Here is a 461,373-nt window from a genome sequence, read left to right as displayed (position 1 = left end):
ATAGTCACCACGGCGCTCGCGGTCTATCACCGTCTTATAGATACGTCCTGTGGTGATAGAGTTATGGCGTGAGGTATGAATACCTGTGAAGCGCTCATAGTGGCCCAGGTCCAGGTCGGTCTCCATGCCATCAGCCGTCACATAGCACTCGCCATGCTCATAGGGGTTCAGTGTACCTGGGTCAATGTTAATGTAGGGGTCAAACTTCTGGATGGTTACTTTATAGCCACGTGCTTGCAGCAATTTTCCAATGGAGGCGGAGATAATGCCTTTTCCCAACGAGGAAACGACACCGCCCGTAACAAAGATATATTTTGTGTCCATAAAACGAATGTATTTTATGGACTGCAAAGTTACGCATTATTCCGCTTTCGAACCAAAAAGCGCCCCATTTTTCAATCTACATTTTCATCAAAAATAACAATCTGCAAGAAAAAGAATGCATTTTCTTGCAGAATACTATCGGTTTATCAGAAATTCGCGCCCAATTATTACAAACTATCAAAGACATGCAAAACTATTGGGAAATACAAAGAATCTTCGTACCTTTGCAAACAAAAACAAAGAGGCGAATACGTTAAAGAACCTTAAACCTCAACGACGATGCGTTATGTTTTGCGGCGTTGATTGTTATATAGGCAGAAACAATACGTAAAACGTTTATGCAAGAAGTACTATTCACAGATTTGGTCACCCGCCTGCGCCCACGACTCCTGGGACTTGCACAAGGCATTCTCCACGACGACGAGGAGGCTGCAGATGCCGTACAGGATGCACTCGTCTCGCTATGGCGCATGGGCGACAGGGTACAGCAGCCCATAGAGGCCGAACGACTGGCGATGCGTATCACACGTAACGTCAGTCTGAACAAGCAGAAACGCCGGTCTTTTGTCATTGCAGCTCTGGACAACATGCCCAGCGACACGGTTCGTCCGCTGAACGCCCGACAGGACAATCCGCACGAAAGCATGGAACGACAGGAAATGGAACGTCAGGTTAACGACGCCATTGCTGCCCTGCCAAAGAATCAGCAGGCAGTCATTCTGCTGCATCACATGGACGGTCTGTCCTATCAGCAGATTGCGGCTATACAGGGAAGCACAGAGAGTGCTGTCCGCATGACTGCCAGTCGCGCTAAAGCGAATCTAATGACTAGTTTAAAACAACCAAAACAAGAAGCATCATGAATACGAATCACAACATACCCACCGACGAACAGCTATGGAACGAGGTGCTGGACGTCCTGCATGATAACCGTCGTGAACTGACTGACGAGGAAATCGAAAAGCTCACGAGTGAACCCAAGCCATCACGCCGTTGGATGCGCATAGCAGCCACATTTATTGCCGTCGCCCTGCTCAGCGGACTGGCCTATGCTGCCTATCATTTCCTTTCTCCACAGTCAACAGAACCGTCAACGGAAACAACAATAGCCGAATCCAAGACAGATGATGCTAGTTCCACCGATGATGCCCTCGTGCGTTTTGCGGATATCCGTTTGGACAGCATCCTCACGGTGGTGGGCAGTCATTACCGCCATCAGGTGTGCTTCCTGGAAGAGACACTACGCGATCTCCGTTTCACCATCGCCTGGGATAGCGTACAGCCGTTAGGCATCTTACTCGACAACGTGAATGAGTTTGAGGGACTGCGCCTTTCTGACGAGCGCGATACCATCTTTGTTCATGCAGAGAAGGAGGTAGAGCCATGAAGCGCATCACCTTATTATTAATAATGGTGGGCATCGTCATGAGTGCTTCGGCACAAACACTTTCTTTGGCTGACGCATTGGCCCGACTGAACCAACAGCAGGATGACTACGAGATTTCCTTCATCCACAACGACTTGGAGCACCTGCAGGTGGTAGCCAACACACAGGGACTGAGTGTGCCAAAGGCCGTCAAGCAAATGACGAAAGACCAACCCGTGCGTGTCGTCACCAAAGGAAAGCAGATATATGTGCAATACAAGCCAAAGTCCGACAAGCGCTATATGATACTTGAAGGCAAGGTGAAGGACTACGTGACACACCTTGACCTGCCCCATGCTGCCGTTCGCCTGCTCAATGCCGATGGGGTCTGCATTGATTCCTGCGAGGCTATCTCTTATATGCAGTATGGCAACAATACGCCCATAGAACTGGCAAACTTTGCTTTCAGAGTGCCTGCACGACCCACGAAATATACGATTCAAGCCAGCTATGTGGGCTTTAAGCCTACCGAAATGCCCTATGAACTGAGCAATATCTACCGTCGTGAACAACGTCGCAATCTGCCTCCCGTCTATATGAAGCGCGAATCAAAGATGCTGAAGGAGGTGGTTGTCACTTCTACCAAAGTGCAGTTCTACTATAAAGGCGACACGCTGGTGTTTAATGCCGATGCCTTTGAACTGGCCGAGGGCTCTATGCTCGATGCATTGGTAAAGCAGTTGCCTGGCATCGAACTGAAAGAGGGTGGCCGCATCTATCACAATGGCAAGTATGTGGATGCGCTGCTCCTCAACGGCAAGGACTTTTTCCGTGGCGACCACACCATCATGCTCGACAACCTGCCGGCCTATACGGTGAAGAACATCCAGATCTATGATAAGTGGGGCGAGAAGAGTGAGTTTCTTGGACAGCAGGTGGCTGGAGACAACCGCTATGTGATGGATGTGAAACTCAAGAAGGAATACAGCATCGGCACACTTGCCAACGCAGAAGCAGGTGGCGGAACGGAGGAACGCTGGCTGGCCAGACTCTTTGCCCTGCGCTTCTCGGACCACTCTCGCATCGCAGCCTATGCCACCGCCAACAACCTGAATGGAGACACCAAACCTGGCGAAACGGGCAGTTGGAATCCCCAGCGCATACAGGACGGCGGGCAACTGAGACAGCAGCAGGCTGGCATCGACTATAGTGTAGAAGACCGCAACAGCAAGTGGAAAGCCGATGGCAACCTGCAGGTGACTCATACCGACCTGAATCGCGAGGCCAACACCAATCGCCAGAACTACCTGGCCACGGGCGATACTTACGAACGCATGACTAATGTCAACAGGAACAAGAACCTGAGGTTGAATACCAGTCACCATTATTATAGGGATTTCAAGATGTGGAACCTCGATATTAGCCCTTCACTCAACTATCAGAAGTTCGACAATAGCGACAACAGTCTCGCCTCGGCTTTCTATCAAAACGACAGTCTCATCCACCGCAATCTGCAACGGGGTATTGCCGAGGGGCACGCTCTCGATGGAGAACTACGTCTCAGCAGTACGTTGAAGTTTCACCACAGTCCCGACTGGGCTTCACTTGACGCCGAGGCCAGTTTCACCGACCAGCAGGAAGACCGCTATCATCGTCAGTCGGTTGAGTATGGTGCGACATCGTCGCAGCCCTCAAAAAGCCTCAACCGCTACTACCGCAACCACCCCAACCGGTCGTGGAAAGCCAAGGCTGGCGGCACCTATCAGATCAACTTCACCCAGCTCATCCGGCTGCAGTTGAACGTGAACTATACTCACAACGACCGCCAACGAGAGTCGTCGCTCTTCGACATCGACACCACCTACGCCCTCGGCCAGTTGCCATCAGCTCACGAATATGAGCAGTACATTGATCGTCGTAACAGTTATACGAGTCATTTCTCTGAAGACATCTACGACTTCAGCCCCCGACTGTTCTATAACGCCTATAGCGAAGACGAGACTGGTCAGAAGAAGTGGTGGGCGCAACTCGGCTTCCCCGTCACCATTGTTCGTCAGAAGCTCCGTTATAAGCGTGGCGACATCGACACACTCGTCACTCGCAACACCATGCCCTTCAACATCTGGGACTGCTTTGTCCAGTATAGCACTATGAATAAAAAGACAGGTCATGCCCAGAAACTGCTCCTAGAGTATATGGCCCAGACCTCAACACCTGATTTGCTGAACCTCGTCGATATGCACGATGATACTGACCCACTGAACATCCGTCTGGGTAATAACAGTCTGCGCAATGCTGTTAACCAAGAGTTTTCCTTCAGCCACCAATGGGGAAAAGCGAAAAGTAAAGAGACAAGCCATCGGTACCGTCTCAGTTACACGATCATTCAAAATGCCCTTGCCATGGGTTATCGTTACGATCGTGCCACAGGCGTCCGCACCTGGCAGGCCGACAACGTGAACGGCAACTGGAATGCTGCTGCCGACTATCGTTTCAACACAGTCATTGGCAAGAAGCACCCACTCCGCCTCAATGTCAGTCCGAGTGTCAGTTACCAGCACAGTGTGGACCTGGTTGACCAAGCGCGCAGCACCGTCAACACGCTTTCGTTCAACAACACGCTGAATCTCTCGTATAAGATTGGACAGCACGCACTCACCTTCAAGAGTACCACGCTTTGGCAGCGCTTCAGCAGTCAGCGCACGGACTTTGAGACGCAGCAGCCCTTGACGCTTACCAATGGGATGACAGCCATCGTAAAACTGCCTTGGAACTTGGAACTGAGTAGCGACATGACGCTCTACAGCCGTACGGGCTATGCCGACTCACAACTCAACACCAACGACCTGGTATGGAATGCCCGCCTCGCACGTCCGTTCCTCAAGGGAAGGCTGGTGGTGATGCTCGACGGCTTCGACATCCTTGGTCAACTGGACAACGTAACCCGCAACGTCAATGCGCAAGGCCGTACAGAAACCTATACCAATGTCATGCCTCGCTACGCCTTACTCCACGTAACATACAGATTCAACAGGCTGCCGAAAAAGAAATAACTCGTGAAGGCGGGTGTCTTCGTCCAGCTCTGGATGGAAGGCGGTGGCTATCTGGTTGCCCTGACGGGCAGCTACGATATGGCCATCGACAGTAGATAGAACCTCGACCTTATCGCTCAGCACACGCTCGATATAGGGGGCACGGATGAAGGTCATGGGAACATCGGTGCCAATGCCTTTGACGGTGTCAACGGTATGAAAGCTGCCTAACTGACGACCATAGGCATTGCGGCGCACCTCGATATCCATCGTGCCCAGGCGTCCCTCAGACAGAAGAATCATACCGGCACAGGTACCCAGGACTGGCATACCTCCGAGGATAGCCTCACGAATAGGTTCGTATAAGCCGAGTTCCTTCAACAGGCGCATCTGAACGGTACTCTCGCCACCAGGGAGGATAAGAGCCCCGTCCCCTGCCCTCCCCTGTGAGGGGCGGGAGTAGAACGACTGCCAATCTTTTAGTTGGCGAATCTCAACCGTCTCCACGCCTAAGCGCTGCAACATCTGCTCGTGCTCTATGAATGCCCCTTGCAGGGCCAACACTGCCACTTTCATTTTCCGCGTTCAGCCATTAAGAGTTGTATTTCCTGCTCGTTGATACCTACCATTGCCTCACCCAGATCCTCTGAGAGTTCAGCCAGGAGCTTGGCATCCTGATAGTTGGTAACGGCCTGCACGATGGCGGCAGCACGTTTGCGAGGGTTGCCACTCTTGAAGATGCCACTGCCCACAAACACACCCTCGGCTCCCAACTGCATCATCAGCGCGGCATCGGCAGGGGTAGCCACACCACCAGCGGCGAAGTTGACCACAGGCAGTTTACCATTCTCATGCACAAACTTCACCAGTTCATAGGGTGCCTGCAGCTGCTTGGCAGCCTCGAAAAGTTCGTCCTCACTCATACTCACCAGTCGGCGAATCTCGCTCTGCATCAATCGCATGTGACTCACAGCCTGAACGACATCGCCCGTACCAGGCTCACCCTTGGTGCGAATCATTGTGGCCCCCTCGGCAATACGACGCAGCGCCTCGCCCAGGTTCTTGGCACCGCAGACAAAGGGCACGTCAAACTTGGTCTTGTCGATATGATAGATGTTATCGGCAGGACTCAACACCTCGCTCTCGTCGATATAGTCAATCTCGATAGCCTGCAGGATCTGAGCCTCAGCAATATGGCCGATACGGCACTTCGCCATCACGGGGATGCTCACAGCCTCCTGAATGCCACGAATCATCTTGGGGTCACTCATACGGCTTACGCCACCCGCAGCACGAATATCGGCAGGAATACGTTCGAGGGCCATCACAGCGCAGGCACCTGCCTCTTCAGCAATCCTGGCCTGTTCAGGAGTAGTCACATCCATGATAACACCACCCTTCAGCATCTGAGCCAACTGGCGGTTGAGCAATGTTCTTTCGTTTGTCATTTTCTTAATTCTTTTTACCTTGATAATTGATTCTGAATGCAAAGGAAAAAAGAAAAGCGGAAATCGCCAAACGATATTCCGCTTCTGGTAAAAGAAAATGCTATATTGTTAAACCAAACAATCTTATTTATTTTTTGAGGAAAGCATCGACCTTCGTAGCCGTCTGACGACCGCTGGCCATGGCGCGAACCACGAGTGAGGCACCATTGGCTGAGTCGCCACAAACAAAGACGTTCTTCGGATACTCAGGATGCTCTGGTTTCAGGAAACCCATGGCGAGCAACACTAACTCGGCCTTGATGATTTCAGGCTTACCCTTCTCAACCATGATGGGACGACCGCCTTCAGGGTTGGGCTTCCAGTCAATCTCCTGAACTTTTACGCCAGTCAACTTACCATCCTTACCCAGGAACTCCAATGTATTGATGTTCCAACGACGGGTGCAACCCTCCTCGTGCGAAGAGGTAGTCTTGAGGGTGCGAGGCCACTCTGGCCAAGGGTTCTTAGGATCCTCAGGACCCTCAACGGGCTTAGGCATAATCTCAATCTGAGTCACACTCTTGCAACCCTGACGGTGGGCTGTTCCAATACAGTCGGAACCAGTATCACCACCACCAATCACCAGCACATCCTTACCCTTGGCAGTAACGCGCTCGTCCTTCGAGAACTCCATGCCAGCCAGCACACGATTCTGCTGCGACAGCATCTCGAGAGCGAAGTGAACGCCTTTGAGTTCGCGACCAGGAACCTTCAGATCGCGAGCAGTGGGGGTGCCCGTAGAAATGACGACGGCGTCGAACTCGCCGGAAATCCCAGATATTCCGGATTCTCCTGAAATTTCTGAGTTATACCGGAACTCGATACCCTCCTGCTCCAGCAGGGCGATACGACGGTCGATAACGGTCTTGTTCAGCTTAAAGTTAGGGATACCGTAGCGCAGCAATCCGCCTGCAGCCTCGTTCTTCTCGAATACAGTGACCTTATAGCCCATGTGGTTCAGGTCGTTGGCAGCAGCCAGACCAGCAGGACCGGCACCAATCACAGCCACCTTCTTACCATTGCGTTTGATATCGGTCTTGGGCACGATAAAGCCCTCCTGGAAGGCCATCTCGGTGATGGCGCACTCATCTTCACGGTTGGTCGTTGGCTCATGGTTAAAGCGGTTCAGCACGCAGGCTTTCTCGCAGAGCGCAGGACAGATGCGACCAGTGAACTCAGGGAAGGGGTTGGTGGAGTTCAGCAACTGGTAGGCCAACTCGAAGTCACCCTTATACAATGCATCGTTCCATTCAGGTGCCTTGTTACCCAGTGGACAAGCCCAGTGGCAGAAGGGTACGCCGCAGTCCATGCAGCGACTGGCCTGCAGTTTGCGTTCGCGAGTAGAGAGCGTCTGCTCCACCTCGCCAAAATCGTGGATTCTATCGTGAATCGGACGGTAGCCCGCCTCCTGGCGGTGTATCTCTAAAAATGCTTTTGGATTTCCCATTGTCTTTGAAATTAATGTTCTTATTTTTAAGGAAAGAAATTAGGAAGAATTAGAAATAATTACGTCCAAGAATTAAAAATAATTTTTTCATATTGTTGGAATTCATTCTTTCTCATTATTGCCGATTTCTTTCTCAATAAACTTAATAATCCCGTTGCACACTCTCTATCTTTTCTTTCAGCTTCTGCATCTTTTCCTCCTGCAGCACGCGCTTGTACTCGATAGGTACCACCTGGATAAAGTCCTCGATATAGCGATGCCAGTCGTCGAGCATGCGACCTGCCAGGGCCGAGCCCGTGTGTAGATAGTGCTGACGGATAAGCTCGAGCAGTTCCTTGCGGCTGACGCTGTCCTCAACCAGCGAGAGCTCCACCATATCCATGTTACAGAAGTAGTCGAACGTATGGTCAGGGTCATAGACATAAGCCACACCACCAGACATACCAGCGGCGAAGTTACGACCTGTCTTACCAAGCACCACCACGCGACCGCCAGTCATATACTCACAGCAGTGGTCGCCAGCACCCTCAATCACGGCGATGGCACCTGAGTTACGCACGCCGAAGCGCTCGCCCACCTTACCGTTGATGTAGAGTTCACCAGAGGTGGCGCCATAAAGACCCGTGTTACCTGCGATAATATTTTCCTCAGCCTTGAAGTCGTCACTCCTGCGGGCAGGAGGCAGAATAGAGATGCGACCGCCAGAGAGACCCTTACCAAAATAGTCGTTAGTCTCGCCCTCGAGGCGCAAATCCAGGCCCTTCACAGCAAAAGCGCCAAAGCTCTGACCAGCCGAGCCCTTGAACTTAATCTTAATGGTACCATCGGGCAGTCCTTCCTCGCCGTACTTCTGGGCAATCACACCACTCAGCATGGTACCCACGGCACGGTCGGTATTCTTGATGGCATAGTCGAGTGTCACCTCTTCCTGCTCGTTGATAGCCTTCTGTGCAGCCTTGATCATCTCCTCGTCCTTCACGCCAGTCACCTTGGTGTAGGCGCCACGATCCCAGTAGAGAGCTTTCTCGCTTTCTGGCTTGTGCAGCAAGCGGGCGAAGTCAATGGTCTTCTGCTTATCAGTAGCATTCTCAGTGTTCACCTCGATGAGTTCCGTATGACCGATGATCTCCTTCAGACTCTTCACGCCAATCTCGCTGAGGTATTCGCGTACCTGCTCAGCCAGGAAGGTAAAGAAGTTGACCACGTACTCAGCCCTACCCTCGAAGTGCTTGCGCAACTCAGGGTTCTGGGTGGCCACACCCATTGGACAGGTATTTGTGTTACACTTACGCATCATCACGCAGCCCAACACAATCAGGGGCAGTGTACCAAACGAGAACTCGTCGGCACCCAGCATAGCCATGACAATCACGTCCTTGGCCGTCTTCAACTGTCCGTCGGTCTGCAGGCGAACCTGATTACGCAATCCGTTCATCACCAGTGTCTGCTGCGTCTCGGCCAGTCCAATCTCAGGACTGATACCTGCAAAGCGCATACTTGATGCAGGCGAAGCACCCGTACCACCCTCAGCACCAGAGATGACGATGAGGTCGGCCTTAGCCTTAGCCACACCAGCGGCAATGGTTCCCACACCACTCTCAGCTACGAGTTTCACACTGACGGCAGCTGTTGGGTTGATGTTCTTCAGGTCGAAGATGAGCTGTGCCAAGTCCTCGATACTATAGATGTCGTGATGAGGTGGAGGTGAAATGAGCGAGATGCCAGGAATAGCGTTACGCGTCTTGGCGATAATCTCGTTCACCTTAAATCCAGGCAGCTGTCCGCCCTCACCAGGCTTAGCACCCTGTGCCACCTTAATCTGTATCTCTTCTGCATTCACCAGGTATTCGGCTGTTACGCCAAAACGACCTGATGCAATCTGCTTGGTCTTTGAGCTCAGACTCACGCCATCAACTTCTGAGTGATAGCGGGAGTTGTCCTCACCACCCTCACCAGTGTTACTGCGTGCACCCAGTTTGTTCATGGCCAGAGCCAAAGCCTCGTGAGCCTCGATACTCAGGGCACCAAACGACATAGCACCAGTCACAAAATGCTTCACGATGCTCTCCACACTCTCAACCTCGTCGAGAGAGACGGAAGACCCTCCCCCCTGCCCCTCCCTGTCATGGAGGGGAGTAGTAACTTTCTTGAATCGAAGGAAGTCACGCAAGAAGATGGGAGATTCTTTCTCGTCAACCAATTTTGACCACTCTTTAAACTTCTCGTACGAGCCTTGTCGACAGGCCAACTGCAACTTCGCAATCGTCTCTGGGTTCCAGGCGTGCTTGATGCCGTCCTTGCGCCAAGAGAACTGACCGTTGTTGGGCAGGACAGTATCATTTTTGCCCCCCTGCGGAAGCCATCCCCCCGTTTGGCGGCGGGATTCCGCATGCAGCGCAATGGCGTCGCGTGCGATCTCCTTCAGACCCACACCGCCGATGGTGCTCACCTCTGTGCCGAAGTATCTTCTCAGCAGGTCCTCACTCAGTCCGATGCTCTCGAAAATCTTAGCACCACGATAAGAGCGGATGGTAGAGATACCCATCTTACTCATAATCTTCTTCAAGCCCTTATCCACAGCCTTGATGTAGTTCTTCTCGGCAGTGGCGTATTCCTCCTGAATCTTATACTTCTTCACCAAATCATCCAACACGGCAAACGTCATGTATGGGCACAGGGCACTGGCGCCATAGCCCAGCAACAGGGCGGCGTGCATCACCTCGCGAATCTCACCGCTCTCAACAATCAGGGCTGTCTGCACACGCTTACCGACGCTAATCAAATAATGGTGAACAGCGCTGACAGCCAACAGCGATGGGATGGCTGCATGCTTCTCGTCGAGGTCACGGTCAGAGAGGATGATGTAGTTAACACCCTCATCTACACTGGCTTCAGCCTGATGACACAGGTCGTCGAGTGCCTTACGAAGTCCTTCCTCGCCCTTTGCTATCTCAAAGAGAATAGGCAACTTCTTGGTGTTGAAGCCCTTGTAGCGGATGTTACATAATATATCAAGTTGTGTGTTGGTCAAAACGGGCTGCGGCAGGCGCACCATCTTACAGTTCGAAGCATCGGGCGTCAGAATGTTCGTTCCTACAGCACCGATGTACTCCGTGAGACTCATTACCAGTTCCTCGCGGATAGGGTCGATGGCAGGGTTGGTCACCTGTGCAAACTGCTGACGGAAGTAGTTGAACAGCACCTGTGGACGGTCAGAGATGACGGCCAGCGGAGTGTCGTTACCCATGGCGGCTACAGGTTCCTGACCGGCTGTGGCCATGGGGATGATGGTCTTGTCGATATCCTCCTGACCAAAGCCGAAGGTCACCAACTTGGCGTTGAGATCGCTCACGCCGTTATCCACCTTACGACCACTCTTCAGTTTCTCCAACTGCACGCGATTCTCGTTCAGCCAGTCGCGATAAGGATGGGCCTTGGCCAACTTCTCCTTAATCTCGCCGTCGTAGTATATCTTACCTTCCTGCGTATCAATCAGCAGGATCTTACCTGGCTGCAGACGACCCTTCGACACCACATCGCCAGGCTCGAAGTCCATCACGCCAACCTCAGAGGCTACCACCATCATACCTTGCTTGGTGATGGTGTAGCGACTGGGGCGCAAACCGTTTCTGTCGAGCATACCACCTGCATAGCGACCATCGCTGAACAGCAGTGCAGCAGGACCGTCCCACGGTTCCATTAGGATAGAGTGATATTCATAGAAGGCTTTCAAATCTTCTGAAATGGGGTTCTTGTCGTTGAAGCTCTCAGGCACCAAGATGGCCATGGCTTGTGGCAACGAGAGTCCACTCATCATCAGGAACTCAAAGACGTTGTCAAGGCTGGCCGAGTCGCTCATGCCTTCCTGCACGATGGGGCGCAGATCCTTGATATCGCCCAGAGCCTCACTGCTCAGCACGCTCTCGCGAGCCTTCATCCAGCCGCGGTTACCACGAATGGTATTAATCTCACCGTTGTGGGCCAGCAGACGGAAGGGCTGTGCCAACTTCCATTTGGGAAATGTGTTCGTAGAGAAACGCGAGTGAACCAGTGCCAGTCCGCTCGTGAAGTAATCGTTCGACAAGTCAGGGAAGTAGCGACGCAGCTGTCCGCTGGTCAGCATACCCTTATAGATAATATTCTTGTTTGACAAAGAGCAGAGATAAAAGTCTTCGTTGTCAATGCGGTTCTCGATGCGCTTACGTACCTTATATAATATACGCTCGAACACGGGCACGTTCTCTTCCGACACACCCGTTACGAAAATCTGCTTGATGTCGGGCTCAACCTCGCGCGCAGCCACACCCAGCACCTCAGGGTTGGTGGGCACCGTGCGCAGATGCATCAGCTGCAGGCCCTCGCGCTCAATCTCCTCGATCATCACGCTCAGTATCTCCTGCTGGGCCTTCTCGTCTTTGGGAAGGAAAACCAGACCTGTACCATACTTACCCTTTTCTGGCACAGGAATGCCCTGCAGCAGAATAAACTCGTGGGGAATCTGCACCATGATACCAGCGCCATCACCAGTCTTGTCGCGTGTCTCAGCGCCACGGTGTTCCATGTTCTCAAGCACCTTCAGTGCATTGTCAACCAGGTCATGACTCTTTCCGCCGTGGATATTTACCACCATACCCACGCCGCAAGCATCATGCTCATAGTCCGATTGATAGAGTCCTAATAATTGGGATTTCTTGTTACGTTTTGTCATATTATCCTTACTTTTACTTTCTCTTTGTTCGAAAATTGCTGCAAAGATAATACATCTTGATAATATAGAGGTAATACATCTTTCGTTATAATCCTTTAAAATCCCCTTATCTTTCAATCCATGCAAAAACCACCCCATAATCTTTCATATTGAAAAACAATGGGGCATTTTTAGCCTATTATTCTTACAGATTGTTATTTCGCTATATTTTCCTCTTTTTTATTGATATATAATAAAAGGTCACAAATAAACAATAAAAACAGCCAAGAAAAAATCTACATTTTGTGTTGAATTTACAATGTGTAAGCAAAACAACCATTTTACCTTACAATTTGTCATATTGAATAAAAATGTAGATTTTAAAACAGGAAAGAGCTATTGCCACCTCAGGAGAATGTCGTAATTTTGCCAACGAATTCAAGACAGAGTCACAGTGACGTTTATTATTAATTTAAGGTATTAAGGTATGAAAAAGATTGAAGCAATTATCCGTAAGACCAAGTTTGAAGAGGTCAAGGAAGCCCTGCTATCGTCGGACATCAACTGGTTTGAGTATCACGACGTACATGGCATCGGACAGAGCCGTCAGGAACGTATCTACCGTGGTGTGATGTATTCAACAGACGTCATCGAGCGCGTAGCCATCACCATTGTTTGTCGTGACCAGTTTTTGGATCCCACCATCAAGGTGTTGCTCGAGGTGGCACACACAGGTGAGGTTGGTGATGGACGCATCTTCGTGAGCGACGTGCTGGAGACCTATTCTATTCGCACAGGCGAGAAGGGTGACACCGTATTGAGAGACAAGAAGTAAAAGGTAAAAAGGTTAAAAGGTAAAAGGATTATGAACGAAATAGGAATTTCACTCGATACCGTATGGATGCTATTGGCAGCTATGTTGGTTTTCTGGATGCAGCCTGGTTTTGCGCTGTGTGAGGCTGGTTTTACACGTAGTAAGAACACGGCAAACATCCTGATGAAGAACTTTGTCGACTTCATGTTCGGCTCACTGTTGTTCTTCTTCCTGGGCTTCGGCTTTATGTTTGGCAGCGACACGCTGGGTGGCTTTATCGGCATGCCCAACTGGGGCGACCTGAGTTTCTACGAGAGCGATCTGCCCGTAGAGGGATTCTTGATTTTCGAGACCGTGTTCTGTGCCACCTCTGCCACCATCGTCAGTGGTGCCATGGCCGAGCGCACCAAGTTCTCAATGTACCTTATTTATAGTGCAGTCATCTCACTGATCATCTATCCTGTCGAGGGTCACTGGACCTGGGGTGGCGGATGGTTGTGCAACGATGCTGCCGACAGCTTCATGATGACCACCTTTGGCGATGTGTTCCACGATTTTGCAGGTTCCGCCATTGTTCACTCTGTAGGTGGTGTGCTGGCTCTGATTGGTGCTCTGGCACTGGGTCCCCGTGTGGGCAAGTATGACAAGGACGGTAAGAGTCGTGCTATCCCTGGTCACAACCTGGCCATGGCTGCTCTGGGTGTCTTCATCCTCTGGCTGGGATGGTTTGGATTCAACCCTGGTTCTCAGTTGGCTGCCAGTGGCGAGGTGAACCGCATTGCCATCTCACACGTGTTCCTGACCACCAACCTCGCTGCTGCTGCAGGTGGTGTGGCAACCATGTTCCTTACCTATATTAAATATGGCAAACCCTCACTCTCACTGACCCTGAACGGCGTGCTGGCAGGCTTGGTTGGTATCACCGCTGGTTGCGACCTCGTTTCACCCTTTGGCGCTGTCATCATTGGTCTGGTTTGTGGTATCGTACTGGTTTACGCCATTGAATTCATCGACCATAAGTTACATATTGACGATCCCGTTGGTGCTTCTTCAGTACACGGTGTGTGTGGTATCCTGGGCACCCTGATGACTGGTCTGCTGTCTACCAGCAATGGTGCCTTCTACGGCTTCGGCTGGGGATTCTTCGGCGCTGAGTGCTTTGGCGTACTGATGATCGACCTTTGGGCTGCTGTTTGCGGATTCGCCCTGTTCTATGGCATCAAGTACATCCACGGTTTGCGTGTCAACAAGCGCATCGAGGAGGAAGGACTCGATATCTATGAGCACGGAGAGGCTTGCTACAACTAATTAAAAGGAATTATTACGGAAAAGAATTAGAAAGAATAAGAAATAATTAAGCTCAAGAATAAGAAAGAAATTATTAATTCTCATTTTTGGAACAGATTCTTTCTCATTGTTTCTCATTCTTTTCCTAAAAAAAAAGAAAACAATTTTAATTTAAATTTTAGCGTATGAAGAAGATTGTTTTATTCGCAATGGGTATGGCCATGAGCATGACCACCTTTGCACAGGACGCAGTAGAGACAACGATTAGTGCTGACGTTGTAAGTAGTTACATCTGGCGTGGCCAGGATCTGGGTAGTGCTGCCATTCAGCCCACACTCGGTGTAGCCTACAAGGGCCTGTCGCTGACCGCCTGGGGCAGTTACGGACTCGTAAACCCTGCCGACACCAAGGAGTTTGACCTGACACTGGCTTATACGCTGGGCAATCTGAACATCGGCGTAACCGACTATTGGTTTAACCAGGCCATTGGCGGCGACCCCGAGAATCGCTATTTCATGTACGAGGCACATGGCACCAACCACGTGTTCGAGGCTAACATCGGTTATGATTTCGGAGTGGCAAACCTTCAATGGTTCACTAACTTTGCTGGCAACGGAGGCGCAGACAAGGACGGCAAGCGAGTCTATAGTAGTTATGTCGAGGCCACTGTCCCATTTAAATTGGCCACTGCCGACTGGACTGCTACGGCTGGCGCCGTCCCCTTTGCCACCGATTTCTATAATGGCTGGACCAACGGCTTTGCTGTGACAAACCTGGCACTGAAGGCCACTAAGGACGTGAAGATTACGGATGCATTCACAGTGCCCGTGTTCGCTCAGGTGGCTGCCAACCCTTGCACACAGAACGCTTATTTTGTAGTAGGATTAACCCTGATACCATAGTTTGTTTATCAAAATTTGCATTTTCTTTTATCAGAAGCGGAACATCGTTTGGCGATTTCCGCTTTTTTTTGTTCCTTTGTACCCAATTTCGCAATGGCACAGAAAACAAACAGCTCCATACTGACCATCACGGGCTCCGACGGCACAGGCGGCTCAGGCGTTCAGGCCGACATCCAACTGATTCACGAGTTGGGTGGACGGGCTGCATCGGTCATCACGTCGATCACCGTTCAAAACACGCTGGGCATCCAGGAGTTTCACGACCTGCCTGCCGCTGTGGTGCGCCAACAGGTGGAGGCCATCATCAACGACCTTCAGCCGCAAATCGTCAAGATTGGTCTGCTGCGTCGCACGGATGTGGTGGAGATGTTGGCCGAGGTACTGCGAAAGCATCATCCCAAGCACATCATCTATGCACCCGTGTTGGAGTCGGCCAAGGGCGAGCTGCTGGTGTCGCCCAACGTCTACGAGGCCATCAAGCAGCAACTCCTGCCACTGTGCACCATCGTGCTTCATCCGTCCGACCTACCAGAGGGTCCTCGCCGCCATGGTCATGCCAACCAGCTGGCCTCTGCCCTCGCCTACTATCTGAGTCTTGACGAGAACGAGGCCGACGCCATGCTCCATGCGCAGTCATACCTGAAGGCACTTCCTGCCGACTATGCTGAGGGCAACAGCAGGAGCGAGGAGCTTTACAATCAGTTTCTGTCCACCGTTGAGCGCTATTACAACCGTTATGCCGATGTGGCCTTTTATGCTGAGCAACTCAACGTGAGTGCACGCTATTTGGGACAGGTCACGCGTCGCATTACCAATCGCTCGCCAAAGGCTATCATCGACGAGCGCATCATCAACGAGGTAACAGCTCTTCTCACCTCTACCAATCGCCCTTTGAAGGACATCGCCCTGCGACTGGGCTTCTCGTCGCAAGCCCACCTCTCACGCTATTTCAAGAAGCATAAAGGGGTTTCTCCAACTGAGTTTCAGAAAAGAAAATAAGGTTTATCTTGTTTGGTGCCTAAGTATAAGCCCATCCCTACGGGTATACAATGTAAAGAAATAGTGCCAAAAAACAGGGTTCTGAAAAAATGCAAACTAGAACGCAAAAATGGGTCAAAAACGACCTTTCGGAGGACCCCTATCGATTTCACCATGCAACGGAGGCTGTTTTACAACCCAACGGAGGCTGTTTTACCATGCAAAACAGCCTCCGTTGCAGTGTAACTCAGGCTCCGTTACAACCTAAACGAATATTCGATTGCGTTCTAATTCTTTACACTTTTCGAGCCATTTTCGTAAGCCTCTCATTTTCAGTTGTTTACGAACTCTCTCATATTTCGCCTGTACGCACAGAAAAAATTTTTGGCTCAGAATTTTTAAATCTCAGAGGTGCTATTGTTAAGATTATTCATTACTATTCGTCACACGGTTCCTCACCTGGCTTAACAAGAACCTTCTTTCTGTTTTGAATATAAACGCCACTGGCATGCTTTTCTATGGGACGACCTTGGAGGTCATAAGCCACACCCTTCTTTTCCGTTTGGTTTGACGTACTTTCTATATCCTCTATTTCGTCTGGAGAAGGAAGTTGGAAAACAGGGCCACTATAAATAGCCTTGAACTTATCTACTTCTGATGGGAGCACATAGAGTTTTGTACTGGTATTCATGCCAGAAAACATGGTTGGTTCATACGGATTGGATGGCTTCGTAATATAGGCAGAGTCAATAACACCACGAATATACAACTCGTCCAACTTAGTTCCATTAAAAGCATACACCTCGATTCTGTTTACACTCTCTGGTATATCAAGTTTCTTCAACGAGGTACATCCGCTGAAAGCCTGCGCATCAATAGATTTCAGTCCACTGGGAAGACTAACAGACTTTAACTGTTTACTATTAGCAAAGGCGAAATTCTCTAAGGTAACAATTCCTTCTGGCACTTCATATGACTGACGGGTGGAGCCTGCTGGATAGGCTAAAAGTGCCGTCATCTTCTTGTCAAACATCACGCCGTCAACAGACTGTACGACAGCATTGCCTGGTTCCACTTCAATTGTATCAAGACTTGTGCAGGATTGGAACGCATTGATATACATATTGCCATTTAGTCCATAGCTCAATACCTTGATGGTGGGTGGAATCACCATCTTTTTCGCATATTTATTACCCATAAAGGCTTCATAAGAATAACCGTTCACGCAATAGTTCACATCTTCGTAAGACACTTCTTGGGGTATGCGCAGTTCACCTCTAGAATTATTATTGTATCTCATCAGTATGGCCTGTTGATAGTTCTGTCTAAGCAGATATCTAAATCCATCAACCAAAACAGTCTTTGTGTTATCTTCTAAGGATAATGGTTCAGAATCCGACAGTTCTACCAAGCCGTCGAACCACCAGCAATTTAAATAGAATTTGTTTCCTTCAATGCCATGCAGTCGAAAGGACACGTTAAATGGACAGGTGCAGTCTTGACTGTTAGGAATTACTGGAGAAACGCTTACGACTATTGAATCAGAATAAGAAGCTCCACTCCAACCATTTTCTGAATGAGCCGACACGTCGAAACTTCTTGTGCCACAGTTACTAGTGTAATGCTGTAGTTCAACCAGCAAATCTGTGCCGTCTTTTTTAAGAATGATTGTTGACTGATTTGAGGCCTCTGAACCTCGCGCATACGAAATGCATCCACTATTTTCTATTTCTGACACCAAAAGCTCATGCTCTTGGGCATTGGCAACACCATGTATCATTAGCAATAAGAGCAACAATACCTTTTTCATAAGTTAATTGTTTTTGGTTATTAATATTAGAAAAAAACTGTTGCAAATATAAAATAATAATTCTGAGTCAAAGGAATTATTTTAGAACAATTAACAAAATTAAACAGCATTAACACTACTCTCTTTGTAACAAAAGAACAGAAAATATTTTTAGCTCAGAATTTTTAAATCTCAGAGGCGCTATTGTAACATTTACTCCTTGTAGAAATAATTTTGATTTCTGCAATTTTCTTGAACAAAAGTTTCTATAATAAATAAAAAATATGTACTTTTGCATACAAGAAGATAATACTAAACTGAAATGGATATTTTTAAGTTACCTTTTTTAATTTGTCTTTCAATAATATACTCCCTAACTTCGTATGCAGAAGGGGAAAAGAATGACAAAATCATAATCGAAAGTTTCAACTCTATCCCTTCAGAGATAGATGGTGGATGCTGTGTTTTTTACAGATATCCAGACTCTGTTCAAAATGAAGGTTATATAATGGTAAATGATCTGGCAAATACTGCCTACATGGTTGTTAATCATCATCTAGAAGAGTTTACTCTTGTAACCAACAAGAAAAATACATATTGGTATAGGAACAACAACTACACCCTTAAAGTGAAAATAACTCGCAAACAGAGTAAGAATCATGGAGAGGACTCTGAAGTAAAAGGGATTCTCACGCTAAAGGATAACAATAAAAAGAAACTGAGTCTATCCTTCGTGGGAAATTGTAGTTGGTAAGTACCTGCTTCCCACAAGCTTTTGAATATTTCTTGAAGAATCAAAGAACTGTTCTAGTAATTATCGATATTAGTATATAAAATGAAAATAAAATATTTATTTATATTAGTAACTACGTATATGACCGTCTCTTGTGTAGGAAGTTCGCATGACTGCAAGAACAAGGAACCTATGGATTTTTCTGCAGTATGGACTAGTTATCAGGAACTAGTTTATGGGTATGTTGGTGAGAACTATCAACGCTTTTACTTTTTGATAGACAGCATCAAGATGAGTGAAAAGGATACTCTTCTATATGATGTTTGGGGAAAGTATCGTGTTAAAGACCAGATTTCAAACTATGTCGGACAAATACGTGTTCGCGAGGACATCGTTATGCTTTCTAAAGAATATCAAGTAGACGAAGAACCTCTTCCACAAAATGGCACTCAAATATATGGTTTATCTTCTGAATGGAATCTTAAAACAATCAACTCTGAAGAGCAGATTAAAGGTGAGATGATTTCTACATTCTTCCTTCGGAATGGTCAGGCGGTATTCAATGATATTGGTCTTGAATGGAGTGACCCATATTGTAACAATCAATTTATGGGAACATTTTATTCAAAGAAATATGGAGAGCAAAAATGCAGATGGGGCACTTGTCGTATTCCTGATAGCGATGATCTCGATATCGGCTCTGCAGAATTTTCTCCTGACAAGAAATATTCGGATTTTGGTTGGCAGTCATATATAAACGCATTTTTGGAGGGTACAGATGAAGGATGGAAAGCTGAAAAACAAAGTCGATGGACTTTACGACCAGACACCCTTCAGCTTAAATTTCCTGCAATAATCAATGATCCAGATGGATATGTGAATATTCGAAAAGAGCCGAATAAGAACTCGGAAATAGTTGCAAAGATTTCGACCAATGAAATTTTCTTCTTCACGTTAATGCCTGAAACAGACTGGTATCCGGTATATTTTCAAAAGTCCACGCAGAGTGTTGGATATATCCACAAGTCACGTATAAAAACAGTTGAAGGTTTTCCAGAAGGACTGATAGAGAAAGTACGAAGACTTCGTATCCAAGGTACTTAAAACAAGATCAGCGGGACAGGTCCCCCTGATTTGTTTGTTGGATAGAGATTAATAACGTTGTTTGGTAAATGGTAAATAATTGAATTATGATTAGTTTGTTTAAAAAGATATTTGGTCACACTAACACTTCAAAACCTTTAGAACGTATCCCTTTACCTCAGACTAAAGAAGAAAAGGAGATTTTTTTGAAGCGCTATTTGGATACACTCACTAAACATGGTTGGGTGTTGGAACCCTCTGTGTCAGTTAATTCTGCTGAAAAAGAAAAGAAGCAGGCGGTGGATTGTCTGACTAGGCTGGATTCAGACCTTCTGAGTTTTTTATATTCATTCAAAAGTTTGGATAATGACTCTGAAGATGTATGGTTTGTCGGATTGGATACTCAGACCGACAACCTTTGCTTTGGTGAGAATCTGGTAATCATGGAAAGTTATGTCATAGAGGATTCAACCATTTCCGTTGTCTTGCAAGGTGAGAACAAGGGTAAGTTTGTTTATTGCAACGAAGGCATATATGAAGATGCAGAGATTATTGCTGATGACTTTTTCTCCTTTTTGCAGCTTCATGCCTATTGTGTGGAACTTGGAAAAGACACGGTCAAGAATAATCCATTGTGGGCTTTTGTTTGATCTTCGAAAACCATTAAAAAAATCTTAATTGTTTACGTTTTGTCTCGCATTTTTTAGCTTTGTGTGTCACTTATGTCAGATACTCACAAAAATAATTATTAATTTCGCACATCGAAAAAATATTAAAAATCAAATTAACAAAACTTAGACAATGACAAAACAGCAGCTTACCGCACTTGCCACAGTAATTCGCAGCATCATAGCGCAGGAGACCAAACATACAGATACAGATGATACAGATGTTTTCTAAGAGTTATTCGCGTACATGCGCACGCATGTACGCGTAGAATTTTTAAATTTCATCTGTATATCTGTATATCTGTATTGATGATACTTTTCACATGTAACTATCATATTTACCACACGTAAACATCATATTTACCACTCGTAAACATCATATTTACCACTCGTAAACATCATAAAAAGAAAACACAAGTTTCCTTTTGAAGATCATAGGGACAGATACTATTTGATTTCTGGCAATCAGACATAGCAGTCTTTCATCATGCACAGTCGGGACAGATGCCCCTGATCTCCGCCTATAGAAACAAAGAAAGAACATGTAGTTTAACGATTTACGAACTTCTTAAATAAAAATTTCTCTAATAGATAAAAAATATGTACCTTTGCATTTGCTAATCAAAAGCGATTAATTAATCATAAGAATCTCCCCTTTGATCAAGAGAAAACAGTTTAAATGAAGACAATAGAAGAAATACAGGCACGCAAGGAATCTCAGACATTCGACTGTAAGAGCATTCAGATTGACCCCAAAGCATTGGCAATACCAATTGTGGCTATGGCTAATGCAGATGGTGGCGTACTTGCTATTGGTGTTTCTGACAAAACACGAAGAGTAGAAGGCATTGATGGGAATGAGGAACGACTGAATGAGTTGCTTCGCGTTCCTTTCGACTTCTGCAACCCGTCTGTCAAAGTGAAGTGCGAGTATCTGCCTTGCACGGACCATAGTGGTAAGGAGAATCGCATTCTGCTTATGCATATTCCTGCAAGCAGCCAGCTTCATACCAATCAGGCTGACGAGTGCTTTATGCGTGTAGGTGACAAAAGTAAGAAACTTAGCTTCGATGAGCGCATGCAACTTCTCTATGACAAAGGGGAACGCTACTACGAAGACAAGGACGTTTATGGTGCCACGATGGATGATATAGACATGAACCTCGTCAATGATTACATGAGTGTCATTGGCTATGGAAAGTCGGGCATGGAGTTTCTTAGAGAGAATAATGATTTTGTGGCAGAGATAGATGGACAACAGAAGATAAGTACAGCCTGCATCCTTCTCTTTGGAAAGAATCCACAACGTTTCTTCCCTCGTGCCCGTACCCGTTTCATCCGCTACGAGGGGAAAGAGGAAAAAGTTGGCAGGGAAATGAACGTAGTCAAAGATGTGACGTTTGAAGGAGCTATTCTTCAGCAAGTAAGAAGCACGATTGACTATCTGGAGACACAGGTTCGCGAACATTCCTTCCTTGGTGAACATGGACAGTTCGTCACTCGTCGCAACTATTCAAAGTATGCCATACAAGAGATGGTGGTTAATAGTTGTTGCCACAGAGCCTACAACATCAAGGGAACTGAGATTCAAATAAAGATGTTCGACGACCGTATCGTTTTCGAGACTCCTGGCGATTTACCTGGGCTGGTGCGACCAGACAACATTCGTCATACCCATTTCTCTCGCAATCCCAAAATTGCCCAATACCTTAAGGCTTACAAGTATGTCAAGGAGTTTGGCGAGGGTATTGACCGTATCTGTAATGAGTTGGAAACAAAAGGTTGCGCTATCCCATCATTCCATGCCGATGCCTTCATTCTAAAGACTACTTTGATGGCAGAGTGGACTTCAGAAAATGAGTTCGACCGCCCAAGTGCCGCCCAAGTACCGCCCAAGTACCGCCCAAGTACCGCCCAAGTAGAAAAATTGATTTCCGTAATGAGCAGCGAGTATATTGGTGTACAAGAGATTATGAATTTATGTGGCATTGTAAGACGTAAAACCATTCAGGATAGTTATATTACTCCTGCACTTGCAGACGGCAGTATAGAACGTAAATATCCCAATCAACCCAAAAGGCCAGATCAGAAGTACCGTCTTACAGATCTTGCTATGGAATGGAAAAAGTCTGATGGGAGATTATGAAGTACCTGAAGTTTAAAATACCCTCAGAAGAGGGAAAGGAGAGTACCAAAACCTCTGCTCTTGAAAAAATACTTGTATGGCTTTTGGAGAAGTTTATTCCCAAGGCCAATCCTGATTTCGACACCAAATACGATGATGTCGAAACATGGTTTATTGAGTATGACGAAGAGAATGATTATACCAACCGTGAGATAGGTTTGAACAAGGATGGACATGTTATTGTCTTAGGTCCTTTCCAAAAGAATCTCGGATACTGGGTGGACAATGACTTTACTCTTCAAAATTACGAAGATTACTTTGACGTTCAGTACATAGATAAAGCTGTCTTTGAAGAATTGTGGAGGAAAATAGAAACAAAACAAGCAATTCTTTCATTTCTTACAAAATGGAATCCAATAGGCGTTCCTGAGGATATTGCAAAAGATGAGTATATCAATTACGTTGATTTAATAGAATCGAGTTTACAATCAAAGGATGAACTACGGAAGTGCTTGATTGGGATTCTAAGGGAGACAATGGGATTGGATATTTCGTCTTCTGAAGCTTTTGCTGATATAGAAAATGCATGTGATGAATTGATAAAACTGAAGATAGATAAGTGATGAAAGAACTCGTTACATTGATAAAACATAAAGAATTCGCGAAGGCAAAACGACTTCTGAAGAAGGCTCTGCAGACAGAGCCGGATAATGTCTATCTGCTCACGCAAATGGCGAACGTACTGTGGAACCTCGGAAAAGACGAGGAGGCTCTGACTTTTGCGATGAAAGCAAAAGAGATTGACTCAGACTATCCGTTAATGCTCTTTACGTTGGGAAAAATCCTGTGGTCATTAGAAGATAACTCCGCATCAATCGAAGTATGGGACAAATTACTCTGTGCAGACATAACATCTGTGGCTGATAAGGGATGGGGCATCAAATGGGCTCAATCCGTGATGAATGATGCCAGATTCTATAAGGCAATATGTCTCGATTCTCTTGATAGAATGGCAGAGGCGAAGGAAGAGATGGAAAAGCACCTTGCTTGCAGGCGAAAAGGTTTGGAGAGTGATTTCACCCTGAAAGAAACGAAGGAATTTCTTTTAAGGCTCACCTATTGTACTATACCAGACTCCTCCTCAGAGGATGATGATATTGGTTGGGTACCTCCAAAGCAGTGGAATAGGATAAACAGAATGCTCGCCAAGAAGAAATCTGACGAGCAGGCTTTGGTGTCATACCTGAAAAGAAAAAGTCGCGAGTTCCCACGTGAGTATTACCTTAAGACACTCCTCACAGAACATCTGGCAGACATGAAGAGATATGCCGAATCGTTACGATATGCAGAAGAGGCCTATGAGCAGGAACCCGCAGACATGCTAGTGGCTTACGACTATGCTAATGCCCTGTATCATAATGGCAAATATGACGATGCAATAAAGATTATCAGCATTGTTATACAAACAGATGTCAACATTATAGCTTATGGTGACCATGGGGAAGGGCTGCGATGGGCCAAGACATTACAACGAGATGCGAAGGAAGTTTTGGAAGTATGTATGAAAGAGAAAGGGGCGTAAGAAGTTTTATTCTGTCAATATGAAAATTAGTAATTTAAAGAAAGATTCTGATTTCCCTTTTGTGACAATCTGTAACAAATTGGTGCCGTATTTTGACAAATGAAAGCAAAACGGCGCCAATTAGCGTGTTTATTATTACAGATTGACAGAAAACAACGGAATTAACAATCAAACAAGAAGCAAAGAGACGCGTTTCCTGTCATTTTGATGTAATTTTGCGGCCGAAATTACAAATAAAAGGAAAGCGTTATGAAGATAAAGAAACGTTGGATGATCCTGATGACGGCCACTATCTTCGTGTTGATGATGACCCCTGGACTGTCGTTCTTCTATGGCGGCATGGTGGGAGCGAAGAACGTGATCAGCACCATGCTGCAGTCGTTCATCGCCATGGGACTGATCTCCGTCCTTTGGGTGGTGGTAGGCTTCTCGCTGTGCTTCGGCGACGACATTGGCGAGCGCGAGTTGGCAGAATATGAGGAGCACCTCAGGGAGAAAAACAAATAAGATTCGCATTCATTTCTGATATACCAAGCTATTGTTTTGACGAAAAAGGGGTTGGCGTGATGCCAACCCCTTTTCATCTATGTTTTTTCCTTATGCTTGTTTCAGTCGATCGTTCAGGATGCTGAACAGTTCCTCTATTTTCATGCTCATTCCAGTGGTACCCAGATGCTCCTGAGCATCTCCAACTCCCATATTAATTCGACGAACCATACGACCCAAGAAACTGGCATCCTCCATTTTCTGAACTTCAACGTTAGGTTTATAATGGATGGCAACAAACTTCTGCGATCCCACATGAATCATCTTGAAGGACTGCACATCCGAGAAGTTAACAACAAAGGCTTTCGTTCCACGAACAATGACGCTCTTGTCTGTGATGGTCATGAATGGCTGATGGGCTAGTCGCTCCCTGACGACCATAATCAGCATGAAGAGAGAGCCCAAGCCAAAGAAAACAACACCTATAACAGCGATTATATTCATGAAAAAATTTGTTCGAGAATCCATGAGGATCATTACACTGGCATACGTGAATGCAGCACCACAAAGCAAAAGAAGAAGCGTTCTCCAGACAGAATGATAAATCTTAATTTCTTGCATTTCTTTTAAATTTTAATGATTACTATTTGCAAAGGTACATAAATAGTTTGAATATATCTCCATGCAATCGTATTAATTTTACGAATTGTAACAAAAAGGCGTGAGAAAATACAATGAAAGTTACAAAACAACAATAATTCAAGAAAAAAGTAACAGATTGTCACTTTTCCTTTTTGCGATGTTTCCAAAAGCAACAAGTTTTTTGGTGATTTACGTTTTTTGCGCTACCTTTGCCAACCGAAAACATATATAGAGAAAGTAAGATGAGCAGGATACCCTTTACAAAGATGCACGGCTGCGGCAACGACTATATATATATTAATGTGTCGCAACACCCCATTGACGACCCCAAGACGGCAGCCATTAAATGGAGCGACCGGCATAAGGGCATCGGCTCTGACGGTTTGGTGCTGATTGGCAAGAGTGCTGTGCCAGAGGCCGACTTCACCATGCGCATCTTCAATGCCGACGGCAGTGAAGCATTGATGTGTGGCAATGCCTCGAGATGCATCGGCAAATATGTCTATGAGAGGGGCCTCACTACAAAAACAGAGATTCGACTGCTGACGCTATCGGGCATCAAGGTGCTGAGTCTGCATGTGAACGGCAACATCGTGGAGAGCGTCACCGTGGATATGGGCGAGCCTGCCTTCGATGTGCCCACACAGTTCGTCGATTCTCGCGGAATGGACAAGGGCACGTTTGTGTCGATGGGCAATCCGCATTACGTCATCTTTACAGAGAATGTTGATCAGGTGGGCGAGACTGGACACTCTTTGGAATATCATCCAGCATTCCCCCAGCGCTGCAACATCGAATTGGCTCGCATCGAGGAAGACGGCACCATCCGCACACGTGTTTGGGAGCGCGGCAGTGGCATCACGCAGGCCTGTGGCACAGGTGCCTGCGCCACAGCAGCGGCAGCAGTCCTGACAGGCAAGGCTGGTCGCACCTCGCAGATTGCGATGGACGGCGGCGTGCTGAGCATCGAATGGCGCGAGCGTGACAATCACATTTATATGACTGGTCCTGCAACATTTGTATTTGACGGAGAGATAGAATAAAAACGAAATAGCAAAAAGAATATGGCATTAGTTAACGAACATTTCCTGAAACTGCCAAACAACTATTTGTTTGCAGATATTGCCAAGAAGGTGAATGCCTTCAAAGTGATGCACCCCAAGGCTGACGTTATCTCGCTGGGAATTGGCGATGTGACACAACCCCTGTGCCCTGCTGTGGTAGAGGCTATGCACAAGGCTGCCGACGAGATGGCTACGGCAAAGGGATTCCGTGGTTATGGTCCTGAGCAAGGTTACGACTTCCTGCGCGAAGCTATTCTGAAGAACGACTTCCTGCCACGCGGCATCCACCTGGACATTGACGAGATTTTCGTGAACGACGGTGCCAAGAGTGATACTGGTAATATCCAGGAACTGATTCGCTGGGACAACTCGATTGGCGTGACAGACCCCATCTATCCCGTGTATATCGACTCGAACGTGATGATTGGTCGCGCAGGAACGGTGGAGGACGGCAAGTGGTCGAATGTGATCTACATGCCCTGCAACGCTGAGAACGGCTTTGTGCCTGAGATTCCCAAGCGTCGCGTGGATGTTATCTATCTCTGCTATCCCAACAACCCAACGGGTATGGTCATCACTCGCGAGGAGTTGCGCAAATGGGTGAACTACGCCCTGAAGAACGATGCGCTGATTTTCTTTGATGCTGCCTATCAGGCTTATATTCAGGATGACAAGATACCCCACTCTATCTATGAAATCCGTGGTGCGCGTAAATGCGCCATCGAGTTCCACTCGTACTCAAAGACGGCTGGCTTCACTGGCATCCGCTGTGGCTATACGGTGGTGCCCAAGGACCTGACGGCTGCCACACTCACAGGCGAGCGCATCGCCCTGAACCCATTGTGGTATCGTCGCCAGTGCACCAAGTTCAACGGCACCAGCTATATCAGTCAGCGTGCGGCCGAGGCTATCTACACACCTGAGGGTAAGGAGCAGGTGAAGGCCACTATCGACTATTACATGCAGAATGCCAAGAAGATGCTCAGCACCCTGCGCTCACTGGGATTTGAGTGTTATGGTGGTGAGAATGCGCCATATATCTGGATGCGCACACCCGATACATTCCAGAAAGAGGTGGGCGGCATGGCACCAACATCATCGTGGAAGTTCTTCGAGAACCTGCTCTATGGAGCCAACGTGGTGTGTACGCCTGGCGTGGGCTTTGGTCCTGCCGGCGAGGGCTACGTGCGTTTCACGGCCTTTGGCAGTCATGAGAAAACAGAAGAAGCGCTGGACCGTATTGCCAGCTGGAGTAAACAAAAGTAAGAGAAAGGATAAGCATTATGTGTGGAATCGTTGCGATATTGAATGTCAAGGAGCAGACACACGAGCTGCGTGAACAAGCGTTGAAGATGAGTCAGAAGATCCGCCATCGCGGACCCGACTGGAGTGGCATCTATTCTGGCGGAAGTGCTATTCTGGCTCACGAACGTCTGAGCATCGTGGATCCAGAATCGGGTGGTCAGCCATTGTTCTCGCCAGACAAGAAGCAGGTGCTGGCTGTGAATGGCGAGATCTATAACCATCAGGACATTCGCCGCCGCTATGCAGGACAGTATGAGTTTCAAACGGGCTCCGACTGTGAGGTAATCCTGGCACTCTATCGCGAGAAGGGTGTTGACTTCCTCGAGGACCTGAGTGGCATCTTTGCCTTCGTGCTCTACGACGAGGAGACCGACGAGTTCCTCATTGCTCGCGACCCCATTGGCGTGATTCCTCTTTATATCGGCTGCGATGCCGACGGCAAGGTGTATGTGGCTTCTGAGCTGAAAGCGCTCGAAGGACAGTGTGAGCACTACGAGCCATTCCTGCCTGGCCATTATTATTGGAGTGCCGACCCTGGCATGAAGCGCTACTACAAGCGCGACTGGTTTAAATATGAGGCCGTGAAGGATAATCCTGCTTCTGTGGAGGCTGTTCACGATGCCTTGGAGGATGCTGTGAAGCGTCAGCTGATGAGTGACGTGCCCTATGGCGTGCTACTCTCTGGTGGACTCGACTCAAGCGTCATCTCTGCCATCGCCGAGAAATACAGTGAGATGCGTATTGAGGACGACTCGAAGACCAAGGCATATTGGCCTCGTCTGCACTCGTTTGCCGTGGGACTGAAGGGTGCGCCCGACCTGGCCAAGGCCAAGCTTGTGGCCGACCATATCGGTACTGTTCACCACGAAATCAACTATACCATTCAGGAAGGACTGGATGCTATCCGCGACGTGATCTATTTCATCGAGACCTACGACGTGACCACGGTGCGTGCCTCAACACCTATGTATCTGCTGGCACGTGTCATCAAGTCGATGGGTATCAAGATGGTGCTCAGCGGCGAGGGTGCCGACGAGATTTTCGGTGGCTATCTGTATTTCCACAAGGCCCCGTCGGCCAAGGAGTTTCACGAGGAGACTGTGCGCAAACTCTCAAAACTCTATATGTACGACTGTCTGCGCGCCAACAAGAGTCTCAGTGCATGGGGCGTTGAGGGTCGCGTGCCTTTCCTCGATAAGGAGTTCCTGGATGTGGCCATGCGCACCAACCCAACAGCAAAAATGTGTGGTCCAAAGAAATCCGGAGATTCTGGAGAATCCGGCTTTGAGATTGAAAAGAAAATCGTTCGCGAGGCCTTTACCGACATGCTGCCTGAGGAGGTTGCCTGGCGTCAGAAAGAGCAATTTAGCGATGGCGTGGGCTACAGTTGGATTGATACCTTGAAGCAGATCACTTCAGAGGCCGTCACTGACGAACAGATGGCGCATGCTGCCAAAAGGTTCCCCATCAACCCACCAAAGAACAAGGAAGAATACTACTATCGTTCTATCTTTGCAGAGCACTTCCCCAGCGATTCTGCAGCCATGAGCGTGCCTAGCGAGGCCTCTGTGGCCTGCTCGACAGCCATCGCCTTGGAATGGGATGCTGCCTTCAAAAACATGAACGACCCCAGCGGAAGAGCCGTAAAAGGCGTGCACGAACAAGCATATTAGCGGAAAAATTCTTAAAAACTGCAAATTATTCAAGTAAAAATTTGGCCAGTTGATTTTTTCTTTGTACCTTTGCACCCGCAAATGAAAGGAACACACTTTCAATGGTGCCTTAGCTCAGTTGGTAGAGCATCGGACTGAAAATCCGTGTGTCCCCGGTTCGATTCCTGGAGGTACCACTCCTCCTTTCATTATGAATCCCGCGAAAGTCAATTGACCGTAGCGGGATTTTTTTTGCAAATTTCTTACTTTTTTATCATCGGATTCAAAATAATATTGTACCTTTGTACACACAATTTGTTTGATACCTAAAAAATCACTATCATGGCAGTGGAAGAAACAAGATGGGGCGTACTGTATTGTCCCAAGAAAGTCTTTTTCAGAACACACAAGCGCTGGGAGAAACTACAGCGAGAGCTGGATGCCCAGGGTGTGCTGTACGACTTTGTACAGAGCGAGTCGACCGACAGCGTGGGACGATTGATGACCATGCTGGTTCACAATGGCTACAAGACCATCATTGTGGTTGGCGGCGACACTGCCCTGAACGATGCCGTTAACAGTTTGATGCGCGAAGAAAAAAGCATACGCGATGAGGTGGCTTTAGGTATCATCCCCAACGGAATTGTTAACGACTTTGCCCGCTTCTGGGGGTTCGAGGAGAAAGAGGACGAACAGACAGTGAGATGGTTGACGCATCGCCGCATCAGAAAGATTGACGTGGGATGCATTGACTACGAGGACAAGAAGCTGGGACAATGTGTCCGCTATTTCGTGAACTGCGTTAACATTGGACTCACAGCCGACATCATGAACCTGCGCCGACAAGCGCGAGAGGTGCTGGGTTCCAAGCAACTGGCCTTCCTGTGGTCGCTAATTCCCCTACTGTTTCATCGTCACGACTACAAGATGCACCTGGAAATAGACTACGAGGTAGTGGAGCGAAGCGTTATGACCGCATGCGTGGGCAATGCCTATGGCTACGGACAGACGCCCAATGCCGTGCCCTATAGCGGACTGCTCGACGTATCGGTTGTCTATAACCTCAAGATAAAGCAGTTTATTGAGGGATTGTGGCTACTAATCACAGGACGCTTTCTCAACCATAAGAGCGTACACCCCTATCGCACACACAGCATGAAGTTCGACACGGGCAAGGCTCTTGTCAGTGTAGACGGCAACGTGATTGGAAAACCTGTGGGCGAGTATCGCATCCATGTGGAACAAGAGGTTATCAACTTCCTGATTCCCGACTAAGGCACGAAACAGAAAGGTGGCAGGAAAGTCATCTTTTTGTTGTTTTTGGACGCAAAAAACAAAAAAGATTCCCAAATATTTTGTAGTCCAAATAAAAATTCGTACTTTTGGAAAAGAAATCTAAAACGTGAAATTATTAACAATAAAAACCTTAAGATAGGAACTATGAGTTATTTACGATTCGAAAAAGCCGTGATGACAAACCTGGAGGAGAGTCTGCGTCGTGAATTGCTCCGAACCAACCGAGGCGGTGCCTATAGCGCGTCTACACTTGTAGACTGTAACACGCGAAAGTATCATGGCCTCCTAGTTGTGCCTGTACCCCAGATTGACGACGAGAACCACGTGCTCCTGTCGTCACTCGACTGTACGGTGGTGCAGCACGGAGCAGAATTCAACCTGGGCCTCCACAAATATCAAGGCAACAACTTTAGTCCTAAAGGACATAAGTACATCCGCGAATTCGATGCCAGCCTTATTCCTACTACCGTCTATCGTGTGGGAGGCGTTATTCTGAAGCGCGAGACTATCTTTCAGGCCTACGAGGATCGCATCCTGATTCGCTACACCCTGGAAGAGGCTCATTCTGCCACTACCCTGCGTTTCCGTCCGTTCCTGGCATTCCGTTCCGTACGTCAGTTCACCCATGAAAACTCCGTTGCCAGTCGCGAATATAAACTTGTGGACAACGGCATCTCCACCTGTATGTATAAGGGTTATCCCGATTTGTTCATGCAGTTCAACAAGAAGAACGAGTTTATCTTCCAGCCCGACTGGTATCGTGGCATCGAGTATCCAAAGGAGCAAGAGCGTGGCTATGCCTCGAACGAGGACCTCTACGTACCTGGTTATTTCGAGTTGCCCATCAAGAAGGGCGAAAGCATTGTCTTCGCCGCCTCAACATCGCAATCAAAGTCGAGCGCACTAAAGTCTATGTTCCAAAAGGAACTGGATCTCCGTGTACCACGCGATAATTTCTATCATTGTCTGGTTACGGCTGCTCATCAATTCCACAACCGCGAGGCCGATGACACCCGTTATCTGCTGGCCGGCTATCCTTGGTTCAAGTGCCGTGCCCGCGATACCTTCATATCGCTTCCTGGCTTGACCCTGGCCATCGACGAGCAGGACTACTTCGAATTGGTGATGAACACCGCCGAGCGTGGTCTGCGCGAGTTTATGGAAGGCAAGCCTCTGACAGTGAAGATTTACGAGATGGATCAGCCTGACGTGCCTCTGTGGGCCGTTTGGGCCATACAGCAGTACGCCCGCTACGCAGGTCGCGACAAAGCCTTCGAGAAGTATGGCAAGCTGTTGCAGGACATCATCATCTATATCAAGGACGACAAGCATCCTAACCTCCGACTGGACGACAACGGACTGCTCTATGCCAACGGTCGCGATAAGGCTATCACATGGATGAACTCCAAGGCCAATGGCAAGCCGGTGGTGCCTCGTTCGGGCTATATCGTGGAATTCAACGCGCTTTGGTACAACGCCGTGAAGTTCTGCGCGTCAATGGCATCGGAGAAAGGCGACACAAAGGGTGCCGAGATGCTGGAGGAGTTGGCCGCCAAGACCAAGAAGTCGTTTGTTGACACGTTCGTCAACGAATATGGCTACCTGCTTGATTATGTAGACGGCAACATGATGGACTGGAGCGTGCGCCCCAACCAGATCTTTGCCGTGGCACTGGACTACTCGCCCCTGAACCAACAGCAAATGAAGAACGTGGTTGACATCTGCACACGCGAACTACTGACGCCAAAGGGACTACGCTCGCTGTCGCCTAAGAGCGGTGGCTACAACCCCATGTATGTGGGTCCGCAGACTCAGCGCGACTATGCCTATCATCAGGGCACAGCATGGCCTTGGCTGGGCGGCTTCTATATGGAGGCCTGTCTGAAACTGTATAAGCGCAGCCGCTTGAGTTTCATTGAGCGTCAGATGGTGGGCTATGAGGACGAGATGGACTATCATGCCTTAGGCACAATCTCTGAGTTGTTCGACGGCAACCCACCCTTCCACGGACGAGGTGCCATGTCGTTTGCCATGAACGTGGCCGAGATTCTGCGCACCATGAAGTTGCTTGAAAAGTATTCATATCAGAAATAAGGAGGACCGACGATGAAAGTATTAATGTTTGGATGGGAGTATCCTCCTCATGTATTCGGTGGACTTGCCACCGCTAACTATGGTATTTCAGAGGGACTGAAAGCACAGGGTGACATTGAAACCGTACTCTGCCTGCCCCACCCCTTTGGCGATGAGAGTCAGCATGCATGCCGTATCGTGGCCATGAATGCTGTACCTATTGCCTGGCGTGATGTGAACTACGACTATGTAAAACAGCGCGTGGGCAACATCATGGATCCGGAATACTACTATAAGTGTCGTGAGCATATCTATGCTGACTTCAACTATATGCATGTCAACGATCTTGGATGTATGGAGTTTGCCGGAGGCTATCCTGGCAACCTGCACGAAGAGATCAATAACTATTCGATTATTGCTGGTGTGGTGGCCCGCACTGAGGAATTTGACATTATCCACGCACACGACTGGCTGACTTTCCCTGCCGGCATCCATGCCAAGCAGGTGTCAGGCAAACCATTGTGCATCCATGTGCATGCCACCGACTTCGACCGCAGTCGCGGCAAGGTGAACCCCACCGTCTATTCTATTGAGAAAAACGGTATGGACAACGCCGACTGTATCATGTGTGTGTCTGAGCTGACTCGTCAGACAGTCATCAACCAGTATCATCAGGACCCACGTAAGTGCTTCACCGTGCACAACGCCGTCTATCCCCTGCCACAGGAATATCAGGACATTCCTCGTCCTGACCATACTGGCAAAGAGAAGATCGTTACCTTCCTTGGACGTATCACCATGCAGAAAGGCCCAGAGTATTTCGTCGAGGCTGCCAACATGGTGCTACACCGCACTCGTAACGTGCGCTTCTGCATGGCAGGCTCAGGCGACATGATGGACCAGATGATTTATCTCGCTGCCGAACGCGGCATTGCCGACCGTTTCCACTTCCCTGGCTTTATGCGCGGCAAGCAGGTGTACGAGTGTTTGAAGAACTCTGACGTCTATGTGATGCCATCCGTATCAGAGCCTTTTGGCATCTCGCCCCTGGAGGCCATGCAATGCGGTACTCCCTCGATCATCTCGAAACAGAGTGGCTGCGCCGAGATTCTGAACAACTGTATCAAAGTGGATTACTGGGATGTGCACGCTCTGGCCGACGCCATCTACTCTATCTGCGTCAATGACTCTCTCTTCAACTTCCTCAAGGAAGAGGGTAAGAAAGAGGTTGACCAGATTACCTGGGAGAAGGTGGGCCGCTGGATTCGCACACTCTACCGCAGAACTTTAGGATGGGAATAGTAATTAATTGAAAGTTGAAAATTGAAAATTGAAGGTTATGAAAACGATTTGTTTATATTTCGAGATACATCAGATTATCCATCTGAAGCGTTATCGTTTCTTCGATATCGGTACAGACCATTATTATTATGACGACTACGAGAACGAGCGTAGCATCAGCGACATTGCCGAGCGCAGTTACATGCCTGCACTGAACATGCTTCAGCAGATGATCAAGGAGAACGGCAAGTTCTTCAAAGTGGCATTCTCGCTTTCGGGAACTGGCATCGAGCAGTTGGAGATGCACGCACCTCAGGTGCTGGAAAAACTTCAGGAACTGAATGATACGGGATGCGTGGAGTTCCTCGCTGAGCCCTATAGTCACGGTCTGTCGTCATTGGCCAACCCCGACGCCTTTGCACGCGACATGAAGAAGCAGTGTGCCAAGATGGAGGAGTACTTCGGCAAGAAGCCTACAGTGGCTCGCAACTCATCGCTCATCTACAGCGATGACATTGGCGCACAGATTGCCGCTTTGGGTTTCAAGGGCATGCTGACAGAGGGTGCCAAGCACGTATTGGGATGGAAGAGTCCGCACTATGTATACAACTGCAACATGGCTCCCTCACTGAAGCTTCTGTTGCGCGATGTGGAGTTGAGCGATGACATCTCTCTGCGCTTCAACAATGCCGAGTGGGAGGGTTATCCTCTGTTTGCCGATGCCTATATCGACCGCATTGCCCGCCTGCCTGAGGAAGAGCAGATTATCAATATCTTCATGGAGCTGTCGGCCCTGGGCATTGCTCAGCCACTCAGTTCAAATATCCTTGAATTCCTGCATGCACTGCCCGTATGTGCCAAGCAGAAGGGCATCACGTTCTCTACACCAACGGAGATATGCATGAAGACCAAGAGTGTGGGTGCCATCAACGTGCCTGATACCTTGTCGTGGGTTGACGAGGAACGCGACTGCTCATGCTGGTTAGGCAACGCTATGCAGCGCGAGGCTTTCCAGAAGCTTTATTCTGTGGCCGACCGTCTGCTGATTGCAAACGATCCTCGCATCAATCAGGACTGGGACTACCTGCAGGCTTCAAACAACTTCCGCTTTATGACCACCAAGCCTTCAAACGTTGGTCTGGACCGTGGTATCTACAGCGGACCGTTCGATGCTTTCACCAACTATATGAACATCCTCGGCGACTTCATCAACCGTGTGAACGCCCTCTATCCACAAGAGATTGAGAATGACGAGCTCAACGCTCTGCTCACAACCATCAAGAACCAGGGTGACGAGATTGAGATGAAGGACACAGAGATTGAACGTCTGAAAACAAAGTTGGCTAAGCTACAGCCTACGGAGGTGCCTAAGAAAGAGGAGAAGAAGCCTGCTGCTAAGAAGGCTCCTGCAGCTAAGAAATCTGCTACTAAGAAGGCTGCCCCAAAGAAGAAGGCTACCCCAAAGAAGAAGGCAGGAGAACCTAAGAAAGAAGCATAATATGCATCATACAAACAGAAGAAAGCCGCAAGCAACATTGCTCGCGGCTTTCTTCTGTTGATACTTTACTAACAATTTATCTTATCACGACCTTGCAACCCTCGATAACATAAACACCAGGCTTAAGTCCACGGAGGTTGGTGGCCTGCTGACGAACAAGTTGACCACGGAGGTCATAGATATCTGCAGGGCTCTTGCTCAAGTCAATAGCTGGACGGATTGCCGTGTCGATGCTCTTGACAAAGAGGAGTCCCTCTGACAAGCGACTGGCGTCCCACTCAATGCCGTTGGTACCCTCAACGGTGGGATTACCCGTGAAGGTCTTGGCGTTCCACAAACGGATGCTGTCACCCACCTGCAGGTTATGGCCAGCGTTGAGCTCGATGAGAATCTTACCGTTGATAGCATAGGCCGAGTTGTTCAGTGCCTTGGGCTTGCTCGAGAAGACGAGGACGGCATTCTGGGAGACAGTAAGCTTGCCTGTACCCAACTGGGCGTTGGTTCCCAACTTCAACTCACCCTCGCTAATGGTGGTAGAACCAGTATTGTCGTTAACGCTGTTCCAGGTGATACGACCACTACCCACCTTAGCAAAGTTAGCATTCGAGGTAACCTTAACACTGGTGCTCCAATCGTCATCGTTGCCCACCTGCCAAGTGTTGGCACCTACACTGGCACCATTACTGAAGGTACAACTACCACCCAGTTTACCAGATCCCGTCACCTTACCAATACGGAAGGTCTTACCGCTGTTCTGTACCTCAACATCAGCAGCAATATTCATGGTGCCCTTAGGCATGCCCGTAGAGGTATTGAGAGTGAAGCGTTTCACATCGCCATCAAGACTTGACAAGGGTTTTAATGTTCCCTCGAAAGCACTGAAGTTACACTGTATAGGCGTGCGTGTAGCATAATAGTTGGTGCCCTTCTCTGTGACGCAATAGGCATTGAGCGTTCCCTTGCCCGTCACCTTATTACTATAAGTAGAACGGTTGGCCATATACCAGTTGCCAGTTTTTCCCTCTGGGACGTCAATCGTATAACCGCTGCCTGCACTCTCGTTGAGTGTACCACCTTGGAATTCTACAGTATTCGCAGGCGTGGTAATGCCCTGGCATTGCACAGTTCCTGCCATGATGACCAGACGTGTCAGGCCACTATTGTTGGCAGTCAGCTTCAACCAGCCACTGCCCTTCTTGGTGAGCTTGGTACCAGTGATGGCCTTAGCAGCAATGAAGTCAGCCTGATTATTGATGATACCACCCTCATCGCCAGTCATCTGCATGGGTGAACCCTGCTCCACGGCAGCGGTGGTCATCAGTGTGGCGCCATCGCCAATGATGAACTGCGAGGCCTTGGTGGTAACACCACCCAGGTTACCTGTGGCCGAATACTGGTTGGCCAGTTTCTTCACCTTTGTTGTTCCTGCAACAAGAGTCGTGCCGCCAGTATAGCTGTTCTCATTATTAATGGTCAGCGTACCCGTACCTTCCTTGATAAGAGATGCTGTGCCGCTGATGGCACCTGTTCCACTGAACACATAGTTGCCCGTGTTGCTGACAAGTACTGTAGAGGGATAAACCTCTGTGCTCACGCTGACACTCTTAGTGGTAGCGTTATCGTCAAAGGTCACAATATCACCTGAAACGAAAGTGGTAGCTTCCGCCTCGGCTCCAATGATAAAGTTGGCAGTCTCGCCCACATCCCACTTATTACTCTCGGCACCCGTCCAACTGATGGCATCAGGATCGCGCATGCCCACAATCTCGAGAATCAGTTTGCCATCCTCAACCAGCAACTGGCGCTTCTGAGTGGCCAGTCCCTCAATGACTAGGTCGGCAATATTACCTTCAATCTCACCCACCTCGGCGATGACATATTTTCCTGCAGCCATCTTTGTCTCGCCCTCGGCCAGGTGGCCTTTAAGTTCAACAACAGGCGTCAGGTAATCAGGACCAAACTGTTTCCAGACAGAGCCCGTCTTTTGTTCAATCTTCAGCACCTTTGTCTTAACAACATCGGCCTGATTATTGGCACTATAGAGATCAAGAGAAAGGCGTGAACCAAAGCCAAGCGACAGGGTGTCGATGGTAACAGAACCCTGATGGTCGGCATCACCAGGACGAATGACTGAGCCATAGTCGGCACGAACACTCTTAAACACACCACCGTCAGAGACAAGCTCCGTATGACGGTTGAGCCACAATGGCGACTGCTTCATGGTACCGTCGAACTTCAGCGTGCCACCCCAGATATTGGTCTCACCCGTGTGGGCGAAGTCAGCCTTGGGCAAAGCCAGGATACCATCACCCTGCTTCACAAGTCGACCAGTGCCGCTGATACCTGCGCCACTCACCGTACAAGTATAGGTGGTGTAGTTAATCTTAGCATTCTGGTTGGTGCTTTCACTGGCGGCCGTTCCCTGCACCCATGTAGGCACATTAAAGGTCAGCACCTCTGGCTGGGCGCCGGCAGCAATGGTAACAGCACTGTTTTTCGTCTCACACACAATGACATGCTGTCCGTTGAGACTAGTGCCGATGGTACCGCCGTCGGCAACCTCAGTACGACCAGTCATGGTCAATGGGGGCGGTGCAATAGTAATGCCCTCCATCTCACCCAGGAAGTAGCTGGGACGTGGGGGCTGGTTGTAGCCACACATCTGCCACACCATTGCATTGCGATACTGATGATCGTACCACAGTGATGGAATGCGCCAATCTGTAGAGGTGGGCGTTGAATAGATTCGGATATTACCTGTGGCCGTACGCATGATAATCTCCTCACGCCAGTCGCCCAGGATATCGCCTTGATAACAGGGAGTTCCCTTGGTGTCGTTGTTGGTCTGCGAGCCAGCGCAGGTATAAATAGGACTCCACGAGCCATACTTCGCAATGCAGCCCTCAGTATTCTTGCCGTTCACATAGTTGAAGGTCTCCTCACAGAGATCACCGTCCCAATAGATGCGGAAGTTCTGGTTGATACCTTCCTCCACCAAATTACTATTAACGGCAGCAGTCACTGTGCTCAAAGGTTTTCCACCTGTTGGCGTACAGATGCCACCTGGATAGGTGTTCGAGAAATTACCAGCCATACAACGCCCCACATCACGGCCAGCCGTATAACGGAAGAAGACCTTCGACGTGGTAGCGTCGCGGAAGTTCGTGCCAGGATTATCCTCCATACAAGCAAAGACCTCCTGTCCGTGATGATATGGGTTCAGGTCGCCCACCTGCTCGGCATCACCATGGCCAAAGCCAGTGGTAGAGAGGCCCTTACCATTGTCGTCGATGACCATCGAGCCAAAGACAATCTCATCACGACCATCCAGATCGACATCGGCCACACAGTAGTTATGATAACCCTGTCCCTTCCACGGACCGTTGGTGTTATTGAACCAGCGCCAGCGTTCTGTCAGCGTGTGGGTGGCAGGATCCACATCATAGGCAATCATCTTATGACGGGTGTAGATACCACGAGCAATGAAGATGCTGGGCTTACGGCCATCGAAATAGGGTGCACCAAAGAAGTGCTTCGAGGCACGATGACCATAGCCATCACCCCAAGCCTTGTTCACATCACTCTCGCCACTCTCCAGCAAACGAAGAGGATAAGGCAAACATTGGTGCACCTGTCCCGTCTTTCCATCGAGATAAAGCAGATACTCACCAGTGGTGATAACAAACCAGTTGGCACCACCGCCTGTGGCGCCACGCACATTTGCCGAAGCATTACCCACGGTATAGGTAGTACCGTCGGCCATGTGGATGGTGGTTCCGTCGCAGGCACGCATAATCACCTCAGCGCAGCCGTCCTGGTCCCAGTCGTAGGCCACGATATTCTGCTCGTTATTCTGGAAATCACCCATGTTCGGACCACAGTTGACCCACCATAAGCGGGTGCCGTCGAGCTTGAGTACCTCCATGATGCTATACTCCTTGGTATCGACACCATTAATCTTAGGACCGTTCTTGGGGAACGACTGATCAATCTCGCTTTGGTTGTCAAACTTCATCAGAATCTCCAACTCACCGTCACCGTCAACATCGGCGCAGCAGGCATCATTAGGCGTCAGTTTACTCTTGATGCCCTCGTGTTTCAACTGAATCTCCTTGTAACTTGACGACCATGGCTTCTGCGCAACACTAAACGGCTGTTCAACGCCACGTACCACAGCAGCCACTTGATAACTACTATTAATGATGCCGCTGGGGTCGGTGAAGTTCGAGGTACTCAGGGGCACCTGGTTCACCTTCACACCGTCGCGATACACGTTATAGGTCACATCATAGTACTCCTCGGCCTGAATACGCCAGCTGAGGTACACCCCCGTACTGGTCTTCATGGCCACCAATCCGCGATCTAATTTGTCTGTCATTCGTTGGGCCTGTGTGCCAAGCGTCAGCATCAGAGCCGCAATGAAAAGAAATAGCTTTTTCATTTGTTTTGTGTCAATAGTTAGTATTCTTTTTCTGCGTGCAAAGTTACAAAAAAAGCTGGACTTAGGCTGACATTGAGAATTAAAAGTAGGCCTTTTGTCAGAATTTGCAGTTGAAAGGACAAAGATTAGGGTATTCCTTTTATTATAACGCGCGCGAATGACAAATAGTCACAAAAACACAATAATTACTTTCTATTTGAGAATATTTTAAATAAATGTTTTGCAAATTAATATTAATATTGTACCTTTGCATGCAAATCTGAAGAAATCAAGCAAATAAACATATGAGTCAAGTTATAGAACCCATAGACTACCAGCGCCTGCTCGACATGCGACAGACCGAGCAGGGCATCAAGCTGATTAAGGAGTTTTTCCAGCAGAATCTCTCCACTGAGTTACGCCTGCGCCGTGTTACTGCCCCACTGTTTGTACTGCAGGGCTTAGGTATCAACGACGACCTGAATGGTGTGGAGCGCGCAGTTACCTTCCCCATCAAGGACCTGAACGACGCACGTGCCGAAGTGGTTCACTCGCTGGCCAAATGGAAACGACTGACACTGGCCGAATATGAAATAGAGCCAGGATACGGCATCTATACGGACATGAACGCCATCCGTGCCGACGAAGAGTTGGACAATCTGCATTCACTTTATGTGGACCAATGGGACTGGGAGGCTGTTATCCGCAAGGAAGACCGCACATTGGTTTTCTTGAAAAACATCGTGGAGCGCATCTATGCCGCCATCCGTCGTACAGAATATCTTGTATGCGAGAGTTATCCGCAAATCAAGCCCTTCCTGCCCGAGAAGATTCACTTTATCCATGCAGAAGAGTTGTTGAAGATGTATCCCGACAAGACACCAAAAGAACGCGAGGATGCCATCTGCAAAAAATATGGCGCCGTCTTTGTGATTGGCATCGGTGGTAAGTTGGCCAACGGTGAGAAGCACGATGGACGCGCACCCGACTACGACGACTGGAGCACTGTGGCCGAAGACGGACGCAAAGGCCTCAACGGCGACATTCTCATCTGGTATCCCGTGCTGGGCCGTTCGTTCGAGCTCTCGTCAATGGGTATCCGTGTTAACAAAGAGAGTTTGCTGCGCCAGCTCGAGATTGAGGGTCAGCAGCAGCGTGAGAAGCTCTATTTCCACCAGCAGCTGCTCAACGACCGTCTGCCCCTGAGCATTGGAGGAGGTATTGGTCAGAGTCGTTTGTGCATGGTGTTGCTTCACAAAGCTCACATCGGCGAGATCCAGGCCTCCATCTGGCCCGACAGCATGCGTGAGGAATGCAAAAAAATGGGTATGCCCCTGATATAACAAAGATTACACTAAAAAAAATCCCGATAACCACAGCGGCTATCGGGATTTTTTTAGTTCCCTTGGGACTATATTCCCAAAGGAACACTCACTCGAAAAAACACAAATTTAATTTGGTTTTTTGCTCGCTTATTCGTACCTTTGCAAACAAAACCAAAAACAAGAAAATGGAATATATTGTTTCGGCAAGAAAATACAGACCAATGTCGTTCGACACGGTTGTGGGACAGTTGGCTCTTACCACCACGCTGAAGAACGCGGTGAAGAGCGGAAAACTGGCGCATGCCTACCTGTTTTGCGGTCCGCGAGGTGTGGGTAAGACCACCTGTGCGCGTATCTTTGCCAAGGCCATCAACTGTCAGAACCCTACGGCCGACGGCGAGGCGTGCAACGAGTGTGAGAGCTGCCAGAGCTTTAACGAACAGCGCTCGCTGAACATCTTTGAGCTCGACGCCGCCTCGAACAACTCGGTAGAGCACATCAAGACGCTGATGGAGCAGACACGTATTCCACCGCAGGTAGGTAAATACAAAGTCTTCATCATCGACGAGGTACATATGCTGTCAACGGCTGCTTTCAACGCATTCCTGAAGACGTTGGAGGAGCCACCTGCACATGTCATCTTCATCCTGGCCACTACAGAGAAGCACAAGATATTGCCCACCATCCTGAGTCGCTGTCAGATTTACGACTTCGAGCGCATGACGGTACAGAACACCATCGACCACCTGAAGCATGTGGCACAGAAAGAGGGCATCACTTTCGAAGACGAGGCATTGGCCGTGATTGCCGAAAAGGCAGACGGCGGTATGCGCGATGCACTCTCTATCTTCGACCAGGCAGCATCGTTCTGTCAGGGCAACATCACCTATCAGAAGGTGATAGAAGACCTGAATGTGCTCGATACAGACAACTACTTCCAGATAGTAGACCTGGCCACACAGAACAAGGTGGGCGACATCATGGTACTGCTGAACAACGTGCTGAACAACGGCTTTGACGGTGGACTCCTGATTCAGGGACTAGCCAAGCATGTGAGAAACGTGCTGATGGCAAAAGACCCGCAGACACTGCCCCTCTTGGAGGTGAGTGAACAGGCCAAGCAACGCTATGCCGAGCAGGCGCAGAAGGTGAACACACACTTCTGCTATGAGGCACTCAAGCTGATGAACCAGTGTGACATCAACTACCGCCAGTCGAGCAACAAGCGACTGTTGGTGGAACTGACCCTCATCGAGGTGGCTCAGATCACACAGGCTGCGGAGGACTCGCCCGCCAGTGGGCGTAAGCCCAGAAGATTAAAATCCCTGTTTAAGAACCTGATTCAACAGGCACAGACCAAGCAAGCGGTCCAGCAGGTGGCCGCGGCTGCGCCAAAGATTGAAAGAACCAGCAAACCTGGTATTGCTAATCCTGTCGGTACGGCAACCCAACCCACGGCAACAGTGCAAGCAAACGCTGCCGCCCCTGCCAGTCCCATCAAAAAGTCATCCCTCAAGGCAGCCAGTCTGGGACTCTCTTGGAGCAATCTGCGCCAGCAGAACAACAAGAAGATGCAGATACTGCCTGGCACCTCAGGCATCGATGACAAGAATGGAAGCAGACACGAAGCCTTCTCACAAGACATGCTGGAACTCCAATGGTTGTCCATGTGCAACCGCATGCCCCAGAAGTACAGCGGCATCGCGGCCCGCATGAAAAATATGAGTCCCAAGATTCTGGAAATGCCCCAGGTCGAGGTGGTGGTCCCCAACGAGATTGCCAAGGACGAGATGGAAGCCATCAAGGGCAACATCCTGAGTACGCTGAAGATATATCTGCACAACGACGATATCACCATGTCGTTGCGTGTAGCCGAGCAGAAAGAGCGCGAGAAGATACTGACCCGCAAAGAGCAGTTCGAATTGATGAGCGAGAAGAACCCTGCCATCGAGCGTCTGCGCAAGATGTTCGACCTACAATTAGCATAAGAGCATCGAGAGGTTAGAGATTATAATGATAATACCATATCACATCATATGAGGAAGATAAAAGAAACCATCAAAGCGATTTTTGCCGTGCCCTATATGAAATATATAGTGGTACTGCTGTTTGGTATTGTGGTCATTGGTTTCATAGGCTCTAACAGCGTATGGTCGCATTTCAAGAACAAGATAATGATTAGCGATTTGAAAGACGAGATAGAGCACTACGAGGGAGAATACCAGCGTGACCAGACACAGATTCACCAATTGCAAAGCAATCCTAAGGCCATGGAACGTATTGCCCGCGAGCGCTATTTCATGAAACATGCCGACGAGGACATCTTCGTACTAAGCGAGGACGAGGAGAGCATTAACACCGACACCGACAATGAAACAATTGAATAAAATAGAAAGCATCATCTTTGTTGTTGGCGCCCTGCTGATGCTGGCAGGTGCCATCATGGGACTATTCAAACTATCATGGTTCCCCCATGTCTATGCCATAGGAGCCATTGGCTTTGCCAGCATGCAGATGCTACAGCGTTATGAAGGCACCAACTTCGTTATCCGTCGTTTGCGTCGCATCATGGTTTTAAGTGATGTGCTGTTTCTGCTCACCGCAGTTCTGATGTTTGCCAACCAGGGTAACGCATTGGGACTTGACTGGATCTATTATCTGAATTATGTTAAGAACAACTGGGTAGTATTGTTGCTGGTGGCAGCCATTTTACAGCTCTATACTACCTATAGAATTGGTAATGAATTGGAAAAAGAAGCAAAAAAATAATAAAAGATTGCGCAATTGTTTTAAATTGCGCAAATTTTTTTTCTCAGTTCAAGATATCATCGTACATTTGCACATTGTAACACAATGTTTAATATGAAAAAACTGATACTCATTTCTGCTCTGACAGCTATTCTCACTTCGTGTGCCGACTCGTACGTCATTGAAGGTTCGTCATCGGTGCCCCAGTTGGATGGCAGCAAACTCTACCTGAAGGTCGTAAAAGACAAAGAACTCACCAACATAGACTCATGCGAGGTGGTGCACGGCAAATTCCGTTTCAGTGGGTCGATAGACACCACCCAGATGGCATCACTCTTTATGGACGACGAGAGCATCATGCCATTGGTTGTTGAGAAGGGACACATCAACATCCATATTGACAACGCTCAACAGAAGGTGAGCGGCACAACCCTGAACGAAAAGCTCTATGAGTTTCTTGAGAAGCACGACCGTCTGAACAACCAAATGAGGGAATTAGACCATCGTTACAGTCAGATGCTGCTGGACGGCATTGACGAGGAAGACATTAACCGCACGCTAACAGCAGAGAGTGCCGTCATCGTACAGCAGGAGGACAGTCTGGTAACCAATTTCGTAGTAGACAACTTCGAGAATGTGCTGGGTCCGTTCGTCTTTATACAGATGAGTTCGTCGGTTCCTCAGATTGAGCATATTATGAGTAAAGCCCCCGAAACGTTTAAGCAACGTGCCGACGTAGAGGAATTCTATAAAATAGCCACGGGTGATGAGAACGCTGATTGAGGGAGGACAGATTGTCAATGAAGGAAGGTGCTTCGAGGGCTCAATAGTTATCGAAGACGAGAAGATTATCGAGATATTAAAGAAAGGACAACATCCTGAGGCGCCTGTCGACAAAACGATAGATGCCACAGGATGTTTTGTTTTACCAGGCATCATCGACACCCATGTGCACTTCCGCGAGCCAGGAATGACAGAGAAGGCCGACATCGACAGCGAAAGCTGCGCTGCCGCCGCCGGTGGCGTCACCTCGTATTTCGAGATGCCCAACACCGTGCCGCAGACCACCACGCTGGAAGCATTGGAGGATAAGTTCCAACGAGCCGCCAAGAGCAGTCATGTGAACTACACCTTTTTCTTTGGTGCCACCAACGACAACGTAGCACTCTTCGACAAGCTCGACGTACATCGCATTCCTGGCATCAAACTCTTTATGGGCAGTAGCACAGGCAACATGCTGGTTGACCGTGACGACGCATTGAACCGTATCTTCCAAACAGCCAAGCTCCCCATCATGGCCCACTGCGAGGACACAGCCATCATCAACAAAAACATGGAAGAGGCCAAGAAAGCCTGGGGCAACGACCCGCAGGTATCACTACATGCCCTGATTCGCAGTGAAGAGGCCTGCTTGACATCCACCACCAAAGCCGTAGAACTGGCCAAGAAACACAAGGCACGCTTGCATGTGGCCCACATCTCCACTGCCGACGAACTAGAACTGATTCCCATAAGTGGCGACACTGCCACGACAAACAACACCAAGACGGCAGATATCACCGCAGAAGTCACTGTTGGTCATCTCTATTTCACTATGCTCGACCACGAGCGTCTGGGTGCCCGCATCAAGGTGAACCCCGCCATCAAGAGTCCTGTCGACCAGTTTATGCTGCGCCAGTCGCTCAACGACGGACGCATCACCACCATCGCCACCGACCATGCTCCCCACCTGTTAGAACAGAAGCAGGGTGGTTGCGCCAAGGCGGCCAGCGGCATGCCCATGGTTCAGTTCTCGCTGCCTACCATGCTTGAGCTCGTCGACCAGAAGGTACTGACCATAGAGCGTCTGGTTCAGTTGATGGCTCACAACCCAGCCATGCTGTTTGAGGTAAAAGAGCGCGGCTTTATCCGCAAGGGCTATCAGGCCGACCTCACCATTGTGCGCCCTAAGACACCATGGACAGTGACACAGGACATCATCCAAAGTAAATGCAAATGGAGTCCCATGGAGGGACATACGTTCAACTGGCGCATAGAAAAAACCCTCTGCAACGGCCATTTGGTATATAATCAAGGTGTGGTAGACCACGATTACAAGGGTCAGCCACTTCTATTCCGTTAAATAACCATGAGTAGTATATTTACCACCACCTATACCAGATTAGATCCAGACACCTACATATATATTACTTGGGCTGTATTCCTGATACTGACAGTCTTGGTAGGATACTTGTGGCGACATAGCAAACGCCGCTGGATAAAATGGGCCACGGCCGCTCCCCTGCTCTTCCTGTGGTTGGTCTTTCTGTATGGCACCTATATTGGGGTCAACGAGTTCAAGGTCCGTCACATAGAACTGGCCTTCGACGACCTGCCAGAAGCCTTCGATGGCTATAAGATTGTGCAGTTCAGCGATGCCCATGTAGGCACACTGACAGGCTGGCGCCAGGCCCTGTTAAAAGAGGCCATTGATAGCATCAATGCCCAGGATGCCGATCTGGTGGCATTCACTGGCGACCTGCAGAACAAGATTCCCAGCGAGATTCTGCCAGTCATGGACCTTCTGAAAAGCATCAAGGCCAAGGATGGCGTTTATTCCGTCATCGGCAATCACGACTATCCCATGTATTTCAAAGGCACAGAGATCGAGAAGTACGACTCCATGAATGTACGTGTGGCTTTAGAAGAGGAGTTGGGCTGGCAACTGCTGGTCAACGAGCGTCGCTCCATTCGCAGGGGGAAGGAGAGAATCCTGATTGCAGGTATGGACAACGATGGCGATGGCGACCATTTCCCTCAGAACGGCGACTTGCAAGAAACCCTCTACGGCATGAGTCGCAACGACTTTGTGGTGATGCTCGAGCACGACCCCTCATCGTGGGGCAGAAAGATTCTGCGCCATAGTCACACCCAGCTCACCCTGAGTGGCCATACTCATGGCGGCCAGCTCTCTTTCCTTGGTCTTTCACCAGCATCCCTCAAGTATCGTGAGTCGTATGGCCTTTACCACATGGACGGCCGTTATCTCTATGTCACCAGCGGACTATCGGGCCTCATTCCCTTCCGTTTTGGCATCCCTGCAGAGATAGCTGTTATCACATTAAGAAAAAAGAAGTAAGTAAACCCAGTAACCAATGAAATATCTTTATTACACCTATCAGTTATTCATTGCATTCCCACTGACAGTCGTTGTCACAGTTATCATCACCAGCGCCATCATCATCGGTGCAGCCCTGGGCTTCGGCCATTTCTGGGGCAACTACCCTCCCCGTTGGTGGGCGCGCATCATTCTATGGCTGTTTCTGATTCCCGTCCGTGTGGAAGGACGCGAGCGATTGGATAAGAAAGAGTCGTATGTCTTCGTAGCCAACCACCAGGGTGCTTTCGATATCTTCCTCATCTACGGTCATCTGAACCGCCACTTCAAGTGGATGATGAAACACCAGTTGCGCAAGATTCCCTTTGTAGGCTTTGCCTGCGCCAAGACACACCAGATCTTTGTAGACAAGCGCGGCCCAAAGAAGATCAAGGCCACCTACGACCAGGCACGCCAGACGCTGCAGGGAGGCACCAGTCTCACCGTATTCCCAGAGGGTTCACGCACATTCACTGGTCACATGGGCATCTTCAAGAAGGGCGCCTTCATGCTGGCCGACGAGTTGCAGTTGCCTGTGGTGCCCCTGACCATTAACGGCTCGTTCAACATCATGCCTCGTATGCGCGACATGAAGTTTGTTCATTGGCATCGCCTCACACTGACCATCCACGACCCCATCTATCCCGTGGGTCAGGGTAACGAGAACGTAGAGGCGACAAAGAACCAGGCCTACGACAGTGTGATGTCATCCCTTGTTCCAGAATATCAAGGATTCGTTGAGAATCCAGACCAATAATAAAAAAACAAGCTAACCTGCCATGCAAGTTAGCTTGTTTTTTTATTGCTCATATCATTAGTTCTTAATCTGCGGATACTTACGTGTCCAGCCATCCCAGCGCAGACGCATCACGCCGAAGAAAGCCTCACCAAAGATGCCACCCGACATCTTACTGGTACCCTCCTGACGGTTCACGAAGATGACAGGCACCTCCTTGATCTTAAAGCCAATGCGCCAGGCTGTGAACTTCATCTCAATCTGGAAGCCATAGCCCTTGAAACGCACCTTGTCGAGTTCGATGGTCTCCAGCACACGACGCTTGTAGCACTTGAATCCTGCAGTGGTGTCGTGGATGGGGAAGCCCGTTACAAACTGTACATACTTCGAGGCAAAATAGCTCATCAACACACGTCCCATCGGCCAGTTAACCACATTCACACCAGTGATATAACGCGAACCGATGGCCACGTCATTGCCCTCATCGTGACAGGCAGCATAGAGGCGAGGCAGGTCGTTAGGATCGTGACTGAAGTCAGCATCCATCTCAAAGACATACTCATAGTCGTGCTCCAAGGCCCACTTAAATCCTGCAATATAGGCAGTGCCCAATCCCAGTTTTCCGCGACGCTCCACGATAAAGAGTCGGTCACTAAACTCACTGGCTATCAAGCCTTTCACAATATTGGCGGTACCATCGGGCGAACCATCATCGATAATCAGAATGTGGAAGCACTTCTCCAAGCCAAAGACGGCTCGGATAATCTTCTCAATATTTTCCTTCTCGTTGTAAGTAGGAATAATGACAATACTGTCGCTTGTATTCATTTCTAAATCCTTCTTTATTTGACTGCAAAGATACGATTAACAAAGCAAAATACAAAGGAAAAATCCTAATTTCTTTTCAATTTTAAAGTATTTTCAGTACCCTTAACTGCGTCCAAGGTACTCACGCTCGGAAAAACTCAAATAAATTTGGTTTTCTTTTCCGTTCATTCATACCTTTGACCTTCGGTCCAAGGTACTCACGCTCGGAAAAACTCAAATAAATTTGGTTTTCCCCTCGCTTATTCGTACCTTTGCAACGCAAAGAAATGAATATACAAGAACTACAGACACTCTATGCCATGAAGCCCCAGGTGGCAGCACTGGCAAAATCCATCGAGAAATCATCCATCAAAACGATTTCCCTCGACGGCCTGCTGGCCTCGGCAATACCCATGACGTTTAGCGCACTGGCACAGAAAGTCAGCAGCAAACTGCTGTTTGTGATGCAGGATGCCGATGAGGCAGGCTATCTCTACCACGACCTCTGTCAGATTATGGGCGACAAGCAGGTGCTTTTCTTCCCATCCAGTTACAAACGTGCCATCAAATACGGTCAGAAAGACCCAGCCAGCGAGATTCTTCGCACAGAGGTCCTTTCGCATGCCACCCATCACGACCTATTATATATTGTCACCTATCCTGAGGCATTGGCCGAGATGGTGGTGACGCGCAAGCAGTTGGATGCCCGTCGTCTGACACTGACACAAGACCAGAGCATCAGCGTGGACAGCATCTGCAAGACCCTGCGTGAGTTTGGTTTCCGCGAGGTTGACTATGTCTATGAACCTGGTCAGTTTGCCTTGCGTGGCTCCATCCTCGATGTCTATTCCTACAGTCATGAGTTTCCTTTCCGTCTTGATTTCTTTGGCAACGATATCGACTCCATCCGCACCTTCGAGGTTGAGAACCAGCTGTCGAAGGAGCGCTGCAACAGCGTGGACATCGTGCCAGAGCTCACGGCCGTAGAAGAGAAAGAGTCTATTCTGAAGTTCTTGCCACAGGACACCCTGCTGGTGATGCGCGACCAGCAGTTTATTCGCGAGTCCATCGAGCGCATCTATCAGGAGGGTTTCTCTCAGCAGGCCCTGCAGGAGCGCATGGCCGAGGCCACCGAGATGGAGCAGCGCCAGATTGAGAAGGAGATGCAGCGCGACAGCCAGATTATCACTGGCAGTCAGTTTGCCAACGATGCTGAGCCCTTCAGAACAATCCTCCTGAAGGAAGACAAGAGCGCTGCCGTCATCCACTTCAACACCAAGCCGCAGCCCCTGTTCCATAAGAACTTCGAACTACTCTCCCAGACGCTGGAGGACTATCTGCTTCGAGGCTTCAAACTCTATATCCTGGCCGACAGCGCTAAGCAGCAGGAGCGCCTGAAGGACATCTTTGCCGAGATGAAGCAGGGTATCGAGTTTATCCCTGTCGACAAGACCCTTCACGAGGGCTTTATCGACGACGATGCCCGTCTTTGCCTGTTCACCGACCACCAGATATTCGACCGTTTCCATAAGTACAACCTCAAGAGCGACAAGGCCCGTAGCGGCAAGGTGGCCCTGACACTGAAGGAGATTCAACAGTTTGAGGTGGGCGACTATGTGGTGCATGTGGACCACGGCATCGGCAAGTTTGGCGGACTGGTCAGGATGCCGTTGCAGGACGGTGGTTTCCAGGAGATGATTAAGATCATCTACCAGCGTGGCGACGCCATCTATGTGAGCATCCACTCTTTATATAAAGTATCGAAATACAAGTCGCAGGACGATGGTCAGCAGCCTCGCATGTCGACACTGGGCACTGGTCAGTGGGAACGACTGAAAGAGCGCACCAAGAAGCACATCAAGGACATTGCTCGCGACCTCATCAAACTCTATGCCGCACGCAAGCATCAAAAGGGCTTTGCCTTCAGTCACGACACCTACCTGCAGCACGAGCTCGAGGCCTCGTTCCTCTATGAGGACACCCCAGACCAGCTGAAGGCCACACAGGACGTGAAGGCCGACATGGAGATGCAGAAACCCATGGACCGACTGGTTTGCGGCGATGTGGGCTTTGGCAAGACCGAGGTGGCCGTGCGCGCTGCCTTCAAGGCGGCTGTCGACGGCAAGCAGGTGGCCGTGATGGTGCCCACCACCGTACTGGCCTATCAGCACTATCGCACCTTCCTGGGACGCTTGAAGAACATGCCTGTCAGGGTGGACTATCTCACACGTGCTCGCACCACCAAGCAGACCACAGCCCTTCTCAAGGACCTGGCAGAGGGTAAGGTGGACATCCTCATCGGCACACATAAGCTCATCAGCAAGAGCGTGAAGTTCAAGGACTTAGGCCTCCTTATCATCGACGAGGAGCAGAAGTTCGGCGTGTCGACAAAAGAAAAGCTGCGCCAGATGAAGACCAACGTCGACACCCTCACCATGAGTGCCACGCCTATCCCTCGCACCCTGCAGTTCTCGCTGGTGGGTGCGCGCGACCTGAGTGTCATCCAGACGCCACCACCCAACCGCTATCCCATTCAGACAGAGATACATACCTTCTCGGCAGAGATTGTCACCGATGCCATCAACTTCGAGATGAGTCGCAACGGACAGGTCTATTTCGTCAACAACCGCATCAGCGACCTGACCCACATTGCCGAGATGATTAAGAAGTACATCCCTGACTGTCGCATCGCCATTGGCCACGGTCAGATGAAGCCTGAGGAACTGGAAAAAATCATCCTCGACTTCTCGAACTACGACTACGACGTGCTGCTCTCGACGACCATCGTGGAGAACGGCATCGACATCCCCAACGCCAACACCATTATTATTAACAGTGCCCAATACTTTGGTCTCAGCGACCTGCACCAGATGCGTGGCCGTGTGGGCCGTGGCAACCGCAAGGCCTTTTGCTATCTGCTGGCGCCCCCACTCTCGGCCCTGCCCGTTGACAGCCGCCGACGCCTGGAGGCACTCGAGAACTTCTCCGACCTGGGCAGTGGCATCAACATCGCCATGCAAGACCTCGACATCCGTGGTGCAGGCAACCTGCTGGGTGCCGAGCAGAGCGGCTTCATCTCAGACCTGGGCTACGAGACCTATCAGAAGATTCTGAACGAGGCGATGGCAGAGTTGAGGAACGAGGAGCCCGAGATGGAAGCAGCCAATGAATCCAGTAATTCTAGAGAATCCAGAATACCCAGTCAGTCTAATTTCTCTGGCGACTTTGTTGCCGACTGCAACCTCGAGTCCGACCTCGAGATGTACTTCCCCGACCAGTATGTGCCCAGCGACTCAGAGCGCATGCTGCTCTATCGCGAACTGGACAACACGCGCAATGACCAGGAGTTGGAGGCCTATCGCCAGCGCCTCGTCGACCGTTTTGGTCCATTGCCTCCACAGGCCGAGGAGCTATTGCTGGTGGTGGCCCTTCGTCGCTACGGCAAAAGTCTGGGTTGCGAGAAGATCATGCTGAAGCAAGGCCGCATGTTCCTCTATTTCGTGAGCAACGCCCGCAGCCCGTTCTATCAGAGCGAAGCCTTCGGTCGCATCATAGAATACGCAACCACCAACGTGCGTCGCTGTAACCTGCGTGAGCAGAACGGCAAGCGCTCGATGGTGGTCACGGATGTGCCCACAGTGGGCGAGGCGGTTAACGTGTTGAAAGCGATATAGCGTTGTCAACCACCTTCTGGTAATAGGTCTTAAAATCCTCCCATTTATAATAAGGATAGAGGTCGGCGGGCAAAGGCAGCGTTGACTCCCTGCCATTGAGCAGACACTTGATGAGGATGGGCTCGCCCTGCTTCTTACTGCGATAGAAGATGAGTTGCAGGTTCGAGGCCTTACCCGTCTGCCAGTTCTGGTAGCAATTCTTCACCTCATAGGGATCCTCTGGGTCCTTGTCGGCACCATTGATGCCCATCAGCACGGTGAGTGGTCCCAGACAGGTGTCGTGACCAAAGCGCAGGTCGGCCAGCAGCTTACTCTTTCCGCTAACTTTATTCTCAGCCTTGTTGATGATGTCGCGCAGGATTGGCGCCATATCATAGCGAGGCTCAAACACCCACGTATAGCCACCCAGGTTCTCGTTCTCCCAGCGTGCCGCCATCTCCTCGTCCTTGATGATGTTGCCCATCATGCCGTCGTGCCCGATGCTGGGCAGCGAGGTATAGAGGTTGATGAGGTTGCTGCCAATGTGCTGCACGTTGCCTGGCAGTCCCTCAGTGCTGGTGAACACACGAGCTACGATGGTCTCGCGCAGGTTGTCGTTATACTGGAACTGCTTGCGGTTCTGCTCAAAACGCGGATGCGACTTGGGAAACTTCAATCGCTTGGGGTTCTGACGGTCATCGGGCTTCACGCCGTCGAGCACCTTGCGTGCCGACTCCATGCGAATCTCAATCTTAGGGTTACACTGGGTGAGCTCCTGACAGAACGATGCCATGCTGAGCACACAGCGACCTGTGAGCGACGAGATGGCATAGATGTCGCCACCCTTCTTAAACAGCTCCTCAAAGTTGTTGTACATCGTCCTTGCAATGAACTGATGCTGCTCCCATCCCAGGTCGCTCAACTCGCTCACGCCTGTGGCCAACTCGTCCTTGGCAGCCATGAACTTCACGCGAAAGGCCTCGCCCTCGGCCGTGAGCTGATGCTGGCGGTGCGCCTTTGTCAGCAGCGAGTCGAGTTCACGATAGAGCATGTCGTTCCAGTAGTAGCGCGAGCCGTGACGACCATAGTGACTGATATAAAACGGCGTGTAGCCACTGGGCGCCTTGGTCAGTGTCACCTTCTCAAACGAATAGGGATAGTCTGTGCCGTAGGCCTTTCTGGGATCGGCCTTCACCTGGTCGAGTGCAGAAACGCCCTGTGCCCACGAAGACAGGGCAATCGTCCAAAGGATAAGGACATGGAAGATTCTTTTCATTGTTCTTTTTTGAAATTTTGAAAGAGTAGTAATGTTTATTGATTTTCAGCCACAAAGATAGTGAATAATTGACAAACGACCATCATTTATTGTCTTTTTTTTCTTTTCATCGCCCGATATAAATCAAGAAATAAGGGTCATTTTCTTGTTGTTATCGCACACAGCCGCTTTCATTTCATCTTTTTTGCATAACTTTGCACCCGAATTCATAAGGAAAATAAAAGAAATGCAAACTTTCGATTTCAAGCCGAAGATGATTTCGGCTCTTAAGAACTACAACAAACAGACATTCATGGCCGACCTCATGGCCGGTCTTATTGTGGGCATCGTGGCCCTGCCATTGGCCATTGCCTTTGGTATTGCCAGCGGCGTATCGCCCGAGAAGGGTATCATCACCGCCATCGTAGCCGGTTTCGTCATCTCGGCCCTGGGTGGCAGTAAGGTGCAGATTGGTGGTCCCACTGGTGCGTTCATCGTCATCGTGGCAGGCATCATCAATCAGTACGGCATGCAGGGTCTCACCATTGCCACACTCATGGCAGGTGTGTTCCTCATTGGCTTTGGTCTGCTGCGTCTGGGCACCATCATCAAGTACATCCCCTACCCCATTATCGTGGGTTTCACCAGCGGTATTGCCGTGACTATCTTCACCACACAGGTGAAAGACCTGCTGGGCATGCAGATGACCGATGTTCCCAGCGACTTCATTGAGAAGTGGATTGCCTATTTCCAGAACCTCACCCACATCGACCCCTGGAGCACAGGCGTGGGACTGGCCAGCATTGCCATCATTGCCACAACGCCTAAGTTAAGCAAGCGCATTCCTGGTTCGCTGATTGCCATCATCGTGATGACCATCGTTGTGCTGCTGCTGAAGCAGTATGCCGGCATCACCACCATCGAGACCATTGGCGACCGCTTCAGCATCTCGTCAGAACTGCCCGATGCCGTAGTGCCCGAGTTGTCGTGGGAGACTATCAAAGGCCTGGTTGCCCCAGCATTGACCATCGCCATCCTCGGCGCCATCGAGAGTCTGCTCTCAGCCACTGTGGCCGACGGTGTCATTGGCGATCATCACAATTCTAACACAGAGCTCATTGGTCAGGGTGTGGCCAACATCGTGTCGCCCATCTTCGGCGGTATCCCTGCCACAGGCGCCATCGCCCGTACCATGACCAATATTAATAATGGTGGACGCTCACCCATCGCAGGTATTGTGCACGCCGCTGTGCTGCTGCTCATCTTCCTGTTCCTGATGCCCCTGGCCAAATACATCCCCATGGCCTGTCTGGCTGGTGTGCTGGTGGTAGTGAGCTATGGCATGAGTGGCTGGCGTTCGTTCTCGGCCCTGATGCGCAATCCCAAGAGCGATGTCACCGTGTTGCTGCTCACGTTCTTCCTCACCATCATCTTCGACCTCACCATCGCCATCGAGGTGGGCATCGTCTGCGCATGTCTGCTGTTCATGAAGCGCATGAGCGAGACAACCGATGTGAAGGCTGTCTACGACGAGATCGACCTGAACGAGGATGCTGACATGGAGCGTGGCAACCTGGAGCACCTCACCATTCCCGCTGGTGTCGAGGTTTACGAGATCAACGGTCCCTACTTCTTTGGTGCTGGTAATAAGTTCGAGGATCTGATGGGCCGCTTCGGCGACCGTCCCAAGGTGCGCATCATCCGCATGCGTAAGGTGCCCTTTATCGACTCAACTGGCTTGCACAACCTCGAGAACATGTGCCTGATGAGTCAGCGAGAAGGCATCACCGTGGTCCTCTCAGGTGTCAACGAGAAGGTGGAGGCTGTGCTCAATCGCAACGGATTCCCCAAACTTCTTGGCGAAGAGAACATCTGCAACCACATTGACCTGGCACTGGCTCGTGCCCGTGATATCGTGGAAAAATAATATATCTAATACATTGAAGTTCGTTTATTTATCTCCGAGTCGCCCTGCGATTCGGAGATATTTTTTTTGTTTCCATCACCTCCTAGAATCGGAAACAAAGTGTTTCCGAATTGTTTCAACGATGGAAACAAAGTGTTTCCATAGGAGAAACAAAGTGTATCCATAAAGAAAACAAAGTGTTTCCATTATAGAAACAAACTGTTTCCTTGGGAGAAACAAACGGCCACCTGTAGTTTAACGATTTTAGTTGACTACTTCCAGTCTTATTAATGATAAGAGTTGACTCAATTAAACTTAATTTTTATTTCACGTTGACTCTATTTGGAATTAGTTATAAATCGGGTTTACACCTATTCTGATGCAAAGATACCTATTTAATTTTATGCAGCCAAAGCTTTGAGTGCAATTTCTCTGTGACTCTTCCATTTCTTCTTCAATTCGCCAGTACAGAGAGCAGCCTGAGCTGGTGTTTTCCAGTCAAGGCTCATATGTGGACGCTCGTTGTTATAGAAGTCAATAGCTACTTTCAGGGCTCTTTTTACCTCATCAATAGAGAAAAACGACATGTCCATAAGCAATTCGTTCTTGATAATGCCGTTGACACGTTCGGCTACTGCATTCTCCTTGGGATCTCCACACTCAGTCATGCTGATCTTGATATTGTTTGCTTTCAGAATATCCGTATAGGCGTAGCTGGCGTATTGGACGCCGCGGTCAGAGTGGTGGATGAGGTCATGGGCAGGATTTCCGCCAAGACGCTTCAAAGCCATGTTGAGCGCGTTAATGGCAAACTTGGCCTCCAGCGTATCGCCCACGCACCAGCCGATAATCTCTTTCGTATAGTAGTCCGTCACCAGCGACAGGTAGCAGAAATCGTACTCGCCAGTCTGGCCATTGAGATAGACGACCATATAGGTGATGTCGCTCACCCATAGTTGGTTGGGACGTAACGGGATGAGCTTCTTCACAAGGTTGGGATACAAGGGCAGGTCGTGGTCGGAGTCCGTTGTCCTGGTACGACGCTTCTTCTTGCGCACCTTCAAGCCGTATTTGTCAATGATGTCGTAGAAACGGTTGTAGCCCACACTGTGTTCCTCGCCGAATGTATCTGTATACTTATGCCACAGCGGACCACCGCCCATGCCGCGGTCCTTCTTGCGGATATTCTTGATAAACTCCACTACAAATGTCTCTTCTGCGAGCTTACGCATCTGACTGTTGCCGTGTTTGTAGTAGGCCTGTGTACTCACACCAAGCAGCTCACACTGCGACGTGACAGGATAAGCCTTCGCGTCGCGAGTGTAAAGCCTACTCACTACTTGGTGCCAGCTTTTTTTAAGTCAATGCCGTACACTTCCTTGCCAAAAGCCACCATCTCCTCATAGAAGTCTGCACGAAGCTTCTCTTTCTTCAGTTGAGACTTCAGGGTTGACACCTCCTCAAGTAACTTCTTGTAGTCCTCCGGAGTTACATCATTGCCTTTTTTCTTCATTTGATCTGCTAAATCTGGATATTCCGCAGCAAAGGTACGAAGAATTTTGTAATAACGAGTTCTATTTAGACCTGTACGTGATAAAATTTCACTCTCACGGAGGTGCTGGACATAACGCATATCAAAGACATCCTTCATCTCGTTAATCAGATTTACATCTCTAGAATAACATTTTTCTTTGGGTTGTTTCACCATAATGTTGAACTTTTGGTGTCAACCTTATTTAAAACAAGACAACCGTTAATATAGTATAAAAGGTTTAACAGAATTGACCAACGAACAGGAATTAATTGTATATTTGCAGAAGAATTCTTTAACCAGTTTTCAACTAAAAATCATTCTTATGAAGCGTCTATCTGCTTTTGTGGTTCTCTTTATGTGCTTCCTTGGAACAATCGATGCGTCGGCGTCAGATTACCATCCCTTGTTGAAGGAAGGTAAGGTGTGGAACATGTATTATTCGAACTATAGTCGTAGTTACGAGCTTACTATTTGTGTGCGAATCATAGGCGACACCATCGTTGACAATGAACAGTGTTACAAGGCAACCTCGGAAACGATAGATCGTGCAACGGGTAATGCCATCTCAAAAGGGGGCAGCGTTGCTGTTTTTCTTGAGAAGGACAGAAAGGTGTTCGAAAGACGGAATGACAATTGGCGTTTGCTCTATGACTTCAACCTGCAACAGGGTGATGTAAGTGTAGTCAACGATGTTACCCAACAAGAGGTTGTGGCTGTTGATGACGTCGAGGTTAACGAAAATTCTTTCCGCAGGATGACCTTGAAGGAAACCTATGTGTATAAAGGTGACTCAGTGAGTGTGACAGGCTATTGGGTTGAAGGCGTTGGTAGTAGTTTTGGACTTCTGTTACCAAACAATTGGACGGCGATGGATGGGTCAATGTATCTTGAGAGTTGCTATGAAGATGGTGAATGTATCTTCACCTCTGCTGATTTCTATAAGCCTGTCGACATGACGCAGCGAATTGTAAACCCACAATTCGATAATAACGATGTGACGACAGGCTGGAGTGGAACAGGGTTTAAGCAACTGAATGCCAAGGACAATGCCGAATGTTATATGACGGCATTCAAGAACTTTCAAAGAATTGATGGTCTGCCAATGGGTGTTTATGTTATTGGTGTGAAAGCATTCTATCAGGCTGGCGATGCACTTACGGCCTACAAGCACTATAAGAGCCACGACGAGGCTTCATGCTATGCCAAATTGTTCTCTGAATCTGCTAATTGCTATAATGAGAGTAGTATTGTTTCTATCTTTGAAGGTGGCAGAACAGAGCCTTTGGGTGATAGTGGCGAGAATAGTGTGAAGGACGAAGAGACAGGCGTTACTTACTGGATTCCCTCAACAATGTCGATGGGAGAACGCTACATGCATGAGCTAAACCTATATGACAATTGTGTGTTGGCAATGGTAGACAACTGGCTGACTCTTGGTGTGAAAAAGGATGAGGTTATCTCGGATGACTGGTGCTTGTTTGATGACTTTACGTTGACCTACTATGGTAATGGTGCCGATGCCTATCAGATGTATCTGAATCACATGCAAGAACGATATGAGAACCTGACAATTGACGAGCACACGCTTTATACGATGACTTATCTGCATGAGGTTAACAGGCATCGTACAGCAACCACGGAGGCTGAAGTCAACAATGCCTTGGCCGATATTCATGATGCGTATGACCTTTTGCAGAAGAACATTAAGTTGTGGAATGATTGGAAACAAGTGGTAAAAAGAGGCTTAGCGCTATCCTCAGTCCCCTGTTATGCCGATAACCCACAAGCGCAAAGACTTGCTACGTATTGTCATAATGATGCCGCAGAGCTTGAGGCTGTCCGCAGTCTGACTAACGAGCAACTGGAGGACGAGATTGCTGATGTGGAAGCAATGATTGCTGCGCTCTATGACTCAGACCAGGCCTCGAATAAGATGCTAAAAGATGGAAAGCAGTGGATTTACAAACGCCTGCAGAGAACTACTGTTGGCGACGAGCCAATGAACATTGTAACGAAAGTCGTCTTTACGTTGGATGGAGACACCATAATAGACAATCGTCGTTATGCCAAACTATATCGGCAGGAGGAAGACGAGAATCCAGAATATTGGATGGCCCTGCGTGAAGAGGGTACTACGATATATGAATATGCAAAGGATGCGACAGAAGAGAAACGGCATATAGAGTTCAATCCACGATTCTTCAACGAAACAGGTATAGAACCTCCATTCACAGTTGCCACAGAGGAAATAGATTGTATTACTGTTAATGGAAGACCCTTTATCCGTCATACCTACAAAGACGACGGTGGTGCTTCCCTGATAGCAGTAGAAGGCATCGGTTATCAGGAAAGAGGCGTTCTTGATATGAACTTTGAATATCTTAAGTCGGACATCTTAAGTTTCGAGTCCTGCTATGAAAATAGTGAATTCATCTTCTCTGCTGCCGATTTCTATAAGTCTGGCGATACGACTGATATCAAGGCGACGAACCACGTACAAAGGACAAAGAACAACGTACTCTTCGACCTCCAGGGCCGTCGCCTCAATACAGAGCCCAAGCATGGGGTGTATATCCAGAATGGGAAGAAGGTGATGAGGTGAGGTTTAGGCGTTCTTGGAACAAGGCAGGGTGAGCACAAAGCGCGAGCCTTGTTCACGATTATAAGTATCCAAGATGACATCACCACCAAGACGGCGCGCAATGGAACGGGCAACGGAAAGGCCAATGCCTGTTCCATTATAATTTTCATCCAATTGCACAAACTCCTCGAAGATATGTTCGGCCTCCTCCCTAGGAACGCCGATGCCAGTGTCCTCCACCTCGTAGCGAACGAAAGAGCCGTTCATGTTTACGCGTAGAGTCACTGCACCCTTTACGGGCTCATTGGGCTTCACCAGGAACTTGCGTGCATTGTCGAGAATCAGCGACAAGGCACGTGTGGCAGAGGCGAGGTTCGTGGTCAGCAGCAGCTCACTAACATTGTCGGCCACTGACTGCGTAAACACCACGCCCTCGCTATCGTTGATGCGCGTGTCCTCGACAGCCTGCAGGGCAATCTGAATGGCAGGCACCGTATCGTCGCGACTAATCACCACATTGCTGCTGGCGTCACTCAGTTCCAGCATCTTGTTCACCAAGCTCGTAATGCGGTTGGTGTTCTCGGCAATCTGCTCGTTAGCCTCGTTCTTGGTCTGCTCGTCCAGTTCCACGCCAGGCGTAGTGACAATCTGCGTGAAGCCAGAGAGGATATGAAGAGGCGTACGAATCTCGTGCGAGATCTGCTGAATGAAGTTGGTCTTCATGCGCGAAGCCTCCTCGGCCCGCATATTGGCAATCTTCAGGGCATCATAGGCCACCTCCAAACGTTTGGCAGCGCGATGACGATAGTAGGTGAAGATGAACAGCGACAGCACAATGATGGCCGCAATCATCATCATCAGTCTACTGAAGGTGCGCTCGTGCGCTATCTTCTCGTGCTCCTGCTGCGCTTTCAACTCGTCAACCTCGAAGCGCTTGTTCAGTTCGTTCAACTGCTCCTGGTTGTCGGCATGAATCATCGAGTCCTTCAGTTCTGCGTAAGTCTTAAAGGCCAAGAAAGCGTTCTTATAGTCCTCCTGCTGCTCGTAGATGCGGATGCGAGTGGCAGTGGCATTCATCAGGAAACTGGCGTTCAGTCCAGCACTATCGCTCAGGCGGATAGCCTGGTCGTTATAGGCCAGCGCCTGCTGATAGTCGTTCTGGATGCTAGCCAGGTCGCTACGCAGGGTGAGCAACTGAATCACGGCCTTGATCTGGTTGCCCTCCAACGCCTCGTAGTATTCAGCAGAGTCCAGGTCGGCAGCAGCCTTGGCATAGTCCTTCTGACTGAGGTCAAACTGATAGCGCGTCTTGAAGAACAGGAAATAATAGTTGCCAAAGTTAGGGATACGCGTAGAGTCCGTGTTGGCCTGATATTTTGAGTCAAGATAGGCCTTCCACTGGTTCAGCGTGGCATCCGTCTCCTTGGCCTTGCCCAGTTCGTCAAGACACGAGCAAAGGTAGGTATAGATATCAATCTTTGGAGGGAAAGAGGAGTCCTCAGGATAGACCTTCAACGCCTTTTGGAAATAGTCCACAGCCACAGACATATCACCCTTGACGCCATAGACCAGTGCAATCACCCTGTTGGCCAGCGCCTGTCCAAAACCATCGTGGCGCTTCAGGGCATCGTCGTGCATATTCTTGGCCTCGGCCATGGCCTCGTCAAAACGGTTGTTCCAGGTGAGCGTCTCGGCCATGATACACCAGGTGTAGTAATACCAGTACCACTGCTCGTGCTCACGACAGAAGGTGAGCACATGCGGCGTCTCACTGATCAGCGAGTCCTGGATGTCCAGATTGGCATAGCGCTCTATCTGTTTGTAGAGCGAATAGGCCGAATCGGTCCAATTCACGTCCTGTTCCTGCGAAGACAAATGGTGGCGACTCTGTTGGCACGAAACGAATACCAACAGAGTCACCACCATATAAATAATATGTCGGAAACTCCTCTTCATCATTTGTTTTACAACTCAGGCATCGGAATGGCATCATCGAAATGCCATATCTTGTCGCGATGCGTGTCGTTCAAAACCTTATTGCGAATGCGGTGAGCAATCTCGTCGTCCAGCACATTGGCATCCTCAACAGCATTGCGCTGCACCTTCTCCACCTGAATCAGATAGGCCGAATGATTATCGGAATTACCACCGGTCATCTCAATCAGCTGCTGCGTCTTCTGTTCCAGAGTCAGCGTGGTGTCGCCCAAGAGCGCCATCAACTGCTCATCGTCCATCTTCTCCAGCATACCATCCGTGCAAAGCAGGAAATAGTCGCCAGGCCAAACGGTGGCAATATGAGCAAACGACGGTCTGGTGCGCTCCTCCTGATGAGGCTGCATGGCCTTGAGAATGATATTCTTCTTTGACGACGTAGCCATGTCGTTATAACAAATATCGCCCGCCTCGTACATCTGCTGCACCAGAGAATGGTCGCGCGAACGGAACAGGACACCCCTCTGCGGTCCCATTGATGGGCGTAGATGATAGATGCGACTGTCGCCGATATGCGACACCAGGCAACCACCATCATGGATGCAAAGGAAGGTCATCGTGGTACCCATGGACGACGTGCCATCGGCATCGGCAGCATCGAGCGCATCAAAGGCGGCGCTGAGACAATGCTCAAAGTCGTCGTCAGTAAATGTGCCCGTGGTCTGCAGAATGGTCTCGGCCACCCTGCCCAGCGTCTTACACACGGCATCGCTGGCCACCTCGCCTTTATCCAGTCCACCCATGCCGTCGCACACCACAAACACACGACTGTCAGTGTTTGCTGTGCCAGCCTCAGGATAGATGGCATCCTCCTGGTTATCACGGTTTCCCAACTCGTGGATAGCCTGGGGATGAAAAATCTGTAACTTCATAGCTTCGTTAGAATATTACTCCCACTCGATGGTTGCGGGTGGTTTTGACGAGATATCATAGCAAACGCGGTTCACACCACGCACCTTGTTGATAATCTCGTTGCTCACCTTTGCCATAAACTCGTAGGGCAGATGAGCCCAGTCGGCTGTCATGGCATCGGTAGAGGTCACGGCGCGCAGAGCAACGGGGTGCTCGTAGGTACGCTCATCGCCCATCACACCTACGGAACGAACAGTAGAGAGGAGGATGGCGCCTGCCTGCCAAATCTGGTCGTAGAGCGAAACCTCAATCTCGCCGTCCTTCATATCGGCAGGAATACCTGCGGCCAGCACCTTGCGAGCTTCCTCGCCAGAGAGCTTCACCTTATAGTCACGGAGCCCACGGATGTAGATATCATCGGCATTCTGCAGAATCTCCACCTTCTCGCGAGTGATGTCGCCCAAGATACGCACAGCCAGGCCAGGACCTGGGAAAGGATGACGGGTGATGAGATGCTCAGGCATGCCCATCTGTCGACCCACACGACGCACCTCGTCCTTGAACAGCCACTTCAGGGGCTCGCACAACTGCAGATGCATCTCCTTGGGCAGTCCACCCACGTTGTGGTGACTCTTAATAACCTTACCAGTGATATTCAGACTCTCAATACGGTCAGGATAGATAGTGCCCTGAGCCAGCCACTTGGCATCGGTAATCTTCTTGGCCTCGGCATTGAACACCTCGACGAAGTCGCGACCGATAATCTTGCGCTTCTGCTCTGGGTCTGTGACGCCTGCCAGATCGCTGAAGAACTTCTCGCTGGCATCCACGCCAATCACATTCAGACCAAGCACCTTATAGTCTTCCATCACCTGAGTAAACTCGTTCTTGCGCAGCATACCATGGTCTACGAAGATACAGGTGAGGTTCTTGCCAATAGCCTTGTTCAGCAGAACGGCAGCAACAGAAGAGTCGACGCCGCCTGAGAGACCCAGGATCACACGGTCGTTACCCAGCTGAGCCTTGAGCTCGGCCACGGTAGAGTCGACAAACGAAGCTGCACTCCACTCCTGCTTCGAGCCGCAGATATCAACCACGAAGTTCTGGAGCAGCTGCTTGCCCTGCAGGGTGTGGAACACCTCAGGATGGAACTGCACGGCCCAGATGGGTTGCTTGGTAGAGGCAAAAGCGGCGTTCTTCACATCCTTTGTAGAACCAATCACCTCGAAGTCTGAAGGGATGGCAGTGATGGTGTCGCCATGACTCATCCATACCTGCGAGCCTTTCTCGAAGCCCTTGAACAGGGGGTTGTCGAGATTGATTGTCTCGAGGTTGGCACGTCCGTACTCACGCGAGTCGGCCTTCTCGACCTTGCCACCAAGGGTGTTCGAAATGAACTGGGCGCCATAGCAAATGCCTAGCACAGGCACTTTGCCTACGAACTGCGAGAGGTCGACCTTGAAGGCCTCTGGGTCGTGAACGCTGAAGGGCGAGCCACTCAGAATGACGCCAATCACGGAGTCGTCGCCCACAGGAAATTTGTTGTAGGGCAAAATCTCGCAGAAGGTGTCCAGCTCGCGCACACGACGGCCAATGAGCTGCGTGGTTTGCGAACCGAAATCCAAAATGATAATCTTCTGTGTCATTATTTAAATCTGATTAATAAAAGTTTCTGCTTGGTCCAGGGTCTCGATCTTGCCCACATCCATCAGTCGGAGGTCGTCCTTGACACAACCGACAATCTGGGCACGATGACACACGCTGAGATAGAAATCAATGATGCTGAAACGATCAGGGAACTGCTCCATCAACGCGAACAAGCGAGGCGAGAACGAATGGATGCCACTGAAGGCATACTCGTTGAACGGCTCGCCGTGCTGCGAGAGGCCTGTACGACGCACATACTCGTAAGGGCTCTTTATCTCGCCCGTCTCAATGTTCTTCCATCCCATGAGGCGCATGGCGTTGTCGAACAGCAGATAGCGCTTGGTCTGGCGCTTGCTGACCAGCAACACGGCATCCTCCGTGGGCAGGTGCTGGCGCGAAAACCAGTCGTAGTCCACGTTATCAAGGATATCTACATTGTGAATAAGAATAGGTGAATCGTCAGTGAAAAGTGGAGCTGCTTTCTTCAGTCCGCCACCCGTCTCAAGGAGTCCGGCCGTTTCGTCACTGAACTGAACCAGGGAGGAATAGTCGCAGGTGGCCACATGGTCGATAATCTGCTGTGCAAAATGATGCACATTCACCACAAAACGGTCGTAATCTGCCGCCAACAGCCTTGACATAACGATGTCAATAAGAGGCTGTCCGCCCACCCTGACCAGTGCTTTGGGCATCGTGTCAGTAAGTGGTTTCAGTCGGGTTCCCAAACCGGCTGCGAATATCATCGCCTGTTTCATGCTGCAAAGGTACTGCTTTTTTCGCAAACAACAAAAAAAGGAGACGAAAAAACGCCTCCTTTTCTACTACTCTTTCCGTTCAAGTACCTGGGTAATATTCTGCTCGCGATGGCAGATGCGTACCTCGATGCCAAACTTCTCGTGGATATGCTCGGCCAGGTGCTGGGCAGAATAGACACTGCGATGCTGACCACCCGTGCAGCCAAACGAGAACATCAGCGAGGTGAAGCCACGCTGGATATAACGGCGCACGTGGGCATCGGCCAATTTATACACTGAGTCGAGGAAGGTCAGTATCTCGCCGTCGTTCTCGAGGAAGCGGATAACGGGTTCTTCCAGTCCCGTCAGCTGCTTATAAGGCTCGTAGCGTCCAGGGTTATGGGTGGAACGGCAGTCGAACACATAGCCTCCGCCATTGCCGCTATCGTCCTCTGGGATGCCCTTACGATACGAGAAGCTGAACACCTTGACCACCAGCGGGCCCTGGGCATCGTACTTCGAGAAGGTGGCAGGACCGTCCTGCGGATGGGCCTTATAGGGGTTCCTGTCTGTTGTCTTATAGCCATCGGCACGACTGGCCGTTGCTGTGACCTGCTGGAACTGAGGCATTTCGACAAGGCGTTTCAGCAGCGACACGAGATAGGGATATGGGAAATCGCTGACACTGAGCAACTCACGCAGATTCTGCATGGCAGGGGGAATACTGTCGATGAAGTGCTGTTTGCGCTCGAAATAGCCACGGAAACCATAGGCACCCAGCACCTGGAGGGTGCGGAAGAGCACAAACAGACTGAGACGTGCCACGAAATGATGAGGTGTGGGCACCTCGGTATACTGCTTCAGGGCGTTATAATACTCGTAAACGAGCTCGCGACGCAGCTTATGGGGATACTTGGCGCTGGCCTGCCAAAGGAACGAGGCCAGATCGTAATAATAGGGGCCCTTGCGTCCGCCCTGGAAATCGATGAAGAAGGGCTTCTCGTCGACCATCATCACATTGCGTGCCTGGAAGTCGCGATAAAGGAAGCACTGCTCATCGCCACCTGCCGTCAGATCTTTGGCCATCAGACGGAAGTCGGCCTCGAGCTTCAACTCGTGGAAGTCCAACTCGGTGGCCTTTAGAAAGCAATACTTAAAGTAGTTCAGATCGAAAAGCACAGAATCGGTGTCGAACTCTGGCTGCGGATAGCAATGCGAGAAGTCGAGCTCGCGAGCGCCACGCAACTGGATGTTGGGCAACTCGCGGATGGTGCGCTTCAGTAGTTGCTGCTCTTTCAGGGTGTAACGTCCGCCAGCCTCGCGTCCGCCACGAATGGCATCGAACAAGGAAATGGACCCCAGGTCGGTTTGCAGGTAGCGCAACTCATCACCACTGACAGCCAGCACCTGTGGCACAGGCAACTGACGCATGGCGAAATGGCGCGACAGGTGGATAAAGGCGTGATTCTCGTCACGACTGGTACCCACGCAACCCACCACCGACTGTCCGTTGTTGTCCGTCAGGCGATAATACACACGGTTGCTACCCGCTCCTGGCAACTGCTGTGAGGCGGCAGGCTCATGGCCACACCACTCTTTATATAGTTCAATCAGTTGTTGCATATCATATGTTTTTGGAATGCAAAGATACAAAAAAAGATATGGAAACAATACATTTTAAGCAGAAAAAAATGCTCGACAATTCCTTTCACCACTTTTAAACCTAAAGAATGGAACAGCGTCTAATCAAACAGCATATGGTTTCAATAATAAAATAACTAAAAACAATGAAAAAGATTTATTTAGCAGCAATGCTGTCACTCACAACGATGGCAGCCAGCGCACAGGAGCCAAATATCCCTATGTTTGGCGGTCAACAGCAAATTGACGTGAAGTTTGATGCCTACAAGGCAGCACCTCAGGGTTTCGATAAGGAGCGTGAGGGCGTGGCAAAGGGTACGGTGAAGCTGATTGAGTATCAGTCGGAATCAGTGGGAACCGTCCGCAAGGCCAACGTCTATCTGCCACCAAAGTATGACGCCAAAAAGAAATACAGTGTGCTATACCTGCTCCACGGCATTGGTGGCGATGAGAACGAGTGGTATAGAGACGGCGGCGTGCCCAACATCATTATGGACAACCTCTATGCTGAAGGTAAGGTGGCCGACATGATTGTGGTGATGCCTAACGGACGCGCCCAGAAGGACGACTCGCGTGCTGGAGGTATGGGTTCGTTCCGTGCTTTCGGCGACTTCGACAAGGACCTCATCGGCAGTCTGATTCCCTATATCGAGAAGAACTTCAGCGTGTATGCCGACAGAGATCATCGCGCCATCGCTGGTTTGTCGATGGGTGGCGGACAGTCGCTGAACTTCGGACTGGGTCACATGGATGTGTTTGCTTATGTAGGTGGCTTCTCGTCTGCACCCAACACGATGCGTGCAGCCCAGCTGATTCCCGATGTGGACAAGGTGAAGAAGGAGAACAAACTGCTCTGGATGGTTTGTGGTGGTGCCGACGGTCTGATGAACAACAGCGCCCAACTGAAGGCTTTCTGTGACGAGAAGGGTATTCCCTGCACGCTGATCAACTATCCTGAACAGGGCCACAACTTCGTAGTATGGAAGTATGGTCTCTACAACTTCGCACAGTTAATCTTTAAATAAGAGAGTAATAAGAATAAGGTGCAAGGACACTTGCAACCAAAATAACACATAAGGGGCAAGAAAGAAGTTTCTTGCTCCTTATTATTTTATTCGTCCTTATGGCGCCATTTCTCTATCCAATCCATCACATAACTCTCGAGGATAGCAATGAAGATGAGAAAGCCGATGGCCATAAGGAATGCCCACCACAGACTGCCCGTGAACTTAACGGCCAGATTATATACCACCGTGCATAACGCAAACTTGATGGCCCAACTGATAATAAACTTCCAATTCATAACAGCGGCAAAGGTAATACTTATTTCTGAGAACACCAAAACTTTTTTAGCGAACAGTAAAACAAAAAGCCGATTGTCTCTCGACAACCGGCTTCAAAAACAAACTACTTAAAAACTAATCTACTAAAACAAATCAAAAAAATATCTTTTCTGTTTGCAAAGTTAGTCAACATTTTCTATACAGCCAAATGAAACATGACAGAAATGTACAATTTCAACATACATCAAAGAAAATGAGACATACACAAAAGTCTTTAAAGTATTTATATCATTACATCATGCCGCCCATGCCTGGTGCACCACCCATAGGCATTGCAGACTCCTTCTCAGGTTTGTCGCAGATGAGACACTCTGTGGTGAGGAACATACCTGCGATAGAGGCAGCATTCTCGAGAGCCACACGTGACACCTTAGCAGGATCAATCACACCAGCGGCACGCATATCCTCGTATTTGTCAAGACGAGCATTGTAACCGAAGTCACCCTTGCCCTCGCGTACTTTCTGTACAACAACGGCACCCTCGCCACCAGCGTTGGTAACAATCTGGCGCAGAGGCTCCTCGATGGCACGCTTGATGATGTTGATACCAGTCTGCTCGTCGGCATTGTCGCCCTTCAGGTCGGCCAGCACGTCGAGTGCACGGATATAGGTAGTACCACCACCAGCAACAACACCTTCCTCAATGGCAGCACGAGTAGCACAAAGAGCATCGTCAACGCGATCCTTCTTCTCCTTCATCTCCACCTCTGAGTTAGCACCAACATAAAGAACTGCTACGCCACCAGCCAACTTGGCCAGACGCTCCTGCAGCTTCTCCTTGTCGTAAGAAGAGGTTGTATTCTCGATTTCGGCCTTAATCTGATTGATGCGGTCCTTGATAGCCTGAGAGTCGCCAGCACCATTAACGATAGTGGTGTTATCCTTAGTAACGGTGAGCTTCTCACAAGTGCCCAGCATATCGAGCGTTGCCTGCTCCAGCTTCAGGCCCTTCTCCTCACTGATAACAGTACCACCTGTCAGAACAGCGATATCCTCGAGCATAGCCTTACGGCGATCGCCAAAGCCAGGAGCCTTAACAGCACAGATCTTCAGGCCACCACGCAGACGGTTTACAACCAATGTGGTCAGAGCCTCAGAATCAACATCCTCAGCAATGATCAGCAAAGGACGGCCACTCTCTGCAGCAGGCTGCAGAATGGGCAGGAACTCCTTGATATTAGAAATCTTCTTATCGTAGATGAGCACGTAGGGGTTCTCCATGGCGCACTCCATCTTCTCAGAATCGGTAACGAAGTAAGCTGACAGGTAGCCACGATCGAACTGCATACCCTCAACAACACCGATATGAGTGTCGCGGCTCTTGCTCTCCTCAATAGTGATAACGCCATCCTTAGAAACCTTGCGCATAGCCTCAGCCAACAGCTCACCAATCTCCTTATCGTTGTTGGCAGAAACAGTAGCCACCTGCTCAATCTTATCATAGTTGTCGCCAACCTGCTCAGCGCTCTTTGCAATGAAATCGGTCACAGCCTTCACAGCCTTGTCGATACCACGCTTCAGATCCATAGGATTAGCGCCTGCGGTAACGTTCTTCAAGCCCTCTGAAACGATGGCCTGGGCCAGGATTGTTGCAGTTGTTGTACCATCACCAGCATCGTCGCCAGTCTTAGAAGCAACACTCTTAACAAGCTGTGCGCCAGTGTTCTCGAAGTGGTCCTCGAGCTCAATCTCCTTAGCTACAGACACACCATCCTTAGTGATCTGAGGAGCACCGAACTTCTTCTCGATAACAACGTTACGGCCCTTAGGACCGAGAGTTACCTTTACAGCATTAGCCAACTGGTCAACGCCCTGCTTCATTGCGTCGCGGGCGTCAATATTGAATTTAATCTCTTTTGCCATGATTCTTTTACCTTTCTACTTTTTTACCTTTTTACTTCTCAATCACTGCGAGTACGTCGCTCTGACGCATCATCAGGAACTTCTCACCTTCGAGTTCAATCTCAGTTCCACTATATTTGCCGTAAAGCACTTCGTCACCAGCCTTCAGGATCATCTCCTCGTCCTTGGTGCCTTTACCTACGGCCTTGATAACGCCACGAAGGGGCTTCTCTTTTGCTGTGTCTGGAATAATGATTCCACCGATCTTCTCTTCAGCCGGTGCGGGCAATACGAGCACGCGGTCTGCCAATGGTTTGATGTTCATAATTCTAAGTATTTTTAAGTTTTAAATGAATTCTTCTGCCGTTTTCAGTGCGAAAAGCGTGCCAAACTGTCTTCACTGACAATTTGGCACGCTCTTTCTTTTCATAAAGGTGTATCTTAATCTTTCTTCTCGCCATTAATCACCACGTTCTTCACCACGCAACCGTCTATCAACGATGGGTTGAAGGCTTGTTTCTTGTCTGTAACCTTGATATTCTCGAACGAGAAAGCAGTCATCTGGAACTTATCCGACCTACCCACATCGAAGAAGTTCTTGCAATCCATCTGAATATTCCTAATCATGATGTTATTACACTTTGACAAAGGCATATCGTCACGATCGCCAGACTTAAAGAACTGTGTCCAAGGACGGACCACCAAGAACGAAAAACAATCGCCTGTCAGGTCCTCAACTCTCACATATTCATAATGTTGGGGTGTATCAGGACGCATCTTCAGCCACAAAACACGGTTAGCATTATGCACATAACAACGGCGAAGAATCACATTTCTATCGTGAATACTCTCTGAACCAAGTGTCAGACAGCCATGCACCTTGCCATAAGTACAATCGCTCACCATAATACGCTCGCAAGGACCGTTATCTGGATCTTTGTCCGCCCAGGTACCCTTGCCACCTTTCAGAACCACGGCATCGTCGCACACATTCATAAAGCAACCACTGACAAGCACATCCTGACATGCATCCAAGTCAATGGCATCGCTCGAAGGTGCGCCCTGCTTGGGATCAATCGGTGTCACATTGTCAGTAGGGGCAAAGATATAGCACCCCAGATAGCGAACACGCTCACACTTATACAAATGATTCGTCCAGAAAGGCGAGTTAATGATGCGCACATCCTGTACTGTAACATTCTTAGAATGAGAGATATACACATTTCTTGGACGCATAGCCTCCAAATTTGTGCAGTCCTTATTGAACTTTCTACGAATCCAGAATTCCTCCCAATAAGCCTGACCATTACCATTAATGGTGCCTGGACCTGTAATAGTGAAGCCATCGCACCCATCGGCATTGACCAAAGCCGCAAAATAGTTCAAAGTCTGACCCTCCATACGTGTTTTCACCAATTTGAAATCGCGTATGCGGTCACTGCCTCGCAACTCGCCATTTTCCTCAATCTTCAAATGCGTTCCTGGCTTAAAAAAAAGAGAACCACTAACCACAAAGCCACGAGGAATGACAACCACGCCGCCGCCTTCCTGTGCACAACGGTCAATAACGGCCTGCAACTCCTTTGTCTGTACCTGCTCTGAATAGTTCTTCACGCCGTAATCCGTCACCACATAGCGTTTACCCAAAGTCGACACATCAACTCTGGAGGTATCATTAAACCACGTCACAATAGGCGTGCCATCAGGCCATAATTCCTGGGCATTCGATTTCTTTTTACCCATAGCCATCAAGCACACCATCAGCATCAGAAATACGGTCGTCAGCCTCGTCTTCATGTCTGTTTTTGCTTTTTGATTAGTTCTTCTGGCTGCAAAGATACAATTTTTTTTCCTTTTATAGCGAAGAAACAAAAAAAATATGTACCTTTGCTGCAGAAATAACCAAAAATTAAAGGTAAGAAGAAATGAAAGATTTTTTCAAGTATATGCTTGCCACCGTCTGTGGCATCGTGGCAATGAGCATAGTTGCTGGCATCATTTTCATGATCTCGTTTGCCAGTATGATTGCCAGTGGAAACGCTGCGCCTGAGGTCAAGGACAACTCTGTATTGGTACTCAAGATGAGTGGCGCCGTCAGCGAGCAGGTTGCCGAAGGAACGCCCTTCGACGCATTACTTGGTACTGCCGACATGGAGAATCTTGGACTGGACGACATCCTTAAAGCCATTGAGGCGGCTAAGAACAACGACCATATCAAAGGCATCTATATTGAGGGTGGCACCACCACATTCGATGCTCCTGCCACAGCACAGCAGATACGTCATGCCCTGCAGGATTTCAAGAAAAGTGGAAAATGGATTATTGCCTATGCCGACCAGTATATGCAGGCCAGTTACTATGTGGCTAGCGTAGCCGACAGCCTCTTCATCAACCAGACTGGCATGATTGATTTCAAGGGTATGGGAGGCAAGAGCTATTACCTGACAGGCCTTTACGAGAAGATTGGCGTGAGATATCAATGCACTCGTGTGGGCAAATACAAGAGTGCCGTAGAAAGTGTTACTCGCAAAGACATGAGCGACAACGACCGCGAGCAGCGTTTAGCCATGTACCAAGGCATCTGGGACTATTGGCTGAAGGAGATGGCTCAGAGCCGCAAGGTGACTGTCGACCAGCTGAATCAGTTGGCCAACGACAGCATCATGATCTTTGCCAGCATTGACGATTACAAAGCAGCCAAGCTTATTGATGGTGCCATGTATCCCGAGGCCATCAAGACAGTCATCAAGAACAAGCTGGGTATTAATAGTGATGAGAACATTAACCAGATGTCTGTCTCAGAGATGCTTGCTTTGGACGAAAATAAAGACGAAGTCGATGACAAGATTGCCGTTTACTATGCATACGGCGAGATTGTTGACCAGCCATTGTCTGGTCTATCGTCCGACCATGCCATTGTAGGCAGCGAGATGGTAGCCGGCCTTAAGAAATTGGCCGACGATGATGATGTCAAAGCCGTTGTCTTGCGTGTTAACTCACCTGGTGGCAGTGCCATTGCAAGCGAACAGATTTGGCATGCCATCAAACTTCTCAAAGAGAAGAAGCCCGTGGTCGTATCCATGGGTGGCTATGCTGCTTCTGGTGGCTACATGATCAGCGCTCCAGCCAATTACATTTTTGCCGAGCCAACCACCGTAACAGGTTCTATTGGTATCTTTGGTCTTACTCCTAATGTCAGCGAACTGGTATCAGAAAAGCTTGGCGTTACCTGGGACGGCGTACAGACCAACAACCACACCGACTATGAAACAAATCTCATTTTTGGCAAGAACAACGAAGAAGAGCTTCGCTTCATGCAAGCCTATGTGGACCGTGGCTACGACACTTTCCTGAGCATTGTTGCCGAAGGCCGTAAAATGAAAAAAGAGCAGGTACACGAGATTGCACAAGGTCGTGTATGGTTGGCTACTGATGCACTGCCCATCAAGCTCATCGATAAGATTGGTTCTCTTAACGATGCTGTGAAGAAAGCAGCCGAACTGGCAAAGATTAACGAATACAGCACCAGCAATTATCCAGCCAAGGCCAGTTGGTTCGACAATCTTTTAAAGTCGACCACAGACTCCAAGGGTACCTATCTTGACGAACAGTTGCGCGAGACTTTAGGTGAACTCTACGAGCCATTCATTGAGATGCGTAAGGACCGTCAGCGCAACCGTCTGCAGGCAAGACTCCCGTTCTCTACAACAATTCGATAAAGTACGTGATCATTGATTGCGAATAACGTAACGACAAGCAAAAAACATTGGAAGGCGACTTCATAAAAATCAATAAATGGCTTTTGCCACTGAGCTGGTTATACGGACTGGTCGTTGGCATCAGGAATGCACTCTTCGAGATGGGCATTCTGAAAAGTCACGCCTTCGATGTTCCTGTCATCTCGGTTGGAAACATCACCGTGGGAGGCACGGGTAAAACACCACACGTGGAATACCTTATTCGCCTGCTGCAGGACCGTTGGCAAGTAGCCGTGCTCAGTCGTGGTTACAAGCGTAAGACAAGTGGTTTCCTGGTGGCAGACGACTCTACCAACGCCTGCGACATAGGCGACGAGCCCTTCCAGATGAAGAAGAAATTTCCGAAGGTCACTGTCGCTGTGGACAGAAAACGTGTTCACGGCATCGAGGAACTCACATCGAGCAACAACAATCTTGATGTGATTCTCCTTGACGATGCCTTCCAACATCGCTATGTGAAGCCGGGCATTAATATTCTGTTAGTAGATTATCACCGATTGATTATCTATGATAAGTTGCTGCCGGCTGGTCGCATGCGTGAGCCACTGACAGGCAAGAACAGAGCCGACATTGTCATTGTCACCAAGTGCCCTCAGGACTTAAGACCCATGGAGTTTCGTGTGATTACCAAAGCCTTAGACCTTTATCCGTATCAGCATCTGTTCTTCACCACATTGGAGTACGGCACACTGTCACCCGTCTTTAAAGACATGAAGCCCGTAAAGGACTCTATGGAGCTTAAAGACCTCAAATCACTCCATTGTCTGCTGCTGTCGGGCATTGCCTCACCACGCCAACTCATAGAAGACCTCAAGCCTCATGTGGCGCAGCTCGAGCCTTTGAGTTTTGCCGACCACCACAACTTCAGCGCCAAAGACATTGCGCTCATCAATGACACCTTTGCAGCCCTACCCTCACCCAAGTGCATCGTCACCACTGAGAAGGACGCTGCACGCATCGTAACGCTCAAAGGACTTAGTGACGACATCAAAAAAAATATCTATTCACTTCCTGTTCACATCAGCTTTATGCTCAATCAGGAAGAAAAGTTTAACGAAAATATAATAGGCTATGTACGCAAAAATTCAAGAAACAGCATCCTGGTTAAAAGAAAGAATGACCACCAGTCCCAAGACTGCCATCATTCTGGGGACAGGCCTCGGACAATTAGCTTCAGAAATAACTGACGCACTAGAAATACCTTACAGTGAGATACCCAACTTCCCCGTGTCTACGGTAGAAGGCCACAGTGGCAAACTTATCTTTGGAAAGCTTGGCGGTGTGGATATCATGGCCATGAAAGGCCGCTTCCACTTCTATGAGGGCTACTCTATGAAGGAAGTTACCTTCCCTGTTCGCGTCATGTATGAATTGGGTATCAAGACCCTTTTTGTCTCTAATGCTGCAGGTGGCATGAACCCAGGTTTCAAGATTGGCGACCTGATGGTGATTACCGACCACATCAACTTCTTCCCTGAGCACCCGCTGCGTGGTAAGAACTTCCCAACAGGTCCACGCTTCCCTGACATGCACGAGACCTATGATCAGTCGCTCATCAAACTGGCCAGTCAGATTGCCCGTGAAAAGAAGATCCGTCTGCAATACGGTGTCTATATGGGCGTTCAGGGTCCCACCTTCGAGACACCTGCCGAATATAAGATGTATCGCATCCTCGGTGGCGACACCGTGGGAATGAGCACCGTGCCCGAGGTTATCGTGGCCCATCACTGTGGCATTCGCACCTTCGGCATCTCGGTTGTCACCGACCTCGGAGGCTTCGACATCCCCGTTGAGGTATCACACGAAGAGGTACAGGAGGCTGCTGATAAGGCCCAGCCCATCATGACCGAGATTATGCGTGAGATGATTGTACGCTCTGAGCAGCTGGAACACAGCAAGACAGAGAAGTTTAACACCGATCATCCAACAGAGGAATGGAAGAAATAATATCCTCCCCCTCACCTCTAACCCTTCACCTCTAATATATATGGAAATATCGAAATTAGGAGAGTTCGGTTTGATTGACCGACTTACAAAAGACTTAGAGAATAAAAACGAATCAACAAAGTACGGCGTGGGCGATGACTGCGCCGTACTTCACTACCCTGATAGCGAGGTTCTTGTGACCACCGACCTACTGATGGAGGGCGTTCACTTCGACCTCACCTATATCGACCTCAAGCACCTGGGCTATAAGTCAGCAATGGTGAACATCAGCGACATCTTTGCCATGAACGGCACACCTCGCCAAATCACCGTTTCGCTGGCCCTGAGCAAGCGCTTCACCGTAGAGGATATGGAGGAGTTCTATGCAGGATTGCGTCTGGCATGCGAGAAATGGAACGTTGACATTGTAGGTGGCGACACCACCTCATCCTATACAGGTCTGGCCATCAGCATCACCTGCATTGGCGAGGCTCGCAAGGAGGACATCGTCTATCGCAATGGTGCCAAGAACACCGACCTTATCTGTGTCTCTGGCGACCTCGGCGCAGCCTATATGGGACTCCAGTTGCTGGAGCGCGAGAAAAGCGTGTATTATGGTCAGGTGAACGATGCCAAGAAGAAAGGCGACAAGAAAGCCCTTGAGGAGTTGGCTCACTTCAGTCCCGACTTTGCAGGCAAGGAGTATCTTCTTCAGCGTCAGCTTCAGACCGAGGCTCGTGGCGACATTATCCAGAAGTTACGCGATGCAGGTATCCGTCCCACAGCAATGATGGATGTCAGCGACGGACTTTCATCGGAGTTGATGCACATCTGCAAACAGAGCGGTGTGGGCTGTCGCATCTACGAGAAAGAGTTGCCCATCGACTATCAGACAGCCGTGATGGCCGAGGAGATGAACATGAACGTGACCACCTGCGCCCTGAATGGTGGCGAGGACTACGAACTACTGTTCACCGTGCCTATTGGTGACCTTGATAAGGTAAAGGAACTCGAGGATGTGCGCCTTATCGGCCATATCACCGAAGCAAAATACGGTCTGCAACTTGTCACCCGCGACGACCAAGAGTTTGAACTCAAAGCTCAGGGCTGGAATCCTTTAAAAGAATGATAGCTCGGATATTCAGGACTAAACTGGAACGAATTGTTTTTATCATCTTTTCTCTGGCACTTAGCAATAGCATGCTAAGTGCTCAGACAATAGATGACAAGGTAATTATTACCCATCGCAGCGATACGTATACCTTCTTTGAAAAGGATGGAAAAATGAAAGTGCGCCATGATGTTAAAGAGGAATACAAGCTGAACAGCAATCTAAGCCAGGTGATAAAGCCCTCCATTATATATAGTAATGACGAACTGATTTCACTCAAGTCTGCTTCTTGTTCTGGTAGTAAAGCCCAGCACAAGAGCATTGCCCCCGAAGGCATTTTTTTCGATGGTTCCCAAGTATGTTATTTCTTAACCACACTCACGCCTCGCACACCTGTTCGTACTGCTAGATTCTCACGAGTAATCAATGATGCCCGCTATCTAGCACGAATAGATCTCTGCAAACAATATTTCACTCAAGTGCACACTGTCAGCATGTTTTTCCCGAAAGATATGACGCCCTTGCGACTCATACCCATGAACCTGCCAGAAGACACGCAAGTGGACACCATTGCCACCAGCGATGGCACCACCATCACCTATACGCTGCGTCACTGCAAACCCTTTCAGGAAGAAACCATGGAGCCTCCACATCAGCGCATTGCTCCTCAGATATTAGTCACCGGTCTTTTTCGCGACCATCATGAGTTGTTCCATTGGGAGTCCCAATTCTCAGTATCAGACACGGTGATTCCCTCGCTCAGTACACTGCTTGCAGAGATCAATTGCGACAGCCACAGCGATATAGATCGTTTGCGCAACACCTTTCAATGGGTTCAGCACAACATCCGGTATATTGCCTTCGAGGCAGGCGATGCCAGTTTCCAACCCGATTGCCCCAGCGAGGTGCTACGTAAGCGTTATGGTGACTGCAAAGGTATGGCCATGCTACTTCGCACACTGCTGCGTGCTCAGGGCTTCGATGCCCGTCTAACGGACATTGGCACCACGGAGATTCCATATCGCATCAGTCAGTATCCCACCTTGGCTGCAGCCAATCATAAAATATGTACTGTTTTCCATCAGGGTCACACTTATTTCCTTGATGCCACCCATCCTCATCTCCCTTTGGGATATTTCCCCCAATCTATTCAAGGTAAAGAGGCAATGATAGAGAATGGAGACGACTGCATACTGCACGACGTACCCTTGTTGCCTACATCTCTTTCAAGTGATAGTCTGTACTATGAGTACAACTTGACTTCCGATGGCATACTGACAGGGCTAGCCGAACGTTTTTTTTCTGGCGACATGAAAGAAGCCTTCATGCAATATTACGAAAGTAAGAAACAAGGTGACCGCAACCAAATCATCGTTAATAATCTGTCAGGCAGCAATCAATGCAGGGTGAGCAATGCTCAGCTGATTGAAAACGACTCCCTTTACTATACTGTCATTTCCGGCAACATCGATAACAATAGTGCCGTTCAGTCTATTGGGAACGAGTTCTATTTGGATGTAAATCCCCGCATTAACAAGGCAGGCACCAAGATTGACACCCTCAAACGTGAGCACGACGCATGGTTTCCCGTTCGTCACCGAACGGTATGCGAGGTGCGTGTCCATCTGCCCCAGAATTATATCGTTACTCACTTGCCTCAGGGCATCGAGTTGTCAGTGGAACAGGAGCATCTAACGTGTACCTTCTCACAAGAAGGAAATACCATCATTTTTAGACAAAGTATACAGCTCAACAATCAACATCTGCCCTTGGCTCAGATTTCCGCATGGAACAAGGCCATTGACCGTTGGAATGACACCTGTAACGAACAAATTATTTTCAACCGGAAAAAAGACTAAATCACAAAAATGAAAAATTATCTTGGACTTATATTAGCCTTCATCATCCCCTTCTTTTCTGCTTCGGCCTTTAACGAGAAGGACTACAAAGCCTTTGCTCAGGACATCCGTCAGCAGGTATGGTCGTCCACTTTACCTGAATTTAAGAATCCTAAGCACACCGACCGCTTTACCAATCATTCGGCTGTCATCCTGGCAGCCTACGAGGAATTTTCGTTCGACAAATCAAATGAAAAGATTTCTCTTTTTCAATTCAATGGCAAAGGTGTGGTATGCAACCACCTTACCCGTAAAATGATTCAGATTAATGATGAGACGGCCCTGAAGAAATACTCCGAGTTTGACTTCACAGCCTTTGGCAGCGAACGTATCCCTTTCTACGGGAAGAGTGAGATTCGCCAGGTACTGGGTGTACGCATCATAAAACCAGACGGCTCTACCCACGTGATAAGTACCGATGAATATATCCTCTCAACTGAAGGTCGTAAGAACAAAGATGGGCACCAGCATTTGGCCGTACCAGGATTAGCCGTAGGCGACATTATCGACCTCTTCGTATATTCTTATCACAATCATTTCGATTTATATATCGCCCCCTTGGCCTTTTTCTTTGTCGACCAGTATCCTATGCTATCATACCGAGTACACTGCGAACTAGACAACGAACTAGCCATCCGCTATAGGACAGTTAACGGCGCCCCTGATTTTACTCGTACTATCAACGACGATAATGCTTATGTACTTGATGTTAGAGTCCAAAATGTGGAGCAGACGGAGCCTGCTCTCTGGTACAGACCTTCGCTCCAAACGCCCTACACTGTAATTTACATGAACAACATTTCGTCCTATAACAGACCTAAGTTCACAATGACTCGCGGTCTACACGATAATCCCGGCGCCCACCATCTTTTTGCAGATGCCTGGGACATGTGGTCTTCTTTCATGACAGGCATCACCAAGGAAGACAAGGTTGCCATCAAAGAGGCCAAGGCAAAATTCCAGAGTCAAGAAGAACGTGCCGACTACATCTACGAACACATGGTAGCATATCAGCTAGCCAACCGTTTGGTGAACTTTAATGACGACTATTTCATTGTTCGGTTGAGTCATTGCTTCAAGAATGCTGGCATCGACTACCAATGTGGCATGACAACTGGAGAAGATTATGAGTCAATGGAAAACCTTATAGACTGCTGGTACGTGACCCGTTTTCTCCGTTTGCCTAACGGGAAAAACTACTTTCCTCCCACTTATGCTTGCCGACCAGGCGAAATACCCTGCGAGTTTCAGGGACGCCAGGCCGTTGTATGTTCCAACCCACGTCATAAGTTGACAGAAGGACCTTATGCTCAGATTATCCTACCTACGTCAAATGCCGAAGACAATGCCTATCACTACGATATCAAAGCACAGATTGAAGGCACACAAATGCGCATCAACCGCATATCATCATTCACTGGAGCCATGCGTCAGGATGTGTCGCTCATCATGCCTACACGCGATGAGCTAGTGCGTAGCTACAGCAAAAAACACGAGAAAATGACGAGCAGAAGCAATCTCTACAAGTCAAAACATGCTGATATCGTGAAAGAAGGTGACGCTAATGATATTAAAATGCAGAAGGAGTATTTCCGCGACGAAATTAAAGCCTATCATGAGGACAGTCCTCACGAGGTAGGTGAGTGTCATCTACTAACGGTGGGTACCACTGACGAGGAGCCTGCACTCAGCTTCCAGTCATCCTATACGATGAACAATATGGTGAAACGGGCGGGTAATAACCTCATCCTCTCAGTAGGACAACTCTTAGGCAGTGAACTTAAGATAGAAGGCCGAGATCGCGAACGCACGGTAGATGCCATCCGCATTGCACCGTCATACTACACATGGGACATCGAGATTAACCTTCCAGAGGGTTATCAAGTCACCCCAGAAGCACTTCAGTCTCTTCAGGCATCATACTTCAATACATGCGGTTCGTTCACCGTCAAGGCCACCGTTGAAGATAGCAAACTTCACCTAATAGCCGAGAAGAGAATCCTCCACAAGCGTGAGTCTGCAGAAAAATGGCCTCAGTTGCTTGCACTCTATGACCATTCATATAATTATAACTCACAACAAATCATTTTAAAGCACTAACCTTATGACCGACCTCATTACCATACTTGGCCCCACAGCCAGCGGCAAGACACCGCTGGCTGCAGCCTTGGCCCAGCGCATCGGTGGCGAGATTCTCTCAGCCGACTCGCGCCAGGTGTATCGTCGCATGGATATTGGCACAGGCAAAGACCTGAGCGACTATGGCGATGTGCCTTACCATCTGATAGACATCTGCGAGCCAGGCACTAAGTACAACCTCTTTCAGTATCAGCAGGACTTCTTTGATGCCTACGAGGACATCCGCAGCCGAGGTGTGCAACCCATCCTTTGTGGCGGTACAGGCCTTTATATCGAGGCTGTACTGAAAGGCTATCACCTATCACCTGTGCCCCAGAACCAGCCTTTGCGCAACAGTCTGGAAGGCCATTCGCTAGAAGAGCTCACAACGATACTTAAAGAACTGAAAGCCAAGAGCGGCTCCGTGATGCACAACACCACCGACGTGGATTCTTGTCAACGCGCCATCCGTGCCATCGAGATAGAGACCTACAATCTGGAGCATCCCATGCCTCTGCGCGAGTTGCCCCCCATCCCTTCCACCATCATCGGCGTAAATATTGACCGCGAGTTGCGCCGCGAGAAAATCACACGACGCCTCAAAGCACGCCTCGACGAGGGCATGGTGGACGAGGTGCGCGCCCTGCTCGATAGTGGTATCCCCGCAGAAGACCTGATTTATTATGGTTTGGAATACAAGTTCCTCACCGAATATGTTATTGGCCAGCTGTCATACGACGAGATGTTCCGCCAACTGGAGATAGCCATCCATCAGTTTGCCAAGCGCCAGATGACCTGGTTCCGCGGCATGGAACGCCGTGGCTTCACCATTCATTGGATTGATGCCACCCTACCCACAGAAAAAAAGGTCGAGCAGATACTCGACCTTGTGAACTCATCTCATTAACTGATTCCCTTAGAAGCATATACCGAAGCTCAGCTGATGCATCTTCGGTCCGCGGTCATTCTTAAACAATGTCATCGGACTGTATTTACAATAAAGCATCGGCAGCCAAGGCGTGTCAACCATAACGACCCCATCCACAGTAAAGGGTTTCATACCACTCTTACTGATGGTTACATCATGCTCTTCTCCATCCTCTTCGTAGGAATACAAGGCCTCGCCCATGGCATTCCAGTTCACGACAGCCCCCACGGTGAGAGCCCAGTCGCGCTTCTTGTCGAAGTAATGCGTGTAAAGCAAGGGTACCTGAACACTAAACACAAACAAGCTGCTGCGCGTGTCCGTCTGGCCAGCAGCATAGGGTGCCAACGTCATGAAGTTATTAGCGTCCTTTGTCCAATGTAGCGACTTATCACTCACACGATAGTGACGCCAGTCCACACCTAAACCAAAACTAAACTCATTCTTCGGTCCATGAGGACGCCAGTCGCGTGTGATGCTCACGCCATATTCGAACGATGGCCAAAGACTAAAGTCATACCCCTTATCCGTGCCCACCATCGTATTAAGACCCACGTTCATGTGAAGCGAGCTACCCATCTTCGATGTTCTTTTACTTCTATTCACCGTGATGTTGAAGTTGTGAATGTTCGTGATAGAGCGACGCACCGCGTTTGTATCAGGAATACTGATACGCTGCACATAGTGAAACTCAGGATCATCCTTATAGCCACTAATCACGATACGCTGCACCGTGTCGCGCGTCTCAATCTTCACCTTATTAGCATTCTCAATCACCAGAGTGTCCTGACCTTCCACAGCCAATACAGGTTTAGCTAAACTTCCCATTAGGACGATAGCCATCATTTTCCATTTCATTTTCATTGTAATTTGGGTTATCCTTATTAATTATTCTCCTTCATCCTGTTTTCTCTCCGACATTTTCTCCACCTGCTGCTGAACTTTCTGTTCCATCTGCTGGAAAGCCTCACTCTCCATCATCTTCGATCCAGCTTTTTTCGTAGCCTTCAACACCTTGTCCAGTTGTTCCCACTGTGCCTGAGCATCCTCCCAGTCAAGTTGGTCCTCCATGCGCTGCCGCACCTCCGCACTCAAAGGTGGCACATTCAGTTTCTGTTTTAAGCGGTCGATATCAGCCTCCGTATAGCCTGATCGCTCGCGGCGTTCCCCCCACGACAGTTTCTTGTCGGCCTTATACTCATCCTTCGTCATATAGACCACACTGTCCACATAAAAGTCATTATGTTCGTGGTAAACAGCCCGATAGGCATTCTCACCATACAGATAAGCATCAACGTCACCATCAAACGAGATTCTCTTCAACTGTCCCTGCGGCACATAGTCAATCTCGTTGTCGTTAATCTGATACACCGCATCGGCATGTACATTCCGAAGAGAGGCCTTCGCGATTAACAGATTAATGCTCTTGATAGTATCAGGCGCCAAGGCATTATAGTTCATGCGAAGTTCATGGTTAGCCGTATCCCTCACGGCAATGCCCGCTAAACCACGCTTGCAGTACACCCGTGTAGTATCTCCACTCATCTCCATACTATAATGCTTGGGCACCTTACGTGCTTTCTCGAGGAAAGTATAAGGTTTCAATTCGTAGAACGACATGATTTCGCCCCTCCTGTCAGGATGCAAAAGGTTACGTGCAGCCAGCAACTCGCCACCATCGTCCTCATCCTTACTATAGCGGATATCAATGCTGAGTATACCCTCGTGCACATTGTAGTCCTTCCACTCGCGGTTCTTCACATAATTGATACCATCATCAACATACCGGTAATAACCATAGAGGCGCACACAGTAGTTCTTCGACTTCTGATAGTCAACGTTGTTCAGCGACACCTGTCGCCAGATATCATCCTCCACACCATTCTGAGCGTGGCCAATTGCACCAGCAATCAGCCACGTCACGAATATCAAAAAAATCCTCATGAATACTTTACTTCAGCGAATAAGTAATGGTGGTAACCACACGCAGTTTTTTAATATAAGGTGTATTCTCGTCGCGGTTATCAATAGAGAACTGACCTTGGTCTGCCGTCTGAATAGCTCCCAACTCAGCCTCACTGGCCTCAGCAAACTGCGCAGCCGTCTTCTGAGCATTCTTAACAGCCTCGGCCATCATCTCGGGCTTCATCTGTTGGAACGAGGCATACTCATACTGCGGATAGTTCTCGCCCAGGGCAACACCCTGCTTCAGCAACTCTGCCTGATCCGATATAGCTTTGTTCACCTGTTCCACCTTACCCGTAGCCACCGTGATAGTGGTGTTCACAATATAGCGGAAGTTCTTCTGATTGTCACCCCATTCGCGCGCCTCCAAGTCGTTCACTGTAGGTGGATTCACAGTAATCTCCGACTCAGGCAGTCCATGCTTCAGCAGAAACTGCTTAATCTTCTGCGTCTGCACGTTGATGTTGTCATACAGCATGGGCAGATCATTGCCAGTCACCTTAGTGCCGATGCTCCACGTCACTTTGTCGGCAGGCACCTCCCTTTCGGCTAGTCCCTTCACCGTCACCTTTCTGTCCTTGGTAGCAAAGTTATCAATACCACCCTTTATCAGCAATCCCATGCAGGCCATTCCCAATGCGATGACCACTGCACACAAAATCTTGTTATCTTTCATAAGCTATAATTGTTTTAAAAAAGACGAGGCAAAGATACAAACATTTTTTGCATCCTAGCAAATAAATAATCATAAAAAAGATTAACATTACAATTCTTTGATTTTTATCACATTTCTTTGTATTTTTTTATAGACCCACTCATAGATTGTCTACTATAATTGACAAGTGAAGTAAGCAAAAAGAGAGGCGGACGTATCAAATTGATGCACCCACCCTATTTTTTATAGAAAAATGAAAGAAAATACAGTTTTTCTCTTTGCATTTTACATGCTTCTTCGTACCTTTGCACACTCAAAAAACAAAGCAACAATTAATTATCAAAAACATTAAGGATTAGTTTTCAGAATGATGAAGAAGATTTTTATCTTGACACTCATTGCTACCATTTTCAGTGTAGCAGCCTTAGCCCAAGACACGTTAATCACGCCGCCAGAGAACCTGTCCACAGACACCTATCGTTTTACAGCGACAGCACTCATCAACGGTGAAGCAGAGACAAGCAATTACGACGAACAGGTAACCATCGGATTCGATGGCGACGACGTCTATATCCTTGGACTGGTCAGAGAGTGTCCAGACGAGTTCTGGTGCAAGGCCACGAAAAACGACGAAGGTAACTACGTGATTCCAGCCTGCCAGCATATTGGAACCAGAACGGTATGGTTTTATGAATTCCCCTACTACATGACAGCCAAGAACGACAAGGAAGGCTTTGAAGACATCATTCTGACACTCGACGAGAACACCATGACGTTCACTACACCACAAACGGTGGTTCTGAACGGTCAGCCTTCAAGTTGGGAGCCATATATCACCTTCACCAACGTGAACATTAGCCTCATCAACGAAAAGGCAGCTACCCCCGTAACACCACAGGTCAGCCTATTCAAGAACGAAGGAGATTATCCCTATGTGTCGTTCAATATCCCCAATAACGGCACCAACGGCGAGAAACTACTATCAAGCAAGCTTTACTACACCATTTGGATTGAGAAAGACGGACAGGAGCAGCCTCTCACATTAAAGAAAGAACAGTATGTAAGATTGACTGAAGACTTAACAGAGATTCCCTACATTTTCACAGACAATCACGATATCTTCGTACACGGTGAGCAGGTGTATCTGGAACAAGGTGCCGACGAGATCAACAGTTGGACGAAGATTGGCATTCAGAGCATCTACTACGGTGCCAACGAATGCAAGAAATCCGCCATCGACTGGAAGCAACTCAAGGAACCGACATCCATCGCCAATCCCACTGCCCCACAGAAAAGTGCCGAGATCTACACATTGGGTGGACAACGCACAGAGACCATGAAGAAGGGACTCTACATCACGAACGGAAAGAAAGTAATTAAATAAGGTATATAAGAAATGACACTAACAGTAATGATTGTTGCGCTCTTCGTCATTGGCTATCTGTGCATAGCCTTGGAGAGCGTGCTGGAGATTAACAAGGCAGCCATTGCCCTGCTCATGTGCGTGGGATGCTGGACCATGCTCATGATGGGTGTCCAGGGATTCTTCCCTGAGGTAGCCGACGGAGTAAGCTTCATCTCAGGTCGCATTCAGCATCATCTGGGCGACGCAGGCGAGACACTTTTCTTCCTGATGGGCGCTATGACCATCGTCGAAATTGTCGACTCAAACGGCGGTTTCAACTTTGTGCGCGACATGATGAAGACACGTTCAAAGCGCAAACTGATGTGGCGTGTGGCCTTTATGACGTTCTTCCTCTCGGCCATTCTCGACAACCTGACCACCAGTATCGTCATGATCATGGTACTGAGAAAACTGGTGCAGAGTCGTGAGGAACGCCTCATCTATGCCGGCCTGATTATCATATCGGCCAACTCAGGTGGTGCATTCTCACCCATTGGCGACGTGACCACCATCATGCTTTGGATCAAGGGAGTGATAACCACTCAAGGCGTACTCACAGAAGTCTTCGTACCCTCGCTGGTGTCAATGATTATCCCTGCTGCCATCCTGAGCCTGTCGCTCAAGGGCAAGTTCGACAAAGAGCAGAACCTAAAGTGCAGTGAGATAACAGCCTTCACCAAGAACCAGCGCAAGATTATCTTTCTTCTGGGTGTCGGCGGCCTCATCTTCGTGCCCATCTTCAAGACCATCACCCACCTGCCACCATTCATGGGCATCCTTCTAGTGTTGGGCGTGCTGTGGACCGTAACAGAGATCTTCCATCGCCAACTGGAGCAGAACGAGGACGACACGATGGCTAAGCGCGTGAGCGACCTGCTGTCAAAGATCGACCTCTCAACCATCATGTTCTTCCTTGGCATCCTGATGGCCGTGGCCGTACTTCAGGAGATTGGCATCCTCACCTCTATGGGCGAGGGACTGAACGAAGCCTTTGCCGGCAACTACTACCTTATCAACGGCATCATCGGTGTTCTGTCGTCAATTGTCGACAACGTACCCCTGGTAGCAGGCTGCATGGGCATGTATCCCGTAAGTGGTATCGAGGGCGACGCCATGGCCGTAGACGGCATCTTCTGGCAACTGCTGGCCTACTGTGCAGGCGTGGGCGGTTCCATGCTCATCATTGGCAGCGCCGCAGGCGTTGTTGTCATGGGTCTCGAGAAGATCACCTTCGGATGGTATCTGAAGAAGATGACCTGGATTGCCTTTGCCGGCTATCTGGCAGGTATCGGCTGCTACTGGGTCGAGAAACTATTCATGTAATATTACTGTCTAAACTCACTCGGTTTTCTTCCCGTCTTGAGTTTAAACTTCGCAGAGAAATAGTCTGGCGATTCGAAATCGAGTCGGTAGGCTATTTCTTTTATGCTCAAATCCGTCGTACTCAACAATTCCTTTGCACGCTGCAGGCGCAACTCCTGTTGATAGGTAGCCGGCGACAGTCCTGTATGCTCTTTGAACAGTTTGCGAAAGTTAGAATAGCTAACCCCCAACTCCTCGGCCACCTGCTGAATGGTCAGCGAGCTCTCTAGCGACTCACGTATACGCAAACGAGCACGGTTCACCATATCCACATGCGTCTGGTTTCTACTCTTCAACTCGATATTACGCTCCAAGGAATACATCATTCCAATCAGGTGATTCACCAGTCCAGCCAACAGTTGCTGAGCGTAGGCAGCCTCTTCCTGGGCAGCCTCATAAGCCTGCTTATACAGACTAACCACCTCGCCGCTATAGCCCACATGATAGATGGGTTTGGCAGGCGTCAGGAAGCCAGCACGCACACGGCTGTCCATGTTCTGCCCTTTGAAACCAATCCAATAACTCTTCCATCCCTGCTTACCCGTAGGATGATAGCTATGCCATTCGCCAGGGAAGAGTAGGAAGAAATCGCCCGCCTTCACCGTTGTCTTTCCCACGGTCGCGCTTTGGAAAACGCCCTCACCATCCGTGATATAAAGCAATTGATACTCCGAAAGGGTGCGTCCTTTCTGTAGGTCGAAATAATAGCCATCAGCATGTCCACGCGTTGGATAATCATCCTTAGGTCCAATCTCTTCGTAGCCGATGGTCGTCACAGAGAGTCCCCACTGGGCGTCACGATGGCTTGCAAGTAAATATTTGCTAGTTTGCATAAATGTTGTCTTAGTCGTTGTTGGCAGGAATACGCATCCAGAACGTAGAGCCATGGCCTTCACCCTCGCTGATAACGCCAATGCGTCCGCCACATCGCTCAACGATACTCTTACAGATACTGAGCCCGAGACCCGTTCCCTGAACAAAGTCATTCAGTTTCACAAAGCGGTCGAACACCATATCCTGTTTCTCCTTAGGAATACCTGCACCAGTATCTTCACAATAGATATACAGCTGACCGTTCTCACACTGATATCCCACCTTAATATGTCCTTTTTCCGTGTATTTCACGGCATTGGTTACAAAATTCGTTATCACCTGCTGAACACGTCCCTTGTCTATGCGCACAGCCAGCGACTGGTACGGATTCTCCGTCAGAAACTTCACCTCAGGGTTCTGCACACGCTGAGCCAGCGTCTGACAAATATCATTGAAAGCCGCGGCAAAGTCCACATCCTCCAGCGTGATAGCCTGCGGTCCCCTATCCATATTTGAGGCTTCCAGAATATCGTTAATCAGTCGCAGCAGCATATCGCAGTTATTACGTATGATACGAATAAACTCCTTGCGTTCCTCCTCGTTATCAATGGTCTGAAGCAAGTCGCTGAAGCCCACAATAGCGTTCAGCGGCGTGCGTATCTCGTGAGTCATGTTAGCCAGGAACATACTCTTCATTCGTCCAGAGTCGTTTGCGCGAGCAGTCTCACGGCGCAGACGTTCCTGCGATTCCATGAGGTAAGTAATATTGCGCAGCACACCAAAATGGCCCGTAAACCTACCCTTCTCATCGTGAATAGGCAGACCGCTGATGATATACCACTGCGGTGTATTCTCAACAGGTGTGTTATTAAAATGATGCACCATCTGCACCTCTTGATCCATCTTCTCGTAGTTATCCAGGAAATACTTGGCCTGCGTGCGATGATCCTCATCCGCCAGACTCTCCACATAGGTTTGGAAGTCACGCGAGAACTCAGACTTTCTCAGCGATTGCGAAAAAATTATCTCCTTTTTCTCAAAATCCGTCCACCACAGATACATCTGATTGTTCTTCAGCAGATAATGCATCTGTTTCTCATACTGGTTAATCTTCTCGATGGAATGTTGAAGTTCCTCCTCATGCCTATGCTGCTCCAGAAAGATCTCACGGTCCTTTGTCACATCACGGCATGTGATGATATAGTACACATGATTACCATGCTCATCATACACAGGCGTTATACAGAACTCAATATACCTACAGATGCCCAATTCGGGATAGTCCATTTTCTGGCATACGGAGAAGTCCTCACTGCACTTACGGTCGAAATCATTCTTCAGAAGAGCCATATCAAACAGGTTCGTATTGCGGAAGAAGAACTCATTCTGTGGCGTAATGCCACAAACCTCATACATCTTGCCATTAAGATCAAGCAACTGTCCGTCGGGCGAATAGAACGACATAGCAGTCAGCGAAGTCTGAAACAAACGCTTATAGCGGTTGCCGTTCTCCACGTTCTGCGTTGTCTCGTTAATCATATTCGTAATATCCAAGCCAACGAAAAACAATGTTGAGATATTCCCTCCCTCGTTAGCATCGCTAATAACGTGTCCCTCAAAGTATCGCCAACACGGCTCCTCAGGAGTTCCCGTATTAAACCGGGCTTTCAGCATCAAAGAGTGTTCTTTTCCAGAAAAAACCGCATCGAGTCGCTCCCTGAACAAATGATGGTCGTCAGGATGAATGCGATTAGCGAATTCCTGCAAGGTGAACCCCGACTTAGGGATAATCTGATGAATATTACTAGTCAGCAAATCCTCCTTCACATCATATTGCATCACAGAAAGTCCACACAGGTTTATCGCATTATGCATCAGCCTGCGTTTCTCCTTACTTTTCTGTACGCCTCTTTTATAATGTATATATAGCTGAATAAAAACCGCCACAATGAAAAGCGACAATAAAAGCAGCGCAATCATCGTCACCAATGCAGTAGTCGTTATATAGGCAAACAGGTTCGTCATAGTCGTTCTTTTCTTTCTATGTTCATCACCTTACAAGGAATAGAAATCCAGACAGTAGTGCCTCGTCCCAATTCCGAGTTAATTTCAAAGCTGCCTCCCATCTGCTCTGTCAGTTCCTTAGAGATAGGTAAGCCCAAGCCTGTACCATTTTTCGATTTACTGGCGAATCGTTCAAAGATATGAGGCAGATCCTCCTTGGCTATACCATTGCCAGTATCCTCAATAACAATCACCAGGTGACCGTGAATATAGTCATAACGTGCGCAGATACGTCCCTCATAGGTATGCTGAGCCGCGTTGGTCACTATCTGATTGATGATATTCGACACATGTCCTTCGTCAATCTCCACCTCCATTTTCTTGTAATGGTTCTCAACCACATACTCCACCCCCTCTTTCTTATGGCCGGCCCAGGCCAACTGACAATAACTGTCAAAGAGGGCCGCGATGTCCGCTGCCCGAGGCTTAATCTCAATCATCTTAGCATCAAGACGTGAGAGGAACAAGATGTCGTTAATCAGAGTGAGCAGATAGTTAGAGTTACTCTTAATCTGCTCAATAAAGAAACTCTCCTCCTCTGCCGAGTGTTCCATATCAAAGAGTTCTGCGAAACCCACCACTGTGGCCAGAGGCGTACGAATCTCGAAACTCATGTTATGCAGGAACACATTCTTCACATTCTCAAGATCTTGCGCCTTGATACTCTCAATTTCCAGCTGGCGCTCCGTTTCCTTCACCTCGCTCACATCACGACACATGCCAAAATATTTAACCACATGTCCCAGAGCATTTTTCACAGGAATGAAATGCACCTGTAATATTAACGGCAAACGGTTTTTAGAGCGCAGAACAGTCTTCACCTCCAGCGTAATAGGATTGGGTTCACGCTCATCCATATTATTAAGCAGACGCATGGTACGCTTCTTTGACGACTCATCGATCAGCGTCATACATCTGGCTTGCGTCAATTGGATTTGCACCTCCTCAATACCCTTAAACACCGTGAGTACATGGTTGTCGGGCGAGTATTCCACCATACGCACGCCACCCACCTGCAGCAGGTAGTTGATATTACTGATATAGCCTGTAAGGTCCTTTTGAGTCCTGACAAGCGACTTCACATCGTTTTTCAGTTTGCGATACGACAGCACAGACTCCGTTCTGCTGACACCCGTTCCGAAATAGCCTTTCAGTTGGTGGTTGTCGTCATAGATGGGATTCACTTGCATCTCATAGAACACAAAGCCGTTAAGTTCCTTCACATAGCGGTTTATCAAGGTGGCATGGAAATACTCCATATGGCGGACCTCCTCCGAACTCAACTCCAACAAGTGTGACAAGTTAAGACGTTGTGCCAGTATACTCTCGTGGGTGCCATTAAAGGTCTCGCACACCTTCTCATTGAAGTCCACCAGATAGCCATCAGCATCATAGAGGGCCATGTCGGTCATAGAGATGTTGAACACCGACTTATAGCGCAACATCATATCAGTGGCAGCCATCTGTCGCGCCTTGGAATCCGTGATATCACTCTCCGTTCCCACGGCAAGGATGGGATGCCCGTCCTCGTCATAGGTCAGAATCGTCATCTTCACCACATAGTCGCGATAGATATTGTCATCTTCCTTGGCGCGCAGCACCACCGAACTCATATTCGTCTTTCCCTGCAACAGTGACTCAAGTTCATCGCGCAGATTCTCAAAGTCCTTGATGGGATAACGCTTCGACATTTCCATGGCCGTATACGTCTTGGTGGTATTACCATGATGGTTCACCCACGAGAACACCTGTGACTTCACATCATAAGTCCACAAGTGCACGTGACCAGTATGCAGCACAGCAAGAATACGTTGATAACGAATACTGTTCTTATGGTTCTCACTGCTTTCTTTTCTCCAGAAAAAGACATAGAACACCAACAATATCATTATCACCGTCACCAGTACGGCTATACCAAGAAAATAGGGCCAGTATGATTGTTCAGGTATCATTTTCAAGTTTTATGGGGCAAAAATAAGGAAAAAAACACGAATTGCCAAATATTTTATGGGAATTATGATTATTTTTGTACCTTTGCATGCAAAAATTTTATAAACAGACGAAAAAATGAACCAGAAAATGAAAGCTGCCACCCTCTGCGTACAAGCCGGATGGGAACCCAAGAATGGAGAATCGCGTGTACTGCCTATCTATCAGAGCACCACATTCAAGTACGACAATACTGAAGAAATGGCCGACCTATTCGACCTGAAGAAAGAAGGCTATTTCTACACACGTCTGCAGAACCCCACCAACGATGCCGTTGCCAAAAAGATTGCAGCACTGGAGGGTGGTATTGGCGCAATGCTCACCTCAAGCGGCCAAGCAGCTAATTTCTATGCCATTTTCAACATCTGTGAGGCAGGCGACCATTTCGTCACCTCGAACGAGATCTATGGTGGCACCTACAACCTCTTTGGTGTCACACTGAAGAAGTTGGGCATCGAGTGCACCTTCGTCAACCCAGAGGCCTCTGAGGAAGAAATTGCTGCTGCGTTCCGTCCCAACACCAAGGCTCTGTTTGGCGAGACCATCTCGAACCCTGGCTGCAAGGTCCTCGACATCGAGAAGTTTGCGCGTGTGGCCCACCAGCATGGTGTGCCCCTCATCATCGACAACACCTTCCCCACCCCCATCAACTGCCGTCCCTTCGAGTGGGGCGCCGACATTGTGACCCATTCCACCACCAAATACATGGATGGCCACGCCACACAGGTGGGCGGTTGTATTGTGGACAGCGGCAACTTCGACTGGGATGCCCATGCCGAGAAGTTCCCTGGTCTGTGCACACCCGATGAGTCGTACCACGGACTCACCTATACCAAGGCCTTTGGCAAGATGGCCTATATGACCAAGCTCACAGCCCAGCTGATGCGCGATCTGGGTTCCATTCCCTCGCCCCATAACGCCTTCCTGCTTAACCTTGGACTCGAGACGCTCCACCTGCGCATGGCTCGCCATTGCGAGAATGCCCAGAAGATTGCCGAGTTCCTGAAAGCCGACGAGCGTGTGGCATGGGTACACTACAGCGGACTGGAAGGCGACGAGTGTCATGCCCTGGCTCAGAAATACCTGCCCAACGGCTCTTGCGGCGTTATTGCCTTTGGTCTGAAGGGCACCCGCGAGACGGCCGTGAAGTTCATGGACTCGCTGAAGCTGATTTGCATTGTGACCCACGTGGCCGATGCGCGCACCTGCGTGCTCCATCCTGCCAGTCACACCCATCGCCAACTGAGCGACGAGCAACTGCGCGAGGCAGGCGTGGCTCCTGACCTGATTCGCCTGTCTGTGGGCATAGAGGACGCAGACGACCTGCTGGCTGACATCCGTCAGGCTTTAGACCAGATTTAACGAATGAGGCGGTGGTGAAGCTATGAAATAGCCCTTCTTGCATGCTTTTTTCATAAAAAACCGCCTTTTTTGTTGTACATCTCAAAAAAAAGTTCTAAATTTGTCAGCAGAAAAACTTAAAAACAGAAAATATGATTGACGTAAAAGAAACATTGCAGCAGGCCGAAGAGCGCATGGAGATGGCAGCTATGTACCTGGAAGAGGAACTCAGTCGCATCCGTGCTGGCCGAGCAAACGTAGCCATTCTCGACAGCGTGCGCGTTGAGTCTTATGGCAGCCGCGTGCCCCTGAATCAGGTTGCCACCGTTAACTGCCCCGATGCCCGTACCATCGCCATCAAGCCTTGGGACAAGAAGCAGATTCGCGATATTGAAAAGGCTATCATGGACAGCGACGTAGGCATCACCCCTGAGAACAATGGCGAGGTGATTCGCCTGATGATTCCCCAGCCCACCGAGGAGCGCCGTCGCGACCTGGTGAAGCAGTGCAACAAGATTGCCGAGAAGGCCAAGGTGGAAGTGCGCAACGTGCGTGGCGACATCAAGGACAAGCTGAAGAAGGCCATCAAGGACGGACTCTCTGAGGACTTGGAGAAGGATGCCGAGAATGATCTCCAGAAGGTGCACGACAAGTACATCAAGAAGCTGGACGACCTCATTGAGGCCAAGAACAAGGAAATCATGACCGTATAACATCTTTCACAATTCATTTTTTATTAGCGAAGCGTGAAAGGTCTTGTCGTTAAGAATACAGGCAGTTGGTACACCGTCCGCACGGACGATGACCAACTGCTTGATTGTAAGATAAAGGGCAACTTCCGCCTGAAGGGCATCCGCACCACCAATCCTGTGGCTGTGGGCGACCGCGTGGAAGTGAACGAGGAAGGATGGATTGTGGCCATTGAGGATCGCCGCAACTACATCATCCGCAAGAGTATCAACCTCTCAAAACAGAGTCATATCATCGCTGCCAATGTGGACCAGGCGTTCCTGGTTGTCACAGTGGCCAATCCCCAGACATCCACCACATTCATTGATCGTTTCCTGGCTTCGGCCGAGGCCTATCGTGTGCCCGTGGTGTTGGTCTTCAACAAGACCGACCTGCTGGACGATGACCTGCTGCGCTATCAGCAGGCTGTGGTGAATCTCTATGAGACCATTGGGTATGAGTGTCGTCAGATATCGGCAGAGACGGGCGAGGGCGTGGATGAACTGCACGCCATGTTGGAAGGTAAGATAACGCTGCTCAGTGGTAATAGTGGTGTGGGGAAATCTACGCTCATTAACCGCTTGGTGCCTGGTGTCAACCTGCGCACGGCCGAGATCAGCGATGCCCATAACACAGGCATGCACACCACCACCTTCAGCGAGATGATTCCCCTCCCTTCAGCCTCCTCATCCCCCACCCCCAGTTACCTCATCGACACCCCAGGTATCAAGGGCTTCGGCACCTTCGACATGGAGCCGGAAGAGATTACCAGTTATTTCAAGGATATCTTCCACTTCTCAAAGGACTGCCGCTTCTCTAACTGCACGCATACACATGAACCTGGATGTGCAGTGCTGAAAGCTGTAGAGGAACATTATATCGCAGAGAGCCGCTACCAGTCGTACCTCTCGATGCTCGATGATAAGGAGGAGGGAAAATACCGCGAAGCACAATGATTATTGAGGTTTCTTCATTAAATGAGCCTGGCATTGAGGTCTTTGGTCGATTGACCGAAGCCCAGTTGCGCAATGCCCTTGACCCAGAGAAAGGCATCTTTATTGCAGAGAGTCCCAAGGTGATCCGTGTGGCCCTCGATGCAGGCTATGAACCCCTGTCGCTACTCTGTGAGCGCAAGCACATCACTGGCGATGCAGCTGATATCATTGCCCGTTGTGGTGATATCCCCGTATATACAGGCGACCGTGAGCTGCTGGCGCAACTTACGGGCTACACCTTGACACGCGGTGTGCTTTGTGCCATGCGTCGTCCACGATCCAAAGCCTTACAGGAGGTGCTCAAGGATGCACGTCGTGTAGTGGTCATCGATGGAGTGGTGGATACCACGAACATCGGTGCTATTTTTCGTTCTGCGGCAGCCTTGGGTATAGAGGCCGTGCTGCTTACGCGTAACTCTTGTGATCCCTGGAACCGTCGTGCCGTGCGTGTGTCTATGGGCTCCGTATTTCTGGTGCCTTGGACGTGGCTCGATAGTTATGCCGATTTGAAAGCGTTGGGCTTCAAAACTGTTGCAATGGCGCTGACGGACAAATCCATATCACTGGATGATCCGATACTTAAAGCTGAGCCCCGCTTAGCTATTGTGATGGGTACTGAAGGCGACGGACTCCCTAAGGAGACTATCGCCTCCACTGATTATGTGGTGCGCATCCCTATGGCGCATGGCGTTGACTCCCTCAATGTGGCGGCAGCAGCGGCTGTGGCTTTCTGGGAACTGGGGAAATGCCAATAGAAAAAAATAGTAGAGTAAAGATTTGAATAAAACATTGTCGATATCATTTATTTTCTTTACCTTTGCAACCGAAAACCAATTACTAATATACAAAACTAATCAATGAAATCCAAAATTTACGTTTTGACAACCTTGTTTGTCATGCTGTGTACGGTAGTAGCCAGTGCGGAAAAACTACCTGATAGGGCACTATGGGCGAGCATCAACGGTGCCAGTAATGCGTCACTGGGCGACTATCAGCAGCATACGGGAAAGGTGCTGGTGTCGTGGCGCATGTTGCATGGCGACAATGCCGACACAGGCTTTGACCTTTATCGCACCATCGGTACTGGTGCAGAGAAGAAAATCGCATCGAATATCAAGAATCGTACGTGCTATCAGGACGGCTCGGCCAGTAAGACGGCGGATAACCATTATCGTCTGACCTATGCGGGTAGTGCAGAGACACTATCAAGCTTTATGCTGACGAAGGCGCAGGTATCAGGTGGACTGCCTTATATCAGTATTCCATTGGCCGATACGAAGGACGTGTATGAGAATACGTCGAAGATTGTCTATACGGCAAACGATGTGAGCATTGGCGACTTGGATGGTGATGGCGAGTTTGAACTGGTGGTGAAGCGCCTGCAGAGTGTGAAGGACGAGAGCGGAAATATTGTGAGCGATGGCTCGGGCGCCAGTTATTCGCAGCAGGACTGTTTGTGGGCGGTCATCTGGGATGCATATAAACTGGACGGCACGCTGCTGTGGCGTGTGAAGGGCGGTCCCGGCGTTATCCTGGGTAATTCATCCAGTTTTGCCGTGGCCGACTTTGATGGTGACGGTTGTGCCGAGATGGCTATCCGCACTTGTGAGGGCACGGTATTTGGCGATGGCACGGAGATTCCTGACACCAACGGTGATGGGAAGATAGACTACCGTACGTGGGGCAATCTGAATACGTCGAAACCTGGCTATCTGGACCATTATAACTCTGCAGGACCAGAGTTCCTCAGTATCATCGACGGTAAGACTGGTCGTGAGTTGGCCCGTGACAACTTCATTGACCGCGAGACCAGTGAGTCCTGGGGAGATGGTTACTGGAAACGTGCCTGCTCCTTTCGTGTGGGAGTAGGCTGTTTCGATGAGACGGGACTGCCGTCGGTAGTGCTGGGACGTGGCGTCTATGGTCACAGCGTCATTGAGGCGTGGGACTGGCGTGACGGACAGCTCACGAAGCGTTGGCGCTTCGACACTAATGATGGTGGCACAGGCAAGGATGGCAAGAAGCATAGTACTTATGCCAGTCAGGGTAACCACTCGCTGAATGTGGCCGACCTCGACGGTGATGGTCTGGACGAGGTGATGTATGGCTCGATGGCAGTGGATCATGATGGTATAGGCTTGTGGAACACGGGACTGGGACATGGTGATGCCAATCACGTGGGTAAGTTCCTGCCTGAGCGTGAAGGCCTGCAGATGTTTCACTGTCTGGAGACAGGTAAGACGATGGTGGCACTCCACGATGCCCGCGACGGTTCAGTCATCTGGAAAAAGGACGCTACGAGTGACAACGACATGGGGCGCTGTCTGGTGGGCGACTTCTTCCCTGAATATCCGGGTTGCGAGTTCTTCTACTATCAGGGGAACTATATCAAGCAGGATGGGACGGAGACCACTATTAATACCAAGGGACAGAAGGGCGGATGCGGCATGGCTATTTGGTTCGATGGTTCGTTGTCACGTCAGTTGATAGAGGATAATATCGTTCAAAGTCCTAAGTACGGACGTACCTTTACGATGTATCGGTACTCGGAGACCTTCATCAACGGCACGAAGTCTAACCCGTCATGGTATGGTGACCTCGTGGGCGACTGGCGTGAGGAGATTATCGTGCCAGATAATACCCGCCTGCAGGATATCAAGATATTTTCTACCTGGTATCCCACGACGCATAAATTCCCATGGCTGATGACCGACCACTGCTATTGGATGTCAGCTCTCAACGAGAACATAGGCTACAACCAGCCCACCAATACCGGTTACTATCTGGGCAGCGACTTGAAGAGTGATGCTGAGGCGTGGGCGGAGGCAGAGAAGGTGCAGAACGTGAACATCCCAACGGCTATCAATAATGCTGCTACTTATAGGACTTCTGTTAATAGCAGCATCTATAATCTGTCAGGACAGCGTGTGGATGTGTCGTACAAAGGAATCCTTATTAAGAATAGAAAGAAAGTATATAATAAGTAAGGTATGAAGAAGTGTTTTTTATTCTATATACTGCTGATGCTCATTGTGAGTGTGAATGCTACAGAGCGACAGAAACTCAATTTCAACGGTGGCTGGCGACTGGCAGTAGGCGATTTCGCTGAGGCTGCCAAACCCGATTATGACGACAGCCTGTGGCAACAGGTAACGCTGCCTTACGCCTTCAACGGCGATGAGGCTTTTAGGAAAGATATTGTGGATTTGACGGATACCGTCTGTTGGTATCGTAAGACCTTTACCTTGACCGAGGGCGAAGTGCAAGGAAAAGTGTTCATTGAGTTCGAAGGTGCCCGTCAGGGTGCCGATGTCTGGGTGAACGGACAAAAGGTGGGTTTCTCAGATAATGGTGTGATGGCTTTCGGATTTGATCTGACACCTTATATTAAAGAAGGACAGAACGTGATAGCCGTGCGTTGCGACAATAATTGGAAGTACCGCGATAGGCTATTGGATAGCCGCTACCAATGGAACGATAATAACTTTAATGCCAACTATGGCGGTCTGCCTAAGAACGTATGGCTGCATATTACCGGTAAGCTTTATCAGACCCTGCCTTTGTATAGTAACTTAGGCACAACAGGTACCTATATCTATGCTACCGATTTCGACATACCCAATCACCAGGCAACCATCCATGCCGAATCGCAGATTCGCAACGAGGACGCCAAGCCCCGTTCGTTTACATTCTTTGCCAAAGTGCTTGATATGGATGGTAAAGAAGTAGCCCTTTTTAATGGTGAGCGCATTACCATGCAGCCTGGCGAAACACGTACTGTAAGAATACAGCAGTCTGTTAACAATCTGCATTTTTGGTCGTGGGGGTATGGCTATCTCTATACCATTAAAACCCTGTTGAAAGCCGATGACGGTTCAAGGCTTGATAATGTCATCACCCGCACCGGTTTCCGTAAAACACGCTTTGCCGAAGGAAAGATTTGGCTGAACGAACGCGTGATGATGGTTCATGGCTATGCCCAGCGTACCTCGAATGAGTGGCCGGGCGTAGGCATCAGTGTGCCGGCATGGTTGAGCGATTACTCAAACGGCATGATGGTAGAGAGTGGGGCGAATATGGTGCGCTGGATGCATGTGACGCCATGGAAACAGGATATTGAGAGTTGTGACCGTGTGGGATTGCCACAGGCCATGCCTGCTGGCGATGCAGAGAAGGATGTGGATGGCGCCCGTTGGCAGCAGCGTACGGCCCTGATGCGTGATGCCATCATTTATAACCGCAACAACCCTTCAATACTTTTCTACGAGTGTGGCAACGAGAGTATCAGTCGTGAACACATGTTGGAAATGAAGGCTATCCGTAATCAGTACGATCCTTATGGCGGACGAGCCATTGGCAGTCGTGAGATGCTCGATATCGATGAGGCTGAATATGGCGGCGAGATGCTCTATATCAACAAAAGTAAGAAGCACCCCATGTGGGCGATGGAATACTGTCGTGATGAGGGCTTGCGCAAATACTGGGATGAGCAGAGTTATCCTTTTCATAAAGAAGGTGACGGTCCGTTGTATCGTGGTAAGCCTGCTAATGAGTATAATCATAATATGGATGAGTTTGCCGTGGAGATGGTGCGTCGCTGGTATGACTACTGGCGTGAGCGTCCTGGCACGGGTACCCGTGTCTCTTCTGGCGGGGTGAAAATCGTCTTCTCTGATACGAATACCCATCATCGTGGCGAGAAACATTATCGCACCAGTGGTGTCGTGGATGCCATGCGCATCCCTAAGGATGCCTTCTTTGCACATCAGGTGATGTGGAACGGATGGGTGGAACCGGAAGAGGCAAAGACGTATATCGTAGGACACTGGAACTATCCTGCTCATACAGTGAAGTCTGTCTATGTGGTATCGACGGCTGACAGTGTAGAACTGTTCCTTAACGGCAAATCGCTGGGTAAGGGTAAGCAGAGCTATCGCTATCTCTTCAGTTTTGACAACGTGGGGTTTGAACCTGGCATGTTGGAGGCTGTGGGCTCTGATGGCAGTCGCTATCAACTTGAGACGGTGGGTGAACCATACCAGTTGAAACTCACAGCCATAGAGAATCCACTGGGTATCAAGGCCGATGGCGCTGACATGGTGCTGGTCCAAGTGGAGGTGACTGATAAACAGGGACGTCGCTGTCCGCTTGATAACCGGATGATACATTTCTCTCTATGGGGTGAGGCCCGATGGATAGGCGGCATAGAAACTGATGCTATGTCCCTGCCCGTGGAGTGTGGTGTGAACAGGGTGTTGCTACGTACCACTACGAATGCTGGTGAGATTAATCTTTCGGTCTATGCCGATGCTGTGAAACCGGCGTACGTCTCGTTGAATAGTAAAAAAACTAATTTTGTAAAGTCGGAAAAACTGAGCAGTCAGTTAGACAGAGGAGAAACACCGATAACTCCTTCATACAAAGAGCTGGCTCGTGGTATAGATATCGTGTCGGCTAAGGCTGGCTATGATAGTGAGCATGCCATTCGTAGCTATGATGATAATGAACTGTCGGAATGGAAAAACGACGGACGACTCTCTACGGCTTGGATAACCTATAAACTGGCGAAGAAAACGGTTGTTGATGATATTTGCCTGAAGCTGACCGGTTGGCGTCTGCGCAGTTATCCGATAGAAGTGTATGCTGGCAAACAGCTTATCTGGAGCGGTGAGACAGAACGTAGTCTGGGATATATCCATCTGACACCCACCAAGCGTGTGAAGACCAACGAAATTACCATCCGTCTGAAAGGTGCCGGTAAGGACAAGGATGCTTTTGGAGGAATAACGGAGTTGGCTCAACCTGTCGCTGGCGAGCTGGATTTGTTCAAAGCCAGGAACGGTGGAGAGACAAAGAGTGAACTGCGTATCGTGGAAATAGAATTTATCGAACAGATAAAGTAGGATAATCAGATTTTTTTTGTACTTTTGCAACTCGTAAACAGACCAATAAGTAGTATGAAGAAATCTTTTATTCTGATAGCGCTGACAGCAGGTGTCCTGAATGCTGGGGCGCAGGTGAAGACAACGGTGACGGAGTTTAACATGGCAGGTCCCTTTGCTGTGCAGGCTCCTGTGGGTATGGACTCCGTAGATGTAAACGGTAGAAAATTTGATAAGAAAAGTTTGATGGACAACTTGACGCTCTCTGCTGAACCTACCACTGTGTTTAGTGGTAAGGTGCTTCCGTCGCTGAAGGACAGCAAAAGTGTGGGCATCCTTTCTTTCTTTGTGAATAACAGGGACTACGTGAAGGGCTCGGTCAGTGTGAAAGGTCCAAAGAACTATAAGCTGTATGTTGACGGGCAGGAAGCTGGCGGAGAGGTGAAACTTGCACCTGAGCATCACACGCTGGCTATCAAATACCTGGCAGAACCGTCGGATACCGACAGCGTACAGGTGACGATGGATATGTCGCGTGAGGTGGTGCCTACACTCTCTAAGAAGCATCCCTACATGGTACACGACCTGACGGATGGCAAACGTGTGCGTGGTATCTCACTCTCGGCCGATGGCAAATACGTCATCGTGGCCTATCAGACCACAGCCCGTGGCGGCAAGAGTCAGTGGGACTACGAGTTGCGCGAGGTCAAGGGTCAGCGCCTGCTTCAGCGCCTCAATGGCAGCAAGAAGTGGATGCCTCGCTCCATCGCCTATATCGACGAGGAGACCCAGGGCGGCAAGCGCATACTCTATAAGGTGGACCCCCTGACGGGCCAACGCACACAGTGGGCCTACGACATTCCCCACGAGAGCTATAAGATCAGTCCCACTGAGGACTACCTCATCTTCACCTGCACGGAGGAGGGTCCCAAGGAGGACGAGAACGTGTATCAGGTGCTCGAGATGGACGACCGTCAGCCTGGCTGGCGCTCACGTTCCTACCTGAAGCGCTACGACATCAAGAGCGGCCTCTGCCAGCGCATCACCTTTGGCAACAAGGGCGAGAGTCTGTTCGACATCTCGCAGGACGGCAAGAAGCTGCTGGTTGTATCGTCGTACTCACGCCTGGAGAAGCGCCCCACCGAGGTGCAGGACGTCTTTATCATCGACGCTCAGACACTGAAGGTCGACACCCTGCTTCAGCGCGAGGGCTTCCTGGGTGGCTGTCAGTTCTCACCCGATGGCTCGCAGGTGCTCTTCATGGGCAATCCAGAGGCTTTCAATCGCATTGGCTGTCAGTTGCCGGCCGACCGTACGCCCAGCATGACGGAGTACGAGCTGTTCCTCTACGACATCGCCACCAAACAGGTAAAAGCCCTCACCAAGGACTTCGATCCCAATGTTGATGGCGGCCTTACCTGGTCGGCTGTCGATGGTAATATCTATTTCTATGCCGAGTGTCGCGACTATGTCTATGCCTATCAGCTCAACCCCAAGACGGGCAAGATTGTGCAGCTGCCCTGCAAGGGCGATTATATCTATCGCTTCGACATGGCCTCGCATGCCACCACCATTGCATGGCTGTCATACAACACCATGGAGCCTGCCTCGGCCTATGTCATCGACCTGAAGAGCAAGAAGCAGCAGACATTCTTCGATGGCAAGACTGCCCTTGGCGATGCCGAGTTGGGCACCTGTCAGGACTATAACTTCAAGAACTCGAAGGGCGACACCGTCTATGGTCGCCTCTATCTGCCCAAGGACTTCGACGCCACGAAGAAATACCCCATGATTGTCTATTACTATGGAGGCTGCTCACCTGTGAGCCGTTATTTCGAGTCGCCCTATGCCCCTCAGTACTGGAACTCGCTGGGCTATGTGGCCTACATCATCGAACCCAGTGGTGCCACCGGCTTTGGTCAGGAGTGGGCTTCGCGCCATGTCAACACCGCTGGTCATGGTCCTGCCGAGGACATTATCGAGGGTGTGAAGCAAATCTGTGCCGACCATCCCTATATCAACAAGGAAAAGATTGGTTGTATGGGTGCCTCGTATGGTGGCTTTATGACGCAGTATCTGCAGACGCAGACGGATATCTTTGCTGCTGCCGTGAGTCATGCAGGTATTGCCAACCACACCAGCTACTGGGGACAGGGCTATTGGGGCTATAACTACAGCGAGGTATCGATGGCCAACAGCTATCCCTGGAGCCACCGTCAGTTGTATGTGGACCAGAGTCCGCTGTTTAATGCCGACAAGATTCATACGCCTTTGCTTCTGCTTCATGGCGATGCCGACACCAACGTGCCCTTGGTCGAGAGTCTGCAGATGTTTACCGCCCTGAAACTCCTGGGTCGCGAGGTGGCCTTGGTACAGGTAAAGGGTGAGAACCATCATATCCTTGAGTACTCAAAGAAAGAAAAATGGTTGGCCACGCAGATGGCATGGTTCCAGAAATGGCTGAAGGACGATGCCTCATGGTGGGATGCCCTCTATCCTAAGAAGAACCTGTAAAGAGGAAAATTGTCAAGAAATACTGCCGAAAAACAGGGTTCTGAAAAAATGCAAACTAGAACGCAAAAAAGGGGCTTTTGGCCCCTTTTTTCATACCCCTATCGATTTCACCATGCAACGGAGGCTGTTTTACGATGCAACTCATGCTGTTTTACCATGCAAAACAGCCTCCGTTGCAGTGTAACTCAGGCTCCGTTACAACCTAAACGAATATTCGAACGCTTTCTAATTCTTTACACTTTTCGAACCAATTTCGTAAACCATTCATTTTCAGCATTTTACGAACATGCTCATATTTCGCCTGTACGCACAGAAAAAATTTTTGGCTCAGAATTTTTAAATCTCAGAGGCGCTATTGTTAAGATTATTCATTGCTAATCGTCACACGGTTCCTCACCTGGCTTAACAAGAACCTTCTTTCTGTTTTGAATATAAACGCCACTGGCATGCTTTTCTATGGGACGACCTTGGAGGTCATAAGTCACGCCCTTCTTTTCCGTTTGGTTTGACGTACTTTCTATATCCTCTATTTCGTCTGGAGAAGGAAGTTGGAAAACAGGGCCACTATAAATTGCCTTGAACTTATCTACTTCTGATGGGAGCACATAGAGTTTTGTACTGGTATTCATGCCAGAAAACATGGTTGGTTCATACGGATTGGATGGCTTCGTAATATAGGCAGAGTCAATAACACCACGAATAAACAACTCGTCCAACTTAGTTCCATTAAAAGCATACACCTCGATTCTGTTTACACTCTCTGGTATATCAAGTTTCTTCAACGAGGTACATCCGCTGAAAGTCTGCGCATCAATAGATTTCAGTCCACTGGGAAGACTAACAGACTTTAACTGTTTACTATTAGCAAAGGCGAAATTCTCTAAGGTAACAATTCCTTCTGGCACTTCATATGACTGACGGGTGGAGCCTGCTGGATAGGCTAAAAGTGCCGTCATCTTCTTGTCAAACATCACGCCGTCAACAGACTGTACGACAGCATTACCTGGTTCCACTTCAATTGTATCAAGACATGTGCAGGATTGGAACGCATTGATATACATATTGCCATTTAGTCCATAGCTCAATACCTTGATGGTGGGTGGAATCACTATCTTTTTCGCATATATATTACCCATAAAGGCGTCATAAGAATAACCGTTCACGCAATAGTTCACATCTTCGTAAGACACTTCTTGGGGTATGCGCAGTTCACCTCTCGAATTTATATTGTAACTCATCAGTATGGCCTGTTGATAGTTCTGTCTAAGCAGATAACTAAATCCATCAACCAAAACAGTCTTTGTGTTATCTTCTAAGGATAATGGTTCAGAATCCGACAGTTCTACCAAGCCGTCGAACCACCAGCAATTTAAATAGAATTTGTTTCCTTCAATGCCATGCAGTCGAAAGGACACGTTAAATGGACAGGTGCAGTCTTGACTGTTAGAAATTACTGGAGAAACGCTTACGACTATTGAATCAGAATAAGAAGCTCCACTCCAACCATTTTCTGAATGAGCCGACACGTCGAAACTTCTTGTGCCACAGTTACTAATGTAATGCTGAAGTTCTACCAACAAATCTGTGCCGTCTTTTTTAAGAATGATTGTTGACTGATTTGAGGCCTCTGAACCTCGCGCATACGAAATGCATCCACTATTTTCTATTTCTGACACCAAAAGTTCATGCTCTTGGGCATTGGCAACACCATGTATCATTAACAATAAGAGCAAAAAAATCAAATTACGAAAATCCATATCAATTTCAATTTAATGTTTTATAATTAATTTACCACCTTTTTCTACTTTAAAGCCATTATCTAACAGAACTCCTCCATCACCTAATTTGATATTTATCTTTGATTCATTTTTTATTACTACATCACCTATTTCATCATCCTCATTCACACGCTCTCCCATTGCGAATGGTGTTTGTCCATAAAAACCATTATAATCCACATTAACAGCTTGCAAGGAATTTCTTTCAAAATCACAATATACAACATAAGGTATTCTATTGTGTTTTACCAATGACAAATAGAATTTCTCTGCCGGTTTTGGAAAAATCACGGAATGATCATTTGTAAACAATTTACCTAACAAATCTCCATCTACAGACGAAATAAAAACATCATATTGACACGTATCTGCAGTGTTGATAACCATTTTTCCATCAATATAATCCACTTCTACTGCATTAATCTTTTGAGGAGTCGCTGTCCACAACTCAAGAGAGGGGTCACCTCCACATATATAAGAATATGCATTATTCTTAATGTTTGCGGCATTAGGTTGTTCTCGAATTAGACTTATAAATGCTTTCATGTTAATGTCTGAAAATCGATACTCAGCACTATCAAGCAGATATCTATATATCATTTTGTTATAAGTGCTATTTACCCATGTGTCAGAAGCTGTACTTGAACCCAGAAAAGCCGCAGCACCCTTAGGCGAACAGGTAAAGACCTCTAACATACTCACACTATCGGGGTCTCCAATATTGCCAGAATTACAAGCAATTGAGAAAAATACAGAATTGGTATTTGGTGAAAGACTGTCAATCTCCATGTTACTATAACTTTCATTTTTTTTATTCCAATCAGGATTCCCCCAATAATTCACGGAAGCATGTCCCCTATAGTTTATAATGTGAGTTCCCTGGTTAATAATACTATTTACAGTTGAATTCGTAGAATTAGGGTCTGTTCCATAAACTTTGTAAAACAACAGCGGTTCCACATAACTACGATTTTTTATACTGTCACAACATGGAATATAATCATAATAATATCCATTATGTTGTTTGTGTGCCATAAGTAAAGCTCTATAATAGAGATTCTTCCATGACTCATATTGAATCGTCTTTCTTACGATATTAGTAAACTGCTCTAAAGAACTAACAGGAAAGCGTCCTATAGCAACATCCTGCTCTTCATCATTTCCCAATACGCAGCCATACCAATAGTCACTATAATATTTTTGATCTGTAGGATTAAAGTAGTCATCTAAAAATTGCAATCTTTTTGTTTTAATTAAGTTTACATCTCCAACCAATAGAGCATATCTTACTCCTTTACTGTATTCAGAACTAATATAATTTTTTATTAAGGATTCATCATTTCCAATTGAATCAACAAGAATCGCTTTTGTTTTAAAGCCTTTCAATGCTTTCCAGCGTCTAAATTCTTTTAGGGATTGACTATGATAGATATCATCACTTCCGACTATAATCAGATAATCATAATTATCAGTTTCAGAATTATATAATTTACTGTTTTTACTTACAAATACACTATTATCAAACAATCCGAAACGATTTGATTCTCTTTGTACGGAATAAACGTTTCGTTGATTAGTAAAACGCTTCTGAAAACTTATTCTTACTACAAAATCTTTTAATACGTTAAGACAATTATCTTTAGGATAATAATTAAAAGGACATATTTGCACCACTACATTTCTAATTCCACGCCAATTCATTTCTTCGCTAATTTTTAATTTTTGGGGAAGAAACGATTCTTTATAGACATTCTCATTAATATAGAATGACCCATAACCGTCACCATCAAAAGAAGACGGTTGAGTGGGAAAAATATTTCCTATTTGTATTTTATCCCAAGATTCCTCATGTATGGATACTTGAGGAATCTTCCCTGACGGAATTGCAATTAAAAAAGAAACAACTGGCAAAGCAGGTTCTCCAACTTTTCCCAAATTTCCCTCATCATCAAATGACAACCTATGATAATCGCCTTTACTATTTGATATTATTTCATCATGGAGCCCATTAATTTTTACTCTTACTTCATAGGTAGCATCATCATCAACAAGAACATCTTTTTCTACAGTTGCTCCTTCGTAATTGTTCCCAATGGGAATTATCTCTTGAGAGAAACTCTTGTTAGCAAAAGCAAAGAGACAGAATGTTATAAGTACTTTAATGTAATTCATGATTTACGCTATTTTCTATAACTCTTTTTGATACCAACCTGCTGCCCATTTATACTAATTGAATAGTTTGGTGGTGTTGTCGTCTTTCTTTGTAGTTTTGAGTCCCCCCCATTTTCCTCTAACATTTGTCTTGCAACTTTATTATCTTCTTTTATCTCATTTATTTCCGTTTTCAGTTCCTGAATGCTACGAATAAGAAGTGGCACTAATTCTATGTAGTTAACATTTAAATAACCATCCGGACCTTCTTCTACCAACTCTGGAAATAATTCTTGTAATTCTTGAGCTATTACACCATAATGTATCTTTTTTGAGTCCACACCCAGATTCTTTGCGGCTTCTTCATACGCAATTGAGTCAGGTATGTTTTGTAGAAACATTTTGGGAGAATAATTAAACGATACAACATTAATATTAAGTAATCTATCAAGTGTAGGAAATGCGGATTCGCTTAGGGAAAAAACATTATCCTTTAATCGTTTATCCGATAATTGATGAATCTGTGTCGCAGTTAGTGTCCCATTCACACAAGTATTTCCATAAAAATAGCCCGCATACTTACCAGGGACAAGATAACCTAAGATATCCATAGTTGATCCCATTATGCCTGCGCCACTGGTACACGAACTACTTAAATCACCCGCCACGCCATAAGTCATTGAGCTAGAAGGATTATTTGCACGTCCATATACACCACAACTCACTGCGCCACCGTTTCCTGATAAAATAGTGGATTTGCCAGCTACACCAATATTATATCCAGAACTACGAGTAGAAGATGCACCCAGTTGTATGTATCTACTATTCAAGAAATCATCAAGACCTGCTCTTGTAGAACCGTCATACTTAACTTCTAGCTGTGCATTTGAAATAATTGCAACACACACAAACACGATTAGTAATAATACCTTTTTTTTCATAAGTTAAATGTTTTTGGTTATTAATATTAGAAAAAATTTTTTGCAAATATAAAATAATAATATCGAACTAAAGGAATTTATTTAAAATATTTAACAAAATTAAACAGCATTAACACTCAGCATTAACACTACTCTCTTTTTGACAAGAAAACAAAGTAGAAAAATATTTTGCTGCACAAAAAGATTTATGTAACTTTGCACGGATATTTTGATAACGCTTAAACAATAACATAAAAAAAACAAAAGCAAATGAAAAAACTTTTTCTTTTTGCCGTAATGGCTGCAGCAGCCTTTACAGCACAGGCCCAGAACATTCAGTTGCACTATGACTTCGGCCGTAACATCTACACTGGCGAGGAGGCTAACCGCCAGAAGGTGACCGTTACCCTGGAGCAGTTTAAGGCCGACCAGTGGGGTTCGTGGTTCTACTTCGTCGACGTAGACCTGAGTCGCCACTTCACCGAGAGTGCCTACACTGAGATCTCTCGTGAGATTAACCTGGGCAAGGACCTTCCCTTTGCTGCACACGTGGAGTATGATGGCGGTCTGAGCAAGACTGGCAGTTTCCAGCAGGCTGGCCTCATCGGTGGCGCCTATAACGGACACACCGCTGACTTCTCAAAGACTTGGTCTGTACAGCTCATGTATAAGCAGTACTTCAAGAGCTACGACAATACTCATTCTTATGCCAGCGCCCAGCTCACTGGCGTATGGGGCATGAACTTCCTCAACGACAAGCTTCGCTTTGCAGGCTTTATTGACTTCTGGCGTGGCGAAAAGGCCAATGGTCATGGCTGCATGGTGATTCTCTCAGAGCCTCAGCTGTGGTATAACATCACACCAAACCTGGCTGTTGGTACTGAGTGGGAGTTCTCGAACAACTTCGTTTTCAACAGCGATCCCACCAGCGACAAGACATTCTTCTTCAACCCCACACTGGCTTTGAAGTGGAATCTCTAAGGAGATACAGAAAGATATAAAAAAAGAACAGGGGAACCGCCAATTGCGATTCCCCTGTTTCCTTTTTTTAAAACCTTATATAATATTACTCGAAATACTCGATGGTACGGGTCTGCTCCATGTCGCGGCCCATCATGCTGGTCTTGCGGCTGATCCAGTTGCCCTTGGCGTCATACTTGTAATCGGTATACTTCATCTCCATCTGCTGGCCACCGAAGTTCATTGACTGTGTATCCACAGCACCCTTGTCGTTATAGGTGTAGGTGGTGGTTACGTCGTTGCCCATCATGTTCATGCTCTGGCTCACAACCTTGCCATTCTGCCACTTAAAGGTGATGGTGGTCTCGTTGCCCTGCATTGACATCTTGGCCGACTGGATATAGCCGTTGGCATCGTAAACAATACTAGTCATGCCGTCGCGCTGCATCTTGCCATCCTGACCAAAGATAGTCACCTGCTCACGCCCCATGTTGGCCTGAGTAATCTTCTTCACTGCACCCTGAGCCTCGTTGGCCTCAACGTCGTGGAACTTGGTTTGTGCCTGCATGGCAAATGGCATTGCCATCAGAGCGATTAACATCAAAATCTTTTTCATTGTTTTTGGTTTTTTTAAATAAAGAGGTTAATGTAATTAGTAAACATCCTTTAGACGAAGCGAACAACATAAGGATTAATTGGAAAATGCACTTTTTTCAAAAAACGTGGTTAGAAAATCAAATTATGTGGTATGAATAAGCGTTTTTAATGTACCTTTGCAGCGAAAATATTGAGACTGACTTAAAAGAAACATTCAATGAACAAAATAGGCAAGCCGCATTTTTTTGCCGTTGACCTGGGAGCAACCAGCGGACGTACCATTGTGGGACACATCGAAGAGGGACAGTTGATTCAGGAAGAAGTGACACGCTTCCCCAACAACCTCATAGAGCAAGGTGGCCACTACTATTGGGACATCCACGCCCTTTACTTCGAAATGATTCGTGGACTGAAAGAGGTGGCTCAACGCAAGCTCAACATAACGTCGATAGGCATTGACACGTGGGGCGTAGACTTCGTATGCATAGGCGAAGATGGTGCTATTCTACGCAACCCGCGTGCCTATCGCGATCCCATCACCTTCGAGGCCATGGACAACTATCTGCAAGAGGTGGCCACGCGTCGCGAGGTGTATGACGTGACTGGCATCCAGTTCCTCAACTTCAACAGCTTGTTTCAGCTCTATGCCATGCAGCGCGAGGGCAATGCGGCACTGAAGCACGCCAAGAAGATTCTGTTCATCCCTGACGCGCTGTCGTGGATGCTGACTGGCGAGATGGTGTGCGAATATACCATCGCCTCGACGAGTCAGATGCTGAACCCAAGAACCAAGGACCTGGACGAGAAATTGCTGGCATCAGTAGGACTCGACAGAGATATGTTTGGACGCATGGTGATGCCTGGCACCGTTGTTGGCACACTGACAGAGGAGGTGCAGCGACTGACAGGACTGGGAGCAGTGCCTGTGGTGGCAGTGGCTGGTCACGACACGGCATCAGCAGTGGCTGCCGTGCCTGCCAAGGACGAGCAGTTTGCCTATCTGAGCAGTGGCACATGGAGCTTGATGGGCATCGAAACCAAGGAACCCATCATCAGCGACCTGAGTTTTGAGCGCAACTTCACCAACGAGGGGGGCATTGAGGGCACCACACGTTTCCTGAAGAACATCTGCGGCATGTGGCTGTATGAGCGCTGCCGACTGGAATGGCCTGAGGAGGTACGCCAGCTGTCGCACCCTGAACTGCAGGGGCAGGCCATGACCGTGGAGCCGTTCCGTTCGCTCATCAACCCTGACGATGCAGCCTTTGCGGCTCCAACAAGTATGATTGGTGCCATTCAGGACTACTGTCGCCAGACGCATCAGCCTGTGCCTGAGACGCCTGCCGAGATCTGTCGCTGCATCTTCGACTCGCTGGCCCTGCGCTATCGCCAGGTGTTCGAATGGCTGAAAGATCTTGCATCTTCCAACGAGCACCTCTCAACGCTTCATATCATTGGCGGCGGCAGTCTGAACAAGTATCTGAACCAGTTTACGGCCAACGCCACTGGCGTCACTGTATTGGCTGGCCCTCAGGAGTGCACGGCCATTGGCAACATCATGGTGCAGGCCAAGGCGGCTGGCTGTGTGAACGACATCTGGGAGATGCGACGCATCATTGCCAACTCGACCGAGATGGTGAGATACACGCCTGAGGACAAGGAGACATGGGACAATGCATATAACAAATATCTAAATATAACTAAGAAATGAAAGCAGAACTAATAGAAAAGGCATATGCCGTAGCGAAAGACCGCTACGCTGCCATTGGCGTTGACACTGACGCCGTACTGAAACAGCTGCAGGCACAGCAGATTTCGCTGCACTGCTGGCAGACGGACGATGTGGTGGGCTTCGAGCGCAACGAGGCACTGAGTGGTGGCATCCAGACCACTGGCAACTATCCTGGCCGTGCTCGCAACATTGACGAGGTGCGCCAGGACATCGAGTTTGTGAAGACGTTGCTGGGCGGCAACCACCGTCTGAACCTGCACGAGATCTATGGTGACTTCGGCGGCAAGTTCGTTGATCGCGACGAGGTGGGCGTAGAGCACTTTGAGAGTTGGATGCAGTGGGCCAAGGAGAACAACATGAAGCTCGACTTCAACTCAACATCGTTCTCGCACCCCAAGAGTGGCAACCTGACGCTGAGCAACCCTGACAAGGGCATTCGCGACTTCTGGATTGAGCACACCAAACGATGTCGTCGCATTGCCGACGCCATGGGTAAGGCACAGAACGACCCTTGTATCATGAACATCTGGGTGCACGACGGCTCGAAGGACATGCCCGTGCAGCGCAAGAAATATCGTGAGATTCTGGCTGCTTCGCTCGACGAGATCATGGCCGAGAAGCTGGACGGCGTGAAGAACTGCTTCGAGGCGAAGCTGTTTGGCATCGGACTGGAGAGCTATACCGTGGGCTCGCACGACTTTTATACGGCCTACTGCGCCACACGTAAGCAGATGTACACCCTGGACACTGGTCACTATGAGCAGACGGAGAACGTCAGCGACTTCGTATCGACCCTGCTGATGTACGTGCCTGAGCTGATGCTGCACGTGAGTCGCCCTGTGCGCTGGGACTCTGACCACGTGACCATCATGAACGACCAGACACTGGACCTGTTTAAGGAACTGGTGCGTGCCGACGCCTTGGACCGTGCACACGTGGGACTCGATTATTTCGATGCCAGCATCAACCGCATTGGTGCCTATATCATTGGTGCTCGCGCCACTCAGAAGTGCATCCTGCAGGCCATGCTTGAGCCCAAGGAACTGCTGCGTCAGTACGAGGACAATGGTCAGTACTTCGAGCGTCTAGCCCTGATGGAGGAGGCTAAGTCGATGCCTTTCGGCGCTGTGTACGACTACTTCAACCTGAAGAACAACGTGCCCGTGGGCGAGGAGTTCATCGCTGCCATCCAGCAGTACGAGCAGAACGTCACGTCGAAGCGATAACCAAAAACAACACGATACAATGACTAAAAACAGTTCTTTGAAGAGCACACTCGCTGTGTCTCTGAACAACTACTTGGACGCAGGCGCCATCGTGGCTGGCTCGAGTGGCATCACGCTGTGGCAGAACTACCTGGGACTGAGCGAGATGCACCTGGGATGGCTCAACGCCTTGAGTGCCAACGCTATGGGTGCTGCCATCGGTGCCATCATCGGTGGCTTCCTGGCCGACAAGTTTGGACGAAAGTTTATCTTCACCTATAACCTCCTGGTCTATATGCTGGGCATGCTCATCGTGATGTTCTCGATGAGCTATCCCATGCTGCTGGCTGGCTTCCTGGTGACGGGCATCTCGGTGGGCATTGGCGTGCCTGCCTCGTGGACGTATATCTCGGAGTCGTCGGAGGTAAACAACCGTGGCCGTAACATCTGTATCTCGCAGATGTCGTGGGGCATCGGTCCGATGCTCATCCTGTTCTTCGGCATGCTGTTCGCACCTGGCGGCTATCTGTATGCACCTGTGGAGTCGCTGGCGCACGCCGTGATTGGTGCCGATGCTGCGCAGGCGGCTGTCGAGGTGTTCTCGTCGCGCGTGGTGTTCTTTACCCTCTTTGTGGTGGCATTCGTGGCATGGACACTGCAGCGTCAGTTGCAGGAGAGTGCCGAGTTCGAGGCTAACAAGGAGAAGGACAAGAGTGGTATTGTGGAGAACATCAGGATGCTGTTCACCAACAAGGTGGCTGTGCGCTCGGTGGCTTTCCTGGCCACCATCTATCTGACGTGGAACCTGGTGGCTTCGGTGATGGGTTTCTTTATGCCGCATGTCTATGAGACGGCTGGCGGACTGAGCAACGAAACGGCCAACATGCTGAGTTGCGTGAGTTGGGTGTTCGTGGTGGTCACCACGTTTATCATCTCGTTCTATGTGGACAAGGTGGCACACCGTCTGTTCTATATCTTCGGACTGGTGGCTGCGCTCACGGCATGGCTACTGGTGATTGGCGGCAGTGTGACGAGCATCGCTGGCATCTGGGTGTTCACCATCCTGTGGGGACTGAACAACGGCAGTTCTGTGCAGGTGTTCTATGCGCTGTGGGGCTCAGAACTGTTCCCTGCAAAGTTTCGTGCTGGCGCGCAGGGCCTGATGTTCTTCATCGTGCGTGGCCTGTCGGCCGTTTGGGGACTGGTATTCACGTTTATCTATGGTGAGAACGGCGAGGGCTTCACGCTGGCAGCCTACTGTATGGTGGCGCTGTTGGTTGTTTCGCTGGTGGTGGGACTCATTGGTATGCCCAACACACGTGGACGTTCGCTGGCCGACATCACCAAGGAGCGCTACGGCGATGAGTACTAAGAAGCATTAAGTCAAACGTTTTTAACAGATAATGCGTTTTTTCGAGCAAAATATTTGGACGGCTCGAGAAAACGCATTATCTTTGTAGCACGTATAATAAAACAATAACTAATTATGAAGAACAGACTATTACTTTCCGTCTTGGCAATCGTCTTTGCCATGAACGTTTCTGCACAGGAAACAAAAACCTATCCTCACGCATTCGTTGGTGTACAAGGTGGTGTTATGAGAGCCTGGAACGGTCAGGGCGTAGACCGCAAATGGAACCCTATGGCTGCCGTGTCGCTGGGCTATAACTTCACAAGCGTGTTCGGCATGAGACTGCAAGCCAACGGTAGTACTTGGAAAGCGAAGTTGGACGACGGCTCGGAATACAAGAGCAAGGCTGCCAACATTGACCTCGACATGATGTTCAACCTGACAAACCTGCTGTTTCCACGATCAAAGAATTTCGTGAATGTCATCGCCATTGCTGGCGCACCATTCAATATCGCCATTCCACACGCATGGGTGGACAACTATGCCTATGCCACCGCTGAGGGCAGCGACCGCTGGAACACAGCCTGGAAGGTGGGCGGTATGATTGACTTCGACCTGGCTAAGCACTGGGGCTTCAACCTGGAGGCTGGCACCAACTATGTGCGCCAGAAGAACAAGGTGCTGGCCGACAACAACAAATGGTGGCCCTATGCCATGGCTGGCATCACCTATAAGTTTGGCCACAAGAAGGGGGCCAAGGAGCAGCCTGCAGTGGTTGAAGAGCCTGTGATGGTTGAGAAGAAGGCTGAGCCCGTGGCCGAGAAGAAGCCTGCCGTGGCTCCACAGCCTCAGCCCAAACCTGAGCCAAAGCCTGAGGTGAAGCCCGTGGTGAACAAGCCCGTGAAACTGACGCAGAACATCTTCTTCGACCTGGCTAAGGCTGACATCAGACCTGATCAGGCTGGCAAGCTGGACGAGGTGGTGGCATGGGCCAACAAGGTGGCTAATGGCGACATCGTGCTGACAGGCTATGCCGACAGCAAGACGGGTACGCACAAAGTGAACAAGGCTATTGCCAAAAAGCGCGCCAACACCGTGAAGGAGGCTCTGGTGGCTAAGGGCATCAACGACAAGCGCATCAAGGTGGTGGTGGTTGGCGACAAGGAGCAGCCTTTTGCCAACAACGACGACAACCGTGCCGTTATCGTGATGGGCAACTTCGAGTAAGTGCTCACCAACAGACAATAACAAGGCCCCGTTGCTTCACAGCGACGGGGCCTCTTTCTATGAATTAATAGTTATATTATTTAGTAGTTTGTTTTTCTGCTTATCTGGGCAGGTTGAAGGCCTTGGTCATCTCCTTCATCTGCTCGTCGCTCATGCCCTCGGGCTCGAAGCCCATGCACTTGGCGTTGATATAGATCTTAGCACTCTTCGAAAGCACGTCGATCTGGTCGAAGGCGTCCATCACATCGGTGCCCTTGGCAAAGACGCCATGCTTCTCCCACATCACCACGTCGTAGTCTTCCAATTCCTTCAGCGTGGCATCGGCCAACGCGTTTGAGCCTGGCAGGGTGTAGGGTACGATGCCCAGTCCCAGCGGACAGAAGGCCTTGGTCTCAGGAATCATGCTCCATAGGATCTTTGTGAGCACATCTTTGCCCAGGAACGCACGGTTGTGACTCATGGCCACCAACTCGATGGGGTGCGTATGAACGGTGGCCTTATAGCCAGAGTTGGTCTCAATCTGACGGGCATGGACGGTGAGGTGACTGGGCAGCTCGCTGGTGGGCATCACGGCATTGTCGGCAATGATGACATACGAGGCGCAGTCGTCAAGGATACGGATGACCGAGCCATTGTCCATAGGCCAGCGGGCCAGGTCGCGCATACGCTTGCCAGTGCCTTTGCAATAGAAATAACAGCCTTTAAGGGCGGGCAGCGTCACCCCAATCTGCTTGACATCGCTGATAGGCGCCATGCTGCGAATCTCATCGTCAACGTACTCTGTGATGTTCACGGTGATATTGCCGCCATTGCGCTCGGCCCAACCATTCTGCCAGAGGTAGCCGGCCACCTCTGCTATTTTTTCAACTTCCGCCTTTAAGGCAGGACGTCCATCCAAGATACTTTTCATAGTTGTATAATCAAAAACTTCTGCAAATTTATAGTCATTTGGGGAATTACGGCACAATTATTTGATTTTTAACCCGCAATTTATGATTTTATGTGTAATTTCTTTGTTCTTTACATAATAATGGCTATCTTTGCAGACAATAAACCGCAAAAAATTATGAGTGTTTTAGACAAACTTTTTGAGGCTGTGCCCTACGAGCAACTGTGGCAGTGGGGACTCACGTTCTGCAAGAACCTGATTGTGGCAGCCATCGTGTATTTCCTGGGTCGTTACCTGATTAAGGTGCTCATCAAAGTCTTCACCAAAATGCTGCAGCGCAGTAAGGTGGACACCACGCTCTACACCTTCCTCAACAGCATCATCAACGTGGTGTTGTGGTTTGTGCTCACCATTATCATCGTGGGCATCCTGGGCATCGAGACATCGTCATTCATCGCCTTGTTTGCATCGGCTGGCGTGGCCATCGGTATGGCCTTGAGCGGCACGTTGCAGAACTTTGCCGGTGGCGTGATGATCCTGCTGTTCCGTCCGTTCAAGGTGGGCGACTTCATCGAGGCGCAGGGCTATGCTGGCATCGTGAAGGAGATTCAGATTTTCAACACCATCATTCGCACGGGCGACGCACAGATCATCCTGATTCCAAACGGTTCGCTGAGCAGCGGCACGATGAAGAACTCGTCGAAGGAGCTCTATCGCCGCGTGGACCTGGAGTTTCAGTTTGAGTATGGTGCCGACTACAACGAGGTGAAGAATGCCATCCTGGATATTCTGCAGAAGCATCCCAAGGTGATGCAGGGTCCTGTGGACGACTCGCCCATCGTGGCTGCGCCATGGATTGGACTGAGCAACCTGGGCGACAGCGGCGTGACAGTGATCACCCGTTCGTGGTGTAAGGGTCCTGACTACTGGGAGGTGTACTTCAACCTGAATGAGACGGTATACCAGATGTTGAAGGAACGCGGCTTCATGTTCCCCTTCAACCGCGTTGACGTGAACATCCTGAACAACAAGTAAATCCTACGGATTTCGCCTGTTGTTACGACATAGGGAAAAACCAAGAACAAATTGATTGATTTCTTGGTTTTTCTCTTTGTTTTTTTGTAACTTTGCGACGAAAGTCGCGAAGTTACTCCGTCTCGGAAGAAAAAACAAATGATTTTGTTTTGTTCTTCGCTCGACTTTTCGTAACTTTGCAGGCAATGAATGAGAACGTGATTATTGCAGATGCCAACTTTGTTGATAAAGTGGCATTCGACTTGATAGTTAACTTTGAGAGAATGCTCGAAAGGCGCATACCACAGGCAGACATGGCACGATGGGCAGAGTGTATTGCGCTGGACGGCGGACTGCGCGAGGGTGACCACCAGACGGTGGTAATCCTGACGCACGACAAGGAGCAGACAGAGATGAAGAACTTTGCCCCCGGGAAGTTTGCCGAGGAGCTGGAAGGCATGGCTTTCAAGGGCAACCTGGGCGAGTTTTGCTTCAGCACACCCAACGGCGAGGGCTTCGTTGACAAGGACGAGTTGTTTATGGACACCCTGCAGACTGTGCTGCAGCAGAAGGACGTGAAGCGCGTGATGGTGATCCCTGACGAGGCTCATTATGACGAGGTGCGCAGCATCCTCCGCAAGATGGACGACGACGAGAAGCGCATCACCGTGTTTGCCATGCAGCCTATGGCTGGCGGCAACTTCCGTCAGGAGATTCTTGGTTATTCGCTCATGGCGGCCCTGGGTATTAAAGGAGAAGAAATAAAATAAAAAGAAATATGAGTAGAGTATTAATGATTGGCGCTGGTGGCGTCGCTACAGTAGCAGCATTCAAGATTGCACAGAATGCTGACGTATTTACGGAGTTTATGATTGCAAGTCGCAGAAAGGCGAAGTGCGACAAGATAGTTGAGGATATCCATAAGGCTGGTTACAAGCTGGACATCAAGACTGCCCAGGTGGACGCCGACGATGTGGAGCAGCTGAAGGCGCTGTTCAACGACTACAAGCCTGAGCTGGTGATCAACCTGGCCCTGCCCTATCAGGACTTGACAATCATGGATGCTTGTCTGGCATGCGGATGCAACTATCTGGATACGGCCAACTACGAGCCTAAGGACGAGGCTCACTTTGAGTACTCATGGCAGTGGGCTTATCGCGAGCGCTTCGAGAAGGCTGGACTGACAGCCATCCTGGGTTGCGGTTTCGACCCAGGTGTGACTTCTATCTACACCGCCTATGCTGCCAAGCATCACTTCAAGGAGATTCAGTACCTGGATATCGTTGACTGTAACGCTGGCGACCACCACAAGGCTTTCGCCACCAACTTCAACCCAGAAATCAACATCCGCGAGATCACACAGAAGGGCTTGTATTGGGAAGATGGCAAGTGGGTTGAGACGGAGCCCCTGGAGATTCACAAGGACCTGACCTACCCAGAGATTGGTCCTCGCGACAGCTACCTGCTGCACCACGAGGAGATCGAGTCGCTGGTGATCAACTATCCCACCATCAAGCGTGCCCGCTTCTGGATGACCTTCGGTCAGCAGTACCTGAAGCACCTGGAGGTGATTCAGAACATTGGCATGAGTCGCATCGACGAGGTGGAATACGAGGCACCATTGGCCGACGGCAGTGGCAAGACCGTAAAGGTGAAGATTGTGCCCCTGCAGTTCCTGAAGGCTGTACTGCCTAACCCACAGGATCTGGGCGAGAACTACGAGGGACAGACCTCTATCGGCTGCCGCATCCGTGGTATCGGCAACGACGGCAAGGAACATACCTATTACGTATACAACAACTGCAGTCACCGTGCCGCCTACGAGGAGACTGGCATGCAGGGCGTGAGCTACACCACTGGTGTGCCTGCCATGATTGGTGCCATGATGTTCTGCAAGGGTCTTTGGAACACCCCAGGCGTTCACAACGTAGAGGAGTTCGATCCCGATCCATTCATGGAGCAGCTGAACAAGCAGGGCCTGCCTTGGCACGAGATTCACGATGGTGATTTGGAATTATAATAACTAATGTATATCAACTATGGCAAAGAAAGAAGAAACAGAACAGTTGACTCCGCAACAGGAGAAAATGAAAGCTCTGCAGGCTGCCATGTCGAAGATCGAGAAGGACTTTGGCAAAGGCAGCATCATGCGCATGGGCGAGGAAAAGATAGAGAATGTTGATGTGATTCCTACTGGCTCAATCAGCCTGAACGCTGCCCTTGGTGTGGGCGGCTACCCAAAAGGACGCATCATCGAGATATATGGTCCGGAGTCATCTGGTAAGACTACACTGGCCATCCACGCCATTGCCGAGGCACAGAAGGCAGGCGGCATTGCAGCGTTCATCGACGCAGAGCATGCCTTCGACCGCTTCTATGCTCAGAAGCTGGGTGTGGACATCGACAACCTGTATATCTCGCAGCCAGACAATGGTGAGCAGGCACTGGAGATTGCCGATCAGCTGATTCGCTCGGCTGCCATTGACATCATCGTCATCGACTCTGTGGCAGCCCTGACACCTAAGAAGGAGATTGAGGGCGACATGGGTGATTCGGCCGTTGGTCTGCATGCCCGTCTGATGAGTCAGGCCCTGCGTAAGGTGACCTCGACCATCGCCAAGACCAACACCACTTGTATCTTCATCAACCAGTTGCGCGAGAAGATTGGTGTGATGTTTGGTAACCCTGAGACTACCACTGGTGGTAACGCCCTGAAGTTCTATGCTTCTGTTCGTCTGGACATCCGCAAGGTGACCACCCTGAAGGACGGCGACCAGCCCATTGGCAACCAGGTGCGCGTGAAGGTGGTGAAGAACAAGGTGGCTCCCCCTTTCCGCAAAGCTGAGTTTGAGATTACCTTCGGCGAGGGTATCTCGAAGATTGGCGAGATTGTGGACTTGGGTGTAGAGTACGAGATCATCAAGAAGAGCGGTTCGTGGTTCTCATACGAGGACTCGAAACTGGCTCAGGGTCGCGACGCAGTAAAAGCACTGCTGAAGGATAACCCCGAGTTGTGCGAGGAGTTGGAAGCCAAGATTATGGAGAAGATCAAGGACAATCAGTAATACACCTATTATATATAATAAAAGAATCCCGCCCTGTAAAGAGCGGGATTCTTTTTTATGCGGTTTATACGATTCGTTATTTTTTCACGCTGGTGACCAGATGCAGGCTGCTGTCGAAATAGACACAGACATAACTTCTGCCAGGGTTGTTATACACCCAAGTAAAGTGTTTGCCGTCTGAGCCTTTATGGGTGGGCTCGCCTAATGCCAGGCGTACCTCGTTCTCGGAATAGCCAATACGAACGATGCTCTTCTGGATATCGTTCATATGCTCTTTCTTCACGCCATCGAGTTTCAGAGGATTACCCATGGCGAAAAGGTTGGAGAACGACTCCTCGTGCTGACCGTCAATATCGCCAATGACACTGGCGCTGCGAAGCATGACCTCCTTGGTATACTCTCTGCCAGAGCCTACGCCGCGAAGTGTCAACTTGACAGTTTTCCGGCCACGCACGGCCTGAACGTCTTTAACCACAAAGGTAGACAGACGCGCCACCTGTGCTGTACGGCCATTGGCATCGGCCATGGCTGTAGAGAAAAGGGTGTAGACCTCCTGACCAATATATTTCTGATAGACCTTGCTGGCTGCCATGTTGTCAGAGAGCAATTCGAAGGCACCCTTGAAAGTGTGGATTACCATGTTGCTAATCTGATACTCATCATTACGCAGGCCACTATTGGTGCGACTGATAGCTACATTCTGGTAGAACTCACGGCCACTCTTGTCGGCAACAATTACTTTAACAGGGAAATTACGTGTTCCAACGCCTATAGCCTTGACCTGAACTTCGGTACCTACGGGGACGTCTTTGATGGTCTCGAAGCCGTCGCCATTGAGCTGTGTGTCAACATAATACTCGCTGGCAAGTGTGAAGAGCGTGGTATCTGTGAGCAACTGGCGGGCTACATCGACATCGCCCAGATAGGCCAGCGTGGGAATGCCCAGAGGACCATGGCAATAGTCGTCGAACGACAGTGTGGGTACTTCGTAATAATATTCCTTGCCGTCGTCCTCGCAGTTGAAATAGATGCGCTCATGCAGTCCTCCGTGGTTATTATCATGTCCCTTATAGGTCATAATCATATGGCGGAGCTTGGAGCTGGGCACCATCATACCCGTGGAGGCATCGGCAAAGGTCTTAATGACCATATCCTTCTTGTCGGGAATGACCATAAAGCGCATGCCCTCCTGCCAGTCGCACAGACTGACAAAACGGAAATTCTTTTCGAAAAAGTCCTGAGGTTCGGACTCCTGAATGGGTTCGTCAGACTTAGAATCCTCGGCCACAGCCACCTTCTTGGCTCCCTTGGTCTTCACAATATAACCGTGTCCGTCGCTCTGAGCCTGAGTAGTCGCCATGACAAACGAGCCCAACAAACACATCAAAAATCGTTTCATATCTCACAATTTTAGATTAATCCGGATGCAAAGATACAATTTTTTTTTATACTTATGACAAAATGGCGCGATAAATGGACGTTTCATGCAAAAAAAAGTATTTTTGGCACACGCTTTGCTATTTCATCATCGGAAACATTTAACGATAACAATTAAAATATATATATTATGGGAAAGATTATTGGTATTGACTTAGGTACAACAAACTCGTGTGTATCAGTATTTGAAGGCAACGAGCCTGTCGTTATAGCAAATAGCGAAGGTAAGCGTACAACGCCTTCTGTAGTAGGTTTCGTTGAGGGTGGCGAGCGTAAGATTGGCGATCCCGCCAAACGTCAGGCTATCACCAACCCCAAGAACACCGTATATTCAATTAAGCGTTTCATGGGTGAGACATGGCAGCAGACCGAGAAGGAGATCTCACGCGTACCATTCTCTGTAGTTAACGAGGGTGGCTATCCACGTGTTGACATCGACGGTCGTAAGTATACTCCTCAGGAAATCTCGGCTATGGTGCTTCAGAAGATGAAGAAGACCGCTGAGGACTATCTGGGTCAGGAGGTGACTGAGGCCGTTATCACCGTGCCCGCATACTTCTCTGACTCTCAGCGTCAGGCTACGAAGGAGGCTGGTCAGATTGCCGGTTTGAACGTACGTCGTATCGTGAACGAGCCTACGGCAGCTGCCCTGGCCTACGGTATTGACAAGACCAACAAGGATATGAAGATTGCCGTGTTCGACCTCGGTGGTGGTACTTTCGATATCTCAATCCTCGACTTCGGTGGTGGTGTGTTCGAGGTGCTCTCTACCAATGGTGACACACACCTGGGTGGTGACGACTTCGACCAGGTGATCATCGACTGGCTGGTACAGGAGTTCAAGAACGACGAGGGTGCCGACCTGAAGAGCGATCCTATGGCTATGCAGCGTCTGAAGGAGGCTGCCGAGAAGGCTAAGATTGAATTGTCAAGCACAACATCTACTGAGATTAACCTGCCCTACATCATGCCCGTGGGTGGTGTTCCCAAGCACTTGGTGAAGACCCTGACACGTGCTAAGTTCGAGCAGCTGGCCCACAACCTGATTCAGGCTTGCTTGGTGCCCTGTCAGAACGCCGTTCGCGACGCAGGCATCTCTACATCAGATATCGACGAGGTGATCCTCGTGGGTGGTTCAAGCCGTATCCCTGCTGTGCAGACACTGGTGAAGAACTACTTCGGCAAGGAGCCTTCAAAGGGTGTGAACCCCGACGAGGTGGTAGCCGTTGGTGCTGCTATCCAAGGCGCTATCCTCAACCAGGAGACTGGTCAGGACATCGTGCTGCTCGACGTTACTCCTCTGACCTTGGGTATCGAGACCCTGGGTGGTGTGATGACCAAGCTGATCGATGCTAACACCACTATTCCTTGCAAGCAGAGTCAGGTATTCTCTACCGCTGCTGACAATCAGACAGAGGTGACCATCCACGTGCTGCAGGGCGAGCGTCCTATGGCTTCTCAGAACAAGAGCCTGGGTCAGTTCAACCTCACCGGCATCGCTCCCGCCCGTCGTGGTGTGCCTCAGATTGAGGTGACCTTCGACATCGACGCCAACGGTATCGTGAAGGTATCTGCCAAGGATAAGGCTACCGGTAAGGAGCAGGCCATCCGCATCGAGGCTTCATCTGGTCTGTCACAGGACGAGATCAACCGCATGAAGGCTGAGGCTGAGGCCAACGCAGAGAACGATAAGAAGGAGCGTGAGCGCATCGACAAGATGAACCAGGCCGACTCTATGATTTTCCAGACCGAGACCTTCCTCAACGAGAATGGTGACAAGCTGGGTGCCGACAAGGCCAACGTAGAGGCTGCCGTTAATCAGTTGAAGGATGCTCACAAGGCAGGTGACGTTGCAGCTATCGACACTGCAATGAACAACTTGAACCAGGTGATGAACGCCGCTACTCAGAAGATGTACCAGCAGGCTGGTGCTCAGCCCGGTGCCGACGCCGGTCAGCAGCAACAGCAGCAGACCAACACTCAGGACGACATCCAGGATGCCGACTTCGAGGAGGTCAAGTAAAGTGCAAGCCGAAAGCAATGCCATGCTTGCATGAGCATAGCCGAGGCGCAGCCTTTATTCGACGAAGTCAAGTAAAGTGCAAGCCGAGAGCAATGATAAACGAATCGGTGTAACTCATTGAGTTGCACCGATTTTTATTTTAGTTAAACTTTGTGTATTTGGCACGTTGCACATACCCCAACGAGATATCATCGGCTTATTTTATATAAATATGATGTTTACGAGTGGTAAATATGATGTTTACGAGTGGTAAATATGATAGTTACATGTGAAAAGTATCATCAATACAGATATACAGATATACAGATGAAATTTAAAAACTCTACGCGTACATGCGTGCGCATGTACGCGAATAACTCTTAGAAAACATCTGTATCATCTGTATCTGTATGTTTGGTCTCCTGCGCTATGATGCTGCGAATTACTGTGGCAAGTGCGGTAAGCTGCTGTTGTGTCATTGTTCTAGTTTTGTTAATTTGATTTTTAATATTTTTTTCAATGTGCGAAATTAATAATTATTTTTGTAGGTATCTGACATAAGTGACACACAAAGATAAAAAATGCGAGGCAAAACGTAAACAATTAAGATTTTTTAATAGTTTTCGTGGCTCAAACGCAAAAAAAAAAAATGTTAAAAGGAAACGAATTTCTATGATACGCATTATTTTGGTTGTCCTCACATTTATTGTATCTTTCAAGGGGATATGGGGCCTTTCACAGAAATATGTTATGAGTACCATGATTATGAAACAGGGAAAAGAATCCTTTTTGAAAAAGGACGGAGAGCTTTGATTTCGGAATATGATTTTAAAAATTGAGTAAACAACTTCGTAAGTCACTCAACAAGTGACACAGTGATAGTACATTGACACTTTAGATTCCGTATATAGGAAGCAATTGGAATATAAATCTTAGTCCCTATACTTTATTTCTCTGAATCGCTGCTGTAGTTCTTTTATGCGATCTATCAGCATGTCGTAGGGTAGTGAGTCACCATATATGAAGTTCTGTTGCATACTGGTATAGTCACGTCGCAGACTATCTTCAACCTCTGATGGTGGAACAAATGAAATCGTTGAGGGTTGATGACTTTTATAATCAAGTCCACTCCAAGCAGTAAATTTACTCCGATGCTCCACAATGTCATTATAGAGCTGGCTATCGTTCATAGCTTCTTTTGCAAATGGCTTGTCCATCATCTTCTCAATATCATAAAGATGCCTGGTCAGGCGTTCTAAGTGCGTGCAACCATTGGGGCGATTGAACTCCTCGTGCAAAAGAAATGCCTTTTCCAAGAATGTCCGTCCCGGTAATACTGTTGGAACAGGGAATGGGGCTTCTGCGAAAGGCTCGTTAGCATATTCCTCTGCAATCATCGAACGCATGGGAATCTCCTTAAATGGCTCTCGCATGGAACGACAACTTATCTCCAACTTCACCCGTTTATTGATATATGGATTGATGGAGGGAAGCACAGATTTGTATTCTATAAAGAGTTCCACCGGGTCTTTATCTGACTCCTTGACAGGCGGGACTACAACATTGATTTGGTCTGCCAGCCCTAATTCACCAAGTTGATTTGCGAGAGTTGGAGCAAGTGTTTCCTCGATATACTTCTTCGAGGTCCTGCGTAATTTGTCGCGTTGGTTTTTGCCTAAATCTTTGGCAAAGCCGAAAAACTCACGATCGATTGCGAGATCAATATCTTCACTGAACCTGTCAATAAGGTTCCAGCCTTTACTCAAACTAGTTCCTCCTTTAAATACAATGCTTTTTCGTACGGGCAATGAGAATAGAGCTTTTAGGACCATGCTGACCCAAAAGTCCTTTTCTATTGCGATAACGTCAAGCTTCCGTTTCTCCCTGACGTTTTCAAGTATCACCTGACGCTCACTGATGTCAAGGTCTGTCCATAACTGCTGTCGTTTCATTCCTTATACCTCATTATAATTATGAATACAGAGGAGCCAGTTTCTTTCTAATCCAAGCTGGTGCTTTTAGAAAGTCAGCTTTGATTGCCTCTTTGTCATCTTTTGATAATATCTCTATAATCCGAGTTGCCATAGTATCATCTACATTCGCAGCCCCAAGATCCCTCATGGCCGTAATGGCCAAAGGGAACAAGGTACTTTGGAATGAGAACATCTTTGGTACGGCCCGTTTCAGAGTGATGATCTGATTACCAACTTTTATTGTGCGTGGTGTTCCATTGGTGATGAACACTGCGTTGGTAGGAATCTGAGTAGATAAGCCCAATTCGTTCAACGCCATGGCACCTGAAGGAATCACCTTTGCATGGTCTTTTCCTGCTACAGCCTTGGCAATTTCATACGGGGTAGGCTTAACAATGCCAAACCGAGTTTGCTTGGGGTAGAGATATAGTCCTTGGGTCAATCGCACAAGCATACCTTCCTCTTCCAGCCTTGACAACACTCTCGTAACCAACGAGTCGTTGTTCAAGTCGGCAAAATCGCTAATGGTGTACATCTTATTTTCACCACCTGAAACGATGCGATTCCGTATCTCCTTTGATAGTATCTGGGGCATACAATTATAATTAATCCTTAAATTTCTGTCCGAAATTAGATATTTTTTTCGGAACAAACAAGAAAAAGCATGGTATTTTTGCATTTTTGTCCGAAATTAGACGCTTTTTTAAGACTTATTGACTATTCCGATGCATTTATATTGGTTTTCTTATCTCTATTTTGAAAAAATGTATACCTTTGCCGATGGTTATTAGATGTTTGCTACAAGGATGCTTTTATGCATTTTGCAACATTGAAACGCCAAGCTCACGCAAATAGTTGTAAATCAATGAATGTCAAATTCGAGGAGGAAAGAAAATATTTGTGAAATAAAAAATGAGATTGTCCACTTGGACAATCTCATTCTTTTTTTCGATACTTATTTATTTGATGAGTTTCTTCACTGTCTTGACAAGCGAGGCGGAAGGCTGAGTCTCTGCGGTGGGAGTCAAGAACCAGCGAACGGTCCACGAAAGGCTCTCGCCAGGCTGCAACAGCTTATAGGCACCCTGGCTCTCAAGTTCGATGAAACTCTTGCCGCGATTCACATACACCTGAATCTCGGCCTCGCCAGGAGCAGGTTCGCCAGCCTTCAGATCGTCGAAGGCCTTGACCAACAACAGGCCATTGCCTGCGAAGGCCAGCCAGCCCTTACCGTCGGCATTGATCTTACGATTCTGCTGAGCGTCGTCGGTGGCATACCATGAAGCACCGTTGGCCTCCGTGAAGGTCATCAGTCCTGTAGGCCAGATGCTATCAACAACCTCGAAGAAGATGAGTCCGTCGGCATTGGGCACACGGGTAATCTCCCAAGGTGCAACGCTGCGGGCCTCACTGCCCTCGTTCTTGATAGAATAGGTGACCACAAACGAACCATCCTGCTTGCCCAGAGAGAAGTCCTTGGCCACACTCATTCCCAGGCGCTGCGACGGGTTGCTGGCGATGACCAAGCGTTTGTCGCTCTGCTCCTTCACCTGATAGGGCTGCTTGTCAAACTCGCTCACAGGGGGCCAGTTCCACTCCTTCTGCGGACTTGTCCAGAACGTGCTACCGAATGACTCGGGGAAGCGCGATTGTGAGATAACCTCCTTGTCGTCGTATTTGAGCGACAACACCTTACCACCCTTCTGGGTGTCGATGGCGATAGCGGCGTGGCCACTCTTAAGTGTCACGATGCCATCCTCAGCCTCGTTCCTGTCTGCCCATGCCGACAGGGCAAAACCTGTCAGCAGGGCTATGAAACAGAATCTCTTCATCATGAACATATTAGTTAATCAGGAATATCTTGGTCTGACCATTGTAGGTGGCCTTCACAGTGGCACGACCCTCAACGATAGGACTCACCTCAACCTTCACACCAGGCACATTGGCCTTGGCCTCGAGCTTGGTACCAACAGTCAGAGGACCATAGACCTGATAGCGAATCTGGTCGGCATAGCCATTCTGATTGTTGAAACGGATAGGCGTAGAGGGGATATTCAGCTTCTTGCCATCGGCAGTGATGGTGAGCTGAGGCACAACAGGAGCCGTATGGTTTGCACCCTTAGAGAAGCTGATTCCGTGGAGGTCGAACAAGCCCTGCGGACGCTGAGGCTGCTGAGGACCACGACCACCGAAGCCACCAGGACGTCCCTGAGGCTGCTGGGGCTGCTGCACCTCGGGGCCATCGGTCACGAGATAGATGGCGTGCTTGCCGGTGAGTCCCTCGACAGCAGGAACAGCTGCATAATACATCGTTGCCTTACGCTCGGCATTGGCGGGCACGTCAACGACAGCAATCTCCTGACCCTTCCAAGGATCATCCAACATGACGTGAACCTTGAAGGCGCCCTTGCCATTGGGAGTCAGATTGATGCCAAGCGTAGTTTTGTCGCCAGCCTTGGTACCCTCGAAGGCCTTGCAACCCTTGGTGTCCTTGGCCAGTCCACCGAAGCCGAAATACTTAAAGCCTACGATGCCACCGTTCTGAATGCCGGCCAGGTCCATCGAGTTGTTCCACACGTCGTGGTTGTCCTGCATCCAGTTGTTGCTGTTGGGGCCATACATAAAGGCTGCATAGCCAGCGCTGTAGTAGTTATAGGGAGCCAGACCGAAGATCTGGAAGCCCTCGCTGGTCACCTCGGCACCAGTATATTCGTTGCCATCGGTAGCCTTAGCTGTCCACACATTATCTTTGGTATAGGGGTCATAACCGGTGATCACCACCTTACCACCCTTGGCCACAGGCTTCTTGTCCCATGTAATCTTCACTGGAGCCACCATAGCCTGACGGGCATTGCCGAAGCCACGGGGAGGACGGTGATAGAACACATACCACTGGCCATTGATCTCCTGCAGAGAGCCATGGGTGTTGTGACCGGCATTGGTTGTGATAAGTTTAGAGCCATCCTCGTTGAGCACAACGCCACGCGAGTCAACCAGCACGCCACCTGAACGCCATGGACCAAGGGGTGAGTCGCCATAAGCATAGCGCAGGGCTGAGTTGGTGTTGCCCAAACCGTACTCTTTGCCAGAATAGCCCGAGAACACCATCACGTACTTGTTGCCCACCTGACGGATACTTGAGGCCTCAAAGAAATTGAAATCCTTGGGGTCCTGACCCTTATAGAGGGCCTTATACTCGCTACCGGCTCTATCCAACAGGCGACCATCGGCGCTAACAGCAGGGATGAAGGGGTCAATCAGGTCGGTGCCGGGACGCTTAGAGTACATGGTGTTCTGGTCGAGTTCGCAAGCAGTAGAGTGCTGGAAGCCATAGAACACATAGGCACGGAAGCCCTTGTCATAGTCCTTATCTTTCTTGTCGGTGATATTCTCAATGAATACAGAGGGATCGAAATCAATGAGCGAGCCCTGCACACAGCGCGTACCATCGGGAGTCAGGTTCACAGGGGTGAAGGGACCATTGGGACGGTCGCCCTTACAAACCATGGCAATACGGCCATTGCCGCGAGAATGGGGATAGAGCCAATAGGTCTTCTTGCCAGTTTTGCGATCGGTGGTTACCACAAGATCGGGAGCATACATCGTATCCCACTGGCCGTTGACAAACCACGAGAAGATAGGACCCTCGTCACGCCATTGACTAAGGTCTTCCACGGGAGCCGACCACATGCGGATGTCGGGACCACAGTAGGCAGAATAGTTCACATCATGCGAACCAATGATGTAGGCACGATACTTACCCGGCTGATCGGGATCTTCAAATACGCGGGGCTCGCCATCGGGCACATGCTCCCACAAGGGCAGATACGGGTTCTGCGCATTGACTGTCAACGTGGCAGCCAATGAGAATGCTAATAAAAATAATTTCCTCATATACGTTTAAAGGTTTTTGTATTCGTATTCAGCCTGCAAAAGTAACAAAAAAACACGAAAAAACATTTTGTATATGTTTCGTTTCCTTCGCACCATGTCACATAAAGCGCTGAAAGTCGAAACAAATATCAAAAAAACAAGAAAGGTTTGGCCATTTCATGAAAAAGGCGTATCTTTGCTGAGATTTAACAATATTCATTCATTTTATTTTCAGAAGCGAATGAGCAAGAGTCAAGATTTGCTCTCATACATACGTGAAGGACGCACAATGACGCAGCGCGAGAAGTTGCGACTTATTGTGCAATTGTCCATCCCCTCTATCCTCGCCCAGATATCGGCTACGGTGATGTTTTTTATCGACGCCTCAATGGTTGGCCACCTCGGCGCCAAGGCTTCGGCCTCCATCGGCATTGTGGAAAGCACTGGCTGGCTCATGGGTGGATTGGCCTCGGCAGCCAATATGGGTTTCTCTGTTCAGGTGGCACACTTCATTGGTGCCAACGATTTCCAGAGTGCACGCCGTGTGCTAAGGCAGGGATTGGTATGCTGCTTTATCTTCAGTATCATCATCAGCGCAATTTGTCTTGGCATCAGCCCATTCCTCCCCTATTGGCTAGGGGGCAATGCGGAAATAGCCCACGATGCCTCGCTTTATTTCGCCATCATCGGTCTCTGCGGCATTTTCTTTCAGATGGAGGGACTCGCCGGATCAATGCTGAAATGTTCGGGAAACATGAAAATTCCCTCAATGCTGAATATTGGTATGTGTGTGATGGATGTTGTCTTTAACTACATCTTTATATATATATTAGACCTTGGTGTCATGGGAGCTGCGATGGGAACTGGCCTGGCAGAACTTATAACGGCAGGCCTTATGTTATATTTCCTCCTAATACGCTCTAATATGTTGCGCTTAAAAGGATTTCCAGGCTCTTTCCGTCCTAAAAGCGACACGATTGGTACGGCCTTCAAAATTGGTGCTCCCATGGGATTACAACACATGTTGATGGGTAGTGCATATATTGTGAGTACCTATATCGTGGCACCCTTGGGAACGGTTGCTATTGCAGCCCATTCGCTGGCAATCACAGTAGAGAGTCTTTGTTATATGCCAGGCTTTGGTATTGCAGAGGCTGCCACCACACTGGTGGGTCAGGGAATTGGAGCCGGCCAACGTGTACTCACCCGCTCGTTTGCACATCTTTCAGTTCTGATGGGTATCATTGTCATGACTTTGATGGGCATCACCATGTGGATATTCGCTCCCGAGTTGATGACCATCATGTCGCCTATCGATGAGGTTATTGCCGAAGGTACACAGGTGCTGCGTATTGAGGCGTGGGCCGAGCCATTATTTGCGGCAGCGATTGTGTGCAACGGCATATTTGTTGGTGCAGGTGACACCCTAAAACCTGCCATCATGAGTCTACTGTCCATGTGGGGCGTGCGACTAACGCTAGCATGGTATCTGGCACGTGACTACGGACTCAAGGGCGTATGGATGGCTATGGCCACAGAACTCACCTTCCGCGGTCTCATCTTCCTGGGACGCCTATTCTTTGGTAAATGGAATCAGAAACTTATAACAAATTCTAAGCAATCATGAAGAAAACCATCATTCTTATGCTCATGCTGACCTTTACGGCACTGAGCAAAGCGCAAACCAACGAAGTTCTTCTGGAAACTACAGAAGGCAACATCCGCGTGATGCTATATGACGACACGCCCATCCACCGCGACAACTTCCTAAAGCTGGTCAACGAGCAGTTCTACGACTCGCTTCTGTTTCACCGCGTTATCAAAAGCTTTATGATTCAGGGGGGCGACCCAACAAGTAAGAATGCCGAGCCTGGTACTGTACTAGGAACAGGCGAATTGGACTACACCCTTCCGGCTGAGTTCCGCACTCCAACACATTATCATCGACGTGGTGCCTTGGCCATGGCCCGTGAAGGCGACAAGGTGAATCCTGAGCGTCGCTCCAGTGGCTGTCAGTTTTATATCGTCTGGGGAAAGACATATGCCACAAAAGACCTTGAGGTTATTCAAAAACGCGTACGAGAAGCTACCGATGGCAAGGCCGACATCACCCCCGAAATGTTTTGGACCTACAGAAAGGTTGGAGGTTCACCCCATCTTGATGGCCAATACACCGTTTTTGGTGAAGTGACCGAGGGACTTGATGTCGTTGAACGCATTCTAAAATCCTTTACCGACACTTATGACCGTCCTGTTGATGATGTACGCATTCTACATGCAACGGTCGTCAAAAAATAAAGTCCTTAGGGACCAAACACTCCTAAGGACTCAAGATTCCTTCCTTACGGGAAACAAAAAAAGCAGGTCTTGGTTCTCTTACCTTGACCTGCATTTCTTACGATATTAATAACTAAAAACCTTTTCTACTTTTGTTACCCTTACAACAAATCTTTTGTTTTACCTTACTAATACCTACTTGTCCTTAAACAATCTAACCTAAAAAAATACTAACTAACCTATTGAACATTTACTAACTCTTTCTATACTTTCTCTCTCACCTTTCACAAGGCTTAATCTTTTACCTTTAAACTAACTCTATTGAAGATCTCTTTGTTTCTTTTGACGATGCAAAGGTACGACGAAAATCGATACGTTGTATCAACTTTCGTCGCATTTTGATGAAAAAAGCCTCTATTATTGATTAAAATCAAGCGATTGTGTTCGCACACAACGCTTTTTCGACCAAATTAGTCAATTCGACGAACTGCTGAATACTAAGCTGTTCGGGGCGTAACGTTGAGAACATAGAATCAGCTATCATCTGGATAGCCTCAGACTGCAAAATCTGCCTCAAAGATACTCTCAACATCTTTCTGCGCTGGTTAAACGCTGTCTTCACCACGCGTTTAAACAACTCCTCATCGCAACCCAGTTTCTGAACTTTGTTGCGAGTCATACGAATAACAGCACTCTGAACCTTGGGAGGTGGATTAAACACACCGGGCTCAACGGTGAAAAGATACTCGACATCGTACCATGCCTGAATCAATACTGAAAGGATGCCATACTGCTTATTGCCTGGTTGCGAAGCCATACGCACAGCTACCTCATGCTGAATCATGCCCGTGCAGCATGGAATGAGATCGCGATTGTCAAGCATCTTAAAGAAAATCTGCGACGAAATATCGTAGGGATAATTACCCGTAAGCACAAACTGCTGTCCTCCAAACACTTCGCGCAGGTCCATTCGCAAGAAGTCTCCCTCAATGATGGGTTTCTCTTGCTCCTCACTCTCTACCCCTTGCTCCTTGAACAAGGTATTCTTCAGATAGGCCACCGACTCGCGATCGATTTCCACCACCTTAAAGGAACGAGGTTTTGTTACCAAGTACTGTGTCATCACACCCATACCAGGTCCCACCTCCAATACAGGAATGTCTGGACAGGCGTCAACCGTATCGGCAATGCGCTTGGCTATTGAGAGGTCGGTCAGGAAGTGCTGACCAAGATTCTTTTTGGGTCTTACTTGCTTCATATTGCAAAGTTACACATTATTATTAATATAACAAAAAAATCTGCAGAAAAAGGAAGTTAGAACATGATATCAGCCAAAGAGAAGGAACACCTTCACTGAAAAAAGTCTGGCGAATCACTCTTGAACCGCCAGACCTGTGCATTAATAGTTAATTAGTAAGGACCAAAAGATTATATTAAATAGATTTACATTGTATTAGTTTTTGCAAAGATATGAAAATCCCATCTAAGTCAGATTGCATATTCACAGAATTACACTTTCAAATTCTCAAATAAACCATTCATATTCACAAAAAGTGCAATCAAATTCACATTTTTACCGAAAAATGTACAAATATATCGTACATATTAACTATATTTGCACCGATGATTACAATGATCTTTACGTTGATGCCCATGTTCATCTGTTTTTTCTGGAGCATGGTACTGGCAATAGAACTACTAGTCGACGGCAAAAACAAACCTAAGGCTCACCTGTTGGCGTTTATGCTAACAGCCACAGTTTTGTATCTTGGTCATAGTGTTTTCTTCTTCCACAACATACATATTATGCCCATAACCAATACACTATACAGTGTAGCAAACCTATCTGTGTATCCCCTATTCTACTTTTATATTCGCTCGCTTTCAGCGCGCAGTAATCATCACAGCACACAGTGGACGCTACTGATACCAGCTATCCTACTAGGGTTGGCTACAGGAACTCTTAACCACCTTATGACAGAAGAAGAAAGAAACCTATTCTTTGAAAAATATCTGTATGAGGGAACCCATGAAGGACTTACAGGACTTCCTATGCAACAAGCCGTAGTGCACGACTTATGTAAAGGCACATTTATCCTGCTTCTCATACCCGTCTTCGTAATGGGTAGCCGACATATGAAGCAATACGAGAAACTGCTTAGCAATACGTATGCCGACCTTGAAGGAAAAACCCTTAAAAACATACACTACCTATTAATTGTTTTTATAGTATCATCTATTTTCTCTATCGCCTTCATGCTCATTGGACGTCACCACTTTGCAAATTCTATCTGGTTATTGATTATCCCATCAACTATATTCTCATTCATATTATTTGCCGTCGGCATGATTGGCCATCATCAGACATTCTGTATTGAGGACGTCGAGAAGGACGAGAGCAGAGCAGGCGAAGAGACAGACGAACTACCTACAACGGTCGAACTACGTGAGAGAATAGAGCAACTGATGGAAAAGGAACAACTATACCGCCATCCGAACTTAAAAATCGTAGATCTGGTACAACGCCTGGGCACTAACCGTAACTACGTGTATATAGCTATAAACCACGAAATGGGCGTCTCGTTTACAGAATATGTCAACCGTATGCGCATTGAGTATGCCACGATGCTGATAAACCAGCATCCAGGCAAATCGTTGACCGAGGTAGCCGAACAAGCAGGCTTCTCAAGTGCCTCTTCATTTTATAGGAATTTCAGACAATTCAAAGGTATGGGGCCAAGAGAATACCAAAACAATCTTAATCAATAAGTTTTTTAGTAACAGTTTCATTATTGCGCCTTTGAACAGAACTTCGAAGGTGCATTCGTTCGAAAATGAAAAGAAAAAACAGTTTTTCTTTTGCATTTTACACACTTATTTGTACCTTTGCGCATGCAATGAAGATACTGCAGACCATAGCTAAGGTTCTAATGCCACTCATCTTGGGTGGCGCTATTCTCTATTGGATGTACAGAGGAGAGGATTGGCAGAGCATCAAGCATGTGATGCTACACGAAATGAACTGGACATGGATGCTGTTATCGTTTCCGTTTGGCATTCTAGCACAAGCCTTTCGCGGCTGGCGCTGGCAACAGACATTGGAGCCCATGGGCGAGAAGACGCGTGGCAAAGTGGCTGTCAACGCCATATTCCTAAGCTATGCCGTATCACTAATTATACCTCGCATGGGTGAGTTCACACGGTGCGGTGTGTTAAAACGCTGGGAGGGCATATCCTTTTCTAAAGCCTTGGGCACTGTTGTAACCGAAAGAGCTGTTGACACCCTTATCGTCATGCTCTACTCCGGTGTTATCCTGCTTTTCGGAATGAGCACCTTTGGCATATTCTTCAAGCAAACGGGAACATCGTTTGAACACATTCTTAGCAGATTCTCATTAACAGGATGGATTGTAACTGGCATCTGTGGCATTGCCGTATTACTGTTATTGCATCTATTACTGAAAAACCTCTCTATATATAATAAGGTAAGGACAACGCTGCACGGCATATGGGAAGGCGTATTTTCCTTGAAAGATGTGAAAAACCTACCATTATACCTGTTCTTCTCGGTAGGAATATGGGTCATGTATTTCCTGCATTACTATCTAACATTCTTTTGCTTTGATTTCACTGAAAACCTTGGTCTTGGTTGTGCGCTCATTTCGTTTGTTGTAGCCAACTTCGCCGTCATAGTGCCAACGCCCAATGGTGCCGGCCCATGGCACTTTGCCATCAAGACCATGCTCATTCTCTATGGTGTTGCCGACCATCAGGCGCTCATCTTCGTTCTGATTGTACACACCGTACAGACCATGCTTGTTGTCCTATTGGGAATATGGGCCTGGATAGCATTGAACTTCACCAAACCAAGCGAAGGGAAAGAAAAATTAGTGAAAAAACTTGCATGAACTTGCAAAAATATATAACTTTGCAGACCAAAGAAAACCTCTTAAACTAAATAAAAGATGAACGACATTCAGAATCTGAAACCACAGTGCATTTGGAAGAATTTCTATGCACTGACCCAAGTTCCCCGTCCTAGCGGACATTTAGAGAAAATTCAGCAATTCTTGCTTGACTTTGGCAAGAAGTGTGGCGTATACGCAGTAAAGGACCCTGCAGGAAACATCCATTTCCGCAAGGCAGCCACACCTGGCTATGAGAATAAAAAGGGCGTGATTCTTCAGGCTCACATGGACATGGTACCTCAGAAGACACCCGAATCAACACATAACTTCGAAACCGATCCTATACAGCCCTGGATTGATGGAGAATGGGTAAAAGCCACAGGCACCACACTGGGTGCCGACAATGGTTTGGGCGTTGCGGCCATCATGGCTATCATGGAGGACAAGACCCTGAAGCACGGTCCCATCGATGCTCTTATCACCCGCGACGAAGAGACAGGCATGTTTGGTGCCAACGAACTGCCTGAAGGAGAATTACAGGGAGATATTCTGATGAACCTCGACTCTGAGCACTGGGGTAAGTTCGTCATTGGTAGCGCCGGTGGTATTGACGTTACCGCTACACTCGACTATAAAGAGGTGGATACCGACCCTGAGGATGCAGCCGTACGTCTGACTGTAAAGAACCTGCGTGGCGGACACTCTGGATTGGAAATCCACGAGGGTCGTGGCAACGCCAATAAGTTGATGGTGCAGATGGTTCGCGAGGCCATCGAAGAGTTGGATGCACGTTTGGCCGTATGGCACGGTGGCAACATGCGCAATGCCATTCCCTTCAAGGCTGAAACCATCCTCACTCTGCCGAAAGAGAACATTGCCGCTCTGAAGGAACTGGCAGAGGATTGGAAAGAGACCTTCAACGATGAATTCAAACTCATCGAGCCTCAGGGCATCGAAGTGATTGTCGAGGAAGTGGAGACACCGAAGACAGAGATTCCTGTAGAGATTCAGGACAACATCGTGGATGCTATCTATGCCTGCCACGATGGCGTTATCCGCTATATCCCCGCCTATCCTAACGTGGTTGAGACTTCTTCAAACCTCGCTATTATCGACATTGAGGGTGGCAAAGCTGCCATCAAGATTCTGGCACGTTCAAGTCGCGAGGACATGAAAGACTACATTGTCAAGACGCTGGAAAGCTGTTTCTCTATGGCCGGTATGAAGGTCGAGACTGCAGGCTCATACGGCGGATGGGATCCCAACCCCGATTCAGAAATTCTGCATCTGTTACTCAAGGAATACAAGGAGCTCTTCGGCGAAGACGGCATCATTCAGGTAGACCATGCCGGTCTGGAGTGTTCTGTGATTCTGGGCAAATATCCCTGGCTGGATGTTGTCAGCCTTGGTCCCACAATGAAGAGTCCTCACACCACCACCGAGCGTGCACTCATCAAAACGGTGGAGCCTTTCTGGACTCTGCTCAAGAAAACCCTCGAGGACGTACCTGAGAAATAAATCATTCAAAAAATGCAGATTTGCTTGGCGAATCTGCATTTTTTTCTTACCTTTGCACCCGTCAAACCAAAATACAAACAAAATTATGGACGATTACCCGGCGGACAATTACAATTCGTAATGGCGGGGGATAGTGAGCAAAGCTACTAATCCCTTTGCCGCTAAGTCATTTTTTTTAATTATCCTTGTACAAACGTACCAGCGATAACAAAAAACGGATTAGTACAATGAAGACCTACTGGAATACCCAAGAGGGGCTAAGCCAACTCACAGAGTGGCAGCCCAATTGTTGGATACAAGTGACGTGCCCAACAGAAGACGATCAGCGCGAACTGGAAAAACAGTTTGGCATACCCGATTATTTTATCAGTGACATCAGCGATACGGATGAGAGAGCCCGTTATGAATACGACGATGGCTGGATGCTTATCATCCTGCGTATCCCCTATGTCAAGGAGGTACGCTCACGAACGCCCTACACCACCGTACCCTTGGGTATCATCCACAAGCGCGACGTCACCATCACCGTTTGTTACTATGAGACAAACATGATGATCGACTTCGTGAGTTACCAGCAGAAACGCGGTTTGGGATTCACAGACCATGTTGATATGATTTTCCGTCTATTCCTATCGAGTGCCGTGTGGTATCTGAAACGATTAAAGCAGATTAACTCACTGATTGACAAGGCTAAGCGCAACCTGGACCAGGACGTGAACAACGAAAGTCTGATTGGCCTATCACGCCTGCAGGACTCGCTCACTTATTTCCAGACCTCTATCCGTGGCAACGAGACGCTGCTCTCGAAACTGAAGTTCAAATTACAGATTGACGAGTTGGATGCCGACTTGATTGAGGACGTGAACATTGAGATGGCACAGGCTCGCGAAACAACCAGTATCTACAGTAACATTCTGGAATCGACGATGGACACCTACCAGTCGATTATCAACAACAACATGAATACGGTGATGCGTACACTGACATCAGTAACAATTATCATGATGTTCCCAACGCTCATTGCCTCGCTTTTTGGTATGAATCTAGTCAATGGCATGGAAGCCAATAACTACGGATTCGTCTTTGCACTAATCATTTCGGTTGGTGTTTCAGGCGCCGCATGGTGGTTCTTCCGTCACAAAAGACTGATTTAAACCTCAAAACAGAAAAAAAACGTCAGAAAATTAGGCCATTAAAATTATTTTAAGTAATTTTGAGGCCTAATTTTGTTATATACGAACCGAATCAGTAACTAAAAAAGTTAAATGATGGACTCTCAAGAAAACATCCTCGAACAGGGGAAACAAGAAGAAGTAATCCAGGAAGCAACGACTCCTGAAGTAGAAACCAACGCCCAGGAAGAAGCTCCTCGAAAGGTTTACGAGACCAAGAAGGAGGTGTTGGACCGCGTCAAAGAGATAGCTCACGGCGAAGAGGTCCCACAAAAGGACGAAGTGGAATACTTGAAGGCCGCCTTCTATAAGTTGCACATTGCCGAGCGCGAAGCTCAACTCAAGACATATCTGGACGCAGGTGGCGATCCAGAGGCTTACCAGATTACTCCCGACGAGGATGAAGAGGTGTTCAAGGCCGAGATGGGTGTTATCAAAGAGCGCCGTCAGAAGCAGTTCCGTGAACAGGAGGCTGAAAAAGAAGAGAACCTAAAGAAGAAGCTTGATATCATTGAGAAGATAAAGGCCATGGTCACTTCGCCTGAGGAGGCCAGCAAAACCTATCAGGAGTTCAAGGCTCTGCAACAGGAATGGCGTGAAATCAAGGCCGTTCCCGCTGAGAAAGCCAACGAACTGTGGCGCAACTACCAATTGTACGTTGAACAGTTCTACGACCTTCTGAAGCTGAACAGCGAGGCTCGCGAACTAGATTTCAAGAAGAATCTGGAAGCAAAGACCCACCTGTGTGAGACAGCCGAGAAGTTAGCCGAGGAGGAGGACGTTATCAGCGCCTTCCACCAGTTGCAGAAACTGCATCAGGAATATCGCGAGATTGGTCCTGTTAACAAGGAACTGCGCGAAGAAATCTGGCAGCGCTTTAAGGCCGCATCTACTGTTATCAACAAGCGCCATCAGCAGCACTTCGATGACCTGAGAGCACGTGAGGAGGACAACCTGCAAAAGAAGACCGTGCTCTGCGAGAAGATTGAGGCCATCAATAAAGAAGAGAAAAAGAATAGCGCAGACTGGGAGCGCCTGACCAAAGACATCATGGATATACAGGCTGAGTGGAAGACCATTGGTTTTGCACCTCAGAAGATGAACGTGAAGATTTTCGAGCGTTTTCGCGCCGCGTGCGACGAGTTCTTTGCCAATAAGGCAGAATTCTTCAAGAATATGAAGGAAGCTTTCAAAGAGAATGCCGACAAGAAGCGTGCACTCATCGAGAAAGCCAAGGCCCTGCAAGATAGCACAGAATGGCGTTCAACAAGCGACAAGCTCATTGCTCTTCAGAAGGAATGGAAGACCATCGGCATTGTGCCCAAAAAGTTGGGCGACCAGCTGTGGGAAGAGTTCCTTGGCGCTTGCAATAAGTTCTTTGAGGCTCGCAACGCCGCTGAAGCTGGTCATCGCAACGAGGAGCACGAGAACCTGGACAAGAAACGCAATGTCATTGAGCGACTGAAGGCAGCCGCTGAAGAGGCTGGCGAAGGTCTGCAGGAGAAGGTTCAGAAACTTGTTGAGGAATACAACGCCATCGGTCATGTACCCTATAAAGAGAAGGACAAGGTTTATGAGGAATACCATGCCGTATTAGACAAGCTCTATAAGGAACTGAATGTCTCTGTAGCTAAGAAACGCCTGAACAAGTTCAAGGACAACCTGAAACAGGTGGCCGAGCGTGGCGAGAACGCATTGGCCGATGAGCGCCAGCGCCTGTTGCGCCAGTATGAGAACCTGAAGCAGGAAATTCATACTTACGAGAACAACCTTGGCTTCCTTACTGCCAGCAGCAAGAAAGGCAATAGCCTTATTGAGGAGATGAACCGAAAGATTCAGAAGCTCAAGGACGACATGCAACTGGTCAAGGAGAAAATCAAGGCCATCGATGCCGAGAACAAAGATTAAGACAGTCATTCCAATACTTTGCCAAGCAAACTAACCATGTTTGCTTGGCAAATTTCAAATATAGAGGAACTGCCCACAACTAACATGCTACATCAGGTACGTCTACTAATTATCACACTTTGTTGCCTACTTTGTCATACACATAGCTTTGCGCAATCCCATTCAGAGAACAGCGACTATGCCAAGTGGATTGACATGCCACTGGCGCAACTCATAGAAAAGGGTGATGACTATCGTAAGAAAGATAGTATACTGCAAGCCCAAATGTGCTATAACATCGTAGCGGAGAGGTGCTATGCCAATAAGAAGCGTGATGAGCAGTTGTTGGGCGTGGATGCATGTATGCATTTATGGAGCATCTACTTCTATACCTATTATGATTATCCCCGCTGTTTTGATTATCTGAACAAAGCCCGCGAGATAATGGAAAGACTTAACATTGAGGACGCACGGGTATGGTTAGGACTGGCTTGTATGTATCAAACCATCTCGGAGGAATGTCATAGTAGAGAGTTAGGAGGAAAATCGCTGGAATACTACATCAAAGCCATGAATGCGGCCATCCTTTCGCACGACGAGGACAATACCGACAAAGCAGCCACCAATGTTGTTTCCATGGCCTCCATCCAGAACGGTTTAAAACCCATTGCCAACGAATGGCGAAAATACGAACAACTGCCCGATGGAAAGCCCGCACGCGTTTTGCGTCGCTATAACAAGTTGCTCTATCAGGCCTACCAGAACATTGAGCGCCAAGAATACAACCAATCCATTGCTATCTTCGACCAACAACTGAGTTTCATTGACGAGCAGGAATATCCACGATTAGTATATTTCACGATTGTTGAAAAGGCTAAGGTCTATATGCAGCTGTCGCACTACGACGAAGCCATCAACGTACTGCGCCATGCCGAACAAATTGCAGATAGCCTGCACATGAAGGACTGTATGCTAGAAGTTTACGGCATGCTCGCCAACTGTCATCAACTATCCAATCATCTTCGCGAGTACGAGAACTATCGAGAGCGGAGTCGGGCTTTGGAAGACACACTTACCACCTATCGTCAGATGACTAGCATCAACGAGAGCGAGTTTCAGAACGAGATGAAACAGATTGAGCGCGAGATGAACGAGATACAGCAACATCGTCAGCGTCTGCTCATGATGACCATCATGATTAGTGCATTTGCTTTAGTCGTTGCTGTTTTCCTTTTTATTCTTTTCCGTCAAAATGCAAAACTGCGCCACTCCAACCGTCAGTTGTATCTTAAGAATGTGGCCATGCTCCGTGCCGAGGAAGCAAGTCGCAGCGAGCAGAACAAATATGCAGGCAGTAACCTCATGGACGACGACAAACAGCAACTGCTAAAACGCATAGAAACCATTATGGATACATCCGACGAAGTATATTCGCCCGATTTCTCTGTTGAGCGTTTGGCTCAACTAACTGATTCAAAATATAAATACGTGTCGCAGGTCATCAATGAATACTACGACCAGAACTTCAATAACTTCATTAACCAATATCGCATCAAGGAGGCATGTAAGCGCATTGACAATCACGGGCAGTATGCCAATATGACCATTGAGGCTATTGCCAACAGCGTAGGATTCCGTTCCAGGAGTTCCTTCTTCACATCTTTCAAGCGCATCACAGGTCTCACGCCATCGGAATATCTCCGCCAATCGCGCGCACTCAATTTCGATTAAATGGGGTGTTTTGGTTTAAAATTCCGAATTTAGAACGCCTAAAAGTATTAATATATCACTATTCTAAAACAAAAAGTTTAATTTTGCAACCCAATTAATAAAATGATATATGCAAAGACTTTTTTGTTTTCTGGTGATAGCCTTGCTGGGAGGAACGACGGCATTTGCAAACCGAATTTCGTCAGGACAAGCCCAGCAACTGGCTATCAAATTCTTTTCTCAACGCACTGCCAACTCACACCGCGCCCAAACAGCACAAGCCACCATCACGTCTTCCGAATTGTATGAGGACTGTTATATCATAAACCGCGGTCAAAACGAAGGTTTTGTGATTGTTGCAGCCGATGATCGCGCTTATACCATTCTGGGGTATAGCGATACCGGCTCCATCAATCTTGCCACAGCCCCCGCTGCACTGACAGAATGGATACAGTCGTACACTGAAGAGATTAACAGCATAAGGAATCAGGCTAAGGCAGGCTCCCCTTCTCTGCCTGAGAAAAAATATCAGGCCGTCTCTCCCCTACTTGGCGAGACCGCATGGAACCAAGGCTATCCGTATAATCAGATGACCCCCTACTATGTTGGCACCAACCATGCCGCCACCGGTTGTGCCGCCACAGCCATGGCACAGATTCTGTTCTATCATCGCTATCCTGCACAAGGTCGTGGTCAGAATAGTTTCCATACCACACAATATAACATGAGCCTATCGGTTGATTTCAGCCAGAGCACTTATCAATGGAACCTCATGAAACCCGTTTATGGAGAATGGGATTCGAACGAGAGTCGCGATGCTGTGGCACTACTGATGCGCGACTGCGGCTATGCCATCAACATGGATTACGGAGCAGTGAGTGGTGCTGCTCCCGATGCATGGCCCAAAGCCCTTATCGCATACTTTGACTACGACCGCAGTCTATGCAACCGCTATCGTGCCAACTATACGCACGAAGAGTGGAATAGCATTATCCGCAACGAGCTGGATGCCGGGCGTCCCGTCTTTGCCGGTGGCTTTGCCAACTCGGGCGGTCACGCCTTTGTCTTCGACGGCTATGACGAAGACGGACTCATCCACGTCAACTGGGGATGGGGCGGTGTGAGCAACGGCTACTTCCGCACCTCAGCCCTTACACCTGCTATCCAAGGCACTGGTGGAGCCGATGGCGGCTTCAATGCCCGTCAGTCTATCATCACTGGCATCCAACCCGCCCTCGAGGGAAGTGAACTGACGCCAGAGTTCTATAGCAGCGAAACGATCAAGGCCACACCCTCTACATCTGCCAAGTCAGACATTGTCAACCTGAAATTGACAGGAAAGGTTACCAATGGTGGCTACTGTGATGCTACCATTGATTTTGGCTTTGGCGTCTACAATGATAGCAATGAGCTAGTACTCATTATTCCTGCCAACGAAAACAACAAAAGCGTCGAGATGGGCAAGTTCTGCATTGGTATCAATGCACCGCAAGCCGACCTCTCGTCTCTGACGTCTGGCAACTATCTGATACGCCCCATCGTGGTGGAACATCATGGCAGCCAATGGACACCAGTACATCATGGCAACAACGCACGTCCCAACTATCTTAAACTTCAGATTGACGAGGACGGTCAACTCACCTTCGACCAACCACAAAAACCAGTACTTTCCGCAAGTGACATCAAGGTCGATACTCGTATCTACTCAGGCGTAAAATGCAGCGTAAGTGCCATTCTAAGAAACCATGGCGATATGGACTATAGCAGCGACATCCGTGCTGCTCTCTATCGACCTGGCGACGGTATGAAGATGGCCGAAAGTGATAACTATCTGGAAGACGTTCTGGCCCAAGGCGAGGAGCAAGCCACAATTGTCAGTGCATACAACGTCACTCCTGGAACATACCTTCTCAACCTGATTGACGAGAACTCACAGCCTCTGGGTGAAGCCATTGAGGTGGAGGTGCTTGAAGCCCCTGCTGGCGAAGGAACAGTCGAAGCCATCGGTGGTCTGAACATCAACGAAGACACCATGCCTTGTCGCGACAATCTGAGTTTCACAGCGCATCTGCATGCCACCAGCGGCGTGTTTGCCAGCAACGTCACCATATATATATACGATGAATATGAGACGGTCACCTCTCCCTTGGGAAGTCTCGAGCCTCAGTTCGTCTTCATCGAGCCTGACGGAACCATCGACGTCACATTCTCTGGCAAGATGGAGAATGGCGTACCAGGAACCGTCTATAAGGCCACGCTGATAAACCTCGACGAAAACACCTATATCAAGCCTCGCGCCAAAGCCAGTTGTCTCTTCACCATTATGGATCAGACCTCTGGCATCAGCACCATAGAGTCAACGGCAAACTCAGCCACTCAGGTCATCTACGACCTACAAGGACGACGCGTAGAGCGACCTCAATCAGGTGTTTATGTAAAGAACGGTCGAAAGATTGTTATCAAATAGCCAATACGTATCACATCAATAATCAATCAAAAGCAAATGAGAAAACTTGCAATGACACTCGCAGCCATGCTGATGACCATGTCACTGATGGCTCAAGGAACTTATGATGCAGCACCGACCGCTCATAAGCCAGTAGTGCAGAAATCACAAAAGGCGCGTCTGATGTCTGTCAAGGAAAGACAGAAGACCAGCATGCACAGGACACCAAGTTTGTCGCAGTTCCAGGGACTAACTATCTACGCCACCCTGAAGAACAGTGATAATTGGAGTGGTGCCAGCATCGCATCAGTGCCCTATGGTATCTACACCTACACGATTGGTGAGGATCTGGACTTCCAAGCCGTATCCACCGATTTAAACTTCAACTACATGGCATCGGCCATGGGTCGCAAAGAGATGATCGGTGTTCGCCCCATGGAACTCTTCGGCACCCTGACAGGCGTGGAGTACGATGGACTGGATTCCTTACACTTCAAGCAGCAGTGGGCCGAGGTCATCTCAAGCGAGGAGGCCAACTTCAGTTATATCCCTTGCGTCATGGCCTACGATATTACAAGCGACATCATCTATTCTGCCCAGTATAATGCCGACCTCACAGGACTTAATTGGTCTAAGTGGAACCCTGTGACACGTCGTTTCGACATTATCCATAAATGGAACAACGACTTCCAGCCACTGACGCTGGCCTGTCTGCCCAATGGTCAGTTCTATTGCGTAGGCGCTGATGGCTTCTACTATGAGATCGACAAGCAGACGGGTGATGCATCCATGCTGGGTCAGTTGGGCATTGAACCCACACTCTATGTGCAGTCAATGAACTACGACCCTCAGTCTGGCTACTTCGTATGGATGGCTGTCAGTCAGAGCGGTTCTGGCATCTACGCCCTGAATCCTGCCGATGGCGAGACGACCCTGATTCGCCGCCTGTCAAAGAACGAACAGGCTTCCACCCTCTTCTTCAAGGGTAACAAGGCTCCTGCCAAAGCACCTGCTGCTCCTGTCAACCTAAAGATGAACTACAGCGGCAACGGCACTACCACAGGCAACCTGACATTCGCCATCCCCACCACCACCTACGACGGCTCTTCACTGAGTGGCAACGTCAAGATGTCCGTATGGCTTGACGGTCAGAACCTGGCCAATGCTAAAGAAGTTGCAACAGGCTCTCAGCAGACCTTTGCCTTTGATCTTTCGAACGACAACCACTACGCCTATGTAGTACTGCAAAACGAGAATGGTTTCTCGCCATGCGCCTATACCTACGAATATGCCGGTTATGATGTACCTTTGGCAGTAAAGAACGTTGTTCTCAGCGTAAACGATGGTATCTCAACCCTCTCGTGGAACGCGCCCGAAGGCGGTATCAACGGTGGCTATATCAATCAGGACGCAGTGACCTACGATGTAGTTCGTCAACCTGGCAATGTAACTGTGGCACAAGGCATTTCAGCCACCACGTTCACAGAAACACTGCCAACAAAGATGGAGCGCTACTACTACGAGGTATATCCTTACAACGGACAGGACAAGAAGGGCGCAGCCACCGAGTCAAACCGTGTATTGGCCGGCTCTTCGTTCGAGCCTCCTTATGTGGAGAACTTTGCCGACGAGTCGACGCTCAGTCTCTGGACCATCATCAACGTCAACAACGATTCCAGCGCCTGGGGTAATGCCTACACCTGGCAGTACCAGTCGTGGGGCCCCGACATGAACCTGAGCACAGGTCCTTATGCCATTGGAGAGGGCTTCGACAGCGTGGACGACTATCTGGTATCACCAGGTATTGCTCTGAAGAAAGACATCACCTATGCACTCACCGTCAGCATGCGCAACACCTTTGCCGGCATGAAAGAACGTGTGAGTCTGCTGGTGGGTACCGATCCTAACGATCCCTCTACCTTCCGCGTGCTCGACAGCAACGAGGCTTACGATGTGATGAGCGACGGACAAGGCAACAACGGCCGTCCTTGGGAGGCCGACTTCCAAGTAAGCGAGACAGGAACTTACTACATGGCTGTTCGCGGCTATACCACCCGCGAGGACAATGCCTCTGGTCTCTTTGTCTATGGACTGCGTGTCGACGAGTTGGGCGTGAGCAGTGCACCTGCCGAGGTGACCGAGTTGACCATCACCCCTGAGGCCGAAGGTGAGATGCAAGCCGATGTGAGCTTTGTCGTGCCCACCAAGAGCATGGGCGGCGACGACCTGGGCGAAGGCCTCATTGCCAATATCTATCGCGACCAGAACCTGAGTGAGGCAGTGGCCAACCTCAACGTAACAGCTGGCGAGAAAGCCCTGTGGACCGATAACACTGTGAAGGGTGTGGGTGTTCATAGCTATACCGTGAGTGTGACCAACAACTTTGGCGAGGGTAAGAAGGTCAGTGCCGATGCCTTTGTGGGTGTCTATACCGCTCCCTATGCCAACACCTTCGATAATGAAAGTGACGACATGTTCTTCATCACCGTCAACGACTCTGTCTCTGGCGGCAACACCTGCAAATGGGAATGGAGCAACTACAACAAGAACCTGGCGCTGAGTTATTATGTTCAGAAAAACTTCGAGCCCATCTGGCTGTTCTTCCCTGCCGTGAAGATGGAAGAGGAACAGGTCTATGAGGTGAACTACGACTGGGTGTTCTCTTCTTACAACAAGAGCTCTGTGGGCTATATGAGCATTGGCACCGCTGCCGACAGCACTGCACAGACCGTAGGCGAGGCACTGCCCTTCACCAACGACCTGGGCTATGGAGTGGCTTGTCCTGTGACCCAGGAGGTTGTGGCCACCAAGACAGGCAAATACTATCCTTCTGTCTATATCCACGGTGATCGCGGCACCAGCGGTGACTATATCATGCCCACCATCGACAATATCAATATCAAGCATGTGGCTTCTGCCAAGGCTCCTTATAATGTTGAGAACCTCGAGGCTCAGCACGACATGACTGGTGCTCTGAGCGTCGCTATCAGCTGCCAGGCTCCTGCCATCGACTTTGCCAAGCGTTCACTCAGCAGCAACATGAGTGTCAGCATCTATCGCACTGGTCAGACTATTCCTTTGAAGACCTTCGAGAACGTAGAGCCAGGCCAGGAACTGCAGTGGACCGACAGCCAGCCTCTTACAGGCATGAACAGCTATACTGTTGTAGCATCAAACGACTTCGGTCGCGGTAAGGCCGCCACAACAGAAACCTATGCCGGCGTCGACCTGCCCGAAGCTGTTGGCGATTTCGCCATCCGCGGTTCTGAGGACAACCAGCAGGCAGTACTGTCTTGGACAGCACCTTCTGAGGTAGGTCAGAATGGTGGTGTGGTGGATGGCTCACTCAGCTATGTTGTCTGTGAGTACTTCCCCAACGAGACCGATGCAAGCAAGCAGGTTGTAACTATTGCTACCACGCAGAACACTACATATACCGTGGCTCGCGAAGCTACCGACAACATGGAGCAACACATCTACGCCGTGATCACACAGACCTCAACGGGTATTGGTAAAGCTGTGCTCGACTATACCATCCTGGGTAAGTTGAAGACCATGCCCTTTGCCGAGCCTTTTGCCAACGGTGGTCTCAACACCGATGGTTGGGTGAGCGATGGCGACGTAGCCCAGTATGGTGCCACTTGGCAATTGGTTCAGGACAATGACGAGATGGTGTCACAGGATGGCGACAACGGCTATGCCCTCTGCTATAATGGTAACTACTATGAGCAGTATCACTATGGCGACCTTGTATCACCAAAGATTGGCATCGATGCCAACAAGGATTATAAGCTCACCTTCTATGCCTATCATGGTGTAACATCAGCGATGACCATCATGCCTACGATGGTGGTATTCCAGAGTACTGACGACTATCCCTACATGCAGGTGGGCGATACCATCCGCGTGACGGAGGGCGAGAAGGGATGGACCCGTTATGAACTTACACTGCACAAGGTGGCCGATGCTCATTATCTGAAACTCTGCTTCCGCGGCTTACTGAGCAACATGAACGAACGCATTTGGCTTGACAACGTCAAGATCGAGCCTGTCAATGACACCACAGGCATCACTGACACACAGGTGAGCAATCAGGCTAACAGCATGCAGCTGTACGACCTACAGGGCCGCCCTGTCAATACAGGCAAGCGTCAGGCTGTTACCATCATACGTCAAGCCGACGGTCGTTTCCAGAAAGTTATAAAGAATTGATCCAACTACAAAACTTGCGAATGTCGTCAACAGGATAACGACGGCATATATATTCAACTACATATGTTTAAAGCCATCTCGTTTCGCACGGGATGGCTTTATTCTTGGCATGAAATAAGACAGAATATACAACAACGAAAAAAGAGATGCTCTTGCGAACATCTCTCTTTTGGTTGGGGTACCCGGACTCGAACCAGGAAAGGCAGGACCAGAATCTGCAGTGTTACCATTACACCATACCCCAAACTTATTATCACTCAGCGCTCTTGCTGAATTGCGGGTGCAAAGGTACTACTTTTTCTTGAATCACCAAAACTTTTCCGGAGTTTTTTATAAAAATTCTCAAAAAAAACACTTTCTTGCGGCCTAATCGGATAAAAAGCACTATCTTTGCAAACAAATTACACATTATTAATATTAATGGAACAAACAGAATCATTAGTTCAAACAATTATTAAGGGAATACAAGAAAAGAAAGGTAGTCAGATTGTAGTAGCCGACCTGAGTGGCATCGACGGAACCATCTGCAAGAACTTCGTTGTATGTCAAGGCAATTCGCCAGCGCAGGTAGAAGCCATCACAGAAAGTGTGGCCGATTTGGCACGCATAGAACTGAAAGAAAAGCCTGCTCATGTAGTAGGACTAGATAATGCCCAGTGGGTGGCGATGGACTATACCGATGTGATGGTCCACGTTTTTCTGCCCGATGTACGCGAGTATTATGACCTTGAGCATCTGTGGGAAGATGCCCAGGTGACCTATATCCCCGACTTAGACTAGTTTTTTTTAGTAACAGACAGTTGAGACAACACTAACATATGGAACAGAATCAAAATAACCAGCAGCCCAAGATGCCCAAGTTCAACATGAACTGGGTATACCTCTTAGTGATTGGCGCCCTGGCATTCTTCTATCTGACCAACGGATCCAGCGAGATTCAGAAACAGAAAGAAGCATCCACAGGTCAAGCCTCATATAGCGAGTTCAAGAACTTTGTGAACAACGGCTATGCCAATCGCATCGTGGCCAACAAGAGTACCGAGACTCTGAAAATGTATGTGAAGCCCGACAGCATTCAGGCTGTATTCCATAAGACAACAGCACTGACTGGCGCAGAACCCTATTTGTCTGTAGAATATGGCAGTAACGCCAAGGTTGAGGAGTTTGTTGACTCTGCTCGCGCCCGTGGCTTCTTTAAAGGTAAGTTTGATTATGAGCACGAGAGCAGCAATGGTATTTTGAATTTCATCATTTCCAGTCTGCTGCCCATATTCTTCCTCGTATTCCTGTGGATGCTCTTCATGCGTCGCATGGGTGGCGGCGGCATGGGCAGCGGCGTCTTCAATGTTGGCAAGAGCAAGGCTAAAATGTATGAGAAGGGCGGCGAACTGGGCATCACATTCAAGGATGTGGCTGGTCAGGCTGGTGCCAAGCAAGAGATACAAGAGATTGTTGAGTTCCTGAAGAACCCACAGAAATACACTGACCTGGGTGGTAAGATTCCCAAGGGCGCCCTGCTGGTAGGCCCTCCTGGAACAGGTAAGACCCTTCTGGCCAAGGCTGTTGCCGGCGAGGCTGGTGTGCCCTTCTTCTCGATGAGTGGTTCCGACTTCGTTGAAATGTTCGTAGGTGTTGGTGCCAGTCGTGTGCGCGACCTGTTCCAGCAGGCCAAGGCAAAAAGTCCCTGCATCATCTTTATCGACGAGATCGACGCCGTGGGTCGTGCCCGTTCCAAGAATCCAGCCATGGGTGGCAACGATGAGCGCGAGAACACGCTGAACGCCCTGCTCACAGAGATGGACGGTTTTGGAACAAACAGCGGCGTTATTATCCTGGCCGCAACCAACCGCGTGGATATGCTCGACTCGGCCCTGTTGCGTGCAGGACGTTTCGATCGCCAGATACATGTTGACCTGCCCGACCTGAACGAACGCAAGGAAGTATTCATGGTGCACCTGAAGCCCCTGAAACTCGACGAGACCGTTGATGTTGACTTCCTGGCCCGCCAGACACCTGGTTTCTCAGGTGCCGACATTGCCAATGTTTGCAATGAGGCAGCACTGATTGCTGCCCGCCACGATAGTCCGAAGGTAGGAAAACAAGACTTCCTGGATGCTGTAGACCGCATCATTGGTGGTTTAGAGAAGAAGACCAAGGTGATGACCGAGGCCGAGAAGCGCTCGATAGCTATTCACGAGGCCGGCCACGCCACCATCTCATGGTTCACGGAGTTTGCCAATCCATTGGTGAAGGTGAGCATCGTGCCACGCGGACAGGCTCTTGGCGCTGCCTGGTACCTGCCAGAGGAGCGCGTGCTGCAGACCAAAGAGGCCATGCTCGACGAGATGTGCTCGCTGTTGGGTGGACGTGCCGCCGAGGAACTCTTCGTAGGCCATATCTCTACAGGCGCCATGAACGACCTGGAGCGTACCACGAAGCAGGCTTACGGCATGGTAGCCTATGCCGGCATGAGCGAGAAGCTACCCAACCTCTGTTACTATAACAATGCTGAGTTCCAGTTCCAGCGTCCTTACTCTGAGACCACCGCCAAGATCATGGACGACGAGGTTCTGAAGATGGTTAACGAGCAATATGACCGTGCCAAGCAGATTCTGACAGAACATGCAGAGGGTCATGCCCAGTTGGCACAGCTTCTGGTGGAACGTGAGGTTATCTTTGCAGAGGATGTAGAGAAGATCTTTGGAAAACGTCCCTGGACCAGTCGTGCCGACGAACTCCTGGAAGCCCAGATGCGTGCTGAAGCAGAGAAGATGGCCGAGGAACGTACCAAGCAGTTGGAGGCGAAGAACAACAGTCTTCCTGAGAACGCTGGAGACGAAGAACCTTCGGAGACACCAGAAGACAACAAATAAAATCAAACTACTATGAAGAACTTTATTGTAAGAGCCATTACAGGCGTCTTTTTCGTCGCCGCCATCGTGGTCAGTTTCCTGAACCCGCTGGCAATGGTCTTTTTGTTTGCCCTTATCACAGGAATGACCATTTGGGAGTTCTGCGGCCTGGTGAACGAACGACCATACGTACAGGTAAACCAGTTCATTTCTACGGTGGCTGGCGTATACTTGTTTCTGGCCATGGCAGGACATTGTAGCGGCTTTGTGAACACAGACACGGTGTTCATCCCCTATCTCATCACGATTATCTATCTACTCATTGCCGAGCTCTACCTGAAGGCCAAGGACCCCATCAACAACTGGGCATACACCATGTTGCCCCAGCTCTATATCGCCCTACCCTTCTCCATGCTCAACGTGCTGGCATTCCCACAGGCAGGCAGTTATTCGTATGTACTCCCCCTGAGCGTATTCGTATTCCTTTGGATGAACGACACAGGCGCTTACCTCTGCGGCTCACTACTGGGACGTCATAAGCTGTTCCCTCGTGTGTCGCCAGGCAAGTCATGGGAAGGCAGTATCGGTGGCGGACTCCTCGTGATTGGCATTGCCATCTTAGTGTGGCATCTATTGAACACCTACGTACCCGAGCAAGCCAACCTCACCATGTGGCAATGGGCAGGCCTGGGTCTCACCGTGGTGGTATTCGGCACCTGGGGCGATTTGGTAGAAAGTCTTTTCAAACGCACACTCGGCATCAAGGATAGTGGCAACATTCTGCCAGGCCATGGCGGCATGCTCGATCGCTTCGACTCGTCATTGTTGGCCATTCCCGCAGCTGTTGTCTATCTTTTTACCATTTCTTTACTGTAAAGACCAAATTTTTTTATCATAACGTTTGGATAAATCGAAAAAAATGTGTTACTTTGCACAAAGTTATTATCAAACGTTAACTAAAAAAACAAGAAGTATGAAAAAGTTTCTTATGGCTATCGTAGCCGTGCTGTTCGCAGCACCTTCGTTCGCTCAGCTCAGCAGCGGCGGTTTTTCACTCAATGAAAGCACTGTTTACTACGGCATGCGCATGGGTCTCAATGTTTCTAACCTGACTGGTGATACTGATGGCTTCAGTGGTTCAAAAGCAGGTCTGAACTTGGCTGGCGTTGTTGGTATCCGTGTGTCTGACTCTACTCCTATCTTCTTGGAGAGTGGTCTGTACTTCACACAGCGTGGTGCTAAGAAGAATAAAAATACATATGCCAACCTGAACTACCTCGAGATTCCCGTTCTGTTGAAGTATGGCATCCAGGCTACTGACGAGATTGCCGTTCTGCCTTTCATCGGTCCTACCTTCTCTTATGGTATTGGCGGTAAGGAGAAATTAGGTGATGGTGCAAGCAAAGATGACTCTTTCAGCAACGACATTGCAGACTTCAAGCGCCTTGACGCAGGCATTAAGATTGGTTGCGGTGCTGAATACAACAAGCTGTACCTGGAAATGGGCTATCAGTTTGGCATCACAAACATTGCCGACTGGAAGATTGGCGCTGACGATGCATCTGTTCACAATGGTGCTTTCTTCGTAAACCTTGGTGTGAACTTCTAATCACAAAGAATCATACAAACTTTATCTTGAAAGGCTCGGGCATCCGAGCCTTTTTGTATGCCCTGATTCATGATGGCAAAGCAAAGACGATGGCCATTGGATGCAGAGCAATAACCTGCCAGCGAGATGACACCCGTCAGGGTGCCCGTCTTAGCCTGTACATTACCTTCGGCCGATGTTCCCCTCATGCGCTTCTTCAGCGTACCATCCTCGCCAGCAATAGGCAAAGAATAAAGCAGATGACTATAAACAGACTGGTGGCGGAAGGCATAGCGCAAGATCTTAGTTTCGAGCTCAGCCGACAGATAGTTATAGAGCGACAGGCCACTGCCATCGGCAATTCTGTAGGCCGACGAATTAACACCTGCTCGCTCCAACAGCGCACGCTCGGCACGTGCAGCATCCTGCGCACGACCAGGCAGGCGATTTCTGGCAGCCGTCTGATAGAACACCGATTCGGCATACAGATTATCACTATCCTTCATCATGCGCTGCAGTATCTGATCGATACTACGTTTGCGCTCACTTACCAACTTTGCGTCTGAGGGCAGTTTCCCACGCGAGAGAGAAACATCCTCAAAAGCAATATCGGCCTCCATCAGTTCTACGATCAGTCGGTTTACAAAGTCGTCCTTGCGGTTCACCAGCAAAGGCGACAGCGTGGGGTTATCATCGTCCCAGCACCAGCCTTCACCCCATTTCAACGTATCCTTCATCGTCACGTCAGCAATGATACAACCGCATATCGTGTCAATCTGCAAATCCTTCAAGGCACGGGCAAAGCGCCACATATCATCACCATCGAATGCAGGATCCATTCCACCCACGCAGTAGAGGTCGCCTTTCAAGGTACGCCCTACAATCTCGCCTGTATAATATAAAGAGGTACGAAACTGATAGTTGCCTCCCAGGCAATCCAAAGCCGTGATGGCAGTGAGTAGTTTCATGGTAGATGCCGGTCGAAGCAACTGGCGCTGGTTATATGAAAAAAGCGGGCAGTCGTCGGTCAGGTCCCACACCATCAGTCCCAGCTGGGTATAGTCAAGCATCGGATCATTCATCAAAGAGTCGAGTCGCACCTGCATCTTCTGGGGCCAAGGCAAACTCTGTTCTATAGAGTCCGTCCCTACCGACAACGTATCAATTTGTGCCGAGACTACCATCGATATTGACAGTAGTACGCCTAAAATCAGTCTTTTTATCATAATGGGTACAAAGTTACAAATAAGTGAGCGAAATACAAAACAAAAAAGGAAAACCATTCGGTTATTCGGCAAAAATGTAGTAATTTTGCAGACAAATTATATATAATGAAAACTTTAAGATACGTCTGCGCAATAGCAATTATAGTCGTCACCACCCTTTCCATACTCACATCTTGCAGTGGAAAGGATGACAAAAACCAGAATAAAATTCCCCCTAAAAAGGTGTGTACCCATGGCGACAGCCTAGCCCTTGCCGCCAGGTTCTCGGGCGATTTCGAGCACTTCCTTGCCGTGACCGACAGTCTGGCCGAGGCAGGCGAGCTCTCGCCGATACGCGCCGACGGCTATCGTGGCGTGGCCTATTTCCAGATGGGACAAATGGATAAGTGCATCGAAACCTTCCGTCGCGTCGTCGAAACAGAGAATCCCCCTGCCGAGGATTTCTGGGAATATGTTCATGCAGGCACCAACCTCGTGATCATGCTGACCACCGATCGCGACTATGACAACGCCATGCGTACGGCCCTCCTACTGATTGAGAAGCTTGAGAATGTGGACAGCCCTGACTGTGCTGGCGAGCTGCAGACGCTCTATCTCTGTCTGGGCGACACACAGATGATGCTGGAGCGCCATAAAGATGCCGCCCAGAGCTATAACGAGGTCTATAAGTGGGTGCTGCAAACGCCCAACGACTCGACAAACCGTCCGTTGGCTGCCAGCATTGAGACCTTAGAGAATATCGCCGTCAGCCACCTGAACCATCACATGGACGAGGCTGGCGTATGGGTGGATCGCATGGACTCGCTGGTAACACTCTATGAGCAGCAGCCCAAGGTGATTGAGAAGGAGGTAAAGGCACTGCGCGCCTTGGTAACCCTCCACCGTGCACAGGTGCTTCAGATGCGTGGTCAGGAGGCCGAGGCCGCCCGCTATTATGCCGAGTATACCAAGAGCGACTACGCCCAGCGACTGGATGGACGCATCGATGGCTGCGAATATCTGATGTCGGCCCGTCGCTATGCCGAGGCTGCCGATATCTATACGAACCTTGATCAGTTTATCAGGGAGTGGGGCTATGACTACGACCTGGAGACCATCGGTCATAACCTGCTGCCAAAGTTCCGAGCCAACTATCTGTCTGGCCGCAAGGACTCTGCTTTGCGCGTGGCCATGCAGATAGCCGAGGTCTATGATTCCGCCCTGGTGCGACAGAAGCGCAACGAGAGTGCTGAGCTGGCCACCATCTACGACACGCAAGGCAAGGAGCGCAAGATTCTGGAGCAGCGTGCCGAAAACCGTCTGATGACGGCCATCAGCATTGCCGTTACCTGCCTGGCGCTGCTCATTCTGGCTTTCGCCGTCTATATCTTCTATCAGTGGCGCAACTCGAAAAAGAAAAATCGTGTGCTCGTGGATCAGATTAACGAAACACTGGAGTATAAAAAGAAGTATAGGGAGCTAAAGCAAAAAACTCAGACCTCCCCCCTGCCCCTCCCTGAGATGGAGGGGAGTGTAAACTCGCAAGACGAGATAACCAATGATAAACATGTGGAGGAAGTAACGACATCCCTCCCTCTCAGGGAGGGGCAAAGGGGTGTGTCTTCTGTCATCATCTCTGATATGACCGAGCTCACCGACGAACAGTTGTTCCTCTGCCTGCGCGACCTCATTGAGAACGAGCAGCTGTTCCTGAAGTCTGATTTCGGACGCCAGACACTCATCGAGCATACAGGTCTTTCAAAGGAACGCATCGGTGCCGCCTTCGCTCAGGGAAGCAATAGTGTATCACTGCCAGCCTATGTTCGTGAGTTGCGTCTCGACTATGCCGCCCGACTGATGAACGACCAGCCCGACATTGCCGTTGAGTTGGTGAGTCAGGCCAGCGGTTTTGCCAATGCCGACACCTTCACACGCAATTTCCGTGCGAAATTCGGCATGACGCCAACCACCTATAAACAAACACTAAACTGCGATAAATAGCCGACGATTCGTCGCCATCGTCCGACGAACCGTCTTTTTATCCGACCATTTGTCTGAAACCACCCGACCATTTGTCTGTGCTCTTGCGAGTACAGACTTTTTGTTATATCTTTGCAATCGAAAACAACCGACATATCTAATTACCTAAATCCTAATAACGACTAATACCTTTTGAAAGACTCCGATCGCAGTGCATAGTAAAAAAATTCTGCGGCCCTTGGTTCCGAACCAGCATCTATCAAAAGAAAAGATAGTTGCATGGTTTGGGATCATCGGTAAAAAAAAGAAAACACAATTAAGAATTATAACACGATATATATACCATATGGAAACGACAGTAATGATGATTCTAATGGCTTCAGCCTTGTTGGTGCTGGCCATTGTTGTAGGACTGTTGGTCATTCACCTACTTCATAAGAGCGATGAGTTGAAAGAGAAAAACGACGTCATCGTGCGTGAGGTACGCCGCAACCAACAGCTTATTGATCGTGCCGTGCAACTGGGTGTGAAGCGTGGAGCGATGCTTTCATAACAAATATCAACAGATGAGGTGATGTACCTAAAAAATATCGTTTATAAATCATCTATTCCGATTATTCTTAGTACCTTTGCACCGTCAAAACAACATTGCAATGGTCTATAAATACGACTTCTTGATTATAGGAGCTGGCGTGGCAGGTATGAGCTACGCCCTGAAAGTGGCACGCGCAAACAAAGGTAAGGTGTGCCTCATCTGTAAGACCTCACTTGACGAGGCCAACACATCGTTTGCACAAGGCGGTGTGGCATCGGTGACCAACTTGGCCGTCGACGATTTCGACAAACATATTGAAGATACCATGATTGCCGGCGATTATATCAGCGACCGCGCTGCTGTGGAACAGGTGGTTAGAAACGCACCTGAGCAGATTAAGGAACTGGTACAGTGGGGTGTCAACTTCGACAAGAAGGAGGATGGCACCTTCGACCTGCATCGCGAGGGCGGACACTCTGAGTTCCGCATCCTGCACCATGCCGACGATACAGGTGCCGAGATTCAGCGCGGCCTGATGGAGGCTGTGCGCAACAACCCCAACATCGACATTAAGGAGAACCACTTTGCCGTGGAGATTATCACCCAGCACCATCTGGGAGCAAAGGTGACACGCCGCACACCTTATATTAATTGCTATGGCGCCTACGTGCTGAACCCTGAGACCGAGAAGGTGGACACCTATCTGTCGAAGGTTACACTGATGTGCACAGGTGGCTGCGGTGCTGTTTATCAGACCACCACCAACCCTGTGATTGCCACTGGCGACGGCGAGGCCATGGTATATCGTGCCAAGGGAACCGTGGCCGACATGGAGTTTGTACAGTTCCACCCCACAGCCCTCTACTCGCCTGGCGAGACACATCCTGCCTTCCTGATTACGGAGGCCATGCGTGGCTATGGCGGCATTCTGCGCCTGCCCAATGGCGAGAGCTTCATGGAGAAATACGACGAGCGCCTGTCGCTGGCTCCACGCGACATCGTGGCGCGCGCCATCGACAAGGAGATGAAGATTCACGGTCTGGACCATGTCTGCCTGGACGTGACGCATAAGAACCCCGTTGAAACGCGCAAGCACTTCCCCAACATCTATCAGAAGTGCCTGTCTATGGGCATCGACATCACCACCGATTATATCCCCGTTCGCCCTGCAGCCCACTATATGTGTGGTGGCATCAAGGTTGACCTGAACGGTTGCTCAAGCATTGAGCGACTCTATGCCATTGGCGAATGCTCGTGCACTGGTCTGCATGGTGGCAACCGACTGGCATCCAACTCACTTATCGAGGCTGTGGTCTATGCCGATGCCGCTGCCAAGCACTCACTGGAGCATGTTGACCTGTACGACTTCAACGAGAAGGTGCCTGAATGGAACGACGAGGGCACGCTGACAAACGAGGAGAAGGTGCTCATCACCCAGAGTGTGAAGGAGGTGGGCGAGATTATGTCGAACTACGTGGGTATCGTCCGTTCCGACCTGCGTCTGCATCGTGCCTGGGTGCGTTTGGACACACTGTATGAGGAAACCGAGAATCTTTTCAAGCGCGTAAAAGCCACCAAGGACATCTGCGAGTTGCGCAACATGATTAACGTGGGCTACCTGATTACGCGCTTCGCCTTGGAGCGCAAGGAGAGTCGCGGACTGCACTATACCATCGACTATCCGGCTCATGCCTATGATAAGGAATAAGTAAATACCATCATAACACATTTATTTGAGGCTCGACGCGCTTTGCGTTGAGCTTTTTTTATCTAAAATTACGCACTTCCCGTGGTACCATGGGGTTGGTACTCTCAGTACCAACCCCTCTGGTATTTTCAGTACCAACCCCCTTGGTACTCTCAGTACCAAAGCTTGGTAGCGTCAGTACCAAGCCTTGGTAGCCACACTACCAAGCGTTGGTAGGCAGGCTACCAAGCCGTGGTAGCGTGGCTACCAAAGGGCGGTAGTATGAATACCAAGCAGCGGTATCGTGCATACCAAAGATTGGTAGTCACGATACCGCTGTATGGTATCTTAGAAAAATATGTTTTCGGAAGATCCGAACTGGATTATAACTTAGCCAGTTCGAGTACTTTATCGACAGCAGCACTGAGTCCGTCAACACTCTTACCGCCTGCCTGGGCGAAGTGAGGCTGACCGCCGCCACCACCCTGAATGAGCTTAGCAGCTTCGCGCACCATCTGACCAGCATTCAATTGGTGGTCGCTCACCATGTCGTCGCTCATCATGATAGAGAGCTGGGGCTTGTTGTCGGCGTGCGTACCCAATACACAAACGAAAGAACCGTCGACAGCAGCGCGAATCTTGAAGGCCAGGTCCTTGGCAGCAGCAGGCGCCATGGGCAGAACGGCTGTAATCACCTTCACGCCATTAACCTCGCGAGCCTTCTCGACCAACTGCTTGGCAGCGCGCTCTACGGCCTGTGCCTGGAAGCCCTCAATCTCCTTCTTCATAGAGTCGTGCTCCTCGATATACTTCTTGATGACACCCTGCAGGTCCTTGGCATTATTAAAGAATGCCTTCACGGCGCGCAGCATATCCTCGGTTTGATACAGCAGTTCCTCACACTCCTTACCAGTCTTGGCCTCGATACGGCGGATGCCGGCAGCCACACTGCTCTCAGAGATAATCTTGAAGAAACCGATGCGACCAGTGCTGCTGGCGTGAACACCACCACAGAACTCGCATGAGGGTCCGAAGCGAACCACACGCACCTTGTCGCCATATTTCTCGCCGAAGAGGGCGATGGCACCCAACTTCTTAGCCTCGTCGAAAGGCATATCGCGATGCTCGTCGATGTGGATATCCTGACGAATCATATCGTTGACCATGCGCTCCACCTCACGAATCTGCTCGTCGGTGACCTTCTCGAAGTGAGAGAAGTCGAAACGCAGGGTGTCAGGGCTAACGAAAGAACCCTTCTGCTCTACGTGGTCGCCCAGCACCTGCTTCAAGGCATAGTCGAGCAAGTGGGTAGCAGTATGGTTGGCAGCGCTGGCGTCGCGCTTATCAGTATCAACACAAGCCATGAACTGAGCAGCAGTATCCTTTGGCAACTGCTTCACGATGTGTACGCTCTGGCCGTTCTCGCGCTTGGTGTCGATGATTTCGATGGTCTCGTTCTCAGAAACCAGAACACCCTGGTCGCCCACCTGGCCACCCATCTCGCCATAGAACGGTGTGTTGTCAAGAACCAGCTCATAGAACTCGTTCTTTTTCTGAGTCACCTTACGATAGCGCAGGATGCGGCACTCATACTCAGTATAGTCGTAACCAACGAACTGCTGTTCGCCGGCTGCCAGCTCTACCCAGTCTGAGTTCTCGACAGCAGCGGCATTACGAGCACGGTCCTTCTGCTTCTGCATCTCGGCATTGAACTGCTCCTCGTTGACAGTAAAGCCATTTTCACGGCAAATCAACTCGGTCAGGTCGAGAGGGAAGCCATAGGTATCGAACAGGCGGAAGGCCTGAACGCCGTCAAGTTCTGTCTTGTTATTGGCCTTCAACTGCTCCATAGCATCGTTCAGCATGCCGATACCCTTCTCCAAAGTACGCAAGAAAGAGTCCTCCTCTTCCTTCATCACCTTGGCGATGAGTGTCTGCTGAGCCTTCAACTCTGGGAAGGCGTCGCCCATCTCCTCAACGAGTGTGGGCAGGAGCTTATAGAGGAATGCCTCCTTCTGACCAAGGAAGGTGTAGGCATAACGAACGGCACGACGCAGGATACGACGAATCACGTAGCCAGCCTTGGCATTAGAGGGCAGCTGACCATCGGCAATTGAGAAGGCAACGGCACGCAGGTGGTCGGCGCAAACACGCATGGCCACGTTGATATCGTCCTGTTCCTTGGTGATGGGCTTCTCTGTCTCCTCCTCGAAGGTGAAGTACTTCAGACCAGTGATCTGCTGCTCGGCCTTAATGATGGGCTGGAACACATCCGTGTCGTAGTTAGAGTGCTTGCCCTGCATCATGCGAACCAAGCGCTCGAAGCCCATACCTGTATCAATCACATTCATTGACAGGGGCTCGAGTGAACCATCAGCCTTGCGGTTGAACTGCATGAACACGATGTTCCAAATCTCGATAACCTGAGGATCGTCCTGGTTCACCAGCTCACGACCGCTCTTGCCGCTGGCCTTGCGCTGCTCTGGGGTACGAGAGTCAACGTGAATCTCTGAGCAAGGACCACAAGGACCTGTATCGCCCATCTCCCAGAAATTATCGTGCTTGTTGCCGTTGATGATATGGTCGGCAGGCACGTGCTTGGCCCAATACTTAGCAGCCTCGTCATCACGAGGGATATTTTCTTCAGGTGAGCCTTCAAATACGGTTACGTAAAGATCCTCTGGATTCAGTTTCAGCACATTAACCAGGTATTCCCATGCCATGTCGATGGCACCCTCTTTGAAGTAGTCGCCAAAGCTCCAGTTACCAAGCATCTCGAACATGGTGTGGTGATAGGTGTCGTGACCTACCTCCTCCAAGTCATTGTGCTTACCAGAAACGCGCAGACACTTCTGTGTATCGGCACGGCGACGGGGCTCTGGGTCGCGTGTACCCAGGATAATATCTTTCCACTGGTTCATACCCGCGTTGGTGAACATCAGCGTGGGGTCATCCTTGATTACCATCGGTGCAGAAGGCACGATGGCATGCTGTTTCGACTCAAAAAACGTCTTGAACGAGTCGCGAATCTCTTTAGCGGTCATCATTGTTTCTTTACTTTTTTACAATTTGGGTGCAAAATTACAAAAAAATGGTGAATAAACGATGACGAATTAAGAATAATTTCGTATCTTTGCACACAAATCACAAGGATTTATGGCACTGAACCTGAATAAGAATTTGAAACTCTATTACTCCATCAAGGAGGTGGCCGAGATGTTCGACCTCAACGAGAGCACGCTTCGTTTTTGGGAAACGGAGTTTCCTTATCTGAAGCCGAAGACTTCAGGTCCCAACAAGGTGCGCCAATATACCCAGAAGGACATAGAGCAAATCAAGCTGATTCACAACCTTGTGAAAGTGCGTGGTTTCAAGTTGGCCGCAGCCAAGAAGATTATTACTGCCAACCGCGACGGTGCCGACAAGAAGGCCGATGTGCTAAGCCGTCTGATGGCTGTACGCGACGATCTGCAAGCCCTTAAGAAACAGTTAGATGGACTGCAATAATCCATCAAGAGTCATAAAAAAAAAGGTCCCTAAGTTCATTCGAAACTTAGGGACCTTCACTTTTACTATTTAATCTTCATAGAGCTCACGCGCAATGGCAATGGGCAATCTCTTTCTCTTAAACTCTGAGTTGCGATGACGGTTCAGCACACGCTCCACCGTGTCGGCGCCATAGACCTTGTTAAGGCGCTCCACCTCGGCAGTCTGAGCCTCGGGCTCATCCTTCTTACTGATATAGCTTTTCAGGATGTCGTCCACCTCCTCATAGGTATGACCAGGAGCAATCTGAGCCATGTCGCCACCAGCCGACACGCCATTACCATCGGTTGGCATGATGTCGTAGGCCGACTTCAAAGCCTGATAGCGTGCATCGTTTGTATCTGTGAACACCTCAGTGAACAGATACTTACACAAAGCATACACCTCGTGCTTCCACAGACCGCCAATAGGATTATAATCGGCCACATCACCATGGATGGTCCAGAAACCCAGATAGTGCTCTGTGAGGTTGTCGGTATCCATCACCATGCCGCCAGTCACTGAAGCGATATTATACAGATAGATCATGCGCAGACGAGCCTTGATGTTACCCTGAGAGAGAGCCGTCGACGCATAATGTTGCTCACAGGTAGCCTTCATCAGCAGATACTGTGCCTGCAGATTTTCTACCCAATACTCTGTACAGAAAGCCTTCATAGCCTTGCTGGCCGAGTCGTTCTCCTCGACAGAATTCGTGGTGCAAGGCATGCTCACGCCAATGAACTTCAAGTCAGGATTACGCTTAACCACCTCATGACAAACGGCTGCTGTTACAGTTGAATCAATACCTCCTGAAAGACCTAACACCATAGTCTTTAGACGATGATCGGCGAGATACTTTGATGTCTCAGCAACCATCGTTTCAAAAACTTTTTTGTAGTCCATAGTGATTGTGTGTTAAAAAAATTGTTAATTAATTTATCACATGATTTGTGAAATCTCCTTTAAATCATCGACCTCCTTGAGACTATCAATGATCTCGCGAACATCATCACGATCGTGCACTCGCAGATCTATGGTGCCATCAAAGATGCCATCCTCCGTAGTGAACGTCAGCTTGCGAATATCGACACTTAACTGGTTTGAGATGACACGTGTCACCTCGTTGACCAGTCCGCGACGGTCAATGCCTGCCAAACGTATCGTAGCATCGAAGAACAGTTTCTTGTGCATATCCCATTTCACATCGAGGATACGGTTGCCATAACTTGCCTTCAACTTATTAGCAACCAGGCACGTACGCTTATGAAGTTCAATGCAGTTGTTATTATCTATATAGCCCAGCGTATCGTCGCCAGGAATAGGATGACAGCAGTCGGCAAAGATATACTGACGGATGTTATCCTCATTGATATAGATTGGTTTCTTGCGGTTAAAGTCCTTTGAAACGACGAACAGTTCAGGTTTCGCCACCTCTTCCTCAGGCTTCTTTGCCTTGACAAAAGGTACGAATTTACGCCATCCACCACCATTCTCAGGTTTCTTGGCGTGTCTTCCCTTCAGTTCGTCGACATCCTTTTCTCCCAAGAGAATGACATTGTCGCCAATGGCCTGGAACAGCAGCTCACGGCGCGACACATCATGAAACTTACAAAGACGGTCAATGACTGACAACGTGGGTTCAAAGCCGTTCTTCTTGAGCCAGGCATGTAGTCTATCCTCGCCCTTCTTCTGGATTTCACGACTAGAACGGCGCAAGATAGCCTGAATCTTAGCCTTGGCCTTAGCCGTCGATACGAAATTGATCCACGATGGTTGCACATGATGCGATTTGGAGGTGAGGATCTCCACCTGGTCGCCACTCTTCAATCGATGACTCATGGGCACCAGCTTATGGTTCACCTTAGCACCAATACAATGCGAGCCCAGGAAGGTGTGAATAGAGAAGGCAAAATCGAGTACTGTACAATCGGCAGGCATCGTCTTGATCTCGCCCTTAGGCGTAAAGACAAAGATTTCGCTGGCAAAGAGGTTCAGCTTAATAGCATCGAGAAAGTCCATGGCATCAGGCTGAGGATCATCAAGAATCTCCTTGATGGTGCGCAGCCATTCGTTCAACTCATTCTCATCCTCAGTAATCTCGCCCTCAGCGCCATCCTTGTATTTCCAGTGGGCTGCCAATCCCTGCTCGGCAATCTCGTTCATACGATCCGAGCGAATCTGCACCTCAATCCAATGACCCTGTTTCGACATCAGTGTCACATGAAGTGCCTGATAGCCATTGGCCTTAGGATGACTGAGCCAGTCGCGTGTTCGATCAGGATGACTCTTATAGATTTTCGTCAGTGCCACATAGATGTTAAAGCATTCGTTGATTTCCTCCTCACGCACCTTAGGCGTAAAGATGATACGCACAGCCAGGATATCATAGATCTCATCAAACGTCACATGCTTCTTCTGCATCTTATTCCAAATAGAATAAGGCGTTTTCACGCGTTCGCGAATCTCGTATTCAATACCCATCTTATGCAGCACATCCTTGATAGGTGCGATAAACTGGTCGAACGACTCATGTCTGGAGACACGCGTCTCTTCCAGTTTCTTCTCTATAAAGGCATATTCCTCTGGATGTTCGAACTTAAAACTTAAGTTCTCGAGCTCCGACTTGATTTTATAAAGACCCAGTCGGTGGGCCACGGGTGCATACAGATAGAGTGTCTCGCCTGCTATCTTGTATTGCTTATTGGCAGGCTGTGAATCCAGCGTGCGCATGTTGTGCAGACGGTCGGCTATCTTAATCAAGATAACACGGATGTCCTCGCTCATGGTGAGCAGCAACTTCTTGAAGTTCTCTGCCTGAGCAGAAGCCTGTTCACCAAAGATGCCACCACTGATCTTCGTCAGACCATCAACAATCTGCGCGATCTTCGGACCAAACATGTTCTCGATATCCTCAACAGTATAGTCCGTATCCTCCACCACATCATGGAGCAAGGCCGCACAGATACTCGTAGAACCCAGTCCTATCTCAGAGCAAACAATCTGAGCCACAGCAATGGGGTGCATGATATAAGGTTCACCAGACAGACGGCGCACACCCTTATGAGCCTGACGGGCAAAGTTGAATGCCTTTGTAATCAGGTCCACCTTTTTACGATGGCGTGAGTTCAGGTAGTCGTTTATCAGTCTTTCAAACGCATCATTAATCAACTTATCATCTACTGCGTCAAGTTTCATCTGCTCATCATCCATAGCCATTCCTCCTTATACCATATTATATATAACTAGCGTACTCTCAGTTTCTGTCCTGCACGAATATTGTTATTACGCAATCCATTCAGTTTCCTGATCTTCGAAGCTGTTGTCCTGTACTTCCTGGCCAGTCCGCCAATCGTGTCGCCACGTTTAATCGTATGCCACTGGGCACCCTTGTTCGAACGCCTGTCGGCCTTTGCTGGCTTCACCACTTCCTCTTCAACCTCTACGACAAGGCGTTTGTCTGTGGCGCTATTGACAGAGAAGATCGAGTCCTGCATGTCAATAAAGCGAGCCACATCGGCCACTGGCAAACGGATGGCAGAAGGCTTGGTGGCACCAGGCACAATGTCACGACGATATTGGGGATTCAGCGAGCGAAGCATCTGAAGGTCGAAACCACAGGCACTCACCAACTGACTGAAGTTCACATTCTGATTAACCACCACCGTATCTGTCTTCGTGGGCAACTGACTGTTCATGGGACAGATGTTATGCTCGCAATAATAGTTCATCACATAATTGGCAGCGATGAACGCAGGCACATAGCCGCGAGTCTCTCTGGGCAGATAGGGATAAATCTTCCAATAGTCTGTCTCGCCACCAGAACGACGAATGGCCTTGTTAATATTCTCAGGACCACAGTTATAGGCTGCGATAACCAGGTTCCAATCACCAAAGATGCGATAGAGGTCGCGCAGATAACGTGCTGCAGCATACGATGCCTTCACAGGGTCGCGACGTTCGTCAACCAGCGAGTTAACCTCCAGTCCGTAGGCCTTTCCTGTGGTTATCATAAACTGCCACAAACCCGTGGCACCCACACGCGACACAGCCGTGGGGTTCAGTGCCGACTCGATGACAGGCAGATACTTCAGTTCCAAAGGCATCTGATAAGCCTCCAAGGCCTCTTCGAAGATAGGCAGATAGAAGTTGGCTGCGCCCAGGAAGAAGCTTACTGACCTGCGCAGGCGGCCAGTATAGCGATCGATGCACGACTGCACCACATCATTATAAGGCATCTCCATGATGGTAGGCATGCGATGCAAGCGATCCATGAATACCTCTTTAGAGAATGCGGGATTCTCGTTCTTCATCTGACAGTCGTTATCTGGCGTCAGATATGTTTTCGACATATACTGATTCATCAGACTATCCAGGTTGTCTGTCATAGACTCAGGGAACTCAATCTCCTCAAGTCCCTGTTCGTCGACGACCTCAATTTCATCGTCATCCTCGTCTACAACGGTAATCTGGGCCTGCATAGCAGAAGGCCAGCACAGCAAGGCGCCCAAGAGCACAAGACTCTTAGTTGCCTGTTTTGCTATGGTCTCTATTTTCATTCTCATTTCCCTTATTTAGAAGTTTATGCTGCAATTCACGCCCAACGACGTAGCATACAGCGGATTCATTGAAGAATTGTTTCCCATGACCGTGGGTCGTACCTTCAGACTCAGGTCCTTGGAAATGTCGAACGCCGACAACTCAGCATCGACATAGGCATCAATCACCGATACGGCATAGACACCAATCAAGCAGAAGAAGCTCAGGTCGCGCCAACGGCGATACTTATCCTTTCTGCTCTTAAACACCTGCTTATAGCGGTCTTTGTTATCGTCTGTAATCTGCTTACCAAGATGCAGAAACTTATTATAGCTGGCCGTAGTCGGATCGTTGTCCATGATATCCAGATAGGCCTGCGAGTAATCGTGGTACATCATATTGTTCCACATCATCGCATAGACACAGCCCACAAAGCCACCATAAACGATTGGCAGTTTCCAGTATTTCCTATTGTAGATCTGGCCACCGCCAGGAATCACCAAGGCCAGCCACAGGGCCCTTTGCGGATTAGGACGCCACGTGTTCCAGTCGCGCTCGGCCTTCAGTGCTTTAGGTGTTTCGACCACAACCACCGACTTGATATTCTCGATGCTGTCGCTGATAGCCACAGTGTCTACCGTCATGGCGTTATACATCGAATCGATAGCCTGTACGATAGAGTCGGACACCTCATTTTGTGCAGAGGCTGATAAAGGCAAAAGGGTAAAAAGGTAAAAAGGCAAAAAGGCCATGAGCCTTCTCATCTTTCTATTCTTCCTTATACTCTGATTTAACCTCATTATCATTAATCTATCCTATCTTATGTCTTTATTTCTCGAGCAGAGCCAGGATACGATTCAGATCTTCCTCATTAGCGAAGGCGATACTAATCTTACCACTGCCCTTTGCTGTGCATGTCATATGAACCTTCGTGCGCAGATACTTCGTCAGCGAGTCTCTCTTCTCTGTGAGGTGAGCTGCCAGCGGTGTGTTTGTTGAGATGCGCTTACGTGCCGACTGCACATCCTCGCCACTCTTCAGGGCCTGAACCATCTCCTCGACCTTACGTACAGAGTATTGGTTCTTCAGCACATCGCGGAAGAGTTTCAACTGCATTGAGGGCGAGTCGAGCGACAGCAAGGCGCGTGCGTGTCCCATATCGATCTCGCGGTTCTTCAAAGCCATCTGAATCTGGGCGGGCAACTTCAACAGACGCATATAGTTGGTCACTGCTGTGCGACTCTTACCTACACGTTCAGAGATCTTTTCCTGGGTCATACCACTAGTCTCTGCCAAATGTTCGTAGGCCAATGCAATTTCAATGGCGTTCAAGTCCTCACGCTGGATATTCTCTACCAGCGCCAACTCCATCACGCTTTCGTCGTTGGCAGTACGGATATAGGCAGGGATGGCCTGAAGACCAGCCATCTGCGACGCTCTCCAGCGACGCTCACCAGCGATGATCTGATAGTGGTCAGGGGCCACCTGTCGCAGAGTGATAGGTGCGATGATACCCATATTCTGGATACTTGTGGCCAGCTCCTGCATGGCAGCCTCATCAAACTCACGACGGGGCTGGTCAGGATTGGGTTCAATCTGGTCAATGGGAATCTCATTCAGGTTAGAAGATCCCTGTGTCAACACGTCACTCGTATCTATCAGTGCATCCAGTCCGCGACCATTTCCAATATCATCCAGTCCGCGGCCCAGCACGCTCTTATCAAATTTCTTTCTAACGGCCATAGTTATTTTGTCTTGCTGATTATTTCTTTTGCCAATGCTAAATGGTTCTTACTACCTGTTGAGTCTGCATCGTAAAGGATGACTGGCAGACCATGAGAGGGACTCTCAGAGAGTTTCACGTTACGCTGGATAACTGTCTTGAACACCAGCTCTTGGAAGTGACGTTTCACCTCGTCGTAAATCTGGTTGGCCAGGCGCAAACGCGAATCGTACATCGTGAGCAGGAAGCCCTCTATCTCAAGTTTCGGATTCAGTTTCGTCTTGATAATCTTAATCGTATTAAGGAGTTTTGAGATACCCTCCAGTGCGAAGTACTCACACTGCACAGGGATAATCACCGAGTCGGCAGCTGTGAGTGAGTTTACTGTGATAAGTCCCAATGAGGGCGAGCAGTCGATGAGGATATAGTCGTACTCATTTCGAATGGGCTCCAGCAGTTGCTTGATGACCTTCTCACGATTATCCAGGTTCAGCATCTCGATCTCGGCACCCACCAGGTCTATATGACTGGGAATGATGTCCAGTCCCTCAATATCGGTGGTATAGATGGCCTCACGAACGTCTGTGTGGTTAATGATGCACTCGTAGAGCGAGCAATCCACCTCCTTGAGGTCGACACCCAGTCCACTCGACGCATTGGCCTGTGGATCAGCATCCACCACCAGCACAGTCTTCTCCAGCGTGGCCAGCGAAGCAGCCAGATTAATGGTTGTCGTTGTTTTTCCAACGCCACCTTTCTGATTTGCTAATGCAATTATTTTTCCCATTTCTATCCTTCTCCTAATTTGATAATAGGCTGCAAAGATACTAATTTTCCGTGAAACAACGGTTGTTTCACTGCATTTATTTTAATTATTTTATATTTTTGGGTATTTCAAAGAAAATAAGTAACTTTGCACACAAAATTACAAAAAGAATGACAGAAAGACCCCTGATATTGATTTCCAACGACGATGGCTTTCAGGCCAAAGGCATACGTTGCCTTGTTGACATGCTACGTGACATAGCCGACATTATCGTATGTGCGCCCGACTCAGCCCGCTCAGGATTCTCATGTGCCTTCAGTGCCACCACACCCCTTAGACTCACCCTTCAAAAGAAGAGCGAAGGCATTGAGATATGGTCGTGTAACGGCACGCCCGTTGACTGTGTCAAGATGGCTCTGGCCAATATCTGTCAGCGCATGCCCCAGATGGTAATTGGCGGCATCAACCACGGCGACAACGCATCGGTGAACACGCACTACAGCGGCACCATGGGCGTCACATTGGAAGGATGCCTAAAGTTTATTCCCTCGGTGGCTTATTCGCTGTGCGACAACCACGACGACGCCGACTTCGAGCCTTTACGCCCCTATATCCGCAAGTTTACAGAGAAAGTACTGAACGAAGGGCTTCCAAAGGGCATCTGCCTGAACATCAACTTCCCTAAAGGCACATCGTATAAAGGAGTAAAGATGTGTCGCATGGCCATTGGCTCATGGAATAACGAGACCACACTATGTCATCATCCACGTGGTTACGACTATTGGTGGATGGTGGGCCACTATCGCAACGAAGAACCAGAACAGCAGGACACCGATCGCTGGGCCCTGGACAATGGATATGTGGCCATCACGCCCACACAGATTGACGTGACAGCCTATGAGTTTCTGAAACAGAAAGAAGATTGGGAACAATGAAATACTACCTGATAGCTGGCGAGGCCTCAGGCGACCTACACGCCTCACGACTGATGAGAGCCCTCAAGGAACAAGACCCTGAGGCTGAGTTCCGTTTCTACGGCGGCGACCAGATGCTGGCGGCCGGCGGCACCATGGTGAAGCACTACCGCGAGTTGGCATACATGGGCTTTGTACCTGTGTTACTTCATCTGCCCACCATCCTGCGCAACATGCGCCAAGCCAAGCACGACATTGTGACATGGCAGCCCAACGTGGTGATTCTCGTAGACTATCCAGGCTTTAACCTCGACATTGCGAAGTACGTTAAAGCCAACACACAGATTCCTGTTTATTATTATATCTCGCCAAAGATATGGGCATGGAAGGAGTATCGCATCAAGAACATCAAACGCGATGTTGACGAACTCTTCTCCATTCTGCCTTTCGAGGTGGACTTCTTCGAAGGAAAACATCACTACCCCATTCACTATGTGGGCAATCCCACTGCCGACGAGATAAAGGAGTTCCTCAAGGAAAAAGACAAGAAGGAAGAGCCAAGAGGTGAAAAGCCTATTATTGCCTTGCTGGCCGGCTCGCGTCGCCAGGAAATCAAGGACAATCTGCCCACGATGATTAGGGCTGCACGGAAATTCGAGAAAAACTACGAACTGGTATTGGCAGGTGCGCCTGGTATCGACGAGGAATATTACAACCAGTTTATCGGTGGTACTGGTGTGCGACTAGTAAAGAACCAGACCTTCGACCTGCTCAGCAAGTCGCATGCAGCCTTGGTTACCAGTGGCACTGCCACATTAGAGACTGCTCTCTTCGGCGTTCCCCAGGTGGTGTGCTACGAAACGCCCCTACCCCAACTCATTGGCTGGCTTAGAAAGAAGATTCTGAAGGTGAAATACGTATCACTTGTGAACCTCATTGCCGACAGCGAGGTGGTGCCAGAACTGGTTGCCGACACCTTCTCACAGCAGAACATCGAGACGAATCTCGAGGCTATCCTCAGTGGTTCTGAGCGTGAGCGCATGCTGGCAGGCTACCAGGAGGTGTGGGCTCGCCTTGGCAAAGAGAATGCGCCTAAGAACGCTGCAAAAATCATGATTGAACTACTCAGCAAAACAATATAGTTTGACTAAGAGAACAACATAGATAACAAGACAAAGTAATATAGATACAAAATAAAAGTGACTTGGTTTTGAATGCAAACCAAGTCACTTTTATTTTGATTCATTATTCTATCAGCATGCAAAGCAGTGTCATATCGTCGTTGATCTCAGCACCATCACGGAACTTCTCCACTTCTCTCTTCAGGAAAGCATCTACATCCCTGGCACTGGTAAGTACGTTATGACACAACAAATCCTGCAGACGCTCCTCGCCGAACTGTTCTTGCTGTTTGTTCTCTGCCTCTGTCAGTCCATCGGTATAGAACACCATTGGACGGCCTTTCAGGTTCTCAATCTCTTCGCCAACGAACTCCAACTCTGGCCACAAGCCAATAGGCGCATTGGGTTCCATCTCCAAATAACGGAAAGGATAGTTTCTATCAGTAACAGCTGACAAGGGGCTATCCATCACCAATGGAGGATTATGTCCTGCATTGCAGAAGTTCAACTTACCTGTCTTCAGATTAAGCAGACCCATAAACATGGTAACAAACATGCCCTGCTCATTGTTTTCAGTCAGCGCTGCATTCATACGAGTGGCAATCTCGGCTGGCATCATGTGCTGCGATGCCATAGTGCGGAACAGTCGAGTGGCCTGAGCCATAAAGAGCGATGCAGGAACGCCCTTACCACTCACGTCGCCTATGCAGAAGTATAGCGAGTCGCCCTCCAGGAGATAGCCATACAAATCGCCACCCACCTCCTTGGCCGTGATCATCGAGGCATGCAGATCCAATCCCTGACGCTCAGGGGCATGCTGCGGCACCATCGACATCTGGATGTCGCGGGCAATGCGGAGCTCACTTTCTATTCTTTCCTTGGCCGCTGTCGTCTCTTCCAACTGGTCGTAGGCCACCTGCAACTTCTCGTGTGCCTCTTCCAACTGACGGTGAGCATTCTTCAGGCGCTTGGCAGCACGAATGCGGAAGAAGATAATGATAGAGAAGGAGATGATTACCAGTGCCAGAGCCACCAACGAACTGAACATACGCTGGCGAGCCATATTGGCTTGCTGCATGGCTATCTGAGCCTCTTTCTGCTGTGTTTCATAGATGGTGGCCAACTCAGCAGCATCGTTCGATTTATTCTTGACGATGGCACTGTCCAAGGCATCACAGAGGTGCATGCCCACTGCCACTGCTGAGTCGCGACGCAATGCCCACGCATTGGCACGGAACTTAGGCAACAGGAAGAGTTGGATGATGTCCAGCGACTCACGCATGCCGTGCTCAGCCAGCATCTTGTCCAGGTTTTGATAGTTGTCGGCCGCTTCTTTATAGCGTCCGGCTGCCATCAGATAGTCGTTGGCATAAATCAGGGCAGAACTTGTCTTTGAGAAATCAGTAGCTTGGAACGACTGATAGGCCTTGGCTGCATCAGCAAGGTTACCCAAGCCTTGCAGGGCCACAGCTTTCATGATATAAACACGTCCGCGATATTCGTCAAAGTATTCGAGACGGGCATCGGGCATTTCGTGATAAAGGGTCAGCAACGAGTCTGTACGGTCAATCCATTGGGCAGCCTCAGCGAAATGTCGTGTGTTGATATAGGCCTGACTGGTGTAAACTGTGCCAAGCACGGCTTCCTGATAACCGCGACTGGTACTGTCTGTCTGCCAGCGGTTCTTATAGTGGCCGCGAGCTGTGGCAAAACTCTCCTTGGCCTCTTCATCATATCCCAGATAGAGTTGACAGCATCCAATATTATTGAGCAGGATGGCATAGTCGATATCCGAGCCGTAGCCCGACTCCTGTAATTTCTGAACGGCAGGCATGGCCACACGCAGTGAGCCCTCATAGTCGCCTTTTATCAACAGCAATTCAGACAAACGGCGTGCCGACTTGACATAGGCCAACGAATCCTGCGTGGTCTCGATAGCGCCGTCCATAACTTTTTTATAGTAGAATTCTGCCGAGCGATACTGTCCTTGTCTATAGTAGGCTGTACCACGCCAGCGGTCTGCATTCATCACAGAAATACTTCCCACGCGCTCAAGACTGTCAACCAGTGACACCATGTGCTCGTAGTCCTTCTGAACACCTGCTTCAAAGATGAGACTATCTGCCTGTCCACTCGTAAAATCCTGCGCTAACTTGTCCTCTTTGCACGAAAAAGTCAGTGCAAAGACAGCGGCAAGAAGAGTAAAAGGCAAAAATCTCGTATGTTTTCCCATATGCAATGATTTAGTATTCTGTTGCAAAGATATAGAAAAAACTCAGAACATCAAAATAATTTCATCATTTTTTCCAACTATCATAACGCCTTTTTACTTCATAACACCAAAAAGTATTTTACATATTGTTTTTCTTCCGCTCTTGCCATATCTCAACAGAGTTAATGATGTTCTGCCAGAGAATATAGCAACCTGGGCCCACTGACGACAACGGATTCAGATAGGTGATACCCAGCCAGATAGCGAAAGCGGTATTCTTCTGTCCAAGGGCCTGACCTGCTTCTTGTGTACGACCAAAGAAATGGCCAATGAAGCGACCAACGGCAAACTGGATTACGCACAGCAGCAAGCCTAAAAGGGCTATCACCACGAGCAACAACACGGAGGCTTCTGCATGTAGAATATTCTTCACAGTGGTACCCGTCACAATCATCAGCGAGCAGCCCCAGAGATAGAACGACAAGTCTTTGATGCTCACTATTTTTTTATGCAGGCGATGCATGGTATGTTTCACCACATAGGCTAGCAACATGGGCACCACCAATAGCACAACAACCTGATAGAGAATCTTCCAGAAGGCACTCATAAACGAGATATCGGCACCTTTCTCTATCATTGGAAAGCACACCGGGACCAATAGCACCGTGATAAAATTAGAAAGAAAAGTAAAGGTGGTGGTCTGTTCCAACGAACCGCCCAACTTCTGGGTCACAACTGCAGCGGCCGTGGCACAAGGTGCAATGATACACATCAGCAGGGCTTCCATCAGCACAAGTTTCTCGGCTTTCAGGTTCAATCCTAGTATCAACGCCATCACAATGCCAACGAACAGCAGGTTAAAGATACTCACCCACAGATGCCACCATACTGGACGCATCTTATGAAAATCGACTTTGCAAAAAGTGACAAAGAGTACCAGGAACATAAACATGGGTAGGATGGCCTCCATCACGGGGTCAAAGAACAGGGCAGCCTCGTCCAACTCTGGTACGTAGGCAAACACCAAATACAGCAGCGCTCCCGTACCCATCGACACGGGCAGCGTCCAGTCTTTCAAAAACTTAATTATCTTCATTGTCGGCGGCATAATCGTATTCAGAAGCTTATAATACTACGTTCCAGTGTTCTTTTCCTTTCCCTGCATAAATCCATAAAAGGGAATCAAGATGGATAGTGTTAGCGGAATTAATACCTTTCCACCCCATGAATCAGCATTAAGGAAACATATATATAAGGCTATGAGATATAACAGTAGAACAAAAAAAATAAATATCTTTCTGTTTTTAGATTTGCTATTATATCCTTCCTGAGAGGCATCGATTGTTTCTTGCTGACTTGATACCAGGAAATGGCTCCCATCAGCATTATACAACTCACTCATTCCGCTGATATCGAAATAGGCCAGGTCGAATTCTTTAGCTAGGTCGCGAGCCAATGCGCTTGTCTTATGAGCATCGGTCGAAGCGAGTGAGACATATATCATCTCTTTTCCAAAAGAATAATCGGCCTCAAGAAATTCTCCTGTATCCAGTTCTTCAGCTGCAGGTGCAAACTCACCATTCAGTGGACGAATATGATTCTTTATTTTCAGGAACCATTGTTGTAACACTGGAGAAGTCTGCTGATAATCTTCTTGCAAATATTGAACGGCATCGTTATACCACAATAGGAATTCCTTGCACGTTTCAAATCGCTTGTGATGATCAATGATTGCAATGTCGTAACTCATAATAATCTCAACAGGGCTTTATTCCTCTTTGTTGTTGGTTATCTGATTCTTTGGCCAGTTGACCAAAAAGACCTTTTCAGTGGCACGTGTGAGTGCCGTGTAGAGCCAATGAAAATAGTCGGGTCCCAACATATCGTCAGTGACATAGCCTTGATCGATATAGACGTGCGCCCACTGTCCGCCCTGCGTCTTATGACAGGTAGCCGCATAGGCAAACTTAATCTGCAGGGCGTTATAATATTTGTCTTGCTTGATTTTCTTAAGGCGGTCCGACTTATAGGGCACATCCATATAATCCTCCATCACCTTATCAAACAATTGCTGTTGTTGTTCGCGCGTCAGTGCTGGCGCCTCACTAGTCAATGTATCGAGCAAGACGGTAGCAGTAAGTTCGAAATCGTCATAGTCGGGCAAAGTCATCGTCACCTCGGCAAAACGGAAGCCATAGAGTTCGTGAACATGACGTACGCGTCGAACGATAGCAATGTCACCGTTGGCTATAAAAGGAATCTCCTTCGACTGCTCTGTCCAGTAATAATTGTTCTTCACAATCATGATGCGGTCGCCTGTGCAGAGTTCGTCTTCACGGTCGAGCACTGTATTGCGAATGCCTTGATTATAGATATTCGCCCGTTTGTTACTTCGTGTCACCACCATCGTGTCGTCCACACCCACCCTACTGTAACTGGTAGCCAGACTCTCGATAAGCTCGTCGCCAGGCATCACTTGGATATCGTCAAAGCCATCAAATCGAATCTTAGGCAATTGGCAATCTCCTTCTTCCGTCATCCAGCTTCCATCATCCATCATCCCTCTCACCTCCGTTGCATTCCACAGAATGCCTGAATCCTCGGCTTGACGCAGCACTTCGTTGAGGTCGCATTCATAAATAGAAAGTCCATAACTGCGCAGTATGTCGGTCATCAGGGCAGGACTCTCATCCTCGCCCACAGGGGGGAGCTGAGCCACATCGCCCACCAGCACCAGTCTGCAGTTGCGGCCGCTATAGACAAACTGGATGAGGTCATCGAGCAAACGACCTGTGCCAAAGGTATCAGAAAAGCCTTGGTTACTAATCATTGAGGCCTCGTCGACCATGAAGAGGGTCTCTGTGTTTTGGTTGATGTTCAGACTGAAAGCTGAGAGGTCGCCAGCCGTTTTCTGACGATAAATGCGACGGTGTATGGTGTAGGCCGCATGACCAGCATAGCCAGAGAACACCTTGGCGGCACGTCCCGTAGGGGCCATCAGCACGAGTTTCTGCTGCAGAGCCTTGAGAGTACGCACCACTGCCGCAGCCAACGTGGTCTTACCCGTACCTGCCGAGCCACGGAGCACAAACACCGTACGCTCATCGCGATCGGTGAGAAACTGAACAAAGTGTTGTATGGCACTCTCCTGCTCAACCGTGGGTATATGTCCCAGACTTGTCCGTAGCCTATTTATGAGTTCGTCCTGAATCATCTGTGCAAAGGTATAAAATAATTCATAATATTAATTCATAATTCATTATTATTTCGTACCTTTGCAAAAAATAACAACGAGGATGCCAGAAATAACAAGCAACAAGCAACGACTCACCATCCGCATAGGGCGCAACTCTATGTCGTTCTCGCAGGTGGCGGAGAATGAGAAAGACGTCATCTACGAACCGTATGTCATCAAAAGCGGTGTGTCGATGGCGGCCAATCTTCGTGAGGCGTTTAAGACAGCTGACCTGCTGTTGGACCCACCCGCCAGAGTAAGGGTGGTGCTCGACTCTGACGTGCTGATGGTGCCAGTGGAACTGTTTGACGAGAAGGACATCGACAAGATGTATAGTCACACCTTCCCCAAGAAAGAGCAGGACATCGTGTGCTATAATGTGTTGCCCGACCTCAATGCAGTGGCGGTATTTGCGATGAACAAGGACTTGCGACTGGTTATCGACGACCATTTCAAGGATGTGAAGGTTATCACGGCCATCTCACCAGTATGGCGTCATCTGCATCAGCGTAGCTATACCGGCACGCGCCACAAATTGTATGGCTATTTTCACGAGAAGCGCCTCGACATCTTCAGTTTCCAGCAAAACAGGTTTAAGTTCTGCAACACCTTCGAGGCGAGTCGTGCCAACGATTCACTCTATTTCCTGCTCTATGTATGGAAACAATTGCGCCTGCAGCCCGAGTACGACGAGTTGCATATCGTAGGCGAAATACCAGAAAAGGAATGGCTGCAGGCAGAACTGAAGAAATTCTTGCAGAACGCCTATATCATCAATCCCTCGGCCGACTTCAACCGTCATGCTATCACTGAGATTAAAGGCATGCCTTACGATTTACAGACACTGTATATCAAGGGAAGGTGATGAGTTAGTGGTTAGAGGTTAGTGGTTGGAAAATAGATATGAGAATCATTACAGGAAAATATAAAGGACGACATTTCGAGGTTCCGCGCTCGTTTAAGGCGCGGCCTACAACAGATTTTGCCAAAGAAAACATTTTTAATGTACTGACGCAGTATATCGACTTCGAGGAAGCTACAGCGTTAGACTTATTCTCTGGCACAGGCAGCATCTCCTTGGAGCTCATGTCACGTGGTTGCCAACAGGTAATCAGCGTCGAGATGGACCGCGATCATCACCGCTTCATCTGTGAGTGCATTAAGAAGTTGGGCGACGATAGTTGTATCCCTCTGCGTGCCGATGTTTTCCGATTCATAAAAAGCTGTCACCAGCAGTTCGACTTTATCTTTGCCGACCCTCCCTATGCCTTGAAGGACTTACCAAAGATTCCTGATCTTGTGTTTGAGAAAGGAATTTTGAAGGAGGACGGCATTTTCGTATTTGAGCACGGCAAAGATCATGACTTCTCAGCGCATCCGCACTTTGTGGAGCACAGAAGCTATGGCAGTGTCAATTTCAGTTTGTTTACATCAAAGGCGAAAGTAAACGCATAAACGACTCACCCAGGCGAGCAAAGAAACGTGGACGGATGAGCTTTGGCAAACTTGTCAAAGGAATGGTATGTTCTGCATCTTGCAGGAACACCTGCTTCATCTGCTGGGCCACGTCCTCGTCATAGACAAAGGTATTCGATTCAAAGTTATTCTCGAAGCTTCGGAAGTCAATGTTCGTAGAACCACAGGTACAGAGCGAGTCGTCACACACCATCATCTTGGCATGTAGGAACTTTTCCTCGTAGAGCATCACGCGGATGCCTGCCTCATGAGCCTCACGCAGATAGCTCCTGCTACCCCACTCCACAAACCAGCCATCCGTATTCTTAGGCACCATCACCCTCACATCAACGCCAGAAGTAACGGCTGTCTTCAGAGCAAAGAACACGGCATCGGTAGGCAGGAAATAAGGTGTCTGGATATAGACATACTTCTTGGCTCCCAAGATGATACGCACAAAACCCTGCATAATCTCAGGATAAGGAGCCAAGGGAGCCGAGGTAATGGTCTGAACCACGCACTGAGCATTATTATTCATCATAGCATGCTCATTGATGGGATAGTACTTACGATCACTGAGTAGCGTACGGTCAACAAAATACCAGTCAACCAGGAAAGCCCTCTGGATAGAGCAGACGCCACCACCCTCAATACGCAACATCGTGTCGCGCCACCCACGGTTGTTGCGACCTTTCACATAGCGGAGTGCAAGGTTCATGCCTCCTACATAGCCCACCTTACCATCAATCACAATGAGTTTACGGTGGTTGCGATAGTTCACCTTACGTGCAAAGGTAGGGAAACGAACAGGCAGGAAGGGCTCCACCTCAATTCCCTCAATACGCATACGCTCAAAGAATTCCTTCTTCACGCCCCAGCAGCCCACATCATCATAGATGACACGCACCTCTACACCCTCATGAACCTTATCAATCAAAGCATCTGAGATAAGTCGTCCCAAAGCATCGTCCTCGAAGATATACATATCGATATGTATATGATTGGTGGCCTGAGCAATATCGTGCAACAACGACGGAACAAAGTCATAACCACTAGTCAGGATTTCCACCTTATTATTATTAAAGGGCAAAGAAAAGCTTTGGTTCACAAAGAGATCCATCACTGAGCGATGCGACTCGGGCAGTTGCAAGTTACGCTGTTCCACAAACTCCAACATCGAGCGTTTGGTCAACTGGTCCATCGACCTGCTGCTCACCATACGTTCCCTGCGTGTATTGATGCCAAAGAACAGATAGGCCACCACGCCAGCAACAGGTACAAAATAGATGACCATAGCCCATGCCATCGTCTTGGAAGGTTGACGATTATCCATCACCACGTGAATAATAGTCGCGATGACTATTATCTGATAAATGAGGATTAAGATAGCTTGCCAGGTCATTGTTTTTGGGGGGTTAGAAGTTAGGGGTTAGAGGATCGGAAATCGTAAATCGAGGTTCATCACTCTATATCAATAAGTTTGTGGGTCTGTAGCGAAAGCCGCCATTGCGGATGCTGTTTGATATACTCTACACAGGTCTGCGTGATAACCTTGTTGCGCTGAGCGTCGCCTGTGTCGCAAGGCTGCAGGTAATAGTAGTCGGCCTCGAGCCCAAAGTCCGACACATGGTCGGCATCCGTAAAGACCACCTTCACCTCGCTGCAACGCTGGTGAACAGGCTTTTGCTTAGGCGATACCGTAAGCCAGTCGAGATTCTTGGGAGCAGGACGTGTGCCATTACTCTCCATGGCCACCTCATAGCCATGCTCATGCAGGAAGTCCACGAAAGTCTCATCAACCTGCAAGGTGGGCTCACCACCCGTCAGGACAACAAGAGGTTTGAGGCATGAGGTATGAGGTAAGAGTGCCTCAACCTCTGCCATTATCTCCTCACTACTCATCTCGCGATAGGTCTCAAATTCCGTATCGCAAAACGAGCAACGCAGGTTACAACCGGCAAAGCGGATGAAGACAGCAGCACGACCTGTGTTGCGTCCCTCACCCTGCAATGAATAGAATATGTTATTAATCCTCTTCATAGGCTGCCAAGTTGCCCTCACTCTCCTGCACCTCAGCACGGTAGCAGGTAGGAATCTGCTCTACACACCAACGGGCAATATTCTCTGCCGTTGGATTGAAGGGCAGTACATCGTTCAAATTCTGATGGTCTAACTTACCCTTGATATTACGTTTAATCTCTGTAAAGTCGACCACCATACCATTTTGGTTTAACTCCTTAGCACGGCAATAAAGGGTGATAATCCAATTGTGACCGTGCAAGTTTGAACACTTACTCTCATAGTCCAGCACCAAGTGATGGCTGGCTGATACTTCTAATTTTTTCTGAATGTAATACATAATTCGTTTTAGACAACGAGATCGGAGCCCAGGCGTTTCGCCAGTTCATCGCGAATCTCTTTGGTTTCCTTATGTTCTTTTAATAATTTCATCATTTTCTCAACATCAGAGCCCACCTGTTGCAACTGACGCTGAATCTCTTTCAATCTATTCTCTACAATGTTGAGGCGGAAGTCCATCACAAGATGAAGCACGCGCTGCCGCAACGACCCCTCGCGAGGTTCCAATACGAAGCGTCCACCCAACTGATGACGGTCGATGGCCAGGCGGGTGGCCAGTTGACTGACCTGCACATCGGCATGATTACAAAAATACGACTCGGCCTTGAAGTCAGGCTTCTCGCTCTGTTCTACAGCCTCAGCCAGTATCTGGTTGTGGATGGGAAGAGCAAATGAGAGTCCGTCCTGCGTCAGGTCGAAGTTCACATACTGAGCCACGTTGAGCGAGACGGTTCCACCATCCTCAGTCTCGATATTCTCGAAGATTATCTCCTCGCCATGGCGAACAATCTCGCGCACCAACATCTGCTCCACTTGCGAAGCCTGCTCCGTGGGTGAGTGTAGTGACAGCAAGTCGTCCTCGTTCACCTCAGGCCGTGGCAACTCCTGCTCTTGTTGGGGCTCGCGTCCCTGCTGTCGTGCGCTATCCTTCTCTTTATCCTCCAGGTTCTTCTGGATGAACTTATTCATCTCAACAATCAGCGTCTGCTCCTTCATATTGATACGATGAGCAAAGTCGCTGAGATAGGTTGAGCGCAGAATCTGATCAGGAATCACAGAAATACTCTTCACAATACCACCTATAGCCTCAGAGCGTTTCACTGGGTCAGTGACGTTCTCTACGGTGAGGCGACTCTTAAAGGTGATGAAGTCCGTTTGGTTCTCCTCGATATATTGCTTCAGTTCCTCTGTTGAGTGCTTGCGTGCAAACGAGTCAGGATCATCGCCATCAGGTAGCAACAGCACTTTGATGTTCATCCCCTCCTCCAGCAGCATGTCCGTGCCTCGCATGGCCGCATGGATACCTGCCTCATCGCCATCATAAAGCAGGGTGATATTATTCGTAAAGCGGTGCAGCATATGTATCTGGTAGGTAGACAGCGCCGTACCACTGTTAGCCACCACGTTTTCGATGCCAGCCTGATGCATGGCAATCACGTCGGTATACCCCTCCACCATGAACACGCGGTCTTCCTTCACGATGGCCTTCTTAGCCTGGTAGATGCCATAGAGTTCGCGCTCCTTGTGGTAGATATCCGAGTCGGGCGAGTTGACATACTTTTGTGCCACACCTTTTGTACGACTGTCCAGCACACGGCCCCCAAAAGCCACCACCTTGCCGCTCACATTGAACCAAGGGAAGATGGCACGACCAGCATATCGGTCATACACCCCTTTCTCGCCCTCGATACAAAGTCCCGTCTTCACTAGGAACTCAGGCTTATAGCCCTTAGTCTTAGAGGCCTGCGCCAATGCATCACGTTTCTGAGGCGCATAGCCCAATTGGAACTTCTCAATGATATCATCGCGCACGCCGCGACTGCGAAAATACTGCTTTCCTATCGCAATGCCATCAGGATCATTCTTCAGGATGTCGTGGAACCAGTCCTTCGCCCACTCATTGACGATGAACATCGACTCGCGCTCGCTCTGTGCCTCACGCTCCTCGTCAGTCATCTCCTTCTCGACGATCTCGATATTGTATTTCTTAGCTAGCCAACGCAGCGCCTCAGGATAGGTTATCTGCTCATGTTCCATCAGGAAGTTGGCAGGCGTGCCACCCTTGCCACAAACAAAGCAGTGGCAGATATTCTTCGACGGCGACACCATAAACGACGGGTTACGATCGTCGTGGAACGGACACAGGCCTTTGTAGTTCACGCCACTCTTCTTGAGTGTCACGAACTCCCCCACCACGTCAACGATACGGGCAGCATCGATAATCTTGTCAACCGTCGCTCTGTCTATCATTCCGATTTAGTTCTTAGGTAAGGTGAATACAAAGCGTGCACCCTCATTATAAGTTGTATCGAGCATCACATCGCCACCCAAACGGCGCGCTATGCTGCGAGCCACAGTAAGGCCCACACCTGTACCTTCGTAATATTCGTCCAACTGCACAAACTCCTCGAAGATATGCTCAGCCTCCTCGGCAGGCACACCCTTACCAGTATCCTCAACGATGAACTTCACAAACAAGTTATCGTCAGAAGGTTTCACCAAGAAGCGGATAAATCCCTGCTTCAGGTCCGCACCCTGTGGATGCATAAACTTCACAGCATTATCCAACAGGAACTGGATAACGCGAGTAGCCTGCTTAATATTCGTCTTCAACGTCACCATCTGGACTGCAGGATCGGCAGCATAGTCGAAGGTAATGTGCTGCTGTCTGTTGACAGATGCCAACGTGATGGCCTCTTCGGCAATACGTACAGGCGACACATCGTCAGTACGTTCAATAATCGTCTCGCTGCTGGCCTCGCTGAGTTCCAGCATCTTGTTCACCAGATTGGTGATACGGTCCGTACTCTCCACGATACGGTGGTTAATACTCTGACGCGTAGCCTCATCGAGCGAGGCGCCACTCGTTGTCAGAATCTGGGAGAAGCCCGACAACACATTCAATGGAGTGCGGATCTCGTGCGATATCTGATGGATAAAGTCAGTCTTCATCCTCAGCGAAGCCTCCGCCTTTTCACTGGCAATACGCAGTTCCTTATTGCGCAGCGCCAGTTCCCTATTCTTGAATCTCAGTTTACGCGCTGAATACCAAACAAGGAGCATGATAGCAAGCAGACACACAGATGCCACCGTCGTGATAATCGTTATAAAGCGGCTGCGCTGCCAGGCCGAGTGAGCCTCCATAGCCTCCAGTCGCGACTCACGTTCAGTGTTCACAGTCTCCAGTTCATCAACCTTAAACATGGTGCGAAGCTCATTGAGTTGCGTACGCGTGTTGGCGCGATTCAACGAGTCGCTCAGCAGGTAAGTACGTGCATACATCTGTGCAGCTTCTTTAAAGCGCCCTGCCTGCATCAGAATGTCTGCTCTCTGTTTATGTACAGGCACCAGTGTCGGCTTGTCGTCAATGAAGTTACACATTCTCAACCGTTCAGCATTCAACTGCAGCGCCTCGTCATATCTTCCCTGCAGCATACGCAACTGGGCACGATAGAACAGCAGATACATATATTCATATCTGTTCTTGTCCTTAATAAAACGCTCTGCATCATTCAGATATCGTTCCGCATCATTCAGGCTATTCCTGCCCAGTGAGCCCTGCACGCATGCAATGAAATAGTTAGCCAGTGCCACGTTCTTTTCGTCAGGAGAAAGACTCTTCATCTGCTTCTGCATCACCTGATACCACTGAAGAATGGTCTGGTCCAACTTATCAAATCGCTTTAGAGCCTCCAGCGCGTCGCAGTAGTAAGGATAAATATCCAACAGCACTGACTCGTCAATCTTCAGCATCAGGGGGATACTCTTCTCGTAGGCATCGGCCGACTCCTCATAGTGACTCATGCTGAAGTACACATTACCCATATTGAAATAGGCCATCGACTTGCCATAGTCAGAGCCGCGCTTACGAGCCTCCTGATACATCAGCTTCGTTTCGCGCAGAGCCTGGTTATACTGTCCTGTATAGTGATAGGCACCAATAAGCATGTGCCACGCCTGCATCTTACGGCGCACCATGTGATGCTTCTCGCACAAGTCCATCATCTCCTGCGCCAGCGGAAATACCGAATCGTAGACAGCCTCGTTAAAGAACTCCAGCATGTGGTCAATACGCGCATCGGCATCCTTTTCCAATGCGTTGTTTCTCGATGGAGAGTCAATCTGTGAAAATCTGTCATCAGACCCAAACGCGCTTAGCGCTACTACCAATAGCAGCGCGCTCATCGCCAAGCGACATTGTCCGATGTATCGAATCATATCTATTACCTTCTTGATATACATTACTTCTTAAGATACTTAGCCAGTGTGCTGCCGTTGGCCTTCAGACCCTTGGCAAACGACTTTGCATTCATTTGTGCGCCCAATTTCGAAGCGTGGGTGTGGTCCTTCTTAAAATAAAGACCTGCTTTTTCTTTAATCTGGGCCATCTCTGCCTTTGCCTTCTCTTTGTCATCAGAGAGACGTTTCTTTGCATACTTCTTATCGAGGAAGTCGGCACTGATGTTGTGCAAATCGACGAACTCCACACCCGTTTCCTTCACCACCTCACGATACCATTTGCCATACGAGTCGTCGCGACGCTCGATCTTGCCGCCAGGCCATTCGTTGCGAGGTGTCAGACTCACAAGGATGGGCGTAGCACCCTTCTCGCGACAGTCGTCAATCATCTTCTTCAGATACCAGCCAAAACTATAGACCACCTCATAGGTACCGTTGTCCAAACGATACACGTGCAGCGTATCCTTCGACTCAGCAATCACACCACGTGCCTTCGCATCCGTAATCGGACAGATATCGTTATGTCCAAACTGAATTGTCACGAAGTCGCCAGGCTGCAGCGAGTTATATACCTTCTCCCACAAGCCCTCACGAATAAAGCTACGCGTAGAACGACCAGCACGAGCTGCATTCACTAACGTAATTTTCGACTCATCGAACACTGTCTGCGCCTGCGAGGCCCAGCCCCACATGCCGTCTTCCTCCTTATCGGCGTTCTTTACTGTCGAGTCGCCTGTGAAGAAGACAACAGGCTTACCCTTCTCGCGACGGTCGTTATAGTTATCTCCCACGACGCCCTGCATCATGGCCTTCAAAGGCAGCAGCTGTGGGTTATTGCTCTCCCACAGTCCCTCAGCTGCAGAGCGTGCATTCATCTCGGCGCCAAACTTCGACGTATGAATCTTGTCGCCCATGAAGTGGTACTGCTGCTTCCAGCGACTATAGGTATCCAACTTCGCCCCACTGATCTCGTTTAAGTCAACAAAGGGCACAGCCTCCACGGCAGCAACGTAGGCCGCCCACTCCGTCTGAGCCTTGCGCACAATCTTACCCTTGTCGTCAAAGGCATCACGTGGTGTCAGCGACATCAGGATGGGGTTAGCCCCCTTCGCACGAATCTCGCTGATATACTTGCGCAGGTAGGTGCCATACGAATAGACGGTGTCTTGCTTCTGTGTGCGCTGGTTAAAACCCACATAACATGTATCTGGGTCCACGCCAGGAATCACGGCACGTGCCCGCTTCTGGTCAAAGAACTCGCCATTGTCGTTATGACCTATCGACACGATAACCCAGTCGCCAGGCTTCAAAGCCTGACGGATGGCAGGCCATAGGTCCGTATAGAACGTACGGGTGCTCATCCCCCCCAGTGCTTGGTTCTCGACAGCTATTTTCTGTGCGTTAAAATACTTGGGAAAGTAGTATCCCCAGCCCCATTGGCCGTTGTTTCCATTACCCAGCGTGCCATTGCGCATGGTGGAATTGCCAACAAGGAACAAAACAGGCTGCTCTCCCTTGCGAGTGCTGCCTGGTGCAGGGCGCGACATCAGCGCCTTTGCTATGGAGTCAGGGGTGTTGTCCACCACCTTGTTCACGTCTTCTATAGGGTCAGGCAGGTTATCAAACCCCTGTGCGCCCACACCGAGTGCCAATCCTGCCGCCGCTATCGTAGATAGTAGTCTTTTCATAAAGTTTGCTTTTCAGGGTGCAAAGTTACTAATAACCTGCGAGAAAACCAAATTTTCAATTGCACAAAATAGCCGAATTGTGCACGTTTAAGCCAAGTTTGTGCAATTTTTACACTTTTTACTTTGCCAATTAGGAGAAAAGTACTACCTTTGCACCGCTTTTTGCAAAATTTTGAATATTCATTATTGAACATTATAAATAATATGGCTTTGAAAATTGTTGTGCTGGCCAAGCAAGTGCCAGACACCCGTAACGTGGGTAAGGATGCAATGACTGCCGAAGGCACCGTAAACCGTGCTGCCCTGCCCGCCATCTTCAATCCAGAAGATTTGAATGCCCTGGAGCAGGCCCTTCGCCTGAAGGAGCAGAACCCAGGCTCAACAGTAGGAATCCTCACGATGGGTCCTCCACGTGCAGGTGAGATTATCCGTCAGGGATTATATCGTGGCGCAGATACAGGTTGGTTGCTGACCGACCGTCTCTTCGCTGGTGCTGATACCCTCGCTACTTCTTATGCACTGGCTACTGCCATCAAGAAGATTGGCGATGTTGACATCGTTATCGGTGGTCGTCAGGCTATCGATGGTGATACCGCTCAGGTAGGTCCTCAGGTGGCTCAGAAGCTGGGCCTGAACCAGGTAACTTACGCTGAGGAGGTTCTCTCAGTAAAGGATGGCAAGGCAACTATCAAGCGTGTGATCGACGGTGGTGTTGAGACCGTAGAGGCTCCTCTGCCTGTTGTTATCACTGTAAACGGAAGCGCTGCTCCTTGTCGCCCACAGAACGCTAAGCTGGTGATGAAGTACAAGCGCGCTACCTGTCCTATGGAGCGTCCTGCCGAGGGTACTGCCTACGACTATCTGTACGAGCAGCGTCCTGAGCTCACACTCAACCAGTGGAGCGTGGCTGATGTGGATGGCGATGTAAACCAGTGCGGTCTGAGTGGCTCACCTACCAAGGTAAAGGCCATCAAGAACATCGTGTTCCAGGCTAAGGAGTCGAAGACTTTGACGGCTTCTGATGCTGATATCGAGGGAATGATCAAAGAATTGTTGGACGAGAAGATTATTGGCTAAGCTCGACGCTCGCGTCAAGATTTTCACAGAAAATATAGATATGAACAACGTATTTGTATATTGCGAAATTGAAGGTACTCAGGTACAGGAAGTATCTCAGGAGCTGCTGACCAAGGGTCGTAAGCTCGCCAATGAACTGAACGTAGAGCTCCATGCTATTGTTGCCGGTACTGGCATCAAGGGTAAGGTTGAGGATCAGATTCTGCCTTACGGTGTCGATAAGCTGTTTGTTTTCGACGCTAAAGACCTGTTCCCTTACACCTCTGCTCCCCACACTGATATTCTGGTTAACCTCTTCAAGGAGGAGCAGCCTCAGATCTGTCTGATGGGTGCTACCGTTATCGGTCGCGACCTCGGTCCACGTGTATCGTCATCACTGACCTCTGGCCTGACTGCCGACTGCACAGAGCTGGAGATTGGTCCTTTCGAGGATAAGAAGAACAACAAGACATACGAGAATCTGCTTTATCAGATTCGTCCTGCTTTCGGTGGTAACATCGTAGCTACCATCGTCAACCCCGACCACCGTCCTCAGATGGCTACTGTACGCTCTGGCGTGATGCAGAAGGCCCTGTACGAGGGCGAGTGCCGCAAGGAGGTTGTTTATCCTGAGGTAAGCAAGTATGTTAGCCCCGAGGCCTTCGTAGTAAAGGTGCTCGATCACCACGTTGAGGCTGCCAAGCACAACCTGAAGGGTGCTCCTATCGTTGTTGCTGGTGGTTATGGTGTTGGCTCTAAGGAGAACTTCGACATGCTGTTCGAGTTGGCTAAGGTGCTCCATGGTGAGGTTGGTGGTAGCCGTGCTGCTGTCGATGCTGGCTGGCTGGATCACGACCGTCAGATTGGTCAGACTGGTGTTACTGTTCACCCCAAGGTATATATTGCCTGCGGTATCTCTGGACAGATTCAGCACATCGCTGGTATGCAGGATTCTGGTATCATCATCAGCGTGAACAGCGATCCCGATGCACCTATCAACAAGATTGCCGACTACGTCATCGTTGGTACCGTTGAGGAGGTTGTTCCAAAGTTAATTAAGTACTATAAGCAGAATAGCAAATAATTATGGCAAACTATTATAGCGATCATCCTGAGATCGGGTTCTACTTGAACCACCCCCTGATGGCTCGTATCGTTGAGCTGAAAGAAAAGGGTTTCGCTGATGCGAAAGAATATGACTATGCTCCCGTTGACCTGGGCGATGCCATCGAGAACTACAAGCAGATTCTCGACATCACTGGCGATGTGGCTGCCAACATCATCGAGCCAAACTCTGAGAGCGTCGACCTGGAAGGTCCACACCTCGAGAATGGTCGTATGATCTACGCCTCTAAGACTTACGAGAACCTCGACGCCACCCGCAAGGCTGGTCTGTGGGGTGTTTCTATGCCTCGTCGTTACGGCGGTCTGAACCTGCCTAACACCGTGTTCTCTATGCTCTCTGAGATGATTTCTTCTGCCGATGCCGGTTTCCAGAACATCTGGAGCTTGCAGAGCTGTATCGATACTCTTTACGAGTTCGGTTCTGAGGAGCAGCGCCAGAAGTATATCCCCCGCGTTTGCGCTGGTGAGGGTATGTCTATGGACCTGACTGAGCCTGATGCTGGTTCTGACCTACAGCGCGTGATGCTGAAGGCTACCTTCGACGAGAAGGAGAACTGCTGGCGCCTGAACGGTGTTAAGCGCTTCATCACCAACGGTGATAGCGACATCCACCTCGTGCTGGCTCGTTCTGAGGAGGGCACCAAGGACGGACGTGGTCTGTCTATGTTCATCTACGACAAGCGCCAGGGCGGTGTTGACGTTCGTCACATCGAGCACAAGCTGGGTATCCATGGCTCACCTACCTGTGAGCTCACCTATAAGAATGCTAAGGCAGAGCTCTGCGGTAGCACACGTCTGGGTCTGATCAAGTACGTGATGGCGCTGATGAACGGTGCTCGTCTGGGGATCGCCGCACAGTCTGTAGGTGTTGAACAGGAGGCTTACAACGAGGGTCTGGCTTACGCTAAGGAGCGCCAGCAGTTTGGTGATAAGATCATCAACTTCCCCGCTGTTTACGATATGCTCTCTCGCATGAAGGCTAAGCTCGATGCTGGTCGTTCATTGCTGTACGAGACAGCCGCTTACGTTGATATCTACAAGTGTCTTGAGGATATCGAGCGCGACCGCAAGCTTACACCAGAGGAGAAGCAGGAGTTGAAGAAGTACCAGCGCTTGGCTGATGCCTTCACACCACTGGCCAAGGGTATGAACTCTGAGTATGCCAACCAGAACGCTTACGATGCTATCAGCATCCACGGTGGTTCAGGTTTCATCATGGAGTACAAGAGCCAGCGCCTGTTCCGCGACGCACGTATCTTCTCTATCTACGAGGGTACCACTCAGTTGCAGGTTGTAGCTGCTATCCGCTACATCACTAACGGCACTATGCTCCAGAACATCAAGGAGATGGCTGCAAGCATCGAGTGCTGCGACTGCGTAGCTGGTCTGAAGGCTCGCGTTGAGAAGCTCATTCCTGTTTACGAGGAGGCTCTCGCTGCTGTTAAGGCTCTTGACAATCAGGATGCTCACGACTTCCTGGCTCGTCGTCTATACGACATGACTGCCGAGTTGGTAATGAGTCTGCTCATCATCCGTGATGCCAGCAAGGCTCCTGAACTCTTCAAGAAGAGTGCTAACGTATACGTTCGCATGACCGAGGAGGATGTACTTGGCAAGGCCGCTTACATCAAAGCCTTCCAGGTAGAGGACCTTGTTAATTTCAAGGCAAACGATGAAGAGGTTGAGGCTTAATCAGCCCTCATCCAAATAAAAAATAATCCGATGAATCTTTTGGTTCATCGGATTTTTTTGTATCTTTGCCCACAACATACCAACAAATTGAGTACTATGGAACAAGGAATCATTTTTGAGATTTGTGGCTGGGTGGCCACCATCGGCATGATATTAGGCTATTTACCACAAGCCATCACAACTATCCGCACACGCAATACGGATGGCATTGCACTGCCCACCTTTCTGATGATGGCGGTGGGAGGCTTTGCCTTTATGCTGCAAGGACTGCTTCACGAACCAAACATTCTATGGGCACTGTTTCTGACCAACCTTGTGACCACGACGTGCAGCTGCATCGTGTTTGGCATCAAGATGTATAACGACTACTTTAGTTAAATTTATACCTCAAACCGATAAGTCCGATGCCCTGCTCACCCACACCGAGTTCAACAAAGGCGCGCAGCTGACGAGCACCCACCTCCATACCAAGAAGCGAGGCCTGCCAATTAAAGTGGAACACAGACTCGCTATTACCGTCGTAGATCTCGTGGCGGATGGTGGCGCCAACACCAAACTTGGAGTACATGCCAAAATTGTTGGAACGCAGCCAATCGAACTTAACGCCAGGCATCAGGGTGTAGTAGGCTTGCGTGAGTTCTCCTTTTTTGGTACTGCCAGTCATTACGTCCTGCGTATTTTTGCCATAGACCGCGATGCCGCCTATGCCCAGCCACTCCTTTGGATGATAGAAATATTCAACTGAAAAAGGACCAGTGAATGTTTCATTCTCGTAGGTTACATTGCCCACAGTGACAATGGTGGTAGCGATATGCTCGAAGGCATTCACCCATTGGGAATTAGAACCAGCACCATAACTCACAGCCACCTCGTGTCGAGGGAAGTCTTCGGTCTGTGCCTGAGCGCACACAACGGTCATCAGCCCCATCAGGGCCATCAAGATTGTTTTTTTCATGTTATTAAGTTATTTAATTTTAATGATTTAAAAGTTCTCTTTCAGTATCTTTTCTATCAACGGTGGATAGTATTTCATCTCGAGCACATGTTCTTTGGCGGCGATATCGTCGGCAGAATCATCAGGACTCAACGCCACGCGATACTGGGCAATAATCTCGCCACCATCACAGACATGTGTCACCCAATGTACAGTCATGCCCGTCTCTGTTTCGCCAGCAGCCTTAACAGCTTCGTGTACGTGGTGCCCCCACATGCCCTTGCCTCCATACTTGGGCAACAGCGAAGGGTGAATATTAACGATGCGACGCGGGTAGGCATCTACCAGATAATCAGGAATCAATGGAAGGAAGCCTGCCAGCACGATGAAGCGGACATCATACTCGCGTAACAGGGGTATCATCACCGCAGCGTCGTTCAACTGAGCCTTGGTCACCACTTGCGTCCTGACACCCAAGCGTTGAGCCTTCTCCAACACAGGAGCATCGGCTTTATTGCAGACCAGCAAAGGCGTGCATACCAGCTCCGAGTCGTGGAAATAGCGGATGATGTTCTCTGCATTCGTTCCGCCACCCGAAGCAAAAATAGCAATATTCATTTTCATCTAAATCAAGATATTGTCATTTTATAGACGCAAAGGTACAAAAAAATATCTAAAGTTTTGCCAACTCACAGATATTTTGTAATTTTGCAACGCTTTAAAGCACAAATACATAAAATGAATCAATATGAAGAATATCACTCTTGACATGACTAAAGCCTCCTGCTTTTTGGCAGAAGGTGCAGTGGCTGCTTTCGAGCCCAAGGTAAAGGCAGCACAGGAAGCCCTTGAGAACGGCACCTGCCCTGGCAACGATTTCCTGGGATGGCTCCACCTCCCCTCATCAATCACTCCCGAATTTCTGGCTGAGATTCAGGCTTGTGCCGACACGCTGCGCCAGAACTGCGAGGTTGTGGTAGTTGCAGGTATCGGTGGTTCTTATCTGGGCGCTCGCGCCGTGATTGAAGCCCTGAGCAACTCGTTTGCATGGCTCATTCAGGATAAGAAGAACCCCACCATCATGTTTGCTGGTAACAACATCGGCGAGGACTACCTGTTCGAGATGACAGAATACCTGAAAGACAAGAAGTTTGGCGTTATCAATATTTCCAAGTCTGGTACCACCACCGAGACTGCCCTGACCTTCCGTCTGTTGAAGAAGCAGTGCGAGGCTCAGCGCGGCAAGGAGGAGGCTAAAAAGGTGATCGTAGCCGTTACAGACGCTAAGAAGGGTGCTGCCCGCACCTGCGCCGACAAGGAAGGTTACAAGAGCTTTATCATCCCCGATAACGTAGGTGGCCGTTTCTCTGTACTCACTCCCGTTGGTCTGCTGCCCATAGCCTGCGCTGGCTTCGACGTGAAGCAGCTGGTGGCTGGTGCACAGGACATGGAGAAGGCTTGCGGCAAGGATGTTCCCTTCGCCGAGAACCTCGCAGCACAGTATGCAGCCGTTCGCAACGGTCTTTATCAGAGCGGCAAGAAGATCGAGATCATGGTGAACTATCAGCCCAAGCTCCACTTCTTCTCTGAGTGGTGGAAGCAGCTCTATGGCGAGAGCGAGGGTAAGGATGGCAAGGGTATCTTCCCTGCCTCTGTTGACTTCACCACCGACCTGCACTCTATGGGTCAGTGGATTCAGGAGGGCGAGCGCACTATCTTCGAGACAGTGATCAGCATTGAGGAGCCCGAGAAGAAGCTGCTGTTCCCCAACGACGAGGAGAACCTGGACGGTCTGAACTTCCTCGCTGGCAAGCGCGTGGACGAGGTGAACAAGATGGCTGAGCTGGGCACCCGTCTGGCTCACGTGGATGGTGGTGTGCCCAACATGCGCATCAGCGTTCCCAAGCTCAACGAGTACTACATCGGTCAGCTCATCTACTTCTTCGAGATCGCTTGTGGCATCAGTGGCAACCTGCTCGAGGTGAACCCCTTCAACCAGCCTGGTGTAGAGGCTTACAAAAAGAACATGTTTGCCCTGCTCGAGAAGCCCGGCTACGAGGCTGAATCAAAGGCCATCAAGGAGCGTCTGGCTAAAGAGAAGTAATCCAGGATATCTAGCGCATCTAGAATATCTAACAGAATGAAGCAAACAATTAAGCAATACTTAGAGGAACACGGCTTTGAGGCACTTTGCCCCAAAGCCGTGCTTTTCGATATGGACGGTGTGCTCTACAACTCGATGCCCAACCACGCCATTGCGTGGCAGCGTTCGATGGAGAAGTTTGGCATACACATGACAGAGGCCGACGCCTATGCCACTGAGGGTGCGCGTGGTGTCGACACCATCCGCATGATGGTGAAGAAGCAGCAGGGGCGCGACATTGACGAGGCCGAGGCGCAGCTGATGTACGACGAGAAAACACGCCAGTTTCACGCTCTGCCAGAAACACACATCATGCCTGGCATCCCAGAGCTGATGAAACAGATAAACGCTGACGGACTGACCATCGGCGTGGTAACGGGTAGCGGACAGCGTCCACTCATCAATCGCTTGCTTAAGGATTTTGGCGACTATCTCGACGAAAGTCACATCGTAACAGCCTACGACGTGAAGCACGGCAAACCCAACCCAGACCCTTATCTGATGGGACTGCAAAAGGCAGGCAACCTGAATCCGTGGGAGGCGTTTGTCGTCGAGAATGCCCCATTGGGCGTGAAGGCTGGCGTGTCGGCACGCATCTTCACACTCGCCGTCAACACAGGTCCGTTGGCCAACGAAGTATTGGAAAGTCAGGGGGCCAACATTGTATTTCCCACGATGATTATGCTCAGCAACAAATGGCGCGAGCTGATGGCATCGCTATCATGAACCCCATACTTTAGCAGTATCGAGCTAAAGTCACTTACACACCCTCGTCCTCGTCTTCCACATAGTCGAGCATATCCATATCATCATCCTCGCGGATGTTGATAATACCATTGCGGTCGACAGTCATCTCCAAAGGAATAAACACATCGTCGATAGCATCGGGCAGGGCGATGACTACAGAGAACTCCAGTTTGCCATTATCCACCTCGTCGAAACGGATGCTAGCCAGGATGCCATTCTTGCGAAACACCTCGTCAACATACTGTGTAAAGGCGCTCTTGGTAAACGTGCGCTTGAGGACTGAAGAGCCATCCTGACGAGTGACGGAAACAGTGATGCGGTTGTCCTTATACTTCTGGCCAGCCTCATCCTTCGCCATCGGCAGACTGTCGGCAGCCACACGACTGACAGACACCTGATAGGCAGCGTCTCCCCATTCTACCGTCTGCACTTGTTTATCGGCAGGCATACCAATGGGAGCTTGCAACTGTTTGGGCACATATTTCGTGGTGATAATGTCGTCGGTTTGCTTCTTCTCTTTACAGGCGCTCAGCATCATGATGCCTAAGGCCAAGACCAAAGGAAATAATCGTTTCATACGTATTGTTTATTGACGAAGCAAAAGTACAAAAAAAAACTGATACAGCCATAAAAAACGCCTACTATTTAAAAAATAGCAGGCGCATTGTTATCATTCCAAAAATCTTTTTACTCAAAAAATGACTCACATCATTTTTGTTTGCGGGGGCTCGCTCGCCCCCTTCAAAACACTATGTTAACCTAAATCACTATGAAAAAATCTCAATTATTATTGTTGATGTCTCTGCGTGGTCTTTGTCCTCTTTGGCCCTGGAAGCGATTCTGCTGATCCTTCGTATAGGCCTGATATTGTTCCTCAGTCAGGATGGTCTTCAACTCGGCGCTGTAAGCCTCCATGTTCTTACGCATCTCCTCGCGATTGCCCATCTGACCCATCTGCGGGCGACGGCCCTGAACTGTATCGTTCTGAGGGCGCTGTGGACGCTGTGGCATCTGTCCCATCTGACCTTGTGAGCGACGTCCCTGACCGCGCATACTAGCCATCGGTCCCATGGGAATCTTACCCATATACTTTGTATTCAGTTCGAGCAACTTTGCAGCCTGCTCTTCACTCAGTTTATACTTCTCAACAGTCTCGTTTGTACGCTGCTTCACCATTTCCTTTGGATCCATCTGTCTGCGCTCGGGTCTGTTCTGGTTGGCCTCCTGGGCCATCACGTTGGCAGTCATCAGCATGCCTGCAACTATTGTCAAAAGAATCTTTTTCATCTTTAAATCTCCTTTTCTTTTTTTAGTTTTGTACTCATTTTGCGTTGCAACTATCTTACTGACGTAACAAAATGACAGAAGTTTAATCAAAAACGAAAAAAAAACACATTTTTTTTATGAAAAAAGTTATTTTTCTTCGGTTTTGTCGTATAAAATAATACAAAACGAAAGAAAAGAAGTGTATTACTGATTTATCTCCACCACTGTCAGCACGCCGTTTTCCACTCGAAAACGAACATCTTTGCCAGCGAAGGGCATACCATACACACGCTCGGCATCATCATGATAGCGTGGACGAGGATCTTGCGCCAGCACCTGTCGCAGTCCCCTTTGTTCCTCGTCAGAAAAACAAGCAGCCATCTCCTGTGGCAATACCACCTTCAGCGGTTCCCATGTGGTCTGGTCCACAAAACCACTGCGCGCCTCAGGGTGACTGTCGGCATAGGTCACATAAGGCTTAATGTCGTAGATAGGCGTTCCGTCCATCAGGTCGGCACCCTTCACAAAAATCACGGGGCCTTCCTTTTCCGTCATCTCCACCTTATTTATATATACGCACGAGAGGCCCAGACGGTTAGGGCGGAAAGGCGAGCGCGAGGCAAACACCCCCACCCTTTCGTTGCCCCCCAGACGAGGCGGACGCACGGTGAGTCCCTGCTGTTCGTGGGGATTACCACTAAATTCCCATATCAGCCACAGATAGTCAAACTGCTCCAGTCCACGCACGGCCTCCTCACGCCTGTATTCAGGCTCCAGCACAATACGACCCACCAAGTCGTCGGCCAGTCCGCTTTGGCGAGGCAGGCCAAACTTCGACGTCAGGGGCGAGTGGAAGTATGCTATGGGTTTGATATTCATGTGTGCAAAGGTACGAAATTATTTCGTAATTCAGAATTATTTCGTACCTTTGCATGCAAAACCAACGAAAATAAAAGAACCTAAGATGAAGAAACTATTGATTTCTATGGCCCTGCTGCTCCCAACGGCAGTTGTGGCTCGCGAGGCTACTGTCACCTCACCCAACGGAAAACTTGTTGTCACCATCAACGACGAAGGTCAGCAGGCCACCTATGCCGTCACCCTCGACGGCCATCAGATGCTGTTGCCATCGGCCCTGGGTTTCAAGGCCAACTTTGGCGACTTCACCCAGAAGCTCACCATTACAGGCACCAAGACCACCCATGCCGACCGTACTTACGAGATGCGCCAGGTGAAGCAGTCGAAGATGCACTACGTAGCCGAGCAGCTCACCGTCGACTTCGAGAACGCTAAAGGTCAGAAGATGTCGGCCGAGTTCTCAGTGAGCAACAACGACGTAGCCTTCCGCTACCTCATCCCCCGTCAGAAGAACGACAATCCCAAGTGCGCCGTCATCGAGAAAGAGAGCACAGCCTTCCGTCTGCCCGATGGCACCACCACGTTTATCACCCCCCAGAGCAGTGCCATGGTGGGATGGGAACGCACCAAGCCCAGCTACGAAGAAGGCTACAGCATCGACGGTGCCATGACGGCCCGCTCGCAGTATGGCCAAGGCTATACCTTCCCTTGTCTGTTCCATGCCCCCCAGGGCTGGCTACTCATCTCTGAGACGGGTGTCGACAGTCACTATTGCGGCTCGCACCTCAGCGATTATCCCTATACCATTGCCTATCCCATGACAGGCGAAAACAACGGCAACGGCACAGCCACCGCAGGCATCGCCCTGCCTGGCCAAACACCCTGGCGCACCATCACCGTGGGCACCTCGCTGAAACCCATTGTCGAAACCACCGTTGCCTATGATGTGGTGGAGCCCCTCTACGAGCCCTCACAGCAGTATGGTGCAGGTCGCTACACCTGGTCGTGGCTCATCTGGCAGGACAACTCCATCAACTACGACGACCAGGTGAAGTTCATCGACTTGGCATCGGCCATGGGCTATGAGTTCTGCCTGGTGGACAACTGGTGGGACCAGAACATCGGTCGCGACCGCATGGCCGAGCTCTCGAAGTACGCCCAGTCGAAAGGCGTGTCACTGATGCTGTGGTACAACTCCAACGGCCATGAGAACGACGCACCCCAGACACCTCGCAACTGCCTGGACAACAGTATTGCACGCGACCGCGAGATGGCCTGGCTGAAGAGCATTGGCGTGAAGGGCATCAAGGTCGACTTCTTCGGCGGCGACAAGCAAGAGACCATGAAACTCTACGAGGATATCCTCTTCGATGCCAACCGTTATGGCATCCAGTGCATCTTCCACGGCTGCACCCTGCCTCGCGGCTGGGAGCGCATGTATCCCAACTATGTGGCCAGCGAGGCCGTCCTCGCCAGCGAGAATGTCTATTTCAACGAGGGCGCAGCCATCCGTCAGGCCTTCGACCTCACCCTGCATCCCTTCTGCCGCAATGCTGTGGGCACCATGGACTGGGGTGGCGTCATCATGAACAAATACCTGTCACCAGACAATAAGAGTCGCCACACGCGCAAGACCACTGATGCCTTCGAGATTGCCTCGGCTTATATCATGCAGACCGCCATCCAGTGTGTGGCCATGCAGCCCAACAACCTGCAGGAGTTGCCCCAGCACGAGCTCGACCTGCTGAAGGATATCCCCACCACCTGGGACGAGACACGCTTCATCGACGGCTATCCTGGTCGCTATGTGGTGCTGGCCCGTCGTCATGGCGACAAGTGGTATATTGCTGGTCTGAATGCCCAGAAGACGCCACTGACGCTGATGCTTAACCTCTCTGACTACAGTCTCACCAAGCAGTTCACTGATCAGGCAGACAAGAAGGGTCGCATCACTGGCACCGCTATTACCCCTGCAAAACTCAAAAAAGGTAAAGCAAACGTCACCATGCAGCCCAATGGCGGCTTCCTGATTTACTAAGTAAGCCAACAAACATATCAACATACAAAAAAAGGCTACCTGCGGGTAGCCTTTTTTTGTACTTCAACCTCAAAAAATACGCAATGTAACAATCTGTTATACAAAAAGTTATAAATAGTTCTACAGTTTGTAGAAATTACTTTTTCAAAGGATCAGAAAAGCATAAAATGATGCTGTTATTTGCAGATAATTCACTAATTTTGCACCCCAAAAATAAGAGACTCCACAACCGACATGAAAACGTTTTTAAAGAAAAGTTATCGTGAACTGACAATTTGCAGTTTGTTTTTCACATTAGTCTTGACCCTCAGCACCTCGTGCCAGCACAATCAAGACTACCAAATGAAAGATGACATCGTCTATACCTTGTTAAAACCCTACGACAACGACAAGATGGAACAGCGTGGCGACAGTCTGTACGAGGCTGGCGAGATTTCCGACCTGTGCAGGAAGTTCTATCATGCCTTCGCTCTGTGCAGCAAGTATCACAAGTTCAACACAGCCGTTCCCATCTTCCAGGAAATACTAAAGGATGGTTCAGAAGACTCGCTGGAGCGTTTGTTCCAGATAAACGCAGCTTCCGAGCTGACCATGATCCAACGCTATCAGGGACATATTGAGAAGTCCATGCTCACAGCCATCGATGCCCTTCAGCGCTTCACGCTCGAAGAGGCACAGACCGACCAGATGGCACTTGAGAGCTACATTCGCCTGGGCACCTTTATTGGCGATGGCATGGTGGCCACAGGCGATTACGACGAGGCAGAAAAGCAATTCCAGGAGTTCTACCAGCTCTCGTGCGACATGCAGTCGAGCGTACTGCGCCAGGCAGAATGGTATCCACGCCATTTCGAGCTGTTCGAGATTATCATCCGTGCCTATACCACCAGCGGCGAGTACGAGCGTGTGCTGCCCTGGGTGAAGCGCTGCGAGGACACAGCCGAGGCCTATTATAATTCGGCCGAGTTCAAGAACATGCCACATATCACAACCCAGTATGTTGAAGGCTATCTGGCTGGCGCGCAAATCTGTAAGGCGATTGCCATGGAGAACCTGGGTCGCCCAGAAGAGGCAGCCGAGGCCTATAGCAACTACCTGAAGAGTGACATGGCCCACACCATCATCGGCCGCATCAACCGTGCGTTCTATCTGTCGGCCAACCATCGCTACAGAGAGGCCGCCGTGATGTTCCAGTCGCTGGACAAGGCCTTGGCCGTTTATAGTCCCAGCATCTCGCTCGACTGGATTCACGAGTACTATCTGCCAAAATTCGAGGCCAACCTCCACGCCGGCTGTCGCGACTCAGCCCTGGTGCAGGCCACCAAGATCTGCGAGACACTCGACTCCACCCTCACCAACTACATGCACGACGAGGGCAGTAAGCTGGGCCATATCTATGCCTCGCTGAAGAAAGAGGAAAAGATCATTGAGCAGGAGGAGCGCATCATCCTGCAGCGCACCTGGGGACTCTCCATCTTCCTCGTACTGGTCATTGGCTTCTTCATCACCTACACCATCCGCAACCGCCGTCACAGTCGCCGACTGGCCGAGGTAAAAGCCGTTCAGGAGCGTATCGAGAACGAGTTACGTATTGCCCGCGATATCCAGATGTCAATGGTGCCCCACGTGTTCCCACAGCACAACGGACTCGACATGCACGCTCTGATGGAGCCTGCCAAAGAGGTGGGTGGTGATCTTTACGGTTATGTCATCATCGACAACAAACTCTATTTTGCTGTTGGCGACGTGTCAGGCAAAGGCATTCCTGCCTCCCTGTTCATGGCGCAGGTCACCCGCCTGTTCCACACCCTGGCCGACGAGGCCCTAATGCCAGCCGAGATCTGTACCATCATGAACAAGGAACTATCAGGCGAGGACAACGTAAACGGCATGTTTGTCACCATGTTCGTAGGTCGACTCGACATGCAGACGGGTCATCTCCATTTCTGTAATGCAGGCCACAATCCCCCCGTCATTGGCTGTGGCACCCAGGATGCCCATTTCCTTGAGATGGAGTCGAACGCCCCCATCGGCCTGTGGCCCGACCTCGAGTATATCGGCGAGGAGATTGACACCATCAAGGGTCAGCAACTGCTGGTATATACCGATGGACTGAACGAGGCCGAGAACCCAGAGCAGCAGCAGTTGGGCGACGACCACATGCTCAGCATTCTGCGCGATAACCGCTTCGCATCTACAAAGCAGATTATTGAGCGACTGGAAACAGAGGTGAAAAATCATCGCCAGGATGCAATTCCCAGCGATGACCTTACCATGCTCTGTATCTCATTGAACTGAGTTGAGCAATCACTAATATACTACAATACTACAATTTTCAGTCTTTCATGTAGACAACCTTGGAGGAGCCGTCAGACATACGTTCCACACAGAGTCCACGAGGCGAATCCAAGCGACGTCCATGCAAGTCGTAATAGGCCACTACGGTGGCCTTTTTTTCTTGCTTCTCGGCCACTTCGTTGATGGCTGCGGCACCTGGGTCGATGGTAAAGATATAAGTATTCAGACTGCGCGCAGGCATCTTCACCACCAGTTCCTTCGTAGGCATATCAATGGTTATGGGGCGCTCCTGACAAAGACTGTCAGTCTCGTTGCCTGTCGACAGGATATGCTTACCACTCTTCACGTAGAAAGGCAACTTCAACTTCATGTCGTAGGCCGTCTTGGTGGTGTCAATAGCCATCACAATCAGCGTGGTGTCGTCCTTGACATAGGCAGAATACTCCTTGGGAGCCTCCTGCGTGTTAGGATTCATCGTGGGTGTAGTGGCCAGACGCGTAGAGCCTGTGACATACTTCGAGAAGTGCGACATTACGAAGGCACGCGGCAACAGCCTGTTCTTCACCTTGTTCTCAGCGCCATACTTCGCCTCGCCAGTACTCACGAAAGCCCAGTGGGCACGCATATACCAATAGATATAACCTGTGCAGCCAGAGAGCATACACTCGTTAAGCTCCTCAGCAAAGAGCAGTTGCTCATGCCATGTGGGCAGTCGGTTCTGGATATTGTCCGACACAGAGTGCTCCGTCATCCACACCTCCTTGCCATATTTCGATGCCGCAGTGTTGGCACTCCTCATATTGCCCAAGGGTGGATGTCCATAGAGGTGGCCCGCAATGATGTCGATATACTTACGGGCAGTGGTATCGTTGAGCAGTTTATTACTGTATTTGGGGTCGAAACCCAAGGGCTCGGCACTGATCAGTCGCACGCCAGGATAGGTCTCACGATCCAGCATGTGGGCATTCTCTTTCACCAGCTTCAACTGCTGCTCAGGTGTATACAGACATCCAGAGTAGTTCACCCACCAGTCAGGCTCGTTCTGAATCGACACAGCATCCACATTCACACCATTCTTCTTCATATAGGCCAGGAAGGTGTTGAGCCAAGGGAAGAACTTGCCATAGCAGTCCTCGCGTAACTCAGCGCGAATATTACCCTGATCGTCAGCGTTGCCACCCTGCGCCGATCCGTTCGTTTTGTATTCTCCTGGAGGCGACCATGGTGTGCCAAACACGATGCCGCCACGCTGCTTCACAATCTTGGCCGAGGGCAGCGAGCCCTTCCAGTCGTAGGGTGTATCGTAGTTGTTCCATTCAGGCACCACCACATCGCCAACGAAGTTGGGCGAAATCTCCATACGCATAATGTTCAGTCCAATCTTCGACGTAGGACCATAGAGCAGTTTCACTGGGTTTGTGTCTGTGCCGAAGGGACACATAGCGCCATCACAGCAGGCTGCGCCAAAACCTGTGACGGTCTGATAGCGCGTATCTTTCACTGTAACGGTAACCGTAGCTGCCTGAGCAGTCGTTGCCATTGCCAATCCAAGGATGGATGAAAGTAGTAATCGTTTCATTGGTTTATTATTGAGATTTTGCTGCAAAGGTACAAAAAAAAGAAACAAAGAGGCGACAAGAAAGTGGTTTTTGCTTTCCTGCCGCCTTTTTGTATACTTTTGTCCTATCGGTGTGTATATTTAATGCTTCTCTCTCACCTCATCACCTTCTTCCCATTCTGGATATACACCCCATGCTTGGGCGAGCCTTGAATGGGGCGGCCCTGGAGGTCGAAGGTTGGTGATGATATGCTCTTGTTTACGGTTGGCTCTGAAACGCCTGCTTCAGTGTCATTCAGCCAGTGGAATGAGCCATCAGAGAACACCAACACACCATTGTCTGTGCCAATATAGACGGAGTCGCTATCCACATCCACGCAATAGCAGTATCCTGTCTCCACATCCCATTCATAGCGGGTTATCACACCATGGTCGAAACAGCAAAGGGGACCTTTGGAATAACACTGGCCAATCAGGCTACTATAGTCAGTACGAGCTCGTGGCAAGAACCAGATTCGTCCTTGACTATCACATTTCACGGATATGGGCGTTTCCCACCCTGTACCAACATCATAACTCGCATAGTTATGACCATCGTATTTCAGCAATTTGGCTCTAACTACGATTTCCCCATTGTCAATTGTGTCATGATGAGTACTGCCAAACCACAAATTCCCATCATTGTCAAAGGTCATGCCAGAGACACCCTTAGAACTAAAGGGCGCGTTTCTGTGGCTAACAACCTCCAAGTCACCTCCTACGTGATATCTCATCAGACTATTGCCACTTCCAGCATCTATGGAAGATATCCAAATATCATCATTGTGGTCTACCACCATCTGCCATATTTCGTTTCCAGAGTCACAACTTGGAAAAACCAACGTCTGTTCCTCTCCTGAGCGGTAGATAACGGAAATACAATTATCTCCGCCTATAACCATGGTTCCGTTTGAATCAAAGACAATACTGTTTATGCCTATTGGCCATATTAAATCATTCACCTTGTTTTCATCAAGGTTTGCATAATGCACAGTAGTGTCAGCCCTGCCATCAGTAATGCTGGTCAATACGCCATCATTGCTACCCACCCAGATGGTGTCTGGCCTTATTGCCAAGGCGTTCAGACCGATACCTCCATAAGGTCTCGTGATTTCGTAAACATCACGCTGCTCTTCAAAATAGCCAGTCGACAAATCATAGACTGTTCTTTTGCCTGTTGATTTATTGATAACCTCAACACCTTTCTGCATAAGGATGTAGATGCTTGTATCATTGTGCTCAATGCATTTCACTGAATGAATGGTCACGACAGGATAATGCCTGGCCTGCAATCCAATAAAAGAAGTAGCTGTCAAAAGAGCAAGTAACAGATATTTTCTCATAATCATAGTACATTATTATTCAACTTTGAATTTCTTATCATAAAGTCCTCCATTTATAATAAGACCAATAGAGTATAAGCCAAATTTCTCTATTGGGAAGGTGACGCTTTGCTTGCCAGGTTCAAGTGTCTGAGACTTAATAATATCCTTCTTCTCAAAACTGTTCAAGTCAACCAACATCAAACTTACTTCAGACTTCTCACTTAGAACAAAGGACACATGGGCTGTTTGTTCTTGTACTGTAACAGACAAGGAAATCATTTCACGCTGGGAAACGTTCTTTTGTGCGATATCTTCTACTTCTTTTAAAGAAGTAACACCCGCCAACAGCGCTTTTGACAATAGAATTTCCATAGCCTGAACGTTTAGTGAAGTTATTCCTTTCCCATTGTCACATACGTGTTTACATGATTCCTCCACGTAGGACTCCAGCTCCGGGTGTATTCTTGCAGCTAAATCTTGCAATAATTTAAAAGGAAGGACACTTCTTTTACTTGCCTCTTTGTATAGGAAATTAATAACGATAGGATTATTAATGCAATAGTTAAGCAATGTCTTGTAAACTCGCGCTCTGTCAAAGTCTCGAGCATCGCTTAAATACATAATAGAACTATCATTCTGATAATCATTATACATTTTCCAGAACAAATCCTTTACATTGTTTGGAATCTTCTTGATTCCATTGTCAATTTGCGTCATTTCTGATTCTGAAAACGAGAAATCAAGAACAGGACCAGGTCCTGGATATGGGACAACCATATTATTATCCTTCATGTAATACGCAACAACCTTTTCATACTTTCCTCCTTGGAAGGCATTCCGAGGATGGAAAAGTCTAATGCCTTGTCCCATTTTGCTTTCCCAATCATATCCGGCAGAATATTTGTGTCCCTTTGATTTTACAGATGCATGAATGTCACCATCGTTATTCATCCATATATCAATCGTTGCAGATGATTCAGAATTTGTTGGACAATAACCATATTGAGCATAAAACGAATCAAATTTTTCTTTGTTATCCATGGGTTGAATCCATTCTCGCCATACGCCAACACTCCACGAGATGCAATTATAATACTCTGACAGATACGACGGAGAATGAGAAGTAATCGCATCATCAGGCTTTAAATTTGGATATTTAATCGTATCAACTCCTGCACTTCTACATTCCACATAGATATCACACTTCGGAAGTCTCTGACAGGGATATGACTTTGTTGTCGTAAACAGCCATCCTTTTTGTCCTGAAGGCCTGTTGATGCGAGCATTCTTGCCCCAATTGTAATTGGACTTTCCTGGATTAAAGGGATAATCGTCGTTGTGGGCATCCACACGGTCGTCCTCTCCCATCAGGCAGATAAATGGATCGCCATTTTTACTGACGGCAAAATAGCAACAAGGGAGCCCTGTGAAAGGATGCTGTATCACTGTTGAGGAGCTGCATATAGGCACATTGTCAAAGCACTTGTCTTCGTTAATGCACAGATTGCAGGTTCCAAACTCTGACGGGTCGGTTGTACGTAAAAGGACATAATAGAAACCACTCTGGGGTATGTCTACGCTTAGCAATGCCTCACCCGCTTGTCCTGATACGGCGACTCTTGACAGCACAGATGGGTCGTCCATGCTAAACAGATTCAATGCGTGGCTAAGTGTGGTTCCACTTGTTCGCATACTCACATGCTGACCTTCATGAAAATACTCAAGTCGGAAGAAAGAGTAGAACACTTGTTTGTTGAGCTCGGCATTGTATTCGGTGGAGGGTCGAATTGTATCTTTCAGTGCGTCATCATTGAAATTGAAGTTAATCACACGATAGTCCCTCGACAGCGAGTCCTCGAGAAATGACGCATTTTCTTCTTCTATCAGTTTCTGGTGATTCTTTCTTTGGGCATATCTGACTGTGTCGGAATTCAATCGTTCTTTGAAGGTAATAACGGTCTTACCTTTACTCACATGCTCTGCATTCGGCACATCGTCAAGGGTGCCAACAAGACTGATTTGATGGTCGCCCTCACTCAGGTAGATAGCATGCTGATAAGAATACCAGTCGCCCCTGTCAGTGAGAATCTCTCCAACAGAGTCGTTATCCACCTTCAGCATGTACTTTGAACATGTTCCATTGCTATGCCTTACGCCCATAAGCCAGAAGTCAACTGGATAAGTGGCCGATGCCGATGCCGTTACAGAAAACGTTGTTTCTGGCCTTCCATTTACGAGTCGTGTCGTAACGCCATTTTGGGTCAATGTATTATGGTCTATTGATGGCCATTCAAATTGGCCGTTGGTTCCTGCATCTGGACTCATCTCTTGAGCGTTGGCTGTCAAAAGGAACAGGACCAACAGTATCGAGGAAACGAAAACACGATTCATGAAAAACATGTTTTTAGTTAATATTTATGGAGTTATATATTTTTATTGCAAATTTATACTTTTATCTGATACTCTCCAAGCAATCCCCATGTTAATGATGAAGAATTAACAATGTTTAAACAAATGACATAAAGAAATCATAGGCGTTAGTGATGGCCAAAAATCTTTCTTTACTTTCATAGACTTGGTGTTTGAACAAAATGTCTTAAAACAAAACGAAAGAGGCAAGTAGAAACGCCTCTTTCGTTTTGTTTCTTATTTCATCACCTTCCTCCCATTCTGGATATACACCCCATGCTTGGGCTCTGCATTGAGGCGACGGCCTTGGAGGTCGTAGGTTTGTGATGGCATGCTCTTGTTTACTGTTGGCTCTGAGACACCTGCTTCTGTATCATTTAGCCAGTGGAACGAGCCATCAGAGAACACCAACACGCCATTGTCTGTGCCAATATAAACGGAGTCGCCATCCACATCCACGCAATAGCAGTATCCTGTCTCCACATCCCATTCATAGCGAGTTATCACGCCATGGTCAAAGCAGCAAAGAGGACCCTTGGAATATTGTTCGTATTTGGTTTTGTCGCCAAGTGTAGGAAGGAACCAGATTCTGCTTTGACCATCGCATTCCACAGAGGCAGGTACATTATTACTTGCTCCCACATCGTAACTTGCATAGTTGCTGCCATCATACTTCAACAGCTTCGCTCTCCATCCGTTATCATCATTGTGACTGCTGGCAAACCACAGATAACCGTCGTTATCAATTGTCATGCCCTTGACATAACCACTCTTATATGGTAAGTCTGGATTATCTCTGTCACTAACAACCTGCAGTTCTCCACCAACATGATACTTCATCAGACCATTTCCAAAGCCAGAGTCCATGCACGATATCCAAATATCCTCTTTGGAATCTATCACCATCTTCCACACCTGAGTACCATAGTGGTCTTTTGGAAAGATAAGCGTTTGCTTCTCGCCAGAGGGATAGATAGCCGATATACAGTTTGTGCCGCCAATGACTGCCGTTCCATTTTGATCGATCACCAAACTCTCAATGCCTATGGGCCATAGATCCTCACCATCGCCCAAGAGCGACAAGTCAAGATAATGCCTCGTAGTATCAGCTATGCCGTCGTGGATTCTGGTCAGCACACCGTCGTTGCCGCCCACCCAAATGGTGTTGTGCGCCACGGCCAAAGCATTCTGTCCCACACTGTTCAAATTGGTGCCAGACTGTTCTATGGCATTCCATTGGTCCACGAAGTAGCCTGTCTCCTTTTTATAGACAGTCTTTCTGCCTGTAACCTTATTTATCACCTCTATTCCCTCAGGCATCAGAACATAAATGCTTGTGTCGTTATGCTCAATGCATTTCACAGAATGAACTGTTGCTACAGGATAATGGGTTGCATGGACTGCCATAAAGGGACATGCCATCAAAAGAATTAATACCAATTGTTTTCTCATAAAAGCAACGTTTTATTTAATAATTTATTTTGATTTTCTTTTCGTAATAGCCTCCATTTGCAATTACACAAACGGAATAAAAACCAGGTTCATTAACTGTAAGCGGGAAGTTATGTTGCCCCGATTCAAGTACGTGATTCCGTAGAATCTCTTTCTTTTCAAACGTGTTTAAGTTAATTAAAAACAGTCTGACATTTGATTTCTCTTCTAATTCTAAAGAAACATTAACAGAATGTCCTTGTATGTTAGTAGATAAAGAATTTCTACTACACAATTCCAAACGACTATCAATCATGCGTTCCATCTCTTCAGGAGAGGTCATCCCTCCAAGAAGTACCTTTGACAAAAGAATTCCTTCAACTTGTACGCTAAGAGGCGTGTTGCTATTTCTTTTTTTGCATATACGTTTATAAGTATCCCTGGTAGTAGTCAACAATCCTGAATACTTCCGTTCTGCTAAATCCTGTAGGAGTTTCATTGGATATATACTTCTCTTAGACACCTCCTTATATAAGTAATTTACTACGCAGGGATTACTCACACAGAAATTAAGCAAATCATTATATCCTTGTGCTCTATCAAAATGACGTGTATCACTTAAATGAATAATAGTACTGTCATTTTGATAATTATTATAAAGATTCCAAAAGTTTTTCTCAACGCTATCAGGAATTCTTTTTATTCCATCATCAATTTTTGCCATTTCAGAATCTGAGAAAGAAAAACTTTGTATGGGACCTGGTTCTAAATATTGTTGGAAATCATAATTTTTTTTATAATACGCAACTACATCTCCATAATAATCGTCGGTACGAATTGCATAACGAGGATGGAAAAATCTATGCCATCCGCCATCTTTACTTTCCCAATCATAACCTGCAGCATATTGATGTCCTTTTGATTTTACTGATGCGTGTTGGAATTCACCATTTCTTTCCCACACATCAATAACAGCTTGTGAACTGGAATTCGTGCGCGAGTAACCATAATTTGCATAGAAATCATCAAAATCTTCAATCCTGTCAAATGGATTATACCATTCCATCCAAACACCTGCACTCCACGAGATACAATTGTAGAAATTCAAATCAACTTCAGTTTGGGTCTCTGAAGAGAAAATCACATCATTATCTTTCAAGTTTTCAAAATAGTGTTTAGCAAAGGAGCCTTTCCTACATCCTGTATAAACATCACATTTCTGAACTATAGAAATTGGGTATGACTTTGTGGTGGTAAAAAGCCAGTTGTTAAGAGACAAATGAGAGTCAATTCGAGAATTATGCCCCCAATCGAAATCAGATTGAACAGAATCATATGGATAATCATCGTTGTAAGTACATACACATCCATTATCATCAATCAGACAAATAAAGGGATCTCCATTATTACAAATAGCAAAGTTACAATAAACATAGTCACTTTTCGCATGCTGTACAGGTGTTGCAGAACAACAAATGGGGACGTTATCAAAGAATTTATCGTCGTTTATACATAAATTACAAGTGCCGTATTGTGAAGGATTACTCGTGCGTAATAAGACATAATAAAAGCCACTTTGTGGAATTTGAACACCGTTTAAGCATGCACTACCCATAGAGTTTGACATAGCAACCAATGAGAAACAATCTGGAGAATCTTTGCTAAATAAGTTCAAAACATGATCTATATTTGTTCCACTTGTCTGGATATTTACAATCTGTCCCTTGACGAAATATTCAAGACGGAAGAATGAATAAAACACGTCTTTGTTCAATTCTGCATGATATTTCATCGGAGGATATAGATCATCGCCAAGGTATTTGTAGTTAAGTTCTCTATAATTACTACACAAGGTGTCAAGAAAAGTGAAGTGATCTTCAATAATTGAATTATCATGAGATTTCCTTAAATTATATTTATAAGCATCTGACTGATATATTGGTATTGGTTTGAACGAATTAATTGTTGTCTCTTTTTTAATACGCTCTGCATTAGGTGTATCATTGATTGATCCCACCAAACTAATTTGATGCGTTCCTTCTTCAAGAAATATACCTTCATGGCTCGAAGGATAATAAGTACTCCAATCTCCCTTATTCGTTATCACTTGGTCTACAGAATCATTATCAACCTTTAACATATATTTTGAAAAAGTACCATTCAGATGCCTCACACCCATGAGCCAAAAACTAATATGATAAATTCCAGAATCAGAAACAGTTACTGAAAAAACTGTTTCTGGTCTTCCATTATTAACTTGTGTAGTCACGTTGTTTTGTACTAAACTGGTACTCTCTATTTTCGAGAGTCTTAGTTGATTATCACGTTCTACTTCTAGATTTGAATACTGTGCTTTTAATTCTATTGAGAACAAAGCAACTAGAGAAATGAGATAAAAAAACTTTTTCATAAGAAAGCAAAGATTTATGATGAACTATTTTAAGGAAGATAATATTTTATCTTATCACCAACATAAACGGTTTGTTTTTTTAAAGATTTATGCCTCTTTATAGGCTAAACCAACTTTTTCTAGTTCTGGCATACTGTAAAAGTGTTGCCCAAAGAATGGCAAATGGAAGATAACTTTTATTTTGCATCTTGCTAGTTTTTTTAAGTTGTTATAATTATTAAGCTTGTATTTAATGTTTTATGTTTATGTGTTGCAAATATATAAATTAAACAGATATCTTCCAAATAAATCGCGAATTAATGATGAAGAATTAACAATGTTTAAACAAACAAATCTGTTAAATCCCTTCAGCGCTATCTTCTGACAAATCAGAAAGAAAAGAGCAGGATTATTGATACTATTCATCTTTTTAGTATCCGTTTACTAACAAGTTATCAGCAGTCCTACATCTCTAACAAAAAACACAAATACGATGCATGGCCGTGCGAGTGGTGTTTCGTAAATTTGCACTTTATTTTTTTATTTGAACCCATATGAAATCACTCAGAGAACTATTCCGTATTGGGAAAGGCCCATCAAGCAGTCATACGATGGGACCAGCAAAAGCGGCGCAGATCTACGCCGAACGTCACCCTGAAGCAAAGTGTTTTGAAGTAACCCTCTATGGCAGTCTGGCAGCAACAGGCAAGGGTCACCTGACCGACATTGCCATCATCAATGTACTCAGCAAGATTGCTCCAGTGGAGATCATCTGGAAACCCAGGATAACACTTCCTTTTCATCCCAACGGCATGATATTCACGGCCGACGACGGCGACCCATGGACTGTGTATAGCGTGGGAGGAGGCGCACTCTCTGAGGGAAAGCCGGACAGCGATATGGTGGATGCTGGTGCTGAGGTATACGAGATGAACAAGATTAAGGACATCCTTGAATGGTGCAAGCAGAATGGACGCTGTTACTGGGAGTACGTAGAACAATGCGAAGGCCCAGAGATATGGGATTATCTGAGAGAGGTGTGGGCCACGATGCAGGACGCCGTGGAGCGAGGTCTGGACGCAGAAGGTTCTGTGCCTGGGCCGCTGGGGCTGCCACGCAAGGCGGCTTCCACCTATCAGAAGGCGCAGGACTTTCGCGAGCCACTTAAATCGCGTGGCATGCTGTATGCCTATGCCCTGGCAGTGATCGAAGAGAACGCATCAGGTGGCACCATCGTCACGGCACCCACCTGTGGTTCCTGCGGCGTGGTGGCTGCCACGCTCTATCAGTATTTCCACCAATACGCCTTCTCTGAACAGCGCATCCTGAGAGCCCTTGCCACGGCCGGACTCTTTGGCAATGTGGTTAAGCAGAACGCCAGCATCAGTGGTGCCGAGGTGGGATGCCAGGGCGAGGTGGGCGTGGCCTGCGCCATGGCGGCTGCCGCAGGCTGTCAACTCTGTGGGGGCAGTCCCAGTCAGATAGAATATGCAGCCGAGATGGGACTGGAGCATCATCTTGGCATGACGTGCGACCCCATCTGCGGACTCGTTCAGATTCCCTGCATCGAACGGAATGTCTTCGCTGCTGCACGTGCAGCCGACTCGATTCTCTATGCCATCACCTCAGATGGCACCCATCGCATATCGTTCGACCATGTGGTGCAGGTGATGAAGCGCACTGGTCACGACCTGCCATCACTCTACAAGGAAACCAGCCAGGGCGGACTAGCATTGAAATACGAGGAATAATCTTAAAATGAGAAGACGGTGTCGCCGGCAGTGGTTACAAATTCATTCATCCTCATCCCATCCGTCAAACGAGCGGCTCAACTGCTCACTTCCCGACGCATCACCGCCACCATGAACCCTGTCGCCGCCACTGCCAGCCAGCAGTTGCTGTTGGTGGTTCAGAAGCACCACCTGCATCACCGGACACATATATCTCTTTTTCATACGCTTTCCTCCTTTCACATAACGATCTTCTTACCATTCTTCACATATACCCCATGGCGCACGGGACTGCCACTGAGGTGCGCCCCATCCATAGAATACCATCTACCATCATCCATCTCCCATATTCCATCTTCCTTCATCCATCTGCCATCATCCATCCCCGTGGCATGACCTCCGTCGAAGTCCATCACCACCTCGCGGGCACTGCCGCCCACATACACGTCACTCGTTCGCAGCGGCAGATACGCACTATTGGCCTTCAGCACATAAGCATCCTCGGCCAGGCGATACCAGTTGATATCATCCCCTTTCTTGGCCAGGATAAACGAGGTATATTCCTCACTGCCGATAGTCTGCACACGCTGCACCGTTGTGGCCTCGGTGAGACCCACCATCATATTCTGGGGATCCAGAGGTGCCGCCGTCGCCATCATGGGCACGTCATAGCTTTCGCCGGCCGTCCCTCTCAGCAGCAGTCCCTCGCCCGCAGGCACCTCCGCAGCCTGCGTCATCGTCAGCACACCGCTGTCGGGCCCACTACTTGAAAACCCGCTGGCATAATGAGCCGTCAGTCCACTCACGCTGGTGAAGTCAAGCGCATAGTCACTGGCATAGGTCATCACCCCGTGTGCGTTCATCACCACTGCCAACTTCTGCCCTTCATTCGTCAGCAAATAGTCCCTGCCGTCGGCACCGGCCGCCACCACTCTGAAGGCCGTTCCCTTGATACCGTCGTATATCGGCTTCGGAATCGTAAACGCGTAACTGTTCGACAGCATCACCAGTGCCCCGCTGGCATCATATACCTTGAAGCCCACAGCCCCCGACGCTCCACTGTGACCGATGGTCACATCCAGTCCGCCACTGCCGTTCTCCGTCGTCGTCACCGAGTAGCCGCGCACCGGTATCGTCGGCACAAAGTCCGTATACTGTCCCACATCGCCCTTACCGATGGGATAGCCGCTGAAGGCCGTCTTCTTCGCACCCTCGGCAGCCCCTGTATAGGTGGCCAAAGGTGCCGTCACGCGGTCCTCTATGAACACCGCGTTGGCCTTCTTCAACTTCATTGCCTTCACTGCGGCAATAGCCTCGTCAATCATCGCCTGCGTCACCACCAGGTAGAACGTACCGTAGTCACCCACCTCAAACACTTGCTTCGTCACGCCCTCGATGGTCTTGTCCACCAAATCGGGCACCACAAAGAAGCCATAGGCCTGAAACAGTTCCGTCAGGTCGTAGCCACTCACCTCGCACGCCTTCCTATAGAACTTCAGGTAATCGTCCGCTGCATCCACAAACACGTTCTGCACCCGTCGTGTGGGGTCGGCCCTCAGCGCATGGAAGAAGTCGGGATAGAAAGTTGGAGCATAGCCCTGCACATGGAAGAACTGATACAACTGGAAATACAAGTGCGTGCGTTCCCAGATGCCACGGTCCAGCCAATACACGCCGTTGGCCATATTTTCGAATGTCTTGTGAATATACTCCGCCCTACTCGTCAGGTGTCCGTTCTCCAAGATAGCGATGTTCGAAAAGAGGTTGTTCGACACCTCACTCTGACCTATCGTGTTGATCTTCGCCTGATGCACATGACCAATCTCATGTGCCGGTCCCCACAGACTGCCACCCGCAAAGAGGTTCTCGTTACTCATCACCTCGCTCAGCGTCGACTCGTTATAATACGTGCCATACGTACTGGCAAACATATAGTTGTAGTTGATAGACACCGCCATCATCGGTGTGTTGAAAAAGCCGGAAAACTCCGTGTCCAGTCCCATCACCCGATGTTCCATCTCCACCACCTGGTCCCATTGTTCCAGCATCTCCGTCATCTTCTGCGGACAGGCCGCCATCACCCGACTCGCGTTCATGTTGTAGATCAGCGACCTGTTTCTCAGTTGCAGGTAGTCGTAGTGCTTAAACAGTTTTTCCTGCATCACCAGCCAGTCGTCATCCGTATCGCCGCGAAGTGTAGAAAAGGCGCCATTCACCTGTCCACCCTCAATGTGAATCGTTACATCCGGATACGTGCTCATGGCCGTGAAGGGTGCCGCACCGCTGGTTGTGTTGTCCACCTCATAGTCCACCATCAGCACGCCCTCCGCCTGCATCTTCAGCACGTTGAAGCCCGCCGTCAGCGTATAGCCGTCGCCCGTGGCATTATAACGCGCCACATTGCGCAGCATCAGTGTGCCGCCACTGGGCACACCGCTCACATACACCGTCACCACCTCGTCCTCACTCACCGCGATGCCCGTGGGGTCACTGTTAGGTGCCAGGGCATAGCCCACGCCCACCAGGTTCCGCCATTGGCTGGCCTTACTCACCGGCCGGTAGGTGCCAATCCTGAAGGTGCGCTCATCATAGCGCCATCCTTCCTGATACACCTCCCAGCCACTGTTCTTCACCTTCAATGCCATGTTGATCACCGCCTGCGGCAGGGCGCTGGCCGTCATCGCCGCCGTCAACTCTTCGTCCGAATATCCTTTGTAGGCATCCCTCAACTCGCCGCAACTGGCATCCGTGAAATAGGTGGCCAGTACCGTGGTGATGGTTGCCTTGTTATTCACCAGCATGATGAAGTCATTATACGTGGCCTGTTGCGCCGCCAGTGCCTCGTCGTCCACGGTCACCGCTTCCAACTGCCATTTCGATGCGTCCGCATTGGCATCCCAGCTCACCACGTCGTGTCCGTTCTGCTGGTGATGCAGGCCGCCGCCGTTATAAATAGCAAAGCCCTTTGCCGACAGGTTCATCGTAAACGTCATGGCCGTGGGCCACGTGTGGAAATTACCGCTCGAGCGGTTTATCCATCGCTGCGTCACCGCATTCTGCAGTCTCACCGTCAGCGTGGTCTCGCCGCGTGCCGCCACCTCGATGCGCCACACCTGCATATAGTCGCTGGCGTCGGGCGTATCCACATAAACGTTCGTCGAGCCCGTGGCCGACTCACTCATGGCCATGGTCATGTCGTAGGCCAGCGAGTACACCCTGTAGTAACCCGTCGTCACCTCGTCCAGACTCGTCAGATACGTCTGTCCCCCGGCTTGCAGTCCCATCATCAGCAGGAACCACGTCACTGCCATTTTCGCTATTCCCCGTTTCATCTTCATATCGCTGTTTTTTATAGTTAATAGATTCTGCGGCAAATATATTCAATATCTCCCACATATCCAAACGAATTTGCTTTTAAATGATGTCACTGGCCCTCGCGGGTCAGTGACACACTTATCAAACGCCTTTGATAGTTTAAAAAGATTCTATTATTGAACCTAATACCCTAGTTAATCACTAACTAACTTTTGGTAAAAAATATGCATAAATCAATATAATTAGACAATACACCACCTACCCTCCCGGGCCAGCGGCATATATCGAGAATACCATCGACGTACCCTCCTCGTATCGAGGGTCCACATGTATGGCACCGCCCAGCAGGCGCACCATAGCCTTACAGGTGCGCAGTCGCAAGCCTGTTATCTTGTTCTCCACCGTGTCGTAGGGCAGGCGGTCGAACACCTGGTTCTTGGTGTCCTCGGGAATGCCCAGTCCTGTATCGTTAAGCGTAAACACCAGTTTTCCACACGTGTTGTCGGCAATCACCTTCAGCGTGACATGTCCCTTGGTGGTATATTCCATGGAGCAAAGGATCAGACAGCGCAGCAGAATGTCCAGACAACTCATGTTGGTTTTAATGATATAGTCATCGGGCAGCGACGTCTCGAAATTGGTTTCCACGCCGTTTCTCAGATATTTCATACAACTGTTGAACACATCCTGGCAAAACACATTCACCTCCACCACATCGTCATGAGGTACCTCCGGAAGCTCGTCATACTGCATCACCACCAGTGCACCGTCCACCATGGCCTGCATCTGTGCCGCCCTGCGCTGCAGCAACCGACTGGTGCGCTCCCACACATTGGGAGGAATGCTCATGTCTGGGTCGGCAAACAGTTTCAGATAACTGTCCAGTCCCACCTGCAGTGTCTGCACCTCCTGCAGGATATTGATGGTGAACTCAGCCTTCAGTCGTGCCCTCTGCTCCGCACGCCTGCTGTCCACCAGTCTCCTCATCTTCTCCTGATGCGACGACCTGCGTATGCGTTTCAGTATGCGGCGCCAGTAAAGGGCCGTGAGTCCTATGCTGAGGGCTGCTATCAGCATCAGTCCCAGTATGTTCAGAAGTAAGAAATTATCCTCATCCATAGACATTATTCTTTTGTTTATAATCCCCGCCGCCGAATAGGGCAGCGGGGATAAGAGTGTGTGATATTACTATTTCTTAGATAACCAGGGTATCGTCGGTTGCACCAGTACCCTCTACCCAGTTCGTAATGGTGGTCGACTGCAACTCGATAGCCTGCATACTCACGCTGAGGTTATAGGTGTAAACCTTGCCGGGCTCAAAAAGTTTGTCGGCTGTCAGCTGATAGGTGATGGCATGACCACCGGCCGTAGTAATCGTGATGAAGTCAAGCGCTGCGGCATCATAATCATAGAGCTGAGGCACGATGATGGCAGCCACGGCAGCACCTGTACCCATGGTGATGGTTGAAGCAGCACTGGTGGTATAGTCTGTCACCACTTCACTTACCTTAATCGGAGTCACCACGCCTTTAACGATTGTTGCCGTCTTCTTGGCATGCAGTGTGATGATACAGTTTGCAATATCATTTGCGCTCACGCCGCCGCCATTCTTAGCCGACAGGTTAACAATAATCTTTGTCAGCGCATGATTGAACGTCAGGCCCACAGCAGCGTTGTTTGCTGTCTTTGCCTGTGTAGGAATGTTCGTTGCATACATCAGGTCGCTGGCCTTATAATTAGCATCTGTTGACTGATTCTCCTGTACAGAGAAACTAGTAACAGCACTGGTAATCGTCGAGGGATAGTAAGCATCGATGTTCACCGTTCCTGTGGCAGGCCACAGCAGCGCCGTCTGACCATCCTTTAGGGTCAGGGCATTCACACCAGCTTCGGCAGTCTCCGTCACATAGATGGCAGACGTCAAAGTACTTGTACTGGCATCTGTGCGCTCCACATTAATTTCCTCGCCAGCATCAAAGGCCGTTGATTGCACGGCTTGTCCGGCACGGAAGGATGTTCTGCTGCCCTGTGTTGTTCCAAGACTGCTCACACTGGCTTCAAAACGCATGGCACTTGTTTCCTGACTTGGTTGCTCACTTTTCATGGTCTCGTCATTGTTGCAGGCCACCATTGTCATGGCAACAGCAGCAAGGATAAAATACTTTTTCATAGTTCTCACGTTTTTCGTTAATAATTAATAGATAAAAAATAATAGAAATAAAAAGGGTAATAAATACCTTGTATAACCTATATTGAACATTCCATATTTAGTAAAAACAGGCTCAGCAAGGAGCAGTCCGCGGCGCAGTCTGTAATTGTTCCAGTGGGAAAGCACACCACAATAGGAGTTCAGTGCAGGAAACCACAATGAACGATCTCTATGAGCCAGCATAGCAACCTTCCTTCTCATTCTGCCAACGGTGGATCGCGAGGCATAGATGCGATAGGGTTTGAGCCATGCTCCAAGGAACTCCGTTCCGTGCCACGCAGAAGTGACGCGCAACTTACCTTCGTGGAACGACAGTCCCAGTTCCTTATACAGGAATTCCTTCACCAACGGTACTAACGACATCAGCCACGTCTTGTCGGCACTGACCACATAGAAGTCATCGACATAACGCCCATAGTGACGGCAGTGCAACACACGCTTCATATACTGGTCAAACACATTGAGATAGACATTACTGAACAGCTGCGAGGTGAGATTACCGATGGGCAGACCGCAGCCCTCAGGACTGTTATAGAGCGACTTGTTGTGGGGCAGGCCGTCCCATTCCGATGGTGAACCCACAACCCGGCAGTCATTCAAGGGATTCATAAGCACAATCTCCGCGGTCAGCCAACGAACGAAGTCCATGTCCACCACATCGCACCAGCGCTCGCGGCGATGTCTTGACACCTTATGCATAGACATCCTGTCAAGGTTGTCAAGACAGATGCGGAGCAGCCGCTCACGGTGGATACTCATAAAATATCCGCTGATGTCCATCTTCATCACGTAGCAGGGACGCGTGTAATTGTGGCTCTCACTGCGGATGTGGTCATAAAGACGACGGATGCCGAAATGGGTACCACGACCAGCAAGGCAGCTATAACTGTCGAGAATAAAACTGCGCTCAAACATACGATACGTATAGTTGTAGTACAAATGATGGACCACACGGTCGCGGAACTCAGCGGCAAAGACCTCGCGCTTCTTTGGGTCAGTAATAACAAAGCACGAGGATGGCAAGGGCCGATAGGTGCGCCCATAGAGCACATCGCAAAGCTCAGCGAGGTTTTCATCCAGTCTCGCTTCGAAACGCAGCTGGTAGGACTTGTTACGCTTATGCTTTCTTGCGGCATAGTATGCTGTATACAAGTCCTCCAGAAGCTGTGATTTTGTTAACTTCATCATAACCATAGGATAAGTGCTCTCGACCTGGCGGACCAGGCGAACCGAGAAACCGTTGTTGCGGTTGTTGTTGTTCTGCGGATTCAGATTGCTACTATTGAAGTTCACGTTGTACGCGTTGTTCACATTCGACGCGTTGGGCGAACTCGACCAGTAGTTGCCGTTCGACCCGGCATTGTTGACAGTAGTACCATTCCGGTTGCCAGCAGCCGGCAGGAACAACAAGTCTGAACAAAATGCGTCAGCAGCGCGTTTCTTCATATGGCGGGAAGGAACCTTTCAACATCATATGAGCCAACCGCCATGTCTATGCTGTCCTTGCTGTCAGACCCGACAGGCAAGGCCCGCTGCCTGTGAATTTACCCCTTGTATCATTAAAGTCATATTATATCTGCTATACTGCGTTTTATTTCTGCCAAAAACTGCATGCTCTCCAAAGGCGACTTCTGCTCAATGGGATAGGTCAGAATGCGGTGCATAATGTCAGTCAACCGGCTAGGCCGTGATGCTGCGGCACTGGAGATACCGCCATCCGTTTCTTTCTTCGACGATTCAACCAGGGGAACACTATCTTTCCAATGGTCGAATTCAGACTGCAACAGACTAACCTCAACGCCCTCCTGGAACACCTCTTCCGGCAGCACCAAATCCATGCTCTTTTCCTCACCAGCTTTTACGGATACACCCTCAGACGTATATTTAGCCAGACTGCTCACTGGGAAACCGATGAACACTACACAACTGTCCTCGTTCTTAAACTTGCGCTTCGTAGGTTTGAAGTCCTGGAGATAGCGGACGCACAACCACGCACTCCATTCGTAGGCACGATAGAAAGTGCCTTCCTGGAACAGGTGAATCACACGACACACATCAAGCGTAGAACGCTCCGACTCTATTTCCATTATTTCTCGCAGTTTTGCCATCTTTCTCTTTGCTGTTTTTTTTTCATTTTCCCTGAATCGCAAATGGCGAACCGTGTGCCTCGGGCGCACTGCCTGGGCTGGTGCGCCTGATGCACACGGCCCGCCATTTGCTATAGCCCGTTTTGCGGACAAGGGGGTTTTCTACTCGACCTGGCGGACCAGGCGAACCGAGAAACCGTAGCCGCGGCGGCTGTAGTTCTGCGGATTCAGATAGCTACTATTGAAGTTCACGCTGTACGCGTTGAGCACACTCGACGCGTCGGGCGAACTCGACCAGTAGAAGCCGAACGACCCGGCATTGAGGACAGTAGTACCATCCCGGTAGCCAGCAGCCGGCAGGAACACAGCGCCAGCAGTCTCCATCTTGCCCCAAGCAGTTGCATCATAGCTATTAGCGGTGAAGTTAGCACTTGAAGTATTTACACTTGCAGGAGCCGTTACACCATCGGGATGCGTATAGCTGTCGGGGAAGAGGATAACACCACTTACACCGTTCACCGTGGCCTTGGCATAGCGGCCATTGGCTGTACCGCCTACGGTGGATGCCGTGCGGGTATTGAACAGGTATACCCACTCGTCCTTAGACAATGTGAACCAACCGGAATTGGCTGTATTGCCGCCGTTGGTGATGGCCAGCGTGCCCCAATCACTCTTCAATTTTTCAGTTGCGCTGATGCCATAGCCGTTAGTACTGTTCGTGCTAGTTGAGCTGGTGATACCATATTTATTCACGCCAGTCCACGTACTAGAGGCACCAACCCAGCCAAACAAATCGACGGTGGTTGAAGAGCCGCTGTAACCAGAAACATAGGGAGAAGAAGATGATACCTTGGTGTTTCCTGCTGCATTGCCAATATAAGTCCACTGGTTCGTAGCAAATGCCCACGTCCATGACGAGCCATTATAGGTGGCCTGCAGATTACCCTGTGAGAACATCACCTGCTTGCCACTACCATTTACGGTGAACTGACCGTTAAGGACACCAGCATACACCATTGTTGTCACCGTACAGGTATGGTTTCCTGCATAGGTATGATTATCCCCGTCGGCCACCGTAATGGTGACTGTCGCTGAACCTACATTACTGCCACTTGTCACTGTAACAGTCGTTCCACTTACACTTACGGTAGCTATGTCCTCATCGGAACTCACAGCCTGAACAGCTCCATTACCCGTACGCGACACAGAAATGGTACTTGTTGCGCCACCCTTCGCAATCGACATCGTCGTTTTATCAATACTCCACGATCCATTGGCTATCGTAGCCTTATTAATGGTAAACTCCTTCACACCCACCTTGCCGGCATAGGTATTCTTGCCCACGGCATAGACGGTGGCAGTGCCGGCATTGATGTTGTTGGTATAGTAAACCTCGTAGTTGCCCGATGCCACGGCTTTGCCACCATCGGTCACGGTGATGGCGGGAGTGACGGCACTGCCTGTATAGGTCTGCGCGGCAATGGCGGCAATATCCAGGCCATCGCCGGCACCGCCGGCCCACGACTCAATGGTATTGATGCCAGCAGCCACGTTCTCGGTGGTCACTGTGATATTCACCGTGTAGCAATTGCCGGCAGCCACCGTTTTGTCCTCGCCAAGCTGATAGACCACATCGCCTTGGTCGGTTGCAATGGTGATGAAGTCGCCAGCAGGAATGGTCTGCGCAGGGATGCAGACGGCACCCACGCTGAAGTCGGTGGTATTGGCCGTCTCAGAGCTCACAGCGACCACATCCTGGTTCTCGCCACTGACATAGGCAACATTACTGATGGCACCTGTCTCGTAGGTAAACAGACACTGGCGCTTCACGTTCTTCATGGTGATGCTGTTCACATAGCTCACACCACCAGTGGCGGTCACCCTGACGATGATCTTGGCCATCTTGTGAGAGAAAGCAATGTCAACGCTGCCGCTGCTGCTGTTCTTATTTTCCACGCGCCCCCACAGCAGGTCGCTGGCCACATAGCCAGCCGTACCCCTCTGGTCGGCACTCACGGTAAAAGTGTTGCTGGTGGCTGCCGAGGCATCGGCGGGCGAATAGGCCACGATGTCGATATTGGCACCACCGGCAGGATAGAATGCGGGGGCGTCACTGCTCAGCACGCCTCCAGCTCCGGCCGTATAGGCATAGGCGGTGGTGTAACTGCTACTGGTGCGCACACTCACGCTACCAGAGGTCAGAGCACCTTCATTGATATTGGTGGCAGCACGCCTCAGAACGGCCGACTGCGTGGTGGCAGTAAGCTTCACCGGCACTTTGCTGTCACTATCTTCTGATGTCACCTCGTCGCACTCTGCACAGCCAACCAGCGTCAGCAGGGCGGCCATGGCAAAAGGTGCAAGGATAAAAAGCTTTTTCATAATCGTTCAGTTTAAAGGTGTGTATTAATAGTGAACGGTCTCGTCGGTGGTGTCGCCAGAGCCCCATTCGTTGATTACATTTGTAGAGCCCACTGTTCCCACCATCACGTGATAGGTGGCAGAGGCTTCCTTGAAGTTTGAGTTGCCCACGATATAGGCCATCACCGTGGCCTCGCCAGCAGCAACGCCTGTCACCTGGCCTGAGTAGCTGATCACCTCGGCCACGCCCTCGCCCGAGTCAATGCGATAGCCCACACTCACCATCGAGGTGATGTCGTAGTCGGTGCCTGCGTCCCACGTGCCGTTGGCGTTGTTGTCAATGAACACACGACTGACAACACGTGACAAGCTCTGGCCCACCTCCATCTTCATCACTGCATCATCGAGTACCACGATGGGCTGGGCACGCTCTATGGTGAACGTCTTGGTCTTTGTGCCAAGGTATTTCGTTGCAGCCAAAGAGCCATTCATAGCAAGGCCTGTGATGGTAATCGTGGCCTCGCCGGCATTGGTATTGTTGGTAAAGGCATAGCTGTAGTCGGTGCCTTGTGTCAGCACCTTGTCACCGTCTTTCACCACCACCTCCGAGGCATCGGGCACAATAGGCGAGCCCGTGAACGTGTAAGCCGGAATGTCGGAAATGGTGAGAGCGGATGCGGGGGTTGTGAGGCGCATCTTGCGGAGGATACGGGTTAAGGAGCCTTTTCGTGAGGATGAATTACGACTAATGGCATTCTGTCCCTCTATATTAACTGGCCCCACATAGATATCCTCGCCCACATGGGCTTTGATGCGATATGTCACATTTGCATTTACATCATTGAGAAAGGCAACAAACAACTCACCAGGATATTCACCATTCTCCTCTACAGGCAATACCGTCAGTACATCACAAGGAACAACGGTGCCGTCTTCCTCTATGGATTGCACGATATGACCACCACTGATAGCATGGATCTCGAGCAACGAAGGATGTAAACGCACTGTTCCCTCCTCGTTAAGAAGTACGAAACGAAGGTATTCCTGACGGTGATACATATTGATATTGCTCAGGTTAAGCTTACTGCCTGCCTTGCTGGCAATAGAAGCTCCCGTGAAATACTGATAAGAATAGGTGCTTGACAACTTATTCACCGTGCCGTCCTGACCAGTATAGTCAGCACGTTTGGCAGGCATATAAAGGTCAACCACATCGCCCACCGCAAACGCTCCCGTCATGGTTCCCTCGAGCAGGGCCTCCTTGGTGGCATAGTATTCGGAGTTAGGTGTCAACGTGCCTATCTTCACATTGTTATTGTAAACCTGCACATTGTCACCCGCGTCCCAGACCTTAGCAAAACGTGCGGTGTTTCCACCCCAGAACCAGGCACGTCTGTTTGGCTCATCCTCATCGCCGCTGTTGTCTATGCTATCAAGAGAGGCATAGGCCACAGCCTTCCACTGCTGCGAGATGGGCGAACGAATTTCGTTGTCAATCTCGTTGTCTGCGGAGCAACCCACCAGGACTGCCGCGCAGAGCAATAAGATGAGAGAGTTATTATATTGTATCATAAGTTTTTCATTAGTAATTAGTAGCAACCTAAGACTATAATATAGATTTACAAATAGAATAGTGGGTTATTAATCTTCATTAAAGTCAAATCCGCGAGCACCGTCTTCCTGATCGCCCGTTCCACCTTGCTGCGATCCCGCGAGCAGATGTCCTTGTGACTTCAACACAACCACCTCCATGTGAGGTGCATCGTAATTCAATTTCTTTTCCATAATCATCATTTTTTTTTAAAGGGTTAATAACTATATATTTTTAAAATTCATATTTTCTCATTTCAAGGTCAATTTTCAGGTCAATTATCACGTGTTTTCAGGTTCTTCAAACCCTTTTTCCAGTGCCATCACCATGGCCCTGTCACACCTCTTGCGAAGAGGTATAAACATATTTCAAGGTGCAAATGTAGAAAATATTTCGATAACTTCCAAATTTTTTCGACTTTTTTTTCGATTTTACTTAAATAATGTTTGTTTTTGGGTGCGTAGGAAGAAAAAAAGCTAAAAGGAAATGTATTTTAATGATACGCATGATTTGACCATAATTTATATAATAATTATGGATTTTGGGGTTGGAAAAGAATTAGAAACAATGAGAAAAAATTGGGGCCAAGAATGAAAAAAAATAAAATAACTATCTCATCACGCCTGTTCTTAATTCGTTCTCGAGGAAAGAGTACACATAACGGGGACTTTGGTAATAAAGCTGGGTCGCTTCATTCTGCAATTTCTGATAGGTGTCAGAGTTCAGCACGATGGACAAAGCCTGTTCCATTGACAGCGAAGGGTCGTTCTCCATCAACATCAGGGCAAGGTTTTTCACCATGCTAAGTTTCATCTGTTCCTGTTCACTCATATGCGTTTCAATAAGCTAATGGATCTTTCCGTGCCAAAGTAATATTGTATTGTCACACCCTTCATATAATGCAGGTTGTGGACAAGTGTCGGTAGGTCTATACTCTTAGTCTCATACTTCCAAAGCTGCACACCTACGCGATCGTCAGCAATGGGACCTATAACTACATCATAGTCGTGAGCTGGCTCTCGACTGGAGTTGTTGCGATTAAGTAATATGAACTTCGCCCATTCTTCACTATAGTCATCGAAGCGCAACACCTTCAAGTCTGCCATCTTTGCGTCGTCCACTTGATAAGTCAACACGATGGGCTGTCCCCATTCTAATTGATCGAACTTAACCTTCGCCATATCCTGGGCCTGGCTATAGTTATCCGAAAGGTAGAATCCCTGTCCAAAGTCCTTGTTCGGCTTGGACTTTGACAAATCTATCTTGTCAAAATCCACATTCGTACCATGATAAAGCGTCATATCAACGCTCCTCCTTTCCGGCGGCAGTAGTCACTAATGTCGTCAACCATTGAAGTAAATGACTGTGTATGTACATAGTCATAGTGTCGGTCAACGAAGTCAATGCCCTTAAATCTACTCAGATAGTTGAACGCCTGCTTCATGGTGAGACCATAGCGGCGTCCGAACTCCGAGATAAAGATAAGCGTCCAATCCAGTTTATCGTGATTGCTATATCCCATAATCATACATCATTAGTGTATTCTGGCAGCAAAGATACAAACTCTTTTCTTAACTTCCAAATTTTGGAGCAGCGAATGCAGAGAATAATTCATTTTCTCTGCTGAGTCGCGACAAAATTCGAGTAAGACTCAAGCATTTCGGGGAAAATCTTTGCGATGACGGCGGCGTTGGTGTCGTACACGCGGTGGTCGTTCACCTCGCTCAGATAGATCTGTGTGGTCTTGATGTCTTGGTGACCTAAGGCCTTCTGAATCACGGGGATGTCGGCACCCAGGTCGCGGGCTATGCTGGCCCAGGTGTGGCGCACCACATACGAGGTGAGGCGGGGGATGCCGGCCTTGGCGGCAAGGCGTTTCAACTGTCGGTTGTAGCGGTGGCGCTGCCGCTCGTACTGACGCATGGCGGCACGGGGCTCGGTGGCGGTGAGGATGGGAAACAGGTAGGGCGTATCCTCGCGTGCGTACATATTTATAATGTCCTGCATGGGTGGTTCAATCTTCATATGGATGGTCTGGCCCGTCTTGTGGCGACAATAGGTGATGTAGCCGTTCTGCGCCTGATTCTTTCGGAGGAAGGCCAGGTCGATAAAGGGCATGCCCATGGCGAAGAACGAGAAAAGGAAGAGATCGCGCACCATGCTACGTATATTCAAATTGCGCAGGGTAGTGACCTCCGCAGTGGTGATGGCGCGTTTCTCGGTCTTGGCGTTGCCCGTGAACACGTTTTTAAAAAGTCTGTCGCTGTCTTGTATATCGGCCTCGTGGAAGAGCTTTCGCAGCGAGCGCATGTAGCACGAGCTGGTGTTAGGGCATACACCCCGCTGTTTCAGCCAGCGCTGATAGGCCTCCATGGTGTGGGCATCAACCCTACGGGTGGTGATGTCGCGACCGGCAAAACGGATGAACGACCTTAGGGCGGTGCGATAGTTGTCGACGGTGCTTTTGCTGCGCGATGGTTCCAGACTCTGGATGATGTCTTCGAGCATGGGCTCCAGTCGCCTCTGCTTGTTGTTTACCTCAATCTTAATATTTCTCAGAAAGTTAATTGTAATCATCATTTAATTTCCGGTGGTATAAAAAAATACCCCGGCCTTATTATAGGTCGGGGGGGGAAAGTAAGGAGAAAATTATTAATCTAATTCTATTTTGACAATCCGTGTTCCTTCTTATCTTCAATTAGAAAATAAGAAACACCAACAATTGCCATAATAAGCACTGTTATCAACATAATGTTTGCTGCCATAATTATTCTGTTTTTTGTTTCTTTTGATTATCGTCTTTGTATACTATATCAAGTAGCAAATCAGCAAATTTCTCACGTCTTTTCTTGTTCATGCTGCAAAGATACAAACTCTTTTCTTAACTTCCAAGCATTTGGAATAAAAATATTTGTTTTTGGGGTTGGAAAAGAATTAGAAACAATGAGAAAACGCTCGGCATCCCGTAGGGTGACGCTTGCTACCGAAGGGACGCAAGAATTGGGGCCAAGAATGAGAAAAAAATAAAATGCCCCGGCCTTGAGGCCGGGGTTTACTCGCTAGGCTTATTGTCGTTAAACATTTGAACCTCATCATCGAAGCGCTCTACAATCTCATCCAATAGCGGATGCACGCGTGGCACAATAAGTGCCACATATTCCTTTATGGCTTTTCCATCAGTGCCAATGCCATTAACCTCGGTCGATCTGATAAGATATCGTTTCTGTTGTTCGTAGCCGTTGAACCAACGTAGGAACAAACGAGCACGCTGTGCTTGTTGGCCATTGTCTGTACTGCACATATAAAGGAGTACCTCTGGATTCAGTCGAAAGAATTCCTCAATGATACATATCACAGTCTGGGCTATTTTTGTGTCGCCTGGTGATTTAGTATGTTCTGGATTTGTCAGATTAAACCAATATGCCGTGTAGTATGGGTTGTCATCTAGCTCAAAGTCAACAGCATACAGAATATTATAATCTGTCTTAAACACGTATTTGCCTGTTTGGCTAAGAAACACCTGATACTCTGCATGAGAATTCACCATCTCTAGGTTCAATGTGTTCATCTTATCCAGCAAAATCAAAATAGTGAGACTCCTTGGCGCGTTGTGCTTCTTCTCTCATGGAATTCAGCTCTAATTGGGCTTGTTTTTCCCATGCATTCTTCCGTTCCCTTGCCCGTTGCAGCCATGCGGAGATCTCCTCACGGGTGCGACGCTTGTAATTGCTTTTTGTTTCCATATTGCCTATCATTTTTTGCAAAGATACAAACTCTTTTCTTAACTTCCAAGCATTTGGAATAAAAATATTTGTTTTTGGGGTTGGAAAAGAATTAGAAACAATGAGAAAACGCTCGGCATCCCGTAGGGTGACGCTTGCTACCGAAGGGACGCAAGAATTGGGGCCAAAAATGAGGAAAAATAATATTATTTATGGTGAAACACTTCCTTATTTGTAAGGTAGTCGCCAGCCTTAAAGGCTGCTTCCGCTTCATTAAGCATGTTGTCTATTTCCTTCATCGTAAAGGGACGTAATTGCTCTTTCTTTTCTATTTTGGCAAACATTGGCTTAAGATTTATTCTTCGTTATCGCACTCCTTTGCTTGATTAATCAGCACTATTACGCGATTATCATAGATTGTCGAAATAGCGTTGCATGTCTTCTGGTGTACTACAAGAAATGGTCTCACCATTGGCATATTCGCGACGGGCCTTATTGATAGAGCGACGCATAGCAGGAGTGATGGTGTTATCGTCGTTAAGTAATGTTGATGATGCCATATCGTTATCTTTCGTTTTATTCTTGTTTGCAAAGATACAAACTCTTTTCTTAACCTCCAAGCATTTCTTGAAGAGTTTTTTGCCAATTGACGGTAATGCTACCACCTCTTCGCAAGAGGTGGTATTTATTTATCATCACATTTCACCGCAACCACCTTTGTATCAGTATTTTCAGCAGAATTTGCGTTTGAACCACGAAAAGCATTAAAATATCTTAATTATTTACGTTTTATCTCGCATTTTTTAGTTTTGTGTGTCACTTATGTCAGATACCCACAAAAATAATTATTAATTTCGCACATCGAAAAATTTTTAAGAACCAAATTCACACAACTAAGACAATGACAGAACAGCAGCTTACCGCACTTGCCACAGTGATCCTCACACCATTAAACAACGGAAAATACCCGGACCTGAAGCAGATAATAGCAAAAACGGGACATTTTAACTACAGGGTGTTTTCGCCTGAGAAATTCTTTCACCAAAACGGAGCGAACATTATGCGCTATCTGGTCATCATGAACTTCCGAATGACTGAGCAAGATTTTTATACAATGATGCACCAGTTGATAGAAAAAATTATAAGTATTGCTGACAATTATGACAACCAGGAACAAAAATAAAAATCAAATACAACGCAGACAGCAAGACACCAGCGAGAGAAAACCCAATTGGAAGGAGGTGTATGCCTCGGTTGAAGACATCAAAACATTCCTCAGCGACCGCATCGTGCTGCGCCACAATGTGGTGACACGGCGGGTGGAGTTCCGACTGCCGTCGAGCTACGAGCACGAGGGCACAGACTGGCACCCCATCAACGACCGCATCGTGAACTCGCTATGGGCGGAACTGTCGAAGCAGAAGCCGACACGCGTGCAGGATATTTACAGGGTGATTGAGAGCGACTATACGCCCGATTTTCACCCATTCCGGTTCTACTTGGAGCACCTGCCCAAGTGGGACGGACAGGACTACATCCTGGGCATGTCGGTGAGTGTGAGCGTGAAGGGCGACAGCGAGATGAGGGAACAGATGCTGTTTGCCAAATACTTGAAGAAATGGCTGGTGGGCATGGTGGCGGGATGGGTGGACCCCACGGTGGTGAACAACGTGATACTGGTGCTGATTGGCGAGCAGGGATCGTACAAGACCACGTGGTTTAACCACCTGCTGCCGCCCGAGCTGAAGCAGTATTTCTACACAAAAACCAACGCCAACCGCATGGGGCGCGACGACCTGCTGACGCTGGCGCAGTATGGACTGGTGTGCTGCGAGGAGCTGGACACCATGCGAGCTGCCGAGCTGAACCAACTGAAAGCGGCTGTCACCATGCCGTCGATTGACGAGCGAGCGGCCTACGCCCGCTACCACGAACACCGCATACACATTGCCTCGTTCTGTGGCACAGGCAACAACGCGCAGTTTCTGAGCGACCCCACGGGCAACCGCCGCTGGCTGCCGTTCGAGGTGGAAAGCATAGAGTCGCCACGTGACCATCCGTTCAACTACGCTGGCATCTATTCGCAGGCCTATGCCCTGTATCAGGAGGGGTTTAAGTTCTGGTTCTCGCGCGAGGAGATCCAGCAACTCAGCGTGCACAACAGTCAGTTTGAGACGCCACGGTTGGAGTACGAGCTGGTGCAGATGTATTTCCGCAAGCCGGAGGGCCAGGAGCCGGGCGAGTTTATCAGCGTGGCACTGGCCATGCAACTGGTGTGCACGGGCGTGCAGCAGAAAATCAGCAGCGTGCTGCTGGGGCGTGCCTTCGTGGAACTGGGCTTCGAGCGCAAGACCAGCCGCAACGTGCGGGGCTATGTGGCCGTGCGCCGCAGCGTGGAGGAGATGCGGGTGATTCGCAACATCATGGCGCAGGAGGCCAGACATACAGATACAGATGATACAGATGTTTTCTAAAAGTTTTACGCGTACATGCGCACGCGCATGTACGCGTAGAGTTTTTAAATTTCATCTGTATATCTGTATATCTGTATTGATGATACTTTTCACTTGTAACTATCATATTTACCACTCGTAAACATCATATTTACCACTCGTAAACATCATATTTACCTTATGCAAGCAATATACAAACAAGAACTGGCCAGCAAGGCCGGCGTCAGTGTGAAGACGCTGAAGAACTGGTGCCGCCCGTTCCGTCGGGAACTGGCCAACATGGGTGTGAAACCCACCGCCAAAAAACTTCCTCCACACGCCGTGCAGTGGCTCTCGGAAAAATTATGCATAGACCTGTGAGCAAACGGAAGGAAAGGGAAAACGCCGATTCAAAATGTTGTACCTTTGCATCGTCAGTTTAACCCCTAAACACTTTTAAATTATGATTTTCTACGAACTACGTCAAAACAAAAACATGGAGTCGAAGGCCTACTGCAAATGGTTCGCCTACCCCATCATCAAGGAAACCATCGACCTTGACAGTCTGGCCGCCCACATGGCCAGTCACAACACCCCCTACTCGAAGGGCGCCATCAAGGGCATGCTCACCGACATGGTGGGCTGCATCAAGGAACTGCTGCTCGAAGGCAAAAACGTGAAGATTGCCGACCTGGCCATCTTCAGCCTGGGCATCAAGAACAACGGTGGTGCCGACAAAACGGAAGACTTCCAGGTGTCGAAGCACATCAAGGGCGTGAAGCTGCGTGCCCGCGCCACCGGTGACCTCATCACCAAGAGTCTGAACCTGGAAGCCTCGCTGCGAAGAACAGGCGTGTAAGCGGTGAGGGGGCTAACCCCTAACCATCAACCATCAACCATTAACCCTTAACCATTCATCAAAAAAATCTATGCTTAAAATCAACTGGACCAACGTGGCCAAGGTCCTTAAATTCGTGGCCACAGTGATTACAACCGTGTTGGGCACCATAGCAGTACAGTCATGCGGAAGATTGATTTGATTGTTATTCACTGCAGCGCCACAAGGTGCAACCGCGACTTTCCCGTGACAGCGCTCATCCGCTGTCACGCGGATCGTTTCGGGTTCACCGGCTATCATTACTACATCACACGCGACGGCACCGTGTATCAGACGCGCCACGAGCAACTGGTAGGCGCCCATGCCAAGGGTTATAACAGCAGGTCGCTGGGTGTGTGCTACGAGGGCGGACTCAATGCCCAGGGAAAGCCCGAGGACACACGCACAAAGGCCCAGAAATGGGCCATGACCAACCTGCTGAAGTATCTGATAAAAAAGCATCCCGACGCCCAGATACTGGGACACCGTGATTTGCCAAATGTGCATAAGGACTGTCCGTGCTTTGATGTCAAAGCGGAATATGCGGGTATCACTATCTAGAACGAAAAAAAGGGGCCAAAAGCCCCTTTTTTTCGTTCTAGTTTGCATTTTTTCAGAACCCTGTTTTTCGGCAGTATTTCTTTACATCATTAGTCCAAAGAGATGGGCTTGTACTTAGGCACCAGACTCTTCATGATGAACCAGCCAATGAGGTAGGCCACAGCACACAGGCTGAACACCACCATATAGGCTGCAGGTTTGCCCTCGAAGCCAAAGAACGAGAACAACTCGCCCTTGCCGTCGGCCCATGTAAAGAACGCGCCAGAGCCCTTGTTGATAGCGAAAGATGCCAAGCCGCCAGCCATGGTGCCGATGCCAGTGATGGTGCCGATGGTTGACTTGGGGAACATATCGCCGATGGTAGAATACAGGTTGGCACTCCATGCCTGATGTCCTGCACCCAGGAAACCAATGAGGATGGCAGGCCACCAAGCACTATAGGCTCCCAGAGGCTGTGCCAGCAGGCCCAGCAAGGGGAAGCAGGCAAAGATGAACATGGCACGCATGCGACCCAGATAGGGGTTCATGCCACGCTTCTCGACAAAATACTTAGGCAGATAGCCACCACCGATGCTCACCACCGTCACAATGGCATAGAGGGTGAAGATAAGCAGGATGCCCATGGGCGAATCGCTGGTGTAATGATAGACATCGCTGAAATAGGCTGGTGCCCAGAACAGGAAGAACCACCACACGCCATCAGTCATGAACTTACCCACGATGAACGACCATGTCTGGCGGAAGGTGAAGCATTTCCAGAACGAGATAGTCTCCTCGTCGTCCTTCACATTCTTGCGGTCTTGCACCTCGGCAATGTCGCTGTCCTGCTCGATATAGTTCAACTCGGCCTGATTCACACGCTGGTTGCGCGCAGGCTTTTCGTAGAGCCATGCCCACAGGCCCATCCAGAAGAAGCCCAACACACCAATAATGATGAAGGCCATCTCCCATCCGCAAGCACGAGCCAACAGGGGGATGGTGGCAGGAGCAGCCAGGGCGCCCACAGAAGCACCACTATTAAATATAGAGGTGGCAAAGGCACGGTCCTTCTTGGGGAAGTACTCGGCCGTCACCTTGATGGCAGCAGGGAAGTTACCAGCCTCGCCCACAGCCAGGATCATACGACAGGCCAGGAACAGCCACACAGAGATGGTGGTGAGGGCCACGATGCTGCCACCAGCCAGTCCGATGGCACCCCATCCGCAGGCAGCATGCATACAAGCACCCACGCTCCACACGAAGATGGCAATGAGATAACCCTTCTTGGTGCCCATCCAGTCGATGAACTTACCAGCAAAGAGGTTGGCCACAGCATAGAATACAGAGAACAGGCCCGTGATGGTGCCGTAGTCATCGTCCGTCCAATGGAAGTCGGGGGCGATGAAGTCTTTCCATGTCAGGCTCAACACCTGACGGTCCATGTAGTTAATGGTAGTCGCAAGGAAGAGCAGTCCGCAGATGACCCAGCGGAAGTTGCTCATTTTGGTTGTTTTGATTGATGACATATTGTTTTAAAAGTTATTATTTGATGTCGATGACAGGAATATTGTCTTTGTCGTTATAGTATAGGTTTTCGCCAGCCATACCCCAGATAAAGGTGTAGTAGTAGGTGCCGGCAGCAGCGTGCATGCTCCATTCAGGCGACATGATGGCCTGCTCGTTGTGCAGCCACACCACGCGACTCTCCTCAGGCTGTCCCATGATGTGGGCAATGGTCTGCTCCTGAGGCAGGTTGAAATAGTAGTAGGCCTCAATGCGACGACCGTGGGTATGAGGTGGCATGGTGTTCCAGGCAGCACCAGGGTTCAACTGTGTGAGACCCAGCTGCAACTGGCAGGGACCTTCCTCCAGCACGTCGTTGACGATGAGCTTATAGACCGTACGGTTGTTGCACTCCTCCAGCGAACCGACAGGTCCCCAGACGGCAGCCTTCAGCGAGCCCTTACGACCATCGAGGGTGATCCACTGTGTCTTGTAGTGCTGATGGGCAGTGGCCGAGTTCAGGTAGAACTTAGCAGGCTTCTTGGCGTCCTTCGAACGGAAGAGCACCTCCTTGTTCACGTCCTTACCCTTGCCAATATGGCCGCGACCAATATACAGGGCCTCCTTGGGCGAGAGGGCATACTCCTTGCCATCGACGATGACCACGCCATCGCCCTCGCCACAGTTCACCACGCCCAGCTCGCGATTATAGAGGAAGTATTTCTCCTTGATGTTAGGATCAACGTCCAGACCCAGCTCCAGGAAGTTCTCCAGCTTCAGGGTCTTTGTCACAGGCATGGCGCCACCAAAGATAAAGCGGTCGTAGTGAGAGTAGGTCAGGTTAATCTTGTCGGCCTCCATCACCTTCTCCATCACAAAGCGCTCACGAAGGGTCTTTGTGTCGTAGTGCTTCACGTCCTCTGGATGGCATGCGGTTTGGAAATTCACTGTTTGCTGGGCTGTGGCGGAAACAAATGCCGCTGTCAGCAGTGCCATAGAAATAAATGCTTTCTTCATCATATATTCACAATTAATATTTACTGTCATTTTCTTGAAAAGAATTAGTAATAATAAGAAAGAATTAGGTTCAACAATAAGAAAAAAATTATTCTGTGATATAATCTCGATAATTATCTTGCATCAACAAAACAAAATCATCCTCATCAGGCAGATACAGATATCGCTCTGATCGCAAGAATCTCTCTCCGAAATTCAGCAAGATGCCACGATGGCATCCTGTGATGCGCATATAGTTGAACAACTGGGCACGATGCTCAGAGTTTATTTCTTCGACAGACTTCAACTCAATTATTATGCCATTATAATAGAAATCTGCGTAATACTTCTTTTCGAGTATCACTCCTTTATATTGGAGTCGCAGTTCTTTCTCACGTTCAGCAATCATGCCCCGCTTTTTCATCTCAACTGCAAGAGATTCCTGATATATAGGTTCTGCCATACCACGACCCAAGGTTGTGTGAACCTCCATCGCAGCGCCTACCACATCATATATATCTTTATACTCCTGCTTCGTCATGACTACTTTCTACCTATAGATTTCCAAAATAAAAATTCTTTTTTATTGTTGGAAGAAATTCTTTCCTATTCTTTCGTATTCTTTTCCAATATTACTTTTCACTTCGTTTTTTTCAACTACACATTTTACTTTGAATTCTTTTCCTCAGCCGTGATACGCAGGCGGTTCCACACCACCATGCCCACGGTGATGAGTGTGAGCACACCCATACCAATCCACTTGAGATACTTGACACACGCATAGATGACATAGCCAAAGAGCGACGAGGCGAAGTCCATGGCGCCAGCCTGGAAACCCTCAGGAATCTGGGCGGCCTTGTCCTGCGTTGCCTCATAGACGGTGTTAGCAGCCAGCGTGAAGGCAGGTGCCATGTCTGTGACGAAATAAAGACCGATGGTGATAGCCACCAAGCCGATAATAAAGGTCTTCACCACATTACCCTTGGTATAGGGCAACACCATCACGAAGACATAGAACATGCCAGCCAGCGATGCCAGGGGCAGGAACTGGTTGTCGGCCCTCGACAGGGCGATGGCCAGGACGAGGGTCACTGGGATGAGCAGCAGCGACACCACAAGCGTGGTGGGATGGCCGATGACCAGGGCTGGCGACATGCCAATGTACACCTTCTTGCCCTTGAACTTACGCTTCACCACCTCCTGCGTCTTCTCAGAGATGGGTTTCAGACCCTCGATAAAGAGTGAGGTGATACGTGGGATGAGTTCCATGACGGCTCCCATGGTGACACCTAGGAACAGAATCTTCTTAATGTCGAGTTGGGCAGCCCAGCCAATCAGGGCACCCACGATGACACCCAACACCAGCGGCTCGCCTAGCACGCCAAACTTCTTCTTCAGTCCCTCGGCATCGATATCGAGTTTTGAGAAACCAGGAATACGGTCCAGCAGCCAGTTGATGGCGATGGCAAACGGTGTGAAACTCTGACAGAAAGGCTGAGGGATAGAGATGCCCTCTACGTTGTCGTAGTACTTCTGGAAACGCTCGGCTGTGAGGTCGGCCATGACCAGGGTTACGATATAACAAGAGATGGCAGCGAAGTAGCCCCACAGCAGACTCTGGTCCATCACGAAGTAGGCCACAGCACCAATGAAGGCGAAGTGCCAGTAGTTCCACAGGTCGATGTTGACCGTACGCGTGCACTTGGTGACCAGCAACAGGAAGTTGATGCCCAGACAAATGGGGATGATGAGCGCGCCCACAGCTGTGTTATAGGCCACAGCAGCGGCAGCAGGCCAGCCCATGTCGAATACGGCGAGGTTCAGATTAAAGATCTTTGAGATGGCGTCGAGTGGCGTATTGAAATTGGTGGTTAGCAGAGCTGTGACAATGCCCAAGCCAACGAAACCAACGCCCACATAGAGGCCACTCTTAAGCGCCTTGCCAAACTTCATGCCAATGCACAGGCCGATGATAGTGAAGAGGATCGGCATCATGACCGATGCTCCCAACTGGATGATGTAAGTGAATACTTGCTCCATTTCTTGATATAGTTTTAGTGATTAATCTTGGTAGTAAACGCGCTTCACGCGATTGCTGACACTGGTGAGCACCTCGTAGGGAATGGTCTCCAGCACATCGCTGAGCACAGTGACAGGCAGGTTCTTGCCAAAGATCTCCACGCTGTCGCCCTCCTGACAAGGGATGTCTGTAACATCGATCAGCGCCACATCCATACAGATATTGCCCACATACTCAGCTTTCTGTCCGTTCACCAGGCAATAGCAATGACGGTTGCCCAACTTACGGTTCAGTCCATCGGCATAGCCAATAGGGATGGCGGCAATCACACTGTCGCGTTCCAGTTTGCCCTTGCGACTGTAGCCTACGGTCTCTTCCTTAGGCACATGGCGTAGTTGCAGGATGGTGGTCTTCAGCGTTGACACCGTTGAGAGGATGCCGTTGGTACGAGGATCCACGCCATAGAGTCCAATGCCCAGTCGACACATGTCCATCTGGCGCTCAGGGAAGTGCTCAATGCCTGCCGAGTTGTCCATATGGCGCAGGATTTTATGCGAGAAGGCAGCCTGAATCTTCTTACTACCCTCGTTGAACAACTCAAACTGATGGGCCGAGAAGTTATCGAAGTCGTCACTGTCGGAACCCACGAAATGCGAGAACACAGAACGAGGAATGATGGCAGTCTGATGCTTCAGACGGTCGATGAGCTGGTCGATATCGTGACGAGGGTCAAAGCCCAGGCGATGCATGCCAGTATCGAGCTTCAGGTGGACAGGCCAGCCAGTGATACCCTCCTTACGGGCAGCCTGAATCAGGGCGTCCATCAGTCGGAAGCTATAAACCTCAGGCTCGAGGTCGTAGTCGAAGAGCGTCTTGAACGACGACATCTCAGGGTTCATCACAATGATGTTCTGGGTGATGCCAGCCTTGCGCAGGGTCACGCCCTCATCGGCCACAGCCACAGCCAGGTAGTCCACGCGATGATCCTGCAGGGTCTTGGCAATCTCGACAGCACCAGCGCCATAGGCGTCGGCCTTAATCATACACACAATCTTGGTCTCTGGCTTCATAAACGAGCGATAGTGGTTCAGGTTCTCGACCACAGCGTTGAGGTCGACCTCGAGGATGGTCTCGTGCACTTTCTGCTCCAGCAGTTCACTGATGTGCTCGAAGCCAAACGGGCGTGCACCCTTGAGGAGTACAATCTCGTCGTGCATATTGCGGAACACGCTGCTCTGCAGAAATTCATCCACATTGGCAAAGAACCATTTTTGGCCCACAGTGAACTGAGCAGCCTGCGCCATAATCTCTGGTCCAATGCCCACAAAGCGGTCGATACCACGCTTACGAAGCAGGTCGGACACCTCACGATAGAGTTCAGAGGGCGTTTCGCCACTCTGATAGATATCACTCAGAATCAAAGTTTTGCACTTTCCCTCCTGATCAGGACGACGGTTCATGAAGTCGAGCGCTATGTCGAGTGAGTTGACATCACTGTTATACGAGTCGTTGATGAGTGTGAGTCCACGCTGACCATCCTTCACCTCCAGACGCATGGCAATGGGTTCCAACTTGGCCATACGCTCAGCAAGATCCTCTGGCGACATGCCCAGATAGAGGGCCACAATGGCACAGGTGATGGAGTTCTCGATTGAAGCCTCGTCGATGAAGGGAATCTCATAACTGCCCTCAACACCTTTATATATATAACTCACCTTACGACCTTCGGTCTTCACATACATGGGGGCTTTCTCGCTATAGCGCGACCAGCCGATGCGTTCGCCCTGATACTGCGAACGGCGCACACAGCGACTCACGGTATCGTCGTCGGAAGGATAGATGATGACCTCCGTATCGCGAAATAGCTGCAACTTCTCCATGCACTTCTCGTCCATGTTTCGGAAGTTCTCCTGATGGGCACTGCCCAGCGAGGTTAGCACACCAATGGTGGGCTGGATGATGTCGTGAAGGGCCAACATCTCGCCAGGCTCGCTGATACCAGCCTCGAAGAGAGCCACCTGGGTCTGCTCGTTGAGCAGCCATACTGACAGGGGCACACCAATCTGAGAATTATAGCTCTTGGGCGAACGGGTGACCTTCATGGTGGGCATCAGAATCTGATGAAGCCATTCCTTGACCCAGGTCTTACCGTTAGAACCTGTGATGCCCACGACAGGAATATCGAACTCATCGCGATGACGCTCGGCCAGGCGCTGAAGGGCAGCCAACGGCGAGGGCACCTTCAGGAAGTTGGCATCAGGATAAGCTGTCTGATAATCGGCAGGTTCCTGTTCGACAACGAACGAGCGAACACCACGGCGATACAGTTCGTCAATGAATTTATGTCCGTCGTTGCGCTTGCTGCGCAAGGCAAAAAACAAAGTCTGCTCGGGGAAACAGAGCGAGCGGCTGTCAGTGAGCAGCCAACCCACGGTTGTCTCGTGCTCACCATAACGGCGTGCGCCAATTAGCGTAGCCACTTTCTCAATTGTATATGTCATCATATATAGATTTTAACTTTCAATTTGCAAAGGTACAAAATAATTCGTAATTCGTAAATCATTATTCATAATAATTTCGCGCCTGCGAATTTCCATGCTATTTACACTCGGAAAAATCCAAATAAATTTGGTTTTTCGCTCGCTTATTAGTACCTTTGCAGCCAAATTTCAAACTTATAGAAAATCAGGTAATATGATTCTTTTCTTCAAGACCCCCCAACAGAGCGTGATTGCCACTCAGGTGGACCATCAGCTCACACAAGCAGAAGTACAAGAACTTTGTTGGCTCTACGGCAATGCAGAGCTCGTTGACGCCCAGACGATGGACGGATTCTTTGTGGGTCCGCGTCGTGAAATGGTGACCCCTTGGTCGACGAATGCCGTTGAGATAACTCAGAACATGGGACTCAGCGGCATTTCTCGTATAGAGGAGTATTTCCCCGCTGCCAGTAAGGATGCTGAGCACGACGAGATGTTGCAGCGCATGTACGAAGGACTGAATCAGGATATCTTCACGATTAACATTAAGCCAGAGCCCATCAAGTATGTGGACAACCTGGAGGAATATAACGAGAAAGAGGGTCTGGCTCTCTCGCCCGAGGAGATTCAGTATCTGCACGGACTGGAGAAGCAGAACGGCCGTCCTCTGACAGACTCAGAGATCTTTGGTTTTGCCCAGATCAACTCTGAGCACTGCCGCCATAAAATCTTTGGTGGTACATTCATCATTGACGGCAAGGAGATGGAGTCGAGCCTCTTTGCGATGATTAAGAAGACAACGCAGGAGAATCCTAACAAGATTCTCTCGGCCTATAAGGATAATGTGGCTTTTGCACAGGGTCCTGTGGTAGAGCAGTTCGCTCCAAAGGACCAGAGCACCAGCGACTACTTCCAGATCAAGGATATCGAGAGCGTAATCTCGCTGAAGGCTGAGACGCACAACTTCCCCACAACCGTTGAGCCTTTCAATGGTGCTGCTACTGGTACTGGTGGTGAGATTCGCGACCGTATGGGTGGTGGCGTTGGTTCATGGCCTATCGCTGGTACGGCCGTTTACATGACGGCTTATCCCAGATTGGACGAATCCGGAGAATCTGGATTATCTGGAATTTCCAGAGACTGGGAGAACATTCTGCCCGTTCGCCAGTGGCTGTATCAGACACCTGAGCAGATTCTGATTAAGGCTTCGAACGGTGCTTCTGACTTCGGAAACAAGTTCGGTCAGCCACTGATCTGCGGTTCTGTGCTGACATTCGAGCATCAGGAGCCCAACGACACCAAGTATGCTTACGACAAGGTGATTATGCTGGCAGGTGGTGTAGGATATGGCACCAAGCGCGACTGTCTGAAAAAGGAGCCTCAGCCAGGCAACAAGGTGGTGGTTGTTGGTGGTGATAACTACCGCATCGGACTGGGTGGTGGTTCTGTATCATCTGTTGATACAGGTCGCTACAGCAATGGTATCGAGCTGAACGCCGTACAGCGTGCTAACCCTGAGATGCAGAAGCGTGCTTACAACTTGGTGCGTGCCCTCTGCGAGGAGGACGTGAACCCCGTTGTTTCTATTCACGACCATGGTTCTGCTGGTCACTTGAACTGTTTGTCAGAGCTCGTTGAGGAGTGTGGTGGTGAGATTGATATGACCAAACTGCCTATCGGCGACAAGACGCTTTCAAGCAAGGAGATCATCGCTAACGAGAGTCAGGAGCGCATGGGCCTGCTCATCGACGAGAAGCACATCGAGCATGTTCGTAAGATTGCTGAACGTGAGCGTGCTCCGCTGTATGTGGTTGGTGAGACTACCGGCGACGCCCACTTCTCGTTCAAGCAGGGTGATGGTGTGAAGCCTTTCGATCTGGACGTTGCCCAGATGTTTGGTCACTCACCCAAGACTATTATGAAGGACAATACTGTAGAACGCCACTATGCTGACGTAACCTACAGTCAGGATAAGATTAACGAGTACCTCGACCGCGTGCTCCAGTTGGAGGCTGTGGCTTGTAAGGACTGGTTGACTAACAAGGTCGACCGTTCGGTTACAGGTAAGATTGCACGTCAGCAGTGTCAGGGTGAGATCCAGTTGCCTCTGAGCGACTGTGGTGTTGTTGCTCTCGACTATCGTGGCCAGAAGGGTATTGCAACTGCTTTGGGACATGCACCTCAGGCTGGTCTGGCTGATCCTGCTGCCGGTTCTGTACTCTCTGTAGCTGAGGCACTGACCAACATTGTTTGGGCTCCATTGGCCGAGGGTATGGATTCGCTGAGTCTCTCTGCCAACTGGATGTGGCCTTGCCGCTCTCAGGAGGGTGAGGATGCCCGTCTGTATGCTGGTGTGAAGGCCCTGAGTGATTTCTGCTGCGACCTGCACATCAACGTGCCTACAGGTAAGGACTCACTGTCACTCTCTCAGCAGTATCCCAACGGCGAGAAGATTATCTCTCCAGGAACAGTGATTGTATCAGCTGGTGGTGAGGTTTCTGACATCAAGAAGGTGGTTTCACCTGTACTGGTTAACGATAAGAATGCATCTCTCTATCATATCGACTTCAGCTTCGACGAGCAGCGCCTTGGTGGTTCTGCCTTCGCCCAGAGCCTGGGTAAGGTGGGCGACGATGTGCCTACAGTGAAGAACGCTGAGTACTTTGCCGATGCCTTCATGGCCGTTCAGGAGATGATCAATCGTGGATGGATCATGGCTGGTCACGATATCTCGGCCGGTGGTTTGATTACCACGCTGCTCGAGATGTGCTTCGCCAACCAGAAGGGCGGCATGCACATCAACCTGCACGACATCTGCAAGGAGGGCGACGTGGTGAAGGCTCTGTTCGCTGAGAACCCTGGCGTGGTTATCGAGGTGAGCGACGAGCACAAGGAGGAGTTCAAGGAGTTCATGGAGGATGCTGGTGTTGGCTATGCCAAGATTGGCTATCCCGTGGAGGACAGTCGCACCATCGTGGTGAAGGCTGGTGATGAGGAGAAGACCTTCGACATTGATGCTCTCCGTGATACATGGTATAAGACTTCTTATCTGCTCGACCGCAAGCAGAGCTTCAACGGTAAGGCTGCCGAGCGTTTCGCTAACTATAAGAAGCAGCCCATCGAGATGCAGTTCAATAAGGACTTCACTGGTAAGTTGGCTCAGTATGGCATCTCAGCCGATCGCCGCAAGGCATCTGGCGTGAAGGCTGCCATCATCCGTGAGAAGGGTACCAACGGTGAGCGTGAGATGGCTTACTGTCTGTATCTGGCTGGTTTCGACGTGAAGGACGTGATGATGACCGACCTGATTTCTGGTCGTGAGACACTCGAGGATATCAACATGATTGTGTTCTGTGGCGGTTTCTCTAACTCCGACGTACTTGGTTCGGCTAAGGGTTGGGCTGGTGCCTTCCTCTTCAACCCCAAGGCTAAGGAGGCTCTGGATAAGTTCTATGCTCGCGAGGACACCCTGTCACTGGGTATCTGTAACGGTTGCCAGCTGATGGTGGAACTGGGTCTGACTGGGGCTAAGGGTGCTAAGATGTTGCACAACGACTCTCATAAGTTCGAGAGCGAGTTCATCAGCCTGAGCATTCCTCAGAACAACTCTGTGATGTTCGGCTCACTGAGCGGCAACAAGCTTGGCCTGTGGGTGGCTCACGGCGAGGGTAAGTTCTCACTGCCCGAGGCTGAGAGCGCTTACAACGTGATTGCCAAGTATAACTACGCTGGCTATCCCGCTAATCCTAACGGTTCTGACTATAACGTGGCAGGTATCTGCTCACAGGATGGCCGTCATCTCTGTATGATGCCTCACTTGGAGCGTGCCGTATTCCCCTGGCAGAACGCATGGTATCCCGCTGACCGTCGCAACGACGAGGTGACACCATGGATTGAGGCGTTCGTCAACGCACGTAAGTGGGTAGAGGAAAGAATCTAGGAAATTCTGGGTTAGCCTAGAATGTCCTAGGATATCCTAGGTTATCCTATAATATGAAAATAATGAATATCTATTGGGATTCATTTAAGACATTCTTTAAGATTGGCATATTCACCCTTGGTGGTGGATATGCCATGATACCTTTGATAGAGGAAGAGGTGGTGAACAAGAAGCAATGGGTGGGGAAGGATGAGTTTCTCGACCTCATCGCCATTGCACAGAGTTGCCCTGGCGTGTTTGCCATCAACATCAGTATCTTCATCGGCTATAAGCTGCGAAAGATTCGTGGTGCATTGGCCACAGCCTTTGGAACTGCCCTACCCTCGTTCCTCATCATCCTGATGATTGCCATGTTCTTCCACCGCTTCGAGGATAATCCTGTGGTGGCAGCGATGTTCCGTGGCATTCGTCCAGCTGTAGTGGCTCTCATTGCCGTACCTACATTCAATCTGGGCAAGAGTGCCAAGATATCATGGTCAAACTGCTGGATTCCGGCTGTCAGCGCACTGGCCATCTGGCTGATGGGGGTATCACCTATCTATATCATTATCCTTGCCGGACTGGGCGGATGGGTTTATGGTAAGTATATCCAGCCAACGGAATAGCGGTTAGGGATTAGAAGTTAGTGGTTAGATATTTTAAAAAGACATCATGGAGATAGCATTATTATATTTGAAACTATTTGTGACATTCTTCGAAATCGGGTTATTTGGATTCGGTGGCGGCTATGGTATGCTGTCGCTGATACAGACCAAAGTGGTGCCCGACTGGATGAGCACTTCGCAGTTTACAGATATCGTTGCTATCAGTCAGATGACGCCTGGTCCCATTGGTATCAACTCGGCCACCTATTGCGGCTACATGGCATGCCATAACGCTGGTATGAGCACGGGCATGTCTGTGTTGGGCTCATGCATCGCCACCTTTGCCTTGGTGCTACCATCGTTGATTCTGATGATAATCATCGCCAAACTCTTTATTAAGTATATGAACACTCCAACGGTGCAGTCGGTTTTTGGCGGTTTGCGCCCTGCCGTTGTGGGACTCCTGGCTGCAGCCACGCTGCTGCTCTGTAATAAAGAGAACTTCTCGACGCCCAACGACGACATGTGGCAGTTCTGTATCAGCATAGCTTTGTTTATTGCCACCTTTGTGGGTACAAAAATTTACCAGGTGAACCCCATCAAGATGATTGTGATGAGCGCGTTTGCAGGATTGCTTTTGCTGTACTGATTATCATTTTTCTTTCTAATTTTACTGAAAAAATAGTGGCGGGAGGTTAAAATACTCTAATTCCGGCACCGGTTTGGTGTATCATAACGCCAATATCTGTATATTTGCAGCCGAATTCAATTCATTTACTAACGAAAAAAGAACATCATGAGAAAGAACGTTATTTTAGTTGCAGCTGCGGCTGCCATACTGCTGAGCGGATGCGCCAGCAAAAAGGAACTGACCAGTTGTCGCGATGAGAACAAATCGCTGACCGCCAACCTTCAGTCTACCAGAGAGGATTTGGCAGGCAAAAATGCCCGCATCACATCACTGGAGGAACAGTTGCGCGGCATGCAGCAGGCTTTGAAGACCTCTGAGCAGAAATACGCCAAGTTGCAGGAGTCGCTGGACAAGAGTCTGAGTAACGCCTCACAGAACAACATTTCTATCGAGAAGCTGGTTGACCAGATTAACGAGTCAAACCAGTATATCCGTCACCTGGTGGAGGTGAAGTCAAAGAGCGACTCACTGAACATGGTACTCTCGAACAACCTGACCCGTTCTCTGTCTAAGGAAGAACTGAAAGAGGTCGATGTACAGGTACTGAAGGGCGTTGTTTACATCTCGCTGGCCGACAACATGCTGTATAAGAGCGGTTCTTACGAGATTAACGACCGTGCCGCCGAGACACTGTCGAAGATTGCTAAGATTATCACCGACTATAAGGACTACGACGTACTGATTGAGGGCAACACTGATAATGTGCCCATTTCTAAGCCCAACATCCGCAACAACTGGGACCTCTCTTGCTTGCGTGCATCAAGTGTTGTTCAGGCCCTGCAGAACAAGTATGGTGTTGATCCTAAGCGTCTCACTGCCGGTGGTCGTGGCGAGTACAATCCTTTGCAGAGCAACAATACCGAACTGGGCAAACAGCGCAACCGTCGCACCCAGATTATCATCACGCCTAAACTCGACGAGTTTATGGAGTTGATTGGTGAGGCACCTGAGACAAAGTAAGCAACATCACATAAATAAAACAGCGGCGCACCCAGACAGGATGCGCCGCTGTTTTATTTATCGGTGTTTCGATTATCTTATTTCCAGTCGTTCAAGGTCTTACACACTTCCAGGAGATGGTCTCGATGATTCGTGACGCGCTCGTCGAAGAGTGCCTTGCATTCGTTAATGACAGCCTCTGGGAACGAGTCGCTGAGAGCCAGCCAACTGAAGTTCCTGACACACGACACTGCCTTGATCTGCTCCTTACGCAAGGCAACCACATCGGCGGGCAGTCCCTCGAAATAATAATCGATGGTACGATTCCATAGTTCCATGCCCAGTTCTCGTGGAATTCCTACGATTTGATTATAATCGCCCACCAAAGACACCATAGATGAATAAGCATGTGCCAGGTCGAGCACAGGATGGCCATAGCCCACCTCGCCCATATCAATCAGCATCAGCTCATCATTCTGTATCATCACATTCTTGGCTTGAAGGTCAAGATGCAGCAGACTATGACCAGCGGGAACAGTATCGAGAATTTGCAGCAAGAGATCAATCTTCTCCTGAGGGAAATAGCGACGGATATGCTGCACCTGACTACGTTCGTGTTCCAGGCCATTAGGCACACAACTGTCGGCAGGCACCTGAATATGGTGCATCTGCAGGAAGAGGTCGGCATATTTGCGTGCCAACTCATCCAATCGCTCAGGGTTCTGCTTCAGACAGGCACTCAGGGTCTGAGCGTGCAGCAGTTCGTACACCAGTCCATATTGACTACCCACCTTCACCACATCAAACGAGATGGCCGTTGGCATACCCATGACAAAGGATTCTTTCGACATGGCAATCTCTTTGCTCACCTCGTCCATGGTGGACCCTTCACGAAAGACCTTAATAATGGTGTCATCATCGAGTCGGAAGACGGTTCCAACGCCGCCTACGCCGATGACCTCGCACCCGTCAACACTCAGTTGGCGCAGGGCTCGCTCAACACTCATTATCTTGGTGAAGCCTGTCATGTTAAGCACGTCGTAGATCTCAGGATTGACTTCAACAATTCTGAATTGCTTAAAGCGCTTTGCCAGCGTCAGCAGGATGCGAAGACCAGAACTTGAGATATACTCCAACTGACCTGCATCTATGGTGAGACGCTGGATGGTGCCCGCCGTAGCCAACAACTGCTCAATGTCGCTGCTCACCTTCATTGAGACGGCTGTATCCAGTCGTCCGCAGAGTGTCAGCGTAGCTTCTCCTTCGTTGTTATGGAACTGAATCGTCATATTTCTATAATTAGAAAAACTGCCATCACAAGGAAGTCCGGTTCCTCAATTTATTTGCTTTTCAGCGGTTCCGGTCCGTTCAAAGTGGGAATAACGGGAATGATGCGTCCCTGCTTGTCGAACGTCATTTTATCGATGCAGACCTCACGGTGAATGCCCGGCTCGTGATGTACGAAGTTCTTGTTGATGCGGTGATAAACGATGTACCATTCGTCCTTGCCAGGAATCTGAAGCACAGAGTTATGAGCGGTGCCATAGATTTGGTCCTCAGGCTCCTGCTTGATGACAAGGTAGTTCTGCTCGTCGATAGTGATAGGGCCGAGGGGCGATTTAGCCGTTCCGTAGCATACGTGATAGTTGGGCGAGCCAGTATCATCAACACTCCACATGAAATAATAAGTGCCCTTACGATAGAACACATAAGCGCCCTCGCGGAAAGCCCAGGTCTGAAGATTGCCACCCTTAGGTGTCATATGAGTGATGGTCTCTTTCTTCACAGAGATCATATCGTCGTTGAGCTCGGCACCAGCCATAAAGCCGTTACCCCAATAGAGATAGTACTTACCACTCTTGGGATCTTTGAAGACATCCACATCGATGGCCTGTCCACCACGAGCCTCCTTAGGACGGTCGTTATCTGTGATGATGGGTGAACCAGAGTCAACAAAGGGACCTGTAGGGCTATCGCTTACAGCTACGCCAATCTCTTTGCGGTTGCTCTTAGGATTATGAGCAGAGAAATAGAAGTAGTACTTTCCTTTTTTCTCGATAATACAAGGAGCCCAAGCGTTACCTGTAGCCCACTTCACCTGATCGCCTTTCACGTCGAGCATCTTACCTTCGTCCTTCCAATCAACGAGGTTCTCGGATGAAAAGACACTGAAATCGTGACCACCCCATCCAGGTGTACCGTCAGTGGTGCTATAGATATAGTATTTCTTGGTCTTACTAGAATAGAGCACCTCAGGGTCGGCATGGAAGCCAGAGAGGATGGGCTGCTTGTGATTAGGAAAAGCCTTCAGCAGGCGCTCCTTCTCGGCACGGGTGATGGGGATAATCGTTCCATGACGAGGTGTGAACTTGCCACGCATCTCTGTGTTCTGCACGAACTTGAAGGTATTCAAGTCCTCTGACTTACAGAACTGATAGTGACCATTACCATAGCAATCGTACATAATAATCCACGATTTGCCATCGATAGCCTTGCAAACGCCAACGCCCTCAACGGCCTCCTTGGTCTGCTCCACGTTGCCACCAATCATCTGCCACTTATCGGTCAGTTCCTTAGCCACTGCCTGATAGATACCCCTACCCGACTCTTGCTTATAAAACAGGTGATACATCTGGTCGGCATCGTTATAGACGATGTCTCCGTCGATGGTAGCGTTACCTGCATCAAACAGCCATTTTGGTTCGCCTTCCAGATCGGTAAAGTCTTTGTTGGCATACTGATAGTAAATCTTATCGTAAGAGCCTGGATCGCTGGTGCGAAGTGAATAGAACACCATGTACTTACCTGCCTTACGGTCGTAAATGGTCTCTGGTGCCCACACACGGATAACGTTCTTCCATGTCTTGGTGTAACGTGTGGGGAAATTGATGGCCGAGTGCTGCCAGTTCACCAGGTCGGTACTCTTCAGCAATACCATACCACGGTTACTGCTCCAGCCATTGGCCGAACGCATATCGGTGACCACCATATAGAAGGTCTTACCATCCTCGCCACGCAGGATATGCGGATCGCGCACACACTGGGTAAAGGCGATGGTATCACTCTCGACAACGGGCATACCATCGTTAATCGGTGTGTAGTTATAGCCGTCTTCACTCAGGGCATAGCAGATTTGCTCGTCCTTGGGGTCGTTACTATTAAAGTAAGTGAAAAGATAGGCCACCTTCTCGTTAGGGTCCAAAGGCTGCTGCACAACGGGCTTCTTTTTGGCACCTAAGACAGTGGTTGCTGATGCCATCACAAGAATGACCGTCAGTAGGGTTTTTGTAGTATTCATATTTGTTCTTTTTGATTAGTTAGTTTTATTGTGCACAAAGGTACGAAAAAAACGTCACACAGCCAAGGTTTCCAAATTATTATTTGGAGATTTTTCAGAAAATGCTTATTTTTGCACACATCAAAAAAATATGATCCCATGAAGAGATGTTTCTCACTCTTGGCAGCACTGACGATAGCAGCGCTGACCGCTTTGGCCCAGAACATGCAGAAGGGCGACTATGGCTACCTTTATTGTCACATGAGCGACCATGGCGAATATACGGCCTATGCACTGAGTCGCGACGGTTATCACTATGAGGACATTATTGGCGGACGTGCCGTTATCGACCCCAAAGAGCATGCACGCATCGAGGGCGGACAGCGAGATGCTTTCGTCTGTCGGTCGTGGGACGGCAAGGGGTTTGTAATGGTGACCACCGACATGTGCGTGGCAAAGAGTCATAAGTGGGACAACTACGGCATCGACCTGATGACAAGTAAGGACCTGATTAACTGGGAGAGTAAGACCTTTGACTATCGTCAGGGAACAAATATCTTCTGCAACCCCGAGGGTGAGAGCGTATACAAGAACTGGAGTACCATCAACCGTGTGTGGGCGCCTCAGATCTTCTGGGATCCCAACTACGTATGGGAGAATGGCGATAAAGGTGGTTATATGATTTACTACTCGATGTGGAACAGCGCAGAAGAGGCATACGATCGCATGTACTACTCGTATGCCGACAAGTCGTTCACACGCCTAACACAGCCTAAGCTTCTTTTCGACTGGGGATATGCCACCATCGATGCCGACATCAACCTCCTGGACGACGGTCTCTATCACATGCTTATCAAGAAGGAAGGCGGCAAACCTGGCATCTATACCGCCACGTCGAAGAGTCTGGTCAGTGGCTGGAGCGAGCCCGTAGAAGACGACTACGTAAGCTTCGAGGGGAAAAAGAAATGCGAGGGCTCAAGTGCCTTCCAACTCATTGGCGACAAAACCTGGCGCGTGGCATATATCCAATACAGCGACCGTCCCAAGCACTATCGCATTTGTAAAGCTGATGAGAACCTACGCAACTTTCACGACCCTGTGGATATTGAGGGCGTGACAGCTCCGCAGCACGGCTCGTTTATGCGACTGACCAAGAAAGAATACAAGCGACTACAGGCGTGGTCGAAAAGGCAGGAAGCCCTGGCGGATAAGCGTCTGGATGAGCGTCTCTGACATGGCCTCGTTGTCTTTGCGAGTATAGCGTATATCTGTAAAAACCTGAGCAAGAGTCTCTTTGTGATTCTCCTTCACAAAGTGACAGTTCTCTGGTAACGACTCCTTTTCATGATAATACTCATCGATATCAACGCCTAGATAGTCGTTGTAGGTCTCTTGATGCACAAAACTCTTCAAAGGCAGACGATCTGAGAGCTCTGGCGTCTCGGCAGGCCATCCCACGGTAAGCGTGGCCACTGGCATCACGAGCTTTGGCAAGCGAAGAATATCAATGATCTGCTGGGGCTGATAGACGGTGGTTCCCAAATAGCAATAACCCAAGCCTTCCTCATCCATCAGATTACACAGGGTCTGGGTATAGAGCAGAGCATCGGTGGCTGCATTGATGAACGACAGAAAGTTGTCGTAACCTGGCTCAGCCTGACGACAACGTGCCCACGTGGAGGTGCGGTTGAAGTCGGCACAAATGGTGAGCACCACTGGGGCCTGAGTAACCATCGGCTGATTAAAGTGGACAGGAGCCAACCTTTCTTTCATCTCCTGAGAACGGGTCACCACAACACTATAGAGTTGCAGATTTCCCATGGTCTGAGTACGTGCAGCCTGTTCCATCAGGTTGTTAAGCAACTGTTCGTCGACATCGCGGTCGGCATACTGTCGAATGGTACGACGGGTCATTAAATTCTTCATATCGCTTGATTCGTGTTTATTGGGGCAAAGATACTAATTTATTATGAATTATGCGTTGCCCGCTCGAATTTTATTCGCTTTGAATGCAAAGATTTATGAATTATTTAGTATCTTTGCAAGCAGATTATATATAAACAAGTTATGGACACGCAAAAAACAACGGCTAATGAGACTGTGATAGAACAGTTACTGGTGGCCTATGGCGGCAAAGAGCGACTGATGGACGAAATCCTGAAGAAGGAAAAGAAAAATAAAAAACCCATCAGCAAGGAGCAATTGGAACGATTGGCCACATACCTGCAGGAGATAGCACCTGTTAACCCGCTGAACCTGGGTCCACAGGTTACCGAAGTACGCCCACAGGCCCTAGAGTGCGATGTGGTGCGCTTCCAGAACAACAAAGAGAAATGGGTGGCACTGGTGGGATTGCTGGATGGCTATCCCTACGAGATCTTCACAGGTTTACAGGACGATGACGAAGGCATCGTATTGCCAAAGTCGGTAACTAAGGGAAAGATTATCAAGCAGACAAATAGCGACGGCACCAAGCGATACGACTTTCAATTCGAGAACACACGCGGCTATAAGATTACAGTGGAAGGACTGTCTGAGAAATTCAGTCCAGAATACTGGAACTATGCCAAACTGATCAGCGGTGTGCTGCGCTATCGCATGCCTTTGAACCACGTCATCAAGTTGGTAGGTTCGTTGCAACTGCAGTCTGAGAGCATCAATACTTGGAAGAACGGTGTGGAAAAGGCTTTGAAGAAATACTTGCCCAGCAACAACGATACGGAAGAATAAACTTATCAGATGAAACTGGAGAAAAGCACAATAGAAATAAATGATGTACGTCTGTACGCCTTCCATGGTGTTCTGGAACAAGAACGGCAAGTGGGAGGAGAATACAGCGTATCTATTTGCGCAGACTACAACATAGAACAGGCCACACTGAGCGACAACGTGAACGACACACTGAACTATGCCCTACTACTGGACATCATTAAACGCGAGATGGCCATTCCCTCAAATCTCCTGGAGCACGTGGCCGGACGCATAGGCAAGGAAGTATTCAAGGACTTCCCTGAAGCGGAACGCGTGATGGTTCGCATCACCAAGGTGAACCCACCTTTAGGGGTTCGCTGCGCAGGAGCCAGCGTGAGCGCTACCTTTAATAAATAATAAAACTCTTGCGCAAAAAGAGGTTTTTTCAAGAAAATAACGTACTTTTGCAGACTGTAATAGAATATATGACAAAAAAGATTGTCTCTTTCCTAATAATCGCGCTTTTGAGCATTGTGGCCTATGGCGCCACGCCCAAGAAATTCACGCTGGTCATTGACGCCGGACACGGCGGCAAGGATGCCGGTGCACCAGGAAAATACTCGTATGAAAAGAACATCAACCTGAAAGTGGCACTGGCCTTCGGACGCTACGTGGAGCGCAACTGCCCAGACGTAAGGGTCATATACACACGTAAGACCGACGTCTTCATCCCCTTGAAAGAACGTGCTGCCATTGCCAACAGGAACAAAGCGGATGTGTTTATCAGCATACACACCAACTCGGTGGCCAGCAAAAAGCCCATCAGCGGACTGGAGACCTATACCATGGGCATGCGACGCAGCGACGAGAAGATGAGTGCGGCTATGAGAGAGAATGAGGTGGTGCTGCTGGAGAAAGACTACCAACAGCATTATGAGGGATTCGACCCACGCTCACCCGAAAGCTACATCATCTTCGAGATGATTAATGACAAGAACATGCTGCAAAGTGTGGAACTGGCCAAGGGCATTCAGAAGAACGTGTGCCGCACAGCCAACCGACCCAACAAAGGTGTGAAACAGGATGCTTTTCTGGTGCTCAGAGAGACATCAATGCCTGCCTGCCTCATTGAGTTGGGATATATCACTACAGCATCAGAGGAAGCCTACCTGAACAACCCCAGCAACCAAGAGGCTATGGGATTAGGCATCTACCAGGCCTTCATTGAATATAAGGCTGCCAAGACAGGACAGAAGGCACCTCTGCCTACTGTTATCAAACCAGAGCCAGCTCCCGCGATAGAAGAGGAGCCAGCACCTGCAAAAGAGGAAAAGTCTGCACCTGTGATACAACAGACTGTGAAAACCACACAAGAAATACCTGTTCAAGATACTGTAAAGACAGAGCCCACGCTACAGGTACAACCTGCAGAAAGCAAGTTGGTGCCACAGACTCAACCAAAACAGGTTCCCGCACAGCAACCTCAACAGCAAGGCCCCGTGTTCAAGGTGCAATTCATGGCACTCACCCAGAAGCTCAAGACAGGCGACAGTCGACTGAAAGGCCTCAAAGATGTGGACTGCTATCAGGACGGCAACACATGGAAATATACCGTTGGCTCAACAAGCAATTATAACGAGATTCGCCAGTTGCGGCAGGAGGTGGCCAAACAATTCCCTCAGGCTTTCATCGTGGCCTTTAAGGACGGAGAGCGTATTGACACGCAGGCAGCCATCCAAGAACTAAAGAAGAAAAAATAGTGATTGAAATATAAAACAGATAAGCATATGAAATACTTTACGAAAGAGGTAAAAATAGCCTTGGTGGCCGTTGCCGGCATCATCATTCTGTTTTTCGGCATGCAGTTTCTGAAAGGACTGACCATTTTCTCGACCGACGACAGTTACTACGCACGTTTCAACGACGTAAGCGGCCTGTCAGCATCGAGTCCCGTATATGCCAACGGTTACCGCGTTGGCGTTGTACAACGAATAGAATATGACTACTCGCGACCAGACAACATCGTTGCTGTCATCGGATTGGACAACCAGTTGTCACTTCCCAAAGGCACACGCGCCGAGATCTCGAGCGACCTGCTGGGAAACGTTAAGTTGGAACTGAAATTTGGACCTAATCCCATTGACCTGATGGCCAAAGGCGACACCATAGAAGGTGGTACCGCCAGCGGACTGATGGGACGCGCAGCACAAATGATTCCACAGATTGAGGTCATGCTGCCCAAACTGGATTCGATATTGGCTTCGCTGAATGCATTGATGCAGGATCCTGCCATTAAGAACTCACTGCACAACGTAGACGATATCACAGCAAACCTGAGTACCACTTCGAAGGAACTGAATGCCCTGTCGGCACAGTTAAACCATCAGATGCCCAGCATGCTGGCCAAGACCAACGGCATACTGACCAATGTTGAGGGTACTACCCAGAAACTGAACGACATCGACCTGGTGGCTACCATGCAGAAGGTGGATCGCGCCATGGCAAACGTGGAACAGACGACAGCTAAATTGAACAGCAATGAGGGCACATTAGGACTGCTGATGCGCGACCCAGAGCTATACAACAACATGAATGCAACGATGCAAAGTGCCGACTCGCTGCTGATGGATATGAAACAACATCCAAAGCGCTATGTACACTTCTCTGTTTTCGGAAGAAAAGATAAGTAATTTTAATTTTATCTAAATAAGAAATGGGTCATCCGACTCATTTCTTTTTTAGTAAATAACTGATAATCAAGACCTACAACATAAGCAAAGGGGGTATGTTCACCAAAATTCGTGAAACAACGTAAAAGTCAAAAAAATAGCGAGTTACGGAAATTGTAAACACAACCCTTATTTTTGCATCATTTGCATGTTTCATTTTTTTTTGCGAACTTTGCACTCGTAAACAATGCAAGACATAATCTTGTATCATTAAAACAATTAATAACTAAAATAATAAACGCCCAAGATGCAGAACAGTCATAAGGCGCTTTGGGACAACTGCCTACATTTGATTAAGCAGAATGTCACTGAGCAGACCTTTAAAACGTGGTTTGAGCCCATCGTCTTCGAGTCGTACAACGAAGAGCAAAAGACGGTGCTGGTACAGGTTCCAAGTCCATATGTATATGAGTACTTGGAGCAATACTACGTGCGCTTAATGGCTTGGGCTTTATCAAACAGCTTCAAGACCAACGTGCGTCTGACCTATCGTCTGATGACAGATAAGGAACACAAGTTGACGCAAGACGTGGAGAGCGAACAGCCTATGGATGTGGAAGCACCCGCTGCCACCGTTCGCGGGAACAAATCACCCACCGTACTTGACGCTGCCACACCACAGGACCTGAACCCCCGACTGGATCCAAAGAAGACGTTCGACAACTATATTGAAGGACATTCAAACAAGCTACCTCGCACCGTAGGTCTCTCTATTGCAGAGCACCCAGGCAAGTCGACCTTCAACCCATTCTTTATCTATGGTCCATCAGGTTGTGGAAAGACACACTTGATAAACGCCATTGGCGTTCAATGCAAGAAGATGTATCCGCACAAGCGCGTCCTCTATGTGTCGGCCCGTCTGTTCCAGGTACAGTTCACCGACTCTGTACGCCAGAACACAACCAATGATTTCATCAACTTCTATCAGAGCATCGATGTACTGATAGTAGACGATATTCAGGAATGGGTCAACTCACCCAAGACGTTGGACACATTCTTCCACATCTTTGACCACCTGTTCCGTTTGGGCAAACAGATTATTCTGGCCAGTGACCGTCCTCCCGTTGACCTCGTTGGCGTAAAAGACCGTCTGTTGACACGTTTCTCTTGCGGACTGATCGCTGAGCTCGAGAAGCCTAATGCACAGTTGTGCGTAGATATTCTGAACTCAAAGTGCCGTCGCGACGGACTGAAGATTCCTGCCGACGTGATTGCCTATATCGCCCAAACAGCTAATGGTTCCGTACGCGATTTAGAGGGCGTATTGAATTCACTCATGGCCTATAGCATCGTGTACAACTCGAACATCGACATGCATTTGGCCGAGCGTATCATCAAGCGCTCTGTGAAGATAGATAATCATCCGCTGACCATTGACGATATTATGGAACGTCTGTGCCAGCACTATGGTGTCACCCAACAGCAGGTTGTAAGCAAGAGTCGTAAGCGTGAGTTCGTACAAGTACGACAGGTAGCCATGTATCTGGCTCAGAAGCACACCAAGATGCCCGCATCACGTATCGGTCTGCTCATTGGCTCACGCGACCACTCAACCGTTATCCACAGTTGCGCCGCCATTGAGAAACGATTAAAGATAGACAAGGGTTTTGCTGAGGAACTAAATAGCATTGAAAACTCTTTCAAACTGAAGAAATAAGAAAAGGCTGGTTAAACGAAACCAGCCTTTTTTCGTCATATTTTTACAAGAACTTTTTAATTATGACGAAATCATTCCGTATCCTCCTCCTTCTGCTTTTGCTTCCAATGCTGGCAAAAGCAGGCAGCATTGAAGACATCCGTCAGGCATTGGAGTCATCATCACAATCACGAATACAGGAGAAAGTATATATCCACACAGACAATCAATGTTACTTTGTGGGTGATACACTATGGTATAAAGCCTATGTGGTTAGGGCCGACAACCTGATGCCCACCAACATGAGTCGCATACTATATGTAGAACTACTGTCACCAGATGGTCTGTTGGTAGAACGCCAGAATATCGTCATCAATCCTAAAGGATATACCAGTGGTCAGTTCATTTTGGAGGATTCCCTCTATTCGGGCTATTACGAGATTCGCGCCTATACCCGCTGGATGCTGAACTTCAACGTCCGCCATCATCGCTATCGCAGAGATGAGACCTGGTGGTTCTATAACAAACAGATGGCAGCCGACTATTTTCGTGTCTGGGACGGTCTGTACTCACGCGTGCTTCCCGTTTACAGTAAGCCAGCAGAAGCCGGCAATTACGACGCCCATCGCATGTATCAGCGCCCAAAGACCAGACTACCGAAACAGAAGAAACCCGATCTTGAGGTTACCTTCTTTCCTGAAGGTGGCCACCTGATAGAGAACACCGAGAATCATATTGCTTTCGAGGCCGTCAATCAGTTTGGCGAAGCGGTGAGCATCAACGGCACCATCAGTATTGACGGCATGCCGGACATGACCATAAAGACCGAGTATATGGGACGCGGCTCTTTTACGCTGACGCCCACCAACAAGCACGCCAAAGCACGCTTTACCTATCTTGGCAAGAATTACAGTTTCGACCTGCCCAAACCCGAACGTCAGGGTGTAGCCATAAAATTGGAAGACAACCTGCTGAAATTGCAAATGAAAGACCTGCCACAAGACAAAGAATACGGTCTTTCCATTATGTGTCGCGGTGTATTGAAGCATTTTTCTAAGCTAACGGGCACATCATCCATCGAACTTCCTATCAAGCAACTGCCAACAGGCGTCAACGACCTGACCGTGTTTGACAGCGACGGACAAATATTGGCCGACCGTCTGTTCTTCATCAACCAACACGACATGGACAACAGTGTCATTACTGCCGATTTGGATGCGACACATACCTATGAGCCCTATGAGAAGATAGATATACCCGTGCAGTTGCCCAACGTCACAGAGCCCACCACCTTCTCTTTGTCCATTCGCGACACCTATACCGATGAGCCCAGTTACGACAACTCCACCATTCTCACAGACCTGCTGTTGTCAAGCGAGTTAAAAGGTTTTGTGGCCTACCCTGCCCACTATTTCGAGAAAGACGATGAGCAACATCGTCGCCATTTGGACCTGCTGATGCTGGTACAAGGATGGCGGAAATACAAATGGGAAGCCCTGGCAGACACAGCTCAACAGATGCGTTATGAGCCCGAGAAAGGGTTGACCATAGAAGGAACAGTATACAAGATGCTTAGTCTCAACGAGGTGGAGCCAGAAGAAGTAGGAAGCTGGCAAGACGGTGTAGGCATGGTAGGCCGCATGACCAAGCATGAAGACGACGAGAAGAACCCGTTTGAAGATGACACAGAAAGCGAAGAGTCCGACGTCATCAGTTCCTATTCCGCACAAGAACCCGCAGACACGTGGTCGGCAGTAGGCGACATTGAATACGGCTCTCTTGGCAACGCCAACGATGACTTGGGCGTGAACCACGGAGGGCTGCGCTATGAAGTATTGGTAGAAGCAGAGATATCGGCTGGCGGACAATATGTTGGCGGTGTCCAGAAGACAGAGAATGGTCGATACATCTTTAACGTGCCCCCCTTCTATGGCTATGCCTACCTCAACATGAAAGCCTACAAGGAGAACGACTCCATTAAAAAGAACATGTCCTCACGCAAGGACGTCTCTGTGATGGACGAAGACGCCTATCCCGACTTCTACGTCAAGCGCGATCTGTTCTATCCCATCTTCACACACGACTATACCTATTACGAGAAGCACCAGCCCGACTATAGCGAGGAGATGCTCATCGATACCCTTTCCGACCTGTCGATGGAGAACGACGTGCACCAGTTGCAGAATGTCAGCGTGACGGGTCATCGTCGTGGTCGCCGCGCCATCGACTGGCACAAGCCAGCCTTTGTCATGGATGCCTACGACCTGTATAACGACATCACCGACCGAGGGTTGTCGTTTGGCAAGCTCGACATGCGCCAGTTCCCAGTACAAGTAAGCAAATACCTGTACGGCAACATGAACCGCTATACAAAATACAATGTGGACGGACGCGTAGCAGGAGCCGTGTACTATCGCAACTACAACCCCGACCCCAGCGAGGCAGCTGAGGAAGGACGTTTCCGTGCTCACCGCACATCACAGGACGTATATCATAATCTGAAACTGAAACGTCTGAAGAACATCCGCGTGTTTACAGATTACGAGCCAAGAACAGAAGACTCCACCATGGTAGAGAACGTCTACTCGCCTGATGTAACCATAGAACTCGAGAACTTCCCCGATGAAGGTGTACAAAGAACTTTCCGCGACCGACATATCATGTTCCAAGGATTCAACCAGGCCGCACAGTTCTATCAGCCAGACTACAGCAACAGAGAACCAGGCAGCGTGCCAGCCGACTATCGCCGCACACTCTACTGGAACCCCAACGCAGTAAGCGATGAAAACGGACGGTTCACAGCCTCTTTCTATAACAATGCGAAAGAGACCCGTCTACACATGAGTGCAGCAGGCATCACTAGCGACGGTCGACTGCTGCACGCGAAATAGCATCAGCCACGGCGCGAGCCATCTGAGCATCACCCTGTTCGGTGGGATGAATGCCATCAGTCTGCATTTGTTTTCCGTCGTTGTTATGAAACAGCGTGTGGAGGTCAATGACTTCCATGCGCTCTTTTTTTGCCACCTTATTAATAATAGGTATAATCTCATTCACAATGACAGAGTCGCTGATGTTCCATGAAGGCTTATAGGCAGGAACAGGCGTGCAGAGAATGATACGCGGATTAGAAGCCTTCTTCAGTTCTGTCAGCATGGTTCGCAAGTCCTTTTCAAATTCATTGCCATACTTCCAGTTCTCCGGTTTGGAGTCGTTAGTGCCCAGCTTAATCACCACCACATTAGGTTTGAAAGCCAACGCATCGCGCCAGGCACGCTCCTTCATATAAGGATTGTCACCCTTCTCGAGCATCGTGCGAGCACTGCGACCATAGTTCTTCACCACATAGCCCTCACCCAGCAAACGCTGAAGTTGGGCAGGATAGCCACGCGACCCACTCATGTCAATGCCATGACCATCTGTGATGCTGTTGCCAATACATGCCACACGCACCGCATCACGTTTAGGCGCCTTGTGAAGATTCAGCCACGTGGTCAGGTCGCCCAGCATCTGGTCGTGATAAGGCCACGACGAACGGAAGCCAAAGCCATGACCACCCGTTGGGTAAACATAAAGTGCACAATCGTTACCATTGCGACGCATGGCCGAATAATAAGCAATCGCATTCGTAACGGGCGGCACCACACCATCATCATTCGCCGTGAGGATGATGGCAGGAGGCGTAAGATGACGCACCACAGCATTCTGGTTCGAGAACAACTTCACCAGTCGTTCATCCTTCTGTCCCTCCTTCCCCAGGAAGTTCTGGCACGAGCCCTTATGACTCTCGCGTTCGTTCATCGAGATGACAGGATAGAACAAGATAGAGAAGTTTGGCCGACAGTCATACTCACTATGCGTAGACACCGTAGAAGCCAGGTGACCACCAGCCGAGAAGCCCATGATGCCCACGTCCTCAGGATTAATATGCCAGGCGGCAGCCGAGTCACGCACCATGCGGATGGCATTCTGCGCATCACTCATAGGAATGGAACGGTCGCCGCCAGGCATACGATAAGTTAATACGAAAAAGGCTATGCCCTGCTTGTTAAAGTACGCGGCCCAGTCGTGTCCCTCGTGCTGCGTGGCCAGATGCGTGTATCCGCCACCTGGACAATCCACCACAGCCCTTCCTGTAGGATGCTCAGGCAGATAAGCCACCATGTTGGCCTGTCCGTCGGCCGTGATGTTCACCTTAAACGATTTCAGTGTTTGTGCCTGCATCGACAATGCGACGAAAGCCAGACACAGGGCAGATAGTCTTTTCATACGCTATTCTTTCTAAAAACAATAAGTTTCTTCAGTAATATTACAGCAGGTTGTTGCGCTCAATATCCTTAAAGTAACGATAGGTACCCACCTTCAGCTCCTCACAGGCAGCGTCGTCAGCCACGATGATTCCATGCTGATGCATCTGCAGAGCCGAGATGGTCCACATGTGGTTCACGCTACCCTCAACAGCAGCCTGCAAAGCACGACACTTGGCATGACCATTCACCAGGATCATCACCTCCTTGGCAGCCATCACCGTACCCACACCCACAGTCAGAGCCGTCTTGGGCACCTTGTTAATGTCGTTCTCGAAGAAACGACTGTTAGCAATGATCGTGTCGGTGGTCAGAGTCTTCTGACGCGTACGACTCGTCAAGCTTGAGCCAGGCTCGTTGAAAGCGATGTGACCGTCAGGACCGATACCACCCAGGAACAGGTCGATGCCACCAAATTTCTCAATCTCCTTCTCGTAGTTAGCGCACTCCTCAGCAAGATCCTTCGCATTGCCGTTCAGGATATGAATATTCTCCTTGGGACAGTCTATATGGTTGAACAAATTGGTGAACATAAAAGAATGATAACTCTCGGGATGCTCCACAGGCAGTCCCACATACTCATCCATGTTAAACGTCACCACGTTCTTGAACGACACCTTACCCTCCTGATAAGCCTTCACCAAGGCACGATACATGCCAATGGGTGAAGAACCCGTAGGAAGACCCAACACGAAAGGTTTCTCGGCTGTAGGTTTAGCTGCATTAATCTTAGCCACCACATAATTTGCTGCCCACTGCGACATCAAATCATAGTTTGGTTCAATAATAACTCTCATAATAGTTTTGTTCTTTGGTTAAATTTTACTGATTATTTTAATATTTTCTTATATACTCCATTTGGGTTTCTCGTCAGGTAAATACCCTTTCCTTGTCTTCCCACACGACGTCCGCGCAAGTCAAAGAAAGCAGGTTTACTGTCGGTTGCTGATGACACCGTCCGAATGGCATCAGCGTCAGGATTCCCCAGAAACACGAACGAGACGAGTCCATCGTCCGACATTGTGATATTCGTAATAGGCTTATTCAGCAGAGTGTCACCCGCCTCATTCGGATAGAACATCACCGGCGCAGGCACCGACGTCTCCGTCAGCCAATCATTAACAAACGTCGTACTGTCAGTAGACCAAGGATAAGCCGACGTACTCAGATAGCGACTGTTCAGCTTCGGACTGTGCGCATACTGCTTCAGTTTCATCTTCGAAGCATAATTCGTCCATGCATCATAGTCCATATTGTCGGCATGCACCAAGTCAAAACAACGCTTTTGCGGATTAGTGTTCACCCTGTTAGAGCGCCACGCACTACCATCGTTATACACATGATAGACCACGAGACCCTTTCCAGGCACACCCAGGTCCCATCCGCGCTGCTGACGGTTCTCAAGCAACAGCCACTCCTTGTCCGAGTGCTTAATCCGATAGACATCGCCACCCTCGGCAATAGGCATCATCCCCGTTACGACCTGCGAATCTGTCAGTTCCACGGGCTCGAGCCATCCCATGAGCACCTTCTCCATGGCCGTATAGTTTGGCGGGCACCATCCATTGTTGGTAATCAGTCCGCCATCCATCAGGTCCCATTCATCGCACACAGGAGCACCACTCGTTGTAGAATAGATATCAGGCAGTCCCAGACAATGCGAGAACTCATGACAGAGCGTTGCAAAGCCACAGGAAACATCCCTATAGTCCACCCACAGTTCCGCGCTGGCCGAGTAATTGGAAATACTCTTTCCATCAGGCGTCGTAACGGTACTGAATATACTGGTGTTAGGCCAGATATAACCAGCCATGCCCGAGATGTTACCACCACATCCCGCATAGACAAAAATCACCTGTTCAATCTCGCCGTCGCCATTCCAGTCATAAACCGAATAGTCAAGGTCAGGATTCTCCTGAATAACCAGTCTTGTGGCCTCTGCCAAAGACTCTTTTCCGTAGTTCTTGGCTTGTGAAGGTCGTGCCACCTGGCTCACCCTCACGGGTCCGAAGACATCAAACTGCAAGTTAAACAGTCCGCGCGACTGGTCACGGTAATAATCCACCACGCAACCAGGTCCGTTGCCCTGATTATAACCAGGCACATTCATAATACTGTCGTAGAGCGCATGAGCATCAGCACGACAGAAAGTCAAATCTGAGAACTCCACGAGAATCACCATCTGCCGATACGTCCTCGATGCGTCCCAGTGAGTATTAATGGCAGGCAGTCTATGGCTGACGACCGGCGCCCGCTGAGCGGTGGCAGCATCGCCACCGTTCAGGTCGGGCGTACAATCGCCGCGCATCACCTCAAACTGAGCTGTCGCCGTAAGTGGAGCGACAGTCAGCAGAAGCGACAGCATATATTTTCCTATTTTGCGCATGGGGTCCAGGGCTTCAGCGTTTTGAAGAAATCGTTGCCCTTATCGTCCACCAGAATAAATGCGGGGAAGTCTTCCACATCAATCTTCCACACAGCCTCCATACCAAGTTCAGGATATTCCACGCACTCGATGCTCTTGATGCTACTCTTCGAGAGAACAGCAGCCACGCCACCGATAGTGCCCAGATAGAAACCACCATGCTTCTTACAAGCCTCGGTCACCACATCCGAACGGTTACCCTTGGCAATCATCACCAGCGATGCACCGTTAGCCTGGAACTCATCCACGTAGGGGTCCATACGGTTGGCCGTTGTCGGACCCATCGAGCCACAAGGATAGCCCTCTGGCGTCTTGGCAGGACCAGCATAGAGCACGGGATATTTCTTGAAGTACTCGGGCATGCCCTCGCCAGCATCCAGACGAGCCTTCAGCTTAGCGTGAGCAATATCGCGAGCCACGATGATAGTACCCTTCAGGTTCACGCGGGTAGAAACAGGATACTTACTCAGCTCCTTGCGCACAGCATCGATACCTTCGTTCAGGTCAATCTCGATACCCTTGCCGCCTTCACCCGGCTTGCGCATCTCCTCAGGAATCAGCTCTGTGGGGTTGGCATCCATCTTCTCCAGCCAGATACCATCGGCATTGATCTTTGCCTTGATATTTCTGTCGGCCGAGCAAGATACGCCCATGCCGATAGGACAACTGGCACCGTGACGAGGCAGACGAATCACGCGGATGTCGTGAGCCAGATATTTACCACCAAACTGCGCACCCAAGCCAATCTTGTGAGCCTCCTTCAGCAGTTTCTCCTCGAGGTCGATGTCACGGAAGGCACGACCCGTCTCGTCGCCCGTGGTAGGCAGGTTATCATAGAACTTGATTGAAGCCAGTTTCACAGTCAGCAGGTTCTTCTCGGCCGAAGTACCACCAATCACGAAAGCAATGTGATAAGGAGGACAAGCAGCTGTGCCCAGCGTCTTCATCTTCTCAACCAGGAAAGGAATCAGCGTACCCTCGTTCTGGATCGTAGCTTTCGTCATGGGATAGAAGTAAGTCTTGTTGGCCGAGCCACCGCCCTTAGCCACCATCACAAACTTATACTCGGCACCCTCGGTAGCCTCGATGTCAATCTGTGCAGGCAGGTTACAACGGGTGTTCACCTCGTCGTACATGTTCAGAGGTGCGTTCTGCGAATAGCGCAGGTTGTCCTGCGTAAACGTGTTATACACGCCGCGGCTCAGAGCCTCCTCATCCTCGAAGCCAGTCCAGATCTGCTGACCCTTCTCACCGTGGATGATAGCCGTACCCGTGTCCTGACAGAAAGGCAGAATGCCCTTGCAAGCCGTCTCGGCATTGCGCAGGAACTGCAGGGCCACATACTTATCGTTCTCCGAAGCCTCAGGGTCGGTCAGTATCTTAGCCACCTGTTCGTTATGCTCACGGCGCAGCATAAACTCCACATCGTGGAAGGCCTGCTGAGCCAGGAGCGTGAGGGCCTCTTTCGACACCTTCACAATCTGTTTTCCTTCAAATTCGGCGGTGCTAACGCCTTCTTTTGTCAACAAGCGGTATTCCGTCTTGTCTTCGCCCACCTGAAACATGGGGGCATACTTAAATTCAACTGGTGTTGCCATAAAGTATTATTTTTTAAGTTTAGTATCCAAAAATCTCTTCCGTTGTCAGTCGCTTAATGCTTCCCAGCTTCTCCAGCGAAGCCATGTCAAGCTCAGCCTCGTCGCCCAGGATGATGTAATTATACGCCTTGTTAGCCACCTGTTCGTTGGCAAAGCGCAGCACATCGGCCATCGTCAGGTTGGGCAGTGCCTCATAGATGCGCTGGTTGATGTCGTAGTCGATGCCGCGACGCTGAGCCACCAGCCAGGCGTTGATCAGCCCGAACTTCGTGGTGCGCTGGCTGGCCAGTTTCTTGGTCAGCGACTCCTTGGCGATGTTGAAGGCCGACTCGCTCTGAGGCATCTCATTCAGGATGGCGTGGAACTGGTTCACACAGTCCATCATCTTGTCGTTCTGCGTGATGATGTAAGTATAGAAATACTCAGGCATCTCCTCGTAGCTGGGCTCCACATAGTAGGCCGACGCACTGTAGGCCAATCCGCGGGCCTCGCGCAACTCCTGGAACACGATGGTGTTCATGCCACCGCCGAAGTACTCGTTAAACAGAGCCGTCACAGGCGCCTCCTCGGCCTTCCATCCACGGTTCTCGTTGTGATACATCATCATATAGATGTTCTTCGCATCATAGGGTGCCAGCGTCACGGTGCTCTCAGGCGTAGCCTGCAGCACATAGTGATGACCCTCTGGAGCAGTCTTCAGCGTCTCTGGCGTCTGGTGCGCACTGGTCACCGCCTCGGCCAACTCCTTCTCGCTCATCGGACCATAATATAATAAGGTGTGCTCGAATGTCGACAGGTTCTTCAACAGGTCGAGCAACTCCTGCGGGTTGGTCTGCTGCAGTTCGGCGATGCTCATATCGTGGCGCGAGGGGTTGTAGGCACCATACTGCGCATAGCGTGTCAGGAAATTGAAGTTCGTGCGCTGGTCCAATTTGTTGTCCATGCGGCTCTTTGCCTCCATGGCCACAAACTGCGCATAAGCCTCGTTGTCCACCTTGGCGTTCTTCATCAGGTGCTCCAGCAGTGCCAGCGCCTCCGTCATGTTCTCGCTCAGTCCGTTCAAGCTCACCGTAATACTGCGGTCGCCCTCCTGAATGTTATAGTTGCAAGCCAACTTATAGAACTGCTGCTTCACCTCCTGCGCCGTCAGCGAGTCGGTACCCAGATAATCCAAGTAGTCGCCGGCATAGCCATAGCGCACATCGGCCTCACTGCCAAAGGGATAGTAGAACGACATCTGGAAGCGTCCGTTCTCATTGTTGTTCACATAGATATAAGGGAGGTTCTTCTCCGTCTGTCCGAAGGTTAGATCCTTCTTGAAGTCCACAAAACGCGGAGCGATGGGCGTCACCTTGGCAGCCTGGATATCCTTCACAAACTGACTCACATAGTCGCGGTTTGTGGGGATAGGCGTAATGGCAGGCTTTTCAATCTTCTTCTGGTTGGGATCCACGCCCTGCTTCTTAAACACAGCCACGTAATTGTCCTTGAAGTGCTCGTTGGCAAAGGCCACAATCTGCGCCTTCGTCATGCCCTCCACGCGCTCCAGCGATTCCACCTCCTGTTTCCATTCGGTGCCGTGGATAAACGACTGCACATACATGTTGGCACGTGCCTGGTTACTCTCCAGTGCGTTGTAATACTGCAACTTCATGTTGTTCACCACCGAAGGCAGCAAGTCGTCCGAGAACTCACCCTTCTTCAGCTTCTCAATCTCGGCCAGTAGCAGTGTACGCACCTCCTCCAGCGACTGTCCCTCCATGGGAGTGCCCGCCAGGATCAGCGTTGTATAGTCCATGCCGCTCTGCACGCCCGTGCCAGCACCCAGCATCAACATCTTCTGGTTGATGTCCAAGTCAATCAGTCCTGCCGTGCCGTTGCTCAGCATGCGCTCCACCACCTGCAGCGTGTCAATCTGCAGCGACGAAGCCTTGTCGAAGGCATAGCCCATCCACAATGTCTCAGCCTCCTGACCCACAACGGTGGTGTCCACGTGGTGTGTCAGTTGCTGCTGCACAGGAAACTCAGGCTGCTTCACGTCCTCGCCCGGCTGCCACTGGCCAAAATACTTGTCGATGGTAGCAATCACCTCATCGGGGTCAAAGTCGCCCGCCATACAGATGGCCACATTGTTGGGCACATACCATTTCTTGAAATAGTTCTTGATATTCGTGATCGACGGGTTCTTCAGGTGCTCCTGCGTACCGATGGTGGTCTGCGTGCCATAGGGGTGCGTGGGATACAGCGCCTTCTGCATGGCACTGAACAACTTGTCCGTATCGTCGGTCAAGTAGATGTTATACTCCTCGTACACCGCCTCCAGCTCCGTATGGAAGCCACGGATGGTCATGTTCATAAAGCGGTCGGCCTGAATCTTGGCCCAGTTGTCGATCTCGTTCGAAGGGATATTCTCCACATAGCAGGTCACATCTTCGCTCGTATAGGCGTTCGAACCCTCTGAGCCGATGGTGGCCATCAACTTGTCGTATTCGTTGGGGATGTTATACTTCGCAGCCAGCTGACTCACCGAGTCGATCTCGTGGTAGGCCTGTCGGCGTTCCTCGGGGTCGGTCATCTTGCGATACTTCTCGTAGCGCTGTTCAATCTCGTCCAGCAGCGGAGCCTCCTTTGCGGCGTCCGTGGTACCAAACTGGCTGGTGCCCTTAAACATCAGGTGCTCCAGATAGTGAGCCAGTCCCGTGGTCTCGGCTGGGTCGTTCTTCGAACCCGTACGCACGGCGATGTAGGTCTGAATGCGTGGTTCCTCCTTGTTCACACTCAGATACACCTTCAGTCCGTTCTTCAACGTATAGATGCGGGTTTGTGTCAGGTCACCCTTCACCTCTTCATAATCATACTTTGAGCAAGAGCTCAATGCCAGGCCCATCAGGGCCATTCCCAAAAATAGTCTAAGTCTCATTGTGCTATATTAATTTTCGTAATCAATCTCGTGGTCGAGCTTCTGGAGGAAGTCCTCATAAACCTCCTGCTCCACATCACCCATCTGGAACTCCTTCTCGGCATCCTTTCTAATCTCGGCAATCCATGCACGGCGTGCCTTCACATAATCCTCACGAATACGCGCGCAGGCAGCCTCGTCCAGCGTCTCCAGGTGATAGTAGTCCAGAATCAGCTGATAGCTCCATGCCCAGCGATAGTCGCTGTAGTTGTTGTTGATATCCTCGAAGCGCGTCAGCACCTGCTGAATATTATCGATGCTGCCCTCCTTGATCTCGTCAATCAAGCGTTGCTCCTCAGTCTCAGGCAACAGCAGCCCGCTCAGGTCCGACCATGCGCCCTTGCCCACTTCCGACTTCGGATTGCCAAAGAAGCCCTCCTTCTGGGCACGCTTCAGCACGGCACCCATAAAGATGCGCAGGGCTATATCATAGTATTTCAGTCCTTTCTTCAGCGACGAGGCATTAATCACATATTCGTGGAAGTTATACGTGGTCACGTTGTCGCCCGAGGCATTGCGCAACGCCTTCAGAATCTCGATGCCCTCCATAATCTCGCCCACGGTGAAGGGGCTCAGCCAGTCAAAGTTGATGATACTCTTCTTCGACTGCTTCGAGCGCTTGTCGCGCTTGGGCCATTTCTTAATGTCGCGATACAATCCCACGGTGGTAATGTTGCGTCCAGGCACCAGATACATCGTGTCGCCATAGGCAATCAGATACGAGAACGGCAGGCAGCGCGTATCGGGGTGGTGCATCAGTTTGCCGAAGCACACGCTGAACGCACCAATCGTGGCAGGCATCAGCACATACGAGCCCGAGGCCGTCTTGGTGCCGCGCTCCAGGGTGCCATAGTGCAACGGGCCCATCTTATAGGCGTGGTTCGAGAAGTTGGTGTTCGAGCCAGCGTTATAGAACGAGAACTGTCCGCCGATGAGCAGCGAGCTCTTATGGTGAGAAGCCGAGAACGGTCCGCAGAAGGCGGCGCAGGCCTCACCGTTGGCCATAAACGAGTTGGCAAAGAACAGACTGGCCTCGGCCGTGAAGCCATTGGTTATCTGACAAGCCTCGCCCACGAAGCAGTCCTGCATCTTCACCGAGTTGTTGATCGAGCAACCGTCGCAGATAATCGAGTTCTCGCAAATCACACCCGTGCCAATGAACACAGGCGCGTCCTCACTACTCAGAATCGTACACTCGTTCAGTCGAGCAGCGCCACTAATCTCGCAGTCGCCCTTGATTACCGTGTTCGTAATATCCTTCGTATTGATAATCTTCACGCTGTTACCAATGATGCCGCGCTCAGGCGTCGACACCCGCACCTCGTCGTCAATCAGCTGTTTCAGTCTGTTCACCAGTGCCTTGTCCGTGTGGTGCTTCACCATGAAGGCAGCCAACTGCGAGTTCAGTTCCCTGAACAGCGTCACGTTGCCGTCGCCCATCTCGTTGAGTACAGAGATTGTCGAGCCTGCGCCATAGCTGGCACCCTCGCGTGTCTCCATCGTCGATATGTTGGTGATATAGCAGTCGTCGCCAATGGTATAGTTGTTGATGAAGTTGCCCACCTTTTCAATCAGGCAGTCATCACCCACGGTCACGTTTCTCAGTGTGGCGTCGTTAATGCCCGAGTGCTTGTGGAAGCCTTGAGCCACCTCCACCATTTTCTCGAACTTACCCAGGCGAATGTCGCCATAGAACATCACACGGTGGAAGTTATAGGGGCGGAACACCATGTCCACCATCACCCTACTCCAGTCCTCAGCCCAACAGCCGTTGTTCTCCAGCACCAGAACTTCCTCTTGTGTCAGTTGTCTGTACTCTCTCATAAATATTTAATGTGTTAGGTTCAATTCTCAGTTCTCAACTCTCTATTTGATATAGAAAGTCGTTATACGGATATTTCTGCACATGCAGCTCGCGCACTTTTTGATAGAGAACGTCGCGCAACTCGTCAATATTCTCCTTCTGCTTGGCTGAAATAAACAGGCAGTCGCCCTGCATCTTCGCCATCCACGTCTTTTTTAGTTCCTCCAGCGAGATATTTTCCTTCGTGGGCTCCGTCAGGTCATCTTCCTCCTGAGGTGTCCATGTGTAGGCATCAATCTTGTTGAACACCACCATCGAGGGCGTCTCCGAGCAGCCCAGCTCACTGAGTGTCTGCTCCACCACGCGAATCTGGTCCTCAAAGTCGGGGTGACTGATGTCCACCACATGCACCAGCAGGTCGGCCTCGCGCGTCTCGTCCAGCGTACTCTTAAAACTCTCCACCAAGTCAGAGGGCAACTTACGGATAAATCCCACCGTGTCGGCCAGCAGGAAGGGCAGGTTTTCAATGGTCAACTTGCGTACCGTGGTGTCCAGCGTGGCAAACAACTTGTTTTCTGCAAACACGTCACTCTTCGACAGCAGGTTCATCAGTGTCGACTTACCCACGTTCGTATAGCCCACCAGCGCCACGCGAATCAGTCGTCCGCGGTTCTTGCGCTGCGTGGTCTTCTGCTTGTCAATCTCGGCCAGTCGCTGTTTCAGCAGCGTGATGCGATGCAGAATGATACGGCGGTCCATCTCCAGCTGCGTCTCACCAGGGCCACGCAGTCCCACGCTTCCCTTGCCGCCACCGCCGCCTGAGCCGCCGCCCTGGCGTTCCAGGTGCGTCCACAGTCGCTGCAGTCGTGGCAGCATATAGCGATGCTGTGCCAGTTCCACCTGCGCCTTGGCCTCGGCGGTCTGAGCACGCATGGCAAAGATATCCAGGATCAGCGATGTGCGGTCCAGGATCTTCACTTGCAGTTCCTTCTCAATGTTTCTGATTTGTTTAGCACTCAGTTCATCATCAAAGATCACCATACCCACAGGCTGTGGCATGTCTGCATCACTCTCATAATCCTCGCGATGCTCCATGGCCTCGTCATAGGCATCCTCGCACTGCTTGATATATTGGCGAATCTCTTCCAGTTTTCCGCTGCCCACATAGGTCACGCTGCTGGGTCCACCCACACGCTGGGTAAACCTTTTCACAGTCCGTGCGCCCGCCGTGGTGGCCAGAAACTCCAGTTCGTCCAAATACTCTTTGGTCTTTGCTTCGTCCTGTTGGTTCGTAATCAGTCCCACCAATACGGCCGTCTCGGCTTTGGCTTCGGATATTACAAATTCTTTCATTCAGTAGTTATTATCGATAATTGGCTACAAAAGTACAAAAAAAATTCCTACAACCGTTATGGTTATAGGATTTTTTTTATTCATAGTCGTCAATAACGCTGTTCATCATGTCCATCATCGGCTTCGCGGCCCTGAACATCGTCTCAATCTCGTCCAGCCAGTGGTCGCCCTCAAAGAAACTGTCGTCCACGCGATGCCAGCAGCAGTAGTCCTTTTGTCGCAGATATTCCACGTGTTCCCAGTCGCGTGGAAATCCCGATGGGCACGTCTTCAGTCGTTCCATGCCAAAGCCCTGCGGCTGGTCCCAAGTGGCCATGTCGGCAGGTGCCTCCACGCGTCCATAGTATTTCTGAAACTCGGCGTTCTCTACCCTTTTCAGCCATTCGTCCGTGTTACCCATAATCTCGTTTCTGCACGACGTCAGGATATTCGTGGGCAACCAGTAGTTGCCGCAGGCCACCAGGCAGTGTCCTGGCTCCAGATGCAGGTAGTAGCCACCGTGCAGCGACTTCTTGCCGTGGGCTGCGATATAGGCGCCCAGGTGGGTTTTGTAGGGCGACTTATCGTTCGAGAATCGCGTGTCGCGATAGAACCTATAGGTGCAGTCCTTCACCGTCAGGTGTGCTATCGTCTCGTCGAACGTCATAATGCGCCCAATGGCCTGCTGCACGCCCCGTTCAAAATCCGCCCTGACGGCGTCATACTCCGCCTTATGTTCCATATACCACGCCCTGTTGTTGTTAGTCCTCAGCTGGCGCAGGTACTTCAAAATTCTTTTTGCATCCATCGTCTTTTCTGTTTTTTTGTGTATAGGCTGCAAAAGTAGAAAGAAAATCCGAAGCCTCCAAATATTTAAGTAGAAATAATTTGGTCGTTTTCATGCTAATTCGTATCTTTGCAAAGAGTTTATGTTCAACAAAACTAGATTTTCTATGAAGTACGTCAAGCAATTCTTCCGTCTGCTATTAGGCGCATTCATGACCTATGCAGGCATCAGTCACCTCACGTTCAATCGTCAGGAGTTTGTAGCCCAGGTGCCCACGTGGCTGCAGTTCAGTCCACAGTTCACCGATTTCATCGTGTTGTCATCGGGCTTTGTCGAGATTGTCTTTGGCTTGGGTCTGCTCCTGCTTGTAGCCAACAAGCGAGCCGTATGCGGTGCCCTGCTGGCCCTCTTCTATGTAGCCATCTTCCCTGGCAACATCAATCAGTATGTCAACCATATCGATGCCTTTGGTCTCAACACAGATCAGGCTCGTCTCATCCGTCTGTTCTTCCAGCCCGTGCTCATCTTCCTGGCCTTGTGGACCACTGGTGGCTGGAAATACTGGAAGCTGTGGGCGAAGGGCAAGCTGAAGGAATAACAGATTAGATGATGACAATCGATACGACAAACATGTGCTCGCACCTACAGCGGAAGCTGTTTGAAGAGGATGGAGTGTATCATCCTCTGTGGCTAGCCATGCAAGATGATGCAGAGCTGACAGCCGTAGTCCGTTCACGCCAACTTCATATCTACCGAAATGGCAAGAAAGTGTTAGTGCTGGCCGGCAAGGCTGCACCAAAGATTATCAGGGAAGATAGACTTAGCGAATTGCTACCAAAAGTACCAAAGCTTGGTAGCGTCAGTACCAAGCCTTGGTAGCGTCAGTACCAAGCCTTGGTAGCCACACTACCAAGCGTTGGTAGTCAGGCTACCAAGCCGTGGTAGTGTGCCTACCAAAGGGCGGTAGTGTGGATGAGTGCATCCCTTTTCTTTTTATACATAATCGTAAGCCTTACCTCACAACCTTTCGTTCTATTGTTCCATCGGCATAGCACACCCTGCGGATGAACAGGCCCGAAGTGGGCTTGGCAGCCAGCTGACGACCAGAGAAGTCGAAATACTGGATGCTGAGGATGGAGGCATCGGACGATGCGCCCTGAGACTGATGGATGCTGGTCTCGACGGGCAGGGTGACGGTCTGCGTGGCAGATGACAGGGAGCCTGTCCAGAGGCCAACGGCCAAGGCCTGAACGGAGAACTGATAGGTGCGACCTGCCACCAGGCTGTCGATGGCGACGCTGGCGCTGGCAATGCTGTCGATGGTCCACGAACGGGGACCTGCCGTCCAGGCGGCATCGGAAACGATGGAGTCGGAGAACACGCGGAGGTCGTTGACATAGAGGCGCTCCTTGGTGGTGGCTATGGCGAGGCGATAGGCAGCGGGCACGTGATGGAACACGAGATCCTGCTGGGCCTCACTGCGACCATCGCCCGTGAGGGAATACTGCTCGACGGTTTCGCCGGTGGTGGCATCGCTCAGGGTGACGGTATAGCCCACGCGCTTGGAGGGATAGCCGATGGCACGCAGACTGACATAGGCGTTGCCATTGGTGGCAGCACGGCTGATGGCGGGGGTGACGAGTTCGCCGGCCTGGTTATAGCCTCCGATGCGTACATAGCCACCTGCGGCATAGACGTTGGTGCCACTCCACCCTGACTGACTGGTGTATTTGTCGAGGCTCTGGTCGATGGCGGAGGCTCCCGACACGGGATAGTTGCCATCGGTCATACCTGAGAAATCGTCGGCAAGGATGACGGGGTTCTCTTCCTGGCGCAGCACCTCACTGATGCTGAGACGATAGTGCCGAGCTTCATCGACGGGGTCCCAGTTGGCCGTGAAGCCGTGACTGGTGACATCGCTGACATAGAGGTTCTGTGGGCGCGGCAGCCGGTCCTTCATATAGCGGAACGAGATGACGCCGTCGTGGTCCTGGATATGGGTGACACCTCGCTCGGTGGGCACGTCGTCGAGCGACAGGGCACTGGGCGATGAATAGTCGGTGAACGAGTCGATGCCCGACTGCGGGAAGGCGGCGGTCTTACTGCCATTGCTGCCCTTGGCCTCGAGGATGTCGATGTAGTTCTTGCCAGCGTTCACGGTGTTGTTCTGCCAGGCAGTAGCGTTGTAGTAGATGCGCCAGATGAGCATGCCCTGACCAGGGAGATAGGTGTCCCACCCCGTTTGGCGTCGGTTCTCAAGAATGAAATACTCGTCTTTGTTGGCGCCTCGGCAGTTGATGCGGAAGGCTTCTTTACTGGCCTGCAGTTCGTGGAGCACGAGCGAGTCGGCAGGGGTGTCGATGGTTTGCAACGGCATCCAGCCAATGGTGCTGCGCTCGTAGGCCGAGAAGGCGGGCGGGGTGCGACTGTCGTTGTTATAGCTGCCCGAGCACATGAGGTCCCACGAGCCAAGGGTCTCGGCGGAATACATGGTGTCGTACATATCGGGCAAGCCCAGCACATGGCCAAACTCATGACAGAAGGTACCAATACCCTCGGCCTCGGTACCCGTGGTATAACGGAGCTCGGACGAGCAGGCATAGCGATCGAGCATCACGCCATCGAAACTGGCATAGATGCCCAACTGGGTGAGGTTGGAGGCATGGGGCCAGATGGTGTAGGTGGCTGCGCCATAGCTCTCGGCATAGCCGGCATAATAGACATAGACGAAGTCGACGGTGCCGTCGTGGTTGTTGTCGTAGGGACGGAAGTCAACGCCCAGCGAGTCGTGGGCATAGGTGCTGGCCTCGACCACCATCTCGTGGGGACGGATGTCGGAGCTGTTGACACCACCATTAGAGCCGTAGTAGGCCATGTTGTGCTTCAACTTGATGGGACCCACGACATCGAAGGTGGGTTGGAAAAGGCCGTCGGACTGGTCGATATAGTAATCGCGACAGGAGCCGGTGGCACCGTTATAGCTGAAACCCTCTTCGTTCATCTTGCGCAAGAAGAAGTTTTGGTCGTAGTTCGACTGAAAGCTGTTGTCGGCAAACTCGACCAGCAGGACGAGACCACGAATCTGACCCGTGGACAACTCGGGGTCGACACGCAGATGACGAGGCGACGAGGCCTGGGCACGGCGGGTCTGAGCCATGAGCTGCTGTTGCTGCTCGACATAGAGGCCCTGGCGCTGGAAACAGCCATCGGCCATGGGGCGCAGGAGATAGCCATCGCTGGAAACGAAGTGATGGCCGTACTCATCGCCCACGAGGCGATAGGTGACGGGGGTGCCGTCGGCAAGCACGGCCTTATGCCTACCAGGCCACGCCGGCACGGCCTGAGCCGCCACCGACGTGACTACAAAAACAGAGAGAATGAAAAATCTTGTTATACGGTTCATTGCGTTATTTCATGATTTTGAGGGTGCGGACAGCACCACCCTTTTGCAGCTTGATGAGATAGGTGCCATGGGCAGGCACGCGGATGTCGCTGAGGTCGCGAACAAGAGTGCCCTGACCAACGAGCTTTCCACTGACCGTATAGAGCTGATAGCGACTGCCTGCCACGGTGAAGGCATCGGCAGCCGACTGGATGCCTGCTGTCTGGCCCTCAGGACGGGCGTCGAAGCTGTTGATGACATAGCCACTCTTCACATCGACAAGGGCCGACGTGACATGCAGGTGGCGCTTGTTGATGAGGTGGGTATTCTTGCCTGCATGGACAACATGGGTGGGCACGTCGAAGGTGTAACTGTACTGACGGTGCTCACGACCGGCAATGGTGCCACGCACTACGGGCGTTCCGGCATAGGATGGGAAGGCACCGATGGCCAAGTTCATCATGACATAGTCGGTGGTGACCGCGGCCCTGTCAATCCAGCCAGGCAGGTTACTCGCCTCGCCACTCTGTCCGCGGGCGTAGTAGTTATGCTGGGGGAAGGCTTCGCCAAGGGCATCGTCCTGTCCCTTCACCTCGTCCTCGAGGAGATGAAACACAAGGTTGTATTGGGCGTCGGCCTCGTCTTTTGCCGTATAGAAATCGGCATTGACGGTGAGCTGGGTACTGTCAGCATTCCACTGGCAGGTGGTGGTGAGTACAGCGCCAACGGGCACGCTCTCGTTGCGGAAGATGGTCCACATGTCGTTGGTAGGCGTGGTGTTGATCTTGCGATCAACCATGCACGAGGGGGCACCGGTGAAGTGGCTGTAGAGGTCGGCATAGGCGTAAGGCAGCGACGTGTCGGGCTCAAGGATGTCGCCCCAATGCACAGCCACGGGATTGAACCATTCGCCATATTCCTTCTTCATCTCTTCGAGCACATAGGCGGCACCTGGGCACCAGCCACACCAGAGACCGGTGGCCTCTTCGACCAAGACGCGACGACGGAACTCGGGGTCCTGGAACGTGGCACGGGCGGTGGTGGTGTTGTTGGCCATATAGGGGTCGTCAACGCCATTCACCTTGGTGATGGTGAAGGTGACGGGCAGGGTGCCATAGGCGGTGCGATGCAGGGTGATGCTGAAGGGCGACTGCCCATTGACAGGCATGTCGGTAGTGAAGGTCTTGGTGGCCAACTGGCCATCGAGGGTGTAGGTCAACTCGTAACTGCTAACAACATTGACACCACCATTATAAACCACACCCGAGAAAGTGAGCGAGTCGGTGCCATAGGGGGCCGTACGGTCGTCGACAGCGCTGATGCGCACCTCGTTCTGGGGCAGGTTGTCGCCCTGGACCACGGCCTCGATACAAAACACACCTCCCGTGAGTGACTCCCACGACGAGCTGGAGTTAACATACACACTACTGCCATCGCTGGAAGAACCAAGGGCATAGCCAAGGCCATCGGCCTCGGTGAACGAGGCACGATAGCCAATGGCGATATCCTTGTCGGCCACAATCTCCTGGGGGGTGGCGAGTGTCAGCTCGTTCCACCCCGCCGAGAGGGTTGTTATCTTCTCTTTATAATTGTTGGCAGTATTGCGGGCATCGTCCTTGAAATAGACGTAGACACCGGTGGCATCGTGCTTCACGCCAATGCGCAACTTGGTGATGCGAGCGCCCACATAGGGACGGAGCATGTCGGCACGAAAGGTGGTGTAGGCGGTGTAATAGGTATTGGCCTTACCATAGCCTTTCTCCACCTGGTCGCCACAATAGCGCAGCTTCAAATCCTGCGCCGAGGCGGTGGTGACGAGTGCCAGCAATGATGCTACAATAATACTTCGTATCATAAAGCGACTATCGACGGATGTGTTTCTTACCATTCACCACAACGATGCCCTTATAGCTGTTGTTGACACGCTGACCAGAGATGTTGTAGGTCTGATTGGCCTTGGCGGCATCGGCACTGGCGCTGTGGATGGCGTTGGTGAAGTCGCTGACGAAGACATTCGAGCCATTCGACTCGCCCTCGGCATAGACAGCCGTCACGAAATAGCTGTTGCCTGTTGCTGCGTTGGCCTCGGCATCGGCGTATGTGGTTTGGTCCTTGCCAAGGGTGGCAATGAGTTGACCATCGCGATAGACCTTATAGCCCGTGAGCGACACCTTGACATCAGGGTTGCTGACAGAGGTATAGGTGAGGTCGTCGAGGAAGGCCACTATATAGTTGCTGGTCTGCGAGCAGGCGCGGATAGCGAAGTGCTTGGCAGTCTTGGGCAGGGTGAACTCGAACTTCACCCAGTCGGTAGTACCTTCCAGCGAGTCGCGATCGATGGCCGTAAAGTCGAGGGGATCGGTTGAGTCGAGGTCGGTGGTCATAATCTCGAACACCTGAGCATCAGAACCTGCATTGGGCACACGATACCAGAAGCTGATGTCGCTGCCACCCACAACGGCGGGCGAGATGAGCCAGTCGTCGGAGGGGATGACGCTAGTTTCGCTGGTGGCTGCCCATGTGGCGAGGTAACGGTCGCCAGAATGGGGCTTCAATACAGGGAACTTATTGAGGTCGAAGCCCACCTGCGTGGGGTTCCATACCTGCCAAGCCATGGGGGCGAAGTAGTTGTCGTACTCAGGACAGGTGAAGCCAATGGTGTAGGCACTGCCATCGCCATCGTAGGTAGTCCAGTCGCCGATGTTGTTGATGATGAAGTTGTCGTAGCTATCGAAATCGTCGGTAGCCGACTCAACATATGTATCCTTGGCAGGTGCTGTCCAACTGAGGTTCACACTACCGGCAGCGCAACGGCCTTGGAGGGCATCGACAGCAGGCAACTGGTTGCCACGGACAGAGAGTTTTACCACGGTGCTTGAGTCGTTGGCGGTGTTCACATCGCCTTCGAGGGCAATGACAGCACTATAGAGGTGCGACTCGCCTGCCTCGGCCTTGGTGGTGGGCACGCTGAAACGATAGGTCTTCACCTGGTTGGTCACGGTGTTGTCGCCAGTCTGGGTGGCCAGGGCCTGACCATCCTTCATGAGGGTGACGCTATAGTCGTTGGCAGCCTCCATGCCATAGTTGGCCACAGATACGGTGAACACGCCAGCCTCGCCTGCATCCACGCGCTTCTTCTCGACGTTGATGCGCTCGAGGGCGAGGTCGTGCTTGTTGCCTTCGGCAATGGTGATGTTATCGATATAGATGGGAGCCACGGCACCAATGGCGGTGGCAGCAAAGGCCAACTGAACGTCGGTCTTGGTGTTGTCGAGGGGCAATGAGAAGCGACTCCAGCCTTCGGTGCCGTTGTTATAGTCGAGAATAGCCTTGTGGGCCACAAAACCCTCGTCCTGATAGTTGGTGTAGAGGTCGAGCACCACATCGTCCTCCTCGGCATCGGCGCCATGATACATATAGAAGCTGAGCTCGGGGTTCACGGTGTTGGCCAGAGACACACGGGGAGTGGTCATCACCTCCTTATTAGAGGTCTCGTTGATATAGGTGAAGGCCAGCATACCACCATCGTTGTCGTAGGGTTTCACAGAGATGCCACTGCCTGTGGATACGTTCCAGGCATGATCGTAGTTGTCGCTCATACGTGTCCAGGGGTCCTGGTTGACGAAGCCATAGGCAAACGACTCGTTGTAAGGCAGGGCATAGGGCTCGCCAAGGACGATGCCGGCCATATAGCCATCAGAAGAACCTGCAGCGTTCTGGGCCACGAGTAGATAGGTGACATAGGCCTGTCCCCATCCCCAGTAGTTTTCGTCGGTAATGGTGAAGGCGCTGGTGGGATTGTTCTGGGCCTGCCAGTGTTCGCTGAAGTTATACTCATCGTAGCGATAGAGCACATATTTCACATCATCGGGCACCACATAGCCACCGTGCTTACCCTTGTTGGGCACCTGGGTGAAGTCTACCTGAGCGGTGAAGTTGCCCCATTCGCCCTGCACCTGCTTGATGGCGAGCGTGGGCACATCAGAAGGAATGTCAAGTCCAACCCAGTTGGTGACCTCGGCAGCGAGACCCTGACCGGCCTCGTTGTAGGGAACGAGCTTATAGGTGACCAGACCGTTCTGAACCTCGGTATCGGTCCACGACAGACGGGCACCTACGGCAGGCGACTGGAACACATGGACGGGCTGGTCGCTGTCGTTGCGGAACACGTCGATGCGAGAGATGCTACTCAACTGGCCCTGGGCATAGGTCTTGCTGGGGGCAGTGAAGCTGAGGGTATTTACAAGTGCGCCCTGTTCGCCAGCAACAGCACTTACGTTAACGACGCTGTCGGGAGCGTTGTAGTTGGCATAAAGTTCAACAGCAATATTGTCGAGAATCACATTGACGCTGTTGCCAACGGTGGTGTTGTGGAAGAAAATGTTGTATTTGCCATCCTCGGCCACATGGAAGACAAAGGCTGCCTTGCCAGGCACATAGTCCATCGAGAAGGTGGGGGTAATCTGGGCCACACTATCGGTAATCTCGGTGCCCTTGCCCAGGAAGATGTTCATCTTCTCACCATAATAATAGTTGTCACCCCAGTCGAACGAGAGGCGATAGTCCTTGCCGGCCTCGAGAGCCACCTTGGGCGAGATGAAATAGTCGTCGTTATAGGTAGAAACGAAACCGTTCTCTGGGTCGGTCACACCATTACCATGCAACCAGGCCTCGGCCAGTGTGGGGTCGTTACTGGGGCACATCCAGATCCAGGTGTTGCCATCGGCATTGCGGTCGATGACCTTGAACGACTGGAAGTTCTCTTCATAATAGAAGGTTTCCTTATAGGGGGGATACCACACGCTGCCAGCAGGGAACACGTTTGACTTGGCCTTGGCATTGCCATTGGTGCCAGTGTGCGACACCACCTCGTAATAGTAGTCGTGACGGGCATCGGTGAGCTGCTCTGAGAAAGAGGTGGCCTTGATGCCGGTGACCACCTGGACAGCACCAGGATAGCGGATGACGTCGTAGTTGAGCGAAGCCTCATCCACAGGACCATAGTTCAAGGATGTGGTAGGAGCGTCCCAAGAGAGGCTGGCCTTCATATCGGCACTGATGCTCAGGGTAAGGTTGCCAACGGCGTTGGGGATGTCGCTGCCCACAAACACATGGTCAACGCGCTCAGGACTGCTGCCTTTGTCGTTGGCCACCTGGATGGTGAGTTTATGAGCGCCATCGGTGAGGTTCAGATCAACGGTGGTTTGAGCACCGACAGTAACCGAGGTCTCGATGGTGTTGCTGTCGTCGATGGTGACAAGGGCCTTGAGGGTGCCCGAGAGGTTGTCGGCACCATCGTAGGTCTTGGTGGGTGCAGTGAAAGTCACCTTGCCATCGGCAAACGCGATGCCACTCACGGCAGCAGGGGCCTTGTCGGCAGCCCAAGGCAATGAAAATCCTGCCATGGCGAAACTGCCCTGAGGATAGGCGATGAGATGGGTGGTCTGACCTGTTGCAGGGTTGAACACGGCCATGTGGCCCTGCCAACTGTTGTCCAGGTAGTTGAAATAGAGTTTGCCAGTGGCGAAATCGAAGCTGGCTGAAGCCACGTTGTTGATGCACTCGATGTCGCCCTTGATATCGGCATAGACTTTGGTGGCAGCACTTGTTTCCTTGTTGAACTTATACAGAGAGCCATCGTAGGCCATATAATAAATGCCATCCTTGGCCGACACCATGGCAAGGGGGAAGGCATCGAAGTTGCCAACAATCTGGGAACTGAGGTCGGAACGCTTCACCTCGAGGATGCCACTCCATGTGGGTACATAGAAGTTGTCGGAAGAGGCATCGTAGGCAGCACCTGTTGGACGACGGATAGGTGTGTCGCCCTTCAGATAGTCGGTCTTGGTTTGCAGCAGCTGACCCGTCTTGACATCGTAAACACTAATCTTCCCGCTACAGAAGCAATACCACTTGCCATCCACCAATACGTAAGAGCCATTGGAACCGATAGCCTCGGTGGGCAGCACGAGTCCGTTATGCTCCTGATAGAGCTTGGTGTTGCCATTGAGATAATAACCCAGCACCTGTCCCTGGGCAAAGCCGTTGGCATCGTCGGTACGCGAGTCGAGCACTGAATAGAAATAGATGCTGTCGGGATAGACCTCGGATGCGGCAATCTTTTCGGCACGGTTTGGTTGACTGGTCCGGTTGACTGACTTGCCTTTCTGCAGACCGCCTTGGGCTACAAAGTCGGCATAGTCCTTAGGGGCGATGTTGTACTTGCTCGTGGGAGCAACCTTAATCTTTCCAACACGCGGACGTTGCTTAACTTCTGAGACAGGGGCCTTGGGCTTACCTGCAACAGTAATCGCTTCTGTGGACTGGGCCAACAGAGCACTACTACCTGCTAAACTTAGCAGGAAGAATGAAGTAAACACTCTTTTCATAGTTCCTTTTAAAAACAATTAAACTAATCTTTTTACCTATAAACATAGCAATTTGGCTGCAAAAGTATATCAAAGAATTTAAACAAGGGAAGAAATTATAAAAAAATTTGCATAAAAGAATGTTAAATACCGAAAAGTTGGTATTTTTTCGCTAGCATTTAATGGAAAAGTGAAACAAAAACGTTTCGATTACTAATAATTTGCTATAATTGTGTATTAATAAATTCATCACAATTATAGCCTTCAAAAAGATTTTTTTCGATGACCATGACTGATGTCGAGTTTTTTTTATACCTTTGCACCCTTGAAACCAATACCTAATTAATAAATATTGCGATGATGAAGCGCTTACTAGACACGATGATGCTGATGGTGATGGCAGGGCTGACAACTCTGGCACAGCCGAGGTATGACTATGAAAAACTGTGCACGGAGAAACTGGACCGCGGCGTGGTGGCCGTGCGTCAGGCGGACGGAAGTGCCTTCGTGTCGTGGCGACTGCTGAAGAGCGACCCCAAGGGGGCGGCCTTCGACGTGTATCGCAATGGGAAGAAACTGAACGAGGCCCCACTGACCAAAGGGGGCACGTGGTTCATAGACAAGCAGCCCGAGGAGGGGGCGGTGTATGAGGTGAGATGTAAGATGGATGAGGGAAGAAGGAAGAAGGAAGATGGAAGACATCAACCCTCATCCCTCAGCCTTCAGACATCAGCCATCGGCTACATCGTCGTTCCGCTGCAGAAGCCTGACGAGATGCACTCGGCCAACGATGCGACGGTGGCGGATGTGGATGGCGACGGACAATATGAGATTATCCTGAAATGGGACCCGTGGAACTCGCACGACAATAGTCATGACGGCATGACAGATGCCACGCTGATTGACTGCTATCGCCTGAATGGCGAACGACTCTGGCGCATTGACCTGGGACGGAACATCCGCAGCGGAGCGCACTATACGCCGTTCATCGTATATGACCTGGACGGCGACGGACGGGCGGAACTGATGGTGAAGACGGCTGACGGCACGCGCGACGCGAAAGGAAAGGTGATTGGCGACTCCCTGGCCGACTATCGCAACCCGGCTGGGCGCATCCTGACGGGACCGGAATACCTGAGTGTGTTTAACGGCATGACGGGCGAGGTGATGGACACGAAGCCGTATGTGCCTGAACGGGGCGATGTGAACAGCTGGGGCGACAACCGTGGCAACAGGTCGGAGCGCTATCTGGCAGCGGTGGGCTATTTTGGCGGACGCACGGCGAGTGCGGTGTCCTGTCGTGGCTACTACACGCGCTCGGTATTGGCGGCATGGGACTGGAACGGACGTGAACTGAAACAGCGCTGGGTGTTTGACACCAATAATCCTCAATGGGCCAGCTATGCAGGACAGGGTAACCACAACCTGCGCGTGGCGGATGTGGATGGCGACGGATGGGACGAGATTACGTATGGCTCGATGGCTGTGGACCACGATGGCACAGGACTCTATAACACGGGCATGGGGCATGGCGATGCTATCCACCTGATTGCTGACCACAAGGACGGGCAACTCTATATCTGGGACTGCCATGAGAACAAGCGCGATGGGTCGGACCTGCGCAATGCGAAGACGGGCGAGGTGGTGTTTCAGGTGAAATCGACCACGGACGTGGGGCGCGCCATGGCTGCGGATATCGACCCGACGAACCCTGGCACGGAGATGTGGAGCATCGACAGCCGTGGGGTGAGAAACATGAAAGGCGAGGTCATCGACCACATCAACCCCAGGGCGCTGAGCATCAACTTTGGCATTTGGTGGGACGGCGACTTGCTGCGCGAGCTATTGGATCGCAGCACCATCACGAAATACGATTGGCAAACGAACAGCGCGAAGGTGATTCAGCGACTGGATGGGCAGTTTAACAACGGCACGAAACAGAACCCGTGTCTGAGTGCCGACATCGTGGGCGACTGGCGCGAGGAGGTGATCACCCGCAATCGTGAGAGTACGGAGTTGCGCATCTATGTATCGACCATCCCCACCGACTATCGCATCGACTGTCTGATGCAGGATATCCCCTACCGACTGAGTGTGGCCACGGAGAACGTGGGCTATAACCAGCCTCCCGAGACGGGCTTTTACCTGGGGCCCGACAATACGGATTACCTGAAGTAAAAAGGTAAAGAGGTAAAAAAAGAAAGAAGAAAAAAAATGCTAACTAAATATATGAAACGGTTTATACCAATAACAACCTGGATGGCGACGCTGGTCGTTGTGGCTGGCGCACTGCTCTTGTTCGAGAACGACCTGCTGTGGAAGTTGCAAGAACAGAACCTTTTCCTTGACACCAGTCTGTTTTTCAACGAACAGATAGTGGTGCCCGGCGGACTGCTGTCGTGGATGGGCACGTATCTCACTCAGTTTTTCTTTTATCCCTGGCTGGGCACGCTGCTGCTGTGCCTGGGATGGCTCGCGCTGATGTGGCTCACCAAGCGGGCGTTCTGGGTGAGCAACGAATGGGTGGCGCTGACGCTGGTACCAGTGGCCTTGCTGCTGATTACCATCGTGGACATGGGCTATTGGGTGTATTTCCTCAAACTGCCTGGCCACGTGTTTGTGGGAACACTGGGCACCATCGCCGTGGTAGCGCTGCTATGGGCTTTCCGTTCGCTGCCTCAGCGCTTCGGTCTGCCTCTCATTTTCATCATCTTTACTGCTCTGGTGGGTTATCCGCTGCTGGGCATCTATGGCCTGGGCGCCACGCTGCTGATGGGATTGCTCATCTGGAACCTGAAGATGCCTGTGTGGCAGAAGATAACGGGTTCGGTGCTGGCTGTAGCTGGTGCTGCCCTGGTGCCCCTGATGTGCTATCACCTGGTGTATCACCAGACAAACCTGGCGAATATCTATTATGCGGCCTTGCCCCTGTTCTTCGTCACGGAGGAATATCATGCGTTCTACCTACCCTACTACGGACTGGCGCTGTTTATGGTGCTGATGGTGGTGGGCGAGGCCCTGGCCAAGAAGATAAAGACAGAAAAGATGGGCAAATGGCTGCCCCTGGGCACGCAGGTGCTGCTGGTGGCTGCGCTGTCATGGGGCGTGTGGCATTGGTGGTATAAGGACGAGAACTTCCACCACGAGATAAGGATGCAGCATTGCATCGAGGAGAACGACTGGCAGGGAGTGATGGCCGAGGCTGCGCTGCAGAAGGATGAGCCCACACGCGCCATCGTGATGATGCGCAACCTGGCACTGGGCCGACTGGGACGTCAGGCCGATGAGATGTACCTCTATCCCAATGGCTCGAAGCGCTATGACGCTCCGTTCGACATGCGATTGATGCTGGTATCGGGTCCGCTGATGTACTATCACTATGGCATGATTAACTATAGTGCCCGACTCTGCACGGAGATGGGCGTGGAGTTTGGCTGGCGCGCCGAGAACCTGAAGTTGCTGGCTAAGTGTGCCATCGTGAACAAGGAGGAGAGCAGGGCGCGCAAATACCTGAACGTACTGAAGCACACCACGTTCTTTGCCGACTGGGCCGAGGAGGCACGCAATATGGCGGAACTGAAGGACGTGGCGCGCATGATGCACTATCCGAACATGCTGTCGGGCGACGGTGGCTATGTGGAGAAGTTCCTGATGAACCGACTGGCAGAGTGCATCTATAAGGACGATCCTTACTTCCTGGAGCAGGCCATGCTGGCATCGCTCTATACGAAGGACATCGACCAGTTCTGGTATCACTTCCGCGACTACAGTAACCTGCATCCCAACGACCACATGCCACGCCATTTCCAGGAGGCTGCCTATCTGTATGGCATGATTCAGGGCTTGAAGAACCTGGACCAACTGCCTTTCGACCAGAGTGTGAAGCAGTCGTTCGACAGTTTCTCGCAGGCTGCCGAGCGTTATAACGACATGGATGTGGAATATGCACGCGAGGGACTGAAGGCCTTCCGCCAAACCTATTATTATGATTACTACCTGATGAGGGAGTTGCCAGAGTACTAATTGATAGTTGAAAGATGAAAGTTATGAAACAGATCACATATTCTATCCTATATACATTATTCATTGTACATTGTACATTGTTCATTGCGGCCTGTTCGCCCAGCGTGCCCAAGGAGTATGCTGAGAGCGACGAGTTGCCAAAGATCTATCCGGATGTCGTCGATGTGACCATTCCCCAGAACATAGCTCCGCTGACCTTCGAACTTGATGACGAGGAGGCCGACGGCATGATTGCCCGCTATGAGCGCGACGGCATCGAGGTGGTGTGCGAGGACAAGATGCAGCCTTCGATGACCGACTGGCAGGCGCTGACGGCTCAGAGTGGCGACATCAACGTGGATGTGTTTGTGCGCCACGGTGAGCAATGGACGCACCACAAGCCTTTCAAGATTCACGTGTCGGCCGACAGCATCGACAGTTACCTGAGCTATCGTCTCATCCCCTCGTCGTTCGTGAGCTACGAGGCCCTGACCATCAGTCAGCGCTGTTTGGAGAACTACGACGAGAGTGTGATCTACGACAATATGCTGTGCGGCTTCGAGGCCGACGGACAGTGCATCAACTGCCATAACTACCAGATGGGCAATCCCAACCGCATGCAGTTTCATGCCCGTCAGCATTGTGGTGGCACGGTGATTGCCTATGACGGCACCATCAAGAAGGTGAACATGAAGAACGACTCCATCCTCTCGGCAGGTGTCTATCCTGCCTGGCACCCCTGGCTCAAGCTCATCGTCTATTCCACCGACAGGACCAACCAGAGCTTTCATACCACCGACCCCAACAAGATTGAGGTGTACGACCAGGCCAGCGATATCATTGCCTACGACATTGACAAGAACGAGATTACGAACCTGGAGAACGACACCACCGAGTTTGAGGTATTCCCTGCCTGGGCGCCCGACGGCAAGACGCTCTACTACTGCAGCGCCCACTACGAACGCAAGGACTACAGCAAGTCGAGCATCAACGAGTTGGTGAGCCGATGCAGGGAACTGAAATACAATATCTATAAGAAGAGTTTCGACCCCGAGACCATGCAGTTTGGCCCACGCCAACTTGTGTTTGCTGCCGACACGCTGGACCAGAGTGCCGTGCTGCCACGCATCAGTCCCGATGGACGCTATATGGTGTTCACCATGGCGAAATACGGTTATTTCCACATCTGGCATCGCGATGCCGACCTATGGGCGATGGATCTGACCACGGGCGAGGCAAAGCCCCTGAAGGAGGTGAACAGCGACGATACGGAGAGCTATCACACATGGTCGAGCAATGGTCGCTGGCTGGTGTTCAGCAGTCGTCGCGACGATGGCACCTTCACCCGTCCGTTCTTTGCCCACATGGATAAGAACGGCAAGTGGGGCAAGCCCTTCGAGCTGCCTCAGGCCGATCCCGACTACCACCGTCAGTTCTTGCGCAGCTATAACATCCCCGAGTTTATGAGTAGCCCAGTAGAAATCGCCCCTCAGACATTCGCAGATGTACTGAAGGGCGATGGGGAACCCGTGAAATATGTTCAGAGGTTGAGGAAGTAAAACTCTTTATTGTTTCTTTTTCAATGTCAATTTTCTGCCAATCTGATCAATTTCTCCAGATGTAAAACTACATAAAGTTAATACTATCTCGGAATTGCTACTTCGAGTGACTTCAAAAGTTGAATATCCATTGGGATCTTCGTATGATGAAGTTACATTATGGAATGTAATATATTTACCACTAGTAGCCTTCCCAACTTTTGTCGCATCATAATTACCATAGATAGCATCTGATAGATAATACACATGATCAATCTTTATTGTCTTATCAACGACTTCCTTTCTTACAGGATGGAGGAAATGGTAATGTGTAGATGTGTACATTTTCTTACTATCAAAAGAGATGACTGTCGTGTCTTTTTTTCCATCTTCAATACCATCTTTAATTATCATCCATTTGTTACTTTTTAAGAAGTTGATGCTCAGTGTTGTCTGCGCATTCATTGTTTGTATACAAAATACAAATATTAGTATTGCTAAAATCTTGTTCATAGTCATATTTATTTGTTTATATAAATGTTTTTTGGAGATATTGCTATAATTGAAGTGTAATCACCGTCATCTTTCTGTTTCCTTATTTTACCAGTTGCAGGATCGACAACAATAAAATTATTATTATTGTCGTAACCAATAACAAGCACCGCATGGGCTGACACAGATGGACCAATATAAACCGTTGAGCACAAAATAATTAAATATTGGGAATCAAGATAACTTCTAATATCATTCTTCCCGATTTCAACATATTGAAAGTCTTCAAAGGATAGAAGATCACCAGCAGACGAGGGATATACTCCCCGAAAATCATCTTGACGGGTTAAATCTACATAATCAAATTTATATAAGACCCTTTGATACGCATATCGTTCAGTACCATTGATAAGAGTATTATTATAGTAATCCGGAGTGGAACGTTGTATATTGTATATATATTCCATACAACAAATATAGCATGCGACCCTATCTGGCAACTGCCCTTTCCATTCTTTTGGAAATTTATAATTAGGTACCATTGTTTCGTTATACATTGGACTATAAAGCGTTGAGGACCAACTACTACCTGTGTCACTCCCCCAGCCGCCAAAGTTTCCACCACCATCGACGTGACCAACACCACCACCAGAGTGACCGCCACCTCCGCCACCGGTGTTAGATTCTTCGTTATTCGACGAACTACCACATTGGTGCCAACCATTGTCTATCCTACTTTTGTAGTCTTTCTGATGACAACTAGGACATTCCACCATTCTCAAATCACAATTTTGCTCATGCACATCCATTTCCGTTTTACAGAGACGTGTGCCACATCCCCATGGACAGTCACGGAGATTGCCAATCACTTCAACCTCTGGCAACTCCTCATACATATACGACTGAGCTGATATTGAGGCCAAAGAAACACGCAAGTCTCCATCCTGCATTGTAAGTTGCAAATTTACTAAAAGAAATATTAGCAACAAAATTCTTTTCATCATTTTAACATAATTAAGGTTTGACCATGGTATTTATCTGCAAACAAAGTAACGGCATAAATACCCTTCTTAAGATTGGTTGATATGACAAAGCGATGAGTTCCCTTCTGCAAGCCTCCCAATTTGTAACTCTTGGCTGTCATGCCGTTTGGAGTACTCATATAGATTGAGGCCGAATTTACATCCTCTGGCATCTTAAAGCATACCTCAACCTGGTTTGTACCATCCACAGGATAGGCCGAAAGGTGACAAACGTATTTATCAGCATTTTCTGAATCCTCACCATCCTTATTCAAAGACAGATACATGGGGCGTTGAGGCTCCATCTGAGTCATAGAATAAAGTCGCAAACCTCCTGAAAGAGAGTTATTAAGAAGAGCCAATGATGCGTCCTCGAAAATATATTCAGCCTTTTTACCCTCAATGTATCGGTCGGACATGAACATTTGGGTATTACAGAATCTCAGAAGACCGTCTTCTTCGATAACTGCAGAAAAAGGAATTGTATCACTTTCCTGAATCCACAAACCATAATAGCTATCATCAGCTTTTCGGAATTGAATTTCCAGATTCTGTTCCTTCACAACATGATTGCCACTCCAGTCGTAAGTAGCAACCACGCCACGATAGACTCCAGAGAGATCATCTGTACTTTCTAAGAATAATTCAGACTCAGGCATTGTTTCTGGAACAAGGTCTGCATTAACACTAATCGAAGGCTGCACCTCAGCATCTTCACGAAGGGTCTCCTCTATGGCATATCGGTAATTTGCCAAAGATGCCTTCTCCAAATAAGCTTTAGCCAGTTCCTCATCAGCCTCTACGCCATATCCATTACGATAACAAAGGCCCAACATATACTGACATGAAGGACTATTGTGTGCACCCTTCTTAAAGTATTCTATCGCACGTACATAGTCTTGCTGACAGCCAAGGCCTTTATAATACATATAGCCAGCATCATAGTTGCATATTGGTGCACCTGCTTGCGCTCCCTTCTCAAAATATTCAACTGCCTTATGAAAATTCTGTGAGCCATAAGATGCATTCTTCTGCAGCATGCCTAAATTATGAAAGGCCTTGGAATAGCCTAAATTTGCAGCCTTCTCAAAATAAGCAACAGCCGTTGCAGAATCCTGGGCTACGCCAGTTCCTGTTAGATAAGCCATCGCAAGTGCATTGCTTGCCAAAGGAGCAAATGTCGAATCATCAACAGACTTTAATCGCTCGACAGCCCATTCTGGAGTATGGTCCAAAGACATTCCACGAAGAACATTAATAGCCTCTTGTATTTCACTCTTATCAATTTGGGCATTTGCTGGCAATGGCAGGACAATTGAAGCCAACGCCATCAATGATATAAAGAAACTCTTTTTCATCATATTACCATTCTAGGTTATTATCTGTTTTACTTTCTTCCTCTTTTCTATTCTTCAAATCTGTTTTTCTTTGAATGGCACCATCCATACGAACAAGCAACGGCTGGCGCTTCCACAGAGCCGACAGATTTTTCATACGTGCAGACTCATGACCTACGTACAGGTCGTTAATGACACCTTCGCTGGTGTAATAATCTTGAGCCTTATCTATAGCATCTACACTATCCTCATCCACAACAAGTCCTTCGCGAACAGCGTTCTCCCAAGATTTCACGGCTTTTTGTTTTGCCGCATCACTATTCTTCGTCACAAGAATACGAACCAGCTGATCCTTTTTCAAGAATGTTCGAAGGCTGTCCATAATCTCCTTGTCGTAAAAGTAATTTGGATTAAGTCTTTTCCGTCTGGCTACATCTAATCCAAGCGCCACTATCCTGCCTTTTGTCTCTGGTGAAGCGCCGACTGATTTTGACAAACGTACCGCCATAGTGATAACCTCGCCTGCAACAGAAGGGTTATATGGAATAAGTCTGGCATTAATAGAGTCTTGATAGAGACTATCAATTCTTTGTTTGCAAAGCATCTTGTCCCATGGCTTATAGTCCATGTAGTCATAGGTAGCCTTCCTAATTTCACGTTCTACGAACAGTTTCTTTAGGAAGCCAGCATCACTTGTCAGTACACAATACTTTTGTACCAACTCTTCCAGCGCATCACTTCCGACAGCATTTCCTCGGAAATTCAACGCTTCAGCATTCTCGGCATAAATCCACTCTTCTTGTTCTGAGAAGGGGAAGATGCCCGCAAAACAGCCCGATGTAACCATAAACGTTAAGGCTGTGATAAATAGTTTTTTTCTCATACTGTTAGTTTTAAATGTTTTTAGTATTATTGTTATGCGCATAATTTTTTTTATTGTTCAACCACCTCTTTTGCCTTATCTATAATAAACAAGGATTTTTCCGAAGCATTCTTTACGGGAGTAACAAGAATCCTTTGGGCAATTTCCTTTGCTCGATTAACATCTCCTAGATTCAGGAACATCGTCATTAAAGAATACTTATACGAGAGTTTTCCTGGAAGCATATTACATGCAATATTCAACCTGTCGATGGCTTTATCAATATCCCCACACTTCTCTTTGCACATAGCTGATTTATAAATCAACGAGGGCGCTGAGGTATATTTCAAGGCCTCATCATAACAATCCGATGCTAACCTGTAGTCATTCATTACCTCGTTACATGATGCAAGATATCGCCAGTAGGCCTCTGAAGTTCCAATATTAGGATAGAGACTTTTAACTAATTTGACATCTTCCATATGATGACTCTTATAACTATTAAGCATCATCTGAGATTTCGTCATCAAAATATTTCTACCCAGGAAACAAACAGCAAAAAGAACAAAGGCGAGCTGACATAGAAGAGAATACTTTTTGCTTTTTATCGAATTATCCTCTTCACCAATCATTGCTGCGATAACAATCGTAAGAAGCCAAGGCGTAATAGAATAACAAATGCTATTAATCAATGACATCACAAGGATCGCCATCATAACACACGACAACAAGCTATTTCGAGAACGAATAGCAATTCGAATCAACATGAGCATGAATAAAAGAAAGAATAGGCTTCCAACAACACCGCCCTGAACGCCATGCTCAAGCACATCATTATAGGCACTACCAGAAGCTGTCGCTAATTCGCTCTCCAGTCGGGCATTTTCATGAGTCTCAAAAAAATGCGCCTGATATAAATTATAACTATGCTCATACAATCCATACCCCATGCCAAGAGGTTTTTCTGTGATTATCTCACAGCAGCGCTGCCATATAAACAGACGTCCGTCTGCAGAATCTTTTTTCCACGAATACATCTTTGCAAAAGCAAAGACACCGAAAATGGATATGAGTATCAGTAAGGCCCATCGAAGTTTATTGCCTCTGACTTTACTATTTCCCTGCCAAAATTTCCTAAATAACCAGAACAGAAACATACAGGTAATTCCCACATAGGCCGTTCGACATTTCAAAGCCAAGAGGCAAACAAAACAAAGAGCCAACAACACAACGTACCACCACAGTTTCTTTTCCCCTTTTATCCTACACAAAATGAATGGAATGCCTATTGAAATAGCAATTGCCGTGACATTAGGATTTTCGTCGGCTCCCGTTAGCTCAAAATAAGGATTACTGGAGGACATAAAACCAAAACGTTGAAGTGTGAGATATAGTACATGAATACCCACAATCAAAAATACTCCATTGACCAGATGGTTTCTATTTATCAAACCAGAACGAAGTGAAGCAATAAGACCAACTAACAAAAGCAAATGACCCACCAAATACATTTGTTTGTATTGTTCTGGCGACGCAATCATCAGCCCATGAAGAAGAACATATACAATCCAGATTAAAGCAAAGATTTGGATGCGGTTCCACCTAAACGTTTCTTTATGCAGACAATGGTAAGCCGTACATATTATTACCATTAATATCGCAACAACAGACGGCAATAATGTTTGAGACAGGGAAGGATATACAAACCACTTCGTGTCAATGCATGCGAACATGCAAAGGGTATACCACAGAACAACAAAAACGAACCTTAATCCTACCACCATATCTGCTTACCTCCCTCATAAGTAAATACACGTTCCTCTGTTCCCTGCGTCTTATTGTGGAGTAGTAACAATGCATTCTCAGGAACATTCTGAAAAGTCAGGCTGTCCATCTGATCCCCATTTTTCTCATCTAACAGCATCCATTTGCCATCCTTCCAATACAACAACTGATAAACGTTATTTGAATAAATCGCATTTCCATCTGTGCGCGGATGTATTCTATATTTGGAGATGTGGACACTTTGAGGCAACTCTACTGCAGCCCATGCGCCATCCGGATGCATTCTACTATAAGAGGTAAGAACATCACCATCAAACACTTTCTGTGCACTATGCTCTACCCATGCATTGGCTCCTCCCCAACTACGCAGCGGTCTGATTAGTCTATTCTGATCGTCATACAGTTCAATCTCTGCAATGTTTCCATACGAGTTTCGTGGTGACCAATATTTCAGATATTTGAAAGCTCCAGAATAGGCTAACGGGAACGTATGAAAACGATTCTCATTTATCGTTGCTACTTCTGACACAATAAGCGAGTCTTTGAAATCAGAATCATTTGAAACAACAATCTTTCCACCTTCAATCTGGCGATTATATTGTTTTAAGGCATCAGATTCCCAGTATTTTCGTGTAACTGTAATATCGTGCACTTTATCATTCTTTGCTTCAAGAAACCTCACATGGCCATCACCATCTAGGAGGAATGGATTGGTTGCATAATGACGACGTCCGAACTCGTCATAACAAAATGCAATATACATGATATTACGTCCCATCTTATGGAACACGACCTCTTTTCCATTGTTTTTTGAGAAATATACAGGAACCCATTGACGGTTGTTAAAAGCAGCAATATATATCCATTTTGAATTCTTTATCCATATGTCATCCTTGACTGGAACAGTTACGTCTGATGTCTCCACATATTTATCCGTCACATCTATGACTCTCTGACCTTTCAAGAAATCTGGAGTGTTTTGGCCTTCATCCTTACAGAAATCTTTCAACCAATCCTGAATTGCAAATGTCTGACGATAAACCTTTGGCATAGTTAACTCAGCCCGTTCGTCAAAATGAGACCCAAGCGTTTCATTTACGCCTACAGGCAATGTATAGTCATCATCAACAAACATCACCGCCCATGAATGTCCCATGGAACGATTTCCCCATTGGGGAACAAAGTCAACAGTTGCCGGAATTCCAAAGGCACGTAATTGGGCAACAGTACGATTTGAGTATGACTCACAGTTACCGAGTTTTACTGATACAAGGTCTTTTAGGGAAAATTCTGGTATGGGGCCAGAAGGATAATAAACGGCTCCATTAAACCCTCTGTTCAGTCTATTGTGAATACCGTATACATAGTAATAATTGTGTTGCTTACTAAAATACAACTTCACCGCATCACCATACCTTTCAATATAATACGCTCTCCAATCTGAAATAGGTTCATAACCTATTCTGTATGGAAGCACATAATTACAAAATGTTTCAAAGGAGGTTGCATGGCTATTGCGCTTCCACATTTTGTATGCGAGTTCAATATTATCCTGTAAATAGGTCATGGTAACACTGTTTTTGTCATATACAGTATCACATTCTGTTGGAGTATAAGGAAAAGCATTCAATGCAGACCTATATTCAGAGCGAAACTGATCGTTTGAATAGAACCATTTCTCCTCAAAAATGTTTTTCATATATGAGTAATAACGTGATAGATTATCGCTCTTCAATGAATAACATCCATTCATGTTCTTATGAAGAAACTCTAAGGCTTTCTTTTTTTCATCTGCCTCATTATCTTGTGCTCCAACACATAGCGAAAGTAATGTGATTGCCAGTGTTAGTAATAACTTAGTTTTCATTTTTAGTTTATTCTAATTAGGAATTATCTTTATGGAAACATTTTTAACATCCCATAACAACTGATTTCAAATCCGAACAACATCGTCTAAAGAGATCTTTACTGTTGCGCAGCCAATATTGTCCAATATAATCGCAAGGCAACTATGACCATTTCGATTCCGACAAACATGGCCTTCCAATCCAATCAAATCGCCACGAACAACTCTAACCTTATCTCCAATCTTTAGATTTGAAGCATTTACAGATATATCTGAATTGGATTTACACATTAACAATTTTAGCTGCTCAATTTGCTCATCCGAAATAATCGCTAATGGATGACGGTTATATGAATTCACCAATCCAGAACGGTTCACCATAAAACAATCTATATAAGGTAAAGCAACGACTATTCTTCTCTGTTCTTCCGTTAGGCGAATAAAAATAATACCAGGAAAAAGTACGCGCTCACACAAACGTTTCCGGCCATTTTCCCACAAACAAACCTCTTTCTGAACAGGAAGAAAGACTTCATACCCAAGGGCTGCAAGTTTTTTACTTGACGACCTCTCGGTATTAAGCCTAACTACAGCAATATACCATTGTTTATTTTGGGGAGAAGATACGCCTACGGCGTGGTTTGCATCATTTACAAACCCTTGAGTGTTTTCTAACATTAGTTTTTAGTATCATTGGTTATTATTGCAAATGGCCAAGGTGTTCAATTAGAGAGTCAATCTAAAGAACAATTAAATTAGACAAATGCATATCTCCTTAAAAAGAGATGATTATAAGTGCAACAAAGTTAAATAAATTGATTAAAACAACAAAATATCAGCCCTAAATGAGCTGATATTTTTATTTTATTTTTTGAATTTTAATATATTTTTATTGTTGATGATTATTTACATTCTTAACACATATAAGAACATATTTGGTCAAAATTACCTGCCTCCTTGTTTTATCAGGATCATCACCTCACGGTTAAACTCGTTGGCATTGAGCAGTTGTTCAATGGTGAGGTGCATGCGATAGCGCCAGTAGTGACGCGGATTGGCAGGGATGTTGATGCGTTCGGCATTGGCATCGGGCAAGCGGAGGTGCTCGTCGATGGACAGCCAGTCCTGCAATGACAGCAGGCAGAGCATGGAAGGCGACATCAAATGGCGCGCCACCACCCCTTTACATAAGTCGGCCGGCATGGGATGCGGCGCCACACCCTCGTAGTGCAACTCGCTGTTATAATAGTCCTGCGTGCGCGCTTCATCCTCGTCCCACCACTGGCGGAGCGTGGGCATGTCGTGCGTAGAGATGGTGCACACCGAACGATAAGGATAGAAGGGCAACTGACCAAAGCGCACCTGCGGATCCTTCGGCATTGACTGAATCTCGAGCGAGAGGATGCGCAACTCGTTCATCACCCAGGGCACACACTCGGGCACCATGCCCAGGTCTTCGGCACACACCAGCATGCGCGTGGCCTGCGTGAGGCGAGGCAGCTTTTTCATGGCCTCGTTATACCAATACTGGTTGTTGCGATGATAGAAATAATCGTTGTACAGGTGGTTGAAGCATGCTTTCTCGTCGTCGCGCAACTGCTGGAACGCAGGCTTCGACTGGATAGAGATACGTGGATGCCAGCGATCGTTGCGCTTATGGTCAACGAGGAACAGATCGTCCAGATGACCATAGATGCCATAAGCCTCAATCTCCTCGCGACTCATGCCTAAGGCAGGCGCAAACTGTCCCAGAAGGCCCGACTTCTCGGGCATGGGAATCTCCCAGATGCGGAAGAAGCCCAGCACATGATCAATGCGATAAGCATCGAAATATTCAGCCATCTTGCGGAAGCGACGCACCCACCACGAGCAGTCGTCCTTGAGCATCTCGTCCCAATTATAAGTGGGAAAGCCCCAGTTCTGTCCATCCTCACAGAAAGCATCGGGCGGCGCACCCGCCTGTCCGTTGAGATTGAAGTAACGCGGTTCCACCCACGCCTCAACGCCGTCGCGACTGATGCCGATGGGGATGTCGCCCTTCAGGATCACCCTGTTTTTGCGGGCATGCTCGTGTGCCCCACGCATCTGCTGGTCGAGGATATACTGCACGAAATACCAGAAATCAATCACCTTTGCATCCGCCTTGGGCAGACGAGTGGGCCATTCCGAGAACGTGGCCGTGCCATACTTATCGCGATAGAAGCAGAAGCGCGCATAAGGCTCCAGCCACTGGCGATTGTCATCGACAAAGCGCTTATAGGTAGTACGGCGACGCACAGTAGCCCCCTCCTGCTGGAAGATGGCACGCAGATAGTCCATCTTCGCCGTAATCATGCGCTCATAGTCAATCTGCGGCAGGGCATTCAACTCCTGTCGCAGCGACTCGAACTTATCTTTCAGCGCCTCGTCCTTGATGGCAGGCAACTGTCGCAGGTCGGCATATTGCGGATGAAGTGCATAGATACTGATAGAGTTATAAGGATACGAGTCCTGCCAGGTGTGTGAGATAGTAGTATCGTTGATTGGCAGGATCTGCAGAATGTTTTGACCTGTCTTGGCACACCAGTCCACCATCATCTTCAAGTCGCCAAAGTCGCCCACGCCAAAGCTCCCCTCACTGCGAAGCGAGAACACAGGAATCACCGTGCCAGCCCCCTTCCATTGAGGGATGCCGAAGCGCGCCTGCTGAAGTTCATAGACCACCACCTCGTTAGCCTGCATCTCGGGTTTCTTTAGGATGCGGTTGGCGCCATCCTCCCACATCATGCCCTTTCCCAGGATGATGAACTTATATTGCGTGACCTCCGTGAGGCAGTCGGCATCCAGACTAACCACCCACTCGTGGCAGTTGTGCTCGTACATCGGCAACGCCCTTGCGCTGTCCCACACACCCAAGTAGGCCGACTCGCCCACCAGCGCCAGACGTTCGCCATAGCGCAACTGCGGCGCACGCACCTTCAGTCGGATGGTGCGCTGATAGTCGGTGTCAGGACTCATGCCACGCTCGTGCGTCATCACGCAATCGGTGAAAGCCGACGAGTACATATAACTATCATCAGGAATATCAATCCAATGGTCGAAGATGCGATAGAGCGCCCCCTTCACCGCAGTCAGCTCCAGTCGATGCGGCTCCACCAGCCACTCATGGCGCACCTCTCTGTCGCCACGCACCACACTATAGTAATAGTCCAGACAGCCCTCACAGCGCTTGGGCCACATCAGCTCGGCAGTCCAGTGTAGGCCATCCACCGTCGACATGGCCAGTTGGTCGGGCTTTGGTCCGTCGCCCATGATGTTCATCACCAGCTGTTCGCCGAACATGGTCTGATACTCAATATCGAATAATAGTCTCATACTGTTTCAGGTATTTTTTCATTTCTTCCGATACGCGTCACCCTTCACCAGCGAAGTGACAAAGAGAGCAACTGACCCGTGAAAGCCACGTCGACACGGTCGGACTTGATATACTTCTTTTTTATATAATAGGTGAGCTCCGTGCTCAGCCAACCAATGGCTGCGCCTGCACAGACATCGTGCGTATAGTGGCGATGGCGACGCACACGGTCGGCAGCCACCAGCGTGGCCAGTCCGTAGCCCCCAATGGAGATCCATGGCGACAGATGTCCGTATTCATGGCGCAAGGCCGTGGCACCAGCAAAGGCATAGGTAGCATGCCCAGAAGGAAACGAGCGCTGATCGCTGTCGTCAGGTCGCCATTCCCTGACACTGTGCTTCAGGGAGTAGGTGACACCCGTGGCCAACAGATAGGAAGCACCTGTTGATGCCAGAAACTCGGCCCATGTGTCCGACTGACTCTTCACGCCACTGGCACGCAGCACCAGCGTGGTGGCCATGGGCACATGCTGCATCACATCGTCAATGGCCTCGCCCTGAGCCGAAGCGCCAAGGCAGCAGAATAGCAGCCCCAAGATGCCATAAACAAACCTCCGTTGCACAGCCCACATATATTCCTTTTCAACTTATTTTCGAACCACCGAGCGAACCACAAACCAGGCATGCATGGCCACAGTAGTCAACAAACCATAATGGCGACGCATCACATGGAAACGCTCCTTGAGCGAAGCCTTATGATTCTTCGTGGTGGCGCCCTCCTCCGTATAGTTGGCCACCACCATACCTATATTACATAGAGGCAGTCCCATGCGCTCCGTCTCACGCATCACACGGATACACCAGTCCACATCGGCCGAGAAGCGATAACGCACATCGTACGGCAGGTTTCTGGCAATGTCCGTACGCGCATAAAAGGCCTGATGACACACCAGCATGCCATGGCGGAACGAGCGCCAGTTGAGTTGCGAGGGAGGTTGCAGTCGGCGTGGACGCAGATAGCGTCCCTCGTCATCAACGATGTCCGTGAGTCCATAGAGCACGCCAGGCAACTCGTCAGAAGGACACTCACTCAGTCGGCAGCGGCGCACCACCTGCTCCAAGGTATCGTCCTTAGGAAAGCAGTCGCCTGCATTCATAAACACGATATAGTCGCCTGAGGCCTGCATCAGTCCCTTGTTCATGGCATCGTAAATGCCACGGTCGGGTTCCGACTTGATGATCACCTTATGGCCACGGTCCGACTGGTCCGACTCGTTCTTATAGTCTTCCGCCATCTTCAGCGTGCCATCCTTCGAGGCGCCATCAATAATCAGATGCTCCACGCCCTTGTATGTCTGACGAAGCACACTCTGCAGTGTGCGCTGCAGCACCGCCTCTGCGTTATATGTAATGGTAACAACCGTTATTCGTATCATAGTTTCAAGTGTTTCTGGGCCAAGGCCTGTTGATAGACTTCAATATAGCGCACCATCACCTGCTGCGTGGCATAGTGATGACGCACCTTCTTCACCGCCTCGATGCTCAACGCCTCGCGGTCGGCCTCGTTCAGAATCCAGTCGATGCCCTTGGCCAGATCGTCAACCGACTGATAATCGGCCACATAGCCATTCTTTCGATGATCAATCTCCTCAGGAATGCCACCCACGCGAAAACCCAGACAAGGCACACCACAGGCCATGGCCTCCATGATGGTGTTGGGCAGGTTCTCGCTGAGCGAAGGCAGCACAAACATGCTGGCTGCGCGATAGATGCGTACAATGCGCTGACGATCGCTGACATACCCCAGAGGATAGGCAGGGAATGGCAAGGCATCGGCCACCTCGTCGGCATGGCCACCCAGGATCACCACACCCGTATTCTCTTTCATCTCAGGCTTCTCCTCGGCCAACTTCTTGCAGGCATCAATCAGATACTGCATGCCCTTATGCGGATTCGTCACACGCTGACAAACAAACAATATCAGGTTCTTATCGGAGGGCAAACCCTCAGCCTGACAAGCCTCCTCACGACTGCCAGGACAGAACACCGTTAAGTCAATAGGATTAGGAATGCTCGTGATGGTCTGTCCTCGCAACAACGCACTACTCTTCGCCTCCTGCTCGAGCCACTTGCTGCAAGCCACAAACGTAATATTGCCCTGAGCCAGCATGGCTTGCTTACGCTTCCACACACGCGCTGCCAAGTCATTGTTGCCCCCACCGCCAGGCAGGTATTTACAGTTTTTACAGCCAGTACGGAAGTTACTGCATCCCAGCGTCAGGTGACAGATAGCTGTGGCAGGCCAGATGTCGTGCATGGTCCACACCACCGGCTTGCCCGATCGCAAAATCTTCTTGATGTCGCCCAGCGACAACATGCCCTGATTAATCCAGTGCAGATGAATGATGTCGGCCTCCTGGAATTCCTCACAACGTGTGATGTCCGTGCCCGCATTGGCAATATCCAACTCGAACAGTCGCTGACGATTGCCATGCAGATGAAGCAGCACCACCAGGCGCTCCCACAAAAAATGCCAGCGCTGGCGCCACCAGCCCTGCAGTCCCACCACCGTAATCTCGTTGGTTGATTTCTGGCGTACCAGCATCTTAGCCTTTACACCATAATTATTAAGTGCGTGCATCAGTCGGTTGGCTGCAACGGCTGCCCCACCCGCCTGTTCGCTCGTGTTTACTATCAATACTCTCATTGCAGCCACAAAGGTAATAAGAAAGTGATGAAAAGCAAAGGGAAAAGCATAAAAAAGCGTTGTTTGCGCACACAAACCCTTGATATAAATCAAAATAGTGCACTTTTTACACTAATTAATATATAAATGTTTGCACGGTTCAAAAAATCGTCGTACCTTTGCATCGTCAAAAGGTTAATAGATTGTTTTAGGTTAGTAGTAATATTTATAGTTTTAGGTTTTTAGTTATTGGTAAAAAAGAAAGTTTTCAACTGTAGGATAACAGGTGGTCGCTGTGAAGCTCCCATTTAAACTTTCAAATTTTTAGTCCTTGTGGACTGAAAATTTCTTTTAGAAAAAGGATTTTTAGTTAAACATAGGCTTGTCCCGCTGTTGCTCGAGAGAGTTGCAGCGGACTTTTTTTATATCCATTTCTCATCTTTCATCTATCATCTTTCATCTATCATCTAATAATAAAGCCCCCCGTTGTCACAAAGACAACAGGGGGCGCATCGCGTTAAGGTAACTTATTACTACTTAATAACGACTTTCTTTCCATTCATGATGTACAGACCCTTCTGAGTCTTCATCATCTTCTGACCATTGAGGTTATAGATACCCTCAACATTCATTTCATTCTTCACGTTCTGGATGCCATTAGGATAAGGCTTCGCGTTCTCGTCAGGATTTGGAGTCAGCGTATCAGCCACGTCCTTAGGAATCTCAAACTTCACGTTGTCGAAGATGAACTGAGTAGCAGCCTTGTTCAAAGCCAGGTTGAATGCGATTGACTGGAAGATCTTCAGGAATCCGCCCTCAGCCTGAGTGCCGTCACACTCTGAAGGAATAGCGCCCTCAGCGGTGAAGGTCTGCCAGTCGGTAGTGAAGCTACCGCCGCCGCAGCATGCCCAGTGGATGTACTGGCCAGGATTAGCGTGTGACTGAGTCTCGAAGTCACCAGCCTTGTCGGCCTTGTAGTCGAACGATACCTTATACTGAGTGCCAGCAGGCAATTGATAAGGCAGACGGATGAAGAACTGAGTATCCCAGTTGTTAGCGGGACTGTCGGCAGACTGTACCTTCACGGCCTTACTACCATTCTTACCAATACCGTCGGTTGCAATAGCCACGAACGGACCACCAACACCCTGCTCGGTTACGTAGAAGCATTCCATGCTCTCGCCTTCCATATTACCGTTCACCATGATGTCCTTCCATTCCTTCGGCAGCTCTGCAATCTGAGCCCATGCACCAAAGTTATCGAAGTAGTACTCAGTAGCGCTCTTTTCCTCAGCGAGGTTAAAGGCAATGCTTATCAAGCCCTTACCATTATTACCTGTAGCCATATCGGCAGTAACGTCGATATCCTTAGAGAAGTGCTGCCATTCAGTGGTGAAGTTTACGTCGCCAATAGCAGCCCAGTGCTGGTAGTCGCCAGGTGCGCCATGAGCCTGAGTAGTAGCCTTAGCGGCCTTACTTGCAGCATAGTCGAACTCAACGTGCAACTTAGAACCAGTAGTCAGAGTCTCATTGAACTTGATCCAGAACTGAGTATCCCAAGCCTGTGAAGGATTGTCGGCAGACTTAACCACGATACCGTGACTTCTACCCTTACCAGCGCCAGCTACGATAGCAGCAGTCTTAATCTCTGAAGAAGGAGCTTCCTTCGAGAAGTAGTTAGCATTCAGATCACCAGCCAGGTTACCATTAGCCACCAGGTTAGTCCAGCCCTCAGGAGCCTTAACGATTTCATCATCAGGACCATCAGCCTCGCCAAGGTATGACAGGCGGAAGTTATCCCAGATACACCAGATAGTGGTGTTGGTCTCGTTCTTCACACCCAGTGTGATAACGCCGTCTTCTACAGTTACCTGAATTGGCTCGATGTTGTACTTACCCTCGCTGAATGCGTTAGAAGCATCAGTCATGCTGTTCTCAGAACCCTCCTTCAAGGGGAATTGAGCAGTCTGGTCGTTGATGAAGAATACAGGCACTGCCTCGTTATCACCATCCTGACGCCAGAAGCCCTGAGCAGTCATCTGATAGATACCGTTAGGTACATTCTCGATAGTCTGACCAATTGTGAATGTAGAGTGCCAAGACTCTGCACATCTGTTAAGATCAGAACCACCACAGAGGTTCTTGTTCGTACAATCCTCGCTCACCTGCCAAGCAGAATTACGCAAGTCGTTACGACTGAAGTTTGCAGCAGTTACCAAGAACGTAGCATCAATAGGAGCAGCCTTTGTAGCAGCAGCCAGCTCGGCCACACGCTCAGCCTTGGTCTTCAGTACCCAGTGGGCAGCCTCAACAGTAGCGTCCTCCTTCAACAGTACCTCACCATTCTCCTGAACGGTCAGGAATGCACTACCATTACTGATAGTCAACTCGCCGTCGGCAGTCTTAGCGAAGATCCAACCCATGGCACCACCGTCGTTCCACTCACCATTCAAGAAGTGACTGTTGCCACCATTAGAAACCTGTGAGTCGATTGTATACTTACCATCGGCAGCGGTGTAAGTCAGAATATAGTCCAAACCAGCCTCATTAATCACAGCGTGAGTACTCCAGCTAGAGCCAGCACCCAAGTACTTGCCAGAAGCAGGATTATAGATGTAGTAAGTGCCATCGGCGAATACAGGAGCCAGAACCAAGCCCTTCACAGCAGCCTCGAGGGCAGCCTTAGCAGCATTCAGTGTCTCAACAGTAGCTTCCTCAGAAGCCAGAGCAGCCTCGGCAGCAGCGATAGCGTCGTTCAGAGCCTTCACGCTCTCCTCAGTCATACCCTCAACATTAGCAGCCTTAGCAGCGGTAAGAGCATTCTGCAGAGCCTCCTTAGCAGCAGCCAGAGCAGCAGCCTCGTCCTTAGCCTTCTGCATTACATAAGCCTCCTCGGCCAGTTGGATAGCAGTCTGTGCGTCGGCGATAGCCTCCTCAGCAGCAGCGATTGCAGCAGCCAGAGCCTCCTTGTTAGAGTCAGCCAGGTGACCCTCAGCAATCTTAGCTTCAACAGCAGCCACAGCAGCGTTGGCAACCTCGATGAATGCCTCAGCATCAGCCACAGCCTTCTGCACATTCTCAGCCTCGTAAGCCTTAGCCTCCTCTGTGATAACCAGAGCGGCAGCAGCAGCCTTCAGCTCAGCCAACTTAGCCTTAGCAGCGTCAGCAGCAGCCTCCTCGTCGGTTCTCTGCTGCAGGTAAGTCTCGTTAGCAATCTCAGCAGCATCAGCGGCAGCGTCAACAGCCTGCTGAGCAGCCAGGATAGCCTGAGCCACAGCCACCTTATTTTCGGTAGCCAGCTTACCCTCGGCAATCAGATCCTCGATAGCCTTGATAGCAGCGTTAGCAGCAGCGATAGCAGCTTCAGCATCAGCCACAGCCTTCTTCACGTTCTCAGCGTCGTAGTTCTTAGCACCCTCTAGGATAACCACTTCCTCCATGGCCACCTTCAGAGCAGTTACAGAAGCTTCTGCAGAAGCCTTGGCACCAGCCTCAGCAGCATCGTCAAGAGCCTTCTGATCGGCATAAGCCTTCTCAGCTGCAGCGATAGCAGTCTGAGCATCAGCGATAGCCTTCTCAGCAGCAGCAATCAAAGCAGCCAAAGCTTCCTTATTCTCAGTAGAGAGCTTACCCTCAGCAATCTTAGCCTCAACAGCTTCGATAGCAGGAGCAACAGCAGCGATAGCAGCTTCAGCAGCAGCCACAGCAGTCTTCACGTTCTCAGCGTCGTAAGCCTTAGCCTCAGCCGAAACAGCCAGAGCAGCAGCAGCAGTCTTCAGGTCAGCCAACTTGGCATTAGCAGCTTCAACGGCACCAGCCTCAGCAGCATCGTCAAGAGCCTTCTGATCGGCATAAGCCTTCTCAGCAGCAGCGATAGCAGTCTGAGCATCAGCGACAGCCTTCTCTGCAGCAGCAATCAAATCAGCCAGAGCTTCCTTATTCTCAGTAGAGAGCTTACCCTCAGCAATCTTAGCCTCAACAGCAGCGATAGCAGGAGCAACAGCAGCGATAGCAGCTTCAGCAGCAGCCACAGCAGTCTTCACGTTTTCAGCCTCATAAGCCTTAGCCTCAGCCGAAATAGCCAGAGCAGCAGCAGCAGTCTTCAGGTCAGCCAACTTAGCATTAGCAGCTTCAACATCAGCCGTCAAATCATTAGGATTGATGGTCAGTTCGATAGGATTAAGAACCTCCTCAACAAGACCAACAGTTACATAGATATTCTCCAGTTTCACCGTTGCAGGACCATCGCCAAACTCAGCAGGAGCCTTCAGGTTGATGGTGAACAGAGCGCCTTCCTGGTCAGTGATAGCAGTGGTGCTCAGAATACGAGTACCTGTACCACTATTAACAAGAATACCGTTAGTGATGGTAGCAGTCCATCCAGTGGGCAGCGTTACGTCGGCCTGGAAACCGTTGACAGTAGTCAGCACGTTCTTGTTCAGACTAACAGTTACACTGTGGGTTTCAGCAGGATCCATAGCAAATTCAGTCTCGCTGAAAGCAACCGACATGGTGCTGGGCTTCACCACCTTACCGTTCTCAACAATCAGGTTGTTGTTGGCAGCGCTGTAGACATCAGAACCGGCTCTCATCTCAGCATTCGTCAGTTTGATGGTTCCCAGAGAGCCAAGGTTGGCATTGGGCATCACTTTGAATGTAAAGATGGCACCTGTACCAGCGTTAATACCATTCAAGCACACCACAGAAGTCTTACCTGTAGTAGGATCACCAATGATAGAAGCACCGTTGGCACGACTTGTTGCCGTGGCAGAAATAATATTCTTGCCCATGTAATTCGAAGTAACGAACTTCAATCCGGCAGGAAGTTCAATGTTCATTGACAGAGATGTAACGCCCGATACATCGTTATCCAGGCATACAGACACCTCTACAGGGCCATTATTATCAGGTGCAATCGTCACGTCGGCAACATACAGTTTGTTGTCGGCAAGCGCAATAGCCGATTGGGCTATGAAGCACACCAGGAGCAGTGCCAGCTTGCTGATACGCACCTTATGGAATATGTTGTTAAGAGTCATATCTTAAAGATTTTAGAGTTAGACTTAAAAGTTTAAGGAGTGTGAGGGCAATGGCCGGATGGCCACTGCCACCCCACACTTGTTTTATGAGAGATTACACGCTACTTCACGATAACCTTTTCGTTAGAACCATCGTTGCGACGAATGATGTTGATGCCCTTCTTCAGGCCATTCATCACGCGGCCACCCATGTTGTAGATCTTCTGACCTGCACTCTCCAGAGCGTTGGTGATGCTCTCGCGGATGCTGGTTGTCTGACCACTGCTCAGCAGGTCGGCCTCATTCAGTTCAACGTTGGTGAAGTAAGCCTCAGTCAGGGCTACATCGCCATTCAGGTTCTCAACGTCTACATAGAGTACGGCACCCTCATTGCCAGCGAATTCGCTGTTGAATGCAATGGTCATGAAGCGTACGTTACCCTCTGTAGCCTGTGAGTGCATCAGGTAAGCGTTCTCTACGCGGTCACCCAGGCTCTGTCCTACCACCTTAGCGCCTGCAGGCAGCTGCATGCCAATCTGGAATGCGCGATAGCTGTCGTTGTTGCTCAGGTTGATAGCCAAGCGAGTGATGTTGCCACGAGTAGAAACAACCTCCATCTTCACGGCGTCGCTCATCTCGTAACCGCCACGTGCAGTAGCAGCCATGTTAGGCCACTCGTGGAAGATGTCGAAGAACTGCAGCCAGATGATATCGGTCACTGTGATGCGGCCGTCACCGTTGATATCGCAAACCTCAAGATTCTGCTCGCCTTCCTGGCCATTGATAATGATGTTAATCAGAGCCTGAACATCGTCGGCACCAATCTCATCACCACCAGTGATATGACCCTTCACGTCCTCTGCCAGTGACATATCCTTCACAGCCTGTACCAGAGCATTCAGATCCTTACCGAACTGGGTAGCACCCTCGTTCAGAGTGGTGATAACGCCCTTAACAACCAGGTTACCACCCTTCTGGTCTCCTGCCTTTTCCTTGCCCTCGGCATCACCCTTCAGGTTAGCAACAGACTGAATCAGAGCATTTCTCATATTTGTGAGCGTCTTCTTGTCGGTAGTGGTGTAGTTTTCACTATTAGACCAGCTATCCTCAATAATCTGAGCCGTCAGATTGGCAATGAATGCGTCAATGTAAGCAGCCTTAGACAGAGCTACAACATCGTCACAGTTGTCTGCCAGACCTACCAGAGCAGCAGTGATATCGGTCACAGCCTTGTTAGCCACCTTCTGCTTGTCGGCAACCTTCTCCTTACCATCGGCCTCAGCCTTGGCAGCTGTCAAGATTGCATTGGCAGCGATGAACTGTTCGTCGAGCTTAGATACCTTGTTAGCATACTTGCTTCCATTGCCGTAAGCCTCGAGCTGAGACTTCATGAATGCAATATCCTCGTCGGCATCATCAAGCAGACCCTGTGCAGTCTTCCAAGTATTGGCAAGAGCAATCTGTGCCTGCTCGGCAGCAGCAGCCTCTTCCTTAGCCTTCAGGTCATCAGCCTTAGCCTTCAATGCTACGATAGCATCCTTAATATCCTTCAGCATAGCCTCAGCATTTGCCTGGTAAGCAGACATCTCATCCTTATGAGTGGTAATGTAAGTCCTCAAGGTAGTAATATCATCCTTGATAGCTTTAAACTCATCCGTCAGAGCGGTCTGGATAGCAGTGCTATAATTAGCAGGAGCTGCATTCAGGATATCCTCCTGTACCTTAACTTCAGCTTCGAGGTTAGCCACGATAACGGCATCCAAGTTGGTTCCGTTGACATCCTTCATAGCCTTGATGTAGCTATTCAAAGCGCTCTCGATAAGCTGCAGAGCTTTCAGAGCATCCTTCTGTGACTTACCCTTCTTAGGATCTTTCAGATATGCGGCAACATCATCCTTTGCTTTCTTAAGATTACCCTCCTGGGTATTGATTGCTTCTGCCATAGCAGCCTTATCACCACTATAGGTCAACAACTCTTCCTTAGCCTGATCGATGAGACCTTCAATAACAGGCACCTCAAAGCCATAGAGAGCTACATAAACAGCCTCGATTCTTTCAGAGATAGCCTTGGCAGCTTTCTCCCAGTCAGCAGCGTTAGTAGCCGTCACCTTTGTGGCGTCGTATGCCGCAAGGTCTGCAGCAATCTGCTCAACGGTCTCCTTCACCTGATAACCAGCAGCGAACTCCTGATACTCCTGGTTCAGAGTGCCGAGAGCCTTGTTAGCGTTATCGATTGCAGTCGTAGCATCGGCAATAGCCTTGTTGTCCTTAGCAATCTGGTCAGCCTTCTTCTTCAAATCATTCAGATTAGTCTTCCAGGTAGAGAACTTATTAACACATTCAGCCTTGTCTTCTGCCTTTCCAGAGTTGGCAGCATCAGTAATCTTCTTAAGCAGATCCTTATCAGCCTTTTCAGTCAGCAAGTCGCTGTGTTCATTCAGAGCGATGATGTCATTCAGAGCTTTCTGAGCCTGATTCTGCTCTACAGGAGGAATCAAAGCATAGATACCTGTATTCTCCTTAGCGGCAGCAACCAGAGCAGCGTCAAGCAGATTAATCTTGGTGCCATCCTCCTTCACGTCGTTGATATCCTTCAACAGCTTATCAATATTCTTGAACAAGTTGTCAAGAACAGCAGTCGTCAGATCCTTATCGTCTACAGAGAACTTAGCCACCTTAGCCTTAGAAGCATCGATTGCATCGGTATAATTCTTCACGCTAGCTGCAACATTAGCACCTGCGAACTCATTAATCTTATCAGTAAGAGCCTTGGTCAGATCCTCAATCTCCTTCTGGATCTTTTCATACTCAGCCTTATAGGTCTCATCCTTATCGAAGAAAGCAGGAGAAACAGTCTTTCCATAAACATCATCGGACTCAGCCTTAATCTTTCCAACTGCAGTTGCATATCCATCGAGGCAAGCCAGCAGAGCTTCAAGCTCATCCTTAGCCTGATCGGTAGCAGCCTTCAGCTCAGTACTCTGGAAGTTCTTATAGGTATTGATAACAGTTGCAGACGTTGCATAAACAGCATCAACGGCTTCGCGAGCAGCGAGGATACGATCGTAAACGGCCTTGTTATCGGCAGCAACCTGAGCATTGTAGTTTGCCTCGTTGGTGTACTCCTCAACCTTATTCTCGATGGCCTTAATCTGGTCATCAATCTTCTGTGCATCATCAGCCGAAGCCTTACCATTGTTATAGTTGGTTTCGGCATCCTTACTGAGTTGATCCAAAGCAGCCTTCATACCAGTGATAACGGTCTTCTGCTCTTCAAGCTTTGAAGATGGGCACTTCAGCAACTTCTCCCAAGCTTCGTCATAACGCTGAACGGCACCCTTAATATCAGTAGAGCCAGCAGCTGGTACGTTATTGTAATGCTTCTTGGCGTCATTGAATGCATCCAGGTTAGCCTTTGCTTTAGCAGCAGCACCTTCAACCAGAGCCTTCAGGGCAGCAATCTCATCGTTATAAGTACCCTTCTCGTTAAGAGTGATTTCGGTATCAGCCTCAATCTTAGCCTTCAGGTCGTTGAAATCCTTGGTGTACTGACCCTTCGTCGTGGTACCAGTAAGCAACAGATAGTAGAAGCTACTCTCGGTAGGATCGGCCTTCAGCACATCAGCCTTAGCCTTAGCGAAGTCGATACCCTTCAGAGCGCCCTCCAACTCGTTCATGTAGCTTGCCTGAGCCACAGGAGCCATTGTAGCACCCTTCAATTCGTTGATGACATTCTGGTACTTACCAACCTCAGCATCCTTCAGTTCCTCTGCCTGCATAGCATTCTCGATGAAGGTCAGGATATTATCAATGGTGTATGTAACATCCTTCAGAGGATCACCCTCCTTCGTCTTATACTCAACAGCATCGACATTGTTCTTGAAGGTAGTCTTTTGAGCATCTGTCAGATCCTTGTAATTACCAATAACTTCCTTCTGCTCAGCAACCTTCTTCTTCAAACCAAATACTGTAGAAGCAGTTGATGTATCGTCCTTTGTACCATTTAGGAGCTCGTAGTTTGCCTTGAACTGTGCGAACTCATTCTTATAGGTATCGGCATGAGTTGTTGCAGTTGCGATGTCGGTATCCATCAAGTCCTTAATAGAGTTGTAAGCCTTAGTCAGATCATCCTTTGTGGCATCTTCCTTAGCAGCAACAGCCTTGGCATCATCAATCTTCTTGGTGATAGCGTCGAGCTCATCCTGCAACTTCTTGCCCTTAACTTTACCATACAGACCATCCTTGATGTTCTTTTCGAGTACATCAATAGCAGCTTCGAAGACAACGGCCTTATTATTAATATTGGTACGAATACCGTTGCACTCCTCAATATCCATCTGCTGAGCAAACTTCTGCTCATCAGCCTTATAGTTGGCCTTGATGGCTTCCATAGTAGCAGTACCAGTGGTAACAGCACTTGCTGCATCATTAACAGCCTTAGTCTTCAGATAATCCAGGATAGTGCCCTCAAATCCCTTCAAAGGACCATTAGCATCCATCACATTCAGCTTAACTTTCAAAGCAGCGATAACCTTTGTGATGCTACCTTCGGTATTATCAATGAAGTTCTTGTAAGGTGTACGAGCCTTAACAGCGTCGTCGATGGTAACCTGGTTAGTCCAAACATTCAGCTTGGTGAGGTCGTCCTTCGGCTCCACGGCAGGATTCATCAAAGCCTTCTGGAGCTCATCGGCTGTGTTATACTTATCATCGAAGCCTGCAAAGAGTGCTGTTGCCTGAAGAGCATTGTCCTTCAGAGACTTAATGGCATCCTTGATAGTCTTCAAAGCATTCTTATACTCATTCTTAGCCTTGAAAGCTGTAGCATCGGTCTTGTTGTTATCAACAGCTCCATCAAGTGCTGTAATCTTGTCCACGATATCAGTAATTGTGGTATTCCAAAGAGTTGTTGGCTTGAATTTCTCCTCGCTCAACTTCTTGGTATCCTTAGCGTCCTTATCGATGTCGTCCTTAACACCATCCAGCGAAGTGGTCTGAGCTTCCACTTCAGCCTTCAAAGTCTTATAATCGGCATAGATGCCTGCCTGTTTGGTGTATTCTTCCTTAGCAGCTTTAATAGCCTCACGGTAATCCGTGATTTTTGCATCTGTCAGGTTTGCAACAGTTTTAAACTCATCGTTAGCCTCAATGAAGTCCAAGAAATCCTTTACTGCTTTATCAACAGCCTGCTTATAAGTTTCCAGGAAGTCTTCTGCCTTCTCTACCAAATCGTCAGCAGCCTTCTTCTCTGCATCATAGGTAACGTAAACTGCTGCCAGCTGTTCCTTCACAGTATTAAAGTCAGATACCTTCTGTGTCAGCTTCTGCTTGAACTCATAAATCTTGATTTCAAGCTCAGACTTCTTAGACTTAGCGGTCTTAGCCTCGTAAGAATCCTGAATAGCCTTGGTTACTGAAGTATAGTCTTCACCTGTTACAATATCCTGCAAAGCAGGTTCCAAAGCCTTCTTCAGGTCTGCATAACGTGCAGTATACAGGGTATTAATCTGTGTAACGGTTGTGTTATAATAGCTATTAGTGCCACCGTATACAGCGCTCAGAGTCTCCAGAAGGGAAGTGTGAGCCTCCTCATTGTCTTTCTTAACACCCTCTTCCTTCGTAAGCTCATCACCATAAGCCTTCAGAGCATCCTTAGCTGCCTGCAGTTTCTCAGCAGTAGCATCTGTATTATATGCATCGCGTGCATCCTCGGCAGCTTTCTTGGCATCATTCAGAGCCTTTGTCTGATAAGAAATCACATCAACACTTGCTGCCAATGCATCATAACGAGCATTCAAACCCTTCAAGCCGTCATCACCATCAAGCAGACCAAGCTGATACTTCTTCTCCGCAGCAAGAACATCCTCAAGAGCTTTTACAATATCCTTATAGAGTTGCAAATCGGCAACATTGGTCTGATCACCAGCATAGATAGCCTGCAAACCTTCAGTGTTTGCTGCATAGAATGCATATTTGGCACCAGCAATTGCTACGATGCGATCATACAATGCACTATGAAGCTGAGCATCTTGAGCCTTTTCCTCATAATTAGCAGCAGCCAAAGCATTGGTTACCTTGTTGTATTCAATCTTCAACAACTGGGCAACCTTAGTGAAATCAAAGTTCAACTGGATTTTTGATTCTGCTACAGAAGCATTAGCAGTCATAGCTGCAGCAGCCGTAACAGTAATGGTCACCTTTGACTTTGCTGTGATTTCAAAGTCAGCAGCGATGCTATCAGTAGCAGCCAGTTTCTTGTTAACTCCTTGTTTGATGCCTGCACCCGTGATTGAGAGAACAGCATCTTTGCCAAAAGCATTAATACCACTCAAGAATGAATACTTACCTGGTGCAAGGTCAACTGACTCCTTCGACCATGAAGTAGCATCCTTCTGAATAGTGATAGCGCCGGTATCCTCGGCGTCAACCTGTGCATTCACTACGATTGGAAACGTTGCCAACGCAGCGACTGAGTAAATAAATTGCGCTTTCATAAGCTAAATAATTTGTAGTTAATAAATAGTAATAAATATATTAATTCTATGTGTATTCTACCTCTTTTTTGGTAAGAAATACGGTATTAGTCGTCATTAGATTACGTATAGCATTCACATGCTAACAAAGGCAAAGATACGATAAAAAGTGTTACGTGTAATAAAAAAGTTTGCAATATTCGTGAAATATATGTTTTTTTTCGTGGAATTAGTGTTTTGAGAACAATTCCATGTTTTCTCTTAAGGCTGCCTTCGATACGTGTAATGTCACGGCATTACCGGCATTGTCAAGAAGAACAATCAGCTCCTTCACAGTGCTCACACGCTGCAGATGGTTGGTATTGATAATGTATTTGCGGCTAAGGCGCATCAGGAACGAGGTGTCGGCCTCCATTTCTTGTAAGCAATTCTCAATCTTTGAAAGACCATAGGGCACCATGCAATGGTAACCGTTGGCATAATAAACATGGGCATAATGGTCGTCGGCCAAGAAATAGAGCACCTGGTCAAGATCGATGAGGTAGATCTCATCGTGTCCCTTCAAGATAAGTTTTGGTTGGTTCTTAGTCATATTGTTTGGTCTTGATTTTGTTTGTCTTGTTTTAAATAAGGTTGACACCAAAAGTTCAACATTATGGTGTCAACCTTATTTAAAACAAGACACTCTTATATATAATAAGGTGCAACGCACTTTTTTCTATTTTTCGATGAGGGCCACGGCATAGGCCGAAATGCCCTCTTGTCGGCCTGTGAAGCCCAGCTTCTCGGTGGTGGTGGCTTTGATGGACACCTGATCGGGATCGCAGCCTATCACCTGTGCCATGCATTGCTGCATGGCAGGGATATGGGGATTCATCTTGGGCTTCTCGGCACAGATGGTGGCATCGATGTTCACCAGGTGATAACCCTTGGTGGCGATGAGTTCGATGGTCTTCTTGAGGATGATCTTGCTGTCCATACCATCGGTCTCGGCCGAGGTGTCAGGGAAGTGATAGCCAATGTCGCGCATGTTGGCAGCGCCAAGAATGGCATCGCAGATGGCGTGAATCAACACGTCGGCATCGCTATGACCCAAGAGGCCCATGGTGTGTTCCAACTTGATGCCGCCCATCCACAGGTCGCAGCCCTCCACCAACTGGTGGACATCATATCCCATGCCTACTCTGATCATTTGAACAAGTCTTTAAGGCCATCCATATCGAAGGCCAGGGTGAAACGAAGGGTCTGGTCGAGGGGGTTGCTCTGGGCAGTAGAGATGACGTAGCCCACATCGAGCGAGAAGACGTTCATACGGAAGCCGCCACCCACGGTGAAGTACTTACGGTTGCCCTTCGACTCACTCTCGTGGTGATAACCGGCACGCAGGGCAAACTGGTCGTGGTAGGTATATTCGGCACCCACGCTCCACTGAATCTCCTCGAGCTCTTCCTTGAATCCGCCAGGGGCATCGCTGAAGCTCTCGAACATACCCTTGATGCTCGACATGTCGGAATACTGACGACGCACACGGTCCTGATAGTCGGAGTTGCTCTCGTCGACACCCTGCACAGGCACGGTGGGCACCAGCAGTTTGTTGGCATCGGCCGCAATACTGAAGCGGTTGTATTCGTCGACGGGAATCATCAGCGAGGTACCAACACGCAGGTTGGTGGGGATGAACTGGCTTTCCTCGTCGCCATAATAGGAAATCTTACTACCAATGTTGGTCACCGTGGCACCCAGGCCCAACTGACACTCGCGGTTGCCCAGCATCACATAGTTGTTATAGTACATGGCGATGTCGGCAGAGAAGGTATTGGCGGGCTTCGAGTCCTCGCTATAGTCATAACGCAGGTCACTATAGATCCAGCGCAGGCCAACGCCCAGCGAGAAGTGCTCACTCAGCATGCGCGAGTAGGCCACGTCGAGAGCCATCTCGTAGGGCTTCACCGTGGTCGACTCGTCCTCGCCGATGCCATCGGTATAGACCGTACCCAGCGAGAAATAGCGCAATGAACCTGACAGGGCACCATAGTCGCCAATGCGATAATAGCCTGTAACATAGGCCAGGTCGATATCGTTGACCAACTGGCGCAGCCAGGGGGTGTAGTTCAGAGACACACCTGCACGACTGATGCAGAATGGATACTTGGCCAGGTTCCAGTGCTGCGAGTTGACATCAGGGTCGGTGGCAGCACCCACATCGCCCATACCAGCCGAACGGGCATCGGGGGCAATGGTCTGTGATATCACGGCATGCTCAACGGGGTTGAACGTGTTCGTCTTGTAGTCGTCGGCGCTAGCGCCTTGTACAGCTCCGAGCCACAGGCCAAAAGCCATACTTAGGATATATGATAGTCTTTTCATCGATTATATAAACGCAAGGATGGATTAATTATTGCCCAGCACAATCAACTTTTTGGCCTCGGACACCTGGCGACTGCCGTTGCTGCTGATAAGCACACGATAGAGATAGACGCCCGTGCGCAGTCGGCTGCCACTGCTGGAGGTGAGGTCCCAGGCGATAGTGTAGGTCTGATCGGTGGGGATACCTGTCTCCACCCTACCCCACAGTTTGCGGCCTGAGGCATCGAACACCTCGAGTTCTACGTCCATCTGGCTGCCAGTGCGGTCGTGGGTGATGAGGAACTGGGTATAGGTGGTGGCTGGATTCTTGGTGCAGACAACACTGCGCAGCAAGGGCTCCTGCTGGGCCTCGACGGTGAACTGCAGTTCGGCGGTGGTGGCATTGTTGAGCACATCCCACGCACGGAACAGCAACTTATGGGGACCATCGGCGAGCGTGGGCAGCGAATAGCCCACACGACCCGTGCGATAATCGCCGAAGTCGTACTGGAACGCATCGTTCAGATTGTAAGTCATGTTCATGTCGCCATCGATGACAAGCTCTAGGTCGTGACCAATGCCACTGCCTGCCACGTTGATGCCGTCCTTGTCGGACAACTCGGCATAGAAATAGGGCGTGGCGTTGACAGTGCCGCCGTTCATAAAGTGCTCGCTGTTCAGATAGCAATAGACGGAAGGACCAATGCCGTCGTTGGCCGAGCCTTCGGAACCTGAGAGGTGGAAGGCACTGTTGATGCCATGGGCCTCGAGGGTTTTGTCGTTGCTAACGGCATAGATGAGCATAAGGCCAGCCTGGTCGGAATAGCTGATGTCCTGAGGCACGGAGAACTGGAAGGTGAAGGTGCCGTTCTGCACGCTGTCGCGACCAGTATAGATGGTGTTGGGACGTTCCTTGAAGGTGAAGGCCACATCGAGCGAGGGGTCGTTGCGACGACAGGTGACGGTCTCTTCCTGGTCGCGAACGGTCAGGGTGGCCAGTCCTTTGAACTGGGGATGACCGTCGATATGCCCCTTGACGGTGACAACGGAGCCAGCCTTCAACTGCTGCATGCCTGTGGCGGGCGCACCATTGATGCTGTCGATAACGGCCTTCAGCGTGGGCGCTGCCAGCGCCAGAGCTGGATCGCCCAGCAGGGTATAGTGCATCTTGTTGATGCGCTCCATCTCGGTATAGCTCGACACATAGGTATTCTTGGCCTTCATCACGGCTTCGCCCATGGTCATGCGGCGACCATTGGCATCGGTGCTGAGCACATGGTTCATGAAGGTCTTGTTCAGCATGCAGTTGTAGTTGGCATAGACGGTGCGAGTGGTGCCAAAGAAAGCCACGGCGCCACCATAGTCGTTGTACATGGCCAACTCGCCAAAGTTCTCTTCCTGACCGTCGAAGGGCATGATATCGCACGATGCTGTGACCCACAGGGGCAGGTTGAGCGACATGTGCTCTGAGAAGAATTCCTTCTTGACGGCCTGCTCGTGAGACATGATATAGACGGAGCCATGACCTGAGTAGTTCATCACCAGGGCACCACGCTGCATCTGCTGGCGAACGAGTTTTTCAACCTCAGGATAGCGATTGCCCGTGGAGGTTGACTCGCGAGTGTAGGCATCCCAATAGATCTTCTTCAGGTCGTAAGAGGGATAGCGGGTGGCCACAACATTGGCCACTGACTCGGCATCCTGCATATGACGGTTGCTGTCGCCGTCGTCGCCCAGGATGCAGATGGTGTTCTGCCAGGCGGCGGCATGGTTGTTGGTGCGATAGTCAATGATCTTATCGACCATGGCGGTGGCTTGTGCCAGGGTGCGAGCCGACAGGCGTCCCACTGCGACATCGATGCCAGCACGAGAGACGTCGGCACCCTCGTCATCGTCGAGCAGACCAAAGTAATCGTCGGTGACGTAGCAGTAGAACTGACTGAAGGAGTTATCACTCTCGTAGCAGAGCAGGTAGTCGTCGGCCGACTCATTGCGCCAATCGCTGGTGAGCATGCGGTTGTCCCATGCGCCATCGCCAAAGAGAAGCAGATAGCGAGGCTGGTCGGCAGCAGTCTCGGCACGATCGTAGAGCATCTTCATATAACGGCGATAGGCATTGGCATCGGGAGTGCCGCTGGAGAACTCATTATAGAGCTCGTCGGCAGGCACGATGCTTACTCGAAGACTATCGTAGGTTTCGTGGAGGGCCTTCAGGCGTAAGGCCTGGGAGAGGAACTTCTGACTGGCAGGGATGATGATGACCATGTCGGCAGCAGGGTCGGCATGGTGGTTCTGATTGGTGATGCCATAGACCACCTCGGGCACTGGCAGTTTATTCGAGGTGAGGTCGAGGGCCTTGGGATGCTGATAGCGCAGCGAGAGCCAGTCGAGGCGCACCTCAGAACCAGAGGTCATCAGCAGACTGAAAATATTCTTGCCATCGTGGTTGATGGCGGCGACTGGCAACTTAAAGGACCACGTCTGTTGTGCGGCCAGGGCGAGTCCATCGCGTGGCAGTCCGCCAGAGGTGACCACTGAGGTGGAGGGCTTCAGCGTGCCGAGCACGGTGCCGTTGAGCAGCAGGGTGGCATCGAAGGTCTTATCGAACGACAGGTTCAGATCGACCCACACCACAGAATCTGCCACGGCGGACATGGGGATGTTGCGTGGGGTGCCTATAACGAGCTTCTCACTATCGTAGAGATTGCGGCCGCCGTGATACCAGGCGTAGTTGTCCACTTCATAGAGTTCGTGGTAGTCGTTGGCCATGGGATAGCACGAGGCAACGAACGCAGCACTATCCACGGTCAGGGGTGAACCTTCGGCCTCGGTGAGAAAGTAATAGCCATAGTCGCTATAAGGATTACGGGTGCGTGCCACGGTGTTCGACGACTCCCAGTTGACAGGTCCCACGCCATAGAACAGACGACGGCCATTGACGGTGCAGGTGGGCACCTCCTGCAGATCGTCGGTCTGCATGAGATAGTCGGCAGTGAGCACCTCGGGTTGCATGGCGCCACCATATCCATATATACGCACGTGCGCAGGAGTAGAGAAGCCGGCCTGGCGGACAAGGGCATCGGAGAGGTGATAGACGCCTGTCTCAGGGATGCGTATCTTCACCCAGCGACCTGAGGCAAGGACAGACTGGGATGCATATCTCTGCTGTGGAGCAGCGGCGGCAACTCTTCGACCTGCAGTCACAGGTGTGGCCTTGACGTCGAGCTTAAAGCTAACAAGTTTCTGGTATTTGCCATCGCGAAAGGCGATGGGCACAAAGGAAAGGTTCAAAAAGCCTTGCCTACGAACCACACTGATGTGCTGGGTGATCTTTGGCAAAGCTGCAGGGCGCTCAGAGGTGAGTGCCTGATAGCGGGCCACATCGGCCTCGCTCATGGGCATAAACTCTGGATAGAGGATGCTGACCTGATAAACGGAGTCGGCATAGTTGGGACCTAACGGCTGCTGAAGGTTGAAGGCAGGCAATACGGAATCTATCTTCACCTCATCAGCGGTGAGATTAAAGAAATTCTGTGCAGAAATAGAATTAATGAACAATGTACAATGTACAATGAACAACAACGAGACAATATGTAAACGTCTTAATTCTAACATCTAACCATTCTGAGCCTTTCTAGCAGTTTTAATTATACTTACTAATAATTTAATTAATTCCTTTATATCCTTATTGAAGGATTTATATATCTTTTCATCAAGAAATTCTGATTCCGAAAGCAAATATAACCAGTAATCCGTTTCTTCTGCTTCTTTAAGAGCTATCCCCATTTTACTTATAAAATCTGGATGACTCTGAGCAAACATTCCCTCTCGGATATTTGCGCCAATACTTGTTCCACTTCTCAATAATTGTTTAGACATGATGTATTCCTTCTTATCCTCTTGCAGATATTGATAACATTTCACAATTCGCAAAGCAAATTTTACGGATTTGTCACCAATAATATTATCTTCCTTTTTCTTCATTTCTCAACGCTCATTGTACATTGTTCATTGTACATTGTTCATTTACAACAAAAGTCAAGTACCTTACGGTCTTCCACCCACCCTTCCAAATGGTCGTCGATATGAACGGGGCCCACACCAACGGGCGTACCAGTATAGAGCAGGTCGCCAGTCTTCAGGGTGAAGTAGGTTGAGATATAGGCAATGAGCTCGTCAATCTTATAGAGCATATCACTGGTGCATCCCTGCTGCACCGTGGTGCCGTTGATATCGAGGTGGAACTGCAGGGCCTGCACATCGCGGAACTTCTCTTTCTCGACCCACTGACCAATGACAGCAGAACCGTCGAAGCCTTTGCAGACATCCCAGGGCAGTCCCTTAGCGCGAGCCTGTTCCTGCCAGTCGCGTGCGGTGAAGTCGATACCCACGGTAACGGCATCGTAGTAGCGATGGGCAAAGCGGGCGGGAATGCCCTTTCCCAGTCGGCAGATGCGCACCACAATTTCTGCCTCATAATCCACGCGCTCGCTCCAATCGGGGATAAAGAACGGTTTGCCGTCCTTGAGCAACGCCGAATCGGCCTTGGTGAAAATCACAGGAGCCTCTGGTTTATATAACGCACCATCCAACTCTTTATTGTGCAGAGCGTAGTTCATTCCTACAGCAAATATCTTCATAGCTCTTTTTTTATTTTATTCCTTACAACATGCAAAGATAATGAAAAAATTTGTATCTTTGCACCACAATAACAAAAAACAAAGGATGATGAAAAGAAACTTTTTGGCCTGCGCTGCCATGATGCTGCTGTTGAGCAGCTGCGGCGGCAGTAAGCAGGAGCCGAGTGTGGCCGACGAGAAGGAGGACATGACCGAGACGTTCAGTAACACCTATAGCGAGCCTGAGAGCGAGGAGGTAACAGATCTGCTGAAGGCATACAACGAGCACATGGACGACTATAGTACGGACGTGATGACGGCACTGGGCATGGGATTCCGCGACAATAAGGTACTGCTGAACTTCTCCGTGAACGAGGATGCCTTTGACATTCAGAACAAGGAAGCGCTGAAGGAACGGGTGAAGAAGATGGTGGGCGACATGCCCATGGAACAGAAGGAGGCATGGCAGTGTATTCCCAACATGGGGTACGAACTGATGTATACATTCGTAGGCAAGAAGTCGAGCGACATCGTGTCAGTGGTGCTCACCGTAGACGATCTGCAGATGCTGCTATACTAAACAAAAAGAGACGGCCCGAAGGTCGTCTCTTTTCGTTTTTATAAGATATTTCTTTTAAGCGATGGGCAGACTGAAGATGAAGCGGGCGCCATCCGTATAGGTGGTATCGATTACCACGTCGCCACCCAAACGGCGCGCAATGCTACGGGCCACAGTGAGACCAATACCTGTACCATCGTAATAATCGTCAAGTTGGACAAACTCATCGAAGATATGCTCGGCCTCGCTTTCGGGCACGCCGATTCCGTTATCTTCGACAATGAAACGCAACATCTGCTCCTGCTGGGCAAGGCGTAACACTACCCTGCCCTGCTTCACCTCAGCACCAGCATTCACAGCAGCCTCTGCAGGCTGGGTAAACTTACGGGCGTTGTCGAGCAGCAGGGAGAGCGCACGTGTAGCTTGCTGCAGATTAGTCTGCAGCATCAACGTATCGGTTCCTTCGTCCATTACAAGGTCGAAGGTGAGATGTGAGGCAACGGTAATGCGACTTTCGTCAGATGCTTGTGCCGCAATCTGTACGGCCAAGACGTGATCTGTTCGGTCTAGTTCAGTTCTGCAACTGGCATCGGCCAACTCCAACATCTTGTTCACCAGCGAAGTGATGCGGTTGGTATTCTCGTCAATACCCTTGGTCACTTCCTGCTGGGTGTTCAGATCGAGTTCCATACCCGGCGTGGTGAGAATCTGCGTGAACCCGTTGAGGATATTCAAGGGTGTACGAATCTCGTGGGAGATCTGCTGTATGAAGTTCGTCTTCATACGCGATGCCTCCTCGGCACGCTGACGGGCCACCTCCAACTGTTTGTTGGTCTCTTCCAACTCATGATAGGTATCCTCCAGCTTGTCGTAAAGCATGAGGGATTCCTGATAGCCCTCCGACATGATGTCGAAGTTATGCTCCAAGGTCTTATAGTCCTCGGTCAGTTGGTGAAGTTGTTCTCGGAGTTGGTTGATGTCGTCTGCCATAATCGTAATCGATTAGAAAACTATTATTTCTGTTCTACAGCCATGAACTTGGTGAAGCCTGTCATGTTCAGCACCTTGTATATCTCAGGACTTACATTGACCATCTTAAACGTGCCATGTTTCATCATGACGGAGCGCATGGTCTTCTGGATGATACGCAGACCTGAACTGGCCATATATGTCAACTCATCACAATCCATTATCAGATTTACACCCTGCTCCTGAATAACAGGCTCGATGTCTTGCTCAAACTGAGGGGCATTGATCGTGTCAATGCGATTACCGGTCTTAATGATGGTCTTGCCATCTTCTTTCAATATCTGTGTCATAGTCTCTTACTTTACAATTTCTTTCTTCATAGTCAACAAGTTCTTACCTTCCAGACGTTGGTAAGTCACTTCGTTCATAATGTTTTTCACAATAAAAATGCCCATACCTCCCAGGTCGCGCTCTGCGGGGTTAATGTCCATGTCGGCATCATCTTTCATAGTAGGGTCAAACTCACGACCTTGGTCACTCAGCACAAATGTAAGTTCCTTGCCGTCACTCTCTGCCATCAACTCGATGGTTGCGTCTGCCTTTTTCGGATAGGCATAGAAAATGATGTTAGAAACCATTTCCTCCATGACCAAGTTCAGGTTCATCTGTAATTCCATGTCGAGCCCCAGCTCCTCGCCAATCTCCTCAATGAAGCGCGCAACGTGCTCGAGCTCTTCTACCTGGTTCTTAATACGGATTTCCTTTCTCATGTCATTATCATTAGGTATCTATTTGGTTGCAAAGATATAAAAAAAATCGGCATTGCACAAACAATGCCGATTCTTTTTTTTATTTTGTTACAATTTATTCTGCAACAAGAGTGAAACGACGGAAAGCTGTGATGTCGAGCTCCTTGTCCTGAGACTTGAGCCACTGAGCAACAGTTGCCTTGTCGCCATCGCCGAACTGGAACTCCTGATCAACCAAGCAGTTCTCCTTCAGGAACTTGTTTACACGTCCCTTAGCGATATTCTCGATCATAGGCATCTTCAGCTGAGCCTCGCCCTCTACCTTAGCGTCGGCGATAATCTTACGAGCCTCATCAGCCTGCTCGTTGGTGAGCCAGCCCTTGTTGATGTTGCTCTCAATGTGATCTTCGCTATCAACGAGGTTAGGGTTCAAACCAGCCTTCTTAAGCTTCATCTCTACGAACTTCTCAACCTGCTCGAGCTTGGTCTTCTCAACAGCAGTCTTATACTCCTCGTCGAGGATCTTCTGATCAACATCCTCAGCATTCAGAGCAACGGGCTTCATAGCAGCTACCTGCATGGCCAGCTTGTGACCAGCCTCGCTGTTCTCCTTGTTGGTCTGAACCATGGTGCACAGAGTGTGCTTGCCCATGTGATCGTAAGCCTCGATGTTGGCACCCTCGAGAGTCTGGTAGCCGTCGAGCTCCATCTTCTCACCAGTGATACCTGAACGCTGAGTAACAGCGTCCTGAGCCTTCTGACCATTGATGTCGAGTTCCTTCACCTCGTCAAGTGTCTTGCACTTGTTAGCCACAGCAGCATCGAGGATGCTCTGGGTCAGGGCGATGAAGTCAGCACCGTTAGCCACGAAGTCGGTCTCGCACTTCAAGGCGATGATGGCACCGAAGCCATTCTCTACCTTAGCCAGTACACAACCATTTGAGGTCTCACGGTCTGAACGCTTAGCAGCGATAGCCAAACCACGCTCACGGAGCAACTCCTTAGCACGGTCGAAATCACCCTCAGCCTCAGTCAGGGCCTTCTTCACGTCAGCCAGACCAGCACCGGTCATTGCGCGAAGCTTCTTGATATCGTCAATTGAAATAGCCATTTTCTAAAATTTCAAATTTCTGATTAATAATGAAATTAATTAATAAACCTCCCCTCCCGTATGGGAGGGGCTGGTTGTGGGTTTACTCTGCAGCGGGAGCAGCCTCCTCAGTAGCAGGAGCTTCTGCAGCGGGAGCCTCTTCCTTGCGAGCCTTACGGGTGCGCTTGGGCTTAGCCTCAGCAACCTCCTCGGCCTGAGCCTCGGCAGCCTTCTCGTCGGCCTTCTCAGCCTTGCGCTCCTCGAGACCCTCTGCGATAGCAGCACAGCAAGCACCGAGGATAACCTCAACGCTGTCCTTTGCGTCATCGTTAGCGGGGATCACGAAGTCGATGTTCTTAGGATCGCTGTTGGTATCAACGATACCGAACACGGGGATACCCAGGCGGTTAGCCTCCTTAACAGCGATATTTTCCTTCATCACGTCAACCACGAACAGAGCGCTGGGCAGACGAGTCAGGTCGGCGATAGAACCGAGGTTCTTCTCCAACTTAGCACGCTGACGAGTGATCTGAAGCAGCTCACGCTTTGACAGGTTACCATAGGTACCGTCCTGCATCAACTTATCGATATTGGCCATCTTCTTCACTGCCTTGCGGATGGTGGGGAAGTTGGTGAGCATACCGCCCGGCCAACGCTCGATAACGTAAGGCATATTTACGCTGGTTGCCTTCTCGGCAATCACTTCCTTAGTCTGTTTCTTAGTTCCTACGAAGAGGATTTTCTTACCCTGACGGGCAACGTTCTTCAGAGCCTCAGCAGCCTCGTCAACCTTAACAACGGTCTTGTGGAGGTCGATGATGTGAATACCATTGCGCTCAGTGTAGATGTAGGGAGCCATGGCGGGGTTCCACTTACGCTTCAGGTGACCGAAGTGGCAGCCAGCCTGCAGCAGCATATCAAAATTTGTTCTTGCCATTTTTGTAATTCTTTAATTTTGTTGTTTACTTTCTTTTTAATCTTTGTTAGATCAGCTGGAGGGTAGTCAATTCTATGAAGTCCCAGGTTTTCCTAGGCATTCTAGGCTGCCCTGGGCAATCCCAGGGAGAGTCCCGCCAGTTTAGATACTAAACGTAGTCCAGTATGATTAACGCTTACTGAACTGGAAGCGACGACGTGCCTTGGGACGACCGGGCTTCTTACGCTCTACCTCACGGCTGTCACGTGTGAGGAAGCCCTGCATCTTCAGAGTCTTCTTATCATCAGCATTAACCTTGACCAGTGCACGGGCGATAGCCAAACGAAGAGCCTGGCTCTGACCAGTGAAACCACCACCATCGAGGTTAACCTTGATGTCGTACTTCTCGGCACACTCCAGCAGGTTCAGGGGCTGCTTTACCACATACTGCAGAATGGCTGAGGGGAAATATTCGGTTAAGTCTTTCTTATTGATCGTGATCTTGCCAGTACCCTCTGACAGATAAACGCGAGCCACTGAGCTCTTACGACGACCGATTGCGTTAATTACTTCCATCTCCTATTTATTATTTATACTGGTTAATATCAATAGCCTTTGGCTGCTGAGCCTCGTGCTTGTGTTCTGTTCCCTCATAGATATAGAGGTTGTTCAGCAGGCTGCGACCGAGGGGACCCTTGGGCAGCATGCCCTTCACGGCATGACGGAGGATGCGATCAATTCCATCAGGACGCTTACGCAGTTCTGCGGGAGTGTTAAAACGCTGACCACCAGGATAGCCAGTATAACGTGTGTAAACCTTATCGGTTTCTTTCTTGCCGGTGAACTTCACCTTGGCAGCATTGATGATGATAACATTGTCGCCACAGTCAACGTGCGGAGTGAAACTTGGCTTATACTTACCGCGAATCAGTTTGGCGACCTTTGAAGCGAGACGACCAACCACCTGATCGGTAGCATCGATAACGACCCACTCCTTCTTGGCTGTCTCTTTGTTAATTGAGACGGTCTTGTAACTTAAAGTGTTCATTTCTTCGTTTAAATTTACTAAAAAACAGTTCTATTTACTTTATAAAGTTTTGATTTTGAACGCCGATTCACAAACCGTGCCATCCGGCCAAAGATGCGCACTATTTACACGACGCCCGCGGGGATTCTAAGACTCTCCCCAAATAATCGGACTGCAAAGGTACTGCTTTTTCTCTTTTTTTTGAGTATGCAGCGGCCTTTGCAGTCCGTTTTTTATAATTATTTAACTTTTAAGCGATTATCTTCGCATACGTTTAATCGTTTTCACCTGTCCATTGGTCATACGAACCTGTTCGATAATCATGCCCCTAGCAGCTTCTTTAACAGCACGTCCCTGGAGGTCGAAAGAACGCAGTGTCTCGACGGGAATCTCGCTGACTGTACTGATACCAGTAAGGTTATCCTTCGTCATCACAGCAATCTTATTCAACTTGGTGTTGGGCTTACTGCTGTCGATGGTGAGCACCACCTTCTGGGCAGAACCACTCCACACCAGGTCGTCAGAAAATTCACCACTATCGAACTCGTTGTAATCGTTCCAGTCGCCAGCATAGAAATACATCTTCTCGATGGTACAGTTTGCTGGTACTTCAAAAGTTAGTTTGCCACCATAGAGACGCAACTGGATGGCTTGCAGATTATAATCGAGCCAGTAGCGGTTGGGGGTATTACCTCCTTCACAGGGAGAGATGGTCAGCATAACATTATCCTGCTGCAGCACCTTATCCTCGGTGATATCACCAGCACCAGAAGAACTGGTAGAATAAGGTGTAGTATCCTTGTCCAAGGCATTGAAATCGAAGACGGCAGACTCATCAGCATAAGGCATGAGGTTCAGCCAAGTGATTTCCGAGAACGTCGTCTCGTCGCCACCACGATAGACGGCCTGCACGCCAACAGCATTGAAGTCGGCACTGGGCTCATAGAAGTAAGCAGCATAGCCACGGGCTTCGATATTATAACCATCGGTGAAGTTATAAGGAATCTCCATCATATCCACGAAGGTCTCACCATCCTCCTGAAGAGCAGGAATCGTAATGGGCGAGCAGAGTCGCTCTACATCTTTATATATAATATAGCTCAGCTTACTGGTGAGCAAGGGATTGCCATCAACATCTACAGGGGGAAAGTTCAATGAGATACCGCCATAGCCTTCCGTGTTATCATAAGGCATAAAGTTCGCAATCGTAGGTGCCTTGGGTGTGGCTGCCACATCATGAGGCTTTGCAAGTACCACATCCTTCAGGAAGTCAAAGCCTGCAATACCATCGGTCAAGGTGTTCACCACTAGTGCTGAGGTGGTGGTCCAGCGGTCACCAGTCTCGTTAATAGTAAAAGTCACGTACGAAGGCTGCAGCGTTGAAACGCCATCGAACCAAGAGACATCGCAGCCAGCAAAGTAAGTGTCATAACTGGTACCTTCATCATCAGCCAAAGAACCATAGTACTGATTGGCTGCAAAGGTGGCCTGACCATTCACGAGAGTACCCTTCACCCATGCTTCAGGTAGATAAAGGTTCAATCCCTTCACATAAACATCCTGATCATCCACACCGATGTACAATGTCTGAACAGCATCTACAGTGTACTCCGTAGGATCATAACGCTGTGCTGTCAACAGCCACTCCTCGGTCTGCAGGTCTGTCGGCGGGGTCACCACCTCGCCCGACTGTGCCCATGATGCCACAGCAAGCATCATGGTCATCACAAATAAAACAATCTTTTTCATTTTGTATTTTCCATATTACTATTTGGGGCTGCAAAGGTAACAAATAAAAATGACTTGGCACCCACTTTTCAAAAAAAAGACGCAGAAACGATGGGTTCCTGCGTCCTTGTATGATGTATCAAAGGTGGTTACTTGCGGGCAACACGCACCTTCTTAACCTTTCCATTCGACTGGCGCATCAAATAGATGCCGGCACGGGTGGCACCCTCTACCCTACTACCGCCAAGGGTGTAGTAAACTGACTGCTGACGCTGAGCAGCATCAATGCCATTAATAGCGGTTGACACCGTAACGGTGAGTACACCAGTCACGAAAGTCATGTTATAGCTCTCGGCTGTAGCGCTCTCTACCATGATAGGATAGTCACCAGCAGGTGAGGTCTCGTCGGCAGTAGTCACAAAGACAGGTGTCTCGAGCCAGACGGGGATAGAGTCAAGCGAAATCAGACCATCGTAGGCACTGAATCCAAACTCAGGATTGGGCTGCCCCTCCTCGCGGGTATAGTTGCCAACGGTAGCGGTGGCGTCCAACTTCTGAACAACAAGGTAACCATCAATGAAGTCTACGTTCTCGCGATCAATTGTACCACGCTTCACATAGATGGGATAGCGACCTGCAGGTGATGAAGGCGTAGCCTCGCACACAAGCTCGGGCTGGCCGTGCAGGTCGTCGCCACTGATGGTATAGTAGAACTCGGGGTTCTCCTCACCATACTTGCGGATAGTGTTACGAGCCTGGATACTAGTACCTTCCTCGCCAATATTCTTCTCGCCAAAGCTCTTCCATTGTGCCTTCTTCAGATACTTGGTCTTCATACCACTACGAACGTAGAGCATGCAAGAGCCCATAGGAACGTCCTGGAACACACGAGGGCCATCCAACACTGGAACAACCTTAGTGGGGACGCGCAACTCGTATAAATGCGAGCATCCGCTGAATGCTTCTCTACCGATATGTTCGACAGTAGCAGGTAAGTAAATACGCTGCAGGCTTACGCAATTCTTAAAGATGCTATCAGGCAGCACATTGTCGTGCAACTGTGTATTGGTCAGATTCAGCAGACGAACGCTCTCACCACTTTCTCCATCGAGAGAATCACGACCGGCCAGATGACGCAGGTACTTCAAGTCTTCAAAGCCAAGGGGACCGTTCACGGTGAGTGAACCTATCTGGCCCTCACCCTCCAACGCCTCGACAGCCTGCTTCAGCATACCTTCGGCAGTAGTTGTCACAATCTCGGAACGATAAAGACTGTGAGTATTACTCTTTACGCCGATAATCATATCTTGCCCCTGACTGAATCTGTAATAGCTGGGATCCAGAATAGCGATATCATAATAACCATCATCACTACCACTCCAGCCCCAGTTCACCAAGACCTTACCGTCGGCACGATAGCCATGAAGTACAAAGGCATGACCGCCTTTACCATAGGCGTCTGCACCACCATAGTACATAGGACCATTCTCGCTCAACTCGCGATAAACCATGTTCATCCACGTTGTCTCCTTATAGTAGTCACGCTCCACACACTGAGCCTCGGCAAAGCCAAAGTATTTACGCAGGCCAGCAGCTGCATCCTGAGAATAGGCGCCACTACCATCGGACGGACCGCCATACTCCATATCGGCAGCCACACCGCAGTCGCGCATCAGCAGAGCAACAGCATCAGCCTGCTCTTTTGTATAACTAGTTGTGGAATAATCATCGAGCATATTATTCCAATCGTAATAGTCCTCACTGAAATTGGCAGAGACCGCCTGCCCCGAATGATTACCATGAGGATAATAGATAGTACGCTGACCTTCTCCATGCTCAGGCATCTTATGGTAGTTCAGCACCTGAGCCATGGCCGTGGCCACACAGCCCGTCAAGCACTTAGTGCTACCAGAATAAGTGGGACACATATTGTTATAAGGTGTCTCCTGGTCCCATCGGGTAGTAAGCAAAGGACCCACCTCAGTGGGATATAAAGAGGGGTCGGGCTTGGTGGTTGTCAACTGGATATTGTTCTGAACAGCATAGTTGACAGCCTCGCTGGCGGCATTGAGCCACCATTGGAAGTTGGCGTTGCGACCCTCACTGTAGTCTGATGTTGAAACACCCAGCACCTCAGGTACCAGGTCGTCGGCCGAAACAACGGCGAAACCGCCTTGTTTGTAGCCTATAATCTCGTAGGTTGATGTTGACTTCAGCACCTCCGGCGCATCTGCACGCGGCGCCATTCGTCTGTTAGAACGGTGCTGATTGATGGCTTTCAACGCAGCCTGTTTCATCTGTGCAGCCGTACGTGGGGCTGCAATGGCCTGCGTTGCAGTTAATCCGAAAACAAGGATAGCAAAGGTGATCTTTTTAATCATTCGTTTGTTGTCTTATTGTTTTTAAAAAAAATCAGGGAGCGCGAGCAGACCCGCGCTCCCCGATTTATAAGATTAATTATTACTTCAGAATCACTTTCTTGTTGTTGATGATATAAGCACCCTTCAGATCCTTCAGGCTGGTAGCCTGACGATTGACGAGCTTACCATCAACAGTGTAGATGGTGAACGACTTGCCGCTGTTCAGAATCTCGTTGATAGCATTCACAACGTCAAGAGTAGCTGTTACAGGCTTAGACTCGGCACCGTTAGCATAAACTGCAGTCACAGCGAATACGTGGTTACCATAAGTCAGATTCTTCAGCTCGGCTGTGGTCTCGGTAGCAGTACCAGCTGCAGCAGCGTCAACATAGATATTGAAGCTTGCAGGAGCTACAGAGCCAACAGAATAGGTAACGTCGTCAACCAACAGACCGAAGATATCCTTAGTTGTGTGACGGATAGCGAAGTACTTGGTTCCTGCAGGAAGCTCAGCGCTGAATGCCGTCCATTCTGTCTCCTCAGTAGAGTAAGCAGAACCAACGATGGTGAAGCTTGAAGGATTCTTGTCGGTTGAAGAAGCCAGAACCTCGAAGGTCTCAGCACCATACTGACCAGTAATAGCACGTGCATAGAAGCTGATAGTCTGTGCAGCACCTGTCAACTCAGGTGAGATGAGCCAGTGGTCGGCAGCAGGCATAATATCATTTCCATTCTCGTCCTGGTCGGCAGGGCAGAATGACCACAGGAACTGGTCGCCACTGTGAGCAGGATAAGTCTCAGCAAATGAAGCACTAATCTTTGAAGGATTAGCTACCTGCCAAGCCTGTACCTCGCTGGCATTCTCGAAGGTTGTGTTCTGGAAACCATAAACATGGATGCCATTACCATCATAGAGGCTCCAATCACCGAATGCGCCAGTGTGCTGTTCTGCCGTGATACCACCAATGCTGAAGGGAACGAATACGGCCTCGTTGTCGAAGCTCTCTGTCACCTCGGCAGGAGCACCTGCAGCAGGAGCATTCCAAGTCAGAGTCACAGTATTGTCGGCAGACTGTACTGCGGCCAGATCAGAAGGAGCAGCAACAGTAGGTTCCTTCACAGTAATCACAGCCTCGTCTTCGTTGTTATCGGGGTTCAGATCGTTACCATAAACAATCTCAGCCTTCAGAGTCACATCACCAGCCTCATCAAATACTGTGGTCTTGAACTCGGCATCAACATCGATAGAAGAGAATGCCTTCAGAGCCTCGTTGAAGGTCTTGTTATAGATCTCCTTATTGTTAGCGGTCAACTTCAGAGTGAAGCCGTTGGCTGCATTCTCAGCATTGTTAGCAACCGTCATCTTCAACTTAGCAGTGTTACCAGCAACAATAGAAGTAGGAGCGGTCAGGCTTACTTCAACATCGTGCTCGTAGAGATCCACAATCTTGATGTTGTCAATCAGGATGCTATCCGTCAAGTTGCCGAAATTGAAGTTGAAATAGAAGCGGTTATAGTTGTTGTCCTTCACTCCAGCCAAAGACACCTTAACAGTGGTGTACTCAGTTGAAGTACCAGCAACATTGTCAAGCAGAGTAGCGAGTGTGCCATCTGACTTCTGTCCAACGATGCTCAAGGTGCTTGCAGTAGCAAACTTCTTCACATCGAACAGCAGTGTGGGATTAGCTGCGCCCTTCATATCAATCTTACCTGTAGCCAGGAATGCAGCACCAGCCTCTTCCTCAGCCATAGCCTTCAGAGCAATGCCATCCTCATCAGAAGCATCCTCACTGATATACAAGCTGAGATTATCGTAATCGAACATACTGTGGAAACTCTTACCAGCAAAGTTCTCGAACCAAGGCAACTCATAAGGAGCACCAGTCCAAAGAGCAGCATTTGTCTGGCCACCCTCGCCTACTTCATTCTTCGTGATAACAACGAACTCGGTATAACCCTGCTCACCCTCATTGGTATTGATGTCAATCTGTGAGAAGGTATTGTTACGTACTGAGTCGCGCAACTCACCAATAACGGGGAAGAGCATACCCATAAACTCCTGATACTCTACATCATAAACGAGGTAGTCAACCTGGTTAGGATCAACATAACCACCGTTAAGACCCTTGCTGCCTACAGGCTCCCAAGAGAGCTCAATCTTATTACCCAGATCGGTTGTTTTAACCTCGTCAACAGGAGTAGGCACGTCGAAGCCAACATATACAGTAATCTTCTCGCTCTTCAAACCAGCACCAGAAGTGTTGCTTGCAACAATCTGATAAGTGTTAAAGCCGGCAGCAGCAGTCTCGTCCTTGAAACTTGTCATAACACTAGGAGCAACATCCTCGAAGGTCTTGATAACCTCACCGTTACGCAGAACATTGATGTTCATATTCTCAGTCAGAGCACTGCCATTGACAGCCACTGCAGGAGCGTTGAACTTAACCAAAGCCCAGTTAGCGCCCTTCAAACCAGGGATAACACTGAAATCGGTAACAGCAGCAGGAGCTGTGGGCTCTGCGCCCTTCTCGATAGAAATCTTATGGATGTTCAGACGATACATGTCAGCATCACTCAAAGCCTGAACAGCAACATAATACTGACCTGACTCAGCGACTGCGAATTCAGCCTCAAAATCAGTAGAATCCTTCACATCAACAACGGTTGTAGCAAGAACCTCCTGAGTCAAGCCCTCGACAGAGGCAGCCTTACCAACCAGCACACGGAACTTCTCTGGATAGTTACCACTTGCACAGCTTGCATTGACAACAACCTTGTAGTTCTTACCAGCCTCAAAGTTGACAGCAGGAGAAATCAGATAATCGTCACCATCCTCCTCTGCATAGAGATAGTATGCACCATAATTAGCGTTCCAATTCCATGTGTAATCATCAGCATTAGCATTAATGACAGTGAAGAGGTTAAAGATATTCTCTGTAGCAAAATCAAATACAACAGGAACATCAAGAACAGCAGAAACGGCAACCGTCTTCTCTTCGCTCTTAACACCTGCACCATATTCATTATAAGCAATAACCTGATAGGTGTGATTACCCATGCTCAGATTGTCGTTATCCACATACTGAACCTGTGCGCCAGGAACAACATCAGTCAGAGAAGCAACAACTGCTTTGTCACGAATAACATCAACCTTCGTCAGACTAGTAAGCGTCTCGCCACCAGAAGTCAAAGAAGGAGCAGTGAAGCTAACAGTAGCCTCCAGCTTATTCTCTGTGGGAACAACATCAAAGTTGGTAACTGCAGCAGGAGCAGCTGGATCGACACCTGCTTCAATCAGGAAGTTCTTAACAAACAAGTTGTACTGGTCTGCATCAGAGATGGCGTGGATACCAATGTGATAGTAGCCAGTTTCAGCAACTACTACTTCATCATTCTCAAGTGTTGCGAAGTTAGCGAAATCGATATCCGTAGCAGGAATAACTGTTGCAGTCAGAGCAGAAGCCTTGGGCTCTGCACCCAACTTCACCTCAATACGCTCAGGATACTTGGCAGAAGCAGCAGCCACGTCGATAGCGAAGTGATACTTCTTACCACCCTCCAGCTTAACAGCAGGAGAAACGAGCCAGTCGTCACCATCATTAGCTGAGCTATATGAATAACCAACTGCACCAGCAGAAGAACTGAAGCTCCATGTCTTACCGTCCTTATTACTATCGATTACACCGAAATCAGCGAATGCATCAGCAGTACCTAAGCTATTCTCGTAAGGAAGCACATCAACAGGTGCACCGGTAGTAGCGGTGGGTTCTTCGATAACAGGCTCACTCTCAGAAATTGTAATATCTTTATAAGCCTCCAAGAAGTATACTTCCTCTTCTGAAGCATTGGCAAGAAGTGTGTTAACAGACTTCAGCGTCTTAGACTGAGCATCATAAATCATCTTGAAATCTTCCAATGTAGAAGATGAGGTAAGGCCATTTGCACCTACTCCATAAATATTGTATGAACCATAAGCACCAACATACTGCGTACCACTGAAAGTAACTGTTGTACCATTGATAGTACCCTTAATCCATGAATCGGGGAAATTCGCGAAAACGCCACTCAAATATACCTCATCGCCTACGAAAGCAACTTTTGCGGTAGCCTGATATTCGGCTTCGCCACTACTCTTCACCTGAGTACCATAGTTATACCATGTATTAACAACGGCACCGACAGGCAATTCCACAAGTGAAGGAGCTACATAATTCTCGTCATAGGTAAATACTGAGCTGTAGTCGCCATAGCCAGAGAAAGCGTCATCATCGGTATAGAACAACGACACAGGATGATCCTCATCGGTACCTTCCAAAGTGATGGTATTGCCATCAACAGTCAACGTGATATCGCCATCAACTTTTACCCAACCATTCGTCTCATCATATGCAGTCTTAGCAATATACAAGCCGTAGCCATAACTAGCCATATAAGTAACGACCTGGCCTGCAGCAATAGTAATGGTATTACCAGACTTTGTGCCCTTGATCCATGTATTAACAGCGGCATTAGAAATAAAGTCTTTGAAATACACCGTACCATCTGCCGTCTCAACAACCTCCATCTTACCGCTCTGTGCGCCATAATAGAGTTGCTGGTTAGAGACATAGTAACCATAGCCTGCACGATCGTACATTTTGCTCTCACCCTCACCCGGGGTAACAATGACGCCATGAGCGTCGACTTGCTCTGCTCTTCTAGAAGCAGTGATACTGCCTTTAAATGAAGCTCCTTCAAGAAGCTGACGACCATTCAGAGCCTCGAAGCTTGTCTTCAAGCAACTAAAATTACGCTCTTGAACTCGAGATATGTTGTTTGTCCACAACTTGTCGAATTCAACACGCTCAACCTCAGCCTTCTCCCTAGCAGCCAATTTAGCTTCAGCCACAACCTCTTTAAGAGTCTGTGCCTGACGCAGGCTTGCAAGTGAGTAGACCTTTTTACTCTCACGGCTCTTTGCACCCTGAAACTTGTTTGAAACAAGGGCCTTTTTGGCGGTCAAGGTGGTCTGGGCCTGGATTGGTAATGCCAGCAGCGTGGCTGCAAACACTAACAATGATAAAGTAAACTTTTTACCCATAAGTACTAATTAAAAAATTAATAATAAACGAAAAATTGTAAAATTCGGGTGCAAATTTACTACTTTTTGATTAAAATACGCACAAAAAACGAATAAATTATCACTTTTTTGCGTTTTCAATTGTTCTATGTCAAGAAAATAGGCTTTGGTTAAAAAATACCACAAAATAGTGATAAAACGAACAAAAGCATGCCAAAATAAAGTATACAGAACAACAAAGAAAGACGTACTAACTCTTTATACAGCAGCTGTTTGTATAAAAAAAGAAATCGGGGAGCACAAACGAACTTGTGCTCCCCGGACGAATAAAAACAAAATATTCATTCAAAAAGGCTGATACAGACCTATTTCGTCAGCACCTTCTTGCTATTAACAATGTATATACCCTTCATATTTGCTGCCTGACGATTGATGAGTTTGCCATCTACGGTGTAAATGGTGAATGGTTTGCCATTGCTCACAATGTCGTTAATAGCATTCACCACATCGAGCGTCTGCATAACGGGCTTAGACTCTACTCCGTTGGCATAGACTGCGGTTACAGCGAATACGTGGTTACCACAGATCAGGTTCTTCAAATCAGCACTGTTCTCTGCGACATTTGCAACCTGAGCTGCATCCACATAGATGTTATAACTGATAGGCGCGAAGTCCGCAGGTGTATAGGTGACATCGTCGACAACCAGACAGAACTTATCCGAGACATTATAGTGACGGATAGCAATGTAACCGGCCTGACCATTATAGGCACTCAGATCCACAGAATATTCCTTCATCGCAGAAGTAGCAACAAACTCATTAGAAACCTTAGTAAAGGCCGTAGGATCTGTTGCACTGGTTGTAGAAACGAACACTGCGAAGTGCTCGTCAGCATAGTTCTTATCCTGACCACAAGCCCAGAACTTAAACGTGCCTGTCAGTTTAACGGCAGGCGTAACGAGCCAGTTATCGGGCGTAAGAGCCGAATTGGTGTCGTTGCTATAACTCTCAGAATAAACACTACCGTTTCCGGTCGTCGTTGAGAAGTGACCACTCTGACCTTCCACATTAACATGATGAGTCCAGTTACAACCGTCACCATCGGCATCAATCATGGTGAAGCCACCTAAACCATCCTCAAAGCTCTCAGTCATCACATCAGCAGAGCTAATTGGAGTTGACCACGATAATGTCACCGTGTTGTCGTTAACCTGCTGCGCCAACAGATCAGCAGGAGCAGCTACGGCAGGATCAACCACAGTGATAATAGTCTCATCGACATTGTTATTCTGATTCAAATCATCAGCATAGCTTACTTCAGCCTTGAGAACTACATCGCCAGCCTCATCGAAAACAGAAGTTGGGAACACCGTCTCAACAGTAGCAGAAGAGAATGCAGCAAGAGGAGCCTCAAAGGTCTTACTAAGGAGTTCTTTCTGACCAGCAGTAAGTGTCAGAGTAAGACCGGCGGCAGCATTCTCTGCGTTGTTCTTCACGTTCATCTTCACCTTGGCAGTATTACCAGCCACAACTGAAGCAGGTGCATCCAGAACAACCTCCACGTCATGATCATAAAGATCAACCACACGGATATTGTCCATTGTCACGAAGTCGCCCTTCGCAACGATATTGCCATTCTCATCTAAAGTGCAAGGATTCATATAGCGAATCAAAAAGCGGAACTGCACATATTTTTCGGCATCCTTCAGATTGGCCAAGGAAACTTTGAACGTGTTATAGCCACTGGTCAGATTGGCTACTTGCAGCAGCTGGAACTCGCCACCATCCTTGGCGCCAAGAACACTTACAACACTGATGTTTGAACTCTTAGCATTGAAAAGAAGTGTGGGGTTCTCGGTATTCTTAATATCAATCTTACCAGACTCGAGGCAAGCACTGCCTCTCTCCTCCGACAACAGTTCAAGAGCTACGCCATCAGCATCGGCAGCATCCTGCGACACCAACAGAGCAGCGTTTGATGACCAGAAATAATGCAACGCCTGATTTTGGAAACTCTCTGCAAATGGCAATGTATAAGGCTTACCTACCAAGAAGGCTGTATAGCTCTCCTCGCCTTCGCCACTCTTGTTTGTAGGCTGAATAGCAAAATACTTCAGTGCCTGTGAACCTTCCATGGTGTTGTAGGGGGCTGCAAGACTAGTTTGACCTGTCACCTCCCCTATCATCTCCTGCAATACAGGAATCTGCATATTCATATAAGACTCAATCTCAACAGTCCAAGCCTTATAGGTGACCTGAGCCGGGTCCACATAGTTTCCCTTTGGACCTGCATCACCTACAGCATCCCACGAGAAAAGGATGTTAGTAAACTGATCCTGAGCAACCACGTTGTCGACAGCAGCAGGCACATCATAACCGACATACACCTCTACAGCCTCACTTTTAGCACCTGCACCATTAGCATTAGAGGCAACAACCTGATAAGTATAGGTTTTTGCATTACCCACATTCTCGTCCTTCCAGCTAAGCGCGGTATTAGGAGCCACATCATTGAAGGTCTTCACCACATTGCCATTACGATAGATATCCACGGACATAATACCCTCAAGGTCGTTATCTTCAGCAGTCTTTGTAGGTGTCGTAAAGGCGAGGTTCACCTCCAGAGCGCCCTTGGCACCTGCTGTAGCAGTAAAGCCAGACACAGCAGCAGGAGCAGTGGGCTCAACGCCCTTGGTAACAGACAAACCATGAGCCACAAGGAAATACTTGGCAGCATCACTGATGCCATGGATGGCAATATAATAATTGCCTTCTACGGGCACAGTAAAGGTTGCCTCATAATCGGTAGCAAACTCAGAGGTGATAACAGTAGGCTGAATGAGTTTCATGGTCAGACTCGAAGCTGAAGCAGCTCTGCCAAGCACCACTTCGAAACGTTCTTCATGTCCATAGCCAAAAGCATTAACATTAGCCGTAACGACATAATGTTTGCGTGCCTCCAGATGAATGGGTAGCGATACAAGATAGTCGTTGGCGGCATTGGTATCATGGTGTTCACAGAAAGCGTATTTTGCCATATCCTCCCATTTCCAGGTGGCATGGTCGTTATTAGCGTCAATAACCTGGAACTGGTTAAAAGTCTCTTCGTTTGAGAAGTCAGCCACATAAGGCACCTCGAACACCACAGAGATATGAGCGGTGATAGCATCACTTGTCAAGCCCTTGCCAGCAGCATTGTAGGCAACAACCTGATAGCTATAGGCACCAATAGTCAATGCTCTGTCTTTGTCTACATAGCTCAGTTCTGTGCCGGGAGCAACATCCTCGAAGGTCTTAATTACCTCACCATCACGTAGGACATCAACCTTCGTAAGATTCTCTGTTAGATCATCTCCAGCAACGGTCTTTGTTGGAGCAGTGAAGCTGATGGTGGCCTCTAATTTATTCTCTGTGGGAACCACGATAAAGTTAGTCACCACATCGGGACCAGCCAAAGAAGCACTCTCTTCGACAACAAGGTCGTTGACATGCAGGAAATATTCATCCTTGTCAGAGATAGCGTGGAGGCCAAAATAATAATAGCCATCGACATCAACAGTGATGAGTTTGTTCTCCAGCATCTTGATGTCATCACTCTTCCATGTAACATCTGTGGGAGCAATAACCGACTGTGTCATAGCCTCAGCGGTTTTGTCAACACCCATCTTTACCTCAATACGTTCTGGGTAGTAACTGGCCCAGGTGTTAAAGGCTAAACGATAAGCCTTACCTGCCTCCAACTTTATGGCTGGAGTAATGAGCCAGTCATCACCAGGGTTAGAACCATTATATGAATACTGCGCATAGCCACCAGAATTGAATTTCCAGGTACTGCCATCGTTATTCACATCGAGAATGGTGAAAGCCGACTGATCAGCAAGGTCTGAGAAAGAAGGGGCGTAGGGCAACTGGTCAATCTGCGTGTTGACAACTAGTTTTGTCCATACCGTCTCAAAATCGCCATAACGTGAGAAGGTATGGTCCTCATCGTCATAAAACTGCCCCATGAAATAACCATCGGCAGAAGTGCCCTCCAAACGGATGGTATTACCTTCAATGGTAAAGGTAAAGACATCGGCATGGTCGTCGGCTACGGTGTAAGTTCCATTGGCATTCTTCAAGCCCCAACGCAGACTGAATGTCTCGTGACTGTTGGTGGAATAGAAGATAGGCTGCTTGGTAGGCACAGTAATGGTGTTACCATCCTTATGACCCTTCACCCATGTCTCAGCAGGATTATAAGCCAGAGGATCCTTAATGTAAACCGTACCATCACTGCACTCCACGATGGTCACGGTTCCATACTGCTCGCCAACAGCTACTTGCTGACTCCGCGAAAAGTAGGAATAGCCCGAACGAAGGTAGGTCAGCATTTCGCCTTCGGCAGGACTCGTGATAATACCATGCTCATCTACTATTTCTCCAGTAGATGCAGCCCCCTTGAGCGGCGACTTCTTGGCGGAAGCCTTGGCCATGGCAGCCTTGGCGGCCTTGACAGCGTCGGGGGTCAATGGTTTTGGTGTGATAAACCACCCAGTTGCTGCGTTATTAGTTCTGGCAGCATGCTGGGCATAACCTGGTAATGTTAGCATTGCCACTGCAAATGCTAATCCTAAGAACCTAATCTTTTTACCCATAGTTAAGTACTAATAAAAGTTTAATAAAAAACGTAAATTTATAAAAATTGGATGCAAAATTATAGTTTTTTGTTTAATAACAGCACAAAAATCGAATAAATTATCATAATTTCGCTAAAATCCTTAGTTTTTGTATGATTAGATTGTACTGTTTGATGTATTCCGTAAATTGTTTGATATAAGAACACTATCGTTTCAAGGTCCACTCAACAGCAAAAACTGACGTTTTATTTGTCCATTCCAAGAAAAAATAGTACCTTTGCACCCCACATATATTATACAACAAGCGATTATGAATATCGAGACACTGATAAGTCAAGCCGCAGGCGAGGCCGTGAAGGCGCTCTACGGCATGGAGGCAAGCGAAAAGATGTTGCAGCTGCAGAAGACACGCAGCGAGTTTGAGGGTAACCTGACGCTGGTGGTCTTCCCCTTTGTGAAGGCTGCCAAGAAATCGCCAGAGCAGACGGCTCAGGAGATTGGTCAGTATCTGGTCGACAACTGCTCGGCCGTGGAGAAGTTCAACGTAGTAAAGGGATTCCTGAACCTGAGCATAGGTGAAGGTGCATGGCTGCAGTTGCTGCAGGCTATGGACCAGGATGACCACTTCGGTATGAAACAGGCCACCGATGAAAGTCCCTTGGTAATGATTGAATACTCTTCACCCAACACCAACAAGCCTCTGCACCTTGGTCATGTGCGCAACAACCTGCTGGGCTGGTCGCTGGCTCAGATCATGGAAGCCAACGGCAACAAGGTGGTGAAGACGAACATCGTGAACGACCGCGGTATTCATATCTGTAAGTCGATGCTGGCTTGGTTGAAGTACGGCAATGGCGAGACTCCCGAATCATCTGGCAAGAAGGGTGACCATCTGATTGGCGACTACTATGTAGCTTTCGACAAGCACTACCGCGAAGAGGTGAAAGAACTCGTGGCTCAGGGCATGGACGAGGAAAAGGCCAAGCAGGAGGCTCCGTTGATTAAGGAAGCCCACGAGATGCTGGTGAAATGGGAGAACAACGATCCTGAGGTACGCGCTCTGTGGGAGAAGATGAACAACTGGGTATATGCCGGTTTCGACGAGACCTACAAGAAGATGGGCGTTGGTTTCGATAAGATTTACTACGAGAGCCAGACCTACCTGAAGGGTAAGGCCAAGGTAGAAGAGGGACTCGCCAAGGGTCTCTTCGAGCGCCACAAGGACAACTCAGTATGGGCCGACCTGACCAACGAGGGCTTGGACCAGAAGTTGCTGCTACGTTCTGATGGAACCTCAGTATACATGACACAGGACATCGGTACTGCTGAGATGCGTTTCAAGGACTATCCCATTGACAAGATGATTTATGTGGTGGGTAACGAACAGAACTATCACTTCCAGGTGCTCTCTATTCTGCTGGATCGCCTAGGCTTCAAGTGGGGTAAGGAGTTGGTTCACTTCTCTTATGGCATGGTAGAATTGCCCAACGGTAAGATGAAGAGTCGTGAAGGCACGGTGGTGGATGCCGACGACCTGATGGCACTGATGGTAGAAGATGCCTATAAGACCTCTATGGAACTGGGTAAGTTTGACGATATGACTGAAGAGGAACGTCGCGAAATTGCCCGCATCGTGGGTATGGGTGCCCTTAAGTACTTCATCCTGAAGGTGGATGCTCGCAAGAACATGCTGTTTAACCCCGAAGAGAGTATTGATTTCAACGGTAACACCGGTCCTTTCATCCAGTATACCTACGCTCGTATCCGCTCAATCCTCCGCAAGGCTCCAGAAACTCTGGAAAATCCAGGTACTCCGGAACTCTCCAGCAAAGAGATCGAGCTCATTCAGAAGATGTCTGAGTTTGGCGCTGCCGTGGAACAGGCTGGTAAGGACTATAGTCCCAGTGGCATTGCCAACTACTGCTATGAGTTGACGAAGGTATTCAACCAGTTCTATCACGACTTCAGCATCCTCAACGAACCCGATGAGCAGAAAAAGGCTGTCCGCCTGATGCTGGCAAAGAACGTAGCGAAGATCATCAAGAACGGTATGGGTCTGCTGGGTATCGAGGTACCCGAACGCATGTAATATGCAGAACCCTCCCGACTATAGACACGACACCGTACTGCCCTTGCCTCTTGAGGTAAGGGCAGATGCGTGGGCTGTGGATGCTGCTTGCAGCGGCAATCCCGGTCCCATGGAATATCAGGCTATTGACCTACAGACGGGCGCGCAGGTGTTTCATTTCGGTCCAGTGAAGGGAACAAACAACATTGGCGAGTTTCTGGCGATTGTTCACGCCCTGGCGCTCTGTTGGCAGAAAGGATTGCACGACAAGGTTATCTACTCGGATTCGTACAACGCTATTCTATGGGTAAACAAGCGCCAATGCAAGACAAAACTGGAACGCACCCCACAAACGGAACAGCTCTATCAGATTATTCAGCGCGCAGAGAATTGGCTGCGCACGCATAACTTTCGCAATCCCATCATTAAATGGGAGACGAGCAAGTGGGGCGAAGTTCCTGCCGACTTCGGAAGGAAATAAGATTAAACAATAAAGCCACTCCCAAAGAGTGGCTTTTATTATTTTTCGTAATTCACAATGATGTTCTCATCATACACCTGTTGCGATATCACTTTTACGTGGGCCGGCAAATGCGGTGCACGAGTGCCACCAGCAACCGTCAACCCCAGATTCGTTTCCACGCGAATTTCATCCCACAAGTCTTGAGCCAGGAATGACTCAAGTGTCTTTCTGCCACCCTCAACGATGAGCGACTGCACATGATGAGCATGTAAAGACTCGAGGTTTAGAGGATGTTGATGGTCGATGACAAGTCTTTTGGGATCAGGTCCAACCCAATGACGTACGGTGAGCAGCGGGTGTTCACGGTCGTCGGTAACACGTCCTACAAGGATAGCATCCTCTTGGGCTCGCAGTTTATGACTGAGCATCTGGGTAAAGGGTGATGAGATGGCCAATGCTCGTCCATTGTCGTCCAAGAAACCATTGGCTGTCTGAGCCCATTTAAGGATGATGTACGGACGATGCAGGCGATGGAACGTAAAGAAACGGCGATTCATTGCCTTACACTCGGCTTCAAGAACACCTACAGTCACGTCGATGCCGGCATCGCGCAACTTCTGGATGCCCCTACCCTGCACCTCGGCAAACTCGTCGATGCAACCAACGACCACACGCTTAACGCCTTTTTTGATGATCAAATCGGCACAGGGAGGTGTCTTGCCATAATGAGAGCAAGGCTCCAACGACACATACATCGTGGACTCCTTTAACAACGGCTCATCCTCAGCACGCACGCTAGCAAAAGCATTTACCTCGGCATGACCCTGTCCGCAACGCACATGATAGCCTTCGCCAATCACACGATTATTTGCCACAATCACTGCGCCAACCATAGGGTTTGGCTTTGCATTCTGCTGTCCGTTAAGAGCCAACTGTAAGCAGCGATGCATGTATTTTTTATCCAAAGAAATTTGGTCGATTTCCATATTTTATGTAATTTTGCAGTATGACTTACAATGAATTATGGCGCCAGTTGACGCAGGTCTATGATGACTACGAAGCAAAGGCTATTGCCCGTATGGTGTACGAGATTCGCTTCGGACTAATGCCATCCGACTTATTCATCGGCAAAGATACACAATTATCCACAGACAACCAAGAACTCTTAACGGAAATTGCACAACGCCTACTGACGGGGGAGCCAGTACAATACGTGCTAGGCGAAGCAGAGTTTGGCGGGAGGACCTTTCACGTGGAGCCGGGTGTATTGATTCCCAGACCCGAGACTTACGAGCTGTGTCAGTGGATAACTAAAGACAGGAAATTGACAAAGGAAGACGGGAAAAACCTTTCCATCCTTGACATAGGCACAGGCAGCGGGTGTATTGCTTGTACACTAGCTGCTGACATCCCTAATACCCAAGTTTCAGCATGGGACATCAGCGAGGAAGCCTTGCGAATAGCAGCAGAGAATGCAAGAAGAATTGGGGTAAAAGTAAATTTCGAGAAACGGGATATATTGGACGATATACCCACGATATACGAAAGACCTTGTCACGACCTTGTCACGACCTTGTCACGATCTTGCCACGAATTCGATATTATTGTGAGCAATCCACCATATATCTGCGAAAAGGAACGCGCAACGATGGAACGCAATGTGCTGGAGCATGAACCAGAATTAGCACTCTTCGTGCCTGACGACGATCCTCTGCTATTCTATCGCGCCATTGCACGACATGCAGCAAAGACACTGAAGCCAAGAGGAACACTGTATTTCGAGATTAATCCTTTATATATCAACGAGATGCAACAGATGCTTAGCGAAGAGGGCTTCTCACACACTGAAATAAGAAACGACCAATTCGGCAAACAACGATTCACGAAATCATGGCAATAAAGAAGGAAATGACGGGCCGCCAGGCCTATCAAAAACTGACAGACTTATGCGCCCGCAGCGAACACTGCCAACAGGAGATGCTGGAGAAGATGCGGCAATGGGGCGTCAGCGAAGAGGAACAGGCTCAGGTGATGGAGCGCCTTGTTCAGGAACGATATGTGGACGACGAGCGCTTTGCCCGCGCTTTTATATACGACAAGATTCGCTACAACAAATGGGGGCGAAGGAAGGTAGAGCAGGCACTATGGCTGAAGCACATTGACGACAGCATAGGGAAACCGCTTTTGGACGAGGTAGACGATGAGGAATACTTGAAGAATCTTAGACCAATGCTGAAGCAAAAGCGCAAAGGCATCAAGGCAAGCAGCGAATATGAGGCGACGATGAAACTTATCAGATACGCCCTGAGTCGCGGCTTTACGATGGATATTATCAAGCAGTGTATAGAGGTGGAAGATGAAGACGAGTTTTCTGAGTGAACTATTAGACCTTATTTCGCCACGCCAATGTGAGGTCTGTAACAACAGGTTGGCACCTGACGAGCCACTGCTCTGTGCTTCTTGTATGAAGGAGCTACCTGTGACACCTTTCAGGGAAACGCCCTACGACAACGACATGGCACGACACTTCTGGGGGCAATTCCCCATCGAGAAGGCATCTGCATGGGTGTTCTTCAACAGTCATTCCTACATCAGTTCGCTGGTTTACGAACCTAAGTATCACGGCAAGAGGGAGCAAGGAGAAATAATTGGAGAACTCATGGCTCAGTATCACCAATCATTTCATTTCTTCGATGACATCGACGTCATCATTCCTCTCCCCATCTCAACAAAAAGAAGTTGGCAACGCGGCTATAACCAAAGTAACCTATTGGCCCATGGCATTAGTCTCAGAACTGGAATCACCGTGGACAACGAGGTGGTGAAGCGAAACACATTTGTGAAGAGTCAGACGCACCTGTCACCAACAGAGCGACGGGAGAATGTGAGAGACGCCTTCCAACTAATAAACGAGGAGAGAATAAAAGGCAAGCATTTGCTTCTTGTTGACGATGTTGTGACGACGGGAGCCACAATCATTGCCTGTGCTCAGGAACTGGCTAAGGCAGAAGGAGTACGTATCAGCGTTCTATCTGTAGGGTTTACAAAAGACTAACAATAAAGAAAGACCTGTTATCCATAGTATTTCACTCACTTATTCGTACCTTTGGCTTCACCTAAAGTACTTTCGTTCGGAAATAAAAAGAAAAACTTGTTTTCCTTTTGTATTTCACTCACTTATTCGTACCTTTGCAAGCAAAATCAACATAACGTTATGGATATTAAGAAACAATTCGCACAGAAGCTGATGGACATCAAAGCCATCAAACTGCAACCCAACGACCCATTCACATGGGCAAGCGGCTGGAAATCACCCATTTATACAGACAACAGAAAGACTTTGGGACACCCTAGTCTGCGTTCGTTCGTAAAGTTGGAGCTCTGTCATGTCATTCAGGAGAACTTCCCTGAGGCTGATGCTGTGGCAGGTGTAGCCACTGGTGCCATTGCACAGGGTGCATTGGTAGCCGAAGAATTGGGTCTGCCCTACTGCTATGTTCGTCCGAAGCCGAAAGATCACGGCATGGGCAACCAGGTGGAAGGCGAGATAAAGAAGGGCTCGAAGGTGATTGTGGTAGAAGATTTGATTTCTACCGGTGGCAGCAGTCTGAAGGCTGTGGCTGCTCTGCGTGAATATGGTGTAGAGGTCATCGGCATGGTGGCTTCGTTCACATATGGTTTTCCTGTGGCAGAAGAGGCTTTCCGCGAGGCAGGCGTTAAACTGATCACCCTGAGCAATTACGATGCTGTTATTGAGCAGGCTGCCGAAACCGGCTACATCAAGGAAGAAGAGAAGGCCGTGCTGGCTGAATGGAGAAAGGATCCCAGCGTTTGGGGAATATAAGATACTATTATGAAGAAATTCGAAAGTAGCATTAAGCAGATTCCATATTCACAGGAGGCCGTCTACCGCAATATCAGCGATTTGAGTAACCTCGAACGCGTACGCGATCGCATCCCCGAGGATAAGGTGAAGGATTTCTCGTTCGACCATGACTCGGTGAGCATCAACGTGCCACCCGTGGGACAGATAACACTGAAGATTGTGGAGCGTGAAGAACCTAAGTGCGTGAAGTTCGAGACGGTACAGTCGCCCATGCCCTTTAATCTCTGGATTCAGGTACTGCCCGTCAATGATAACGCATCGAAGATGAAAATCACAGTAAAGGCCGACATCCCCTTTATGCTGGCAGCTATGGTTAACGGTCCCATTCAGGACGGCGTGGAGAAGATTGCCGATGCACTGGCACAGGTTCCTTATGTTTAAGGGAATAACGATATAACATATTTTGAAAGATGGCACAGAAGCTTTGGGAAAAAGACTTTGAGATAAACAGCGAGATTGAACGCTTCACCGTGGGGCGTGACCGCGAGATGGACTTATACTTGGCACCTTACGATGTGCTTGGCTCAATGGCGCACATCACCATGCTTGAGAGCATTGGCCTATTGGGGAAAGACGAACTACCCATTCTGCTGAAGGAACTGAAGAACATCTATGAGCAGGCACAACGCGGTGAGTTTGTTATTGAGGATGGCATCGAGGATGTGCACTCACAGGTAGAACTGATGCTCACCCGCAAACTGGGCGACATGGGTAAGAAGATCCACTCAGGACGTTCTCGCAACGACCAAGTATTGGTTGACCTAAAGCTTTTCACACGACATCAGTTGCAGTTGGTGGCCGAAGCTGTAAAAGACCTTTTCGACCAACTCATCGCCAAGAGTAATCAGTACAAGAACGTGCTGATGCCTGGCTACACCCATCTGCAAGTAGCGATGCCATCGTCATTCGGATTATGGTTTGGTGCCTATGCCGAAAGTCTGGCCGACGATATGCTCTTCCTACAGGCGGCCTATAAGATGACCAACCGCAATCCGTTAGGTTCGGCAGCAGGATATGGCAGTTCGTTCCCCCTGAAACGGCAGATGACCACCGACCTTCTGGGTTTCGACTCAATGGACTATAACGTGGTCTATGCACAGATGGGCCGCGGCAAGATGGAGCGCAACGTGGGCTTTGCCATTGCAACGATTGCTGGTACCATGGCAAAGTTGGCCTTTGACGCCTGCATGTTCAATTGTCAGAACTTCGGTTTTGTAAAACTTCCCAAGGAATGCACTACAGGCTCCAGCATCATGCCACATAAGAAAAACCCCGATGTCTTCGAGCTCATCCGTTCGAAGTCGAACAAGTTGCAGAGTCTCCCCCAACAGATCACGCTGATGATGAACAATCTGCCCGTGGGTTATTTCCGCGACTTGCAGATTATCAAAGAAGTATTCCTGCCTGCTTTCGACGAACTGCTCGACTGTCTGCGCATGGCGGCCTATATCATCAATCGCATAGAGGTGAACGACCATATCCTTGATGACCCTCGCTACGACCCGATGTTCTCGGTAGAAGAGGTGAACAGACTGGCTGCAGAAGGTATGCCTTTCCGCGATGCATATAAAAAAGTAGGACTCGACATTGAGGCCGGTAAGTTCACGCCCAACAAGGATATTCATCACACCCACGAGGGATCTATCGGCAATCTGATGAACGACCAGATTGCGGCACTGATGAAGCAGACTCTTGGCGGTTTCGGTTTTGAACGCGTAGAACAAGCTGAAAAGAATCTTCTGAGTTCATGCGAAGGTTGATAGCATTGGTGCTGATGGGGCTGTTCATGGCGTGTGGTGTAGATAATAAATACAACACCTACTATCCCGTGAACTTCGTGTTCTTTACGAACATCTACCCTACTAGTGCTTTGACACGCGCCGTGGAAAGCCCTGGTATGTTTTGTATCGTCAAACCATCATCGGAACGAAAAGTTACCCACTTAAAACTAACGCCAAACCAAGGCAAATGGGAAGCTCCAGATTTGGATTTGGTAATGAACACAGCCATTGGCAACGAGAAACTATCGTACAACAATATGGGAGCAGGTAAAGGACTGATTATCGGTCATTCCAATGCATTTGGCTTAAAAGCCTTCGACCTGCAATGCCCCAACTGCCTAGAGGAGTATGGCATGCCAAAATACGAACTGCACTGGACTGACAACGGACGCTACTTGGAATGTGCTAAATGTAAACGCGTTTATAATCAAGATAACGACGATGGTTATATTGTAAGAAACGGACATGATGGTGACAAGATGCTTATTCAGTATCGTTATGTAGCCCATAACCCTGTGGATGGCCGACTTGTTGTGCATAACTGATAAAAAAAACACCCAAAAATCTTGGATATTCCGAGAAATAGCATTACCTTTGCACCCGCTTAACAGCTGCCGCGATGGTGGAATGGTAGACACGAGGGACTTAAAATCCCTTGACCAGAAATGGTTGTGCGGGTTCGAGTCCCGCTCGCGGCACTTGCCAACGGCAAGAAATGGCGCAAAGGGCGAATGCCCGCTCGCGGCACTTGCCAACGGCAAGAAATGGCACAAAGGGCGAATGCCCGCTCGCGGCACTTGCTAGCGAAAAAGAGGTTGCTCAAAATGAGCAACCTCTTTTTTTTATTTAAACACAAAGTCTGTCTTTACCACATCCGGTCCATAGATTGTTCGGAAATCATCACGCATGGAGATAACATGATACACTTTTTTTGAACTACATTTATCGAAGGAACAAATTATATGCCCCGTTCAGCCCAATCGCCCCTATCCAAGTTACGATAACCGATAGCTTCAGCAATATGCATCGTCTCAACTTTCTCAGAACCGGCAAGATCGGCAATGGTACGGGCAACCTTAATGATGCGACTGTAGGCACGAGCAGAGAGTTTCAGACGCTCCATAGCAACACGCAACATATCCAGACTAGCTTCGTCCGGCTCTGCAAACTCATGCAACATCTTTTCGCTCATCATCGCGTTGCAATGAATACCTTTATAGGGTTTGAAACGTTCCTCCTGAATCTTGCGGGCTGCAATGACACGCTCGCGAATAGTGGTTGACGGTTCGCCAGGCTGCATCTTACTGAGTTCTGCAAAGGGAACAGCCTGAATCTCGCAATGAATATCGATACGATCAAGCAAGGGTCCAGAGATCTTGTTCATATATCGCTGAATCTGTCCAGGCGTACAAACACAATGGTGAGTGGGATCGCCATAATAACCACAGGGACAGGGATTCATTGAGGCAATAAACATAAATGAACAGGGGTATTGCACATTGTACTTGGCACGACTGATGGTAATGGTACGGTCTTCCAAAGGTTGGCGCAATACCTCAAGAACGGAACGATTAAACTCAGGCAACTCGTCAAGGAAGAGCACACCATTATGAGCCAAAGATATCTCTCCCGGCTGAGGATTGTTGCCACCACCCACAAGGGCTACCTGCGACACAGTGTGATGAGGCGAACGGAATGGGCGCTGACTGATAAGACTCGTATCGCGACTGAGTTTTCCTGCCACAGAGTGAATTTGCGTAGTCTCAAGACTCTCACTAAGTGACAACGGAGGCAGAATACTGGGCAAACGCTTGGCCATCATAGACTTACCACTACCCGGAGGGCCAATCATGATAAGGTTATGACCACCAGCGGCGGCCACCTCCAGAGCCCTTTTCACACTCTCCTGACCACGCACATCGGCAAAGTCGTATTCAAACTGCTGCTGATGGTCAAAGAACTCCTTACGGGTATCGATCACCGTTGGTTCAAACAAAGGACCATCATTAAAGAACTTGATGACATCATACAGGGTGTCCATGCCGTAGACCTCAAGATTATTAACCACAGCAGCCTCGCGTACATTCTGACTAGGCACAATAAGTCCCTTAAACTTCTCAGCTCGTGCTTTGATGGCAATGGGCAGAGCACCACGGATTGGCTGCAGCTGACCATCCAGACCCAACTCACCAACCAACATATAGTTCTCCAATCCATCACAGGTAATCTTACCATTGGCAGCTAGTATAGCAATGGCCAATGGAAGATCATAACCACTACCCTCCTTTCGGATATCGGCAGGAGCCATATTGATGGTTATATCTGCGGTAGGAAACTTATAACCTGTATTACTTAGTGCTGCACGTATTCGATCAATACTCTCGCGTACTGCCGTATCTGCCAAGCCAGACAGATGGAGCATAGTACCACGAGCAATATTCACTTCAATGGTTACGGCTACGGCCTCAAGGCCCATCACTGCAGCACAGTGTGTCTTTACTAACATAAAAGTGTTATTCTTTCAAAAGCGATTCTATCTTTTCGACCAACTGCTCGCCTCGCAGTGAACGGCCAACAATCTTTCGTTTTTTATCGATAACTATATTATCTGGCACAAAAGAAATACCTAATTGTGTCATCACCGGCGAATCCCATAACTGCCCATCACAGATATTCGGCCACTGAATGCTGTCGTATCTCAACACATAAGCGCCTTCACTGGGCGATGCATCCACACAGATGCTGACAACATTGATATCCTTTGGATGCTCTTTCCTCAACTGGTGCAAGCGTCGGAGAATGCCCTGTGAGTCTTGATTCCATGAAGCCCAAACCATAATAACGTTGGCTTTAGCATTCAACAGACTATCAGTGACAAGTTTTCCGTTAGTGTCCTTTGCCGAGAAATGTGGCAGAGTACCACTACTACGATATTGTTTCATGGCACCCAAACGCTTTTGTAATTGCAAAAGTGAAAGATCTGTTGGACGGGCTTCCAGCAACCTATTACATAACTGATATGCTTTTGAGAAGTCAACATCGACCGACTGGAGGAAATAACGTCGCAAAAGATATGAGCTAACAGGCGATTGTGGATGATCAAGGATAAACTTTTCAGCTTTTTTAATCACTGCCGGAGGCATCATATCGGCAGTTTCCAATCGGAAGTCAGTCATCTGCTTATTTTCATCAGTACCAGTAACAGTTGTTTCCTTCAGATGTGACACATCACCCTCAATCTTCAGGTGTGCTCCTGGTTGCGCAAAAATAGGCAGTTCAGAATAGTTAGGGAAAAGCAAAGTCAAGACAATAGTATCTGACATTGGAGTGCGGTAAGAAAACTTTCCGTCATTAAGTCCAATGGTATCCTTTCGTCCTGTCTCAAGGTCGTAAATATAAAACTCGCCCTGATTTATATTCTTAAATTTCCCCTCCAGTCTGAAGTCTTTGTTGGACTCGCCACAAGACATCAGACCGAAGAGGATTACAAGAATAATCGATAAATGGTGAACTTTGAAGATTCTCTTCATATACACCAAAGAATTATTTCACTTTCTTCAACTCCAAATCCTTAGCTGCATATTCTGCTAAAGAAGGATCTTTGGCAACAGCCTGCTTCATCGCAGTAGCAGCCTCGGCATTATTACCCGTACGCGCATAAAGGATTGCACGCAGATAATCGGTAGTAGCATCAGCATTCTTCACGCCCTTCAACGTATTAGCAGCTGCCTGATAATCTTTATTCAGAATCTGTGCTAAAGCAGCTGAGTTGGATTGAACACGACCGAAATCCTGTTGCGCCTGAGCATACTTACCTTGTGCCAGATGCAGGTTACCTAAGATCTCACCAATGCCATTAGCCTTAGCCGACTTAGCGATATAAGTCTCTGCAGACAGCATATCGCCATCTTTCAAAGCCAGAAGTCCCAAGTTTGCATTTGCCTCAGGCTGGTTCTTATCAATGGTCAGAGCCTTCTGTGCCCACTGCTTAGCCTCTGCATCATTACCTTTGGCAAATGCCAATCGAGCCAGGTTATTATAGGCACGAGCATCATTGGGATAAATCTCAGTTGCTTTCTTATAAGCTGCCTCGGCTTCACCATTATCCTCATAGAGTGTTGCACCATAGAGGATTTCCTCAATACTCAGTTTTGAAGCATCAGCTTTCATCTGATCCATGATCTGTTCATCGTCACGACCAATCAACTCGTAATTAATAATCATACGAGCACGACGCAACTGAGGAAGAATGCCATCGGTCAACTCGCGGAATGCTGCAGAAATATTCTTAATCTGCTGCTCACGCTCTTCAGGATCCTGATACATTGACAAAACGCGGAGAATGACATCCTTGTCCTGAATATCACTGGCAGAAACTAATTCCTGGAAACCTTCCCAGTCCTCTGCGGTATATTTTGTATCAACAGGGGCGTCCATTTTCTTCTTTTTCATCTCGCCAGCCAAATAGGTGTTCGTCACATCCTGACGCTTATTTGCCAAACGCTCGTTCAACTGATAACCACCATCAGGAGATGCATAAGCAGAAACCTCGATATTATCGAGAACCATGGTTTCTTGATTCTTAACGATGTCACCTAACAGACGAACAAACTCCTGAACAGAATTATTCTGCAGTTCACTCTTACGCAACTGTGCCTGACCAATAAGGAACTTAATATTAGCCTCTTGCTTTTGTTCTGACACGCGCTGGAAAGCATCCTCGGCAAGAGCAGCATTCGCAGACAACAGCGTACGTTTGTACAACTCAGACGTAGAGATGACACCAGTAGCCACCTTTACGGCAGGAATCTGCACTTTCTTCTTTCCAACCTTAGCATCGAAAGTCAGATAGAGCTCACTCTCCTGCATTTCGGGCACGTAATCGAAGTTAGACTTCATAGAATAACGACCGCCAATCAAATAAGAGATTGTCTGATCATTACCAAGAACTTTCTCGCCTTGGAAGGTTGCGGCCTGACCATTCACGAAACGTTCACCCTGAGTTGTCTGAAAGCGCAGCTGAGGAGTAACAGAAACCACAGCCTTCTTTTTCATATACTTCTCTGGGAACATACCATTAATGGTTGCAGACACCTGACCGGCCTGTGACTCCAGCGGATTAGGCGTTACATTAAAGTTATCAGCTGAAAGGGCACCTAACTTACCCGAGCACGATGTCAGCACAGCTGCAGTAGCCAGCGACAAGACAAAAAATCCATTCTTATTCATTCTCATATGTATTATTTTTTAGTGATTCGCTTAAGATTATGCAAAGATACTCATATAAATCAGTATCTCACACTAAATGGCATGTTTTTTTTGTTTTATTAAAACTTATTGTGAACAACACAGAAAAAAGACCCATTACCAGGAGTCTAAACACACAAAAAAAAGACCCTGACTCATTTCTGAATCAGGGTCGTGCTATAAAAGATGGCGGCCTCCTACTCTCCCGCATTGCATTGCAGTACCATCGGCGCAAGCGGGCTTAACTTCTCTGTTCGGAATGGGAAGAGGTGGGACCCCGCCGCAATAACCACCTGAATATCTCTGGACTAGGATTGCCTAGGACTGCCTAGGAAAAGCCTATCCGTATAAGGTTGGCATATCAACACAAGAACTGTAGCAACTACCTATTTCAACCAAACCGCTCACAGTTGAAAATATGCGCTTCACAGCGAAAGATCTCGGGCAATTAGTACAGCTCGGCTTTGGCGTCACCGTCTTTACACCTGCTGCCTATCAACGTGGTAGTCTACCACGACCCTCAATGGAGCCCTCATCTTGTGGCCGGCTTCGCACTTAGATGCTTTCAGCGCTTATCCGATCCCGACGCGGATACCCGGCGGTGCACCTGGCGGTACAACCGGTAAACCGGAGGTCAGTCAAACACGGTCCTCTCGTACTAGTGTCCGATCCACTCAAGACTCCTACGCCCACGATAGATAGAGACCGAACTGTCTCACGACGTTCTGAACCCAGCTCGCGTGCCACTTTAATGGGCGAACAGCCCAACCCTTGGGACCTTCTCCAGCCCCAGGATGTGACGAGCCGACATCGAGGTGCCAAACCACCCCGTCGATATGAGCTCTTGGGGGGGATCAGCCTGTTATCCCCGGAGTACCTTTTATCCTTTGAGCGATGCAGTTTCCATACACTTGCACCGGATCACTAAGCCCAACTTTCGTTCCTGCTCGGGATGTCTCCCTCCCAGTCAAGCGCCCTTATGCCTTTACACTCTATAAGGCCGGTTACCAATCGGCCCGAGGGCACCTTTGGAAGCCTCCGTTACGCTTTTGGAGGCGACCACCCCAGTCAAACTACCCACCAAACAGTGTCCTTGTATCCACAAGTTAGACCTCAGGCAGCAGAAGGGCCGTATTTCAACGGCGGCTCCATGAACGCTGGCGCGCCCACTTCATAGCCTCCGGCCTATCCTACACATCCGATGACCAAGGTCAGTGCTAAGCTGTAGTAAAGGTTCACGGGGTCTTTTCGTCCCATCGCGGGTAATCGGCATCTTCACCGATACTACAATTTCACTGAGCTCGTGGCCGAGACAGCGTCCGGATCATTACACCATTCGTGCAGGTCGGAACTTACCCGACAAGGAATTTCGCTACCTTAGGACCGTTATAGTTACGGCCGCCGTTTACTGGGGCTTCAATTCAATGCTTCATCCGAAGACTGACATCTCCTCTTAACCTTCCAGCACCGGGCAGGTGTCAGGCTGTATACCTCATCTTTCGAGTTTGCACAGCCCTGTGTTTTTGTTAAACAGTTGCCTGGACCTATTCTCTGCGCCTCGCCGAAACGAGGACCCTTTATCCCGAAGTTACAGGGTCAGTTTGCCTAGTTCCTTAGCCACGAATCTCTCAACGCCTTAGTATATTCTACCCGACTACGTGTGTCCGTTTGCGGTACGGGTACCACACGGGTTAAGCTTAGCGGTTTTTCTCGGGAGTCTGATTACCTGCACTATTGGATTCTCCCGAAGGAGACTCCATACTGTCACGTTCGGCTCGGAGTGTGGATTTGCCTGCACTCCTCAACACCTACACGCTTCAACGCGCTATTCCGTCAGCACGCGGCAGTGTCACTGCTCCGTCACCACGTCGCCCCGTATGGTAGTCACGGAATATTAACCGTGTCAGCCATCGCTCTCGCCCTTCGGCTTAAACTTAGGACCCGACTCACCCCGGGGTGATTGACATCGCCCGGGAAACCTTAGTCTTATGGCGGGGGTGAATCTCACACCCCTTATCGTTACTTATACCTACATTTGCTTTTCCATAAGCTCCAGTGAACGTCGTCGCTCACCTTCGGCGCCGATGGAATGCTCCCCTACCGATACTTTTTAATGCTATCCCGCGCCTTCGGTACCTGCCTTATACCCGATTATTATCCATGCCCGGCCTCTCGACTAGTGAGCTGTTACGCACTCTTTGAATGAATGGCTGCTTCCAAGCCAACATCCTAGCTGTCATCGAGGCCAGACTTCGTTAGACTAACTCAGACAGGATTCCGGGACCTTAGACGGCGGTCTGGATTCTTCTCCTCTCGGGGACGGACCTTAGCACCCGCCCCCTTACTGCCGGACTGCAGACCGTGAGCATTCGGAGTTCGTCAGGTCTCGATAGGCGGTGAAGCCCTCTTGACCTATCGGTCGCTCTACCTCTCACGGTGACCATCCGACGCGGCACCTAAATGCCTTTCGGGGAGTACGAGCTATCTCCGAGTTTGATTGGCCTTTCACTCCTACACACACCTCATCCGGAAGCTTTTCAACGCTTATCGGTGCGGACCTCCATCCCGTGTTACCGGGACTTCATCCTGGACATGTGTAGATCACTCGGTTTCGCGTCTACCCCATCCAACTAAACGGCCTGTTCAGCCTCGCTTTCACTGCGGTTGCGTTCCATAAGAACTTAACCTCGCTGGACATGGTAACTCGTAGGTTCATTATGCAAAAGGCACGCCGTCACTAGATATACTAGCTCCGACCGCTTGTAGGCGACTGGTTTCAGGTACTATTTCACTCCCCTCATAGGGGTGCTTTTCACCTTTCCCTCACGGTACTCGTTCGCTATCGGTCTCTCGGGAGTATTTAGCCTTACCGGATGGTCCCGGCGGATTCGCGCAGAATTCCTCGTGCTCCGCGTTACTCAGGATACCACTAGGCCCCCTCTGACTTCGCGTACTGGACTATCACCAACTATGGTCGGACTTTCCAGACCGTTCTGCTCGTCATCAGGATACCACGACGTGGTCCTACTACCCCGCATATGCATTGCTACATATGCGGTTTGGGCTCTTCCCCGTTCGCTCGCCACTACTAGGGGAATCATTGTTTATTTTCTCTTCCTGGGGGTACTAAGATGTTTCAGTTCCCCCCGTTTGCCTCATTACCTTTGTAATGATAACCGGCCTTCAGCCGGCTGGGTTGTCCCATTCGGAAATCCCTGGATCAATGGTCATTTGCACCTACCCAAGGCTTATCGCAGCTTATCACGTCCTTCATCGCCTCCGAGAGCCAAGGCATCCACCAGACGCCCTAACTTTCTTTCGCCTACCTCATTCCCGACTTGCGTCGGAAAGAGATGCTCATACTTTCAGCTGTAATTTTGAGATTTATTAATCTACTCAGTTTGACTCTTATAAGTCTTTACTTACAGTCTTGTGTGTCAATATGTCAAAGATCTCGTTCCAGATGAGAGATGAGAGATGAAAGATATGGTTACCTTTACCTTCAAACTCACCGGAGTAGTGGAGAATAACGGATTCGAACCGTTGACCCCCTGCTTGCAAAGCAGGTGCTCTAGCCAACTGAGCTAATCCCCCAGTAGGAGAATTGATAATTGAAAATTGATAATTGACAATTATCGTTTGAGGTAGTCCCAGGCAGACTTGAACTGCCGACCTCCACATTATCAGTGTGGCGCTCTAACCAACTGAGCTATAGGACTCTGTCGTCGGTCAGAGGGGGTGCCTCTGCCCAGCCTCATACATTCTCTTATATTATAAACAGTGCGTAGTAAAGAAGCTAGGGTTGAATCAAACCTCTTCTTTTTTGCTTCCGACTGACTTAGTGTCTGTCGTGATAGTCATTCTCTCCAGAAAGGAGGTGTTCCAGCCGCACCTTCCGGTACGGCTACCTTGTTACGACTTAGCCCCAATTACCAGTTTCGCTCTAGGCCGATCCTTGCGGTCACGGACTTCAAGCGCCCCCGGCTTTCATGGCTTGACGGGCGGTGTGTACAAGGCCCGGGAACGTATTCACCGCGCCATGGCTGATGCGCGATTACTAGCGAATCCAGCTTCATGGGGTCGGGTTGCAGACCCCAATCCGAACTGAGGATGGCTTTCTTGATTAGAATGTATTTGCATACACCCGACTCTCTGTACCACCCATTGTAACACGTGTGTAGCCCCGGACGTAAGGGCCGTGCTGATTTGACGTCATCCCCACCTTCCTCACACCTTACGGTGGCAGTATCACCAGAGTGCCCAGCATTACCTGATGGCAACTAATGAAAAGGGTTGCGCTCGTTATGGCACTTAAGCCGACACCTCACGGCACGAGCTGACGACAACCATGCAGCACCTCCACAGCAGCCCCGAAGGGAGTCACTATCTCTAGATCCGTCTGCTGCAGTTCAAGCCCGGGTAAGGTTCCTCGCGTATCATCGAATTAAACCACATGTTCCTCCGCTTGTGCGGGCCCCCGTCAATTCCTTTGAGTTTCACCGTTGCCGGCGTACTCCCCAGGTGGGATGCTTAACGCTTTCGCTTGGCCGCTGACACTGTATCGCCAACAGCGGGCATCCATCGTTTACCGTGCGGACTACCAGGGTATCTAATCCTGTTCGATACCCGCACCTTCGAGCCTTAGCGTCAGTAATGCCCTGGAAGGCTGCCTTCGCAATCGGAGTTCTTCGTGATATCTAAGCATTTCACCGCTACACCACGAATTCCGCCTTCCTCGTGCACACTCAAGCCCGCCAGTTCGCGACGCACTTCCACGGTTGAGCCGCGGCATTTCACGTCACGCTTAACAGGCAGCCTGCGCTCCCTTTAAACCCAATAAATCCGGATAACGCCCGGACCTTCCGTATTACCGCGGCTGCTGGCACGGAATTAGCCGGTCCTTATTCTCATGGTACATACAAACGGGGACACGTCCCCGACTTTATTCCCATGCAAAAGCAGTTTACAACCCATAGGGCCGTCATCCTGCACGCTACTTGGCTGGTTCAGGCTCTCGCCCATTGACCAATATTCCTCACTGCTGCCTCCCGTAGGAGTTTGGTCCGTGTCTCAGTACCAATGTGGGGGACCTTCCTCTCAGAACCCCTACTGATCGTAGGCTTGGTGGGCCGTTACCCCGCCAACAACCTAATCAGACGCATCCCCATCCCTTAGCGATAAATCTTTAATCCACTTCAGATGTCCTCAACGGATAACATAGGGTATTAATCCGACTTTCGCCGGGCTATGCCCTACTAAGGGGAAGGTTGGATACGCGTTACTCACCCGTGCGCCGGTCGCCATCAATCAAAGCAAGCTTCGATTATGCTGCCCCTCGACTTGCATGTGTTAAGCCTGTAGCTAGCGTTCATCCTGAGCCAGGATCAAACTCTTCATTGTAAATTTGTATCTCTTGACATCATCAAAACAACAAAAGTCGAATTAACGTGTCATATAATCTGTACTCAGAATGACTATCCAGTATTCAAGAATTAAACGGTTTGTTTCAATTACCCAAGCACCTAAAAAATTAAGTGCTCGCTTCTTGTACTACTTCTGTCTATGTAAATCTTTCAAAGAACTCTTTCTTTATCAGTGTCTCAGGGGTTGCTCCCTGAAAGCGGATGCAAAGGTACGACTATTTTCCGAACTACCAAAACTTTTCCAAGAAAAATTTCAAAAATACATGCATTTTTTATTCGGTCTTGATTTAAATCAAAACTATTTTCTTCACACACCATTATATATAATATATAAAGGGCGAAAAAACGTGCGTCTCGGATTTTTCTGATCCGCCCCATTTTTTTATCCGGGAGCACCGTTTTTGAAACAAAATTTCTATAACCGGCTATAAATAGGGCTGGATTTTTCTAAATGTACAAGAATATATATCATTTTGGCATAAGTTTTAACAATAGCGCCTCTGAGATTTAAAAATTCTGAGCCAGAAATTTTTTCTGTGCGTACAGGCGAATTATGAGCATGTTCGTAAATTATTGAAAATGAGAGGCTTACGAAAATAGCTCGAAAAGTGTAAAGATTTAGAAAGCGTTCGAATATTCGTTTAGGGTGTAACGGAGCCTGAGTTACACTGCAACTCAGCCTGTTTTGCATGGTAAAACAGCATGAGTTGCATCGTAAAACAGCCTCCGTTGCAACCTAAAATCGATAGGGGTCCTCCGAAAGGTCGTTTTTGACCCTTTTTTCCGTTCTAGTTTGCATTTTTTCAGAGACCTGTTTTTTAGCAGTTTTTCTTGACATTCACAATCAATACTGCTGCGCAACGCAACAAAAAAGGTCAAAAAGTACCTTCATTTGATTTTGAATAACGGGCTAATATTTCACGTTCACGTACATGTGTCTGATTCAAAAAATGACGATATTCATCACTATCAGGATTAAAGGGTCGATGCGCCAACGCCTCCTTGACGGGTTTCCACTCAGTTAAAAACTGTTTTGCCCGATTGCTAAAGTATGCCTCAACGAGTTGCTGCCAAATATATTCCACCGTCTGAGCAGACGGATGAAGCATATCTGGTTGATAGAAACGGTAGTCACGCAGTTCATCCAGCACAATCTCGTATGCCGGAAAATACGACACAAACGATTTCTCATTAGCCAACTGATTGGCAGCCAGGAGCAACGTCGCCTTCGACAACTGACTACCATGAAAGCCATATTTAGCATATCGAATAGGACTCACAGTGAGGACGACATGCACATCCGAGCAACGTCGATGAAGCTCATCGACAGCCTGCGACAAATAATCGACACATTGAGATATCGACAGTTCCTCCTCCTGGAACAGGCGCTGTGGACGCTTCTGGCAATTATCTACAATCTCGCCCGTTTCCTTCAAACGATAGACATGATTGGTTCCCAAAGTAAAGAAAGCCACACGAGGAGCCACGTCACAGCGAAGAACAGTGTGAAGAATTGAAGCAGGATTATACATAACGCCATAAGGATTCACCGTTACAGGGAAACGCTCCTGTTCAAAGCGGCGACCAATACTATCAGCGAAACACGAACCGACAAACAAAATGGGCTCCAACGGCTCAATCTGGAAGTCAGGTTTGGGCACATTAACAACCGTACGAAAATCCATATACAATCAACTCCTACTAATTTGTAACCCCGTATTAGACAACGACATGTCAACAAAACGAGCATTCACATTAATACGATTATCCATCAGGACCTTTTTGATACGAGCAGCAGCCTCTTGGTCTTTAGCAACCATATAGAGGAAACCACCCCCGCCAGCACCAGGCAACTTATACCCCAGACAAAGATCGTCAATCAAATCCGTCAGACGTTTCACCGCTTCAGGATTCGTTCCAACATCAAGCAGTTGGTTCTGCTGCCAGGTAAGGCGCACCAGACGACCCATCTGTTCAAAATCCTGGCGCTGAAGAGCCTCATACATTCTCAGGGCATGTTCTTTCATCTGTCGCAGCAACACCAACTCATCATGATTATTAAGAAACATACGACGCACAATCTCAGCCAAAATCTGCTTTGCCGTACGCGTAATGCCCGTGTAATATAACAGATGACACGGGCGATATTCTGGCGACATGAACACATCTGTTGGCAACCAGCGAACCAATGGATCCTGTACGAATCCACTCTGCGTCTGCAACAGTTTGACGCCACCCAGCACGCCCCCAAACTGATCCTGCCAACCGCCACCAGTAGTAAGCAACTGCTCAAGAATCAGCGTACGACGTCCTATCTCATTTTTATCCCATGACAACGCACAGAAATCACTAATCGCTCCAAGCACCGTGGCAGCAAGTATTGAACTAGTACCAAGACCACTACCAGCAGGAACAGCCGACAGAAGGGTCAACTCAATGCCACTGCCGAAGGCCTCAAGCTGCGATCTCAAAGAAGGGAACCGTTCGGCCGAGAACGCTGGAACGAAACCCGCCAACGCCAATGCCGCCTTAGGAATTGAGAATGGCGAACCCACCTTATTATACTGTTGCAGTTCCTCGTAAGTTTCCACAACCTCAGATGCGCCAAGATCAATACTGCGCAAAACGATATGAAAATCTTTTGAAGGCTTAACATACACCTGTAAAGGAGGCTGTCCGTTCATTTCAACGGCCAGATTAACCACATTACCACCCTCAAGCAAGCAATAAGGCGGCGTATCCGTCCAACCGCCTGCGATATCAATACGCACAGGACTACGTCCCCACACAATCTGATCGCTCGACACTGAGAGGCGAGGCATCTGAGGGTGCGAAAGCACCTGACTTGTCATACCCTCGCGTAACAATCCAAAGGCCAGTTCCCGATTACCATGAAACATCGCATCATGAATACGCGTCATCAGGGGCGCATCTTCACCAAGAAGTTCTGGCATCGCTATATTATTCTCTTTATACTCACGGGCAGCGTCATCAAGATCCAACTGATAAAAGACACTATGTTGCCAGTTACGAGCCAAAGCCGGCCATATCTGACTACGAAAAGCCCTTCGTTGTTCAAAGAGTCTCTTTAGATTTGCTTCAGACGATATTTCCTCAGCCGACATGAATTGCTGAGGAGTAATAGTCATCGAACTTGAAGACAGTTTTGCCTGCAGCCATGGACCTATTTCGTCGTACGAAAATACTGGGAACTGTTGACGCTGCTGCTCAGAGCCATCAAAGCGGTCATCGATATGATAAAGACGCACCGCATAACGATTATCACCTATCGGCACCACATCCAAGCACTGCCCTGAGTTAAGTGTCAACTGCCAATTGTTACGAGGCACACCTGTAACAATATTGTCGATCGTCAGTGTCCACCCCTTAGCAATATAGCTATTCTCTATCCAGATATTCGAATTATCTGCAGAGAAAGGAATCTCCATCACCGCATTCTGTACAAAGATAGACGGATGCGGTTTACGGTCATTGTGTATAATAAGACGTTGGTCTGACACCACATTCTGGAGTTTCATCGTCGAAGAAATCATCTCGCGAGAAGTACCAAAATGATAAAAAGCGCCACCCGTCAAAGGCACGATAGCCACAGACAGGCTTCGCAACTCCGGATCGTCAACAATTGGGTCAGTGCCAAGCGTTAGACCAAATTCCGAATAAAGGTCATACGATTTAAGTACAGGTGCATCTGCGTGACAACGTTTCATGAGCAGACGCACTGCCCTATCACTAAGAATCCACACACCAATATCCGTCAGGTAATAATGCTGCTTTTGAAGTTCTTGAAGCTCTTCTACACTTGGTTTCTGAAGCATCTGCTTGAGGATCTGCGGCGTACGTCGGTCAGACACAAAAACGCCATGATTCTTAGCCACGCTTGCATCAAGCCATAGTCCATAGCAAACGACATCTGCCTGAGGCACAGGCGGCAAGGACTGGCCAGCGGTGATGAGCACATCACCACTGACAACCATCGTGTTAAGTCCATCAGGAGCCATTGACATCAGTCTTTCGTAAAGTGGCAACTGCAACGACAATAGGTCCTGAGACAAGCGCTGGCCACGCTCCCAACGAAATACTGGAATAGGCGTCAAGATCTTACCAGAAGGCGCATACGATGGCAAACGGCGACTCTGACCGCCCGCATGTAGCAGGATACGCTTCTCGCCGGCCAGCCACTCATCAAACGATGCTGACGATTCAGATTTCCATGCCTGCATCAGTAGCCATGCCGTTCCACCGCCACTGCCAATGCGATGTCCCTCAGGATCGCATGTACAGAAGAAATTGCAGGTATCTGCTCCCGTTATTTGATGAAACACCGTATGTCCATCACAATCTGTCCTAACCAAATTAGGAGGAAGGGATAGTAGTTTTTTCATTTCCAGTTTCGATTTTGCATGCAAAAATACAAAAAATAAGCTAGAAAAGTCCGTGTTATGGAAAAATTATTGTAATTTTGCCCACAATTATCATAGAACCAAGAACATGAAACCAAGCATACTGACTAAAGACGGCGTCAATTTTCTGATGCCATTCATTCTCATCACATCCTGTTTTGCATTATGGGGCTTTGCCAACGACATGACAGGTCCTATTGTCAAAGCCTTCTCAAAAATATTCCGAATGAGCGTCACCGAAGGTGCCCTGGTACAGGTTGCCTTCTATTTAGGTTATTTTGCCATGGCCTTCCCAGCAGCCATGTTCATCCAGCGCTATTCCTTCAAGTCGGGTGTTATGGTAGGACTTAGTCTCTTTGCCATTGGGTCGTTCATGTTCTTCCCTGCCAAAATGACAGGCATGTACTACCCCTTCCTATTGGCCTACTTCATACTGACCTGCGGTCTGTCATTCCTAGAGACCTCCTGCAACCCATACATCTATTGCATGGGCAGCGAAGACACAGCCACCCAGCGTTTGAACTTAGCGCAAGCCTTCAATCCCATTGGTGCACTGATGGGCATGTATATCGCCATGGAATTTGTGCAAGCCAAGATGAGTCCTATGACCACAGAGCAACGTATGTCGCTCTCCGAGCTACAGTTCAACAATCTCAAGGACAACGATCTGAGCGTACTGATTGGTCCATATTTAGGTCTTGGTGCTGCCTGTTTGCTCCTTTTGGTTCTCATCAGGACACACAAGATGCCAAAAGCCGGAGACACGAAGGTCAACAAGAGCATTGGCTCAGCATTCCGAGAACTCATTAAGATTGAGAACTACCGTGAGGGTGTCATTGCCCAGTTCTTCTATGTAGGTGCCCAGGCCACTTGCTGGACCTTTATCATTCAATATGGTACACGCATCTTTATGGAAGAAGGTATGGACGAGAAAAGCGCCGAAATCCTATCACAAAAGTACAACATCTTTGCCATGCTACTCTTCACGGTGAGTCGTTTTATCTGCACATGGTTCCTAAGATATATCTCAGCCGGCCGCCTACTGTCCATCCTTGCCATCTGCGCCATAGCACTATCAGCAGGAGCTATTCTGTTCACCGACCGCAACGGCATCTACAGTCTGGTGGGTGTATCAGCCTGCATGTCGCTGATGTTCCCCACCATCTATGGCATTGCCTTGCGCAGTGTGGGCGACAACGTGAAATTCGCTGGTGCCGGCCTCATCATGGCCATCCTGGGTGGTTCGGTATTCCCACTTATCCAGGCATTAATCATCGATTCTGGCATAGAACTGTTTGGACGCACGTCCATCAACCTGTCGTTCCTCATTCCGCTTATCTGTTTTGTGGTAATCGCTGTTTATGGCCACAGATCCTATATCCGGCATTACATTCTGACACCAGACTCAAAACGACACGTATAAAAAAAGAACCGGAAAACTCCATTAGAGTCATTCCGGTTCTTTATTATTTATAGGTTCTCTTCTTGAAAATCAAGATCAGCTTCTACGACGAAACGTACCTCGTCAGCATCCAACTTTGTTAAGCCCTCTGCGACAGCCTGTTTACACAGGTATTCCGATACCTCATCAATATCAATATCTATTTCGTCGTCATTAGACTCCAAAATGCCACTCTCATAGAAGTAAGTAGCAATCGTGTCGAGCATCCACACCAATTGCTGGTCGGAGTACTGTTCCTTCAGGTCGCTGGGCAACTGTTCACGGATAAAGGCAATCTCGCGTTTGTTCTCCTCTTGATCCTGAAGTAGTTCTTCATCAATGCCAGCCATGATTAGAGAAGTGCTTCGATTTTCTCCTCAAACTTAGCCTTAGACTGAGCACCAACCAGTTTATCTACCTGGACACCGCCCTTAAAGAAAAGAATAGTAGGAATATTACGAATGCCAAACTCTGCTGCCAGTTCGTCGTTTTCCTCAACGTCACACTTGCCTACTACGATCTTACCCTCGTATTTCTCGGCCAATTCCGACAGGATGGGAGCCACCATACGGCAAGGTCCACACCATGTAGCCCAAAAATCAAGTACCAAAGGCAGGTCACCATTCTTCAGGGCCTCAAAGTTCTCGCTTGTGATTTGTACTTCCATAACTCAAAAAAAATTAAATTGATTATACAATGTTGTTTAGTCTTCAACTAACATCTCGCAAACACCGTGCCAAGAAAAAAATCAGTTAATCTGATAGTCCAAGGCCGGATGCTGTTCTATATACTCTATGAGTTGGTTTTTCACATCTATCATCTTTGTCTGCGAACGCAGCAGCACACGATGTGTACCAGCCGAGTCGTGCAACTGGAAGAAGAGTTTTGTGTTTCCAGGATGTTCTGCGATAATCTCTCCCAGTTCCTCTACCACACGTTCATCCATCTTCTCATGGTCAGTCACCACCGAGATAGTGATACGGTCAATGGCCCTATCCTTCACGGTCTGTAGCAGTTCCACATTCGACACCTTCAGTTCTTTCTGATCACTATAGCTGAAACGCTGTGTCATTTTGCCAGTCACATAGACCGCCGCACCAACAATAAACTTACCATTCAGGTTCAGCCAGTCTTCACCAAACAGCACCAACTCGCCCGAGCCATTAAAGTCTTCAAGGGTGATGATACCCCAAGGCTTATTATTCTTACCAAAGCGCGACTGCACGCCAGTAACGATACCTCCCAGATAGATATCTTCACGATCGTAAAGCGCTGCGCAACGATCGGCCAGTTCCGTGCAAGAGGCATTACAAAGATTATCAAGTACAATACGATACTCATCCAGCGGATGAGCCGAGAGATAGATACCCACCAGGTCACGTTCCTTATTTAGACGCTCAATATCACTCCATCGCGTTTCCGTCTTCGGAATGGGAGGCGTGGCAATCTCCACATCGTCGAATGCACCAAAGAGCGAAGTAGTAGCCTGCTGTTTCTCTGCTTGATACGTCTGACCATAGCGCACCAGCGTATCAAGGAAAGGTTCTCCCTTAGCGTTTTCAGCAAAGAACGCCTCACGACGGATGCCAAAGCTATCAAAACCGCCACTCAAAGCCAACGATTCGAAAGCCTTGCGGTTAACACTAGAGAAAGGAATGCGCTGTGCAAAATCAAAGATATCCTTATACGGGCCGTTCTTCTCACGCTCATCAATGATGGCCTGTGCTGCACCATCTCCCAAGCCCTTGATAGCAGCGAGTCCAAATCGAATCTCACCATGATGGTTCACACCAAACTTCTGATACGACTCATTGACATCAGGACCCAGTGTGGCAATGCCCATAGCCTTACATTCGTCCATCAGCTTGGTGATTTCCGTTATCTGGTCACGACGGCGACTCATAATGGCCGCCATGAACTCAGCAGGATAGTTTGCCTTAAGATAAGCCGTCTGATAAGCTACCCACGAGTAGCAGGCCGCATGCGATTTATTGAATGCATAAGAAGCAAACTTTTCCCAGTCGGCCCAGATCTTATCCAGAATCTTGGGGTCGTGTCCATTCTTCTTGCCACCCTCAATAAACTTTGGCTTCATGGCATCAACGATATCCTTTTTCTTCTTACCCATGGCCTTACGCAGCGCATCACTCTCACCACGAGTAAAGTCGGCCAACTGTCGCGACAGCAACATCACCTGCTCCTGATACACTGTAATACCATAAGTATCCTTCAGGTATTTCTCCATACAAGGGATATCGTATTTAATCTCTTCCTTACCGTTCTTACGCGCAATGAACGACGGGATGTAGTCCATAGGTCCTGGACGGTAAAGGGCGTTCATGGCAATGAGGTCTTCGAACACCGTTGGATGCAACTCACGCAAATATTTCTGCATGCCATTCGACTCAAACTGGAAGGTACCAATGGTTCGACCCTGCTGATAGAGTTCGAAGGTCTTAGGATCATCTATAGGAATGTGGTCGAGGTCAATATCAATGCCGCGTGTCTGCTTGATAACAGCACAACACTCCTTCATCTCTGACAGCGTTTTCAGTCCAAGGAAGTCCATTTTAATAAGACCCGTTGACTCAATCACGTGACCGTCGTACTGTGTACAGTTAGTCTTCACGTCTTTGAAGTCTGGATCATCGGCCGTACTCACAGGCACCCAGTCAGAGATAGGGTCACGACAGATGATGAAGCCACACGCATGGATACCCGTGCCACGCACCGTGCCCTCGAGCATCTTCGCATATTTAATTGTATTGGCAAGAGCCGTATCCGAAGAAGCCTCAGCCTCTCGCAACTCAGGCACAGCCTTAATCGCATTGACCAGGTTCATCTTTGGTGTTTTACCATCCACCTCAGGCAGACGGTCAGGAATAGCCTTACACAGAGCGTTCGAGACGGCCAAGGGCACCTTCTCGACACGTGCAACATCTTTGATGGAGTTCTTCGTGGCCATCGAAGCGTAGGTAATGATATGCGCACAGTTCTCGTGGCCATACTTATCCGACACCCATTTCAGCACCTTTCCTCGTCCGTCATCATCGAAGTCGGTATCAATATCAGGCAGCGAGATACGGTCGGGATTCAAGAATCTCTCGAACAGCAGGTCATACTTCAACGGGTCAATCTTCGTAATACCAAGACAATAGGCCACCACACTACCAGCAGCAGAACCACGACCAGGACCCACCATCACGCCCAACTCATCGCGGGCCGAGTTGATAAAGTCTTGCACGATAAGGAAGTAGCCAGGGAAACCCATGGTCTTCATGATGTGCAACTCAAAACGTACACGGTCGTCAACCTCCTTTGGAATAGGATCGCCATAACGTTCTATAGCACCTTTGTAGGCCAGTTCTGCCAAATAGTCAGCCTCGAACTTAATACGATATATCTTGTCGTAGCCACCCAGCTTCTTGATTTTCTTCTCGCCCTCCTCTTGCGGCAACTGATTCTCGCCGTTTTCGTCACAAGTAAACTCCTTGAAAAGCTGTTCCTCAGTAAACTTCTCGCGCCACTGCTGCTCAGTACCAAACGATTCAGGAATGGGGAAGAACGGCATGATAGGGTCGTGGTCCAAACTATAGACCTCCACCTTATCCAAGATTTCAAGTGTATTAGAAAGAGCCTCGGGCACATCACTGAAGATATCATTCATCTCAGCCTTTGTCTTAAACCACTCCTGCTTGGAATAAAGCATACGGGTGGGGTCGTCCAAGTCCTTACCCGTTGACAAGCACAGCAGATGGTCGTGAGCCTCTGCATTCTCCTTATCAACAAAGTGCACATCGTTGGTGCAGACCAGTTTGATGCCATACTCCTTGGCCAACTCAATAAGCACCTTATTGGCCTGCTGCTGCAAGGGGAATGTCTCTCGGTTAGCACGAACTGTTGGATCGGTCACCTCATGGCGTTGCAACTCCAGATAATAGTCATCACCAAACACGCGGTGATACCATTCCAGAGCTTCGCGCGCACCAGCCATATCGCCATCAAGAATCTTCTTGGGCACCTCACCGGCAATACATGCTGAGCACACAATCAAGTCCTCATGATATTTTTCCAGATCTGCACGGTCCGTACGTGGACGCATATAATAGCCATCAACCCATGAGTTCGATACCAACTTAATCAGGTTCTTATAACCATTATAGTTTTTGGCCAACACAATCAAGTGATAACCACTCTGATCCTGCTTGCCATTCTTTTGCTCCTTAGGCCCATGACGTGCCACATACATCTCACAACCAAAAATAGGCTTAAAAGGTTCTAGTCCATCCTTCTTTCGGTTCTTATTAACACTGATACAATAATCGTGAAATTCCTTGATACCAAACATGTCGCCATGATCCGTAATAGCCATGCCTTTCATGCCATCACCAATGGCCTTGTCTACCAAGTTTTTTATCTTTGATTGTCCGTCAAGAATGGAATAGTATGTATGAACGTGCAAATGTATGAAATCTTCCATTTTAATACCTTTTTCGTGTTCAAAGTTACGCTGAAAAGTTGATATTACCAAAAGAATCGAATAAAAAGTTTGTAAATTGACAAAAAAGCATTACCTTTGCATCGAAAAATATATTTGTTTACTGTAAACATGGGAGAAAGAATCAAAAAACTGAAGAAAATCAGAATCCATCGTGAAGGCACCGAAGAACTGCTTTATAGCATGTTCGCATTGATAGCCATTGCCGTGGTACTCTGGAGATCCTTCGACACACCAATACCCTTTATTTTATTTATTGCCATCTTCGGCACAGCATGGTTGCTGATGCTGAACTTCTATCGCTGTCCTATCCGTTATTTTAATGACGATACTGACAAAGCCGTTGTAGCACCCGCCGATGGAAAGATTGTGGTGATAGAAGAGACAGAAGAAAACGAATACTTCCACGATAAGCGACTCATGATTAGCATTTTTATGAGCCCACTTAACGTTCATGCCAACTGGTTCCCCGTCGATGGTAAGGTTAAGTTCGTCAAGCATTTCAATGGCAACTATCACAAAGCATGGCTGCCAAAGGCAAGTGAAGAGAACGAGCATGCCGACATCATGATTGAGACGCCTCATGGCGAGGAAGTGTTGGTACGACAGATTGCTGGTGCCATGGCCCGTCGTATTGTGACCTATGCCAAGGCCGAGGAGGAATGCTTTATTGACGAGCATCTGGGATTCATCAAATTGGGTTCCCGAGTTGACGTGTACTTGCCTTTGGGCAGCACACCCTGCGTTAAGATGAAGCAGCCCACCACTGGCGACCAGACCATCATCGCCAAGTTACCTTAAAGAAGTGAATCATCTGTAACCGCTAAGAAAATGAAGAAACACATTCCCAATACGATCACCTGCTGCAACCTGATTTCTGGTTGCATTGCCACCTATTGGGCATTCAACAGCGAATACGAACTTGCGTTGCTGTTCATTGTCATTGGTGCGGTTTTCGATTTCTTCGATGGCATGACAGCCCGTCTGCTGCACGTCAGTTCCCCTATTGGCAAGGAACTTGATTCTTTGGCCGACGACATTACATTTGGCTTTGCACCATCAGCCATCATTTTCAGCTGGCTCTCTGGTTATCATTTCCACGAACTACCCTCGCCCATTGTGTTTCTCATGCCGTTCACAGCATTCATCATGGCTGCTTTCTCGGCTCTACGCTTGGCGAAGTTCAATCTGGACGAGCGACAGTCCATGGGATTCATTGGACTTCCCACACCTGCCAATGCCCTATTCTGGGGCTCACTCATCGTAGGAGCAGGACCGTTCCTGGCCTCATCTCCCATCTACATCTACGGCACCATTGCCGTCATGCTGTTATTCAGTTATTTGCTCATTGCAGAGCTGCCCATGTTTGCATTGAAGTTTAAAACATGGGGTTGGAAAGGCAATGAGGTGAAGTACATCTTCCTGCTTACATGCATACCTCTGCTGATTATTTTCAAAGTCAGCGGATTGGCTATCATCATTGCCTGGTATGCGCTGCTCTCTGTGTGCACACAACGTCATTAAATTCAATCTCGCTCTATGGAATCAGTTGTTGCCATTGCTATCGTTATCGTCATTGCCATTGCCACAGTCTTACTAGTGGCAATCTACTATCTGCGCAAGGGCATTAAGTTTGTAAAGCGAATGGCTAATGGTGAGATGACCGAGGAAGACTTTGAGCGCCTTTCCAAGAAATTCCAGAAAGCGGGAGGCACCACCTTTAAGTTTGACGACGACTACTTTAAAGGATCTGGCACACAGCGGCAATATCAAAAACCGCAAGAATCGAAGAAGAAGCAGTCTCAAACCTTCCATACCAAGGAAGGCGTTACAATTGTCGATGAGAGAAAGCCCCAATCAAACAAAAAAATATTCGCCCAGGATGAGGGCGAATATGTAGAGTTTACAGAAGAGCCTTGATGCCTTAGTTGTGTACTAACGTACCAATCTCCTCACCAGCCATTACTTTCTTCAGGTTACCAACGACATCCATGTTAAACACATAGATAGGCAGGTTATTGTCCTGACACATGCAGATAGCAGTAAGGTCCATCACCTTCAAGCCACGGGCCAGCACCTCCTTATAAGTAATATCATCGAACTTCGTTGCCGTAGGATCTTTCTCTGGGTCGGCTGTATAGATACCGTCCACACGTGTACCCTTTAGCATCACGTCGGCCTCAATCTCAATGCCACGCAAAGAAGAACCCGTATCAGTAGTGAAATAAGGCGAGCCTGTTCCAGCAGAGAAGATGCACACCTGTCCCTGTTCCATAGCCTCGATAGCCTTCCATTTCGTATAGAACTCACCAATAGGTTCCATGCGAATAGCTGTCATCACCTTGTTCTTTACACCGATAGCACCCAGTGCCGACGAGAGAGCCAAGGAGTTAATCACCGTAGCGCACATGCCCATCTGGTCGCCCTTCACGCGGTCAAATCCCTTCTGACTACCACTCAGTCCACGGAAGATATTTCCGCCACCAATCACGATACCAATCTGAACACCCATCTCGGCCACTTCCTTAATCTGCTTTGCATAGTCGCTCAAACGCTCAGGGTCGATACCGTAGCCCTGACTGCCCATCAGGCTCTCGCCCGACAGCTTCAGAAGAATTCTCTTAAATCTTGCCATTATTATTATCTTTATATTATGAATTGAACTTCTTTAAATGCCAGACGATAGATTTCCCCTTTGTCATGTAGCAACTCCAGGTGGCCGTCGTCTGTCACATTAACCAGTTTGCAATATTCTTCAGTCCCGTCGCCAAGCCTGTAATAATGCATTTCCTCCAGTCGGTACAAATGATAGCGATAAGTAGTGCGTATCCGCTCCCAGCCGCCATTTCTCACCAAGTCCATGTATTTCGACATGTTGGCAAGAACTTTTTCCAGGACTTCCTTGCGCTCCACTTCATGACCAAGAATCTGAAACAACGAAACGGGATTAGGCGCATCACTATGGAACATTCGCTGGTTAACATTTAAGCCCGTGCCAATTATACAATCCGAAATATGATTTCCCTTCAGCGTTGTTTCTATCAGTGTGCCGCATATCTTAGAATCTTTCCAGTAAATATCATTAGGCCACTTTATCTTCACATCATCCACATAATCAGCAAGAGCATCCCTCAGCGCAAGCGCGTTTGCCATTGAGAGGATAAACTGCTGCGACGCCAAGACGTCTGACGGATGGAGTATCATCGAGAACAAGAGATTCTTGCCACGTTCCGACTCCCACGAATTTGTTCCGCATCCTCGACCTGCCGTCTGATAGTCAGCAACAACAACATTCCCATCCCTCAAACTCTTTATATATCGGTTGGTAGAGTCAGTTTCAACAATATGCGTTATTTTCCATTCCACGTTGCAAAAGTACAAAATATTTTTCGTACTTTTGCATCATGGAAGAGAAAAATAAGGATGAAATGTATATGCGCAAAGCATTAGCCGAGGCGCAGCAAGCCTTCGATGAAGGCGAGATTCCCATCGGAGCCGTCGTTGTTTGTAAGGATCAGGTGATAGCACGTGCCCACAACCTGACAGAGACACTCATCGACCCAACGGCACATGCCGAGATGCAGGCCATCACCATGGCAGCCAATGCACTGGGTGGCAAGTACCTGACAGGCTGCACCCTCTACGTCACTGTAGAGCCCTGTCCCATGTGCGCAGGAGCCATCGGCTGGGCACAGGTACCACGCATCATTTACGGAGCTCCCGATCCCAAACGCGGTTTCCGTGAATATGCTCCTCGTGTGATGCACCCCAAGGCAGAATGCAAAGGCGGCATCCTCGAAGAAGAATGCCGCCAGTTAATGCAAGAGTTCTTTAAAAGTAAGCGATAAGTCATCTTATCGCTTTTATTATTTACTTCACCTGTACCACCAGATACTTACTGGTGCTCCAGAACTGCTGGGGATTCGTGATGCGCAGCACATACTGCTTGTTGGCATCACGCTCCAGGGTATAAGTACCTGCAGGGTGATTAGTCAAAATACGAGCATCACGTGACATCAGCTTAATCTCCTTGTCCACACGGATATCGATCTTGGTAAAGTAGTTCTTATTAAAGTTACCCTGAAGCACCTCACCACTCTTCAAGATATTCTGCTCCTTCAGCTCGCGCTTAGTGCCAAACACATACCAAGCCGTATGCAGTTCCTTGTCCTGAGAGCCAATGGTCTCAGTCTTCTGAGCATTCTCATCTTTCAGCATCACCACATCCTCGTTCAGCTGACTCACCTGTTCGTCAAGTTCTGCAATATGAATATCCTTGGCCTCCAGTTCCTGGCGCAACACAGCCAACTCGCTCTCTTTCTCCTCCAACTGAGCAGTCAGGTTCTCCAATGTCTTGCGCAACTGCTCACTGGCAGTATTACTGTCTCGCAGACGCAAGCGCAGCTTATTGATGAGCTCCTTGTTCTGCGTCATCGTCTCGTTGATAAACTGCATGTTCTCACGGATACGCTGTGCAGCATCAGTACCTTCGCCACGGCGTTCAATCGTCACACGACCCTGAGCTTCATTGATAGCACGGAAACCATCCTCAATGGTGTTGAGGGTCTCAAGCATATCGTTAATCTCATTGTCCTTCTGCACATTCACACGGTTCAAAGAATCGATACGTGAACTCAAATCAGCCGTCTGACGCGTATTGCCATTGTCCTTACACGATGCCAGTGCCAACAGACACATGGCAATAAACAAAAACTTTTTCATCATAACTAATTATCTTTTAATCCTTTTTTCCTTCCAACACAATCACTATCTCGCCACGAGGCTCCGTTTCCTTAAAGTGAGCGATTACCTCGGCCAGTGTTCCACGAACACTCTCTTCGTGCACCTTGGAGATCTCACGACAGACACTCACCTGTCGGTCGCTGCCATAAAACTCGGCAAACTGCTCCAATGTCTTTACCACACGATAGGGTGATTCATAGAATATCATCGTACGCTCCTCATTGACCAGCGACTCCAAGCGTGTCTTACGACCTTTCTTCTGGGGCAGGAAGCCCTCAAAAACGAAACGGTCGCAAGGCAAGCCACTACTCACCAAGGCTGGCACAAACGCCGTTGGTCCAGGCAGTGTCTGCACCTCGACTCCGGCTCTGACAGCCTCGCGCACCAGAAAGAAACCTGGGTCACTGATGCCAGGCGTACCTGCATCACTAATCAGCGCCACATTCTGACCAGCCAGCAGACGCTGAACCACACCTGCACTGGTGCCATGCTCATTGAACTTATGATGCGACATCAACTGATTCTTTATCTCAAAATGCTTCAGTAGGACACCCGACGTACGAGTATCCTCGGCCAGCACCAGATCAGCTTCCTTCAGGATGCGGATGGCACGCATCGTCATATCCTCCATGTTGCCCACAGGTGTGGGTACAATATAAAGTATTCCCATTTCGGTTGCAAAGATAATGTTTTTTAGTCCATAGTTCATAGTTCATCATTCATAATTGTCAGAAATTAACAACATTTTACTAAAAAAACCATGAACGATGAACTATGAACTATAAACTTTTTACTATCTTTGCACCCAACTATGACAACAAATCTAACGGGTGAGGCACACCGCCCAGGAAGAATAGAAGTTGTGTGCGGTTCGATGTTCTCGGGAAAGACAGAGGAGCTTATCCGAAGAATGCGTCGAGCTCAGTTTGCCAAGCAGCGGGTTGAGATTTTCAAGCCCGCCATCGATGTGCGTTATTCGCAGGAAGACGTTGTGAGCCACGACCAGAAACACATCCAGTCAACACCTATCGACTCCTCTGCCAGTATTCTACTGTTGGCAGAAGATATTGAGGTGGTGGGTATTGACGAGGCACAGTTTTTTGACGATGGCATTGTTGACGTATGTAACCAACTGGCCAACCGTGGTGTGCGCGTTATCGTGGCTGGACTCGACATGGACTATCAAGGCATTCCCTTCGGCCCCATGCCAGCCCTTTGTGCCATTGCCGACGAAGTAACCAAAGTGCATGCCATCTGTGTGAAATGCGGCTCGCTGGCCTATGTCAGTCACCGCAAGGTACAAAACGACAAGCGCGTACTTCTGGGCGAAACGCAGGAATACGAGCCGCTGTGCCGTGAATGCTATCAGAAAGCAATAAAGAACAACGAGTAAAACAATATAGCGATGTACGACAAACCTATCACTTTCGACACCTTTGTACGCTGGTTAGGCTACGGTCTGCTGGCCATTGCCATCGTCTGCCTTCTCAACTACCTGGGAAGTGTTCTGCTGCCCTTTGCCGCAGCATGGTTCATAGCCTACCTACTCTACCCTGTCGTCAAGTTCGTACAGTACAAGCTTCACGTTCCGGGTAGGGTACTCAGCATCGTCGTCACCCTGATTCTTGTCATCGCTATCCTTTGCGGCATCGGATGGCTCATCATTCCACCCATGATTGAGCAGTTCCAAAAGTTAGGCGACCTTGTGAGCACCTATATTCGCAATGCTGCACACATCAAGAACATACCTGAGGCCGTGAGCCAATGGACGAATGAGCATCATCAGGAACTCGAAGAATACCTGATGAGCGAGAACTTCAGCGAGAGTGTCAGGAATGCCATTCCCAAGATGTTCAGCATGGTGGGCCAGACGGCCAGCATCATCATCAGCCTCATCGCCTCACTCATCACCCTACTCTATATGTTCTTCATCCTCATGGACTACGAGTATCTGACAGACAGTTGGATAAAGATCTTCCCAAAGAAGAGTCGCCCGTTCTGGAGTGTACTGGCTAAAGATGCCGAACGTGAGCTGAGCAACTACATCCGTGGTCAAGGCATGGTTGCCTTCATCATGGGCGTTCTTTTCTGCATAGGCTTCACCATCATCGACTTCCCCATGGCCATTGGCCTCGGCATACTCATCGGCATTCTTGACCTTGTGCCCTATCTACACACCTTCGCCCTGATTCCCACTGCCCTACTGGCTCTTCTCAAAGCCGCGGACACAGGACAGAATTTCTGGATTATCTTCGCCATGGCAGTTGCGGTCTTTGCCATTGTCCAGGTTATCATCGACCTGATTATCACCCCATACATCATGGGTAAGGCCATGCGCCTCAACCCCGCCATTCTTCTTCTGTCACTGTCGGTTTGGGGTGCATTATTAGGCTTTATCGGCCTCATCATTGCGCTACCTGCCACCACCCTCATCATTGCGTACTATCAACGATATGTCACCCGTGAAGACGAGGAAACGATGGAAAAAATCGCTATAACAGAGGAAAATACCGCCAAAAAAGAAAAATCATCCGAATAAATTTGGCTGGTTCAAAAAAAGTTAGTACCTTTGCAGCCGATTTCGCAAAGAAGTCATCCTTAATAGGGCGATCCGCTAGCTCAGTTGGTAGAGCACAACACTTTTAATGTTGGGGTCTTGGGTTCGAACCCCAAGCGGATCACAGAAAAGAGGTCATCAGCAGATGACCTCTTTTTCTTTTCTACCATATCCATTTCTATTGGTTCATACAAGAGCACATATCAGGAACCAGACAACGGGCACCAGAAGGGCTGGTAGCAGATTAAGCGTTTTGCAATCTTTCAGGTTCAACAGCGAGAGTCCACTACCCGTGATGAGCAATCCACCAACAATCAACAACTCAGCCATGAGCGCATCGCTGACAGCAGTACTACTGATATGGGCAACGAGCCAGAACATGCCCTGCCAGCAGAACAGCACTGGTGCTGCCAAAACCATACCGATGCCGTAAGTAGAGGCAAACACCATCGACGAAACAAAGTCGAGCGTGGCATTGGTAAACAGAAAGGTATGGTCGCCCTTCAAGGCCGAGATAACAGGTCCGAGCATCGACAGCGGGCCGATGCAATAGAGCAGGATGGCAGTTGACAAGCCTTCGGCCAGCCGGTTGCCATTATTTTTCTTTCCACGCTGCAACTTATCAATCAAACGCTTAAATCGGCCATCAATGTCGAGTGCAGTGCCAATGACGCCTCCTATGGCCAGCGATATGATAAAAAGTACAGGATACTGCGACTGAGGGAAGTGGCTGATGGTTGCATTCAAACCAATGGCCAGCGATGCCAGTCCCAATCCTGTATAAAGTACCTCCTTATATTTCTCCTTCACGCCACGATGAAGCACGCTACCTATGATGCTGCCTATAATGATGGTAGCTGTATTAACAATTGTTCCGATCATATCACAATCAAATCACTTCTATATAAAAACTGAATGGACGGAAGCCGTCGTTGCAACTGATCATCGCACTCATTGGATTCTTCATCCATCCATCGTAAAAATTACCCTCACCACGGGCCAGCGACTCAACGAACTCACGCATGGAACTCCACGCCGACGGGCACATGCCTTCAGGTTGCTGGCCGTCAATGGAAACCCACTGTTGCCCCACCCTGACATCGCAGGTGTGTTCGATGGGATTCTCATATTTCGCCATCAGATCCTCATAGACAGTCTGACGAACAGCTGTGATTCTTACTTTATTCATATCTCATCTTCTTCATTTTTCTTCTCCAGGTAATCAAACAGATTAAAACAATAACACGATAACGAGCGATATCTGAGTCAACAGAATCAGTGGTACTCCGTATTTAAATTTCTTGTGCTGAGTCTTATGCCGCCATACCTTCATACCCAACAACGCCCCGATGACACCACCGACAACTGCCAATGTAAGCAAAGTAGCTTCCGATATGCGCCAGCTATTGTGCTTGGCTTTAACCTTATCAATGCCATAAACTAAGAATGTCACGACATTAATGCCTAAAAGATAATATAGCAATGCTTCTGTCTGCAGGTGCGAACACATATTTATTATAAAAAAGTGGTTAATCTGAAGTAGGTATTACTCACAGTAGTTATGATCCACTACGATGACGACTTTCATGTCGGGAACTAACGGCTGTAGCTCTGTCGTCAGCTGACAGACAAAGGCGGCTTCGTCATGGACGGAGATATCTGGGATGATATCGACAGAGAGGGAATTGTGTTTCTCTGAATAATAGAAACCGTGTACCTGAAGAATGTCTTTGTGGGCAGCGAGTGCTTGCATCACCTGCGATTGCAACTCGGCACGGCGGTTATCGCCAGTGGCAACAGCATAGACACCAACGGTCATGATGATGCCGTGACGCACATACATCTGCGTGGAGATTCGGCGCGTCAGCCCGTGAATATCGTGTGCCGACATGGTATCATAGACGTTGATATGTAGCGAACCTATCTTCACGTCAGGACCGTAGTTATGCAGTATCAGGTCGAACACGCCATGAACGCCCTCGAAGTCTGCCACCTCCTTCTGAATCTGTTTGGCGAAGTCTGCCGAAATGCTCGTTCCAAGCAGTTCGTTGACAGGTGAGGCCAGCATCTCGATACCAGCCTTGATAATCACGATGGATATCAGTGCACCCAGGATACCATCGAGCGACACACCCCACAGAAGCATGACACCTGCCGAAACAAGTGTTGCCAGTGTGATGACAGCATCAAACAGCGCATCAGAGCCGGAGGCTATCAGCGCATCGCTGTTCAGTTGCTCGCCCTTCTTCTTGACATACTGACCAAGGATGAGTTTCACCACGATGGCCACCACGATGACTACCAGTGTCGTTGTGGTGTACGAAGGCTCCGTGGGATCGAAGATTTTTTTCACCGACTCAATAAGAGAAGTGATACCCGCGGAGAGCACGATAACGGCGATGATGATGGCACTGAAATACTCGATGCGACCAAAGCCAAAGGGATGTTTCCTGTCGGCAGGACGCTGTGAGAGTTTGGTGCCCACAATGGTGATGACACTCGACAACGCATCGCTCAGGTTGTTCACGGCATCCATCACGATAGCCACACTGCTGGCCAGAACGCCCACTGCGGCCTTGAACCCCGCCAACAGCACATTAGCAGCGATGCCTATCCAACTGGTACGGATGATTTCTTGACTACGATTCATAGAAATAATGATTTTATCTGCAAATATACATATTATCCATTAAAAATTACTATCTTTGTGCCATAATTTAATAAAAGATGAGTTTCGTCCTCTCCATTTTCCTGTTGAGCATTGGCGCCAGTTTCATTCAACGCACCACAGGCTTTGGCTTTGGCATCTTCATCATGACGATGCTGCCGTTCTTCATGCCCAGCTATGGCGAAGCTACAACGCTCTCAGGTCTGCTGGCCATCACCACCTCTGCTGCAATTGTATGGCGTATGCGCAGCCACGTCACCTGGAGCCGCCTCTGGCCAATTCTACTGACGTTTATCATCATATCATCCATCGCCATCTTTGCCCTAACACGCATTGAAGACCACATCCTTCGACGCATCCTTGGTGCGACACTCATCCTTATCAGTATTTACTTTATGCTGTTTAGCCAACGCATAAAACTACCGACAACAAAGAAAGTACAGGTAGGTGCCGGAACGTTAAGCGGATTGATGGGCGGCTTTTTCGGCATGCAAGGCCCGCCTGCCGTGCTTTATTTCATTCAGAGTGAGCCAACGAAAGAGCACTATATGGCAATGACGCAGACTTACTTTTTGATTGGAAACCTAATGATGACTGGCGTGAGAGCCTATAACGGTTTCTTCACTACCACCGTTGCCATAGACTATTTTTATGGTCTCGGCGGAGTCATCATTGGCACGCTTCTGGGCGCCTATGTCTTCAAGCATATCCCCAACCGCATTTTCCGCTACATCGTTTATGCCTACATCTGTATCAGTGGAGTCATCATACTGATAACAACCTAAAACCTACCTGCAAATTATCTCATCCATCCTTCTACACGGTAGACCTTCTCCATAAGTTTTCTTTCCTTCTTTGTAGTAGCATCTCTGTGCCACACCTCAATACGGGCAGCATAATAGTCACCCCAGTCACCCTCGTAAATGGTAAATTCATGTCTGCTTACCAATTTCGAAAATGAGGATGTTGGGTTTATAATAGCTTGACTACTCTCTGCGGCGATTCTTTCCTCCGATAGCGGAAGGTTCTCTGTGACCTCAAAACATTTAAGATAGATATCTCCAGCAGGTAACGGCCCATAATAGAAGTCATACGTATAAATACCTCCTTGGCAATCTTTCCATATAGTTAAATATGTATTGGGATCAAGACTATCAACAGGTTCTTTCAAACACGAGTCCTCTTCAAGGGGCAAATTATATTTCAAACCATCAGGAATGGGATGATTCCTTCCAAATCCGTCGGGGCCACTCATAGAAACCATCATTAGAGGAAGACAAAGGACTCCAAAAATTACGAAAGAAAAGCTAAAAGACAGAAAACACTTCCGTCTCTGCTTATTGACAAAAAGAACGACCCATGAAACAGGAAGTAGAATTAATGTCAAAAGCAGTAGCAAACTAAAAAAATCTCCAATTACAGATGGGTATGAGAGGAATAGAAATATCAGGGAAATCATAGACAAAGCCAACAGAATGGGCAGTGCATACCAATATTTCAATATGAATCTTTTCATTGTATTCTTATTGCAGCATGTTATCATCTCATTGTCTATCCAAGATACTCATCATCCCTGGCCAGTATCTTCTCAATCTTGCCGACATACATCGTATGGAAGTCGCCCTGGGCATAGTGCTGATCGAGGGTATCCTGACAAAGGAATCCGCTCTCCTGCAACTCCGACTGAAATACCTTCTTGCAAACCAATACCAACTTAGCCTGCTCAAACCAAACGGTATTATCAGCATAGACAGGGGTGAGACCAGCCTTTGAGATCTTGTCCTCATCGCGCCCAGAAGCGCTGCCAAGGTAGGCCATCTGCTTCTTAAACGACTTATCCATGACGCAGAGCGTGAAGTAGCCCTCCCTGTCAACAAACTCCTTGGTATAGCGCGACTGACGCAAATAAACAACTGCCGTTGGGTCGTTATGTCCCCACAGACATCCCAGGTGTCCCCAAGAAACCGTCATCGTGTTACACTTCTGCTCGTTGCCTGCCGTCACCAACATCCATTCATCACCAAACAGGTTGAACGGATTGAACTTCATGTCTTTGTAATTAATCTCTTTCATATCAATCGTCATATCTTTTATTCCACCTACAACAGTATGAACTGGTCAATAACATAATTCTTTTGGCAAAGATAGCATAATTTGCCCGAATTTTCTTACCTTTGCCCCAAGAATTAGGATAGTTTAGGATTCTGGATCAACAGACAGAACAATTAATAAAGAATAACTAGATTAATAACAAGTATGAAAGAAGTTATCAGCACAAAGGCTGCACCCGCTGCCATTGGCCCATACAGTCAGGCCATCAAAGTAGGTAATCTCGTATATACCTCTGGTCAGATTCCCATCAATCCTGCCACTGGCAGCTTTGCCGAGGGAGGCATCAAGGAACAAACCCGTCAGTCACTGACCAACGTGAAGGCTATTCTTGAAGAAGCCGGCCTAACAATGGCCGATGTAGTAAAGACAACCGTCTTCATGGCCGACATGAACGACTTTGCCGACATGAATGCCGTCTATGCCGAGTTTTTCGCAGAGCCATATCCTGCCCGTTCTGCTGTAGCCGTCAAGACTCTCCCCAAAGGTGCATTAGTTGAGATTGAAGTTGTGGCTGAAGCAAAATAGCCATCCATTTTATCATTCAAGCCCCCCGATTTGCATTTCTGCAAGTCGGGGGCCTTTTATATTACAACATCTCTTCCAGCATCTCCACAGCCTTGGTGATGTCCTCTTGAAAGTGTTTATGGTCGCGCAGAAAGTCAGTCCTGCCGCCACTGATAGCATCATACAAATCCTGACTCATCTCATCGGCATAACTGGCAATAGCCATCTCAATATCATCTTTCTGCCAGTCGAGCGTAGAATGAACATAGATTCTCTGCTTCTGATGCAGGAAACTGTAGGCCGTCTCAATACTATCCTTCGTCATCATCGTGTCAATGCGTCATAACCTATCGGGCGAAACTGTCTTTGTTTCTCACTGTACACAAATCCGTGCCCATACAAGTAATCCTTAATCTCTTTCGGTTCTGTTCCAAAGTTATAGCATAGCGACTCCAGCGTGTCAAACTCCTCATCACGCAGCAGCATGTTCACACTCGAAACCAATATAGCAGGATCTTTTGGCAAGTATTCCATTTCAAAAACACAATTCTTTATCGTCAAAAATCATACGCACCACTACCCCATCACCACATCGAGCACCATCATCAGTACGAAACCAATGGCAAAGCCGATGGTACTAAGGTTAGAGTGCTGACCGCTGGAGGCCTCTGGAATCAGTTCCTCTACCACCACATAGAACATGGCGCCAGCAGCAAAGGCCAGCATATAGGGCATCATAGGCATCAGCAGTGATGCCAGCAGGAGAACGGCCACAGCACCAACAGGTTCCACAGCACCACTCAGCGAGCCTATCAGGAACGAGCGCCAGCGACTGTTGCCTGCCGCCCTCATCGGCATCGAGATGATAGCCCCCTCGGGCACGTTCTGGATGGCGATACCCAACGACACTGCAACGGCACTGGCAAGGGAGATATTCGTTGCCCCACTGTCAGCACCTGCGAACACCACACCCACAGCCATACCCTCAGGCAGGTTATGGATGGTGACAGCCAGGGCCAGCATTGCCGTCTTCGACAGGTGCGACCGCATGCCCTCAGGTTTATCCGTGCCTATATGCAAGTGCGGCGTCAGTTCATCAATCATCAGCAGGAAGCCCATACCCAGCAGAAAGCCTATGGCAGCAGGCATCACGCTCCATTTGCCGCTATCAGCCCCCATTTCCATCGCAGGGATCAGCAGCGACCATACCGATGCCGCCACCATCACGCCCGATGCAAAGCCCAGCAGCGACTTCTGCAGTCGTTCCGACATCTCGCCCTTCATAAAAAACACAAAGGCCGAGCCAAGCATCGTGCCCAGCAGTGGAATCAGCAATCCAATTATTAATGTTGTTGTCATAGGGCGAAAAATAATTATCCCAGTCCAATCACACTCAGCGTTAAAGTCAGGATATCGTCGCCAAATGGCTGATCTTCTGTCACGCCAAGGAGCGACAACGTATATTCTCTCACTTGTTCTATGTTCATATCCTTTACAATCGTTTCATTTAGTTTTTTATCCTGCAAAGATACAAATTTGATGCCGGCGATCATCTCGTTGGTAGCACTCAGGTGGCTGTCCACATAATGTTTGATATACGCTCGCCTACATTCGACCCTTGAACGTATAACCAATACCTTCAACGGCAGCACGGATAACTTCTTCGGTGGCAGTGCCTTTGATGCTAAGGGTGTTGGCAGAGGCACTGGCCTTAGCCTTCTCTACACCAGGGAGATCTTCGACGGCACGTACTACGGCAGCTTCGCAATGACTGCAATGCATGTCCTCAACACGATAGACGGTCACATCGGGGTCTAAGGGCCTTTTGCTGGTAAACTTGCTGAAAAACTTCATCATAAGAGCAAATATAATTAATAATGTTAATACAATGGCGCAAACAATCTTAAACAGACTGGGCAGAGCGGATGTATCCATGCAGCAAGCCGCATGAGAATTGATAATTGACAATTGAGAATTGAGAATTCCCGTAGCATTGAGCAGCACTCCGAAGAGAACAGCAAAGCCAACGATGGTCATCAGATAAACCGATGTAAAGCAACGACCCATGGACTTATGCACAACGAGGATGGAGGCGAGATTAACGGCAGGACCTGCCATCAGCATCACCAATGCCGCTCCTGGCGAAAGTCCTTTCATCATCAATGCCGCTGCCACGGGGATGCTACCCGTAGAACAGATATACATGGGTACAGCGATGACCAATATCACCAGCATCTGCAATAGCGGTTGACTGCCAAAGCTAAGGAAGAATTCATCAGGCACAGCCACCTGAATCAATGCTGCCACAACAAGACCGATGAGCAGTCGCAAGCCGATGTCGCGAAGCATATCATAGTAGGCATATTTCAGCACGCGCCAAATTCTATTGCCGCTTTCCACTTGGCACGAAGTAGTCACATCGTCCTTTATATCATCCTCGCTAACCAATCGGTTCACAAGCAGTCCACCACAAACGCCCGTGATAAGTGCTGCCGTAGGACGGATAATGGCGAAGCCCAGTCCCATCAGCGAGAATGTAGCCAGGATGGAGTCGATGCCCGTCTGCGGTGTGGCAATCAGAAACGAAGCGATGGCACCTTTCGAAGCCTTCTCATTTCTAAGTCCGATAGCCGTAGGGATTACTCCGCACGAACACAGCGGCAGTGGTACACCCAGTAGTGCCGCCCATAACACTGAAAACTTGTTTTTTCGCGAAAGATAATTGGCATAGAACCTTTGCGGCACGAACACATGCAGCACCCCTGCGATGAAGAATCCCAACAACAGATAGGGAGCCATCTCGCAAACCACGTTCAAGAGTGATAGTAAGAAGTTGTGTATACTCATTATTTTGATTGCAAATATACGAAAAAAAAACAAAACCATTATAGTAAAACTATAAATTTTATCAAAACAATGGACTATATAATACAATGCAGACAAGCTTCACAGCTTATCTGCATTTTTAAGTTGTTTTACTATTAATGATTTATTCAAAAGAAGTTTTATAACTGCGTTATTTCAGTCGCTGGTAGCCGTAGGCTGCTGTATCACCCAGTTCCTCCTCGATGCGGATCAACTGATTGTACTTGGCCATACGGTCTGTACGAGAAAGTGAACCAGTCTTGATTTGTCCAGAGTTTGTGGCCACTGCGATGTCGGCGATCGTGGTGTCCTCTGTTTCACCTGATCGGTGAGAGGTCACTGTGGTATAGCCGTGTCGATGAGCCATTTCAATAGCCTCCAAGGTCTCTGTCAACGAACCAATCTGGTTCACTTTAATCAATATCGAGTTGGCAGCGCCCATCTTAATACCCTTCTCCAGGAACTTAGTGTTGGTAACAAACAGGTCGTCGCCCACCAACTGACAGCGGTCGCCAATCTTCTTGGTCAGTTTTACCCAGTTTTCCCAGTCGTTCTCGTCGAGTCCGTCCTCGATAGAGTCGATAGGATATTTGGTGATGAGCTGCTCAAGATAGGCAATCTGCTCGTCGGCCGAGAGTTTCTTTCCGTTAGGATCTTTCTTTGCACCGTTCTTCAACTGGCGATAGTCGTAGAACCACTGTCCGTTTTCGCAGGTAGCAAACTCAGATGCAGCACAGTCCATAGCAATCTTCACGTCCTTACCTGGCTCGTAACCAGCCTTCTTAATAGCCTCTACAATGGTGTCGAGTGCATCCTCGATGCCGTCGAAGTTAGGGGCATAGCCACCCTCATCGCCTACTGCAGTAGAAAGTCCGCGAGCCTTCAGCAACTTGGCCAGATTGTGGAACACCTCAGCACCCATGCGGATAGCCTCGCGCTCGTTGCTGGCACCTACCGGACGAATCATAAACTCCTGGAAAGCAATAGGAGCAGCCGAGTGTGCACCACCATTCACGATGTTCATCATAGGTACGGGCAGTGTGTATGCATTACAGCCACCAATATATCTGTAAAGGGGTATGTTCAGTGCCTTAGCCGCAGTCTGAGCACAAGCCAGCGAAACGCCAAGAATTGCGTTAGCACCCAACTTAGACTTTGTAGGAGTGCCGTCGAGTGCCAGCATCTTATAGTCGATGGCGCGCTGCTCCAGCACGCAGTCACCCTTCAGCGCAGGTGCAATCACATTGTTGACGTTGTCAATGGCCTTCAGCACACCCTTACCCAGATAGCGCTCTTTGTCGCCATCACGCAGTTCTAGGGCCTCGTTTTCGCCAGTCGATGCACCTGATGGTACAGCGGCGCGCCCCATCACACCGTTCTCGAGTGTTACCTCTACCTCTACTGTTGGATTACCTCTTGAATCGAGGATTTCTCTTGCATGAATCTTTTCAATTTTCATATATCAACTTATTATTAACAAAAATATTATAATTGCGCTGCAAAGATACGGCAAACAAATAAGGTGCGCAATACCTAAAAACGAGTGTTTTAAGTATTACGCACCAGCAAAAGCCTGCAAAAGTGAGTTAATCAAAAGTAGGTATTATGGCTTCCTTGGGAGCATACCATTTCATTCTTGGCCCAGCCCTCTAGTGTCTTAGCATCCACAGCCTTCATACTTCCGACGGCAGTGGAGATGTGGATAAAGCCGATGTTGGGCCTTGATGATTCTACATTTTAACCTATGATTATCTTGCAGATTTCCTCTAAATACTGACGGTCTGTTTCGTCGAAGGTGTTCAGTTCCCTGCTGTCAATATCAAGTACGGCAACAACCGTATTGTCATGTCCAAACACCGGTACGACAATCTCCGACCTCGACTCGCTACTGCATGCTATATGACCAGGAAACTGCTCCACATCGGGCACCACAACAGTCTCTGCCCGTTTCCATGCCGTGCCGCAGACACCCCTTCCAAAGGGGATGTGCATACATGCCACAGGTCCTTGGAAAGGTCCAAGCACCAATTCTTCACCTGCCACACGATAGAATCCAGTCCACCAGAATCCCATCGTTTGGTGAATGGCAGCAGCCACATTACTCATCACTGCCACTGCATCTGTCTCGCCCTCAATAAGCGAGCGAATCTGACTAGTCAGTTGTTTGTATTGTTCAATCTTATCCATGAAATAGTTTATAAAATCATTCTATTTGCAAAATTACGAATAAATTCCAAAAGAAAATGATTTTAGGCAAAAAATTACTAACTTTGCCAACTCATTCATCAAATAAGAGCAGATAATACATGAACAACAATACCAAGTGGGTGGCTTGTTGGGGCAACGCCACCAGCATCACCGACCGTCGCGAAGCAACCTATGCCAAAAACCTCACATTGCGCTATCCCATCCGCATGTGCTTCAGTGGCAGTCAGTTGCGCTTCCGTTTCTCTAACCTCACAGGCACGGAGCCTGTCGTACTGTCGAAGGTGTTCGCTGACCATACGCCCATCACCTTTGGTGGCGAGAACAGCGTGACGCTGATGCCAGGCAAAGAGGTGGAGAGCGATGCCATCAGTTATGCCGTGAGTCGTGGCGACATGGTGAACGTGAGCTTCTATCTGGCCGACTTTACCCAGATGAATAGTGGCACACTGATCACTGGCCCACTCTCGAAAGGGTTCTATGCCTATGGCGACTATGCCGAGGCCGATGAGCTGCCTCTCGACCTCACACGTCGCACCAACTGGTTTTATTTCCTGAACACCATCGATATTCTGACCTCAGAAGAGAATCATGCCATCGTTTGTTTTGGCGACTCCATCACGGCTCAGTCGTGGCCCGACTATATGGCTCAGATGGCCTTTGGCACCAATGCCGCCATCATCCGTCGTGCCGTCAGTGGCACGCGTATCCTGCGCCAGTACGACTGCATCACCTATCAGGCCTACGGACTGAAAGGTGCCACACGCTTTCCCATCGAGATGAACGTGGCTGGTGCCACCGATGTGATTATCCAGCATGGCATCAACGACATTATACACCCTGTGGGCACGGATGTCAACCCCTTCCGCCCATGGAGCGACCTGCCCACGGTCCAGGAGATGCAACAAGGGGTGGAGGATATCTATGTGAAACCTGCCAAGGCCATGGGACTGAAGGTATGGAGTGGCACCCTGTTGCCCATCTACGGCTGGCGCACCTACAACGAGCAGCGCGACCTGATGCGACAGCAGTTCAACGAGTGGCTGCGCACCTCGCCCATCTTCGACGGATGCATCGACTTCGATGCTGCCGTGCGCAGCAACACCAACCCCAAGGCCTTTGCCGATGGCTTTGATAGTGGCGACCACCTGCATCCCAGCGAGCGCGCCTACGAGGCCATGGCTCAGGCTGCCGCCCACGTGCTATTGGCTGAATAAAACGTTATAATGGGTTGGTGTCGATTTGAACACAGGCTTCAGGACCTGTCCCGCTGATCTTCAAAAGGAGAACTTGTGTTTTCTTTTTATGATGTTTACGAGTGCTAAATATGATGTTTACGAGTGGTAAATATGATAGTTACATGTGAAAAGTATCATCAATACAGATATACAGATGAAATTTAAAAACTCTACGCGTACATGCGTGCACATGTACGCGAAAAACTCTTAGAAAACATCTGTATCATCTGTATCTGTATGTTTGGTCTCCTGCGCTATGATGCTGCGAATTACTGTGGCAAGTGCGGTAAGCTGCTGTTCTGTCATTGTCTAAGTTTTGTTAATTTGATTTTTAATATTTTTTCGATGTGCGAAATTAATAATTATTTTTGTGAGTATCTGACATAAGTGACACGCAAAGCTAAAAAATGCGAGACAAAACGTAAACAATTAAGATTTTTTAATGGTTTTCGAAGATCAAGTGGACAGATCTGAAGTGAACCTTTAAGTTGTGTCCAACTTTCTGGGTTCACTTCAGTCTTTGATTCTTCATACATCTACTCACCTCATCACCTTCTTTCCATTCTGGATATACACCCCATGCTTGGGCAAGCCTTGAATGGGGCGGCCCTGAAGGTCGAAGATTTGTGATGGCATGCTCTTGTTTACTGTTGGCTCTGAAACACCTGCCTCTGTATCATTCAGCCAATGGAATGAGCCATCGGAGAACACCAGCACGCCGTTGTCTGTGCCAATATAGATAGAGTCGCCATCCACATCCACACAATAGCAGAATCCTGTCTCTTGATTCCATTCATAACGGGTTATCACACCATGGTCGAAGCAGCAAAGGGGACCTTTGGAATACTCAACTCCAACAGATGTGCTATAATTAAAAGAGGCTGTGGGGAGAAACCATATTCTGCCTTGACCATCGCATTTTAAAGATATGGGGATCGTTACATCTGGTCCCACATCATAACTTGTATAGTTATTACCATCGTATTTCAGCAATTTGGCTCTCCACTCACTTTTTTCAGCATTAATTGAGTCATAATGATAACTACCAAACCATAAATTGCCATCATTATCGATAACCATACCCTTAACCTTAGAGTAATCATAGGGCATACTCTTATCGTTCTTGTCACTGATAGTCTCCAAAGTACCTCCAATATGATATTTCATCAAGCCATTACCATAGAGAGCCAAAGTAGAAGCAATCCAGATGTCATCATGATGGTCTACCACCATCTGCCATATTTCGTTTCCAAAGTCACAACTTGGAAAAACCAACGTCTGTTCCTCTCCTGAGCGGTAGATAACGGAAATACAATTGTCTCCGCCTATAACTATGGTTCCGTTTGAATCAAAGACAATACTGTTTATGCCTATTGGCCATATTAAATCATTCACCTTATTTTCATCATGATTCACATAATGCACAGTAGTGTCAGCCCTGCCATCAGTAATACTGGTCAGCACGCCATCATTGCTACCTACCCAGATGGTGTCTGGCCTTATTGCCAGAGCATTCAGTCCCACCCAAGCATTAGGTCGTGTCATGTCTTTTATGCGCCACTGATCTTCGAAATAGCCTGTGCTCATGTCGTAGACCGTTATCTTGCCAGTTAACTTGTTGACGACCTTAAGTCCATTAGGTCTTAACACATAAATACTGGTATCATTGTGCTCAATGCATTTCACTGAATGAATCGTGGCCACAGGGTATAATCTAGCCTGAATATCGGTAACGGCACACAACCACAGAAATAACAGTATTAAATATTTCATACTTATATATCGTTAGTTTCTACTTTAAATTTCTTTTCATAGATGCCTCCATTTACAACTAAACCAATTGAATAAAAGCTTGGCTTATCAATTAAAAAGGTTATATTTTGTTCTCCTTCCTCATATTTCTGAGACTTAATAATATCTTTTTTCTCAAAACTATTCAAGTCAACCAACATCAAACTTACTTCAGACTTTTCACTTAGAATAAAGGACACATGGGCTGTTCGTTCTTGTACTGTAACAGACAAAGAAATCATTTCACGCTGAGAAACGTTCTTTTGTGCGATATCTTCTACTTCTTTTAAAGAAGTGACATCCGCCAATAATGCTTTTGACAATAGAATTTCCATAGCCTGAACGTTTAGTGAAGTTATTCCTTTTCCATTGACACATACGTGCTTACATGATTCCACCACATAGGACTCCAGTCCTGGGTGTATTCTTGCAGCCAAATCTTGCAATAATTTAAAAGGAAATACACTTCTTTTACTTGCCTCTTTGTATAGGAAATTAATAACGATAGGATTATTAATGCAATAGTTAAGCAATGTCTTGTAAACTCGAGCTCTGTCAAAGTCTCGAGCATCGCTTAAATACATAATAGAACTATCATTCTGATAATCATTATACATTTTCCAGAACAAATCCTTTACATTGTTTGGAATCTTCTTGATTCCATTGTCAATTTGCGTCATTTCTGATTCTGAAAACGAGAAATCCAGAACAGGACCAGGTCCTGGATGGGGATAAGCCATATTGCGTTCTCTCATGTAATGCGCCACAACCTCACCGTATGTTCCTCCATGGAGTGCATTTCGCGGATGAAATATTCTGATATTTGGACCTAGCTTACTTTCCCAATCGTATCCAGCAGCATATTGATGCGATTTTGATCTCACAGATGCATGCGTAAACTTGTTTCCGTCTGACCATAAATCAATGTCTGCTGAGTTACTTGAATTCGTTGGATAAAAGCCATACTCCGCAAAAAAAGCATCCATCTCGTCTTTGCTATTTATTTTCTCAAAGATTTTCCATTCTCGCCAAAGACCGACACTCCATGCAAAGCAGTTATAATACTCTGACAGATACGACGGAGAATGAGAAGTAATTGCATCATCAAACTTAAGATTTGGATGCTGAATTGTATCAACTCCTGCACTTCTACATTCCACATAAATATCGCACTTCGGAAGTCTCGAAGTTGGATATGATTTCGTTGTTGTAAACAGCCATCCGCTTTGTCCTGAAGGCCTGTTGATGCGAGCATTCTTCCCCCAATTGTAATTGGACTTTCCTGGATCAAAGGGATAATCGTCGTTGTGGGCATTCACACGGTCGTCCTCTCCCATCAGGCAGATATATGGATCGCTATTTTTACTGACGGCAAAATAGCAACAAGGGAGCCCTGTGAAAGGATGCTGTATCACTGTTGAGGAGCTGCATATAGGCACATTGTCAAAGCACTTGTCTTCGTTAATGCACAGATTGCAGGTTCCAAACTCTGACGGGTCGGTTGTACGTAAAAGGACATAATAGAAACCACTCTGGGGTATGTCTACGCTTAGCAATGCCTCACCCGCTTGTCCTGACACGGCGACTCTTGACAGCACAGATGGGTCGTCCATGCTAAACAGATTCAATGCGTGGCTAAGTGTGGTTCCACTTGTTCGCATACTCACATGCTGACCTTCATGAAAATACTCAAGTCGGAAGAAAGAGTAGAACACCTGTTTGTTGAGCTCGGCATTGTATTCGGTGGAGGGGCGAATTGTATCTATCTGTGCGTCATCATTGAAATTGAAGTTAATCACACGATAGTCCCTCGACAGCGAGTCCTCGAAAAATGCAGCATTTTCTTCTTCTATCAGTTTCTGGTGATTCTTTCTTTGGGCATATCTGACTGTGTCGGAATTCAATCGCTCTTTGAAAGTAATAACCGTCTTACCTTTACTCACATGCTCTGCATTCGGCACATCGTCAAGGTTGCCAACAAGACTGACTTGATGGTCGCCCTCACTCAGGTAAATAGCATGCTGATAAGAATACCAGTCGCCCCTGTCAGTGAGAATCTCTCCAACAGAGTCGTTATCCACCTTCAGCATGTACTTTGAACATGTTCCATTGCTATGCCTTACGCCCATAAGCCAGAAGTCAACTGGATAAGTGGCCGATGCCGATGCCGTTACAGAAAACGTTGTTTCTGGCCTTCCATTTACGAGTCGTATCGTAACGCCATTTTGGGTCAATGTGTTATGGTCTGTTGACGGCCATTCAAATTGACCGTTAGTTCCTGCATCTGGACTCATCTCTTGAGCGTTAGCCGTCAAAAAGAACAGGACCAACAGTATCGAGGAAACGAAAACACGATTCATGAAAAACATGTTTTTAGTTAATATTTATGGAGTTATATTTTTTTATTGCAAATTTATACTTTTATCTGATACTCTCCAAGCAATCCCCATGTTAATGATGAAGAATTAACAATGTTTAAACAAATGCCATCATACAGTTAATTTCGAAAAAAGAAAATGCGTGTTGTCTGTCGAATCTGCACGTGGTTCATGGAAATTTTCTGACAATAGCGCCTCTGAGATTTAAAAATTCTGAGCCAAAATTTTTTTCTGTGCGTACAGGCGAAATATGAGAGAGTTCGTAAATCGTTGAAAATGAGAGAGTTGCAAAATTAGCTCGAAAAGTGTAAAGATTTAGAACGCAATCGAATATTCGTTTAGGTTGTAACGGAGCCTGAGTTACACTGCAACGGAGGCTGTTTTGCATGGTAAAACAGCATGAGTTGCATCGTAAAACAGCCTCCGTTGCATGGTGAAATCGATAGGGGTCCTCCGAAAGGTCATTTTTGACCCATTTTTGCGTTCTAGTTTGCATTTTTTCAGAACCCCTTTTTTCGGCAGTATTTCTTGACAATGAACAATGTACAATGAACAATGTACAATGTACAATGAACAAACGCGTGGCGGACGTCGCGCCAGCTCAGCTAAACAACATTCTGTGGCGTGCCACTCAAGAAAGCACGCACATTGTTGGTAGCAACCTGGATGAGGCGAACGCGAGCCTCCTTCGACGCCCAGGCAATGTGGGGCGTAATAAAGGCATTAGGCAGCTTCAACAGAGGGTTGTCGGCCAAGGGCGGCTCCTGCGTGAGCACATCGGCACAGAAGGCAGCCAGTCGACCATCGGCCAACGCATCAGCCACAGCCTGGTCGTCAATCAAAGAACCACGACCAGTGTTGATAAGGATGGCTGAAGACTTCATCTTCGCCAGCGTGTCGGCATTAATCAAGTGGCGCGTACTGTCCGTCAGTGGACAATGCAGCGACAAGACATCAGCCGTGGCCAGCAACGCCTCCAGCGACACCTTCTCGATGCCTGCAGGCAGGGTGGTCTTACTACTCACAGCCTTCACCTTCATGCCAAAGGCCAGGGCAATCTCAGCCACGCGACGACCAATATTTCCAAGTCCCACAATGCCAAAGGTCTTGCCAGCCAGTTCCATATGCGAGAAGTCCCAATAGCAAAAGTCGGCATTCCTACTCCATCGCCCCTGCCTATTTTCTTGGGCATAGTGCTCAGTACGATTGGTCACTGTGAGCAGGTGGGCAAACACCATCTGCGCCACACTCTCAGTGCTATAGGCAGGCACGTTGGTCACTATGATGCCACGCTGATGGGCAGCCTCGACGTCCACCACATTATAACCTGTGGCCAGCACACCTATATATTTAAGGTGGGGCAACTGGTCCATTACCTCTTTACTCACAACCACCTTGTTGGTCAGCACCATGTCCGCCTCGGCAGCTCTCGCCACCGTCTCACTGGGCAAGGTTCTCTCGTACACCGTCACCTGACCCAGCGCTTCCAGCTCAGCCCACGACAAATCGCCTGGGTTGGCCGTAAATCCGTCTAGTATTACAATTTTCATATCGCCTGCAAAATTACAGATATTTTGCCAATCGTCAAAATCTGACCAAGCTTATTCCTCGTTTCTTCGTCAATTACAATTAATATATAAGTATTAAAGAATCATGAATAAAGACCAAAGGCTACGAAAAAACCTTCTCCCTCAACGAGGCATTCACCACGGTGAGGTGAGAAAGATATGACCACCTGCAGCGCAGGTATTAAACTTCTGAGTATAATCAGTTAGTAATAAAACGTTTTTTATCTTGGTTTACATCTTTTATTATCATTTCCGTTATTTGATTCTTAATTTTGATTTCCTTATGATTGATTTGTTTATATAGCCTTACGCAATTTACTGTATCATTACGGCTACTATATATATTATAAATCTCGTATAGTGGCATCAAGCGTGATGGACACATCTGAAGAGCTCTCTGATAGTGCCACATTGCATCTTCCTGATAATTTAAAGACTGACAACAATCACCAATTAGCATTGTTAGTTCATAGTCTGAAATATACCTCTCCGCCTTATAAGATAAATCTAAGGCAAGTTCATATTGTTCTTTATCATATGCGTCACAAGCATAGTCATAAAGAAAATGATAATTATTACGTCCACACTGATAAAGCGAATTATATAAAGACTGGGAGGCGTCAGGATTCCTCGTTTGCGATGAGGCATCTTTCCAAGACAAATGAAATTCCAGAGTTCTACTTAATGGAACAAAAGCCAAGGCATTGATGCCCCAGAGCAAAAAAGTAATAGTCAAATTGGGTCTGTTTCTTTTTATACGACCAAGCTTGACTGAGAACACAAGCACAACAGACAGAATTAACAAAAGCCATGTGAAGGGATAAGAAAAGGGATAGGAAAAAAAGGCCATTATCAATATGGACATAAATATATAGCATCCCTCTTTTCCATATGGTGATCTGTGATAAGCATAATAAAGGAATACCATCATACAACATATAAGCACCAAAGACATGCATGGAACGCCATAATTAACCGCCAACAACAAAAACTCGTTTAATGGATGATGAATATTGTCCGCCAACAAACCATACGGGCTTTCTGGATAACAACAGAAATAATCGGCCTGAGCATTCATATACTCCTTAGTAAAGCCACCAATCCCCCAGCCCGTCATTGGTCGTTCTTGTATTAGTTCCATTGTACGTTCAATGATAAACCATCTACCTATTGTTGATTGTGTCTTTACGAAACAAGCACTAAGTACTAAGGCAGTGACAACTAAAAAAACAACAAGCCAATACTTATAGCGATGCTTATTAAATAAGACCAAGAAAAGTATAAGTATCATGGTGACACAACCAATTCTTGATTCATATACAATTAAAGCAAACAAACAAACCAATTTGACTATACAGAAACAAAAACGTTCATACTTGTTATATTCTTTAAAGAAAACAAAACCCATTGGATAGCTTATGGCAAGACAAGCAGACAAGCCAGCCGTATTGTCGAATGTTCCAGCATAACAACTGGTATTCATTGAGACCAAACCAACAATCTGGAAGATGGCCAATAATGCTTCAAAAAGAACTATGATATTCGTGTACCTACATATTTGCTTATATACCATTACCCATGGAATATTCTTTGAGAAAAAGAAGAAAGGTAATGAAAAGAATGTGAATACGACTGCGAGCATAGCAGTTATTATCCATTTCGGATATAATATGCTATCCACAAACGCATTCGTTACAACAAATATGCTGGCACTCGACAAGCATATCCATGCTACGATATAGTAATATGGTGCTATCTTTGACAGCATAACATCTTTTTTCGTCATGGAAACGCTAATAAGGAATTTACCCTATTAGCGTTCCAAGACTCAATAATTATTTCCTAGGAATCCTCTCTGGCTTCTGAAACTTATAAAGCAGGTTGGAGTCCAGATCTGCCACATTATGGCATTCCTGCATGACTTTCATTCCACCATTCTTCTTATTGATATATGTTCGCATATCCTGGAGGAAATGAATAATGTAATGCTGGTTCTGATGATGCACATCAAATGTTCCAGCAAAGACAATCGGAGGATTAGATATGAGTTTACACCTCAGGTCCTTCATATCTACATTTACAGAATCATTACTTTGCTTGTCAATAACCACGGCCTTCTTCCATAGAACCTTAATATTTTCAGTGTCAAAGTTCAGGTCCATGTTATAGTTCAGCGTATAACGATCTGAAAGTTCAATGTTCTCGTGGAGTCCACAAAAACTATACAGGTTAGGATCACTTGGTTTCAAGACATCCACTGCAGCATGCTTTGTTCCACAAGAGACTACATACAATGCTCCAATAAGCATCGTGACAAGCAATAGTTTTTTTGTTTTCATATACAACTATTAATTGTTCTAGTAAAGAATCAAATCGTTATTTCCCAAGATACTGTTCTATTCTCTTTGGGTCCAGATCTGCAACATTATAGCACTTTTCAGTTGCCTTCACTTCTTGAGTTTTCTTATTAAGAATTGTGCGATAATCAAAGAGGACATGAACGATATAACGTTGATCCAAATGATTAAAATTGAAAACACTGGCATAAATGACAGGTGAGTCAGATATTAACACGCACTTCAGGTTCTTCATCTCTACTTTCGTAGTGTCTTTTTTCTGCTTATCAATTACCTCAGCATTTTTCCACATCACCTCCATATCATTATTCTCAAATCTAAGATTCAAATAATAGTCAAGGGTGTAACGATCATTAAGCTCAATATGACCACCTGCAGCGCAGGTATTAAACTTCTGAGCATAATCAGTCACTGCATGTTTTGTACCACAAGAGACCACATACAATGCTCCAATAAGCATCGTGACAAGCAATAATAATTTTGTTTTCATATACAACAGTTAATTGTTCTTGTTAAGAATCAGATTGTTATTTTCCAAGATACTGTTCTATTCTCTTTGGGTCCAGATCTGCAACATTATAGCACTTTTCAGTTGCTTTGAACTCTACCTTTTTCTTATTGAAAATTGTACGATCATCAAAGAGGACATGCAATATATAATGCTGGTCTATATGAGTGACTTCGAACACACTTGCATATATTATTGGGCGATTAGACAAAAGAGCACACTTTAAGTTCTCCATCTCAACATTGACTGTGTCATTTGTTTGTCTGTCAATCACCTTTGCATCCTTGAATTTCACCGTCACTTTATGGGAGTCAAAATTTAAATTCAAATAATAATTGAGAGAGTAACGTTCGTTGAGATCAATAGTTCCTCCCGATGCACAGAAATTCAGCTCTGTGTTAGCATCCCCATTTGTATTTCCTACCGTAACATTTTTTGTTCCACAGGAAATAAAAAAAATGACAATAACAAGCAAATAGATTTTCTTCATATATCATTTCCTTTCTTGAATTATTGCGTCAACATCAAAACTACCACCGACTTGTTTATTAACATTATTCTTTGCATAAATAACACGAACTAAATAATCTGCAATCAGATGTACTTGGGCTCCTACGACCGACGTATAAGAACCACGAAAAGGTGGACTTGATAATTCTGACGAGCACGATGCAAGCTCATATATATTAACTTCGTGAAGGGGGTGTATTATTCCACATTTTCTTTCTTTACACTTTCTAAGTTTATACACATACGCATGCTCATCTTTCACCCTTACGCAACCGTAACCGCGAAGATTATATTCATAGTTTAATGTAAACTTAAAAACAGTACTATCAATTGTGTTTGAGACGTCTGCAGAACCGCTAATATAAAGATCAGGTTCATTATTCGGTTTTCCACCCGGGTTCGGGTCGTTATCACCAAACCCACTACTTCTTCGCGTCTTTCTCAATATCTTTGAACTTGGCTTTAGCTTTCCAACAGAAATAGCCATACATATTATATCTCTCTCATATTCCTCCTTGGGTAAATCCAAATTCTTTCTCAACAGTTCATCATTGAACTGAATGTTAGAGAGTCCATACTTTTGTCCATAAGACAAAATCAGGTTCTTTGTGTTCTGTAACTTGGCATCTTCATCTAATTCATAAGACAAATAGCCATCATCGGACGAACATCCAACATACAATGCTCCTAGAAACATTGTGATTAACAATAAGAATTTTTTTCTCATAATAATTTAATTTGTTAGTAATAATATGGCTGACGTTACCACCAGACCTGTTTGTTATTCTCATACGTAAAAATCCGTTCCTCAACACCTTTAGTGACGTCTTTCAAAATATAAAGACCGTTAGAAGGAATATTTAGGAATGTAAGGATGTTGCTTGTGGCCTTCTGAGTGTCAAGTAACTCCCAATCGCTATCTGGACTCCAATAGTACAACTCATATTCATCACCTATTTCCACACAATTACCATCATTACGACCTATATAACGAATACGTGAAACCTGAGAAGGTTTATTGAGTTGCAATCCAACCCAATTGCCATCTGGACTAAGGCCACCAAATCCTGTCAGGATATTACCATCGAAGACATTCTCCTTTCTTGCCCATCCTTCACCTTCTGTACCGATAATCTTACCTTCGAGTTTCTTTCCGTCTGGCCCATAGAACTCTAACTCATTAATATTACAGAAAGAGCCTTTGCTTCCCATATAGCGCAGGTACTTGAATTTCTTATCCGACATTATACGGACATCATACCAATTGCCATTTGTGATGCCCTTGTGGGTATACAATACTATGCTATCTGAGAAATTAGAATTGCAAGAGCCTTGGAACTGTCCTCCATTCATACGGCTATTAAAGAAGTCTTGTGCGCCCATGAAGGGGTATTTCCTCAGCAGTTGCATCGCTATACGTTTATTGGACTTTGGAATAATATCTCTCACCTTACCATCATTGTCTATCAAGAATGGATGACCAAAAGGCACAATGACACCATCCTCATAAAATCCTGCCATATATACAATGCCGCATCCCATGGCCTTGAACGTAACTCGTCCTTTCTTTATTGTACCATAATGGACTGGAACCCAATCACGATTGTCAAATACGCAGATATATGCCACCCTTTTCCCTTTATACTCATCTGGCACAAGACGTTCCACATCAACAGTCTTACAATATTCCTCAGTAACATCTGTGTAATGAGGTTGTTCAAAGAGTTGAGGAACAGATTGTTCGTGTTTTAAGTCTTTAATCATTTGATCATTGAGACTATATCGATAGCGAAACACCTTAGGCTTAATATACGAATGAAAATAATGAGCTGTATCTCCAGGGAAATTACCCATATAGAACGGAACTGACTTCCCATCTTTATCTATCAGAACACTCCAAGAATGGCTGCTGCTACGATTCCCCCAATGTGGCGTAAAATCATATGCAGAGGGGATGCCAAGATGGCGACAAAGATAAATAGAAAAACTTGTCTCGTCGGCACACTTTCCACTTTTAGACTTAAACAAAGAGCTTCCTTTAGTTCCATACGGATTGCCATAGATAAAATATTCAAACTGATGAGTCAAGTCAAAGACCCTCATGGCCTCAGAGATAGACGAATTTACCTTAAAGAAATTGTCTGTGTAAATGTGTGCACCTTGTTTTCTTAGTATCCATTTCTGGGAGTCATCCTCCGAGAAGATGTTCTGAACAAGTATCTCATTTCCTGTATTTAAATCTTTCTGTGTATCGAGGAAAAAACCAGTATGTTTGTTCATAATACGATATGTATCATCTCCAAGAGGAATGAATAACCACTGATCTATCGGTTTCATAACATATTCACCCATGGTTACTTTTGTTCCAGGATGTAAAGTACGTGGTGTACCAAATTCCATCTGAAGACACAAATCCATGGCATCCTTTCTGTAATAGCCAATTCTCCACCATGGATATCCTGAATAATCCAATCTAACCAATTGTGTACTATCTGCTAACGAATATGGCTTTAAACGGATGGTATTATTGATTGATATAGCTGTTGTATCAAACGAAATGCTATGATTACTCTGCTTGTTTATTATACTATAATAACATCCAGAGAAATCATTCAAATCATTATGATTGAAAATCTCTAATGCTCCCAACTGAATATAGTCTACACACATCGTGTCTGAAACACATGTCAAACTAATGGTGTTTTCTCCCTTCTTGAGGGGTATTGCTTTATTAAACCACTTCTCTGTAAATGATTCTATATTACGCGTTGGAGCCATACGAAGTGTGTCAACCACTATTCCATTTACATTGACTAATGTCGTCAAGTGGTGAGCCGTAGACGAATATCTCAAGATAAGACGCTTTTGGGTTTGTCGCTCTGACACTATAGTAAAACTAACTGCAGACTTGTTATTTGGCATGATTACTGCCAAACCTTTGGAAGCACCATTAAATTCACTCGTTTCACATTGATTACATTGCGCTTCTTCTGCTTCAAGTTCTAAACCTCTTCTTGTAATAGCAATATCTTGGCAAAACAATGGAAATTCCTCGTTGATGGTTGATCGCCAATCACTTATAGATTCATGACATAAGCAATATGGTAGAACATACTCAAAGAAAATGGACTTATCATATTCTTTGTGCCAAGTTGAGTTATTCCATGCATCACACGCTTCATTGATAACCTTTATCAGATAATCGGCCTTCAATTTTGTGATATCATAGACCACTTTTGCCTGAGAGTTATTTATCTTTAATGCAGAGTCATTGAAGAATTTTGTTCGATTATTCTGACTTTCACCACATGCACTAAGATAAATGGAGTCCATCATGTCAACAGTCTCACCTTCCATATGATAATGAGATGGCATGTTCTCTATCAAGAACCTCGCTGCCTCGTACTTCAACGGATCTGGATTTTCTTCAAAATAGTCCAACACCTTTTCAAGTTCAAAACGATTTGAACCTGCTTTGTTTAATGCGTTCTCCAATTCCCTATCACAGGATTGAATAACAATGCATGTAAAAACAATATAAAAAAGATATATACTATTTCTCATCTCATTTAACTTGTATCCAGTTGATTTTACGAAACATTATATAGGTTTTAGGATCACAGGGGCATACTTGTTCTAAACAAATACTAATCTTTATAGTTCTATATATCCATAGAAACAATAGTTGTCACGGATGATTTGGAGTTCATATTCTCCTTCCAGATAGAAAGGCAGGCTTAGGGTTTCTGTATCTTCAGGAATAATGATATCGTATTCTATATCACCATCTTCATTGACCAATCGCAGGACGTAACCATCACAAGAGGTATTAAAATATAATGTATGATCCGACAAACTCACTGAAGGGGCCATAGCAGGGCTTCGCTTGATGGGCTTCGAGATTATGACTGGGTCTATTGGCTTTACACTTAGCTCAACTTCCTGCTTTTGGGGGTCAGACTGAATTTGAGCAATACCACTGAGTGATACCATAAAAATCAAATTAAAGATTAAGAAAAATTTTTTCATTGTTTTGGTCTTTTGTTTGTTATTGATTGCCGCAAAAGTAAACAAAATCAATATATACTCCAAATGTTTTGAAAAAATTTAGTTCGTCAAAGTTCGTCAAAAAAGGAATAATGCCCTGAAAAATCAATTGATTATCAGAGCATTATAAAAAAAGTTCGTCAAAATTCGTCAAGCCCCTTTTAAGCTCTTTAAAAGGTTGTTTTTGAGCGAACGTGCATCGTTTTGTCCAAATAGTTTTACATTGGAACGGGACTTTGCATCTGAAAAAACTGTTTTTGAGCAATCTAACATTTTTCTCATTGACGCTTCTGGGATGCCAAGAATAAGGAGAATACAAATTTGCTGCTGCAATGAGGATAAAGACTTTCCCTCAGAGAATGTTTTAAAAAGAACAGGAAGGCATCTGCAGAACTGACTTTGCAAAAGATTCCACTGTATTTCCGTTATCTTCAAGTTGTCTGTTTTTGAGCTGGCCTTTTCTATAAATGTTTTGGCAATACCACTTTTGAGGAATGCATCTATGTTATCAACAGGCTCCTTTTTCTTGGCTAGCTGATAGTTTTCAATCTCTATTTTCAGTTTTTCTATTTCATTCTTTAACTCGCATTCCCTGATTTCCTTCTCTGCGATAATACCATCGTAATTCCTGCTCTTAAGCATCTGCAATTCCGCAGAAATCTCGAAATGAGCCGTAACAGTATTATGAAATCTCGTTTTTAATATAGCAAGTTCGCGCTTCTTTCTCTTCTGATTTCTTAAATATAACCATATTAGCAAAGCAATAATCAGAATGAGAATATTCGTGATGAAGAAGATATACATTTTGAGTATGCGCGATTTTTCGCGTTCTTGCACGGCCTCTTTCTGACTCCTATTATAATTATAAAGGGCAGACATCTGGTGAATGGCTGTGGTTCGCATCTGCTTGTGAAGTGCATTTTGAGCAGCCTCGAATAATAAAGAGAAATGATATACCGAATCAACGTTGTTTCTTTTTCTATAGACATTCAGCAAACCTTTATAGGCTCCTGTCAGATAATCATATGGAATGCTTTTTCGGTAATACATTTCTGCAGAGTCTAATTGATTGATTGCCAATTCATAGTCACCTTTATAAACGTAGTAACCTTCGTAGCCTTTATTTATTGTTCCATTCTTTTCGAATAGACCAGATTCCTCTTCGTAAATACGCATAGACTCTTTGGCTTTATCCAAATCACCTCTGTCCACATATAATGGAATGGTGGGTCCCATAATGATGGCTGCATCCTGGTCTGCGCCAATACGTTTAAAGGAATGATATAAAACTTTTGTAAGATCAAGAATGCTGTCTATTTCGTTTAACAAGTAGTATGGGGCTGTCATTCTGTATTCCGCCAAATAGATATCAACACTATCCGAGGTCTTTTTCACATAATCAATATAATGATTCAATGCCCAAATCTCGTCCTGAGGCAAGTTCTGGGCATCAAAAATGAGAGACATCTGGCCATAAATGGCTTTTAATAGATTGTAATTACAATCTACCATGGTGGTATCTATTGACTCCAAGGCAGTGTAATATGCCTGCAATGCCTCTGGTGCCTGACCTAAGTCTACTAAAGAACAACCGTAAATATAGTATGCTAATGCTCGCTCGTCATCAGTACCATTGGAATCGAAATAATCGACTAACGACAAGGTAAGAGAATCTGTCGTGAACAAAACTCCTGATTTCATGCGGGCATTGGTCAGCTGGAGTTGATACTGCATATTGAAATGGCGATCGAAATCAGACGAATATTCGTTAAGGCTGTCTAAGACAACAAGGGCTGAATCAGGATTGGTTTCCACCATTGCCTCTGCACGAGACAATGCATTACGATATTCTTGACGTTCTTCGCAACCTAATGAAGCGAAGCACAGGAGCAGGATGAGAAAGCTGTTGATTCTTTTCATGTGACAAAGATAAGTAAAAAGATTTTAACGACATTGAAACCTGGTGATATTTTCACATTTTTTATACGTCTGTATATAAGCAATTTAGATAAACGATGCGTCATGGCGCTATGTACCCTGATTCGTACCCCAAAGGGGGTTGGTGGGACTGTAAAGACCAAAGGCTACGAAAAAACCTTCTCCCTCAACGAGGCATTCACCACGGTGAGGTGAGAAGGTACATATGACGACTATTTCCCAAGATACTGTTCTATTCTCTTTGGGTCCAGATCTGCAACATTATAACACTTCTCTGTGGCCTTGAACTCTACTTTTTTCTTATTGAAAATTGTACGATCATCAAAGAGAACATGCAATATATAATGCTGGTCAATATGAGTGACTTCGAACACACTTGCATAGATTATTGGGCGATTAGACAAAAGAGCACACTTTAAGTTCTCCATCTCAACATTGACTGTATCATTTGTTTGTCTGTCAATCACTTTTGCATCCTTGAATTTCACCGTCACTTTATGGGAATCTAAATTTAAGTTCAAATAATAATTGAGAGAGTAACGTTCATTGAGATCAATAGTTCCTCCCGCTGCACAGAAATTCAACTTCTGAGTATAATCAGTCACTGCATGTTTTGTACCACAAGAGACTACATACAATGCTCCTAAAAGCATCATGACAAGCAATAGCTTTTTTTCCATAATAATTGTGTATTTATTCTAAAAACATTATATAGCCCTTATCTAATCATATAACATCCATCTGTAAAAGCCATTTTCTTTTCCAATTTATCATGATAGATACGGACATCATGCATACCATGAATCAGATAGCGATGTTCCTCAAATTCCACCCAAAAGGCAAAGGCATATACCAATGGAGTTTTATTCAATTGACCATACGAAAGCTCCTTCAGTTCTAATTGAGTCTTTTCACCCGTCTTTTTGTTAATAACATCGGCGCGAAAATTCTCATTTAGTATTGGGCGCATATTTCCTTCTTTTAATCCATAGAAGCCAAGATTGTAACTCAGTGAGTATTGGTCTGATATATCTATGGTATTATGATACCAACTAATATCTACTGGTCTATAATCTATTAAGGAGTCACATAAGCACATCAGATTAAAGGAGTCTTCTTTTGTAACAATAGGACGTGGAGAGAATGTTCCAAACTGATTTGAAACAGTCTCACTTTTTTGCATAGCAGGAGATGACTTTAAAATGATGGCCACCAAACTATCTTTCTCAATCTTTTTAAGTGGATGACTATTCAAATAGTCTACATTTGGTTTATAATTCACATAATATCTGCTTGACAGAGAATCAATGTTATTGATTACTTGCTCCGTGGTCACATATTTTGTTCCACAAGAGACCACATACAATGCTCCAATAAGCATCGTGGCAAGCAAAAGATTTTTTGTTTTCATAATGATAATATGAGTTAGTTAATAATATGTTTCATCTAATTTTATATGGACAACCATCAAAGGCTTTGCTATCTATCTCCTTAATGCCCTCAGGAAGGCTAACGACAGACAAACTTGTGCAACCACTGAAAGCTGCAAGGGGGATTTTCTCAACAGGAGCAAGCAGTTGTAGCACTTTGAGATGACGACAATTAAGGAACATATAGGGAGAAAGTGATTCAACAGAAGAAGGGATGATGACCTCGCTTATGGCATCACAACCGTTAAATGCAAAAGCATCTATTGTCTTTAATCCCTTTGGCAAATTTAACATGAGCTTCGAATATCGACCTTCAAAAGCCGACTCACCAATTCTCTCTACGCCTTTTGGCATCTCTGTTGTACGACAGCCTGCAACAAGTGTCTTTCCATCCTTTGTCAGGATAGCATTCGTCCCCTTGGGAGACATAAAGAAGGCATTGGCAGAGTCCACAAAGAAAGAATCAATCTCATAACATCCAGAGAATGATTTACCAGAAAGGTGCTCTACAGACTTGGGAATTCTAATGGTATGCAGGTTGACACCATAGAAGCAACCATCTCCTAATCTTTTAATTCCTTCTACGATAGTTGTAGTAACGCAACTTGCAATCAATGTGGAATCCTTCTTTCTGACGATGGCATTACAGTTGTCTCGAGAATCAAAAACGGCATTATTTTTATCGACAGTAATGGAGCGAAGACGATTACAAACAAGAAAGATGTTATTACCAAGTATCTCTTTCACATTTTTAGGAATGTAGATAGAGTCCAACGAATTACATCCACAAAAAACTTCTGGATATATTTTTCGAAGCGATTCTGGCAAAGAAACGCGTTTCAGACTACTGCATCCAAAGAACGCTCCATAACCAATCTTTTCAACGCCCTCAGGAATAACGAGTTCCTCCAAGGTGTTACAATGAAAAAAGGCATTCGCACCAATGCTTTTAACAGACGAAGGTATCTTTGTGTTTGGACATGCGGCAAGCAGTTCGTCGCCAGCCAAGATGGCATTAGAGCCTTCGCGCGAATCAAAATTCTCGTTGAGAGGATCTACAACAATCGTTCGCAGACTATAGCAGCTACCAAACACCCCTTCTCCTATTCCCATTAATGATGCAGGAAGGTTGATTGACTTTAGATTGATGCAATGCTCAAAAGCGTCGTTTCCTATTGTCTCTACACCATCTTCTACGACAATTGACTCCACATCAGAAAGGTTGGCTAATGCCCTGTCCTCAATGCGAAGCACTCTATAACGCTTATTCTCATGAGAAACTTCAGAAGGAATACGAAGAGCGTGCCCACCATCAGACAGCAATGAATGTTCGTATCCTGTCAGCGTCACAGTACCAGGGTTTTTCTGCAAGGCATAGACAAAACCATTTTCCATGAAACAATCTTGTCCACAGGCTGGAGCAAGAAAGTAACACAAAAATGATACCATTATTATAATAGGGCGCATCATATTTTATATGGTTGTTTGATTTGGTTAAAAGTCGTTTTATGTTTTTAGTTAAATACGAATATTCGTTGCAAATATAAAAAATTATGCTGTAGCGACCAAATATTTATACAAACATTAACAAAACAAAAATATAGACAAAACCTTCTCCCTCAACGAGGCATTCACCACGGTGAGGTGAGAAGGTACAGAATTTCAAAATCACTTTCTGACAATCACGCTGCCGCTGGCCTGATGAGTGGCCAGGATGAGGACCTCGGCAATCTGCACATGCTCAGGCGCATTGGCAGCATAGACAGCCACATCGGCGATGTCGTCGCCAGTGAGGGGCTTGATGCCTTTATAGACATTGGCAGCACGGTCGCTGTCGCCATGAAAACGGATGTTACTGAAGTTGGTCTCAACCAGGCCTGGCTTCAGGTTGGTGACACGAATGGCCGTGTCGGCCACATCGATACGCAGTCCATCGGTCAGGGCCTTGACGGCAGCCTTGGTGGCACAATAGACGTTGCCTCCAGCATAGGCGGCATCGCCAGCCACAGAGCCCATGTTGATGATGTGGCCACGATTGCGAGTGACCATGCCAGGCACCACAAGGCGCGTCATGGTGAGCAGTCCCTTGATGTTGGTGTCGATCATCGTCTCCCAATCGTCGTGGTCGCCCTTATACTCTGGCTCCAAGCCAAGTGCCAAGCCAGCATTATTCACCAGCACATCGACCTCCTGCCACTCGATGGGCAGTTCACGAAAGAATTTCTCTGCCTTCTCACGGTCGCGCACATCGAAAGCCAGGGTGAGCACCTGCGTACCCTTTTCAGAGAGTTCCTTGCGAAGCTCTGCCAGTCGATGTTCGTTTCTGCCAGTCAGAATCAGTTTATCACCATTCTCTGCAAATTTCCTTGCACATGCCTGACCGATGCCACTTGTGGCACCAGTAATCAATACGATTTTGTTCATAGTTTAGTTCTTTCCTATATAATAATTGAGTAAAAAAATTATTTCTGAATAACAGTCATCTGGAACGGACTCATGGGCAGGCCGTTCTTGCCATAGACATTGGCACGGATGGGGTTGTTCTTCCATGCATAGCGGATGGAGACGGGATGAGCAATGGGCGACTTGATAAGAATGCGGTCGCCCCTACCCTCGGCCTCGGCATTGACATAACGGCCATCGGCACCAGCCACCTCGAACTCGTAGAGCGCGCCATCATGGAGCAACGACTGCGAGAGGGCGCAGACCACCTGTCCTTCCACGAAGGAAGTCTCTTTGACCTCTGGCGACAACACAGTGCGAGGGTTCCACAGCAGACGCTCGAAAGCAAGCGCCACACGCTGGGCCACATCCTTCTTGCGCAAGGGATGGATATCCACCGTCTCGCCACGGTCGATGGTGACAGCCAACTCGGCATACTTATCTTCCTTGGCCACCAGTCGCTGAGCCTCGCGCACCATAGACCAGCCTGTGTTCTGCGGCTGGGCAGAAGGTTCCATATAGTTGGCCAATTGGATAATGACGAAAGGCATCTGTGGGCGCTGGAAGGCCTGGCGCCAATTGGCCATCATGAGGCGCAACAGCGAGGCATAGTCGCTGGTCTGAGGCGTGTCGGCGTTCGACTCGCCCTGATACCACAGCACGCCAGCCACGGCGAAGGGCGCTATAGGACTGATCATGCCATTGAAGAGTGTGGAGGGCTGGTATTGCAGATCGACACCACGGCCAATGCTATAGGGCATCTCGAGTCCTTTGTGCAGTTTCCACTGCTCAGCAAGGGGCTGAACATCGTCCTGGGCAAAGACCAGTCGATAGGGTTTTTCGTGAACGAAATAGGGCTTTCCACTCTTGTTGACGAAGCGAACGGTGATGACGTTATCGCCCTCGCGAAGCAACCCTGCCGGCACCTGATAGCGACGAGGCGGATACTGATAGCCAGTGCTGCCCACCTGTACACCATTGATAAAGGTAACATCACTGTCGTAGAGGGTGCCCAAAAGGAGTTGGGCGGCCTTGCCTGCATGCGCCTTACTGATGGTGATGTGCTGGCGCAGCCACAGACTGCCAATCCACTCGCGTTGAGTGGGCAGGAGGTCGTACTGGTTGACCATGGTCCACTGCGAATCGTCGAACGTCGGCTGGGTCCACAAGCCGCCATTCGAGCCTTCGACGGCCTGCATGCCAGGATCGCCCTCATCAAGTATCTGCTGCCAGCGCTGGTTGGCCAGCATGCCTGCACGCTGCTGGGCCTGCACAAAGGCATCGTTCTGATAGAGCAACGTCTGGCGATGGAGCACAGGGAAATGCTTGGCCAGGGAGTCGGCTGCTATCCACGCCTCGATGGGGGTGCCACCCCAGGCGCTCTCGATGATGCCCTGAGCCACACCTTTCTCGCGCTGCAACTGCTTGCCAAGGAAATAGCCAATGGACGAGAAGCGCCAGGCATTGGCTCGATTCAGTGGTTTCCACGACGTGGGACGCAGGTTGGAAGAGGGCTGATGGGTGTCTGTCTGATATTGCACATGAAACAGGCGCACCATGTTGTTACTGTCGTTCAACTCGTCAGGATACTGTGGCGACACGCGCTCGAGGGTGGTCTCCATGTTTGACTGACCTGAGCAGAGCCACACATCGCCCACCCAGACATCGGTCAAGGTGATCACCTCTGACTTCTCACCTCTCACCTCCAACACATACGGTCCACCAGCCTTCATGGCAGGCAGGTCGACACGCCAGCGACCGTTGGCATCGGCCACGGTGGTACATTTCTTTTTATGAAGACGAACGGTGATAGTTTGCTGAGGGTCGGCTTGTCCCCAAACAGGGATGTTGGTGCCACGCTGGAGCACCATGCCCGACTGGAATATCTGGGGCAGACGCACCTGGGCGCTGCACATAACGGCACTCAAGAGGAGTAGCCATAGCATAGTGACGGTCTTTTTCATAACTCTGCAAAAATACACATTTTTTTGCTTATAACGGGGCAAACATAGGACTTTTTAAGCCAAATGAAACATTTTTAATAGTAATATGAAACATAGGGAAAGACCATTTTGAAAAAAAACGAGTAACTTTGCAAGCAAATTAAACAAAAATAAATCAACAACAATTATGTCAACAGTTACTATTAATCAAGAGTCAAAAGGATTCTACAAACTTTCGTGGCTCCAGCGCATCGGTTTCGGATCGGGCGACCTGGCACAAAACCTCATTTTCCAGACGGTAGCATGCTACCTGATGATTTACCTGACCACCGTTTTGAAACTTAACCCAGCTTTCGTCAGCGGACTGATTCTCGCCGTCCGACTGATTGACTGTTTCTGGAGTCCTATAGTAGGTCGCTACATTGATAACCGCAATCCCAAACTTGGTAAGTATCGTGCTTACCTCCTCTATGGTGGTATCCCCTTGACCGTTGCTGCCTGTCTGCTGATGCTGCCTCAGGCCGCTGAATGGGGCACCACTGCAAAGATTATCTATGCCACGGTGAGCTACACCGTGCTGAGCATGATCTACTCAGTGGTAAATATCCCCTACGGCTCGATCATGGCCAGTATGACACGTGACAACGACGAGGTGCTGATTCTGACCTCTACACGAATGGTATGTGCCAACATCGGTCAGATTGTGGTGCAGGCTGGTTTCCCCATCGGACTCGCCATGTGTGTTCACACGGCTATCGACTGGAACCAGGCCACCTTCATGGCTATTGGTACGATTCCTGCCTTCGTGATTCTGCCCTTGCTGCCCACACTGAAGAGATGGTTGGGTAAGAAAGGACTATACTACACACTGCTGACCATCGGTCTGATTGGCTTTGTCATCTTGTTCACCATCGGTAAGTTCTTCGACGTGGAGGAACTGAACACATTGGTTCAGATTGCCAAGGTGATGACAGGTGTTGGTCTGCTGGTTGGCTCGCTGATGTGGGCACTGGTACCTGAGGTAATCACTGAGGCTGAGTATCGTACTGGCAACCGTCCTGCTGCCACGGTTAACGCCCTTGCTGGCGTGGCCTTCAAGGCTGGTTTCTCTATCGCCGGTTGGATCACGCCACTGGTGATGGGATGGATTGGCTTCAACTTTGCCAGCGAGGAGTCGGCCCTGCCCATTGAACCAAGTGCTTGGTTCATCGTTACTTGCGTATTTGCCCTCGTAGGCTTCATCCTCTTGATGCTCTGCTTCATGGGCAGCAAGGAGAATATCACCACAACGCCTAAGAAGCCTGTATCGTTTGGCGAGATGTGGGAGGAGTTCAAGGTCAACAAGTGTCTGCAGTTGGTGCTGAGCATCTTTGTGGTGGTGTTCCTGGCATCGTTTATCAGTGCCCCTGTGAACGCCTACTACACAAAGCTGGCTAACTATTCTGCTATTGCACAGAACGCCATCCTGGTGTTCACTTGTATCATCCCTGCCGCTCTGCTCGTTGTCGTAGGATGCCTGATCTACAAGTACCCCCTGACCGACGAGAGACTGGACGAGATCAACAAGGAGATTGAAGCACGTAGCAACAAATAATGAACATGAATAAGAAGATTAAGATAATGACGCTCTGTCTGGCCATGATGCCCCTGGCATCTATGGCTCAGCAGGGTTTGAAAGACGCGATTGGAAAATATTGTTTGATTGGTGCCGCTATTAACCAGTGGCAGAGTGATGGACAGGTGCCTGAGGCTGATGCCTTGACAGACAAGCACTTCAACTGTGCTGTGGCCGAGAACTGCATGAAGCCGGAGTCTCTGGCTCCTGCTGAGGGTATCTTCGACTTCCGTGTGGCCGACAAGTTTGTGAGCTACTGCGAACAGCATAAGCTGAAGGTGATTGGCCACTGCCTGGTGTGGCACTCGCAGGCTCCCGACTGGTGGTTTACGAACGGCTATACGGCCAGTCCTGCCTCGAAAGAGGTACTGAAGAGCCGACTGATTAAGCACATCAAGACGGTGGTGGGCCACTATAAGGGTCAGGTGTATGGCTGGGACGTGATTAACGAGGCCATCAACGACGACGGCTCGTTCCGCAACTCACCCTACTATCGCCTGCTGGGCGAGGAGTTCTTTGAGATTTGCTTCCGTGCCGCTCACGAGGCCGACCCTGACGCAGAACTCTATTACAACGACTATTCGATGTCGAACCCTGCCAAGCGCGATGCTGTGTGCCGACTGGTGAAGAGCTTGAAGGCCAAGGGTCTGCGCATCGACGGCGTAGGCATGCAGAGTCATAACGGACTGGACTACCCCAACCTGGATGACTATGAGAAGAGTATCGACGCCTTTGCCGCTTGTGGCGTGAAGGTGATGATCACTGAGCTCGACATCAACGTGCTGCCCAACCCACAGGGCTTTGGCGGTGCCGACATTGCCCAGAACTTTGAGTTGCAACAGAAATATAATCCTTATGTTGACGGACTGCCCGCTGCCAAGCAGAAGGAGGTGGATAAACGCTGGATGGATCTCTTTAAGATTTACTACAAGCACCGTCATCAGATCTCTCGCATTAACCTATGGGGCGTGAGCGACGGTGGTTCATGGCTGAACGGATGGCCCATCAAGGGACGTACCAACTATCCGTTGCTCATCGATCGTCAGTATAAGATTAAACCTATTGTTAACGAAATCGTCAAACTATATAAATAAAACAGTACTATGGCTAAATTACCTCGTTATTTGTTCCCTAGTGACTATATGGCCGACCCTGCGGCCCACGTCTTTAACGGCAAGTTATATATCTATCCCTCGCACGACCGTGAGTGCGATAACGTCTTTGATGACGACGGCGGACACTTCCAGATGCGCGACTATCACGTGCTGTCGTTCGAGGATATCGAGAACGGCGAAGTGACCGACCACGGCGTGATCCTGGACCAGGATCAGGTGGCTTGGGTTGAGAAGCAGATGTGGGACAGCGATGTGGTGGAGAAGAATGGTAAGTACTACCTGATCTTCTCGGCTAAAGACTATAACGGCGAGTTCCACCTGGGTGTGGCTATCGCCGACAAGCCCGAGGGTCCGTTCATCCCTCAGGAGCACCCCATCCGTGGTGCTTACAGCATCGACCCTTGTGCTTTCAAGGATGATGACGGCACTGTATATTGCTATTATGGTGGTCTGTGGGGCGGACAGCTGCAGTGGCATGTGCCCCTGAGCGTGAAGCCCATTCAGCAGCCTGACACAGCCGCTGCTCCTGCTGGCTACGTGGACCTGGGTCACGCTTCGGACAAGAAGACGGAGCTTTGGGCGCCTGCCGATGCTCCTGCCCTGTCGAGCTATGTGGCTCGCATGACCGACGATGTGCTGCAGTTTACTGAGGCTCCTCGTCCTGTGGTGATTCTGGACAAGGCTGGAAAGCCCCTGCGTGCCGACGATCCTCACCGTTTCTTCGAGGCTTCGTGGATGCATAAGTATAATGGTAAGTATTACTTCTCATACTCTACGGGCGACAGCCACTATCTGTGCTACGCCATCGGTGATAATCCTTACGGACCTTTCACCTATCAGGGTGTTATCCTGGAGCCCGTGGTGGGATGGACCACACACCACTGCATTGTGGAGTTCAAGGGTCAGTGGTATCTGTTGTATCACGACTGTGTGCCTTCAAACGACATCACGCACCTGCGCTCGCTGAAGGTGCAGCGTCTGTTCTACAATGAGGATGGAACCATCAAGACCGTTGTCAATGAATAAACTAAAAACCTTCATAGTGCTATTCGTCCTCTGCCTGGCAACCAATGTCTTGGCAGAGGACGGTAGTCGTTTATGGCTACGCAACAAGCTGCCTCAGGACGTCACGCTGAAGATTGACCCCACCATGCCTGATGATGACGGCTATCGTATCAAAGGAAAGACGGTGACGGCACGTACGGAGATGGGACTGATGTATGGTCGCTATGCGTTCTTGCGTGGAGAGCAGGGCGAGTCGCATCCTTACTACAAGCTTCGCATCCTGAACCACTGGGACAACCTGGATGGAAGTATTGAGCGTGGCTATGCCGGCAAGAGCATCTTTTGGAACGACCGTTTGGAGATTGACCACGCCCTGATTGAGAAATATGCGGAGGCTAATGCCTCGGTGGGCATCAACGGTACGGTGCTGAACAACGTGAATGCATCGCCCAAGATGCTGACACGTACGTATATTAATAAGGTAAAGGAGGTTGCCGACATCCTGCGCCCCTGGGGCATCAAGGTGTATATCTCGGTTAACTTCGGTTCGCCCAAGGCTCTGGGTGAGGTGAAGACGGCCGACCCGCTGAACCCTCAGGTGCGTCGCTGGTGGCAGAAGAAAGCGAAGGAGATTTACACCGCTATCCCTGACTTTGGCGGCTTTCTGGTGAAGGCGAACAGTGAGGGACAGCCTGGTCCGTTTGACTATGGTCGTACGCATGCCGACGGCGCTAACATGCTGGCCGATGCACTGAAGCCTTTTGGCGGCATCGTGATGTGGCGCTCGTTTGTCTATGGTGCCAAGCATCAGGGCGAGGACCGTGTGAAGCAGGCTGTATCGGAGTTTGCCGAGCTCGACGGACAGTTTCGCGACAACGTGATCCTGCAGTCGAAGAACGGTCCGCTGGACTTCCAACCTCGCGAGCCTTATGCGCCTATCTTCGACCAGATGAGGAAGACGCCGCAGATGGCTGAGTTTCAGATTACACAGGAATACCTGGGCCAGAGTAAGCACTTGGTTTACCTGGCGCCCATGTGGGGGGAGTTCTTCCAATATGTCAAGCCTTCACGACTGGTAGGTATTGCTGGCGTGGCCAACATCGGACTCGACACGAACTGGTGTGGACACCATTTCTCTCAGGCCAACTGGTATGCCTTCGGTCGTCTGGCATGGAACCCCACGCTGACATCGAACGAGATTGCAGTGGAATGGCTGAAGCAGACTTTTGATACGGACGACAAAGCGCTGCTGGGCATGATGCTGCGAAGCCGAGAGGCCTGCGTGGACTATATGATGCCACTGGGACTGCATCACATCTTTAAGTTTGACCATCACATGGGTCCTCAGCCGGGCGGCTATATCGCACGCTACCCCATTGAGTGGTGCCCTGTGTACTACCATCGCGCCAACAGCGACAGCATTGGTGTGGACCGCAGCAGTACTGGCACAAATGCCACGGCTCAGTATCGTGAGCCTTACTGCTCGCTCTACGACAACATAGAAACTTGTCCGGAACGCTTCCTCCTGTGGTTCCACCGTGTGCCCTGGACACGCAGAATGAACAGTGGCCGCACGTTATGGGAAGAACTGCAGTGGTGCTATAACCGTGGCGTTAGAGAGGTGGACGAATTTGCCACTATATGGCAGTCGGCCAAGCCGCTGATTGACGAACAACGCTGGCGCGAGGTGAGCAAGAGTCTGGAGTTCCAGCAGCAGGATGCCCGCCTATGGCGCGATGTCTGTCTGGAGTACTTCGGACAGTTTGCCAATAAAACCAAATAAAGACTAACTTTTTATCAACAACAATTTTAATATGAGAAAAACCATAGCCTGTGTTCTGATGACTTTGCCCGTACTGGCAAGTGCCCAGAACCCCGTCATTCGAGACCAGTTCTCGGCTGACCCCACTGCGCGTGTGTTTAACAACAAGGTGTACCTGTACCCTTCACACGACATTAAACCTCCTGTCGGACAGCGTCAGGACTGGTTCTGCATGGAAGACTATCACGTCTTCTCGTCGGAGAACCTGACCGACTGGACCGATCACGGCGTGATTGTTACCCAGAACAAGGTGCCCTGGGTAAGGAAAGACTCTTATTCTATGTGGGCGCCCGACTGCGTGGAGCGCAACGGAAAGTATTATTTCTACTTCCCTTCTGCACCCGCTGAGGGCAGAGGCGGCTTCGCCGTTGGCGTGGCCGTGGCCGACCGTCCTGAGGGCCCGTTCGTTCCTGAGAAGGAGCCTATCAAGGGCATCAATGGCATTGACCCCTGTGTGCTTCAGGCTTCAGACGGTAATGCTTACATCTTCTGGGGCAACGGACGCTGCGCTAAGCTGAAGCCCAACATGAAGGAACTGGCCGACGACAACCCCAAGTCGAAGGTGAAGTTTGGCAACCGCGAGATGGAGATGATTGGTGTGAACTGTCTTGAAGGCCTGCCCAACCGTCAGGCTGAGGGTCCGTTCGCCTTCGAGGCCAACGGCTGGTACTACCTTACCTATCCTTATGTAAGAGAGAACACTGAGGTGCTGGGATATGCCATGAGTAAGAACCCCATGGGTCCTTATGAGTATAAGGGCCTCATCATGGCCGAGCATGCCAACGGCTGCTGGACCAACCATCACAGCATTGTTAACTATAAGGGTCAGTGGTACTTGTTCTATCACTGCAACTTCTTCTCGCCCAACGACGACAAGCGTCGCTCTGTGCAGATTGAGAAGTTGTTCTTCAATGCCGACGGTACTATCCAGGAGGTGAAACCCACCATGCGTGGCGTTGGTATCAACAAGGCTACTGAGAAGATTGAGATTGACCGTTACAGCACGGCATCTGCTGGTGTGACCACTGCTCATGTGGACACCACCCGTGCCTTCAGCGGCGACTATGCTACCATCCCCTCAAAGGGTTGGATAAAGTATGCCGACGTGGACTTCAGCTGCCTGACCGACGGCTATATGATTATCAGCGCTAAGGCTAGTGGCGACACTGAGTTCTGCATCCGCGAAGGTAATGCCAAGGGTAAGGTGATTGCCCGCGTAAAGATGGCTGTGACGCCTCCTGAGCAGCCTGCAGGTGGCCAGGGTGGCGGCATGATGGGACGTTTCCGTCGTGACAACCGCAACCAGTGGCTCACTCAGACCGTGCTGCTGGATTACAAGCCCAGCGGTGTTGTTGATCTGGTGGTTACCAACGAGGGTGCTGGCGAACTGGGTGTTGACTGGGTGCTCTTCAAGAACCGTCCTAAGTACTTCACTAAGGCTACGGCCACTCCCGCCAAACCCGATAACGAAGGTTTCATCCGTCGCTGGATGCTGTTGGAGCCCATTGACAAGCCCAATAGTGGCAATACGGTGTTCACAGACTCTTATCTGCGCGACCACTTCAACCGCGAGTACTTCAAGAACCAGATGACCATCCTGCCTAAGGACGGACAGAAAGTGACGGCTGTATTCAAGCAGGAGCAGGCTCCCGCAGGCTTCGGCCGCGGCATGCAACAGGCTCCCGCCAAGCCCGAGGTTAAGACGGTTAAGCAGACACTGACCTGGCATGCTCTGGACAGCGAAATGTTCAACGTGAAGCTGTTCCGCTTTGCCGAGAAATACGGTGAGAAGGTATATGGCGTGCTGTTCTGGGGCGTCACCATCATCGACTGCCCTGAGGAGATCAAGGACGTGCGTCTGGCCGTAGGTTCTAACTCAGCCTCTATGTGGTGGCTCAACGGTGAGGAAACTCTGCTGCTCAGTGGCGACCGCCGCATGGTGAAGGACGACTGCATGTCGCGCCGCCTCACCCTGAAGAAGGGCCGCAACATTCTGCGTGGCGCCATCATCAATGGCCCTGGCATGAGCGACTTCTGCGTACGTTTCCTCGATGAGAAAGGTACCCCTGTAACTAACTTCACCATTATCAACAACAGCAAATAACTATGCAACGCTTACATACAATCCTTGCGGCACTGGCCATCGCCACAGCCGCTAACGCACAAATTGGACAACCATACATCCACGATCCTTCGACCATCGCCGAGTGCGAAGGCAAGTATTATACCTTTGGCACCGGTGGCGGCGGCCTCATCTCTGAAGATGGCTGGAGCTGGCACAGTGGCGCTGAACGTCCTGGCGGCGGTGCAGCACCTGATATTATCAAGGTGGGCGACCGTTACCTCTGCATCTATGGTGCCACCGGTGGTGGCCTGGGTGGCGGTCACAGCGGTCGTATCCTGACTATGTGGAACAAGACCCTGGATCCTAAGAGTCCCGACTTTAAGTGGAGCACGGCCGTGGAGGTTTGCTCGAGCGACGGTATGGAAGATCAGGACGCCATCGACCCAGGCGTGCTGCTCGACCCCACCACTGGTCGTATGTGGGTGAGCTATGGTACTTACTTCGGCACCATCCGCCTCATCGAGCTCGACCCCAAGACGGGCTATCGCGTGAAGGGAAACAAGGAGAAGGATATCGCCATCGACTGTGAGGCTACTGACCTTATCTACAAGGATGGCTGGTATTATCTGCTGGGCACTCACGGCACTTGCTGCGACGGTGTGAACTCTACCTACAACATCGTGGTGGGTCGTTCTCGCTCTGTGGAGGGTCCTTATGTAGATAACGTAGGTCGCGATATGTTCCATGGTGGTGGCCGTATGGTAATTGCCGCTGGCAACCGTAAGACGGGTGCAGGACACTTTGGACGCACCATCCTTGACGAGGGTGTTGAGATCATGTCGTTCCACTGGGAGGCTGACTTCGACCAGGGTGGTCGTTCTACCTTGGCCATCCATCCTCTGCTTTGGAAGAACGGCTGGCCTTATGCTGGCGACCAGGTTAAGTCGGGCACATATGCTATCCTGAGCGAGCGCCGCGGCTACTCACTGGAGCTGGGTGTTGACTTCGTTCGCATGAACGTGCAGCGTGCAGGTGGCTTTGGCGGTTTCGGTGGCGGTCAGCAGGCTAACGCTGCTCCTCCCAAACCCGTTGAAGAACAGACACTGCAGCAGGTGCAGGGCTCATGGCCCGCTGGCGACATTGCCGTTCGCTGCAGCGACTATATGTTCCGTCCTTGGCAGAAGTGGGAGCTGAAAGCCACGGATAAAGGTACCATTGCCGGACCGCTCTTCACCATCCGTATCGCAGGCACCAACCGTGCTCTGACAGCTACTGCCGACCTCGAGCTGACCACCAAGGAGTATGCTGAACTTGACGAGCAGCTCTGGCGTGTTGAGCAGTTGACCGATGGTACGTATCGCATCATGCCTTACGTTATCCCTGGTCAGGAGGGCAAGAACACGAAGTACTGCATCTACTCTGCAGGCGACTCTACTCCTACCTTGGCTGAGTATGACTTCAAGAGCGACAACTCGAAGTGGAACCTCCGCGCCAACTATTAAAATAGGAAGGTTGATATAAAAAGAAAGCGCCCTGCCATCACAATTGGCAGGGCGCTTTTATGGTGGGCTAACAAAGCAGCGGCATTAGTTGCCCGTCTGGATATACTGCAGGGCACGGTCAATCTGACTATCAGTTCCTGCAGGAGTCACGACGTAGTTGACTTCGATATCGGGCGTGACGCCTATTCCCTCGAGGATGGTCTTACCATCCGGCTGAATGGTGGCCACCGTAGGTGTATAACAGTAAACGGCAGTCTTACCCATGATACCGATATGACCAGAATAATTATAGCTGGCAGATTCGTTACCGACGAGTCCACACAGTCCGCCAAAAGTACGCTTACCTATAACACGGGCATTAGGCATAGCCTTGGCTCCCATAGCCGTCATCTCGGCCATACTGACAGACATGCAATTGGTGAGCACGACAATGGGTTCGGTGATTCCTTGCTGCTGGATGTTTTGAACGCTAGGTTCGTTGGGCAGCAACTCAACGATGTCTATACCTGGACGCGTGTCGGGCATCAGAGGAGAATAGTCATAGCGTCCTGGACCACGCTTGTAGCGATGATAGCCAACCTGCAGGTCGGTTCCCGGTTGGAACAGAGAGCCCAGCACAAGTCCGAAGTCGTAAAACATTCCACCGCCATTTGAACGAAGGTCAATAATAACACCCTTCAGTTTGCCGTTGGCCTTCAGTTCCTGAACTTTTTTAAGCCATGACAGCCAGGCGTTATATATAGCCACTGACTGCTTATAATCGTCAGAGCCAGGCGTTAACTGATTAATAATGGAATATTGGGGATTAGCATATAACGTCAGGAAGAAATTGGTAAATGCGAAATAGGGCGTATCACCATTGAGCAAGGCATACTGCACACCGAGTCCGTACTCATCGAATGCCGAACTGATAAGTATCAGACCAGGAACTTTCAGCGACTGATATTTGTTAACAATATAATTATAGAGGGAGATCAACTCTGCCCTGTTTTTTACAATTGCTTTGTATTGCACCCACTCGGCGAACAGATTCTGGAGTTGCGTGAGCCTCATCCGCTGAGTACTTGTCGGCGATTGCTTGGCCTTCAACTCATTGATCTGCGCCACGACATATCCCAGGCCGTAGTTGGGGTTGACAATAATGTCTTTATTCACATCGTACGTGTTGCCAAACATGATAGCGAGGTGATGCTGCGACGTACAGCCTGATTGATAATCGGTGGCTGTGCCATCAGAAACATAGGCAGCAAGTGATGGAACAAAATCTTGCGATGCCTCATAGTCATCACGGCTGGCATTACGTATCTTACCAGGATAGCAGTTCAAGGCTCTTCCCGTGTGCGGGTTCTTGAATTGAACCACAAAATGGCCATCGTGCAGCGGCTTCGCCAAACTGTCTATCAACGCCTGATACTCGCTATCACTAACAGGGTTGGTGTCCTTGTCGCGCTGGTCCAGTTGCTCGAAAAGAGGCAGGAACCGATCGTAGACCTCATCCCAGTCGAGGCCATACTGATCCTCCTCATAGTCCCAGATGGCATAGTTTTGGTTCATGCCATTCCAGAACACCTCAAACTGTTCTACAAAACTTTCGTTTGCTTTTCCAAATACCAACACATCGTTTTGGTTATAGCTCACCAGCATGTCGCTTTCTTCGCGGCACGCACTCATGGTAAGCATCAGGAGCATGGCTCCCAGAGTCATTATCTTTGTTTTCATATGACACTTCATTATTCAGTTATTAGATTAAAAGAAGTAGATGACACCTGCCTGCAGTGCGAGCGTAGAGTTGTATTTAGGGTCTTTCACCTTCATATAGTCCTTCTGGACACTGGTTGTGCTATAGTAATAACGTGCCTCGGCCTGAACACCCCAATGCTCAACAAAGTGATACTCCAGTCCGACACCACCCACGAAACCACAGTCCCAGCGTTGGTCGCGCTTACTGTTGAAGTCGACGTCCTCATTGAAACTGTACTCATGCTCACTGAAAGAATTGTAATCTGAGCCTTCATTGTGGCAACTCAACCAATAGCCGCCATAAACGCCCAAATTGCAGAAGCCGCGCAAGTTCTCGCCGCCAAAGCTAAACGAAGCCATCACGGGTAGAGTGAGATAGTTGTTGGTGTACTGATGCTTCATGGGTACCTGCGTACGCTCCACGGTGTGGTTCTTCTGCATCAGGTTCAGCTCAGCACGAATGCCCAGCCAATCATTGACATCATACTGTCCCATCAGGCCCAACTGGGTGCCCCATCGGTCTTTGTAATTGAAGTCAATCAGATAGTGTTTGTCGACTATAAAATGGTTGTAGGTGGCTCCAGCATTGGCTCCAATACGCCATTGAGCGTGTGCCTGCATTGCCGTCAGACAAAGGACGGCTAGGAAAAAGAGTTTTTTCATTGTCTTTTATTAAGTGATTAATTATTGGTAAGAAGAATACAACACTCAGAGTACGAAATCGAGGCCAAGAACAAAACGGGGATGACTGGCCAAAAGATCGTGCGACCAGAGATAGAGGTTATAGGTACCAAAGGTGAAGTAAAGGCCGGCGGCAGGCTGAAGGTCGTCGTCAAACTGCCAGGAATGCACGGCGCCCACCATGGGCGTCAAAGAACGGCCTTGTGTCAAAGGGATGTTATAGCCCAGGTACTCATAGTTGGAGTAAGTGTCGTGTGCTCCACGATAGCGCGTCCACCACGTGTTGCTACACCAGAAAAAACGACTGTCGGCCGTGATGGCACCGTTGAGATAGAGTCCTGAGGTGAGATAAGAGAAACGAAAGTTATCGTTAAGGTCGAACGAAGAGATAACCTCGCCACCCACATTGAACCATTTGCTCAAGGGCAGACCACCACGCAGCAAGGCACCCCAAAAGGCACAATCAGGCCCTGTATAGAGATCGATGCCAGCATCAAGATGAGATGTCAGTCCATACTGAAAGGTGGTGTAGGTCTCTTGCTGATTTTGACCAGGTCGGACTTTCACAGACGTGTAGCCATAGAGCTTGCCATTGCCCACGGTTCCCGCATAATAGGGAATTTGGGCAATGGCGCTCTTTGCAAACAACACGATTATAATGATTGAAAAGATTTTCTTCATCAGAATGTAGATATGATTACTTCGGCAATTCCAAGACAAAGCGACAGCCCTCACGATAGCTGGGATCGTAAATCAGGTCGCCTCCAAGAGACAAAGCATGACGCTTGGTGAGCGGCAGACCGAGGCCAAGACCCTCTGACAAGTCATCAAGTTTGATAAAAGGCTTGAATAGCAGGTCTTCCGACTCATTTGGCAAACCAGGACCAACGTCCACAACGGTGAAGAGCACGGTGGTCGCAGTCTCGGTGACCGTTAGTTGGATATGCTTGCCATCGGAATACTTGGCAGAGTTATACAGCAACTCACGAATAGATCTCATGAGATAGAGGTGGTTAGTGAGGATGTGAACGCCATCACTCAGTGAGGTCTCAAAGGCAATCTTGATACCCACGAAATGATCCTCGGTGAGTTCGATACTCTCGCGTGCTACATCGTTACACGACACCTCGTCCTGTCGGTTGCTCATCAGTTCCTCGACACCCGTATTCGACGAGCTGTCGAAGAGCATCAGTATCATGCGCTTCAGGTGGATGGCGTTATACTTCATCAAACTGATTATCTCGCTCAACTCATCATGCGCAGATTTGCCCTGCTGTTCCTGACCATTGTCACGTTCAACAATTCGATCTTTCAACACATCGACAAATCCCATGATAATATTAAGAGGCGTACGCATTTGATGAGACAGGTTCTGGATAAATAAAGCTTTCTTCTTGACGGTTTCCTCGGCCAGTGCCATATCGCGTGCACGCTGCTCATTACGTTTCTTCAGCTCCTCGGCCGTGCGACAGATAGAGCCCATGTGACTGCGGAGCGCCTCTTGCATCGTGGCAAAGCCATTCTGCAATTGACCAATCACGTCGGTCTTTTTGGTGCGCGGTATCATCTCGTTGTAATTGCCATCGGCAATGTTCTGCGTGTAGGTGAGAAGACGATTAATGGGAAGAATGGTCTGATGTACCACGATGCGACACAGCCAAGCCATTCCCACAAAGCCCAACAGCAGAATCAGGATGATGGCATAGCCCAGATGGTTAAAGCCCAACAGCATCTCGACATCGGGCGAGACCATAGCCAGGCTCCAGTCTGTGCCGGGCACAGGACAATAGCACACGTGGCAGCGACGACCTTTGACCATGACGTGCATAGCACCTTGCCTAGCTTCAGTCATCTCGTGACCCAAGGCAATGCGATCGGCATTAGTCACTGGGTCGGCATCACTAAAGATAGACTTACGAAAAAGCTGGGTGGAGTCTGGATGGATGAGATAGCGGCCATCGCCTCCCAACAAGATAAAATAGGCACCAGGATAAGTATTCTCGGTGGCAATAATATTCTTGGACAGTTGAGCAAACGAGAACTCGGTGGCAATGACACCCAAAATCTTGCCTGAGGGCGAGCAGAGCGGGCGACAATAGGTGGCCACTGCCTCATGGTGGTTCACAGCGCCCTCGGTGTAGTCGACAAAGGGATCTATCCAGCATGCTTTGCCTGAATTGAGCGGAGTCTTATACCATGCCTTGTCATAATAGGCATAGTCAGTCTCCATGACCGTGGTGATCGTGTCGATATCTTTTAATGTATAGACCGAGAAATACTTGCAGTACTGTGGGAACAAATCTGGCTCGGTACTAACTGTACAACTCAGCACATTGGGATTAAGACGAACGATGCGCTGTGTGATGAGCTTTAATGAGTCGGGGCAGAAGTTCTCTTCCAACAACCAAGCATTGGCATTGGTTGAGGCCTCGATAGTGGTCATATAATTATTCACACGCTGGATGGTGGTGCGCAGAATGCTTTTTGAGCATTCTATTGCTTCCTGACGAATGAGGTAGCGCGACTGAGAATAGAAGATTCCCAGCGACAGGATGAATACTGGTACAGCCATCAGCATGATGCTCAGGATGAGCTTACGGGAAAGGCGACGCTTAAGATTACTCATGGTTATCCTCCTTTCTTTCTTTCAAAACATTCTCTGGCTCCTCAGTCTCGTTCTTCAGTGCCTCAATCATATGGTCAAGCAAGTCAACGACAATGGCACACTGTTTCTTGATGACACTGACTTCATAGTCGGCCTCATCAGGGCTGATGGTATGATAGTTATTACAGAGCTTGGTTACACTGCGTTCGATAAGATCCGACGGCTCTATCATCTGTGTCGTCATATAATGGAGGAAGGTGGTCTTCATACGGTCGGATCCTTGCGCATTACCGTAGGCATGACGCAGCTCCTCGCCACGCGTGGTCAGCATGCGCGTCATCTGCTCAAGTTCGGCCGACTTACCCATCAAAGAACGCTGCATCTCTTGAAATCGGTCTTGCAACTGACCTATCTCGTCGCTACTGCTGGCATTGGGTACAATCTCATCGTAATGTCCATCGGCCACGCGACGTGACGAACGAATGAGCATGCGCAGCGGCTTCATCTGATGACGAATGAGCATACGACACAGAAGGAAGAAGACCAACACGCCTGCCAACGTGACAATCAGAATGAGATACGAGAGCAACACGTGATCACCCAGGATATCATCCTCGAGATACACCATGGCCGTGCTCCAGCCCAGATTGTCCATTGGCAGACCAAAGGCACGGTCGCGCTGGAAAGGCTTATAGAACACGTACCAGTCTTGGTCGTTCTGGTGGAAGACGGTATGACCCGATTCGCCCGTCATCATCGCTTTGATAGTTTGACGCAGATTTTCATCGTTCTGGGACTCCTGATCCTTCACAGACAGAGTCTGCCTGATAAACCGGTGAATATTGGGATGCACGATAAACGTACCATCACGACTGAGCATCACGCTATAGCTATGGCGGAAAGGTTTGGAATCAAGGATAATCTGGGAAATAATAGCCACAGGAACATCTAAAGCCATCACACCTATGGGATTCTTCTCGCCTTTCTTATAAATGGGAATGCACAACGACAGAGTTACACCCTCACCTTCCTCATCGGGTAAGGGGTCAGTCCACAATGCATGGCCACCAGAGATTGAAGATGTATACCACACATGCTCGGTATAGGGACGACTACCATAGTGGTCGGAAACCGTCAGAGAATCACCATTCTTACTTGATACATTCTTGTGGACATAAGTCATGAACAAGTCGTGATTGGCATAATAATTTGGCACAAAGGCTACGGCACATCCCACGACATAAGGGTTATTCTCTACGGCCTCGCGACAATAGATACTCATGCGATCGGGCTCGTCTAGATGATATTGCAGGTCTTCGTAGATGTTATAAGCTGTCTGCTCAACACTCAGTAAGATATTGTCCACATGTTGCACCGTACCTTCGAGCGACTCCTCAGCATTACGAAAAGCCTCATCTTTTAATGCCTGACGTGAGAAATAGAGCAACACCGATAGCGACAAGAGCAACAGCAATACTGTTTCGCAGACCACCATAAGGTTAAGGCGGAGCGATGTCTGGGGTATGACAATTCTAGAAATCTTCATCTTTTCTTGAACGTTTACAAACGAACCACACAACCAGGAAACCTGCAAAGGCAATCAACAAGAAGCCTACGACAACTACCGAGAGCCAACTACTTTTACCATGATTGGCAACAACGACAGCCACCGACCAGTCAACATGATCAATGGGAGCATAATAGATGATGTAGCGTTCGTCGTCGACCTCTATCTCGGCCATGCCACTATGTTTTTGTTTCAGATTACGCTTCACGTATTCTTCAGACACAACTAGTGTCTTACTGGTCGGATGGGCAATGCAACTACCGTCGCTATTGATGACGACCGTATAGAAATCGGCATTGTCAGATACATACTTATTAAGCAGGTCGTCATCGCGCATAGTGTCGTCAATGCGCTGAAGTTCCTTACCCAGCCATTCAAAGGTCATATCGGCACCACAAATGCAGGCGAGGCGCCCTTTGGCATCGTAGATGGGCTTGACAAACGTGGTGTAGTGACCGCTGATGTTAGTACCATCATAATAATAGTAGGGGTCTGACCAGAAACTCTCGTTTGAGTTCTTGGCACGAATATACCATTCTGAACGGTGATAGTTGTGATGAGCCGAACCCACCTGACGCACTTCAAACTCACTACTATCCACATGGTGAACATAGGGTTCGAACCACTGACCTTTCTCTTCAAAATAATGAGGCTCAAAGGCAGCAAAATAGCCACGCACTTCGGGATTCAGACTAGTTTTGCTTTCGAGAGCGGCAATAACAGATTCGGGAGAATCAAGGTGTTTCTCAACCTCGTCGAACTCATTCATGGCGTTCATCTCCATGCCACGGATAGTCTTGGCTATTTTCTCTGAAGCGAAGTTCATGATGCCCACATAGCGTGCGTGGACCTCGGCCTTCATCGCATGGCGACACACGAAGAAAGCGGTCACGATGATTAATATCATGACAACTGCCACGGTCAGCAGGATTGGCAAACTTGATTTTCCTTTTTCTTTAATTTCTCTTTTCATGGCTATTTAATATTACCTTGGTCTGATCCAATACGCAAATATACAAATAATTCATACAATTTACTTCTTAATAATTCAAAAATTAACCAAATTTAACCAAAATAAGAAAGAGACCCCTTTGGAGTCTCTCTCTTATTGTGATTCAAGCCATCAAATGACTATTTCAGCATGACCTTACGAACACTTCCGTCAGGACGAACAACAATGTTGAGGCCCTGCTGCAATGTTTGACGACGCAAGCCTGACGGACTGTAGATTCCTTCTGGCATACGGACTTCAGAATAGTGAGTATTAATACCTGTAAGGATATTGAGGTCACGCAGACGACATTCGGCCAGAAGGAACTCTTGCATACCGCTTCCTACCTCCTTAAACTGAATGACATAGTCGCCCTTCGTAGTAATCTCGAAAGATAGTGTGTTACGCTCAGCTGGTGACAAATCGCCGGCGGCATTACCATTCAGATTTGGCGTAGCAGTAATGGTAGCCGATGAGACAACAGAGCCACCACTACTCTTGAGGATTCTGGCCTGATAAGTGGGTGTTCCCTTCCACGCGGCAGTGGCGAACACAAGCATATATTTTCCAGGTTCCAGTGAAAGTTTATAATTGGCCAGACGACCATACTCAGCACTGGTTGTACGCCAATAAAGGGCCTTTCCTTGGTAGCCTTGCAGACCGCTGAAGGTTCGCGGACCGCTACCATTCGAGGTGGGATAATTACGCACGTCACTGCCATCCGTTGTACGCCATCCAACAGGCAGTTCGCCTGCAGATACGCTAGTGAAATCAAGGTTATAGACAGCACACAGATCAGAGAACACGGGCTGGATAGTTACATTCTCGTCGGGCATAATGAAAGAAACCTCGGTAGCACCTTCAGTTACAGGTATTGTCTTGCCTTGCGTGAAGTATACAGAGTTGACCACACGAAGCAACTTAATGCCATAGCCCTCGTCGGCAGAAATAGTGAGATGCACCTCCTGACCTGCTGTGGCAGAATCGACATCAGCAACGATGGTTCCAAAGTCGGCATGACGAACAGTTACCTTGAACTTCTCCTTGGGCGTTTCAACAGGCATATAGATAATCTGATCGATAATCATCCTGATGGAACCCGAGTTCTGAAGAACAAAGTTGTTTGTTCCCTCCTTCAAGGTTGCGGGAATCGTCACCTCGCGCCAATCATTCTTACCTACTTTCTCGAAAGCAATCGTCTGGGTAGTGCCATTAACGGTGGCTTTCATATTGCCAGCCTTACTGCTGTTACAATAACGCACAAGGATATTATATTCACCACCCTCGGTCAATTTTAACTGATGACGCAGAGCTGCTGTCGTATTAGCCTGAGTCTCAATATAACCCATGCCAGAAAAATCCTTGTAGTCCTGAGCCCACCAACCTGAATGAGTCAGGTTGACACTAACATTCTTGTAGTCCATATTCTCGGCCTCGATAATAATCGGACCATGATAGGCCTCAGGCTGTTTTGGCTGCTCAAGAGGCTGAGACAATATGGGTGCATCCTCTACGTCAGAGCGATCGTTAGTACCTGCACAGGCGATAGAGACATCAACAGGTCCCATGTGTTTTACGCTCAGGGTATAGAGATGCGTTGCTTCGTCATAAGTTTCCGTTGCCGAGGCATTATAGCCCGTTGCACCTGTAGTGTGCTTGGTGAGCGTATAATTAGGCTTCTCGGTGGCACCCACAATACAAATCTGGTCGGTCTGCTGGGTAGTAGAGTCACTGCGGTAGTTGTTCAGATAGAAATCGATATGGTCGGCATACTCCTGAATATAGCCACTGGACAACTTGCCATAGAGCAACTTCAGCGTATCGCAAGTGTTATACTGCAGGGGAATGCTGGCCTCGGCCGTCTTCTTCTTATTTAGATACGTATATGGTGTATAAGTGACCAAGCGGTTATGATAACGGTTCACATAAAGGTCGCCAGAAGAGACTTCCGGATAAAGGCTGTTGAACTCGTTAACCTTCTTCGACTGAGTGCCCCAACGAGAACTGTATGCAGACTTCTTCACCTGGACAGGTATGGTCTTGGCAATGCTGTCGTAAAGTCCTGCCACCATGGGAATAGCACCATAGCGTCCTGACGACTTCAGATACCAGCCATTGTTTTCCCACCGGCCATCACCCTTGTTGCCTGGGTCGCTCACCTTATACAATCCATCATACAGAGCATCGGGCACCTTGAAATCATCAGTTGCATCGTGGACGAGGACTGCCTTAGTCTTGGCAACAACCTCCTCACGAGTGGGAATATACATATTACCCTTGATAATCTCGCGCCACATGTCGAGCCAGATGCCTTTAAAATTGGGGAATAAGCCCCAGTTACGACGGGTATAGCCATCTACGGTTGAATTGTTGAGATTCTGAAAGTCTTCCGTCCAAATGAGCTCTGGACCATCCCAAACAGCGCCACCGTTGACGCAGGTCTGTTCCATCACAGTGCCAATACCAGCAGAGCCCGGGTACTTCTTACCATGTTTCTCGCCCAGCACTTTCGTGAGCATGTCGTTATAGCCGCAGTTGTCATATCGCACACCATAGTTTTTAGTCAGACCGGAGATAAAGGGGCCAAAGCATACACTCTCGTTGTTATAGAAACTACTACAGTGCGTGTATTTATAAAGGAACAGGATTGCCTCAGGATATTTCTTACAGGCTGCCATGAAGTTCTTGTCGGTCTTCAGTTCGGCCAGAGGGTCTGTATCGAAATGATAGATACCTCCGCACCAACTGACAGTGAGGAAACCGCCATATTTGTGAGACATCTCCACGAGGTTGGCAAACAGATTCCAACGACTCGACTTCGTCATAGAGCTCAGGTCGCCAGCGTCACCGAAGGCCCAGAACTGCTCGGCATAGTTCCAACCAAGAAAGTTGGGGAAGGTTTTGAAGAAATACTCGAAGGTCTCGAGGTCGTTGTCCTGAATATGGGTGTGTCCGCCCGATGCAGGCTGGCAGCAGAACCACATATTGTTTTGCTGACACACCGTAGCCCAAGACTTATAGGTACGCACAGCATTACGAGGCATACGATACATGCCTGTGGCCGTATCGAACTGACACGATAGCGAGAGGTTCATACAAACGTAGGGTTTAATGTCTGCAGGAATCAAGTCAATAATCTTTTGAGGATCGGCACTGTTCCAAACGTCAATATGGACCATCCACAACGGATGCTGCGAGTCGATAGGACGACGCTGCTGAGCCATCAGTGACTGACCTATCGTGACAAAGGCCAGCACCAAAAGCAAATGTTTTAACTGGTTGAGTTTCATTTTCTTAGTGATTGGTTATATTTTTTAATTACTTGATAATCATAACAAAACCGCCACGAGGCTTACACTCGAGTGAAGAAGGAACTTTCTTCAGGCTTGTAATATTCCAGGGCTCACCATCGGCAAAGAGAACAATCTGCTTGCCTTTCACGAATTTCATGGGCAGTGACAATGTCTTGGTTTCATCGGTACCGTTGATGCCAGCTACATACCATGTCTTGCCACAACGACGAGCCAAAACAACACTCTCGCCCGGATAACCAGAGACAAAGCGAGTCTCGTCCCAGGCAGCGGGCAACTGACCAAAGAACTGCTGTACCTCTTTTGGCTGAGCCAAGAAACTCTCGGGTCGATCGGCCAGATGTTGCAGTCCACTCTCAAAGAGAACGGTAAGCGCCAACTCATGACCGTGGGTCGTGATATGAGGATGCTGCGAATCAGAGAATGCACAAGGTGTATAGTCCATAGGACCAATGACATTGCGGGTAAAAGGCAAAGTTGCATTGTGGCATGCAGCCTGCTTCGTGAAAGTACCTACATTATTATACCATTCGGCACCATAGACGCCCTCGGTAGAAAGCAGGTTAGGCCAGGTACGCTGCCATCCACGAGGCACCGTAGCACCATGGAAGTTGACCAACAAGTGGTGACGGGCAGCACTTTCCAGCAAGTCGAGACAGAAATCCATGTTTTTCAGATTCTCACCCGAGAAGAAATCAATCTTCACACCAGCCACACCAATCTTCTCACACCAAGCGAACTCTTTCTCGCGGTCCTCTGGTTTATTCAAGCGGAATTTCGGTGTGGGAGCTCCATCAACCCATCCCACAGAAGAGTTATACCAAATCATAGGCTTCACGCCATGGTCGTTGGCATACTTCACGGCATCCTCAATACTCTTGCCATCCTTCATCGTGTCCCACTCGGCATCAATCAGCATATATGGCAATTTCAAAGTAACTGCCATATCTATGTACTTCTTGATGATGTTATAGTCGTTGGAACCGTGATTATAGGCCCAATAAATCCACGATACCACACCAGGTTGAATCCAGTTAGTGTCGGTGAGCTGATTGGGTTCACTCACATCTGTTATAAGGGTCGACTCTACTACATCGGCAAGGCTTCCGATAATAGCCACACGCCATGGTGTGTGCCATTTGCCAATGACCTTCGACTCGTTTTGGTCGGCCACCACGCGGTAGTTCTCACCTTCATTATAAAGACAAGAAGCACTCTGCTGACGCTCGATATTGGCCTCAGAAATAAGCACAAAGATATCATCAGCAGACTGAATAAGAGCTGGATAGCCCCAACGGGTGTTCCAACCTTCAGCCGACTTCCATACGCCACTGAACGATTGACCGGGTTTCGTTTTATAGGAGGTAGTCAGAGGATAGAAGCCCTCTGCGCCATCTCCCCATTGCATCATCCAACGACGAGTGCCCTCAGCTATCTGATAGGTGGTCAGCTCGCGAGGTAGTTCACCTGCAAGGTTGGTGAACTCATAACGAAAAGCAATACCATCGTTGTAAAGACGAAGCACCATGGTCTGGCCCTCGCCCATTGACCAACGATATTCGTTAGCCACGTTGGTGCAGTGGCTACGTTTACCGGAAATCATCGTATAGTCAGCCTTAACCTTTTCTTCAAAAGAGAAGACTGGCATATTAGTATTGCCCTCAACGCCCACCTTAGGCAACTGAAGAGCCACACGACCATCGCGGCAGAGAGTCAAACCCTGCTGTTGAATCGTTGCACTCAGATGTCCATCAGGAGAAGTAAGCTTTGCAGACTGCTTTTTGATCTGTGCCGACATAGTCAACGACACCAATGTCAGCACGAAGAATAAAATCTTTTTTGTCATCATTTTCCTTATTTTACTTACATATTGTGTGCAAAGATACGAAAAATATTTCTTTTAGCAAAGAAGAGCCCCCCATATGTCATTTTTATCCTATTTCAGGCTATGATTATCACAGATTTACGATGTGTCATAATTTCGAAAATAGCACGATTGTTGAACAAAAAAGTTGCATAACTGACAAAAAAGTAGTACCTTTGCAGCCAAATTTTCAAATAGGTATTATTTTCAAGTAACAAAACATAAGTATATGCGTAAAGAATGGCGTGGTTTTAAAGGAACCAAATGGACCGAGGAGGTCAATCTCAGAGACTTTATTCAGAACAACTACACAGCTTACGAAGGCGACGAGTCTTTCCTGGCTGAGCCTACTGATGCCACCAACGTGTTGTGGGGACGTCTGCAGGAGTTGCAGAAGGAAGAGCGTGCCAAGGGTGGTGTGCTCGACATGGAGACAGAAATCGTATCAAGCATGACATCTTATGGTCCTGGCTACATCGACGAGAGCAAGAAGGATCTGGAGAAGGTAGTTGGTCTGCAGACCGATAAACCCTTGAAGCGCGCCTTCATGCCTTTTGGCGGCATCAAGATGGCCGAGCAGGCTTGCACAAACTATGGTTACAAGCCTTCAGAGAAGCTGCACGAGATTTTCACTAAATATTGCAAGACCCACAATGATGGCGTATTCGATGCATACACCGAGGAGATGAAGCACGTACGTCACAACCACATTCTGACTGGTCTGCCCGACACCTATGGTCGTGGCCGTATCGTGGGTGACTACCGTCGTGTGGCTCTGTATGGTATCGACTTTATCATTGCCGAGAAGGAAGCCGACAAGCGCAACTGCGGTGCCGGCATCATGAGCGACGACGTTATCCGTCAGCGTGAGGAGATCTCAATGCAGATCAAGGCCCTGAAGGAGATGAAGGCTATGGCTCAGATCTATGGTTTCGATATCTCTCAGCCTGCCAACAACGCTCGCGAGGCTGTACAGTGGCTGTACTTCGGCTACCTGGCTGCCATCAAGACTCAGAACGGTGCTGCCATGTCGGTAGGTCGTGTATCTACATTCCTTGACATCTACATCCAGCGCGATATGGAAGAGGGTACCCTGACCGAGAGTGAGGCTCAGGAGCTCATCGACCACCTGGTAATGAAGTTCCGCATGGTTAAGTTCGCTCGTATCCCATCATACAACGAGCTCTTCTCGGGCGACCCCGTTTGGGCTACTCTCGAGGTAGGTGGTATGGGTATGGACGGACGCCACATGGTGACCAAGAACGACTACCGTTTCCTGCACACTCTGGAGAACATGGGTCCTTCACCCGAGCCTAACCTCACCGTACTTTATTCTCCTCGTCTGACCGAGAACTTCAAGAAGTACGCTGCTATGATCTCGGTTAAGACCAGCTCAATCCAGTACGAGAACGACGAGGTTATGCGTCCTGTATGGGGCGACGATTATAGCATCTGCTGCTGTGTAAGTGCTACACAGACTGGTAAGGAGATGCAGTTCTTTGGAGCACGCGCTAACCTAGCTAAGTGTTTCCTGTATGCATGTAACGGTGGTGTCGACGCCAAGACCCGCGAGCAGGTTGCTCCTGGTTTCCGCCCCATCAAGGACGATTACCTGACTTGGGAGGAGCTAGCTCCACGCTTCGACCAGGCTATGGACTGGTTGGCTGGTGTGTATGTAAACACCCTGAACCTGATTCACTACATGCACGATAAGTACTTCTACGAGGCTGCCGAGATGGCTCTGATCGATACCAACGTACGTCGTACATTCGCTACTGGTATCGCAGGTTTCTCACACGTAGTAGATTCAATCTCTGCTGTTAAGTATGCGAAAGTAAAAATGATTCGCGACGAAGAGGGCTTCAACGTTGACTATGTAGCTGAGGGCGACTTCCCACGCTACGGTAACGATGACGACCGCGCCGACGAGATTGCAGTATGGCTGCTGAAGACCTTCGTTAAGAAGATCCGTAAGCACGCTACCTATCGTAACGCTACCCCAACCTGCTCTATCCTCACCATCACCTCTAACGTGGTATATGGTAAATACACCGGTAACCTGCCCGACGGCCGTCGTGCTGGTACTCCTCTGTCACCTGGTGCTAACCCAAGCTACGGTGCCGAGAAGAACGGTCTGCTGGCATCTCTGAACTCAGTAGCTAAGCTGCCTTACGAGTATGCCCTCGACGGTATCTCTAATACTCAGACCATCAGTCCCAACACTCTGGGCCAGAACGACGAGGAGCGTGCTAACACGCTGGTTCGCGTGATGGACGGTTACTTCAGCCGTGGTGCTCACCACCTGAATGTGAACGTGTTTGGTGTAGATAAGCTGCGCGATGCTATGGAACATCCCGAGAAGCCCGAGTACGCTAACTTCACCATCCGTGTATCTGGTTACGCTGTGAAGTTCATCGACCTGACTCGCGAGCAGCAGGAGGATGTTATTGCACGTCAATCTCACGAGAGCCTGTAATGAGTAGTACAGGCTATATACACTCTACCGAATCCTTTGGCTCTGTTGATGGGCCAGGGATTCGGTTTCTGATTTTCATGCAGGGTTGCCGCATGCGTTGTCGCTACTGCCATAACCCTGATACATGGAAACTCGGTTCGGCTCAATGTGGTACAACAGCTACCGTCAGCGAGTTGCTGGACAAAGCCGAGCGCTACCGCAGCTACTGGGGGCCCGATGGCGGCATTACCGTAAGTGGTGGCGAGGCGCTGCTGCAGATTGATTTCCTGATAGAGCTGTTTGAGGAGGCACATCGACGTGGCATCAACACCTGTCTTGATACCGCTGCCCAGCCCTTTTCTCGCGAGGAGCCTTTCTTTGGTAAGTTTGAACGTCTGATGCAGAGTACCGACCTGGTGCTGCTCGACATCAAACATATCGACAGCGAGAAGCATCGCTGGTTGACAGGTCACGGCAACGAGAACATTCTTGACTGTGCCCGCTATCTGTCGGACATCAACAAACCTGTATGGATTCGTCACGTATTGGTGCCTGGCATCACTACCGATGAAGACCAACTCACTCAGTTGCGAAAGACCCTCGATACACTAAATAATGTACAAAAGGTAGAGGTTCTACCCTATCACACCTTGGGTACTTTCAAATGGGAACAACTAGGCGTAAATTATTCGCTAAAAGACGTTGCTCCGCCAACCGCTGAGCAAATAGCACGCGCAAAAGAGATTCTTAAGTCCCTTTAACTTCAAAGGGACCTAAGAGCTCATGTGCTTCATACATTTCTTTAGAAAACGGCTTATTTGATTGGTATTTCCAACACGAAACGCGCACCTTCATCATATTGGTCATCGAGCCATAAATCACCTCCAAGCATAACGGCAAACTGTTTGGAAATAGACAAGCCAAGACCCAAACCAACAGAAAAGCTATTGATTTTTGAGAACTGAGTAAAAATCCGACTGCGATAAGCGAAAGGAATACCTGGGCCGTGATCCTCAACAATAAATTGCAGCATAAGACCTGCAGTCTTCACCCTTAACATCACTTGTCCATTGGTCGTAAACTTCTTCGCATTAAACAGCAGCTCATTAAGAATCTTCATCAGATACTCTTTATTGGTTCGCACCTGCATCTCATCATTGACATACGAATCTACCTGCAAGTCGGACACATGGGGAGAACGGGCATTATAGAAAGTAACGACCTCGCTTATTACAGCACCACAAGTCACCTCGTCATTCAATTCAATATTTTTTCGTCCATCAATAGCCGACGATGCCATCAGCATATCAACAATACGTGTGATTGTAGCAGCATTATGCTGCATAGTTTCCGTGACCTCACCAATCTCATCCTTAGAAATCATTGTATAATCGTCGCGTAGCACCTGCACAAAACCCATAATGATATTTAGCGGTGTGCGAATCTGATGGAGCACATCCTGCAAGAATGCAGTCTGGCGTTTGGCAGCCTCTTCTGCCAACAGGTTTGCTTGTTTAAGTTCCTCATTATAACGAGCCGTCTCGCTGTTCACACGCTCTAGATGATGAACATACTTAGACAGAGACTCTTGCATAACAACAAAACTATTCTGCAAACGTCCCACCACATCAGTACGACGACTTGACTCCAGTGGCTTGTCAAAATGTCCGTCAGCAATATAGCAAGTCTGGCGTTCCAACGTTCCTAAAGGTTTAATAAAGAATGCCACAATCTTTCTGCAGAAGAAGAACATGCAAACCAAGCCTGCTCCTAACAACGGGAAAAGAACATAAAGCAATTTATTGTAATAATGGAAGATATCACTCTCTGGACATACCAAGGCAACACTCCAATCCACATGTTCCAGGGGCTGATAAAACACATAGCATGGATCGCCGTCGATATTCACCCTCATAAAACCTTTCTTTTTTGACATCATCTCATGACCTAAAGCAATCATGTCCGACTGTGTCAGAGGATCGACATCATCAAAGATTGTCTTACTCACCAATATCGTTGAATCGGGATGAACAATAAACTGTCCTTCCTTACCCAACATCATACAATATGAATGCTCGTATGGTTTATAGGCAGACATCGCCTTCGAGAGCCATTGAAGAGAAAGACCCGTTGAGACGACACCCACGAAACGTCCTTCCGAGGAATAAATAGGATCATAAAAAGACGCGATAATCTCCGATGCCGTCTTTTCGTTTTGATGATTATCACCCAAAGGATCCATCCATTGAGCCTCTCCATATTCACGAACCAATCGATAGCAATCTTTTTTTTGGTTACTGTTTTCCAGTTCGCACGCAGTCATAACAGAGTCATTTACACGCGTGGAGAACACCGAATAGAATTGTCCTTCCTGAGAAAAAGCATCTGGTTCTAAAATGATAGAACAGCCATTAATATCAAGATTCAGCAATACCGCCCTACGCGTATAGGCCATCAACGAGTCGGGCGTCAGATTATCCAGCAATTGCCATTTAGTATTGCGAGAGATAGTCTCTACCTCTTTTATATAGCCACCTACTCGCGAAACCGTATTCTCCAGTTCACAATTTGCACGTTCTATGGCCTCTTGTCGCAGCATGCGACGCGACTGTAGGAACAAGTCGCCAAGAGCATAGACAAAGACGCCTATAACAAAGGGCAATAAAAATAGGCAGATCTTTGTTGAGAGAGAATAATGCGTATTATGAATTGGATTCGGTAGTTTCATTTTCGGCAGTGGTTCTGTTTACTGATACTTCAATGATTTTATCCAGTAGTGATGTCACTTTTTTCGTGTTATCTGCAATACCTGTCGTCAACTGAACCACATCAATCTGATCAAGGTTATTACTATTCTCCTGAATAACAGATACAGCAGAAGCTATGGCATTAACAGGTTCCACCAATTGATCGGTGGTATTATGGACAAACGCGGATTTCAGTCGGTCGGCCTCTCGGGCCTTGTCACGAGCTTTTTTTAGGGCCTTCGTCTGATTCTTAAGTACCTCAGAATGTTGGCGAATCTCAGAAAGATAGTTTGCCAACGAACATTGCATAAGTCGGAAGCTGCGCTGAAGTCCGCCAATCTCGTCATGGCGAAGGCTATCGGCTATTGGTTCATCAAAACGGCCGGATGCCAAACGCTGAGCAGAGAGATCCAAATACCTGATTGGCTTCATCAGCCAGTGAATCACCTGGAAACAGTATAAAAGCAATAACAGCAGACTGACAACCATGATAACCACAACAAAAGACTGCAGGCGGTTATAGGTAGCAAAAACCTCCGACTTAGGACTCACAATGTCGATACTCCAACCAGTATTACGGTAAGGCTTATAGAACACATAACAGTCGGTGCCATAAATACTCACCGACATATAACCGCTCTCACCCTTCAACATTGACTCCATCAATTGCTGTGAGGCTTCATCATGATGATGGGCTAACTGCTTATAGATGTTACCGGAATGCAAACGGGTGCTGTCTGGATGAACAATAAAATCACCATCCTTGGTCAGTAGCGCACAATGAGTACTTGGGAATGGACGAGCCGCTTCAACCATACGCGACAACCATTCCAACGAGATGGCAGTGACAAAGATGCCAACCACACGATTATTTTGACGTATTGGTATACTATAACCTAAGATAGGATAGCCGCCTCGCAATGGTTCTATCGTTGGATCGCTCCACTCTCTTTGACAGCTAACCATGGGGCGCACATACCAGTCTTGTTCCGTGTAGGGTTTATCTCCAAAACGATCAGAAACCCTGATGGAGTCTTGCCCTCTATAAGAGCAGAACATGGTTTGATTACCATTTCCCTGCCATGCTATAGGATCCAAGGCAATGGCACAGCCTACGACAGAGGTATTCTCCTCTAGCATCTTACGCGTAAGTTGCTGCAATGCTGCCGGGTTATCAATAGCCCCCTCCACACGCCAATGAATATTATTCGCAGCCACCTCAACCTCATGCAACTTATTGTCAATGCTCTGCATCATACCGTCAAGGGCAGCCTCCGACTTAGCCAGTGCCTCGGCCTTCACAGCCCTGCGTGCATACATAAACATCACAAAAAGAGCAGCCACCAACATGACTGCCACGAAAGCCACCAACCAAAGACTCAACTTTGTTGATAACGATTGACGGATAACAGAGGGCCACTTCTTCATATGCGAATGCAAAGATAGTGAATAAATCCGACATAAACAAAAGAAGCTCGTAATTTTATTGTAGTTTTTACACATAGAAAAAAATATCCTGCCATTATGCATATGACAGGACATTTATTTTACCAAATTATCATCACATAACTAATTATGGGACAATCGGTTCACCCATTTCAGAGTGCTCCGCATCTTTTTCGTTTAACTTAAAAAGCATAAACTGAGGAGACTCCGTTGTACAGGGAGTCCAGCCCATACCATCCTTTCCATTTCCATTCGGATCTCCATATTTAGCAAAGTTAGTCCATGCCGTCAACATCTTCTCAGACAAGTCCCAATCTCCTTGTGTCCAAGGACGCCAGCAGTGCTTGAGAGATTTAAAAACAAACCACAAGTCGGAAGAATGGAAAGCACCCTTCAAACGATTGGTCACCTCAGGATGTTGGCCATCATCAGGCAACGGACGTGCAAACTCGTAGGCCCATGCCACGTTTCCCTGCTGTTGGCGGACCTTACAGAACTCAGCAATGCCAGGACCCATTGCGCCCAAATCATTCTGTGTATAGCCAATCATATATGGCACATCGGCAATAGACCCATCGCGTGTAGCCTCATCGAAACTTTTCTTCGAAACATAGCCATCAATAATAGGACGCTGCATCACGAACACATCCGTTTTGTTCACCATATTATATAATTGAGGGATGGTGTAGAGCAACTCCGTTGAGGCGTGACGCAGTTGCTCAAGATTAGTCAGCCCAGCCCAGTCCATCACCATCTTTGTCTCCGCCTCACTCTCCTGCAACGTGGGATTATAAGAGAAGAACTTGTTCATCGGTGTAGCCGACTTTGCCTCCTCACCATCCTTGGCAGGCACATTGATACCGCCACCACTCATGATAATGGCTTTCTGGAACAGTCCACGAGCTAATGGCGACTCGCACAGGGTACGCACGCTACCGGCACCGGCACTCTGGCCGAAGATGGTGACATTCTCAGGATCGCCACCAAATTGTGCGATATTTGCTTTCACCCATTTCAGCGACTGGATTTGGTCGAGGATGCCATAGTTTCCACTGACGTGATTAGGACTCTCATCCGACAACTCTCGATAGGTCATAAAGCCAAAGATACCCAGACGATAGTTAATAGTGACCAATACAACATCCTTAGATGCCCACTCCTGGCCATCGAACTCTGGTTCAGAGCCCCAGCCCTCTCGATAACCTCCGCCATGAATCCATAAGGCCACGGGCAACTTCTTATCCACCTGTCCTGGAGCCTTCGTATAGACATTCAAATACAAGCAGTCCTCACTATAAGGAGCCTCGTCACCATAGCCCCATTCAGTGGTATATCCGCCAGGATAGTGAACAGACTGATAGCCAGGGTGACCAAACTTATCACATTGGCGCACACTGTCCCATGCCACCACTGGTTGAGGCTCTTTCCAGCGCAGGTCGCCAATAGGTGGTGCTGCATAAGGAATACCCTTATACGCAAATACGCCAGCGGTTTCACATTGGACGCCCTGTATCTGGCCTCCTTCCACATTTAACACAGGGCATGCAGCCTCCTCGTCGGAGGTGCAGCCCGTTAATGCCAATAGCGGCATTAATAATACAAATAGTTTTTTCATCATGAAGTGGTTAATGGTTAGTATTTTGTTTTTTGTATTTTTCCTTTTATTTCTGCGGGAAGATAACGCGGTAGTTGCCGCTTAAGTGCATATAGGCAAAGAGTCTTAGAAGTCCATCATAATAAGCATCAAAATAGCCATCCTCGAAAGGCTTGTGCTCTGCCTTCCAGAACGCATCGACAAACTCCTTACTCTTGTCATGCGAACACATAACAGAAGCAGCAGCTGTAGTAGCCACCAAACCTATACTATGGCGCAACTTACGGAAACCACCAGCCTGAAGAATCTCATTCTCTTCGGGTAAGCTACCATCTACGCGATACTGGTCCACGAACTTATCTACCCCCTGAGAGTAGAAGAAATTCTGAATGCGCTCGCCATACTGACGCTGCCACTCTCCGTCGGCGCAACTCCATTCATAGTCCATCGCAATATTCATGGGCACGCGCCATGAGTCGTAACGGAAGTTGTTGCTACTGTTACGGCGACCGCCCCAGCCTTCCATCAAACTACCATCGTAATTACACATATCCGGATTAAGTCCCGTTTCGGGATGGATAGCCTTATGCAGGAACTCGCGACTCTTGGCTGCACACTCATTCCAATAATCCGAGCGACCATCATCGGCCCACTTGGCCCACACCTCATAGAAAGCAGGGATATGGTAAGAAGGGTCTGTATAACGCTGGCCAAAACCATCCGGCGTGAAGGTAATCAGTTTCGTCTCTGGGTCAACGAGGAACATCTTCTGCGGACCCTGTGGCTGCTGAGGACGCTGAGCACCGCCAAAACCGCCGAAGTTTGGACGCGGCTCCGGTGTATATTCACGCGGCATGGTGCAGTTCAAAATACGCTGAGCCTCAGCCTTATAGTTAATACCAGTATCATTTCCCCAACGGTTAGAGGCAAAGATCAGTGCCGTGATATAATACAGTTCACCGTCAGAGGCAGCACCAGCAGAGTTCTGTGTGCCATCAATCTTACAGCTCCAGGCGAAGTAGCCCTCACGGATACCATCCTGATGCTGCATGTATTTCTTACCCCAACGCCACAGTTTGTCAAAGATATCCTTCTTATCCATCTGCACGGCAATCATCATACCATAACTCATGCCCTCAGTACGCACATCGTGGTTCTTGATATCCGAGATGTAAGCCATCGAATCGTTGACTTCGAAGTACACCCTATTAGGACCATAAAACACATCGGCAAACACCTGCTGCAAACGAATGTTCACAGCTTTCTCATCATAGCCCATCTCCACGAACACATTTCTATACTTCTTCGTTTCGAAGGCACCCTTTTTCCAAGGAGTTAATGACCAGATGCTTGAACTCAAAGCCAGCATCATCATACAAGCAAATAATTTCTTTCTCATGTTGGTTTATCGTTTAATTAATATCTTTCCGTTTTGAATAATCATGCCTTTCTTTTCGCTCGTCACACGCTGTCCCATCACATTATAGACAATCGAGGAGATTGGTCTGTGGCCAGCAACATCACTGATGCCCGTATTCGTAAGGTCGAGAGGCAAGAAAGACTGAGAGTTGGCTGGGAACTGCGCATAAACATCAAAAGGCATCAGCACACCGCCTTCAGACAAACGAGCAAAGCCCCATACTCCCTGCTCGTAACCCAGGACGAAGTCACCCGCATACAGAGGTATCTGTGTATAGGTACCACGATAAAGAGCATCCAGCGGACTGGTAGCATACGACACATCACCAGCACCCTCAAAAGTATATTCTCCATTGCCAGATACCAAAACTGGCTGATGAGCGACAATCGACGCAACATTTTGAAGCGTTCTATCATCGTTTATCGTATAAGCCTGAACACCCTGCGGAACAGCAGCATTGAATGGTAGCATCAGCATGCGCAAGCCATTAATGGTACATGTAAGCGAGGCCTTATTGGCAGTAAACGCCTTAGAAGGACGGAAGTCACCATTATCACTCCTCAGCACTAAGCTCTGAGAGTTGGTACCCGCCACCACATTAGGAATATTCGCCAAGACATTTTCCTCGCTAACAAAAGCCACACGATTCGTTCCTGCAAGCCAAGGTAGCGTAGCAGGCAGTTCTGTGACATTGGTTAAATCCAGGCTAGTACAAGCCTCATCAGACGTATATTCCATCACATAACTGTCGTCAGCCACATAAGCACCACTGAGTGTAGCAGCATAACGACGACCATTATCCAGATATACATCACCAAAGTTGATAGTCAAGTGCGACTGCGAGTTATCACAGGTCAGCGACAGCAGTCCGACACAACCATCAGCAAGCGTTGCAGGCGACAAATCGAGAACGATATCAAAGTTTTGGCCAATACTCAAATCAAGACGTTCATACTCATGACTAACAGCCTCTCCTTTGGCATTCACATAATAAAGTGTTGGCTTACCTGCCGTCAAAGAATTGGTTGACGTCACCTTCTTCACTCTCATCACCAATTGCGAATAGCGGTCGTTCAAGGCTATATAGCCAAAGGTCAGGTTCTTTCTTGATGAAATAAGCGGATTAGAACTATCAAAGGTCTTTGTCTTATTTGACAGTTTATAGGTAGTTCCAAAGTTCGTTTTGGTTGTTACCATATCATCAAGACGGTCAAAACGGGTAGCTGTACCTGCCATGTTTGACGGCTGACGGTCGCGTGACTTGACAAACAAGACCGTTGCAACGCTCAACGGCTCAATCTTTACTGCTGGACGACAGGTCTCCGACTCATACGACAAGTCGCTCTTATTCATACTCTTCGACTTAACAGTCACAGCCAGTTGTCCATGAGTTGTATAAAATGGAAGGTCCAGGGTCAAATCCACAGCACTTTCTGAAGTATTAGCCATCACAGCCACCACCGTATCTTCCGTCTCAGACAGATAGGCAGACCCCTGCAATCCACTGCCATTAAAGACAGCATCAACACGGGTCATTCCCGTAACATATTTCGCAAAGTGGGCCATGATATAACCACGCTTAGTAATCGATCCACTACTACCAGCACCGCGCTGGCCGTCGCCCATCATGCCATAATAGCGTTTGGCAGCATAATGAATCCACGCATTGAAGTCGCCCAGCATACAAGTATTGATGGCCGTAAAGAAGTTAAAGAAGTCCTTCGAAAAGTCATAGTTTCTAGTATTGCCTTCCACCTCATTCCAGTTAATCAGGTACTCCGTCATCCAAATCTCCTTTCCCTTCTTACCAAGGTTCTTGTAGGCACTTTGTATGCCGCCATATTGATGTCCACCATAGATGTCAAAGCAGGGCAGCACATCAGTTTTATTCAACGCATTGGCATAACTATCACTGACGGCCAACGTCTCAGGGGCCATAATCTTGCAACTGATAGTGCGGCCATACGTTTTCACAAACTGTGCTATCTCCGAGGCGTCCCATAGACATCCTGCATACTGAGCGGGCCAGTCGGGCTCGTTCTGAATACTGATAGCATCAAGTTCCACACCGTTATCACGCAGATACTGCACATATTCCTCCAAATACTGTGCATAGTCAGCCCAATTCTCTTTTTTCAGCTTTCCCGTGGTACCATCCTCATTTTTTGCATTCGACGTGCCGTTGGTCTTCCACTCAGCCGGTTGCCCCCAAGGCGAAGCAAAGACAATGAGTCCCATCTGTTTAGCCAGTTTTGCCGTAGCCAACGATTGCGGCCATGCATTCTTTCCAATAGGAATATAAAGACGCATAATGTTACAGCCCACCGTACTCGTTTCTCCCCACACCTTCTTTATCTCTGTGTTAGACATGTGGTTATACGTAAACTGCGGTGAACAGACAAAGCCACCAAAGCCAGTTATTTTCTGGTGTTTGGCTGTTGCGTCTATTTTCAATGTTGATTTCTGTTGTGCAAAAGCCGACATAGTTGTCAGCAGAAGCATCGTAAAGGTCAGTACTACTTTTCTCATTTTAGTTATTTTGTCTGCAAAATTATGAAAAAAGCAGCAAACATCCATGTGTCATTCGTTTCGTTATCTTTAGTATTTGTTGCAGGAACAAAAGAAAGCCGGCATAAGTCAATATTAACTGACCTATGCCGGCAGATATTTAAGGTTTGGTCTTTAGATTAAATTTATTGGAAAAGCCTTTGAGCCATCTGATAGAGACTACGACGCCAGGTCAGGAACTCATGTGCGGTACCCTCACTGACATAGCCCTGTGCATTATAGCCGGCAGCTTTCAGAGCCTCTATGCTCTTGTTGATGCCTTCAGGATTCTCTTTCGAACCGCAGCTCTCAAAGATATACTTCACCTGCTTAGGATCTTTGATATCCTCAGGAGCATAGGTACCACCACTCAGCAATCCCCAAGAACCGAACATCTCAGGACGACGGAGGGTGATTGTCTTCGTTTCCATACCACCCATTGACAAGCCAGCCATAGCACGGCTTTCCTTCTTAGCAATGGTATTGAAGTGACTATCGATGTAAGGAACGAGCTCATCGCAGAGCACCGTCTCAAACTCCTTAGCAGTAAAACCGCCCAGTCCACCGAACTTAATATCGTTGGTCATGCCATAGGTCATCACGATGATGAAAGGCTTGCACTTACCCTCGGCCAGCAAGTTATCCATGATGAGGTTAGCATGTCCCTGGTTACTCCAAGCATACTCATTCTCACCCCAACCATGCTGCAAGTAAAGCACGGGGAACTTCTCCTTCTTGTTCTTGCCATAGGTAGGTGGCAGATAAACAAATGCGCGTCTCAGGCAGTTGGTGCTCTCACTCCAGAAGCGAACCTCGCTCACCTGACCATGCTCTACGTTCTTCTCAGCATAGAAGTCCTGATCCTTGGCGGGAATCTCAATACCACTCTCCCAACGACAAGAGCCATAATAGTTGTTTGTTCCAGGATCGTTCAGCGTACCACCATCAACGGTGAGATGATAGTAGTGGAAGCCTTCATCCATCGGGCCTTCAGTCTGACCAATCCATGAGCCGTCAAAGAAGCGACGCAACTTGGTACCGCCCTGTCCCCCCAGTCCGAGGCTAACAGTTACAGCCTTGGCATCGGGAGCCTGTACACGGAAACGAACATAACCCTGAGAGTTCACCTGAGGATACTCCTGACCAGGCTGGTTTTTTGAAGAAGGCTTGAAGTCGTCCTTCACACCGTCAACCTTGCGGAAAGCCATAGCAGCATTAAACTCGCGAGGCTGCTGACGCTGCTGTTGCTGAGCACGAGGCTGGCGAACAGGCTTCTTAGGCATATCCCATGCGGGAGCCTTCTTTGCCTTGATATACTCATAAGCCAACTTAGGCTTGTACTCTGAATCGAAAGGCAGAGGATAGTTGGCTGCGCCCAACCAAGAGTCGCGGTCGCCCAGATTCCAGAACGTTACACAGTCGATAACGTCGCTGTGCTTACGGAACACGCGGAACACGCGAGCATACTGATCGGCCAGATGCTGCTTCACTGAGTCGGTCACCGTAGCACCGTCGCGGCTAAAGCGGAGCTGACCACCCATCTCCTCGTTCACACGGATATCAAGCTCCGTCACGTGGATGTGCTTCACGATCTTCTTATAAAGAGTGATAGCATCATCTACTTCTTTCTCCGTAGGACCATAGATATTATAGTGACCCTGCATACCGATACCATCAATGGGCACACCAGCCTGCTTCATGGCTTTCACCATATTATATATACGCTGGCTCTTCACGGGGTCGCATTCATTATAGTCATTATAGAAAAGCAGAGCTTTCGGGTCGGCTTCACGGGCAAACTGGAAAGCCTTGGCAATAAACTCATCGCCACAGAGTTTGTACATAGCACTCTGACGATAAGGGTCCATTGCATTCTTGTCATCGGTCATGGCCTCATTAACCACATCCCAGCAATAAACCACATCCTTGTAGCGGCTAACCACCTGCTGGATATGATTCTTCATACGAGCATAGAAAACTTCCTTTGTTGGATTGTCACCCAGCATCCACTCACCAATCTGTGAGTGCCACATCAAGCAGTGGCCACGCAGTTTGATGCCGTTCTGACGTGCGAAGTTAGCAATACGGTCAGCTGCTTCCCAGTTGAACTGACCCTCCTTAGGTTCCGTGGGCTGAGGCTTCATGTCGTTCTCAGCAGTGATGCTGTTGAACTCCTTCTTGATCAGAGCCATCTGCTCAGGGTTACTCACATTACGACCATTGACTGCAACGCCAATCATAAATTCTTTTTTGTAGGCGTCTTTTAGTCCTTGTGCCCAAACAGCCGTGCTAGACATTGCTAGCAGTAAGACAACGGCTGATTTAATGGTTTGTTTCATTGTAAAATTGGTTTAGTTATCGTTTATCGCGTGCAAAATTACATATTTTCCCACAAACTGGCATGTCTCTATGTGTCTCATTCTTTCGAAATTGTTTCATTTTACAAAAAATCGCATGAGACAAACGCCTTTATCCGCTTTTTTCCGTACTTTTGCACTTGATACATACACAAAACAAAAAAAATACAACTACTATGAACAAAAAGTTTTTAATGACTAACCTTCTCTGGCTGACGCTCTTGCCAACGACAGCCCAAAAGTATCAGGTGCCCGTGTCGGAAAAACACGAGCAGATGCTGAAAGGACAGTATGAACCCACATGGCAATCGTTGGAGACTCACCAGACCCCCGAATGGTTTCGCAATGCCAAATTTGGCATCTGGGCCCACTGGGGTGCGCAGTGCGTTGAAGGTTCTGGCGATTGGATGGCGCGCGGTCTTTATCTTGAGGGAGGTGGGCAGTATAACTACCATCGTGAGCACTACGGCCATCCCTCCGAGTTTGGCTACAAAGACATCCTTCCCCTCTTCAAGGCCGAGAAATGGGATCCAGAGGCATTGGTAGAGCGCTACAAGCGCTGTGGTGCACAGTATTTCTTTGTATTAGGTAACCACCACGACAATTACGACCTATGGGATTCAAAATACCAACCATGGAACTCAAAGAATATCGGTCCAAAGAAAGACATCCTTGAAGGTTGGGCACGCGCTGCCAAGAAGGCGGGACTTCCTTTAGGCATCTCATTTCACGCCGACCACGCCTGGACATGGTTCGAGCCCTCACAGCGTTACGACCTGAAGGGTGATAAGAAAGGAGTATATTACGATGGCAACCTGACCAAAGAAGACGGCAAGGGCAAATGGTGGGAAGGTCTTGACCCACAGATGCTCTATCAGCAGAACCATCCTATGAGTCAAGGTTCATGGGACAACGGTCGCATCCATGCTCAGTGGGGCTGGGACAACGGTGCTTGTCCTCCGTCACAGGAGTTTGTCACCAACTTCTTCGACCGCACCATCGATGCCATCAACCGCTATAACCCCGATCTCATCTATTTCGATGTCACCGTACTCCCCTTCTACCCCATCAGCGACTGTGGTCTGAAGATTGCCACGCATCTTTATAACAAGAATCCGCGTGGTGTTGTCTTTGGCAAGATTCTGAGTGAGGATCAGAAAAAAGCCCTCACCTGGGATGTAGAGCGTGGTGCCCCCAACCAGATGATAGAAGAGCCTTGGCAGACATGCAACTGTATTGGCGACTGGCACTACAACACCAACACCTATAAGCATGGCTATCGCACGGCAACCAATCTGGTAAAACAGTTGGTCGATATCGTTTCAAAGAATGGTAACCTCCTGTTAAACATCCCTCTGCGTGCCGATGGCACCTACGATGAGAAAGCCGCTGCATTCCTCGACGAGTTGGAGGCTTGGATGACACAGAATGGCGAAAGCATCTTTGGCACACGTCCTTGGGTAAAATTTGGCGAAGGACCCGTGGCCGAAAAGAAGATAGACATCAACGCTCAAGGATTCAACGAGGGCCAGTATAATGGCATGGACGCACGCGACATCCGCTTCAACCAGACCAAGAAGCACCTCTATGCTACAGCCATGGGATGGCCTAAGGACGGCAAACTCGTCATCAAGTCGTTGGCCAAAGGCAACAAGAACTTCAAGAAGACGATTACCAGTGTTCATCTTCTTGGCTATGGAAAACTCAAAGCACGTCAAACTGCCGAGGGACTGGAAGTAAAACTTCCCGCCCCCTGCAATAAGATTGCGCCAGTATTGAAGATCAACAAATAGCGCTCATTTCCTTGCGCTTCTTATCTTTCATCTCATCGGCAGCATAGCCAATAGGGATGATCACAGCGGGCTCTTCGCTCTCAGGCAGAGCGAAGAGCTCTTTGCATTGTGCAGCGTCGAAGTTGCACACCCAGCAGGTGGCCAGTCCATGCTCAGTAGCTGCCAGACAAAGATGCTCCACAGCAATGGCAATATCAATATTACCATGAGGTTTGCCATCAAAACGTACCCACTCCTCATCATGAAGCACAGAGCAGATGATATACATTGGAGCCGAAGCCAACCAGTCACGACGATAACACGTTAGGAGCTTGGCCTTGTCGGCCTCATCAGTCACAAAGTGAAACTTCCATGGCTGCTTATTAACTGCAGAAGGTGCCATACGAACACACTCCATAATATAATCCAACTTCTCCTGCTCTACAGCTTTCGCCTGATAATCACGGCAGCTGTATCTCTGTTTTACTAATTCTAAAAAGTTCATATACTAAAAAATATCAAAATATGCCACAAATATACACATTAATCCCCAAATATCAGCGGAATTTACTAATTTTGCAAGAAATTATTAAGGAAATGACTAAAAACAACTTACTATCAACCATCTTTGCCTGCATTGCCACGGCTTCGCTTCAGGCTCAGAATCCCATCATCTGTGATCGTTACACACCCGACCCTGCTCCTTATGTGCATGGCGACACCCTGTATCTCTTCGTTGACCACGACGAAAACCAAACAGAGAACAACTATTTCACGATGAAAGACTGGCTGCTATATAGCACTGTCGATATGGTCAACTGGACATATCGAGGCACGCCACTGACATCAGCAACTTTCTCTTCATGGGCCAAGCAGAACAATGACTGCTGGGCCAGTCAGTGCATTGAGCGCAATGGCAAATGGTACTGGTACGTCACAGCTACCATCAAAGGCGAGGCTTATCCTGGCATCGGCGTAGCTGTAGCCGACAACCCTGCAGGACCATATAAAGACCCCATCAAGAAACCACTGGTAAAGGGATGGTTCAAGATTGACCCCACGGTATTCATCGACGACAATGGTCAGGCATACCTTTATTATGGCAACAATAACCTATGGTACGTCAAGTTGAACAAGAATATGACTTCTTTCACAGGTTCTGAGATATCTGTAAATGTCAAGAGCGAAACAGCCTTCGGACCACACAAAAACGATAATGGTGATCCAAACTTCGAAGAGGCATCATGGCTTTACAAGCGCAACGGCAAGTACTATCTGGAGTATGCCGCTGGTGGTGTGCCAGAACATTGGGCCTACTCCACTGCCAACAAGGCTACTGGTCCATGGACATATCAGGGAAAGATTCTGGATCAGGCTCAGAACAGTTTCACCATTCACGGCGGCAGTGTGGAGTTCAAAGGACACTATTACATGTTCTATCACAACGGCAAACTGCCCAATGGTGGTGGTTATAAGCGCTCCACCTGCATAGAGGAGTTCACCCCCAACGAAGACGGCACCATTCCCCACATCAATTTCACCACTAAGGGAGTAGCCCCGTTGCAGGCTCTGAATCCCTTTGTCCTTCAGCAGGCTGAGACCATCAACCAGTGCCAGGGCGTGCTTTGCGTGGGCGACCATACAGGTTGCTATGTCACCAACATCAAGACAGGCAATTATATCAAGGTACGCAACGTGGACTTTGGCACAGCAGGCGCCAAGTCGTTCAAGGCTCGCGTCAAAGTCAACAAAAAGAGTACGTTATACATCCGTACCAACAGTAAAAGCGGCAGCATCAAAGGTCGTATAACCATCGAGCCGACCAATGGAGAATGGACCGATGTCACCTGCGACCTAACCTCTCCTATCTCAGGCGTCCAAGACCTCTTCTTTACCTTCTCTGGTTCCATTGGATCGGAATCCTCGCTATTCGACTTCGACAGTTGGCAGTTTAGCGAAGAGCCCACAGGCATCCTTTCGTTAGAAAACAAGAAAAGGGAAGTGAATGATTCTTCCTATGACTTGCAGGGTCGCAAGACCAAGGCCAAGGGCATCAGTATTAGGGATGGTAAGAAAGTGGTAAAGAAATAAAGTCCCAGAAACTAACCTAAAGACTATGATAAAGAAAGAACTCCTGACAATTGCATTGGCCCTTTTTGCCCATTTCGCAATGGCCATCGACCTCACCAAGGCTACAATTACCTATCCAAAGAACGATGAACCACTGGTGCGACAAATGGCACAGGTCTTGGTCGATGACATCGAGCGAGCAACAGGCATCAGACCCCAAATCTCAGGAGAAGCCGGTACATCCGTTATACTCGCCACAGCCAGCCACACCAATCGCCATAAAGAACTGCGTGGTGTCTGGGAGTGTTTCGCCATCGACACTAAAGACGGGAATCTTTATATTACTGGATCGGATGCTCGCGGCTTGGCATACGGCGTACTGCACGTCAGCGAGGCCATCGGCATCAGTCCTTGGTATTGGTTTTCCGACATCCCCATCAACCAAGACAAAGCCAAACGCGCATTCGACTACGTAGAGAACTATGTTAGTGCTTCACCCACTATCAAATACCGCGGTATCTTTATCAATGACGAGGACTGGGGGCTGAAAACGTGGGCAGAGAAAAACTTCGAAAAGGAACTGGGCGATATCGGACCCAAAACTTACGACAAAGTCTGCGAACTCATTCTCCGACTGAAAGGCAACATGGTGGCACCTGCTATGCACACCTGCACTGGTGCGTTCTATTCTCATCCAGAAAGTCAGGTAATGGCAAACAAATGGGGCATCATGATTACCACCAGCCACTGCGAACCATTGCTTTTCAATAATGCAGCCCCTTCTGAGTGGGACAAGACCCGCGATGGCGAATGGAACTACGAAACCAATAGCCAGACAATACTTAATAAATTGGACGACCGCATCCGCGAGACGGCCCAATATGAGAACATCTACACAATGGGCATGCGTGGACTACACGACGAGGCCATGAAGGGGTCAACGAATCCCAAAGACAGAGCTCGTACATTAGAAAAAGTCTTTGAGAAGCAGCGTGGTATTCTCGAGAAATACAAGAAGACAAAAGCCACAAAACTTCCCCAGATTTTTGTTCCTTATAAAGAGACCCTCGACATCTATGATGCAGGATTGAAGGTTCCCGAAGATATAACCCTTGTTTGGCCCGATGACAACTACGGCTATATGAAACGCGTCAGCAACACCGAAGAGCAAAAACGCAAGGGTGGTAGTGGTGTGTATTATCATATCAGCTATCTCGGCACTCCTCATGATTATCTATGGCTGCCAAGTACTGCTCCCATGCTGATGTACCACGAACTGAAGAAAGCTTACGATGCTGGTGCAGACCGTTACTGGTTACTCAACGTAGGTGACATCAAACCTGGCGAGATAGAGATGCAGATGTTCATGGATATGGCATATAACTTCGAAGCTTTCAACTACGACAATGCCAATAAGTATCAGGCCGAATGGTTGGCTCGAACCTTCCTGCCAAATTGCGACAACCAGACATCATACCAGCCTGAACTTACCGAGCAATTCCAGTTTATCCTCGACCATTATTACCGTTTGGCATGGAATCGCAAGCCCGAATTCATGGGCTATGAATATGAGTGGAGTAGCGACGAAGAGAACCGCCTGCATGACACGGACTTCTCGTTTGACACAGGTACGGCTCAAAAACGACTTCTGGACTACGAAGACATCTGCGAGGCTTACGACATGATAGAGCAGAACATCGATGCAGACAAGCAGCCTGCCCTCTTCCAAATGCTGGGTTATGCTGTACATTCAGCCTACCAAATGAATCGCAAGTTTTTCTATGCTCAACGCAACCACGAGACAGGGAACGCCATCTATGCCACGATAGCTCTCAATGCCTACAGCAAGTTAGAACAGCTACGCAAGAAATACAACGAGCAACTTGACGGGAAGTGGAACAATATGATCAGCGAGATTCCTCCGGGGTTCTGTGCCAAATATCAGATGATGCCAGAACTTACCGACAAGGCCACTACGGCTTACCAACTACCCGCAGAACAACGTCATCCTGAGTTCTGCAACAAAATAAACCTTGCGTCACTCTCTGTCAGCGAACCTTTCCGCCTTTTAGAGGGTATTGGAACCGACTGGCAAGCACTGCAGATGGGGCAACCACTTGGCAAGAAAACGGGCAGTATCGATATTGCTCTGCCATCAAATAATCTCCACAACGCATCATCCATCAAGCTTTGCATCAGCGTGGTGCCGATGTGGCCTGTGGCCAGCGATTGCAGCAACCGTTTCACAGTAAGTGTGGATGGCGGCAAAGCTGTAGTATGCGAAAACATCTTTAAGGAATGGGGGCCGGAATGGAAATTACAGGTTCTAGAGAACCGCAAGGAGTTCGTTGTGACACTACCCCTTGACAAGGCCCGTCTGAACCATTTCATCACGCTATCTATTATTGACCCAGGACAAATCATCCAGGAAATCACCTATGAATAAATTATCCATTATCACCGTTCTACTCTGTGCCTGGCTTTCTGTATCTGCACAGTCAGAGAACTTCTGCATTGCCAAGAACGGAAAAACTGCAACCATCATTATCGACGAAAACGATTGGAAGGGCGTTATTCGCGCTGCAAAAGACCTCGGTGACGACGTCCGCAAGGTCACAGGCGTGGCCTCTCCCATCGTCGAGTATGCTGCGATGTCATCGCAGCTAACGAAACAGGCTCACATTCTTATCGGCACCATCGGTAAAAGCCGCCTCATTGATAGCCTTATCAGACAGAAGAAACTAGATACCAAAAAGATAAAGGGCCATTGGGAGGGCTACTGCATCGATGTGGTGGATGGAAACCTTGTTATTGCTGGCAACGACAAGCGCGGCACCATCTACGGCATTTATGAAATCTCAAAGCGCATCGGCGTGTCGCCCTGGTATTGGATGGCCGATGCTCCTGTGGTGCATCAGGACGAGCTCTATTACGACGACGGCTACGATTATAGTTGGCCTGCTGTGAAATATCGTGGCATTTTCATCAACGACGAATGGCCCAGCTTTGGTACCTGGTGTACGAAGCATTTCGGAGGCATCAACTCCAAGGCCTACGAAAAGGTCTTTGAATTGTTGCTACGCCTGAAGGCCAACTATTTCTGGCCCGCCATGTGTGGCACAAACTTCAACGAAGATGATCCAGAGAGTCCTCGATTGGCCGATGAGATGGGTATTGTGATGGGCACCAGTCACCACGAACCCATGATGCGCTCACATCGTGAGTACCTGCAGCGCAAGGAGCAGGTAGGTCCATGGGACTACGCCACCAATAAAGAACGCGTGGATCAGTTCTTCCGCGAAGGTATGGAGCGCAATAAAAACTACGACAACCTCGTAACCATCGGTATGCGAGGCGACGGCGACGTGGCCATGGGTAAAGGAGATGATGCGGAAAACATGAAGACGCTCCACAAGGTCATCGACGGTCAACGTAAGATTATCAAGGACATCTACGGACGTGCCGAAGCCGTGCCCCAGCTATGGGCTATCTTCACAGAAGTACAGCGTTATTATGATGCTGGCTTTACCGTACCCGATGACGTCACACTCCTTTTCTGCGATAACAACTGGGGCTACATTCGCCGTAAGGGCACCGAAAAGGAACGCAAGCGTAAGGGCGGTCTGGGTCTCTACTATCATATCGACATGAACGGTGGCCCTTGGAACGACCGTTGGGTGAACACCACCACCGTCCCCAAACTACGCGAGCAGTTGCATCTGGCCTACAAGAGCGGCATCGACCGCATCTGGATTATCAACGTGGGCGACCTGAAGCCTAAGGAGATGCCCATCTCGTTCATCATGGACTATGCATGGGATCCAGACGGTTTAGAGCACGATTCAGAAAACGGCTGGCTCAATGATTGGACAAAATCTGTACTCGGCTGTTTGTCCGCCAAAGATATTAAGGAATGCGCCCGCATCATTGCCGACTATTCCAAGTATAATCTCTGGCGTAAACCCGAGGTCCAAGTGCCTGGTTTGTTCAACTACCATGAAATGATGAAACTAAACGACCTTTGGCAGTCGATTATGTTGCGTTGTGAGGTCTTGAAAGAGCGCGTACCAGCGGAAGCCCAGAACGCCTTCTACCAATTGGTCTACTATCCTGCTGTAGCAAGTGCTGGTGTAGCCATGATGTACAATGCAGCGACTATGGGTGATAGTATCACAGTCTGTAACTACATGACAAAAGACCAGCAACTCACCGACTATTATAACAAAGTGATGGCGAACGGCAAATGGGACGGCATGATGCTTGACAATCACATTGGCTATACCCAGTGGAGCATCCCAGAGAAGAATCGCCACCCCATGAGTCTCGGCTACAAAGTTGACCAGCCACTCCTCTATTCGTTTGCCAAACCGTCGAAGGAATACTCCATTCCGGTCATCGACTTTACAAATAATAAAAGGGAGGTACATCCTTGCTTTAACGGATGGGAAATTCTTTGGGGACTTGGTCGCGGCAAGGGCTGCATGGGCGCACGCGACGTGATGAAGGAATGGCCAGCAGACGGTAGCGGCCCTAAACTAGAGTACGACATAGATTTAACCGAAGAGGGAAAGATTGCTATAGGAATTTTGCCGACGCAAGATATTGTTCCCGCTCGTGGTTTGCGTCTTGGTGTGCAGATTGACGAGAAGCCGATGCAGGTTATCGATGCTCGTCAGGGCCTACACGACGAATTCCAGGAATACACCCCAAAGAATCTCGCCCAATCAAAGAACCTGAAGCCCCTCCCACCCCACAACAACCTATTGCTTAGTGGTTGGAAGGACGGCAGGAAGATGCTGCGTCGCGATGAGGTGTTTGACAATATCCGCTGGCTGGAGGTAAATTTCGCCAACACCACTCCTGGCAAGCATAAGCTGAAGCTCATTATGATAGACCCAGAAATAGTTATTGAGACCATCGTGGTCAATCCCGACAACAACCGCTACAGCTACTTCGGTGCACCCAAAAGATATTAACATCAAATATAACTAAATTACCATTATGAAACAAACCATTTTATTGCTACTCCTATTTGCTATAGGACTGATGCCTGCGCTAGCCGACAATATCACTGTAGGCGGCACAAGCCGCTCGTACAACGTCTATGCACCAAGTAACCTCGGTGAGGGGCGTCCATTGCTCATTTTCTGTCACGGCTATAACCAGGATGCAAACTGGATGCAGAATAGTGAATTCAAGAATGACCAAGTAAGCATGGAGGCTGTATGCGACACCGCCAAGTTTGTCGTTGTTTTCCCCAATGGCATCAACAAATCATGGGACACCTCTGGCGATCGTGACATCAACTTCATCAAGGCCATTATCGACAAAATGGTGACACAACACAAAATAGACCGTAACCGCGTTTACCTTGGCGGTTTCTCCATGGGCGGCATGCTAACCTATCACGCCATGAACAAGATTCCAAACCTTATCGCAGCCTTTTGTCCTGTAAGTGGTTATCCCATGGGGGGTGCTACGGCTAATACCAATGTACGCCCCATTCCCATCCTGCACATTCATGGTACCAGCGATGAGACTTGTGCTTTCAGTGGTGCACAACCTGCGCTCAATGTATGGATTAATCATAACGGCTGTCCCACAACAGCGACTATTACCAACAATTACAATGGATTCAACGGTGCCAAGATGCATATCTGGGGACCTGGCAACGATGGTGTTGAGGTCAGACTGTTGGAATTGCCAAACAAAGGACACTGGATCTGCAAAGAGAAACAGGTGTACACCGGTAAAGAAATATGGAATTTCTGCAAACGTTTCTCACTGAATAAGACTTCACCCAACGTCAAGATTACCTCGCCTAATACAGGTATTAAATACATCAGCTTTGGCCCTCAAGGAGAGGTATCATTCCCCGAGGTCAACATCACGGCTACAGCTGACGACCCGAATGGTACCATAGAGAAGGTGGAGTTCTACGATGGTACAACGCTTCTCGCCACCTGCACAGAGAAGCCATACAAAACCACTTTGGCAACAACCAAAACAGGCAAACATACCCTCAAAGCCATCGCTACCGATAACGATGGCGAAACGAGTACAGCCACTGTTGAAGTAACACTTCAGAAACCAACAACTCTCACGCTCTCAACAGATTTCAAAGAGGGAGGTGCCATCCCCGCAGGATGGACAACCTATGACAGCAACGAACGCCGCACTGGTTATAGCAATGGTTACACTTCAGGCTGTCGCGTGCTACAGTTCACTGGTTCATCGAAAGGTTTCAACTACGGTCTCTACTTCCGCAATATCAATGGAAATACGAAACAGGGCTATGCAAAATTCGGACTCAGTGGTGCAGGTACAACGCTTAGTCTGGCTCCTGGTCACTACACTCTGAAATATAAGATTTGCAATTGGAACATGGCAGACTTCGGAGAGGTAGAATTAGACATTGAGACTCGAGCTGGTAAAAGCATTGCCAGCCAGACCTACACACCAAACATCAATATTGGCAACGTGGCCTCTAACAATTTCAGTAGTCCCACCCAACAGACCTTCGAGTTTGATATCACTGAACAGGGCGACTATGTCATTGCACTATATAGTGCCGCATCTGAATGGAGTGACTGCATCATTGGACAACTAAGTCTGACTGCTAATAGCTATGTAACTACTAGCATTGAGACACCCACACACAACCAAGCACCTAACACCCCCATTTACGACATAGATGGACAACGAGTAATCAGCCCAACAAAATCAGGAATATATATTAGTAACGGTAAAAAGATAATAAAAAGGTAACGAAAGAGTCCAGGTCTTCAACCACAAGACCCAGATTTTTATTTTATCCTACCATATAATTATTAAATCCTGCATACCATTTTGTATTTTCTCATATATTCTTTGTAATTTTGCAACCATTATTACAATTAACAGCAACATGAAAAAGGCCATATTATTACTTGTTATATACTTCCTAGGATTGCCGTGTTGGTCACAATCAAAACCATATGGTCCTATACCAAGCAAAAACCAATTGCGCTGGCAGGAGATGGAAATGTATGCTTTCATCCATTACTCTATGAACACATATACTGATCAGGAGTGGGGATTTGGCAACGAAGACTTGAAGTTGTTTAATCCCTCCGGCCTCGATTGTCGCCAATGGGCACGCGTCTGCAAACAAGCAGGCATGAAGGGTATCATTTTCACGGCTAAGCATCATTGTGGTTTCTGCATGTGGCCTTCGAAATATACAGAGTATAGCGTTAAGAGCACACCATGGAAAGATGGCAAAGGTGATGTTGTGAAAGAGTTGGCCGATGCTTGTCGCGAGGAAGGACTGAAGTTCGCCGTCTATCTCTCACCGTGGGACAGAAATCATCCAGACTACGGTAAACCAGAATACATTACCTATTTTCGCAATCAGTTGCGCGAATTGCTCACCCAATATGGCGACATCTTTGAGGTGTGGTTCGATGGTGCCAACGGTGGTGACGGATGGTATGGCGGTGCCAACGAGGTACGTCGTATTGATGGACGCACCTACTACGAATGGGCCGAAACATTCAAGATGATTCGCGAGTTGCAGCCCAATGCTGTCATCTGGAACGATGGTGGTGACCGTGGTGACCTGCGCTGGGTGGGTACCGAGGCTGGCAATGTTGGCGAGACGAACTGGAGTCTGATGCCCTCAAAGGGCGATACGCCTTATCACATGCTGCATTTCGGTGTGGAAGATGGCGACGTTTGGTGTCCTGGCGAAACAAATACCAGCATCCGTCCAGGCTGGTTCTATCATGAAACGGAGAACGAGCACGTGAAGAGTCTGTCAAGACTCATGGACACATATTATAAGTCCGTTGGCAGGAATTCCACATTACTTCTAAACTTTCCAATTGCTCCCAATGGGCGGATCCACCCCAATGACAGTCTGCGCGGCATCGCCTTCAAGAAAATGATAGACAAAATATTCAAGAAGAACATTGTCAAGGAAGTGAAATCTCCTAAACTCACAAACGGTTCATACATCATTAGTTTCAAAAAGCCCACATCATTTAACCGTTTTTTAGCAGAGGAGAATATCGCTTTAGGACAACGTGTCAAGAAGTTCACTTTAGAAGCTCTCGTCAATGGACAATGGCGGTCATTAAAGGACGCATTGGTAGATAATGGTGATGGTCTCACCACAGTAGGCCACCGCCGCATTATCTGCTTCCCAACAGTCAAAGCCACAAAGCTCCGTTTCTCAATTACTGATACGAAAGCAGAACCAATCATTAAGAAACTGGGCGTTTACCTCGCTCCTGAACTCACAGCCGACATTCAGGATTCTGGTGAGAAGAAATCATCAGGCCTGCATATATTCTTCAGCAGTCCCACACAGATGATGATTGACTGGGACCAAGAACAGACATTTACGACCTTCCGCTACTTGCCACCACAAGGAACAAAGAATGGCCTTATCACTCACTACACCCTTTGGGCCTCTACAGACTGGTCACATTGGACCAAGCTCGCATCGGGAGAATTCTCTAACATTGTTAATAATCCCATATGGCAGACCATTAAGTTTCCTGCCACAAAAGCCCGTATTATCAAGCTCGATGCCGATCGGATAGCAGAAGGTGAACGCATGAGCTATGGTGATATTGAAATTCGTTAAAACCAGAATATCAAAATGAGACGAACACTACTATTATCTATGATGCTTTGGGCTGGCATAAATGCCACTGCACAAAACAGGCAGCTGTTTGACGACAACTGGCAGTTCACACGTAATGGCAAGACCATCAGTGTAAACCTGCCTCACGACTGGGACATCTACGAAGGTCCCAACTCTGGTAAAGGAGCCACAGGTACCGGCGGTGGCTGGTTTGAAGGCGGCAAGGGTGAGTATCGCAAGATATTCAAGACACCTAATGCCGATATCACCAAGCTCCATTTCGAAGGTGTCTATCAGAAGGCAGAGGTCTTCGTCAACGGACAGAAGGCCGGACAACACGGCTATGGCTACACGCCATTCACTATTGACGTAACGAATTATCTCAATAAGGACAAGAAACAATCTAATGAGCTTGTCGTCAAGGTCAACAACAGCGAGCAGCCCAACTGTCGCTGGTACTCAGGCTCTGGCATCTACCGCCATGTATGGTTGGAGACCATGCCTGCGCTGCATATCGCCGATAATGGCATTGCTGTCAAGACACTAGAGGTCAGCGACAAACAAGCCCGCGTTGACATGAATATCTGGATTGAGAACGAAGGTCAACAGACACGCCAGATTGACGACGTAGAGGTGACTTTCAAAGGCGGCACCTTCACCTTTCACAACGACGGTCCCAAGCGGTCATACTCACCATCGGTGCATATCTCTAATCATGCCGTTAGACAGCCTAAGGCACTCAAATTGGTGCAGGTGGACACAGATAAGAAACCAGAACAGAAAAAGATAGAAAACACGCCGTTGAAGCCAGGACAGGTGGCTACCTACGTACTCAGCTATGACATTGCGCAGCCTCATCTCTGGTCACCCGAAGACCCTTACCTCTATGAGGCAACCATCCGTCTGAAGTCTGAAGGACGTATCATCGGTGAACAGCGTGTGAAGTTCGGCATCCGCTCCTTCTCCTTCGATGCAGAGAAAGGTTTCGTGCTCAATGGCAAGAAGGTGCTTATCAACGGTGCCTGCGTACATCATGACGACGGTGTGCTGGGCGCCATGGCGTTTGATGCTGCAGAAGTTCGCAAGGTAAAGCAGATGAAAGAAGCTGGTTTCAACCTGATTCGCACCTCGCACAACCCTACTACACGTGCTTTCCTTGATGCATGCGACTCAATAGGTATGCTGGTTATCGACGAGGCCTTTGATGGCTGGCGCACACAGAAGAATCCCTACGACTATTCTACGCTCATCGACTCGTGCTATCGTGAGGATATCCATGCGATGGTGAAGCGCGACTTAAATCACCCCAGCGTCATCTCATGGAGCATTGGCAACGAGGTTATCGAGCGCAAGGACATCCGCGTCATCACCACCGCCCGCCAGTTAAAGGCAGCCATCATGGAAATAGATAACACGCGTCCTGTAACCGAGGCCCTCTGTGCCTGGGATCGCGATTGGGAGATCTACGACCCGCATGCCGAGGTGCTCGATGTGGTAGGCTATAACTACATGATTTTCAAACACGACAGCGACCACAAGCGCGACCCCAAACGCGTCATCTGGCAGACGGAGAGTTATCCGCGCGATGCCTTCAAGAACTGGGAGGTTGCGAATGACTACTCCTATGTCGTGGGCGATATCGTATGGACGGGTCTCGACTACCTGGGCGAGAGCGGCATCGGTCGCAACTATTATAAAGGCGAACGAGAGGGTGAGTCGTGGATTGAAGGTGGTCAGCCCGAATGGCACGGTGCCCCCTGTGGCGATGTTGATATCACCGGCTGGCGCAAGCCCATCAGTCATTACCGCGAGATGCTGTGGAACAAAGACACACCACTCTACATGGCCGTCAAAGAACCCAATGGCTATCATGGCGAGATCAAAACGACGATGTGGAGCGTATGGCCCACATGGGAGAGTTGGAACTGGACCGGTTGGGAAGGTAAAACCATTGAGGTAGAGGTATATACAAAGGAGCCCGAGGTAAAACTCTATCTGAACGACCAACTAATCGATACCAAACAGGTGAGTCGCAAAACCGAGTTCAAGGCTGTCTTTACCGTAAACTATCAACCAGGCACGCTGCGTGCTGAAGCTGGTGGCAAGAGCGTCATGCTCAAGACTGCCGGTGAACCAGCTCGTCTGCGCCTCACTCCCGACCGCACCGTCATGTCTGCCGATGGCCAGGACCTTACCTACGTCAACATCGAGGTGGTCGACAAGGACGGTCGCGTCTGTCCTGAAGCTACCATTCCCTGCGAGGCCATTGTCAAGGGACAAGGTACATTATTGTCGTTTGCCTCTGCCGACCTCAAAGACACAGAACCTTACACCTCGTCTCGTGTAAAGACATGGAAGGGACGTGCCTTGCTGGTAGTACGCAACACACATAAGAAAGGTAATGCTCAGGTCAGCATCAAGAGCAGTCTACCCACAGCGAACCTAACAATCAAAACGAAATAAACGATGAGAAAAGTTCTCGTTATACTGGCAGCATTGTTGGCCCTGCAGACACAGGCACAGACACACGACTGGGAGAATCCTGCCGTGCTGGGTATCAACAAGCTCCCCTATCATGCCACACTTCAACTGCCATCCAAGCAGAAAGACTGCAAGGAGATTGTCTCGCTCGATGGACAATGGCTATTCCACTGGAGCCGTAATCCCGAGGAGCGTCCCATCGATTTCTACAAAGAGAACTACGACGTAAGCCATTGGGACAAAATTACCGTGCCTGGCAACTGGCAACTGCAAGGCTATGGCACGCCTATCTACGTCAACATGAGTTATCCCTTTGCAAAAGACCGTCCCAGTGTGACCAGTGAGCCACCCAAAGACTGGACAGCCTACGAGAATCGCAACCCAGTGGGTTCGTATGTTACGTTTGTCGACGTCACGAAGGACATGCTCTCGAAGAACCTGATTCTTCATTTCGGAGGTGTACACTCAGCCATGTACCTATGGGTGAATGGCCAGAAGGTAGGCTATAGTCAGAACTCCATGTCGCCAGCCGAGTTCGATATCACAAAGTACATGCGGGCAGGCAAAAACAAAATTGCCGTTGAGGTCTATCGCTGGAGCGACGGTTCCTATCTGGAGTGTCAGGACATGTGGCGTCTGAGTGGCATTTTCCGCAGTGTTCAACTGTGGGTAAGACCACTGGTACATATTGCCGACTATCAAGTGACGGCTGTTCCCAATGCCGACTACTCACAGTTCACAGTCAATGCAAAGATTGCTGTTTGCAATACAGGCAAGAGAACGGCAAAGAATCTGTTGGTTCAACTGCAGATGGCTTGTCCAGAGCTGTATGGTGTCAACGTCAATCCTAACCATACGAACATAACCAACCAGCGCATATCAAAGTTACATGCAGGCGATACAACAATCGTCGAACTCACGTATCACTATAATGGTGCACCTCGTCTTTGGACTGCCGAGAAGCCTTGGCTTTATCCCTTCACCTTGCAACTACTTGGCACGAAGGACAGTAAGAATAATGAAGAATTTGCCTATCATTTCGGTGTAAAGAAGGTCGAAATCGTTGGCGAGGTCTTCAAGATTAATGGTAAAAACGTGAAGTTACGTGGTGTGAACCGTCACGACCATCATCCCAAGACTGGACGCTATGTCGATGATGCCACCTACGAACAAGACATCCGCCTGATGAAGCAGGCCAACGTCAACTTCCTACGCACCTCTCACTATCCCGACCGCGAGTACCTTTATGAGCTCTGCGACAAATGGGGTATCTATGTGATGGACGAGGCCAACCACGAAACCCACGGCTATGGCTATGCCAACAAGGTGATGGGCGAAGACCTCACCTTCCAGCAGGCCCATGTAGACAGAGCCGAGTCATTGGTGAAGCGCGACTTCAACCACCCCAGCGTCATCCTTTGGAGTCTGGGCAACGAGGGTGCCCAAGGCCCCAACATCGAGGCCATGTACCATAAGGTGAAGGCACTCGACTCCACCCGTCCACCGTTCTACGACAGCGACCGCCGCTATTCCGATATTTGGGACGACAGCTATCTCTATCCCGATGAACTGAATCGCGAGGCAAAGAAAGTGAGCGACAAACCCTTTATGATGCGCGAATATGCTCACGCCATGGGCAATTCCTGTGGCAATCTGCAGGAGTACTGGGACGTCATTTATGCCGACTCAAGCATCGTTGGCGCTGCCATCTGGGATTGGGTGGACCAGGGAATAGAAAAAGACGGAACTTACCTTTACGGTGGTGACTTTGGCGACAAACCCAACGACGGGCAGTTCTGCATCAACGGCATCGTTGCGCCTGACCGTACCCCTCACCCCCATTACTATGAGGTGCAAAAGGTCTATCAACCACTGCAATTCATCCGCAAGTCTGACGGAACCATCCATATCATCAATCACGACTATTTCACATCCATTGATGAATACGATATCACCTACGACACCCTGCGTTACGATAGCGAGGTTGTTCTCAATGTCGCAGCTCATTTAAAGGAGGATAAGCCCTGGGCCAAGAAAGGTTTTACGATTGCCCGCGAGCAGTTTGTACTCCAAGCATGGGACTGGAAAAGCGATACAAAAGTCTCTACTTCCCTCCTTCACAGGGATGGGCAAGGGGATGGGTCTGTCACCATCAATGGAAACGCACTCACCTCTTGGATTGTCGATGGAAAGGAAGTCCTGCAGGCCCCGTTGGAGCCCTATCTATGGAAGCCCGAGAACGACAACCAAAATGCTGCAGGCTTCGCTCGCCGCGTAGCCATGTGGAAAGAAGTAAAGGATGTCAAGGTGAACTACACTGTCATCAACGACCACAGTATCCTTGTTGAGATGGACTACCAGCCAACAGCTCAAGACCGTCCTGTGATGCCGAAGTTTGGCATGCGCATGCGTATTCCTGCCGACTACACACAAATCAGATACTATGGTCGCGGTCCTTGGGAGAACTATCCTGACCGCAAGCGCTCTGCCTTCCTTGGAACATATGAAATGCCTCTTTCGGAATACGAAACGGAGTACATCCATCCACAGGACAATGGCAACCGATGCGATATTCGTTGGTTCGAGATCTCCGATAACGCCAAGAAGTTACGGATTGAGGGACTTCAACCCCTCTGCATCCGTGCTTGGGACTACGGCGAGGAAGATCTTGAAGGCGCTCATCATCCCAATGACATCCAGCGCAGACGTTTCGTCAATCTTAATATTGACCAGAACATCCATGGCGTGGGCGGCACCGACACCTGGGGCAAGCGCACCCTTCCGCAATATACCATCGACGGCAACCAGCCGCATCACTATAGCTTTATCATCTCCATAGAATAATACTAACTTTATAACTAACACATTTAAGAATGAAGAGACTACTTTCTCTGGCCATCATGGCCATCGGTCTGGCAGAGGCCCAGGCCCAAGACGTAAAGGTTGAGTTCATCACGCCATCAATCGTGCACGTGGTGAAAGGTCAACCCACCAAGACACTGGTCATCACTGCAAAGCCTGAACAGGTGAAAGTGGTGAAGAAAGGTAACATCACCTCAAGTAGCGAACTGACTGTGAAGCAGGATGCGAAGGGCAACCTGACATTCCTCACGGCCAAAGGAAAAGTTCTTCTGAGAGAGAAGAACTGCGATGTAAAAGAGGCTCGTCAGACCTTCACACTGGATAAAGACGAAGCCATCTACGGTCTGGGCACCATCCAGAACGGCAAGATGAACCGTCGTGGCGAGAAGAAGCGCATGGAGCAGTCGAACCTCGAGGACTTCCAGAACGTGTTGCAGAGCATCAAGGGCTGGGGCATCTATTGGGAGAACTACTCCCCCACCCTCTTTGAGGACAATGCCAACGGCATGACCTTCGACGCCGAGGTAGGCGATGGCGTGGACTATTACTTTATGTATGGCAAGAGCGCCGACGGTGTCATCGCCCAGATGCGCTACCTCAGTGGCGACGTCCCCATGTTCCCCCTGTGGACCTACGGCTTCTGGCAGTCGAAAGAGCGCTATAAGAGTGCTCGCGAGACCGAGAGCATCGTCGACCAATATCGCGCCTTAAACGTGCCCCTCGACGGCATCATCCAGGACTGGCAGTACTGGGGCAGTAACTACCTGTGGAACGCCATGGACTTCCTCGCCGAGGACTTCTCCAATGGTAAGCAGATGATTCAGAATGTGCATAAGAAGAACGCCCACTTCATGATCTCTATCTGGGCCAGCTTTGGTCCTATGACCCAGCAGTTCCGCGAGCTCGACGAGAAGGGTCTGCTCATGCCTTTCGAGACCTGGCCCCAGAGTGGTATCTCACACGTATGGCCTCCCATCATGAAGTATCCTTCTGGCGTAAAGGTGTACGATGCCTTCCATCCAGAGGCACGCGCTATCTACTGGAAATACCTGAAGACCCTCTATGACTACGGTTGTGATGCCTGGTGGATGGACTCTACCGATCCCGACTTCTTCAATCCCAAAGAGAGCGACTACGAGCATAAGGTCTATGGCGGCACCTGGCGTTCACAACGCAATGCCTTCCCCCTGGAGACTGTTCGCGGCATCTATCAGGCCCAGCGCAAGGACGACAAGGGTAAGCGCATCTTCATCATGACCCGTTCAAGCTATGCCGGTCAGCAGCACTATGGCTCCAACATGTGGAGTGGCGACGTCAACTCATCATGGGACATGCTGCGCAAGCAGGTGCCTGCCGGACTGAGCTACTCGCTGACAGGTAACCCCAACTTCAACACGGATATCGGCGGTTTCTTCTGCGGTTCCTACAACACCAAGGGCAGCGGCTCTGCCCCCAAGAACCCACAGTTCCAGGAACTCTTTGTACGCTGGATGCAGTATGGCCTGTTCTGCCCAGTGTTCCGCAGTCACGGAGCCGACGCTCCTCGCGAGATCTGGCAGTTTGGTAAGAAGGGCGAGCCCATCTACGACGCCATCGAGAAGCAGATCCGTCTGCGCTATCGTCTCATCCCCTATCTCTATAGCACTGCCTGGCAGGTCACCTCGAACAACGACAGCTACATGCGTCCGCTGTTCAGCGACTTCGCTGCCGACAAGAACGTATGGAACACCACCGACGAGTTCATGTTCGGCCACAGCATCCTTGCTGCTCCCATCGTCAATCCTCAGTATACCGAGGAGAAGATCATCCGCACCGATGCCATGACAGGCTGGAACCGCCAAGATGTGAAGGGCGAGAATGCTCAGGGCGTGGATTGGTCGGCCACCAAGACAGCCACCAAGTACCTGCCCAAGGGAACCACCTGGTACGACTTCTGGACTGGCAAGCAGTATAAGGGCGGTCAGAACGTCACCCTCGAGACCACCATCGACCGTGTACCCATGTTCGTACGTGCAGGCAGCATCCTGCCCCTCGGTCCTGAGATGCAGTATGTTGGCGAGAAGAAATGGGACAACCTGGAGATGCGTGTTTATCCAGGTGCTAATGGCAGCTTCGTGCTCTACGAAGACGAAGGCGACAACTACAACTACGAGAAGGGTGCCTACGCCACCATTACCTTCCAGTGGAACGACAGCAAAAAAGTGCTGACCATCGGAGATCGTCAAGGCAACTATCCTGGTATGCTGAAGACCAGAACGTTTACCATTGTGATGCCCAATGGCCAGCAGAAACAAGTTGAATATTCAGGTTCTAAGACCGAAATCCGACTTTAACGACGAAACACGTAGGTCTTTCCGGCCTGTGTGTTGACATCATATTCATACACCTTACGAATCGGCAGCGCCTGGAAATCAGACAGCGCTGCCGATTTTATTGGTTCCCTAATCTCGGCAGGAGCCAGCAATGGGTTGGGACAAGCGCCCTCGGCAGGTGTCAGTTCCTTGCCCGTCAGAGGCACATACGAACGCAGGCGCAGTGTACCACCGATTGTTGACTGGATAGTAACCGTCTGCAGTTCACCCTTCTTCCACTGTTCGTCAACCACGAAACCGCCACGCGCACGCAGACCCTTCACATCGCCATCTTTCCAGTCGTCGGGCAACGCAGGCAGCAAGTGCACAGCACCGTCATGACTCTGCAACAGCATCTCGCACACGCCAGCCGACACGCCGAAGTTACCATCAATCTGGAAAGGCGGATGGGCGTCAAACAGGTTGGGATAGGTACGACCTAAAGGATGCTGACGGGCAGAACGGTCGTCGGGCAGTAGGTGCAGCATGTTCTTGATAATCGTAAAGGCATGATTACCATCGAGCATACGAGCCCAGAAGTTTGTCTTCCAACCCAGACTCCATCCTGTAGCCATATCGCCACGCTGTTTCAGGGTGTTGGCAGCCGCCGTGAAGAGGTCAGGATGACTGTAAGGCGACACCTGGTTCGAGGGATAGAGGCCATAGAGTTGCGAGATATGACGATGCTCATCGCGAGGATCATCACCATCAATCATCCATTCCTGCAACTGACCATGACGACCAATCTGCATGGGAGCGATGTTCTCCAGACTAAATGCCAGTTCCTCAACAAAAGCCTCATCATTGCCCAGCACCTTC

General features: G+C 48.7%; 334 protein-coding genes, 6 tRNA genes, 3 rRNA genes and 3 pseudogenes (2 of these 346 cut by a window edge). 152 read left to right on the top strand and 194 right to left on the bottom strand.

Features of this window, described 5'->3' with window-relative positions; genetic code table 11:
- Positions 1-324, bottom strand: the 5' portion of a protein-coding gene (locus M1D30_RS03245; protein ID WP_248506227.1) for a CTP synthase. Its footprint begins 1,272 nt before the window's first position; only the first 324 of its 1,596 coding nucleotides appear in the window; it begins with the start codon at positions 322-324; its stop codon lies beyond the left edge, outside the window.
- A 338-nt stretch (positions 325-662) separates the two neighbouring features.
- On the opposite strand from M1D30_RS03245, the gene M1D30_RS03240 reads away from it, so the two are divergent.
- The 3 genes from M1D30_RS03240 to M1D30_RS03230 are packed head-to-tail and all read left to right on the top strand — an operon-like array spanning position 663 to position 4,743.
- On the top strand, positions 663-1,187 hold the full coding sequence (locus M1D30_RS03240; RefSeq protein WP_248506226.1) for an RNA polymerase sigma factor: 525 nt from the start codon (positions 663-665) through the stop codon (positions 1,185-1,187).
- Complete coding sequence (locus tag M1D30_RS03235; protein WP_248506224.1) at positions 1,184-1,711, top strand: hypothetical protein; 528 nt, start codon at positions 1,184-1,186, stop codon at positions 1,709-1,711. The genes M1D30_RS03240 and M1D30_RS03235 overlap by 4 nt, the downstream gene beginning before the upstream one ends.
- On the top strand, positions 1,708-4,743 hold the full coding sequence (locus M1D30_RS03230; protein WP_248506222.1) for a carboxypeptidase-like regulatory domain-containing protein: 3,036 nt from the start codon (positions 1,708-1,710) through the stop codon (positions 4,741-4,743). The genes M1D30_RS03235 and M1D30_RS03230 overlap by 4 nt, the downstream gene beginning before the upstream one ends.
- On the opposite strand, the gene pdxT is transcribed toward M1D30_RS03230, so the two are convergent.
- From pdxT to gltB, 4 genes are all read right to left on the bottom strand, one after another.
- Positions 4,696-5,298, bottom strand: coding sequence for a pyridoxal 5'-phosphate synthase glutaminase subunit PdxT (gene pdxT / locus M1D30_RS03225; RefSeq protein ID WP_248506220.1), 603 nt, complete (start codon positions 5,296-5,298; stop codon positions 4,696-4,698). The two genes, M1D30_RS03230 and pdxT, sit on opposite strands and share 48 nt — an antisense overlap.
- Positions 5,295-6,170: a pyridoxal 5'-phosphate synthase lyase subunit PdxS gene (gene pdxS / locus M1D30_RS03220; protein ID WP_248506217.1), complete on the bottom strand. Its 876-nt coding sequence runs from the start codon at positions 6,168-6,170 to the stop codon at positions 5,295-5,297. Before pdxS ends, pdxT begins: the two co-directional genes overlap by 4 nt.
- Positions 6,171-6,297: 127 nt before the next feature.
- Positions 6,298-7,656, bottom strand: coding sequence for a glutamate synthase subunit beta (locus tag M1D30_RS03215; RefSeq protein WP_248506215.1), 1,359 nt, complete (start codon positions 7,654-7,656; stop codon positions 6,298-6,300).
- 142 nt (positions 7,657-7,798) lie between these two features.
- A complete protein-coding gene (gltB, locus tag M1D30_RS03210; protein ID WP_248506213.1) occupies positions 7,799-12,364 on the bottom strand; it encodes a glutamate synthase large subunit in 4,566 nt (1,521 codons plus the stop codon).
- 466 nt (positions 12,365-12,830) lie between these two features.
- Here gltB and M1D30_RS03205 point away from each other — a divergent pair, with 466 nt between their 5' ends.
- From M1D30_RS03205 to M1D30_RS03190, 4 genes are all read left to right on the top strand, one after another.
- Entirely contained in the window at positions 12,831-13,178 is a 348-nt protein-coding gene (locus M1D30_RS03205) for a P-II family nitrogen regulator (RefSeq protein WP_248506211.1), read from the top strand.
- A 30-nt stretch (positions 13,179-13,208) separates the two neighbouring features.
- Complete coding sequence (locus tag M1D30_RS03200) at positions 13,209-14,465, top strand: ammonium transporter (protein ID WP_248506208.1); 1,257 nt, start codon at positions 13,209-13,211, stop codon at positions 14,463-14,465.
- A gap of 164 nt (positions 14,466-14,629) precedes the next feature.
- Positions 14,630-15,346: a hypothetical protein gene (locus tag M1D30_RS03195; RefSeq protein ID WP_248506206.1), complete on the top strand. Its 717-nt coding sequence runs from the start codon at positions 14,630-14,632 to the stop codon at positions 15,344-15,346.
- A 93-nt stretch (positions 15,347-15,439) separates the two neighbouring features.
- A complete protein-coding gene (locus M1D30_RS03190) occupies positions 15,440-16,345 on the top strand; it encodes a bifunctional hydroxymethylpyrimidine kinase/phosphomethylpyrimidine kinase (protein ID WP_248506204.1) in 906 nt (301 codons plus the stop codon).
- Between the two features lie 415 nt (positions 16,346-16,760).
- Here the strand turns inward: M1D30_RS03190 and M1D30_RS03185 are convergent, their stop codons facing one another.
- A complete protein-coding gene (locus M1D30_RS03185) occupies positions 16,761-18,134 on the bottom strand; it encodes a leucine-rich repeat domain-containing protein (RefSeq protein WP_248506201.1) in 1,374 nt (457 codons plus the stop codon).
- Positions 18,135-18,435: 301 nt separating this feature from the next.
- Between M1D30_RS03185 and M1D30_RS03180 the strand changes: the two genes are divergently transcribed.
- The 7 genes from M1D30_RS03180 to M1D30_RS03150 all read left to right on the top strand — a co-directional run bounded on the left by M1D30_RS03180 (position 18,436) and on the right by M1D30_RS03150 (position 24,811).
- Positions 18,436-18,867, top strand: coding sequence for a hypothetical protein (locus tag M1D30_RS03180; protein ID WP_248506199.1), 432 nt, complete (start codon positions 18,436-18,438; stop codon positions 18,865-18,867).
- 171 nt (positions 18,868-19,038) lie between these two features.
- Positions 19,039-19,950 (top strand): SH3 domain-containing protein, encoded by a 912-nt coding sequence (locus M1D30_RS03175; protein WP_248506197.1) that lies wholly within the window; start codon positions 19,039-19,041, stop codon positions 19,948-19,950.
- Between the two features lie 86 nt (positions 19,951-20,036).
- Positions 20,037-20,579 (top strand): hypothetical protein, encoded by a 543-nt coding sequence (locus M1D30_RS03170; protein WP_248506195.1) that lies wholly within the window; start codon positions 20,037-20,039, stop codon positions 20,577-20,579.
- 697 nt (positions 20,580-21,276) lie between these two features.
- Positions 21,277-22,743, top strand: a complete 1,467-nt coding sequence (locus M1D30_RS03165) for an RNA-binding domain-containing protein (protein ID WP_248506193.1) — start codon at positions 21,277-21,279, stop codon at positions 22,741-22,743.
- Positions 22,740-23,345, top strand: a complete 606-nt coding sequence (locus M1D30_RS03160) for a hypothetical protein (protein ID WP_248506191.1) — start codon at positions 22,740-22,742, stop codon at positions 23,343-23,345. The genes M1D30_RS03165 and M1D30_RS03160 overlap by 4 nt, the downstream gene beginning before the upstream one ends.
- Positions 23,345-24,304, top strand: coding sequence for a tetratricopeptide repeat protein (locus tag M1D30_RS03155; protein WP_248506188.1), 960 nt, complete (start codon positions 23,345-23,347; stop codon positions 24,302-24,304). Before M1D30_RS03160 ends, M1D30_RS03155 begins: the two co-directional genes overlap by 1 nt.
- Before the next feature lie 249 nt (positions 24,305-24,553).
- Complete coding sequence (locus tag M1D30_RS03150) at positions 24,554-24,811, top strand: hypothetical protein (protein ID WP_248506186.1); 258 nt, start codon at positions 24,554-24,556, stop codon at positions 24,809-24,811.
- Positions 24,812-24,901: 90 nt separating this feature from the next.
- Here the strand turns inward: M1D30_RS03150 and M1D30_RS03145 are convergent, their stop codons facing one another.
- Positions 24,902-25,411: an STM3941 family protein gene (locus M1D30_RS03145; protein ID WP_305883860.1), complete on the bottom strand. Its 510-nt coding sequence runs from the start codon at positions 25,409-25,411 to the stop codon at positions 24,902-24,904.
- Between the two features lie 263 nt (positions 25,412-25,674).
- Here M1D30_RS03145 and dapF point away from each other — a divergent pair, with 263 nt between their 5' ends.
- The 8 genes from dapF (at position 25,675) to M1D30_RS03105 (ending at position 35,601) form a co-directional block, all read left to right on the top strand.
- Complete coding sequence (gene dapF, locus M1D30_RS03140; protein WP_248506182.1) at positions 25,675-26,475, top strand: diaminopimelate epimerase; 801 nt, start codon at positions 25,675-25,677, stop codon at positions 26,473-26,475.
- Between the two features lie 21 nt (positions 26,476-26,496).
- Positions 26,497-27,762: an LL-diaminopimelate aminotransferase gene (locus M1D30_RS03135; protein ID WP_248506180.1), complete on the top strand. Its 1,266-nt coding sequence runs from the start codon at positions 26,497-26,499 to the stop codon at positions 27,760-27,762.
- A gap of 17 nt (positions 27,763-27,779) precedes the next feature.
- Positions 27,780-29,474: an asparagine synthase B gene (gene asnB, locus M1D30_RS03130; protein ID WP_248506178.1), complete on the top strand. Its 1,695-nt coding sequence runs from the start codon at positions 27,780-27,782 to the stop codon at positions 29,472-29,474.
- 103 nt (positions 29,475-29,577) lie between these two features.
- A tRNA-Phe gene (locus tag M1D30_RS03125) sits at positions 29,578-29,650 on the top strand.
- 145 nt (positions 29,651-29,795) lie between these two features.
- Positions 29,796-30,728, top strand: coding sequence for a diacylglycerol kinase family protein (locus M1D30_RS03120; protein ID WP_248506176.1), 933 nt, complete (start codon positions 29,796-29,798; stop codon positions 30,726-30,728).
- Between the two features lie 165 nt (positions 30,729-30,893).
- The gene (locus M1D30_RS03115) at positions 30,894-32,843 is read left to right on the top strand and encodes a glycogen debranching enzyme N-terminal domain-containing protein (RefSeq protein ID WP_248506174.1); all 1,950 of its coding nucleotides are present in this window, start codon (positions 30,894-30,896) and stop codon (positions 32,841-32,843) included.
- Between the two features lie 12 nt (positions 32,844-32,855).
- Positions 32,856-34,124, top strand: coding sequence for a glycosyltransferase family 4 protein (locus M1D30_RS03110; protein WP_248506172.1), 1,269 nt, complete (start codon positions 32,856-32,858; stop codon positions 34,122-34,124).
- Positions 34,125-34,161: 37 nt separating this feature from the next.
- Positions 34,162-35,601: a glycoside hydrolase family 57 protein gene (locus M1D30_RS03105; protein WP_248506169.1), complete on the top strand. Its 1,440-nt coding sequence runs from the start codon at positions 34,162-34,164 to the stop codon at positions 35,599-35,601.
- Positions 35,602-35,677: 76 nt separating this feature from the next.
- On the opposite strand, the gene M1D30_RS03100 is transcribed toward M1D30_RS03105, so the two are convergent.
- Complete coding sequence (locus M1D30_RS03100) at positions 35,678-40,042, bottom strand: autotransporter-associated beta strand repeat-containing protein (protein WP_248506167.1); 4,365 nt, start codon at positions 40,040-40,042, stop codon at positions 35,678-35,680.
- A gap of 284 nt (positions 40,043-40,326) precedes the next feature.
- On the opposite strand from M1D30_RS03100, the gene asnA reads away from it, so the two are divergent.
- The 8 genes from asnA to M1D30_RS03060 all read left to right on the top strand — a co-directional run bounded on the left by asnA (position 40,327) and on the right by M1D30_RS03060 (position 47,987).
- A complete protein-coding gene (gene asnA / locus M1D30_RS03095) occupies positions 40,327-41,364 on the top strand; it encodes an aspartate--ammonia ligase (protein ID WP_248506165.1) in 1,038 nt (345 codons plus the stop codon).
- A gap of 167 nt (positions 41,365-41,531) precedes the next feature.
- The gene (locus tag M1D30_RS03090; protein ID WP_248506163.1) at positions 41,532-43,334 is read left to right on the top strand and encodes a DNA polymerase III subunit gamma/tau; all 1,803 of its coding nucleotides are present in this window, start codon (positions 41,532-41,534) and stop codon (positions 43,332-43,334) included.
- A gap of 48 nt (positions 43,335-43,382) precedes the next feature.
- Positions 43,383-43,733, top strand: a complete 351-nt coding sequence (locus tag M1D30_RS03085; RefSeq protein ID WP_248506161.1) for a septum formation initiator family protein — start codon at positions 43,383-43,385, stop codon at positions 43,731-43,733.
- Positions 43,717-44,115 carry a hypothetical protein gene (locus tag M1D30_RS03080; protein ID WP_248506160.1) on the top strand — a complete coding sequence of 133 codons (399 nt, stop codon included), beginning with the start codon at positions 43,717-43,719 and terminating at the stop codon, positions 44,113-44,115. Before M1D30_RS03085 ends, M1D30_RS03080 begins: the two co-directional genes overlap by 17 nt.
- A gap of 93 nt (positions 44,116-44,208) precedes the next feature.
- Positions 44,209-44,877, top strand: a complete 669-nt coding sequence (locus M1D30_RS03075; RefSeq protein WP_248506158.1) for a DUF4369 domain-containing protein — start codon at positions 44,209-44,211, stop codon at positions 44,875-44,877.
- Positions 44,861-46,216: a dihydroorotase gene (locus tag M1D30_RS03070; RefSeq protein ID WP_248506156.1), complete on the top strand. Its 1,356-nt coding sequence runs from the start codon at positions 44,861-44,863 to the stop codon at positions 46,214-46,216. The genes M1D30_RS03075 and M1D30_RS03070 overlap by 17 nt, the downstream gene beginning before the upstream one ends.
- A gap of 6 nt (positions 46,217-46,222) precedes the next feature.
- A complete protein-coding gene (locus M1D30_RS03065; RefSeq protein WP_248506154.1) occupies positions 46,223-47,212 on the top strand; it encodes a metallophosphoesterase in 990 nt (329 codons plus the stop codon).
- Positions 47,213-47,228: 16 nt separating this feature from the next.
- Positions 47,229-47,987, top strand: a complete 759-nt coding sequence (locus M1D30_RS03060; protein ID WP_248506152.1) for a 1-acyl-sn-glycerol-3-phosphate acyltransferase — start codon at positions 47,229-47,231, stop codon at positions 47,985-47,987.
- 57 nt (positions 47,988-48,044) lie between these two features.
- Here M1D30_RS03060 and M1D30_RS03055 read toward each other — a convergent pair whose 3' ends face one another.
- Complete coding sequence (locus tag M1D30_RS03055; protein WP_248506150.1) at positions 48,045-48,794, bottom strand: polyprenol monophosphomannose synthase; 750 nt, start codon at positions 48,792-48,794, stop codon at positions 48,045-48,047.
- A 266-nt stretch (positions 48,795-49,060) separates the two neighbouring features.
- Here M1D30_RS03055 and mfd point away from each other — a divergent pair, with 266 nt between their 5' ends.
- Positions 49,061-52,447, top strand: coding sequence for a transcription-repair coupling factor (mfd, locus tag M1D30_RS03050; protein WP_248506149.1), 3,387 nt, complete (start codon positions 49,061-49,063; stop codon positions 52,445-52,447).
- Here the strand turns inward: mfd and M1D30_RS03045 are convergent.
- Positions 52,425-53,702, bottom strand: a complete 1,278-nt coding sequence (locus tag M1D30_RS03045) for a hypothetical protein (RefSeq protein ID WP_248506147.1) — start codon at positions 53,700-53,702, stop codon at positions 52,425-52,427. The genes mfd and M1D30_RS03045 overlap by 23 nt on opposite strands.
- Positions 53,703-53,928: 226 nt before the next feature.
- Here M1D30_RS03045 and M1D30_RS03040 point away from each other — a divergent pair, with 226 nt between their 5' ends.
- Complete coding sequence (locus M1D30_RS03040) at positions 53,929-55,608, top strand: SulP family inorganic anion transporter (protein ID WP_248506146.1); 1,680 nt, start codon at positions 53,929-53,931, stop codon at positions 55,606-55,608.
- Between the two features lie 380 nt (positions 55,609-55,988).
- On the opposite strand, the gene M1D30_RS03035 is transcribed toward M1D30_RS03040, so the two are convergent.
- Together M1D30_RS03035 and M1D30_RS03030 are read right to left on the bottom strand one after the other, a co-directional pair.
- Complete coding sequence (locus tag M1D30_RS03035) at positions 55,989-56,924, bottom strand: IS3 family transposase (RefSeq protein WP_248504218.1); 936 nt, start codon at positions 56,922-56,924, stop codon at positions 55,989-55,991.
- Positions 56,924-57,295 carry a hypothetical protein gene (locus tag M1D30_RS03030; RefSeq protein WP_248504216.1) on the bottom strand — a complete coding sequence of 124 codons (372 nt, stop codon included), beginning with the start codon at positions 57,293-57,295 and terminating at the stop codon, positions 56,924-56,926. Before M1D30_RS03030 ends, M1D30_RS03035 begins: the two co-directional genes overlap by 1 nt.
- Positions 57,296-57,443: 148 nt before the next feature.
- On the opposite strand from M1D30_RS03030, the gene M1D30_RS03025 reads away from it, so the two are divergent.
- Entirely contained in the window at positions 57,444-59,723 is a 2,280-nt protein-coding gene (locus M1D30_RS03025; protein ID WP_248506145.1) for a hypothetical protein, read from the top strand.
- Between the two features lie 3 nt (positions 59,724-59,726).
- Here the strand turns inward: M1D30_RS03025 and M1D30_RS03020 are convergent, their stop codons facing one another.
- The 5 genes from M1D30_RS03020 to M1D30_RS03000 all read right to left on the bottom strand — a co-directional run bounded on the left by M1D30_RS03020 (position 59,727) and on the right by M1D30_RS03000 (position 66,550).
- Positions 59,727-61,661: a sensor histidine kinase KdpD gene (locus M1D30_RS03020; RefSeq protein WP_248506144.1), complete on the bottom strand. Its 1,935-nt coding sequence runs from the start codon at positions 61,659-61,661 to the stop codon at positions 59,727-59,729.
- 5 nt (positions 61,662-61,666) lie between these two features.
- Entirely contained in the window at positions 61,667-62,566 is a 900-nt protein-coding gene (locus M1D30_RS03015) for a PP2C family serine/threonine-protein phosphatase (RefSeq protein WP_248506142.1), read from the bottom strand.
- 15 nt (positions 62,567-62,581) lie between these two features.
- On the bottom strand, positions 62,582-64,192 hold the full coding sequence (gene guaA / locus M1D30_RS03010; RefSeq protein WP_248506140.1) for a glutamine-hydrolyzing GMP synthase: 1,611 nt from the start codon (positions 64,190-64,192) through the stop codon (positions 62,582-62,584).
- 3 nt (positions 64,193-64,195) lie between these two features.
- The gene (locus M1D30_RS03005) at positions 64,196-64,948 is read right to left on the bottom strand and encodes a nucleotidyltransferase family protein (RefSeq protein ID WP_248506138.1); all 753 of its coding nucleotides are present in this window, start codon (positions 64,946-64,948) and stop codon (positions 64,196-64,198) included.
- 66 nt (positions 64,949-65,014) lie between these two features.
- Positions 65,015-66,550, bottom strand: a complete 1,536-nt coding sequence (locus tag M1D30_RS03000) for a phosphotransferase (RefSeq protein ID WP_248506136.1) — start codon at positions 66,548-66,550, stop codon at positions 65,015-65,017.
- Positions 66,551-66,714: 164 nt separating this feature from the next.
- On the opposite strand from M1D30_RS03000, the gene M1D30_RS02995 reads away from it, so the two are divergent.
- Positions 66,715-67,593 (top strand): esterase family protein, encoded by an 879-nt coding sequence (locus M1D30_RS02995; RefSeq protein WP_248506134.1) that lies wholly within the window; start codon positions 66,715-66,717, stop codon positions 67,591-67,593.
- An 86-nt stretch (positions 67,594-67,679) separates the two neighbouring features.
- On the opposite strand, the gene M1D30_RS02990 is transcribed toward M1D30_RS02995, so the two are convergent.
- The 4 genes from M1D30_RS02990 to M1D30_RS02975 all read right to left on the bottom strand — a co-directional run bounded on the left by M1D30_RS02990 (position 67,680) and on the right by M1D30_RS02975 (position 71,550).
- On the bottom strand, positions 67,680-67,871 hold the full coding sequence (locus tag M1D30_RS02990) for a hypothetical protein (RefSeq protein WP_248506132.1): 192 nt from the start codon (positions 67,869-67,871) through the stop codon (positions 67,680-67,682).
- 271 nt (positions 67,872-68,142) lie between these two features.
- Positions 68,143-69,774 (bottom strand): chaperonin GroEL, encoded by a 1,632-nt coding sequence (gene groL, locus M1D30_RS02985; protein ID WP_248506130.1) that lies wholly within the window; start codon positions 69,772-69,774, stop codon positions 68,143-68,145.
- A 31-nt stretch (positions 69,775-69,805) separates the two neighbouring features.
- The gene (locus M1D30_RS02980) at positions 69,806-70,078 is read right to left on the bottom strand and encodes a co-chaperone GroES (protein ID WP_248506128.1); all 273 of its coding nucleotides are present in this window, start codon (positions 70,076-70,078) and stop codon (positions 69,806-69,808) included.
- A gap of 116 nt (positions 70,079-70,194) precedes the next feature.
- Complete coding sequence (locus M1D30_RS02975) at positions 70,195-71,550, bottom strand: glycoside hydrolase family 28 protein (RefSeq protein ID WP_248506126.1); 1,356 nt, start codon at positions 71,548-71,550, stop codon at positions 70,195-70,197.
- A gap of 128 nt (positions 71,551-71,678) precedes the next feature.
- Between M1D30_RS02975 and sppA the strand changes: the two genes are divergently transcribed.
- The 7 genes from sppA to miaA are packed head-to-tail and all read left to right on the top strand — an operon-like array spanning position 71,679 to position 81,471.
- Complete coding sequence (gene sppA / locus M1D30_RS02970; protein WP_248506124.1) at positions 71,679-73,472, top strand: signal peptide peptidase SppA; 1,794 nt, start codon at positions 71,679-71,681, stop codon at positions 73,470-73,472.
- Positions 73,473-73,519: 47 nt separating this feature from the next.
- Positions 73,520-74,698 carry a tetraacyldisaccharide 4'-kinase gene (lpxK, locus tag M1D30_RS02965; RefSeq protein ID WP_248506116.1) on the top strand — a complete coding sequence of 393 codons (1,179 nt, stop codon included), beginning with the start codon at positions 73,520-73,522 and terminating at the stop codon, positions 74,696-74,698.
- Positions 74,583-75,458: a purine-nucleoside phosphorylase gene (locus tag M1D30_RS02960; protein WP_248506114.1), complete on the top strand. Its 876-nt coding sequence runs from the start codon at positions 74,583-74,585 to the stop codon at positions 75,456-75,458. Before lpxK ends, M1D30_RS02960 begins: the two co-directional genes overlap by 116 nt.
- Before the next feature lie 40 nt (positions 75,459-75,498).
- Positions 75,499-76,566 carry a thiamine-phosphate kinase gene (gene thiL / locus M1D30_RS02955; RefSeq protein ID WP_248506112.1) on the top strand — a complete coding sequence of 356 codons (1,068 nt, stop codon included), beginning with the start codon at positions 75,499-75,501 and terminating at the stop codon, positions 76,564-76,566.
- Complete coding sequence (locus tag M1D30_RS02950; RefSeq protein ID WP_248506110.1) at positions 76,563-78,407, top strand: transglutaminase domain-containing protein; 1,845 nt, start codon at positions 76,563-76,565, stop codon at positions 78,405-78,407. The genes thiL and M1D30_RS02950 overlap by 4 nt, the downstream gene beginning before the upstream one ends.
- Positions 78,408-78,416: 9 nt before the next feature.
- The gene (locus M1D30_RS02945) at positions 78,417-80,546 is read left to right on the top strand and encodes a DUF3857 domain-containing protein (RefSeq protein ID WP_248506108.1); all 2,130 of its coding nucleotides are present in this window, start codon (positions 78,417-78,419) and stop codon (positions 80,544-80,546) included.
- 4 nt (positions 80,547-80,550) lie between these two features.
- On the top strand, positions 80,551-81,471 hold the full coding sequence (gene miaA / locus M1D30_RS02940) for a tRNA (adenosine(37)-N6)-dimethylallyltransferase MiaA (RefSeq protein WP_248506106.1): 921 nt from the start codon (positions 80,551-80,553) through the stop codon (positions 81,469-81,471).
- Positions 81,472-81,480: 9 nt separating this feature from the next.
- On the opposite strand, the gene M1D30_RS02935 is transcribed toward miaA, so the two are convergent.
- The 3 genes from M1D30_RS02935 to M1D30_RS02925 are packed head-to-tail and all read right to left on the bottom strand — an operon-like array spanning position 81,481 to position 84,130.
- Positions 81,481-82,347, bottom strand: a complete 867-nt coding sequence (locus M1D30_RS02935; RefSeq protein ID WP_248506104.1) for a hypothetical protein — start codon at positions 82,345-82,347, stop codon at positions 81,481-81,483.
- A 30-nt stretch (positions 82,348-82,377) separates the two neighbouring features.
- Positions 82,378-83,433, bottom strand: a complete 1,056-nt coding sequence (locus M1D30_RS02930) for a hypothetical protein (RefSeq protein ID WP_248506102.1) — start codon at positions 83,431-83,433, stop codon at positions 82,378-82,380.
- 7 nt (positions 83,434-83,440) lie between these two features.
- On the bottom strand, positions 83,441-84,130 hold the full coding sequence (locus M1D30_RS02925) for an SIMPL domain-containing protein (RefSeq protein ID WP_248506094.1): 690 nt from the start codon (positions 84,128-84,130) through the stop codon (positions 83,441-83,443).
- Positions 84,131-84,476: 346 nt separating this feature from the next.
- Here M1D30_RS02925 and M1D30_RS02920 point away from each other — a divergent pair, with 346 nt between their 5' ends.
- Positions 84,477-85,493, top strand: coding sequence for a hypothetical protein (locus M1D30_RS02920; RefSeq protein WP_248506092.1), 1,017 nt, complete (start codon positions 84,477-84,479; stop codon positions 85,491-85,493).
- 12 nt (positions 85,494-85,505) lie between these two features.
- On the top strand, positions 85,506-86,837 hold the full coding sequence (nhaD, locus tag M1D30_RS02915) for a sodium:proton antiporter NhaD (RefSeq protein ID WP_248506090.1): 1,332 nt from the start codon (positions 85,506-85,508) through the stop codon (positions 86,835-86,837).
- A gap of 2 nt (positions 86,838-86,839) precedes the next feature.
- Here the strand turns inward: nhaD and M1D30_RS02910 are convergent, their stop codons facing one another.
- Genes M1D30_RS02910 through M1D30_RS02900 form a run of 3 tightly spaced genes read right to left on the bottom strand, consistent with a single transcriptional unit; the run spans position 86,840 to position 91,705 of the window.
- Positions 86,840-87,709 (bottom strand): AraC family transcriptional regulator, encoded by an 870-nt coding sequence (locus tag M1D30_RS02910; RefSeq protein WP_248506088.1) that lies wholly within the window; start codon positions 87,707-87,709, stop codon positions 86,840-86,842.
- A 10-nt stretch (positions 87,710-87,719) separates the two neighbouring features.
- Positions 87,720-89,714: a PAS domain-containing sensor histidine kinase gene (locus M1D30_RS02905; RefSeq protein ID WP_248506086.1), complete on the bottom strand. Its 1,995-nt coding sequence runs from the start codon at positions 89,712-89,714 to the stop codon at positions 87,720-87,722.
- Positions 89,711-91,705, bottom strand: coding sequence for a HAMP domain-containing sensor histidine kinase (locus M1D30_RS02900; RefSeq protein WP_248506085.1), 1,995 nt, complete (start codon positions 91,703-91,705; stop codon positions 89,711-89,713). Before M1D30_RS02900 ends, M1D30_RS02905 begins: the two co-directional genes overlap by 4 nt.
- A 115-nt stretch (positions 91,706-91,820) precedes the next feature.
- Between M1D30_RS02900 and M1D30_RS02895 the strand changes: the two genes are divergently transcribed.
- The 7 genes from M1D30_RS02895 (at position 91,821) to M1D30_RS02865 (ending at position 103,203) form a co-directional block, all read left to right on the top strand.
- Positions 91,821-93,104 carry an O-acetylhomoserine aminocarboxypropyltransferase/cysteine synthase family protein gene (locus M1D30_RS02895; RefSeq protein WP_248506084.1) on the top strand — a complete coding sequence of 428 codons (1,284 nt, stop codon included), beginning with the start codon at positions 91,821-91,823 and terminating at the stop codon, positions 93,102-93,104.
- 131 nt (positions 93,105-93,235) lie between these two features.
- Positions 93,236-93,796 carry a ribosome recycling factor gene (gene frr, locus M1D30_RS02890; protein ID WP_248506081.1) on the top strand — a complete coding sequence of 187 codons (561 nt, stop codon included), beginning with the start codon at positions 93,236-93,238 and terminating at the stop codon, positions 93,794-93,796.
- Positions 93,797-93,829: 33 nt separating this feature from the next.
- Complete coding sequence (rsgA, locus tag M1D30_RS02885) at positions 93,830-94,768, top strand: ribosome small subunit-dependent GTPase A (protein ID WP_248506079.1); 939 nt, start codon at positions 93,830-93,832, stop codon at positions 94,766-94,768.
- Positions 94,765-95,562, top strand: a complete 798-nt coding sequence (locus tag M1D30_RS02880) for an RNA methyltransferase (protein WP_248506077.1) — start codon at positions 94,765-94,767, stop codon at positions 95,560-95,562. Before rsgA ends, M1D30_RS02880 begins: the two co-directional genes overlap by 4 nt.
- A 102-nt stretch (positions 95,563-95,664) precedes the next feature.
- On the top strand, positions 95,665-97,794 hold the full coding sequence (locus M1D30_RS02875; RefSeq protein WP_248506075.1) for a hypothetical protein: 2,130 nt from the start codon (positions 95,665-95,667) through the stop codon (positions 97,792-97,794).
- Between the two features lie 3 nt (positions 97,795-97,797).
- Complete coding sequence (locus M1D30_RS02870; RefSeq protein WP_248506073.1) at positions 97,798-100,710, top strand: sugar-binding domain-containing protein; 2,913 nt, start codon at positions 97,798-97,800, stop codon at positions 100,708-100,710.
- A 54-nt stretch (positions 100,711-100,764) separates the two neighbouring features.
- The gene (locus tag M1D30_RS02865; RefSeq protein WP_248506064.1) at positions 100,765-103,203 is read left to right on the top strand and encodes a prolyl oligopeptidase family serine peptidase; all 2,439 of its coding nucleotides are present in this window, start codon (positions 100,765-100,767) and stop codon (positions 103,201-103,203) included.
- Between the two features lie 374 nt (positions 103,204-103,577).
- Here M1D30_RS02865 and M1D30_RS02860 read toward each other — a convergent pair whose 3' ends face one another.
- The 3 genes from M1D30_RS02860 to M1D30_RS02850 all read right to left on the bottom strand — a co-directional run bounded on the left by M1D30_RS02860 (position 103,578) and on the right by M1D30_RS02850 (position 108,073).
- Positions 103,578-104,879, bottom strand: coding sequence for a leucine-rich repeat domain-containing protein (locus M1D30_RS02860; RefSeq protein ID WP_248506062.1), 1,302 nt, complete (start codon positions 104,877-104,879; stop codon positions 103,578-103,580).
- Between the two features lie 93 nt (positions 104,880-104,972).
- Positions 104,973-107,153 carry a C25 family cysteine peptidase gene (locus M1D30_RS02855; RefSeq protein WP_248506060.1) on the bottom strand — a complete coding sequence of 727 codons (2,181 nt, stop codon included), beginning with the start codon at positions 107,151-107,153 and terminating at the stop codon, positions 104,973-104,975.
- 8 nt (positions 107,154-107,161) lie between these two features.
- A complete protein-coding gene (locus M1D30_RS02850; RefSeq protein ID WP_248506059.1) occupies positions 107,162-108,073 on the bottom strand; it encodes a tail fiber domain-containing protein in 912 nt (303 codons plus the stop codon).
- Between the two features lie 249 nt (positions 108,074-108,322).
- Between M1D30_RS02850 and M1D30_RS02845 the strand changes: the two genes are divergently transcribed.
- On the top strand, positions 108,323-109,033 hold the full coding sequence (locus M1D30_RS02845; protein WP_248506058.1) for a DUF5020 family protein: 711 nt from the start codon (positions 108,323-108,325) through the stop codon (positions 109,031-109,033).
- Positions 109,034-109,118: 85 nt separating this feature from the next.
- Here M1D30_RS02845 and M1D30_RS02840 read toward each other — a convergent pair whose 3' ends face one another.
- Positions 109,119-109,628: a hypothetical protein gene (locus tag M1D30_RS02840; RefSeq protein ID WP_248506057.1), complete on the bottom strand. Its 510-nt coding sequence runs from the start codon at positions 109,626-109,628 to the stop codon at positions 109,119-109,121.
- A gap of 198 nt (positions 109,629-109,826) precedes the next feature.
- Here M1D30_RS02840 and M1D30_RS02835 point away from each other — a divergent pair, with 198 nt between their 5' ends.
- The 4 genes from M1D30_RS02835 to M1D30_RS02820 all read left to right on the top strand — a co-directional run bounded on the left by M1D30_RS02835 (position 109,827) and on the right by M1D30_RS02820 (position 115,124).
- Positions 109,827-111,320, top strand: a complete 1,494-nt coding sequence (locus M1D30_RS02835; RefSeq protein WP_248506056.1) for a rhamnulokinase family protein — start codon at positions 109,827-109,829, stop codon at positions 111,318-111,320.
- Positions 111,317-112,567, top strand: a complete 1,251-nt coding sequence (locus tag M1D30_RS02830; RefSeq protein WP_248506055.1) for an L-rhamnose isomerase — start codon at positions 111,317-111,319, stop codon at positions 112,565-112,567. Before M1D30_RS02835 ends, M1D30_RS02830 begins: the two co-directional genes overlap by 4 nt.
- A gap of 19 nt (positions 112,568-112,586) precedes the next feature.
- Positions 112,587-113,918 (top strand): MFS transporter, encoded by a 1,332-nt coding sequence (locus tag M1D30_RS02825; protein ID WP_248506054.1) that lies wholly within the window; start codon positions 112,587-112,589, stop codon positions 113,916-113,918.
- A 114-nt stretch (positions 113,919-114,032) separates the two neighbouring features.
- Positions 114,033-115,124 (top strand): OmpA family protein, encoded by a 1,092-nt coding sequence (locus M1D30_RS02820; RefSeq protein WP_248506053.1) that lies wholly within the window; start codon positions 114,033-114,035, stop codon positions 115,122-115,124.
- Between the two features lie 100 nt (positions 115,125-115,224).
- Here M1D30_RS02820 and rhaD read toward each other — a convergent pair whose 3' ends face one another.
- Complete coding sequence (rhaD, locus tag M1D30_RS02815) at positions 115,225-116,034, bottom strand: rhamnulose-1-phosphate aldolase (protein ID WP_248506052.1); 810 nt, start codon at positions 116,032-116,034, stop codon at positions 115,225-115,227.
- A 156-nt stretch (positions 116,035-116,190) separates the two neighbouring features.
- Here rhaD and M1D30_RS02810 point away from each other — a divergent pair, with 156 nt between their 5' ends.
- From M1D30_RS02810 to recA, 4 genes are all read left to right on the top strand, one after another.
- Positions 116,191-117,048 carry a mechanosensitive ion channel family protein gene (locus tag M1D30_RS02810; RefSeq protein ID WP_248506051.1) on the top strand — a complete coding sequence of 286 codons (858 nt, stop codon included), beginning with the start codon at positions 116,191-116,193 and terminating at the stop codon, positions 117,046-117,048.
- Positions 117,049-117,233: 185 nt separating this feature from the next.
- Positions 117,234-117,797: a DUF6621 family protein gene (locus M1D30_RS02805; protein ID WP_248506050.1), complete on the top strand. Its 564-nt coding sequence runs from the start codon at positions 117,234-117,236 to the stop codon at positions 117,795-117,797.
- 8 nt (positions 117,798-117,805) lie between these two features.
- Positions 117,806-119,047 (top strand): saccharopine dehydrogenase family protein, encoded by a 1,242-nt coding sequence (locus M1D30_RS02800; protein ID WP_248506049.1) that lies wholly within the window; start codon positions 117,806-117,808, stop codon positions 119,045-119,047.
- Between the two features lie 19 nt (positions 119,048-119,066).
- The gene (gene recA, locus M1D30_RS02795; protein ID WP_248506048.1) at positions 119,067-120,092 is read left to right on the top strand and encodes a recombinase RecA; all 1,026 of its coding nucleotides are present in this window, start codon (positions 119,067-119,069) and stop codon (positions 120,090-120,092) included.
- A gap of 76 nt (positions 120,093-120,168) precedes the next feature.
- Here the strand turns inward: recA and M1D30_RS02790 are convergent, their stop codons facing one another.
- Positions 120,169-121,491, bottom strand: a complete 1,323-nt coding sequence (locus M1D30_RS02790) for a hypothetical protein (RefSeq protein ID WP_248506047.1) — start codon at positions 121,489-121,491, stop codon at positions 120,169-120,171.
- Between the two features lie 168 nt (positions 121,492-121,659).
- Between M1D30_RS02790 and dnaK the strand changes: the two genes are divergently transcribed.
- Positions 121,660-123,552, top strand: a complete 1,893-nt coding sequence (dnaK, locus tag M1D30_RS02785; protein ID WP_248506046.1) for a molecular chaperone DnaK — start codon at positions 121,660-121,662, stop codon at positions 123,550-123,552.
- Positions 123,553-124,463: 911 nt separating this feature from the next.
- On the opposite strand, the gene M1D30_RS02780 is transcribed toward dnaK, so the two are convergent.
- The 4 genes from M1D30_RS02780 to M1D30_RS02765 all read right to left on the bottom strand — a co-directional run bounded on the left by M1D30_RS02780 (position 124,464) and on the right by M1D30_RS02765 (position 129,398).
- Positions 124,464-125,483 (bottom strand): nucleotidyl transferase AbiEii/AbiGii toxin family protein, encoded by a 1,020-nt coding sequence (locus M1D30_RS02780; protein ID WP_248506022.1) that lies wholly within the window; start codon positions 125,481-125,483, stop codon positions 124,464-124,466.
- 19 nt (positions 125,484-125,502) lie between these two features.
- Positions 125,503-126,099, bottom strand: a complete 597-nt coding sequence (locus M1D30_RS02775; protein WP_248506020.1) for a DUF6088 family protein — start codon at positions 126,097-126,099, stop codon at positions 125,503-125,505.
- Between the two features lie 364 nt (positions 126,100-126,463).
- Positions 126,464-127,339 (bottom strand): DUF4380 domain-containing protein, encoded by an 876-nt coding sequence (locus M1D30_RS02770; RefSeq protein WP_248506019.1) that lies wholly within the window; start codon positions 127,337-127,339, stop codon positions 126,464-126,466.
- A 7-nt stretch (positions 127,340-127,346) separates the two neighbouring features.
- The gene (locus M1D30_RS02765; RefSeq protein WP_248506017.1) at positions 127,347-129,398 is read right to left on the bottom strand and encodes a hypothetical protein; all 2,052 of its coding nucleotides are present in this window, start codon (positions 129,396-129,398) and stop codon (positions 127,347-127,349) included.
- A 220-nt stretch (positions 129,399-129,618) separates the two neighbouring features.
- On the opposite strand from M1D30_RS02765, the gene M1D30_RS02760 reads away from it, so the two are divergent.
- Entirely contained in the window at positions 129,619-131,004 is a 1,386-nt protein-coding gene (locus M1D30_RS02760; protein WP_248506015.1) for an MATE family efflux transporter, read from the top strand.
- Positions 131,001-131,675, top strand: a complete 675-nt coding sequence (locus M1D30_RS02755; RefSeq protein ID WP_248506014.1) for a peptidylprolyl isomerase — start codon at positions 131,001-131,003, stop codon at positions 131,673-131,675. Before M1D30_RS02760 ends, M1D30_RS02755 begins: the two co-directional genes overlap by 4 nt.
- A gap of 409 nt (positions 131,676-132,084) precedes the next feature.
- Here M1D30_RS02755 and rsmA read toward each other — a convergent pair whose 3' ends face one another.
- Positions 132,085-132,912, bottom strand: a complete 828-nt coding sequence (rsmA, locus tag M1D30_RS02750) for a 16S rRNA (adenine(1518)-N(6)/adenine(1519)-N(6))-dimethyltransferase RsmA (RefSeq protein WP_248506012.1) — start codon at positions 132,910-132,912, stop codon at positions 132,085-132,087.
- A 794-nt stretch (positions 132,913-133,706) separates the two neighbouring features.
- Between rsmA and M1D30_RS02745 the strand changes: the two genes are divergently transcribed.
- The 8 genes from M1D30_RS02745 to M1D30_RS02710 all read left to right on the top strand — a co-directional run bounded on the left by M1D30_RS02745 (position 133,707) and on the right by M1D30_RS02710 (position 148,507).
- On the top strand, positions 133,707-134,423 hold the full coding sequence (locus M1D30_RS02745) for a helix-turn-helix transcriptional regulator (RefSeq protein ID WP_248506010.1): 717 nt from the start codon (positions 133,707-133,709) through the stop codon (positions 134,421-134,423).
- Between the two features lie 128 nt (positions 134,424-134,551).
- Entirely contained in the window at positions 134,552-135,562 is a 1,011-nt protein-coding gene (locus M1D30_RS02740) for a lysylphosphatidylglycerol synthase transmembrane domain-containing protein (RefSeq protein WP_248506008.1), read from the top strand.
- Positions 135,563-135,619: 57 nt separating this feature from the next.
- Positions 135,620-137,080, top strand: a complete 1,461-nt coding sequence (locus tag M1D30_RS02735; protein WP_248506007.1) for an aminoacyl-histidine dipeptidase — start codon at positions 135,620-135,622, stop codon at positions 137,078-137,080.
- 227 nt (positions 137,081-137,307) lie between these two features.
- On the top strand, positions 137,308-138,234 hold the full coding sequence (locus M1D30_RS02730; protein WP_248506006.1) for a magnesium transporter CorA family protein: 927 nt from the start codon (positions 137,308-137,310) through the stop codon (positions 138,232-138,234).
- Between the two features lie 114 nt (positions 138,235-138,348).
- Positions 138,349-140,160 carry a DUF349 domain-containing protein gene (locus tag M1D30_RS02725; protein WP_371874184.1) on the top strand — a complete coding sequence of 604 codons (1,812 nt, stop codon included), beginning with the start codon at positions 138,349-138,351 and terminating at the stop codon, positions 140,158-140,160.
- Positions 140,161-140,244: 84 nt separating this feature from the next.
- Entirely contained in the window at positions 140,245-141,870 is a 1,626-nt protein-coding gene (locus M1D30_RS02720) for an AraC family transcriptional regulator (protein WP_248506004.1), read from the top strand.
- 109 nt (positions 141,871-141,979) lie between these two features.
- On the top strand, positions 141,980-144,316 hold the full coding sequence (locus M1D30_RS02715) for a C10 family peptidase (protein ID WP_248506003.1): 2,337 nt from the start codon (positions 141,980-141,982) through the stop codon (positions 144,314-144,316).
- Between the two features lie 36 nt (positions 144,317-144,352).
- A complete protein-coding gene (locus tag M1D30_RS02710) occupies positions 144,353-148,507 on the top strand; it encodes a hypothetical protein (protein WP_248506002.1) in 4,155 nt (1,384 codons plus the stop codon).
- 170 nt (positions 148,508-148,677) lie between these two features.
- Here the strand turns inward: M1D30_RS02710 and M1D30_RS02705 are convergent.
- Positions 148,678-148,751, bottom strand: a tRNA-Gln gene (locus M1D30_RS02705).
- 176 nt (positions 148,752-148,927) lie between these two features.
- Between M1D30_RS02705 and rsfS the strand changes: the two genes are divergently transcribed.
- The 4 genes from rsfS to M1D30_RS02685 all read left to right on the top strand — a co-directional run bounded on the left by rsfS (position 148,928) and on the right by M1D30_RS02685 (position 152,968).
- Positions 148,928-149,287, top strand: a complete 360-nt coding sequence (gene rsfS, locus M1D30_RS02700; RefSeq protein ID WP_248506001.1) for a ribosome silencing factor — start codon at positions 148,928-148,930, stop codon at positions 149,285-149,287.
- A 38-nt stretch (positions 149,288-149,325) separates the two neighbouring features.
- Positions 149,326-151,380 carry an ATP-dependent zinc metalloprotease FtsH gene (ftsH, locus tag M1D30_RS02695; protein ID WP_248506000.1) on the top strand — a complete coding sequence of 685 codons (2,055 nt, stop codon included), beginning with the start codon at positions 149,326-149,328 and terminating at the stop codon, positions 151,378-151,380.
- Positions 151,381-151,392: 12 nt separating this feature from the next.
- Entirely contained in the window at positions 151,393-152,235 is an 843-nt protein-coding gene (locus tag M1D30_RS02690) for a phosphatidate cytidylyltransferase (RefSeq protein ID WP_248505999.1), read from the top strand.
- A 97-nt stretch (positions 152,236-152,332) separates the two neighbouring features.
- Positions 152,333-152,968, top strand: a complete 636-nt coding sequence (locus tag M1D30_RS02685) for a porin family protein (RefSeq protein WP_248505998.1) — start codon at positions 152,333-152,335, stop codon at positions 152,966-152,968.
- On the opposite strand, the gene dacB is transcribed toward M1D30_RS02685, so the two are convergent.
- Positions 152,965-154,173, bottom strand: coding sequence for a D-alanyl-D-alanine carboxypeptidase/D-alanyl-D-alanine-endopeptidase (gene dacB / locus M1D30_RS02680; protein WP_248505997.1), 1,209 nt, complete (start codon positions 154,171-154,173; stop codon positions 152,965-152,967). The genes M1D30_RS02685 and dacB overlap by 4 nt on opposite strands.
- Before the next feature lie 105 nt (positions 154,174-154,278).
- Here dacB and M1D30_RS02675 point away from each other — a divergent pair, with 105 nt between their 5' ends.
- The 3 genes from M1D30_RS02675 (at position 154,279) to nadB (ending at position 158,375) form a co-directional block, all read left to right on the top strand.
- The gene (locus M1D30_RS02675) at positions 154,279-156,153 is read left to right on the top strand and encodes a helix-turn-helix domain-containing protein (protein WP_248505996.1); all 1,875 of its coding nucleotides are present in this window, start codon (positions 154,279-154,281) and stop codon (positions 156,151-156,153) included.
- A 325-nt stretch (positions 156,154-156,478) separates the two neighbouring features.
- Positions 156,479-156,685 carry a hypothetical protein gene (locus tag M1D30_RS02670; protein WP_248505995.1) on the top strand — a complete coding sequence of 69 codons (207 nt, stop codon included), beginning with the start codon at positions 156,479-156,481 and terminating at the stop codon, positions 156,683-156,685.
- Positions 156,686-156,785: 100 nt separating this feature from the next.
- Positions 156,786-158,375 carry an L-aspartate oxidase gene (nadB, locus tag M1D30_RS02665; RefSeq protein ID WP_248505994.1) on the top strand — a complete coding sequence of 530 codons (1,590 nt, stop codon included), beginning with the start codon at positions 156,786-156,788 and terminating at the stop codon, positions 158,373-158,375.
- Positions 158,376-158,737: 362 nt separating this feature from the next.
- Here nadB and alaS read toward each other — a convergent pair whose 3' ends face one another.
- Positions 158,738-161,401, bottom strand: a complete 2,664-nt coding sequence (gene alaS / locus M1D30_RS02660; RefSeq protein ID WP_248505993.1) for an alanine--tRNA ligase — start codon at positions 161,399-161,401, stop codon at positions 158,738-158,740.
- Between the two features lie 109 nt (positions 161,402-161,510).
- Between alaS and M1D30_RS02655 the strand changes: the two genes are divergently transcribed.
- Positions 161,511-161,861 carry a MerR family transcriptional regulator gene (locus M1D30_RS02655; protein WP_248505992.1) on the top strand — a complete coding sequence of 117 codons (351 nt, stop codon included), beginning with the start codon at positions 161,511-161,513 and terminating at the stop codon, positions 161,859-161,861.
- A 69-nt stretch (positions 161,862-161,930) separates the two neighbouring features.
- Here M1D30_RS02655 and nadE read toward each other — a convergent pair whose 3' ends face one another.
- The 6 genes from nadE to M1D30_RS02625 all read right to left on the bottom strand — a co-directional run bounded on the left by nadE (position 161,931) and on the right by M1D30_RS02625 (position 168,928).
- Positions 161,931-162,785: an NAD(+) synthase gene (nadE, locus tag M1D30_RS02650; RefSeq protein ID WP_248505991.1), complete on the bottom strand. Its 855-nt coding sequence runs from the start codon at positions 162,783-162,785 to the stop codon at positions 161,931-161,933.
- 36 nt (positions 162,786-162,821) lie between these two features.
- Positions 162,822-165,092, bottom strand: coding sequence for a bifunctional (p)ppGpp synthetase/guanosine-3',5'-bis(diphosphate) 3'-pyrophosphohydrolase (locus tag M1D30_RS02645; protein ID WP_248507727.1), 2,271 nt, complete (start codon positions 165,090-165,092; stop codon positions 162,822-162,824).
- Positions 165,093-165,124: 32 nt separating this feature from the next.
- Positions 165,125-166,444, bottom strand: coding sequence for a transglycosylase SLT domain-containing protein (locus tag M1D30_RS02640; protein WP_371874164.1), 1,320 nt, complete (start codon positions 166,442-166,444; stop codon positions 165,125-165,127).
- Between the two features lie 9 nt (positions 166,445-166,453).
- Positions 166,454-167,182, bottom strand: coding sequence for a DUF5683 domain-containing protein (locus M1D30_RS02635; protein ID WP_248505990.1), 729 nt, complete (start codon positions 167,180-167,182; stop codon positions 166,454-166,456).
- Between the two features lie 64 nt (positions 167,183-167,246).
- Complete coding sequence (locus tag M1D30_RS02630) at positions 167,247-168,161, bottom strand: ParB/RepB/Spo0J family partition protein (protein ID WP_248505989.1); 915 nt, start codon at positions 168,159-168,161, stop codon at positions 167,247-167,249.
- A gap of 2 nt (positions 168,162-168,163) precedes the next feature.
- Positions 168,164-168,928 carry a ParA family protein gene (locus M1D30_RS02625; protein WP_248505988.1) on the bottom strand — a complete coding sequence of 255 codons (765 nt, stop codon included), beginning with the start codon at positions 168,926-168,928 and terminating at the stop codon, positions 168,164-168,166.
- Positions 168,929-169,077: 149 nt separating this feature from the next.
- Between M1D30_RS02625 and surE the strand changes: the two genes are divergently transcribed.
- Both surE and lpxB read left to right on the top strand, forming a co-directional pair.
- On the top strand, positions 169,078-169,842 hold the full coding sequence (gene surE, locus M1D30_RS02620; RefSeq protein WP_248505986.1) for a 5'/3'-nucleotidase SurE: 765 nt from the start codon (positions 169,078-169,080) through the stop codon (positions 169,840-169,842).
- Positions 169,839-170,963, top strand: a complete 1,125-nt coding sequence (gene lpxB, locus M1D30_RS02615; protein ID WP_248505985.1) for a lipid-A-disaccharide synthase — start codon at positions 169,839-169,841, stop codon at positions 170,961-170,963. Before surE ends, lpxB begins: the two co-directional genes overlap by 4 nt.
- Positions 170,964-171,066: 103 nt before the next feature.
- Here lpxB and M1D30_RS02610 read toward each other — a convergent pair whose 3' ends face one another.
- From M1D30_RS02610 to M1D30_RS02595, 4 genes are all read right to left on the bottom strand, one after another.
- A complete protein-coding gene (locus M1D30_RS02610) occupies positions 171,067-173,175 on the bottom strand; it encodes a PP2C family protein-serine/threonine phosphatase (RefSeq protein ID WP_248505976.1) in 2,109 nt (702 codons plus the stop codon).
- A 118-nt stretch (positions 173,176-173,293) separates the two neighbouring features.
- Positions 173,294-174,250 (bottom strand): transporter, encoded by a 957-nt coding sequence (locus M1D30_RS02605; RefSeq protein WP_248505974.1) that lies wholly within the window; start codon positions 174,248-174,250, stop codon positions 173,294-173,296.
- A gap of 36 nt (positions 174,251-174,286) precedes the next feature.
- Positions 174,287-174,904 carry a hypothetical protein gene (locus M1D30_RS02600; protein ID WP_248505972.1) on the bottom strand — a complete coding sequence of 206 codons (618 nt, stop codon included), beginning with the start codon at positions 174,902-174,904 and terminating at the stop codon, positions 174,287-174,289.
- An 18-nt stretch (positions 174,905-174,922) separates the two neighbouring features.
- On the bottom strand, positions 174,923-176,368 hold the full coding sequence (locus M1D30_RS02595) for an ATP-dependent RecD-like DNA helicase (protein ID WP_248505970.1): 1,446 nt from the start codon (positions 176,366-176,368) through the stop codon (positions 174,923-174,925).
- A gap of 82 nt (positions 176,369-176,450) precedes the next feature.
- On the opposite strand from M1D30_RS02595, the gene M1D30_RS02590 reads away from it, so the two are divergent.
- Positions 176,451-177,254 (top strand): DUF3822 family protein, encoded by an 804-nt coding sequence (locus tag M1D30_RS02590; RefSeq protein WP_248505968.1) that lies wholly within the window; start codon positions 176,451-176,453, stop codon positions 177,252-177,254.
- A gap of 38 nt (positions 177,255-177,292) precedes the next feature.
- On the top strand, positions 177,293-177,844 hold the full coding sequence (rsmD, locus tag M1D30_RS02585; RefSeq protein WP_248505966.1) for a 16S rRNA (guanine(966)-N(2))-methyltransferase RsmD: 552 nt from the start codon (positions 177,293-177,295) through the stop codon (positions 177,842-177,844).
- Here the strand turns inward: rsmD and cls are convergent.
- From cls to M1D30_RS02555, 6 genes are read right to left on the bottom strand one after another with little or no spacing between them, the layout of a single operon-like run.
- Positions 177,816-179,246 (bottom strand): cardiolipin synthase, encoded by a 1,431-nt coding sequence (gene cls / locus M1D30_RS02580; protein WP_248505958.1) that lies wholly within the window; start codon positions 179,244-179,246, stop codon positions 177,816-177,818. The genes rsmD and cls overlap by 29 nt on opposite strands.
- Positions 179,247-179,305: 59 nt before the next feature.
- Entirely contained in the window at positions 179,306-179,884 is a 579-nt protein-coding gene (locus M1D30_RS02575; RefSeq protein ID WP_248505957.1) for a radical SAM protein, read from the bottom strand.
- Positions 179,871-180,203, bottom strand: coding sequence for a 6-carboxytetrahydropterin synthase (locus M1D30_RS02570; protein WP_248505955.1), 333 nt, complete (start codon positions 180,201-180,203; stop codon positions 179,871-179,873). The genes M1D30_RS02575 and M1D30_RS02570 overlap by 14 nt, the downstream gene beginning before the upstream one ends.
- Positions 180,204-180,211: 8 nt before the next feature.
- Entirely contained in the window at positions 180,212-182,173 is a 1,962-nt protein-coding gene (dnaG, locus tag M1D30_RS02565; protein ID WP_248505953.1) for a DNA primase, read from the bottom strand.
- Between the two features lie 6 nt (positions 182,174-182,179).
- Positions 182,180-184,141, bottom strand: a complete 1,962-nt coding sequence (locus tag M1D30_RS02560) for an ATP-binding protein (RefSeq protein ID WP_248505951.1) — start codon at positions 184,139-184,141, stop codon at positions 182,180-182,182.
- 23 nt (positions 184,142-184,164) lie between these two features.
- On the bottom strand, positions 184,165-185,850 hold the full coding sequence (locus tag M1D30_RS02555; protein ID WP_248505949.1) for a GDSL-type esterase/lipase family protein: 1,686 nt from the start codon (positions 185,848-185,850) through the stop codon (positions 184,165-184,167).
- A 204-nt stretch (positions 185,851-186,054) separates the two neighbouring features.
- Between M1D30_RS02555 and M1D30_RS02550 the strand changes: the two genes are divergently transcribed.
- The 4 genes from M1D30_RS02550 to M1D30_RS02535 all read left to right on the top strand — a co-directional run bounded on the left by M1D30_RS02550 (position 186,055) and on the right by M1D30_RS02535 (position 190,101).
- Entirely contained in the window at positions 186,055-186,927 is an 873-nt protein-coding gene (locus tag M1D30_RS02550; RefSeq protein ID WP_013064028.1) for an electron transfer flavoprotein subunit beta/FixA family protein, read from the top strand.
- A 40-nt stretch (positions 186,928-186,967) separates the two neighbouring features.
- Positions 186,968-187,990 carry an electron transfer flavoprotein subunit alpha/FixB family protein gene (locus tag M1D30_RS02545; RefSeq protein ID WP_248505947.1) on the top strand — a complete coding sequence of 341 codons (1,023 nt, stop codon included), beginning with the start codon at positions 186,968-186,970 and terminating at the stop codon, positions 187,988-187,990.
- 2 nt (positions 187,991-187,992) lie between these two features.
- Complete coding sequence (locus M1D30_RS02540) at positions 187,993-189,723, top strand: acyl-CoA dehydrogenase family protein (RefSeq protein WP_248505945.1); 1,731 nt, start codon at positions 187,993-187,995, stop codon at positions 189,721-189,723.
- Positions 189,724-189,819: 96 nt separating this feature from the next.
- On the top strand, positions 189,820-190,101 hold the full coding sequence (locus tag M1D30_RS02535) for a SemiSWEET family sugar transporter (RefSeq protein WP_248505943.1): 282 nt from the start codon (positions 189,820-189,822) through the stop codon (positions 190,099-190,101).
- Here the strand turns inward: M1D30_RS02535 and M1D30_RS02530 are convergent.
- Positions 190,094-190,678, bottom strand: coding sequence for an outer membrane beta-barrel protein (locus M1D30_RS02530; RefSeq protein ID WP_248505941.1), 585 nt, complete (start codon positions 190,676-190,678; stop codon positions 190,094-190,096). The two genes, M1D30_RS02535 and M1D30_RS02530, sit on opposite strands and share 8 nt — an antisense overlap.
- A gap of 27 nt (positions 190,679-190,705) precedes the next feature.
- Positions 190,706-191,275, bottom strand: coding sequence for a phosphoribosylglycinamide formyltransferase (locus tag M1D30_RS02525; RefSeq protein WP_248505940.1), 570 nt, complete (start codon positions 191,273-191,275; stop codon positions 190,706-190,708).
- A 130-nt stretch (positions 191,276-191,405) separates the two neighbouring features.
- Here M1D30_RS02525 and M1D30_RS02520 point away from each other — a divergent pair, with 130 nt between their 5' ends.
- On the top strand, positions 191,406-192,761 hold the full coding sequence (locus M1D30_RS02520; protein WP_248505938.1) for a glucose-6-phosphate isomerase: 1,356 nt from the start codon (positions 191,406-191,408) through the stop codon (positions 192,759-192,761).
- Positions 192,762-192,797: 36 nt separating this feature from the next.
- On the top strand, positions 192,798-193,526 hold the full coding sequence (locus M1D30_RS02515) for an HAD family phosphatase (RefSeq protein WP_248505936.1): 729 nt from the start codon (positions 192,798-192,800) through the stop codon (positions 193,524-193,526).
- 34 nt (positions 193,527-193,560) lie between these two features.
- Here M1D30_RS02515 and M1D30_RS02510 read toward each other — a convergent pair whose 3' ends face one another.
- From M1D30_RS02510 to tsaA, 3 genes are all read right to left on the bottom strand, one after another.
- Complete coding sequence (locus tag M1D30_RS02510; RefSeq protein WP_248505934.1) at positions 193,561-194,124, bottom strand: DUF4738 domain-containing protein; 564 nt, start codon at positions 194,122-194,124, stop codon at positions 193,561-193,563.
- A 203-nt stretch (positions 194,125-194,327) separates the two neighbouring features.
- The gene (locus M1D30_RS02505) at positions 194,328-194,834 is read right to left on the bottom strand and encodes a DUF4890 domain-containing protein (protein ID WP_248505932.1); all 507 of its coding nucleotides are present in this window, start codon (positions 194,832-194,834) and stop codon (positions 194,328-194,330) included.
- 183 nt (positions 194,835-195,017) lie between these two features.
- Positions 195,018-195,692, bottom strand: coding sequence for a tRNA (N6-threonylcarbamoyladenosine(37)-N6)-methyltransferase TrmO (gene tsaA, locus M1D30_RS02500; RefSeq protein WP_248505930.1), 675 nt, complete (start codon positions 195,690-195,692; stop codon positions 195,018-195,020).
- A gap of 85 nt (positions 195,693-195,777) precedes the next feature.
- Here tsaA and M1D30_RS02495 point away from each other — a divergent pair, with 85 nt between their 5' ends.
- Positions 195,778-197,709 carry a glycoside hydrolase family 97 protein gene (locus M1D30_RS02495; RefSeq protein ID WP_248505914.1) on the top strand — a complete coding sequence of 644 codons (1,932 nt, stop codon included), beginning with the start codon at positions 195,778-195,780 and terminating at the stop codon, positions 197,707-197,709.
- 342 nt (positions 197,710-198,051) lie between these two features.
- Positions 198,052-200,007, top strand: coding sequence for a PP2C family protein-serine/threonine phosphatase (locus M1D30_RS02490; RefSeq protein ID WP_248505912.1), 1,956 nt, complete (start codon positions 198,052-198,054; stop codon positions 200,005-200,007).
- 37 nt (positions 200,008-200,044) lie between these two features.
- Here the strand turns inward: M1D30_RS02490 and M1D30_RS02485 are convergent, their stop codons facing one another.
- From M1D30_RS02485 to M1D30_RS02465, 5 genes are all read right to left on the bottom strand, one after another.
- Positions 200,045-201,586: a glycoside hydrolase gene (locus M1D30_RS02485; protein ID WP_248505909.1), complete on the bottom strand. Its 1,542-nt coding sequence runs from the start codon at positions 201,584-201,586 to the stop codon at positions 200,045-200,047.
- Positions 201,587-201,720: 134 nt separating this feature from the next.
- Positions 201,721-202,953 carry a two-component regulator propeller domain-containing protein gene (locus tag M1D30_RS02480; RefSeq protein WP_248505906.1) on the bottom strand — a complete coding sequence of 411 codons (1,233 nt, stop codon included), beginning with the start codon at positions 202,951-202,953 and terminating at the stop codon, positions 201,721-201,723.
- A 9-nt stretch (positions 202,954-202,962) separates the two neighbouring features.
- Entirely contained in the window at positions 202,963-205,320 is a 2,358-nt protein-coding gene (locus tag M1D30_RS02475) for a hypothetical protein (protein ID WP_248505904.1), read from the bottom strand.
- Positions 205,321-205,575: 255 nt separating this feature from the next.
- Positions 205,576-206,790, bottom strand: coding sequence for a hypothetical protein (locus M1D30_RS02470; RefSeq protein WP_248505903.1), 1,215 nt, complete (start codon positions 206,788-206,790; stop codon positions 205,576-205,578).
- A 16-nt stretch (positions 206,791-206,806) separates the two neighbouring features.
- Positions 206,807-209,179 (bottom strand): hypothetical protein, encoded by a 2,373-nt coding sequence (locus M1D30_RS02465; RefSeq protein WP_248505901.1) that lies wholly within the window; start codon positions 209,177-209,179, stop codon positions 206,807-206,809.
- A gap of 533 nt (positions 209,180-209,712) precedes the next feature.
- On the opposite strand from M1D30_RS02465, the gene M1D30_RS02460 reads away from it, so the two are divergent.
- Complete coding sequence (locus tag M1D30_RS02460) at positions 209,713-210,909, top strand: L-serine ammonia-lyase, iron-sulfur-dependent, subunit alpha (RefSeq protein WP_248505899.1); 1,197 nt, start codon at positions 209,713-209,715, stop codon at positions 210,907-210,909.
- A 42-nt stretch (positions 210,910-210,951) separates the two neighbouring features.
- Here the strand turns inward: M1D30_RS02460 and M1D30_RS02455 are convergent, their stop codons facing one another.
- The 16 genes from M1D30_RS02455 to M1D30_RS02380 form a co-directional block, all read right to left on the bottom strand.
- Positions 210,952-211,113, bottom strand: a complete 162-nt coding sequence (locus tag M1D30_RS02455; RefSeq protein WP_248505897.1) for a hypothetical protein — start codon at positions 211,111-211,113, stop codon at positions 210,952-210,954.
- A gap of 14 nt (positions 211,114-211,127) precedes the next feature.
- Positions 211,128-214,226: a M60 family metallopeptidase gene (locus M1D30_RS02450; RefSeq protein ID WP_248505895.1), complete on the bottom strand. Its 3,099-nt coding sequence runs from the start codon at positions 214,224-214,226 to the stop codon at positions 211,128-211,130.
- 235 nt (positions 214,227-214,461) lie between these two features.
- A complete protein-coding gene (locus M1D30_RS02445; RefSeq protein WP_248505893.1) occupies positions 214,462-215,322 on the bottom strand; it encodes a HAMP domain-containing sensor histidine kinase in 861 nt (286 codons plus the stop codon).
- Between the two features lie 76 nt (positions 215,323-215,398).
- Positions 215,399-216,373: a fimbrillin family protein gene (locus M1D30_RS02440; protein WP_248505892.1), complete on the bottom strand. Its 975-nt coding sequence runs from the start codon at positions 216,371-216,373 to the stop codon at positions 215,399-215,401.
- Positions 216,374-216,397: 24 nt separating this feature from the next.
- Positions 216,398-217,858 carry a reverse transcriptase domain-containing protein gene (locus M1D30_RS02435; RefSeq protein ID WP_248505890.1) on the bottom strand — a complete coding sequence of 487 codons (1,461 nt, stop codon included), beginning with the start codon at positions 217,856-217,858 and terminating at the stop codon, positions 216,398-216,400.
- Between the two features lie 119 nt (positions 217,859-217,977).
- Entirely contained in the window at positions 217,978-218,520 is a 543-nt protein-coding gene (locus M1D30_RS02430; RefSeq protein ID WP_248505888.1) for a hypothetical protein, read from the bottom strand.
- Between the two features lie 141 nt (positions 218,521-218,661).
- Positions 218,662-220,881 (bottom strand): fimbrillin family protein, encoded by a 2,220-nt coding sequence (locus tag M1D30_RS02425; RefSeq protein ID WP_248505886.1) that lies wholly within the window; start codon positions 220,879-220,881, stop codon positions 218,662-218,664.
- A gap of 24 nt (positions 220,882-220,905) precedes the next feature.
- Positions 220,906-222,432, bottom strand: a complete 1,527-nt coding sequence (locus M1D30_RS02420) for a hypothetical protein (protein ID WP_248505883.1) — start codon at positions 222,430-222,432, stop codon at positions 220,906-220,908.
- A 69-nt stretch (positions 222,433-222,501) separates the two neighbouring features.
- Positions 222,502-222,645, bottom strand: coding sequence for a hypothetical protein (locus M1D30_RS02415; RefSeq protein ID WP_248505881.1), 144 nt, complete (start codon positions 222,643-222,645; stop codon positions 222,502-222,504).
- Positions 222,646-223,060: 415 nt separating this feature from the next.
- On the bottom strand, positions 223,061-223,282 hold the full coding sequence (locus M1D30_RS02410; RefSeq protein ID WP_248505879.1) for a hypothetical protein: 222 nt from the start codon (positions 223,280-223,282) through the stop codon (positions 223,061-223,063).
- A complete protein-coding gene (locus M1D30_RS02405; RefSeq protein WP_248505877.1) occupies positions 223,279-223,752 on the bottom strand; it encodes a DUF3990 domain-containing protein in 474 nt (157 codons plus the stop codon). The genes M1D30_RS02410 and M1D30_RS02405 overlap by 4 nt, the downstream gene beginning before the upstream one ends.
- Positions 223,749-223,979, bottom strand: a complete 231-nt coding sequence (locus M1D30_RS02400) for a DUF3791 domain-containing protein (RefSeq protein WP_371874163.1) — start codon at positions 223,977-223,979, stop codon at positions 223,749-223,751. Before M1D30_RS02400 ends, M1D30_RS02405 begins: the two co-directional genes overlap by 4 nt.
- An 83-nt stretch (positions 223,980-224,062) precedes the next feature.
- Complete coding sequence (locus M1D30_RS02395; RefSeq protein WP_248505875.1) at positions 224,063-225,031, bottom strand: site-specific integrase; 969 nt, start codon at positions 225,029-225,031, stop codon at positions 224,063-224,065.
- A gap of 472 nt (positions 225,032-225,503) precedes the next feature.
- Entirely contained in the window at positions 225,504-226,019 is a 516-nt protein-coding gene (locus M1D30_RS02390) for a DUF6169 family protein (protein WP_248505873.1), read from the bottom strand.
- Position 226,020: 1 nt separating this feature from the next.
- A complete protein-coding gene (locus M1D30_RS02385) occupies positions 226,021-226,194 on the bottom strand; it encodes a hypothetical protein (protein WP_248505871.1) in 174 nt (57 codons plus the stop codon).
- A 389-nt stretch (positions 226,195-226,583) separates the two neighbouring features.
- Positions 226,584-226,733, bottom strand: coding sequence for a hypothetical protein (locus M1D30_RS02380; protein WP_248505869.1), 150 nt, complete (start codon positions 226,731-226,733; stop codon positions 226,584-226,586).
- A gap of 341 nt (positions 226,734-227,074) precedes the next feature.
- On the opposite strand from M1D30_RS02380, the gene M1D30_RS02375 reads away from it, so the two are divergent.
- The 5 genes from M1D30_RS02375 (at position 227,075) to M1D30_RS02350 (ending at position 230,043) form a co-directional block, all read left to right on the top strand.
- The gene (locus M1D30_RS02375) at positions 227,075-227,356 is read left to right on the top strand and encodes a hypothetical protein (RefSeq protein ID WP_248505867.1); all 282 of its coding nucleotides are present in this window, start codon (positions 227,075-227,077) and stop codon (positions 227,354-227,356) included.
- Entirely contained in the window at positions 227,334-228,647 is a 1,314-nt protein-coding gene (locus M1D30_RS02370; RefSeq protein WP_248505865.1) for a virulence-associated E family protein, read from the top strand. Before M1D30_RS02375 ends, M1D30_RS02370 begins: the two co-directional genes overlap by 23 nt.
- Positions 228,648-228,806: 159 nt before the next feature.
- Positions 228,807-228,986 (top strand): hypothetical protein, encoded by a 180-nt coding sequence (locus M1D30_RS02365; protein ID WP_248505862.1) that lies wholly within the window; start codon positions 228,807-228,809, stop codon positions 228,984-228,986.
- An 82-nt stretch (positions 228,987-229,068) separates the two neighbouring features.
- On the top strand, positions 229,069-229,464 hold the full coding sequence (locus tag M1D30_RS02360) for a DNA-binding protein (protein WP_248505860.1): 396 nt from the start codon (positions 229,069-229,071) through the stop codon (positions 229,462-229,464).
- Positions 229,465-229,626: 162 nt separating this feature from the next.
- Positions 229,627-230,043 carry an N-acetylmuramoyl-L-alanine amidase gene (locus M1D30_RS02350; RefSeq protein WP_248505856.1) on the top strand — a complete coding sequence of 139 codons (417 nt, stop codon included), beginning with the start codon at positions 229,627-229,629 and terminating at the stop codon, positions 230,041-230,043.
- A gap of 89 nt (positions 230,044-230,132) precedes the next feature.
- On the opposite strand, the gene M1D30_RS02345 is transcribed toward M1D30_RS02350, so the two are convergent.
- The 5 genes from M1D30_RS02345 to M1D30_RS02325 form a co-directional block, all read right to left on the bottom strand.
- Positions 230,133-231,548, bottom strand: a complete 1,416-nt coding sequence (locus tag M1D30_RS02345; protein ID WP_248505854.1) for an MFS transporter — start codon at positions 231,546-231,548, stop codon at positions 230,133-230,135.
- Between the two features lie 16 nt (positions 231,549-231,564).
- A complete protein-coding gene (gene kduI, locus M1D30_RS02340) occupies positions 231,565-232,542 on the bottom strand; it encodes a 5-dehydro-4-deoxy-D-glucuronate isomerase (protein WP_248507722.1) in 978 nt (325 codons plus the stop codon).
- Positions 232,543-232,630: 88 nt separating this feature from the next.
- On the bottom strand, positions 232,631-233,062 hold the full coding sequence (locus M1D30_RS02335; RefSeq protein ID WP_248505852.1) for a GxxExxY protein: 432 nt from the start codon (positions 233,060-233,062) through the stop codon (positions 232,631-232,633).
- A gap of 125 nt (positions 233,063-233,187) precedes the next feature.
- Positions 233,188-234,561 (bottom strand): PTS galactitol transporter subunit IIC, encoded by a 1,374-nt coding sequence (locus M1D30_RS02330; protein ID WP_248505849.1) that lies wholly within the window; start codon positions 234,559-234,561, stop codon positions 233,188-233,190.
- Positions 234,562-234,582: 21 nt separating this feature from the next.
- Complete coding sequence (locus tag M1D30_RS02325) at positions 234,583-237,042, bottom strand: bifunctional UDP-N-acetylmuramoyl-tripeptide:D-alanyl-D-alanine ligase/alanine racemase (RefSeq protein WP_248507720.1); 2,460 nt, start codon at positions 237,040-237,042, stop codon at positions 234,583-234,585.
- Positions 237,043-237,235: 193 nt separating this feature from the next.
- On the opposite strand from M1D30_RS02325, the gene purL reads away from it, so the two are divergent.
- From purL to M1D30_RS02305, 4 genes are all read left to right on the top strand, one after another.
- Positions 237,236-240,961 (top strand): phosphoribosylformylglycinamidine synthase, encoded by a 3,726-nt coding sequence (purL, locus tag M1D30_RS02320; RefSeq protein WP_248505847.1) that lies wholly within the window; start codon positions 237,236-237,238, stop codon positions 240,959-240,961.
- A gap of 62 nt (positions 240,962-241,023) precedes the next feature.
- Positions 241,024-241,566, top strand: a complete 543-nt coding sequence (locus M1D30_RS02315) for a chromate transporter (RefSeq protein ID WP_248507718.1) — start codon at positions 241,024-241,026, stop codon at positions 241,564-241,566.
- A gap of 46 nt (positions 241,567-241,612) precedes the next feature.
- Complete coding sequence (locus M1D30_RS02310; RefSeq protein WP_248505845.1) at positions 241,613-242,194, top strand: chromate transporter; 582 nt, start codon at positions 241,613-241,615, stop codon at positions 242,192-242,194.
- A gap of 147 nt (positions 242,195-242,341) precedes the next feature.
- Entirely contained in the window at positions 242,342-243,196 is an 855-nt protein-coding gene (locus M1D30_RS02305) for an OmpA family protein (protein WP_248505843.1), read from the top strand.
- A gap of 77 nt (positions 243,197-243,273) precedes the next feature.
- On the opposite strand, the gene M1D30_RS02300 is transcribed toward M1D30_RS02305, so the two are convergent.
- Positions 243,274-244,464 carry a phosphotransferase gene (locus tag M1D30_RS02300; RefSeq protein ID WP_248505841.1) on the bottom strand — a complete coding sequence of 397 codons (1,191 nt, stop codon included), beginning with the start codon at positions 244,462-244,464 and terminating at the stop codon, positions 243,274-243,276.
- A 50-nt stretch (positions 244,465-244,514) separates the two neighbouring features.
- Positions 244,515-246,434, bottom strand: coding sequence for a family 43 glycosylhydrolase (locus tag M1D30_RS02295; RefSeq protein ID WP_371874183.1), 1,920 nt, complete (start codon positions 246,432-246,434; stop codon positions 244,515-244,517).
- Between the two features lie 177 nt (positions 246,435-246,611).
- Here M1D30_RS02295 and M1D30_RS02290 point away from each other — a divergent pair, with 177 nt between their 5' ends.
- Positions 246,612-247,685, top strand: coding sequence for a glycoside hydrolase family 43 protein (locus tag M1D30_RS02290; protein WP_248505837.1), 1,074 nt, complete (start codon positions 246,612-246,614; stop codon positions 247,683-247,685).
- Here M1D30_RS02290 and M1D30_RS02285 read toward each other — a convergent pair.
- The gene (locus tag M1D30_RS02285; RefSeq protein WP_248505835.1) at positions 247,623-248,378 is read right to left on the bottom strand and encodes a nitroreductase family protein; all 756 of its coding nucleotides are present in this window, start codon (positions 248,376-248,378) and stop codon (positions 247,623-247,625) included. The two genes, M1D30_RS02290 and M1D30_RS02285, sit on opposite strands and share 63 nt — an antisense overlap.
- A 333-nt stretch (positions 248,379-248,711) precedes the next feature.
- Between M1D30_RS02285 and M1D30_RS02280 the strand changes: the two are divergent.
- The 6 genes and pseudogenes from M1D30_RS02280 to M1D30_RS02255 all read left to right on the top strand — a co-directional run.
- A pseudogene (locus M1D30_RS02280) lies at positions 248,712-249,155 on the top strand (ribonucleoside-diphosphate reductase, adenosylcobalamin-dependent); the annotation flags it as partial.
- A gap of 36 nt (positions 249,156-249,191) precedes the next feature.
- Positions 249,192-249,560 carry a dihydroneopterin aldolase gene (gene folB / locus M1D30_RS02275; RefSeq protein ID WP_248505833.1) on the top strand — a complete coding sequence of 123 codons (369 nt, stop codon included), beginning with the start codon at positions 249,192-249,194 and terminating at the stop codon, positions 249,558-249,560.
- A 68-nt stretch (positions 249,561-249,628) separates the two neighbouring features.
- Positions 249,629-250,903, top strand: coding sequence for an N-acetylmuramoyl-L-alanine amidase (locus M1D30_RS02270; RefSeq protein ID WP_248505831.1), 1,275 nt, complete (start codon positions 249,629-249,631; stop codon positions 250,901-250,903).
- Between the two features lie 27 nt (positions 250,904-250,930).
- Positions 250,931-251,833, top strand: a complete 903-nt coding sequence (locus M1D30_RS02265; protein ID WP_248505829.1) for an MlaD family protein — start codon at positions 250,931-250,933, stop codon at positions 251,831-251,833.
- Between the two features lie 286 nt (positions 251,834-252,119).
- Complete coding sequence (gene dnaA / locus M1D30_RS02260) at positions 252,120-253,529, top strand: chromosomal replication initiator protein DnaA (RefSeq protein WP_248505827.1); 1,410 nt, start codon at positions 252,120-252,122, stop codon at positions 253,527-253,529.
- A gap of 62 nt (positions 253,530-253,591) precedes the next feature.
- Complete coding sequence (locus M1D30_RS02255) at positions 253,592-256,399, top strand: hypothetical protein (RefSeq protein WP_248505825.1); 2,808 nt, start codon at positions 253,592-253,594, stop codon at positions 256,397-256,399.
- Here M1D30_RS02255 and axeA1 read toward each other — a convergent pair.
- From axeA1 to M1D30_RS02215, 8 genes are all read right to left on the bottom strand, one after another.
- Complete coding sequence (gene axeA1 / locus M1D30_RS02250) at positions 256,368-257,777, bottom strand: acetylxylan esterase AxeA1 (protein WP_248505823.1); 1,410 nt, start codon at positions 257,775-257,777, stop codon at positions 256,368-256,370. The genes M1D30_RS02255 and axeA1 overlap by 32 nt on opposite strands.
- 40 nt (positions 257,778-257,817) lie before the next feature.
- Positions 257,818-258,612, bottom strand: coding sequence for a glucosamine-6-phosphate deaminase (nagB, locus tag M1D30_RS02245; RefSeq protein ID WP_248505821.1), 795 nt, complete (start codon positions 258,610-258,612; stop codon positions 257,818-257,820).
- Positions 258,613-258,644: 32 nt separating this feature from the next.
- Complete coding sequence (locus M1D30_RS02240) at positions 258,645-260,201, bottom strand: M6 family metalloprotease domain-containing protein (RefSeq protein WP_248505819.1); 1,557 nt, start codon at positions 260,199-260,201, stop codon at positions 258,645-258,647.
- Positions 260,189-261,838, bottom strand: a complete 1,650-nt coding sequence (locus M1D30_RS02235) for a fumarate hydratase (protein ID WP_248505817.1) — start codon at positions 261,836-261,838, stop codon at positions 260,189-260,191. Before M1D30_RS02235 ends, M1D30_RS02240 begins: the two co-directional genes overlap by 13 nt.
- A gap of 19 nt (positions 261,839-261,857) precedes the next feature.
- Positions 261,858-264,758: a pitrilysin family protein gene (locus M1D30_RS02230; RefSeq protein WP_248505815.1), complete on the bottom strand. Its 2,901-nt coding sequence runs from the start codon at positions 264,756-264,758 to the stop codon at positions 261,858-261,860.
- Between the two features lie 9 nt (positions 264,759-264,767).
- On the bottom strand, positions 264,768-266,621 hold the full coding sequence (locus tag M1D30_RS02225) for a DUF4954 family protein (protein ID WP_248505806.1): 1,854 nt from the start codon (positions 266,619-266,621) through the stop codon (positions 264,768-264,770).
- A 34-nt stretch (positions 266,622-266,655) separates the two neighbouring features.
- Positions 266,656-267,954 (bottom strand): GTPase HflX, encoded by a 1,299-nt coding sequence (gene hflX / locus M1D30_RS02220; protein ID WP_248505804.1) that lies wholly within the window; start codon positions 267,952-267,954, stop codon positions 266,656-266,658.
- Between the two features lie 76 nt (positions 267,955-268,030).
- Positions 268,031-268,741 (bottom strand): DUF2461 domain-containing protein, encoded by a 711-nt coding sequence (locus M1D30_RS02215; protein WP_248505803.1) that lies wholly within the window; start codon positions 268,739-268,741, stop codon positions 268,031-268,033.
- 145 nt (positions 268,742-268,886) lie between these two features.
- Here M1D30_RS02215 and M1D30_RS02210 point away from each other — a divergent pair, with 145 nt between their 5' ends.
- Complete coding sequence (locus M1D30_RS02210) at positions 268,887-269,318, top strand: DoxX family membrane protein (protein WP_248505801.1); 432 nt, start codon at positions 268,887-268,889, stop codon at positions 269,316-269,318.
- A gap of 11 nt (positions 269,319-269,329) precedes the next feature.
- Positions 269,330-269,599, top strand: a complete 270-nt coding sequence (locus tag M1D30_RS02205; protein ID WP_248507716.1) for a hypothetical protein — start codon at positions 269,330-269,332, stop codon at positions 269,597-269,599.
- A gap of 133 nt (positions 269,600-269,732) precedes the next feature.
- Here the strand turns inward: M1D30_RS02205 and M1D30_RS02200 are convergent, their stop codons facing one another.
- The 3 genes from M1D30_RS02200 to M1D30_RS02190 are packed head-to-tail and all read right to left on the bottom strand — an operon-like array spanning position 269,733 to position 278,491.
- Positions 269,733-272,123 carry a M6 family metalloprotease domain-containing protein gene (locus M1D30_RS02200; RefSeq protein WP_248505799.1) on the bottom strand — a complete coding sequence of 797 codons (2,391 nt, stop codon included), beginning with the start codon at positions 272,121-272,123 and terminating at the stop codon, positions 269,733-269,735.
- Between the two features lie 4 nt (positions 272,124-272,127).
- A complete protein-coding gene (locus M1D30_RS02195; RefSeq protein ID WP_248505797.1) occupies positions 272,128-273,957 on the bottom strand; it encodes a T9SS type A sorting domain-containing protein in 1,830 nt (609 codons plus the stop codon).
- A 7-nt stretch (positions 273,958-273,964) separates the two neighbouring features.
- Positions 273,965-278,491 carry a hypothetical protein gene (locus M1D30_RS02190; protein WP_248505796.1) on the bottom strand — a complete coding sequence of 1,509 codons (4,527 nt, stop codon included), beginning with the start codon at positions 278,489-278,491 and terminating at the stop codon, positions 273,965-273,967.
- 339 nt (positions 278,492-278,830) lie between these two features.
- Between M1D30_RS02190 and M1D30_RS02185 the strand changes: the two genes are divergently transcribed.
- The 3 genes from M1D30_RS02185 to M1D30_RS02175 are packed head-to-tail and all read left to right on the top strand — an operon-like array spanning position 278,831 to position 284,031.
- On the top strand, positions 278,831-280,648 hold the full coding sequence (locus tag M1D30_RS02185) for a rhamnogalacturonan lyase (protein ID WP_248507714.1): 1,818 nt from the start codon (positions 278,831-278,833) through the stop codon (positions 280,646-280,648).
- 51 nt (positions 280,649-280,699) lie between these two features.
- A complete protein-coding gene (locus M1D30_RS02180) occupies positions 280,700-282,493 on the top strand; it encodes a DUF6057 family protein (RefSeq protein WP_248505794.1) in 1,794 nt (597 codons plus the stop codon).
- Positions 282,494-282,516: 23 nt separating this feature from the next.
- A complete protein-coding gene (locus M1D30_RS02175) occupies positions 282,517-284,031 on the top strand; it encodes a hypothetical protein (RefSeq protein ID WP_248505792.1) in 1,515 nt (504 codons plus the stop codon).
- 6 nt (positions 284,032-284,037) lie between these two features.
- Here the strand turns inward: M1D30_RS02175 and M1D30_RS02170 are convergent, their stop codons facing one another.
- The 19 genes from M1D30_RS02170 to M1D30_RS02080 all read right to left on the bottom strand — a co-directional run bounded on the left by M1D30_RS02170 (position 284,038) and on the right by M1D30_RS02080 (position 315,850).
- Positions 284,038-284,523, bottom strand: coding sequence for a hypothetical protein (locus tag M1D30_RS02170; protein WP_248505790.1), 486 nt, complete (start codon positions 284,521-284,523; stop codon positions 284,038-284,040).
- 8 nt (positions 284,524-284,531) lie between these two features.
- Positions 284,532-285,506 (bottom strand): papain-like cysteine protease family protein, encoded by a 975-nt coding sequence (locus tag M1D30_RS02165; protein ID WP_248505788.1) that lies wholly within the window; start codon positions 285,504-285,506, stop codon positions 284,532-284,534.
- Complete coding sequence (locus M1D30_RS02160; RefSeq protein WP_248505787.1) at positions 285,503-286,885, bottom strand: tetratricopeptide repeat protein; 1,383 nt, start codon at positions 286,883-286,885, stop codon at positions 285,503-285,505. Before M1D30_RS02160 ends, M1D30_RS02165 begins: the two co-directional genes overlap by 4 nt.
- A 1-nt stretch (position 286,886) precedes the next feature.
- Positions 286,887-287,744, bottom strand: a complete 858-nt coding sequence (locus M1D30_RS02155) for a hypothetical protein (protein ID WP_248505785.1) — start codon at positions 287,742-287,744, stop codon at positions 286,887-286,889.
- Between the two features lie 50 nt (positions 287,745-287,794).
- A complete protein-coding gene (locus M1D30_RS02150; RefSeq protein ID WP_248505783.1) occupies positions 287,795-289,507 on the bottom strand; it encodes an O-antigen ligase family protein in 1,713 nt (570 codons plus the stop codon).
- Positions 289,498-291,375 carry a transglutaminase-like domain-containing protein gene (locus M1D30_RS02145; protein WP_248505781.1) on the bottom strand — a complete coding sequence of 626 codons (1,878 nt, stop codon included), beginning with the start codon at positions 291,373-291,375 and terminating at the stop codon, positions 289,498-289,500. Before M1D30_RS02145 ends, M1D30_RS02150 begins: the two co-directional genes overlap by 10 nt.
- Positions 291,376-291,441: 66 nt before the next feature.
- On the bottom strand, positions 291,442-292,032 hold the full coding sequence (locus M1D30_RS02140) for a UpxY family transcription antiterminator (protein WP_248505779.1): 591 nt from the start codon (positions 292,030-292,032) through the stop codon (positions 291,442-291,444).
- A 267-nt stretch (positions 292,033-292,299) separates the two neighbouring features.
- Positions 292,300-294,708 carry a 4-alpha-glucanotransferase gene (locus M1D30_RS02135; protein ID WP_248505777.1) on the bottom strand — a complete coding sequence of 803 codons (2,409 nt, stop codon included), beginning with the start codon at positions 294,706-294,708 and terminating at the stop codon, positions 292,300-292,302.
- 44 nt (positions 294,709-294,752) lie between these two features.
- Positions 294,753-295,310, bottom strand: a complete 558-nt coding sequence (locus M1D30_RS02130) for a phosphatase PAP2 family protein (RefSeq protein ID WP_248505775.1) — start codon at positions 295,308-295,310, stop codon at positions 294,753-294,755.
- 24 nt (positions 295,311-295,334) lie between these two features.
- Complete coding sequence (locus M1D30_RS02125; RefSeq protein WP_248505773.1) at positions 295,335-296,123, bottom strand: glycosyltransferase family 2 protein; 789 nt, start codon at positions 296,121-296,123, stop codon at positions 295,335-295,337.
- Positions 296,120-297,394, bottom strand: a complete 1,275-nt coding sequence (locus M1D30_RS02120; protein WP_248505771.1) for a glycosyltransferase family 4 protein — start codon at positions 297,392-297,394, stop codon at positions 296,120-296,122. The genes M1D30_RS02125 and M1D30_RS02120 overlap by 4 nt, the downstream gene beginning before the upstream one ends.
- A 512-nt stretch (positions 297,395-297,906) precedes the next feature.
- A complete protein-coding gene (locus M1D30_RS02115; protein ID WP_248505769.1) occupies positions 297,907-302,412 on the bottom strand; it encodes a hypothetical protein in 4,506 nt (1,501 codons plus the stop codon).
- Positions 302,413-302,513: 101 nt separating this feature from the next.
- The gene (locus tag M1D30_RS02110; protein ID WP_248505767.1) at positions 302,514-308,885 is read right to left on the bottom strand and encodes a hypothetical protein; all 6,372 of its coding nucleotides are present in this window, start codon (positions 308,883-308,885) and stop codon (positions 302,514-302,516) included.
- 208 nt (positions 308,886-309,093) lie between these two features.
- The gene (locus tag M1D30_RS02105) at positions 309,094-309,456 is read right to left on the bottom strand and encodes a LytTR family transcriptional regulator DNA-binding domain-containing protein (protein ID WP_248505764.1); all 363 of its coding nucleotides are present in this window, start codon (positions 309,454-309,456) and stop codon (positions 309,094-309,096) included.
- Between the two features lie 126 nt (positions 309,457-309,582).
- On the bottom strand, positions 309,583-310,056 hold the full coding sequence (gene ispF, locus M1D30_RS02100; RefSeq protein WP_248505762.1) for a 2-C-methyl-D-erythritol 2,4-cyclodiphosphate synthase: 474 nt from the start codon (positions 310,054-310,056) through the stop codon (positions 309,583-309,585).
- Positions 310,053-311,204 carry a type IX secretion system outer membrane channel protein PorV gene (gene porV / locus M1D30_RS02095; RefSeq protein WP_371874182.1) on the bottom strand — a complete coding sequence of 384 codons (1,152 nt, stop codon included), beginning with the start codon at positions 311,202-311,204 and terminating at the stop codon, positions 310,053-310,055. The genes ispF and porV overlap by 4 nt, the downstream gene beginning before the upstream one ends.
- Before the next feature lie 51 nt (positions 311,205-311,255).
- The gene (porU, locus tag M1D30_RS02090) at positions 311,256-314,825 is read right to left on the bottom strand and encodes a type IX secretion system sortase PorU (protein ID WP_248505757.1); all 3,570 of its coding nucleotides are present in this window, start codon (positions 314,823-314,825) and stop codon (positions 311,256-311,258) included.
- Complete coding sequence (locus tag M1D30_RS02085) at positions 314,826-315,194, bottom strand: four helix bundle protein (RefSeq protein ID WP_248505755.1); 369 nt, start codon at positions 315,192-315,194, stop codon at positions 314,826-314,828.
- Positions 315,195-315,232: 38 nt separating this feature from the next.
- Complete coding sequence (locus M1D30_RS02080; RefSeq protein ID WP_248505753.1) at positions 315,233-315,850, bottom strand: fumarylacetoacetate hydrolase family protein; 618 nt, start codon at positions 315,848-315,850, stop codon at positions 315,233-315,235.
- 85 nt (positions 315,851-315,935) lie between these two features.
- On the opposite strand from M1D30_RS02080, the gene M1D30_RS02075 reads away from it, so the two are divergent.
- Positions 315,936-316,409, top strand: a complete 474-nt coding sequence (locus M1D30_RS02075) for a hypothetical protein (protein WP_248505751.1) — start codon at positions 315,936-315,938, stop codon at positions 316,407-316,409.
- A gap of 54 nt (positions 316,410-316,463) precedes the next feature.
- Here M1D30_RS02075 and M1D30_RS02070 read toward each other — a convergent pair whose 3' ends face one another.
- From M1D30_RS02070 to M1D30_RS02020, 11 genes are all read right to left on the bottom strand, one after another.
- Positions 316,464-317,378 carry a sensor histidine kinase KdpD gene (locus M1D30_RS02070; RefSeq protein ID WP_248505749.1) on the bottom strand — a complete coding sequence of 305 codons (915 nt, stop codon included), beginning with the start codon at positions 317,376-317,378 and terminating at the stop codon, positions 316,464-316,466.
- A gap of 23 nt (positions 317,379-317,401) precedes the next feature.
- Positions 317,402-317,707: an STAS domain-containing protein gene (locus M1D30_RS02065; RefSeq protein WP_248505747.1), complete on the bottom strand. Its 306-nt coding sequence runs from the start codon at positions 317,705-317,707 to the stop codon at positions 317,402-317,404.
- A gap of 6 nt (positions 317,708-317,713) precedes the next feature.
- On the bottom strand, positions 317,714-318,127 hold the full coding sequence (locus M1D30_RS02060; protein WP_248505745.1) for an ATP-binding protein: 414 nt from the start codon (positions 318,125-318,127) through the stop codon (positions 317,714-317,716).
- A 94-nt stretch (positions 318,128-318,221) separates the two neighbouring features.
- A complete protein-coding gene (tsf, locus tag M1D30_RS02055; RefSeq protein WP_248505743.1) occupies positions 318,222-319,217 on the bottom strand; it encodes a translation elongation factor Ts in 996 nt (331 codons plus the stop codon).
- Between the two features lie 82 nt (positions 319,218-319,299).
- The gene (gene rpsB / locus M1D30_RS02050; RefSeq protein WP_248505741.1) at positions 319,300-320,133 is read right to left on the bottom strand and encodes a 30S ribosomal protein S2; all 834 of its coding nucleotides are present in this window, start codon (positions 320,131-320,133) and stop codon (positions 319,300-319,302) included.
- Between the two features lie 168 nt (positions 320,134-320,301).
- Positions 320,302-320,688, bottom strand: a complete 387-nt coding sequence (rpsI, locus tag M1D30_RS02045) for a 30S ribosomal protein S9 (RefSeq protein ID WP_248505739.1) — start codon at positions 320,686-320,688, stop codon at positions 320,302-320,304.
- Between the two features lie 10 nt (positions 320,689-320,698).
- A complete protein-coding gene (rplM, locus tag M1D30_RS02040; RefSeq protein ID WP_248505736.1) occupies positions 320,699-321,160 on the bottom strand; it encodes a 50S ribosomal protein L13 in 462 nt (153 codons plus the stop codon).
- 237 nt (positions 321,161-321,397) lie between these two features.
- Positions 321,398-322,888 carry a hypothetical protein gene (locus M1D30_RS02035; protein WP_248505734.1) on the bottom strand — a complete coding sequence of 497 codons (1,491 nt, stop codon included), beginning with the start codon at positions 322,886-322,888 and terminating at the stop codon, positions 321,398-321,400.
- Between the two features lie 128 nt (positions 322,889-323,016).
- The gene (locus M1D30_RS02030; protein WP_248505732.1) at positions 323,017-325,248 is read right to left on the bottom strand and encodes a C10 family peptidase; all 2,232 of its coding nucleotides are present in this window, start codon (positions 325,246-325,248) and stop codon (positions 323,017-323,019) included.
- Between the two features lie 79 nt (positions 325,249-325,327).
- On the bottom strand, positions 325,328-330,307 hold the full coding sequence (locus tag M1D30_RS02025) for a choice-of-anchor J domain-containing protein (protein WP_248505730.1): 4,980 nt from the start codon (positions 330,305-330,307) through the stop codon (positions 325,328-325,330).
- A 344-nt stretch (positions 330,308-330,651) separates the two neighbouring features.
- Positions 330,652-334,878, bottom strand: a complete 4,227-nt coding sequence (locus M1D30_RS02020; RefSeq protein ID WP_248505728.1) for a choice-of-anchor J domain-containing protein — start codon at positions 334,876-334,878, stop codon at positions 330,652-330,654.
- A 337-nt stretch (positions 334,879-335,215) separates the two neighbouring features.
- On the opposite strand from M1D30_RS02020, the gene argS reads away from it, so the two are divergent.
- Positions 335,216-336,994: an arginine--tRNA ligase gene (gene argS, locus M1D30_RS02015; protein ID WP_248505726.1), complete on the top strand. Its 1,779-nt coding sequence runs from the start codon at positions 335,216-335,218 to the stop codon at positions 336,992-336,994.
- 1 nt (position 336,995) lies between these two features.
- Positions 336,996-337,454 carry an RNase H family protein gene (locus M1D30_RS02010; RefSeq protein WP_248505724.1) on the top strand — a complete coding sequence of 153 codons (459 nt, stop codon included), beginning with the start codon at positions 336,996-336,998 and terminating at the stop codon, positions 337,452-337,454.
- A gap of 38 nt (positions 337,455-337,492) precedes the next feature.
- Here the strand turns inward: M1D30_RS02010 and ribD are convergent, their stop codons facing one another.
- A complete protein-coding gene (ribD, locus tag M1D30_RS02005; RefSeq protein ID WP_248505722.1) occupies positions 337,493-338,422 on the bottom strand; it encodes a bifunctional diaminohydroxyphosphoribosylaminopyrimidine deaminase/5-amino-6-(5-phosphoribosylamino)uracil reductase RibD in 930 nt (309 codons plus the stop codon).
- Between the two features lie 20 nt (positions 338,423-338,442).
- On the opposite strand from ribD, the gene prmC reads away from it, so the two are divergent.
- From prmC to M1D30_RS01965, 8 genes are all read left to right on the top strand, one after another.
- Positions 338,443-339,336: a peptide chain release factor N(5)-glutamine methyltransferase gene (gene prmC, locus M1D30_RS02000; protein ID WP_248505720.1), complete on the top strand. Its 894-nt coding sequence runs from the start codon at positions 338,443-338,445 to the stop codon at positions 339,334-339,336.
- Positions 339,327-339,815 carry a regulatory protein RecX gene (locus tag M1D30_RS01995; RefSeq protein WP_248505718.1) on the top strand — a complete coding sequence of 163 codons (489 nt, stop codon included), beginning with the start codon at positions 339,327-339,329 and terminating at the stop codon, positions 339,813-339,815. The genes prmC and M1D30_RS01995 overlap by 10 nt, the downstream gene beginning before the upstream one ends.
- The gene (locus M1D30_RS01990; protein ID WP_248505716.1) at positions 339,793-340,491 is read left to right on the top strand and encodes a ComF family protein; all 699 of its coding nucleotides are present in this window, start codon (positions 339,793-339,795) and stop codon (positions 340,489-340,491) included. The genes M1D30_RS01995 and M1D30_RS01990 overlap by 23 nt, the downstream gene beginning before the upstream one ends.
- A gap of 159 nt (positions 340,492-340,650) precedes the next feature.
- Positions 340,651-341,280, top strand: coding sequence for an orotate phosphoribosyltransferase (gene pyrE / locus M1D30_RS01985; RefSeq protein WP_248505714.1), 630 nt, complete (start codon positions 340,651-340,653; stop codon positions 341,278-341,280).
- Positions 341,281-341,289: 9 nt separating this feature from the next.
- Positions 341,290-341,703 carry an SRPBCC family protein gene (locus M1D30_RS01980; protein ID WP_248505712.1) on the top strand — a complete coding sequence of 138 codons (414 nt, stop codon included), beginning with the start codon at positions 341,290-341,292 and terminating at the stop codon, positions 341,701-341,703.
- Positions 341,704-341,732: 29 nt separating this feature from the next.
- Positions 341,733-343,082: an argininosuccinate lyase gene (gene argH, locus M1D30_RS01975; protein ID WP_248505710.1), complete on the top strand. Its 1,350-nt coding sequence runs from the start codon at positions 341,733-341,735 to the stop codon at positions 343,080-343,082.
- Complete coding sequence (locus tag M1D30_RS01970) at positions 343,070-343,648, top strand: hypothetical protein (protein ID WP_248505708.1); 579 nt, start codon at positions 343,070-343,072, stop codon at positions 343,646-343,648. Before argH ends, M1D30_RS01970 begins: the two co-directional genes overlap by 13 nt.
- Positions 343,649-343,716: 68 nt before the next feature.
- A tRNA-Leu gene (locus tag M1D30_RS01965) sits at positions 343,717-343,801 on the top strand.
- A 260-nt stretch (positions 343,802-344,061) separates the two neighbouring features.
- Here M1D30_RS01965 and M1D30_RS01960 read toward each other — a convergent pair.
- The 10 genes from M1D30_RS01960 to M1D30_RS01915 form a co-directional block, all read right to left on the bottom strand.
- Positions 344,062-345,609 (bottom strand): YifB family Mg chelatase-like AAA ATPase, encoded by a 1,548-nt coding sequence (locus tag M1D30_RS01960; RefSeq protein WP_248505706.1) that lies wholly within the window; start codon positions 345,607-345,609, stop codon positions 344,062-344,064.
- 7 nt (positions 345,610-345,616) lie between these two features.
- Positions 345,617-346,633 carry a DUF4369 domain-containing protein gene (locus M1D30_RS01955; protein WP_248505705.1) on the bottom strand — a complete coding sequence of 339 codons (1,017 nt, stop codon included), beginning with the start codon at positions 346,631-346,633 and terminating at the stop codon, positions 345,617-345,619.
- A gap of 13 nt (positions 346,634-346,646) precedes the next feature.
- Positions 346,647-348,332: a tetratricopeptide repeat protein gene (locus M1D30_RS01950; protein ID WP_248507713.1), complete on the bottom strand. Its 1,686-nt coding sequence runs from the start codon at positions 348,330-348,332 to the stop codon at positions 346,647-346,649.
- Positions 348,333-348,534: 202 nt separating this feature from the next.
- Positions 348,535-348,647, bottom strand: a 5S ribosomal RNA gene (rrf, locus tag M1D30_RS01945).
- A gap of 131 nt (positions 348,648-348,778) precedes the next feature.
- A 23S ribosomal RNA gene (locus tag M1D30_RS01940) occupies positions 348,779-351,672 on the bottom strand.
- Positions 351,673-351,870: 198 nt separating this feature from the next.
- A tRNA-Ala gene (locus tag M1D30_RS01935) sits at positions 351,871-351,944 on the bottom strand.
- 51 nt (positions 351,945-351,995) lie between these two features.
- Positions 351,996-352,069: transfer RNA gene (locus M1D30_RS01930), tRNA-Ile, on the bottom strand.
- Positions 352,070-352,220: 151 nt separating this feature from the next.
- Positions 352,221-353,750 (bottom strand): 16S ribosomal RNA (locus M1D30_RS01925).
- Together the 16S, 23S and 5S rRNA genes with 2 tRNA genes alongside form the textbook arrangement of a ribosomal RNA operon.
- An 898-nt stretch (positions 353,751-354,648) precedes the next feature.
- Complete coding sequence (locus M1D30_RS01920) at positions 354,649-355,458, bottom strand: GSCFA domain-containing protein (RefSeq protein ID WP_248505703.1); 810 nt, start codon at positions 355,456-355,458, stop codon at positions 354,649-354,651.
- A 6-nt stretch (positions 355,459-355,464) separates the two neighbouring features.
- Positions 355,465-358,176: a bifunctional fucokinase/fucose-1-phosphate guanylyltransferase gene (locus M1D30_RS01915; protein WP_248505701.1), complete on the bottom strand. Its 2,712-nt coding sequence runs from the start codon at positions 358,174-358,176 to the stop codon at positions 355,465-355,467.
- Between the two features lie 106 nt (positions 358,177-358,282).
- Here M1D30_RS01915 and fucP point away from each other — a divergent pair, with 106 nt between their 5' ends.
- Positions 358,283-359,617 carry an L-fucose:H+ symporter permease gene (gene fucP / locus M1D30_RS01910; protein ID WP_248505699.1) on the top strand — a complete coding sequence of 445 codons (1,335 nt, stop codon included), beginning with the start codon at positions 358,283-358,285 and terminating at the stop codon, positions 359,615-359,617.
- A gap of 47 nt (positions 359,618-359,664) precedes the next feature.
- Here fucP and M1D30_RS01905 read toward each other — a convergent pair whose 3' ends face one another.
- The 3 genes from M1D30_RS01905 to dnaE all read right to left on the bottom strand — a co-directional run bounded on the left by M1D30_RS01905 (position 359,665) and on the right by dnaE (position 364,115).
- Positions 359,665-359,985, bottom strand: coding sequence for a hypothetical protein (locus M1D30_RS01905; protein WP_248505697.1), 321 nt, complete (start codon positions 359,983-359,985; stop codon positions 359,665-359,667).
- A 2-nt stretch (positions 359,986-359,987) separates the two neighbouring features.
- Positions 359,988-360,302, bottom strand: a complete 315-nt coding sequence (gene trxA / locus M1D30_RS01900; RefSeq protein ID WP_248505695.1) for a thioredoxin — start codon at positions 360,300-360,302, stop codon at positions 359,988-359,990.
- A gap of 81 nt (positions 360,303-360,383) precedes the next feature.
- Positions 360,384-364,115 carry a DNA polymerase III subunit alpha gene (dnaE, locus tag M1D30_RS01895; RefSeq protein ID WP_248505692.1) on the bottom strand — a complete coding sequence of 1,244 codons (3,732 nt, stop codon included), beginning with the start codon at positions 364,113-364,115 and terminating at the stop codon, positions 360,384-360,386.
- A gap of 129 nt (positions 364,116-364,244) precedes the next feature.
- Between dnaE and M1D30_RS01890 the strand changes: the two genes are divergently transcribed.
- From M1D30_RS01890 to M1D30_RS01880, 3 genes are read left to right on the top strand one after another with little or no spacing between them, the layout of a single operon-like run.
- Complete coding sequence (locus M1D30_RS01890; RefSeq protein ID WP_248505691.1) at positions 364,245-364,934, top strand: phosphatidylserine decarboxylase family protein; 690 nt, start codon at positions 364,245-364,247, stop codon at positions 364,932-364,934.
- A gap of 30 nt (positions 364,935-364,964) precedes the next feature.
- Positions 364,965-365,657 (top strand): phosphatidylcholine/phosphatidylserine synthase, encoded by a 693-nt coding sequence (locus tag M1D30_RS01885; protein ID WP_248505689.1) that lies wholly within the window; start codon positions 364,965-364,967, stop codon positions 365,655-365,657.
- Between the two features lie 15 nt (positions 365,658-365,672).
- A complete protein-coding gene (locus M1D30_RS01880; protein WP_248505687.1) occupies positions 365,673-366,053 on the top strand; it encodes a DUF4834 family protein in 381 nt (126 codons plus the stop codon).
- 4 nt (positions 366,054-366,057) lie between these two features.
- Here the strand turns inward: M1D30_RS01880 and pyrH are convergent, their stop codons facing one another.
- Together pyrH and M1D30_RS01870 are read right to left on the bottom strand one after the other, a co-directional pair.
- Complete coding sequence (gene pyrH, locus M1D30_RS01875) at positions 366,058-366,768, bottom strand: UMP kinase (RefSeq protein WP_248505686.1); 711 nt, start codon at positions 366,766-366,768, stop codon at positions 366,058-366,060.
- 11 nt (positions 366,769-366,779) lie between these two features.
- Positions 366,780-367,499, bottom strand: a complete 720-nt coding sequence (locus M1D30_RS01870; protein WP_248505676.1) for a biotin--[acetyl-CoA-carboxylase] ligase — start codon at positions 367,497-367,499, stop codon at positions 366,780-366,782.
- Positions 367,500-367,537: 38 nt separating this feature from the next.
- Between M1D30_RS01870 and M1D30_RS01865 the strand changes: the two genes are divergently transcribed.
- On the top strand, positions 367,538-367,981 hold the full coding sequence (locus M1D30_RS01865) for a nucleoside deaminase (protein ID WP_248505674.1): 444 nt from the start codon (positions 367,538-367,540) through the stop codon (positions 367,979-367,981).
- 22 nt (positions 367,982-368,003) lie between these two features.
- Here the strand turns inward: M1D30_RS01865 and M1D30_RS01860 are convergent, their stop codons facing one another.
- A complete protein-coding gene (locus M1D30_RS01860) occupies positions 368,004-368,855 on the bottom strand; it encodes a hypothetical protein (RefSeq protein WP_248507711.1) in 852 nt (283 codons plus the stop codon).
- 16 nt (positions 368,856-368,871) lie between these two features.
- A complete protein-coding gene (rsmI, locus tag M1D30_RS01855) occupies positions 368,872-369,546 on the bottom strand; it encodes a 16S rRNA (cytidine(1402)-2'-O)-methyltransferase (protein WP_248505672.1) in 675 nt (224 codons plus the stop codon).
- A gap of 141 nt (positions 369,547-369,687) precedes the next feature.
- Here rsmI and M1D30_RS01850 point away from each other — a divergent pair, with 141 nt between their 5' ends.
- The 3 genes from M1D30_RS01850 (at position 369,688) to M1D30_RS01840 (ending at position 371,557) form a co-directional block, all read left to right on the top strand.
- Positions 369,688-370,269 carry a thymidine kinase gene (locus M1D30_RS01850; RefSeq protein WP_248505670.1) on the top strand — a complete coding sequence of 194 codons (582 nt, stop codon included), beginning with the start codon at positions 369,688-369,690 and terminating at the stop codon, positions 370,267-370,269.
- A 12-nt stretch (positions 370,270-370,281) separates the two neighbouring features.
- Positions 370,282-371,415 (top strand): AI-2E family transporter, encoded by a 1,134-nt coding sequence (locus M1D30_RS01845; protein ID WP_248505668.1) that lies wholly within the window; start codon positions 370,282-370,284, stop codon positions 371,413-371,415.
- A 69-nt stretch (positions 371,416-371,484) separates the two neighbouring features.
- A tRNA-Lys gene (locus M1D30_RS01840) sits at positions 371,485-371,557 on the top strand.
- Positions 371,558-371,619: 62 nt separating this feature from the next.
- On the opposite strand, the gene M1D30_RS01835 is transcribed toward M1D30_RS01840, so the two are convergent.
- From M1D30_RS01835 to M1D30_RS01820, 4 genes are all read right to left on the bottom strand, one after another.
- Positions 371,620-372,315, bottom strand: coding sequence for a DUF554 domain-containing protein (locus M1D30_RS01835; protein ID WP_248505667.1), 696 nt, complete (start codon positions 372,313-372,315; stop codon positions 371,620-371,622).
- Positions 372,316-372,322: 7 nt separating this feature from the next.
- A complete protein-coding gene (locus M1D30_RS01830; RefSeq protein WP_248505665.1) occupies positions 372,323-372,622 on the bottom strand; it encodes a TIGR04076 family protein in 300 nt (99 codons plus the stop codon).
- A gap of 42 nt (positions 372,623-372,664) precedes the next feature.
- Complete coding sequence (locus M1D30_RS01825) at positions 372,665-372,886, bottom strand: DUF1294 domain-containing protein (protein WP_248505663.1); 222 nt, start codon at positions 372,884-372,886, stop codon at positions 372,665-372,667.
- 93 nt (positions 372,887-372,979) lie between these two features.
- Positions 372,980-374,083 carry a cation diffusion facilitator family transporter gene (locus tag M1D30_RS01820; protein WP_248505661.1) on the bottom strand — a complete coding sequence of 368 codons (1,104 nt, stop codon included), beginning with the start codon at positions 374,081-374,083 and terminating at the stop codon, positions 372,980-372,982.
- Positions 374,084-374,160: 77 nt separating this feature from the next.
- On the opposite strand from M1D30_RS01820, the gene M1D30_RS01815 reads away from it, so the two are divergent.
- Positions 374,161-374,886, top strand: coding sequence for a sulfite exporter TauE/SafE family protein (locus M1D30_RS01815; protein WP_248505659.1), 726 nt, complete (start codon positions 374,161-374,163; stop codon positions 374,884-374,886).
- A gap of 14 nt (positions 374,887-374,900) precedes the next feature.
- Here the strand turns inward: M1D30_RS01815 and M1D30_RS01810 are convergent, their stop codons facing one another.
- Both M1D30_RS01810 and M1D30_RS01805 read right to left on the bottom strand, forming a co-directional pair.
- Positions 374,901-375,617 (bottom strand): hypothetical protein, encoded by a 717-nt coding sequence (locus M1D30_RS01810; RefSeq protein ID WP_248505657.1) that lies wholly within the window; start codon positions 375,615-375,617, stop codon positions 374,901-374,903.
- Between the two features lie 35 nt (positions 375,618-375,652).
- Entirely contained in the window at positions 375,653-376,174 is a 522-nt protein-coding gene (locus M1D30_RS01805; RefSeq protein ID WP_248505655.1) for a flavin reductase family protein, read from the bottom strand.
- A 183-nt stretch (positions 376,175-376,357) separates the two neighbouring features.
- Here M1D30_RS01805 and M1D30_RS01800 point away from each other — a divergent pair, with 183 nt between their 5' ends.
- Positions 376,358-376,738, top strand: a complete 381-nt coding sequence (locus tag M1D30_RS01800) for a RidA family protein (protein WP_248505654.1) — start codon at positions 376,358-376,360, stop codon at positions 376,736-376,738.
- Between the two features lie 61 nt (positions 376,739-376,799).
- Here the strand turns inward: M1D30_RS01800 and M1D30_RS01795 are convergent, their stop codons facing one another.
- The 6 genes from M1D30_RS01795 to M1D30_RS01770 all read right to left on the bottom strand — a co-directional run bounded on the left by M1D30_RS01795 (position 376,800) and on the right by M1D30_RS01770 (position 381,769).
- Positions 376,800-377,045: a hypothetical protein gene (locus M1D30_RS01795; RefSeq protein ID WP_248505652.1), complete on the bottom strand. Its 246-nt coding sequence runs from the start codon at positions 377,043-377,045 to the stop codon at positions 376,800-376,802.
- Complete coding sequence (locus tag M1D30_RS01790) at positions 377,042-377,251, bottom strand: DUF4250 domain-containing protein (RefSeq protein WP_248505650.1); 210 nt, start codon at positions 377,249-377,251, stop codon at positions 377,042-377,044. The genes M1D30_RS01795 and M1D30_RS01790 overlap by 4 nt, the downstream gene beginning before the upstream one ends.
- Positions 377,252-377,293: 42 nt before the next feature.
- Positions 377,294-378,076 (bottom strand): ZIP family metal transporter, encoded by a 783-nt coding sequence (locus tag M1D30_RS01785; protein ID WP_248505648.1) that lies wholly within the window; start codon positions 378,074-378,076, stop codon positions 377,294-377,296.
- Between the two features lie 246 nt (positions 378,077-378,322).
- Positions 378,323-379,564, bottom strand: a complete 1,242-nt coding sequence (locus M1D30_RS01780; RefSeq protein ID WP_248505646.1) for a permease — start codon at positions 379,562-379,564, stop codon at positions 378,323-378,325.
- A gap of 169 nt (positions 379,565-379,733) precedes the next feature.
- Positions 379,734-381,041, bottom strand: a complete 1,308-nt coding sequence (eno, locus tag M1D30_RS01775) for a phosphopyruvate hydratase (protein ID WP_248505645.1) — start codon at positions 381,039-381,041, stop codon at positions 379,734-379,736.
- Positions 381,042-381,319: 278 nt separating this feature from the next.
- Entirely contained in the window at positions 381,320-381,769 is a 450-nt protein-coding gene (locus M1D30_RS01770) for a GAF domain-containing protein (protein WP_248505642.1), read from the bottom strand.
- A 119-nt stretch (positions 381,770-381,888) separates the two neighbouring features.
- Here M1D30_RS01770 and M1D30_RS01765 point away from each other — a divergent pair, with 119 nt between their 5' ends.
- A complete protein-coding gene (locus M1D30_RS01765) occupies positions 381,889-383,004 on the top strand; it encodes an SGNH/GDSL hydrolase family protein (RefSeq protein WP_248505640.1) in 1,116 nt (371 codons plus the stop codon).
- 561 nt (positions 383,005-383,565) lie between these two features.
- On the opposite strand, the gene M1D30_RS01760 is transcribed toward M1D30_RS01765, so the two are convergent.
- From M1D30_RS01760 to M1D30_RS01685, 16 genes are all read right to left on the bottom strand, one after another.
- On the bottom strand, positions 383,566-384,798 hold the full coding sequence (locus tag M1D30_RS01760; RefSeq protein WP_248505637.1) for a two-component regulator propeller domain-containing protein: 1,233 nt from the start codon (positions 384,796-384,798) through the stop codon (positions 383,566-383,568).
- A 2-nt stretch (positions 384,799-384,800) separates the two neighbouring features.
- Entirely contained in the window at positions 384,801-387,176 is a 2,376-nt protein-coding gene (locus M1D30_RS01755; RefSeq protein WP_248505635.1) for a hypothetical protein, read from the bottom strand.
- A gap of 623 nt (positions 387,177-387,799) precedes the next feature.
- Entirely contained in the window at positions 387,800-388,744 is a 945-nt protein-coding gene (locus M1D30_RS01750; protein ID WP_248505633.1) for a D-2-hydroxyacid dehydrogenase, read from the bottom strand.
- Positions 388,745-388,961: 217 nt separating this feature from the next.
- Positions 388,962-390,530 (bottom strand): O-antigen ligase family protein, encoded by a 1,569-nt coding sequence (locus M1D30_RS01745; protein ID WP_248505631.1) that lies wholly within the window; start codon positions 390,528-390,530, stop codon positions 388,962-388,964.
- 67 nt (positions 390,531-390,597) lie between these two features.
- Positions 390,598-391,101, bottom strand: a complete 504-nt coding sequence (locus tag M1D30_RS01740; protein ID WP_248505629.1) for a hypothetical protein — start codon at positions 391,099-391,101, stop codon at positions 390,598-390,600.
- Between the two features lie 37 nt (positions 391,102-391,138).
- Positions 391,139-391,609, bottom strand: coding sequence for a hypothetical protein (locus M1D30_RS01735; protein ID WP_248505628.1), 471 nt, complete (start codon positions 391,607-391,609; stop codon positions 391,139-391,141).
- Between the two features lie 37 nt (positions 391,610-391,646).
- Complete coding sequence (locus M1D30_RS01730; protein WP_248505626.1) at positions 391,647-392,117, bottom strand: hypothetical protein; 471 nt, start codon at positions 392,115-392,117, stop codon at positions 391,647-391,649.
- Between the two features lie 3 nt (positions 392,118-392,120).
- Positions 392,121-392,864, bottom strand: a complete 744-nt coding sequence (locus M1D30_RS01725; RefSeq protein WP_248505624.1) for a hypothetical protein — start codon at positions 392,862-392,864, stop codon at positions 392,121-392,123.
- 35 nt (positions 392,865-392,899) lie between these two features.
- Positions 392,900-395,701 carry an RICIN domain-containing protein gene (locus M1D30_RS01720; protein ID WP_248505622.1) on the bottom strand — a complete coding sequence of 934 codons (2,802 nt, stop codon included), beginning with the start codon at positions 395,699-395,701 and terminating at the stop codon, positions 392,900-392,902.
- Between the two features lie 90 nt (positions 395,702-395,791).
- A complete protein-coding gene (locus M1D30_RS01715) occupies positions 395,792-396,166 on the bottom strand; it encodes a DUF3244 domain-containing protein (protein ID WP_248505620.1) in 375 nt (124 codons plus the stop codon).
- A gap of 168 nt (positions 396,167-396,334) precedes the next feature.
- Positions 396,335-398,104 (bottom strand): hypothetical protein, encoded by a 1,770-nt coding sequence (locus tag M1D30_RS01710; RefSeq protein WP_248505619.1) that lies wholly within the window; start codon positions 398,102-398,104, stop codon positions 396,335-396,337.
- Positions 398,105-398,334: 230 nt separating this feature from the next.
- Positions 398,335-398,802 carry a hypothetical protein gene (locus M1D30_RS01705; RefSeq protein WP_248505617.1) on the bottom strand — a complete coding sequence of 156 codons (468 nt, stop codon included), beginning with the start codon at positions 398,800-398,802 and terminating at the stop codon, positions 398,335-398,337.
- A 38-nt stretch (positions 398,803-398,840) separates the two neighbouring features.
- Complete coding sequence (locus tag M1D30_RS01700) at positions 398,841-399,533, bottom strand: hypothetical protein (protein ID WP_248505616.1); 693 nt, start codon at positions 399,531-399,533, stop codon at positions 398,841-398,843.
- A 31-nt stretch (positions 399,534-399,564) separates the two neighbouring features.
- Positions 399,565-400,947: a leucine-rich repeat domain-containing protein gene (locus M1D30_RS01695; protein WP_248505615.1), complete on the bottom strand. Its 1,383-nt coding sequence runs from the start codon at positions 400,945-400,947 to the stop codon at positions 399,565-399,567.
- A gap of 273 nt (positions 400,948-401,220) precedes the next feature.
- Positions 401,221-401,976, bottom strand: a complete 756-nt coding sequence (locus tag M1D30_RS01690) for an SDR family oxidoreductase (protein WP_248505614.1) — start codon at positions 401,974-401,976, stop codon at positions 401,221-401,223.
- A 38-nt stretch (positions 401,977-402,014) separates the two neighbouring features.
- Positions 402,015-403,958: a sialate O-acetylesterase gene (locus M1D30_RS01685; protein ID WP_248505612.1), complete on the bottom strand. Its 1,944-nt coding sequence runs from the start codon at positions 403,956-403,958 to the stop codon at positions 402,015-402,017.
- Between the two features lie 166 nt (positions 403,959-404,124).
- Here M1D30_RS01685 and M1D30_RS01680 point away from each other — a divergent pair, with 166 nt between their 5' ends.
- From M1D30_RS01680 to M1D30_RS01655, 7 genes and pseudogenes are all read left to right on the top strand, one after another.
- Positions 404,125-405,531: an MFS transporter gene (locus tag M1D30_RS01680; RefSeq protein ID WP_248505610.1), complete on the top strand. Its 1,407-nt coding sequence runs from the start codon at positions 404,125-404,127 to the stop codon at positions 405,529-405,531.
- Between the two features lie 5 nt (positions 405,532-405,536).
- Complete coding sequence (locus tag M1D30_RS01675) at positions 405,537-406,646, top strand: endo-1,4-beta-xylanase (RefSeq protein ID WP_248505608.1); 1,110 nt, start codon at positions 405,537-405,539, stop codon at positions 406,644-406,646.
- A gap of 9 nt (positions 406,647-406,655) precedes the next feature.
- Positions 406,656-407,693 (top strand): glycoside hydrolase family 43 protein, encoded by a 1,038-nt coding sequence (locus M1D30_RS01670; RefSeq protein WP_248505606.1) that lies wholly within the window; start codon positions 406,656-406,658, stop codon positions 407,691-407,693.
- Positions 407,686-409,455, top strand: coding sequence for an alpha-glucuronidase (locus M1D30_RS01665; RefSeq protein WP_248505604.1), 1,770 nt, complete (start codon positions 407,686-407,688; stop codon positions 409,453-409,455). The genes M1D30_RS01670 and M1D30_RS01665 overlap by 8 nt, the downstream gene beginning before the upstream one ends.
- A 31-nt stretch (positions 409,456-409,486) precedes the next feature.
- Positions 409,487-410,362: pseudogene (locus M1D30_RS13775) on the top strand (family 43 glycosylhydrolase); the annotation flags it as partial.
- 558 nt (positions 410,363-410,920) lie between these two features.
- A pseudogene (locus tag M1D30_RS13770) lies at positions 410,921-411,598 on the top strand (hypothetical protein); the annotation flags it as partial.
- A 2-nt stretch (positions 411,599-411,600) separates the two neighbouring features.
- Positions 411,601-413,061 carry a family 43 glycosylhydrolase gene (locus M1D30_RS01655; RefSeq protein WP_248505600.1) on the top strand — a complete coding sequence of 487 codons (1,461 nt, stop codon included), beginning with the start codon at positions 411,601-411,603 and terminating at the stop codon, positions 413,059-413,061.
- An 84-nt stretch (positions 413,062-413,145) separates the two neighbouring features.
- Here the strand turns inward: M1D30_RS01655 and M1D30_RS01650 are convergent, their stop codons facing one another.
- The 8 genes from M1D30_RS01650 to M1D30_RS01615 form a co-directional block, all read right to left on the bottom strand.
- Positions 413,146-414,780, bottom strand: a complete 1,635-nt coding sequence (locus M1D30_RS01650) for a S41 family peptidase (RefSeq protein WP_248505598.1) — start codon at positions 414,778-414,780, stop codon at positions 413,146-413,148.
- Positions 414,781-414,807: 27 nt separating this feature from the next.
- Positions 414,808-415,464 carry a porin family protein gene (locus M1D30_RS01645; protein WP_248505596.1) on the bottom strand — a complete coding sequence of 219 codons (657 nt, stop codon included), beginning with the start codon at positions 415,462-415,464 and terminating at the stop codon, positions 414,808-414,810.
- Between the two features lie 45 nt (positions 415,465-415,509).
- Positions 415,510-416,163 (bottom strand): hypothetical protein, encoded by a 654-nt coding sequence (locus M1D30_RS01640; protein ID WP_248505594.1) that lies wholly within the window; start codon positions 416,161-416,163, stop codon positions 415,510-415,512.
- A gap of 16 nt (positions 416,164-416,179) precedes the next feature.
- Positions 416,180-418,108, bottom strand: coding sequence for an ATP-binding protein (locus M1D30_RS01635; protein WP_248505592.1), 1,929 nt, complete (start codon positions 418,106-418,108; stop codon positions 416,180-416,182).
- Complete coding sequence (locus M1D30_RS01630; RefSeq protein ID WP_248505590.1) at positions 418,101-419,633, bottom strand: cache domain-containing protein; 1,533 nt, start codon at positions 419,631-419,633, stop codon at positions 418,101-418,103. Before M1D30_RS01630 ends, M1D30_RS01635 begins: the two co-directional genes overlap by 8 nt.
- Positions 419,620-420,627 (bottom strand): hypothetical protein, encoded by a 1,008-nt coding sequence (locus M1D30_RS01625; protein ID WP_248505588.1) that lies wholly within the window; start codon positions 420,625-420,627, stop codon positions 419,620-419,622. The genes M1D30_RS01630 and M1D30_RS01625 overlap by 14 nt, the downstream gene beginning before the upstream one ends.
- Before the next feature lie 158 nt (positions 420,628-420,785).
- Positions 420,786-423,935: a glycoside hydrolase family 98 domain-containing protein gene (locus tag M1D30_RS01620; protein ID WP_248505586.1), complete on the bottom strand. Its 3,150-nt coding sequence runs from the start codon at positions 423,933-423,935 to the stop codon at positions 420,786-420,788.
- A 28-nt stretch (positions 423,936-423,963) separates the two neighbouring features.
- Positions 423,964-425,805, bottom strand: coding sequence for a glycoside hydrolase family 97 protein (locus M1D30_RS01615; protein WP_248505584.1), 1,842 nt, complete (start codon positions 425,803-425,805; stop codon positions 423,964-423,966).
- Positions 425,806-426,049: 244 nt separating this feature from the next.
- Here M1D30_RS01615 and pflB point away from each other — a divergent pair, with 244 nt between their 5' ends.
- Positions 426,050-428,296 (top strand): formate C-acetyltransferase, encoded by a 2,247-nt coding sequence (gene pflB, locus M1D30_RS01610; protein ID WP_248505582.1) that lies wholly within the window; start codon positions 426,050-426,052, stop codon positions 428,294-428,296.
- On the top strand, positions 428,296-429,036 hold the full coding sequence (gene pflA / locus M1D30_RS01605) for a pyruvate formate-lyase-activating protein (RefSeq protein WP_248505580.1): 741 nt from the start codon (positions 428,296-428,298) through the stop codon (positions 429,034-429,036). Before pflB ends, pflA begins: the two co-directional genes overlap by 1 nt.
- Before the next feature lie 53 nt (positions 429,037-429,089).
- Here the strand turns inward: pflA and M1D30_RS01600 are convergent, their stop codons facing one another.
- The 6 genes from M1D30_RS01600 to M1D30_RS01575 form a co-directional block, all read right to left on the bottom strand.
- Positions 429,090-431,003, bottom strand: a complete 1,914-nt coding sequence (locus tag M1D30_RS01600; RefSeq protein WP_248505578.1) for an ATP-binding protein — start codon at positions 431,001-431,003, stop codon at positions 429,090-429,092.
- The gene (locus tag M1D30_RS01595; RefSeq protein WP_248505576.1) at positions 430,978-432,450 is read right to left on the bottom strand and encodes a cache domain-containing protein; all 1,473 of its coding nucleotides are present in this window, start codon (positions 432,448-432,450) and stop codon (positions 430,978-430,980) included. Before M1D30_RS01595 ends, M1D30_RS01600 begins: the two co-directional genes overlap by 26 nt.
- A gap of 145 nt (positions 432,451-432,595) precedes the next feature.
- Positions 432,596-434,086: a carboxylesterase/lipase family protein gene (locus tag M1D30_RS01590; protein WP_248505574.1), complete on the bottom strand. Its 1,491-nt coding sequence runs from the start codon at positions 434,084-434,086 to the stop codon at positions 432,596-432,598.
- A gap of 43 nt (positions 434,087-434,129) precedes the next feature.
- Positions 434,130-435,437: a glycosyl hydrolase family 8 gene (locus tag M1D30_RS01585; protein ID WP_371874181.1), complete on the bottom strand. Its 1,308-nt coding sequence runs from the start codon at positions 435,435-435,437 to the stop codon at positions 434,130-434,132.
- A 30-nt stretch (positions 435,438-435,467) separates the two neighbouring features.
- Positions 435,468-438,011, bottom strand: coding sequence for a glycoside hydrolase (locus tag M1D30_RS01580; RefSeq protein ID WP_248505570.1), 2,544 nt, complete (start codon positions 438,009-438,011; stop codon positions 435,468-435,470).
- Positions 438,012-438,175: 164 nt separating this feature from the next.
- The gene (locus M1D30_RS01575) at positions 438,176-440,368 is read right to left on the bottom strand and encodes an endo-1,4-beta-xylanase (protein WP_248505569.1); all 2,193 of its coding nucleotides are present in this window, start codon (positions 440,366-440,368) and stop codon (positions 438,176-438,178) included.
- 194 nt (positions 440,369-440,562) lie between these two features.
- On the opposite strand from M1D30_RS01575, the gene M1D30_RS01570 reads away from it, so the two are divergent.
- Positions 440,563-442,179: an alpha-L-fucosidase gene (locus M1D30_RS01570; protein ID WP_248505567.1), complete on the top strand. Its 1,617-nt coding sequence runs from the start codon at positions 440,563-440,565 to the stop codon at positions 442,177-442,179.
- On the opposite strand, the gene M1D30_RS01565 is transcribed toward M1D30_RS01570, so the two are convergent.
- Positions 442,169-442,663 carry a nitroreductase family protein gene (locus M1D30_RS01565; RefSeq protein ID WP_248505564.1) on the bottom strand — a complete coding sequence of 165 codons (495 nt, stop codon included), beginning with the start codon at positions 442,661-442,663 and terminating at the stop codon, positions 442,169-442,171. The two genes, M1D30_RS01570 and M1D30_RS01565, sit on opposite strands and share 11 nt — an antisense overlap.
- 92 nt (positions 442,664-442,755) lie before the next feature.
- Here M1D30_RS01565 and M1D30_RS01560 point away from each other — a divergent pair, with 92 nt between their 5' ends.
- The 8 genes from M1D30_RS01560 (at position 442,756) to M1D30_RS01525 (ending at position 460,536) form a co-directional block, all read left to right on the top strand.
- On the top strand, positions 442,756-444,249 hold the full coding sequence (locus M1D30_RS01560; RefSeq protein ID WP_248505562.1) for a glycoside hydrolase family 43 protein: 1,494 nt from the start codon (positions 442,756-442,758) through the stop codon (positions 444,247-444,249).
- Between the two features lie 25 nt (positions 444,250-444,274).
- Entirely contained in the window at positions 444,275-446,674 is a 2,400-nt protein-coding gene (locus M1D30_RS01555; RefSeq protein ID WP_248505560.1) for a glycosyl hydrolase 115 family protein, read from the top strand.
- Positions 446,667-449,204 carry a glycosyl hydrolase 115 family protein gene (locus tag M1D30_RS01550; RefSeq protein ID WP_248505558.1) on the top strand — a complete coding sequence of 846 codons (2,538 nt, stop codon included), beginning with the start codon at positions 446,667-446,669 and terminating at the stop codon, positions 449,202-449,204. The genes M1D30_RS01555 and M1D30_RS01550 overlap by 8 nt, the downstream gene beginning before the upstream one ends.
- A 25-nt stretch (positions 449,205-449,229) precedes the next feature.
- Positions 449,230-450,996 (top strand): Ig-like domain-containing protein, encoded by a 1,767-nt coding sequence (locus M1D30_RS01545; protein ID WP_248505556.1) that lies wholly within the window; start codon positions 449,230-449,232, stop codon positions 450,994-450,996.
- 280 nt (positions 450,997-451,276) lie between these two features.
- On the top strand, positions 451,277-452,860 hold the full coding sequence (locus tag M1D30_RS01540; protein WP_248505541.1) for an alpha-L-fucosidase: 1,584 nt from the start codon (positions 451,277-451,279) through the stop codon (positions 452,858-452,860).
- 15 nt (positions 452,861-452,875) lie between these two features.
- Positions 452,876-455,323, top strand: coding sequence for a glycoside hydrolase family 2 TIM barrel-domain containing protein (locus tag M1D30_RS01535; protein WP_248505538.1), 2,448 nt, complete (start codon positions 452,876-452,878; stop codon positions 455,321-455,323).
- 3 nt (positions 455,324-455,326) lie between these two features.
- Positions 455,327-458,185 carry a glycoside hydrolase family 2 TIM barrel-domain containing protein gene (locus M1D30_RS01530; protein ID WP_248505531.1) on the top strand — a complete coding sequence of 953 codons (2,859 nt, stop codon included), beginning with the start codon at positions 455,327-455,329 and terminating at the stop codon, positions 458,183-458,185.
- A 29-nt stretch (positions 458,186-458,214) separates the two neighbouring features.
- Complete coding sequence (locus M1D30_RS01525; protein ID WP_248505529.1) at positions 458,215-460,536, top strand: TIM-barrel domain-containing protein; 2,322 nt, start codon at positions 458,215-458,217, stop codon at positions 460,534-460,536.
- On the opposite strand, the gene M1D30_RS01520 is transcribed toward M1D30_RS01525, so the two are convergent.
- Positions 460,533-461,373, bottom strand: partial view of a glycoside hydrolase N-terminal domain-containing protein gene (locus M1D30_RS01520; RefSeq protein WP_371874149.1) — the end only. Its footprint extends 1,637 nt past the window's final position; the window shows 841 of its 2,478 coding nt (coding positions 1,638-2,478); its start codon lies beyond the right edge, outside the window — the gene reads right to left on this strand; the stop codon is at positions 460,533-460,535. The two genes, M1D30_RS01525 and M1D30_RS01520, sit on opposite strands and share 4 nt — an antisense overlap.

Source organism: Prevotella sp. E15-22, from assembly GCF_023204875.1.
GTDB lineage: Bacteria > Bacteroidota > Bacteroidia > Bacteroidales > Bacteroidaceae > Prevotella.
Note: the sequence above shows the minus strand (reverse complement) of the source record. Positions and strands in the feature narration are given on the sequence as shown.

Bases quoted from the DNA above. Each gene is read 5' to 3' on its own strand.
- M1D30_RS03240 (WP_248506226.1), top strand. From the start codon at position 663: ATGCAAGAAGTACTATTCACAGATTTGGTCACCCGCCTGCGCCCACGA.
- M1D30_RS03235 (WP_248506224.1), top strand. From the start codon at position 1,184: ATGAATACGAATCACAACATACCCACCGACGAACAGCTATGGAACGAG.
- M1D30_RS03230 (WP_248506222.1), top strand. From the start codon at position 1,708: ATGAAGCGCATCACCTTATTATTAATAATGGTGGGCATCGTCATGAGT.
- pdxT (WP_248506220.1), bottom strand. From the start codon at position 5,298: ATGAAAGTGGCAGTGTTGGCCCTGCAAGGGGCATTCATAGAGCACGAG.
- pdxS (WP_248506217.1), bottom strand. From the start codon at position 6,170: ATGACAAACGAAAGAACATTGCTCAACCGCCAGTTGGCTCAGATGCTG.
- M1D30_RS03215 (WP_248506215.1), bottom strand. From the start codon at position 7,656: ATGGGAAATCCAAAAGCATTTTTAGAGATACACCGCCAGGAGGCGGGC.
- gltB (WP_248506213.1), bottom strand. From the start codon at position 12,364: ATGACAAAACGTAACAAGAAATCCCAATTATTAGGACTCTATCAATCG.
- M1D30_RS03205 (WP_248506211.1), top strand. From the start codon at position 12,831: ATGAAAAAGATTGAAGCAATTATCCGTAAGACCAAGTTTGAAGAGGTC.
- M1D30_RS03200 (WP_248506208.1), top strand. From the start codon at position 13,209: ATGAACGAAATAGGAATTTCACTCGATACCGTATGGATGCTATTGGCA.
- M1D30_RS03195 (WP_248506206.1), top strand. From the start codon at position 14,630: ATGAAGAAGATTGTTTTATTCGCAATGGGTATGGCCATGAGCATGACC.
- M1D30_RS03190 (WP_248506204.1), top strand. From the start codon at position 15,440: ATGGCACAGAAAACAAACAGCTCCATACTGACCATCACGGGCTCCGAC.
- M1D30_RS03185 (WP_248506201.1), bottom strand. From the start codon at position 18,134: ATGAAAAAGGTATTGTTGCTCTTATTGCTAATGATACATGGTGTTGCC.
- M1D30_RS03180 (WP_248506199.1), top strand. From the start codon at position 18,436: ATGGATATTTTTAAGTTACCTTTTTTAATTTGTCTTTCAATAATATAC.
- M1D30_RS03175 (WP_248506197.1), top strand. From the start codon at position 19,039: ATGGATTTTTCTGCAGTATGGACTAGTTATCAGGAACTAGTTTATGGG.
- M1D30_RS03170 (WP_248506195.1), top strand. From the start codon at position 20,037: ATGATTAGTTTGTTTAAAAAGATATTTGGTCACACTAACACTTCAAAA.
- M1D30_RS03165 (WP_248506193.1), top strand. From the start codon at position 21,277: ATGAAGACAATAGAAGAAATACAGGCACGCAAGGAATCTCAGACATTC.
- M1D30_RS03160 (WP_248506191.1), top strand. From the start codon at position 22,740: ATGAAGTACCTGAAGTTTAAAATACCCTCAGAAGAGGGAAAGGAGAGT.
- M1D30_RS03155 (WP_248506188.1), top strand. From the start codon at position 23,345: ATGAAAGAACTCGTTACATTGATAAAACATAAAGAATTCGCGAAGGCA.
- M1D30_RS03150 (WP_248506186.1), top strand. From the start codon at position 24,554: ATGAAGATAAAGAAACGTTGGATGATCCTGATGACGGCCACTATCTTC.
- M1D30_RS03145 (WP_305883860.1), bottom strand. From the start codon at position 25,411: ATGCAAGAAATTAAGATTTATCATTCTGTCTGGAGAACGCTTCTTCTT.
- dapF (WP_248506182.1), top strand. From the start codon at position 25,675: ATGAGCAGGATACCCTTTACAAAGATGCACGGCTGCGGCAACGACTAT.
- M1D30_RS03135 (WP_248506180.1), top strand. From the start codon at position 26,497: ATGGCATTAGTTAACGAACATTTCCTGAAACTGCCAAACAACTATTTG.
- asnB (WP_248506178.1), top strand. From the start codon at position 27,780: ATGTGTGGAATCGTTGCGATATTGAATGTCAAGGAGCAGACACACGAG.
- M1D30_RS03120 (WP_248506176.1), top strand. From the start codon at position 29,796: ATGGCAGTGGAAGAAACAAGATGGGGCGTACTGTATTGTCCCAAGAAA.
- M1D30_RS03115 (WP_248506174.1), top strand. From the start codon at position 30,894: ATGAGTTATTTACGATTCGAAAAAGCCGTGATGACAAACCTGGAGGAG.
- M1D30_RS03110 (WP_248506172.1), top strand. From the start codon at position 32,856: ATGAAAGTATTAATGTTTGGATGGGAGTATCCTCCTCATGTATTCGGT.
- M1D30_RS03105 (WP_248506169.1), top strand. From the start codon at position 34,162: ATGAAAACGATTTGTTTATATTTCGAGATACATCAGATTATCCATCTG.
- M1D30_RS03100 (WP_248506167.1), bottom strand. From the start codon at position 40,042: ATGAAAAAGCTATTTCTTTTCATTGCGGCTCTGATGCTGACGCTTGGC.
- asnA (WP_248506165.1), top strand. From the start codon at position 40,327: ATGAGTCAAGTTATAGAACCCATAGACTACCAGCGCCTGCTCGACATG.
- M1D30_RS03090 (WP_248506163.1), top strand. From the start codon at position 41,532: ATGGAATATATTGTTTCGGCAAGAAAATACAGACCAATGTCGTTCGAC.
- M1D30_RS03085 (WP_248506161.1), top strand. From the start codon at position 43,383: ATGAGGAAGATAAAAGAAACCATCAAAGCGATTTTTGCCGTGCCCTAT.
- M1D30_RS03080 (WP_248506160.1), top strand. From the start codon at position 43,717: ATGAAACAATTGAATAAAATAGAAAGCATCATCTTTGTTGTTGGCGCC.
- M1D30_RS03075 (WP_248506158.1), top strand. From the start codon at position 44,209: ATGAAAAAACTGATACTCATTTCTGCTCTGACAGCTATTCTCACTTCG.
- M1D30_RS03070 (WP_248506156.1), top strand. From the start codon at position 44,861: ATGAGAACGCTGATTGAGGGAGGACAGATTGTCAATGAAGGAAGGTGC.
- M1D30_RS03065 (WP_248506154.1), top strand. From the start codon at position 46,223: ATGAGTAGTATATTTACCACCACCTATACCAGATTAGATCCAGACACC.
- M1D30_RS03060 (WP_248506152.1), top strand. From the start codon at position 47,229: ATGAAATATCTTTATTACACCTATCAGTTATTCATTGCATTCCCACTG.
- M1D30_RS03055 (WP_248506150.1), bottom strand. From the start codon at position 48,794: ATGAATACAAGCGACAGTATTGTCATTATTCCTACTTACAACGAGAAG.
- mfd (WP_248506149.1), top strand. From the start codon at position 49,061: ATGAATATACAAGAACTACAGACACTCTATGCCATGAAGCCCCAGGTG.
- M1D30_RS03045 (WP_248506147.1), bottom strand. From the start codon at position 53,702: ATGAAAAGAATCTTCCATGTCCTTATCCTTTGGACGATTGCCCTGTCT.
- M1D30_RS03040 (WP_248506146.1), top strand. From the start codon at position 53,929: ATGCAAACTTTCGATTTCAAGCCGAAGATGATTTCGGCTCTTAAGAAC.
- M1D30_RS03030 (WP_248504216.1), bottom strand. From the start codon at position 57,295: ATGGTGAAACAACCCAAAGAAAAATGTTATTCTAGAGATGTAAATCTG.
- M1D30_RS03025 (WP_248506145.1), top strand. From the start codon at position 57,444: ATGAAGCGTCTATCTGCTTTTGTGGTTCTCTTTATGTGCTTCCTTGGA.
- M1D30_RS03020 (WP_248506144.1), bottom strand. From the start codon at position 61,661: ATGATGAAGAGGAGTTTCCGACATATTATTTATATGGTGGTGACTCTG.
- M1D30_RS03015 (WP_248506142.1), bottom strand. From the start codon at position 62,566: ATGAAGTTACAGATTTTTCATCCCCAGGCTATCCACGAGTTGGGAAAC.
- guaA (WP_248506140.1), bottom strand. From the start codon at position 64,192: ATGACACAGAAGATTATCATTTTGGATTTCGGTTCGCAAACCACGCAG.
- M1D30_RS03005 (WP_248506138.1), bottom strand. From the start codon at position 64,948: ATGAAACAGGCGATGATATTCGCAGCCGGTTTGGGAACCCGACTGAAA.
- M1D30_RS03000 (WP_248506136.1), bottom strand. From the start codon at position 66,550: ATGCAACAACTGATTGAACTATATAAAGAGTGGTGTGGCCATGAGCCT.
- M1D30_RS02995 (WP_248506134.1), top strand. From the start codon at position 66,715: ATGAAAAAGATTTATTTAGCAGCAATGCTGTCACTCACAACGATGGCA.
- M1D30_RS02990 (WP_248506132.1), bottom strand. From the start codon at position 67,871: ATGAATTGGAAGTTTATTATCAGTTGGGCCATCAAGTTTGCGTTATGC.
- groL (WP_248506130.1), bottom strand. From the start codon at position 69,774: ATGGCAAAAGAGATTAAATTCAATATTGACGCCCGCGACGCAATGAAG.
- M1D30_RS02980 (WP_248506128.1), bottom strand. From the start codon at position 70,078: ATGAACATCAAACCATTGGCAGACCGCGTGCTCGTATTGCCCGCACCG.
- M1D30_RS02975 (WP_248506126.1), bottom strand. From the start codon at position 71,550: ATGAAGACGAGGCTGACGACCGTATTTCTGATGCTGATGGTGTGCTTG.
- sppA (WP_248506124.1), top strand. From the start codon at position 71,679: ATGAAAGATTTTTTCAAGTATATGCTTGCCACCGTCTGTGGCATCGTG.
- M1D30_RS02960 (WP_248506114.1), top strand. From the start codon at position 74,583: ATGTACGCAAAAATTCAAGAAACAGCATCCTGGTTAAAAGAAAGAATG.
- thiL (WP_248506112.1), top strand. From the start codon at position 75,499: ATGGAAATATCGAAATTAGGAGAGTTCGGTTTGATTGACCGACTTACA.
- M1D30_RS02950 (WP_248506110.1), top strand. From the start codon at position 76,563: ATGATAGCTCGGATATTCAGGACTAAACTGGAACGAATTGTTTTTATC.
- M1D30_RS02945 (WP_248506108.1), top strand. From the start codon at position 78,417: ATGAAAAATTATCTTGGACTTATATTAGCCTTCATCATCCCCTTCTTT.
- miaA (WP_248506106.1), top strand. From the start codon at position 80,551: ATGACCGACCTCATTACCATACTTGGCCCCACAGCCAGCGGCAAGACA.
- M1D30_RS02935 (WP_248506104.1), bottom strand. From the start codon at position 82,347: ATGAAATGGAAAATGATGGCTATCGTCCTAATGGGAAGTTTAGCTAAA.
- M1D30_RS02930 (WP_248506102.1), bottom strand. From the start codon at position 83,433: ATGAGGATTTTTTTGATATTCGTGACGTGGCTGATTGCTGGTGCAATT.
- M1D30_RS02925 (WP_248506094.1), bottom strand. From the start codon at position 84,130: ATGAAAGATAACAAGATTTTGTGTGCAGTGGTCATCGCATTGGGAATG.
- M1D30_RS02920 (WP_248506092.1), top strand. From the start codon at position 84,477: ATGATGAAGAAGATTTTTATCTTGACACTCATTGCTACCATTTTCAGT.
- nhaD (WP_248506090.1), top strand. From the start codon at position 85,506: ATGACACTAACAGTAATGATTGTTGCGCTCTTCGTCATTGGCTATCTG.
- M1D30_RS02910 (WP_248506088.1), bottom strand. From the start codon at position 87,709: ATGCAAACTAGCAAATATTTACTTGCAAGCCATCGTGACGCCCAGTGG.
- M1D30_RS02905 (WP_248506086.1), bottom strand. From the start codon at position 89,714: ATGACGAACCTGTTTGCCTATATAACGACTACTGCATTGGTGACGATG.
- M1D30_RS02900 (WP_248506085.1), bottom strand. From the start codon at position 91,705: ATGATACCTGAACAATCATACTGGCCCTATTTTCTTGGTATAGCCGTA.
- M1D30_RS02895 (WP_248506084.1), top strand. From the start codon at position 91,821: ATGAACCAGAAAATGAAAGCTGCCACCCTCTGCGTACAAGCCGGATGG.
- frr (WP_248506081.1), top strand. From the start codon at position 93,236: ATGATTGACGTAAAAGAAACATTGCAGCAGGCCGAAGAGCGCATGGAG.
- M1D30_RS02880 (WP_248506077.1), top strand. From the start codon at position 94,765: ATGATTATTGAGGTTTCTTCATTAAATGAGCCTGGCATTGAGGTCTTT.
- M1D30_RS02875 (WP_248506075.1), top strand. From the start codon at position 95,665: ATGAAATCCAAAATTTACGTTTTGACAACCTTGTTTGTCATGCTGTGT.
- M1D30_RS02870 (WP_248506073.1), top strand. From the start codon at position 97,798: ATGAAGAAGTGTTTTTTATTCTATATACTGCTGATGCTCATTGTGAGT.
- M1D30_RS02865 (WP_248506064.1), top strand. From the start codon at position 100,765: ATGAAGAAATCTTTTATTCTGATAGCGCTGACAGCAGGTGTCCTGAAT.
- M1D30_RS02855 (WP_248506060.1), bottom strand. From the start codon at position 107,153: ATGAATTACATTAAAGTACTTATAACATTCTGTCTCTTTGCTTTTGCT.
- M1D30_RS02850 (WP_248506059.1), bottom strand. From the start codon at position 108,073: ATGAAAAAAAAGGTATTATTACTAATCGTGTTTGTGTGTGTTGCAATT.
- M1D30_RS02845 (WP_248506058.1), top strand. From the start codon at position 108,323: ATGAAAAAACTTTTTCTTTTTGCCGTAATGGCTGCAGCAGCCTTTACA.
- M1D30_RS02840 (WP_248506057.1), bottom strand. From the start codon at position 109,628: ATGAAAAAGATTTTGATGTTAATCGCTCTGATGGCAATGCCATTTGCC.
- M1D30_RS02835 (WP_248506056.1), top strand. From the start codon at position 109,827: ATGAACAAAATAGGCAAGCCGCATTTTTTTGCCGTTGACCTGGGAGCA.
- M1D30_RS02830 (WP_248506055.1), top strand. From the start codon at position 111,317: ATGAAAGCAGAACTAATAGAAAAGGCATATGCCGTAGCGAAAGACCGC.
- M1D30_RS02825 (WP_248506054.1), top strand. From the start codon at position 112,587: ATGACTAAAAACAGTTCTTTGAAGAGCACACTCGCTGTGTCTCTGAAC.
- M1D30_RS02820 (WP_248506053.1), top strand. From the start codon at position 114,033: ATGAAGAACAGACTATTACTTTCCGTCTTGGCAATCGTCTTTGCCATG.
- rhaD (WP_248506052.1), bottom strand. From the start codon at position 116,034: ATGAAAAGTATCTTGGATGGACGTCCTGCCTTAAAGGCGGAAGTTGAA.
- M1D30_RS02810 (WP_248506051.1), top strand. From the start codon at position 116,191: ATGAGTGTTTTAGACAAACTTTTTGAGGCTGTGCCCTACGAGCAACTG.
- M1D30_RS02805 (WP_248506050.1), top strand. From the start codon at position 117,234: ATGAATGAGAACGTGATTATTGCAGATGCCAACTTTGTTGATAAAGTG.
- M1D30_RS02800 (WP_248506049.1), top strand. From the start codon at position 117,806: ATGAGTAGAGTATTAATGATTGGCGCTGGTGGCGTCGCTACAGTAGCA.
- recA (WP_248506048.1), top strand. From the start codon at position 119,067: ATGGCAAAGAAAGAAGAAACAGAACAGTTGACTCCGCAACAGGAGAAA.
- M1D30_RS02790 (WP_248506047.1), bottom strand. From the start codon at position 121,491: ATGAAACGATTTTTGATGTGTTTGTTGGGCTCGTTTGTCATGGCGACT.
- dnaK (WP_248506046.1), top strand. From the start codon at position 121,660: ATGGGAAAGATTATTGGTATTGACTTAGGTACAACAAACTCGTGTGTA.
- M1D30_RS02780 (WP_248506022.1), bottom strand. From the start codon at position 125,483: ATGAAACGACAGCAGTTATGGACAGACCTTGACATCAGTGAGCGTCAG.
- M1D30_RS02775 (WP_248506020.1), bottom strand. From the start codon at position 126,099: ATGCCCCAGATACTATCAAAGGAGATACGGAATCGCATCGTTTCAGGT.
- M1D30_RS02770 (WP_248506019.1), bottom strand. From the start codon at position 127,339: ATGATGAAGAGATTCTGTTTCATAGCCCTGCTGACAGGTTTTGCCCTG.
- M1D30_RS02765 (WP_248506017.1), bottom strand. From the start codon at position 129,398: ATGAGGAAATTATTTTTATTAGCATTCTCATTGGCTGCCACGTTGACA.
- M1D30_RS02760 (WP_248506015.1), top strand. From the start codon at position 129,619: ATGAGCAAGAGTCAAGATTTGCTCTCATACATACGTGAAGGACGCACA.
- M1D30_RS02755 (WP_248506014.1), top strand. From the start codon at position 131,001: ATGAAGAAAACCATCATTCTTATGCTCATGCTGACCTTTACGGCACTG.
- rsmA (WP_248506012.1), bottom strand. From the start codon at position 132,912: ATGAAGCAAGTAAGACCCAAAAAGAATCTTGGTCAGCACTTCCTGACC.
- M1D30_RS02745 (WP_248506010.1), top strand. From the start codon at position 133,707: ATGCAACAAGCCGTAGTGCACGACTTATGTAAAGGCACATTTATCCTG.
- M1D30_RS02740 (WP_248506008.1), top strand. From the start codon at position 134,552: ATGAAGATACTGCAGACCATAGCTAAGGTTCTAATGCCACTCATCTTG.
- M1D30_RS02735 (WP_248506007.1), top strand. From the start codon at position 135,620: ATGAACGACATTCAGAATCTGAAACCACAGTGCATTTGGAAGAATTTC.
- M1D30_RS02730 (WP_248506006.1), top strand. From the start codon at position 137,308: ATGAAGACCTACTGGAATACCCAAGAGGGGCTAAGCCAACTCACAGAG.
- M1D30_RS02725 (WP_371874184.1), top strand. From the start codon at position 138,349: ATGGACTCTCAAGAAAACATCCTCGAACAGGGGAAACAAGAAGAAGTA.
- M1D30_RS02720 (WP_248506004.1), top strand. From the start codon at position 140,245: ATGCTACATCAGGTACGTCTACTAATTATCACACTTTGTTGCCTACTT.
- M1D30_RS02715 (WP_248506003.1), top strand. From the start codon at position 141,980: ATGCAAAGACTTTTTTGTTTTCTGGTGATAGCCTTGCTGGGAGGAACG.
- M1D30_RS02710 (WP_248506002.1), top strand. From the start codon at position 144,353: ATGAGAAAACTTGCAATGACACTCGCAGCCATGCTGATGACCATGTCA.
- rsfS (WP_248506001.1), top strand. From the start codon at position 148,928: ATGGAACAAACAGAATCATTAGTTCAAACAATTATTAAGGGAATACAA.
- ftsH (WP_248506000.1), top strand. From the start codon at position 149,326: ATGGAACAGAATCAAAATAACCAGCAGCCCAAGATGCCCAAGTTCAAC.
- M1D30_RS02690 (WP_248505999.1), top strand. From the start codon at position 151,393: ATGAAGAACTTTATTGTAAGAGCCATTACAGGCGTCTTTTTCGTCGCC.
- M1D30_RS02685 (WP_248505998.1), top strand. From the start codon at position 152,333: ATGAAAAAGTTTCTTATGGCTATCGTAGCCGTGCTGTTCGCAGCACCT.
- dacB (WP_248505997.1), bottom strand. From the start codon at position 154,173: ATGATAAAAAGACTGATTTTAGGCGTACTACTGTCAATATCGATGGTA.
- M1D30_RS02675 (WP_248505996.1), top strand. From the start codon at position 154,279: ATGAAAACTTTAAGATACGTCTGCGCAATAGCAATTATAGTCGTCACC.
- M1D30_RS02670 (WP_248505995.1), top strand. From the start codon at position 156,479: ATGGAAACGACAGTAATGATGATTCTAATGGCTTCAGCCTTGTTGGTG.
- nadB (WP_248505994.1), top strand. From the start codon at position 156,786: ATGGTCTATAAATACGACTTCTTGATTATAGGAGCTGGCGTGGCAGGT.
- alaS (WP_248505993.1), bottom strand. From the start codon at position 161,401: ATGATGACCGCTAAAGAGATTCGCGACTCGTTCAAGACGTTTTTTGAG.
- M1D30_RS02655 (WP_248505992.1), top strand. From the start codon at position 161,511: ATGGCACTGAACCTGAATAAGAATTTGAAACTCTATTACTCCATCAAG.
- nadE (WP_248505991.1), bottom strand. From the start codon at position 162,785: ATGGACTACAAAAAAGTTTTTGAAACGATGGTTGCTGAGACATCAAAG.
- M1D30_RS02645 (WP_248507727.1), bottom strand. From the start codon at position 165,092: ATGGATGATGAGCAGATGAAACTTGACGCAGTAGATGATAAGTTGATT.
- M1D30_RS02640 (WP_371874164.1), bottom strand. From the start codon at position 166,444: ATGAGAATGAAAATAGAGACCATAGCAAAACAGGCAACTAAGAGTCTT.
- M1D30_RS02635 (WP_248505990.1), bottom strand. From the start codon at position 167,182: ATGAGAAGGCTCATGGCCTTTTTGCCTTTTTACCTTTTTACCCTTTTG.
- M1D30_RS02630 (WP_248505989.1), bottom strand. From the start codon at position 168,161: ATGGCCGTTAGAAAGAAATTTGATAAGAGCGTGCTGGGCCGCGGACTG.
- M1D30_RS02625 (WP_248505988.1), bottom strand. From the start codon at position 168,928: ATGGGAAAAATAATTGCATTAGCAAATCAGAAAGGTGGCGTTGGAAAA.
- surE (WP_248505986.1), top strand. From the start codon at position 169,078: ATGACAGAAAGACCCCTGATATTGATTTCCAACGACGATGGCTTTCAG.
- lpxB (WP_248505985.1), top strand. From the start codon at position 169,839: ATGAAATACTACCTGATAGCTGGCGAGGCCTCAGGCGACCTACACGCC.
- M1D30_RS02610 (WP_248505976.1), bottom strand. From the start codon at position 173,175: ATGGGAAAACATACGAGATTTTTGCCTTTTACTCTTCTTGCCGCTGTC.
- M1D30_RS02605 (WP_248505974.1), bottom strand. From the start codon at position 174,250: ATGAAGATAATTAAGTTTTTGAAAGACTGGACGCTGCCCGTGTCGATG.
- M1D30_RS02600 (WP_248505972.1), bottom strand. From the start codon at position 174,904: ATGAGTTACGACATTGCAATCATTGATCATCACAAGCGATTTGAAACG.
- M1D30_RS02595 (WP_248505970.1), bottom strand. From the start codon at position 176,368: ATGATTCAGGACGAACTCATAAATAGGCTACGGACAAGTCTGGGACAT.
- M1D30_RS02590 (WP_248505968.1), top strand. From the start codon at position 176,451: ATGCCAGAAATAACAAGCAACAAGCAACGACTCACCATCCGCATAGGG.
- rsmD (WP_248505966.1), top strand. From the start codon at position 177,293: ATGAGAATCATTACAGGAAAATATAAAGGACGACATTTCGAGGTTCCG.
- cls (WP_248505958.1), bottom strand. From the start codon at position 179,246: ATGACCTGGCAAGCTATCTTAATCCTCATTTATCAGATAATAGTCATC.
- M1D30_RS02575 (WP_248505957.1), bottom strand. From the start codon at position 179,884: ATGAAGAGGATTAATAACATATTCTATTCATTGCAGGGTGAGGGACGC.
- M1D30_RS02570 (WP_248505955.1), bottom strand. From the start codon at position 180,203: ATGTATTACATTCAGAAAAAATTAGAAGTATCAGCCAGCCATCACTTG.
- dnaG (WP_248505953.1), bottom strand. From the start codon at position 182,173: ATGATAGACAGAGCGACGGTTGACAAGATTATCGATGCTGCCCGTATC.
- M1D30_RS02560 (WP_248505951.1), bottom strand. From the start codon at position 184,141: ATGATTCGATACATCGGACAATGTCGCTTGGCGATGAGCGCGCTGCTA.
- M1D30_RS02555 (WP_248505949.1), bottom strand. From the start codon at position 185,850: ATGAAAAGACTACTATCTACGATAGCGGCGGCAGGATTGGCACTCGGT.
- M1D30_RS02550 (WP_013064028.1), top strand. From the start codon at position 186,055: ATGGCTTTGAAAATTGTTGTGCTGGCCAAGCAAGTGCCAGACACCCGT.
- M1D30_RS02545 (WP_248505947.1), top strand. From the start codon at position 186,968: ATGAACAACGTATTTGTATATTGCGAAATTGAAGGTACTCAGGTACAG.
- M1D30_RS02540 (WP_248505945.1), top strand. From the start codon at position 187,993: ATGGCAAACTATTATAGCGATCATCCTGAGATCGGGTTCTACTTGAAC.
- M1D30_RS02535 (WP_248505943.1), top strand. From the start codon at position 189,820: ATGGAACAAGGAATCATTTTTGAGATTTGTGGCTGGGTGGCCACCATC.
- M1D30_RS02530 (WP_248505941.1), bottom strand. From the start codon at position 190,678: ATGAAAAAAACAATCTTGATGGCCCTGATGGGGCTGATGACCGTTGTG.
- M1D30_RS02525 (WP_248505940.1), bottom strand. From the start codon at position 191,275: ATGAATATTGCTATTTTTGCTTCGGGTGGCGGAACGAATGCAGAGAAC.
- M1D30_RS02520 (WP_248505938.1), top strand. From the start codon at position 191,406: ATGAAGAATATCACTCTTGACATGACTAAAGCCTCCTGCTTTTTGGCA.
- M1D30_RS02515 (WP_248505936.1), top strand. From the start codon at position 192,798: ATGAAGCAAACAATTAAGCAATACTTAGAGGAACACGGCTTTGAGGCA.
- M1D30_RS02510 (WP_248505934.1), bottom strand. From the start codon at position 194,124: ATGAAACGATTATTTCCTTTGGTCTTGGCCTTAGGCATCATGATGCTG.
- M1D30_RS02505 (WP_248505932.1), bottom strand. From the start codon at position 194,834: ATGAAAAAGATTCTTTTGACAATAGTTGCAGGCATGCTGATGACTGCC.
- tsaA (WP_248505930.1), bottom strand. From the start codon at position 195,692: ATGAATATCAAACCCATAGCATACTTCCACTCGCCCCTGACGTCGAAG.
- M1D30_RS02495 (WP_248505914.1), top strand. From the start codon at position 195,778: ATGAAGAAACTATTGATTTCTATGGCCCTGCTGCTCCCAACGGCAGTT.
- M1D30_RS02490 (WP_248505912.1), top strand. From the start codon at position 198,052: ATGAAAGATGACATCGTCTATACCTTGTTAAAACCCTACGACAACGAC.
- M1D30_RS02485 (WP_248505909.1), bottom strand. From the start codon at position 201,586: ATGAAACGATTACTACTTTCATCCATCCTTGGATTGGCAATGGCAACG.
- M1D30_RS02480 (WP_248505906.1), bottom strand. From the start codon at position 202,953: ATGATTATGAGAAAATATCTGTTACTTGCTCTTTTGACAGCTACTTCT.
- M1D30_RS02475 (WP_248505904.1), bottom strand. From the start codon at position 205,320: ATGAATCGTGTTTTCGTTTCCTCGATACTGTTGGTCCTGTTCCTTTTG.
- M1D30_RS02470 (WP_248505903.1), bottom strand. From the start codon at position 206,790: ATGAGAAAACAATTGGTATTAATTCTTTTGATGGCATGTCCCTTTATG.
- M1D30_RS02465 (WP_248505901.1), bottom strand. From the start codon at position 209,179: ATGAAAAAGTTTTTTTATCTCATTTCTCTAGTTGCTTTGTTCTCAATA.
- M1D30_RS02460 (WP_248505899.1), top strand. From the start codon at position 209,713: ATGAAATCACTCAGAGAACTATTCCGTATTGGGAAAGGCCCATCAAGC.
- M1D30_RS02455 (WP_248505897.1), bottom strand. From the start codon at position 211,113: ATGAAAAAGAGATATATGTGTCCGGTGATGCAGGTGGTGCTTCTGAAC.
- M1D30_RS02450 (WP_248505895.1), bottom strand. From the start codon at position 214,226: ATGAAGATGAAACGGGGAATAGCGAAAATGGCAGTGACGTGGTTCCTG.
- M1D30_RS02445 (WP_248505893.1), bottom strand. From the start codon at position 215,322: ATGGATGAGGATAATTTCTTACTTCTGAACATACTGGGACTGATGCTG.
- M1D30_RS02440 (WP_248505892.1), bottom strand. From the start codon at position 216,373: ATGAAAAAGTATTTTATCCTTGCTGCTGTTGCCATGACAATGGTGGCC.
- M1D30_RS02435 (WP_248505890.1), bottom strand. From the start codon at position 217,858: ATGAAGAAACGCGCTGCTGACGCATTTTGTTCAGACTTGTTGTTCCTG.
- M1D30_RS02430 (WP_248505888.1), bottom strand. From the start codon at position 218,520: ATGGCAAAACTGCGAGAAATAATGGAAATAGAGTCGGAGCGTTCTACG.
- M1D30_RS02425 (WP_248505886.1), bottom strand. From the start codon at position 220,881: ATGAAAAAGCTTTTTATCCTTGCACCTTTTGCCATGGCCGCCCTGCTG.
- M1D30_RS02420 (WP_248505883.1), bottom strand. From the start codon at position 222,432: ATGATACAATATAATAACTCTCTCATCTTATTGCTCTGCGCGGCAGTC.
- M1D30_RS02415 (WP_248505881.1), bottom strand. From the start codon at position 222,645: ATGGAAAAGAAATTGAATTACGATGCACCTCACATGGAGGTGGTTGTG.
- M1D30_RS02410 (WP_248505879.1), bottom strand. From the start codon at position 223,282: ATGAGTGAACAGGAACAGATGAAACTTAGCATGGTGAAAAACCTTGCC.
- M1D30_RS02405 (WP_248505877.1), bottom strand. From the start codon at position 223,752: ATGACGCTTTATCATGGTACGAATGTGGATTTTGACAAGATAGATTTG.
- M1D30_RS02400 (WP_371874163.1), bottom strand. From the start codon at position 223,979: ATGATTATGGGATATAGCAATCACGATAAACTGGATTGGACGCTTATC.
- M1D30_RS02395 (WP_248505875.1), bottom strand. From the start codon at position 225,031: ATGATGATTACAATTAACTTTCTGAGAAATATTAAGATTGAGGTAAAC.
- M1D30_RS02390 (WP_248505873.1), bottom strand. From the start codon at position 226,019: ATGAACACATTGAACCTAGAGATGGTGAATTCTCATGCAGAGTATCAG.
- M1D30_RS02385 (WP_248505871.1), bottom strand. From the start codon at position 226,194: ATGGAAACAAAAAGCAATTACAAGCGTCGCACCCGTGAGGAGATCTCC.
- M1D30_RS02380 (WP_248505869.1), bottom strand. From the start codon at position 226,733: ATGGCATCATCAACATTACTTAACGACGATAACACCATCACTCCTGCT.
- M1D30_RS02375 (WP_248505867.1), top strand. From the start codon at position 227,075: ATGACAGAACAGCAGCTTACCGCACTTGCCACAGTGATCCTCACACCA.
- M1D30_RS02370 (WP_248505865.1), top strand. From the start codon at position 227,334: ATGACAACCAGGAACAAAAATAAAAATCAAATACAACGCAGACAGCAA.
- M1D30_RS02365 (WP_248505862.1), top strand. From the start codon at position 228,807: ATGCAAGCAATATACAAACAAGAACTGGCCAGCAAGGCCGGCGTCAGT.
- M1D30_RS02360 (WP_248505860.1), top strand. From the start codon at position 229,069: ATGATTTTCTACGAACTACGTCAAAACAAAAACATGGAGTCGAAGGCC.
- M1D30_RS02350 (WP_248505856.1), top strand. From the start codon at position 229,627: ATGCGGAAGATTGATTTGATTGTTATTCACTGCAGCGCCACAAGGTGC.
- M1D30_RS02345 (WP_248505854.1), bottom strand. From the start codon at position 231,548: ATGTCATCAATCAAAACAACCAAAATGAGCAACTTCCGCTGGGTCATC.
- kduI (WP_248507722.1), bottom strand. From the start codon at position 232,542: ATGAAGAAAGCATTTATTTCTATGGCACTGCTGACAGCGGCATTTGTT.
- M1D30_RS02335 (WP_248505852.1), bottom strand. From the start codon at position 233,062: ATGACGAAGCAGGAGTATAAAGATATATATGATGTGGTAGGCGCTGCG.
- M1D30_RS02330 (WP_248505849.1), bottom strand. From the start codon at position 234,561: ATGGAGCAAGTATTCACTTACATCATCCAGTTGGGAGCATCGGTCATG.
- M1D30_RS02325 (WP_248507720.1), bottom strand. From the start codon at position 237,042: ATGACATATACAATTGAGAAAGTGGCTACGCTAATTGGCGCACGCCGT.
- purL (WP_248505847.1), top strand. From the start codon at position 237,236: ATGATTCTTTTCTTCAAGACCCCCCAACAGAGCGTGATTGCCACTCAG.
- M1D30_RS02315 (WP_248507718.1), top strand. From the start codon at position 241,024: ATGAATATCTATTGGGATTCATTTAAGACATTCTTTAAGATTGGCATA.
- M1D30_RS02310 (WP_248505845.1), top strand. From the start codon at position 241,613: ATGGAGATAGCATTATTATATTTGAAACTATTTGTGACATTCTTCGAA.
- M1D30_RS02305 (WP_248505843.1), top strand. From the start codon at position 242,342: ATGAGAAAGAACGTTATTTTAGTTGCAGCTGCGGCTGCCATACTGCTG.
- M1D30_RS02300 (WP_248505841.1), bottom strand. From the start codon at position 244,464: ATGACGATTCAGTTCCATAACAACGAAGGAGAAGCTACGCTGACACTC.
- M1D30_RS02295 (WP_371874183.1), bottom strand. From the start codon at position 246,434: ATGGCATCAGCAACCACTGTCTTAGGTGCCAAAAAGAAGCCCGTTGTG.
- M1D30_RS02290 (WP_248505837.1), top strand. From the start codon at position 246,612: ATGAAGAGATGTTTCTCACTCTTGGCAGCACTGACGATAGCAGCGCTG.
- M1D30_RS02285 (WP_248505835.1), bottom strand. From the start codon at position 248,378: ATGAAGAATTTAATGACCCGTCGTACCATTCGACAGTATGCCGACCGC.
- folB (WP_248505833.1), top strand. From the start codon at position 249,192: ATGAAACTGGAGAAAAGCACAATAGAAATAAATGATGTACGTCTGTAC.
- M1D30_RS02270 (WP_248505831.1), top strand. From the start codon at position 249,629: ATGACAAAAAAGATTGTCTCTTTCCTAATAATCGCGCTTTTGAGCATT.
- M1D30_RS02265 (WP_248505829.1), top strand. From the start codon at position 250,931: ATGAAATACTTTACGAAAGAGGTAAAAATAGCCTTGGTGGCCGTTGCC.
- dnaA (WP_248505827.1), top strand. From the start codon at position 252,120: ATGCAGAACAGTCATAAGGCGCTTTGGGACAACTGCCTACATTTGATT.
- M1D30_RS02255 (WP_248505825.1), top strand. From the start codon at position 253,592: ATGACGAAATCATTCCGTATCCTCCTCCTTCTGCTTTTGCTTCCAATG.
- axeA1 (WP_248505823.1), bottom strand. From the start codon at position 257,777: ATGAAAAGACTATCTGCCCTGTGTCTGGCTTTCGTCGCATTGTCGATG.
- nagB (WP_248505821.1), bottom strand. From the start codon at position 258,612: ATGAGAGTTATTATTGAACCAAACTATGATTTGATGTCGCAGTGGGCA.
- M1D30_RS02240 (WP_248505819.1), bottom strand. From the start codon at position 260,201: ATGCGCAAAATAGGAAAATATATGCTGTCGCTTCTGCTGACTGTCGCT.
- M1D30_RS02235 (WP_248505817.1), bottom strand. From the start codon at position 261,838: ATGGCAACACCAGTTGAATTTAAGTATGCCCCCATGTTTCAGGTGGGC.
- M1D30_RS02230 (WP_248505815.1), bottom strand. From the start codon at position 264,758: ATGAGACTTAGACTATTTTTGGGAATGGCCCTGATGGGCCTGGCATTG.
- M1D30_RS02225 (WP_248505806.1), bottom strand. From the start codon at position 266,621: ATGAGAGAGTACAGACAACTGACACAAGAGGAAGTTCTGGTGCTGGAG.
- hflX (WP_248505804.1), bottom strand. From the start codon at position 267,954: ATGAAAGAATTTGTAATATCCGAAGCCAAAGCCGAGACGGCCGTATTG.
- M1D30_RS02215 (WP_248505803.1), bottom strand. From the start codon at position 268,741: ATGGATGCAAAAAGAATTTTGAAGTACCTGCGCCAGCTGAGGACTAAC.
- M1D30_RS02210 (WP_248505801.1), top strand. From the start codon at position 268,887: ATGAAGTACGTCAAGCAATTCTTCCGTCTGCTATTAGGCGCATTCATG.
- M1D30_RS02205 (WP_248507716.1), top strand. From the start codon at position 269,330: ATGACAATCGATACGACAAACATGTGCTCGCACCTACAGCGGAAGCTG.
- M1D30_RS02200 (WP_248505799.1), bottom strand. From the start codon at position 272,123: ATGAACCGTATAACAAGATTTTTCATTCTCTCTGTTTTTGTAGTCACG.
- M1D30_RS02195 (WP_248505797.1), bottom strand. From the start codon at position 273,957: ATGATACGAAGTATTATTGTAGCATCATTGCTGGCACTCGTCACCACC.
- M1D30_RS02190 (WP_248505796.1), bottom strand. From the start codon at position 278,491: ATGAAAAGAGTGTTTACTTCATTCTTCCTGCTAAGTTTAGCAGGTAGT.
- M1D30_RS02185 (WP_248507714.1), top strand. From the start codon at position 278,831: ATGAAGCGCTTACTAGACACGATGATGCTGATGGTGATGGCAGGGCTG.
- M1D30_RS02180 (WP_248505794.1), top strand. From the start codon at position 280,700: ATGAAACGGTTTATACCAATAACAACCTGGATGGCGACGCTGGTCGTT.
- M1D30_RS02175 (WP_248505792.1), top strand. From the start codon at position 282,517: ATGAAACAGATCACATATTCTATCCTATATACATTATTCATTGTACAT.
- M1D30_RS02170 (WP_248505790.1), bottom strand. From the start codon at position 284,523: ATGAACAAGATTTTAGCAATACTAATATTTGTATTTTGTATACAAACA.
- M1D30_RS02165 (WP_248505788.1), bottom strand. From the start codon at position 285,506: ATGATGAAAAGAATTTTGTTGCTAATATTTCTTTTAGTAAATTTGCAA.
- M1D30_RS02160 (WP_248505787.1), bottom strand. From the start codon at position 286,885: ATGATGAAAAAGAGTTTCTTTATATCATTGATGGCGTTGGCTTCAATT.
- M1D30_RS02155 (WP_248505785.1), bottom strand. From the start codon at position 287,744: ATGAGAAAAAAACTATTTATCACAGCCTTAACGTTTATGGTTACATCG.
- M1D30_RS02150 (WP_248505783.1), bottom strand. From the start codon at position 289,507: ATGGTGGTAGGATTAAGGTTCGTTTTTGTTGTTCTGTGGTATACCCTT.
- M1D30_RS02145 (WP_248505781.1), bottom strand. From the start codon at position 291,375: ATGAAAACTAAGTTATTACTAACACTGGCAATCACATTACTTTCGCTA.
- M1D30_RS02140 (WP_248505779.1), bottom strand. From the start codon at position 292,032: ATGTTAGAAAACACTCAAGGGTTTGTAAATGATGCAAACCACGCCGTA.
- M1D30_RS02135 (WP_248505777.1), bottom strand. From the start codon at position 294,708: ATGAGACTATTATTCGATATTGAGTATCAGACCATGTTCGGCGAACAG.
- M1D30_RS02125 (WP_248505773.1), bottom strand. From the start codon at position 296,123: ATGATACGAATAACGGTTGTTACCATTACATATAACGCAGAGGCGGTG.
- M1D30_RS02120 (WP_248505771.1), bottom strand. From the start codon at position 297,394: ATGAGAGTATTGATAGTAAACACGAGCGAACAGGCGGGTGGGGCAGCC.
- M1D30_RS02115 (WP_248505769.1), bottom strand. From the start codon at position 302,412: ATGACTCTTAACAACATATTCCATAAGGTGCGTATCAGCAAGCTGGCA.
- M1D30_RS02110 (WP_248505767.1), bottom strand. From the start codon at position 308,885: ATGAAAGCGCAATTTATTTACTCAGTCGCTGCGTTGGCAACGTTTCCA.
- M1D30_RS02105 (WP_248505764.1), bottom strand. From the start codon at position 309,456: ATGACTAAGAACCAACCAAAACTTATCTTGAAGGGACACGATGAGATC.
- ispF (WP_248505762.1), bottom strand. From the start codon at position 310,056: ATGATCAGAGTAGGCATGGGATATGATGTCCACCAGTTGGTGGAGGGC.
- porV (WP_371874182.1), bottom strand. From the start codon at position 311,204: ATGGCTTTTGGCCTGTGGCTCGGAGCTGTACAAGGCGCTAGCGCCGAC.
- porU (WP_248505757.1), bottom strand. From the start codon at position 314,825: ATGTTAGAATTAAGACGTTTACATATTGTCTCGTTGTTGTTCATTGTA.
- M1D30_RS02085 (WP_248505755.1), bottom strand. From the start codon at position 315,194: ATGAAGAAAAAGGAAGATAATATTATTGGTGACAAATCCGTAAAATTT.
- M1D30_RS02080 (WP_248505753.1), bottom strand. From the start codon at position 315,850: ATGAAGATATTTGCTGTAGGAATGAACTACGCTCTGCACAATAAAGAG.
- M1D30_RS02075 (WP_248505751.1), top strand. From the start codon at position 315,936: ATGATGAAAAGAAACTTTTTGGCCTGCGCTGCCATGATGCTGCTGTTG.
- M1D30_RS02070 (WP_248505749.1), bottom strand. From the start codon at position 317,378: ATGGCAGACGACATCAACCAACTCCGAGAACAACTTCACCAACTGACC.
- M1D30_RS02065 (WP_248505747.1), bottom strand. From the start codon at position 317,707: ATGACACAGATATTGAAAGAAGATGGCAAGACCATCATTAAGACCGGT.
- M1D30_RS02060 (WP_248505745.1), bottom strand. From the start codon at position 318,127: ATGAGAAAGGAAATCCGTATTAAGAACCAGGTAGAAGAGCTCGAGCAC.
- tsf (WP_248505743.1), bottom strand. From the start codon at position 319,217: ATGGCTATTTCAATTGACGATATCAAGAAGCTTCGCGCAATGACCGGT.
- rpsB (WP_248505741.1), bottom strand. From the start codon at position 320,133: ATGGCAAGAACAAATTTTGATATGCTGCTGCAGGCTGGCTGCCACTTC.
- rpsI (WP_248505739.1), bottom strand. From the start codon at position 320,688: ATGGAAGTAATTAACGCAATCGGTCGTCGTAAGAGCTCAGTGGCTCGC.
- rplM (WP_248505736.1), bottom strand. From the start codon at position 321,160: ATGAACACTTTAAGTTACAAGACCGTCTCAATTAACAAAGAGACAGCC.
- M1D30_RS02035 (WP_248505734.1), bottom strand. From the start codon at position 322,888: ATGAAAAAGATTGTTTTATTTGTGATGACCATGATGCTTGCTGTGGCA.
- M1D30_RS02030 (WP_248505732.1), bottom strand. From the start codon at position 325,248: ATGATTAAAAAGATCACCTTTGCTATCCTTGTTTTCGGATTAACTGCA.
- M1D30_RS02025 (WP_248505730.1), bottom strand. From the start codon at position 330,307: ATGGGTAAAAAGTTTACTTTATCATTGTTAGTGTTTGCAGCCACGCTG.
- M1D30_RS02020 (WP_248505728.1), bottom strand. From the start codon at position 334,878: ATGCTAACATTACCAGGTTATGCCCAGCATGCTGCCAGAACTAATAAC.
- argS (WP_248505726.1), top strand. From the start codon at position 335,216: ATGAATATCGAGACACTGATAAGTCAAGCCGCAGGCGAGGCCGTGAAG.
- M1D30_RS02010 (WP_248505724.1), top strand. From the start codon at position 336,996: ATGCAGAACCCTCCCGACTATAGACACGACACCGTACTGCCCTTGCCT.
- ribD (WP_248505722.1), bottom strand. From the start codon at position 338,422: ATGGAAATCGACCAAATTTCTTTGGATAAAAAATACATGCATCGCTGC.
- prmC (WP_248505720.1), top strand. From the start codon at position 338,443: ATGACTTACAATGAATTATGGCGCCAGTTGACGCAGGTCTATGATGAC.
- M1D30_RS01995 (WP_248505718.1), top strand. From the start codon at position 339,327: ATGGCAATAAAGAAGGAAATGACGGGCCGCCAGGCCTATCAAAAACTG.
- M1D30_RS01990 (WP_248505716.1), top strand. From the start codon at position 339,793: ATGAAGACGAGTTTTCTGAGTGAACTATTAGACCTTATTTCGCCACGC.
- pyrE (WP_248505714.1), top strand. From the start codon at position 340,651: ATGGATATTAAGAAACAATTCGCACAGAAGCTGATGGACATCAAAGCC.
- M1D30_RS01980 (WP_248505712.1), top strand. From the start codon at position 341,290: ATGAAGAAATTCGAAAGTAGCATTAAGCAGATTCCATATTCACAGGAG.
- argH (WP_248505710.1), top strand. From the start codon at position 341,733: ATGGCACAGAAGCTTTGGGAAAAAGACTTTGAGATAAACAGCGAGATT.
- M1D30_RS01970 (WP_248505708.1), top strand. From the start codon at position 343,070: ATGCGAAGGTTGATAGCATTGGTGCTGATGGGGCTGTTCATGGCGTGT.
- M1D30_RS01960 (WP_248505706.1), bottom strand. From the start codon at position 345,609: ATGTTAGTAAAGACACACTGTGCTGCAGTGATGGGCCTTGAGGCCGTA.
- M1D30_RS01955 (WP_248505705.1), bottom strand. From the start codon at position 346,633: ATGAAGAGAATCTTCAAAGTTCACCATTTATCGATTATTCTTGTAATC.
- M1D30_RS01950 (WP_248507713.1), bottom strand. From the start codon at position 348,332: ATGAATAAGAATGGATTTTTTGTCTTGTCGCTGGCTACTGCAGCTGTG.
- M1D30_RS01920 (WP_248505703.1), bottom strand. From the start codon at position 355,458: ATGGATTTTCGTACGGTTGTTAATGTGCCCAAACCTGACTTCCAGATT.
- M1D30_RS01915 (WP_248505701.1), bottom strand. From the start codon at position 358,176: ATGAAAAAACTACTATCCCTTCCTCCTAATTTGGTTAGGACAGATTGT.
- fucP (WP_248505699.1), top strand. From the start codon at position 358,283: ATGAAACCAAGCATACTGACTAAAGACGGCGTCAATTTTCTGATGCCA.
- M1D30_RS01905 (WP_248505697.1), bottom strand. From the start codon at position 359,985: ATGGCTGGCATTGATGAAGAACTACTTCAGGATCAAGAGGAGAACAAA.
- trxA (WP_248505695.1), bottom strand. From the start codon at position 360,302: ATGGAAGTACAAATCACAAGCGAGAACTTTGAGGCCCTGAAGAATGGT.
- dnaE (WP_248505692.1), bottom strand. From the start codon at position 364,115: ATGGAAGATTTCATACATTTGCACGTTCATACATACTATTCCATTCTT.
- M1D30_RS01890 (WP_248505691.1), top strand. From the start codon at position 364,245: ATGGGAGAAAGAATCAAAAAACTGAAGAAAATCAGAATCCATCGTGAA.
- M1D30_RS01885 (WP_248505689.1), top strand. From the start codon at position 364,965: ATGAAGAAACACATTCCCAATACGATCACCTGCTGCAACCTGATTTCT.
- M1D30_RS01880 (WP_248505687.1), top strand. From the start codon at position 365,673: ATGGAATCAGTTGTTGCCATTGCTATCGTTATCGTCATTGCCATTGCC.
- pyrH (WP_248505686.1), bottom strand. From the start codon at position 366,768: ATGGCAAGATTTAAGAGAATTCTTCTGAAGCTGTCGGGCGAGAGCCTG.
- M1D30_RS01865 (WP_248505674.1), top strand. From the start codon at position 367,538: ATGGAAGAGAAAAATAAGGATGAAATGTATATGCGCAAAGCATTAGCC.
- M1D30_RS01860 (WP_248507711.1), bottom strand. From the start codon at position 368,855: ATGAAAAAGTTTTTGTTTATTGCCATGTGTCTGTTGGCACTGGCATCG.
- rsmI (WP_248505672.1), bottom strand. From the start codon at position 369,546: ATGGGAATACTTTATATTGTACCCACACCTGTGGGCAACATGGAGGAT.
- M1D30_RS01850 (WP_248505670.1), top strand. From the start codon at position 369,688: ATGACAACAAATCTAACGGGTGAGGCACACCGCCCAGGAAGAATAGAA.
- M1D30_RS01845 (WP_248505668.1), top strand. From the start codon at position 370,282: ATGTACGACAAACCTATCACTTTCGACACCTTTGTACGCTGGTTAGGC.
- M1D30_RS01835 (WP_248505667.1), bottom strand. From the start codon at position 372,315: ATGATCGGAACAATTGTTAATACAGCTACCATCATTATAGGCAGCATC.
- M1D30_RS01830 (WP_248505665.1), bottom strand. From the start codon at position 372,622: ATGAATAAAGTAAGAATCACAGCTGTTCGTCAGACTGTCTATGAGGAT.
- M1D30_RS01820 (WP_248505661.1), bottom strand. From the start codon at position 374,083: ATGAATCGTAGTCAAGAAATCATCCGTACCAGTTGGATAGGCATCGCT.
- M1D30_RS01815 (WP_248505659.1), top strand. From the start codon at position 374,161: ATGAGTTTCGTCCTCTCCATTTTCCTGTTGAGCATTGGCGCCAGTTTC.
- M1D30_RS01810 (WP_248505657.1), bottom strand. From the start codon at position 375,617: ATGAAAAGATTCATATTGAAATATTGGTATGCACTGCCCATTCTGTTG.
- M1D30_RS01805 (WP_248505655.1), bottom strand. From the start codon at position 376,174: ATGAAAGAGATTAATTACAAAGACATGAAGTTCAATCCGTTCAACCTG.
- M1D30_RS01800 (WP_248505654.1), top strand. From the start codon at position 376,358: ATGAAAGAAGTTATCAGCACAAAGGCTGCACCCGCTGCCATTGGCCCA.
- M1D30_RS01795 (WP_248505652.1), bottom strand. From the start codon at position 377,045: ATGATGACGAAGGATAGTATTGAGACGGCCTACAGTTTCCTGCATCAG.
- M1D30_RS01790 (WP_248505650.1), bottom strand. From the start codon at position 377,251: ATGGAATACTTGCCAAAAGATCCTGCTATATTGGTTTCGAGTGTGAAC.
- M1D30_RS01785 (WP_248505648.1), bottom strand. From the start codon at position 378,076: ATGACAACAACATTAATAATTGGATTGCTGATTCCACTGCTGGGCACG.
- M1D30_RS01780 (WP_248505646.1), bottom strand. From the start codon at position 379,564: ATGAGTATACACAACTTCTTACTATCACTCTTGAACGTGGTTTGCGAG.
- eno (WP_248505645.1), bottom strand. From the start codon at position 381,041: ATGAAAATTGAAAAGATTCATGCAAGAGAAATCCTCGATTCAAGAGGT.
- M1D30_RS01770 (WP_248505642.1), bottom strand. From the start codon at position 381,769: ATGGATAAGATTGAACAATACAAACAACTGACTAGTCAGATTCGCTCG.
- M1D30_RS01765 (WP_248505640.1), top strand. From the start codon at position 381,889: ATGAACAACAATACCAAGTGGGTGGCTTGTTGGGGCAACGCCACCAGC.
- M1D30_RS01760 (WP_248505637.1), bottom strand. From the start codon at position 384,798: ATGAAATATTTAATACTGTTATTTCTGTGGTTGTGTGCCGTTACCGAT.
- M1D30_RS01755 (WP_248505635.1), bottom strand. From the start codon at position 387,176: ATGAATCGTGTTTTCGTTTCCTCGATACTGTTGGTCCTGTTCTTTTTG.
- M1D30_RS01750 (WP_248505633.1), bottom strand. From the start codon at position 388,744: ATGAAAATTGTAATACTAGACGGATTTACGGCCAACCCAGGCGATTTG.
- M1D30_RS01745 (WP_248505631.1), bottom strand. From the start codon at position 390,530: ATGCTGTCAAAGATAGCACCATATTACTATATCGTAGCATGGATATGC.
- M1D30_RS01740 (WP_248505629.1), bottom strand. From the start codon at position 391,101: ATGAAAACAAAAAAACTATTGCTTGTCACGATGCTTATTGGAGCATTG.
- M1D30_RS01735 (WP_248505628.1), bottom strand. From the start codon at position 391,609: ATGAAAACAAAATTATTATTGCTTGTCACGATGCTTATTGGAGCATTG.
- M1D30_RS01730 (WP_248505626.1), bottom strand. From the start codon at position 392,117: ATGAAGAAAATCTATTTGCTTGTTATTGTCATTTTTTTTATTTCCTGT.
- M1D30_RS01725 (WP_248505624.1), bottom strand. From the start codon at position 392,864: ATGAGAAAAAAATTCTTATTGTTAATCACAATGTTTCTAGGAGCATTG.
- M1D30_RS01720 (WP_248505622.1), bottom strand. From the start codon at position 395,701: ATGAGAAATAGTATATATCTTTTTTATATTGTTTTTACATGCATTGTT.
- M1D30_RS01715 (WP_248505620.1), bottom strand. From the start codon at position 396,166: ATGAAAAAATTTTTCTTAATCTTTAATTTGATTTTTATGGTATCACTC.
- M1D30_RS01710 (WP_248505619.1), bottom strand. From the start codon at position 398,104: ATGAAAAGAATCAACAGCTTTCTCATCCTGCTCCTGTGCTTCGCTTCA.
- M1D30_RS01705 (WP_248505617.1), bottom strand. From the start codon at position 398,802: ATGGAAAAAAAGCTATTGCTTGTCATGATGCTTTTAGGAGCATTGTAT.
- M1D30_RS01700 (WP_248505616.1), bottom strand. From the start codon at position 399,533: ATGAAAACAAAAAATCTTTTGCTTGCCACGATGCTTATTGGAGCATTG.
- M1D30_RS01695 (WP_248505615.1), bottom strand. From the start codon at position 400,947: ATGGAAAATGGTTTTGTCTATGCCTTGCAGAAAAACCCTGGTACTGTG.
- M1D30_RS01690 (WP_248505614.1), bottom strand. From the start codon at position 401,976: ATGAACAAAATCGTATTGATTACTGGTGCCACAAGTGGCATCGGTCAG.
- M1D30_RS01685 (WP_248505612.1), bottom strand. From the start codon at position 403,958: ATGAAAAAGACCGTCACTATGCTATGGCTACTCCTCTTGAGTGCCGTT.
- M1D30_RS01680 (WP_248505610.1), top strand. From the start codon at position 404,125: ATGTCAACAGTTACTATTAATCAAGAGTCAAAAGGATTCTACAAACTT.
- M1D30_RS01675 (WP_248505608.1), top strand. From the start codon at position 405,537: ATGAATAAGAAGATTAAGATAATGACGCTCTGTCTGGCCATGATGCCC.
- M1D30_RS01670 (WP_248505606.1), top strand. From the start codon at position 406,656: ATGGCTAAATTACCTCGTTATTTGTTCCCTAGTGACTATATGGCCGAC.
- M1D30_RS01665 (WP_248505604.1), top strand. From the start codon at position 407,686: ATGAATAAACTAAAAACCTTCATAGTGCTATTCGTCCTCTGCCTGGCA.
- M1D30_RS01655 (WP_248505600.1), top strand. From the start codon at position 411,601: ATGCAACGCTTACATACAATCCTTGCGGCACTGGCCATCGCCACAGCC.
- M1D30_RS01650 (WP_248505598.1), bottom strand. From the start codon at position 414,780: ATGAAAACAAAGATAATGACTCTGGGAGCCATGCTCCTGATGCTTACC.
- M1D30_RS01645 (WP_248505596.1), bottom strand. From the start codon at position 415,464: ATGAAAAAACTCTTTTTCCTAGCCGTCCTTTGTCTGACGGCAATGCAG.
- M1D30_RS01640 (WP_248505594.1), bottom strand. From the start codon at position 416,163: ATGAAGAAAATCTTTTCAATCATTATAATCGTGTTGTTTGCAAAGAGC.
- M1D30_RS01635 (WP_248505592.1), bottom strand. From the start codon at position 418,108: ATGAGTAATCTTAAGCGTCGCCTTTCCCGTAAGCTCATCCTGAGCATC.
- M1D30_RS01630 (WP_248505590.1), bottom strand. From the start codon at position 419,633: ATGAAGATTTCTAGAATTGTCATACCCCAGACATCGCTCCGCCTTAAC.
- M1D30_RS01625 (WP_248505588.1), bottom strand. From the start codon at position 420,627: ATGAAAAGAGAAATTAAAGAAAAAGGAAAATCAAGTTTGCCAATCCTG.
- M1D30_RS01620 (WP_248505586.1), bottom strand. From the start codon at position 423,935: ATGAAACTCAACCAGTTAAAACATTTGCTTTTGGTGCTGGCCTTTGTC.
- M1D30_RS01615 (WP_248505584.1), bottom strand. From the start codon at position 425,805: ATGATGACAAAAAAGATTTTATTCTTCGTGCTGACATTGGTGTCGTTG.
- pflB (WP_248505582.1), top strand. From the start codon at position 426,050: ATGCGTAAAGAATGGCGTGGTTTTAAAGGAACCAAATGGACCGAGGAG.
- pflA (WP_248505580.1), top strand. From the start codon at position 428,296: ATGAGTAGTACAGGCTATATACACTCTACCGAATCCTTTGGCTCTGTT.
- M1D30_RS01600 (WP_248505578.1), bottom strand. From the start codon at position 431,003: ATGAAACTACCGAATCCAATTCATAATACGCATTATTCTCTCTCAACA.
- M1D30_RS01595 (WP_248505576.1), bottom strand. From the start codon at position 432,450: ATGAAGAAGTGGCCCTCTGTTATCCGTCAATCGTTATCAACAAAGTTG.
- M1D30_RS01590 (WP_248505574.1), bottom strand. From the start codon at position 434,086: ATGATGAAAAAACTATTTGTATTATTAATGCCGCTATTGGCATTAACG.
- M1D30_RS01585 (WP_371874181.1), bottom strand. From the start codon at position 435,437: ATGATGATGCTGGCTTTGAGTTCAAGCATCTGGTCATTAACTCCTTGG.
- M1D30_RS01580 (WP_248505570.1), bottom strand. From the start codon at position 438,011: ATGAGAAAAGTAGTACTGACCTTTACGATGCTTCTGCTGACAACTATG.
- M1D30_RS01575 (WP_248505569.1), bottom strand. From the start codon at position 440,368: ATGAAACAAACCATTAAATCAGCCGTTGTCTTACTGCTAGCAATGTCT.
- M1D30_RS01570 (WP_248505567.1), top strand. From the start codon at position 440,563: ATGAACAAAAAGTTTTTAATGACTAACCTTCTCTGGCTGACGCTCTTG.
- M1D30_RS01565 (WP_248505564.1), bottom strand. From the start codon at position 442,663: ATGAACTTTTTAGAATTAGTAAAACAGAGATACAGCTGCCGTGATTAT.
- M1D30_RS01560 (WP_248505562.1), top strand. From the start codon at position 442,756: ATGACTAAAAACAACTTACTATCAACCATCTTTGCCTGCATTGCCACG.
- M1D30_RS01555 (WP_248505560.1), top strand. From the start codon at position 444,275: ATGATAAAGAAAGAACTCCTGACAATTGCATTGGCCCTTTTTGCCCAT.
- M1D30_RS01550 (WP_248505558.1), top strand. From the start codon at position 446,667: ATGAATAAATTATCCATTATCACCGTTCTACTCTGTGCCTGGCTTTCT.
- M1D30_RS01545 (WP_248505556.1), top strand. From the start codon at position 449,230: ATGAAACAAACCATTTTATTGCTACTCCTATTTGCTATAGGACTGATG.
- M1D30_RS01540 (WP_248505541.1), top strand. From the start codon at position 451,277: ATGAACACATATACTGATCAGGAGTGGGGATTTGGCAACGAAGACTTG.
- M1D30_RS01535 (WP_248505538.1), top strand. From the start codon at position 452,876: ATGAGACGAACACTACTATTATCTATGATGCTTTGGGCTGGCATAAAT.
- M1D30_RS01530 (WP_248505531.1), top strand. From the start codon at position 455,327: ATGAGAAAAGTTCTCGTTATACTGGCAGCATTGTTGGCCCTGCAGACA.
- M1D30_RS01525 (WP_248505529.1), top strand. From the start codon at position 458,215: ATGAAGAGACTACTTTCTCTGGCCATCATGGCCATCGGTCTGGCAGAG.